Here is a 455,251-nt window from a genome sequence, read left to right on the forward strand (position 1 = left end):
CTGCGTGACTACCCGGGTTGCGCGGAGTCGCTGTCGAAGTACCGGATCAACCCGGGCAACGTCGGCCAGGGCGCGAAGCGCGATACGCAGTTCGCGCAGATGATCGAGGCCGCGGCCAAGTACGACAAGCCGGTACGGATCGGCGTGAACTGGGGCAGTCTCGACCAGGACCTGCTCGCGCGCATGATGGACGAGAACGGTGCGCGTTCGCAGCCGTGGGATGCGCAGAGCGTGATGTACGAGGCGCTGATCCAGTCGGCGATCGGCTCGGCCGAACGTGCGGTCGAACTGGGCCTCGGCCGCGACCGCATCATTCTGTCGTGCAAGGTCAGCGGCGTGCAGGACCTGATCGCCGTGTACCGCGAGCTCGCCCGCCGCTGCGGCTTCGCGCTGCACCTCGGGCTGACCGAGGCCGGCATGGGATCGAAGGGCATCGTCGCGTCGACGGCGGCACTCGGCGTGCTGCTGCAGGAAGGGATCGGCGACACGATCCGCATCTCGCTGACGCCGGAACCGGGCGCGTCGCGCACGGGCGAGGTGATCGTCGGCCAGGAAATTCTCCAGACGATGGGCCTGCGCTCGTTCGCACCGATGGTGATCGCGTGCCCGGGTTGCGGCCGTACGACGAGCACGCTGTTCCAGGAGCTCGCGATGCAGATCCAGACCTACCTGCGCGAACAGATGCCGGCCTGGCGCAAGGAGTATCCGGGCGTCGAGAAGATGAACGTCGCGGTGATGGGCTGCATCGTCAACGGCCCGGGCGAATCGAAGCACGCGAACATCGGCATCAGCCTGCCGGGTTCGGGCGAAAACCCGGCCGCGCCCGTCTTCATCGACGGCGAGAAGGTCAAGACGCTGCGCGGCGAGCGGATCGCCGAGGAATTCCAGCAGATCGTCAGCGACTACGTCGCACGCAATTACGGCCGCGCTGAGGCCACGAACTAATTCGTCCACACACACGATGACTGAACAAAAACGCAAGATCGAGAAGCTCACCGGCGTCAAGGGCATGAACGACATCCTTCCGCAGGATGCCGGCCTTTGGGAGTTCTTCGAAGCTACGGTGAAATCGCTGCTGCGCGCATACGGTTACCAGAACATCCGCACGCCGATCGTCGAGCACACGCAGCTCTTCACGCGCGGCATCGGTGAGGTCACCGACATCGTCGAAAAAGAGATGTACAGCTTCACCGACGCGCTGAACGGCGAGAACCTGACGATGCGCCCGGAAAATACCGCGGCCGTCGTGCGTGCGTCGATCGAGCACAACATGCTGTACGACGGCCCGAAGCGCCTGTGGTACATCGGCCCGATGTTCCGTCACGAGCGTCCGCAGCGCGGCCGCTACCGCCAGTTCCACCAGGTCGGCGTCGAGGCGCTCGGCTTCGCGGGCCCTGACGCGGATGCCGAGATCATCATGATGTGCCAGCGCCTGTGGGACGACCTCGGCCTGACCGGCATCAAGCTCGAGATCAACTCGCTCGGCCTCGCCGAAGAGCGTGCCGCGCATCGCGTCGAACTGATCAAGTACCTCGAGCAGTTCGCCGACGTGCTCGACGAGGATGCGAAGCGCCGCCTGTATACAAACCCGCTGCGCGTGCTCGACACGAAGAACCCCGCGCTGCAGGAAATCGCGCAGAACGCGCCGAAGCTGATCGACTTCCTCGGCGACGAATCGCGCGCGCACTTCGAAGGGCTGCAACGCCTGCTGCTCGCGAACAACATCCCGTTCAAGATCAACCCGCGTCTCGTGCGTGGCCTCGACTACTACAACCTGACCGTGTTCGAGTGGGTGACCGACAAGCTCGGTGCGCAGGGCACGGTTGCTGCCGGCGGCCGCTACGATCCGCTGATCGAGCAGCTCGGCGGCAAGCCGACCGCCGCGTGCGGCTGGGCGATGGGCATCGAGCGGATCCTCGAACTGCTGAAGGAAGACGATCTCGCGCCCGAACAGGAAGGTGTCGACGTGTACGTCGTGCACCAGGGCGAGACCGCGCGCGAACAGGCGTTCATCGCGGCCGAGCGCTTGCGCGACACGGGCCTCGACGTCATCTTCCACTGCAGCGCGGACGGTGCGCCGGCGAGCTTCAAGTCGCAAATGAAGCGGGCCGACGCAAGCGGCGCCGCGTTCGCGGTGATCTTCGGTGAAGAAGAGGTTGCGAACGGCACGGTGGGCGTGAAAGCGCTGCGCGGTGCGGGCGCAGATGGGGAAAAGAACGTTCAGCAGACCGTACCGGTCGAAGGCTTGACCGAATTCCTAATCAATGCGATGGTTGCATCCGCCGAAGACGGCGACGACTGATCGCGCTGGCATCCGCTCGACAAGAATGGCCTGAACAGGAAGGAATCGCTCGCCGATGAGTTATCACGACGAACAAGAATCGATTGAAAGTCTCAAGGCGTGGTGGGCCCGCTGGGGCAACCTCACCACGTGGATCGTGCTCGCGGCGCTCGTCGTCGCGGCCGGTTTCAATGGCTGGAACTACTGGCAGCGCCGTCAGGCTGCCGAGGCGTCCGGGCTGTACGAGCAGGTCCAGAAGGCTGCCGCCGCGAACGACAAGGCGACGATGGCTCGCGCGGCCGCCGACATGGAAGACAAGTTCGGCAGCACGCCGTATGCACAGATGACGGCGCTCTCCGCTGCGAAGACGCTGTACGCAGCCGGCGACGCGGCAGGTGCGAAGGCACAGCTGCAATGGGCCGTCGATCACGCCAAGGATGACGAGTACAAGCAGATCGCGAAGCTGCGCCTCGCGTCGCTGCTGCTCGACGAGAAGGCGTACGACGCGGGCCTCGCGCTGCTGTCGGGTACGCCGGTCGATGCATTCAAGGGCCTCGTGGCCGATCGCCGCGGCGATCTGCTTGCCGCGCAAGGCAAGACCGACGACGCGCGCGCGGCTTACAAGCTCGCGCTCGACGGCCTGTCGAAGGACGACCAGTCTGCGCGCCAGCTCGTGCAGTTCAAGCTGGACGCGCTCGGCGGCTGAACCCCGGTCCCCTCAACCTCTTAACTCTGCTTCGCTAACCGATGAATTTGCTGAAACGTTACGCTGTGCCCGTTGCCTGCGCGGCGGCTGTCCTCGCATTGGCGGCCTGCTCGTCGTCGAAGGATGCGCGCCGCGTGCCGACGCCGCTCACCGAGTTCAAGCCCGTGATGGACGTGCAACAGGTCTGGAAGGCGGGCGTCGGCAAGGGCGGGCGCTACCTGTTCTCGCCGGTGGCCGTGGGCGACGCCGTTTATGCGGCGGGCGAAAACGGTTCGGTCGAGAAGATCGACGCGAAGACGGGCCAGACGCTCTGGCGCGCGAAGGTCGGCTCCGACCTGTCGGCCGGTGTCGGCAGCGACGGCAACCTGACCGCGGTCGGCGCGCTGAAAGGCGGCGTGTTCGTGCTGGGCCCGGACGGCAAGCAACTGTGGAAGACCAGCGTGCAGGGCGAGATCTTCTCGCCGCCGCTCGTCGGCAACGGCCTCGTGGTCGTCCGCACGATCGACGGCCAGGTGATCGCGTTCAACGCGCAGACGGGCGAGCAGAAGTGGAACTACCGCAACCGCGCGGTGCCGCTGAACCTGCGCGTGTCGGCCGGCATGACGTTCGCGGGTGACGCGGCGGTGCTGGCGGGCTTCCCCGGCGGCGGGCTGGTCGCGATCAACCTGCAGACGGGCGAGCCGTTCTGGCAGACCCCGGTGTCGTTCCCGAAGGGCGTGACCGAGGTCGAGCGTATCAACGACGTCAGCGGCCCGCCGACGCTCGTGGGCGCGGAAGCCTGCGCGGTGACGTTCCAGGGGCAGCTCGGCTGTTTCGACGCGAACTCGGGCCGCCCGCTGTGGGAAAAGTCGTTCTCGAGCCGCAGCGGTCTCGCGCAGGACGATTCGGTGGTCGCCGGCGGCGACGACTGGTCGGTCGTGACTGCGTACGACGCTGCTTCGGGCAACCAGCTGTGGCGCAACGACAAGCTGAAGAGCCGTGACGTCGGTGTGCCGTATCTGCTCGGGCACGCAGTCGTGATGGGCGATTACAAGGGCTTCGTGCACTTCCTGTCGCGCGAAGACGGCAGCTTCATCGCACGGATGAAGACCGACGGCAGCGCGATTACGGCGGCGCCGGTCCTCGCGGGCAATACGCTCGTCGTGCAGACGAAGGACGGCGGCCTGTACGGATTCCGTCCGCGCTGACGCGCAGGAAACATGCGCGGCCGCGGTGCGACGGGCTTGTCCCGCGCACCGCGGCCGCGCGACTTGAAGGCGGCCGGTGCTCCCGGCCGCTCGGTATTTGAAAGGCAGTTCGAGACGAAAGACGATGGCGCGCAACGCGCGCCAGGCGCGCGCATCCGGCGCGGCGCGAATTCGTGATATTTTCATTCAGCGCAGCCGCCCGCAGCAGCGGGCCTCCCGCTGCTGCGCTTCACCGTAGAAAACACAGATGAAACCGGTCATTGCCCTCGTTGGGCGCCCCAATGTGGGGAAATCCACGCTGTTCAACCGGCTCACGCGCTCGCGTGATGCGCTGGTCGCTGACTTGCCGGGCCTGACGCGCGATCGCCATTACGGCGAAGGGCGCGTCGGCGAGCGGCCGTACCTGGTCGTCGATACGGGCGGCTTCGAGCCCGTCGCGAAGGACGGCATCCTGCACGAGATGGCACGCCAGACGCGGCAGGCCGTCGAGGAAGCCGACGTCGTCGTGTTCATCGTCGACGGCCGTAACGGCCTTGCGCCGCAGGACAAGTCGATCGCCGACTACCTGCGCAAGACCGGCCGGCCGATCTTTCTGGTCGTCAACAAGGCCGAGGGGATGAAGTACACGGCGGTCGCGACGGACTTTTACGAGCTCGGGCTCGGCGACCCGCGTGCGATCTCGGCCGCGCACGGCGACGGCGTGACCGACATGATCAACGAGGCGCTGGAAGTCGCGTACGCGGGTCAGCCGGAGGAAGCGGACGAGGACGACCCGTCGCGCGGCATCAAGATCGCGATCGTCGGCCGTCCGAACGTCGGCAAGTCGACGCTCGTGAACGCGCTGATCGGCGAAGATCGCGTGATCGCGTTCGACATGCCGGGTACGACGCGCGATTCGATCTACGTCGACTTCGAGCGTAACGGCAAGAAATACACGTTGATCGACACGGCCGGCCTGCGCCGCCGCGGCAAGGTGTTCGAGGCGATCGAGAAGTTCTCGGTCGTGAAGACGCTGCAGTCGATCTCCGACGCGAACGTCGTCATTCTTCTGCTGGATGCGCAGCAGGACATTTCCGACCAGGACGCTCACATCGCCGGCTTCGTCGTCGAGCAGGGCCGCGCGCTCGTGATCGGCGTCAACAAGTGGGACGGCCTCGACGAGCATGCGCGCGATCGCGCGAAAGCGGATTTGACCCGCAAGCTCAAATTCCTCGACTTCGCGAAATCGCATTACATTTCGGCCGCGAAGAAGACCGGTATCGGCGCGCTGATGCGCTCGGTCGACGACGCGTACGCGGCGGCAATGGCGAAGCTGCCGACGCCGAAGCTCACGCGCGCGCTGATCGAGGCCGTCGAGTTCCAGCAGCCGCGTCGTCGCGGCCCGGTGCGTCCGAAGCTGCGCTACGCGCACCAGGGCGGCCAGAATCCGCCGCTCATCGTCATCCACGGTAACGCGCTCGACGCGGTGACGGAAACGTACAAGCGCTACCTGGAAAACCGGTTCCGCGAAACTTTCTCACTGACAGGGACTCCATTGCGAATAGAGTTCCGTTCGTCGAACAATCCGTACGCGGACAAGAGCTGAAGACGTCTGTTACACGCGTCACGCAAGGGGTCGGCCGCAAGGCCTACGCCCCGGGCGGGCCAAGCAAAATCGGCTATAGTGTAGCGATTGGCGCCGGATCTCTTTTTCTTCGCCGCCAGTCCAGATCAACCTGCAAAAAAAGATGGAGTACGCCATGAGCAACAAAGGGCAATTGTTACAAGACCCGTTTTTGAACGCACTGCGCAAAGAGCACGTTCCCGTTTCGATCTACCTCGTCAATGGCATCAAGCTTCAAGGGAACATTGAATCGTTCGACCAGTACGTCGTGTTGCTCCGTAATACGGTGACCCAGATGGTGTACAAGCACGCCATCTCGACGGTCGTGCCGGCGCGCCCGGTGAATTTCCACCCGGACGCGGAAGCCTCGTCCTAACCTATCGCAGCGGCCGGCATCCGGTCGCCGCGAGCGACCGATGCCAGCCGCCTTATCTTGACACCCGATAATTTGATCAACGCAGCGCTCGTCGGCATCGATTTCGGCAAGACCGATTTCGAAGCCAGTCTCGAAGAACTCAGTCTTCTCGCCTCCAGCGCGGGGGCCCGTCCCGCAGTCACCCTCACGGGTCGTCGCTCCAGTCCCGATGCCAAGATGTTCATCGGCAGTGGCAAAGCCGAAGAACTCCGGCTTGCGTGCGACGCGCACAACGTCGAAATCGTCATCTTCAACCACGCATTGGCGCCCGCCCAGCAACGTAATCTGGAGCAGGCACTTAACAGGCGCGTGGTCGATCGCACCAGCCTCATCCTCGACATCTTTGCACAGCGTGCCCGCAGTCACGAAGGCAAGCTGCAGGTCGAACTCGCGCAGCTTCAGTACCTGTCGACGCGGCTCATTCGCGCATGGACCCACCTTGAGCGGCAGAAGGGTGGTATCGGCCTGCGCGGCCCGGGTGAAACCCAGCTCGAAACCGACCGCCGGCTGATCGGCGAGCGCATCAAGATGCTGAAGTCGCGGCTCGACCGGCTGCGCCGGCAACACAGCACGCAACGCCGTCAGCGCGCGCGCAGCGGCACGATGTCGGTGTCGCTCGTCGGCTATACGAACGCGGGCAAGTCGACGCTGTTCAATGCACTGACGAAAGCGCAGGCCTACGCGGCCGACCAGCTGTTCGCCACGCTCGACACGACGTCGCGGCGCGTCTACCTCGGCGACGAGGTCGGCCAGATCGTCGTGTCGGATACGGTCGGGTTCATCCGCGAGTTGCCTCACCAGCTGGTCGCTGCCTTCCGTGCGACCCTCGAGGAAACGATCCACGCGGATCTGCTGCTGCATGTGGTCGATGCGTCGAGCGCGGTCAGGCTTGAACAGATCGAACAGGTCAATGGTGTGCTGCACGAGATCGGCGCGGACACGATCCGGCAGGTGCTGGTGTTCAACAAGATCGACGCCGTGCCTGAGCTGGCGGCCCGCGGCGACGCGGTCGAGCGGGACGAGTATGGTAATATTTCGCGCGTCTTTTTGAGCGCGCGCACCGGTCAGGGTCTTGACGCGTTGCGTGCCGCCATCGCCGAAATCGCCTCCGCGGAACACCTTTCCAGCGCGACGTTACCCAACGGCGCGCTCGACGGCGCCCCCGCTGAACCACACGAAGACCACACGATTTCCGAACACGGGCGCTAACCGGTCCCGGCCGGTTCGCCGGCGTCTAATCTGGTGAACAAACTCTGGTGAACGAATACAACGAGCGGAGTACCTGGCGGCGGATGCGCGCCTTGCTGTCGATCAACGATCCCCGCTGGGGACGCGGCGAAAGCAATGGCAAGGACGGATCCCGTCCTCGTCCGAACGAATCGAAGCGTCCGCAGGGCGGCGACGGCGATGGTCCGCCCGATCTCGACGAGATGTGGCGCAACTTCAACCGTCGCCTCAATGGCCTTTTCGGCGGCAAGGGCGGCAACGGTTTCCGTCCTGACAACGGGCGAGCCGCGCGAGTCGGCGTCGGCATCGTGATCGGCGTGCTGGTCGCGGTCTACGCGGGCAGCGGGCTGTTCGTCGTGCAGGAAGGGCAGACGGGCGTCGTGCTGCAGCTCGGCAAGCTGTCGGGCACGGTCGGCCAGGGCGTGCACTGGCGCGCGCCGTATCCGTTCGCGTCGCACGAGATCGTCGATACGTCGCAGGTGCGCTCGATCGAGATCGGCCGCAACAACGTCGTGCGTCTCGCGAACGTGAAGGAAGCGGCGATGCTGACGCGCGATGCCGATATCGTCGACGTGCGCTTCATCGTCCAGTACCGGATCCGTTCCGCGACCGATTACCTGTTCCGCAGTGTCGATCCCGAGCGCAGCGTCTCGCAGGCAGCCCAGGCCGCGGTACGTGCGATCGTCGGCACGCGCAGCGCAGCCGACGTGCTGAACCAGGACCGCGACGCGCTGCGCGAGCAGCTCTCCGCCGCGATTCAGCGCGATCTCGATCGCTACCAGTCGGGGCTCGAGGTGACGGCCGTCACGATGCAGAGCGTGGCGGCGCCCGAGCAGACGCAGGCCGCGTACGGTGAAGTCGCGAAGGCGCGCGACGAGCGCGAGGCCGCGAAGCGCGCCGCACAGGCGTATGCAAACGACCTGCTGCCGAAGGCGCAGGGCGATGCGGCGAAGCTCGTCGACGAAGCGAAGGCGTATGCCGATCGCGTGGTCACGCAAGCCGAAGGCGATGCCGACCGCTTCAAGCAGGTCTATGCGCAGTACTCGAAGGCGCCCGCGGTGATCCGTGAGCGGATGTATCTCGAGACGATGCAGGAAATCTATTCGAACTCGACGAAGGTGTTCGTCGGCAACAAGGGCGGCAACAGCGTCGTGTATCTGCCGCTCGACAAGCTCGTCGAGCAGGGGCGACAAAACGCCGCGGCGTCCAATGGTGCATCCGCGCCCGATGCGGCGTCGGCACCGGCGGTCGTCGCGCCGGCTGCAGCGGCACCGGCGAGTGCGGCGTCGGCGGCGTCCGGCAACGACGTGCTGCGATCGCGCGAAGCGTTTCGCAGCCGGTCGCGCGAAGACGATCTGAAGTAACGGGGAGCGCAGAACATGAACCGAATCATTGCGCTCGTCGTCGCAATCGTGATCGTTGCCTTCGCGGCATCGTCGACAGTCCTTACCGTCGATCCGCGCCATGCGGCCGTGCTGTCGGGGCGCGAAGGCGCGCAGCCCGAGCTGGCGGGCCCGGGCATCCATTTCAAATTGCCGCCGCCGCTGCAGACGGCCACGCTGATCGACACGCGCCTGCAATCGCTTGAGTCGTCGGATCCGCTGCAGCTGGCAACGGAAGACAAGCACGACCTGCTCGTCGCCTACGCGGTGAAGTATCGGATCAGCGATCCGATGAAGTATTTCGCGACGACGGGTGGCGACCCGTCGGCAGCCGGCGACCGCCTGGCCGGCGCGCTGAAGAGCGCACTCGGCGACGCGTTCGGCAAGCGCTCGCTCGACGACGCGCTCGGCGGCCAGCGTGCGATCGCGGATGCGGCGCGCGACGAGGTGAAGGCGAAGGCGTCCGGTTTCGGCGTCGACGTGGTCGACGTCCAGCTGACGCGCGTCGACTTGCCGGCCGCTCAGACCGATGCGGTCTATCAGCGGATGATCGGCGCGCTGCGCGATCAGGCGGCGCAGGTGCGTGCGCAAGGCGCGGCCGACGTCGAGCAGATCAAGGCGGACGCTGAACGCGAACAGCAGGCCGTGCTCGCGAACGCGTACAAGTCCGCGCAGACGCTCAAGGGCGAGGGCGATGCGAAGGCAGCGACGATTGCCGCCGACGCGTTCGGCCGCGATCCGCAGTTCTACCAGTTCTACGCGAGCCTGCAGGCTTACCGGAACACGTTCAAGCGCAACGACATCATCGTCGTCGATCCCGACAGCGAGTTCTTCCGCTTCATGCGCAGCCCGACGGGCGGTGCCGCACCGGCGGCGCCTGCTCCCCGCAAACACTGACCTTGGGGCGCCGCGTCGAGCGGCGCCGTCGCTCGCATGGACCTGGCTGGCTCGTTGTTGCTCGCAGTAGCGCTGATGCTGATTATCGAGGGGGCGTTCCCCTTCGTGTTTCCCGTCGCCTGGCGCGACACGTTTCGTAGAATAGCTGAGCGGCCGCCGCATCATATCCGGATCGGCGGGCTGATCGTGATGGTGCTCGGGCTCATACTGCTGCTGCTCGCGACCTGATCCAGACGGCGCATCCGCCGTTCGTCCCGCCCGAATTCAGAATTTCCGATTCACATCGCGGCGCGCGTGTCGCGCGCTGTTTCCCGTCGTAGGACCGTACCGATGTCGACCTGGTTACTTCCCGAGAATATCGCCGACGTATTGCCGTCGGAAGCGCGCAAGATCGAGGAGCTGCGCCGCAGGCTGCTCGACCGCTTCCGTTCGTATGGCTACGAAATGGTAATGCCGCCGCTGCTCGAGTATCTCGAGTCGCTGCTGACGAGCGGCGGCGCCGACCTGCGCCTGCGCACCTTCAAGCTGGTCGACCAGTTGTCGGGCCGTACCCTCGGCCTGCGTGCGGACATCACGCCGCAGGTCGCGCGGATCGACGCGCACCTGTTGAACCGTCAGGGCGTGACGCGCCTCTGCTATGCGGGCCACGTGATGCATACGCGTCCGCGAGGCCTGCACGCGACGCGCGAGCAGATCCAGATCGGCGCCGAAATCTACGGGCATGCGGGGCTGGAAGCCGACCTCGAGATCCAGCAACTGATGCTCGACGCGTTGCATCTCGCGGGCCTGTCGCGCATCCGTCTCGACCTCGGCCACGCGGGCGTGCTCGCGGCGCTGCTGGCGCGCGACGCGCAGGCTGCCGAGCGCGGCGAGTCGCTGTACGACGCGCTGTCGGGCAAGGACGTGCCGCTGCTGAACGAACTCACCGACGATCTCGGTGCCGACACGCGCGCCGCGCTGCGCGCGCTGCCGCACCTCTATGGCGACGCGAGCGTGCTCGCCGAGGCACGTGCGCGGTTGCCGGTGCTGCCCGAAATCACGCGGGCGCTCGACGATCTGGCGCAGCTCGCTGCGCAGGCGAAGGGTGCCGAAGTGGCGATCGATCTCGGTGACCTGCGCGGCTACGCGTATCACAGCGGTGCGATGTTCAGCGCCTACATCGACGGCGTGCCGAATGCGATTGCGCGGGGCGGCCGCTATGACCACGTCGGCCAGGCGTATGGCCGTGCTCGTCCGGCGACGGGCTTCTCGCTCGACCTGCGCGAGCTCGCGCGGATTTCGCCGGTCGAGGCGCGCGGCACCGCGATTCTCGCGCCGTGGGCGCAGGACGACGCGCTGAGCGCGGCCGTGGCGGCGCTGCGCGATGCGGGCGAGGTCGTGATCCAGGCGCTGCCGGGCCACGATCATGTGCTCGACGAGTTTGCCTGCGACCGTTCGCTCGTCGAGCGCAACGGCGCATGGGTGGTCGAACCCCGATAAACAGGCGTTCGCGGGACGTGCTTCGGCGTGCATATCGTTGAAGCGAAACGGAAAAATTCGGAATCGCCCGCGAACATAGGTAGAATACGTTTTTAACCAGCTAACGAATCAACATGTCTGCCAGCGCAGTGAACGTGACTCCCGGGCGCAATGTCGTCGTCGTGGGAACGCAATGGGGTGATGAAGGCAAGGGCAAGATCGTCGACTGGCTGACGGACCACGCTCAGGGCGTCGTGCGTTTCCAGGGCGGTCACAACGCCGGCCACACCCTCATCATCGGCGGCAAGAAAACGATCTTGCGCCTCATTCCGTCGGGCATCATGCGTGAAGGCGTCGCCTGCTACATCGGCAACGGCGTCGTCCTGTCCCCCGAAGCACTGTTCAAGGAAATCGGCGAGCTGGAAGAAGCCGGCGTGAACGTGCGCGACCGTCTGTTCATTTCCGAAGCCACGACGCTGATCCTGCCGTACCACATCGCGATCGACCAGGCGCGCGAAGCGCGCAAGGGCGCGGGCAAGATCGGTACGACGGGCCGCGGCATCGGCCCCGCGTACGAAGACAAGGTCGGCCGCCGCGCGCTGCGCGTGCAGGACCTGTTCGACGCGAAGACCTTCGCCGATCGCCTGCGCGAAAACCTCGATTTCCACAACTTCGTGCTGACCCAGTACCTGGGCGCCGCGGCCGTCGATTTCCAGGCCACGCTCGACACGATGCTCGGTTATGCCGACCGCCTGAAGCCGATGGTGGCCGACGTGTCGCGCCGCCTGTACGACGCGAACAATGCGGGCCAGAACCTGCTGTTCGAAGGCGCGCAAGGCACGCTGCTCGACATCGATCACGGCACCTATCCGTTCGTCACGTCGAGCAACTGCGTCGCAGGTGCGGCGTCGGCCGGCGCGGGCGTGGGTCCGCAGAAGCTCAACTACATCCTCGGCATCACGAAGGCATATTGCACGCGCGTCGGTTCGGGCCCGTTCCCGAGCGAACTGTACGATGCGGACAATCCGCAGCGTCAGGACCAGGTCGGCGTCACGCTCGCGAATGTCGGCAAGGAATTCGGTTCGGTCACCGGCCGTCCGCGCCGCACGGGCTGGCTCGACGCGGCTGCGCTGCGCCGCTCGATCCAGATCAACGGCGTGTCGGGCCTGTGCATGACGAAGCTCGACGTGCTCGACGGCCTCGACGAAGTCAAGCTGTGCGTCGGCTACAAGATCGACGGCAAGGATGCGGACATCCTGCCGCGCGGCGCCGCCGACGTGGCCCGTTGCGAGCCCGTGTACGAAACGTTTGCCGGCTGGAAGGAAAGCACGGTCGGCATCAAGACGTGGGAAGCACTGCCGGCGAACGCGCAGGCTTACCTGACTCGCGTCCAGGAAGTAGCTGGCGTGCCGGTCGACATGGTGTCGACGGGCCCGGACCGCGACGAAACGATCCTGCTCCGCCATCCGTTCAAGGTGTAATGTCCAGATGACGCAGCAAATCACGATGACGGCGGCAGACTTGATGACTGATCCGCGCAACGACGACAAGAACCTGTGGGTAGGCTGGGACGAGTATCACCGTCTCATCGAGCTGCTCGCGCTCCAGGTGCATGCATCGGGCTGGAAGTTCGACCAGATCCTGTGCCTTGCGCGTGGCGGCTTGCGCGTCGGCGATCAACTGTCGCGCATCTACGACGTGCCGCTCGCGATCCTCGCGACGAGTTCGTACCGGGAAGCAGCCGGCACCGAGCAGGGCGACCTCGACATCGCGCAGTACATCACGATGACGCGCGGCAACCTGGCAGGCAACGTGCTGCTGGTCGACGATCTCGTCGATTCGGGCGTCACGCTTGCGCGCGTGCAGGAGCACCTGAAGGAGCGCTATCCGTCGGTGACGGCCGTGCGCTCGGCCGTGCTCTGGTACAAGGGTTGCTCGAAGGTCAAGCCCGACTATCACACGCAGTTCCTGCCGACGAATCCGTGGATTCATCAGCCGTTCGAGGAGTGGGACACGGTTCGCCCGCATAACCTCGAGGCGTGGATCAAGCGCGGTCGCGCACAGCGCGACGGTTCGGGCGCGTAAAGCGGCCGGCCGATCGAAGGAAAGCCTTGTACGGCGCCGCTTGCGGCGCCGTTTTTCATTGTGGCGGCATGCGCGCCGGCGTCGCGCATGCCGCGGATCAGGTAGGCAGACGGCGCTACCCCGGCTATGATTGGCAGCCCTGCCACAGCTCGCGCCGGATTGCATGCGTCGCGTGGATCACGTGGTTCCACGGCAACAGAGCAGGGCGGCGTTTCACGGGGGCGCGAGTAGAATAGCGCTCGTTTTGTCCGACCCGGACCCGATTATTACGCTTCATATGAACGACACGATCCACGCGACCGACGCCGCACACGCGCCGCATTCGACGCAACAACACTCGATGCGGGCGCTAGCGATAGCAGCCATCGGCGTCGTGTTCGGCGACATCGGCACCAGCCCGCTGTATTCGCTCAAGGAGGCGTTCAGCCCCGCACACGGCATTCCGCTCACCGAAGGCTCGATCCTCGGCGTGATCTCGCTGCTGTTCTGGGCGATCATCCTGGTGGTCGGCATCAAGTACCTGCTGTTCGTGATGCGGGCGGACAACAACGGCGAGGGCGGCGTGCTCGCGCTGATGGCGCTGTCGCTGCGGCCGCTCAACTCGAAATCCCGCGTGACGGGCGCACTGATGGCGCTCGGCATCTTCGGCGCCTGCATGTTCTACGGCGACGCGGTGATCACGCCGGCGATCTCGGTGATGTCGGCGGTCGAAGGTCTCGAAATCGCGACGCCGCACCTGTCCCATCTCGTGCTGCCGATCACGATCGTGATCCTGATCGCGCTGTTCTGGATCCAGCGCCACGGCACCGCACTGGTCGGCAAGCTGTTCGGCCCGATCATGGTGGTGTGGTTCGTCGTGATCGCGGCGCTCGGCGTGTACCACATCATGCGCGTGCCGGGCATCATCGCGGCAATCAACCCGTATTACGCGGCGTCGTTCATGGCCGATCACCTGCTGCAGGCCTACGTCGTGCTCGGCTCGGTCGTGCTGGTGCTGACCGGTGCGGAAGCGCTCTACGCGGACATGGGCCACTTCGGTGCAAAGCCGATCCGCTACGCCGCCTACGGGCTCGTGATGCCGTCGCTCGTGCTGAACTACTTCGGCCAGGGCGCGCTGCTGATCCAGAACCCGAAAGCGATCGAAAACCCGTTCTTCCTGCTGGCGCCCGAATGGGGGCTGCTGCCGCTCGTCGTGCTGTCGACGGTCGCGACCGTGATCGCGTCGCAGGCGGTGATCTCGGGTGCGTATTCGCTGACGTCGCAGGCGATCCAGCTCGGCTACGTGCCGCGCATGAAGGTGCTGCATACGTCGGAACTCGCGATCGGCCAGATCTACGTGCCGGTCGTGAACTGGCTGCTGCTGTTCGTGATCCTCTGCATCGTCATCGGCTTCAAGAGCTCCGACAACCTCGCGGCCGCATACGGCATCGCGGTGACGGCGACGATGGTGATCACGACCGTGCTCGCCGCGGTCGTGATGGTGAAGGTGTGGAACTGGAACCGGCTGCTGGTCGGCGCGATCATCGCGGTGTTCCTCGCGGTCGACCTCGGCTTCTTCGGCGCGAACCTGCTGAAGGTCGCGCAGGGCGGCTGGCTGCCGCTCGGCATCGGCGCGCTGCTGTTCTTCCTGCTGATGACCTGGTACAAGGGGCGTCACATCGTCAAGGAGCGCACGGCGGCCGACGGTATCCCGCTCGAACCGTTCCTGCAGGGGCTGCTCGCGCATCCGCCGCATCGCGTGTCGGGTACCGCGATCTACCTGACCGGCAACGACAAGCTCGTGCCCGTCAGCCTGCTGCACAACCTGAAGCACAACAAGGTGCTGCACGAGCGGACCATTTTCCTCACGTTCGTCACGCGCGACATTCCTTACGTGCGCGACGACAAGCGACAGACTTCGCGTGATGCGGGCGGCGGGCTGTACATCGTCAAGGCCGAGTACGGCTTCAACGAGACGCCGGACGTGAAGGCCGTGCTCGAGGAATTCGGCCGCACGCACGACATGACGTTCGAGTTGATGGACACGTCGTTCTTCCTCGCGCGCGAAACGGTCGTGCCGACGCATCTGCCCGGGATGTCGATCTGGCGCGAGCGCGTGTTCGCGTGGATGCACCAGAACGCCGCGAAGCCGACCGACTTCTTCTCGATCCCGGCGAACCGCGTGGTCGAGCTCGGCACGAAGATCGAAATCTGACCGAGTGCGGCGCGCGGCCGTTCAGCCGCGCGCCGCCGGGTCTTCCGACCAGGCAATCAGGCCGCGATCGTCCGCATCGCCGGCCGCGAACGTAGCCGCATAGCGCTGCGTATCCCGCGCAACCCAATCCAGATAGCCGCGTATCCAGTATCGGCAGCCGTCGACGAGGCCGCGCACGCGCGTGTCGGCGTGCCGCGCGAGTGCATCGGCGCACAGTACGAAATCGGTGATCTCGTTGCGTACACGCTCGGCCGTGTAGTCGACGCTTGCCTGCAGTGTATGGCCGCTCGACGCGTGGATCAGCACCATGTTCCGGAACTGCCCGGGCTGGTGCGCTTCGACACCAACGCTCTGGATGTCATTGCTCCAGCAGACGATATGGTTCGCGTGCCGGCACAGCGTCTGGATCTCCGGCCGGTGAAACGTATCGGGCGGGACGGCACCGGAATTGGCCGCGTCCGCCAGCGTGAGGCACGGATTCATCCCGCTCGTGTGGCGCCGGATCGTTTCGTATTGCGGCATTGCAACCGGCGCGGCCTTCAGGTGGCCGAGAATCTGCAGCCCGGCCGTGGTGGCCCACAGCCGCATCCCGTGTGCGAAGCGCGCGAAATGTTCGGCCGACAGGCGCGCGCGCAGGCGCTGACACAGATCGAGCCACGCTCGCTCGCCATAGACGGGTTGGGGGCCGGTGCATTCGTAGTCGAGCACATCGATCATCGCGGTCAGGTTGCGCAACGTATCGGGGCCGAGCGGCTCCACGCGATCGACGAACAGGTCGTCGACGAGAAAGAACCACACGAAATAATCGGCGAGCGCCTGCAGCAGGGAAGGATCGGCGTTCGGGTAGCAGCGCGCGGCGAGCCAGCCGTATCGGGTGCGCACGACGCGTTCCCGGTAGGCGTCGCTGATGAACATGCCGTATGCGTCGGCCCATTCGAGCATGCGCGATTCGATTCGCTCGACGTGCGGTGAACAGGCGCCGGCCCACGGCACATCGAAAACGGGAATGCGCAATGCGGCCAGTTCGGTTTTCAGATGGTCTTCTGTCATGGTTCCCCGATCCATTTTTCGCGAATCCGTCCCGGTTCGCCGGCCAGGCGAATACAGGATGCAATGCGTCGCGAATCGATTGCAAACAGCGAGACTGAAAGACGGGAGGCCGGAAATGCACGGCGTGCGCGAGGGCCGCGGAGAACCTTGCCGCTGAGCGGAAAGATCGCTGCGTATTGCGGAAGCATCGAAATACTGCCGTTCGCAGATTTATTTTATGTACCGATTGTGAAGCGTCAAGAAAACGTATCTCACGACGCGGATTGTTCAATTCGCCGATTAAACGTGGGGGAATGATGATGAAAACGCGCATATTCGGTTTTCATCGCGGATATTGGAAACGAGTACGACGACTCAACAAAAAAGCCCGCCGGAAGGCGGGCTTTTTCGTGCGTTACGCGTTTCGCGTGCTCAGCGCTTCAGCTTCGCGAACGCCGCGGCCATCGCGCCGGCCGGCTCCGGCTCGCGCGAACGCTGCGGGCGGGCGGCGCCGCGCCCCGCGTTGCCGCGATCCTGGCCGCCGCGCGACTGCATGCCGGGTGCTGCCGCGTCGTCGTCGAGGCGCATCGTCAGCGCGATGCGCTGGCGCTTTACGTCGACGTCGATCACCTTCACCTTGACGACCTGGCCGGCCTTCACGACTTCGTGCGGATCCTTGATGAACTTCGTCGACATCGCGGATACGTGGACGAGGCCGTCCTGGTGAACGCCGATGTCCACGAACGCGCCGAACGCGGCGACGTTCGTCACGACGCCTTCGAGCGTCATGCCCGGCACGAGATCCGACACCTTCTCGACGCCTTCGCGGAATGTCGCGGTCTTGAATTCGGGGCGCGGATCGCGGCCCGGCTTCTCCAGTTCGGACAGGATGTCGCGCACGGTCGGCAGGCCGAAACGTTCGTCAACAAATTCCGCCGGGGACAGGCCCGACAGCGCTTCGCGGCTGCCGAGCACGTCGTCGATGCGCTTGCTGATCTTCGCGAGCATCCGCTCGACGACCGGATACGCTTCCGGGTGCACCGACGAGCGGTCGAGCGGATTCTCGCCGCCGTTGATGCGCAGGAAGCCGGCAGCCTGTTCGAAGGTCTTGTCGCCGAGGCGCGGCACCTTGCGCAGGTGCTCGCGCGACGGGAACGGGCCGTTCGCATCGCGGTAGTCGACGATGTTGCGCGCGAGCGTCGCGTTCAGGCCCGATACGCGGGCGAGCAGCGGGGCCGACGCGGTGTTCGCGTCGACGCCGACCGCGTTCACGCAATCCTCGACGACCGCGTCGAGCGAGCGGGCGAGTTCGCGCTGGTTCACGTCGTGCTGGTACTGGCCGACGCCGATCGCCTTCGGCTCGATTTTCACCAGCTCGGCGAGCGGGTCCTGCAGGCGGCGCGCGATCGAAACAGCGCCACGCAGCGACACGTCCATCTCCGGGAATTCCTTCGCGGCGAGCTCGGACGCCGAGTAGACCGACGCGCCGGCTTCCGACACGACGATCTTCTGCAGGCGCAGCTCCGGGTGTTTCGCGATCAGTTCGCTTGCGAGCTTGTCGGTTTCGCGCGACGCGGTGCCGTTGCCGATACTGATCAGCTCGGCCTGCGTCTGCGCGGCGATGCGCGCGAGTTTCGCGATCGAGCCGTCCCAGTCGCGGCGCGGTTCGTGCGGGTAGATCGTGTCGGTCGCGAGCACCTTGCCGGTGCGGTCGACGACCGCGACCTTTACGCCGGTGCGCAGGCCGGGGTCGAGACCGATCACGGCCTTCGGGCCGGCCGGCGCGGCCAGCAGCAGGTCGTTCAGGTTGCGCGCGAACACGCGGATCGCTTCCGTTTCGGCCGTTTCGCGCAATTGCGTGAGCAGTTCGTTCTCGATATGCGGCTGCACCTTCACGCGCCAGCACCAGCGGCATACGTCGGACAGCCATTTATCGGCCGGGCGGTTCTGGTTCGCAATGCCGAAATGGCGCGCGATCATCGCTTCGCCGGGATGCGGTACCTGCGCGTCGAGCTCTTCGCCGAGACCGAGCTTGACCGTCAGCACACCCGCATTGCGGCCGCGGAACAGCGCGAGGGCGCGATGCGACGGCACGGTCTTGATCGTTTCCGCGTAATCGTAATAGTCGCGGAATTTCTCGCCTTCCTCGTGTTCCTTGCCCTCGACGACGGCCGACGACACGACGCCCTGGTTGTGCAGGTAGTCGCGCAGCTTGCCGAGCAGCTCGGCCGTCTCGCCGAACTGTTCGGACAGGATGTCGCGCGCGCCGTCGAGCGCGGCCTTCACGTCGGCGACGCCCTTTTCGGCGTCGACGTATGCGGCAGCCTCGGCCTGCGGGTCGAGCAGCGGGTTCGCGAGGAGCGCCTGCGCGAGCGGCTCGAGGCCGGCCTCGCGGGCGATCTGTGCACGCGTGCGGCGCTTCGGCTTGTACGGCAGATAAAGGTCTTCGAGCACCTGCTTGCTGTCGGCCGCGTCGATCGCGGCGCGCAGCTCGTCGGTCAGCTTGCCCTGTTCGTCGATGCTCGACAGGATCGCCGCGCGGCGATCCTCGAGCTCGCGCAGATACAGGAGGCGTTCCTCGAGCTGGCGCAACTGCGTGTCGTCCAGGTTGCCGGTCACTTCCTTGCGGTACCGGGCAATGAACGGAACGGTCGAGCCTTCGTCGAGGAGTTGCACGGCCGCCGCGACCTGGCGCGGCTGGACGGACAGTTCGGTGGCGATGCGCTGTACGATCTTGAGTGCTACGGTTTCCGTCATGTCGTGGATGATCTGCCTGCTGAAATCGCGGCGCGGGCCGGCAGGCCCGAAGCGGCGGGCTGCGTGGCGGGCCCGACGGGCCAGATGCCGCGGGTGAGTGAAGCGGGGCATTTTGCCATAAATGGCGGAGCGTCCAGCCGGGGGTGATAGAATTTGACACATGTCCCGCAGCTTTCCTACGACGTTGCCAACTTCCCGAATTTCTCTCGTCGCGCTCGGCGCAGCGCTTGCCGCGGCTTTGTCTGCCGGGCCTTCCGGCGCGCTCGCGCAAGCTTCGGGCGCAACCGCGCCGGCCGCCGCCTCGGCCGCAACCGTGACGGCCACGGCCGCACCGGATTTCGATGCCCGTCAAAAAGTGCTCAATCAACGCTCCGCGGAAAACGATTATCGTTATGCGGTGGCGGAGCACGATTGCTACAGCAAGTTCTTCGTCAATCACTGTCTCGGCAAGGCGCGTGAACAGATGCGCGACGAGCGGGCGAGCATCCGCCAGGAGCAGCTCGCGCTCAACGACGAGCAGCGTGCGGTGCACGCGCAGCAGCGTGACCAGCAGCAGGCGCTGAAGCAGGCGCAGGATGCGGCGGAAGCGCCGCAGCGCGCGGCGAACGACGCGGCAAACGCGGCTGCGTTCCGCGACAAGCAGGAGCAAAATGCGCTGAAGCAGGCGCAGCGCGGCGCGGAAGGGCCGCAGCACGCGGCGAGCAAGCAGGCATACGACCAGAAGCAGGCCGACTTCCAGCGCAAGCTCGACCAGGCGCACCAGCAGGCCGCGCAGAAGGCGCAGGAGCGGTCGGACAACGCCGCGCGCTACGAGCAGAAGCAGAAGGAAGCGGCGCAGCACAAGGCCGATATCGAGAAGCGTCAGAAGGAAGCGGCCGAGAAGGCGCAGCAGAAGCAACAGCAACAGCAGGGGCAGTAACGTGTTGGATTGATCCGGAATCAGTCTCGTGCGCGCTGGCACGCCAGCCGGCGCGCTGCTTCGATGAGGAGGCAAGTATGCAAAACCGTCCCACGGAACAGCAGCAGGAATTGCACAACCGTTTGGCTGCATTGCAGGAGCAGCACCAGCAGCTCGCTCGGGAGATCGAGCTGAAGGAAGGACACTCCGACATCGACGACATCACGCTGCACCGCCTGAAGAAGGAAAAGCTGGCGGCCAAGGACAAAATCATTTTGCTGCAATCGCAGCTGGAACCGGATAAGCGCGCCTGAGCGCGGCCTGGCAAGCGCCGGCGCCGCCCGGGCGCTGGACACAGGAACGCTTGCCTTGAATTCACCGCTTGAAGCCACCCCCGATGCCCGGCGCGACGTATCGTCCGCCGGGCGCGCACGTGCGCCCGAAGGCACCTTTGAACTGAGCCGCAAGCGCGTCGACGAACTCGACACGATCTTCGGTGAAGGCGGATTGCTGGCGCGTGCGCTCGACGGCTATCGGCCGCGTACGTCGCAGATCGAGATGGCGCGCGCCGTCGCGTCCGCGATGGAAGCGTCCGCGCGCCGGATGCCCGAGCCCGAGATCTTCGAAACCCGCAAGCGGCCGGCGCGCCGCCTCGGCGACGGCGACAAATCGGCCGAGCCGGGCGCGGACGCCGCTGCAGCCGAACCCGACAGCGATGCCGGCGACAACACGCTGATCGTCGAGGCCGGCACGGGTACCGGCAAGACCTATGCGTACCTCGTGCCCGCGATGCTGTGGGGCGGCAAGGTGATCGTGTCGACCGGCACGAAGCACCTGCAGGACCAGTTGTTCGCGCGCGACATCCCGACCGTGCGCAACGCGCTCGCGGTGCCGGTGTCGGTCGCGATGCTCAAGGGTCGCTCGAACTACCTGTGCCACTACTACCTGCAACGCACGGCCGACAACGGCCGGTTGCCGTCGCGGCAGGACACGGCTTATCTGCAGGAAATCGTCCGTTTCGCGAAGATCACGAAGAGCGGCGACAAGGCCGAGCTCGCGAGCGTGCCGGAAACGGCGCCCGTGTGGTCGATGGTCACGTCGACGCGCGACAACTGTCTCGGCCAGGAATGCCCGCATTACAAGGAGTGCTTCGTGATGCAGGCGCGGCGCGAGGCGCAGCAGGCCGACGTCGTCGTCGTCAACCACCACCTGTTCTTCGCGGACATCATGCTGCGCGATACGGGGATGGCCGAGCTGCTGCCGAACGCGAACACGGTCATCTTCGACGAAGCGCACCAGTTGCCGGAAACGGCGACGCTGTTCTTCGGCGAGACGCTGTCGACCACGCAGATTCTCGAGCTCGCACGCGACACGGTGGCGGAAGGCCTGAGCCATGCGCGCGACGCGGTCGAGTGGGTGAAGCTCGGCGGCGATCTCGAGCGCGCGGCGCGCGACCTGCGTCTCGCATTCGCGAACGACCAGATCGTGCGGATGTCGCTCGCGCAGCTTGGTGACGACCACCCGATGTTCGGTGCGCTTGACGCGCTCGAGACGGCACTCGACGCGCTCGCGTCGGCGCTGGCGAGCCAGGCCGAGCGGGCGGAATCGCTCGGCGCGTGCCTGCGGCGCGCCCGCGAGCTGCAGGACCTGCTGGCCGGCTGGGTCGCTCCCGGCGCGACGGAAGCGGCTGCGAAGGCCGATGCTGCGGCGGCAGGCGACAAGGCGGCATCCGACGGCGATCCGAACGAGAAGGTGCGCTGGGTCGAGGTGTTCGCGCATACCGTCCAGTTGCATGAAACGCCGCTGTCGGTTGCGCCGATTTTCGCGAAGCAGCGCGCAGGCGTGCCGCGTGCATGGGTGTTCACGTCGGCCACGCTGTCGGTGCGCGGCGATTTCACGCACTACGCGGCGCAGATGGGTCTCAGCTCGCGTCGCTCGATGACGCTCGCAAGCCCGTTCGACTACCAGTCGCAAGGGCTGCTGTATGTGCCGCGCAACCTGCCGCAGCCGTCTTCGCCGGCGTTTACCGATGCCGTCTTCGACGCCGCGCTGCCAGCGATCGAGGCGTCCGGTGGCGGCGTGTTCATGCTGTGCACGACGCTGCGCGCGGTCGACCGGATCGCGTCGAAGCTGCGCGACGTGATCGAATCGCGCGGCTGGAACACGCCGCTGCTCGTGCAGGGCGATGCGAGCCGCACCGAACTGCTCGACCGTTTCCGTGCGTACGGCAACGCGATCCTGGTCGGCAGCCAGAGTTTCTGGGAAGGCGTCGACGTGCGCGGCGACGCGCTGTCGCTCGTCGTGATCGACAAGCTGCCGTTCGCGCCGCCGGACGATCCGGTGCTGGCCGCGCGGCTCGACGCGCTGACGAAGAAGGGGCTCAGCCCGTTCGCCGTGCACCAGTTGCCGCAGGCCGTGATCACGCTGAAGCAGGGCGCGGGCCGGCTGATTCGCGCGGAGACGGATCGCGGCGTGCTGATGATCTGCGACACGCGGCTCGTCGACAAGCCCTACGGACGCCGGATCTGGCAGAGCCTGCCGCCGTTCAAGCGGACCCGCGAGATCGCGGTCGTCGAGGATTTCTTCGACGAGCACCGTTCGGCAAAGCGCTCGTGATGGCGCGCGCGACGATCGTCGCGCGATCGCACCGGCGCCGCCTGAACGCGGCGCCAATAAAAAACCCGGCTCGATGGCCGGGTTTTTTGTTCGTGCAGCGCGTGCTGCACGGTGCTTTCGTCAGAACTGCCACCACGACTTCTTCGCGCCGGGGCGCGAGTGGCCCGTGACGTACGGGCTGTCGGGGAACGTGCCGGCGAGCACGCGCTTCGTGTCTTCGGCGAGTTCCGGCTGGTTCAGCTTGCCGTACGACAGGATCATGATGTGCAGCGCGTCCTCGATCGCCGGGGCGCCCTTGTAGTCCTTGATCGCGAGCTGCGCGCGGTTGATGGCCGCGACGTAGGCGCCGCGCCGGTAGTAGTAGTCGGCCGCGTGCACTTCGTGCGAGGCGAGCGCGTTGACGATGTAGCGCATCCGCGCGGCGGCGTCGGGCGCGTACTTGCTCTTCGGGAAGCGGTCGACGACGACCTTGAACGCATCGTACGATTCGCGCAGTGCCTGCGGATCGCGCTCGCTCATGTCCTGGCCGGAGAAGCGGCCGAACAGGCCGAGATCGTCGTTGAAGTGGATCATCCCCTTCAGGTAGTACGCGTACGGGATATCCGGATGATCGGGGTGGAGCTGGATGAAGCGATCGACGGCCTGGTCGGCGGCGGCCGCTTCGTTATCCTTCCAGTTGCAGTATGCAACGTTGATCTGTGCCTGTTGCGCGAAATGGCCGAACGGATCGCGACCTTGCAGCGATTCGAAATATTTCGCGCACTTGCCCCAGTCGCCGCCGGACAGTGCGTCCTGGGCCTCTGAGTATAATTTGTTGTTCGACCAGGTAGCCGTCTCGTCCTGCTTCTGCGGCAAGCCGTGGCAGCCGGCGATGAGGGCCACGGCCGCTACCGCCGCAGCCCGGGCGGCGACGGTTCTGGCCGTACGTTTGGTCGAATTCATCATGCTCGCATGTCCTAGCTTCAAGTCTCGGTGACCCAGTCTAAATGACCCGTTCAAGTTCGCAGAATGCCCAGCCGGGCACACCAAATCGCGAAGATTATAGCCCAAGCGATCGGCCCGCCGACGCTGCCTCGGGGGATTCCCTCGATGACGATCTGACCGGCGACGCAATGCAGCCGCCCGTCGTGCCGTCCGCGGCGGTCGATGAAGCGCCGCGCGTCGTCGAAGTGCCGCTGTCGCTCGCGGGGGAACGCCTCGACAAGGCGCTTGCCCAACTGTTCCCCGAATTCTCGCGCAGCCGCCTGCAGAGCTGGATCGAGGCGCAGCGCGTGCTCGTCGACGGCGCGCCGGCGAAGATCCGCCAGCCGGTGCCGCTCGGCGCGAAGATCGAGCTCGTGCCCGACCTGCTCCCCGAGCAGCTCGCTTTCACGCCGGAGCCCGTGCCGCTCGACGTGATCTACGAGGACGACGCGCTCGTCGTCATCAACAAGCCGGCCGGCCTCGTCGTGCACCCGGCCGCCGGCAACTGGAGCGGCACGATCCTCAACGGGCTGCTGCATCGCTATGGCGACGCGGCGGCCGGCCTGCCGCGCGCGGGGATCGTCCACCGGCTCGACAAGGAGACGTCGGGCCTGATGGTGGTGGCGCGCACGCTGGCCGCGCAGACGGACCTCGTGCGCCAGTTGCAGGCGCGCACGGTGAAGCGCCGCTATTTCGCGCTCGTGTGGGGCACGATGCCCGAGGAAGGCACGATCGACGCGCCGATCGGCCGCGATCCGCGCGAGCGCACGCGCATGGCCGTCGTCACGGGCGCATCGGGCAAGCCCGCGCGCACGCATTTCCGCACGGTTGACACATGTCTGTGGCAACGTCAGCCGGTTTCGGCGATCCAGTGCGATCTCGAGACCGGTCGCACGCACCAGATCCGCGTGCACTGCGCGCACGCCGGGCACCCGCTGCTCGGCGATCCCGTGTACGGGCGCGCGCGCGGCAAGCGCTCGGTCATGCCGCTGCCGGACGGGTTCGCGCGACAGGCGCTGCATGCATGGCGGCTCGGTCTCGTGCATCCGGTTACGGGCAAGGCGATGCAATGGCGCTGCCCGTTGCCGGACGACATGAACGCGCTCGTCGCGGCGCTCGGCTTCGGGCAGGGCGACGAGGAATTCGACGACGATGACGGTGTCTACGACGATGACGATTTCGGCGGCGAGTATCACGATGACGAGCCGTACCTGGACGATGAGGAGGAGTGAGTGCCGATGACGAACCTGGCGCCGTTGACGTGGCAGGACTGCGTACAGCCCGACTGGCAGGTGTCGCCGCGCGTGCGCGCGCTGATCACGACACGTGACGGCGGAGTGAGCGAAGGCCCGTACGGGCGCTGGCAGGGCGGCGACGCGCTGCCGGGCGGGATGAATCTCGGCCTGCATACCGGCGACGACCCGGTCCATGTCGCCGGGAATCGCGCACGCTTGCTCGCGCTGGCAGGCCAGTCGAGCGCCGCCTGGCTCGAGCAGGTTCACGGTGCGCAGATCGTGCGCGCGGACGAGGTGATCGCGGCGGCGCCCGCGGCTGCGGCGCCGGTGCAGGCCGACGCGAGTGTTACCGACCGGGCGGGCGCCGTCTGCGTCGTGATGGTCGCGGATTGCCTGCCCGTGCTGCTGTGCGACACGCAGGGCCGTGCCGTTGGCGCCGCGCATGCGGGCTGGCGCGGGCTGGCGGCCGGCATCGTCGAGCAGACCGCAGCGCATGTCGCGTCACTCGCGGGCGGCGCGACGGATGCGCTTCATGCGTACCTCGGGCCGGCGATCGGCCCGCGGGCGTTCGAGGTCGGCGCCGACGTGCGTGACGCGTTTCTCGACACGGCCCCGCAGTCGGAGCATGATGAAACCCGGCTTGCGTTCGTCGCGATCGATGGCGCGCCGGGCAAGTTTCTCGCCGATCTCTATGCGCTCGCGCGCCTGCGTCTTGCGCGTGCCGGTGTTGCGCACGTGAGCGGCGGGGCGGCCTGTACGGTCACCGAACAGGCGCGCTTCTATTCGTACCGGCGCGACCGCGTGACGGGCCGCATGGCGGCCGCGATCTGGCTGGCCGATTGACGGGATGCGCATGCGGGTGAGAATTGCTGCGCCGCAAAATCGGGTTATCTCGATATTTCGGCGGCCATGCCGTGCCGCATGCGCGATTGAATGAATAATCGCGAAGTCAAGTCAATCAAAATGTTTTATGTTTCTCCGGAACCCTTGTCCCGTCTGTTGTGCGAGGATTATCTCCGTACTGAAATGTTCAGCGGTTTGACATGGCGCTTCACATGGGGAAAACGATAATGATAAAAATACCGCACTGCGGCAGAATCTGGAGACGCCTCTCCAGAGCATGACGGCCCGGCTCGCAACCGGCATGCCGCGCGCGAGCAGGATTTCACGATAGACGCTCACGAATCACCGGTAAGGCAGGTAATGACAGCATCGAAAAAATCGTCGACGTCCGCTCAGGCGGGCACTTCTTCGGGCAGCATTGGTTTCGATCCGGCCGCCCAGCCGATGCAGCAGATGTTCGAGTCGTGGTTGAACGCGTGGCGCGGTTTTGCAGATCCGGCGCGCGCCGCGACTGCGTCGGCCACCGTGAATCCGTTCGCGACATTCCAGTTCCCGACATCGTTTCCGTTTCAGATGCCGTCGATGCCCGATTTCGGCGCGATGGCGTCGCCGTTCGCCGGGCTGAAGCTGCCGGCCGCCGCGATTCCGCCCGAGCGGCTGCAGGCGCTGCAGGCCGACTACGCGCGCGATTGCATGGCGCTGATGCAGCAGGCAGCCGCCGCGAAGCTCGAGTCGCCCGAACTGAAGGACCGCCGCTTCAGCGGCGATGCGTGGAAGGCGTCGCCGGCGCATGCGTTCGCGGCGGCCTGGTATCTGCTCAACGCGCGCTACCTGCAGGAACTGGCCGACGCGCTGCAGACCGATCCGAAGACCCGCGAGCGCATTCGTTTCACGGTCCAGCAATGGACGGCCGCGGCCGCGCCGAGCAACTTCCTCGCCCTCAATCCCGACGCACAGAAATCGATCCTCGAGACGCAGGGCGAAAGCCTGCGGCAGGGGATGATGAACCTGCTCGGCGACATGCAGCGCGGCAAGATTTCGCAGACCGACGAATCGCAGTTCGTGGTCGGCAAGAACCTCGGGTGTACTGAAGGTGCGGTCGTCTACGAGAACGACCTGATCCAGCTGATCCAGTACACGCCGAAGACTGGCGAGGTATTCGAGCGGCCGCTGCTGATCGTGCCGCCCTGCATCAACAAGTTCTACATCCTCGACCTGCAGCCCGAGAATTCGCTCGTCGCGCACGCGCTGTCGAACGGTCATCAGGTGTTCCTCGTGTCGTGGCGCAATGCGGACGCATCGGTCGCGCACAAGACGTGGGACGACTACATGAACGAAGGGCTGCTCGCGGCGATCGACGCCGTGCAGCAGGTCAGCGGCCGTGAACAGATCAACACGCTCGGCTTCTGCGTCGGCGGCACGATGCTCGCGACCGCGCTCGCGGTGCTCGCCGCGCGCGGCGAACATCCGGCTGCCTCGATGACGCTGCTCACCGCGATGCTCGACTTCACCGACACCGGCATTCTCGACGTATTCGTCGACGAGGCGCACGTGCAGATGCGCGAGCAGACCATCGGCGGCAAGAACGGCACGCAGCCGGGGCTGATGCGCGGCGTCGAGTTCGCGAACACGTTCTCGTTCCTGCGGCCGAACGACCTCGTGTGGAACTACGTCGTCGACAACTACCTGAAGGGCCGCACGCCGGCGCCGTTCGACCTGCTGTACTGGAACAGCGATTCGACGAGCCTGCCGGGCCCGATGTACGCGTGGTACCTGCGCAATACCTATCTCGAGAACAAGCTGCGCGAACCGGGTGCGTTGACCGTATGCGGCGAATCGGTCGACCTGACGCTGATCGACGTGCCGACCTTCATCTACGGCTCGCGCGAGGATCACATCGTGCCGTGGCAGACGGCCTATGCGTCGACGTCGATCCTGTCGGGACCGCTGAAGTTCGTGCTCGGCGCATCAGGGCACATCGCGGGCGTGATCAATCCGCCGGCGAAGAAGAAGCGCAGCTACTGGGTCAACGACAGCGACCTGCCCGAATCGGCGGACGACTGGTTCGCCGGTGCAGCGGAGCAACCGGGAAGCTGGTGGACGACCTGGGTCGAATGGCTCGACCAGTACGGCGGCCGCAAGGTGGAGCCGCCCGCCCAGCCCGGTACCGCGCAGTTCCCGGAGATCGAGCCGGCGCCGGGGCGTTACGTGTTGCAGCGCGATTGACGAAAACCGGACAGCGGCGCAGGCTGTCCGGTGCACCGCAGTTTTTTTAACAGGGCCGGTAGCGATGCGCCGTGTCGTGCGGGCCTGGAGGAAAGGGAAATGACGGACGTAGTGATCGTATCGGCCGCGCGGACCGCGGTCGGCAAATTCGGCGGTTCGCTTGCGAAGATTGCGGCGCCCGAGCTGGGCGCGACGGTGATCCGCGCGGTGCTGGAGCGTGCGGGCGTGAAGCCCGATCAGGTCAGCGAAGTGATCATGGGCCAGGTGCTGACGGCCGGTTCCGGGCAGAACCCGGCGCGGCAGTCGCTGATCAAGGCCGGGCTGCCGAGCGCAGTGCCGGGGATGACGATCAACAAGGTGTGCGGCTCGGGCCTGAAGGCCGTGATGCTGGCGGCGAACGCGATCGTCGCGGGCGACGCGGAGATCGTGATCGCGGGCGGCCAGGAGAACATGAGCGCATCGCCGCACGTGCTGCCGGGCTCGCGCGACGGGTTCCGGATGGGCGACGCGAAGCTGGTCGACACGATGATCGTCGACGGTCTGTGGGACGTGTACAACCAGTACCACATGGGCATCACGGCGGAGAACGTCGCGAAGGAATACGGGATCACGCGCGAAGAGCAGGACGCGTTCGCGGCGCTGTCGCAGAACAAGGCGGAAGCCGCGCAGAAGGCCGGCCGCTTCAACGATGAAATCGTGCCGGTGGCGATTCCGCAACGCAAGGGCGAGCCGCTGCAGTTCGCGACGGACGAATTCGTGCGTCACGGCGTGACGGCGGAATCGCTGGCGGGGCTGAAGCCGGCGTTCTCGAAGGACGGCTCGGTGACGGCGGCGAACGCGTCGGGGCTGAACGACGGCGCAGCGGCGGTGCTGGTGATGTCGGCGCAGAAGGCGGCGGCACTTGGCCTGACGCCGCTGGCGCGGATCAAGGCGTATGCGAACGCGGGCGTGGATCCGAGCGTGATGGGCATGGGCCCGGTGCCGGCATCGCGCCGGTGCCTGGAGCGCGCGGGCTGGACGCCGGGCGACCTGGACCTGATGGAGATCAACGAGGCGTTCGCGGCGCAGGCGCTGGCGGTGCACAAGCAGATGGGCTGGGACACGTCGAAGGTGAACGTGAACGGCGGGGCGATCGCGATCGGCCACCCGATCGGTGCGTCGGGCTGCCGGATCCTGGTGACGCTGCTGCACGAGATGGCCAAGCGCGATGCGAAGCGCGGGCTGGCGTCGCTGTGCATCGGCGGCGGGATGGGCGTCGCGCTCGCGGTCGAGCGTCCGTAACCGGCCGTCCATAAGCGGTCGTTCGCGACCAGCGAACCGAATCCGTGTGCCGGCCGATTGCGGCTTCGGCCGGCGTCACGTGAAGTCAGAGGGGGCCTCCGGCAGCTCTCGAAACCAAAAAATGGAGTGAGATTTATGTCTCAGCGAATTGCGTACGTAACGGGCGGGATGGGCGGCATCGGCACCAGCATCTGCCAGCGCCTGTTGAAAGACGGCTTCAAGGTGGTCGCAGGTTGCGGCCCGAACTCGCCGCGCCGTGTGAAATGGCTCGAGGACCAGAAGGCGCTCGGGTACGATTTCATCGCGTCGGAAGGCAACGTCGGCGACTGGGACTCGACCAAGGAAGCATTCGACAAGGTCAAGGCTGAAGTCGGCGAGATCGACGTGCTGGTCAACAATGCGGGCATCACGCGCGACGTCGTGTTCCGCAAGATGACGCACGAAGACTGGACGGCCGTGATCGACACCAACCTGACGAGCCTGTTCAACGTGACGAAGCAGGTGATCGACGGGATGGTCGAACGCGGCTGGGGCCGGATCGTCAACATTTCGTCGGTGAACGGCCAGAAGGGGCAGTTCGGCCAGACCAACTACTCGACCGCGAAGGCCGGCATCCACGGCTTCACGATGTCGCTCGCACAGGAAGTCGCGACGAAGGGCGTGACGGTCAACACCGTGTCGCCGGGCTACATCGGCACCGACATGGTGAAGGCGATTCGCCCGGACGTGCTCGAGAAGATCGTCGCGACGATCCCGGTGCGGCGTCTCGGCGGGCCGGAGGAAATCGGTTCGATCGTCGCGTGGCTCGCGTCGAACGATTCCGGTTTCGCGACGGGCGCCGACTTCTCGCTGAACGGCGGCCTGCACATGGGCTGAGCGTCCGCGCTGCGCGGGCCGGGTGGCCGCGCAGCCGGGCGTTTTCCGAAGGCCCCCGCCTCCCGGATTCGGGCGGCGGGGATTCGTCACTTCCGCTACGCTGCACTCAAAGGCGTTACATGACTACTACAAAGAAGACGGCCGAACGGCTCATCAAGAAGTACCCGAACCGTCGGCTCTACGATACCGAGACAAGCACGTACATTACGCTGACCGACGTGAAGCAGCTCGTGCTCGAGCAGGAGGACTTCAAGGTCGTCGATGCGAAATCCAACGAAGACCTGACGCGCAGCATCCTCCTGCAGATCATCCTCGAAGAGGAAAGCGGCGGCGTGCCGATGTTCTCGTCGTCGATGCTGTCGCAGATCATCCGTTTCTACGGGCATGCGATGCAGGGCATGATGGGCACGTACCTGGAAAAGAACATCCAGGCGTTCATCGACATCCAGAACAAGCTCGCGGATCAGTCGAAGAACCTGTACGAAGGCAATGCGATGAATCCGGAAGTCTGGTCGCAGTTCATGAACATGCAGGCGCCGATGATGCAAGGGATGATGACCAGCTACATCGAGCAGTCGAAGAACATGTTCGTGCAGATGCAGGAACAGATGCAGAACCAGGCGAAGTCGATGTTCAGCACGTTCCCGTTCAAGCAGCCGGGCGCGTCGGAGCCGGAAAAGAAGTAACGGTTTCGCGGCAGGCCGACCGCGGCGGGCAACCCGTCGGGCGTCGGTGCCGCGAAGCAGCGCGGTGCGGGTCGGCCGATCGTGCGTTCGGGCGCGACGATGTGCGGCCGCCGCCTGCCGGATCCTCTTGCCGACGGTCGTTCGTGACCGTCGGTACCGAATGCACGCGCCGGGTTCGGGCGGGCATGACCGTTGTCCAGTCGATCGAGATCCAGTCACTTGCGAAGGAACATCGGGGCGCACCCCGCCCGATGGTGTGCGTTCGTGCAGGCGCGCGTACCATAGCGGCGCTGCTCGGTGACGCGTGGAAGCCGCCTTCGGCGAAGTGCGATCACAGCGCCCGGGCACGACAGGCCGTGACGGGCGATGCCGTATCGATGCAGTGCGACCAAGAAAAACCGACTGAGAGAGAGCATGCGTGGGATTCGAACGGCATGGGCCGGCAGGCTGGCTGGTCTTGCTTCGATGTTCATGATGGGCATTGGCGTGGCGATACCTGCCTTCGCGATCGATTGCGTCAAAGCCGTGCAGCCGATCGAGAAGCGCATCTGCGCGAGCCCCGTACTGCGCGCGGCCGACGCGCGCATGAATTCGGCGTACGTGGGTGCGCTGAAGGCCGCGCCGGACACGGCTATCCGCGACATGCTGGTGCGCAGCCAACGCCGCTGGGTCGATGCGCGCAACAACCGACTCGACGCCGATTACGAAGGCCGCCCGCTTTCCGTCGACGAAGTGCGCAAGGCAATTGATCGGCGCACCGCCGTGCTGGCCGATCAATCGAACAAAGGGTTGATCGCGCGCGCGCAGGCCGAGCGTAAATGGCTCGCGAATTACACGGGCGGCCCGCTCACCGGTTTCGACGCAAACTGCGATTTCATTCCCGACGATGCGAGTGGCGCGCACATTTCCTATGCGTGCTTCGGCGCGGTCCATGTGCAGCATCGTGCGCGGGTCTGCAGCCAGAGCGAGGACTGGGCGACCGGTGCGGTTTATCAGTATCGCTCGGTGAGTGCGGCCGACGGCGGGAAGGTGCGACCGGTGGCGTTCTGCGAAGCGCAGGCGCATGCGAGTGCGTGCGACAACGGCGGAAAGCAATCGGCGTGGATGCGTGCGGGGGCGTCCGGTGACGACAACCGCGCGTCAGCGCCGGTGACCGGGTTGCCGCAACTCGATGCGGAAATGTGGCCGATCGGCGATGGAGACGATGCTTTGTGGTTCGATCGGTGCCTGACGGCGCCGGTGTTTCCGGACATGCGGTGAAGTGCCGAGTCTGGTGTTTCAGCAAGGCCCGCCTCGGCGGGCTTTTTTGTTTCGTGAGCCGGAACGACACGTGCAGCGGATCGATCGGTTGATCGTCTTGATGCCAGGCGCGAGAAGTCGAGACGATTCGCGATGACGGGTGCCAGGCAACCTCACAGCGGCGAAGAGGGGCGGACGGTATAGTCGGAATCCCGCAACTTCCGGATGTTACTCATGGGAAACAACCCGCTGCGCGTCGTCGTGGTCGGCGGTGGCATCGTCGGGGCATCCATCGCATGGCACCTTGCGCGATCGGGCGCACAGGTCACGGTGCTGGAACGGCACACGGCGCCTGCAGGCGGCGCGACTCATTGGTCGTTCGGCTGGGTGGGTACCGGCAGCGCGCTTCCTTCCGAAAACCCGTCCAGGTTCTCCCGCACGCTCGAAGCACTTCCGGAGTTCGCGAGGCTCGAGCGTGAGCTGGGCCCGTTGCCGGTGACGACGCGCGGGGCACTTGTCTGGCTGGACTCAGATGTGCAGACCGCTGCCCTGATCGATGAGCAGCGTGCGGCGGGCGTGCAAATGGAAGCGTTGGGGCGTCGAGAGGTGGCCCGGATGGAGCCGCGTCTTGCTCGGCTTCCCGAGTTGATCGCGTGGGCACCGGATGATTTCGTGGTCGAGCCGATCGACCTGACGCATCAGTTGCTGGCCGGTGCACAAGCCGCCGGCGCGCAGGTTCGATGCGGTTGCGCAGTCGAAGCGGTCGAAACGCGCAATGGGCATGCTGTCGGTGTACATACCTCGCACGGGCAGGTGCCGGCGGATGTCGTCGTCCTGGCGAACGCTGCTTCCGCGATTGCCATCGCCGCGGGCTTGGGTGTGTCGCTGCCTGTTCACGAGGAGCCGGCCGTGTTGATGCGTTTCTCGGCCGAGCCGGGTCTCATCAGCCACTTGCTCTACGGGCGGGACCTGGAGGTTCGTGTCGGCCCGTCGGGCAGCCTGCTGTCGGCCGCGGATCCACCGGAAGAGGGGGACAGCGGGCTTGCCGCTCTCGCTGCCCGTACGGCATCGGATATTTCAGCGCTGTTTGCCGATCGGCCGACCCTCACGCCGCTCTCCGCGAAATCGGCGCTTCGGCCGATGACGAACGACGGGGCGCCGATCAACGGATTTTTGCCGGGTGTTGCCGGGGTTTATGCCGTCGTCGCGCATCCCGGCGTGATCCTGGCGCCCCAGCTTGGGCGACTGGCCGCGAGCGCGATCATGAGCGCGTAATTCGACACTGGAGAGCGGGGCGGCGATCGACCGGATGGCGGGCGACACCGCATGCGAGCGAATGCGACAACCGTAAACGGGGACGTCCTGCCAATGTCGCGGCAGAGCACGTCGATCGTGGCTATACTCGTCGTCCTTACATTTCTGAAAGGATTCCCGTATGCGCCCTCGAGTCAGCGTGTTTCTCGCCCTCAGTCTCGATGGATTCATCGCCGGTGAGAACGGTGATTTGTCATGGCTGGAGGCGTTTTCGTCGGACTCGCCGGATGAAACCGGCTATACGTCGATGATGAACGACATCGACGTGATCGTGATGGGCCGCAACACGTACGACACGGTGATTACATTTGACCCGTGGCCCTATGCCGGCAAGCGGATGGTGGTCATGACCCGTCGGGAACTGGCTTCGCTCCACGGCGAAGAACCATTCGACGGGGCGCTCACGACGCTGCTCGGCCAGTTGGCGGAGCAAGGCCATCGTCACGTCTATCTGGACGGCGGCATGACGGCGCGGGAAGGCATCGCGGCCGGCGTCGTCGACAGCATCACGCTCAGCTGGGTGCCGATCGTGCTCGGGAAGGGGATTCCGCTGTTCAGCAATGACCTGCCGCAAACGCTGCTGCGGCTCGACGATACGAAGCGGTTGCCGAGCGGGTTGATGCAGGCCCGGTATGTGCCGGCCAGACAGGATTGACGCGGGTTGTGATGCTGACGCAGCGCCGGGGCAGGCGCTGCATGGTCATCGGTTCAGACTGGCGTAACGCGACTCTCGTCGTCCGTCAGTGCGCCTGATCGAAATCCTGCTCGCCGTCCGGCGGAGGAAGGTCGAGCACGAGTTTGACGGCGCTGTAGTTGGCCTTGAGCGAAAACACGCGGCCGATCACGAAAAACGTCTGGCGAGAATTCTCGAGTTCGACGAAGTCGCCCGGTTGCGGCACGTGCGCGCCCTGGTCATACGAAAAGCTGGTGCTGGTCTGCTCGCCGATGGCTTCTGCCGCGTGTTCGGTGAATTCGATCGTGATGTGAGTGGTCATGCGAACCCCGTAGTAGGTGGATTGAAGTGGTCAACGGGTTCGATTTTCTCACCAGATTGCGGCGGCAGATGACATTCGAGGCGGGTTGTCGATCATGTCCTTCGGGCCGGCCGACAGCGGACTGCAGCTATCGGCCGGGCGCGTGCCTGATCCGCGATGCAGGCGCGCTTACGGCCCGTTGAACCATCCGGGACCTTGCAAACGCCCTGGCATGCGCCCGATTGCGTCAATTTGTTGCCGTCGATGCCTCGGGAACGGTTTGTACCGGCCCCCAACTGCCCCCGTCGAACGTTGCATAATGAATGCTCGAGTTGTTGGCATCCTTGTAGGCCACGTACAGCTCGTCTTTGAAAACCGCCAGGGTGACTGGTTCGCTGGTGATGGCGCCGGAAATGCCGGCGTCCGATCCCCAGCTGGCCCCATCGAATGAATTGAAATAAACCTGATTGTCGGCGCCGCCGCCTTTATGCGCCATATATAATTTTCCCTTGAATGGCGCTAATGCTACCGCTTGAGTGGTCCAGTCCCAATCGTTGATTTTCTTGGGGCTGTCCCAAGTATTTTCGTTGAGATTGTAGCGAGTGTAATAAATGCTGTTGTTGTCGACGCCTTTGAATGCAAGGTACATCTTGTCGTTGAAAACCGCCAGGGCCACCGGCAGCGTGGTCTCGGCGCCGGCGACACCGACATATCCGCCCGAATGCCAGTTTGATCCGTCGAACGAGTAGAAGTGAATGCGGGTGTCGTTGAAGCCTTTGTGCGCCATGCACAACTTCCGGTTGTATGTCTGCAATGCGACGGGCTGGAGTGTGCTGTCACCGGGGACGGTGTGTTCCCGAGCCGGCCATTGCGTGCCATCGAACGATGCGTAGTAGACGTGGTTGTTGTCGAGGCCACCCTTGTGCGCCATGTACAGCTTGCTGTCGAATGCTGCCAGCGTAACTGCCTGGGTGGTCCAGAACGCGCCGTTCTTGACGATCGTATCCCGGGACCAGCTTTTTCCGTCGTACCACGTGAAGTGAATGTTGTTGTCGCTACCGGCGCCTTTGTGTGCCAAATACAGCGTGTCGTTGAGTACCGCCAGGGAGGGCCAATTCAGTACCTGAGCGACGCCTGAAGAAATGGCGTGATTAATGCTTTCATCAATAAGGTGGTTATGGTCACTCATGATATCTCTCGATTGAATGTTTGTAAAATAAGGCTGGCCGATTTTTAGCGTCGGTGATATTCAAGCTTGTAACGTGAAATTTGAAAATTCACGTGCAATAAACTTAGTCTTGCTCGTGCTGGATATCCATTACACGCGATTACGCGTTTGCGCTGTCTGGGCGTGGCGCGAATCGATGGATTTGCAGGCGTCGATCCCTTGGACTCACCAAGCGAAAGACATAACGAAGACGGCGCCGAAGCGCCGTTGCTCTCATGCAGGGGTGGGTTTCGACAACATTTGAATATGCTCGCCACCGATCGGTGCGCAGGAGGTCGCCAAGCGCCCCTTGCTCGAGGTACCGCTGACGAGAGGCCAACAAGGTTCTGATCCTAATGAGAAACGGACGGATCCGCCCCGTCCACGGAATCCGCCGCCGATCGGGTGCCTGTCCGATCAGGTATGCCACGGCCGCTTTCCCCCTCTCATTTTGGCTCGCCGCCCCTAAATCGCTGTAAACTCACGCTTTTGCTGCCACGCCCCCACATTCCAGATGTCCCAATCCCCCAAAGTAGGGTTCGTATCCCTCGGGTGCCCGAAAGCGCTCGTCGACTCCGAACAGATCATCACGCAACTGCGCGCCGAAGGTTATGAAATCTCCGGCACGTACGACGGTGCCGACCTCGTCGTCGTGAACACCTGCGGCTTCATCGACGAAGCCGTGCAGGAAAGCCTCGACGCGATCGGCGAAGCGCTGACCGAGAACGGCAAGGTGATCGTCACCGGCTGTCTCGGCGCCAAGTCGAGCGCCAGCGGCTCGAACCTGATCGAGGAAGTCCACCCGAAGGTGCTCGCCGTCACCGGCCCGCACGCAGTGGGCGAAGTGATGCAGGCAGTGCATTCCCACCTGCCGAAGCCGCACGACCCGTTCACCGATCTCGTGCCCGCGGCCGGCATCAAGCTCACGCCGCGCCACTACGCGTACCTGAAGATTTCCGAAGGCTGCAACCACCGCTGCACGTTCTGCATCATCCCGTCGATGCGCGGCGACCTCGTGTCGCGCCCGGTCGCCGAAGTGATGCTCGAAGCCGAGAATCTCTTCAAGTCGGGCGTGAAGGAACTGCTCGTGATCTCGCAGGACACGAGCGCGTACGGCGTCGACGTGAAGTACCGCACGGGCTTCTGGAACGGCAAGCCGATCAAGACGCGCATGACCGACCTGGTCGCCGCGCTCGGCGAACTCGCCGCGCAGTACGGCGCATGGGTGCGCCTGCACTACGTGTATCCGTATCCGAGCGTCGACGAAGTGATTCCGCTGATGGCCGAAGGCCCGTTCAAGGGCCACGTGCTGCCGTACCTCGACGTGCCGTTCCAGCACGCGCATCCGGAAGTGCTGAAGCGCATGAAGCGTCCGGCGAACGCCGAGAAGGTGCTCGAGCGCGTGCAGAAGTGGCGCGAGATCTGCCCGGACCTGACGATCCGCAGCACGTTCATCGCGGGCTTCCCCGGCGAGACGGAAGAGCAGTTCGAAACGCTGCTCGACTTCATCCGCGAGGCGGAACTCGATCGCGTCGGCTGCTTCGCGTATTCGCCGGTCGAAGGCGCAACCGCGAACGAACTCGACGGCGCGTTGCCGGACGAGGTTCGCGAGGAGCGCCGCGCGCGCTTCATGGAAGTCGCCGAGGAAGTGTCGGCGAACCGCATCCAGCGCAAGGTCGGCAAGACCCTCAAGGTGCTGATCGACGAAGTCAGCGAGGAAGGCGGTATCGGCCGTACGGCCGCGGATGCGCCGGAGATCGACGGCGTCGTCTATGTCGAGCCGGCGGCGAAGGCATCGAAGCGCTACAAGGTCGGCGATTTCGTGTCCGTGAAGATCACGGGCGCCGACGGCCACGATCTGTGGGGCGAGGTGTAAGCGATGACCGCCGCATTTCCGGAGATCCTCGCGCTCGGCGAGGCGATGATCGAATTCAACCAGTCGCAGCCGGGCCGGCCTGAATTCCTGCAGGGCTTCGGCGGCGACACGTCGAACTTCTGCATCGCCGCGGCGCGCCAGGGCGCGTCGACGGGCTTCGTGTCGGCGATCGGCGACGATCCGTTCGGCCGGCTGCTGGCCGACATGTGGCGCGCGGAGCACGTCGACGCGACGTACGTGCGTGTCGACCGTACGGCGCCGACGGGCGTGTATTTCGTCACGCACGGCGCCGACGGCCACCAGTTCGACTACCTGCGTGCAGGCTCGGCGGCAAGCCGCTATGCAACGGGCGACCTGCCGCTCGACGCGCTGGCCGCCGCGAAGGCCGTGCACCTGTCGGGCATCAGCCTCGCGATCAGCACGGCCGCGTGCGATGCCGCGTTCGCGGCGATCGACCACGCGCGCCGTAATGGCGCGAAGGTCAGCTTCGACACGAACCTGCGGCTGAAGCTGTGGCCGCTGGCGCGCGCTCGCGCGGTGATGCGCGAAGCGCTGCGTCAGACGGACATCTGCCTGCCGAGCTGGGACGATGTGACGGCGCTCACGGGCGCGAACGATCGCGACGCGATCGTCGATGCGATGCTCGAACACGGGCCGCAAGTCGTCGCGCTGAAGCTCGGCAAGGAAGGCGCGTACGTGGCGACGCCGAACGAGCGGCGCGTCGTGCCGGGCTTCGCGGTCGAGGCCGTCGATGCGACGGGCGCGGGCGACTGCTTCGGCGGCGCCTTCGTCGCGCGGATCGTCGCGGGCGACGATCCGTTCGCGGCGGCGCGTTATGCGAACGCCGCGGCGGCGTTGTCGACGACGGGCTACGGCGCGGTCGCGCCGATTCCGCACCGCGATGCGGTGGAGCGCCTGATGCAAGGCTGATGCGGGATGCGCACGCCGGCCACGGCACCGCACGAACGATTCATTCGATCAGCAGGATGAGGAGACGACATGCAACGTGAAGTGGTGGTGGTGAGCGGCGTGCGTACCGCGATCGGCGATTTCGGCGGCAGCCTGAAGGACATCGCGCCGACCGCGCTCGGTGCGAAGGTCGTGCGCGAAGTGCTGCAGCGTGCGCAGGTGTCGGGCGACGAGGTCGGTCATGTGGTGTTCGGCAACGTCGTGCACACGGAGCCGAAGGACATGTATCTCGCGCGGGTCGCCGCGATCGATGGCGGCGTCGCGCAACATGCGCCGGCGCTCACGGTCAACCGGCTGTGTGGTTCGGGGCTGCAGGCGATCGTGTCGGCCGCGCAGGGCGTGCTGCTCGGCGACGCGGACATCGCGATCGCGGGCGGCGCGGAAAACATGAGCCGCGCGCCGTATTCGATCCCCGCCGCGCGCTTCGGGCAGCGCATGGGCGACATGCGCGCGGTCGACATGATGGTCGGCGCGCTGAATGATCCGTTCCAGACGATCCACATGGGCGTGACGGCCGAGAACGTCGCGGCGAAGTACGGCATTTCACGCGACGCGCAGGATGCGCTCGCGCTCGAATCGCACCGTCGCGCTTCGCATGCGGCGAAGGCCGGCTACTTCAAGGACCAGATCCTGCCGGTCGAGCTGATCGGGTCGAAGAAGGGCACGCCGGTGGTGTTCGATCACGACGAACACGTGCGCCACGATGCGAGCCTGGAGGATTTCTCGAAGCTGCGGCCCGTATTCGTGAAGGAGAACGGCACGGTGACGGCCGGCAATGCGTCGGGCATCAACGATGCCGCTGCTGCCGTGCTGCTGATGGAGCGCGGTGTCGCCGAGAAGCGCGGCGCGCAGCCGCTCGCGCGCCTCGTCGCGTATGCGCATGCGGGTGTCGATCCGGCCTACATGGGGATCGGTCCCGTGCCGGCGACGCAGAAGGTGCTCGCGCGCGCGGGGCTGACGGTCGCCGATCTCGACGTGATCGAGGCAAACGAGGCGTTCGCCGCGCAGGCATGCGCGGTGACGCAGGAACTGGGTCTCGACCCGGCAAAGGTGAATCCGAACGGGTCCGGCATTTCGCTCGGCCACCCGATCGGCGCGACGGGCGCGTTGATCACCGTCAAGGCGCTGTACGAGCTGCAGCGTGTCGGCGGCCGATATGCGCTCGTGACGATGTGCATCGGCGGCGGGCAGGGCATCGCCGCGATTTTCGAGCGAATCTGAAGCAAGGAGCAACACAAGGTGGGTCGATATTCGCAATGGCAACGGGCGCTCGTCGTCGCGGGCGCGCTGGCGGCGGGCATGGCGATGCCGGGCCTGGCCGCCGCGCAGGCCGTCGCGCCTGGCGTGCAGCAGGATGAACCGGCAATGGCGCGGCCGCTGAAGCCGAATCCCGAGTTCGCCCGCCTGCCGCGCTATGAAGGCACGCTCGGCGACCGGCCGATCGTCGTGCATCTCGGCCCGAAGACGGACGAGGAAGGCGTGCACGGCGAATACCAGTTCGCCGATACGGGCGAGGTCGTGCTGCTCGCGGGCGATCGCGACGGCGACACGCTCGAAATCGAGGAATCGAACGACGGCACGAACATCACGGGCGTGTGGGTCGGCCGCTTCGACGCGACGGGCGACCTGAAGGCCGACCGGATGAATTCGGACGAGTCGGATCCGCAGCCCGTCGTGCTGCGTCTCGCGCCGGGCAAGCGCGCGGCGCTGCAGGTGCGCGACGGCCGCGTGCAGGAAATCGAGACGGTGAGCGGCGTCGTCAACCTGCGCACCGACGACTGAACCCGCGCTGGCTCGGTGCGCGCGGCGCGCATTGTACCGGGCCAATTGCGCCGATTTTGGCTAATCTAGCGACATATTCCGCAACCGAACGGCCTCGTGCCCGGCTTCCTGTCATGACTGCATCCACTCCCAAGCGCGCGCTGCAAACCCGCATCGTTCAACCCGACGACGTGATCCCGGAAGGCTTCCGTTCGTTCGTGCCGCCGGTCGCGCGTGCGTCGACGGTCGTGTTCCCCGATCTCGCGACGATGCGTGCGCTCGTCTGGCACAACGACAACCAGTGGCGCTACGGGCTGCATGCGACGCCGACGTCGCTCGCGCTCGCGCAGCGGCTCGCCGAGATCGAGGGCGGCACGCATGCGCTGCTGCAGCCGTCGGGCCTCGCGGCGATCATGAACGTCTACTTCGGGATCGTGAAAGCCGGCGACGACGTGCTGATCCCGCACAACGTGTACGGGCCGAACGCCGATTTCGGTAACTGGCTCGCGAAGGATTTCGGCATCACCGCGCGCTTCTACGATCCGCTGATCGGCGCCGGCATTGCCGACCTGATCCAGCCGAACACGCGGCTGATCTGGATCGAGGCGCCCGGCTCGGTGACGATGGAAGTGCCGGACGTGCAGGCGATCGCGGCGGCCGCGAAGGCGCGCGGCATCGTCACCGCGATCGACAACACGTTTTCGGCCGGGCTCGCGTTCAAGCCGTTCGATCACGGCGTCGACATCTCGGTGCAGGCGCTGACCAAGTACCAGTCGGGCGGCAGCGACGTGCTGATGGGCGCGACGATCACCGCGAATGCGGAACTGCACGCGCAGCTGAAGCTCGCGCGGATGCGCTGCGGGGTCGGCGTGTCGGTCGACGATTGCTCGCTCGTGCTGCGCAGCCTGCCGAGCATGCAGGTGCGCTTCGACGCGCACAGCAAGAGCGCGCTCGCGCTCGCGCAATGGCTGAAGGCGCGGCCGGAGATCGCATCGGTGCTGCACCCGCAGATTGCCGATTGCCCGGGGCATGCGTCGTTCATGCGCGATTTCACCGGCGCGGGCGGGTTGTTCTCGGTGGTGTTCGACGAACGCTACAGTGCGGAGCAGATCGACCGCTTCGTCGAGTCGCTCGAGCTGTTCGCAATCGGCTGGAGCTGGGGCGGCGCGTGCAGCCTCGCGATGCCCTACGACGTGGCGTCGATGCGTCCGGACTGGCCGCATCGCGGCACGCTGGTGCGTTTCTATGTCGGCCTGGAAGACGAAGCCGACCTGCGCGCGGATATCGAGCGCGCAATGCAGGCCGCACTCGGCTGATCGCCAGCCGATAACGCTCCTCCGCAGAAAAACAAAACGCCGGCGCGATGTAACATCGCGCCGGCGTTTTTCATTTCGGATTCCGCGGGATCAGAACAGCCGCAGCAGCCCGTCGAGGCCGACGTGATCGAACGCGACCGTCGCCGCATCGCGCACGACGGGCTTCGCGTGGAATGCTACCGACAGCCCGGCTTCGGCCATCATCTTCAGGTCGTTCGACCCGTCGCCCATCGCGATCGCACGGCTTGCCTCGAGGCCGAGCGACGCGCAGGTCTCGCGCAGCAGGCGCGCCTTCACGTCGGCGTTGACGATCTCGCCGAGCACCTTGCCGGTCAGCTTGCCGTCGACGATCTCGAGCGTGTTCGCATGCGCGTAGTCGAGGCCGAGGCGCGCCTTCAGCCGCTCGGTGAAGAACGTGAAGCCGCCCGACACGAGCAGCGTCTTCATGCCGGCGGCCTTCACGCCGGCGAGCATCTTCTCGGCGCCCGGCGACAGTTGCAGCCGTTCCTCGTACACGCGTTCGAGCGCGTGCGCGTCGAGCCCGGCCAACAGTGCGACGCGGCGCGTCAGGCTTTCGTTGAAGTCGCGGATCTCGCCGCGCATCGACGCTTCGGTGATCTCGGCGACCTGCGTTTTCAGCCCGCAGAAATCAGCGATCTCGTCGATGCATTCGATCGTGATCAGCGTCGAATCCATGTCCATCACGGCAAGCCCGAAATCGCCGAGCGTGAGGCCGGCCTCGACGAACGCGAAGTCGAGCGCGTGCGTGCCGCAGTACGCATCGATATCGAGGCGCTGCGCCGGGTTCGCGTTGTCGATCCGCAGCGCGTGATCGTCGGTCTGCACGATGCGGGTGCCGCGCGACAGCGCGAGCAGCGGTTTGTGATGGGCGTCCGACAGCGGCGCAAGACTCTGGATGACGAGGTTGTGGGTCATGACGGGATGGTTGGGAGGCGAATGAAAAGCGTGCGCGGCCAATGGGCGGCCGTCTGCGAGCGCGGCCCCTCGGCAGCGGGCCATGACGTCGCGAACGCGTCATTGTAGCCGGTTGGTATCGGATAGCTATCGGATAGCCGCCAGATCCCCCACGGGTAGCCGCCAGGGCAGTGCGTACGGCGGATCCCCGGGCGTATGCCGGCGTTTACCCGTCCGCGCGATCCCAGTACGGCGGATCGCCGAAATGCTCGGCCAGGTACGCGATGAACGCGAGGGTCTTCAGCGGAACGTGCGCGCGGCTCGGGTAGACGGCCCAGATCGCAATGTCTTCCGCGAACGGATAGTCGTCGAGCACCGTGACGAGCGCGCCGCTCGCGAGCAGCGGGCCGACGTCCCAGGTCGACTTGATCGCGATCCCGAAGCCGTCGACGAGCGCTTCGCGGATCGCCTCGCCGTTGCTCGCGACGAGCCGGCCGCCGACCCGCACGGTGAGCGGGCCTTGCGGCGTGGCGAATGACCAGTCGCGCTGGTCGCCGAGGATCACGCACTCGTGCTGCGCGAGGTCGGCCGGATGGCGCGGCGTGCCGTGCTCGGCGAGGTACGCGGGCGAGCAGCACAGCACGCGGCGGTTCACGGCGAGCTTGCGCGCGACGAGCGTCGAATCCTTCAGCGTGCCGAGGCGGATCGCGACGTCGTAACCGTCATCGACGAGATCGACGATCTCGTCCGACAGCCGCAGGTCGAGCGACACGGACGGATAGCGGCGCAGGAACGCGGGAATCACCGGCGCGACATGCTGGCGGCCGAACGACGACGACATCGACACCTTCAGCCGCCCGTACGGCTCGGTTCGGCCATGGCCGACCGACGCGCGCGCGGCGTCGGCGGCCGACAGCAGCGTGTCGGCGTGGGCCATGAAGACTTCGCCGTCCTGCGTGAGGCTGATGCGGCGCGTGGTGCGGTGCAGCAGTCGCGCGCCGAGCTGGCGTTCGAGCTGCGCGATGCGCGCGCTCGCGACCGCGGCCGATACGCCGAATTCGCGCCCGGCCGCGGTGACGTTCGCGAGCAGCGCCGCGCGCACGAACAGCGCGACGTCGAGCAGGTCGAGCGGCTTGTCAGGGGCCGGAATCGGATCGGAGGCCATTATTCTGAAATTCCTGAAAATGTTTCAGGAAATATAGCGGTTTTCTCGAATGATCGGGTTGCCTACGATGACGTTCATGGGGCTGCGTCGCGGCCCCCAGGTTTCCCTGAAGGAGTTTCGTGATGAAAGCCGTTGGACTGACCCGTTATCTGCCGATCGACGACCCGCAAGCGCTGCTCGACGTGGAGCTGCCGCAGCCCGTGCCGGGCCCGCGCGACCTGCTCGTAAAGGTCGAGGCGATTTCCGTGAACCCGGTGGACACCAAGGTGCGCGCGCCGAAGCCGAAGGTCGAGGACACGCCGCGCGTGCTCGGCTGGGATGCGGCCGGCACGGTGGTCGCGGTCGGCGCCGACGTGACGCTGTTCCGGCCCGGCGACGCGGTGTTCTACGCGGGCAGCATCACGCGGCCCGGGGCGAACAGCGAATTCCATACGGTCGACGAGCGGATCGCCGCGCTGAAGCCGCGCACGCTCGATTTCGCCGCGGCGGCCGCATTGCCGCTCACCGCGCTGACCGCATGGGAAGCGCTGTTCGACCGCCTGCACGTGTCGCCGCAGGGCGCGGACGCCGGCAAGTCGGTGCTGATCATCGGCGGCGCGGGCGGTGTGGGCTCGATCGCGATCCAGCTCGCGAAGGCGCTCGGCAAGCTGCACGTGATCGCGACGGCGTCGCGCCCGGCGTCGGCCGACTGGGTGCGCTCGCTGGGCGCGGACACGGTGGTCGACCATTTCGGCGACCTGCCTGCGCAGTTGCGCGAGGCCGGGCATCCGAACGTCGACTACGTGCTGATTTTCAACGACACGGATCGTCATTTTCCTGCCGCTGCGGAAGTAATCCGGCCGCAGGGCGGCATTTGCACGATCGTCGAGAACGACAAGCCGGTGCCGGTCGAACTGCTGAAGGCCAAGAGTGCCGCGTTTCACTGGGAGTTCATGTTCACGCGCGCGATGTTCGAGACGCCGGACATGATCGAGCAGCACCGGATCCTCGGCGAAGTCGCGCGGCTCGTCGACGGCGGCACGCTGCGCACGACGCTCGGCGAGCAGCTCGGCACGATCAATGCCGCGAACGTGCGGCGTGCGCACCAGATGCTCGAGGCCGGGCGTTCGATCGGCAAGCTCGTGCTGAGCGGCTTCTGAGCGGGCATCGCGCGTAAGGTTGCGGCGCCGCGAACGCAAGCGGGGTAACACCCGATGCGTTTGCGGCGCACTGCATGCCGCTTGGCGGTAGACTGGCAGCGCATCATGCATCGAAAACCGCGCGGCACGCGCGTGCCGCCGCATACCAAGGAGGTCAGCATGAGCCAACGCAGCTTGTCAGTCGCCGCATCGTGGTCGGTCGTGTTCGCGGCGGCGTGCGTCAGCGCGAGCGTATTCGCGGCGCCGCCGGTCAAGGGCAGCCTGAAGGGCGGCGGTACCGGACAGCTCGAATACACCGTCAAGGTCGACTCGAAGACCTTCGGCAATACGCAGGAGACCCGCAAGATCCGCTCGGGCGAGACGGACGACTTCAACTGGAAGTCGGTGCCGCCGAGCGGTGCGGTCGCGATGCCGGACGGTTGCCCGAGCGCCGACAGCCTGCCGCGCGACGAGAACGGCGCGATGGTGCGCCAGACCCAGGTGCGGCTCGCGCCGTCGATCGACGCGAAGGGGATTGCCAACGTGCAGTTGAGCTTCCAGGCGGCCGCGCCGAAGGGCACGCGCAACGTGACGGCCGGCGGCAAGTCGCTGCAATGCCCGGACGTCGTGTCGGTGAGCCAGGTGAAGTGGGTATCGATCTCGACCAATGGCGGTTCGAAGTCCGTCACGATGAGCGACGGCACGAAAGTGACCGTGTCGATCAAGCGCTGAGCGACGCGCGCGGGCCGGCGCCGGTGTGCGCGCAACGGATTCGACCTGCGGGCCGGCCCGGCGACACGTGACCGCTTCGTGTCGCCGTCACGATGCTCGCCCGCTACCTGCCGCGCGCTACCGTGTTGCTGCAACGGCATGACAGTCGTTTGACGTCCGACAGCGTCGCGTGGCGACCTGCGTGACGTCATGCGAATGTCACGCTATGCTCGCCCGCATCCTCACCTTCCGGTCACGACATCCCGATGAAATGCCGAATGCGCGCGTTGCTGTATGCCATCGCGTTCGTCGCCGTGCACGCGCACGCGGCGGACGATTGCGGTTTCGTGAAGAAGGTCGAGTTGCCGTCGCGGCAGCAGGTGGCGGTCGTGTCGAGCGGCGCGCTCGAACCGTGCTCGACCGGCAGCTACGCGGTGCGCGTGTATTCGACCGCGCATGCCGCCCCCGGCTTCGATACAGACGACTACGTGACGGGCGCGCTGCATGCGCGTGACGGGACGGTCACCGATGCGTTCACTGCCGACCTCGGCGCGCGTGCGCCGCAGGCGCTCGTCGTGACGACGCGCTCGGCCGGCAGCGGCGGCTATGTCGGCGCGCAGGCCTATGTGACGACGCCGCGCGCGGTGCGGCTCGTTGCGTCGGTCGACGGGCTCGCGCCTGACGCGGACATCGCGGCCGCGTTGAGGCAATCAATCGGCAAGCGCCGCAGCGTGCGCTGACCGGCAAACCGCGCGAACGCATCGCGCGGTGACGCTGCGTGTCAGTGCGCGCGTTCTTCGAGCCGCGCTGCGAGAAAGCGATGATCGGCCGAGAACAGCCGGCGATAGGTCATCAGCACTGCGCCGACGGTGCCGAGCGCCGAAGCCGCGGCGATCAGGAACATGATCACGATCTGGTAGCGCACCGCCTGCAGCGGTGACTGGCCGGCCAGCACCTGGCCCGTCATCATCCCCGGCAGGCTCACGACGCCGACGACGGCCATCTGGTTCAGCGTCGGCAGCATGCCCGCGCGCACGGCCTGGCGTGCTGCGTCCTGCGCGGCTTCCCAGCGCGTCGCGCCGAGCGCGAGTGCGGTTTCGACGCGGTCGCGGCGCGCCGTGAGTTCTTCCATCATCCGCTCGACACCGAGCGACACGCCCGTGAGCGTATTGCCGAGAATCATCCCGAGGATCGGAATCGCGTATTGCGGCGCGTACCACGGATGGATGCGGATCACGACGAACAGGCCGACCGCTGCCACGAACCAGCTGCTGAACCAGATCGATGCGATGCTGTCGATGCGCTGGCCGCGATACGTGCGCTTGCCGCGCCCCGCGCCGGCGAACCCGGCGATCAGCGTCATCAGCGCGGTGAGCGGCAGCACGACGTACCAGTGCGGATGGCCGAACACCCAGCCGAGCACGTAGCCGATCGCGAGCAACTGCACGACGGTGCGCACGGCCGCGAGCGCGAGCTTGCGGCCGAGGCCGAGCGACAGGGCCATCGAGATCGCGCCGTTGACCGCGACGAGCGCAGCGGCGATGCCGACGTCGACGAGGCTCAGGTCCTGCAGTGCGGGGCTCATTGCGTGGCCTCCGTCGGGTTGGCAACGTGCATCACGCCTGCCTGCATCACGAGCCGCATCGTGCCGATTCGAGCGGCCTGGGCCGGATCGTGCGAGATCCACATATAAGCGCGGGCGTCGGGCGCCGCGTCGAACCATGCGCCGACGAGCGCCTCGATCGCGCGTGCCGATTCGGGATCGAGCGCGGACGTCGGTTCGTCGAGCAGCAGCACGTCGGGATCGAGCTGCAGCACCCGCAGCAGCGCGGCGATCTGCGCTTCCCCGCCCGACAGGTCGCTCGCGCGCTTGTCGAGAAAGTCGGGGCCGCGGCCGGCCTGCGCGGCGAGCGCTTCGGCGCGCGCACGATCGAACACCGCATCGCGATAGATCGCGAGCGAATACGGATAGCGCAACTGCGATTCGACGGTACCGTCCATCTGCGCGGGACGCTGGCGTACATAGGCGACGCTGCGCCGGTAACGCGGGATCGCATTGCGCCGGATCCGTTCGCCGCGCCACAGGATGTGGCCGCCGTCGAGCGGATCGAGCAGCGCGAGCGCGCGCAGCAGCACGCTCTTGCCCGACCCGGACGGCCCGGTGATAGCAATGCGCGATCCCGCTGCGAGGCTGAAATCGGTCGGGGCGAGCAGGGTCTTGCCGCTGCTGGCATCGCGCCGCGTGATGCGCTCTGCATCGATGAGGCCGGTGGGGGCTGTCATGTCACAAATGAAAAAAAGCGTTAATGGCGCCAAAACGTCACCATGGCGTGCGTCATAATACCGATTGAAAAGCCGCGGGTGTCGTGCGCCGTTCGTCCACGCAAGCGGCCCGGCATGGTGCGGCATCATTTCAGAACAACAACGGAACCGCCATGACGCTAACCCGAGCCATCGGCAAATCGGCTGCATGGATCGTCGGTATCGTCGCGGTGCTCATCGCGGCGGCCGGCGTCTTTCTCTTTATCTTCGACTGGAACCGCGCGAAGCCGTGGGTCAACGAGCAGGTCACAGCCGCACTCGGCCGTCCGTTCGCGATCAACGGCGACCTGAAGGTCGGCTGGCGCCGCCCCGACGGCGAAACCGGCTGGCGCGCATGGGTGCCCTGGCCGAGCTTTACGGCCACGCAGCTCGAGATCGGCAACCCCGACTGGGCAAAGACGCCCAAGTTCGTCACGCTCGATGCCGCGCACTTCGATCTCGCGATCCTGCCGCTGCTCGCGCATGAAATCGTGATCCCGTCGATCGACGTCGTGAATCCGGCCGTCGACCTCGAGCGGCTTGCCGACGGTCGCAACACGTGGACTTTCCAGTTCAAGCAATCGTCACAGCCGTCGCCGTGGAAAGTGCGGCTCGACAGCTTCGGCTTCGCGAAGGGCACTGTCACGTATCGCGACGCGATCACGAAGGCCGACCTGACCGTCGCGATCGATACGCTCGGGCAGCCGATTCCGCTCGGCGACGTGCTGAAGGAGCAGGAGCAGACATCGCGCGCGGCATCGGCGCAACGGGTCGGCAAGCACGGCGCCGCGCAACTGAGCGCGAAGGCCAACGCGGAGGCCGCGTCGAGCGCTTCCGCCGCGCAGGCTGCGAGTGCGGCGTCGGCCACGGGTGCTTCGGCCGCGTCTGCCGTGGTGTCGGCTTCGTCTTCTTCGTCCGCCTCTTCGACATTGGCTGCTGCTGCCGCGTCTGGTGCAAGCGGTGCAAGCGGCGTCGCGGCACCCGCGAAGCCGTCGGGCCCGACCTACGCGTTCGGGCTGAAGGTCGACGGCCGCTACAAGAACGTGCCGATCAGCGGTACCGGCAAGCTGGGCGGCGTGCTCGCGATCCAGGACGCGTCGCGCCCGTTCCCGCTGCAGGCCGACGTGAAGGCCGGCGACACGCGGCTCGCGATCGTCGGCACGCTGACCGATCCGATGCATCTCGCGGCCATCGACCTGCGGCTGTGGCTGCAGGGCACGTCGATGTCGCACCTCTACCAGCTCAGCGGCATCACGCTGCCCGATACGCCGCCTTACGCGACCGAAGGTCGGTTGATCGGCAACTTCAAGCGCAAGGCCAGCACGTTCCGCTATGAGAACTTCAATGGCCGCGTCGGCGGCAGCGATCTCGGCGGCACGCTCGCCTACGAGCAGCGCGAGCCGCGGCCGAAGCTGTCGGGCGAGCTCGTGTCGAACCTGCTGCAGTTCTCCGATCTCGCGCCGGTGATCGGCGCGGATACGGCCGCGAGCAAGGCCAAGCGCGGCGACACGACGAAACAGCCGTCGAGCCGCGTGCTGCCGGTCGAGACGTTCCGCACCGACCGCTGGCGCGCACTGGACGCTGACGTCAAGTTCACGGGCCGCAAGCTGGTCAAGAGTTCGGACCTGCCGATCACCAACCTGTACACGCACATCGTGATGACGGACGGCGTGCTGTCGCTCGAGCCGCTGCAGTTCGGCGTCGCGGGCGGCACGCTCGCAACGACCGCGCATCTCGACGGCAGCAGTGCGCCGCTGAAGGGCCGCTTCACGGTGGCCGCGCGGCACCTGAAGCTGAAGCAGCTGTTCCCGGCGCAGAAGGTCATGCAGTCGGCGCTCGGCGAGATCAACGGCGACGCGTCGCTGTCGGCGACCGGCAACTCGCCGGCCGCGCTGGCAGCGACGTCGAACGGCGAAGTGAAGGCACTCGTGACGGACGGTCGCATCAGCCGCCTGCTGATGGAAGCGGCGGGGCTGAACGTCGCGAACGTCGTCTACGAGAAGCTGTTCGGCAACAACGACGTGAAGATCAACTGCGCGGCGATCGACTTCGTCGCGACCAACGGCATTCTCGACCCGAAGGTGTTCGCGCTCGATACGGACGACGCGCTGATCAATGTCGACGGCCCGATCAGCCTGCGCGACGAAACGCTGAACCTGAAGATCCACCCGCACACGAAGGGTTTCCGGATCTTCTCGCTGCGCTCGCCGCTGTATGCGAAGGGCACGTTCAAGAACCCGGACGTCGGCGTCGATGCCGGTGCGCTCGCGCTGCGCGCCGGCGCGATGATCGGCCTCGGGCTGATCAACCCGTTCGCGGCCTTGATTCCGCTGATCGCGCCGAGCAACAACCGCGACGTGCCGTGCTCGGAGCTGTTCGGTCAGATGAATGCGAAGGCCGCACAGCGGGCGGCGGCGAAGGTCGGCAAGTAACGGGCGTCAGCGGCCCGCGCGCACCCAGAGCAGCAAGACGTCGACCTCCCGGCCGTCGATCCGGACCGGTGCCGCGGGGCCGAGCCGCAGGCGATCGCCGTCGAGCACGGCGATCCGCTGCTGGACGTTCCCGACCCAGTTCGGGAACAGGCTGACGTCCATTTCGTGAGTCAGTGTGCCGTCGTCGGCGACCTGAAAGGGGCCCGAATAGGCGATATAGCCGCGCGCGGCCGCCGCGCACTCGTCGTCGGCGCCGTGGTGCGGATCGCCGATCGCGTAGGGCGGCCGGCCGGCGGCCATCAACTGGGCGGACATGTAGCCGTCCCGCGTATAGAGAAGCCAGCCGCGCACGTCGCGACCGAGCGGATAGGCGACCGCGCTGCCGTCGCGCGGGCGGACTTCGTAGGACACGAGGCGCCATGCGCCGACGAGTTGTTCGCGAAGCTGGCTGGCAAGCATGCGGGATTCCGGTAAGGCGGCGGTGGGGCGCGTGCCGTCGTGTTGGCGGGCCGCCGGGCGGCGGGTCAGGGCGCCTGAAATGCGCTGCCGGAACGGCGTGGTCGGCAGTTTCTCCGACACCTGCTAAAATACACGGTTTTCCGTCGATTTATCCTTTAACGGGACCTGCCGTGCTTTCTACTGCCAACATCACGATGCAATTCGGGCCGAAGCCCTTGTTCGAGAACATCTCGGTCAAATTCGGCGAGGGCAACCGCTATGGTCTGATCGGCGCGAACGGCTGCGGGAAGTCGACGTTCATGAAGATCCTCGGCGGCGACCTCGAGTCGAGCGCCGGCAACGTCGCGCTGGAGCCGAACGTGCGTCTCGGCAAGCTGCGCCAGGACCAGTTCGCATACGAAGACGTGCGCGTGCTCGACGTCGTCATGATGGGCCACACCGAAATGTGGGCCGCGATGACCGAGCGTGACGCGATCTACGCGAACCCGGAAGCCACCGACGACGACTACATGCACGCCGCCGAACTCGAAGGCAAGTTCGCCGAATACGGCGGCTACGACGCCGAGGCGCGCGCGGGCGCGCTGCTGCTCGGCATCGGCATCGAAGAGAAGTTCCACACCGGCACGATGAGCGACGTCGCGCCGGGCTGGAAGCTGCGCGTGCTGCTCGCGCAGGCGCTGTTCTCGAAGCCGGACGTGCTGCTGCTCGACGAACCGACCAACAACCTCGACATCAACTCGATTCGTTGGCTCGAGCACACGCTCAACGAGTACAACTCGACGATGATCATCATTTCGCACGATCGTCACTTCCTGAACGCGGTGTGCACGCACATGGCCGATATGGACTTCGGCACGCTGAAGGTCTGGCCGGGCAACTACGACGACTACATGCTCGCATCGGCACAGGCGCGCGAGCGCCAGGCCGCGGCGAACACGCGGGCGAAGGAACGCGTCGCCGAACTGCAGGACTTCGTGCGCCGCTTCTCGGCGAACAAGTCGAAGGCCCGTCAGGCGACCAGCCGCGCGAAGCAGATCGACAAGATCAAGATCGAGGAATTCAAGCCGTCGTCGCGCCAGAACCCGTTCATCCGTTTCGAGTTCGAGAAGAAGCTGCACAACGTCGCGGTGGTGGCTGAAGACATCACGAAGAAGTACGAGCGCACGATCTTCCAGAACTTCAACCTGTCGGTGCAGCCGGGCGAGCGGATCGCGATCATCGGCGAGAACGGCGCGGGCAAGACGACGCTGCTGCGTTCGCTGCTCGGCGCACTCGCGCTCGAGCACGGCACGGTGAAGTGGTCCGAGAACGCGAATGTCGGCTACATGCCGCAGGACACGTACGAAGAGTTCCCGAACGACATCACGCTGATGGACTGGATCGACCAGTACCGCAAGGACGGCGACGACGAAACGATGGTGCGCGGCACGCTGGGCCGCCTGCTGTTCTCGTCGGACGACATCAAGAAGTCGGTGAAGGTGCTGTCGGGCGGCGAGAAGGGCCGCATGATCTGGGGCAAGCTGATGCTCGGCCGCCACAACGTGCTGCTGATGGACGAGCCGACCAACCACATGGACATGGAGTCGATCGAGTCGCTGCAGATCGCGCTCGAGCAGTTCGAAGGCACGCTGATTTTCGTGTCGCACGACCGTGAGTTCGTGAGCGGGCTGGCGAACCGGATCATCGAAGTGAAGACGGACGGCAACCTGTTCGACTTCGGTGGCAATTACGAGGAATTCCTGACGAGCCAAGGGCAGGAGTAAGTGTCCTGACGGTTCCGTTCATGCGTCACGGCTGGGCAATACGAAGCCGGGGCGCGTAGACCGAAGCCGCTAACCTGAGCATATCGAGCCCGCATCGACAGCATCGTCGATGCGGGCTTTTTCATTTCCACGCCGTCACCGCGCGGTAGCGTCGCGCATTGCCGTTTCCTGCCCTCAATCGACTTCGGGTAAATTACGCTCCGAATACCACCCTCAATTCCGACCCGGAGCCGCCCCCTCGATGCAGGACCATCCTTTCCCGCTCGACCTGTCCGGCCTTGCGCAAAGCCTGTACGCGCAGGGCACTGAGGAAAGCATCCTGTCGCGCCTGATGGAGCGGATCGCACCGACCAACCGCTTCTGCGTCGATATCGGCGCAAGCGACGGCCTGCGCAACAGCAACACCGCGCGGCTGCTGCGCGAACAGGATTGGTCCGGCGTGCTTGTTGAAGGCAGCGCATACCGTTTCGGCAAGCTGGCGGCCCACTACGCCGGCGCGGACCGCGTCCGCTTGCACCACGACCGCGTTCAGCCCGACACGATCGACACGTTGCTCGCCGATGCGAACACGCCAGCCGACTTCGACCTGCTGTCGATCGACATCGACGGCAACGACTACTGGGTGTGGCGCGGCCTGCAGGCATTCCAGCCTCGCATTGTCGTGATCGAATACAACCCGTACTACACGCCGCCCGAGCGTTGGGTGATGTGCTTCAACCCGGACCACGAATGGGACGGCTCGACGTATTACGGCGCGAGCCTCGAATCGCTCGTCCATCTCGGCCGGCAGAAGGGCTATGAACTCGTCTGCTGCGACGACATGGGCAACAACGCATTCTTCGTGCGGCAGGACCTGTATCCGCTGCTCGGCATCGCGAACAACGCTCCTTCGGTGCTGTTCCGCCCGGCGATGTACAAGGTGCGCTACGTCGGGCACAACACGTTCCTGAGCGGCCATCCGTATCGATACGGGCCGGCCGAGCACATCTGAATGGACTCGCTCGCCACGACCTTCGACGAGATTCGCGATGCCTATGCGCTGGGCCGAAGCGGGCAGCCGCGTCAGGTCGGCGAACGCGTGTGGCACCTGACGACCGATGACGGCGGCGTAGCGGTCAAGCTCTACGCTTCCGAACATCATGCACGTGCGGCCAAGGAAGCTGCGGTGCTCGCACACTTCGAGACGCACGGCGATGCACGTTTCCATGTGCAGGCGTTGAAACGCACGGCAGCCGGCGCATCGCTGTGGACGGGGGCGCACGCCCACGCGATGCTGACCCGCTGGGAAACCGGGCAGTTCAGAACCTACGACACGTTTTCGCCGGCCGAATGGGATGCGCTCGGCGCGAGTCTGGCGGCGTTGCATCTGAGCCTCGAGCGGCTTCATTTGCCGCAGCTCGACACGATCCGCGCCCGGCTGGTCGCGATCGACGCGGACGCGGTGCGCCGCAGCCTGCTCGACGCACTGGATCGCGCCCGCTCGAACGACGGCGCCGAGAACCTGCGCCGCTACGTCGATCTCGCGCTGCGCATGCTCGACCGCTACTATCCGGGCAGCATCGACGCGTTTCCCGCCGCCGATCCGCAGCACCCGATCCACAACGACTACAACCAGTTCAACTATCTGTTCACGGGCACGCTGCCGCCGCTCATCCTCGACTGGGAAGCGTCGATCGGCGCACCGCGCGAATACGAACTGGTGCGTTGCCTGAACCATCTGCCGCTGGAGGCGCCGCGTCTGGCGGAAGCGTTCGTGCTGGCATACCGGCGTACCCGGCCGGTAGATCCCGCGCGCATTGCATGGGCGGTCGATGCTGCGTGTCTGCAGCACGCGCTCAAGCTCTGGATCGTGCAAGGCTGGCTCGACGACCCGTCGCGGTTTGCATCGCATCTGAACGGCGCGGTGACGATGGCGTCCGCGATGGTGGATGCGCGCGACCGTCTGGTCGATTTCTTTTCCCGTTGTGTGGAAGCAGGACGCTGAAGTGAATGCGAATCTGAACCGGACTTCGAATCCGACGCCGCCGGCCGAGCGGCAGCATGTGTTTCCGCCGCCGCTGGATCGCGATTACCGCGTCGAAGACGGGCGCGTGCTGACGCGCTCGCTGGAAGCGCACATCGTCGATCACTGCAACCTGACCTGTGCGGAATGCTGCTCGCTGTCGCCGCTGCTGCCCGAGTGGTACGCGAGCCCCGAATCGCTCGAGGCCGATCTGCGCAAGGCGGCGAAGGTGCTGCGCCCGCGCATGTTCAAGCTGGTCGGCGGCGAGCCGCTGCTGCATCCGGCGCTCGTCGAACTTGTCCGGCGCGTGCGCGCCACGGGCATCGCGCCCGTGATCTCCGTCACGACGAACGGCCTGAAGCTTGGAGAGATGACCGACGCGTTCTGGCAGGCGGTGGATGCACTGACGATCTCGCGCTATCCGAAACCGGCGCTGTCGCCCGACCTGGTCGTGCACATCGAGCATCAGGCCGCGCGCTTCGACGTGCGCCTGAACTGGAAAGTGCAGGACGTGTTCACGACGATGAATCGCGCGCAGCCCGGCACCGATCGCGACGAAGCGCAGCGCCTTTATCACGATTGCTGGATCCGTGAGCGCTGCCATATGATTCGCGACGGCATGTTCTACACGTGCACGCGTCCCGCGCACTTCCATACGCTCTACAAGGGCGAGAAGGATTTTCAATCCGATGGCCTGCCGCTGCGCGACGACGCCGGCATGCTCGACGCGATGCTCGCCTATCTGCAACGCGAGGCGCCGCTCGAAGCATGCCTGCATTGCCAGGGCGGCAGTGCGCCGGTAGCGCCGCATCGCATCCTCAAACGCATTGAAGTGGACTCCTTGAAGGCTCGTTATCCATGATCGTCGGCACGCGCGACCTGTTCGGCTTCGACCGGCTTCACTACCATCCGCGCAGCGGCACGACGGCGACCGGCATCGGGGCCGTCCTGCGCGCAGCGGGGCAACCGGCCTGCGAGCCGGACGCGGCGGCCATCGCGGGCTACCTGAGCGGCGAGCGGCTGGTGGGCCGCACCGTGTTGCGCGACGTGCGCGCGGTGCCGCCCGGCCACGCGCTGGTCCGTTCGACGGAAGGGCTGACCGTGCAGCCGGCACCCGGGCAGCCACAGCACGCGGATCTTGAAACCGTGCTGCGCGCATCGCTGCAGCGTGCGCTCTACAGCGGCAAGCGAGTTGCGCTGGCGCTGAGCGGCGGACTCGATTCGGCGCTGCTGCTCGCGTTGCTGCGCGAACTCGGCGCGCATCGGCTCGTGACGTCCTACATCCTCGTGACCGACATGCCGGACTATTGCGAACGCGATGCCGCACTCGAACTGGCTGAGCAGATGCAGGCGAATGTGAAGATCGTGCGCGCGAACGAGGCCGATTTCGTCGCGGCGCTGCCGAGAACGACCCATGCGGTCGAGGAGCCGATGTTCAACCTGCATCCGGTCGCGAAGCTGCTGCTCGCCGAGGCGATGGCCGCGGACGGCGTCGAGGTGGCCATTACCGGCGACGGCGCGGACCAGGTGTTGCGCCGCGACCAGTCGGCCAACTATCTGCCGCTGTGCCACGCGTTGTTCGATGCGGCGTCGGTCGATCTGCATCCGCCGTTCGTCGACGATGCCGTCGTCGCGCATCTGACGAGCATCGCGCCCGATCCGGACAAGCAATGCCTGCGCGATCTCGGTGCGCGCCTGAACCTGCCGGACCGTCTTGTGCACGGCCCCAAGCGTGGACGGCTCGCCCCGGCGATGGACCTCGCGGCGCTGCTCGATCGCGACCGCACGCACGCGTTGGCCGATAAGCTCGGCCTGGCCGCCTCCACGCTGCAGACGGACAACGAACGCGTGCTGTGGACGACGCTGTCGCTGATCCTCGATCATTTCGACCACCTCGATGCCGCGCATCGCCCAACCTGAGCCGCTCATGAAACGCATCCTGTTCTGCGTGGTGCCCGAGAAAGGGCACGTCAATCCGTGCATCGGCCCGGCCCAGCATCTGCGCGCCGCCGGCTGCGATGTTGCGTTCTACGCACCGGCCGATATCAGCGCACAGCTCGACGGCGCGGGCGGCTTCGCGTTCGTCGGGCCGCGCGAGACGCCCGAGCGCCACGACCTGTCGCGCGGCGCGAGCTTCGCCGCGAACATTCGCGACGCGGACTGGCTGCGGCACTGGATTCGCACGCTGCTGATCGACCTTGCGCCCGCGCAGGTGGACGGTATCCGCGCGGTGCTGCGCGACTGGCAGCCCGACGTGGTCGTGATCGATCCGCTGCTCTATGCGGCGGCGATTGCCGCGGAGCTGGAAGGGCTGCCGTGGGTCTCGATGTCGAATTCGCTGAATCCGGTGCTCCCGGACGATCTCGATTCGGAACTGCTGCGCACGGTGCGATGGCTCGCGCCGGAACGCACGCGCCTGTTCGCGCGCTACGGGCTCGATGCACGTTTTCGCGGTTGCGACATTCTTTCTCCGCACCTGACGCTCGCGTTCACGACCGATGCGCTGGTCGGCGCGCCGCCGCCCGGTGTCGAGCTGGTCGGCCCGGCACTGCCGTCAGGCCCCCGTGGCGACGAAACTGCGTTCCCGTGGGAGCGCCTCGTCGCGGATCGACCGCTCGTCTACATGTCGCTCGGCAGCCAGCTTTACTACCATCCCGATGTGTTTGCGAAGGTCATCGACGCCACGCGCGCGACGTCGGCGCAACTGGTGCTGTCGGTGGGCGAGCTGGTCGATTCGGATCTGTTGCCGGCCGGCGACGAGCGTGTGGTCGCCGTGCGTTACGTGCCGCAACTGGCGCTGCTGCGGCGCACGCACGCGTTCGTCAGCCATGGCGGCGCGAATTCGGTGATGGAGTCGCTTGCATGCGGTGTGCCGATGCTGCTGTCGCCGTTCTGCAACGACCAGTTCCATTCGGCGCACTTCGTCGAGCGGGCTGGTGCGGGGTGCGTGCTGGAGCTGCAGCAGGCCGGCGTGGCGGACATCGCCGATGCGCTCGAGCGGCTGTTGCGGCCCGGATCGTTGCGCGAGCAGGCGGCGCGGATCCGCGCGAGCTATGCGGCGCGCGACGGTTCGGCCGAGGCGGCGCGCCTGATCAGCGCACTCGCTTCAGGAAACCGCCTGGCGACAGCGTCATGAGTACGCGGTCTTCGATGTCGTAGTCGACCTCGAACCGGTCGTCACGGGCGAGGAATTCACGCGCGGCGGTGGCCGGGTTGTTGCCTTTGCCGTACGGCTTGCCGTCGAACATCGACGCGGGCAGGTACTCCATGATGGTGTCCATCACGATCGCGTAGCTGCCGCGCGTCACGAGCGGCGCATAGCATTCGAGTTCGCGCAGCACGTGCGCATGGGTGTGCGTGAGATCGAGGATCGCCATCACGCGCGCGCCGTCGCCGATTTGTGCGCGCACCGACGCGAGTGTGTCGGCTGCGCACGATTCGCCTTCGATCAGCGTCATGCGATGGGCGAGCCGGTGCGATTGCAGGCGCTGCCTGACTTCGTCGCGCAGGCGCGGTTCGATCGCGACGACGCGGCCGCTGTCGCCCGCCAGTTCCAGCATCGACGCGGAGAACACGACGCCGCCGCCCGCCGCGATGCCGGTCTGCACGATGCAGTCGGGACGCTCGCGCCAGATCAGCTCCTGGAGCGCGAGCATGTCCCCGGGCAGATGGAAGAAGCGCTCGCCGAGCCAGCGGGTCTGGAACAGATGGTCGAATTCGGCAGCGCGCGTCAGCCATTCGATGTTGATGTCCCGCATGCGGGCCGAAGGACGCTCTGACATGGTCAATGCAATGAGTAGGAGTGACGTGAAAACGCTGGAACCGTGGCTTCACCGGTACTGGAACATCGGGCCGGCGCGCATGCAGGCGCTGGCGTCGGGCCATACTAACAAAACGTATCTCGTCGAGTGCGAGGCGGGGCGCGCGGTGCTGCGCGTGTCGTGGTCCGGGAAGCCGGTCGAGCAGGTGCATCGCGAGGCGGCGATACTCGGCCATCTCGGCCTCTCGCGTACGGCACCGATGCTGCCCGCACTGCCGCGCCTGCGGCCGACCGTGGATGCGCAATCCGGTGTGCAGTTGCCCGATGGAAGCTGGCTGCATCTGTTCGAGCATATCGACGGCAGCCCCGGTCTGCCGGACGATGCGGAGGCGGGCGCGAGCGATGCGATGCGCGCACTCGCGCATCTGCATGCGGCGCTGGCGGTGATACCCGCGACCGAATCGGCGCCGCTGGCGTGGCTGTCGGCGCGCTACGCACGCGTGGCGGCGCGTCCCGCACCGTCGTTGCCGGGCGATCTGATCGGCCACTACGGGACGATGATCCGGCGGATCGGCGCGCACCTCGACGCTGCCTCGCGCTGGCTGACGGGGGCCGTGCACTGGCTGCACGGCGATTATCACGCGGGCAATCTGCTGTACGTGGGGCACGCGGTGAACGGTGTGCTCGATTTCGACGATGTCGGGCAGGGTGCGCAGTGGCTCGAAGCGGCCTTTGCGTTGTTCGCGCTGTCGCGCAATGCGGGCAGGGACGATCGCTTCGTTTTCGATGCGCAGCGCTGGGACGCCGGCCTGCAAGCCTATGCCGCGACGCGCTCCGATGCCGCGCCGGACTGGATGCACGACCGCCGCGATGCGCTGACGGCCCTGTTCTGCGCGGACCAGACGCTGATCCATCTCGAAGCCGCGCAGCGCGGCCTGTGGACGCCGGGGCCCGGCATCGGCTTTCTCGGCGGCTGGTGGCAGTTGCTGGATGGCGCGGCACCCGGACGTTAGCCGGCTGCTGCGTCAACGCTGCCGATTCAGGAACAGGCGCACCGCTTCGACCGTGTTGGGCCGCGCCTCGCCGTGCCGCGATCCGTCGTGCATGCAGAACAGCACGTCGCGCTGCCGTGCCGCGCTGGCGTCGACATGCGCGCACATTGCGTCGTATAGCGCCTGCGGCGACGGCGCCGGCCGCTGCCAGTCGTCCAGTATCGCGGTCCAGCCCGTGTGTTCGCGCTGCAGCTGCACGAGCACGCCGGCGCGATTGTCCTGCGGCATCAGTCCGTAAGGCAGACGCAGCGGGATCGTGTCCGGCGCGGGAACGCCGGCGCGGCGATACGCTTCGCGGATCAGCGCGTCGGTCGTCTCGATCTCGTCGATCAACGCATCGTCTGCCAACGCGCCGGGCTTCGCGTGCGAATGCGTGTGATTGCCGAGACGATGGCCGTCACACGCCATCCTCGCTGCGACGTCGAGCGCGCCCGCCAGGTTCTGGCCGAGGAGGAAGAAGGTCGCCTGGCAGGATGCGGCGCGCAGGACATCGAGCAAGGGGAGCGTCGAAGGGCCGGGGCCGTCATCGAAACTGAGGCGAATGGACATCGCGGGTGGGGCGCCGTTCAAGGTGTACTGGAGGAACGATAGCGCAAGTCGCGGCGAGCGGAGGCCGGCGCAATCATCGGCCGCCTACTGGGTCGGCTCGATGGCCAGCGGACAGGTGCCGACCCGACGCAAGCGCGTGCCGGTCCACTCGTAGAAGAACCGGGCGGCCTTCGCACTGTTGTCGTCGCAATCGTCGTTGAAGCAGCCTGCGACGATCAGCAGCGTACTGCCGGGCCGGAAATCGACGCGCTCCTCGTCGTTGCCCATCACACCCGCGATGGCCTGCACGCCGGGCATCGTGTACGTCGCGCCCGTGTACTTGTCGACGATCGCGAAATTCCGGCAGTCTGTTCCGCAACCCCAGATCGCGACACGGTAGTGGCCGGCAAAATTGGCCGGTTGCGTGAATTCGTCGCGAATCACGGTGCGGTAGAGGCGGGCTTCCTTGCTGGTCAGGCGGGGCGCATGGGCCGTGGTGTGCGGCGCGCGCGCCGCGCGCGCGGGATAGCGATCAAACGATGGCGACGGGCAGTTTCGGGCGGACGCCGCGGTGACGGGCACCGGCTGGGCAGCCACGGCCCAGCCGGCAAGCATGGCCGTGGCGCCGGCCGTCAGCAGAAGTCGGTATGCACGCATCACGCGATCGTCCTTGCAGGGAAGAGGAGCGGGCCGCCGCGCGCACGGTGGCCGTGCGGTCGTTTGCCGATGTCGCGGCGGGTCGGGACCTGACGGCCCCGCCGCGCGATTCTATGACGCTTCGCGTGTGCCGGCACGCGTTGTTATCGGCGTCCGGTGCGACTGCGCGAACGGCATGGCGGCCTGATGCCCGCAAGCCGGGCCGGTCGTCAGCGCGACGACCGGTCCGCGCTCAAGCGTCGCACGCTTCTCGCGCGTCATCCGTAATGGCTCGCTCCGCGAGCGCGACATAATCGCCGGCCGCCGTGCGTTCGACCCGGGCGTCGACACGATACGCGCGCCGCAGGTGCGGCGGTGTCAGGACTTCGGCAGGTGCGCCGTCGGCGACGAGGCCGTCGGTGCCCAGCAGCACGAGCCGGTCGCAGAATCGCGACGCGAGATTCAGGTCGTGCATCGCAACGAGCACGACCGCACCGCATCTGCGTGCCGCGTCCCCGACCGCTTCCAACGCGAGCAACTGCCAGCGCAGGTCGAGCGCGCTCGTCGGTTCGTCGAGCAGCAGCAGCGGCGTGTCGCGCACGAGTACCTGCGCAAGTCCGACCATCTGCCGCTGTCCGCCGGACAGCCGCTCGAGCGGCGACATCGCGAGCGCTTGCAGCCGCAGGCGCTCGAACACGTTCTGCAGGCGCAGGTCGCGTGCCGCGTCGGACAAACCGGGACAGGTTGCGCGCAATGCGCTGCGGACGGCCTCGTACACGAGCAGCGACGACGGTTGCGGCAGCGTCTGCGGCAGGTAGCCGACCTGTCGCGTGTGTTCCCGGCGCGCGCCGCGCAGCAGGTCCAATCCGCCGAACGCCGCGTTGCCGTGCGCGGCCACGAGCCGGGCGAGTGCGCGCAGCAGCGTCGACTTGCCGACCCCGTTTGGTCCGAGCAATCCGACCATCGTGCCGGGCGTAACGGGCGCGAGCGACAACCGGTCGAGCACGACCTTCGCGCCATAGCGCGCGACCAGGTCGTCGATGTACAGGGTGCCCTTATCCATCGAGCCTCCTGCGCCGGCTGACGAGGATCATGAACAGCGGCACGCCGACCAGCGCGGTGATGATCCCGATCGGCAGCGTCACCCCCGGGATCAGCGCCTTGCTGAGCACGGATGCGCCAGCCAGCATGATCGCGCCGGCGAGGGCGGCGCCGGGCAGGTAATAGCGATGCTCGTCGCCGACGAGCAGCCGTGCGACGTGCGGCCCGACGAGACCGACGAAGCCGATCGTGCCGACGAACGACAGCGCGGTGGCCGACAGCATGCTGATACGCACCAGCGCGACGAGTCGCAGCCGCTCGACGGCGATGCCCATGCTGCGCGCCTGTTCGTCGCCGGCGCGCAGCGCCGTCAGCGATGCGACGTCGAAGCTCGCCCACAGCGTGCAGGCGGCGAGCACGCACGACAGCAGCGCGATCTTGCCCCACGTCGCGCGCGCGAGACTGCCCATGCTCCAGAACACGATCTGCTGGAGCGCGTTCGCGTCCGCGAGAAACTGCAGCAACCACAGCAGCGCCTCGAAACTGAACATCAGGCCGATGCCGAACAGCACCACGGTTTCGGTCGTCGCGCCATGGCGCCACGCGAGCCAGACGATCAGCAGCGTCGCGAGGCTCGCGCAGCAGAACGCACCGAGCGACAGCGCGATGTTCTCGTTCCAGAGCACGACGTGCCAGCCCGAGATCACGACGAGCGACGCGCCGACGCTCGCGGCGGCCGACATGCCGAGCGTGAACGGGCTCGCGAGCGGGTTGTTCAGCACGGTCTGCATTTCCGCGCCGGCGATGCCGAGCGACGCGCCGACGAGCACGGCCATCAGCGCATACGGCAGGCGCACGTCCCAGAGGATCACGCGCTGTTCGAGCGGCAGCGCGTCCGGCCGGAACAGCCCGGCGACCAGATCCGCGATCGGGAACGGTGACGGGCCGGTGCCGATGTCGACGACGAGCAGGGTGCCGAGCACGCAGGCGAGGAACATCAGTGCGCCGACCCGCCGCGCGGCGATTGCGCGGTAGCGCAGCTTCAGCGAAACGGACGAACGGGACGAAGGCGACGAGGCGGGCGACGCGGCGCTCATGCGGCCTCTCCCGCGTCGGTTTCGGCCGCGATGCGCGTGGCCAGCATCGCGCTGGGCACCACGACGCCGCCATGATCCTCGCCATCGATCAGGCGGAACGTCGCGTCGAGCCCCGGGCGGGCACCGACGCGCCGGACGAAGTCGCGCGCGGAACTGACCTGCTTGCGCGCCTGTTGCCGGCGCATGCGCTCGACGTCGGGATTCGGCGCGCCTTCTTCGAGGCTACCCGCTGTGACGAGCAGCCGCAGCGCCGGCGCAAGCGACGCCGCTTGCGCGGCGAAGCGGTCCGCATAGGGCAGCAGCGCGCGGTCGCCCCACCAGATCGACGGGCTCGCCGCGACATACCGCGTGAACAGGTGCGGGCGCGTCAGCATCGCGTACAGCGTCAGCAGGCCGCCGTACGAATGGCCGAACAGCGTCCGGCGCGCCGGGTCGACCGCCACCTGTTGCGCGAGCCAGGGCTGCACGTCCTGCTCGATGAAATCGAGCAGGCGGTCGGCGACGACACCGTGGCCGTCCTTCAGCGGCGCGAGCGTGTAGTCGTCCGCGCGGGCCGCCATGTCGTATGCGGCATCGGTCGGGTAACCGATGCCGATCACGACGGGCTCCGCATCGGGCGTCGCGTCGGGGCGCGCGCGCCGGTTGCGCACGAGCTGCGCGGCGAGCGGGAAGAGCGCGTTGCCGTCGAGGACGATCAGCACCGGATGGGGGACGGCAACAGCCCGCTCGGCGGGCAGCGCGACGAACAGGCGGCGGGGCTTGCCGCCGACCGTCACGTCGAACTGGCGGCTGTTCGGCACCTGCACGGCGGGCGCTGCGTCGAGCGCGGGCCAGTCCGGTGCGCGAGCGGCGAGTGCGGGGGCGATGCGGGCGCCGAGCGGGCCTGCGAGGCCGGCGACGAGCAGCGAGCGGCGCATCGTGGAAGCAGGGAGCGACATGTCAGGAGCCTTCCTGTACCCAGTATTCGCCCTGCAGTGGAACCGGCTGGAAGCGTTGCACCATCGTGTCGAATGTGCGGCGCGGGTCAACGTCGGCGAACAGCGCCGGATGCAGCCATTTGGCCAGAGCCTGCACCGCGACGACGTTGAACGGCGAGTTGTAGAAGTGATGCCAGATCGCATAGGCCCGGTGCTCGCGGACCGCGCGCAGCGGCGCGATCTGCGGGCGCTGCAGCGACCGGTCGAACGAACGGGCGGCGGTTTCGCGGGACACGCCGGCGCCGAGCGCGATGCGCAGCGGCGCACTTTGCAGCGTCTGCGTCGAGCCGATCCCCGTGCCGATGTAGAAATCGGGCTGGCGGCTGAGCAGGTATTCGGGATTCAGCGTGCCGTGCTCGCCGGGCACGCGGCCTTTCGCGATGTTGTTGCCGCCGGCGGCGTCGAGCAGGCGCCCCATCATGCCCGTCATCGTGTCGCAGCAGTCGCTCGACAGACCGACGCGGCTTTCGAGGAACACGCTCGGCGCGACCGCGTGGGCGTTCGCCAGCCGCGTGCGGACGAGGTCGAATTGTGCCTGCCAGTACGCGTTGAAATCCGCCGCGCGCTGCGGCGTGCCGAGGACCTGGCCGAGCAGCGCGATGCTGCGCGTCGTATTGACGAGCGGGTCGTGCCGGAAATCGACGAAGACGATCGCGACACCGGCGGCTTCGAGCCGCGCCAGCGTCTCGCGATCGCGCTCGCCGGGGCCGTGGCCGCCGCCGAGGCCGAAGATCGCGACTTGCGGGCGCAGTGCGAGCGCGCGTTCGTCGCTGAAGCTGCCGGCTTGCGAGCGGCCGATGCGCGGCACGTCCTTCAAGCGCGGAAACCGTTCGAGCCATTGCCCGTAGCTGGCCGGATCGAGCTGTTCGAAATCGCCCATCATGCCGACCAGACGACGGGTGGGGTCGCCGGCGTCGACGACCGCCAGCGCGGGCAGCAGGCGTCCTTCGCCGAGCAGGACGCGTTCGACGCGCGCGGGAATCCGGACCTGCCGACCGGCAAGATCGGTCACGGTGGTGTCCGCGCATGCCGCTTGCGCAGCGAGCCAACTGCACAGCCATGCGCCGAGCATGGCCCACATTCCACTTGTCTTTCTCACACGACTCCCGATACGATAGAAATGAGAATAATTCTCATTTGATTGTAACCGAGCAGCCGGGCATTGCAGAAAGCCGGTTGTTTGATCCAGCGACTAAATAGTTTGTGCGGGCGCAGCGCGCACGCAACGGGGTATCACGACATGACAGCGCAGACGCAAGCTGCTTTCCAACCCGGCGGCAATCGCCACGATGCGCACGTTGCGCGGATCCGCGAGGTGCGTCCGGGCTTGCGCATCCACGCGGACGACGCGACCGACGAATTCGATGCGGTGATGTCGGGGCAGTGCACGCCGGGCCTGCATCTCGTGCTGCTGCTCGAAGGCGCGCTCGACGTGTCGTACGGCGACCGGCGCGTGGTGCTGACGACGGACGCGCGCCGGGCGAATCGGGCCCCGGTGCCGCGGCCCGCGGTGCGGATGCAGTCGTTCCTGCTCAACGCGGTGCAGCCGGATACGTTCCGCCGACGGCTCAGCAAGGGCGGCTATGCGCGGCGGCTCAGCCTTGCGATGTCGGGCGAGTGGCTGGGGCATCTGCAGGCCGCGAGCAGTGGTGTGTTGCCGGAGCGCCTGGACGCGATGCTGTCCGCGCATCTGGCGATTCGCTTCTGGCAGCCGACGCCGCGTGCGACCGCGCTGGCCGAGCAGATCGTGCGTCCGCCGACCTATCAGCCGATGCTGCAGGCGATCTATCTCGAGAGCCGTGTGCTGGAATTGCTTGCCGAGGCGTTCGCGCCGCTCGAGGTGGAGGCGGTGGACGCAGCGCAGGTGCCGGATAAGGCGCTCGGATCGCGCGATTACCGCCGGATGGCGGAATTGCGGGCCTTCCTGGCGAGCGATGCCGCACAGGATTTGTCGCTCGACGATATCGCGCGCCATGCCGGAATGAGTACGAACGCGATGCAGCGGCAGTTCCGTGCTGCCTACGGCACGACGGTGTTCGACTTCATTCGCGAACATCACCTGCAGCGCGCGCGGCTGGCCCTCGAGCGTGATGCGGTGAGCGTCAAGCAGGCCGCGGCGCTTGCGGGCTATACGAGCGCGGCGAACTTCGCGACCGCCTACAAGCGCCGCTTCGGCGTCACGCCGACGCTCGCGCGCCGCAGCGACCATCGCTGACGGTGCGGCAACCGTCGCTCAAACGAGTTCGTAGCTTACGCAAAGATTTCGGCGCATTACATGTTTCATAATGTAAATGAGAATCAATCACATTACGAAACATCGAAAGCGCCACCATGTCGAGTCAAGCTGCAAACCTTGCATTGAAGCCGGTTGTCGTCGCCGGCCTGTACCTGATGGGCGTGTCGAGCGCGTGGGCGCAGACGCCTGGTCAGCCCGCCGGGCCCGCCGGCGCATCGGCCGTTCCGGTTCAGACGGTTGCCGGCGATCCACCCGATCCGGCCGTACTGAAGGAAATCGTCGTGACGGCCAGCCGTCGCGAGCAGGCGATCCGGGAAGCGCCCGCGAGCATCTCCGTGATCAGTCGCGACGATATCGCGGCGAAGCCTTATACGTCGGTTGCCGAGATCGTCAACAACGTCGAAGGCGTAAGCGTCGTCGGCGCGTCGCCGAACGATCAGGATATCTCGATTCGCGGGATGCCCGGCGAATACACGTTGCTGCTGGTCGACGGCCGCCGCCAGAACACGCGGGAAACGATGAACCGCGGCAGCTCGGGCGTGCAGTCGAACCTGATGCCGCCGCTGTCCGCGATCGAGCGGATCGAGGTCGTGCGCGGGCCGATGTCGTCGCTGTACGGCGCGGATGCGATGGGTGGCGTGATCAACGTGATCACGCGCAAGGTACCGAAGCGTTGGGGCGGCACGATCACGGCCGGCAGCGTGTGGCAGCTTGAATCGAACCAGGGCGATACGCAGAGCGTCGACTTCTGGCTCGGCGGCCCGCTGAAATCCGACGTGCTCGGGCTGCAGGCGTCCGGTCGCCTCCTGCACCGTGGCGAGGATGACATCTATTACGCGAACAGCGGCACCGGCGGCGCGAACGGGCAGCGGATCGGCAGCTTCGACGTGAAGCTCGCGGCGAAGCCCACGCGCAACCAGGACGTAAGCGTGAACATCGGGCGTGAGCAGCTGACCTACCTGAGCACGCCGGGCAAGAGCGCGGCGCCGCTCACGCCGCGCACGGCCGCGTCGGCGGTGACCGAGACGCGCCACGTCCGCGACTACTGGGGCATCACGCACGACGGTCGCTGGGGTTTCGGCAACACCACGCTGTCGCTCTATGGCGAGCGCGGCGTGCAGGATCAGTGGACGCCGGCCGGCCGCGAGGAGATCCGGCCCGCGCTGACCGACACGATCCTCGAAGGCAAGGCCGAGGTGCCGTGGTGGGGCGAGCGCAACATCCTGACGGTCGGTGGCCAGCATATCTGGTCGACGCTGTCGGGCGTGGCCCGCCAGGACGCGGTGCCGAAGGGCCGTGCGGCGAACTCGGACCGGATCCGGCGCAATGCCTGGGCGTTGTTCGGTGAAAACGACTACTTCTTCAACGACCGATTCACGCTGACCACCGGCGTACGGCTCGATCACGACGATCGTTACGGCAGCCACGTGAGTCCGCGCATCTATGGCGTCTACAAGCTCAGCCAGGCGTGGACGGTGCGCGGCGGCGTATCGACGGGCTTCCGGCCGCCGTCGTTGCGCCAGAGCACGGGCGGCTACTGCATGACGTCGGGCGGCGCGGCGGGGGCGATGCCCGGCACGCTGTGCGGCAATCCGGATCTCAAGCCCGAGACGAGCCTGACCGAGGAACTCGGCGTGCGCTACGACCTGGGCGACACGTATGCGGGGCTGACGCTGTTCAACAACCTGTTCAAGAACAAGGTGGCCAGCTACGACACGGGCAAGGCCGATCCGCGCTCGCCGGGCCGCAACATCTATGTGTACGACAACATCGACCGGGTCAAGCTGTACGGCCTCGAACTCGGCGCGGGCACGCGCGTGCTGCGTACGCTGAAGGTGTCGGGCACCTACACGCTGACCCAGTCGCGCCGCGAGGGCAGCGGCGAGAAGGCGTTCAACGGCAGCTCGCTCGACGGCTATCCGCTCGACAAGACGCCCAAGCACAAATTCAACGTGCAGGTCGACTGGACGCCGACTGCCAAGCTCGATCTGTACGCGACGGCGAACTACATCGGCAGCGAATACTGGGCGGCGTTCCGCAACGGCGCGCAGGGTGTTCGCGAGCGGCCGTCGACGACCACTTTCGATCTCGGCGGCCGCTACCGGATCGACAAGCGCTTCTCCGTCAACTTCGCGGTGCTGAACCTGACCAACAAGATGGTTCCGATCGACGATCGCACGCGCACGACCGGCCTGAGCGGTAACTGGCTGATCGATCAGGGGCGCCGCGTCGCGGTGAGCCTCACCGCCGAAATGTGACGGCACGGCCGGTGCGATGCGCCGGCCCTTCAATCTGGAGATGAATGCGATGAATGCGATATCCCATCCTTCTAGTCTTTTAGTACCCCATAACATATGGGATCTCTATCGTGCCGATGCCGCGCTGTTCCTGGCGACTCCGGCCCATACGCTGCTCGCGGCCGATCCGGCGGAAGCGATTCCACATGCGAATACGCCGCTGGCCGCGCGCGTGACAGAGGCGCTGCGTCGTGCGCAGGCGAATGGGTATGCCGGCGCAGCGGTGGTCGGCGCCGTGCCGTTCGACGCAGATACGCCGGCCGCGCTGCGGGTGGCGCACACGATGCTGCGTGCGGCACCGTCCGGCGTGCCGCGGGTGCCGGAGCCGTCCGGAGCGCGCTATGCGACGCGCGAGGTGCCGGCGGCCGACGCCTATGGCGACGCGGTGGCGCATGCGGTCGCGCGCATCCGCGCGGGCGAACTCGACAAGGTCGTGCTGGCGCGCACGCTCGAAGTCGACGGCGAGCAGCCGGTCGACGTCGCACCGCTCGTCGCGCGTCTCGCGGCACGCAACCCGCACGGCTATACGTTTTCCGTCGATCTCGGCGCGGGGTGCACGCTGCTCGGCGCGAGCCCGGAACTGCTCGTGAACCGCTTCGGCGGCGTCGTGCGCGCAAATCCGCTGGCCGGTTCCGCGCCGCGCAGCCGCGACCCCGTCGAGGACCGCCGTCGCGCGGAGGCGCTGCTGGATTCGGCCAAGGATCTCGACGAGCACCGGGTCGTCGTCGAGGCGGTGCGGGACAGCCTCGCGCCGTTCTGCTCGCATCTCGACGTGCCGGCGCGCCCGTCGCTGATGCACACCGAGACGATGTGGCACCTGTCCACCGAAGTGCGCGGCGAAACGCAGGCCGACGCATTGACGCTCGCGCTTGCGCTGCATCCGACGCCCGCGGTCTGCGGTGCGCCGCGTGACGCGGCCCGTGCATGCATTCGCGCGGCCGAGCCGTTCGACCGTGGGTTCTACGCGGGGATGCTCGGCTGGGTCGATACGCGCGGCGATGGCGAATGGATCGTGACGATCCGCTGCGCGCAAGCGTTCGATCGCACGCTGCGGCTCTATGCAGGAGCGGGCGTCGTCGCCGAGTCGACGCCCGACGGCGAGCGGGCCGAAACGGCGGCCAAGTTCAGGACGATGCTGGATGCGCTGGGGATTCGCCACGACGCCGCATCGGGCGGCGCCCGGGAGGCGGCATGACGATCGCGCACGGCACGCCGTGGCCGGCCGCGCTGGCCGACACGTACCGGAAGAAGGGCTATTGGCGTGGCGAATCGTTCACCCGTTGGTTCGATGCGCGTGTCGCGCAATTCGGCGAACGGACGGCGCTCGTGCAGGGCGATCTTCGCTGGTCGTACCGGACGCTCGCGGCCGAGGCGCAACGCATTGCGCGCGCGCTGAGCGCGGCGGGCATCGCGCCGGGCGATCGCGTGGTGTTGCAACTGCCGAACTGCGCGGCCTTCTTTGCGACGACGTTCGCGCTGTTCCGCATCGGCGCGCTGCCGGTTTTTGCGTTACCCGCGCACCGGCGTCGCGAGATCGGCTTCTTTTGCCGGCACGCGGGTGCGGTGGCCTATATCGCGGCGCAATCGCACGACGGTTTCGACTACCGGTCGCTTGCGCGCGACGTACAGGCCGACGCGCCGACGCTGAAGCACGTGCTGTTCACGACGCCGGGCAACGCAGGGCTCGATCTGCCCGATGCACCGGAGGCCGCATTGCCGCCCGGGCCGGCCGCGCACGAGGTGGCGTTCCTGCAGTTGTCGGGCGGCAGCACGGGCACGCCGAAGCTGATTCCGCGTACGCACGACGATTATCTGTACAGCGTACGGGAGAGCGCGCGCATTTGCGGGCTGAGCGAACGCACCATCTATCTCGCCGCGCTGCCGGCCGCGCACAACTACGCGCTCAGCTCGCCGGGCTCGCTCGGTGTATTCGACGCGGGCGGCACGGTCGTGCTGTGCGACAGCGCCAGCCCCGACGTTGCGTTCGAGCTGATCGAGCGTGAACGTGTAAACGTGGTCGCGCTCGTGCCGCCGCTCGTGCTCGTCTGGCTGAACGCCGCTGCGCGACGCGGCGGCGCGCCGGCGAGTCTCGAACTCGTGCAGGTCGGCGGGGCGCGGTTCGATCCGGCACTGGCCGCGCGCGCGGCGGATGGCTTCGGCGCGCAGCTTCAGCAGGTGTTCGGGATGGCGGAGGGGCTCGTCAACTACACGCGGCTGGGCGATCCGCGCGACGTCGTGATCGCCACGCAAGGGCGGCCGATCTCGCCGGACGACGAGATTCTCGTGGTCGACGACGACGATCGTCCGGTCGGGCCGGGCGAGGTCGGACACCTGCTGACGCGCGGCCCGTACACGATCCGCGGCTACTACGACGCGCCGGTACACAACGCACGCGCGTTCACGGCGGACGGCTTCTATCGCACCGGCGATCGCGTGCGGATCACCGACGGCGGCTATCTCGTCGTCGAGGGGCGCGCGAAGGACCAGATCAATCGGGGCGGCGAGAAGATTCCCGCGGAGGAGATCGAGCATCTGCTGCTGGCGCATCCCGGCGTTGCCGACGCGGCACTCGTGCCGATGCCGGACCCGTATCTCGGCGAGCGCAGTTGCGCGTACGTGATTCGCGGATCCGCGGCACCGAGCGCGGCCGATCTCGTGCGGTTCGTGCGCGAGCAGGGCGTTGCGACCTACAAGGTGCCGGACCGGATCGAGTTCGTCGACGCGTTCCCGAAGACCCCGGTGGGCAAGATCGACAAGCGGGCGTTGCGGCAACGCATCGCTGATTGCCTGGCCGATGCGCCAGCCTGATGTCCGGCGCTCAGGTAACGCCGAAAACATTCATTTACACGACGCTTCACCACACATTCCAACATGGCCATTCCGAAAATCGCTTCCTATCCGATGCCGGCAGACCTGCCGGCCAACCGCGTGACCTGGCAGTTCGATCCGCGACGCGCGGCGCTGCTCGTGCACGACATGCAGGACTATTTCCTCGATTTCTACGATCGCGGCGCATCGCCGGTGCCGTCGTTGCTTGCCGGTGTGCGGCGCCTGATCGATTTCGCGCATGCGACGGGGATGCCGGTTTACTACACCGCGCAGCCGGCGACCCAGGCGCCTGCGGATCGTGCGCTCCTGACCGACATGTGGGGCCCGGGCCTGACCGCTCAGCCGGCGCGCGCGGCGATCAGCGAGATCGTCGCGCCGGCGCCCGGCGACACGGTGCTCGACAAGTGGCGCTACAGCGCCTTCCGGCGCTCGGATCTCGACACCCGGCTGGGTGCACAGGGGCGCGACCAGCTCGCGATCTGCGGGATCTACGCGCACATCGGCTGCCTGATGACCGCATGCGATGCGTTCATGCGCGACATCAAGCCGTTCTTCGTCGGCGATGCGCTCGCGGATTTCTCCGAACGTGAGCACCGGATGGCGCTCGATTACGTCGCGGGGCGCTGCGGCAGCGTCGTGTCGGTCGACATGCTCGTCGGCGCAGCCCATGACGATCTCGCGACGCCGATGCTCGACGACGTCGCACGGCTGGTCGCCGGAAGCCTGCGCGTTTCGGCCGCGACGCTGCGCGCGGACGCCAATCTCGTCGATTGCGGCGTCGATTCGATCCGCATGATGACGTTCGTCGAGCAGTGGCGGGCCGACGGACACGACGTTACGTTCGTCCAGCTCGCCGAACAGCCGACGCTCGAAGCATGGGCGCGCCTGCTGCAACGCACCGCACAGGTGCCGGCGTGACGGTGCGGGACGCGCCCGGCATCCATCCGGCGCCGTTTGCCAGCACGGCGGAAGTCACGCTGGCGCATGCCGATCGCGTGCTGTTCAAGCTGTGCAAGCACTACGCGATCAAGGTGCCTGTCGTATTCGACGAGCACCGCGCGACCGTCGACTTCCCGTACGGAACTTGCCGGATGCAGCGGGTCGACGATCGGCTGTGGCTGCGCTGCGAAGCCGATGCGGCCGACAAACTCGCGCAGATCCAGTACGTGATGGACGAGCACCTGGTGCTGATGTCGCGCAATCGCGAGCTCGTGATTGCGTGGCAGCAGGCCGACTGACGGCCTGAATTCCGGTTCAACGCTTATTCGCGATATCTCCATTCATGCAACTCGAAGAACAACCGATACGCGCGACATCCGCGCAATACGGGATCTGGGTCGCGCAGCAGGTCGATCCCGACGATCCGGGCTACCTGACAGCCGAAATCATCGAACTTGACGGCGCGCTCGACGTTGACGCGCTCACCGGGAGCGTCGAGGCGGTGCTCGATCATGCCGATGCGCTGCACATGCGTTTTGCATGGGCCGACGATACGCTCTGGCAATGTCGCCGCGCACCGGCCACGCGATTGTCGCTCGTGGACCTGTCGACGCAAGCGGATCCCGAGCAGGCGGCACGGGACTGGATGATGGCAGCGCTGTCGGTGTGCTGCGATGTCACGTCCGATCCGCTGTATCGCACGATGCTGTTGCGGCTCTCGCCGACGCGGCACTGGTGGTATCTGCAGGTTCATCACATCGCGCTGGACGGCTTCGGCTACGGGCTGCTGCAGCAAGCCGTCGCGGCGCGCTACAACGCGCGGGTCGGCCAAGTGCCCGTGCCGGAGCTGCCCGATTGGCGCGTGGATCGCGTCGTCGAAGCCGAGGCGCGTTATCGCGCGAACGGCGGCTTCGATGCCGATCGTGCATTCTGGAGCGCATACCTGCGCGACATGCCCGCGCCGCTCACGCTCGCGCCGAAGCAGGACGTGGCCCCTGAAGCGGCGCGGGCCACGCGCGTGGTCGACGGCGCCCGGCTGGCCCGGCTCAGGGGCGCCGCGGCGCACGCGGGCGTCGACTGGAACGCGTGGCTGTTGTGCGCGACCGGGATCTGGCTGGCAAGACAGGGCGGGCAGCGCGACCTGACGCTCGGGCTGCCGGTGATGAACCGGCTCGGCACGGCGGCCCTCGGTGTGCCCTGCATGGCGATGAACATCGTGCCGTTTCGTGTGCATGTCGACGCGGGCCATTCGCCGCGCGATCTCGCGCGCGCCTGCTCGGAGCAGCTGCGCGCGATCCGGCCGCATCTTTACTACCGGTACGGCTGGATTCGCGGCGATCTGGGCCTGCTCGAGCGCAACGTGTTCCTGTTCAACCAGGCCGTCAACGTGATGCCGTTCGAGCGGCAGGTCGCGTTTCGCGGGCTGGCGAGCGATATGCACGCGGTGAGCGGCGGGCCGGTGAAGGATCTGAACGTGACGCTCGCCGTGCGTGGCGGCGCGTGGCATCTGACGCTCGAGGCCAATCCGAACGCGTACGACGCCGACACGCTTGCGGCGTACGCGCAAAGCTTCGTGGAGTGGCTCGACACGTTCGCCGCCTGCGAGGCGGACGAACCGGTCGCGCGGCTGATCGACGACCTGCCGCCGCCATCGATCATGCGCGGCGCGCCGCTGCCCGGGCCGCACGACGACGTGATCGCGCTGATCGAACGCGCGGCGCGCGGCGCACCTGCGAACACGGCGATCGAAGCCGGCGAGTGTCGCGTCGACTATCGCACGTTGCTCGCCGAAACCGCGGCGCTGGCGGACGAGCTCGTCCGGCGTGGCGTGACACAGCAGACACGCGTCGCGCTCGCGGCGCCGCGCGCGCCGGACGTGATCGCGGCGATGCTGGCCGTACTGAAGCTCGGCGCCGTCATCGTGCCGCTCGACCCGGACGGGCCGCCACAACGCACGGCCGCAATGCGCGAGGACGCGGCGCCCGCGATCGTCATCACGCGCGGCGCGCACCACGCATGCGCGGGCGCATGCCCGGTGCTCGATCTCGATGCGGCGCGCGTGCCGACGACGCAACCCGCGCCGGCCGGCGACGAACCGGTGCCGGACGCGCTGCCCGCGTATCTGCTGTACACGTCGGGGTCGACCGGCCGCCCGAACGGTGTGCTGACCGGACGCGGCGCGCTCGGCCAGTTCGTTGCGAGCACGCGCGACCTGTATCGCATCGGGCCGGGCGATCGCGTGCTGCAGTTCGCACCGTTGCATTTCGACGCGAGCTTCGAGGAGATCTTCGCGACGCTGTGCCATGGCGCGACGCTCGTGCTGCGGGACGATGCGATGCTCGATTCGGTCGATACGTTTACCGCCGAGGTCGAGCGGCGCGGCATTACCGTGCTCGATCTGCCGACTGCCTACTGGCACGTGCTCGCGCATGCGCTCGACGCGCGTCATGCACGGCGGCTCGACCGCGTGCGCCTGACGATCATCGGCGGCGAGGCCGCGTTGCCGGAGCGGATCCGGCGCTGGCGCGCACACCTGCCGGACGCGGTGCTGCTCAATACCTACGGACCGACCGAAGCGACGATCATCGCGACTGCAGCGTGCATCGGCGGTCCGCAGGCGGTCTGGCAGGAAGGCGAGCCGGTGCCGATCGGCACGCCGCGTGCGGGCGTCGATGCGTGCATCGTCGACGAGCGCGCGTACCCGGTCGCTGCGGGGCGCACCGGAGAACTGGTGCTGTGCGGCGACGGGCTGGCGCTCGCGTATGCCGGCAATCCGGCGCTGACGGCGGAACGCTTCGTCACGTTGCCGCGCGGCGGGCAGCGTGCGTACCGCACCGGCGATCTCGCGACGCTGCGCGACGGCCGGCTGTATTTCGACGGCCGGATCGATCACGAAGTGAAGATCAGCGGCGTGCGTATCGATCCGCGCGGGATCGAGGACGCACTGCTGTGCGAACCGGACGTGCGCGAGGCGGCGGTCGTCGCCTCGCGCAGCGGCGCAGGCACGGTGACGCTCTCGGCATTCGTCGCCGGGCCGGCCGAGCCTGCCGCGTTGCGGGCGCAACTGGCGCTGCGGCTGCCGGCAGCGGCGATTCCGGACCGCTGGCACGTGCTCGAACGGCTGCCGCGCAACGCGAACGGCAAGATCGATCGCAACGCGCTGCAGCGGGTCGATGCGCGGCGCGACGAGGCGGCCGACGATCCGCGCGCCGGCGTGCTCGAGCGGCAGGTAATGGCTGTATGGCGGAACGTGCTCGGCGATGTCGCGCTGACCCCGGACGCCAATTTCTTCGACCTCGGCGGCAAGTCGCTGCAGGCGATGCAGGCGAGCGCAAGGCTGGCGGCGGAACTCGGGCGCGACGTGCCCGTCTCGATGCTGTTCCGGCATCCGACGATCGCGATGCTGACGGCTGCATTGCGCACGCCGCTGGCGTACCGGCCGCGCACCGAGCGCAACGGATTTGCGCCGCACCTGGCGATCCAGTCGGCGTCGGACGCCGCGCCGCGGCTCATCTGCATCCATCCGGCCGACGGCCTCGCGTGGAGCTACCTGCGGCTCGCGGCCTATCTGCCCGATGCGACGATCGACGGGTTGCAGCTGTCGGTCGACGACACGTGCGACGCGGCCGATTTCGACGCGCTCGTGCGGTCCTATGTGCGGCGCGTACGGGCATTGCAGCCCGACGGGCCGTATCACCTGCTGGGCTGGTCGCTCGGCGGCGCGCTGGCTTACGGCGTCGCGGCGGCGCTGGCGCGCGACGGCGCGGCCGTCGGCACGCTCGCGCTGATGGACAGCTACCCGTCGTCGGCATGGACCGCGCAGCCGATGCCGGCCTGCGGCGACGCGCTGCGGATCCTGCTGACCGTCAACGGCGACTTCGATACGGCCGACCTGTCCGACACCGTGCTGCGTCAACGCCTGCTTCGCGCGAACAGCCCGTTCGCGGCGCTCGGCGGCGCAGGCCTCGATGCGCTCGTCGCCGCGACGCTGCGGCAGATGCGCCTGTTTCGTGCGACATCCACGCCGCGCTACGACGGCGAACTGCTGCTCTTCAACGCGACCCGCAAGCGGCCGGGCATGCCGACGCCCGAGAGCTGGCATGCGCATCGGCCGCACGGGACGCTGACCTGCCATGCGCTCGACTGCTCGCACGACGGCATGTCGGACCCCGAACCGATGGCGGCGATCGGCGCTGTCCTGACCGAACGGCTCGCCGCAGAGGCGGGCCAGGATCTTCAATCACGGAATTCGAATCGATGAAAAGCACTACGAACCTGACATTCCCGGCGGGTATCGCCGTCGTAACCGGTGCGGCGCGCGGAATCGGCGCCGCGGTCGTCCGCATGCTCGCCGCGCACGGCGTGGACGTGGCCGCCTTCGACATGGATGGCGACACGCTGGCGCGCACGATCGCCGACAGCCCGCCGGCGGCGGGACGCGTGCACGCGTTCGCGGTCGACGTCGCCGACGCGCGCGCGGTGCAGGCGGCCGTCGAACGGGTGGAATCATCCGTCGGTCCGATCGGCATGCTCGCCAACGTCGCCGGCGTGCTGCGGCTTTCAAGCGCGGCATCGCTGACGGACGACGACTGGGCGCATTGCTTCGCGGTCAATGCCGACGGCGTGTTTCATCTGTCGCGCGCGGTCGCGCCGCTCATGGCCGCGCGCCGGGCGGGCGCCATCGTGACCGTCGGGTCGAATGCGGCGCTCGTGCCGCGCACGCAGATGGCGGCCTACGCGGCATCGAAGGCGGCGGCTCATCAGTTCACCCGTTGCCTCGGCCTCGAACTGGCCGCGCACGGCATTCGCTGCAACATCGTCGCGCCGGGATCGACCGACACGCCGATGCAGCGCCAGCTCTGGCAGGGCCCCGAAGGCCCGGCAACGGTCATTGCGGGGGCGCTCGACACCTACCGGAACGGCATTCCGCTCGGCCGCATCGCGGCCCCCGACGATATCGCCGAAGCCGTGCTGTTCCTGCTGTCCGACACGTCGCGTCACGTGACGTTGCACACGCTGTGCGTGGACGGCGGCGCGACGCTCGGCGTGTGACGCACAAACGGTTTCCGGAACCCTGGCCATGAAACATCTCACTGCCTGTACCGAACAGGGCGCGGCAGGCGCATTTGCGCAGCCGCGTCATGACGAGCGGCTGCGCGTCGGCGCGCCGCTGCCGTCACCCGAAGCACTGCGCCGCGACCTACCGGCCTCGTTCGCCGCGCGGGCGACCGTCGACGCGGGGCGCGCGCAGCTGCGCGCGATCCTCGAGCGGCGCGATGCGCGCCGGATCGTCATCGTCGGCCCATGCTCGGTCCACGATCCCGGCGCGGCGCTCGACTACGCGCGGCGGCTTGCCGCGCTCGCGCACGAGGTGCGGGACACGTTCTGCGTCGTCATGCGTGTTTACTTCGAGAAGCCTCGCACGACGGTCGGATGGAAGGGGCTGATCAACGATCCGGGGCTCGACGGCAGCCATCGCATCGAGGACGGCCTGCGCACCGCACGGCAACTGCTCGCCGACATCAACGCGATCGGGTTGCCGGCCGCGACCGAAGCGCTCGACGTGATGACGCCGCACTATCTGGGCGACCTGGTGAGCTGGGTGGCGGTCGGTGCCCGCACGACCGAGTCGCAGATCCATCGCGAGATGGCGTCGGGTCTGCCGATGCCGGTCGGTTTCAAGAACGGGACGGACGGCCAGATCGACGTCGCGGCTCACGCGATGCTGGCCAGCATGCGGCCGCACACGTTCATCGGGATCGACGGGGCCGGCCGTCCCGCGCTGCTGCACAGCGCCGGTAATCCGCACGCGCACCTCGTGCTGCGCGGCGGCCGGCATGGACCGAACTACGACGCCGCGTCGGTCGCGGCCGCGGCGGATGTGCTGCGGGCCAGCCGCTTGCCCGCGAACGTGCTGATCGATTGCTCGCACGCGAATTGCGGCAAGCAGGCGATGCGGCAACTGGCCGTGCTCGACGACGTCGTCGAGCAGATGCGCGCGGGCGACGACGCGATTCGCGGCGTGATGCTCGAAAGCTTCATCGAGACGGGCGCGCAGCCGTTTGGCGGCGCGCTGCGCTACGGCTGCTCGGTGACCGATCCGTGCATCGGCTGGGAGGCGACCGCGGATGCGTTGCTGCATGCACGAAACCGCCTGCTCGCGCGAGCGGGCTGACCGTGGCCGGTACCGGCCGGCCCCCTTCATTTCTCCACTACGAACGAATCATGTCGACTCCTTCCGCTGACACCCTGAACCCGCCGGCCGATGCCGGCGCGTCCTTTTTGCCGCTGCTGCTCGCGAACTTCGCGATGGTCGCGGGAACCTACGCGTTCGTCACGATCGCCGGCCCGATGGCCCGGCGCATGCACCTTGAACCGCTGCACGTCGGCGCGATCATCGGCATCGTCGGGCTCGTGTGGATGCTGGCCTCACCGCGCTGGGCGCGAGTCGCGGATCTGCGCGGCCGGCTGCCGGCCATGCGCGCGGCGATCGGCGGCTTCGTCGCGAGTTCGCTGCTGCTGACGGCGTACGTCGGCTGGGCGCTGTGCGATGGCGGCACGGCCGTGCCGGCCGTCTGGATCGGCTTCGTCGCGCTGCTCGTCACGCGTGCGGCAATGGGCGGTTGCTACGCGGGCTTGCCGGTCGCCGCGACCGCGTGGATCGCGGACCGCACGGCCGTGACGGGACGCGCGGCGGCAATCGCCCGGTTCGGTGCCGCAGGCGCCGTCGGGATGGTGATCGCGCCGCCGCTGGCGGGCTGGATCGCCGGGTACGACATGACGCTTGCGTTGGCCGTGTTCGCGGTGTTGCCGCTCGCCGGACTGGCCGGGTTGCGCGGCCGGCGCGACGGCCGCGAGGGGGCGGTGCGGCAGGCACCGCCTCGCCTGAAGCCGACCGAGCCGCGCCTGCGGCTGCCCTGGTTCAGCGCGCTGGCGCTTTACAGCGCCGTGATGATCGCGAACAGCGCACTCGGGTTTTACGTGATCGACCGCTTGGGCGTGAGCGCGCAGGCCGCGCCGCTCGCGACCGGGTATGCGCTCGGCAGCGCGGGCCTCGGGCTGATCGTGACGCAGGCGCTGGTCGGGCGTTTCCGGTCGGTTGCACCGGCACGGTGGCTGCGCTGGGGCGCGCTCGCGGGCGGCGCCGGATTCGCGTCGGTGCTGATGGCCGAGGCCGGCCAGCCGCTGGCGCTGTGTGCGAGCTATCTCGTCGCCGCATGCGGGATGGGCGCGGCGTTTCCGGCCGTGGCGGCGCTGGCGAGCGCACGGGTGGCGCCGCACGAGCAGGCTGCATGCGCGGGCGCGATGTCGATGGCCCAGGGGCTCAGCATGGTGATCGGGCCACTGGTCGGCGCAATGCTGTACGAGCTGCATCCGGCCATGCCGTTCGCGTCGATCGGCGTGATGCTGGCGCTCGTTTCGGTCGCCGCTTCGTGGCGGGGAGCGCGTGCGGCGGACGCATAGCAGCGCACGTGCCGGCACCGTGCGGCAGGTTGCGATGTTTGTCGCGCGAGCGATGGACCGGTGAGTCGGTGCGTTACGTCAAGCTTTGTCAAATTGTCGAGAAATCGGGCCGCCGCGTGCGTTTGTCGGCGGCGCAGGGGCTGTCATGCCCGGGTTGATTGAGTATCCTTGAATTCGATTCACGGTACTCATGCAGTCACAACCGGGAGGCTTTACATGAATGCACGTCTATACCGCGCGACCGTTGCCGGCGCGCTGATCGGATTGCTCGCGCCGTTTTCGGTGGCGCATGCGCAGCTGGGCGATGTCCTGAAGCAGGTCGGCGGCGGTGGCGATTCAGGCGGCAGCGCGGGCGGTGCGCTCGGCAACCTCGGGGGCCTCGGCGGCGCGTTGACGGGCGGTGGCGGTTCGTCGCTGATGCCGGGCAGCACCGGCAACGTCGCGGGCCTGCTGCAGTTCTGCATCCAGAACAACTATCTCGGCGGGGCGTCCGGCGGCGCGTCGTCGGTGAAGGACGCGCTGATGGGCAAGCTGGGCGGCAACGCGTCGTCCGACAGCGGCTATTCCAGCGGCGCAAGCGGGATCCTCGATGCCGGCAACGGCAGCAAGCTCGACCTGAGCGGCGGCGGCCTGAAGCAGCAGGTGACCAAGCAGATCTGCGACAAGGTGCTGACGCAGGCGAAGTCGCTGCTGTAGGTTTCTCGGCGCGTGGCGGTGCGGGGTGCGGTGCGAAGCGTACCGTGCCGGTCGATTATCGCGGCTGCCACGCGGACATCGACGAAAAGACGGGCGGCCGCGCGATGCCGCGGCCCGCACGCATGGACTCAGTCGGCCAGCCGCTTGTCGGCGAGCGCCTTGCAGCAGTCTTCATAGACCCATTGCACGAGTTTCGCCCGATAGTCGAGATCGTCGGTATCGACGATTTCCTCGACCGCGTCGCGCGCCCACGACGCATCGACGAACCCGGCATGCCGCTTCGCGATGTCCTGCGCGAGCGCCGCGAGCCTGGCGATCACGAGCCAGTCGGCCTGACGGTGATGACGGTCGAGCCAGCGGTGTGCGGCCTGGACATGGAACGTGGCGTCCGGCCACGATTCGTTGAGGTAAAACGCGCCGAGGTTGCCGCAGGTGAGCCAGCAAAGCAGCTCGAGGCGGTCTTGCGAGCCGAGGGTATGGGATGCGTCGGACATGGCAGCGCTCACGAAATACGTCGATTCCGGGCGGCGCCGGTTGCAATGGGCCGGTGCCGATAATAAAAACATAGCACGATGCGGGCCCGGCCGCGCACCCGGGCGGATGCTGACATGGCGGCGGCGAAGCGGACGCTGCGCCGGCGTGGACGGTCGACGGCGGAGTGAGGGTGCGGCGGGAACGGAAAGTGCGCGAACGCGTGAGGAGCCGCGCGCGAAGAGGCGGCCGGGAACCGGCCGCTGGCGCCGCGAAGGAGGCCCGTTCGCGGGCCCGCCGCAGCCCGGCGCGCGGGCTGCGGACGAGCGCGATCAGGTCGGCGTGTGCGTGGCGCGCGCGATCGAGCGGATGCTGCGTTCGACGCGGATCAGGATGATCAGCACGGCGAGCGACACGAACGAATACAGCGCGACGAGCGCGGCAACGCCCGCGTAGCGCGCGGTCTGGCCGTTCTCGGCAGCGGTTTCCTCCGCGGCCTTCTTCTCGTTGTCGATCGCGGTCCGGCGTGCGTCGTAGCGCTCGGAGAAGTCGCGCATGACCGCCGACACGACGTTGGTGTACGCCTGCTCGCGCGCATATTCGTCGCCGTGGCCGGTGACCTTCTTCTTGACGCTGGCCGCGACGTCCGCGCGCGACAGCACCTTGTCGAGATACGCGATCTGCTGCTCGTAGTACGCGACGTCCGGATGGTCGTCTTCGCCGAGCACGCGCTGGAACGACGGCTCGTAAGCGTCGCGATCGACCGCGTAGTCCGGCGCCAGGGCCGCCCGGCCGTGCTTCTGCACGATGCCCGACAGTCGCGTCGACAGGCGCAGCGCGGGCGACGCGTTGTCGTCCTTCGCTGCCGCGCCGTCGGCGGCCGGCGTGGCCTTGGCGGGTGCATCGTTCTCCCACGCGAACGATGCAGGATCGACCTGGATGGCCGAATCGACCTTCGGCGGTTTCGACAGGCGCGCGTCGAGTGCGACCGCGCTGAATATGACCCCGCCGATCAGGACTGCGGTCGCGAACAACAGCACGATCACGCGCAGTACCTGAAGATAGCCGCCCTCGATTTTGGTCAGGATGCTCAAGGCATTCTCCTTTCTTATGATGAATGAGGCGCCGAGGCTAAAGACCTTTCTAATGGCTGTCAATCGTCACACCGGCAGACCGAAACGCTCGCTAGAATGTCGGCTTTCCTGGAGGCGGAAAGCGATGAAAATCTACGACCAGTTCTATATCGACGGCGCGTGGCGCAAACCGGCCGGCACCGGCACGATCGACGTGATCGACTCGGGCACCGAAGCCGTGATCGGCCGGATTCCGGAAGGCGTCGCGTCCGACGCGCAGGACGCGATCCGCGCGGCGCGCGCAGCCTTCGACGCCTGGGCGGCCACGCCGCCCGCGACGCGCGCGGGCTACCTGCGCAAGATCGTCGAGCATCTGCAGGCGCGCAGCGAGGAACTCGCGCAGTCGATCACCGGCGAAGTCGGGATGCCGATCAAGCTGTCGCGCGCGATCCAGGTCGGCGGCCCGATCTACAACTGGAAGGCGTACGCGAAGCTCGCCGAGTCGTTCGAATTCGAGGCACAGGTCGGCAACTCGCTGGTCGTGCGCGAGCCGGTCGGCGTCGTCGCGGCGATCACGCCGTGGAACTATCCGCTCAACCAGGTCACGCTGAAGGTCGCACCGGCGCTCGCGGCCGGCTGCACGGTCGTCCTGAAGCCGTCCGAAGTCGCGCCGCTCAACGCGTTCATGCTCGCCGAGGCAATTCACGAAGCCGGGTTGCCGGCCGGCGTGTTCAACCTCGTGTGCGGCTATGGCCCGGTGGTCGGCGAGGTGCTGGCCACCGATCCGGACGTCGACATGGTGTCGTTCACGGGCTCGACGCGTGCCGGCAAGCGCGTGGCCGAGCTGGCGGCCGCGGGTGTCAAGCGCGTCGCGCTCGAGCTGGGCGGCAAGTCGGCCTCGGTGATCCTCGACGATGCCGATTTCGCGACGGCGGTGAAGGGCACGGTCAACGCGTGCTACCTGAACGCGGGGCAGACCTGCTCGGCGCACACGCGCATGCTGGTGCCGGAAGCGCGCTACGACGAGGCGCGCGCGATCGCGAAGGCGGCGGCGGAAACCTACGTCGCCGGCGATCCGCGGCAGGACGCGACGCGCCTCGGCGCGCTTGCGTCGGCGGTGCAGCAGCAGCGTGTGCAGGACTACATCCAGCGCGGGATCGACGAAGGCGCGGAGCTTGTCACGGGCGGCACGGGCCTGCCGGAAGGGCTGGATAAGGGCTTCTTCGTGAAGCCGACCGTGTTCGGCCGAGTCGATCCGAAATCGACGATCGCGCAGGAAGAAATCTTCGGGCCGGTGCTGTCGATCATCACGTATCGCGATGAAGACGAGGCCGTGCGGATCGCGAACGATTCGCCGTACGGGCTCGGCGGCGCGGTGTGGGCCGGCAGCGACGAACGCGCGATGGGCGTCGCGCGCCGCATCCGCACCGGGCAGGTCGACATCAACGGCGGCACGTGGAACATGGCCGCGCCGTTCGGCGGCTACAAGCAGTCGGGTCACGGCCGCGAGAACGGCGTGTACGGGCTCGAAGAATATCTCGAGTACAAGTCGATGCAGCTCAAGCCCGCGAAGCCGGCCTGAGCGTTTCTCACGGCCTGAACCGGAAACGGCACGCTCGCGTGCCGTTTTTTTATTGACGGCCGTCAAGGTGCGCGTCGGTGGATCGTCGATCATCGCGGTTCCGATGTTCCGACGAGGTTTCAGATGACCGTACGCACTTCCTTTCCGCCGCTGACGATCCGCGGCCGCACCTTGTTGCCTGTCGTGCAGGGCGGCATGGGCGTCGGCATTTCCGCGCACCGGCTGGCGGGCAGCGTCGCGCGCGAAGGCGCGGTCGGCACGATCGCGAGCATCGACCTGCGCCACCATCATGCGGACCTGCTCGCGCGTTGCCGCGCGCAACCCGATCGCGCGACGCTCGAAGCCGCGAACCTCGAGGCGCTCGCACGCGAGATCCGTCTCGCGAAGACCTACAGCGAAGGGCGCGGGATGATCGCGGTCAACGTGATGAAGGCCGTGAGCGCGCATGCGGACTACGTGCGGGTCGCGTGCGACGAGGGCGCGGATGCGATCGTGATGGGCGCGGGCCTGCCGCTCGACCTGCCCGATCTCACGCAAGGACACGACATCGCGCTGATTCCGATCCTGTCGGACAGCCGCGGGATCGCGCTCGTGCTGAAGAAGTGGATGAAGAAGGGGCGCCTGCCCGACGCGATCGTGATCGAGCATCCGGCGCATGCGGGCGGCCATCTCGGCGTCACGCAGATCGACGACATGCACGACGGTCGCTTCGATTTCGCGCGCGTGCTCGACGAGACCGCCCAGGTGATGGCGTCGCTCGGCCTCGCGCGTGAAACGATCCCGCTGATCGTTGCGGGCGGGATCAACAGTCACGACACGGTGCGCGCGGCGTTCGAAGCCGGCGCGAACGGCGTGCAGGTGGGGACGCCGTTCGCGGTGACGGAAGAGGGCGATGCGCATCCGCACTTCAAGCGCGTGCTGGCCGACGCGACGCCCGAGGACATCGTCGAATTCGTCAGCGTGACGGGGCTGCCCGCACGCGCGGTGAAGACGCCGTGGCTCGATCGTTACCTGCGCAACGAGACGCGCATCCGCACCAAGCTCGGCGCGCTGAAGCAGCGCTGCCCGACCGCGCTCGAATGCCTGAGCGTATGCGGCTTGCGCGACGGCATCGAGAAGTTCGGCCATTTCTGCATCGACACGCGGCTCGCGGCCGCATTGCGCGGCGACGTCGCGAACGGGCTGTTCTTCCGCGGCCGTGAAGCGTTGCCGTTCGGCCGTGCGATCCGCAGCGTGCGCGATCTGCTCGACCTGCTGCTGACGGGCTGTGCGACCGAGCCTGCGGCAAACCGTCCCACGTTTACGCTGGCTTGACGGATATCAAGATGAAGAAAAGACCCTACTGGGAGAATGGAAACCATTCTTTGGGGGTCCGTACCATGCATCAAACGATTCGAACTTGTGTCACCGCTGCCGCCGTTGCAGCCGCTTTCGCCGCGATGCCTTCGCTGTCGCACGCGGCCTCGCCGGGCGACGGCATCAACCAGGGCGACGTCCTGGTCCGGCTGCGCGCGATCAGCATCCAGCCGAACGAACGCGCGAGCGACACGCTGGGTGCGCTGAACGTCGGCGTGAACAACGCGATCGTGCCCGAGCTCGACTTCACGTACATGATCCGCGACTACCTGGGCGTCGAACTGATTCTCGGCACGTCGCGGCACCAGCTGACGTCGAGCCTCGGCAATCTCGGCGGCGTGGGCGTGCTGCCGCCGACGCTGCTGCTGCAGTATCACTTCAACCATGCCGGCAAGGTGCGTCCGTATGTCGGCGCGGGGGTGAACTACACGTACTTCTACAACAACGGGCTCAACGTCGGCGGGCAGGGCGTGTCGATCAACAAGAGCAGCTTCGGCCCCGCGCTGCAGTTCGGCGTGGACGTGCAGGTGACGAAGAAGGTCTTCATGAACGTCGACGTGAAGAAGATCTGGATGAGCACCGATGCGACGCTCGGCGACAAGGGCATCGGCACGCTGCACATCGATCCGCTGATCGTCGGCGTGGGCGTCGGGATGAAGTTCTAGACGCGGCGGGAAAAGAACAGAGTTGGGGTTGGCGGCATGGCGGTCGGCATGCCGCTTTTTTTTTGCGCGGCGGATTTACAGCTTGTCGTACTGGAAGCGCATCGCGGTGCCTTCGCGCGAGATGCGCTCCCACACCGCACGTTTTTCGTCGTCGCTCAGGAACACCCAGTTCGACACTTCGGCGGCCGTGCGGCCGCAGCCCTTGCAGACTTCGTCGAAGAGGGTCGAGCACACGCCGATACAGGGGCTGTCGGGCAGGTCGTGGAGATTGGAGGCCATCGGAAGGGTTCACGCAGTTGAATCGTCAGCCGCCATTTTAATGCATCGCGGCCGGACGTCCGGGCGGGGGCGGCCGGCATGCCGTACCGGTGCCGCGGCGTGACAGTACGGCCGGGTTCGGGTACAGCCGCCAGGCGGTTCGCGTCCGGCCTGCGAACGCGGTTTCGCCGCCGCCTGTTTTTCCCGGTGGACAGCCGCCGATTACCCGATAGAATTCCCCGGGAACACCCAGCCACGCGGGCGGCCAGCCTGGCCTCCAGCGGGAATCTGTTCCGTTTGCGCGACACCGGCATGATTTTTTTGTGACGGGGCGCGAATGATGGTAGTTTTCGGGGTTTTCGAGGGGCGGCGCGCCAGAATGCGCCGCCATGACGAGGCAGACGGCAGCCGGACACAAGGTCCGGCCGGAGGGAGAACGGGATGAAAGCAAAGGTAGTGGGCCGGTTCGCAGCGCTCGCGCTGTGCGTGGGTGCATCGGCGGCAGCAGCGAAGGATACGCAGCTCAATGTCTATAACTGGTCGGACTACATTGCGAAGGACACGATCCCGAACTTCGAGAAGCAATCGGGCGTCAAGGTCCGCTACGACAACTACGACAGCGACGACACGCTGCAGGCGAAGCTGCTGACGGGCAGCTCGGGCTACGACATCGTCGTGCCGACCAGCAACTACGCGGGCAAGCAGATCGCCGCCGGCATCTTCGCGCCGCTCGACAAGTCGAAGCTGCCGAACCTCAAGTACCTCGATCCGCAACTGATGGCGCTCGTCGCCGGCGCGGACCCGGGCAATAAATACTCGGTGCCCTGGGCGTACGGCACGACCGGTCTCGCGTACAACCTGACGAAGGCGCAGCAGGCGCTCGGCAAGGTGCCGCTCGACAACTGGGACATCCTGTTCAAGCCGGAAAACATCTCGAAGCTGAAGTCCTGCGGCGTGTCGGTGCTCGACGCACCCGACCAGATGTTCGCGGCCGCACTGCACTACATCGGCAAGGATCCGATGAGCACGAACCCGGCCGACTACAAGGCCGCGATGGAAGTGCTGAAGAAGATCCGCCCGTACATCACGCAATTCAACTCGTCGGGCTACATCAACGACCTGGTCGGCGGCGACATCTGCTTCGCGTTCGGCTGGTCGGGCGACGTCGTGATCGCGAAGCATCGCGCGATCGAAGCGAAGAAGGCGTACAAGGTCGAGTACTACATTCCGAAGGGCGGCGCACCGGTGTGGTTCGACGTGATGGCGATCCCGAAGGATGCGAAGAACAAGGATGCCGCGCTGCAGTGGATCAACTACATCGAGGATCCGAAGGTGCACGCTGCGATCACGAACGCGGTGTACTACCCGAGCGCCAACGCCGAGGCCCGCAAGTACGTGCGGCCCGACGTCGCGAACGACCCGGCCGTCTATCCGCCGGCCGACGTCGTGAAGACGCTGTTCCTGCTCAAGCCGCTGCCGCCTGAAATCCAGCGTCTGCAGACGCGTCTGTGGACCGAGCTGAAGTCGGGCCGCTGACACGAGCCGGTGTTCCCAGCAGTCATGAAGCCCCTGGTGCCCCCGGGGGCTTTGTTCGTTCAACGCAGGAGAGAAGCAGCACATCATGAATAGCCAGTCGGGTGCGCCGGTCGCGGGCGCGCCGTCCTCCGTTTCCTCCTCCGGCGCCGATGCGCGCGCCGAGACCTTTGTCCAGATCGTCGACGTCGTCAAGAAATTCGGCGACACCGAAGCCGTGCGCAGCGTCAACCTGACCGTGCGCCAGGGCGAACTGTTCGCGCTGCTCGGCAGCTCGGGCTGCGGCAAGTCGACGTTGCTGCGGATGCTCGCGGGCCTCGAGACGGTCACGTCGGGCAAGATCCTGATCGACGGCGAGGACCTCGCGCAGATGCCGCCGTACAAGCGGCCCGTGAACATGATGTTCCAGTCGTATGCGCTGTTCCCGCACATGTCGGTCGAGTCGAACGTCGCGTTCGGTCTCAAGCAGGAAGGCACGCCTAAGGCCGAGCTGAAGGCGCGCGTCGCTTCGGCGCTCGAACTCGTGCAGATGAGCAAGTACGCGAAGCGCAAGCCGCATCAACTGTCCGGCGGCCAGCAGCAGCGCGTCGCGCTCGCGCGCTCGCTGGTCAAGCGCCCGAAGCTGTTGCTGCTCGACGAGCCGATGTCCGCGCTCGACAAGCAGATCCGCCAGCGCACGCAGATCGAGCTCGTCAACATCCTGAACAAGGTCGGCGTCACCTGCATCATGGTCACGCACGACCAGGAAGAAGCGATGACGATGGCGAATCGCCTCGCGGTGATGAGCGAAGGGCAGATCGTGCAGATCGGCTCGCCGAACGAAGTGTACGAATATCCGAACAGCCGCTTCTCGGCCGAATTCATCGGCTCTACGAACCTGTTCGAAGGCGTGACCGTCGAGGACGAACCCGACCACGTGTACATCGAGTCGCCGGAACTGCCGAGCCGGCTGTACGTGAGCCACGGGATCTCGGGCCCGCTCGGGATGCCGGTCACGGTGTCGGTGCGCCCCGAACGGATCGCGCTCACGCGCAAACCACCCGAAGGCGCGTTCAACTGGGCGCGCGGCCGGATCAGCAACGTCGCGTACATGGGCGGCTACTCGCTGTATCACGTGAAGCTCGACGCCGGCAAGACGGTGATCGCGAACGTGTCGAGCCTCGCGATTTCGGAGCTCGAGACGCCGGCGCTCGGCGACGAGATCTACGTGCGCTGGAGCGCGACTGCGGGCGTGGTGCTGACGTCATGACCACGTTCAAGTCCTTGCTTGACTGGCCGGTGCGGCGCTTCAACCTGACGGGCGCCACGGCGGTCGTTGCCGGGCCGTTCACGTGGCTCGTGCTGTTCTTCCTCGTGCCGTTCGTGCTGGTCGTCAAGATCAGCTTCGCGGAGCTGCAGCTCGGCATCCCGCCGTACACGGAGCTTGCGTCGTATGCCGACGGCGTCGTGCACGTTGCGCTGAACCTGTCGCACTACGCGTTCCTGTTTACGGACACCCTGTATTTCGCGACCTACGTGAACTCGGTGTGGGTGGCCGCGATCACGACGCTGCTGTGTCTGCTGATCGGCTATCCGATGGCGTACTACATCGCGCGTTCGAACCCGGCGACCCGCAACGTGCTGATGATGGCCGTGATGCTGCCGTTCTGGACGTCGTTCCTGATTCGCGTGTACGCGTGGATCGGCATCCTGAAGAACAACGGGCTGCTGAACAACTTCCTGATGTGGATCGGCCTGACCCATACGCCGATCGAGCTGTATCGCACCAACTACGCGGTGTACATCGGGATGGTGTATTCGTACCTGCCGTTCCTCGTGATGCCGCTCTACGCGCACCTCGTGAAGATGGACCTGCGCCTGCTTGAAGCAGCGTACGACCTCGGTGCGAAGCCGTGGAAGGCGTTCGTGCAGATCACGCTGCCGCTGTCGAAGAACGGGATCATCGCGGGCTGCCTGCTCGTGTTCATCCCGGCGGTGGGCGAGTACGTGATTCCCGAACTGCTCGGCGGCGCGAACACGCTGATGATCGGCCGCGTGATGTGGAATGAGTTCTTCAACAACGCAGACTGGCCGATGGCGTCGGCGGTGACCTGCGCGATGGTGCTGCTGCTGCTCGTGCCGATGGCGATGTTCCAGCACTTCCAGGCGAAAGAGCAGGGAGGCCGTCGATGAAGCCGAATCGTTACTTGCAGTTCGCGGCGCTGTTTGCCGGCTTCGCGTTCCTGTACATCCCGATCATCAGCCTGATCGTCTATTCGTTCAACGAGTCGAAGCTCGTCACCGTGTGGTCGGGTTTCTCGTTCCGCTGGTACGCGGCGCTCGTCGAGGACGACGAACTGCTGACGGCCGCGTGGCTGTCGCTGAAGATCGGCGTGCTGACCGCGTTCGCGTCGGTGTTCATCGGCACGTGGGCCGGCTTCGTGCTCGCGCGGATGGGACGCTTCCGCGGCTTCGCGCTGTTCAGCGGGATGATCAACGCGCCGCTCGTGATTCCCGAGGTGATCCAGGGGATCTCGCTGCTGCTGCTGTTCATCGAGCTCGCGAAGTGGATCGGCTGGCCGGCCGAACGTGGCGTGTTCACGATCTGGCTTGGCCACGTGATGCTGTGCATCTCGTACGTCGCGATCATCGTGCAGTCGCGCGTGCGCGAGCTGAACCCGTCACTGGAAGAAGCCGCGCTCGATCTCGGCGCAACGCCGCTGAAGGTGTTCTTCACGATCACGCTGCCGCTGATCTCGCAGGCGTTGATCGCAGGCTGGCTGCTGTCGTTCACGCTGTCGATCGACGACCTCGTGCTGTCGGCGTTCCTGTCGGGCCCCGGCTCGACGACGCTGCCGCTCGTGGTGTTCTCGCGCGTGCGCCTCGGCCTGAACCCGGAGATGAACGCGCTCGCGACGCTGTTCATCGTCGCGGTGACGGCCGGCGTCGTGATCGCGAACTTCGTGATGCTGCGCCAGGAGCGCAAGCGGTTGGCGGGGTTCGCGACCTGACGTTCGGGTTGCGATCGCCATGAAAAACGCCCGGTGCCGACGACGAGTCGGGCCGGGCGTTTTGTTTGGTGGTGCCGCGTGTGGATCGGCGCCGGTCAGTACGCGAAGCGCTTGCCGGGCGTCGTCCAGACCGCCGTGGCGGCTGTGCACGGCTGGAGATTCAGTGCACCGCCGGCGGCCGGCGCGAGGCAACGGCCCGTCGGCTGCGATACGAGCTGCGCCGAACCCGGCGCCGTGCCGGCGTTCACGCGCCATTGCTGATCGGTCTCGCCTGCGACGCAGGTGCGCAGCAGCATGCCGTTACCCGTGCCGGGCGCCTGGGCGGTGAGGCAGTAGCTGTACTTGGTCTGCAACGTACCGTCACCCGCGACGACCCACAGTTGCGGATTGAAGTGCGTGCCGCCGGACGTGCGCACCGACGCCAGGGTCGGACACGTGGCCAGCGCGGCGGGATGGCCGTCACCGAGGCCGCCGGACGCGGTCAGGCATGCACCGTTCGCTTTCACGAGGCCGGCCGCCGACTGCTGCGGGCCGCCGATCAGCGTGGCGACGCCGTTCGTCTGGGATGCGTTCGCATAGCCGGCCGGGCACGACTTGTTGACCGTCACCGACGGCGCCGGGACCGTCACCGCATTGCCGATCGCATCGTACGCGCGGATGCTGAACTGCGCGTCCGTATGCGCGACGGACGCGCAGCTCGTACGGCTCGAGTTCCAGTCGAAATATTCGACCCACTGGCTGATCCAGCCGACGGGCACCTGCGTCTGCGTCGTGCCGACGTAGATGCTGCCGATGTCGAAGCTGTCTCCGGTCGAGCCGGGCGTCACGTCGGTGACGTTGCTTTTGAACCAGCCCGGGCCCTGGTTCGTGTCCGGCGTGATGCGGAACCGGTAGGTGTGGCCTGCGAGCCACTCGTAGCGGTAGCGGCATTGCGCGCCCGCGCTGCCGTCCGTCGCCGAGCCGCTGACCGTGCAGTAGCTGCCCGCGCCGATGCCGGCGCTCGCGGGCGTGCCGGGTTTTGCGGCGGTCGCGCCCCACAGGCTGAACAGGAATTGCTTGCCGACGCCTTCGCTGGCCGAGACCAACTCGGTCGACTGCAGGCCGGTATAGCCGTTCAACGTCCCGATCTGGTTCGACCAGAATACGTTCGAGTTCGGGCCCGGGTCCGTCTGCGGCGTGATGAACAGGTCGAGCGTGCCGACGCTGCGTACCGTCGACGGGAACCACGTGTTGCTGTAAAGGCCCGGCGTCGAACCGAGGAAGCCGGACAGGGTCGGCGCGGTGGCGGCGGACAGCGTCGCGAGGCCCGCGGCCGTGTCGGCCGTGATCGTGAAGCTGCGCGCACCCGCCGGCGGCAGCGACGCGACGGCCGGCACGTCGAGCGTGAAGCCCAGCGTGCAGGTGCCGCCGGCCGGCACCGTCATGCCCGACAGCACGACCCGTGACGCACCGTCGTCGGCGAGCGTGCCGCCGCAGGGACTGGTGAGGGCGTTCGCGCTGAAGCCGGCGGGCATCCCGATGAAGAGCCCGGCGGCCGCGGGCGCGGTTCCGGTGTTGGCGAGCTTGAGCGTGGCCTTGTCGGTTCCGCCGACCGACGGCGATAGCGTGGCGAGCGTCAATGCGGCGGTATAGGCGGGGGTGGCGAAAGCAGTGAGCGGTGCGAACAGCAGCGCGGCAATCGCCGCGCATCCTCGTGTGCCGATGGCCATAACAGGAATCCTTGCTTGTTGTTAGATTCGATACCCGTCGCGATGGCGACGCGACACGAATCTAGCATGGGACTCCCGGCGGATCATGACGATTTGAGAATGGCGGCCTCATCGCGACCGGGACGCGGGTTCGACTCCCGCGCCCCGGTCGTATGCCCGCTTACGCGCCGAACGCCGCCTTTGCCAGCAGCCCGAGCGCGACGCACACGAGCACGGCCGCGAACCCGGCCTGCACGTGCCGCGCGGCGAGGTGGTGCGACGCGCCGCGGCCGGCGGCCATGCCGAGCGCGGTCGCGACGGTGAACCACAGCGTCACGTCGAGCGGTGCGCGCGTGCCCGACACGAGCGTCGCGAACACGCCGCCGGTGCCGACGAGCGCGATCACCATCAGCGACGTCGCGACGACGCCATGCATCGACACGTTCGTGAACTTGCGCAGCATCGGCACGATCACGAAGCCGCCGCCGACACCGAGCAGCCCCGTCATCAGGCCCGTCATCGCGCCGGTCGACGCCAGCGCGACGCCGACCGGCCAGGACCACACGAGCCGGCCCGTATCGGGGTTCACGCGGCCGACGCACAGCGGCGACGCATCGGCGTCGACCGGCACGTGCCGCAGCGCCTGCAACAACAGGCGGCCGGCGACGACCAGCATCGTCAGCGCGAACAGCGCGAGCAGCAGGCGTTGCGGCAGCACGTGCGCGAGCCGTACGCCGAGCGTGGTCAGCGGCACGCCGGCCACGGCCATCAGCAGCGCCGCGCGATAGCGCACGAGGCCGCGGCGGAAACCTTCGAGCGCGCCGAGCGCGGCGCTGCCCGCCACCGCGACGAGCGCGACGGGCGTGGCCTGCTGCATCGGCCAGCTCATGCCGACGACGAGCGCCGGCACCGCGAGAATGCCGCCGCCGGCGCCGGTCAGGCCGAGCACGGCACCGACGAAACCGCCCAGTACAAGGGAAATCAGCATGACGTCATCGCGCTCCGGTCAACGCGCGATCGCGGGCTTCGCGAGCCATTCGCGGCCCTTGAGCATCGCCTTCCAGTAGAGCGGCGGCAGCACGCGCTCCTTGAGCAGCCACGCGAGCCGTGACGGGCGCTTGCCGTCGATCAGCCATGCGGGGAAGGTCGGTGCGACCTTGCCGCCGTACAGGAATTCGGCGAGCACGATCTTGCCGCGCTCGACCGTGAGCGGGCACGAGCCATAGCCGTCGTACGCGGCGTCGCCGTGCGCGCGGCCGAGCGACGCGAGCAGGTTGTGTGCAACCACCGGCGCCTGCTTGCGGGCGGCCGCGGCCGTTTTCGCATTGGTCGTGTTGGTGGCGTCGCCGAGCGCGTAGATGTCCGGAAACTGCCGGTGCCGCAGCGTCGCCGGATCGACGTCGATCCAGCCGGCCGCATCGGCGAGCGGGCTCGAACGCACGAAGTCGGGTGCCTTCTGCGGCGGCACGACGTGGATCATGTCGAACGAGCGCACGACGGTTTCCTTGCCGCCGTCCGGCAGCGCGCGCGCGAACGTCGCGCGGCGCGCGGGCCCGTCGATCGACACGAGGTTGTGGCCGAACGACAGCGCGATGTCGTAGCTTTTCACGTACTCCATCAGCGCGGGCACGTAGTCGGCGACGCCGAACAGTGCGCCGCCCGCATTCAGGAACTCGACGTTCGCGGCTTCGAGACGGCCCGCGCGACGCCAGTGGTCGCACGACAGGTACATCGCCTTCTGTGGCGCGCCCGCGCACTTGATCGGCATCGGCGGTTGCGTGAAGAGTGCATTGCCGCCGCGGAACGCGCGCACGAGCTCCCACGTGTACGGTGCGAGATCGTAGCGGTAGTTGGACGTGACGCCGTTGCGGCCGAGCGTGTCGGCGAGGCCTTCGATTCCGTGCCAGTCGAGCTTGAGCCCCGGGCACACGACGAGCTTGCGATATCCGATGCGGCGGCAACCGTCGAGCACGACCGTGTGCGCGTCGGGCTCGAAGGCCGCGACGGCGGCCTGGATCCGGTGCACGCCGCGCGGCAGCACATCGGTCATCCGGCGCGCGGTGGTCTCGGGCCGGAACACGCCCGCGCCGACCATCGTCCAGCCGGGCTGGTAGTAATGGACGTCGGCCGGATCGATCACCGCGATGTCGAGCGACGCGTCGCGCGCGAGCAGGCTCGACGCGACCGCGATGCCGGCCGCGCCCGCGCCGACGATCACGATGTCGTGCCGCGCGTCGACGGCCGGTGCCGCCTGCTTGCCGCCTTGCGCGACACGCGACGCGAGCGCGCGCAGGTCGTAGCCGGCTGCGCCGGCCGTCGCGACGATGTCGTTCAGCGGACGCAGGCCGGCTTGCGACAGCGCCCACAGCGTGGCCGAGCGCGTGCCGCTGCGGCAGTACGCGAGCGCCGGGCCTTCAAGCGACGCGACGAGTGCGCCGAACTGCGCGGCCTGGTCGTCGGTCACCTTGCCCGTATCGACCGGCAGGTAATGCACGTCGATGCCGAGCGGCGCGGCGGCCGCGCGGATCTCGGTGACGGTCGGCTGGTCGGGGCCTTCGCCGTCGGGCCGGTTGCAGATGATCGCGCGGATGCCGGCCGCGTGAAGCGCGGGCAGGTCGGCCGCCGCGATCTGCGGCGAGACCGACAGCGCGTCGGTCAGCTTGCGGATGGTCATGTCGGGGTTCTCCGGGTAGGGCGTGCGGCTCAGATCGCGTCGAGCGGGATCTTCAGGTAGCGCACGCCGTTGTTTTCGGGCTCGGGCAGGTGGCCGGCGCGCATGTTGACCTGCACGGACGGCAGCATCAGCACGGGCATCGCGAGCGTGGCATCCCGCGCGGTGCGCATCGCGACGAAATCGTCCTCGGTCACGCCGTCCTTCACGTGCACGTTCGCGCGGCGTTGCTCGGCCACGGTCGTCTCGAACTGCACGTCTCGGCCGCCCGGCTGGTAGTCGTGGCACAGGTACAGGCGCGTGTCGGGCGGCAAGTCGAGCACGCGTGCGATCGAGCGGTACAGCGTGCGTGCGTCGCCGCCGGGGAAGTCGCAGCGGGCCGTGCCGTAGTCGGGCATGAACAGCGTGTCGCCGACGAAGGCCGCGCGTTGCGTCGCGTCGTCGACGCAGTAGGTCATGCACGCGGGCGTGTGGCCCGGTGTATGCAGCGCGCGGATCGTCAGCCCGCCGAGCGCGAGCGTGTCGCCGTCGTCGAGCAGCCGGTCGAACTGGCGGCCATCGTGCGCGAAGCCGGGGCCCGCGTTGAACAGCGTGCCGAACACGTGCTGCACGCGGCGCACGTGCGAACCGATCGCGATCTGGCCGCCGACGTGTTCCTTCAGGTACGGCGCGGCCGACAGGTGGTCGGCGTGCACGTGGGTTTCCAGCAGCCAGTGCACGTCCGCGCCGAGTTCGGCGACGCGGGCGATCAGCCGGTCGGCGCTGGCCGTGTGCGTTCGGCCGGACTTCGGGTCGTAGTCGAGCACGCTGTCGATCAGCGCGCACGCGCGGCTCGCGGTATCGAGCAGGAGATAGCTGACGGTGTGGGTCGCCGGGTCGAAAAAGCCTTCGACCGACAGCGTGGTGGCATCGCTCACGGGGTGTCCTCGATCGGGTTCTGCATCTGCAATCGGGATGGGTAATTCAAGAACCGTGCCAGCCTGCACCAAGGCATAGGCCGATCTGCCAGGGACTTGATTCGGCTCGGGTTTTTTGCGCGGCCGCAGGGATGTTCGGGTGTCGGCGGCCTCCGTTCGTCACTGTGGACTGCCACATCTGGCAGTGTCGTGGCAGAATTGGCAGTCAGCCTGGCAGTTCGTCAGGCAGCCCCTTCACCGAGCGTCCGCATGAATCCGCATGACACCATCCCGATCGTCCCCGCGCCGCGCCACGATGTCATGCCCGACGTGCGCGCGCTGGTCGCGTATCTCGAGCAGGATCCGCAGCCGATGATCGTCGTCGATCCCGACTACCGCATCCTCGCGGCGAACGATGCGTACCGGCGCCAGTTCGGCGTCGCGGGCGTCGAGCACGTGGGCCGGCATTGCTTTCAGGTCTCGCATCACTACGACGTGCCGTGCGACCAGGCCGGCGAGCATTGTCCGATGAAGCAGGCGCTCGAATCGCGCGGGTTGAACCGCGTGCTGCACATCCACCACACGCCGCGCGGCCCCGAGCATGTCGACGTCGAATTGCGGCCGATCTTCGATGCGCTCGGCAACGTGATCGCGTACGTCGAGCGGCTGACGACGGTGCGCAGCGCGTCCGCGCAGCCGAGTGCGGAAGGGCTCGTCGGAGGCGCCGACGCGTTCAATGCGGCGCTCGGCGCATTGCAGCGCGTGGCTCCTTCGATGCTGCCGGTGCTGCTGCTCGGCGAATCGGGCACCGGCAAGGAACTGTTCGCCCGCGCGCTGCACGAGGCGAGCGACCGCGCGATGGGACCGTTCGTCGTCGTCGATTGTTCGGGGATCGCCGAGACGCTGTTCGAGAGCGAACTGTTCGGTTACGAGAAGGGTGCGTTCACGGGCGCGAACCAGCGCAAGCCGGGCCTCGTCGAGACCGCACAGGGCGGCACGCTGTTTCTCGACGAGATCGGCGACGTGCCGCTGCCGATGCAGGTGAAGCTGCTGCGGCTGATCGAGTCGGGCACGTTCCGCCGCGTCGGCGGTGTCGAGGCGCTGCGCGCGGATTTCCGACTGGTCGCGGCCACGCACAAGCCGCTGCGCGAGATGATCGACGACGGCCGGTTCCGGCAGGACCTCTACTACCGGATCAACGCTTTTCCGATTCCGTTGCCGGCGTTGCGCGACCGGCGCGGGGACGTCGCGCTGCTGGCCGAATCGATCCTGCGGCGGATCGCGAACGCGCGCGCCAGCGCGGGCGACGCGGGCGCGCGGCCGTTCGTGCTGACCGAGCGCGCGCGTGCGTGTCTCGATGCGTATGCATGGCCCGGCAACATCCGCGAGCTGCGCAACGTGCTCGAACGCGCGTGCCTGTTCGCGGACGACGGGACGATCCGGGTCGAGCATCTGCCGGCCGAGCTGGTCGCCGCATCGGCGGCGCCGCAGGATGGAGCAGCCGATGCGCGCGGCGTGTCGGACGCGGAACTCGTGCGCATCGCGCGCACGTTCGACGGCACGCGCAAGGCGCTCGCCGAGCAGGTCGGGATGAGCGAGCGAACCTTGTACCGGCGGATGAAGGCGCTCGGGCTCGGGTCGCGCGAACGCTGAACGATCGCGCGGCGAGCGGCTGGCAGTTGGCAGCGGCAGGCGGCTTTGTCGATAATGGCGCGTTCGATCCTGCCCCCACTTCGCCGATGAAAAGACGCTTCCTTTCGCCTTGCCTGTTTCTTGCAGCTACTGCGCTGTGCAACTCGGCGCAGGCCGCCGCCGAATACACATGGACCGATGCGGCCGGCGCACATGCGGTGACGCTCGCGAGAACCGAGTCCGGCGACGACGTCGAACTCAAGGTTGCCGCGACGCTCGACGGCCGGCCCGACTGGACCGTGCGCGACTACGTGAAGGAATGCCCGGTCGACGTGATCCTCGACGTCGTGCCCGCGTCGATCGAAATGCGCGACCTGCTCGGCAACGGCCGCAAGCAGTTCCTGTTCGCGTACAAGATCGGCTGCCGCGGCGACGTCAGCGCCGACCAGGTCAAGTACTTCCTGATCGACCAGGGTACGAAGTACGTGCTGCGCGGCGAGGAAACCGTCACGGTCAACGGCAAGTTCATGGACGGCGGCGCGGCACCCGTGCCGAATGCGGACCTGAAAGCCCAACCCGCGTTCCTGCGCTACATGACGAAGCATTGGCGCGGGATCAGCGCGCGCGACTATCGATAGGTGCGCGCCCGGCGATCGCGACGGTGCGTGCGACATGCGCCTGTCGAGGTGAGTGCAAACATGCCGGGCGAGAAGGAATCATTTCTGAACAACCATAAATTATCGTTTTACGATAATTATCGGTGTACACTCGACGCACGTTCATTCCCCGTCGAGGACTTCGCATGCATTCCGATCGCATCGCCCGTATCAGCCAGCAGATGGCCACCGTCACGCTGTGGTTCATCGTCGGCATGCTGGTGCTCAACGCCGCGTGCTGGGCGTTTCCGTCACTGAACGCGGCCTCCGGGCCCGGCTTCGTATTCGGCCTTACCGATTCGGTGATCTCGAACCTGAACGTGGATGTCGCCGCATTCCCGTGGTGGCAGAAGGGAGTCGGCATCTTGCTGTCGAGCGTGCCGCTGATCGCACTCGCGAACGGCCTGCGTCATCTGCGTGCGCTGTTCCGCACCTACGCGCGCCGCGACTATTTCTCCGCGCAAGCGGCCGGCCATCTCGGCAAGACGGGCCGTGCGATCGGCCTGTGGGTGCTGCTGAGCCTGCTGTGCGAACCGCTTCTGAGCGTGTGGGCGACGCTGCGCGAGCCGGTCGGCCATCGCGTGGTCAGCATCGGCTTCAGCCTGCCGTACGTGGTCGCGCTGTTCACCGCGGCCTGCATTGCGGTCATCGCGCACATTCTCCGGCAGGCGAGCGAACTCGATGCCGAACATCGACAGTTCGTCTGAGGCGCGCCATGTCGATCGTGGTCAAGCTCGATGTGATGCTCGCGACGCGCAAGGTCCGCTCGAAGGATCTCGCGGCGGCCGTCGGCATCACCGAACAGAATCTGTCGCTGCTCAAGCAAGGGAAGGTCAAGGGCATCCGTTTCGCGACGCTCGAGGCGATCTGCCGCTATCTCGACTGCCAGCCCGGCGACCTGCTCGCGTTCAGCGATGACGGTGTCGGCGAGCCGGACTGACGCATCGCAATGGTCAGGTGCCGAGGCGGCGTGGGTCGTGCATCGCCGCGGTGGCTGTCGCCGTCCACGGGCTGCAAATGGTGAAACGGGCGGCACGCGGGAAACCCGCCTGCCGCCCGCACCTTCATGCACTCAACAACCTCAACGCGCAGGCGCAAGCTGCGCCATCGCCTCCCGCACGAAGCCGATCAACGTGTCGTCGATCCACGAATCCTTCGTCAGTGACGGCTCGTTCATCATCGCGTGGCGGAATTTCGCATGCGTGGCCGGATCGGTGCCGGCGTAGCTGCAGAACAGCGTGAGCCAGCGCTGCGCAAGCGCGCGGCCTTCCGGTGAATCCGGTCTGGCGCCCGCATCGATCGCGTCGCGCACGTCGCCCATCAGTTGCGGCCATGCCATTGCGCCTTCACCGTAGTGGGCCCGCATGAAGCGGATCTCGTCCGGCGCAAGATACTTCTCGAAGATCCGCATCTTGGTTTCCGACGACGCGCGCAGCACATAGTCGCGCAGCGCGGTCGAAATGCCGATCTTCGACTGCATTGCCGGTTCGTGTTCGTGCATCAGGTTCAGCTTCGCCAGCAGCCGTGGGTCGTTGTTCGTGTCGCGCACGAGCAGCGCCATCCAGCGGCTGGCGAGCGCACGGGTGCGTTCGTCTTCGGCGGGCACGCCCGCGTCGTGCAGCGCGCGAACGTCGTCGACGAGTGCGATCCATTCGGCGTCGCCCGCCTGGCTCTTCTGGTACATCGGCAGGCGCGCGAGTTCTTCCTCGGAAAAATATTTGTCGTACACGGTCATCAACTCCAGTGTGGTGAGCCAATCGGCCAGCTCCGGCTCCGTGCCCGCGGCGAGCTGCGCATGCAGGCTCACGAGCCGTTCGCGCAGCTGCGCGGTCTGCGCGAGCTGACGGTCGAGCAGCGCGATCTGCTTCGCGACGATCTCGACGAGCGGGGTGTCGGGCTGGTTCAGGTGGTCGCCGATTTCGGTGAGCGACAGGCCGAAGCGACGCAGCGCCTGGATCTGGTGGAGCCGGGCGATGTCGTGGCGGTCGTACAGCCGGTAGCCGTTGTCGGCGCGCGCCGAAGGCGTCAGCAAACCGATCGCGTGATAGTGATGAAGCGTGCGGACGGTCAGCCCGCTGCGTTTCGCCAGTTCTCCCACTTTCAGTCGCATTCGTTCCTCCGTTCGGTACGCACACTGGAGTCTCGAACGTTACGCTACGTGAGGGTCAAGCGGAAGATCGGGAATCGGGTGCGCGGGGGGATTCCGCGCGCACCCGACGGCAGGGACGGCTTATTGCGGCGAAGGCGGGGTGTCGGCGGCGGTGGCGCGCGCTTGCTGGCCGGTTGCGGAGCCGCCGGCTGCCGGGTCGGTCTTGCCGGACTGGCCGGCCTTGTCGACCGGCGGCGTGCCCATCGCCTGGTAAAGCCGCGCGGTATCCGCGAACCGCGCGCCGGTCGCGCGGATCTCGTCGAGCCGCGCGTTGCGATACTGCAGCTCGCTGGCGCGCGCGGCCGACGGCGGCAGCGCGCCGAGCCGCACGCGGGCCGCCGCGTCGTCGTACGCGCCGCGCGCGGACAGCGCGGCACGGGACGACGCGTCGAGCGCCTCCGCATCGTGCTCGAGCGCCGCGAGCGAATCGGCGACGTTCTGGAACGCGCCGAGCACGGCCTGTTTGTACTGGTCGACGGCGGCCTCGTAGGTCGCCTTCGCCGCGCGGCGCTGCGCGAGCAGCGCGCCGCCGTGGAAGATCGGCTGGCTCAGCGACGCGCCGACGTTCCAGATCGAGCCGGCGCCCGACAGCATCGTCGGCCAGCTGAAGCCGCCTTTGCCCATCGCGGCCGACAGCGACAGCTGCGGGAACAGCTGCGCGGTCGCGAGGCCCACTTCGGCCGCGGCGGCCTTCAGCCCCGCGTCGGCCGCCTGGATGTCCGGGCGGCTTTGCAGCAGGTCCGACGGCACGACGACGGGCACTTGCTCGGGCAGGTGCAGGTCGGCAAGCGTGAGATCGGCCGGCGGTTGGTCGGGCGTGCGGCCGACCAGCACCGCGAGCGCATGGCGTGCCGAGTCGCGTTGCTGGCGCAGCGCGGGCAGGCTCGCCGCGAACGTGTCGGCGCTTTGCCGCGCGTTCAGCGCGTCGCTGCGCGATGCGGAACCGAGCGCGTAGCGGCGTTCGGCATCGTGCGCCTGGTCGTTGGCGAGCGCGACGAGCCGCTCGGTGGTGCTGATCTGCGCGTTCAGCACCGACACCGTGATCGACGCGGTGACGATGTTCGCGGCCAGTGCGCGCCGCGCGGATTCGAGCTGGAACGCGCTGACGTCGACGCGCCGCGCCAGCGCACGGTTCGCGAAACGCGACGCACCGAACAGGTCGATCGTGTAGCTCGCCTGCAATTGGCCGACGAACGTGTCGTACAGCAGCGTCGGCGCGCCGAGCGCGGGAATCGGTACGCCGAGCGCACGCTGGCGCGTGGCCTGGCCGCCCGCGTCGATCGACGGCAGCATCGAGCTGCCGATCTGCCCGCGCAACTGTTCGCGCGCGGCATCGAGCGAGTGCGATGCCGCGCTCAACGTCGGACTGTTGCGCAGCCCTTCGTCGACGAGCGCGTTCAACGCATCGGAGCGGTACTGCTTCCACCAGTCGGGCACCGGTTGCGCGCCGACCTCGAACTGCTGCGCGACGCCTTGCGCGGACACGGTCTGCTGGACTTGCGGTGTGCTGCCGTAGTGCGCGGGCGACGGCATCGCGGGCGGCTCGCCGCTCGGCGCGAACCAGGAGCAGCCCGCGAGCGGGCCGGCGAGGCTCGCCACGGCAAGTGCCCGCACGGCTTTCGTTTTCAGGTTCATCGATCGATCCATGGTCAGGCTCCCGACGGCGCGGCAGGCGTGCCGCCAGGCGGCGGGCCGGCCTGCGGGTCGCGTTCGTCGTGCTTCACGCGGAACCACGTCGCATACAGCGCGGGCAGGTAGAACAGCGTCAGCACGGTCGCGCTCGTGATGCCGCCCATCAGCGCGGTCGCCATCGGCCCGAAGAAGTTCGAGCGCAACAGCGGGATCAGCGCGAGCACGGCGGCCGCGGCTGTCAGCGTGATCGGACGGAAGCGCCGCACGGTCGCGCCGATGATCGCGTCGATACGGCGGTGGCCGGCCGCGATGTCCTGCTCGATCTGGTCGACGAGGATCACCGAGTTGCGCATGATGATCCCGAACATCGCGATCACGCCGAGCATCGCGACGAAGCCGAACGGCTGGCCGAACAGCAGCAGCGTGGCGACCACGCCGATCAGCCCGAGCGGCGCGGTCAGCACGACCATCAGCACGCGCGAGAAGCTCTGCAGCTGGATCATCAGCAGCGTGAACACGGCGATCGCCATCAGCGGCATCTGCGCGTTGATCGACTTCTGCGCCTTCGCGCTTTCCTCGACCGAGCCGCCGATGTTGATCTGATAGCCGACCGGCAGCTGCGCGCGCAACGCGTTCAGCTTTGCGTCGACCGCATGCGTGACGTCGATGCCCTGCGCGCCGGCGCGCACGTCCGACTGCACGGTGATGGTCGGCTGGCGGTCGCGCTCCCACACGACGCCGTATTCGAGCGTCGGCTTGAAGCGGCCGAGCGAGCCCAGCGGCACCGGGCCGTTCGGGGTCGGCAGCGCGAGGCCCGCCAGCTTCGCGGGGTCGACACGGTCGGCCCGTGGCGCGCGCAGGTCGACCGCGATCAGCTTGTCGCGCTCGCGGTACTGCGTGACGGTCGTGCCGGACAGCGTCATCGCGAGGAAGCTCGACACGTCCTGCGACGTGACATTCAGCTCGCGCGCCTTCTTCTGGTCGATCTCGAAGCGCACCGAGCGCTCGGCCGGCTCGTCCCAGTCGAACTGCACGTTGACCGTGCGCGCGTCGCCGCGCATCGTCGCCGCGACCTTCTCGGCGATCGAGCGGACCGTCGCGATGCTGTCGCCGCTCACGCGGAACTGCACCGGGTAGCCGACCGGCGGGCCGTTCTCGAGCCGCGACAGCCGCGAGCGCACGGCCGGGAACTGCTCGCGCAACGTGGTTTCGAGCCAGGCCGCGAGCTTCTCGCGGTCCTTCACCGATTTCGCGGTGATCACGAACTGCGCGAAGTTCGGCAGTTGAAGCTGCTGGTCGAGCGGCAGGTAGAAGCGCGGCGCGCCGCTGCCGACGAAGTTCACCGAATGATCGATCTCGGGGCGCTTGTCGATCACTTTCTCGAGGCGTTCGGTCTCGCGCAGCGTCGCCGCGAACGACGCGCCTTCGGGCAGCCGCAGGTCGACGAGCAGCTCGGGGCGATCGGAGCTCGGGAAGAACTGCTGCGGCACGAGCGAGAAGCCCATCAACGCCACGACGAAGAGCGCGCCCGTGATCAGCAGCACGACGAAGCGCCGCTCGATGCACCAGTCGATCCAGCCGCGCAGCCGCCGGTAGAAACGCGTGTCGTAGATGTCGTGCTCGTGGTCGTCGGGCAGGTGCGCCTCGTGTGCTTGCCGCTTGCGTTCGGGCAGCAGGTGGAAGCCGAGCAGCGGGATCAGCACGACCGCCGCGAACCACGACGCGATCAGTGCGATCGCAGACACCTCGAAGATCGAGCGCGTGTATTCGCCGGTGCTCGATTTCGCGAGCGCGATCGGCAGGAAGCCCGACACGGTGACGAGCGTGCCCGTCAGCATCGGGAACGCGGTGCTCGTATAGGCGAACGCGGCGGCGCGTGCACGGGTGTAGCCCTGTTCGAGCTTCACGGCCATCATCTCGACCGCGATGATCGCGTCGTCGACGAGCAGCCCGAGCGCGAGCACGAGCGTGCCGAGCGACACCTTGTGCAGCCCGATGTCGAACAGGTACATGAAGAGGGCGGTGACCGCGAGCACGACGGGAATCGAGATCACGACCACCATCCCGGTGCGCAGGCCGAGCGACACGAGGCTCACGACCAGCACGATCGCGACGGCTTCGGCCACTGCTTCGAGGAAGTCGTCGACCGAATGCTCGACCGCGTGCGGCATGCTCGACACCAGCGTCAGCTTGAGGCCGGCCGGCAGTTGCGCCTGCAGGTCCTTCGATTCCGCGTCGAGCGCCTTGCCGAGCCGGATCACGTCGCCGCCCGGCTGCATCGTGACGCCGATGCCGAGCACCGCACGGCCGCCCGCACGCATCTGCGTGACGGCCGGGTCGTCGTAGCCGCGCTTCACCGTCGCGAGATCGCCGAGCCGGAACGTACGGCCGTTGATGCGGATCAGCGTGTCGGCGATCGCGTCGACGTTGTCGAACTGGCCGCTCGGCCGCACGAACACGCGGTCGTCGGCGGTCGTCAGCACGCCGGCCGACGAGATGTCGTTCTGCGCGTTGATCGCCTGCCCGAGCTGCTGCGGCGAGATGCCGAGGCGCGTGAGCTGCGCGTTGTTCACCTCGATGAAGATCCGCTGATCGGGGTCGCCGAAATAGTCGACCTTGCCGACGCCCGGCACGCGCAGCAGCACGGTGCGTAGCTGGTCCGCGTAATCGTGAAGCTGCGCGGGCGTGAAGCCGTCGCCTTCGAGCGTCCAGATGTTGGTGTAGACGTCGCCGAATTCGTCGTTGAAGAACGGGCCCTGCACGCCGGGCGGCAGCGTATAGCCGATGTCGCCGACCTTCTTGCGGATCTGGTACCAGGTTTCAGGCACGTCCTTCACGGGCGCCGAATCCTTCATCGTGAAGAAGATCAGCGATTCGCCAGGGCGCGAATAGCTGCGCAGGAAGTCGATGGCCGGCGTTTCCTGCAGCTTGCGGCCGATCCGGTCGGTCACCTGTTCCTGCACCTGCCGCGCGGTCGCGCCGGGCCAGAACGTGCGGATCACCATCACGCGGAACGTGAACGGCGGGTCTTCGGATTGCGCGAGGCGCGTGTACGCAAGGATGCCCGCGAGGGTCGCGAGCGCGATCAGGTAGACGACCAGCGCCTGGTGGCGCAGCGCCCACGCCGACAGGTTGAAGCGGCCTTCTTCGTAGGAAACGCTCACGATGCGAAGTCCTCCGGATGCAGCGGCGCGATCGCGCGCACTTTCTCGCCCGCGCTGACCGTGTGCACACCCTGCAGCACCACGCATTCGCCGGGCTGCAGCCCGTGCGACACCGTCACCGTGCGCTCGTTGAACCGTGCGACGTCGACGCGGCGCAGCTCGAGCGTGTCGTCCTTCGTGCGCACGACCCACACGGCCGGTTGCTGGCCGTCGTGGAACAGCGCGGTCGCGGGCAGCGTGATCGGCTGCGCGTCACCGGTGGCCGGTGCGCCGTCGAACGCGACGCTGGCCGTCATCCCGAGCCGGATCGCCGGATCGGGTGTGGCGAGCGTGAGCTTCACGCGATACGTGCGGCTTTGCGGATCGGCGGCCGGTGCGATTTCGCGGACCTTCGCGGCGAACGGGCGGCCCGGCAGCGACGGCAGCGTGACGGTGGCCGTGTGGCCCGGCGTGAGCGACGCCAGTGCGGCCTCGGGCACGTCGCTGACGACATCGACGTCGCCGGACCATGCGAGCTGGTAGACGGCCTGGCCGGCCGACACGTTCTGGCCGGTATCGGCCTGTTCGGCGGTGATGTAGCCCGCGTGATCGGCGACGAGCGTCGCGTAGCGGAGCTGGTTCTTCGCGAGCGCGAGCTGCTGCTGTGCCTGGTCGCGCTGCGCGAGCGCCGACGTGTAGCTGTTCTCGGTCTGCTCGAGCTGCGCGGTGGCGATCAGGTTTTCGCGTGCCTGCGCGCGATCTCGGTCGAGCTGCTGCTTCGCGAACGCGAGGCTGTGCGTCGCGGCATCGAGCTGCGCCTGCGCGCTCGCGGCGTTCTTCTCGACGTCGGACGGATCGAGCAGCGCGACGACCTGGCCGACCTTGACCGTATCGCCGAGGCGCACCTTGCGCTCGATGATCTTGCCGGCAATGCGGAACGACAGCGGGGTGGCGTAGCGCGGCTGGATCTCGCCGGGGAGCGTGCGTGCGACGGCAGCGCCGTCGGCATGGGCGGGCAGCGCGACGACGGGGCGCGGGGCGGGCGGCGCGGATTCTTTCGGATGACAGGCGGCGAGGACGAGCGCGGCGCCGACCAGCAGCGCGGCGCGGGAACCGGAGCGATTCACGAAACCCCCAGATGAGGTGAGAGCGAGAGCGGAACGAAGCCGGCAAGCGCGGTGGGCGCTTGCCCCGAGCGGCGCCGGCACGGGCGTGCGGACACCATCTTTCAGAAACTGTGGCGAATTCTAATACACACCTGTATCTGAATGCAAAGATGAATCCGAAAGGTAAAGGGTGCTAGACTGCGCGCCATGAAACCACAGCGCTTAACTCGCGAGCAGAGCAGGGACCAGACGCGCGAACGTCTGCTGAATGCCGCGCACCGGATTTTTATGAAGAAAGGCTATGTGGCCGCGAGTGTCGAGGACATCGCGGCGGCGGCCGGTTTTACGCGCGGGGCGTTCTATTCGAATTTCAGCAGCAAGTCCGACCTGTTGCTGGAGTTGCTGGAGCGCGATCACGCTGAAGTGCAGGCCGACTTCCAGGCGATCTTCGACGGGGGCGGAACGCGCGAGCAGATGGAGTCGATGTCGCTCGCGTATTACCGGACGCTGTTTCAGGACGACGAATATTCGCTGCTGTGGGGCGAGGCGAAGCTGCAGGCCGCGCGCGACGCGAAGTTCCGCGTGCGCTTCAACCAGTTCCTGCATGGCAAGCGCCTGCAGATGGCCGAGTTCATCCGGCGCTTCTCGGAGCGCGCGGGCACGCCGCTGCTGCTGCCGGCGGAGACGCTTGCGTTCGGGCTGATGTGCCTGTGCGATGGCGTGCAGTCGTACTACTCGGCTGATCCGCAGCACGTGTCGGCCGAGGTGGCCGAGTCGGTGCTGGCGGGATTCTTCGCACGCGTGGTGCTCGGGCGCGCGCCGGACTGAGCGGGCCCTGGCCTCGAGCCGCGCTCGCGCTGCCGGCGGCGAGGCGCCCGGTCAGCGTTCGCCGGTCATCCGCCGGTACGCATCGAGCAGCGACGTCTTGTAGACGACCCCGGCGAGCGTCGGCTCGGCTTCGCTTTCGATCACCGGCAGGCGTTCGCCCTGGAACGCCATGAAGCGTTCGAGCGCGGTGGCGAGCGGCATGTCGGGCGTGAGGAGCGGAAACGGCGTGTGCGCATAGTGCGCGGCCGTCTTGTCGGTCGTGTCGCGCTTGTCGAGGAGGTCCGACGTGATGTCCTTCAGCGCGACTGCGCCACGGAAGCGTCCGGCGTCGTCGGTCACGTACAGATACTTCACCGGATATTCGAGAAACACGCGGGTCATGTCGGCGACGCTCGCCGTGAGCGGCACGACCGTCTGCGCGGGCTGGATCAGCGCGCGCATCTGCGTGGTGCGGATCCGGCTGCGTTCCTCGGCATCCTGGTGGTGGTGCAGTGTGATCTCGTACATCGACGTCGTGCCGGTCGCGCGCGCAACGAAGTACGCGAATACGCAGGACACCAGCAGCGGCAGCACGACCTGGTAGCTGAGCGTCATCTCGAAGATCATCAGGATCGCCATCAGCGGCGCCTGCGTGGCGCCCGTCAGGAACGCGCCCATCCCGACGATCGCGTACGCGAAGTACGCCGACGTATGGCCGGGCCACACGGCTTGCATCGCGAGCCCGAACAGCGAGCCGAACACCGCGCCGACGAACAGCGTCGGCGTGAAAACCCCGCCGATCGCGCCGGAGCCGACGGTGGCGGAGGTCGCGATCACCTTGAACACGAGCACCGCGACGAGTGCCTGCCAGGTCCACGGCGAATGGAGGATGAGGTTCACCACGCTGTAGCCGTTGCCCCACACGTCCGGCACCCATACCGAGATCACGCCGACGACGAGGCCGCCGAGCGCGAGCCGCACGGGCAGCGGCACGGGCAGCCGCTTGAACTGGTTCTTCGATGCATCGAGCAGGTGCAGGAACTGCGGCGCGAGCACGCCGCACAGCGCGCCGAGCACGACGAACAGCAGCACTTCGGGGCCGGTGACGGCCGGAAACACCGGCATCTCGTACGGCGGCCGGTAGCCGGCAAATTCGCGCATCACGATGTTCGCGACGACCGACGAGACGATCATCGGGCCGAGACTTTCCATGGCGATGCCGCCGAGCACGATCTCCGACACGAAGAATGCGCCGGCGATCGGCGCGTTGTATGCGGACGTGATGCCGGCCGCCGCCCCGCAGGCGACCAGCAGGCGCAGGCGCGGCGGGTCGAAGTGCACGAAGCGGCCGACGAGCGATGCGGCGAGCGCCGCGAGCTGCACCATCGGGCCTTCGCGGCCGATCGAGCCGCCGCTGCCGATCGTCAGCAGCGACGACACGCTGCGCCACAGGCTCTGGCGTACCGGCACGATGCCGTTGCCGAGCGCGACCGATTCCATGTAGTCGGTCTTGGCGGCCTGCTTGTCGCCGCGCGTCGCGAGCAGCAGCACGCAGCCGGCGAGGAAGCCGCCCGCGGCGGGCATCCAGAACCGCACGTACCACGGCAGGCGCTTCGCCATCTGCACGAAGCTGCCGCTTTGTCCGGAAATCAGGTGCTGCATCAGGTCGATGCCTTCGCGGAACGCCATCGTGGCAAAGGCGCCGCCGACACCGACGATGGCTGACCAGATCAGCATCGTATGGGCGTCCGACAGGCGGAACAGCGTTTGGGCGCGAGTGCGCAGCTTCAGCAGGAACGAGAGCACGGCTGAAAGAGGGCGATGGAAAACGACGCGAAGCATAGCACTGCGCCGCGCCCGCGGGACCATCCCGTCGGGCGCGGCGCGCGAAGTGTCACGGGCGGGCAACTCAGCCAAGCCAGTGCTGCACGGCCCAGGTGATCCCGTAGCCGCCGGCGATCAGCCACACGTACAGGATCAAGCCGGTCATCAGCGCACGGGGGCCGGCGGCGCGGATCTGCGCGACGCGGGTTTCGATGCCGAGCGCGGTCATGGCCATCGTCAGCGCGAAGGTGTCGAGCACGTTCAGCGTGTGCGTGACGTCGGTGGGCAGCACATTCAGCGAATTGACGATCACGAAGCCGAGGAAACCGAGCGCGAACCAGGGCACGGCCACCTTGCGCTTGCCTTGCGCGCCGCCGGCGGTGGCGCGTGCCGAGCGGGCCAGCCACCAGCCGAGCACCAGCAGCACCGGCACGAGCAGCATCACGCGGGTCATCTTGACGATCGTCGCGATGTGCGCGACCTGCGGGCTGATGTCGCTCGCCGCGCCGACCACCTGTGCGACCTCGTGGATCGTGCCGCCGAAGAACAGGCCGAGGCCGGCCGGATCGAGGTTCAGCAGCCCGGCGTGATACGCGACCGGATACAGGAACATCGACAGCGTGCCGAACAGCACGACGCTGCCCACGGCCATCGCGCTCTGGTGCGGCTTCGACTGCAGCGTCGATTCGAACGCGAGCACGGCGGCCGCGCCGCAGATTGCGCTGCCGGCGGCGGTCAGCAGCGCGGAATCGCGGTCGAGCTTCATGATCTTCATGCCGGCCCAGGTGCCGATCACGAGCGTGCTGACGACGACCAGTACCGACACCGTCAGGCCCGGCAGCCCGACCTGCGCGATTTCCTGCAGGCTCACACGTAATCCGAAGAACGCGACCGCGATGCGCAGCAGCTTGCGCGCGGAGAAATTGACGCCGGCCGCCCAGCTGGCCGGCATGCCGTCGCGCAGCGCGTTGCCGTACAGCGCACCGGCGACGATGCCGACGATCAGCGGCGACAGGCCGAGCCCCGCGATCGCGGGAAGCTGGGACAGGCTCGTGACGGCGGCGGCGAACAGCGCGACGAACAGCACGCCGTTCAACTGGCCGCGCATCGACGGCGCGGCGGGGCTGAGATGGGGAGTCGGGGCAGTGGACATGGAGGCACCGTGATGGAGCGTGTTGCGATGGTGTAATCCTAATTTCGTTATATCGATATGAAAAATTGTGATTTGTGACGTAAGCTATCCGGAAAGCCGATAATTTATCCCCATGACCCCGGATCAACTGATAACGTTCGCCGCCGTCGCCGAGCACCTGAACATCAGCCACGCCGCCGTGGCGCTGCATCTGTCGCAGCCGGCCGTGTCGGGCCAGTTGCGGCTGCTGCAGGACGAATTCGGCGAGCCGCTGTACCAGCGCGAAGGTCGCGGCATCCGCCTGACCCCGGTCGGCGAACAGCTCGCGCAGTACGCGAAGGCGCAGCGCGACACCTTCGCGCAGGCGCGCGCGTTTCGCGATGCGGTACGTGGCCTCGAGGCCGGCACGCTGCGCATCGGCGCGAGCACGACGCCCGCGAGCTACCTGCTGCCGTACCTGATCGCGGCGTTCCAGCCGCGCGCGCCGCGCGTGGCGATCCAGACGATGAGCGGCAACACGGCCGACGTGGTCGCGGCGCTGCCGTCGCTCGATATCGCGATGATCGAAGGGCCGCCCGGCGAGGCGTTGCCGCCAGGCACCGCGGTGCATGCATGGCGCGAGGACGAGATCGTCGCGATCGTGCCGTCCGGGCATCCGCTGGCCGCGCCTGAATATGCTTCGGGGGTCACACTCGATTCGCTGGCGGCCCATCCGCTCGTGCTGCGCGAGGCGGGCTCCGCCGTGCGGCAACTCGTCGAGCGTGCGTTCGCGCAAGGCGCGGCGCCGATGCGCGTCGCGTTCGAGATCGCGGGCGTCGAGGCGGTGAAGGAAGCGGTGCGGGCCGGCATGGGTGTCGGGTTCGTGTCCGCGATGTCGCTGCGTCACGACGATGCCGCGCTCGTCCTGCGCTCGCTCGCGCCTGCGCCGCTCACGCGCCACTTCTCCATTCTCGTGCCGCACGGCGGCGCGCCGTCGCGGGTCGCCGCACAATTCCTCGAAATGAGCCTCGCGCACGACATCGCCTGAGCGGCCGAACCCGGCCCGGGAACGCGCGATGCGAGCCGTCAGGCGCGCGTTTGCGTCATGCCCCATCTTAGGGATTTCCTCTATGGCGTGGGTCGGAGGTGAAGCGCACCATCCGTCTCAAGCAAATGGAACCGGTTCCATTCCGGGGAAAAAGGGCAAAATGACAGACATCGTGATCGTGGCGAGCGCATTCGGGATGGACCGCGTGCGTCAGGAGGGCCACAGCGCATTCATCGCGACCGCGGCAGCATCCGGTGCGACCGGCTTCGAGGTGCGGCGCGAACTGTTCGCGTCGGAAGAGGAAGCCGCGCCCGGCGCGCTGGCCGCGCTCGGCGCGCAACTGGCCAGCCACGGGCTGTGGTCGGTCTATTCGACGCCGGCCAACCTGTACACGGAAACGGGCGCGCTCGATGCGGACGCGTTGCGCAGCGCGCTCGCGGAAGCCGACGCGCTCGGCGCGCGCTTCGTCAAATTCCAGCTCGGCGGCTTCGCCGGCAATGCGCACGCAGCGGATATCGTCGCGCTGTCGCGCGGCGCGCGGGCCCGAGTGGTGGTCGAGAACGGCCAGCTTGCGGTGGGCGGCGCGCTCGCGCAGTTCCGCGGGCTGTTCGATGCACTAGCCGCGGCGGGCATGCCCGATGCGCTCGGGATGACGTTCGACATCGGCAACTGGCAGTGGCCGGGCGAAGCGCCGCTTGATTGCGCGCAAGTGCTCGCGCCGCATGTGGAATACATTCATTGCAAGGCAGTCGCGGGCGAGGGTGCGCGCCGTTTCGCCGCTGCGCCGGCGCCGAACGACCCGCTCGTGACCGGCGTGCTCGCGGCGCTGCCGCAGCAGGCGCCGCGCGGCATCGAGTTTCCGTTCGACGCGGCCGACCTGGCGGGCGATGCGTGCCGGCGCGTCGCGTGGCTCGCCACCGCGTGACGGCGGAAGGATCCTGGAGAGTTCATTCATGAAAGCAGCACTCGATGTCGTGACCTACGGCGAAGCGATGGCGATGTTCGTCGCGACCGAGCCCGGCCATCTCGCGCACGCGGCGCAATTCGCGAAACGGATCGCGGGCGCCGACCTGAACGTCGCGATCGGCCTGTCGCGGCTCGGCTTCCGGGTCGGCTGGATGAGCCGCGTCGGCCGCGATTCGTTCGGCGGCTACGTGCTCGACACGCTGGCGCGCGAGGGCATCGACGCGTCGTGCGTGACCGTCGATCCGCGTTATCCGACCGGCTTCCAGCTCAAGTCGCGCAACGACGACGGCAGCGACCCGACCGTCGAATATTTCCGCAAGGGCTCGGCGGCGAGCCACCTGTCGTGCGACGACTACGTGGCCGACTACGTGCTCGGCGCGGGCCACCTGCACCTGACGGGCGTCGCGCCGGCGATCTCCGCGACGTCGTGCGAGCTTGCGTTCAAGCTCGCGCGCGAAATGCGCGCAGCCGGCAAGACGATCTCGTTCGACCCGAACCTGCGCCCGACGCTGTGGCCGTCCGCCGACGTGATGGCGAAGACGCTGAACGCACTCGCATCGCTCGCCGACTGGGTGCTGCCGGGTGTCGCCGAAGGGCGGCAACTGACGGGGCACGACACGCCGGCCGACATCGCGGGCTTCTATCTTGCGCAGGGTGCGCGCGGCGTCGTGATCAAGCTCGGTGCCGAAGGCGCGTACTACCGGACGGCTGACGGCCGTGACGGAACGGTGGCGGGCGAGCGCGTGCAGAACGTCGTCGACACGGTCGGCGCCGGTGACGGCTTCGCAGTCGGCGTGGTCAGCGCGTTGCTGGAGGGCAAGACGATCGAGCAGGCCGTGGCGCGCGGCAACCGGATCGGTGCGCTCGCGATCCAGGTGATAGGCGATTCGGAAGGGCTGCCGACCCGCGCCGCGCTCGATCGATTCGAAAACGTCAGCAATCGCGCCGATCGCTTAGAGGAAACCTTCACCGCGCAATGAGAGGCCGGACACGGCACAATCCGCGGACTCATTTCGTCGTGCATGCGCACGGCAAGGTACGGGACCGGGACGGGCGCTGCAGCGTTGGTCCGGGTCGATTGCGAAGCATGGGGCTCAAGTCGGTGTTAAAGAACGAACTTGGGTCGACCGCGAAGCATGGGACCTGAGTAAGTGCTAAAAGCGCTAACTCGGGTCGACCGCGAAGCATGGGACCGGAGTAAGCGCTAAAGCACTAACTCAGGTCGACCGCGAAGCATGGGGTCCAAGTAAGTGCTAAAGCACTAACTTGGACCGACCGCGAAGCATGGGACCTGAGTAAGTGCTAAAGCACTAACTCAGGTCGACACAGGAGACATTCTGATGGCCAACACTCTCGCTGCCCGCCGCTGGTGGACGATCATGCCGATCGTCTTCATCACGTACAGCCTCGCCTACCTCGACCGCGCGAACTACGGGTTCGCGGCCGCGGCCGGCATCAACCAGGACCTCGGGATCAGCAAGGGTCTGTCGTCGCTGATCGGCGCGCTGTTCTTCCTCGGCTATTTCTTCTTCCAGATCCCCGGCGCGATCTATGCGGAACGCCGCAGCGTGAAGAAGCTCGTGTTCGTCAGCCTCATCCTGTGGGGCGCCTGCGCGGCACTCACGGGCGTGGTCAGCAACATCCCGTCGCTGATGGCGATCCGCTTCGCGCTCGGTGTCGTCGAGGCGGCCGTGATGCCGGCGATGCTGATCTACATCAGCAACTGGTTCACGAAGAACGAGCGCTCGCGCGCGAACACGTTCCTGATCCTCGGCAACCCGGTCACCGTGCTGTGGATGTCGATCGTGTCGGGCTATCTCGTGCACGAATTCGGCTGGCGCCACATGTTCATCGCCGAAGGCGTGCCGGCCATCATCTGGGCCGTGTGCTGGTGGTTCCTCGTGCAGGACAAGCCGGCCGATTCGCCGTGGCTCAACGCGCAGGAAAAGCGTGACCTCGACGCCGCACTCGCGGCCGAGCAGGCAGCGATCAAGCCCATGCGCAACTATGGCGAGGCGTTCCGCTCGCCGGCCGTGATCAAGCTGTGTGCACAGTATTTCTGCTGGAGCATCGGCGTGTATGGCTTCGTGCTGTGGCTGCCGTCGATCGTCAAGAACGGCTCGGACCTCGGGATGGTCGCGACCGGCTGGCTGTCCGCGCTGCCGTATCTCGCCGCGACGATCGCGATGATTGCCGCATCGTGGGCGTCCGACAAGGTCGGTTCGCGCCGCGGTTTCGTGTGGCCGTTCCTGCTGATCGGCGCGGCTGCGTTCGCCGCATCGTACGCACTCGGCTCGTCGCATTTCTGGATCTCGTATGCGCTGCTGGTCGTGGCGGGCGCTGCGATGTACGCGCCGTACGGCCCGTTCTTCGCGATCGTGCCGGAACTGCTGCCGAAGAACGTCGCCGGCGGCGCGATGGCGCTGATCAACAGCATGGGCGCGCTCGGCTCGTTCGTCGGCTCGTACTTCGTCGGCTACCTGAACGGTGCGACCGGCTCGCCCGTCGCATCGTACGCGTTCATGAGCGCCGCGCTCGTCGCCGCGGTGATCCTCACGCTGTCCGTCAAACCCCAGGCGCGCGATGCGCATCCGCTCGCGACGCCGCTGCAAGGAAAATGAATCAGATGAAGCCCCGTATCGTCGCGTACAAGCCGCTGCCCGATGACGTCCTCGCGTACCTGCGCGAGCATGCGGACGTCGTGCAGGCCGACGGCGCCGCAGCCCTCGCCGATGCGCTCGGCGACGCGGACGGCGCGATCGGCGCGAGCCTGAAGGTCACGCCGCAGATGCTCGACCGCGCACCGCGGCTGAAGGCGTGGTCGACGATCTCGGTCGGCTACGACAACTTCGACGTCGCGGATCTCACGCGGCGCGGAATCGTGCTCGCGCATACGCCGGACGTACTGACCGAGTCGACCGCCGATACGGTGTTCTCGCTGATCCTCGCGTCCGCGCGACGCGTGGTCGAACTGGCCGAGTGGGTGAAGGCAGGAAACTGGCATCACAGTATCGGCGCCGACCTGTACGGCACCGACGTGCAGGGCAAGACGCTCGGCATCGTCGGGCTCGGGCGGATCGGCGGCGCGGTCGCGCGCCGCGCGGCGCTCGGTTTCCGGATGCAGGTGCTATACGCGAACCGCTCCGCGCATGCGGAAGCCGAGACGCAGTACGGCGCGCGGCGCGTGACACTCGACGAACTGCTCGCGCAATCGGATTTCGTGTGCCTGCAGGTGCCGCTGTCGCCGGAAACGCACCACCTGATCGGTGCGGCCGAATTCGCGAAGATGAAGCGCGGCGCGATCCTGATCAATGCATCGCGCGGGCCGGTGGTCGACGAAGCCGCGCTGGTGGATGCGCTGCGCGCGGGCACGATCCGCGGCGCGGGGCTCGATGTGTTCGAGAAGGAGCCGCTGCCGGCGGATTCGCCGCTGCTGCAGATGAAGAATGTCGTCGCGCTGCCTCATATCGGTTCGGCGACGCACGAGACGCGCCACGCGATGGCGCGCTGCGCCGCGGAAAACCTCGTCGGCGCGCTGGCCGGCGCGCTGCGCACGAATCTCGTCAATCCGGATGTCCTCGCGCAGGTCTGATCCGCCATATTTGTCCGGCCGGGGTGACGCCGGCGCTGTTAGAGGCGATGATCTTGGTGCCGGAGGGCTGGCTGCGTTATGATCGCCCGCGCGTCGCGTCGACGATGCCGGCAACGCTGCCGGTGGCGTTCCGCGACGGGTATCCGCGCCATCCGGTGCGGCCGACTGCTTTTGCAGGTGACCGGGGCGGGTGCCGACGCACCGGCGCCGATCAGCAGCGAAGCACGGGATCAGCGTAAGCTAAAGCGCCAACGCTGGCCGACCGCGAGGCATGGGGTCAGCGTAAGCGCTGAAGCGCTAACGCTGGCCGACCGCGAGGCATGGGGCCAACGTAAGCGCTGAAGCGCCAACGCTGGCCGACAGGAGATTCCACCGGGTGGCTTACGTTTCCAACAACAAAGGTCCGTCTGCTCACGAAGCGGCGCGGATCGTACGTCGCGAGGCACGACAGTGACCGATTCGCAACCAACCACGACGCGTCCGGCGACGATCAGCGATGTCGCGCGCGAAGCCGGCACGGGCAAAACCAGCGTGTCGCGCTACCTGAACGGCGAGACGCACGTGCTGTCCACCGATCTGCGCCAGCGGATCGAAGCGGCAATCGCACGGCTCAACTACCGGCCGAACCAGATGGCACGCGGGCTCAAGCGCGGCCGCAACCGGCTGCTCGGCATGCTCGCGGCCGACCTGACCAATCCCTATACCGTCGAAGTGCTGCAGGGCGTCGAGGCCGCGTGCCACGCGCTCGGCTACATGCCGCTGATCTGTCACGCGGCAAACGAAGTCGAGATGGAGCGCCGCTTCCTGCAGCTGCTCACGACCTACCGCGTCGAAGGGCTGATCGTCAACGCGCTCGGCGCCGACGAGGACGTGCTGCGCCCGCTGCGCGGGGCCGGCATCCCGGCCGTGCTCGTCGACCGGACGGTCGAAGGCTTCGAGGCCGACCTGATCGGCCTCGACAACGGCGACGCGATCGAGACGGCACTCGTACACCTGGTCGAACACGGTTTCGACGCGATCCATTTCGTCGTGCAGCCGTTCGAGCGCGTCAGTTCGCGGCGCCTGCGCGAGGCCGCGTTCCGCGCGGCACTGGCAGCGCGCGGGCTGACGGTGCCGTCGACGGTCGTGCTCGACCTGAACGAGCCCGACGCGGTCACGGCGGCGCTGGCCGACATCGATGCCCGCATCGACGACGCGGCACGGCGCGGCGTACGCGCGGCGCTGTTCGCCGCGAACGCGCCGGTCGCGCTCGCGATCGCGCGCCACCTGCGCGCGCGTTTCGGCACCGCATGGCAGCAGAGGGCGGCGCTGCTGTCGATCGACGATCCGGAATGGGCCGAGCTGATCGGGATCACGACGATCCGCCAGCCGACCTATGAAATCGGCTACAAGGCCGTCGAATTCGTGCATGAGCGGATCGACGGCGCAGCGGGCGACGTACGCGTCTCGCTGTTGCCGGGCGAGCTGGTTGCGCGCGCGTCGACCACAAGCTGAGTATCATTCGGGGCACGCAGCGCGTCAGGTGCGCTGCCCCGAACAAGGAAATACATGACTGTCGCTCCCGTCACGCTGGCGGTGCTGATCGCCGCCACGCTGATCATCGCGCTCCTGCCGCTCGTCCTCTTCCGTATCCTGCGCAAGCCGCTGGCGCTGAACCGCCGCGACACGATCGTCGGCGTGGCCGTCTTCACGCTGTTTGCGATGATCCTCGAACGCGCGTTCCACGGGCTCGTGCTGAGCCGGACGTCGCCGGATGGCTGGCTCACGCAGCCGCTCGCGTTCGTCGCGTACAGCGCGCTCGCGACCGCCGTATTCGAGGAAGTCGGCCGCTATCTCGGGATGCGTTTCCTGAACCGCCGCTACGGGCCGTCGGCCGGCGACAGCCGCGGAATCGGCTACGGGATCGGTCACGGTGGCGCCGAAGCATGGTTCGTCGGTGTACTCGTGTGGGGTCAGTGGTCGTATCTCGCGTGGCTCGCGAGCCGCGGCCAGCTCGAGACGCAGCTCGCCGACCTGCCGGGCGATACCGTCGTGCGGCTGCACGTGATGCTCGCGACGCTGTCGGCGCAGTCGATCCTGCTGTTGCTGCTCGAACGCTGCGCGGCATTCGTGCTGCAGCTGGCGCTGTCGGTGCTGGTCTGGCGCGGCGTGCGCGCCGGCCGTGCGGGCGTGTTGCCGCTCGCGATCGTGCTGCATGCGCTGGCGGCCGCGCCGACGCTGCTGTACCAGGTGCGCGTGCTGCCGGCCGGCTGGGTCGAGGCCGCGTATTTCGTGCTGGCCGCGGTCCTGGTCGTCGTGCTGGTGAAGGCATGCCGGCCGTCGAAATCGGCAGCCTGACGGGAGAGACGGGATGGATGACTATCTGATCGAATGCCAGAGCGCGGAATTCGACGCGCTCGCACGCGTGATCTGCGATCTCTTTCCGGAGCAGACGCGTTTCGCCGAAAGCAGCGACGCACGCGGGCGGTTCCTGTCCGTGCAGTGGCTCGCGATGCGATTCGGCTCGGCGCCGAAGCGGATGACGCTCGATATCCGCATCGTGCCGGCTGCGCTCGCGCGCTACCTGGCGCTCAAGCCGATGCAGCGCGCACGCAGTCATGCGGTGCTGCACGCGTATACCGAAGCGATGCTCGGGTCGCTCGAGGAGCGTCACGCGGCCGGTGAGGCCGTCGAGCGCGACGCGGAACTCGAACTCGACGAAGACTTTGCTTGATCGTTCGCGCCGGTGCAATGCCGGCGCGCTGCATTACGCGTCGCGGTAGACCTGCGCGAAGCGCTGCGCCTGCACGACACCGTAGTCGCCGGGCGCGTACTGCATCACCCAGTCGCCGGCGACGCCGCGCAGCGTGTCGCCGTTTTCCGAGCGGGCAATCGTGAACGGCTCGTCCATCCGGCGGGCGAGCACGACGGCCGGCCGGTTCCGGTAGGCGCCCGGTTCGCCGTGTGCGCGTGCCGGATCGGCGGGCAGGTACTTGGCGTCGAAGCGCGCGCGCGACACGACCCAGCGGTCGCCGGTCGAGCCCGTGATCAGCGCGTCGCCCGCCACATAGCGGTTCGGGCCTTCGAGGCTCATCAGTTCGCCGTCGGCCTCCGCGAAGGAAACGGCGACGGTTTCGTCCTTGACGACGCGACGGGCCTGCGGATCGGTACGCAGGTCGAGGTGCTTGAGTTCGAGCATGGCGGGGAAGTGCGGGAAAGCTGTAAAAGCCGGGAGCTTATCCCGAATCCGGCGCGCCGTGTGGCGCGCCGGTCGCCTGGAGCGGCGCGGCGCCGTTCGGCCCGGAGGGCGGCACGGCGCCGGCGGGGAGGGCGTCAGGGCTGCGCGGGCGCGCTGGCGGCCGGCGCGGCTGCCGCCTTGCCTTCCTTGCCCTTCGTCTTGCCCTTGCCGCGGTGCTCGCCGCCGTGATGCAGCCAGCTGCGGAACGTCGTGTCGGCCAGTGCCTTCTGGTCGGCCGGGAAGCTCTCGTAGAGCGGCGCAAACGCATCGGCGAGCTTCTTCGCGCCGTCGGCGTTCGCCTGCGACAGTTCCGCATACTGCTTCATGTCGTCGAGCGCGGAGACCTCATGCTTGGCCATCCGTTCGCGATAGAGGCGGCCCATCGTGTCGCCGTTGTCGCGCATCGTATCGGCGAAGGTCTTCCATTGCGGTTCCTGCGCCGACGTGATCTTCAGTTGGTCGTGCAGGTACTTGATGCGCTGCTCGACGCGCGCTTCGTGGCGTGCCGCGCGTTGCTCGGCGCTCGGGGCCGACGCCGCGGCCGTCGTTGCGGGGGCCTGGGCGGGCGCCTGCGGCTGCGCCGGGGTTTGCGCGAACGCGCTGGCTGCAACGGCGAGCGTAGCGAGGGTGAGCGAGATTTTCTTCATGGTTGGCTCTCCGGGGTGGTGTCTTGCGAGCGGGCGCGGCGGCAACTGCCGCAAGCACGCATCTCGCGTCGCCCGTTATTAGTAGCACGTTGAGTGCGGCGCAGCAGTGAATGCGACACTTGCTTACATCCGATACGAATCGAAATTGAAAGGTTCGGGCCGGACCCGGGCGGTGCCGTTTGGGCGGGCCGGCGTTCGGCGCTATCATCGCGTCACCTTCCACTCAGCCGGCGCGTCGCGCTCCGGCCCAGCCTCATGCGTCCACCCCGCCTCGACCAACTCGACGATCTCGACCGGCAACTCGTCGCGCTGCTGCAGGCCGATGCGCGCGCCAGCGTCGCGGATCTCGCGCGCCAGCTCGACGTGGCGCGCACGACGGTCGTCGCCCGCATCGCGCGGCTCGAACGCACCAACGTGATCGCCGGCTACAGCGTCCGGCTCGGGCAGGACGTGCTCGATGCAAGCATTTATGCGTACGTCGGCATCATCCTCACGCCGAAGTTCGGCAAGGACGTGCTGCGCAAGCTCGACCGGATGCCGGAGGTGCAGTTGCTGTGCGCGGTGAGCGGCGAGTACGACTACGTCGCGTGGCTGCGCGCCGATTCGCCCGAACGGCTCAACGACCTGCTCGACCAGATCGGCACGCTCGAAGGCGTCGAACGCACGACGACGTCGATCATTCTGTCGCGCAAGATCGATCGCGGGACGATCGGCGGCTGACGCTCGAGCGCGGTGTCAGTCGCGCCGTGCGTGTTGCGCCGGCGTATCGGCCGGGCTGTCGGGCTGCATCGTGCCAGGCGGCCGCACCAGCGGAATCCGCACCGAGATGCGCAACCCGCGCGATTCCGCTTCATCCGCATATGCGAGCGTGATGTCGGCGCCCATTCGGTCCGCGACGATCTTCACGATCGACAGGCCGAGCCCGGAGCCGATCTGCGCGTTGCCGGGCACCCGGTAGAACGGATCGAACACGCGCTCGCGTTCGTGCGGCGCGATGCCCGGGCCTGTATCGGCGATCGTCACGCATGCATGCGTGTCCGTGCGTTGCGTCGACAGATCCACGCGTCCGCCCGGCGGTGTGTAGCGGATCGCGTTGTCGACCAGGTTCATCACGAGCGACGCGAGTTCGAGCTCGTCGACGGGCACCGAGGTGTCCGGGCCTTCTTCGATGCCGATGTCGATCGCTTTCGCTTCCGCGAGCGGCATCAGGTCTTCCAGCACGCGGCGATAGATCGCATGCACCGACACGTCGCCGGGCGGCGAGGCCGGCGCGCTTTGCGCCCGCGCGAGCGCGAGCAGCTGCCCGATCAGGTGGCGGCTGCGGTCGAGCCCGCCACGCAGCGCGGCGAGCCGCGCACGCGCATCGTCCGGCAGGTCGGCATCGGCCAGGCGCTCGGCCTGCAGCGACATCGCCGTGAGCGGCGAGCGCAGTTCGTGCGCGGCGTCGGCGACGAAGCGGCGCTGCGCGGCGACCGATTGCGCGACGCGCGCCAGCATCCGGTTGATCGCGACGACGAACGGCCGCACCTCGACCGGCACGTGCTCGGCCGGCACCGGGCGCAGGTCGTGCTCGTCGCGCGCATCGATGCCGGCAGACAGCACGGCCACCGGGCGGAACAGCTTGCGCACGAGATCGGCGACGAGCAGCAGCAGGATCGGGACGAGGATCAGCAGCGGCAATGCGGTGCGCCACGCGCTTTCGCGTGCGACATCGTCGCGCATGCCGGCTTCCTGCGCGACCGCGATGCGCTCGCCGTTCGCGAAGGTCCGGACCATCACGCGATACGTGCTGCCGCCGGCATCGATCGTATGCAGCCCGTCGGCGAGCGTCGGCGCCAGTGCGAGCCGCGGTGCGCCGTCGCTGTCCGGTTGCGGCGTGCCGCCGAGCGGCTGCACGAACACGCGCGACAGCTCGTCGCTTTCGCGCGCGGGCCCGCCGGCGGCGGCATGGGGCGCCGGCGCTCGCTGGTGGTCGAGCAGGGTCGCGACCTCGCGCAGCACGTCGTCCTGCAGTTCGTGCGCTTCGTCGAATGCCGATGAAAACGCGAACGCGGCCGCGGCCGTTGCGACCACCAGGATCGCGGCCGACAGCGCGACCGACAGGCGAAACCCGATCGATTCGTTCAGCCGTTTCTTGAAACCATCCATCCCGCACCCCTGACGTTCTTGATCACGCTGCTGCCGAGCTTGCGGCGCAGCGAATGGATCAGGAATTCGACCGCATTGCTTTCGACTTCCTCGCCCCAGCCGTACAGGCGATCCTCGAGCTCGCGCCGCGACAGGATCGCGCCCGGGCGTACCAGCAGTGCGCGCAGCAGCGAGAATTCGCGATTCGACAGCGGCACCGGCGCCTGCCCGTCGACGGCGGCCTCGCGCGTCGCCGGGTCGAGCGACACGATCCCGTTGCTCAGCAGCGGCGCGGCCGAACCGGCCCGGCGCCGGATCGCAACGCGAATCCGCGCAAGCAGCTCGGCCATCTCGAACGGCTTCACGATGTAGTCGTCGGCGCCGCCGTCGAGGCCGGCCAGGCGATCGTCGAGCCCGTCGCGCGCGGTGACGATCAGCAGTGGTGCGCTGGCGTCCTTCGCGCGGATGGCGGCCAGCACGTCGAGCCCGTCGCGGCCGGGCAGGCCGAGGTCGAGCAGGACCAGGTCGTAGGGCTGCGCGGCGAACGCGGTCAACGCGCGCACGCCGTCGGTGACCCAGTCGGTGGCGTACGACGCGTCCTTCAGCGCGGCATGGACGGCCTCGCCGATCATCGGGTCGTCTTCGACGAGCAGTATTCGCATGCGTGTTCTCCGTGCCGCGCAAACGCCGCCAGCGTATGCGATTCCCGCACGGGCGTCACGTGCCGCGCGCGCGGCGCGCCTTATTTGCCGCTGAACCGGTCGAGGGCCGCGAGCAGGTTCTTCATCGCGGCGGCCGAATCGGCCTGGGTCGGATGGTCGGCGCGCAGCGCGGAGAGCGCGCGGTCGATCTCCTGGTCGACCATGTGCCAGTCGGCGGCCGCGCGCGGCTTGAGGCCGGCTTCGGCCGAGTCCCACGCGATCTCGAGATCCTTGATGCGCGTTTTCGCGCCGGGCAGGTCGCCCTTGGCGACGAGCGTGTTCACGTCGACGGCGATCGTGCGGAACTGCGACAGGTCGCCGAGCTTCGATGCGTGGGCCGCAGCAGGCGATGCGGCGGCCGAGGCGGGCACCGGAGTCGCCGCGTTCGCATCCTGCTGCTTCGAGCAGCCGGCGGCGGCGCTCAACAGGGCAATCGTGGCCGCGGCAACGGCGAGACGGGAAACGGGATGGGGGATGCGCATGGCGTGTCCTCGATTCGATGAACGGAAAGAACGGAAAGAAAAGGGCGTCATTCGGCGGTGCCGGCACGCGTGCGCGGGCCGCTGCCGAATTGCGCGACGGCGACGAGCAGCACGATCACGGTCAGGAACAGCAGGCTCGTCCATGCGGCGCCGAAGCCGAGCCCGCCATAGGTGCGTGCCTGCGTGAGCAGGTCGCCGAGCGATGCGCCGAACGGGCGCGTCAGGATGTATGCGATCCAGAATGCCAGCACCGCGTTGGCGCCGAGCCGCCACGCCGCGAACACGGCCGCGATCAAACCGCCGAAGCACAGCGCGCCGAGCGTGAAGCCGAGCCCGAGCGCCTCGGTTGCGAGATCGCCCGCGGCGGTGCCCAGCGCGAACGTGCAGAGGATCGCGGCCCAGTAGAACAGCTCGCGCCGTGGCGTGACGATCGTGTCGATCGACAGCGTGCCTTCGACGCGATGCCATACGAAGAAGATCGCGGCGAGCCCGATGGCAAACGCGGCGGTACTCGCATAGAGGCTGACGTTCAGGCCGTCGGTGAGCAGGTCGGTGATCTGCGTGCCGACGATGCTGACCAGCACCACCGTGAGCCAGTAGATCCACGGCACGTAGCGGCGCGTGCGCAACTGCAGCCACAGCGCGATCGCGAGCAGCGACGCCATCGCGACACGCGTGACGGTCTGGCCGAGCCCCGCGTTGACCGCGAGAAAGTCCGCGCCGGTTTCGCCGACCGTGGTCGACATGATCTTGATGATCCAGAACGACAGCGCGACGTCGGGCACCTTGTTCAGCCAGTGCGGCGTGCGATGGACGGGCAGGGATTGCATGCGATGCCTCCTTGGCAATCGGGTGGTCGGCATGCAGTCTGAAACGGAAGACTTAGGCCAGCCATAGCGGGCCGGCAGCGGGTGAAAATGCCTCGCTTCGACATTTCGACGAAATGTGTCGTCGGAACGTCGAAATTATCGGTCGTTTCGCATCATTCTTCGTCTTGGAACTGATTTTGCGCGTCCTTAAACTGTGTTCATGGCTCAACGCCGTTCACAACACCAACCCATCATCAGGAGATAAGCGCATGAAAATCGCCATCGTCGGCGCAGGTCTGATCGGCCACACCATTGCTCACATGCTGCGTGAAACGGGCGACTACGAAGTCGTCGCGTTCGACCGCGATGCGGATGCGCTCGCGAAGCTGTCGCGCGAAGGCATCGCGACGCAACGGGTCGATTCGGCCGACGCGAACGCGATTCGCGAAGCCGTGAAGGGCTTCGATGCGCTCGTCAACGCGCTGCCTTACTACCTCGCGGTCAACGTCGCCGCCGCCGCGAAGGCTGCCGGCGTCCACTACTTCGACCTGACCGAAGACGTGCGCGCGACCCACGCGATCCGCGAACTGGCCGACGGCTCCGACCGTGCGTTCATGCCGCAGTGCGGCCTCGCACCGGGCTTCATCGGTCTCGCCGCCCATGAACTGGTGAACGGCTTCAGCGAAGTGCGCGACGTGAAGATGCGCGTCGGCGCGCTGCCCGAGTATCCGACCAACGCGCTGAAGTACAACCTGACGTGGAGCGTCGACGGCCTGATCAACGAGTACTGCCAGCCGTGCGAAGCGATCCGCGACGGCCGCAAGCAGTGGGTGCAGCCGCTCGAAGGCCTCGAGCACTTCTCGCTCGACGGTACCGAATACGAAGCGTTCAACACGTCGGGCGGCCTGGGCACGCTGTGCGAGACGCTGTCGGGCAAGGTCGAGACGCTCGACTACAAGTCGGTGCGCTATCCGGGCCACCGCGATCTCGTGCAGTTCCTGCTCGAAGACCTGCGCCTGTCGACCGACCGCGACACGCTGAAGTCGATCATGCGCCGCGCGGTGCCGTCGACGAAGCAGGACGTCGTGCTCGTGTTCATCACGGTGACGGGCGTGAAGGACGGCCAGCTGGTTCAGGATGTGTTCACGCGCAAGATCTTCGCGAAGGACGTGTGCGGGATGCACATGAGCGCGATCCAGATCACGACGGCCGGCGCGATGTGCGCGGTGCTGGATCTGTTCCGCGAAAAGAAGCTGCCGCAGAGCGGTTTCATCCCGCAGGAAAAGGTGTCGCTGAAGGCGTTCCTGTCGAACCGCTTCGGCAAGCTGTACGAAGGCGGCACGATGGAGCGCGTGCACGCGGTGGCCTGACCACCCGTCAGCCTCAGGCACGAGGGCCGTACGACGCCGGGAGCGCAACAGCGCTTCCGGCGTTGTTTTTTGCGGGGAACGAAAAAGAGCGGCCGGTCAGGCCGGCAGCGGCGGGACGATCGTGGCCGCTTGCGGAGGTGGCGCGATGCGGTACAGCAGCGCATCGACGTCGGCGTCGGATGGCGCGGTGTTGTCGAACATCACGATGCCGTCGCATTCGCGGCCGGTCGGCACGAAGCGGCGCTGCCGGTATTCGTCCCAGTGCGTGAGCTTGTACGCATCGTTCGGGTTGCCGCGCGCGACGATCCGCTGGTGCGCGACGTCTTCCGACGTATGGACCCAGACGACCGTCAGCGTGACGTCGGGCGCGATGCCGAGCCAGGCGCGGTCGAGAATGCGGCGATCGCGCACTTCGCGCGACAGCGGGCCGACTACGAGCGCACCGATGCCGAGCGCGAGATTTTCACGGGCCGTGTCGAGCAGCCCCTGGTATTCGGGATCGCGCAGGTGCTTCAGGTAGAGCGGGCTGTCGCGGTCGTTCGGATCCTCGGTGAGCGCGCCCATCGCGGCCGAGCTGTAGCGGCCGTACAGCGTGTCCTTGTCGAGCAGGCAGAAGGCCTCGCCGGTCGCGCGCATCAGCGGCCCGATGAGCCGCTTCGCGAGCGTGGTCTTGCCGGTGCCGGCGTGACCGCAGAAGAACACCAGGTGCGTCACGAAACCTTGCCTCCCGGCCGCGGGCTCGACGCGCCGTTGAGTTTGTCGCCGCGCGAGAACACTTCTGCCTCCAGCCACATCGCGTTGATGATGCCGAAGCCGAGTGCCACGCCGATGCCGAGTATCCACGAGAAATACCACATGGGTCTGTCTCCTTGACGGTTGGGCCGCACGGCCGTGCGGCGTGTGTACCGAAGTGTCCTGGTGCGCATGCTGCGGCGCACGCAGCCCGATCATGACCAATATCGCCGTGCCGCGCAAGCCGGGCCGCCCGCGCAGCAAACCGGTAAACTGATGCGCAAACCGCAACATCACGGACACCATGCTGATCAACTGTGCTGCATACCAGGACGGCCGCAAGCTGGCCGACATCGATATCGACGCCATCAGCGACTACGTGTCGAAGCCCGAGTGCTTCGTGTGGGTCGCGCTGAAGGATCCGACGCCCGAGGAACTCGACCTGATGGGCGAGGAGTTCGGGCTGCACGAACTGGCGCTCGAGGATGCCCGCAAGGGGCATCAGCGGCCGAAGATCGAGGAGTACGGCGATTCGCTGTTCGCGGTGCTGCATACGGTCGAGCTGGACCACGACGGTGAATTCAATGTCGGCGAGCTGAACGTGTTCGTCGGCCCGAACTACGTGCTGTCGATCCGCAACCATTCCGAGCAGGATTTTCGCGACGTGCGCAAGCGCTGCGAGCGCGAGCCGCATCTGCTCCAGGAAGGCTCGGCATTCGTGTTCTACGCACTGATGGACCAGGTCGTCGACCGCTATTTCCCGATCCTCGAAACGCTCGGCACCGAACTCGAGGAACTCGAGGACCGCATCTTCGCGAAAGCCACGCCCGCATCGTCGCGCGCGATCATCGAGGATCTCTATTCGCTGAAGCGCCGGCTCGTGATGCTGTACCAGCACACGGCACCACTGATCGAGCCGCTCGCGAAGCTCACCGGCGGGCGCATTCCGCAAGTCTGCAGCGGCATGGAACCGTACTTTCGCGACGTGTACGACCATCTGCAGCGGATCGTGAAGACGATCGAAGGGCGGCGCGAGATGGTGGTCACGGCGATCCAGGTCAACCTCGGGATGATCTCGCTGGCCGAGAGCGAAGTGACGAAGCGGCTCGGCTCGTTCGCCGCGCTGTTCGCGATACCGACGATGATCGCCGGCATCTACGGGATGAACTTCGCGAACATGCCCGAACTGCACCTGAAATACGGCTTCTACGGCTGCATCGCCGTGATGGTCGCCGCCGATTTCGGGTTGTGGTGGCGATTCAAGCGGGCAGGGTGGCTGTAGTCCCGCGTCGCGCCTAGCGCGGCGCGTGCTTGCCGATCACGACGCGCCACGGACGCACGCGCCACGATTTCACGAGGCCGTTCTGCACGTACGGGTCGGCGCGCGCGAATGACTCGGCCGCTTCCGGCGAATCCCCTTCGAACACGAGCACGGCCTGGTCGGCCGGGTCCGACAGCGCGCCGGCGAGCACGAGTTCGCCGCGCTCGGTCGCGGCCTGCGCAAGCGCGAGGTGCTGGGCGCGGAACGGTTCGCGACGGGCCAGGTAATCGTCGACGAGTTCGTAGATCAACTGGTAATGCATGGTGGCTCCGGAAAGAATCGCGGCGGCCGGGGTATCGGCGCGGCCGTCAGTCAGTCTGCTGCGGGCAGTATAGGGCAGGCGGACGGTAGCGGCACGACACGAAGGGCGGCGCGCGTGCGGCTATAAATGCAACTAACGGTCTAGGCGCCATCCGTCCTGAAATCCCGGCCGCGACGCGCCGTCGATGCAGCCGGGTCTACAGGGCAACGCCCGGCGGCCCGTCCCTACGCTTTGTATCCGATCGTGCGCAGCAGGTCCTTGCGCCAGCGGATGTCGTCGTCATTTTCGACGCCGAGCGGCCCAAAGCCGTCGACGACGCCGACGATTCCGCGTCCTTGCGCGGTTTCCGCGACGATCACGTCGGTCGGGTTCGCGGTCGCGCAATAGATCCGGCAGACCTCAGGCACGGCCTTGATCGCATTGAGGACGTTGACCGGATAGAACCCGTCGCCGAGGAACACGATGAACGCGTGCCCGGCGCCGATCGCGCTGGCGTTGCGGCATGCCATTTCGACGAGCGCCGCATCGGTGCCGGAGTGGCGCACCAGCCGCTTGCCCGACGCCTCGCAGAATGCGAGCCCGAAGCGGATGCCGGGCACGGTGCCGACCAGCGCCTCGTGGATGTCCTCGACGGATTTGATGAAATGCGACTGGCCGAGGATGAAGTTCACGGTCTCGGGCTTGTCGACGGCAACGGTTTGCAGTTGCAGCATGGCGGACCTCGTCTCGCGATGCGGCGCGTGCGCCGCAATGGGCCCTTCAAGCTTAATACGCGGCGGCCGGCGACGAAAGCCGCGAGGGCGGCCTATCCTTCGTTGTGTGTGGTGCGTGCACTGCACGAAGGCAACGGAGGCAGACATGGACGTGCGACAAGGCTTCGTCGACTGCGTGGGGCGCACGCCGCTGATTCGCTTGACGAAGCTCAGCGCCGAGACAGGCTGCGAGATCCTGGGCAAGGCGGAATTCATGAATCCGGGCGGGTCGGTGAAGGACCGCGCGGCACTCTACATCATCCGCGACGCCGAACGGCGCGGCGTGCTGAAGCCGGGCGGCACCGTCGTCGAGGGTACGGCGGGCAACACCGGCATCGGCCTGGCGCATATCTGCGCGGCGCGCGGCTATCGCTGCGTGATCGTGATTCCCGATACGCAATCGCCGGACAAGATGGCGATCCTGCGCACGCTCGGCGCCGAGGTGCGCCCGGTGCCGGCGGCGCCATACCGTGACCCGAACAACTATCAGAAGATTGCCGGGCGGCTCGCGGACGAACTCGACAACGCGGTGTGGGCCAATCAGTTCGACAACGTCGTCAATCGCCAGGCGCACTACGAGACGACCGGGCCCGAGATCTGGCGCGATACGGCGGGCACGATCGATGCGTTCGTCTGCGCAACCGGGACGGGCGGCACGCTGGCCGGCGTGAGCCGTTATCTGAAAGAGCAGAATCCGGACGTCCGGATCGTGCTGGCCGACCCGCACGGCAGCGGGCTCTATGGTTACGTGAAAACAGGCGACCTCGGCGCGGAAGGCAGCTCGATCACCGAAGGCATCGGATCGACGCGCGTCACCGTGAACCTCGCGGACACGCCGATCGACGACGCCGTGCGGATCGACGATCAGCAGTGCGTGACGATGGTCTACCGGCTGCTGCGCGAGGAAGGGCTGTACGTCGGCGGATCGAGCGGCATCAACGTCGCGGCGGCGGTCTGGCTGGCCCGCCGGATGGGGCCGGGGCACACGATCGTGACCTTGCTGTGCGACCGTGGCGACATCTATCGCGCGCGTCTTTTCAATCGGGAATGGCTGCGCGAAAAGGGACTGGATCCGGGGGACTGAACCCGGAAACTGCGCTCGTGTGACGCGCGGGTGAGGTGAGGATTTCCATCCGCCCGAATGCGACCTATGCTGAACGAATCCGGTGCGAACGCCGTTCGCCCGATCGTTCAGACGAGGTGTGCCATGCCTGTGTCAGCCACCCTGCAGGATTGCCTGCGTCAGAAGTCATCGCGGTACGAAGTGGTGTACCACCCCTATAGCCATACGAGCATGGAGACGGCCGCCGCCGCGCACATTCCCGGCGATCGTCTCGCGAAAACCGTGCTCCTCGAAGACGACGAAGGCTACGTCGCCGCCGTATTGCCGACGACGCACGCGGTGCGCCTGTCGGATCTCTGGGTGAAGACGGGGCGCCATCTCGTGCTTGCCCGGGAAGTGGAATTACGCGAACTGTTCAAGGATTGCGACATGGGCGCGTTGCCGCCGGTGTGCATGGCGTACGGAATGAAGACGTTTCTCGAGGAACGTCTCGCGCAGCAGCCGGAAGTCTATTTCGAAGCCGGCGACCACGAAGCGCTGATCCACATGATGCAGGATGAATTCCTGATGCTGATGGAGACGGCCGAGCGCGCGCATTTCTCGCACAAGATGCAGGGCATGCACTCCTGACGCGCGCGGTGCGCGGGCACTTGTCGGTGCGTGTGTGACAGGGCCGTGTGTCGGGGCCTCGGTAAAGTCGCAGAATAGTTAATTCGTTATCCGAAATTGTTTGTGTGGTTTCGTGAGGACCGGGTCATCACGAAATTCGAATCGCATGGCAGATTAACTTTTTGGATATCCGTCGTGCTTCAGGCGTTTTGAGGAAGCGGTGCCGGCTGGTTTGAGCCGGTCGATCGGCGTATCGGGCGACCGATTCGGACGCTGATGAGGGGAGGGGTGCATCTTGCTGGTCGCTTCCGGAGCGGCCCATTTTGGTGCGGCGCGGGAAATATGCCGATATTTATGTTGAAGCAGCTTAATATCCGGTTTTGCATATATCCATACAATTCAATTACCGTTTTTATAATAAATGTTTGATTTGTGCTTACCGGAATATTATTTGAATAAACCCTCCAAACTTTGTATTCGGGCATCAAATAAAGTTTGACGTCGAAATTTTTTCCTTGCTATCTTCTGCACCCAAGTGAACGGCGCCAATGACATCACCGTGTAACGAACGGCGGATCGTCATGCGAAATGTAAGGTGCCGCCCGCTCAGCTGACAATTGCCTGAACGTGCAGGCGCGTGGTTTCCGGTGCATGACCGGACCGCGCCGGCCGGAACGATTCCTTGAAAAAGAATGAATTGGCATTCGAATGTAATTCTTTCAATTCGGATTGCTAATTGAATTTGAAATGAAATGTTCGGGTTGATGCGGTGGCGATGCCGACCTGGCTTCGCCGCCGGCAGCAATCCGATACTGGGCGAATCGCTTGGGGGATGGATGGTGGGCATGAAAGTCGAAGAACGTCTGGCTACGTCGAACAGCGGACTGGCTACGCTGGGCCGTCCGCGAGAGTTCGGCAAGAAGCAACAGAATCCGGTACGCCGGTTCGGCGGCATCGGAATCGTCCTGGTGCTGCATGCAGTGCTGATCTACGCGCTGCTCAACGGCCTTGCGACGAAAGTCGTGCAGGTGATCCAGCACCCGATCGAAACCCGCATCATCGAGCCGGTCAAGCCGCCGCCGCCACCGCCGATGCCCGTGGTGAAACTCCCGCCGCCGAAATTCGCGCCGCCCCCGCCGCCGTTCGTCCCGCCGCCGGAAGTGCCGGTGCAGGCGCCGCCGCAGGCGACGATCACGCACCAGTCGGCTCCGGTGCCCTCCGCGCCAGCCGTGCAGGCGCCGGTCGTGGCGCCCCCGGCGCCGGCCAAGCCCGTCAGCCATGACGTGGGAGTGGTCTGCCCGAATTCGGACACGCTTCGCGCGTCGATCCAGTATCCGAAGGAAGCGCAGGAAAACAACATCACGGGCGACGTGACGATCGAATTCGTCGTGGATGCGGAAGGGAACATCACGAACGAGCGCGTGGCGCAGTCGGCGGATCCGATTCTCGATCGCGCTGCCTTCAACACCGTGAAGCGATTCAAGTGCGTCGCGCAGGGCCAGTCGGTGCGGGTCCAGGTACCGTTCTCGTTCAATCTGAATTGATGCAGTGGGCGGCCCGGCGCGAGCCGGGCCGGGGAAAACCATCTCGAACTGATGTACTAAGTTCACCGAAATAACTGGAGTGGGGTATGACGAAGCGTTCACTGGCCGCGCTGGCGGCAAGCATCCTGATGTCCGTCGCCGCAATCGACGGGTTCGTTGCGCCGCAGCTCGCCCACGCGCAGGCAAGCGGCGCGGCCGGCACATCGGCGCAAGCCGCGGCACCGTCGGCTGCACCGGCCCCGGCCGCCGCCGAGCCGGCTCCGCCGCCCGCGCCGGCCACGACGGAAGCGGTCGAGAATCCATACGGGCTCGGCGCGCTCTGGAAGAACGGCGATTTCGTTGCCCGTTTCGTGCTGATCCTGCTGGTGATCATGTCGATGGGAAGCTGGTACATCATGATCACGAAGTTCCTGGAACAGTTGCGCGCCAATCGCCGCGCGAAGCTGGCGGACGCGCAGCTCTGGACCGCGCCGTCGCTGGCCGAGGGCGCCAGGCTGCTCGACGAGGCGTCGCCGTTCCGGTTCATCGCCGAAACGGCAATCGAGGCCGGCGAGCATCATGAAGATGCGCTGCTGGAGGCGGTGGACCGCAACACGTGGATCGACGTGTCGGTCGAGCGCTCGATCACGAACGTGTCGAACCGGATGCAGGACGGGCTCGCATTCCTGGCCACGGTGGGTTCCACCGCGCCGTTCGTCGGGCTGTTCGGCACGGTCTGGGGGATTTATCACGCGCTGACGGCCATCGGCATCGCCGGCCAGGCGTCGATCGACAAGGTCGCGGGCCCGGTGGGCGAGGCGCTCATCATGACCGCGATCGGCCTCGCCGTCGCCGTGCCGGCGGTGCTCGGCTACAACTTCCTGGTCCGGCGCAACAAGTCGGTGATGGAGCGGGTCCGCAACTTCGGCGCGCAACTGCACACGGTGCTGCTGGCCGGCAATCGGCGCCCGGTGCGTGCGTCGTCGGCGGCGCCGGCAGCCGCATCGCTCGCGAACTGATCGGTTGACGGAGACGCGCAATGGCCATGAACGTCGGGCAGGACGATAGCGACGAGGTGATCGCCAACATCAACACGACGCCGCTCGTCGACGTGATGCTGGTGTTGCTGATCATCTTCCTGATCACGATTCCGGTCGTGACGCACACGATCCAGCTGCAGTTGCCGAAGGAGACGGTGCAGCCGCTGCAGACGACGCCGAAGAGCATCGAGATCGCGGTGAACCGCGACGGCGATTTCTTCTGGGGCGAGCAACTGGTGGATGCACAGACGCTGCTCGCGAAGCTGAAGGGCGTGTCGCAGCAGCAGCCGCAGCCGAGCGTCCACGTGCGGGGCGATCAGAACACGCGTTACGAGTTCATCGGCCGGGTGGTCACGATGTGCGAGCGCGCGGGGATCGCGAAGCTGTCGTTCATTACGGAGCCGCCGGCGCGCGGTGGATAGTCGCGCGCGGGAATCGTGGTGGAACAGGGGGCCAGCGTGAGTGCGTAAGCGCCAACGTTGGGCGACCGCGAAGCATGGGATCTGCGTAAGTGCTGAAGCGCTAACGTGGATCGACCGCGAAGCATGGGATCCACGTAAGTGATGAAGCGCAAACGTGGATCGACCGCGAAGCATGGGACCCACGTAAGCGCTGAAGCGCTAACGTGGATCGACCGCGAAGCATGGGACCCACGTAAGCGCTAAAGCGCTAACGTGGATCGACAGGAGTCGACGATGGGAATGAATGTGCCTTCGGGCGGGAGCAACGCCGAACCGGAAGTGATGGTCGATATCAACACCACGCCGCTGATCGACGTGATGCTGGTGTTGCTGATCATGCTGATCATCACGATCCCGATTCAGATGCATTCGGTGAAGATGGACCTGCCGGTGGGTAATCCGCCGCCACCAGCCACGCCGCCGGAAGTCGTGCAGATCGACATCGACTTCGACGGCACGACGACGTGGAACGGTGCACCGGTGCCGGACCGCACGGCACTCGAGGCGAAACTGACCCAGGTGGCGGCGGAACCCGTGCAGGCGGAGATCCATCTGCGCCCCAACAAGCTCGTGCCGTACAAGGACGTGGCCGCCGTGCTCGCATCCGCGCAACGGGTGGGCGCGACCAAGATCGGCCTGATCGGCAACGAACAGTTCATGCAATGACGACACGGACGAGCCGATGAACCAGCGACGATGGAAACGGATGATGGCGGTAACGGCACTCGGCGCGGCAGGCCTGCTCGGACGCCCGGCGTTGCCGGCGGACGCGCTGCGGCCGGACGTGGCGAAACCGCTGGCGGCCGCACAGGAGCTGTACCGGGCGCACAAGTATCGCGATGCGCTGGGCAAGATCGCCCAGGCGGCCGCCGTGCCGAACCGGACGCCGTACGAAACCACCGTGGTGGAAGAGATGCGCGGCGCGGCAGCGATGGCGGCCGGCGACTCGGGCACGGCCGCGCAAGCCTACGAAAGCGTGCTGAACTCGGGGCGGCTGTCGGGCGACGACGAGCAGCGGACGACGGCGGCGCTGGCCGGCATCTACTTCCAGCAGAAGAACTACCCGCTGGCGATCCGGGTCGCGCAGCGCTACCTGAAGGCCGGTGGATCGGATCCGGAAATGCGCACGCTGCTCACGCAGTCGTACTACCTGTCAAACGATTGCGCACCGCTCGTGAGCCAGTTGAAAGCGAGCACCGACGCGCAGGCGAATGGCGGACACGCACCGGATGAAGGGCAGTTGCAGATGCTTGCGACCTGTGCGCAGAAAGTGAAGGACGGCAACGCGTATCGCGGGGCGCTCGGGCTGCTGGTGGCCTACCACCCGAGCCCCGCGTACTGGGACGAAATGGTCACGGCCATTCGCGGCAATCCCGGGTATCTGCCGTCGCTCGACCTCGACCTCTACCGGTTGCGCCGCGCGACGGGCTCGCTCGCGACCGCCAACGCGTACATGGAGATGACGCAGCTCGCGCTGGTTGCAGGGTCGCCCGCCGAAGGCAAGCAGGTGATCGACCAGGGGTTCGCGTCCGGGGTACTTGGCAAGGACGCGCAGGTCGACCGCGAGAAGCGGTTGCAGGCACTTGCGGCGAAGCGCGCGCAATCGGGCGCGGACGCCACGACGCCGGCGGCGCCGATCGATGCAGGCATGAACCTCGTCTTCGAGGGCCATGCGCAGCAGGGGCTGCCGATGATGGAACAAGCGATCGCGAAGGGCGGTCTCGAGCACCCCGATGCGGCGCGACTGCGGCTCGGCGAGGCGTATTACGTGGCCGGACAGAAGGCGCGTGCGGTCCAGGTGCTGCGTACGGTCAAGGGGGCCGACGGTTCCGGTGACCTGGCCCGCCTCTGGACCGTGGTGGCATCCCGGTAACGCAACGGAAGAGTACGACCGCGCACAACGCAAGCGCGATCGGCAAGCGGTGTGCCGCCGCGATGGCATCAATGCACGACGAGCAGGTCAGCCGATGGAAAGGGGCAACCTTGTTAATTAGTAAACCGAATGAAATGTGCGAATGCCGTGCCGCGCCGCGCGTGGTTTGCGCGCCGCGACAGCGTGCAGCGGGGTATCGCGCCGGGCCGGTCGCGTCACGGCATCGGTCGAGGCTTGACGACATCAAACCGATTTCGACTGCGAGGGTCCGTCTTTCCATGGTTTTGCCCCCTGATGAGTCGGTGCTCGTCGCCGTGTCGCTAGGCAACAAGATCCGGGCGCTGCGCCAGCGCCTGAAACTCACGCTCGACGAAACGTCGACGATCGCCGGCATTTCGAAGCCGTTCCTGTCGCAGGTCGAACGCGGGCGGGCGACACCGTCGATCACGTCGCTGGTCCGGATCGCGAAGGCGCTGGGCGTGACGATGCAGTACTTCATCGACACGCCGACGGAAGCGCGCTCGGTATGCCGCGGCAACGCGCTGCAGTATTTCCAGTTCACGAACTCGGCCAGCCGGTTAGCCAGGCTGACGAATCTGGCGGACGGCCGCAAGCTCGACGCGATTCTGGTCCGGATGCCGGTAGGGCAGTCGCCGTCCGAGATGACGACGCATGCGGGCGAGGAGTTCGTCTACGTGTTGCGAGGGCAGGTGGCGCTGACGCTCGAGGATTGCACGTTCACGCTGAGCGAAGGCGATACAGCACATTACGAATCGACGATGCCGCATGCGTGGCGCAACACGGCCGACGAAGAGGCGGTGATCGTCTGGGTCGGCACGCCCAGGCTGTTCTAGCGAAGGCGGCCGGCAGGAAAGAGAAGTACCAGATCGGCAGCGGATGGTGCGCAGTACGGCGCGCGCACGGGCTCGCCTTGTGCAGGACCGGCCGCCCGCCGAATCGGGAGGAATCAGGCAGTGCGCTCAATGTAGGTGTTTAGCATGACGAACAAAAATAGAAAACGACGGTGATGCTGGATGGTGCTGGCGGCCTGATGCCGATCCGTTCGAGTCGTGGCAGTCGAAAGCGTGGCAATCGCGGGTTCCGGTACACGGGCACCCAGGACGCGCAAGGAATTCACAAGGTTCCGGCGCGCAGCAGGTGGGGTCTTACTACGAGCGAGAGGGAACAAGATGAAGCAGAGAGTTTTGGCGTTGGCCATCAAGAGGATAGTCTGGGCGGAACTGGCGTTGACGGCCGCATTGGTGCCGCCGGCGTTTGCCCAGAGCCAGCCGGCGCCGGGCGCCGTCGCGATCGCGGATGCGGTCGCGAGCGGCGCTCCCGTGACCGTTGCACAGGCGAGCGGCACGCCGGGCGCAGCCGCTGCCACGGGCACCGCAGCGCCCGCGGTACCCGATGCGTCGGCCGGCGCGGCAGCCGAGGCGACGCCTGCCGCACCCGGCGCGAACGGGCAGGGCAAGGTCGCGCAGATCAAGCGGTTCGAAGTGACGGGTTCGCTGATCCGGCAGGCTGACAAGACCGGTTTCCAGCAGGTGCAGACGATCACACCCAAGGAAATCCAGGCCAGCGGCGCGGTGACCGTTACCGACTTCCTGCGCGACGCGGCGGCCAACTCGGCGAACAGCTGGGGCGAAGGGCAATCGGGCAACTTCGCGGCGGGCGCGGCCGGCATCGCGCTGCGTGGCCTGTCCGAGAAGTACACGCTCGTGCTGGTCGACGGCCAGCGCGTCGCGCCGTATGCCTTCTTTTCGAACAGCGTCGACTCGTTCTTCGACCTCAACACGATCCCGCTCAACGATATCGAGCGGATCGAAATCGTGAAGACGGGCGCCGTGTCGCAGTACGGTTCGGACGCGATCGGCGGTGTCGTCAACATCATCACGAAACACAATTTCCGCGGCCTGCAGCTCGACGGCAGCCTCGGCAGCGCGATCAACGCGGGTAACGGCGACGGCACGATGAAGTTCGGCGTGCTGGGCGGCTTTGGTGACCTGAACGCCGACCGCTTCAACGTGACGGCCGCGCTCAGCTACTACAAGTCGAACGGCTTCACGCTTGCCGACCGCGATTCGACGCGCAACCAGGACTTCACGGGCAAGCCGGGCGGCTTCTCGCTGCTCGCGCCGTCGTACTGGAACATGCCCGGCGGCGTCGCACAGGCGTTGAGCGGGGGCTGTCCGTTCGGCGGCTCGGTCCATCAGGCCGCGACGAATTCGTTGTCGGCCGGGTCGCCGGGCACGGTCTGCGGGTACAACACGGCCGAAAGCACGTCGATCCTGCCGATGACCGAGCGCCTGAACGCGAAGCTCCATGCGGACTTCAAGATCGACGACAAGACGACCGCGTTCGCGGATTTCCTCGAGAGCTACAACACGACCACGACCAACGACGGCCTGTGGAACAACGTGATCGGCAATTCACAGAACCCGGCGCTCGTCTGGAATCCACAGACGAAGCTGCTGTCGCCGTTCAACTACACGGTCCCGGTCAGCAACCCGTACAACACGACGGGCGCGGCCACGCCGCTCACCTACGCGTTTCCGAACACGGTCGCACAAAAGACCTGGGCCAACTACTGGCGTGCGGCCGCCGGCATCAAGGGGTCGTTTACGCTGCCGTACGGTGACTGGGACTGGGCGACGTCGGTGAGTCACTCGCAGAGCACGGTGTCGAACGTGTTCACGAACCAGCTGAACGTCAATGCGCTGAACAACATCTACCAGAACGGCACGCTGAATTTCGCGAACCCGGCGGCGACGCCGAACGCGTTCAACGGGCTCTATCAGGAGGCGAACAACCTCGGCATCTCGAAGCTCGACACGATCGACGCGACGCTGTCGACGCCGAACCTGTTCCATCTGCCGGCGGGCGACGTCGGTATCGGCTTCGGCGCGCAGTTCACGCACCAGAGCGAAACGCTGACGCCGGGCTCCGAATACCTGAGCGGAGCCGTCATCACGCCGGACCTCGAGACGGTGGATGGCCAGCGCAACGTCGCGGCCGTCTATTACCAGATCAACGTGCCGATCCTCGAGAACCTGACGTTCAGCCAGGCAGGACGCTACGATCACTACACGGACGTGGGCGGCGCCTTCTCGCCGCGCTTCGCGTTGCGCTACCAGCCGATCAAGGCGCTCACGCTGTATACGTCGTACAACCGCGGCTTCCGCGCGCCGACCTTCGTCGAGGACAGCAAGTCGCAGACGCTCGGCATCCAGGTCGACCCGGCCACCGGCCAGAACTATACGTCGATCACCGTCGGCAACCCGAACCTCGCGCCGGAACGCACGCGCAACTTCAACATCGGCTTCCAGGTGTCGCCGAGCCGCTACACGGATCTCGGCTTCGACTGGTACAAGATCCGCATCGACAACGTGATCGGCCAGGGCGCGCCGTCGCAGGTCGTCACCGACCCGACGACGGGCCAGCTGCTGTACAAGGTGATCCCGTACCAGAACCTCGGCTACCTCGACACGAACGGCTTCGAAGGCACGTTCCGCCAGGGCCTGCCGCTCAAGGGCTGGGGCACGGTCACGCTGTCGGGCGACTGGGCGTACATCAACAGCTACAAGATCGGTTTCCCGGGCGGTACGCCGGTCAACGGCGCGGGCAACAACTTCACGATCACCCAGCCGTTCGGCGGCAGCTTCCCGCGCTGGCGCGGCAACACGACGCTGGACTGGAACTACCGGAAGTTCGATGCGGCGCTCACGTGGCAGTTCACGGGCCCGTACGCGCAGAACCTGCTGCCGGCGCCCGCGCCGTCGAAGGTCGGTTCGTACAGCCAGTTCAACCTGATGATGACGTACACGGGCTTCAAGAACTGGACGATCTACGGCGGCATCAACAACCTCTTCAACCGCACGCCGCCGTACGACCCGATCTTCGCGAACGGCACGCTGGACCAGAGCGGGTACGACACGTCGGTGTATTCGTACATCGGCCGGTTCGCGCAGATCGGCGCGACGTACAAGTTCTGATGGCGATCGCGATGCACTGACGGGCTTAGACCGGCCGCTCCACGTCCACTACCCCCTTTTCGGGGCGGCCTTTTTTCGCCTGGCGCCACGACCGCCCGCAACCGGGGCGCGCGGCGGTGCAGCTCATCCGATCGTGACCAGCACGTTTCATCCGTAGGACGCGGCCATATGCGGCGTCCGGCACAGGCATCGACTGCGCGCAGGCTTCGCGCCCGCACGCTTCCGGACAGACTGACCATGAGACTGTTGAATGGGCGACGGGCACGCGTGCCGCGCCACTCGCACCTGAAGCGCATGCATGCGCGGATGCGCACCGCCACGCGTGGCGCGTTGCTCGCGTGCGCCGTGTGGCTCGTGTCGGGCGGCGTCATGCCGCAGGCCGCGCTCGCCGTGCCGGCGATCTCGCAATACGACCATCCGAAGTATCCGCCGGGCTTCACGCATTTCGACTACGCGAATGCCGATGCGCCGGACAGCGGCACGCTCCAGTTCGAAAACTACGACGAAGCGCAGAGCTACGACTCGCTGAACCCGTTCCTCGTGCGCGGCGCGCCCGCACCGGACATCAAGAACCTGATGTTCGACACGCTGATGCAGCGCAGCTGGGACGAGCTCGCATCCGAATACGCGCTGATTGCCGACGACGTCGAAGTCGCGCCCGACGGGCTGTCGGCGACGTTCCACGTCAACCCGGCCGCACGCTTCTCGAACGGCGACCCGATCACCGCGGCCGATGTCAAATATTCGTTCGACACGTTGACGAGCCCGCAGGCGTCGCCGCTGTACAACGCGCAGTTCGCGATCATCAAGCGCGCGGTGGCGGTAGATGGCCACACGGTGCGCTTCGAGTTCAAGCACGCGGAGCGCGACGCCGCGCTGATCGCGGGCGACCTGCCGGTGTTCTCGCCGAAATGGGGGCAGCGCGCGGACGGCACGCGACCGCCGTTCGACCAGATCGCGAACGTGCCGCCGATCGCGAGCGGCCCGTACCTGATCGACCAGCGCAGGAACGACAAGCAGATCAGCTACGCGCGCAACCCGCACTACTGGGCGGCGAACGTGCCGTCGCGACGCGGCATGTTCCGCTTCGCGCACGTGTCGTTCAAGCTGTACCTGGACCAGTACACGGCGCTCGAAGCGTTCAAGGCCGGCGACATCGACGCGCGGATGGAATACAGCGCGACGCAATGGGCGCGCAAGTATGTCGGCAAGAACTTCCGTAACGGCATGCTCAAGCGCGGCGAGTTTCCCGACGGCCCCGCGCAGATGCAGGGCTTCCTGATGAACATGCGCAAGCCGATGTTCCAGGACGTGCGGGTGCGGCATGCGCTCGCGCTGGCGTTCGATTTCGACTGGATGAGCCGGATGATGTTCTACGGCCAATACCGCCGTACCAACAGTTTCTGGGAGGCGAGCCCGTTCGCGGCATCCGGCATGCCGAGCGAGAAGGAACTCGCGCTGCTTGAACCGTTCCGCTCGACACTGCCGCCCGAGGTGTTCGGCCCGATGGTCCGGCAGCCGTCGACGCTGCCGCCCGACTCGCTGCGCGCGAACCTGAAGGAGGCGCGTGACCTGCTCGCGCAGGCCGGCTGGCATTACCGGGACGGCGCGCTGCGCGACGCGAACGGCACGCCGATGACGATCGAGATCATCGACGACCAGCCCGGCATGGACCGCCTGATCCTGCCGTACACGCAGGCGCTCGCGATGCTGGGCATCCACGCATACCTGCGCGAGATCGACAGTGCGGTCTACCTGAAGCGCCTCGACAATTTCGAGTACGACATGACGACGTACATCTACCTGCCCGTGACGATCCCGGGGGCGGAGCTGACGCGCCGCTTCGGCAGCGCGGCCGCGTCGCAGCCGGGCTCCGAGAACTATCCGGGCGTGAAGTCGAAGGCCGTCGATGCGCTGATCCGCGCGGCGCTCGCGGCCGACACGCTCGACGATCTCGAGACGGCCACGCACGCGCTCGACCGCGTGCTGATCAACCTGTACGCGCTGATCCCGCAGTACTACCTGCCGAATGCACGGATCGCGTACAAGGCGACGCTCGGCCACCCGGCGATCGTGCCGGATTCCTATCTGTACGAGGACTGGATCATCGACTACTGGTATGTGAAGCAGCCGGCGGCGAAACCCGCGCCGGCCGCCTGACGGAGGACCGACGATGCTGGCATACATACTCAGGCGATTGCTGCTGATGATCCCGACGTTGATCGGGGTGGTGACGATCACGTTCGCGGTCACGCAGTTCGTGCCGGGCGGCCCGGTCGAACAGGTGCTCGCGCAGTTGCGCCACGGCAGCGCGCGCGGCGGGGAGGCGGGCGGTGGAGGCGGCGGCTACCACGGCAGCCAGGGCGTCGACCCGCAGCAGATCGAACAGATCCGCAAGCAGTTCGGCTTCGACCGGCCGCCGCTCGAGCGCTACGTGTTGATGCTGAAAAGCTATGCAACGTTCGACCTCGGCCAATCCTATTTCGCGCACCGCAGCGTGTGGGCGGTCATCCGCTCGAAGCTGCCGGTGTCGATCACGCTCGGAATTTGGACGGTGATCCTCACGTATCTGGTGTCGGTGCCGCTCGGCATCGCGAAGGCGGTGCGCAACGGGTCGCGGTTCGACACCGTGACGAGCGTGCTGGTGCTGGCCGGCTACGCGGTGCCGGGCTTCGTGCTCGGTGTGCTGCTGCTGATGCTGTTCGGCGGCGGCACGTTCTGGCAGGTGTTCCCGATGCGCGGGCTCACGTCCGACAACTTCGACGACCTGACGCTGATCGGCAAGGCGCTCGACTACCTGTGGCACGTCGTGATGCCGGTGACGGCGTCGGTCGTCGGCAACTTCGCGATCGTCACGATCCTGACCAAGAACACGTTCCTCGAGGAAATCGGCCGGCAGTACGTGCTGACCGCACGCGCGAAGGGCGCGCCGGAGCGCGACGTGCTGTGGAAACACGTGCTGCGCAACGCGGCGATCCCGTTGCTCACCGGGCTGCCGGCCGCGTTCGTCGGCGCGTTCCTGAACGGCAACCTGCTGATCGAGACGCTGTTTTCGCTCGACGGCATGGGGCAACTGTCGTACGACTCGGTGATCCGCCGCGACTATCCGGTCGTGCTCGGCTCGCTGTTCCTGTTCACGCTGATCGGCCTGCTGACCAAACTCATCGCGGATATCTGCTATGTCCTCGTCGACCCCCGTATCCAGTTCAACCGCCTGGACCACTGACCAGGCGTGCGCCGCGTGCGCGGCCTCGCCGTCGCCGTGGCGGCGCACGTGGCTGCGCTTTCGCGCGCAGCCGCTCGGCTACTGGAGCCTCGTGATCTTCACGGTGCTGTTCGCGCTCAGCCTGGGTGCGGACCTGCTGTCGAACGACCGGCCGCTGATCGTGCGCTACGACGGGCACTATTACTTCCCGATCGTGAAGGACTATCCGGAGACCGCGTTCGGCGGCGACTTTCCCGCGATGACGAACTATCTCGATCCGTATATCCGCACGAAGATCGAGTCGCACGGCAATTTCGCGATCTATCCGCCGAACCGCTATCGCTACGACACGATCGACTATTTCGCGTCGCGGCCGTATCCGGCGCCGCCGTCGTCGAGCAACTGGCTCGGTACCGACCAGTTCGGCCGCGACGTGCTCGCGCGGCTGCTGTACGGGTTCCGGCTGTCGGTGCTGATGGCCTTCGCGCTGACCTTGTCGGGCGTGCTGGTCGGCGTGCTGACGGGCGCGCTGCAAGGCTTCTACGGCGGTCGCACCGATCTGGTCGGGCAGCGTCTGATCGAGATCTGGAGCGCGTTGCCGGACCTGTACCTGCTGATCATCTTCGCGTCGATCTTCACGCCGTCGCTGTGGCTGCTGTTCATCCTGCTGTCGATGTTCGGCTGGCTCGTGCTGTCCGACTACGTCCGCGCCGAATTCCTGCGCAACCGCGCGCTCGACTACGTGAAAGCGGCGCGCACGATGGGGCTCACGAACGCACAGATCATGTGGCGTCACGTGCTGCCGAACAGCCTCACGCCGGTGATCACGTTCCTGCCGTTCCGGATGAGCGCGGCGATCCTGTCGCTGACGAGCCTCGATTTCCTCGGCCTCGGCGTGCCACCCCCGACGCCGAGCCTCGGCGAGCTGCTGCAGGAGGGCAAGAACAACCTGGATGCGTGGTGGATCTCGATCGCGGCGTTCGCGGCGCTGGTGGTGACGCTGCTGCTGCTCACCTTCATGGGCGATGCGCTGCGCAACGCGCTCGACACGCGCACGCGCGGTTCGGCGTTCGGCGGAGGGCGATGATGACGAGACCGTTGCTGGAGATCGACGGGTTTTCCGCGCATTTCGGCGTGCACGCGGCCGTACAGGACCTGAGCCTGTCGATCGGCCGCGGCGAGCGGGTGGCGCTGGTCGGCGAGTCGGGGTCGGGCAAGAGCGTGACCGCACTGTCGATCCTGCGGCTCGCGCAGCAGGCGACGCTGTCGGGGCGGATGCTGTTCGACGGCGAGGATCTGCTCGCGAAGACCGAGCAGCAGATGCGCGGGATCCGCGGTGCCGATATCGCGATGGTGTTCCAGGAGCCGATGACGGCGCTCAATCCGCTGTATACGATCGGCAAGCAGATCGCCGAGAGCCTGCGGCTGCACGAGGGGCTGCGCCCGGGCGAAGCACGCGAGCGCGGGATCGCGCTGCTGCGGCGCACCGGGATTCCGGAGCCGGAGCGCCGCATCGACAGTTTCCCGCACCAGCTGTCGGGCGGGCAGCGGCAACGCGCGATGATCGCGATGGCGCTGGCGTGCCGGCCGCGGCTGCTGCTCGCGGACGAGCCGACCACTGCGCTCGACGTGACGGTGCGCCAGCAGATCGTCGACCTGCTGATCGAGCTGCAGGAGCAGGAGGCCGCCGCGCGCGGGATGGCCGTGCTGCTGATCACGCACGACCTGAACCTCGTGCGGCGCTTCGCGCAGCGCGTGGCCGTGATGGAGAAGGGCGTGCTGGTGGAGACCGACACGACCGCCGAATTGTTCGCGGCGCCGCAGCATCCGTATACGCGCCGGCTGCTCGACAGCGCGCCGCAACGGGCGGTCGAGCCGGTCGCCGCCGGCGCGCCGACGATCCTCGACGTGCGGCACCTCGCGGTCGACTACCGCATCGCGGCAAAGGGCTGGCGCTCGGTGCTCGGCAAGACGACGTTCCGCGCCGTGCACGACGTGCAGTTGAGCCTGAAGCGCGGCGAAACGCTCGGGATCGTCGGCGAGTCGGGCTCGGGGAAATCGACGCTCGCGTCGGCCGTGCTCGGCCTGCAGCGGCCGGCGTCGGGCGGGATCGAGGTCGACGGCATGCCGCTGGCGTCGCTGCGCACGACGCAGGGCCGGCGCACGCTGTACGGGCGCATGCAGGTGGTGTTCCAGGATCCGTTCGGCTCGCTGTCGCCGCGCATGACGGTCGAGCAGATCGTCGGTGAAGGGCTGGGCGTGCACCGGCCGCAGGTGAGCGGCGACGCGCGGCGGGCGCGGATCGCCGCGCTGCTGCAGGAGGTGGGCCTGCCGCCCGAGGCGATGCTGCGCTATCCGCACGAGTTTTCCGGCGGGCAGCGACAGCGGATCGCGATCGCGCGGGCGCTGGCGGTGGAGCCGGAACTGCTGGTGCTCGACGAGCCGACGAGTGCGCTCGACGTGTCGATCCAGAAGCAGGTGCTGAATCTGCTGACGAATCTCCAAAAGAAGTACAAACTCAGCTACCTGTTCATCACGCACGATCTGGCGGTGATGCGCGCGATGGCCCACCGGGTCATCGTGATGAAGGCGGGGCGCGTGGTCGAGGCGGGCGAGACGCTCGACGTGCTGCACGCGCCATCCCATCCGTATACGCGGGCGTTGCTCGCGTCGTCCATGCTGGCGCCGGCGCGCGGCCCGCAGGAGAGGCAAGAGAGAACCGATGATTGACGAGAACCGGGCGCCGGGCGCCCGAGCGGTGCAGGCTGCGCAGGCCGCACGTGCGTTACGCAGCGACGCCGATTTCTGGTCGTTGCGCATCGTCGACGAGACGATCGACGAGCATGCGGTGCGCAACGACGTCGCGCAGCCGTTTTCGCGCACGCGGGAGCGCGGCGCGATGCTGACGGCCTGGGCCGGCACCGGCGCGGGTTATGCGGCGACGCCCGACCTGTCCCCGGCCGGGCTGCAGGCGGCGCTCGACATCGCGACCGCGCGGGCACGGGCCAGCGCGCCGTGGGCGCTGGTCGATCATCGCCAGGCCACGCGACCGCAGGCGAGCGGCACGTATGCGTCGCCCGATGTCGATGCGGTGCTGCCGTCGCGCGCGGAATGGATCGAGCGTCTCGCACACGAATGCGCGGCGGCGAACCTCGGCGCGCGCATCGTCGAGCGCGCGGCGAGCGTGATGATCGTGCACACCGAGCAGTGTTACGTGACGAGCGACGGCGTGCGGATCGACCAGCGCTTCCGTTTCCTGATGCCCGAGCTGCAAGCCGTTGCCCATGGCGACGGCGACACGCAGACGCGCTCGCTTGGTCAATCGGGCACGCTGGCGCAGGGCGGCGTTGACGTGCTGGCACGCTACGGCTTCGACGGCGCCGGCGTTCGTGTTGCCGACGAGGCGCTGCAGTTGCTCGCCGCGCCGAACTGCCCGACCGGCCCGCGCGACCTGCTGCTGATGCCGGACCAGATGATGCTGCAGATCCACGAGTCGATCGGCCATCCGCTCGAACTCGACCGGATTCTCGGCGACGAGCGCAACTTCGCCGGATCGAGCTTCGTCAAGCCGGAGATGGTCGGCCACTATCAGTATGGCTCGCCGCTGCTGAACGTCACGTTCGATCCGGAGCCGGCCGCCGAAGCCGCGTCCTACGCGTTCGACGACGACGGCACGCCGGCGCGCAAGCAGTACCTGATTCGCAACGGCGTGCTCGAACGGCTGCTCGGCGGGGCGCTGTCGCAGCAGCGCGCGGGCCTGCCGGGCGTGGCCAACTCGCGCGCGTCGAGCTGGAACCGCGCGCCGATCGACCGGATGGCGAACCTGAACGTCGAACCCGGCGACCAGTCGCTCGACGCGCTGGTCGCGGGCACCGAGCACGGGATCCTGATGCGCACCAACACGTCCTGGTCGATCGACGACCACCGCAACAAATTCCAGTTCGGCTGCGAATTCGGGCAACTGATCGAGAACGGCCGGCTTACGCAGGTCGTCAAGCGCCCGAACTACCGCGGCATCTCCGCCCAGTTCTGGCGCAGCCTGCGTGCGGTCGGCGATGCGAGCACGTTCGGCATCTACGGCACGCCTTACTGCGGGAAGGGCGAACCCGCGCAGATCATCCGTGTCGGCCACGCCGCGCCGGCCTGCGTGTTCGCCGGCGTCGACGTATTCGGAGGCGCGTGATGACGGGATTCGATCCGATGGCACGCCGCGCCGGCATCGACTGGCACGCGCATTTCACCCGGCTCGCCGACGACGCGCAACGGCTGACGACGCCGGCCGAAACCGTCCTGCTCGGTTTCTCCAGCGAAACGTCCGACTTCATCCGCTTCAATGGCGGCAAGATCCGCCAGACCGGGCGCGTCACGCAGGGGCGGCTGTCCGTGCGGCTCGTCGACGGGGCGCGGCAGGCGCACTCGGCGCTGACCGTCTGCGGCGATCCGGCGGCCGACCTGCGCGAACTGGCGGACGCGCTGGCCGTGCTGCGCGACGGCCTGCGCGATGCGCAGGACGATCCGCACCTGCTGTTCGATACCTCGTCGTGGGTGCAGGAAACGCGCCGCACCGGGCGCCTGCCGGAGGCAGACGGGCTCGCGCGAATCGTGGCCGAATGCGCGCGCGGGCTCGACTTCGTCGGCTTTTACGCGGGCGGCACGCTGGCGCGCGGCTTCGCATCGTCGACCGGCAGCCGCGGCTGGTACGAGGTCGAGAATTTCAACTTCAGCTGGTCGCTGTACGACCCGAGCGGACGGGCGATCAAGACCGTCTATGCGGGCGACGACTGGAGCGATGCGGCGTTCGCGGCCAAGGTCGACGCGGCCGCCGCGCGGCTGCCCGTGCTCGGCCGCACGCCGAAGGCGCTTGCGCCCGGGCGCTACCGAGCGTATTTCGCGCCGGACGCCGTCCACGAGATGACGAGCCTGCTCGGCTGGAGCGGCTTTTCGGCGCGCGCGCTGGCGAGCGCCCGCAGCCCGTTGCATCGCCTGTACACCGGCGAGGTCGCGCTCGATCCGCGCGTGTCGATCACCGAGGATTTCTCGCTGGGCATCGCGCCGGCGTTCAACGCCGACGGCTACCGGCGCGACAGCGTGCCGCTCGTCGTCGAAGGGCGGGGCGCCGGGCAGCTCGTATGTGCACGCACCGCGCGCGAGCAAGGGGGCACGCCGAACGGCGCGGACAACGGCGAATCGCCGCAGTCGCTGACGATCGCGGGCGGCACGCTCGCCGATGCCGACGTGCTGGCCGCGCTCGACACGGGGCTCTACGTCGGCAACCTCTGGTACCTGAACTTCTCGGACCCGATCGCGTGCCGGATGACGGGGATGACGCGGTTCGCGACGTTCTGGGTCGAAGGCGGCCGCATCGTCGCGCCGGTCGACGCGATGCGGTTCGACGACAGCTTCTACCGGCTGTTCGGGTCGGAGCTCGAGCAGCTCGGCGCGGCACCGGCGCTGCTCGCGAGCGACGACACGTACGGCGAGCGGGCCACCGGAGGCGCGCAGCTGCCGGGGCTGCTCGCGCGGTCGTTCGAGCTCACGCTGTAGCGCGTTCGCCGACACTCGCCGATGCCGTCATTCTTCATCGACCGTCCGGTATTTGCGTGGATCGTCGCGCTCGCGATCGTCGTCGCGGGCGTGCTGGCCATTCCGCAGCTGCCGATCGCGCAGTATCCGCGCCTGGCGCCGCCGCGGGTCGTGATCACCGCGTCCTATCCGGGCGCGTCGACCGAGACGGTCGATGCCGACGTCGGCAGCATCATCGAGGAGAGCCTCGACGGCGCCGACGGGCTGCTGTACTACGAGACGAGCAGCGACGGCCACGGCAACCTTGAGATCGACGTGACGTTTTCGCCGAGCACCGATCCGGACATTGCGCTCGTCGACGTCAACAACCGGTTGAAGCAGGTCGAGCCGCGGCTGCCGCAGCAGGTCGTCCAGCAGGGGATCGGCGTGTTCAAGGCGGCGAACACGTTCCTGATGCTCGTCACGCTGACGTCGACCGACGGCACGCGCGATTCCGCGCAGCTCGGCGATTACCTGAACCGCTACGTGCTGCGCGAGCTGAAGCGCGCGCCGGGCGTCGGCGCGGCCGAGCTGTGGGATGCCGACGAGGCGCTGCGGGTCTGGCTCGATCCGGTCAAGTTGCGCGAATACGATCTCGGCGCCGATGACGTGATCGCGGCGATCAGCGCACAGAATGCGACGGTCACGGCCGGCGCGATCGGCGATGCGCCGTTCGTGCGCGGCCAGCAGCTCACCGCGACGGTCGTGGTCAAGGGCCAGCTTACGTCGCCCGAGGAGTTCGGCCGGATCGTGCTGAAGTCGAAACAGGACGGCTCGGTGGTGCGTGTGGCCGACGTCGCGCGCGTCGAGATCGGCCGCGACGACTATTCGTTCTATTCGCGACTGAACGGCCGGCCCGCCGCGACGGTCGGCATTCAGCTCGGCCCGCGCGGCAACGCGCTCGAAACGTCGAATGCGATCCGCGCGCGGCTCGCCGAGCTGTCGCGGACATTGCCGCCGGGCGTCGCGGTCGAGATTCCGTTCGACGGCGCGCATTTCGTCAAGATCGCGATCCACGAAGTCGTGCTGACGCTCGTCGAGGCCGTCGTGCTGGTGTTCTGCGTGATGTGGCTGTTCCTGCGCGACCTTCGCTACACGCTGGTGCCGACCGTCGTGATTCCGGTCACGCTGATGGGCGCGTTCGTCGCGATGTGGGCGTTCGGGCTGTCGATCAATGTCTTCACGATGTTCGGCCTCGTGCTGGCGATCGGCATCCTGGTCGACGATGCGATCGTCGTCGTCGAGAGCGTGCACCGTGTGATGGAGGAGGGCGTGTCGCCGCGCGATGCCACGCGCCGGGCCATGAAGCGGATCGGCGGGGCGATCGTCGGCGTGACCGCGGTGCTGACCGCCGTGTTCGTGCCGATGGCGTTTTTCCCGGGCAGCGTCGGCGGCATCTACCGGCAATTCGCGGTCGCGATGATCGCGTCGATGCTGGTGTCGTCGTTCATGGCGCTGTCGCTCACGCCCGCGCTGTGCGCGAACCTGCTGAAGCCGGTCGCGCGACACGACGGCGGCGCCGGCCGAGCGCGGCGACGCGGCATCGGCGCGCGCCTGGCCGACCGGTTCGGTGCAGCCTTCGCGCGCGCCGAAACCGGTTATCGCCGCGTTGCCGTGTTTGCCGTGCGCCGTACCGGCATGGTCGCGGCCGTCTATGCGGCGCTCGTGATCGGATGCGGGCTGCTGTACTGGATGATGCCGGGCGGCTTCCTGCCGACCGAGGACCAGGGGCAACTGCAGGTGATGATCCAGTTGCCGGCGGGCGCCACGCAGGCGCGCACGCTCTCGGTCGTCGAGCGAGTGGAGGCGATCCTGCACGGAGAGCCCGCGATCGCGAACGTGACGAGCGTGATCGGCTGGAGTTTCGCGGGCAGCGGGCAGAACGTCGGGATGGCGTTCGTGGAACTGAAGGACTGGGCGAAGCGCGACGTCGACGCAATGGCGTTGCGCGACCGGCTCAACGGGCGTTTCGGCGCGATCCTCGACGGCGACGTCGAGGCGGCGCTGCCGCCTTCGGTGCGCGGCATCGGGCACTCCGACGGCTTCACGTTCCGGCTCGAGGATCGCGGCGGGGTCGGGCTCGACGCGTTGAAAGCGGCTCGCGAGCAGCTTGCCGAACGCGCGAAGGCGGATCCGTCGCTCTCGGCCGTGCATTTCGAAGACCTGCCGGACGCGCCGCGTATCGAACTCGATGTCGATCGCGCGAAAGCGTATGCGCTCGGCGTGCCGTTCGAGCGGATCGCGGGGCTGCTGGGCGGCACGTTCGGCTCGAACTACATCAACGATTTCCCTGCGTCGGGACGGATGCGGCGGGTGATCATCGAGGCCGATCCGGTCGCACGCGCGACCGATACGCAACTGATGGCGCTGACCGTTCCGAACCGCACCGGCGACATGGTGCCGCTGTCGGCCATCGCCGCGCCGCACTGGACGATCGGGCCGGTGATGCTGAACCGGTACGACGGTTATCCTTCGCTCGACATCAGCGGCCGGGCGGCGACCGGCACCAGTTCCGGCGCGGCGATGGCGGAGATGGAGCGGCTTGCCGGTGCGCTGCCGGCCGGGATCGGTTTCGACTGGGTCGATGCGGCGCGCGAGGAGCAGGTCGCCGCGCGCCAGACGCCGCTGCTGGTCGGATTGTCGGTGCTCGCGGTCTTCATGGCGCTGGCTGCGTTGTACGAAAGCTGGACGATTCCGCTGTCCGTGCTGACGATCGTGCCGCTCGGCATGATCGGCGCGATCGCGGCGGCGCTCGCGCGCGGGATGCCGAACGACGTGTATTTCAAGGTCGGGATGATCACCGTGGTCGGGCTGGCGGCGAAGAACGCAATCCTGATCGTGCAGTACGCACGCGATCTCGCCGGGCACGGCGTGCCGTTGCGGCAGGCGGTGGTCGATGCGGCCGCTGCGCGTTTCCGGCCGATCGTGATGACGTCGATGGCTTTCTTGCTGGGCGTCGTGCCGCTGGTGCTGGCGACGGGCGCGGGGGCGGAAAGCCGGCGCTCGATCGGCACGGGCGCGTTCGGAGGTGTGCTGGCGGCGACGGTGTTCGGGCTCGTGTTCGCGCCGGTGGCGTTTCGGGTCGTAGCCTCGGTTGGGCGACGCGGACGGCGGGTGGCGGTGGCGAAGCGGGATGATCGGCACGCGGAGGTGGTGGGGGAGTGATGCCGCTCCGCTAGGTGATTTTCGTGCGTTGCATTTGATTAAATGCGGTTGTCGTGCAGACGACTCAACTAAAGGAAACGGACTCAGACCATGTCCTACGTTCTGTATTACTCGCCCGGTGCGGCAAGCATGGCCGTGCACTGGATGCTGATCGAACTCGGCGTGCCGTTCGAAACGCGCTTCGTCGATATCGATTCGGGTGCGCAGCATGCGCCCGAGTACCTGCGGTTGAATCCCGCCGGCCGAGTACCGACGCTGGTCGTCGACGGCAAACCGCGGACCGAATCTGCCGCGTTGTTGATGCTGCTCGCCGAACGTCATCCGGAGCCGGGCCTGGCTCCGCATCCGGGTGCGCCCGAACGTGCCGAGTGGTTCGAGACGATGATCTATCTCGCCAATTCCGTATTGCCGGCGATGCGAAACTGGTTTTATGCGGAGACGGACGGCGATCCGCGATGCGCTGAAATGGTGAAGGCGTTTTCGCGCGGGCAAGTCGAGGAATCGATGGCGCATCTCGACAATCTGCTGTCGGACGGTCGTTCGTACCTGATCAACGATCGGTTGAGCACGGTCGACTTCCTGGCGCTGATGCTCATGCGCTGGACGCGCAACATGCCGCGCCCGGCAACGACGTGGCCGAATCTGGCGCGCTATATCCACGAGCTTCGCGGGAGGCCGACGTTTCTGGAATTGAATGCGCGCGAAGGGTTGACCGAGTGGATGAATCCGGTTTCCTGAGCGTTTCGAGGGCGCTCAAAAGTGCGGCAGCGGCCGGTTGGGGGCTGCTTGCCGTGGGGTTGGGCGGAGAAATATCGCATTTGACATAATCATCATTATCGATAGTTTATGTGTAGGTCCCAAGTTCAGATGTCGCGTTTCCGCTAAATAAAAATGTCGTGTTTTGGCCTGTAGGTTGATCGTCTGCACCCTTGGGAGCGCCGGCGATGAACGCGACTGGGACGATCACCATGACGATGCGCGAACTGGACCGATTCAAGGTCATTCAGGACGTGGCGGACGGCAAGTTCAAGCCATGACGTACAGCGGAACGCATTAGCCACCCATCGCGGGAAAATTCTTCGCGGTTTCCAGTCGTGTGCGGCGTACAAGGAGCCGGGAAATCGTACTGGATCGACCGGCATGCGTATGCGTACCCACCGTGCATCTGCTTCGACGCCGCGTCGCCCGGCACGATACACAGCAAGGCGATCATCGATATCGCCCGTCGACACAATGCGGAAGCTCATGCGATCTGGATTGACGTTCCGATGGATATCGCAAAGGAACGGAACGCGCAGAGGCCGGCGGATCAGCGCGTCCCCCATGCGAGTATTGAAAGCGCCGCCTCGCTCTTTGAACCGCCGGCCGTTGAACGTTGAAAAAGGATTTGCGTTGATTACCCGCATCCAGGGCGACTGACTTCAAGCCGCAGATTCGTCACGAACGCCGTCCACGGCTTGCATGACGGCCGGACCACGAGTGCCCGCGATGCGTGCAACCGAATGCACCCCACTTGGATCTGCAACCAGCTCACTCACCCCCGCTACACCACCCCACCCGGCAACTACCACTACTGCCAGTACCTCCCCCGTCCTTGCCCCCGTACTCTTGTCGGCATCGCTGGCGCGCCGTCCGAGGCCGCGCCGCTTCGACCGGAGACACGACAGATGCCATTTGACTGGACGCAGGAACAGCATGCGACGCTCGCGCGCTTTCGCGACATCGGCACGGAGATCGCCGCCGCGGAGCGCGACACCCGCGCGCCTGGCGGATTCGATGCAGCCGGCTGGACCCGGCTTGGTCAGGAAGGACTGTGGGACATGATCGTGCCGGAGACGTACGGCGGCGACGGTCACGGCTGGTGGCACTTTTCCGCGGCGCTCGAAGGGCTCGCATCGTCGATTCGCCGCCCGGCGCTGCTGCTGTCGGTAATCGCGCAGGCCGGGATGGTGCGCGCGCTCGAACGCTACGGTACGGCAACCCAGCAGGACTGCTATTTCGGCGCGATCCTGCGCGGCGAACTGAGCGCGACGGCGATCGCCGAACCGGGCACCGGCACCGACGTGCGCAGCATTGCGACGAAGCTGGTCGAGCACGGCGACGGCTACCGGCTGACCGGCAGCAAATTCAACATCGCGCACGCGCCGCTCGCGCGCTTCATCCTCGTCGTCACGCGCATCGAGACGCTTGGCCGGCGCAATACCGCGCTCGTGATCGTCGATCGCGACCAGCCGGGCATGACCGTCGCCGAACCCGACCGCAAGCTCGGCCTCGACGACCTGCCCACCGGCGCGCTGCACTTCGACGACTGTCCGATCACGCGCGGCCAGTTGCTGGGCGAACCGGGCGCCGGGCTCGGCAACCTGATCGACATCATTTCGCTCGGCCGCCTCTACTACGGCCTCGTCGCCGCGCAGGTGACGGCGCCGTATCTGCGCGACGCGATCGGCTATTGCCGCGAGCGCCGCAGCTTCGACAGCACGATCGACGCGCACCAGTACGTGCAAGGCCGTCTCGTCGACCTGCAGATCGGCATCGAGCGCGGCACGTGGCTCGCGCGCGGCGCGCTCGCGCAGTTGCTGACGGACCACCCGCAAGCGCTGATGACCTGCTCGATCGCGAAGCTGGTCGGCGCGCAGGATCTCGTCGACGGCGCGCTCGGCCTCGTGCGGCTGTACGGCAGCCTCGGCTACCAGGCCGGGCCGGTGGCCGCATTCGCGTCGGACGCATTGGGCTTCATGAGCGTCGGCGGTACCGAGGAAATGCATCGCAAGAACATCTTCAACCAGATGATGCGCGCCGGCTGAACACCCGCGCCATCGATACGCGTACCACGCGCTCTACAGGAATCCACGCATGACAACGACCCACCGACGCCCTTCCCGCCTGCGCCGCTCCTGGCTGTTCCTCGCCGGCGCCGATCACGATGCGCTCGTCGCCGGCGCCGCGAGCGGCGCGGACGTATTGATCCAGGAACTCGAAACCTTTACGCCGCCCGACCGTCGTCCGGCCGCGCGCGAACTCAGCGAGCGCGTGCTCGCGGGCTGGCGCGATGCCGGCATCCTCGCATCCGTACGCGTGAACCCGCTCGATGCGGGCGGCATCGACGACCTGCGGGCCGCGATGCGCGGCCGGCCGGACATCGTGATGATGTCGTACGTCGCGACGCCCGAGCAGGTCGTCGCGCTCGACGAAGCCGTCACGCGTTTCGAGCGCGAATACGATATCGCGCCCGGCTCGACCGAACTGGTGCCGAACATCGAGACGACGCTCGGGCTCGTGAACACGATGGCGATCGCGCGTTCGAGCCCGCGCGTGTCGGCCGTACTGGTCGCGACCGAGGACATGGTGGCCGACATGGGGGCCGAGCGCACCCGCGCGGGCCGCGAACTCGACTATGTGCGCTCGCGCTTTCGCGTGGAATGCGCGGCGGTCGGCGTCACCGCGATCGACTGCCCGTACAGCTATGCCGACAACGAAGGCGCGGAGCTCGACATGCGCGTGTCGCGCGGCCTGGGATACCAGGCCAAGGCGATCGTCAACAGGCAGTTCGTGCCGGTCGTCAATCGCGTGCTGACGCCGACGGCCGACGAAGTCACCCTCGCCCGCCGCGTGATCGACGCGTTCGACACCGCACGGCGCGAATCCGGCGGCCGCCGAGTGGCCGCGGCCGTCGTCGACGGTTTCCTCGCGGAAGTCCCCGACTATCTCGCCGCGCATCGGCTGATCGCCCGCGCGACGCAATTCGGCATCGCCTGAGGCCAGTCATGGATACGATCGCAACGCGCCTGAAGGCGTTGAAAACCCTCGCGCATGCGGCGCCGCACGTTCCGGCCGAGAATTGGCCCGACACGCCGCAAGCGCAATTCGAACGCTGGCTCGACGAGGCCGTTACCGCGGGCGCCGTCGAACCGCAGGTGATGACGCTGTCGACGGTCCGCCCTGACGGCCGGCCCGATGCGCGCTCCGTCGTACTGCTGAACGTCGACGCGCGCGGCTGGCATTTCGCGGGGAGCACGCGCAGCCCCAAGGGGCGCCAGATCGAAAACCGGCCGTTCGCCGCGCTGACGTTCTATTGGCCGGCGATCGCGAGCCAGGTCCGCCTGAGCGGCCCGGTCGAGCGGCTGCCGGCCGCCGAAGGCCGCGCGGATTTCGCGGGCCGCCCCGAGCGTTCGCGCGCAAGCATCCTCGCCGGCCGGCAAAGCGAACGGCTCGACGATCCCGCCGACCTGACGCGCGCGATCGACGTGCAGCTCGAGCGGCTGGCTGCCGATCCGGCGCTCGTATCGGACGACTGGCACCTGTACACGCTCGCGCCGGACGAAGCCGAATTCTGGCGCGCCGACAGCGCGCGCCGCTTCGCGCGGCAGGCGTACCGTCGTGACGGTCAGCGCTGGGAACGGTGCGCGCTATGGCCTTGAAGTCCGCCGCACACCCGTCGCAGCCGGGCGGCACCCTGCATGAGCGAATCAACGGCCAACTGCACGACGACACGCGGCTCATGCACGCGGGCCGCGACAGCGCGGCCTGGCACGGCTTCGTCAATCCGCCCGTCTATCACGCGTCGACCGTGCTCAGCCCGACGGTGTCCGATCTGCTGAACCGCACGCAGCCGTATATCTACGGCCGCCGCGGCACACCGACGACCGACGCGCTCGAGCGCGCGGTGACGAGCCTCGAAGGCGGCGCCGGTGCAGTGCTGTGCCCGTCGGGTTTGTCCGCGTGCACGCTTGCGCTGCTGTCGTGCCTGAAGCCTGGCGATCACCTGCTGATGACCGCGTCGGTCTACGGCCCGGTGCGTCATGCGTGCGAAGGCGTGCTCGCACGGCTCGGCGTCGAGACGACCTGGTACGACGGCAGCACGCCCGTCGCGGCCGCATTCCGTGCGAACACGCGCGCGCTGTACATCGAAGTGCCGGGTTCCTACACGTTCGACATGCACGATATCCCCGCGCTCGTCCGGCTTGCGCAGGCGCACGGCGCGCTGGTCATCGCGGACAACAGCTGGGCCACGCCCCTCTTCTTCCAGCCGCATGCATTCGGCATCGACCTGTCGATCCAGGCCGGCACCAAGTATCTGGTCGGGCATTCCGATGCGATGCTCGGCACCGTATCGGCCAGTGAACGCGCGTGGCCCGCGTTGAAGCAACTGCATGGCGATCTCGGACTGTGCGCAGGCCCCGACGACGTCTATCTCGCGCTGCGCGGGTTACGCACGCTCGGCGTGCGGCTGCGACAGCACCAGCGCAATGCGCTTGCGGTCGCGACCTGGCTTGAAGCGCGCCCCGAAGTGCAGCGCGTGCTGTATCCGGCCCTGCCCGGCGACGACGGACATGCACTGTGGCGCCGCGATTTCCGTGGCGCGTCGGGGTTGTTCTCGGTCGTGCTGCAGCCTGCATCGCCGCAAGCGGTTGAAGCATTTCTCGACCACCTCGGGCTGTTCGGGCTCGGCTATTCGTGGGGCGGCTACGAGAGCCTCGCGTTGCCGTTCGAACTGGACGCACACGGCCTCGCGGCACGCTGGCCGGCCGACAGCCGCGGCGTACGCCTGCATATCGGCCTCGAGGACCCGGACGACCTGATCGCCGATCTTGCGGCCGGTCTCGATCGCTATGCGGCGTGCGCGCGGCAGGCCACCGCTTGCGAGGATGCCGCGCGATGCTGACCGTCTGGGGCCGCCGCACGTCGTTCAACGTGCAGAAGGTGTTGTGGCTGATCGGCGAGCTGGGCGTGCCGTACCGGCACATCGCGGCCGGCGGCGAACACGGCTCGCTGCAGACGCCCGCGTTCGCGGCGCTGAATCCGACGTGCCGGATTCCGGTGATCGACTGGGATGGCGACGTCGTGTGGGAATCGCACACGATCCTGCGCTATCTCGCGGCGCGCGTGCCGAACAATCCATTCTGGTGCCGCGACGTGTTCGCCCGTTCGCGCGCGGAGCGCTGGATGGACTGGTCGCAGACCGCGCTCGAACCCGACGTGATGACCGGGCTGTTCTGGGCGCTCGTGCGAACGCCGCCCGAGCGGCGCGACGACGCGCTCGTGCGCGACAAGGCCGCACGCAGCGCGACGCATTTCCAGTTGCTCGACCGGCTGCTGTCGGCCCAGCCTTTCCTTGGCGGTGCGACGCCCGGCCTGGCCGACATTCCGGCCGGCGCGACGCTGTTCCGCTATTTCTCGCTCGACGTCGAGCGGCCGCCGTTGCCGCACGTCGAGGCCTGGTACGCACGCCTGTGCCGACGGCCCGCCTATCGCGAACAGGTGATGGTGTCGTTCGACGCATTGCGCGGCCAGCCGGGCTGACTGCCTGCGTGACGACTGTCACGGCCTCACGAACTCACGACCCTTTCAACACGACATGACGCACTCCGCCCTTCGTCCTATCCTGATCGTCCTGCATCGCGAGCAGTCGAGCCCTGGCCGGATCGGCCGGCTGCTGGCCGCCCGCGGCCATCCGCTCGACATTCGCCGTCCGCCGCTCGGCGATCCGCTGCCGGCGACGCTGGCCGACCATGCGGGCGCCGTGGTGTTCGGCGGTCCGATGAGCGCGAACGACGGCGATCGCTGGATTCAGGACGAGATCGACTGGATCGGCGTGCCGCTGCGCGAAGCCGCGCCCTTTCTCGGTGTCTGCCTCGGCGCGCAGATGATGATCCGCCACCTGGGCGGCCGCGTGAGCGCGCATTGTGACGGGCGCGCGGAAATCGGCTATTGGCCGATCGCCGCGACACCCGCCGGCCGGCGGCTCGGATCATGGCCGTCGCACGTCTACCAGTGGCATCGCGAGGGCTTCGAGCGCGTCGCCGGGCTCGAGATCCTCGCGACCGGCGAGCATTTCGAGAACCAGGCCGTCCGCTACGGGCCGCGCGCATATGGCGTCCAGTTCCATCCGGAAGTGAGCTATCCGATGATGCGGCGCTGGAGTACGGCCGCCGCGCACAAGCTGTCGGCGCCCGGTGCGCAGGATCTCGCGACGCAGGCACGTGAAGGCCGGCGGCACGACCGCGCGACGGCCGCGTGGCTCAGCGCGTTTCTCGACCGCTGGCTCGACGATGCACCCGCATCAGGTCGGCACCGTCACGTCGGAGATGCTGATCAGCCCCCACTCGACCGCACGCAGCACGGCTTCATGCCGACGTGACACGTTGAACTTGCGGCGGATGTTCATGAAGTGGAAATTGATGCACGACTCGGTCACGTTCAGGATGTGGCCGATTTCCCACGAGGTCTTGCCGGCCGCGTGCCAGCGCAGGCATTCGACTTCCCGCCGGCTGAGCCGCGGCACGCTGTCGGGCGGTGCATGGCAGCGCGTGCCGGCGATCGCTTCGCACGCGACGTCGCGCAGCAGCGTCAGCGCCGCGAGGTGGCGGTCGCAGTGCTCGCGCGTGGCGGCAAGCTCGTCCGTGCTCGCACACAACAGCATGCCGACTTCCCCCTTCGCGCCGCGCACGGGCAGCACGACGCCGCTGCGCATGCCGTACGCGGCCGCCGCTTCGTAACACGGGCGCTGCTCCGGCAGCGCGAACAGTGCGTCGTCCCAGACGAGCGGCAGTGCCGAACGGAAGCAATGCCGCAGCATCGGGTCGACGCGGTCGAACTGGCGCTGCCGGTACAGCGCCGTCCAGCCGGGCACGCCGCTGCTCCACTTGCGTGCGAGATCGAACGACGCGCCGGTAAACGGCAACACGATCAGCACGACCTTGTCGAACCCCATTCCGGCGGCTGCGTCGGTCATTCTCTGCCATGACGCGTCCGTGTCGCCGGGTACCAACCATTTCAGACAATCCAGTCCATTCATACAAGCCACCCCGTTCGTTTAGTTGGAATCTGCATTCAGGCGGACTTGCGCAATCGGTTCGAGACGTTGCGCGCGAACGGGCCGCGCTAGACCGCCTCAGCCAGACGTCGCCGGCCTGCCTGCTTCGCGTCGTCGAGCGAAGCCGTCACGTCGAACGGAATGCCGAACGCCTTTTCGATGCCGGACGCGTTCGCGATGGCCGCTTCACGTTCGGCCGGGTCCGGTTCGATCGTGATCAGCGCACGGCAGACCGCAGCGAGCGCGGCGCGGTTTTGCTTGAGCCACATGCCGCGTTCCTTGCGGTCGTCGTGCCCTTCATTGGGGCGGGCCGGCGGAAAGATCATGACAAACGGCTCGCCGTGCCGCATCAGCACATGCATGTCGTCGAGCCAGCGCTCCGCGTAGCCGGTGGATGCAATCGCGTCGTTGCGCACGACGACGAACGGAAATTCCGTGACGTCGAACACGGCGAGCGTCGTCAGGTCGGACGGCATGGCGCCAGCGTGGTGGGTAGGCATTGGGTCAACCTCCATCGAATTGAACAGCATGGGTTGGAACGGGCCGTGCAGCGCCCGCTTCATCGTTTCGCGGCGGCACCGGGGCCGAACGGCGGACGGGCGAGCCAGACCACCGCGATCACGGCGAGATACACGCAGCCGAGCGCGAACGAAATGTCGTTGAACGAGATCTGGTACGCCTGCGCGTCGACCAGGTTGCCCAGCAGCGTCGCCGCGCGTTGCGGATCGCCGCCGCCGAGCTGCGCGACTTCGGCCCGCACGGCCGGATCGAATGCGCTCACGTGCTCGCTGAGCTGCGCGTGGTGCACGATTGCGCGCCGGTCCCACAGGAACGACGTGATCGACACCGCGAAGCTCGCGCCGAGCGTGCGCAGGAACGTCGACAGGCCGGAGCCGGCAGCGATCTCGTCCGGCTTCAGGTCGGACAGCAGGATGCTGTTGATCGGCATGATGAACAGCGCGAGGCCGAGACCCTGCAGCAACTGGATCAGCGCGATGTGCGTGAAGTCGATGTCGGGCACGAAACCCGCGCGCAGGAACGACGACGTGCCGAGGATCGCGAATGCGCAGCACACGAGCACGCGCATGTTGAAGCGCGGCGCGTACTTGCCCATGAACGGCGTCATCAGCACCGGGATCACGCCCATCGGCGCGACGGCGAGCCCGGCCCAGAACGCCGTGTAGCCGAGCGTGCGCTGCAGCCATTGCGGCACGATCACGTTGACCGCGAAGAACGCCGAATACGCGAGCACGAGCGTCAGCGTGCCGGCCGCGAAATTGCGATGCGCGAAGAGCCGCAGGTTCACGATCGGGTTCGGTTCGTTGAGCTCCCAGATCAGGAACAGCGCGATGCCGAACGCGGCGACCACCGACATCACGACGATGAACGTCGAATTGAACCAGTCGGCTTCATTGCCCTTGTCGAGCACGATCTGCAGCGCACCGACGCCGACGATCAGCGCGGCGAGGCCGACATAGTCGACGCGCGCGGCAACCGTCGTCTCGACGCGTGCACGCATCTGGGCGAACACGCACATCGCGGCGAACACGCCGATCGGCAGGTTGATCAGGAACGCCCAGCGCCACGAATAATGCTCGGTGACCCAGCCGCCGAACACGGGCCCCGCGATCGGTGCGACGACGGTGACCATCGCGATCATCGATAGCGCGAAGCCGCGCCGCTGCGGCGGATAGATCGACAGCATCAACGCCTGCGTGGTCGGGATCATCGGCCCCGCCACCAGGCCCTGCAGCGCGCGGAACGCGATGAGTTGCGGCAGGTTCTGCGCGAGGCCGCACAGGAGCGACGCGAACGTGAACGCGAGCGTCGCCCACACGAACAGCCGCACCTGCCCGACGCGCTTGACGAGAAACCCGGTCAGCGGCAGCGCGATCGCGTTGCTGACCGAGAACGTCGTGACGACCCACGCGCTCTGCGTCGTGCTCACGCCGAAGTTGCCGGCGATCGTCGGCAGCGACACGTTCGCGACGGTGCCGTCCAGCACCTGCATGAAGACCGCGAGCGCGAGGCCGAAGGTCGTGAGCCCGACGCTCGACGGACGAAAGCCGCTGTCGGCGGCTGCCATCGGGCCGCTCATCGCACCGCCTCCGCGCGCACGGCCGCCGGCAGGTTCGCATGGATGACATCGGCGATCAGGCTGTCGGCGCGCGCGAGTTCGTCACGGTACACGTCGGTGCGGAATACCGGTGCGCGCTGTTCGCGATGCGACAGCATGGCGCCGCTGCGGTCGTGCTGGTCGACGCGTGCGTGCATCGACAGGCCGATGCGTAGCGGATGCGCGTCGAGCTGAGCCGGATCCGTCAGTTCGATGCGGACCGGCAGCCGCTGCACGATCTTGATCCAGTTGCCCGTTGCGTTCTGCGCAGGCAGCAGCGAGAACGCGCTGCCGGTGCCGACGCCGAGGCTCTGCACGCGGCCGGTATAGCGCACCGCGTCGCCGTACAGGTCGGCGGTCAATTCGACCGGCTGTCCGATTCGCATGTGTTCGAGCTGTTTCTCGGTGAAGTTCGCGTCGACCCACAGCTCGCGCAGCGGCACGACCGCAAGCAGCGGCACGCCGGGCGACACGCGCTGCCCGACCTGCACCGTCCGCTTCGCGACATAGCCGGTGACGGGCGCGACGACGTTGGTGCGTGCATGCGCGAGGTAGGCGGCCCTCAGCCGTTCGGCTGCGGCCTGCACATCCGGGTGCGACGCGACCGCGGTGTCGTCGATCAGCGCCTTGCTCGTCTGGTGCTGCTCGCTCAACGTCGCGAGCGTGCTTTGCGCGGCCGCGTATGCGCTTTGCGCCGACGTCAGCGTGTCGCGTGCATGCGCGAGTTCCTCGCGTGAAATCGCGCCGGAGCGGCCGAGATCCTCGCGGCGGCTGTAGTCGGCCTTCGCCTTGTCGAGTGCGGTGCGGCGCGTATCGAGTTCGGCGCGTGCGCCGTCGATGCTGTTCGCCAGCCCGCGCTCGTTGCTGTACAGGCCGCGCACCTTGCGCACCGTTGCCGCGAGATCGGCCTGCGCGGTCGCGAGCGCGATCTGCGCGTCGCTCGGGTCGAGACGGACGAGCGGCGTGCCGGCGCGTACGAGGTTGCCGTCGTCGGCGTCGATCGACACGACTGTGCCCGTCACCTGCGGCGTCAGCTCGACGACGTTGCCTTGCGCGTACGCGTTGTCGGTGGATTCGTACCAGCGGCCGACGATCACGTACCAGATGCCCCAGCCGATGATGCCGAGCGCGAACACGGCGATGAGCGCGCGCACCAGGTGCTTGCGCCGCGCCGGCGGTGGCGGCGTCGCGGGCGCGGCACCGCCCGGTGCCGGTTGTGGGCGGGCATCAGGCCCACCTGGCCCGCCCGGCGCGCGCGGCGCAGCGGTGTGGTCGGCCGCCGGCTGCTGGCGGGCGCTGGCGGGATCGGCGGTGGCGGGTCGCGCGGGAGTCTGCAGGGAGTTGTCGCTGCTCATGGTTCGATGTCAAGGACGTTGGGAAGGAGTGGCGGCAAGCGCGGCGTCGTCCGGCTCGGCGCGGAAGCCGCCGCCGAGCGCGGCGACGAGCTGCAGCGACTGGTCCGCGCGCTGCGCGCGCAGCGCGGCGACCTCGCGGCTCGCGACCAGCAGTTGCTGGCGCACGACGAGCGCGTCGAGGTAGCTGCCGACGCCGGCGCGGTAGCGCGCGTCCGCGAGCCGCCACGCATCGGTGGCGGAGTCGAACGCGCGCTGCTGCGCGTCCGTTTGCACCGCAAGCGAATGCAGCCGGTGCAGATCGTCGGCCACCTCGCCGATCGCACCGATCAGCGTCTTGTTGTAGCCGGCGACCGCGAGGTCGTATTGCGCGTCGCGCCTGCGCAGCACGCCGCGCCGTTCGCCGCCGTCGAAGATCGGCAGGCTCACGGCCGGGCTGGCGTTGTAGGTGCGCGACGCGGCCTGGAACAGCGAGGCGCCGCCGCGCGTCGCGAGCCCGATCAGCGCGGTGAGACTGACGTTGGGCAGGAAATCCGCACGGGCGGCCGCGACGTTGCGGCTGGCCGCCTCGACCCGCCAGCGCGCGGCGACGAGGTCGGCGCGCCGGCCGAGCAGCGCGGCCGGCAGGTCGGCCGGCACGGCGAGCGCGGCGGCCGGCAGCGGCGCGGGCCGCACCAGCGCAAGGCCGCGATCGGGGCCCGCGCCGAGCAGGATCGCGAGCGCGATGCGCGCACTGTCGATCGCCTGCGCGGCGCGGGCCTGCTCGCGCGTCGCGGCCGCGACTTCGCTTTCCGCCTGGCGCTGCTGCGCGACGTTGTCGATGCCTTTCGTGACGCGCTGTCGTGTGAGCGTGAGCGCTTCGTCCGCGCGCTCGTATTCGGCCCGCGCGACGTCCTGCTGATCGAATGCGTACGCGAGATTCACATAGGCGCGCGCAACGTTGACCGACAGCAGCACGCGTGCGGCCTGCGCATCGATTTGCGCGGCGCGCGCTTCGCCGAGCGCGGCTTCCCACGCCGCACGGCGGCCGCCCCACAGATCGAGATCCCAGCTCAGGCCGAGATTGATCTCGCGCGTGTGGCTGAAGAAGCCACCGCCCTCGCCCGACGAAAACTGGGTGCCGGACAGCCGCTCGGCCTTCGCGCTCCCGCGGCCGACGAGATGTGGCAGCCGCGCGGCCTGCGCTTCGATCACCAGCGCCTGCGCTTCGCGTGCGCGTGCATCGGCGGTCGCGAGATCGGGGTTGCCGGCGAGCGCCTCGTCGATCAGCGCACTCAGTTGCGCATCATTCAGCGCGCGCCACCAGTCGGCAGCCGGCCAGTCGGTAGCCGGCACCTGAGCGAGGCTGCGCGTGGCTGCGAGCGTATCGGCGCTGCGCAGCGTGCCGGCCGGCGCGAGCCCGTCGCGGCTCGCGCACGCGCCGAGCACGACGAGCGCCGCGGCGACGGCGATTCGCGACATGACGCGCAGTGCGCCGGCATCGCGTGTCCAGGGAGCAAGTGCTGCATGCATCGCATTCCTCTACTTCGTATCGGTTTGAACACGACATGCATTGTTGGACGCTCCCGGACAAAGCTGATAATGTTGTTTAGACAAAAAATAATGAATTCCGGCCATGCCCATCCGAGACGTTTCTCCACCACGCACCGTGCAGCGCGCCGACTCCGATCCGAGCGAGCGTGAGGACGGCCCGTCGCTGATCGCCGTCTGGGGCGAGGACGACGGCCGCAACACGTACCGGCTCGGCACCCGCGAGGTCGACTGGCACAGCCATCTGCGCGGCCAGGTGTTCTGCGTGGAAAGCGGTTTCGCGCACGTGCGCACGCCGCACGGTTCGTGGCTGCTGCCGCCGCATCGCGCGGGCTGGATTCCGCCGGGCGAGCAGCACAAGGTCAGCATCAGCGGTGCGTTGAGCGGCTGGAGCGTCGTGATCACACCGGCCGCGAGCCGGCGGATGCCGGGCCAGCCGTGCGTGATCGCAATCACCGAGCTGATGCGCGCGCTCGTGCGGCGCGCGGTGTCGTGGGCCGACCAGGATCGGCTCGACATCGAGCAGGCGCGCATCAGTGTCGTGCTGCTCGACGAGATGCGTCGCGCGCCGCATGAGCCGCTGCACCTGCCGATGCCGCGTGACCGGCGGCTGCTGCGCATCGCCAACGCGATCCTCGGGCAGCCGCACGACAGCCGCACGCTCGAAGCGTGGGCAGAATGGGCCGGGCTGTCCGCCCGCACGCTGAGCCGGCTGTTCGTCGCGGAAACCGGCACGAGCTTCGCGCAATGGCGTCAGCAGGCGCGCCTGACGCACGCGCTCGAACGTCTCGCGAGCGGCGACAGCGTCGCCAACATCGCCGACGCGCTGGGCTATGCGACGCCGAGCAACTTCATCGCGATGTTCCGCCGCGCGTTCGGCGATTCGCCCGCGCACTACTTCGCGAAGCGCAGGCAGCCGTAGCGCAGTACGGCGCTACCCCGCCCCTATCACCCCTGCCAGTACAGCATCGGCATCGACGTCGCTATAGTCGCTGCGTGACCGACCGGTCGGTCGCTCAATGTGATTTGTGGAGGGTGTCGATGTCGAATGCCGTTGTATCGGACCACACGCCGATCGTCTCCGAGCAGCAGCTCGCCGATCATCTGGCCGCCGGCTGCAAGCCGGCCGCGCAGTTCCGGATCGGTACCGAGCACGAGAAGTTCGTCGTCGCGCGTGCGACGCACGCAGCCGCGCCTTATGACGGGCCGTCGGGGATCGCCGCAGTGCTCGCGCGGCTGCAAGGCGACGGCACGCCGATCGTCGATGCCGGGCGGATCGTCGGCGTGATCCAGCGCGACGGCGCGGCGATCTCGCTCGAGCCGGCCGGCCAGCTCGAATTGTCGGGCGCGCCGCTCGATACGCTGCACGGCACGCATGCCGAACTGCATGCGCATCTCGCCGCGGCCCGCGACGCGTGCGAGCCGCTCGGCCTGCGCTGCGCGCCGCTGGGTTTTCACCCTCACCTTGCGCGCGCGGCACTGCCGTGGATGCCGAAGCAGCGTTACGGGATCATGCAGCGCTATATGCCGCGCGTCGGGACGCGCGGGCTCGACATGATGCAGCGCACCTGCACCGTGCAGGTCAACCTCGATTTCGCGTCGGAAAGCGATATGGCGCGCAAGATGCGCGTGTCGCTCGCGCTGCAGCCCGTTGCGACCGCGCTGTTCGCGAATTCGCCGTTCTCCGAAGGCCGGCCGACCGGCCTGCTGTCGACGCGCGCACATACGTGGCTCGACACCGACGAGGATCGCTGCGGGGCGCCCGCGTTGTTCCTGTCGCGCAGCTTCGGTTTCGAGCGCTACGTGAGCTGGCTGCTCGACAACGTGCCGATGTATTTCGTGCGGCGCGGTGATCGCTACACGGATGCGACCGGCTGGACGTTCCGCGATTTCATGCGGCGGCGCATCCCGCATCTCGAGGGCGACACGCCGACGCTAGGCGATTTCGCCGACCATCTGACGACGGTGTTCACCGAAGTCCGGCTGAAGCGCTATCTCGAGATGCGCGGTGCGGATGCGGGCTCGCCGGCCATGATGGTCGCGCTGTCCGCGTTCTGGACCGGCCTGCTGTACGATCCGGCCGCGCTGTCGGACGCGGAGACGCTGGCCGCCGCGATCGACCGCGGCGCGCTGCTGACCTTGCGGCGCGACGTGCCGCGTTTCGGGCTCGGCGCGTCGGTCGACGGCCGCCCGTTGCGCGCGTTCGCGGCCGAAGCGCTGGCGATCGCGCATCGCGGCCTGCGCGCGCGGGCACGCAGGGATGCGGCCGGCCGCGACGAATCCGTGTATCTCGCGCCGCTCGACGAGATCGTCGCCGGTGCGCCGACCCAGGCCGAGCACTGGCTCGCCCGCTATCGCGATGCGTGGGCCGGCGACGCGACACGGATCTACGACGAAGCCGAAATCTGACCGTGCTGCGCCGGGCCGCTCACGCGCAGCACGCGAGCAGCGGCTCGTGCGCGAACTCGAGATCCGGCGCCGGCGCATGGCCCCGCCGTCGCGCACGTACCGCGTGCGCGAGCGTCTCGAGGAGCTGCGTGGTATCGGCAAACGACACGCACGCGTCGGTGATGCTCTGCCCGTAGCGCAGCGGCATGCCGGGCACGAGATCCTGGCGCCCTTCGATCAGGTTCGACTCGATCAGCACACCGACGATGCGCGTGTCGCCGGCCGCGACCTGCGCGGCCACGGCCGTGCCGACACCCAGCTGATTGCGGAACTGGCGGCGGCTGTTGCCGTGGCTGACGTCAATCATCACGCGCGGTGCGCATTGCGCGGCCGCCATGCGCTCGCATGCGGCATTCACGGCGGCCGCATCGAAATTCGGTTCGCGTCCGCCGCGCAGCACGACGTGCGTATGCGGATTACCGGGCGATGCCGTCGCGCATAGCCGGCCGCCTGCGTCGACCGACAGGAAGCGATGCGCTCGCGAGGCCGCGCACATCGCATCGACGGCCACCTGGACATTGCCGTCGGTGCCGTTCTTGAAGCCGATCGGGATCGGCAGCGACGACGCCAGCTCGCGATGCACCTGCGATTCCACGGTGCGTGCGCCGATCGCGCCCCATGCGACCAGGTCGGCCAGATAGCGCGGCGACAGCGGATCGAGAAACTCGGTCGCCGCCGGCATTTCCGCCCCGTTGATGTCGCACAGCAGCGCGCGTGCCGTATGCAGCCCCGCGTCGATCCGTTCGGTGCCGTCCAGCAGCGGGTCGTTGATAAGCCCTTTCCAGCCGACCGTCGTGCGCGGCTTCTCGAAGTACACGCGCATCACGATTTCCAGCTCGTCCGCGAAGCGCGCGCGTTGCAGCGCGAGCCGCGCCGCATAGTCGCGCGCTGCGGCCGGATCGTGCACCGAGCACGGGCCGGCGATGACCACGAGACGGTCGTCCGTGCCGTTCAGCACGTCGACGATCGCGTGGCGAGCCGCATGAACCGTGCGCGACGCACGCAGCGCAGGCTGCAGCGTGCCGGCCAGATCCGCGGGGGACGGCAAATGCAGCACGGTGTCACGGTTTGTCGTCCAGGTATTCGCATGCATGGGGACTGCCCTCCTGTCGATAATTCGGTGGATTTTTTACTACAGCGCGACTGTATTGAATGGTTCTTTCCATGCGCAACTAACATATTTACCAGTTTCTAATTCATAACCTTATGAATGACGGAAATAAGCGAGGCGACCGGAAGTCGAGGCATTGGTTTCGCTTGTTTTCGAGATGCTTGGCAGGCGGGAAAATCGATTTTTAATGGGGGATGCTGGAGCGCTTCGTCAGGTTTGGACTACAGAGCGCACGCCTTCCGCAGCGGATCGCTATTCGTTCTGATAGTGGCGTCCCGATAGGGGTTCGATTAATTTTCAAATTCCTGACAGTCCAATCAGGATCAAATAATTAAATCAATCAACCCAGTCATTGCGGAGAACCACCATGTCGAAACGTCATTACGAAACGCCCATCCACGTCAAGTATCGCGATACGGATTCGATGGGGCATGTGAGCAGTCCCGTCTATTACGACTATCTGCAGCATTCGTACCTCTGCTAGATGTTCGATCTCCTCGGCCTGCCGCGAAGCGACAAGCTGCCGCACATCATGGTGAAGACGCAGTGCGAGTACCTCGCACCGGCGCAATTCGGCGACAACCTGACGATCCGGTCGAGCATCGTGCGCTTCGGCAGCAAGAGCTTCGATCTCGAACACCTGATGGAGCGCGACGACCAGACCATCGTCGCGCGCGGGATGTCGACGCACGTGATGTTCGATTACGCGAACAACACGACGCAGGCCGTGCCCGACGAGTTCAAGGCACGCGTGCTCGAATTCCAGGGTTCGCTGTGATGCGGGCGCGCCATTTCGGGGGCGACACGTGAGCGCCACGGTGGCGCGCGCCCGGCGCCGGATCGGTGCGATCGTCGAGCGCCGTGACGATCGCGCGATCGTCATCGTCCGGCATGCCGCGCAGGCGTTGCTCGAGCCGGCCGCGCTCGACCGGCACCGCGCGCTCGTCAGCCGCCACGAGGATGAGCTCGAGGTGCTGCTGCAGCCGTGCGGGGGCGCACACGACGGCGTGCGGCCGCTGCTCGGGCGGTTGCGGGATGCCGGCGTGACCGTCGCGCTCGACGCGGCGACGCTCGCTCACGACGCGTCGCTGCTCGAGTTCGCGAGCTGGGTCACGCAGTGCGCGACGCCCGGCGACACGGCGGAGCCGCGCGACGACGCAACCGTACCGGGCGGAGGGCTGTTCTGCGGCCTGGTCGTGCGATGGCGCGACCTGCGCAACGGGTGGCGGCGGCCTGAACGCGATGAGGCGCCCGAACGTACGCCGCAAACCATCGCGGCGGATGCGGCCGAGCATATCGCGGGCGGCGATCCGGACGGACAGGTGCTCGGCGCGCTGCTCGACGCCGACGACTCGGCCACCGGCGCCGCGCTCGACACGCTGTCGGACGCGGTGCGCGCGCGGCGGATCAGTGCGGCGACGCGGGCCGGCTGGCCGCTCGCGCGGCGGCTATGAGCGCCGTCGTCGCGGCGCCCGACGCACGCGCCCTGCCCGCGCGTGCGTTCCTGGTCGGCATGATGGGCGCTGGCAAATCGACGCTCGGCCGCGCGCTCGCGGCATCGCTCGGCTGGACGTTTGCCGATAGTGACGAGGAGATCGAGCGGCGCACCGGCCGCCCGGTCGCCGCGCTGTTCGACACGGTCGGTGAAGGCGGCTTTCGATTGCTCGAAACGCAAATCGTCGACGAACTGACGCAGCGCCCGAACGTCGTCGTGGCGACCGGCGGGGGCGCGGTGCTGAATCCGCGCAGCCGCGCGCGCTTGAGCGAGCGCGGCTGCGTGATCTACCTGCATGCGGATCCGGATGTGCTGTGGCGTCGCACGCGCGATGACACCCGCCGGCCGCTGCTGCAGGCGGCCGACCCGCGGCAGACGCTCGCCGCGTTGTACCGCATGCGCGACCCGCTGTATCGCGAATGTGCGCATGCGCTCGTCGACACGACCTCGCAGGATGTCGCGCGCGCGACGGCCGACGTGTTGACGGTGCTGCTGGCACGGATCAACGCGCCGGATGGGAGGCGTGCACGTCGCATGTTCGCTTCCCTGCCCTCGAATCGATGACGACACGCATGAAGGCGGCCCGGACGTCGGGCGTCAGACACGTTTTCGAAACGTCGGGTTTGGATTTTAAATCGCGCTGTTATGATAAGAAAAGTTATCTTGATAGATTCAAAAACTTTTGCATCATGCCTGTCTTTCTGGCTTCACCATGGCCTGCGCCTGCCAAGATTCGCGCCAAGATCACATAGCAGCCCCACTAGCGGTGCTCACGGGATCGCAACGACGTTAAGATCGGGCCACTCACTCACCGAAACCTCGCCCGATGCGACTTTTCCTCTTGATCGCCGTGACAGCACTGCTCGCGGCCTGTAACCATGTCCCACGGGCGGCCACAAAGGTGACGCCGCCAGCACCTGGCGCGGACGGCGTCCGGACAGCCCTGATCGACGATTTTGTGAAGCGGTTGGCCGATGTCGCGAATTCCGGAGAGATGTTCGACGTCGATGCGACGATGCACCGGCTCGATCTGCGCTACCGCGCGGTCAACATCGATAGCACCCCGTTCGCGCCAAACTGCCATGTCGACTGCGAGTCCAGAAGGATCAACCGCACGACCGTCGCCGCGGATACGCCAAGCTGGTACCAACCCACCCAATTCGCATGGATATCGAGCGCATCGACCGCGAATGCAGCTCCTCCACCGACGTTCGAATATACCGTCGATCACCCACCGCAGGACACGACGCATGCCATGCTGAAATTCACGTCCTTGCAGCGGTTCGCCTGTATCACCGAGGCTGATGTCGTTCATGCACTGCCCACCGCTCGTCAGACTGGCGGCAGTATCGGCGCACCGTTCGCCATCAAGCTTTTCGGGACACAGGGGCTAACCAACGACAATTTCGGCACGTGGCTCACCTTCTGGTTCGACCGAGATTCGTCATGTGCGCTAGAGGTCAAGATCGAACAAGATCAGAAGCAGGGAATGCGGTTCAAGCGGGCCGTGTGGAATCACGACCTATGTGTCGCTGAAGAACAGCATGACTATTGTGTGGCACATGGTGGCCTCGATATCAGCGCAGCCGACCTGAAAGGCATCGATGCCTACGTGGACGCGCATTGCCCAACGATCCACGCAATGTACTTGAAGGAGCCGCACACCGGTCAGCCGCCGCCGAGCGGGCGGGTCGGAAACTGGAATCGCCGGAATCCATGCGGTTTTTAGCGGGTGGTCGCCGGCACTGGGTTGTCGCGATCGCATTCAAGGTTGGCAAAGCACGGCGGCTCAACCGTGCCCACGTTGACAATAGCTGGGATACGACCTGATCGACCGGAAGACGCGGCCGTCGGCAATGACAGCGCAGCGCAGCGCGGTTCAGTCACGAATATCACGGGCGTTTCGGCCAGCCTCCCGGTGAAAACACCGAACTCGTGCAGCTAGGCGACACCGCGTCAATGGCCGGCCACGGATCGTCCAGTCCACGCCTCCACGTGCTGACCGGCCGTGCCGACCTGAGACAACCGCCCCTCCCCCGCATTTGTTCCCCCGACGCAAGACTGTTGCTCCACGGTGGGTGTTCGAGATTGCAACCGGCGCGCCTACAGTTCGCCCATCGGATTCACGGATCCGGTCGGCACCGAAGCCGAGAACCCTTCACTTATCGAGGCAAATCATGAGCGCATCCAAAGTCATCATCGTCACCGGCGCATCGCAAGGCATCGGCGCGGCAACCGTCGAAGCATTCCGGGCCCGCGGCCATCGCGTCGTCGCCACGTCACGTTCGATCGGGCCGTCGAACGATCCCGATCTCGTCACCGTCGCGGGCGACATCGGCGACGCGGCCGTCGCGCGGCGCGTGGTCGACGCCGCCATCGAACGGTTCGGCCGCGTCGACACGCTCGTCAACAACGCCGGGATCTTCATCGCGAAGCCGTTCACGCAGTACACCGCCGACGACTACGCGCAGATCACGAGCGTCAACCTGAACGGCTTCTTCCACGTCACGCAGCATGCGATCGCCGCGATGCAGAAGCACGGCGGCGGCCACGTGGTCAGCATCACGACGAGCCTGGTCGATCACGCGAACAGCAACGTGCCGTCGGTGCTCGCGTCGTTGACGAAAGGCGGATTGAATGCGGCGACGAAGTCGCTCGCGATCGAGTATGCGAAGGCCGGCATTCGCGTGAATGCGGTGTCGCCCGGCATCATCAAGTCGCCGATGCATGCGCCCGAAACGCATGCGACGCTCGCGTCGCTGCATCCGGTCGGCCGCATGGGCGAGATGAGCGACATCGTCGACGCGATCCTGTACCTGGATTCGGCACCGTTCGTCACGGGCGAAATCCTGCATGTCGACGGCGGCCAGAGCGCCGGGCATTGAGTCGCGGCATCGAACCCGCGAGCCGGCGAGCCTATCGGGAAGCGCCGGCCCGTTTGGCGCGTGTCCCGACCGCAGGCCTGGCGGGCGCGTGCGCCAGATGCTCGATGAGGAAGTCGACGAACACGCGCACGCGCGACGACAGAAAGCGCGCATGCGGATACAGCAGCATGAACGGCCGCGACCGGCCGCCAAGGCCGGGCAGCACTTCCACGAGCGTGCCGGCGTGCAGATCCTGCTCGACGATGAAGCGATAGGTCTGGAACAGCCCCGCCCCGCTGCGCGCGAGCGTCACACCGGCAAGGTAGTCGCCCGACGTACCGTAGCTGCCGGTCGTCGCGACGTCGATTTCCTCCGATCCATCGTTGAACAGCCAGGGAATCCGCCGCCCGCTGCTCGGCAGCTCGAACTGGACGCATTCGTGCGCATGCAGATCGTCGATGGCGGCCGGCATGCCCGCGCGCTTCAGGTAGCCGGGCGTCGCGACGACCACGAGTTCGGCGTCCTCCAGCTTGCGTGCGACCAGGTTCGAATCGGCCGGCGCGCTTCCGCGGATCGCGAGATCGTAGCCTTCCTCGGCGAAGTCGATGTTGCGGTTGCTCAGGTGGGTTTCGACACGCACGTCCGGATACCGCTCGCGAAACGCCGGTAGCAGCGGCAGCACGCGATAGTGCCCGTACGGCGTCGGCATGCTGATCCGCAGCAAGCCGGCGGGCGTGGCCTGCTGGCCGGTCGCCTCGCGTTCCGCGTCGACGAGTTGCGACAGCGCGTCGCGACATTGTTCGAAATAGCGGCGGCCGGAATCGGTCAGGCGGATCTGGCGTGTCGTGCGCACGAACAGCCGCACGCCGAGCCGCTCCTCGAGCCTCGCCACCGACCGGCTGACCGCGGCCGGCGTGACGCTCGCCGCGTTGGCCGCCAGCGTGAAGCTGCCGAGTTCTGCGGCGAGACAGAACAGCTCGATGCTGCCGAGCAGCAGATCGTCGAATTGTCGTTGCATGGGGCGGTTCCTGCCGACTCCGGCGTGTGGCGCGCGATGGAGCCGAGTGTGCATGAATCTCGTGCGGGAAACCAGCGGGTACGCATCGCGCGATTCGTTACACCGCGTCGTGAATCAATTGCTCCGCTGACATTTACCGGCCTCGGCCGCATGACTACAGTGACTCACAGGCAGCACCGATATCCCGAACCCATTTCCCGCAAGGAGCACGACATGACCGTCGAACAGAAACTGGCCGACCTCGGCCTCGCGTTACCCGAACCGCCGAACCCGCTCGGCAGCTATACGGCCATCAGCGAAGCCGGCAACCTGCTGTTCGTCTCTGGACAACTGCCGCTCGTCGACGGCAAGGTCGCCTTTACCGGCCGCGTCGGCGAGCAGTTGAGCGTCGACGAAGGCAAGCATGCCGCCCGGCTCGCGGCGCTGAATGTACTCGCGCAGATCCGCCGGCACCTGGGCGGGTTCGAGCGCCTGCGCAAGATCGTGCGCGTCGAGGGGCACGTGAGTTCGGCCGACGGCTTTTTCGGGCAGCCGGCCGTGATCGACGGCGCGTCGGACCTGTTCGCCGCCGTGCTGGGCGGCAAGGCCGGCCATGCGCGCTCGGCGTTCTCCCAGCGCCAGTTGCCGGCCGACGCGGCCGTGATCCTCGTCGTGATCGCCGAGATCGACACGGCGTGACTAATCGGCCGCCCCGCGGGGCGGCCAGCCAATTCCGGGGCATATTCGCCCGCCCTGCCCGGATTTGTTACTCCTCGAATATCAGGGATCGATCGCCGGAAAGCCTTGCCCGGCAAAGCTGTACACGTTCCAGATACATTGAAATACAAAATATCGCATGCGATCTAATCGAATGCGCTTGACTCGGGTGCTCGTCTCGACGAAACTCCATCGCATGCGATCGAATCGCATCTGAGACAAACCAGCCAACTGACGGAGCAAATGATGAGCAAGATCGAAAAAGTGCTGTACACGGGCAAGACGCATACGACTTCGGGCGGCCGCGACGGCACGGCCCGCAGTTCCGACGGCCGCCTCGACATTCAGTTGTCGTCGCCGGGCAGCGCCGGCACCGGCACCAACCCGGAGCAACTGTTCGCGGCCGGCTGGTCGGCCTGCTTCATCGGCGCGATGCAGCTTGCGGCGCGTGCAGCGAAGGTGACGCTGCCGGCCGATCTCGCGGTCGACGCCGAAGTGGATCTCGGTACCGGCGGCAACGCGTACTTCCTGCAGGCCCGGCTGAACGTGAGCGTGCCGGGGCTCGATCGCGACGTCGCGCAGCGCATCGTCGACGCCGCACACCAGACCTGCCCGTATTCGAAGGCGACGCGCGGCAACATCGACGTCGAGATCCGTATCGCTTGAACGATGCATCAGGCGGCCGGGCGCCGCCTGCCGAATGCCCGATTTCCTTTCTTTTTTCGAGGTGAATGATGAATACCCGACTGATCGCCGCCCTTTTCGTTGCTGTTTCGGCCTCTGTTGCCGCACCGGCGTTCTCCAGCGAAGCCACCGTGACGCGTGCGCAGGTGCGCGCCGAGCTCACGCAGTTGCAACAGGCCGGCTACCCGCTGAATCGCGCGACCGACGCAACCTATCCGGACGCTCTCCAGGCTGCACTCACGCGGATCCATGCGGCCGATGCGGTCGCCGGCAACGAGCAGGCTTCCGGCTACGGCAGCAACGGCGATGCGGCGACGCAAGCGGGCCGCCGGCATGCGGTCAACGTGGCCGACCGCTCGGTGTATTTCGGTCATTGAGCGCGGCGCATCGTCGATACACGAATCCTGAATTCCTTCTATCCCAGTCCTGTCGAGGTAAATGATGAAAACCCAATTGATCGCAGCCCTTCTCGTGGCCGTTTCCGCATCCGCTGCCGCACCGGCGTTCGCCGATGCAACCGTCGTGTCCCGTGCGCAGGTGCGTGCCGAGCTCGTCCAGCTCGAACAGGCCGGCTATCGGCCGGGCCGCGCGAACGATCCGCACTATCCGGACGATCTGCAGGCCGCACTGACGCGCATTCACGCGAACGACACCGCAGTGGCCGATGCGGCGACGTCCGGTTACGGCAGCGATGCCGTTGCCGCGACGCAGTCGGGCAGCCGGCCCGCGACGCGGATCGCCGAACGCTCGATCTACTTCGGTCATTGAACGAAACCGCGAACGGCGCCGGTGGCCGGCGCACGGTGCGCAACCGCTGAATCCCCATTTTCTTGTCGAGGTGAATGATGAAGACCCAACTGATCGCTGCCCTTCTCGTTGCCGTGTCGGCTGCCGTTGCCGCGCCGGCGTTTGCTGGCGAAAGCACCGTGACGCGTGCGCAGGTGCGTGCGGAACTGGCCGCGCTGCAGATGGCCGGCTACCTGCCGAACCGGCCCAATGACCCGAACTATCCGGACAATCTCCAGGCTGCGCTGCGCCGGGTCCACGACACCGATGCAGTCGCGGTCGAGCCGCAGGCGTCGGGTTACGGCAGCGACGCCGGCGGTGCGACGCAGTCGGGCAGCCGCAGCGCGGTTCGCACGGCCGAGCGGTCGATCTACTTCGGCCATTGAACATGGCGCGTCGGAATCGTCGCGCAAGGCCGGGCAAGACGTGTGAGACACGGGGGCGCGCGAGCGTGGTGCGCGCGTCGTCGGTCTTCGCGAAAAGCAGCGCCGCGGGTTGACATGCCCCACGTGCTTGCGTCGGCACGGGATTCGATAGCGCGCAGCACCGACGTGGCTGCCGACTCTGGCGGCCGGCGAGTGTGGAAGATGAGACCGCGGCCGTGGCAGGCCGAACCGTACCCCATCCCCGAGCGCGTTCACGATGATGGGTGTCCATCCGTCGATGGCCCGGCGCCGCTCGAGTCGAGCGATGGCGCATGGGGAAACCGGGTGATCTCGCGGCCGCGCAAAGTGGTTGCTTCCGCAACCGCATACCGTTGTGGCCGCGCACCAGGCCACGGATGGTGAATCGTATCGATCCGGCGTTCGAAGCGATACACGACGGCAGGCGGAAAGTTCATCCACGCGATACCGACCCGGACGGCACGAATGCGCATGGCCTCCAGATAGCGCGCCGGGATCGGGCAGCGCGGCACGTACGTGAACTGGTAGAACGCGCCATCGGCAGTCAGGTGCCGCGCGAACGCGCAGTGAACGATCGCGACGGCCTGTTCGAGCGGCATCGCAACGAGCGGCAACCCGCTCACGATCGCATCCGCGCGCGCCCCGCCGAAGAAGTCGCCCGTCATGCCGAGTTGCGCCGCGTCCATCTGCATGATCCGCAACGCGGGGAACTGATGCCGCAGCGTATTCGCGAAAGCGGGATCGGCCTCCACCAGCACCAGCCTGTCACTCGTGACGCCGCGCGCGAGCAGCGCGCGCGTGAACACGCCGGTGCCCGCACCGAGTTCAATCACGGCAGCGCCGTCGCTCGCGATATCGGCGGTGATCAGCGCGGCGAGCGACGGGCCGGACGGTGCGAGCGCACCGACCCGGCGAGGATTGCGCAACCAGGTACGCAGGAACAGCATCCATTCAGGGATTCGCATCGACAGGCTCCAGACGGGATCGATCGGTCAACGACATGGCGGGCTAGACCGCCGCTTGCGCGGCCAGGTAGCCCGCCGTGATGAACAGCGTGTTCCAGAGCGCGATGCCGGCGGCGGCACCGGACGCGAACCGCGCGAAACTCGCTTCCAGCAAGCCGGCGAGCGCCGGTGCGACGAGCCGGACGAACGGCACCAGTTGCGACCAGAGCGCGAGCCGCGTGGGCCGCGCGCGGATTCCGTCGATCAGCGCGTCCATTCTTGCGGGCTGCAGCCTGCCCAGCGGCGCGACGCGGCGCAGCAGGCTCAGCACGCTGTCTTCCGGCCACAGGTTGCCGAGCGCGTAATGCAACAGGCAGCCCGCGAAGCTGCCGAGCGCCGTGACGACGATCGCTTCCGGCAGTGTCCATGCACCTTGCGCGCTGGCGACGCCGATCATCGTGAGGAGCACGTGGGACGGCAGCACGGGGATCAGCCGTTCGACCAGCGACAGGCCGACGAGGCAGGCGATGCTGTTGGCGCCGGCCAGGCTGAGCGCGAGGCCGAACGGGACGAGCGTGGTGAGCTGGTTCATCGCGGCACCCCCGCGCGGCGGGCACGCAACGCGCACAACGCACGCGGCCTTCCATGCCAGAATGGCCCGCACCGGGACGGCGCGAAGGGGGAGCTTCGTGCCGCATTGCATTGCAGCAACGGAATTGAAGGACGTGACACGGTCATCGCGAGCCTCTCGAGAAAACGCCAGATGCATTGCACCGGCAATGCGGCGATCGGCACGCATCGTGGCTCCCCGGCTTTAAGAAGTTTTTAATCGCGGTCGGTCAGGCTGGCGACCTCGACATTCGAGGAGCGAAACCGATGCATATCCTGTTGGTAGAAGACGATGTGATGCTGGCCGACGCCGTTTGCGCCGGCCTCCGGCAGAACGGCTGGCGCGCGGACTGGTCGGCCGACGTGCCGGCCGCGCGGCTCGCGCTCGTCGGCCACGACTACGATGTGGTGCTGCTCGACCTGCAACTGGCGGGTGCGTCCGGTTTCACGCTGCTCGCCGCGATGCGTGCGAACTACGACTCGACGCCGGTATTGATCGTGACCGCGCGCGATCAGTTGAGCGACCGGATCCGTGGCCTCGACGCAGGCGCCGACGACTATCTCGTGAAGCCGTTCCAGCTCGACGAGCTCTACGCGCGGCTGCGCGCACTGACGCGCCGCAGCCAGGGCCGCGTGTCGGAGCGCCTGATCTACCGCGACGTGCACGTCGACCCGGCGCGCAAGGAGGTCACGCGCGCCGGCGAGCCTGTTGCGCTCAGCATTCACGAGTACCGCACGCTGCTTGCGCTGATGGAGCGGCAAGGCCGCGTCGTCACGCGGACGCAGCTCGAAGAGCGCGTGTACGGCAACGACAGCGAAATCGAAAGCAACACGATCGCGGTGTACATCCATCAACTTCGACGCAAGCTCGGCGAAGAGCTGATCGTGACCGTGCATGGCTTCGGCTATCGCGTCGGGGAGAGCCCGGCATGAAGTCCCTACGCGTGCGCCTGCTTGCGACCGTGATGGCGGCGGTCGTCGTGTTCTGGGCGAGCTGGGGGGCGTTTCTCGGCATCGGCCTGTGGCGTGAACAGCGCGGCTGGCGCGACGGCATGCTCGAGAGCGCCGCGCAACTGCTGCTCCTGTCGTTGCCGGATGCGATCGATCGCCTGCCCGCAGCGAACGCCCAGGCGGTGGTGCCGAAAGCCGCGTATGGCAAGTACGACGTCGCGTTCCAGATCTGGGTCGATGGCCGCAACGTGATGCACAGCGCGGATGCGCCGGGGCCGGCGCTCAAGGCCGACCTGCGCGACGGCTACGGGGTGAGCACCGGTCGTGGCGCCGCGCACGACGAGACCTGGCGCGTCTACTCGCTGTCGGATCCGGCGGGCCGGATTCACGTTCAGACGGGCGGCCCGGCCACGACCTGGCAGGAGAAGGCGAACAATGCGCTGCAACTCGGGCTGTTCAATACGGCGGTGATGCTCGCGATGCTGGGCGTCGTGATCTGGTGGGTGATCCGCTGGTCGTTCGGGCCGGTGCGCGAGGTCCAGCGGGCGATCCAGCACAAGGCCGCATTCGATTTCTCGCCGTTGCCGCTGGTGACGCTGCCGCGCGAACTGCGCCCGCTCGTCGAATCGTTCAATCGCCTGCTCGCGCGGCTGAGTCAGGCCGTCGACACCGAGCGCCGTTTCATCGGCGATGCGGCGCACGAGTTGCGCACGCCGCTGGCGGCGCTGTCGGCCCAGGCGGAAGTGGCGTTGCAGGCGGACAGTCTGGCGGACAAGAACGAAGCATTGCGCCGGCTCGCAACGGGCGTCGAGCGCAGCGCGCGGCTATCCGGGCAATTGCTCGAACTGGCGCGGCTGGATGCCGGATCGCGCGCCGACCAGCATGGGCCGGTGGAACTGTCGCGGCTCGTTGCGCTGATCGCGAGCGACTTCGACGCGGCCGCGCATGCGCGCCGACAGACAGTGCGGATCGCGGTCGACCCGGTGCGCGTCTGGGGCGATCTGGACGAGATCGCGATTGCGGTGCGCAACCTGATCGACAACGCGCTGCGTTACGGCCGTGACGGCGGGCGGGTCGAGATCACGTGCGACGTTCCTGCCGATGCGGACGGGGCGTGGGTCAAGCTGCGTATCGCGGACGACGGGCCCGGTGTGCCGGCCAACGAGCGTGAGCGGATCTTCGAACGCTTTTACCGGGTACCGGGAACGGTGCAGCCGGGCAGCGGGATCGGCCTGTCGCTCGTCGCGCGCATCGCCGAGTCGCACGGCGGGTCGGTCGAGGTGACGGCCGGTATCGGGGGGAGCGGGCTGACGGTGATCCTGTCGTTCCCGATATGGGTGGATCCGCAGCGCTGGCAGCGGTAGCGCGGGTTTCGGCAAGACGTGCTGCCCATGCTGCGCCGTGACGGTAACGCGATCGACGCTGCGCCGCGCCCTGCCCGTCCGTTCCCGGTCTATGCTGTGCAATCGAAATCTTCAATCGAGGAGCAGCCGATGTCCGATGCAACGACCGGAAACGCGACAGGCAGTGCGCACCCGCTCGACCATGTGGTGTGGAGTGCGCTGACGGGCAGACAGCGCCGCTTTGCGCTCGGCAACGACCGTGCATGGCGGTTTCCCGCGGCCATCGCGCCGTTTGCCGCGATCGAGGACACGAGCGCGGCATCCTTCGACGCGTTGCGCGCACTGATCGCCGCACACGGGCCGGCGGCACTGGTCACGACGGACGAGATCGAGGTGCCGGCGGGATTGTCGGCGATCCGGCGCGCGAACCTGTTGCAGATGGTCTGGCAGCGGACGCTCGACCCGGCACCTGAGTCGGGCTACGTCACGCTCACCGAAGCCGATGTGCCGGAGATGCTCGCATTGACCACGGCCGCGCAGCCCGGCCCGTTCGGCCCGCGCACATACGAGCTCGGCCATTACATCGGCATCCGCGGCGAAGGCCGGCTGGCCGCGATGGCCGGTGAGCGGATGCAACCCGACGGGTATACCGAGATCAGCGCCGTGTGCGTGGATGCCGCGTTCCGGCGCCAGGGGCTTGCGGCGCGTCTGATGCGGTCGTTGATTGCGGAGATCGATGCGCGTTCGGAAACGCCTTTCCTGCACGTCCTCACGTCGAACCAGGTGGCGATCGAGCGCTATCTCGCCCTTGGTTTCGTCATCCGTCGCGAAATGCACCTGCTGGTGCTGGGCGACGCGCACGCGTGACGATGCGGCCGGCGCGATGCGCGTGCCGGCCGCAGGTTGTCCGGGTGTTTATTCGTCGGTCGACCGGATCAGGTTGCCGCGCAGCGTGACGATCGCCTTCTGCATCTTTGCGAATTCATCCGGCTTCAACCCGGTGGCTTCGACCAGATCCATGTCGAGCCCCTTCTCGCGCACGCGGCGGCCGCTCTTCGTCAGGCTGACGAGCACCTGGCGTTCGTCCGACGGATCGCGGTGCCGCTCCAGGTAGCCCATCGCCTCGAGCTTCTTCAGGATCGGCGTCAGCGTATTGGATTCGAGGAACAGTTTCTCGCCGAGCTGGCCGACCGTCTGGTTGTCCTGCTCCCACAGCGCAATGATCGTGATGTATTGCGTATACGTGAGGCCGAGCTCTTCGAGGATCGGCTTGTAGGCCTTGCCGAACGCGAGGTTCGTCGAGTAGATCGCAAAGCACAGGAACTCGGACAGCTTCGGCGCGGCGGCGGATGGGGCTTCGGTCGGTTTCATGGACTTCCTCCAGCGACGCGAACGGCCGCAGATGGACGCATTATATATCGCGTGCGATCTTATCGGAAGCATGATAATCGGTCTCGATGAATCGGCGCGCCGTCAGTCCGCCCGGCGACGCTTGCCGGTCTGCACGCGGCTGGACGACAGCAGCGTGCATTGCACCGGATGCGCGATTTCGGTCGCGAGCCCGCCTGCCGCGAACAGCAGGATCATCAGCCAGCGCTTCATGCGTCCTCCACGACCGAGAGGCTCGCGCCGTCGGCGACCGTCGCGTCGAGCGCGTACGGATCGACGCCGTCGAGGCAGCCCAGATTGACGCGCCAGCATGCGGGGTCCTTGCGCGTCTGATGGAACGGATAAACGCCGCAATGGCTGCAGAAATAGTGACGGGCCGTGCGCGTATTGAAGCGATAGCACGTCAGTGCGCCCTCGCCCTCGACGATCTTCAGTTCACCGGCGGCGAACATCGGGCTCATCAGCGCGCCGCGCCGGCGGCACAGGCTGCAGTTGCAGCGCACCGCCGGCGTAATGGCCGTTCTGACTTCGAATTTGACGGCCCCGCAATGGCAGGACCCTTTGAACCAGGTTGCAGACATGATGCACTCCAGAAAAGGTCATGCCTGCTTTATAGCGGACGCCCGAACGTGCGTTGTATCGCGATGTATCCGCGGTTCGTGCAGATACAGAACATTGCAAATCGGCGGCGGGCGGCGACGTAAAGGCGCCGCGATCGGGGTATGTTCATCGATCGGCGGCATGTGCCCGCGGCCCGCCGCTCGCGAATCGTGCGATCAATCCAGCACGTGCTGCATCCGCTCGATCGCCGCCCGCGTTTCGCGTTCGAGCGCGGCGAACAGCTCGGCCGCCGGCAGCGACCGCACGAGCGGCGCCGCCTGCCCGGCCCACTGCGCGCCGTAGCCGAATTCGCCCTTCGCCTTCGCGGCCGCATGCAGCGCCTTGCCGGCGTCGTATGCGATCGGGTACGCGGGCGTGGCCGGCGCTTGCGGGTCGTCGCCGAGCGCGGTCAGCCGGTTCGCGAGGCCGCGCGCGATCCGGCCCGAGATCGCGGCCGTGAACGTCGTGCGGCGTGCCGCGTCGCCGAGCAGCGCGCGGCGATAGCCGTCGTCGATCGACGTCTCCGGGCACGCGACGAACGCGGTGCCGAGCTGGGCGGCCTGCGCGCCAAGCGCGAGCGCGGCGGCGATCCCCTCGCCGTCCATGATGCCGCCGGCGGCGATCACCGGCAGCGTGCATTCGCGCACGATCAGGCGCGTCAGCGCGAACGTGCCGAGACGATCGTCGTGCGCGGTCGAATCGAACACGCCGCGGTGCCCTCCCGCTTCGATCCCCTGCGCGACGATCGCGTCGATGCCGGCGGCGGCGATCTGGCGGGCCTCGTCGAGATTCGTCGCGGACGCGAACAGCGTGATGCCCGCGCGCTTCAGCGCGGCGATCACGTCCGCGGACGGCAGCCCGAAATGGAAGCTGACGACGGCCGGCTTTTCTTCGACGAGCAGCGCCTGCATCGCGTCGTCCGCGACGAAGCTCGTATAGATCTCCGACAACGATGCGGGCGGTGTCGCGCCGTATTCGCGGAACACCGGCGCGAGCCACTCGAGCCACGCACGTTCGACGGCCGCGTCGGCATGCGCCGGCTGGTGGCAGAACACGTTGATGTTGAACGGCCGGTCGGTGAGCGCGCGCGTGTCGCGGATCATCTTGCGGGCGCCGTCGGCGTTCGTCGCGCCTACGCCGAGCGAGCCGAGCCCGCCCGCATTCGACACGGCGGCGGCCAGCGCCGGCGTGCTGACGCCGGCCATCGGCGCCTGGACGATCGGTGCGCGCATGCCGAGCATGCGCAACAGCGTCCGGTTGTCGGTCGATTGATTCATGTCGCTTGTCTCCTGCAAAATCCGTCATCGAAATGCTTCGGCCGGATACGGGCGCGAAGCGCGTGTGTCGGGTTCGGATCGGTGCGCGTTCGTCGTGCTTTGCGCGCAACCGGTCACGTGAAAGTCATGCCGAAAACGATGGGCAGCCGTGCGGTGCGGTGGTGTCTGCAACTGTGGCGACGGTGAGTGTCGTCGCCACTGCCCGGCGCGATACCCGCATCTGCACCCATCCTACGCCAGCCCGCGATCCGCCGGCCAGCCGCTATCGGCCGCGCGCCCAATAAGCGAGCCCCGCGCAAACCGCCAGCAGCGCGCCCGTCACGAAGAACACCGAATGCAGCCCGAACGCGACGCCGATCTGCCCGCCGATCACGGGGCCGATTACCTGCCCGCTGAACTGCGCGGACTGCAGGTAGCCCAGCATCTGCCCGGTCGCACGCTCGTCGACCGATTGCCGCACGAGCTTGCCGATCGACGGCAGCAATCCCGCGAGCGTCATGCCCATCAACCCGCGCAACGCGGCAAGCTGCCACCAGTGGGTGACGAACGCCTGTGGCACCATCGCGAGCGCGGTCAGCAGCAGGCAGCCGATGATCACGTTCCAGCTGCCGATCCGGTCGGCGAGCGCGCCGAGCCGCGCGGCGGTCAGCATGCTGCCGAAAGCCGAGCACGCCATCACGACGCCGGCGACACGCGCGAGGTGGTCGCCGCCCACGCCGAGGCCGCCAATGTAGACGGTGATGATCGGTTCGATCGACATGTTCGCGAGCAGCACCATCATCGCCGTCACCAGCAGTGCGGCGACCGCCGCGCGATTCGTGCGGTGCGGCGTGCCGGCCGCGGCGCTCGAGGTGCGCGTGCCGGCATCGGTGCCCGCGTGGAAGTCTTCCTTCACGACGAAGATCGTCAGCAGCGCGGCGACGGCGATCATCGCGCCACCGGCGAAGAACGTGCCGCGAATGCCGAGCCAGCCCGGCAGCAACCCGCCGACGAGCGGCCCGACCAGGTTGCCCGCGAGCGCGCCGGTCGACAGGATGCCGAGCGCCCAGCCCGCGCGCTCGCGCGGCGCCTGCGTGCCGACCATCACGGTCGACGCCGACGCGTAGCCGCCGACGAGCCCCGCGAGCAGCCGCAGCGCGACGAGTTCGACCACGTTGTGCGCGACGCCGATCAGCGACATCACGATCGCCATGCCGATCGCCGCGCGCACGAGCATCGGCTTGCGGCCGAAGCGGTCCGCGAGGCGCCCCCACAGCGGCGCGGTGACGGCCGTGCCGAGAAACGTCGCGCCGAATGCGATGCCCGACCACTGGATCACGGCCGACTGCGCATCGACGCCGAGTTGCCGCACGTACAGCGGCAAGAACGGCAGCAACATGCTCAGGCTGACGAGCGTCGTGAACGAGCCGAACACGCAGACGGCGAGATTGCGCCGCCAGTAGCGCGTGTTGCGTTCGGCGTAGCTGCCGGCGGGCCGTTCGGCCAGTGCCGCGACGGGGGCATGCGAGAGCGTGCTCATTGCATGCTCTCCTTCACGGTCATCGGTGCGGGAAGCCGCTGCGTCGCGAAGATTGCAGACAACGGCACGAATACGAAACCGAAACCGAAACCGGCAATGCCGATACCGGACACCACGCGGTGCGTCAGTCCGAACGCACGGGCGCGAGGCTGGTCGGGAAGCGCTTGATACATGTTGACCTCCATTCGCTGAACGGGCGGCATGCGCGTCCGTTGGTTGAAGGAAGTCTAGATTGAGCCGATTGTCGAGTGAATCCCCGTCACGCGAAAGCCATTCTTCCGCATCCCGGTTCAATCGCCGTCGGTGATGGCCGCCAGCCGCGCGAAGTGCTCGCGCAGGCGCGGCGCCGCGAAATCGACGAATGCGCGCACCTTCGGCACAGAAAGGCGTCCGTAAGACGTGACGAGATGGATCGGCAGCGGCGCGTGCTCGCTGTCGCGCAGCACGATTCGCAGCGCGCCGTCCCGCACCGGTTCGGCGACGTGATACGAAAAGAGCCGCGTGACGCCGTGCCCGGCGACTGCCGACGCAACCGCGCCGCGGATCGTGTTGATGACGAAGCGCGGCGCGAACTGGACGACCTGCGGCAACGCCGACGGCGCGGACGGCGGGAAGCTCCACGAATCGAGGCCGAAATGCGTCATCGAGATGATCCGGTGCTGCGCGAGATCGGCCGGTGTCTCGATTGCCGGATGCTTCGCCAGGTAATCGGGCGATGCCACGACGACCCGCCGCACCGCGCCGACGGGAATCGCCACCAGCGTCGAATCGGCCAGGTGCGCGATCCGCAGCGCGACATCCATCCCTTCGTCGATCAGGCTGACGGGGCGGTCGAGTAACTGCAGGCGGATCGACACGGCCGGATGGCGTTCGATGAATTCGTCGAGCAGCGCGCGCAGCACGTCTTCACCCGCGGCGACCGGTGCCGTGACCGTCAACAGGCCGCGCGGCGCCGAGCGCTCGTCGGCGACCAGCATGTCGGCTTCCTCGAGATCGGACAGGATGCGCCGGCACGCGGCTGCATAGCGTTCGCCTGCCTCGCTCAACCGAATCGTCCGGGTCGTGCGGTACAGCAGCGCGGTGCCCGTGTGCTCCTCGAGAAACGCGATCGCGCGGCTGACCGCCGCCGGCGACCGGCCCAGCTTCCGGCCCGCGCCCGCGAGGCTGCCCTCGTCCAGCGTGGCGACGAACACCTTCATCGCATCGATTCGATCCATGGTGTGAGTGAGCTGGGCGCGAACGGTCGTGTGATGGGCGGCAGGCAAGCGAGCGAGCAGTCTACCGCACGCGGGCGCGGTGCTTTGCCCGGGGGATACTGCACTTGCCGTTTTGGCCCTACAATGCGCAGGCGAAGAAACCGCATGACCGGCCGTCAGGGTGCCGCGTTCACCGAACGCAGCGTCCGACATTCAAGCGGTTCCGCTGAATAACGAACAACATCCAACCAGCACTCATGAAAAGAAGAACGTTTCTCGCGCTGCCCGCCGTGGCAGCGTCCGGCATGCTCGCCGGCTGCTCCAATTTCGGCCCCGTCACCAAGGCGTGGATGGAGGATTCGAAATACGACGAAACCTTGTCGACCTTCCTGATTACCGCGGACGGCAAGCAACTCGTCGTGCTCGGCAAGAAGTATCACTACATCTTCGAGATGCCGCCGAGCCTCGCGACGGTGCTCACTGCACCCTATCGTCCCAAGATCCACACGGCGTTCAACAATTTCGAGGCGCACGGCGACGCGATCACCGGTCAATACACGATGCGGCTGGACCGCTCGGATGCGCCGGCCGGCTCCGATGTGCGCGAGCGTGCGCTCGCGGACGGTTTCAAGAAGGACGGTGCCTACCTGGAGTCGGAAGGCACGATCAGCGGCAAGCGCTATCTGCCGAACGACGTCTCGCCTGCGTCGGTCCCGCAAGCATTCAATCGTCCGTACGAGGTCACGGTGACGGACAAGCTGACGGCTGTCGGCCGCGGCGCCAAGCTGGCCTTGTCGCCGATCGCGATGGCGGCCGATGGCGCGCTGGGCCTGCTCGGCCTCGCGCTGTTCCCGATCGCACTCACCACATTCATCATCGTGGCGAGTTGAGACCGGAATCCACGGTGAAATCCCCTGCCCGAACGATGTTCCGGATCGGCTGCGCGGCCGCCTGTCTCGCCTTCGCGCAACACGCGTTCGCCGAAAGCGACTGGGACGCCGCCCGTCACGTCCGTACCGACTGGGTGTTCGCGTCGATGAAGGAAAGCGACGTGCGTCCCACGCTCGATCGCGCGCTGAGGGACCAGGCGCGTTGGGTCGACCAGCCCGGCAACGCTCCCGATGCAGGTGCGTTCCACTGCACGAAGCTCGCGTTGCCGCCGCCGTCCGTCGAAGCGCAGGCCGCGTTCGATGCGGCACCGTCGCCGCGCGGCCGCGAAGCCGACAAGGCGTACGCGAAGGCCGCGTCGCTCGGTTCGTGGCGCGCGGCCGCGCGCCTGGCGAGCAGTTCGCTCGACGACGAGGACTGGGAAGGCGCACAGCCGGTAATCGCGTGGCTGCTCGTTCATCACGTGCCGGCCGGCTACAACAAGCTCGCGGATGTCTTGCAGGCGATGTCGGGCTACGACGGCGAAACACCCGGCGAGGGCATGAGCGGGATGATCGCGTCGCTGCGCTGGCGTGCGGCGCGCGAAGGTGATCCGGTTGCGCAGATGGAGATGGCCGATCTGTTCGAGAAGCTGGGCAAGGCCGATCTCGTCACGGCGTTGCGCACCTGCGCGACGCAGCAGAATCCGGCGCTGAAATGAAGCGAGCCGGTACGCCGCGATGATTGGCGGCGTACCGGCTCGTGTTGTGACGTTGTCACGTCAGACTTCGTACCGCACCGCGTGCGCTTCGGTGGGCAGCGGCAGATCCCAACGCAGCAGCATCGCCTCGAGCGCTCGGTTCGTCAGCGACGTGTCGCGCCGTGCATTACGGCGCATCAGTTCCGCGCGCGATTGTTCGAGGTAGACGAGCGTCACGTCGGCGCCGTACGCAAACAGCAGGTCGAGCGTCTTCTTGCGCATCAGCGGCGACAGGTTCGTCGCATTCCACACGAACGGCTTTTGCGCGCGCAACAGCGCCTTGGCAGCGTCGACCGCATGGTGCGCGACGGCGCCCTCGTTCTGGCCATGACGCAATCCCAATGCATCGCGTGCATCGTCGAACGACACGACCGGCAGATCCGGATGATGCCGCGCAACCCACGTGTTCTTGCCCGACGCGGGCAGCCCCGACATCACGACGACCTGCGCGCCCGGCGCGCGGAACAGCGGATAGTCGGGATGCACGTCCGCGCCGCGAAAGTAGCTGAGTGCCGTGTGCGCATCGGCAAACGCACGCGGCTGGCCGTAACAGCCCTCTTCCCGCGCCAGTTCACGCAACAGCTCGATGTTGTCGAGCACGCGCTGCGTATCGGCGCAGATGCGCCCGCGAATGTCGGCTTCGGCGAGCAGGCACAGCAGCGGCAGGCTGACCTGCCACGACAGCTCGCGCGCGACGAACTCGGGCGTGCCGCGGCGCGACCCGCTGATTGCGAAGAACGGCACCTGGTGCACGGCGATCATCCGGCAGATCGCCTCGCGCACCGCGAACGGCACGCCGGCGTCCCACAGCGCGATACGTGCATCGATCGCACCCTTGCGCGAGTGGCCGGGATGGCCGATCGCACCGGTGGCGGGATCGACGACCGTCGTGCCGTGCTTGGCGATGTCGTGCAGCAGCGCGGCCAGGAACACGATTTCCTGGTCGGCGCGCGACGCGGCCTGGTACTCGGGCAGCGCGAGCAGCGCATCGATCACCATCGTCGTATGCGTCCACACGTCGCCTTCGCCGTGGTGTGCCGGCTCTTGCGGCGTCGTTTTCGCGTGTTCGAGCGCGGGAAATGCCGCGAGACACGCGTGATAGTCCGGCTGCCGGCCGGGTGCAGGCACGAGTGCCTGCAATTGTTCGTACTTCATGATCAAGACTCCTCTCGAAACGGCGCGCGGCCGTTCCGCATTCATTTGTTTCGGTGCGCAGCGGGGCTCGATGTCCACGTTACCGTCGGGCGCGGCGCATACAGGTCTACATCCGGCGCGAGCAGGTTCGGGATGAACGGCTGCTCCGAGTGATGGCGCGCCGATTCGAGAATGGCCTGCACGAAATCGTGGCGCACCCACTTCAGGCGCGCGGTCGTCGTGTCATCCGTCTCGACCTTCACGTAGAGCCCTTCGGAGCGCTCCGACTTGTCGCACTGCTGCCATGCGCGCGCGAGGTCGAGCCCCTGCCGCCGCACGGTCTCCTCGAACGCGCGACGCCAGTCCGGTGTCTTCGCGAGCGACGGGCCGAGCAGTGCTTTCAGGTCGGCCAATCGCGCGGGCGCGATGCCTTCGTACAGCACGGGCACCGACAGCACCGGCCCGTCGGCGAGCAGCGCGCGACGCGCGGGCGTCGACAGGAAACGGCCCGTCGCACGGTCGAACACGTCGAACTCGAAGAAGTGATGCGGCAGCGCGTCGTAGAACACCGCGTGCTTCTTGCTCATCGTCTCGCCATACATCACGTACCGATCGCCGAGGCGGTCGAGCAGCCAGGCGGCATGGGCGGCTGCCCACGTCTTCACGAAACCGAACTGCCGCTCGCGGCCGCCGCCGGCCAGATAGTGGCCGCGCGACTGCAGCAGCAGTTCGCCGCCCGGGCTGAAGCTGATGCCCGTGTTGGCGCCGTCGAGCTTTTCCTCGACGACGAGATGGGCGCCCGCGAGGGTGCGATAGGGAACGTGGTCGTGACCTTCGTCGCCGTCCTGCAGGCGCGAGCCTTCGAGGTGCGGCGTGCGCGGGTAGCGGGCGAGGTCGAGCGATTGCGCGTAGGCGCGAAAATCCAGCGTCATGGTCTTTCTCCGGAAACAACAGAAAAAGCCGACGACGTGAACGAACGATGGTGTGTGCGTTGCGGTGTCAGTGCGTGTCCGGGCGCGGCCCTGCGATCACTGTTCCGGCGCTGCGAGGCAGACGGAAACGGGCAGGACGACACGCGGCCGGGACGGCAGTCGTCGGCGTATCAGGCGAAGGGACGAATGTTTGCGGGCACTTGGATCACCGGTTCGATGAGGGTTCAGGGATGAAGCAGGCGGATGCTACGAAACGGCTTTTGCGCTGTCAAGCGTGGCCGGGCGCATCCGTTGTGGCTGTCTGCGTGCGTCGAACGCCTGCTGCTGCGTGTTGCGCGCACCATCGACACAGGAATAATCCGGATTCCTATGTGTGTGTTTTTCGCCACATCGAGCGGTGATTCGACGGGCAACGTTGCGCTACCCGCTTGCTGCGCCCGCAGCGTGCATGCTAGAGTCGCCGCCATTCCGATCAACCCCTCACTCGCAAGGAGAAGAAAACATGACGTCACGCCAGCACTCCTCCCGTCGCGGGTCGTAGTTCGGGTTTTTCGCGTCCGTTCGTTTCATCGTTCACGCCACGCGGCACATCGTATCGCCGTCATGGCGATGAGCCGGGTCGTTCCGATCCGGTCGTGCCGCCCTCTTCCCGACTTCAGATGTCGGGCAGCGCATGTGTGCGCTGCCTGCGCCATGGCCCGCCGTTCTACTTTTTCATCGAACGGAAACCTCCATGGGCAATTCCATGCAATACCTGGCCGAGCGCATCACGCTGTGCGCTTGCGCCACCACCTGGATCGAAGGTGAGGCCATCCGGCAGCTCGAACACGCTGCCACCCTCCCCGGCATGCGGCGCGTCGCCGGCATGCCCGATCTTCACCCCGGGCGCGGCTACCCGGTTGGCGCCGCGTTCTTTTCAACGGACCGGCTCTATCCGGCGCTGATCGGCGGCGATATCGGCTGCGGGATGGCGCTGTGGCAAACCGCGCTCGATGCGCGGCGCGTCAGCGCGTCGAAGCTCGCGAGCCGGCTCGGCTCGATCGACGCCACGCCCGATGCAAGCTGGCAGCCGCTCATTGCGGCCGCAGGGTTCGCGGATCACGCCTATGCGGCATCGCTCGGCACGATCGGCAGCGGCAATCATTTCGCGGAGGCGCAGCGGATCGACGCGGTGTACGACACCGATGCCGTCCACGCGCTCGGTCTCGATTCCGATCGCCTGCTGTTGCTCGTGCATAGCGGGTCGCGCGGCTTCGGCCAGTCGATCCTCGAGCAGCACATGCGCGAGCACGGCTACAACGGCCTCGACGACACGGATGTCGCCTGCACGGCGTACCTCGCGCGTCACGATGCGGCGTTGCGCTACGCGATCGCGAACCGCGACCTGATCGCGCGGCGCATGCTGGCGCGCTGGCGCACCGATGGCCGGTGCGTGCTCGACGTGAACCACAACCTGGTGAGCCGCGCGACCGTCGACGGCGAGCCGGGCTGGCTGCATCGCAAAGGCGCGACGCCGGCCGACGCGGGTCCGGTCGTCATTCCCGGGTCGCGCGGCGACTACAGCTACCTCGTCGCGCCGGTGCGTCCCGACGATGCGGCGAGCCTTGCGTCGCTGGCGCACGGCGCGGGCCGCAAGTGGGCGCGCGGCGATTGCAAGGGGCGCCTCGAACGGCGTTTCACGCCGTCGCAGCTCACGCGCACGCCGCTCGGCAGTCACGTGATCTGCGAAGACCGCGAACTGCTGTACGAGGAAGCGCCGCAGGCCTACAAGCCGATCGACAGCGTCGTCGACGCGCTCGAGGCGGCCGGCCTGCTGCGCAAGCTGGCACGGCTCGCGCCGGTGCTGACCTACAAGACGTCCGGGGAGGCTGGCCGATGCTGATGCAGATTTCCTCGGCGCACGGCCCGCTGGAGTGCCAGCTCGCCGCGGCCAATGCCTTGCGGCGCCTGCAGGCGGAGGCCGACGCGCAGCGCGTCGTCGTCACGGTGCTCGATGCGCAGCCGGGCGAACGGCCCGGCACACTGCGCTCGGCGTTGCTCGATCTCGACGGGGCCGCTGCGCAGGCGCTCGCGGACCGCTGGACGGGCACGCTGCAATGGATTTGCGCGAGCCCGTACCGGTTGCGCCATCCGCGCAAGAACTGGTTCATCGGTATCACGCGCTGTGCCGACGCGCAGCCGCTGCCGGACGGCGACGTGCGGTTCGAAGCGATGCGCGCACGCGGGCCGGGCGGCCAGCACGTGAACAAGACGAGCTCCGCGATTCGTGCAACCCATGTCGCGACCGGCCTGTCGGTACGCGTGGAAAGCGAGCGCAGCCAGCACGCGAACAAGCGCCTGGCGCTGCAGTTGCTGCAGGTGCGGCTGCAGCAGGAAGCCGACCGTCACGCGTCCGATGCGCGCCGGCAGCGGAGGATGCAGCACTTTGCGCTGGAGCGTGGCAACCCGGTGCGCGTGTTTTGCGGGGCGGCGTTCGTACCGGCCGACTGAGCACGACAGCGTGGCCGCCGGCGGTTGTCGAGCCGGTGGCCACGTAACCGGCCTCATGGTTTTCCCGGCCTGCCGGTTGCGCGAGCGCACAACCGGTTCCGGTGCGTTTCCGCGTGCCACGCAGGCTGCACGGGCCTGCCGCGCGCCTGCCGGCTGCCGCGTGTTCCGCACCCTTTCTGCGCAGGAAAGGACGCTTGAAACTTCCGCAATTATCACGTGCGGCGGATTTGCCCACCATGTGTCCAACGATCGGTACAGCCCGCCTATCCCGCCCTTTCACGGGCCTTGCGGTGCCTGCCGCCACGTCGTGCGACCGGATGCAGCGCGCCGGTCGCGAACGGCCGGGCCCTGCGCCACGGCGTATCGATAATCAGGAGACACGATGAACAGCCATTCCCTCGATCTCGGCGGCAACGCGGGCGGACCCGCGTCCGCACGACCGCCGGCCGCCGGCGTCGGCGCCGATGCATCGGCCCTCCCCGCCCGCCGCGTCACGCTCGGCGATTTCATGGACGACCTGCCGGTCGGCGCCTTGCACCGGTTCGTCGTCTGGGTGATCGGCATCGGGCTGTTCTTCGACATGTACGAGATCTTTCTCGTCAGCACGATCGGTTCCGCGTTGCAGAACGAGTACGGGCTGAGCCGCCAGAGCGGCGATTTCAAGCTGCTGCTGGCATCGGCCTTCATCGGCATGTTCGTCGGCGCGATGTTCCTCGGCAGCCTCGCCGACCGCATCGGCCGGCGCAAGGCGTTCCTGCTGACGCTCACGTGGTACAGCGCGTTCTCGCTGGTCGGCGCGTTTTCGGTGAATGCCGACATGCTCGTCGCGTGCCGGTTCCTGACCGGCATCGGCGTCGGCGCGATCTATCCGGTCGCCGACAGCTTCCTGTCCGAGATCCTGCCGAAGGAAAAGCGCGGGCGGCTCGCCGCGTGGGCCTACACGACTTCCTATGTCGCGGTGCCGCTCGTCGGCTTCCTCGCGCTGTGGCTGAACCCGCTGCATGTGGGTGGCGTGGCCGGCTGGCGCATCATCCTTGCGATCGGCAGCCTCGGCGCCGTGTACGTGCTGCTCGTCCAGCACCGGCTGCCGGAGAGCCCGCGCTGGTTGCTCGCGCAAGGTCGCACCGCAGATGCGCACGCGGCATTGCGGCGCTTCGCGGAAGGCACCGGCGTGCGCGTGCCCGAGCAGTTCGCGGAACCGGCCGAGCCGCAACGGCCGCTCGGGCTCGGCGAGCGCGTCGCGCTGTTGCGTCGCGAGCCCTATGGTGCGCGCTACCTGATGCTCGCGATCTTTCACCTGTTCCAGGGCTTCGGCTATTACGGCTTCGGTACGCTGGCCAGCACGGTCGTGAAGAGTCGCGGCTTCGACGTGACGGACAGTACGCTGTTCATTGCGCTGTCGTTCATCGGCTATCCGATCGGCTCGCTGCTGTCGATTCCGCTGCTCAACTGGATCGAGCGCCGCACGCTCGTGATCGTGTCGATCCTGTCGATTGCCGTGTTCGGGCTGTGCTTCGCGTACTCGGGGCATACCGTGCTGATCGTCGGCTTCGGGTTCCTGACGACCTGTGCGTCGAACGTGTTCAGCAACGCGTATCACGTGTACCAGGCGGAGATTTTCCCGGCGCGTGTGCGCTCGACGGCGATCGGCAGTACCTATGCGCTGTCGCGCATCGTCAGCGGTGCGCTGCCGTTCGTGTTGCTGCCGGTGCTCGGCAGTTACGGCGCGGGGGCGATGTTCGGCGTGATTTCGGTTGCGCTCGGTATCGTCGCGGTCACGCTGCGTGTGCTCGGGCCGCTGACTACGCGGCGCAGCCAGGACGAGATCAATCCGGTTTGAGCGTGTTTCGATGCGGGGGCGCGGGAACGCGCTCCCCGCATCATGTCTGGTGGTTCACGCCAGGGATGCTACGACGACATCCCCGCCTGAGAAACGACGACCGTGAATTCGATCCCCGATTCAAAATCCAGCGTCGTGGTCGAGAACCGCGGATCGTCATCGAGGTAGCGCTTGTACGGTCGAACGGCGTCCTCGGCCGTGTACATGTTGTCGGCCAGGACGATCGATCCCGGGCGCAGCAGGCGCTCGATCTCCTTGAACACCTTCAGATAGACGTCGGCCCATACGTCGATGAACACCATGTCGAAGGTGCCGTCCAGTTCGGCAACGGTCTCGAATACGTCGCCTTCCCGCACGTCGACATACGCGTCCAGGCCAGCCGTTGTGACGTGATCGCGCAAACGCGTGCACTTGAGCGCATCGCGTTCGGTCGCGACGACCACGCCGCCGCCCAACGTGCGCAGTGCCTCGGCGAAATACAGCGTGGACACGCCGCATGAACTGCCGAGCTCGAGGATTCTGGCCGGCCGTTGCGAGAGCACCAGGTTGCGCAAGAATCCGCCCGTTTCCGGCGACACGGCCAACGACAGCGGACTGCCTTCCGGGGACGCGAAGTCGTCGCTGGACAGCCCGAACGTTTCGAGAAACCGCCCGCGCAGACGGGGTGCGATCGCTTCGTATTCGTCGGCCAGCGACAGAAAATCCTCGTTCGATCCCTGGAACTGCGCGCGGGCGCGGGCGACGATTTCGGTCCGGCTCTCTTCATGGAGCCGTCTCAGAAGGACGGTGGTGGGTGAAGCCATGTGCATTCCTTGACGAAATTGATCGTTTCGACGCTGTATCCAGCGACGGCCTCTCCCGTGAGGGGGCTGCGCCTTCGCTCGATATCGGCGATACACGGTGGTTGCTACGCCGTTCGGGCGAGCGTGATGGCGCGTTCGGGGCACGCCGTCACACACAGTCCGCACGACCGGCACGCATGCGCGTTCGGCGTGTACGCGACTTTCATGCCATGCACGCGGAGCTTCAGGCGATGCATCAGATCGAGGCCGACGTAATCGGCGTTGTCGATGCGCCGGATCTCGAACACGTTCTCGGGGCAAACCGCGACGCAATCTCCTTTGCCTTCGCAGCGTTTCAGATCGACGACCGGCGCGATCACGCCCGGCTTCTGCTTGCAGTCGCCCGCTGATTTTTCGCGCACGTTCACTCTCCCGTGGGCCGCTTGCCGCCGGATCGCCATGCGGTCCGGAAATGCTCGCGTTCTTCGGGCGTCATGGATTCCCACTTGCGCCAGTGGCGCCGACCGCGCCAGCCGTGGTGTCCGCGGAATCCGCCGAACAGGATGCGGCTCAGCACGAGCAGGCCCAGCGCATGCAGGAAGTCGATCGTACGGGCGCCGACGAACAGCGCCGGCATCACCCAGTTCCACAACATCATGACGACCCATCCGAGCACGGCTATCGCGATCACCACGAGCAGCGCCTTGCCTGCACATCTGATTCGAAAATTCATCTGTCGACTCCTTTAGGTATTGTCCAGTTCGTCATAGACGGGCTGCAGCCGGGCACGCAGATGCAGGACCGCATAGCGTTTGCGAGCGAGCAGCGTATTGAGCGCGACACCGCTTTGCTCGGCCATCTCCTTGAAGGAACAGCCCTCCAGTTCGTGCGCGATGAATACCTCGCGCTGATTCGCGGGCAACTCGTCGAGCGCATCCTGCAAGGCCTTGAGCAACAGCGTGCGCGCGTAGCTCGCTTCGGGGCCGGCATCGTGCGCGGGTAGCGCGAGGTCCAGGCGATACTCGCTGTCCGCGTCATCCTCGGCGTCGAACAGATCCGCCAGCGGCTGCTCCTTCTTCTTGCGAAAGCGGTCGACGATACGGTTGCGCGCGGCACGGAACAGCCACGCGCTCGCCTGTTCGATCGGCGCCGGCAGCCGGTACGCCTGGACGAATTCGTGAAACACGTCCTGCAGGACGTCCTCGGCATCGTCCGGGTCGCGTATCCGACGCCGGATAAAGTTCACGAGCCTCGTTCGTTCACGCATCACTATCGCGGTGATGTCGCGGTCTGGGTCGGTCATCGTGCGTGAAGTGAGTGCGATTCCATGTGCCTGAAGACGTTTCAGGCGCGCGAATATTGTGTCGAGTGTGAAAATTTACTGCCGAAGGCGTCGGCTTTGCGGTGGAGATCGTTCATGCCGCCAAGTCGGCGGAACGCCGGTTTGTCCTGCCGGAAGCGCGTCGCCGACGCGACCGGGAAGGTGTAAAGACGGTGAAAGGAACGAGCCGCGACGACAGCACGGAAAATGAGTTTCGTGGCAGCGAAACGTGACGGCTTCAGGCGCGTGACCCGGCATCGGCGCTCCCTGGACGAGAGGGAGAAGCGTGTGGCGTGATCGCGGTCGCCGGCTGCAGTCGAGTCGTACGCATCGAAGGTCGCTCGTGATCCTGAGCGCCCCGGTCACATGAGCACGCGCGCCGTCGCGGCTAGCCCGAACCGGGCATCAAAAGTCGTGCGCGTGTCGAACCTGTTTCCGCATCGATCATGGCGTCATCGAACGGGGAATCCATGCCGTTCGAGAAACTCGGATACCAGGGGCTCCCACACGTCGATACCGTGTGCGAACAGCATGTGCCCGTTTGTCTCGAACGGCGGAAGCAGCCGATAGTCGGCGCTGCCACCCGCGCGAACGAACGCATCGTGCCAGGCGCTGCTATAGGCCGGAGCGAAGTACTGATCGTTTTCGGTATAGATCCAGAGCATCGGGACGCGAGCCGTCTTTCCGAAGCGCGAATACATGGCCTCCAGGCGTTCGCCCTGGCATGGCACGCCCGGATGCTCGACCGGATCGCCGCCGGAACCGCCGGCGAAGTTGATGGCCCCGATCACGCCGTCCGGATTTTCGGCCGCCATGGCCGTCGTGACGAACCCGCCGACCGATTGGCCAACCATGACGATTCGATGCGGATCGACATGGGGCTGCCGCCGCGCGTAGTCCAGTACGGCAAGCTCTTCGGTGCGCGCCGCATCGATCATCGGTGCATAGTCCTTCTGACGACATTTGCCGCTGTATTCCGGATCGAATTGCGTGCCGAACTGACCGTAGCCGATGCGCGTCGGCTCGAATACGGCGAAGCCCCGTTTCACGAAAAAGGCGGCTTGCCGGGTGAAGCGAAAACGCGGCGGCGTGCCGCGATCCGCGCCGCGACCATGATTGAGAATCAGGATCGGGAATGGTCCATCGCCGTCCGGAAGAAATTGCGTGATCACAACCTTGCCCGTTTGTTCCGCCCCGTAAAAATCCTTGACCGCCACGTCGATTGTCGAAGCCGATTCGTGCAGGTCCGATCTGAGCTGCTCGGCGCGCACGCCGGAGATCGAGAGCGCAACGCAAATCCACAACAGGCGTTTGGCAATTGTCATCGTGGCCTACGTATCAGGAGCGGATGGATTCAGCGTGGCGATGGCCGACGCGTGAAACGCGGCAGCCGAAGTCACGTTTCTCGGGCACATGAACATGCAACCCGGCGCCGTGACGTCCATCAGGCCGAGCGTCCGGAATGTCGATGATTCTGATGTCAGGGTCGAATGTCCGCAACCGGCGATAGTCGGCGGATCAAACGGACGGCGCCCCGCCCCCGTCCGTATCCGGGTCCGCCGGGATCGCCTTGTGTCTTAGCGCGTCAGTCAGTGCCTGGCCGGCGTCGGCGATGTGCGCGGCCAGGCGCTCGCAGGCTTCGTCGACCCGACCGGCGCATGCCGCATCGAATATCTCGACGTGCTCGTTATCGGAGCGCGCGCGCCAGTCGAGCCATTTCCACGCGGCAAACAGATGGCGCGCGCTGGCCTGATGCAGATCCGCGATCACGGAGACGACCCGCGGCATGCCGCACGGCGTGGTGATCGCCTGATGAAAGCCTCGATTGACGCGTTCGAGCGCGGCGATATCGCCCGATGGTGCGCTGGCCTCGAGAAAGGACGCGGCGAGTGCCAGGTCATCTTCGGTGTAGCGCGGAATCGCGTACCGGAGCGCGAGCGGTTCGAGCGCAGCCCGCATTCGGGCGACCTCGACGACCGCCTCGACATCGAGCGGCGCCACGCGAACCCCACGCCGAGGCTCCGCGACGACCAGGCCTTGTGCCTCGAGCCGACGGAACGCTTCGCGGACCGGCACGTGGCTCGTACTGAACGCGTCGGCCCACTCGTCCTGCTTGAGCCGCTCGTCCGGCGCCAGCTCGCCCGACACGATCCGGGCGGCAATCGACTGCGCGATATGTGCCGCGACCGAGCGATCGTCCTTGACATCGCCACTCATCTCAACCACCATAAAAATAGATTATCTATAATCTATAGTAGCAGATCAGGAGACAACCATGCGCCACCGCCGCCCCGCCCGACTGCAGGACATCGCCGGCATCGGCGTCGATCGCATGGGGTCGATCGCGGACGGCTCCGGCCGCGACGTGCTCCGGCTGGAGAATCTCGATACGGATATCCCGCCGCACGCCGACGCGCTCGCGCGGACTCGCGCGGCGGTGAGCGAGGATGCCGCGAATTCGTATCTGCCATTCGTCGGCCAGGACCGGCTGCGCGCCACCGTTGCGGCACACGTCACCGTGCAGACGGGGGTGAACTACCGGGCCGACAATGTCATCGTCTCGGCGGGCGGCCTGTCCGGCATCCTGAACGTCCTGCTGGCCGTGCTGGAAGTCGGCGACGAGGTCATCCTGACCGACCCGACCTATGCGGGGCTGCTCAACCGCGTGCGACTGGCCGGCGGCTCGCCCGTGCAGACCCCGTTCAGCTTTCACCCGGGCGCGGCATGGAAACTCGATCGCGCGGCGATGTCCGCCGCGTGTGGCCCGAAGACGCGGGCCATGCTGTTGATGTCCCCGTCGATGCCTTCCGGCGCGGTGCTTGACGAGGATGACTGGGCCTTCGTCGCCGGGCTGTGCGTGCAGCACGACCTGCTGCTGATCGTCGACGGCGCGATGGAGCGGTTGTTGTTCGACGGGCGCAAGGTCGTTCATCCGGCCCGGCTGCCCGGCATGGCCGAGCGCACGATCACGGTGGGCTCGGCGTCGAAGGAGTTGCGGATGATCGGCTGGCGAGTGGGCTGGATCGTGGCGCCGGACGCGTTCATCCCCGATCTGGTTGCGGTGTCGCTCGCGAATGTGGTCGTACCGGTCGGCATCGCGCAGGAGGCCGCCGCCATCGCGCTCGAGCGTTCGGCGGCCGACCTGCCCGATTACGTCGCGGAACTGCAGCGACGTCGCGACGCCATCGCCGCCGAGCTTCACGGTCTGCCGTTCGGCATGCCTGCGGGCGGCTGGTCGATGCTACTGCGCGTGTCGGATTTCGGTCTCACGGGTGAACAGGTGTCGGAGCGGCTGCTCGAACGGGACGTATGCGCGACGGCGATGACGGGCTGGGGCCGGCAACACGGAAGCGCCTTTATCCGGTTCGTCTTCGCGAACGAGCCGGTGAACCGGTACGCGGGATTCGGCAGGAAAGTCATCGAGGCGCTCGGAATGTGAGGATTCCTGCTGGAATTCCCCGGCCCGGGATTGGGTGCCCCGAGGCGCGTGTCCAACAGCATTAAGATCGAACCCGCGGATCGGTAGCCGGCGCGCCGGGCCGGTCTTGCCGCCGGCCGATCGCATTCACCGCGCCGACATGAAATCGAACAGCTTCGCGATATCGGTGGTCAGCACGGTACCGGCCTTCACGCCGACCCACAGCGTGCGCGTCGCCCACGCATCGTCCAGCTTCACGACTCCGAGCCGCGCCGCGCGCTCGCCGGTCACCGCATCGCGCGGCAGGATGCCGATGCCGAGCCCCGCCTCGATCATCCGGCTCACACCGTCGAAATTCGATACCTGGATCCGCAGCTTCAGCGAGCGCTCGACCGCGAACGCGGCGTCGGTCATGCGCGCGAGCAGCGAACTGCCGTCGCTGAGCCCGACGTAGTCCTCGTCGAGCGTATCCGCGAAGCGGATGCTGTCGCGCGCGGCGAACCGGTGCGTGCGCGGCACGAGCAGCACGAGCTCGTCGCGCCGGTACAGCCGCCGTTCGATGCCGGGCGCCGGCACGTTGTCGGCGAACACGCCGAGATCGGCCTTGCCGGATGCGAGCGCGTCGACGATCTCGTGGCTCAAACGCTCCTCGAGGCTCACCTTGATGCCCGGATTGTCGGTGAGGAACGCGGCGAGATCGGCGGGCAGGAACTGGACGATCGCGGACGTGTTGGTCCACACGTGGATGTGGCCGCGCACGCCGGCGACGTAGTCGCTCATCTCGTGCGCCATCCGGTTGACCTGCTCGATCACCTTCGCCGCATGGTCGAGCAGTGCGCGGCCCGCGGGCGTCAGCTCGACGCCGCGCGCATGGCGGACGAACAGCGCACTGCCCGTCACGCTTTCGAGCTCGGCGATGCGCTTGCTGACCGCGGACAGCGTGAGCTGGCCATGTTCGGCCGCCTTCGTCAGGCTGCCGTGCTCGGCGACGAGCGCGAACACGCGCAGCGACTGCAGATCGAAATGAAGCGGGTTCACCATGTCGTGGGTCCTGGGAGGGCCGTGCCGGTGCATGCCGTCAGCGCGGCGGCCTGACGCCGATCATACGCCCGGCCGACCCCGCGCGATACGGCGCGCCTGGCGCGGCGCGATCGACTCCAATGCGGCAAGCATCGCACCGTCCGGCTTCGCGAGATCGTCGAGTACGTCGAAGTGCTGCATGCCGGGGAGCCCGACATGAACGATCCGCTCACCCGTCGCGTCGCATGCCGTCGCGTAGTCATGCGCCTGCCGGACGAGTTCGGGCAACTCCGCATCGCCGACCGCAACGACCGTGGGCGCGCCGGGCCCGATATGGCGCAACGGGCTGTACGCCTCGACCTCTTGCGCGGTGAGCTGCAGCTTGTCGTTCAGGCAACACAGCGAGATCGGTTCGAGATCGACGAGCGGGCTGATCGCGAGCGCCGAGACGACGGCCGGATGCGCGCGGTGCACGGCCGTCAGGTGGCCGCCGGCCGAATGGCCGCTCAGGTGGATCGGCCGCTTCGCGGTGCCGAGGCCGTCGGGATCGTTCGCCAGGTAGTCGAGCAGCGCACCGATCTCGCCGACGATGCCGGTCATCGTCGCGACCGGCGCGAGCGTGTATTCGGCGAGTATCACGTCGAAACCACGCGCGAGTGGCCCGCTTGCCGCATACGCGAAATCCTCTTTCGCGCAGTGCTGCCAGTAGCCGCCGTGAATGAAGACGAACAGCGGCGCATCGGGCTGACCGCACGACAGCCAGTCGAAACGCTGCGCGGGTTGCGCGCCGTAACGCAGGTCGCGCCGGACGGAAGCAGCCTCATAAAGCGTCGCGCTGCGCGCCTGCATCGACGCCAGCAACGCGGGGAAATCGGGCACGACCTTCGTGTTCAGATAGGCGGCGTCGAGCGCCGCGCGGTCCATGCCGCGATAGAGGATCGTCATCGGGAATCGCCAGGGTCGGGTTGCGGAAGCGCGGACGCAAGCGTCGCGCCCGGTGCGAAGGCGGCCTCTCGGTCGCCGATGCACGCATTATCCGCAGCGCGGTACGGATCGGCTATCCGGAATCGGCGAGCGCGGAAACCGGTTGTCCGTTTTCGGCGGGAGATCGGCGCGGCGTGCGGCCGCACCGGTGTGCTCCGGGCCGCATGCGCGATGGCACGAGACGGCCGGTGGTGCGCCGACGGTCAGATCAGCTCGGAGATCTCGATCAGGTTCAGGTCGGGATCGCGCACGTAGACCGACCGGATCTTCTGCGTCGCGCCCGTGCGTTCGACAGGCCCTTCTACGATCGGCCATTCGACGCGCTTCAGGTGCGCGATCACGTCGTCGAGCGGCACCGATGCGATGAAGCACAGGTCGAGCGCGCCGGGCACCGGCACATGCGCTTTCGGCTCGAACTCCGCACCGCGCACGTGCAGGTTGATCTTCTGGTTGCCGAAGCGGAACGCGATCCGGCCGGCGCCGAAGGTTTCGAGCTGCATCTGCAGCACCTCGGTGTAGAAGTGCTTCGTCCTGTCGGGATCGACGCAGGTCAGCACGAGATGGTCGAGGTGATCGATCAGTGCCATGAGGTTCTCTCCGGTTTGTCGTTCATGAGAAAGCGCGCTGCGCGGGCATGTCGCCGGCGTCCGCGCGCGGCGGCGGATGAAGGTCCGAGCGGCGCCCGGCCTTCAGGATCTGGCTCGGCACGTCATGACCGATCAGCGCGGGTAGCCGGGCCGACGCGGCCAGCACGGCCGCGAGATCGATGCCCGTATCGTAGCCGTCGAGTTCGAGCATGTGCACGAGTTCTTCGGTGCACGCGTTGCCGGTCGCGCCCGGCGCGTACGGGCAGCCGCCGAGGCCGCCGAGCGATGCGTCGAAGCGGTCGATCCCGGCATCGAGTGCCGCGAGCGTGTTGGCGAGCGCCATCCCGCGTGTGTTGTGGAAGTGCAGCGTGAGCTGCAGCGCACCGAAGCGCTCGCGTGCGCGTGCCGACAGTTCGCGCACCTGCGACGGAAACGCCATGCCCGTCGTATCGCACAGCGTGAAGCCATGCACGCCGATATCCGCGAAGCGCTGCATCCACGCGAATACGCCCTCGGCCGGCACGTCGCCCTCCATCGGGCAGCCCATCGCGGTCGATAGCGACACGTTGATCGCAACCCCGGTGCCGCGTACCGCGTCGATCACGTCGCGCAACTGCGCGAACGACTGCTCGCGCGTCATCCGCAGGTTCGCGCGATTGTGGCTTTCGCTCATCGACATCACGAGGTTCACTTCGTCGACGCCGCACGACAGCGCGCGCTCGGCACCGCGCACGTTCGGCACGAGCACCGTATAGACGACACCCGGCGCACGCGCGATGCCGTGCATCACGGCCTCCGCGTCGCGTAGTGCGGGGATCGCCTTCGGCGACGTGAACGACGTGACCTCGATCTTCGCGTAGCCGCACGCGCTCAGCGCATTGACGAGCGCGATCTTGTCGTCGGTGTCGACGAAGGCCGCTTCGTTCTGGAACCCGTCGCGTGTCGCGACTTCGTGGATGTAGAGCCGTTTGCGTTGCCCGTTCATGCTGTCTTCTCCTGTTTCCGCTTCTCAGATCACGCCGCGCGTGCGCCATTCGCCGCGCGTCGCCGCATCGATGCCGAGCGATTCGAGTACCGCGTCGGTATCCGCGCCGAGCGCGGGCGCCGCGTGTTCGATGCGCCCGGGTGTCGCGCCGAGCTTCGGCACGATGCCCGGCACGAGCACGGGCGTGCCGTCGGGCAGCGCGGCGTCGACGAGCATGTCGCGCGCACGGTAATGCGGATCGGCCGCGATGTCGGCCACGTCGTAAATGCGCCCGGACGGAATGCGCGCTTCGTTCAGCGCGGCCAGCACCGCGTCGAGATCGTGCTGCGCGCTCCACTCGCCGATCGCCGCATCGATGCGCTCGACCTGCGCGACCCGTCCGTCGTTGTGCGCGAGCGCGGGATCGCTGCCGAGATCGGGCCGGCCGATCAGCTCCATCAGGCGCCGGAAGATGCTGTCGCCGTTGCCGGCGATCAGTGCGTACTTACCGTCGCGGCAGCGGTACGCGTTGGTCGGCGCGATGCCGGGCAGGCTGCTGCCGGCCGCTTCACGCACGGCACCGAACGCCGAGTATTCGGGCAGCAGGCTTTCCATCATGTTGAACACCGACTCGTACAGCGCGACGTCGACGACCTGCCCTTTGCCGCCCTGCTGCTCGCGATGCCGCAGCGCGAGCAGCACGCCGATCACGCCGTGCAGTGCCGACAGCGAATCGCCGAGCGAGATGCCGACGCGCACCGGCGTGCGGCCGGGCTCGCCGGTCAGGTGCCGCAGGCCGCCCATCGCCTCGGCGATCACGCCGAAGCCGGGACGGTCGCGGTACGGGCCCGTCTGGCCGAAACCCGACACACGCAGCATCACGAGCCCCGGATTGATCGCGGACAGCGCGTCCCAGCCGAGCCCCCAGCCTTCGAGCGTGCCGGGCCGGAAGTTCTCGATCAGCACGTCGGTTTCGGCGACGAGGCGGCGCACGACGTCCTGCCCTTCGGGCGTGCGCAGGTCGAGCGTGAGCGAGGTCTTGTTGCGCGACTGCGCGGCCCACCAGACCGACGTGCCGTCGTGCAGCAGCCGCCATTTGCGCAGCGGGTCGCCGAGGCCGGGCGGCTCGACCTTGAGTACGTCGGCGCCGAATTCGGCGAGCATCCGGCCCGCGAACGGCCCGGCGATCAGTTGGCCGAGTTCCAGCACGCGGATACCGTCCAGGGGGCGTGTCATGGCTGTCTCCGATGAAATCGTGTTGTCGATGACGGCGATCATGACGGCGTTCGCGCCCGGCGAAAATCGATCGATGCTCAACCAGCCTTTCCGAAACGGAAAGGTGTGCGGCGCCACCGTTCCCTTGTGCGATGCGTCAGCCTTTCCATCCGGGAAAGTGCGCTCGCGCAACGGTCAAACGACGGCACGCGCGCCGCCGGCAGAATCGAACCCGTTCCGCGCCCGCCGGGCGCCTGTCAGCGAGACCCGCCATGTTTTCCGATTCCTCTCCCGCGAAGATCGTGTTTCTCGACCGCGCGACGCTGTCGCCGCACACCGTGCTGAAGCCGTTCCCGTTCCCGCATGTGTTGCAGACCTTCGACCGGACGACGGCGCACGAGATTGCCGCGCGCATCGGCGACGCGGACATCGTCGTGACCAACAAGGTGCGGCTCGATGCGGCGGCGCTCGCCGATGCGCGACGCCTGCGGATGATCGCAATCGCCGCGACAGGCACCGACATCGTCGATGTCGACGCGTGCGCGGCGCGCGGCATCGTCGTGAGCAACATTCGCGGGTATGCGGTCCGCACGGTGCCCGAGCACACGTTCGCGCTGATCTTCGCGCTGCGCCGCAGCCTCGTCGCATACCGCGACGCGGTGCGCGCGGGGCGCTGGCTCGACAGCGGGCAGTTCTGTTTTTTCGATCATCCGATTCGCGACCTGGCCGGCTCGACGCTCGGGATCGTCGGCGACGGCGTGCTCGGGCGTGCGGTGGCCGGCATCGCCCGTGCGCTCGACATGCGGGTGCTGTTTGCCGCGCACGGCGATGCGTCGGGTGACGAATACGTGCCGTTCGACACGCTGCTGCGAGACAGCGACGTGATTACGCTGCACTGCCCGCTCACGCCCGCGACGCGGCACCTGATCGATGCGGCCGCGTTCGCACGGATGGCGCGCCGGCCGCTGCTGATCAATACCGCGCGCGGCGGGCTCGTGGACGAAAGCGCGCTCGTCGACGCATTGCAGTCGGGGCAGATCGCGGGCGCGGGGTTCGACGTGGTCACGCAGGAGCCGCTGCCGGCCGCGCATCCGTTCCACGCGATCCTGTCGCATCCGGCATTCATCCTGACGCCGCACGTCGCGTGGGCGAGCGACGAGGCGATGCAGGCGCTGGCCGATCAACTCGTGGACAATGTCGCCGCGTTCGTGGGCGGCACGCCGCGGCACGTGGTGTGACGTGCGCGGCGCATCGCGCGGCGGGCGGTCATTTGAACCGCGCAAACAGAACGGCCCCGCTCGATGGCTCGAGGCGGGGCCGGCTGAATTCGGGGGCTGCTTACGCCAGTGACTCGGCACGTGACGGGTTCGTGCATCCGCCCTGTCTTGCGGACGGTTTCGAATTCCTGGCGGGTTCTACTGCAAGGAATCCGGGCTGCCGACGCTGCAGGGCGAGTCTGAAACTGAATGGGACGAATGCAAAAAGCCGTCCGTTTCGATAGCAGCGCACTGCTATCGACGCGAATTTCAGTAAGCAGACATCTCGACGCAAGGATCGACCTTGGACGGCGAGCAAATGACCGAGTACTTGGCGCTCTCGCGCATCAGCGCTTCGCCTTCGTGCAGCGCGATCTTGATCTCGGGGTGACGCTCGTATGCGAGGAATGCCGAGCACACGACCGCGGACATCACGACGAGGGAAAACACAAATTTTTCAAGGGCTTGGAAACGTTCAGGCATGGTTCGACCTATCTCTTAGGCCGTTATTATATCTCGAAATAAGGGTTTTCCCTATAAGTCAGCCCGCATACCGAGGATGCCTTCAATCGAGATCGGGCCAGGTGCTCGCACCCTTTTTCTCCGTTAATCCGCGCTTAAGCGACGCTCGAACAAGATGGGTCGACCGGTTGCGGTGTCCGTACCGTGCCGGCCACCCTGTCCTTTTCGGAGATCCTGAAGATGAAAACCGCCCTTTCCCTGCTCGTCCTCGCCGCCGCGATCGCGGCGCCCGCCGTGTCGTTTGCGCAGACCAATGGCCCTGTTACGCGCGGTGAAGTCGTCGCGCAGTTGCGCCAGCTCGAACAGGCCGGCTACAAGCCGCTGAAAGGCCAGTACCCGGAGGATATCCAGGCGGCCGAAGCACGCGTCGCGCAATCGTCGGGTATCGGCGCGGACGCCGGTGCGTCGACCGCGTCCGGCCGTCCGGCGCTGCCGGCAACCGTGTCCGGCCAGGTCGGTCGCGGGCGCTGACGCGTCCCTGCTCCCGCCCCGGTGCTCGCGGCCACGCGGTCGATGGCGTGGCGCCAGATTACTGCGGCGCCGACGCGCCGCTCGCCGCGTTGCCCGGCAACGCCTTGCCGATACTGTCGATCAGCGATTTCGCGGTGCCCGTCACGAGCGCCGCGTCGACGCCGGACGTCTGCCACGAGCCGTCGGCGGCCTTCACGAAGGTCAGGTTCGCGCGCGAAGGCTTGTAGTCGGCATTGCGCCACGTGACCACGACGTCGCACGAGTAGGTGCGGTCGCCGAGCTTCTTGCAGTCGCCGTCGGGCTTCGCCGACACGACATCGGCCGAGACGGGCAGCGGCTGGCCGAACAGCGCGTTCAGGCCGCCGTGGTTTTCCGCCTCGAGCGCGCGGCGCACGGCGGCGTCGACGTCGCTCGACCCGGGGCCGTCGTGGAGCAGGTTGCAGGCGGCCAGCAGCGTCGATGCACCGGCGAGTGTCAGCAGCGTGTGGAACTTCATGGATATCCGTTATCGGGTGAACGCCGCGTAGTCTGCAACGTCCGCGCGTCGTGCGCGGTATCCATTTGTAACCAATTGCACGGATACGCAAGCGGCATCGCGTGCCCGTGTGTCGCCCTCGCCTATTGCCGCTCCTGCTTCACGCGGCTCACGAGCTGCGTCGGGCTCACGAACTGCAGCGCGATCACGACCCACACGAGCGTGATGGCCATGTAGATCATCGCCATCGCGTCGATCGACTGCGGCGCGCGCACGCCGGTCGAGAACACCGCGTAATACAGCGCGACGACGAGCGTCTGCGTGCTCGGCCCCGCGGTGAAGAAGGTCAGCTCGAACATCCCGATCGTGCGCACCAGCACGAGCAGCCCGGCCGCGAGCATGCCGGGCACCAGCAGCGGCAGCAGCACGTAGCGAAAATAGCGCCACGTGTTCGCGCCGAAGATGCGCGCAGCGGACTCGAGATTCGGGTCGATCTGCTCGATGAACGGCGTCATCACGAGGATCACGAACGGCAGCGCCGGCACGAGGTTCGCGAGGATCACGCCGGGCAGCGTGCCCGCGAGCCCGACCTTGTACATCACGGTGGCCATCGGGATCCCGTACGTGACGGGCGGCACCATCAGCGGCAGCAGGAACACCAGCAGCGCGAAGCGCTTGCCGCGAAACTGCACGCGCGCAAGCGCGTACGCGGCCGGCACGCCGAGCGCGATCGACAGCAGCACGACCGCGCCGACGACTTCGACGGTCACCCACAGTACGCTCGCGAGCTGGAAGTCCTCCCACGCCTTCGCATACCAGTGCAGCGTGAAGCCCTGCGGCAACGGCGTGCCGAACCAGCGGGTCGCGATCGAGTTCACCGCGACGGTCGCGATCAGCAGCATCACGTTCAGCAGGAAGAACGCCATCAGCCCCCACACGAGCGCCTTCCATGCGCGGCCGGCGAGATTGCTTGTCATCTTCTGCGGTTTCCTCGCGTCGACGGGCCGCGCATCGGGCGCGTCGTGCTTCGGCGGCCAGGTGCGGGCGGCATGATTGTCGGTCGCCATCAGCCCTTGCCTCCCGTCACCGCGCCGGTATAGAAGAAGCGGCGCGCGCCGAGCATCGACGCGACCACCAGCAACTGCACGAAACCCATCACGATCGCGATCGCCGATGCGAGCGAATAGTCGTAGCTCTCGAACGCGGCTTCCGCCGCGGCGATCGAGATCACGCGCGTGGGCCCGGCCGGCGCGCCGAGCAGCACGGCCGACGGGAACACCGAGAACGCCTGCACGAACGACAGGCACGCGGCCATCGTGAGCCCCGGCACGAGCAGCGGCAGGTAGATCTGCCGGAACTGCTGCCACGGGTTCGCGCCGAGCGTCGCGGCCGCGCGCGCGAGCGTCGGGTCGATGCCGCTGATGTACGACAGCATCAGGAGGAACGCGAACGGAAAGCCCGACACGATCAGCGACAGCAGCACGCCCCAGTAGTTGTGCGTGAGGCGCACTTCGTCGGTGTACAGGTGCAGCCCCTGCAGCGCCTGCGGGAACCAGCCGTTCGGCCCGAAGTACGTGAGCATCCCGTCGGCGACGAGCACCGTGCCGAGCGTGACGGGAATCACGAGCAGCGTCGTGACGAACTTCTGGTACGGCGAATGGCGGCGCAACGCGAACGCGACGGGCACCGCGATGCCGACGTTGAGCAGCGTCGCCGGCACCGCGAGCTTCAGCGTGACGAGCACGGTCGGCCACATGGCCGTGTCGGTGAAGAACTGCACGTAGTTCGCGAGCGCGCCGCCGCCGTTCATCGGCTGGAACGACAGCACGAGGCCGTACGCGAACGGATAGATGAACAGCGCGACGATGAACGCGAGCGCGGGCGTGACGAGCCAGGCTTTCGTGTCGCGCGGCGTGCCGGCCGGGAGCGTGCTCATGCGGCCTCCCGGTGTAACCGCGCTGCGGCCACGCCGCTCATGTCGGCGCTCCCGGATAGACGAGCGTGCGTGACGGCGCAACGCGCAACCTCAGCGGCTCGCCTTCCGCGAATTCGCCGGCCACGCGCGCCCAGATCGCGCCGAACGGCGTGACCGCGCGGATCAGCGAATCGCGGCCGCCGTACTCGACCGTTTCGACGGTTGCGTCGAACGCGTTCGTGTTGTCGCCCGTATCGTCTGCCCGCTCGATGTCGTCGGGCCGCAGCGCGACGGTAACGTCTTTCGCATCGAAGCTGGCCATCGGCACACCGGTGAGCTGCACACCGCCGGCCGCGATCTTTATGTAATCACCAGCCATCCCTTCGAGCGTGAACGGCAGCACGTTGCGATAACCCATGAAGCGCGCGACGTGCAGGTTGTGCGGGCGCGTATAGACGTCCTTCGGCGTCGCGACCTGCTGCACGACGCCCTCCTTCATCACGACGATGCGGTCGGCCATCGACAGCGCCTCGTCCTGGTCGTGCGTTACGTAGATCGTCGCGCGTTCGAGCTGCGTATGGATGCGGCGGATCTCGGCGCGCATCTCGATGCGCAGCTTCGTGTCGAGGTTCGACAGCGGTTCGTCCATCAGCACGAGCGGCGGCTCGATCACGATCGCGCGTGCGATCGCGACGCGCTGCTGCTGCCCGCCCGACAGTTGCCCGGGCAGCTTGCCCTCGTGGCCGACGAGCTGCACGAGTTCGAGCGCCTGCTGCGCGCGCCGCCGCGTTTCCTGCTTCGGCACGCCGCGCATCTTGAGGCCGAAGCCGACGTTGTCGAGCACCGACATGTGCGGAAACAGCGCGTAGTTCTGAAACACCATCCCGAAGCCGCGGCGCTCGGGCGGCAGCACGTCGATGCGCGTGTCGTCGAGCCAGATGCCGCCGCTCGTGAGCGGCTGCAGCCCCGCGATGCAGTTGAGCGCGGTCGACTTGCCGCAGCCCGACGGGCCGAGCAGCGCGATGAATTCGCCGCGCCGGATCTCGAGATCGAGCCCGTTCAGTGCGGCGACCTGCGCGCCTTCCGCATTGGTGAAGCTGCGGCACACGCCATCGAGGCGCAGCCGTTCGAAACTGTGCTTCATTGCGCGAACTCCATCGACGCGGGCGCCGCGGCGCCCGCCGGTTCATGCGTCACTTCGACTTCTGCGAACCGATCTCGCGATCCCATTTCTGGAACGCGGCGACCATCGCCTGCGCGCTGAGCGGCTGCACGTGCGGGCGCTCAGCGAGCAGCTTCGCGTACTCGGGACGGCCGAACTTGCGGACCACCTCCTGGCTGTGCGCGGGCGCCATCTCGAGCGTCACGCCCTTCACGGCCGGGCCCGGATAGAAGTAGCCGTCGTCGTAGGTCATCGCCTGTTGCGCGGGTTCGAGCAGGAAGTTCATCAGCTTGAACAGCACGTCGAGTTTTTCCTTCGGCACGCCCTTCGGGATCACCATGTAGTGCGCGTCGTTCACCCACGTCATGTTGTCGAATGCCTGGATCCTGAACTCGGCCGGCACGATGCCGAGCGCGCGCGGGTTCAGGTCCCAGCCGGTGACGGTCACGGTCATGTCGCGCGTGCCCTCGCCGAGCTCCTTCATCACCGCCGACGTGCCGCCCGGGTAGTACGGGACGCAGTCGTTCAGTGCCTTGAGGAACGCCCAGGTCTTGTCCCAGCCGTTGATCGGATCCTGCGGATTCTTGTCGCCGAGCACGTACGGCAGCCCCATCAGGAACGTGCGGCCGGGGCCCGAGTTCGCCGGGCGCGCATAGATCAGCTTGTTCGGGTGGGCCTTGCACCATGCGAGCAGCTGATCGGGCGTCTTCGGCGGGTTGCTGACCTTCGCCGGGTTGTATTCGAGCAGCGGGCCGGCCGGCATGTAGGTGACTTCGAGGCCGTAGCCCTGCGCGAGATCCTGCATCTTGCGCGGGCCGGGCGCGTATTTGTCGAGCACGCCGGGAAGCGCGGCCGCGTCGTCGGGCAGCAGCTTCTGCCACAGGTTCTGCTCGGTGCCGGCGGCCAGCGCGTCGGTGCCCGTCAGCACGAGGTCGATGTCGGCGCGCCCCGCCGCCTGCATCGCCTTGATCTTGCCCGGCAACTGCGGCGCGGGCGCGTTCGTGAACGTGACGTTCGACACGAGGTTCGGGTTCTTGTCGCGGAAGGCTTCGATGGCCTTCTGCGTGAGCTGCAGGTTGCCCGCGACATCGACGATGTTCAGCGATACGGGGGCGGCAACGGCGGCTGTGGCAGACAGCGTGAAGCCCAAGGCGAGTGCGATCCGGCGGACACGGCGAGCGATCTTGGTGGCGTTCATGTCTCCTCACTTCGGTCGGTGGATGGGACCTTTCTTTTCAGGAAATCATGACGGCGTTATACGATGTCGGTCAACAAAAAACCACGGCGTGCGGGGCGGGACTTTCCCTGACAAACGCCCTTCTGACGGATGGCAATCTGATTACCGGGCGGCTTGGGTCAGCGGATCATTGACGGGAGACGAAGTGTCTTGTGACGTCATATCTCGACGGGGTCAATTCTGATGAGGGAGGATCGACGAGCATCCGATATGGATTGAAATCCGGCAGCTTCGGGCATGACGAAGCGTTGATGGCGATTGGCCCGGGCGGTTGGACACCAAGGCGCCGGCAGGTTCCAGCCATAGGGCGACCCTATTCATCAATTCGATCGCACTACGACTGGTGATTCCCGATGCAGAGATGTTTACGGGTTCATGGGAGGCCGCTGGCGGCCGCCGAATGAGGGGCGATGAACGGCATCCCCCGGGTTGGCAGGCTGCTGATAGGCGACAGGTTTCTTTCCACTGAACTGTATATTCTGACTGCCGGTGAAGAGAATGTCGTAATCCTTGTGTCCAAAAGTGCCGAGCAGGCCGAGAAATTTGGTGAGCGCTTCCTGGGTGATTGTCCGATTTGAATCGTATGCTTTGTATCGGTCCGGGTTCAGCGAAAAGCTGCCGTTAAAAACATACTCTCCGGTTGCGCCTACTTCCAAAGTTCCGCTTACCCGCCCACCCACTCGACCGATCACACCGGCTGCCCAAAGGTCCTTGGTCTGGTGATCGAACAAATTGGTCGAAAACTCGGCGTCGAACGGATAGGTTCCTGGACCGTATGCCGGATTTTCTACCGCCCTTTTTATCGGGCCGAAATCATCCAGGCTCATTTTCAAATTGAGGGACGAGATATTCATGGTTCGCGAGGTGCCGTCACCCGCCATCCAGTAGTAGATCGCCGCAATGGACATGAACGGCGTGCCATAGAACTTGAACTCGGTTGGTGGTCGCGAAGGAAGATGACTGAAATACCAAGTGCTGAAGGTACCGAACAGCGTGCTCATGCTTCCAGTGTTCGTAAACGCATATTCAGTTGCGCCGGGTTGATTGATATAACCACGGTCTGCAAGCCACTCGGTCATCAGTCCATAAACTGCTGCCTGAGAGCGCACGGCGGCTTCCGTGGCGTTCTGCAACCCGGTGGCAAATTCGACCAGGGCGCCGGTGGAATCACCGCGTTCGATGGCATCGAGTATTTTCTTGCCGTTGACCAGAAAGAAATCGCCGACTTTAAATACCGGTCCGGTGATGTTGCCGTTCGTCAGCACGGGGGGCAATCGGAACGGAACGACTTCGCCGGTTCCCAACGTTCCGGACCCGGGATAATAAGGGTCCGTAATGGGAGACGTCGAGACCGTGATCGCGGGCAACGTGGGGTCGCCCGCCGCGAAACTTTTTGCCGATTTCAAGAGCCCCACCAGCGATGCCGACCCGGACGCAAGCAACATGAGACGCCGGATGTGATTGGTATCGACCGGCCATACATTTCTTGACGACTTCTTATCCATAGCGGTAGTTCCTAGACAAGTTGATTTGACAGGAATCCGAAGGTTAATGTAAGGTAAAAGAAGGTTAAAGAAAAATCGAAGTGCCGAGCGGTTTGGTTTCGGATGGTTTTCAATTCACGGAAAATCCGGATTTTGAGTCATGGGAGTGTTTGTGAAATGGAGATGACAAAAGCGTGGTTTTTATCCATCGGCATCCCGGCACTGGTCTATTTGTTTAGTCTTGGTTATGCGTTGTTTTGTGCATTCCGGCGCAATCGGGCACGGCCGACGCTCGCGGCTCGGATTTACTGGATCGGATGTGCGTCGGTGATGGTGTTGGGCACGGCCATTACCATCGATATCGCCAGGCGATCACCCGACGCCACGGCGTTGACGTCGCTGGGGATGGTGATGACGAGCGCGGGGATCTTGTGCGTCCTGGCCGGTTCTCTGGTCCAGGCCGCAATCTGGATGGCTCGGCATTGCGGGCGAAAGCGCTCCGCCAGTTAGCATGGCAATCGGAATTGCGCACGTCACTGCTGCCCGCCGGTGACGGCCGAAGGCCGGCAAACGACGCAGGCGTATCAACCCGTCAAGGGCGCGCCGCTTTTGCTTGACGCCGCCACCTCCCCGATCAGCCGCTCCGCATCCCGCCACTCGCCATACCCGGACGCCGGGTTCAGGTGCCCGACCTCCCCCAGATCGACGAGCTTGCTGCCCCACCCGGCCGCCAGCGCCTCGACGCGTTCGAAGCGCGCGAGCGGATCGTTGCGGCTCGCGGCGACGATGCTCGGAAACGGCAGCCGTTCGGTCGGTAACGGCGTCCAGCCGTTCGCGTCGATCGCATCGGGCGTTGGATAGCCGGCGGGCATCGGCGACTCGAGATCGGCCGGCGCCGCGAGCAGCGCGCCGTGAATCTTGCGCGTGGCCTGTCGCGCCCAGTGCACGGTGATCATCACGCCCGCGCTGTGCGCGACGAGGATCACGGGGCCGTCGATTCCGGCCAGCGCCGCATCGAGCGCCGCGACGCGTGCGGCGCGGCTCAGCTTGTCGGCCTCGAGCGGCGCGACCGAGCGCGCGTTCGGCAGGCGCCGTTCGAGGTGCGTCTGCCAGTGGTCTTCGACGTGATCGCGCAAGCCGGGCACGATCAGGATGGTGGGTGCGGTCGTCAGGGTCATGCAGTCTCCGAAGCGTTCAGGAAAGGTGGGATGCGCGCCGTTCGCGTTCGACGCGCGCGAGGTCGGCCACATAGCTCGCGCGTCCGATGGCGAACAGCACGGCGGCCATGAGCGGCACGACGGGAATCCATTGCAGCGCGCCGACGAGCCCGGCGCGATCGGCGACCCACCCCGTCAGCAGCGGGCCCGGCGCCATGCCGAGCAGGTTGTTCGCGAGCGTGAGCGTGGCAAACGCCGATGCGTGGATCGCGGCCGGCGTCAGGTTCGCGACCATCGCGCCCGACGCACCGGACGCGCCCGCACCGACCAGCATCCCCGCGCAGATCAGCGCGAGCTGCAGCGGCCCGGGCGGCAGCCGGAACGCAATCGCGAGGCACACGCCCGTGAGCACGCAATACGCGATCGCGGTCAGCCACTTGCGCTTGCCGTCGGTCTTGCCGACGCGGTCGGTGACGATTCCGCAGCCGACCATCCCGACGCCCGCGAGCAGCACGCAGCCGGCCGCGAGCACGGCCGCGCGGTCGGGTGCCATCGCGTAGTAGCGGTTCAGGTAGCTCGGCAGCCACGCGAACAGCGCGCCCGGCACGAACAGGTGCAGCCCGCTGCCGAGATACGCGCAGATCACCGAACGCGACGCGAACAGCCCCGACATCAGCGCGCGCACGCTGCCGCGCAGGTCGTGCGGTGTGCCGGCGTCGCGCCGGCACGATTCGATGCGATAGGCGGCGAGCCGTCGTTCGGTCACGACGCAGCGATACGCGACGAGCAGCACGATGCCGAGCGCGGCCATCACGCCGAACGACCAGCGCCAGCCGAGATGCGCGCCGACCAGCCCGCCGAGCGCCATCCCGAACACCGAACCGAACGCGCCGCCGGCCATGAACGCGCCGGTCAGCGTCGCGCGCAGCCGGGCCGGAAAGATGCTGAGGATCAGCGCGACGCCGACGCTGCCGTACGCGGCTTCGCCGAGCCCGACGAGGCCACGCGCGACGAGCATCTCCGTGTAGTTGGTCGACAGCGCGCAGCCGAGCGTCGCGACGCTCCACAACGCGGCCATCAGCACGATGCTGCGCACGCGCCCGAAGCGGTCGGCGAGCACCGACAGCGGAAACGTCAGCAGCCCGACCAGCAGCGCGACGACGCCGGACAGGGAACCGAGCTGCGTGTCCGACAGCGCCCACGCGTGCTTGAGCAGCGGGAACACCGCGTTGAGCACCTGCCGCGACATGTAGTCCGACAGCAGCAGGCCGACGGTCAGCCCGAACACGAGCCACGCATACGCTGGCGCGCGCCGGCCGGCGGCGGCGACGTCCTGCATCGACGGCTCGACATGATGGATCAGCATGCGTGTCTCCTCCGGCACCGGAGCGGTCGTGCTCCGGCGCGGCTTGCGTGGCCCCGCTCCGTTGGCCGGAGTCATCCCCCGCGCCATGCGCAGGGATGGGTGCCACGCCACAACGATCGGCGGGCGGCGGCCGCGACGGCCGCTTGCCCGGATGCGCGGCGCGTCAGGCGGCCCGCAGCGGCACGTTCATCTGGCCCGGCCGGCGGTTCGGCGCCATCCCGAGGTGCGCCAGCGTCTCGTCGATGCCGTCGTACTGCACGCCGATCCGGTAGATCGCCTTCGCCTCCTTGCCGGTCGCGATGTCGCGGCCGAGTTCGCGCGCGATCCGTGCGCACTGCTCGACCTGCTGCACCGACGTCATCCGGTTGCCCTTCTGGTCGATGATCGTGTCCTCGATCCCGCAGCGCGGATGCAGGCCCAACGCCATCGCGACCGTGTTGATCGGCAGCACGTTCTTCATCAGCGATTCGAGCGTGATGCACGCGCCGTCCGGGCAACGCCGCACGAACTCCATGAAGTTGTACGGGTTCGGGCCGTCGAAGCCGCCGCCGATGCCGACCCACGTGACGTTCAGCGGGCCGCGATAGACGCCGCGGCGGATGATCCGTTCGAGCGTTTCGAGCGCATGCATGCCGGTGAGCTGGAAATGCGGCTGGATGCCGGCCGCCTGCAGGCGGCGCAGGTGCTCATCGACCCAGCCGGGGCCGGCCGGCACGGTCATCTCGCGGTACGCGTCCCACAACGCGGCTTCGTTCAGCGACGTGCCGGCGATGTCCTGGCGGTTCATCAGCTCGGTGATGTTCATCTGCACGGTGTTGATCGCAACCGTCACCTGGTCGGGCTTCGGCGTCAGCTCGGCGAGCATGTGGCGCGTGTCGTCGGACAGCCATTTCGCGTCCGCCCCCTCGCCTTCCGGTGCGAACGAGATCGAACCGCCCACCTGCAGGATCATGTCGGGCACCGCGTCGCGCAGCCGGCCGAGCAGCTCGTTGAACTTCGACAGCCGCTTGCTGCCCTTGCCGTCGAGCTCGCGCACATGCATGTGCAGCACCGTCGCCCCCGCGTTGTAGCAGTCGACGGCCTTCTGCACGTGTTCGTCCATCGTCACCGGAATGTCTTCCGGAAAATCGGCCGGCATCCATTCGGGGCCGTACGGCGCGACCGTGATGACCACCTTGTCCTGGTTTTCCGGGTGCAGCGAATCGTCGAGAAATTGCATGTCGTCCTCCAGTGGAAATCGTTGTATTTCGGGCGTACGGGCGTGCGTATCCCGCCGCGCCGAGCGGGATGCCCGGCGCGTTGCATGGTTTTTCAGGGATCGGTTACGGTGCGGGCGCGCTCAGAACGGCACGTCGCCGACGATGCCCGCGCGCTCCATCCGGCGCACGCACGGCGGGTAGTCCATCACCGCGTAGTGCTGCGTGCTGCGGTTGTCCCAGATCGCGACGCTGTTCTTCTTCCAGCGCCAGCGCACCTGGTACTCGGGGATGTAGGCCTGGCTGATCAGGTACTGCAGCAACTGGCCGGCGCCGGGGTTCGCGTCCTGCCCGACCCGCACGCGCGCCGGCGTGTGGAAGTTCGTGAAATGCGTGGTGAACGCATTCACGTACAGCACCTTCTCGCCCGTTTCGGGATGCGTGCGCACGACCGGATGCTCGGCGTCCGGGTACTGCGCCTTCAGCGCGAGGCGCTTGTCGATCGGCATCGCCGCGCCGAAGCTCGCCTCGATGCTGTGGCGCGCGTGCAAGTCGTCGATCTGCTGCTTCACGTGTTCCGGCAGGCGCTCGTAGGCGAGCACCATGTTCGCCCACATCGTGTCGCCGCCAACCGGCGGACCGTCGATGCAGCGCAGCACACAGCCGAACGGCGGCGCCACGCGCCAGCTCGCATCGCTGTGCCACGCATTCTCGTAGCGGTCGTTCGGCTGGTCGGGCGACTTGTAGATCCGCACGAGCCCCGGGTGCTCGGGATCGCTGCCGGCCACCGGATGATCCTCGAGCTCGCCGAAGCGCCGTGCGAACGCGACGTGCTCGGCGCGCGTGATGTCCTGGTCGCGCAGGAACAGCACGCGATGCCGCAGAAGTTGCGCGCGGATCTCGGCGAACAGGCCGTCGTCGTGCACGGCGTCGGCGAGGCTCACATCCAGCAGTTCCGCGCCAATCGCGCAGGTCAGGGGTTCGACTCGCATGCGCGTCTCCTCAGACGATGAACACCGACGAACCGGTCGTCTTGCGCGATTCGAGATCGCGGTGTGCCTGCGCGGCGTCCTGCAGCGCATAGCGCTGGTTGATCTCGATCCTGATCCGGCCGGCCGCGACATGTGCGAACAATTCGCCGGCCAGGTCGTTCTTTTCGGCCGGATCGGCGATGTAGTCGGCCAGCGCCGGGCGCGTCAGGTACAGCGAGCCCTTCATCGCGAGGCGCTGCGGATCGAACGGCGGGATCGGGCCCGACGCGGTGCCGACGCACACCATCAGCCCGCGCCGCTTCAGCGAATCGAGCGAGCCTTCGAAGGTGTCCTTGCCGACGCTGTCGAACACGACGTCGACGCCTGCACCGTCGGTCAGTTCGCGCACACGTTTCGCGACGTCCTCGCGGCTGTAGTCGATCGTATGGTCGCAACCGTGCGCGCGGGCGATCTCGGCCTTGTGCTCGCTGGATACCGTGCCAATCACCGTGAGCCCGAGCAGCTTCGCCCATTGCGACACGATCAGCCCGACGCCGCCGGCGGCCGCGTGCAGCAGGATCGTGTCGCCCGGTGCGAACGCGTGGATGCGGCGCAGCAGGTAGGCGGACGTCAGGCCGCGCATCGTCATCGCGGCAGCCGTTTCGCACGAAATGCCGGACGGCAGCCGCACGAGCGGCGCGGCGGGGATCAGCCGTTCGGTGCTGTATGCGCCGAGCGTGTTCAGGAAGCCCGTGTAGGTCACGCGGTCGCCGACGGCGACGTTCGTCACGCCGGGTCCGACGGCCTCGACCACACCGGCCGCCTCGACACCGAGGCCGGCAGGCAGCGGCACCGGATACAGGCCGCTGCGGAAGTACGTGTCGGCGAAATTCAGGCCGACCGCGTCGTGCCGCAGGCGTACCTGGCCGGGGCCCGGGTCGCCGACGTCGACTTCCTCCCAGCGCAGGACCTCGGGGCCGCCGGTTTCGTGAAATCGCACTGCATGTGCCATGTTGTTCTCCGTAGGGTGTCAGTCGGATGCGCGTCGCGCATCGTCGGGTTCGTTCGGTTCGTTCGTGCGTGGCGGCGTCGCGGCTGCGCCGTCCGCCAGCGATTCATCCAGTCCGGCCCAGTCCGCGTTGCCGAGATAGCGTCGCGCGGCCGGGAAAATCACGCCTTCCATTCGCCCCATCTGCTCGAACGCGCCGTACGCATAGCGGGCGAGCGCCGTGTCGAACGCGGCCGACGGCAGCCCGTCCGCGGCGATCCGCACGAGCGCATCGAGCGCTTGCGCGTCGCGCTGACCCTGGCGGTCGAGTTCGTCCAGTTCGGCCGCGACACACTCCGCACGGGCGCGCAATGCCGCGAACAGGCGCGCTTCAGCGGCCGTGCCGACACGGGCGCGCTGCAGTGCGGCGAGCGATGCCAGCGCATCCTGCATGTCGGCCGCTTGCTGTTGCGGCACGTACACGTCCGCGTTAGCGCCGGACGCCATCAGCGCATGCAGCAACCGGCCGACCGCGCGGTGCGCATCGAGGCAACGCGCCATCACGCGCGCCTCGGCGGGCGTTCGCCGCGACGTGCACACGAGCACCGGCACACCGCTCGTCGCGAGCAGGTGCCGCCGTTGCGCACAGGCGGCCGCGTCGGCATCGTGGGGCAGCGCCGCGACGCCGATCAGGTCGCAGCCGAGTTCGGCCGCAAGCGCGCCGGGTTCGACGTCACCGGCCGCCGGATGGCCGGCCCCCGCGATCGCATGGGACAACCCCTGCGCCCGCGCGGCGGCTTCCACTTTCGCACCGTGCTCCGGCAGCCGCGCTCCGGATAAACGCGAGTCCGGCGCGGCGCCGGGCAGCATGAACGTGACCCGGGCGCCGACCGCACGCGCCAGCTCGAGCGCATGGCCGATCGCGTCGATGCCGCCGGGCGTGCCGTCGACCGTCACGAGCAGATGGCGGTACATCGCGCCGCTCCGCTTATCCGGCGAGCGGCGCGCTGCGCCGCGTGCCGGTCGATACGATGTTCATGGGTGGGCTCCTCGTGGTGTTCGTCATGCATCGGAACCCATGCTATCGATGCGGTGCCGGCGCGGCCCCACTCGTCGCGGGGGGGATTGACGCGCGAACGCGGTTCGGCCGATCCTTCCCCCCACGCCCACCCCGGACGCTGGCCCGCACGGCACCGCCGGATTCCGACTGCTGCCCCGATGGCCCACCCACCCGATCGCGCCGACGCGCCTCCCACCGAACTGGTCCTGAAGACGACCGCGCCGCGCGTGCCCGCGCAGTTGCTGGCCCGCGCGCGGCTGAGCCTCGCCGCGCCCGCTTTCGACGGCCGGCCGGTCACGCTCATGCAGGCGCCGGCCGGTTACGGCAAGACGTCGCTGCTCGCGCAATGGCGCCGCGAAACCCTCGCGCTCGGCCGCGCGGTCGTGTGGCTGTCGGCCGACGAGCGCGACGATGCGGCGCGGTTGCTGCAGGGGCTCGTGCAGGCGGTGCGGACCGGCTGCGCGCGGCCCGGCTTCGGGCGCCTGATCCCGGTCGGCGCGGCCGACGCGGCGCGTGCGCTGGAGGGCGTGACCGCGTGGCTGGCCGAGGTCGCGCAACTGTCGATCGATGCGCTGCTGATCGTCGACGATGCAGAGCGCCTGCCACCCGCCGGCCTCGACGCGCTGACCTACGTGCTGCACAACTCGCCGCAAAACCTGCATGTCGTCGTCGCCGCGCGGCGCGGGCTCGATCATGTGGCCGGCGACCTGCTCGCCGGCGGGCAATGCACGCTCGCGGGCCCCGACTGGCTGCGCTTCACGCTCGACGAGACGATCGCGCTGGTCGGCGCGCGCTTCGCGCAGCGGGTCGACGCCGACGCGTGCGCGCGGCTGTTCGAACGCGTCGACGGCTGGCCGCTCGGCCTGCAGCTCGCGATGGTCGCGATGGCGCGCTCGGCCGATCCGCGCCAGGCGGTCGACGCGCTCGCCGCCCGCATGGACGGCACGCGCGACCGGCTGGTCGAGCTGCTGCTCACGAACCTGTCGGCCGACGACACCGCGTTCCTGACGCGCACGAGCGTCGCCGACCGCCTGCATCCGTCGCTGTGCGCGGCGCTGCTCGACGACGCGAACGCGCCCGATCGTCTCGCGCGGCTCGCCCGCGACACGCCGCTGTTCATTGCGTCGGACGATTCGGACTGGTGCCGGCTGCATCCGCTCGTGCGCGACACGCTGCGCGACCGCCTGGCCGCGAGCCCGGAAACCGAGCGCAACGCGCTGCATGCGCGTGCGGCCGCGTGGCTCGACGCGCACGGGATGACCGAGGAAGCCGCCCGCCATGCGTACGCGGCCGGCCAGTTCGAGGTGGCGTATGCGCTCGCGCAGCGCTGTCTCGAGGATGCGATCAAGCAGGGCCGTATCAACGACGTGCTCGACTGGCTCGCGCTGCTGCCCGATGCGGAGCTCGACAAGCGTCCGACGCTGCGCGTCGCGGTCGCGTGGGCGCTGGCGCTCGGCGAGCGCCATGTCGAGGCGCAGCGCCAGATCGCGGGCATCCTCGCGGATGGCGGTACGCCCGCGGCGATGCGCTACGAATGCGCGCTGATCCTCAGCGCGGCCGCGTATTACGCCGACGAAATCGACCGCTTCGTCGAGCTGTTCGAGCCGTGGGCCGACTTCGCGCCGCCGGCGGCGACATGGCTCGCGCAGATGCACGCGAACCGGCTGTCGGCGCGCGCGATCATCGTCGGCGAACCGGCGCAGGCACGCCGTTTCCAGCACGCGGCGCCGCGCGGCGAGACGGCGGCCGGGTTCGGCTATGTCGCGCGCTGGGGCGAGCTGATCACGGGCCTGAGCTACCTGCGCGAAGGCCAGGTCAGGCTGGCCGACGACGCGCTGTCGCCGGCGCTGGCGCGTGCGGAAGCCGATCTCGGACGCCGCCATCCACTCACCTGCATGCTCGCGGCGATGTGCGCGGCGCTCGCGTACGAGGCCGACCGCGTCGACCAGGCCGCCGCGTTGCTCGCGAACCGGCTCGACGTGCTCGAACACTCGGGCACGCCCGATACCGTGCTGCTCGGCTATCGCACCGCCGCGCGCATCGCGCTGCTGCGCGGCGTCGAGCACCGCGCGATCGACCTGCTCGAAGCGCTCGACGCAATGGGTGTCGCGCGGCGCCTGCCGCGCCTGTCGGTCGCGAGTCTCGCCGAGCAGGTGCGCATTCACGCGGCGCGCTATCGCGAGGCGACCTGCCATGCGCTCGTCGAGCGGATCGATGCGATCGCCGCGGCCGAGTTTCCGTCGCACGGGCCGTTGTGGCGGCGCCCCGTCGTGCTGCTGCAGGCGACCGCGCATGCGGGCGCGGCACTCGCCGCGCGCCGCTGGGACGACGCGAGCGCGGCGCTCGACGAAGCAGCGGTGCTGGCCCGCGAAATGAGCATGGGGCAGGCACGCATCGAAATCATGGCGCTCAGCGCGTTCGCGCTCGAACAGTCGGGCGGCGCCGGCCGCGCGCTGCTCGACGAGGCGATGAACCTCGCGGACCTGTTCGGCCTGACGCGCACGCTTGCCGACGCACATCCGGCCATCGCCGACTGGGCGCGCCGCGCGGGCGACGAAGCGGCCGCCGGCGCCGGCCCCGCGCGGCATGCGCTGCCGCAGCCGCGCATCGTGCCGCCCGCCCCGCGCGTCGCGGCCAGCCCGCGCGCGGTGCCGAGCGTCGTGCTGACGCCGAAGGAGCGCGCGATTCTCGAGCTGCTCGCGCGCAACCTGTCGAACAAGGAGATCGCGGTGGCGCTCGCCGTCGGCGAGGAAACCGTGAAGTGGCACCTGAAGAACCTGTTCGGCAAGCTCGACGCCAGCTCGCGCAAGCATGCGGTGCGCCGCGCGCTGGTGCTGGGTCTCCTCGAAAACGCGCCCTAGCGTTGTAACGCCGGTTTCGCGAATCGGGCGTGCAGCCGCGCCCGCCTTCCTTCCTCCGATTCTCCGCAACCCTGCCCCCCGCGCATGGGGGGGAGCGGCCGCCCGCCGGTGCGTAGTCTTTCCGCATGGCTCACGCGGGCGTCGCCTGTCACACCTTCCCGCCAGCCTCCTTGCTTCCCCGCTTTACCCGGACTGGCTCGATCCCGTCCGGTCCAATACGACCCTGGAGACTTCATGAAGACGAAACTGGCCGCGCTCGCGGCGCTTGCCGGCTGTTCGGCACTCGCGCACGCGCAATCCTCCGTCACGCTCTACGGCGTGATCGACTCGGGCCTGCTGTACCAGAGCACGTCGGCGGCGTCGTTCAGCCCGACCGCGCCGAATACGGGCAAGGTGTTCCGCATGAAGGACGGCGGCATCTACTCGAGCTTCTGGGGGATCAAGGGCAGCGAGGACATCGGCGGCGGCTACAAGGTCAACTTCAAGCTGCAGGGTTCGTTCGACAGCGGCACCGGCAAGCTGCAGCTGAGCGATACGCCGGGCGCCGTCGCGATCTTCAACCAGGTCGCGTCGCTCGGCGTGTCGGGCCCGTTCGGCACGTTCACGGCCGGCCGCCAGATCGTGCCGATGATCTACGCGATGGCCGACACCGACGTGCGCAACGCGCAGTTCTTCGGCAGCGTGCTGATCGCGTGGCTCGGCCTGAACACGGCGGCCGGCTGGTCGGGCACGAGCACCAACGCAGCGATCGGCGCGCTGTACGACAGCAATGCGCTCGTCTACCAGTCGCCGACCTTCGCGGGCGCGTCGATCGCGCTCGAATACGCGCCGGGCGGCGTGGCCGGGCAGTTCCAGGGCGGCACGCGCGAATCGGTCGTGCTCAGGTATGCGAACTACGGGCTGAACGCATCGGCCGCCTACTACAACGGCCACGACACGAGCCCGGCGCCGGGCGTCGCGCCGACCGGCGTCGACAACAACCGCTTCCTCTACGTCGGCGCGAAATACACGATCCACGATTTCTCGGTGTCGGCGTCGTACGGCAACGGCAGGAATCCGTCGCATGCGGACAAGGTGAACCTCGACATGCTGTCGGCCGGTATCGGCTATCGCTTCACACCCGCGTTGCAGGTGACGTCCGCGGTGTATTACCTGAAGGACCGCAACCAGTCCGAAAACCGCTCGACGGCGGTCGTGCTCGCGGCCGACTACAGCCTGTCGAAGCGGACGATGGTCTATGCGCAGGTCGGCCACGTGAACAACCGCGGCACGATGGACCAGATGCTCGTGTACGGGCAGCCGGTCGCGCCGGGCGTGGGCACGACGGCCGCGATGATCGGGCTGCGCCACAACTTCTGACGATGGGCGGCTGCGCCTGGCGATGCAGCGGCGGTCGCGCGTGGCCACCGCCTGCATCGATCCGCGGGATCGGCTACAGTGGGCGTTTTCGGCGCGCTCCGCCCGCCGTCGCGCCATGAGCCGTGGCGCGCGCGGCGGTAGGGACGGAACGCGGAACATTCACTTCGACGAGCGAACCTTCATGCCCGACCTGTCCGCCTTCCCGATCACGCAAAAGTGGCCGGCCCAGCATCCCGACCGTCTCCAGCTCTACTCGCTGCCGACGCCGAACGGCGTCAAGGTATCGATCATGCTCGAGGAAACCGGCCTGCCGTACGAGCCGCACCTCGTGCGCTTCGACACGAACGACCAGCTGTCGCCCGCGTTCCTGTCGCTGAACCCGAACAACAAGATCCCGGCGATCATCGATCCGAACGGCCCGGACGGCAAGCCGCTGCCGCTGTTCGAATCGGGCGCGATCCTGATCTATCTCGCGGACAAGACGGGCCAGTTGATCCCGAAGGATCTCGCGGGTCGCTACGAGACGATCCAGTGGGTGATGTTCCAGATGGGCGGCATCGGGCCGATGTTCGGCCAGGTCGGCTTCTTCCACAAGTTCGCCGGCCGCGACTACGAGGACAAGCGCCCGCGCGACCGCTACGTCGACGAATCGAAGCGCCTGCTCGGCGTGCTCGACGCGCATCTCGCGAACCGCCAGTGGGTGATGGGCGATACCTACACGATCGCCGACATCGCGATCTTCCCGTGGGTGCGCAACCTCGTCGGCTTCTACGAAGCGGGCGACCTGGTCGGCTTCAGCGAATTCCGGAACGTCAAGCGGGTGCTCGACGCGTTCGTTGCGCGTCCGGCTGTCGCGCGCGGGCTCAATATCCCGGCACGAGGCTGATCGGCCACGCAAGCGCACCGGCCGCCGCCCAAGGGTGACCGTTCGAGTCGGCCCATGCACGAGCCGTTCACGACCGGCGCCCGCATGGGCGCTCAGGTGCCGGCGTGGCGCTTGCGGCGATACGCTCGAAACGTGTTGAGCGCTCTGCCGCGCCCGGTTGTTTTCATCGCCGGGCTGCAATGCGGCAAAATGAGCGCCCTGTTGCCCGGGCGGCCCCATTGCGTGGCGCACCGGCAGGTGTGAACCTCCCGATCATGGGGCCTTCGCTCTGACCAGACGTCGGCGCCAGGCGGCGTGTTGCGCCGTGGGGATTCGACGCACCTGCCCGGGTGCGGCCCGTGCGACGATGTGCGATGACCGACATGAGAAATGGAATGACGACTACATTCGACGCGGCAACGACGGCGGCGATCGCCGCGTTTGCCCAATTGGATTTATACACGGCTGTGCAGGCGATGCGCGCCGAGGCCGACTACGACCACGAACGAGACCAGTGGATCTCGCGCTATATCGACGAGCACGGCGGCGGCGCGGACGATGCAGAATACGACGCCTTGCACGCGCAGGCCCAGGCAACCCCGGAATACGCGCAGTTCGTCGATGCCGTCCGCCGGGAAATCCTGGAATACTTCGGCGTGACCGACGATCAGCTGGACGGGATGGTCGTGCTGCGCGAAGACGATAGCGATGAGCTTTGGGCGGAAGTCAACCGGCAGCGGAGCGCGCTGGGAACCGGTGAAGTGCGCGGCGATCTCTGATCATTGCTTGCCCTTGGGGTCGTCAGTCACGTGGTGCGCCGGGCTCCCGGTTGCTGCAACCGAGCCGCTAACGGAGGACAAGCTCTCGGATCGTCGGAACGCGTGACCGTTGTGCGCTGACATTTGCCGTCGGAGGTGCAACAGCTCGACCGGCAGCACCGGGTCGGCAAGCGACGTCCACGAAAATTCACGAAGCATTCCTGTTGCCCGCCACGTGCGTCTGCATCACGCATCCGGCGGCACTACTCGCCGTCCGCCCCTTTCGGCGCCGCGTCTTCCAGCCCAGCCAGCACCTTTCCCAGCAGCTGCGACAGCTGCGCCTGTTCCGCATCCGACAGCACGGCCAGCAGCGCGCGCTGATTGTCGATGTGCGCGACGACCGCCTCGTCGATCAGTGCGCGGCCCGTCTCCGTCAGCGCGACGAGCGTGCCGCGCCCGTCGGCCGGGTTCGGCCGGCGCTCCACCCAGCCGGCTTTCTGCAGCCGGTCGATGCGCGCGGTCATCCCGCCCGACGACATCATCAGCGCGTCGTACAGCGCCGTCGGCGTCAGCGCGAACGGCGCCCCGCCGCGCCGCAACGTGGCGAGCACGTCGAATTCTCCCGGCTGCATCCCGTAGCGCGCGAACAGCGGATTGAGCCGGTCGCGCGCGATCACGAGCGCCGCTTCCTGCAACCGCCCCATCACCACCATCGACGACGCGTCCAGATCCGGACGCTCGGCGCGCCATTGTGCGAGCGCATGCGCGGCTCGATCCATTAACCCTCCTCGGCTTGGCAGTTATCTTGACGTCGAGATAAATCGGCGTTTATCTTGATGTCGAGATACTTTACATGAAAAACGCGCAGCGCCTCACCCGGGGGGGCCGCGCACCGACATCGAGGGCCTTGCAATGAATCGCTTCACTTCCCCCGGATGGCGGCTCGCCGCCATCGTGCTTGTCGGGCTGAACCTGCGGCCGGCGCTCGCCGCGGTCGGCCCGCTGCTCGACATGATCCAGCGCGCGACCGGCATCGGCGACGGCGCGGCCAGCCTGCTGACGACGATCCCGATCCTGCTGATGGGGCTCGGCGCGCTGAGTGCGCGGCGCCTGCAGCGCCTGACCGGCATCGCGGGCGGCGTCTGGCTCGGCGTCGCGCTGATCGGGCTGGCCTGCGTGTCGCGCGTCGGCGCGCAACACGCGTGGCTGTTGCTCGCGAGCGCCTGCTGTGCGGGCGTCGGGATCGCGATGGTGCAGGCGCTGCTGCCCGGCTTCGTGAAGGCGCATTTCGCGACGCGGATCGGCGGCGCGATGGGCGTCTACTCGACGTCGATCATGGGTGGCGCCGTGCTCGCGAGCGTCGTCGCGCCGTTCGCCGCGGCCCGCTGGGGCTGGCTCGCCGCGCTCGCGGGCTGGGCGCTGCCGGCCGCGGTGGCCGCGCTGGCGTGGCCGCTGGCCAGCCGCGGGGGCAACGCGCTCGCCGCCGGGCCGACGTCGGCATCGAATGCGCAGCCGTCGCGCTCGCCGCGCGCGTGGCGGCTTGCGCTGTTCTTCGGCATCGCGACCGGCGCGTACACGCTCGTGCTCGCGTGGCTGCCGCCGTACTACATGCGGCTCGGCTGGTCGCCGACGGCAGCCGGCAGCCTGCTCGGCGGCGTGACGCTCGCGGAAGTCGTCGCGGGGCTGACGATCTCGGCGACGATCGACCGCCTGCCCGATCGCCGGCCGGCGCTGCATGCGGCGATCGCGTCGCTGTTCGTCGGGTTGCTGGTGATGCTGGCCGCGCCTGAAGCGCTCGCACTGCCGGCCGCGTTGCTGATGGGCGCGGGGATCGGCGCACTGTTTCCGCTGTCGCTGATCGTCACGGTCGACCATGCGGCGACGCCGGCCGATGCCGCATCGCTGACGGGGTTCGTGCAGGGCATCGGCTACCTGATCGCCGGGTTGTTCCCGTTCGCGGCCGGCATCGTGCGCCAGCATCTCGCGGACCTGTCGCCCGCGTGGGTTGCGATGGCCTGCCTGTGTGTCGCGCTGTTCGCGCTGGCGGCAGGATTTGCGCCGAAGCGGGCGCTGCACGCCGCGCGCGCGTAGCGCGTGTCCCGCGCATGTTGCCCCGCCGCGATCGGATACGGCGGGGTTCGCGATCTGACCGGCCGCGCCCGGCGTGCCGGTCAGATCGCGCCGGCGTCAGCCGCCCGTTTCCCGTTCCGCCACGAACCGCCGATAGGCGCGTTCGGACGGGCAGCGCCGCAAATCGCACGCGTCTTCGTCGCACTGCCGGCAAACGCGGATCGCGTTCTGCATGTCGTCGGCCAGCGCGCCAACCAGTTGCTCGCAGATCGGCATGAGTTGCGCGCACTGCTCGGGCGTCAACGTGCGCGTAAGGTCCGCGATCGCCGCGCCGCGCGCGGCAAGCACCTGCTGCACCGCATCGTGCCCGGCCTCGGTCAGCGTCAGCACGACGGTGCGCTTGTCGTCGCCGGGTTCGCGCGCGACGAGTCCTTCCTGCGCCATTCGTTCGGCGAGCCGCACGGCCGACGAATGCACGAGCATCAATTGCCGCGCCAGCGCGTCGATCGTCAGCGCATGCGATTGCGACAGCAGCACCAACGCATCCACGCTCGATCCGTGCAGCCCCGTGTCACGGGCGATCGTGTCCTCTACCCGGTCGTTCAGCCCGAGCGCGAGCGCGCCCAGCAAATTGTTCAGGCGTTGCTTTTTCACGTAGGCGCTCCTAGCATATGTGTGCGTCACGCATATAATTTAACCCATCGATTCACCGATGTCAGCCGCGGCGCGGCCCGCTCGATCCGGACAGTCGCACGCCGGCATTCTACGGGTCGACAGGCCGAGTGGAGTCCACGCATGAACGACAACGCGCGCAAGACCGGATGCCTGATCATGGCGACGCTGTGCTGGGGCGTCGCCATCCCGTTCAGCAAGATGGTGCTGCCGGCCCTGTCGCCCGCGTGGCTCATCGTGCTGCAGATCGCTGCCAGCGTCGCGGTACTCGCCTGCCTTGCCGCCGTGCAACGCGTGACGCTGAAAGGCATCGCCCCGGCGCAGGTCGCCGTGGTCGCGCTGATCGGCATGCTCGAACCGTGCGGCGCGTACTACCTCGGGTTCGTCGGCATGCAATCCACGTCCGCGCTGCACACGGCGGTGATCTTCGCGCTCGAACCGCTCGGCATCCTCGCGTTCAACATCGCGCTGTTCCGGTTCAGGGTCGACAAGCGGCTGCTGATTGCGGGCGTCGTCGCGTTGCTGGGTGTCGTCGTCATCACGCTCGGCGACCCATCGGCGGACGGGCACGCGTCGCTGCGCGGCGATGCGTTCGTGTTCGCCGGCGTGATGGTGGCCGCGCTGTATGTGTCGTTGTCGACGCAGGCCGTGACGCTTCCGTCCGCGACCGCGATGCTGCTGATCCAGCAGGCCGGTTCGCTGCTCCTGGCGCTCGTGTTGCTCGGCGTCGACACGGGCAGCGGCGGGCCGTACCGGTTGCCGGCGTGGCCGGCCGTGTGGCCCGCGCTGGCGATCGGCGTGCTGCAGTTCACGTTCGCGTTCCTGTTCTATTTTCGCGGTGCACGCGACAACGCATCGTACTGGAGCGTGGTCGTGCTCAACCTGATCCCGGTCGTCGGCATCACGGCGTCGATCCTGATCCTCGGCGAATCGGCGTCGCCGATCTACTTCGTCGGTGGCGCAATCACGATCGGCGCGGCACTTTACACGCATCTGCGCGAGCGCCGCACCGAACCGGGGCCGGCCCGCGCGTGATCAACCCGCGCTCGCGTACAGCGTCGAATCCGCGAACCCTTCGGCGTCGAGCACGCGCCCGATCAGGATCAGCGCGGTGCGCTCGATCTGCGTGCCCTGCACCTTGCCGACGATGTCGGCGAGCGTGCCGGTCACGCGCTCTTCGTCCGGCCAGCTCGCGCGATAGATCACCGCGACCGGGCAATCGGCGCCGTAATGCGGCAGCACTTCGTCGACGATGCGGGCGAGATGGCGCACGCCGAGATGGATCGCGAGCGTCGCGCGGTGCGCGGCGAGCGAGCCGAGCGCTTCGCCTTCGGGCATCGTCGTCTTGCCCGCGAAGCGCGTGAGGATCACCGTCTGTGCGACGCCGGGCAGCGTCAGCTCGACGCCGAGCGTCGCCGCGCACGCGGCCGTGGCCGTCACGCCGGGCACGATTTCGTACGGAATCCCGAGCGCTTTCAACCGGCGGATCTGCTCGCCGATCGCGCCGTACAGCGACGGGTCGCCCGAATGCACGCGCGCGACGTCCTGCCCTTTCGCGTGCGCGCCGGCGAGCAGCGCGACGATTGCGTCTAGGTCGAGTTCGGCCGTATTGACGACCTGCTCCGCGCGATGGCCGTCGAGCACGGCGGCCGGCACCAGCGAACCCGCATACAGGATCACCGGGCACGTGCGCACGAGGCGCTGGCCCTTCACCGTGATCAGCTCCGGGTCGCCAGGGCCCGCGCCGATGAAATACACCGTCATCGAAAAATCTCCGTCAATTCATGGGATGTCCGGCCGCACGGCGTCATGCGCGCGTGGCCGGATCGAGCGCGTCGATGAGCGCCGCAGCCGAATCGAACGCGCGGTCGGCGTCGGGCAGCGGCGGCCGGCGCAGCATCACGACCGGCAGCCTGCGTTCGCGCGCGACGTCGAGCTTGGCTTCGGTGGCCGCGCCACCGCTGTTCTTGCTGACGACGACGTCGATGCCCATCAGCGCGAACAGCGCGCGCTCGCCGTCGAGCGTGAACGGCCCGCGCGCGGCGACGATCTGCGCATGCGCGTTGCCGGGATGCGCGTCGAGGCACCGCACGAGCCAGAACTGGTGCGGCGGGATCGCGTCGAGATGCGCGAGCGGTTCGCGGCCGAGCGTGAACAGCGGCCGCTTGAACGGCGCGAGCGCGGCCTCGATGCCGGCCCAGTCGTCGACCATGCGCCAGTCGTCGCCGGGTTGCGGCGCCCACGGCGCGCGGCGCAGCGCCCACAGCGGTACGCCCGCTTCACGCGCCGCGGCTGCGGCATTCGCGCTGATCTGCGCGGCATACGGATGCGTCGCATCGATCACGAGGCCGATACCGGCGCTGCGCAGATACGCGGCCAGCCCGGCAGCGCCGCCGAAGCCGCCGACGCGCACGTCGCAGCGCAGGTCGTCGGGTATCTTGCCGAGGCCGGCCAGGCTGTAGACGTGATGCGGCCCAAGCGCGCGCGCGATTTTCAATGCGTCGCCGGTGCCGCCGAGCAGCAGGATGCGCGTGCTCATCGCGCCTGCCCGACGAAGCGGCCCTGCCGGTCGATCGCGAACATCTCGACGGCGACCGACGGCGGCACGATGTCGCGCGCGACGCGCAGCGCGTGGGCGCAGACCAGATCGCCGAGTGGCACACCGTCGGCGTGCGCGAGCTTCAGTGCTTCCTGGCTCGTGTTCGCGGCACGCATCGCGGCCTGCAGCGCATCGCTTGCGCCGGCCTCGGCCGCCCACTGCGCAAGCAGCGGCAGGTCGATGCTCGAATGGCGGCTGTGCAGGTCGAGATGGCCGGCCGCGAGCTTGCTGAGCTTGCCGAAGCCGCCGCACATCGACAGCCGCGCGACCGGCGCGCGCCGCAGGTGCTTGAGCACCGCGCCCGCGAAATCGCCCATCTCGATCAGCGCCATGTCCGGCAGGCCGTAGTGCGCGCGCATCGCATCCTCGCTTGCGTTGCCCGTGCACGCGGCGATATGCGCGATGCCGTTCGCCCGCGCAACGTCGATGCCCTGGTGGATCGACGCGATATAGGCCGAGCACGAGAACGGCCGCACGATGCCGGTCGTACCGAGGATCGACAGCCCGCCGACGATGCCGAGACGCGGGTTCATCGTCTTCAGCGCGAGCGCTTCACCGCCTTCGACGCCGATCGTCACGTCGAAGCCGCCCGCATAACCCTGCTCGGCCGCCAGCGCTTCCAGGTGCGTCGTCATCATCTGGCGCGGCACCGGGTTGATCGCCGGTTCGCCGACCGGCAGCGTCAGCCCCGCGCGCGTGACCGTGCCGACGCCCGGCCCCGCATGAAAACGCACGCCGGGCGCCGCCGCGAGCGCGACGCGCGCGAAGATCAGCGCGCCGTGCGTCACGTCCGGATCGTCGCCGGCATCCTTGATCGTGCCGGCTTCCGCACCGTCGGCCGTGGTGCGGCAGAACTCGAGCCGCATCATCACGCGCTGCCCCTTCGGCAGCACGATCTCGACCGCGTCGTCCGCATGGCCCGCGAGCAGCAGCCGCGCGGCGGCGAGCGACGTCGCGGTCGCGCAACTGCCGGTCGTGTAGCCGAAACGTAGCGGCGCGGGCTGTTCGGGGGTCTCGTCGCGCATCACGCGTCCGTTGTGTTGGTCGTGGCCGACGATGCGATCGTGTCGGCCGCGTCGGGCTTGCGCACGTCGTACAGCGTGACCGGCAACGGCTGCCGCCACGTATCGAAGCGGCCGAGCGGTTCGGCGTGCGCGAGCGACACGCGCGTGAGCGTGCCGCCATGCGCATCGCGCCACGCGGCGAGCGCCATTTCGCCCTGCAGCGTGACCGCGTTCGCGACCAGCCGGCCGCCGGGCTTCAGCGCCGCCCAGCACGCGTCGAGCACGCCAGGTGCGGTCGCTCCGCCGCCGATGAAGATCGCGTCGGGCGCGGCGAGCCCCGCGAGCGCATCGGGCGCGCGGCCGGCAACGAGCTGCAGGCCCGGCACGCCGAGCGTGTCGCGGTTGTGCTCGATGAAGCGCTGTCGCTCCGCATGCGCTTCGATCGCGATCGCCTGGCATGACGGATGCGCGCGCATCCATTCGATACCGATCGAGCCGCTGCCGGCGCCGACGTCCCACAGCAGCTCGCCGGGCACGGGCGCGAGGCGCCCGAGCGTCATCGCGCGCAGGTCGCGCTTGGTGAGCTGGCCGTCGTGACGGTACGCATCGTCCGGCAGGCCGGGCGTGAGCGCGCGGCGCGGCGCGTCGGGGCCGGCCTGGCAGTCGAGCGCGACCAGATTGAGCGCGGCCGTTTCGTCGATGCGCCAGTCCTGCGCCAGGCCATCGATACGCCGCTCGAGCGGGCCGCCCAGATGTTCGAACACGCTGATGCGCGTCGGCCCGAAGCCGCGTGCGACGAGTTCGGCCGCGACGGCGGCCGGCGTGCGGCCGTCGGCGCTCAGCACGAACAGGCGGCGGCCGGGCAGCAGGTGACGCGTGAGCGTCGCAAGCGGACGGCCGACGAGCGAAACCGCGCCGACATCCTGTAGCGCCCAGCCGAGGCGCGCGGCCGCGAGCGACAGCGACGACGGCGCGGGCAGCACGCGCCATTCGTCGGGGGAAAGCTGGCGCGCGAGCGTGGCGCCGACGCCGAACAGCATCGGGTCGCCGCTGGCGAGCACGCAGACGGGTGACGCGCGGCGCGCGAGCACGCCCGCGAGATCGAACGGCGACGGCCACGTTTCGCGCGCGGCCGGCAGCCGCGCGGGCAGCATGTCGAGATGCCGCTTCGCGCCGACGACGAGCGTCGCGTCGAGCAGCGCGCGGCGCGCGCTGCGTCCGAGCCCCGCGTATCCGTCGTCGCCGATGCCCACTACCGTCAGCCACGCCGTCATGCACCCTTCCCCATCGTTCGATTCCCTACCGTTTGTTGCGATGCGCGGCGGCCGGGCCACCGCGCGTTGATCCGTTGTCGACCCCGATCCCGAGCCGTTTCCTTGCCCTGTACGCCGCCGCCCGCCGGGGCGATACGGCGGCGCTGTCAGCCGCGCGGCGCGCCACCGACCAAGGTCAGCACGCCCGGAGCCATGCCGCCGATCGACGCGATCAGCAGCCAGCCGGGCAGCCGCCACCTGAGCGGCCGCGCCCCGCCTTTCCGGTACAGGAACGTTCCGCCCGCCACGATCGGCACGCCGAGGCCGGCGAGCCCGACATTCTTCGGCCACTCGGCCGACGGCGCAAGCGGGATCAGTATGCACGCGAGCAGAACCCATGCGGTGACCGCCAGCAGCCCAGTGCGACGCCCATGCCGAACAGCTCCGTCCTGCCGGGTTTCATGGCGGGTGCCGGCGGTCGCCGATCGGGTGTCGAGCCGCCAATCGTACCATTTGCGAGACAGCGCAAAACCAGCTGCGGCCGTGCTGCGGCGCGGTTGCGCGACGCATCGCCGATGCCGGATCGTCGCGAAAATCGGGTATCCTACGGCCGTTCGTTCGCCGGTGCCCTTCGGGGCCGAAGAGGGAACACAGGGCGCGCCACGCGCCGCTGTGGCTGCCCCCGCAACTGTAGACAGCGAGCCGATCTCCCCCCTCATGCCACTGGTTCCACCGGGAAGGCCGGGAGCCGGCGCCGACCTGTCAGCCAGGAGACCTGCCGGCCAGAAAGTGCGTGCGTGCCAGTCGGCGTCGGGCGGGGTGTACCGATGCGTTGGCCGCGGCGCGACACTGTCCCGGTACCCCGTTGAGTTCCGCCCCCGTTTCCATTCCTGCGTCGCCCATCGTGCGCCCGTCGGCCTGCCCGGGGCTCGTGCGCGTGGTCGCGGCCGCCGACGGCGGGCTGTGCCGGATCAAGCTGCCGGGCGGCCGGCTCGATGCGCGCCAGGCGCGTGCGATCGCCGCCGCCGCGCGTGCATTCGGCTCCGGCGCGATCGACGCGACCAATCGCGCGAATCTCCAGCTACGCGGCATTCGCGACGGCGCGGCCGACGCGCTGACGCGCGCGCTGCTCGAAGCGGGTCTCGGTCCGTCCGTCGATGCCACCTCGAATGCAGCGGCCGACGCGGCTGCGCTCGCCGCGAGCGACGACGTCCGCAACGTGATGCTCAGCCCGCTCGCCGGCCATGATCCTGCCGCGCTCGTCGACAGTCGCGCGCTCGCCGCGCCGCTCTTCGCCATGCTGGCGCGCGAGCCACGCCGCGGCGAGCTGTCGCCGAAATTCTCGATCCAGCTCGATGGCGGCGAATCGGTTGCGGCGCTCGATCATCCGCACGACATCTGGCTGGCCGCCTGGCATCGCGGCGACGGTGCGGTGCGCGTCGCGGCCGGACTGGCCGGCTGCCCGCCGGTCGCGCTCGACGCCTCGCCCGCTTCGGTCGACGTAGCGCCCGATCAAGGCGTCGCGCTGGTCCGCGCGCTGCTGCTTGCGTTCCTCGATCTCGCGCCGGCGGACGTCACGCGCATGCGCGCGCTGCTCGCAACATGCGGCGAACGCGCGTTGCTCGAACGCGCGCAGCATTATTTGCCCTTCCCGCTCGCGGCCGATCCTGAACTCGCCGGCTGGCGCCGCACGCACACCGACCCGGCGCTGCGTTTCGGCGTGCGTCCGTCGCTCGATGCGGCGCGCTGCAACGTCGGCGCGCAATTCGTGCTCGGCCGGCTCGATGCATCACAACTGGAACAGCTCGCCGCGCTGGCCGAAACCGACGGGGACGGCACGCTGTCGATGACGCCATGGCAAGGCGTGTTCCTGCATCGCGTATCGCGCGAACGCGCGCCGGCCACGCTCGATGCGCTCGCGTCGCTCGGCCTCGTCTGCGTGTCGTCCGACCCGCTGGCGACGCTCGTTGCATGCACCGGCAGCGCGGGCTGCGCGAAGGCGCACGCCGACACGAAACACGATGCGCTCGCACTCGCCGCGCGCATCGGCCAAGCGGTCGACGTGCACCTGACGGGCTGCGAACGCCACTGTGCGCTGCCGCATCCCGCGACGTACACGCTCGTCGCGGTTGCGCCCGCGCACTACGACCTTTACCGGCGCGACGCCGCTGCGGGCCTCGGCGCCCCGCTCGCGCGCCATCTGACGATTGACCAGGCCGCGGCCCGTTTGACGGGTACGCGGCACAGCCAGGACACCACCGATGCTTGACTACATTCGCGACGGGCAGGAAATCTACCGCCAGTCGTTCGCGACGATCCGCGCCGAGGCCGACCTGTCGCAGGTTCCGCCCGACCTCGAGAAACTCGCGGTGCGCGTGATCCATGCGTGCGGGATGGTCGACGTCGTCTACGACCTGCGCTTTTCGGCCGGCGCCGGCACGGCGGGCCGCACGGCCCTTGCGGCCGGCGCGCCGATCCTGTGCGACGCGAGGATGGTCGCCGAAGGCATCACGCGTGCGCGGCTGCCGGCCGACAACCGCGTGATCTGCACGCTCGGCGAGCCCGAGGTGCCCGATCTCGCGCGACATCTCGGCAACACGCGTTCGGCCGCCGCGCTCGAACTGTGGCGTCCGCATCTCGCGGGCAGCGTCGTCGTGATCGGCAATGCGCCGACCGCGCTGTTCCACCTGCTCGACATGATCGACGCCGGCGCGCCGCGCCCCGCGCTGATCCTCGGTTTCCCGGTCGGCTTCATCGGCGCGGCCGAATCGAAGGCACTGCTCGATGCCGACAGCCGCGGCGTGCCGTACGTCGCGCTGCTCGGCCGGCGCGGCGGCAGCGCGATGGCGGCGGCGGCGGTCAATGCGCTCGCGACGGAGGTCGAATGACGACCGCGCGCGGACGCTTGTTCGGGGTCGGCGTTGGCCCCGGCGATCCTGAACTGATGACGATCAAGGCGCTGCGCGTGCTGCAGGCCGCGCCCGTGGTCGCGTATTTCGTCGCGAAGGGCAAGAAAGGCAATGCGTACGGCATCGTCGAAGCGCACCTGCGGGACGGGCAGACGCAACTGCCGCTCGTCTATCCGGTGACGACCGAGGCGCTGCCGCCGCCGCTGTGCTACGAGACGGTGATCGCCGACTTCTACGATACGGCCGCCGAGATCGTTGCCGCGCATCTCGACGCAGGGCGCGACGTCGCGGTGATCTGCGAAGGCGATCCGTTCTTCTACGGCTCGTACATGTACCTGCATGACCGCCTCGCGCCGCGCTATGACACCGAGGTGATCCCCGGCGTATGCGCGATGCTCGGCGGCACGGCCGTGCTCGGCCAGCCGCTCGTCTATCGCAACCAGAGCCTGTCCGTGCTGTCGGGCGTGCTCCCCGAGCATGAACTGCGCGAGCGGCTCGCGCGGGCCGACGCGGCCGTCGTGATGAAGCTCGGCCGCAACTTCGACAAGGTTCGGCGCGTGCTCGACGAACTGGGGCTCGCGAAACGCGCGCTGTATGTCGAGCGCGCGACGATGGCGAGCCAGCGCATCGTGCCGCTCGACGAAGTCGATCCGATGGCGTCGCCGTATTTCTCGCTGCTCGTCGTGCCGGGGGAAAAATGGCAAGGATGACGACCCCGCCCGCGATCGTGATTCTCGGCGCGGGTGCGCTCGATACCGCGCGGCGCATCCAGGCGCGCTATCCGGGTGCGCTCGTGCATGGCCTCGCAGCGCGCGTCGCGGCCGACGTGCCGTACGACGATCTCGGTGCGCACCTGCGTGAACTCTATGCACGCGGGCTGCCGATCGTCGCGCTGTGCGCGGCCGGCATCGTGATCCGCTGCATCGCCCCCGCACTCGCCGACAAGGGCGTCGAGCCGCCCGTGCTCGCGGTGGCGGAAGACGGTTCGGCCGTCGTGCCGCTGCTCGGCGGGCTGACGGGTGTCAACGTGATGGCGCGCGAAATCGCCGCATGCGTTGGTGTTGCACCGGCGATCACGACGAGCGGCGAACTGCGTTTCGGCGCGTGCGTGCTCAATCCGCCGGAAGGCTATGCGCTCGCCGATCTCGCGCAGGGCAAGCGCTTCGTGTCCGATCTGCTCGCGGGCACGTCGACTCGCATCGACGGCGCGGCGCCGTGGCTCGACGATGTCGCGCTGCCGCGCGACGATGCGGCCGCGCATGCGATCCGCGTGACACCCGATGCATGGCGCGGCACACGCGACGAACTCGTGATTCATCCGCGCAGCGTGGTGGTCGGCGTCGATGCGCAGGCTATCCACGGCGATGAAGCGCTCGCTGCGCGCATCGACGCCGCTCTCGATGCGCAAGGTCTCGCGCGGCTGGCGCTCGCGGCCATCGTCGCGCCCGCATCGGCAATCGGTGATGGCGTGCTGGAAGAAGCGGCGCAAACGCTCGACGTGCCGTTGCGCTTCGTCGATGCCGACAGTGACGGCGACGCACCCACCGATGCGGCCGCCGCACTGCTTGGCCGCGCATTGCGCGTCGCACACACGCTGCGTGCCACGACGAACGGCATCGCATGCGCGGTTGCGTCGCATCCGGTCGATCCTGCCACGCTCGGCCGTGCGCGCGGCCGCCTGACGGTGCTCGGCCTCGGCCCGGGCGGCGCCGAGTGGCTCACGCCGGCCGCACGCGCCGCGCTCGCGAACGCGACCGACATCCTCGGCTACACGACCTACGTGAACATGGCCGGCCCGTTCCGCGGCGACCAGCGCGTGCACGGCACCGACAATCGCGAAGAGATGCAGCGCGCGCGCCATGCGTTCGAGCTCGCGGCCGAGGGCCGGCGCGTCGCGGTCGTGTCGTCGGGCGACCCGGGCGTATTCGCGATGGCCGCGGCCGTGCTCGAAGCGCTCGACGAAGCGCGCGACCCGCACTGGGCCGCGGTCGACCTGCGGGTGGAGCCCGGCATCTCGGCGTCGCTCGCGACGGCCGCGCAGGCCGGTGCGCCGCTTGGCCATGATTTCTGCGCGATCTCGCTGTCCGACAACCTGAAGCCGTGGGACGTGATCGAGACGCGCCTGCGGCATGCGGCGCAGGCCGATCTCGTGATGGCGTTCTACAACCCGATTTCGCGTGCGCGGCCGTGGCAGCTCGATCGTGCGCTCGATGTCGTGCGCGCGCACCGCACGGCCGATACGGTGGTCGTGCTCGGCCGCGACATCGGCCGGCCGGGCGCAACGCTCGCGACGACGACGCTCGGCGCGCTGCGCAGCGACCAGGTCGACATGCGCACGATGGTGATCGTCGGCTCGTCGACGACGCGCCGTTTCGCGATCGGCAACGCCCGCGAGTGGGTCTATACGCCGCGCTGGTATCGCTGAATCCGGTTATCGCACCGGCGTGACGCTGCGCGCGTCGGCGTGCGCGGTGCCGGCTGCGCCGCCGGCGTGCCAGAACCGGTACACGAGCACGCCGACGATGGCCTGCGCCGCGACCACGAACGCGACGCAGCCGGCCCATCCCCACCGATGCCAGCCGGGCACCGGCAGGATCGAGCCGAGGCTGCCGCCGAAGTAATAGCAGGACAGGTAGATGCCGATCGCCGTCGAGCGCGCGCTCGACGCCGCCTGCGAGATGAACGTGTTGGCCGACGCCTGTTCGACGAACACGGCGGTCGAGCTGAGCGCGAGGCCGGCCAGGATCACCGGCACGCTGTCGGACAGCGTCAGCAGCGCCCCGCCGATCGCGAGCGCGGCCGCGGCAAGCCCTGGCGCGCGCGGGCCGCGATGCCGCGCGAGGCGCCCTGCCAGCGGGGTCACGACCACCGCCACCAGAAACACCGCATAGATCGCGCCGATCCCGACCGTGCCGAAGCCGAACGGCGCGCGGGCCAGGCGCAAGCCGACGAACGTGAACGTCGCGACCTGCGACGCGAGCACGCACGCGCCGATCGCGAACGATGCGAGCAGCGGGCCGCGCGTGACGATGCGCCAGGACGGCCCCGCACCGCTATCCGCATCGTGTTCGACGCGACGCGCGATCGCGCCGGACGCCGGCAGGCTCGCGTAGATCGCAACGCCCGTGACGAGACACAGCGCCGCGACGACGTCGAGCGCATGCCGCCAGCCCCACATCGACGTCATCAGGTTGGTCGCGAAGCGGCCGGCGAACCCGCCGAGCGTCGTGCCGGCGACGAACAGCGCGCTGATCTCCGCCGACGTGCCGCGATCGAAACGCTCGGCGATATAGGCGATCGACAGTGCGAAGACGAACGGCATGACCAGGCCGGCGGCAAAGCGCGCGCCGAGAAACGACGCAAAGCTGCCCGCATGCGCAGACCACACGACCGGCAGCGCGACGGCCATCGCCGCGAGCGAGATCGCGACGCGCCGCTCGACGCGCGCGGCCAGCACGCCGACGAACGGCGCGATAATGGCGACGGCCGTCGTGGTGGCGCTCACGCCCTGCCCCGCGCGCTCCGCGCTGACGCCGAAGGTGGCCGCGAGTTCGTGCAGGATCCCCTGCGTCGAATACAGATTGAGAAACGCGGCGAAGCCGCAGAGAAAGAACGCGATGCGCGTGGTCCTGTCGTTCATCGGAGCTGCCTGGTCGTCGATGCCGACAGTCTGACGAGTGCGCCGCGTGCACGCCAATACCGTTTTCACCGCCATTGATACCGGAACGACAACAATGCTCGACCTGCGCCGCCTCCGCTATTTCGTGGTCGTTGCCGACGAACTGCACTTCGGCCGCGCGGCGTTGCGCCTGCGGGTCGCGCAGCCACCGCTGACACGCCATATCGCCGCGCTGGAAAGCGAGCTCGGCGTGCGGCTGTTCGAGCGTTCGACGCGCGCGGTGCGGCTGACGCCGGAAGGCGCCGCGTTCCTCGACCATGCGCGCAACGTCGTCAGCGCAGCCGCCGAAGCCGAGGCGAGCGCGCGCAAGATCGCGCAAGGCATCGCCGGGCGGATCGTGATCGGCTATGCGAGTTCGATCCCGATGTCCGACACGTTCCCGGACGTCATCCGCCACGCGAGCCGCACGATGCCCGACGTCGAGCTCGCGTTTCGCGAGGCGGCGACCGCCAGCCAGCGCCAGCAGATTGCGGACGGCACGATGGACATCGGTTTCGGCTGGGCATGGGACGGTGCGCCCGGCGTGCCGGTTGCGTCGCTCGTCGTGTCGCGCGAACCGCTCGTCGCGGCCGTGCCGGCCGCCGATCCGCTCGCGGGCCGTGCGAGTGTCGACATCGCGGAGCTTGCGGACGCAACCTTCGTCACCTTTCCGCCCGGTTACGGCTCGGCATTGACCGCGGCCCTGGACGACCTGTGCGCGCAAGCCGGATTCGCGCCGCGGATCGGCGCGACCGCGGCACAGATCACGACGCTCGTGTCGCTGGTGGCCGCCGAGCGCGGCATCGCGATCGTGCCGGGCTTCACGGCCACGCTGCAGCGTCCGGGCGTCGTCTACGTGCCGCTCGCCGGCACCCGCGCGGTCGAACAGATCGTGTCGTGGAACGAGCCGTTCGCGTCGGCGTGCGTCGAGCGCTTCGTCGCACTGGCACGCTCGCTTGCGCAGCCGGCATCGGCCTGATGCATGGCGAGTGAAGTGCGTCGGACCTCGCGCGATCGATCGGGAAAATCGCCCGCGTCACGCATTCCGGAACTGTGTGGAATCGGCAAGATCGTTACGTATCGGGAATCAAATAACAAAAAGAACTCCTGACTATTCACTATTCGACGCGAATCCTCCAAGATGGGCACGCCGCCGGCCGGGCATGCCCGGTCGCCCGACCGGCGGCGATACGCGGGCCAGCGTATCCCTCTTCCACTTGGAGAACACAATGAACAACAATGTGTTGCCGCGTTTCATCCCGCGCGCATTCGCCGCGGGTTGCCTTCTTGCAGTGGCGAGCGTGTCCCAGGGCGCCGGCGTCTATGCGCCCTATGTCGACGTGACGCTCTATCCGACGCCGCTCGTCGACCAGATCGGCGTCCGGCAAGGCATCCAGCAGTTCACGCTCGCGTTCGTGGTCGCGGGCAACGGTTGTGTGCCGTCGTGGGGCGGCGTGCAGCCGATCGGCAACGGCGCGAGCGGCGGCCTGCTGACCGCGCTGTCGACGTCGATCGCGAGCTATCGCGCGAAAGGCGGCGAAGTGGCCGTGTCGTTCGGCGGCGCGAACGGCACGCCGCTGATGCAGGCATGCTCGACGGTCCCCGCGCTGGCGAGCGCATACCAGACCGTGATCGACACGTACGGCCTCACGCACCTCGACTTCGACATCGAGGGCGTGTCGCAGCTGGACACGGCCGCGGTCGCACGCAACTTCCAGGCGGTCACGCAGCTGCAGGCGAGCTATGCGGCGAAAGGCAAGCCGCTGCACGTCACGCTGACATTGCCGACGATGCCGACCGGGCTTACGCAGGACGGCCTGAACGTCGTCAACGCGGCGATCTCGAACAAGACCGTGTTCGACGCAGTGAACGTGATGGCGATGGACTACGGCCCCGCGAACATCGACATGGGCGCGGCCGCGATCAGTGCCGCGCAGGCGCTCTACTCGCAACTCGATACGGCCTTCAAGTCGGCCGGCCAGCCGAAGACCAATGCCCAGCTCTGGCAGATGGTCGGCGTCACGCCGATGATCGGCGTGAACGACGTGCAGGGCGAAACCTTCACGCTTGCGAATGCGCAGAGCGTGCTGAACGCGGCGGTCAGCAACGGCTACGGCTTCTTCGGCAACTGGTCGGTCGGTCGCGATCAGGCGTGCGCGTCAGGCGGCACGTCTGCATCGCCGACCTGCTCGGGCGTCACGCAGCAGCCGTACGCATTCGCGACGATCTTCAAGCAGCTCGACGGCAAGTGGGGCGCGGGCGTCACGCAGGATCCGAACTACGGCGGCGGCTCGGACGGCGGCACGCCGCAGCCGGGCGCGCCCTGGGCGGCCGGCCAGGTCTATACGGCCGGCGCGACGGTCACCTACCAGGGCACGACGTATCAGGCGCAATGGTGGACGCAGGGCGACGTGCCCGGCCAGGCCGCCGTGTGGAAGCCGGTCGGCGGCGGCACGGCCACGTGGTCGGCAACCACCGCGTATTCGGGCGGCACCTGCGTGATGTACCAGGGCGCGAAATACTGCGCGAAATGGTGGACGCAGGGCGACAACCCGAGTGCGGGCGGTGTGTGGGTGAAATCGTGATGCGGCGTAGCGGCCGTCGCTAGGCCCCGGGCCTGCGCATCAGGGGCCGTTCACGGCGATCGATGCCGGATCGCCGGCGGACGGCCCGCTGGTCGGCGCACCCTGCCCGCCCGCCGTCAGCCGCGCGCGTGCTCGGCCAGCAGCCTGGCCTTCGCGTCGACGAGCAGCGCCGCATGCGTATCGCGATGCTGGCGGATCCGCTCGGTCGGCCCGACCACCGACAGCCCGTACCAGTCGCCGTCGAGCGTCAGCGCGACCGCAATGGCCGACAGCTCGGGCGCGCTCTCGCCGAAGTTCTCGGCCCAGCCGAGTTCGCGAAACCGGGCGGTTTGCGCGACGAGCGCAGGGAGATCCGCCACCGTCGCGTCGGTGAAGCGCTCGAACGGCAATTGCGCGCCGAGCGCCTGCTGCGCGTCGCCCGCCAGTTCCGCGAAAATCGCCTTGCCGATCGAGTTTGCATGCAGCGGGCGCAGCTCGCCCGGCGCACGCGTATAGCGGATCGCCTGCTCGGATTCGACGACGTCGAGGTACGTGACGGACACGCCCTGGATCTTGCCGAGCACGGCCGTCTCGCGGCTCGCGTCGCGCAGCGCGACGAGATGCGGATGGACGATGTCGACGACCGGATCGGTCGCGTCGATCGCGGCGGCGATCGTCTGCAGGCGGCGCGTCGGGTAGTAGCCGCCGCGCTTGCGCACTTCGTACAGGTAGCCGCGGCTCACGAGCGTGCGCGCCATCGCGAGGCAGCTCGACGCCGGCACATTGAGCAGGCGCGCGAGTTCGGTGAGCGGCAGCGGCCGCCGTTCGGCGGCGAACAGCTCGAACAGGTCGAGCGTGCGGGCAACGAGTTTGACGTCCATGACGAGTGCTTGAATCGGAACGGGAAATCGCGCACCGGGCCGGCCGCCGGGTCGATACGGTCAGTACGACTTCGGCAGCCCGAGCACCTTCTCCGCGATGTAGCACAGGATCAGTTGCGGACTCACGGGCGCGAGCCTCGGAATCATACACTCGCGCAGGTAGCGCTCGACATGGTATTCCTTCGCATAGCCCATCCCGCCGTGCGTCGCGACCGCCGTCTGGCAGGCCTGGAACGCGGCTTCCGCGCCGAGGTATTTCGCGGCGTTCGCCTCCGCGCCGCACGGCTGCCCCGCGTCGTAGCGCGTCGCGGCCTTCATCACCATCAGCCACGCGGCCTCGAGTTGCATCCACGCCTGCGCGAGCGGATGCTGGATCGACTGGTTCTGCCCGATCGGCCGGCCGAACACGACGCGCTCGCACGCATACTGCGTCGCGCGGCGCAGCGCGGCCTGCCCGAGCCCGATCGCCTCCGCAGCGATCAGGATCCGTTCGGGATTCAGCCCGTGCAGCAGGTAGCGGAAGCCGTCGCCTTCGTTGCCGATCAGGTCGCCTTCCGGCACGCGCAGGTTGTCGATGAACAGCATGTTCGAATCGACCGCCTTGCGGCCCATCTTCTCGATCTCGCGCACCTCGACGCACGAGCGGTCGAGATCGGTATAGAACAGGCTCAGCCCGTCGGTCGGCTTCGCGACCTGGTCGAGCGGCGTCGTGCGCGCGATGATCAGCATCTTGTTCGCGACCTGCGCGGTCGAGATCCAGATCTTGCGCCCGCTCAGCACGTAGTGGTCGCCGTCGCGGCGTGCCTGCGTGGTCAGGTGCGTGGTGTCGAGGCCCGCATCGGGTTCGGTCACCGCGAAGCACGCCTTGTCGCGCCCGGCGATCAGCGGCGGCAGGAAGCGCGCCTTCTGCGCGTCGTTGCCGAACACCTGCACCGGGTTCAGCCCGAAGATGTTCATGTGGACGGCCGACGCGCCGGACAGGCCGGCGCCCGATGCGCTGATGGTGCGCATCATCAGCGCGGCCTCGGTCATCCCGAGCCCGGCACCGCCATGGGCCGGATCCATCGCGATGCCGAGCCAGCCGGCCTCCGCGAGCGCCGCGTGGAAATCGGCCGGAAACCCGCCCGCGCGATCGCGTTCGAGCCAGTAATCGTCGCCGAAGCGCGCGCAGATTTTCTCGATCGCGCTTTCGATCGCGCGCTGGTCATCGGTCAGGTCGAACTGCATGGAATGCACTCCCGGAAAAAAAGGTGAGCGGTCGCGCCGCTCTCAAGAAAAAGCCAGGCGGCGCCAACGTTTCCGCTCCGAAGGACGTCCCTTTGCCGGGTGCGTCGACACGAAGCGGCCAGGCTCGGGCGCTCACAACGGAAACACGCCCACGATCACCGCGGCGAACACCATCAGCACGGTGGCGGCGAACAGGAACGGAATCGTGAATTTCTGATGCTCGGCGAGCTCGACGCCGGTCAGGCCGACGATCAGGAACGTTGCGGGCGTGAGCGGGCTCACCGGGAAGCCCGTCGTCATCTGGCCGAGCAGCGCGGCCTGCGCCATCTGGATCGGCGGCACGCCCAGCAGCTTCGCGCTTTCCGCGAGCACCGGCAGCACGCCGAAGTAGAACGAATCGGGGTCGAACAGCAGGCTGAGCGGCATCGACAGCAGCCCGAGCACGAACGGCATGTGGCGTGCATGCTCGACCGGCACGTGCGCGACCACCACGTCCGCCATCGCCTTCAGCATCCCGGTGCCGGACATGATGCCGGTGAACGCGCCGGCCGCGAGCAGCACGCTCGCCATCATCAGCGCGGCCTTGGCATGCGCGTCGATCCGCTCGCGCTGGGCCTGCACGTCCGGGTAATTGATCACGAGCGCGGCGACCGTGCCGAGCATGAACATCACCATCGGGTCAACGATGCCCGACACGAGCGTGACGAGCACGACGAGCGTCAGCGCGAGATTGATCCGGAACCGCTCCGGCCGGCGCAACGCGCGTTCGGCGTCGGTCAGCGCACGCGGCGCAATCGCGAGCGCCGCCGCACCGGCACGATCGAGCCCGAGCCGCTTCGCCTCGCGCACGCCGAGCACGTATGCGGTGCCGAACACGAACACGAGACCGACGATCTGCACCGGAATCATCGGCATGAAGATCGCGGAGCCGGGAATGTGCAGCGCCGCAGACGCACGCAGCATCGGCCCGACCCACGGCAGGAAATTGACGCCGGCGGCCATCGACGCGACGCACGCGAGGATGCGGCGATCCATCCCGAGCCGCGTATAGAGCGGCATCATCGCGGGCAGCGTGACGAGAAACGTGACGGCACCCGAGCCGTCGAGATGGATCAGCAGCGCGAGCAGCGCCGAGCCCATCACGATGCGCGGCGGATGGCAGCCGATCACGCGCAGCACGCCCGCGATGATCGGGTCGAGCATCCCGGCATCGGTGAGGATTCCGAAAAAAAGAATCGCAAAAACGAACATCCCGGCGATCGGGCCGATGTTCTGTACGCCGTGCACGATGAACTTGCCGGTCGCGAGCCCGAAACCGGCCGCAAGCGATGCGGCCACCGGCACGACGATCAGTGCGACGAGCGGCGACAGTCGCTTCGTGATGATCAGGCCGAACAGCGCGACGATGGCGATCGCGCCGATCCATGCAAGCATGATGCGTCTCCTCTTCAGCCGGTGCGCCCGTGCGGGGCCCGGCGGGTGTTCGAAGGGTCGTGCGGCACACGTGGCCGTGCGGCGCCGTCGGGCGCGCGGCACGGCCGGCGGCCGTGATGCCGGTCAGTTCCGGTGCGTGTCGTGGCCGCCGTTGTTGGCGTCGGCGAACACCTGCGCCGCGTGTTCGTTCAGCGCGGGCGGCGGCCGCCGGTACGTGGCCGGCGTGCGGCCGAGCTTGATCGGCGACGCGATGCCGCGATGCCGGCCCAGCTCGACCTTCATCTGCCGGTGCGCGACATGCGGATGGTCGAGCGCCGCATCGAGCCCGAGCACCGGCGCACACGGCACGCCGCGGCGCATCAGCTGCTCGGCGAGTGCCGCGCCGTCGTGTCCGGCCAGCGCCGTTTCGAGCAGCGTGCGCAACGCGGCGCGGTTCGCGCTGCGCGCGCGGTTGTCCGCAAAGCGCGGATCGTCGAGCCAGTCGCGCGTGCCGAGCACGTCGCACAGCGCCGCGAACTGCCCGTTGTTGCCGACCGCGAGAAAGATGTCGACGCTCGCCGTCGGAAAGCTGTCGTACGGCGTGATGTTCGGATGCGCGTTGCCGGTGCGCACGGGCGCGTTGCCCGAATGGAAGAAGTTCGGCGTATGCGGATGCAGGATCGACAGCGCGCAGTCGAACAGCGTCGATTCGACGAACTGGCCGCGGCCGCTCGCGTCGCGCTCGCGCAGCGCCATCAGCACGCCGAGCGCCGCGTTCAGCCCGGTGACGAGATCGACGATCGGCACGCCGACCCGCAGCGGTGTACCGCCGGCTTCGCCATTGACGCTCATCAGCCCCGCGAGCGCCTGCACGGCCGCGTCGTAGCCGGGCAGCCCGCCGAGCGGACCGTCCGCGCCGAAGCCCGACACGCGGCAATGGACGAGGCGCGGAAACCGCGCATGCAGCGCGTCGAAACCGAGCCCCCAGCGCTCCATCGTGCCGATCTTGAAATTCTCGACGATGGCGTCCGCGTGTTCGAGCAGGCCGAGCAACCGCTCGCGGTCGGCCGGTTGCGTCAGGTCGAGCGCGATGCCGAGCTTGTTGCGGTTCACGCCGAGGAAGTACGACGCGGTATCGCCGTCGAACGGCGGGCCCCACGTACGCGTCTCGTCGCCGGACGGCGGTTCGACCTTGATCACCTCCGCGCCGTGGTCGGCCAGGATCTGCGTTGCATACGGGCCGCCCAGCACCCGCGACAGATCGATGATGCGCAATCCCGCCAGCGCGCCCTGCTGCTCGTGTTCCGCCATGCGTCCCGCTCCTGGTTCCGGTTGATCGGACTGCCGGTTCCGGCGGCCCGGCGCCTGCGGCGCGACCTTCCGGATTCGGCGAATAATTCTTGTATGTGAATTTATATTCACACTCAGGAATTATGTTGTCAACCCCGGCGACACCCTGAATGCCATGCGGAAGTGGCCGTGGCGCACAAGTGGGGGCGACACCGAACACGGGCCGGTTGCGGTGGCATCCAGCCTTTCGCTAAGCTGGCGGGCAATCTTCATCTCAAAAAAATCGGACGGATTATTCATGAAACGGATACTGCTGGCGGCCTTCGTGCTGGCGTCGACGCTGGGCGTCGGACACGCGCAAACCCAGACGTTTCACTTCGGCGAAGGACAGACCGGGATGCCGGGCGCAGCGCCGACCGCACGGCCGGCGCCCGCGCACCGGCACGCGGCGCCGCCGTCGCCCCACCATCGACGCGCGGTTCACAAGCGCCGCCAGCCGCGCCACGCGAAACCGACGCGCAGCGGGATCTACACGCACGCGTGACCCGGCGTTCGTCTCGCGACGCCGTGCACGGAACTGTCACGAACGGCCGGTAAGATCGCAGCGGCTGCCTGTACACCGTCGCGGCACGCTGCCGGGTAACGCGCCGCCGACGCGCATTTTCTCCACGATTCAGCACCTGTTTTGCCGAACATGAGTACCGGGCCGGACACTCTCGCCGTCATCAAGGAACGCGCCACGATCGTGTGCCGTCAGCGCAGCAGCGTGCTGCTGGTCGCCCGCACCGCGTCACGCTGGTCGCTGCCGGGCGGCACGATCCGGCGTGGCGAGACACCGCTCGATGCTGCACTGCGGGAGCTCGCCGAGGAAACGCGGCTGGAGGGGCTCGCACTCGACTACGCGGTGCAGTTCGGCGGGCTGACGAAGCTCCATCACGTGTTCGTGGCCGACGTGCCGGCGCACCTGACGCCGCGCGCGAGCAACGAGATCGCCCGCTGCAAGTGGTTCACCGTCGACCGGCTCGACACGCTTCGTGCAAGCGTGCCGACGCGCAAGATCATCGAGCTGCTGCGTCTCGACTGTTTTTCGGCGATCGCGAACGGCCGGCTGCGCTGACGTCGATAGCGCCCGCGCCGGTCACGCGCGCAGGAACGGGCCGGCCTTGCGTTCGAGCAGCGTGACGAGTTCGGGCTGCATGGTCGTGTAACGGTCCGGAATGTCGAGGCACACGATCTTCTTGTGCCGCAGATGCGCCCCGAATTGCGCCGCCAGCCTCGCCTTGTGCGCACGCTCCATCACGAACACGACGTCGGCCCAGTCGAGCTGCTCGGCGGACACGCGCGTGTCCGCATCGGGCGCGAGGCCCGCCGAGTCGGTTTCGACGCCCGGCCATGCGGCGAACACCGCTTCGGCCGTCGGGCTGCGCAGCCGGTTGCGGCTGCAGAGGAAGAGTGCCCGCGTCATGTCGCTTCGCGGTGGCCGGGTGCCTGCCTGCTCACCCTTGCGGAATCGTGCCCGGGCGAACGTACGCGAGCATGTGCGGCACATAGTCGGCCTTGCCGAGTTCGACGCCATGGTGGCGCAGGATCGCGTAAGCGGCGATCGCGTGGAAGTAGAACTGCGGCAGCGCCCAGTCGCGCGCGTACTGTTCGCCCGTCATGTCGAACGCGATCCCGTTCGGCATTTCGAGCGCGATCGGCAGCGCGGCACCGCCATCGAGCGCATCCGGCGCCAGCTCGCCGAGAAACGCGAGCGTGCCGGCGATGATCGCCTGCGCGTCGGCGAGCGAGCCGGGCTGCGCATCCGCATTCCATCCTGCCTCGCGCAATGACAGCAGCGCAGCCGGCAACGGTTCGCCGCGCAGCCGGTGGACGGGCTCCATCGCCTGGAAGCACGAGAAGCGCACCTGTGCCGCGAGCGGATACATGTCGGGCGCCAGCTTCAGCGACATCGCCGCATCGGGCGCGTCGCCCGCGGCCTGCCGATGTGCGACAGCCTTGTCGAGCCACGCGGACTGCGCGCGCAGCATCTGGGTGAAGGTCGGAACGAGAAGTTGAGTCGGTGACACGCGTGCGCTCCTGTGTTGTGGTTTGCGCCACGATAGCAGCGTCGGCACGAACCTGCACCCCCGGCATGGGCGATGAGCGCGATTTAATGCGGATTCGGTGATGTGGCGCATGGCGCATGGCGCGTGCGCGTGTCGCCGCTCGCAGGACGATCACGGCACGCGGTCGCCTCGACGCTACCTCAAGGCTTGCCGTGCCGAGCCAGGAACCGGTCGAGCTGCGATGCGAATGTCTTGCCGTCGCGCGCGCTGAACGGCGCCGGCCCGCCCGTGTCGATGCCCGCGCTGCGCAGCTGATCCATCATCGCGCGCGTCGACAGGCGCTCCTCGATGTTCTCGCGGCTGAACCAGTTGCCGCGCGGGTCGAGCGCATGCGCGCCCTTGTCGAGCACGGCGGCGGCCAGCGGGATGTCGGCGGTGATCACGAGGTCGCCCGCTTCCACCAGCTCGACGATGCGCGCATCGGCCACGTCGAAGCCGGCCGGTACCTGCACGGCCTTGATGAACGGCGACGGCGGCGTGCGCAGAAACTGGTTCGCGACCAGCGTCACGCAGATTTCGGCACGACGCGCGGCGCGAAACAGCATGTCCTTGATGACGGCGGGACACGCGTCGGCATCGACCAGTACTTGCATGGCGGGTTGTTCCAATGGGTTGAAGCAGAAGCGGCGATCATAGCGCACCGCCGGCCGGCCATCAGCCGGCGCGGCCCGTGCACAGCGCGTCGGCCGTCACCCACTGCGCGCCCCACGCGTCGGCCAGCCGCGCGCCCTGCCCGATCCGCACGGCCGCATCGTCGAAGTCGACGAACACGACGTGATCGGCCGCCGCCGGTTTCGCCGGCGTCTCGCGCGTGCGCCCGTCGGACAGCACCCACAGCCAGCGCTGCTTGTCGGGCTCGCGCCGCGCCGCGCGCGCGAGCAACTGCGCGGCGGCCGCGATGCCGTCCGCGAGCGGCGTACCGCCGCCGCCCTCGACCGGTTCGAGCCAGCGCGCATTCCACCAGCGCGGCACGGCCGGGCCGAAGCGGCGCGCGGCGCCGTTGCCGCCGAAACAGATCAGCGCGGTTTCGACACGGTCGCGCGCGGCCTGGTCGAAATACGCGACGATCAGCCCCTTCGCCAATGCGAGCCGCTCGTGCGACAGCATCGACGCCGAACAGTCGAGCACGAAGCAATGCAGTGCGTGCGGCGTGCCGGCGCGTTTGCGGAAGCGCAGCTGGTCGCGATGCAGCGGGCGCCCGCGCTTCGCGGCGAGCGTCGCCGGCCATGCGACGGCCGTGCCGGCACGCGCCGTGCCCGGCACGCGCACGGCGGCGCCTGATTGCCATCGAGGACCGCGAACGGTGTTCGCGGCGGCGCCGGCTCGATGGCTCAGCGTTTTTTTAGCGGCAGCGGCACCACGCCTTTCACGTCGCGCAGCCCGGCCGGTTCGGCCGGCAGATAACCCCAGTCGCCCTGCGTTGCCGATGCATCGCCTTGTGTCTCGCCCGGTCGGTTGTCGGGCCGCTGGTGCGCATCCGTCGGCGAACGATCGTCGCGCTCGCCACCGTGATGCGACGCTCCGTGCGACGGCGGCGTCCCCGCATGGCGCCGGTGCCGCAGCACCGCGTCGGCCACACGCTCGACATGCGACACCGTCACAGCATCGGCCTGCTCCAGCGCGGCGAGCGCGCGCGCCGCGCGCAGCATCACGAGATCGGCGCGCAGCCCGTCGACGGCCGCATCGATGCACAGCGCGCTGACGCGCGCGTGGACGGCATCGTCGAAATCGAGCGCCGCCAGCCGTGCGCGTGCCGCGTGAATCCGGTCGCCGAGTTCGCGCTGTGCGGATGCATGACGCGCGCGGAACGCATCCGGATCGAGATCGAATGCAAGCCGTGCCTTCACGATCCGCTGGCGCTGCGTGGCGTCGAAGCAGTTTTCCAGTTCGACCATCAAGCCGAAGCGGTCGAGCAGCTGCGGACGCAGCTCGCCCTCTTCCGGATTCATCGTCCCGATGAGCACGAAGCGCGCGTCGTGCGCGTGGGACACGCCATCGCGTTCGACGATGTTCACACCGCTCGCGGCGACGTCGAGCAGTGTATCGACGAGCCCGTCGGCGAGCAGGTTCACTTCGTCGACGTACAGCACGCCGAGATGCGCCCGCGCGAGCAGGCCCGGCCGGAAGCGCACGCCGTTTTCAGCGAGCGCATGCGCGAGATCGAGCGTACCCGTCACCTGCTCGTCGCTCGCCGACAGCGGCAGCGTGACGAACTGCCCTTCGGGCAACAGCTCCGCGAGGCCGCGCGCCGCGGTCGATTTCGCGGTGCCGCGCGGCCCGCTCACGAGCACGCCGCCCAGCGACGGGTCGATCGCGGCGAGCAGCAGCGCCTGCTGCAACGCATCCTGCGCGACGAGCGCCGCAAACGGAAAAACCGCGCGGGCACGGTGCGTCGTCGGATCGGTCATCGCCGTCCCCCTTCCTGGAGTTGTTCGCTCGCGAGCCAGACCGCTTCGATCCGTTCGCGATAGTCGCCCGGCTGCTGCCACAGGCCGCGCTGCATCGCCTCGACGAAGCGTTCGCAGATGCCGTGCAGCGCCTTCGGGTTGTGCCGCTCGATGAACGCGCGGGTGGCGTCGTCGAACAGGTATGCGTCGGCGACGAGCGCGTATTGATGGTCGGACAGCACGCGCGCGGTCGCGTCATAGCCGTACAGGTAGTCGACGGTCGCCGCCATCTCGGCCGCGCCCTTGTAGCCGTGACGCTTCACGCCGTCGAGCCATTTCGGGTTGACGACGCGCGAGCGGATCACGCGCGCGATTTCCTCGCGCAGCGTGCGCATTTTCGGCGCGACCGGGTTCGCGTGATCGCCGTGGTAGATGCTCGGCTGCTGCCCCGACAGGTGCCGCACGGCCGCCGTCATCCCGCCCTGGAACTGGTAGTAGTCGTTCGAATCGAGGATGTCGTGCTCGCGGCTGTCCTGGTTCTGCACGACGACGTCGATCGTCGCGAGCCGCTCGCCGAACACGTCGGCCGCGGCGTCGCCCGCGCTGTTCTGCGCATACGCATGGCCGCCCCACTGGCGGTAGGCCTCGGCGAGATCGGCGTCGGTCTGCCAGCGGCGCTGGTCGATCAGGTCCTGCAGGCCCGCGCCGTAGCTGCCCGGCCGTGCGCCGAACACGCGCCAGCCGGCGCGGCGCCGCGCTTCGTCCGGTGCCACGCCCTGTGCGATCCATTGCTCGCGTTCGCGCTCGATGCGCGCACGGATCGGATTCAGCTCCTCGGGCTCGTCGAGCGCGGCCACTGCCTGCACGGCCGCGTCGAACAGGTGCATCAGGTTCGGGAACGCGTCGCGGAAGAAGCCCGACACGCGCAGCGTCACGTCGATGCGCGGCCGGTCGAAGATCTCGATCGGCAGGATCTCGAAGTCGGTCACGCGATGGCTGCCGTGCGCCCATTTCGGCCGCACGCCGAGCAGCGCGAACGCCTGCGCGATGTCGTCGCCGCCGGTACGCATCGTCGCCGTGCCCCATACCGACAGGCCGATTGCGCGCGGATAGTCGCCGTGATCCTGCAGATGGCGCTCGATCAGTTGCTGCGCGGATTTCAGGCCGAGCGACCACGCGGCCTGCGTCGGCACCGCGCGCGTGTCGACCGAGTAGAAGTTGCGGCCGGTCGGCAGCACGTCGGGGCGGCCGCGCGACGGCGAGCCGCTCGGCCCCGGCGGCACGAAGCGGCCGTCGAGCCCGCGCAGCAGCTGCCGCATTTCCTCGCCGCCGCACGCGTCGAGCGCGGGCAGCAGCGTCGCGCGCGCGCGTTCGATCACGGCGAGCGTATGCGGCCAGTCGCCGGGAGGCGTCGCGTCGGCGCCCGTGTTGCCGCCGTCCGCTGCGCACAGCCCGTCGAGCCATTGCTGCGCAAGCCGTTCGAGCCGTTCGCGCGTATCGCCCGCGTGGCGCCACGGCGATGCGTCGAGTGCCTGCAGGACGGCCGGCCGAGGTCCGGCCCACGGCGCGGCCCAGTCGGCCGCGAGCGGATCGAAGTCGTCGCCGAGCATGAGATCGCGCGCGAGCGCGCCGATCAGCCCCGCGCGTGCGCCCTTGCCGTCGCCGACCGGAAAGCGCGCGAGCGCGAGCAGCGTGTCGCGCCGCTGGCGCTCGGCGGGCGACTCGCCGAACACGTGCAGCCCGTCGCGAATCTGCGCCTCCTTCAGTTCGCACAGCCACGCGTCGACGCGTGTGAGCAGCGCATCCTCGTCACCCGTATCGCGCGGCGGCGACACGCTCAGCTCGTCATGCAGCCGGTGCTCGGCGATCGTCGCGAGGATCGTCTTGCGCAGCAGCTTCGCGCGCCTTGCATCGACCATCAGCGCTTCGTAGTATTCGTCGACCTGCCGTTCGAGATCCTGCAGCGGGCCGTAGTTTTCGGCGCGCGTGAGCGGCGGCATCAGGTGATCGATGATCACGGCCTGCGCGCGGCGCTTCGCCTGGCTGCCCTCGCCCGGATCGTTGACGATGAACGGGTACAGGTGCGGCAGCGGCCCGAGAGTCAGGTCGGGCCAGCACGCGTCGGACAGCGCGACGCTCTTGCCCGGCAGCCATTCGAGGTTGCCGTGCTTGCCGAGGTGGATGACCGCGTCGATGCGATACGCATCGCGCAGCCAGAAATAGAACGCGAGATACGCGTGCGGCGGCACGAGATCCGCGTCGTGGTAGCTCGCATAGTCGTTCTCGCCGCGCGAGCGCGACGGCTGGATGCCGACGAACACGTTGCCCGCGCGCCAGCCGGCGATCGTGAAGCGCCCTTGCCGCAGCGTCGGGTCGGCTTCGGGCGGGCCCCAGCGTTCGTTCAGCGCGTCGCGCACGGCCGCCGGCAGCCGCGCGAAACGCGCGACGTAGTCCGCCAGCGGGAAGCTCTGGAATGCGGGACGCAATGCATGCACGGCCGCGTCGTTGGTCACGCCTTCGGTGAGCCGCGCGATCAGCGCGTCGCCGTCGGGCGGCAGGTCGGCCACCGCGTAGCCCGCGTCGCGCAGCGCCGCGAGCACGCGCAGTGCGGACGCCGGCGTGTCGAGCCCGACGCCGTTGCCGATCCGCCCTTCGCTTTGCGGATAGTTCGCGAGAATCAGCCCGACGCGCTTGTCGATGTTGTCGAGCGTGCGCAGCCGGCACCAGCCGCGCGCGAGCGCCGCGACGAACGCGATCCGTTCGGCGTCCGGCTGGTAGCGCACGACGTCGACCTCGGTGTGCGGACAGCGGTACGCGAGCCCCTTGAAGCTCACCGCGCGCGTGACGATGCGGCCGTCGACTTCCGGCAGCGCGATGTGCATCGCGATATCGCGCGCATGCAGGCCCTGGTTGTCGGCCACCCACGCGTCGCGATTGCCGCCGGACAGGATCACCTGCAATACCGGCGCATCGCCGGCGAGCACGTCGTGTTCGGGGCTGTCGATCGCGCCGGCCGCGAACGCGGTCGTGTTCAGCACGAGCGCGACGCCGTGCGTGTCACAGAGCTGCGTGATGACTTCGCGGCTCACCGCGTCCTTCAGCGACGTGACCGCGATCGGCAGCGGATTCAGCCCTTCGTCGACGAGTGCGTCGGCCAGCGCATCGAACACGGCCGTGTTCGCGGCCTGCCAGTGCGCGCGATAGAACAGGATCGCGACGACGGGCGCGCCGGGCGTCCAGCGCGGCCGCCAGTCGTCGACGCTCGCACGGTCGCGCGCCGGGTGATACAGCGCCGCGGCCGGCAGCGGGCGCGGCAGTTCGGGTTCGTCGCCGAACCCGAGCGTGTGGAATGCAATGCTGCGCAGCAGCGCTTCGGCGTTGTGCACGCCGCCTTCACGCAGATAGCGCCACCACAGCCGGCACAGGTCGGGCGCGACCGTGCTCTTCGCGACGAGGTTCGGGTCTTCCTGCAGGTCGCCCGAGAACATCGCGAGCTGCTGCCCGCGCTTCGACGCGAGCGACACGGCCTGCTCGATCCCGTACGGCCAGTACGCCTCGCCGCCGAGATGGTCGATCACGACCGACTTCGCGTGCTGCAGCACGTCGTCGACGTAGAAGTCGACCGACGCCGGCTGCCGCAGGAACGTGACGTTCGCGAGCCGCACGCTCGGGAAGCCCGCCGGCAGGTGCGGCACGACGCTCGCGAGCAGCGACAGCGTCGTGTCGGCCGAACTCAGGATCACGATATCGGCCGGCTGCTGGTCGATCCGGACGACACCCTGCGTATCGTCGACGAAGCCGCCCGGTGTGGTGCGCAGCAGATGCATCGTGCGTTACGCCTGTTGCGGCTCGGCCGCGCACGCCGCGTCGAACGCGCGTTGCAGCGCGGCCGCGTCGAGATCCTCGCCGATCAGCACGAAGCGGCTCGCGCGCGTTTCGCCGTCCTGCCAGCGACGGTCGAAATAGCTGTCGAAGCGGCGCCCGACGCCCTGGATCACGAGCCGCATCGGCGCGCCGGGCAGCGCGGCGAAGCCTTTCGCGCGATAGATCGTGTGCGCCTCGACGACGCGCTGCAGCGCCGCGATCGTCGCTTCGCGCGTGCCGGCGTCGCCCGACACGACCACCGAGTCGAAATCGTCGTGATGGTGATCGTGATCGCCGTCGTCGGCCGAGCCGTGATGATCGTGACGCAGGTGGATCGTTTCTTCCGATGCCGATTCGAGGCCGAGCAGCAGTGCGAGGTCGAGTTCGCCGCGCGTCGCGCGCACGATCTTCACCTGCGGCGGGATTTCGTCGCGGATCGCGGTTTCGATCTGCGCAAACTCCGTGTCGCCGACGAGATCGGCCTTGTTCACGATCACGAGATCGGCGGACGACAGTTGATCGGCGAACAGCTCGTGCAGCGGCGATTCGTGGTCGAGGTTCGGATCGGCGCGGCGCTGCGCGTCGACGGCCTGCGGGTTTTCCGCGAACTGGCCGCTTGCGGCGGCCGGCCCGTCGACGACGGTCACGACCGCGTCGACCGTGAAGCTGTTGCGGATCGTCGGCCAGTTGAACGCCTGCACGAGCGGCTTCGGCAGCGCGAGGCCCGAGGTTTCGATCAGCACGTGGTCGATGTCCGCGCGGCGCTCGACGAGCGCTTCCATCACCGGATAGAACTCTTCCTGCACGGTGCAGCACAGGCAGCCGTTCGCGAGTTCGTAGAGCTGGCCCGCCGCTTCGCCCTGCGCGCCCTCGGCATCCTCGCAGCCGATGCCGCAGCCCTTGAGGATTTCGCCGTCGATGCCGAGCTCGCCGAATTCGTTGACGATCACCGCGATGCGGCGGCCTTCGGCATGCTGCAGGATGTGGCGCATCAGCGTCGTCTTGCCGCTGCCGAGAAAGCCCGTGACGATCGTGACGGGAAGCTTGCGTAGGGTCATGGTAGGTCCGGTGTCGAAGATGGAATCAGGACGGGATCGTCGCGTCGATGGCGGCGTGGCAGCTCATCTGGCGGATCGCAGGCGTGCCGCCGCGCGGTCCGGACGGACAGTCGCGGGACAGGTGGTACGACGAATCGGACATGGTGCTTCCTTGCGAACGGTCGACATCGTGAGTGCCAACACGGCTGCCGCTGGCCCGCTGCACGCCGCCTGCCGTTCACCGCGCCGGCCGGCGCGGGTTCGCGCAGGGACGGATCGGCGGAGGAAACGGGCGGCACGCGGGCGTCGGGCCTGCTGCGGCCGTGGACGATGCGCCGCCTCCCCGCGGCGCTGAACCCCAACGTTTAGGCCGGTATCCGGGCTGGCGAACACGCCGCTTCGCCTTCCCGAATGCACGCGGCATCCAGTGGCGGTCGTCCGCATGCGCGCGGCATGCGGCGAAGCGGCGTTGCGTCACACTTGCGCGCGACGCGTTCGCTTACCGTTGCGGGGGCAGCACAGGTTGGCTCGACTGCGGCGCAGGCAGGCTTCCTGTTTCCCGTTTAACTGCGCACGCCGGAGCGGCGCGCGCGAGCACCAAAACGCGTGCGAGTGTAGGCGGCGGTGCGGGGAGCGTCAAGGCGGTGCGGGCCGCCAGGCCCGGTTTCCCATGCCCGGCACGCGTGGCCGGAAGCCGTGCGCGGCGGTTCGCGCGGGTGGATCGCTGTGCTATCGTATGCGCCGCGTTCGGTGCTCGCATGCGCATTCCGCGCCTGCAGTTAAACGGGAAACAGGAGGCGGACCACCGCCCGGCCTGTGCTGTCCCCGCAACGGTACGCCGCCCGCGCGACGCGCTTCCCCGCGCACGCGCCCATGCCGCCCACGATGCCACTGCCCTTCAGCCGGGCGGGAAGGCTGCGGCCTGGCAAGCGGCCAGCCCGGATACCGGCCGACGCAAGGGGCGAGCCCGACGCTCGCCGAACGCCCGATCCGCGGGGGACGGATGGGGTGCGCATTCCGCCCGCGTCCGCGCGGGCTTCGTTCGATCCGTCATGCCTGACCTGTCCGCCGGCCGCCGCCGCGCCGCCTGCCTGCCCTTTTTCACTGTTTCGACACGGTGCGCGCCGTGCCACGCCCGATGAGCCGCGCCTGGCTCATCGGCGCCGGCCCCGGCGACGCCGACCTGCTGACGCTCAAGGCCGCCCACGCGATCGGCACGGCGGACGTGCTGCTCGTCGACGATCTCGTGAATCCCGACGTGCTGCGCCATGCGCGTGCCGATGCGCTCATCGAGCACGTCGGCAAGCGCGGCGGTCATGCGTCGACGCCGCAGGAGGCGATCGTCGCCGCGATGCTCGCGCATCTGCGAGCAGGCCGCAGCGTCGCGCGGCTCAAGGGCGGCGATCCGTTCGTGTTCGGCCGCGGCGGCGAGGAGCTGGCCGCGCTCGGCGCGGCGGGATTCCCGGTCGAGGTCGTGAACGGCGTCACCGCGGGCATCGCCGCGCCGGCCGCAATCGGCATACCGGTCACGCAGCGCGGCGACGCGCAGGGGGTGATCTTCGTCACGGGCCACGGCGCGGGCGCCGATGAACCCGACTGGCGCGCGCTCGCCGCCACGCGCATGACGATCGTCGTCTACATGGGCATCCGCCGGCTCGACGCGATTGCAACCGCGCTGCGCGACGGCGGCCTGCCCGGCGATACGCCGTGCGCGGCGATCGAGAACGCGACGCGCCCCGGGCAGCGGCACGTGCTCGCGACGCTCGACACGCTCGTCGAACGCGTCAGCGCAACCGGCATCGGCTCGCCGGCGATCGTCGTGATCGGCCGCGTCGCGGCGTTCGCCGACGATCCCGCGGTACGTGCCGCGCTCGGCAGCGGCGCATGATGCGCGTCGCGCTCGGCGTCGGTTTCCGCGCGGGCGTGACGGCCGCGCAGCTCGATGCCGCGATCCGCGCGGCGCTGACGCTGTACCCGGCCGCCGAACCGGCGCTCGTCGCCACGCTCGCCGACAAGGCGCGTGACCGCGCGCTGCGCACGTTGTGCGCGCGGCGCGGCTGGCCGCTGGTTGCGTTCGACGCGGCGCAACTCGCGAGCCGCCCCGAACTGGCCGCGAGCGGCCCGTCGGGTGCCGCGCTCGCCCGCTTCGGCGTCGCGGGCGTGGCCGAGCCGTGCGCGCAGCTCGCGGCACCGCACGGCCGGCTGCTGGGCCCCAAATCCATCCGGGACGGCGTGACGGTCGCACTCGCCGGCCCGCTCTGAATCCTTTGTTTCGCTTTCTTTCGACAGGACGAATCCGATGAAAACCGACGCCGAATCCCATCAACGGATGACCGAACGCCGCCGTGCGGGCCACGAGAAGAAGCAGGCCGCCGCCACCCATGAAAAGGGCCTGCTGATCGTCAACACCGGCAACGGCAAGGGCAAGAGCACGGCCGCGTTCGGCATGGCCGTGCGCGTGCTGGGCCACGGCATGCGGCTCGGCGTCGTGCAGTTCATCAAAGGCGCGCTGCACACGTCCGAGCGCGACTTCCTCGGCGCGGTGGCCGAATGCGATTTCGTCACGATGGGCGACGGCTATACGTGGAACACGCAGAACCGCGACGCCGACATCGCGACCGCGCGCAAGGGCTGGGACGAGGCGCGCCGGATGATCGAAAGCGGCGACTACCGGATGGTGATCCTCGACGAGCTGAACACGGTGCTGAAGTACGAATACCTGCCGCTCGACGAAGTGCTCGCGACGCTGGCCGCGCGTCCCGATTCGGTGCACGTCGTCGTGACCGGGCGGCATGCGCCCGACGCGCTGATCGACGCGGCCGACCTCGTCACCGAAATGCGGCTCGTCAAGCATCCGTACAAGGAGCAAGGCGTGAAGGCGCAGCGCGGCGTGGAGTTCTGAGCATGCCGGCCTGCCCCGCGCTGTTCGTCAGTGCGCCCGCGTCGGGCCAGGGCAAGACGTCGGTGACGGCCGGCCTCGCGCGGCTGCACCGCCGGCTCGGCCGCCGCGTGCGCGTGTTCAAGACCGGGCCCGATTTTCTCGATCCGATGCTGCTCGAGCGCGCGAGCGGCGCGCCCGTGCATGCGCTCGACCTCGGGATGGTCGGCGAGGCCGGCTGCCGCGCGCTGCTTGCCGACGCCGCGCGCGATGCCGACCTGATCCTGATCGAAGGCGTGATGGGGCTGTTCGACGGCACGCCGAGCAGTGCCGACCTCGCGGCCGCGTTCGGCGTGCCGGTCGTCGCGGTGATTTCCGCGAAGTCGATGGCGCAGACGTTCGCGGCGATCGCGTTCGGGCTCGCGCGGTTCCGGGCGGGACTTCCGTTTCACGGCGTGCTGGCGAATCGCGTCGGCTCGGCCCGGCATGCGGAACTGCTGCAACAGGCGTTGCCCGACGACTTGCGCTGGCTCGGGCACATGCCCGCCGATGCGGGCATCGCGCTGCCGGAGCGGCATCTCGGCCTGCACCAGCCGAACGACATCGACGATCTCGATGCGCGGCTCGATCGCGCGGCCGATGCACTCGCGCAAACGGCGCTTGCCGAGTTGCCGCCGGCTGTTGCGTTCGCGGAACCGGATGCAGCAGCGCCGCTGCCGCGTGCGCTCGCCGGCAAGCGGATCGCGGTGGCGCGCGATGTTGCGTTTTCGTTCATCTATCCGGCGAATCTCGCCTTGCTCGACACGCTCGGTGCGCAGGTGCGATTCTTCTCGCCGCTCGCCGACGAACCCGTGCCGGACGACTGCGACGCACTGTTCCTGCCGGGCGGGTATCCGGAACTGCATGCGGCAAGGCTCGCCGCGAATGCCACGACCGCGCGGTCGATTCACGCACACGCGGCAGCGGACAAGCCGATCGTCGCGGAATGCGGAGGGATGGTGTATCTGTGCGAATCGCTGACCGATGTGGACGGCGTGACGACGCCGATGCTGGGGTTGTTGCCGGGTCAGGCGACGATGCAGCGCCGGTTCGCGGCGCTCGGCATGCAGCAGCTGGACATGCGCACGGGGACGATGCGCGGTCATACGTTCCATTATTCGCGGCTCGATACGCCGCTGGCGCCGGTGGCGACGGCTGCCCGGCCCGATGGGGCGCCCGGCAGCGGTGAAGCCGTTTATCAGACGGGCCCGATCGTCGCGACGTATATGCACATGTACTGGCCGTCGAATCCAGAGATGGCAGCGGCGCTGTTCGGCGGTACGGCGTTCTGACGGAACGCGATGAAGCGCCGGGAGGTCAGGGTTTTTCGCGGCCCGGCGCTTCCGAACGCGAAGTCCGGACCACGGTGCCGTCGGGCGAGAAATGCGCGTTGAACATCGCACTGCCCGATACGCCGCCCTCGGCCCAGTGCCAGCTCCATACCTCTTCGTGGCTCAACGCGTATTGCGCGACCTCGGTCGGCTTGCCGAGCAACTGCCGGACGTCGTCCTTCGACATCCCGGGCACGACTTTCGCGAGGTTCGCTGCCGTCAACGCCTGCGTGATCGACACGAGCCGGCCGTCCGGACCGAAATCGAGCATGTAGGTGCTGGTGCCGTACGGACCGCGCGGATACTCGAACCGCTGCGCGCCGTCTTCGCGTTGCCTGACCATCTCGGGCTTGCCGGCCTGGCGGAGCACGTCCTCGGCCGTCGAAACGCCTGGCTGCAGATTGCCGAACGCCATCGGATCGGGCTTGAGCGCATTCACCGCATCGGCGACCTTCTGGTCGTCGCATCCGGCCGCCAGAACGCTGAACGCGCAAGCCGTCAGCACCGTCAAAAGTTGTCTTCGCATGGGGGACGCACCTGTATTCATCGAGCCGGTCCGGCGTCGCGCGCAGCGTAGCACGCGGCCCGGCCCGTCGATGTCAAGAAGCGTCAAACGCGCCGACGCGTCACACCAGGAACGACTCCGCCAGCTTCACCCAGTACGACGCGCCGGTCGGCAGCGCCGCGTCGTTGAAGTCGTAGCCGGGGTTGTGCACCATGCAGCCGCCCTCCCCGTCGCCATTGCCGATGATCAGGTAGCAGCCCGGCCGCTTCTCGAGCAGGAACGCGAAATCCTCGCTGCCGGTGAGCGGCACCATCCCGTCGATCAGGTTCGCATCGCCCACCCACTCGCGTGCGACGTTGCGCGCGAACGCGGTCATTTCCGCATCGTTGACGAGCACCGGATAGCGGCGCTGGTAGTCGATCGTCGCGGTCGCGCCGAACACGGCCGCCTGCGCATGCACGACTTCCTTGATGCGCGTCTCGAGCAGGTCCCGCACCTCCGGCTTCAGCGCGCGCACCGACAGGCGCATCTGCGCGCGATCGGGAATCACGTTCGGCGCCTCGCCCGCGTGGATCGCGCCGACCGTGACAATCGCCATGTCGAGCGGCGACACGTTGCGCGACACGATCGTCTGCAGCGCAATGACGATCTGCGCGCAGACGACCACCGAATCGACCGCCTTGTGCGGCACCGCGCCGTGGCCGCCGCGGCCCTGCACGTCGACGATCACCGTATCCGACGACGCCGTGAACGGCCCCGGCAGGAAGCCGAACTTGCCCGTCGGGAAGCCGGGCATGTTGTGCATCGCGAAGATGGCATCGCACGGGAACAGCTCGAACAGCCCTTCGTCGAGCATCTTCTTCGCGCCGCCGAGCCCTTCCTCGGCCGGCTGGAAAATCAGGTTCAGCGTGCCCGAGAAGCGACGCTCGCGCGCGAGATGCTTTGCGGCCGCGAGCAGCATCGCCGTGTGGCCATCGTGGCCGCACGCGTGCATCTTGCCGGCGATCTTGCTCTCGTACGGCAGGCCCGTGGCCTCGTGGATCGGCAGCGCGTCCATGTCGGCGCGCAGGCCGAGGCGCTGAGCGCCGCTGCCGACCTTCAACTGCGCGACGACGCCCGTGCCGCCGAGCCCGCGATGCACCGTGTAGCCCCACGACTGCAGTTGTTCCGCGACGAGGTCGCTCGTCGCGAATTCCTCGAAGCCGAGCTCGGGGTGGGCGTGGATGCGGTGCCGGATCTCGATCATTTCGTCGGCGAGGCCTGCGGGAATCACGCTGTGCGTCACGGTGTCGTCTCCTTGGGGTGCTGTGCTGCGGGAATGTGCAGGCAAGGATAGTCGGTTCAACGGCAACCGGGCAGACGGAAAGTCGTCGCGGTAGCAACCGGCAGTTGCCATTAGTGAATGCCGTGCACGACAAGCGCAAGCCGGCCATCCGGACGACTGCCGCACCGGAGCCAGATGCGTGAAGCTATGCGCCATCCATCGATTTCTTGCACATGGCGACACCAATGACTATCGCTCAGCATCATGGAATAGTGCCTATCCATCAAAGACTTGCGAATTCTTGTTCACTTTTTGATGGTTGTACATTTTTTGTGTACACTGACAGAAAAGTGAACATCCGATTCCCTTCGATGCCTGCGAACCCTTCCCTCTCCGTGCCGGAACAGCACGTGCTCGACGAAGCCTGCGCCGCGTTCGAAAGCGCGACCCGGCGCTTTCGCGCGCGGCCCGTGCGCGTGCCGGCCGCCTGCAACGCGCATGCCGACGCCATGATCCGATTCGACGTTGCCGGGCAGGCATTCGAGATGCCGGTCGCCGTGAGCCTGCGCGTCGAATCGCTGGCAGGCGCGCTCGCGGAAATGCGCCGCCGCGGCGGTGGTCCCGCGACGCCCGGCGAGCGGCCGCTGATGCTGGTCGCGCCGTATTTTTCAGCCGAACTGGCCGCCGGACTGACCGACCAGGGCATCCCGTTTCTCGATACCGCCGGCAACGCATGCCTGATCCAGCCGGAGGCAACCGTGATGATTGCGGGACGGCCGAAGCCCGCACGCACACCGCGCCGACAGGCATCGCGCGCGACGACGCCGAAGGGGCTGGCCGTGATGTTCGCGCTCGCGACACGGCCGGGCCTCGTCGCGCAACCGTACCGGGCGATCGCCGCCGCGTCGGACGTCGCGCTCGGCACGGTCAATCTCGCGATGGACGATCTGATCGCGCGCGGCCTCGTCGGGCAGCGCCGCAACGGCGAGCGCCTGATTCCCGACTGGCCGCGCTTCGTGCAGGAATGGGTCGCGCTCTACCCGAGCCGCTTGCGCGCGAAACTGCCGAGCCGCCGGTTTGCCAGCCTCGCGCCTGACTGGTGGCGCGGCTTCGATTTCGCGGCATTCGATGCGCGGCTCGGCGGCGAGCCGGCGGCCGACCTGCTGACGCACGACCTGAAACCGGCCGCGATCACCGTCTATACGCACGGCCCTGCATCGAATCGTCTGCTGCTCCAGGGCCGCCTGCGTCCGGACGAGCGTGGCGACGTCGAACTCGTCGAAGCGTTCTGGCCGCCGTCCGCGGCACTCGACTGGCGCGAGCAGGACGTACCGGTCGTGCCGCCGCTGCTGATCTACGCGGATCTCGTCTCGTCCGGCGACAGCCGCAATCTCGCCATCGCCGATCGCATCCATGACCGATACCTCGCCCACCCGCCCGCTTGAAGTCGACCCACGCCGGCCGCTCGAGCCCGCGGCGGTCGCGCTGCTGCGGGCCGTCAGATCGGCCTGCGCACACCTCGACGCGGCGTTCGTGGTGGCGGGCGCAACCGCGCGCGACATCCTGATGTGGCACGTGCACGGCATCCGGCCGGTGCGCGCGACGCGCGACGTCGACGTTGCGGTGTGTGTGGTGAGCTGGCCATTTCATGAACAGCTGATCGAGGCACTCGTCGCTACCGGGCAATTCACGCGCGCGCCGAAACAGCAGCAGAAACTGCTGTTCGACAGCGGCGCGCACGGTTTTCGCACGGAGCTGGATCTCGTGCCGTTCGGGCCGCTCGAAACGCCGCCGGGCGAGATCGTGTGGCCGCCCGGCGGTGAATTCGTGCTGAACGTGCTCGGGTTTCAGGAGGCCGTGGACACCGCACTGCCGGTGTCGATCGACGCGCGCACCGTGGTGCCGGTGGCCAGCCTGCCGGCGCTGGCGCTGCTGAAGCTGCTCGCGTGGAAGGACCGGCGTGCGCGCCAGAACAGCGACGCGTACGACCTGCTGTTCCTGCTGCGGAATTTCCACGACGCCGGCAATCGCGAACGTATCTGGGATGCCGCGCCGGACCTGCTCGAGATGCACGCGTTCCAGCCGGGCCTCGCCGCTGCCGCGCTGCTCGCGCGAGAGGCGCAACGGATTGCTTCGCCGCAAACGCGGGACGCGATCCGCGCGCTGTTGTCGGACGATGCGACTTATGCGGCGCTCGGCCAGGATCTGCTGGCACGCGCGTTCGCGCTGTTGCCCGGTGAATTCAGCGACGACGTCGACCGGTATCTCGACGCGTTCCGCACCGCCTTTCTCGTTGACCAACCCGCGCCCCGCACGTGACGCGCGGCTGCGGAACAGCCGCGCGACCGTGTGGATACCAGGCCGGCCGCGCTCAGGCCGCCCAGTCTTCGAGCGATAACCGGGCGACACGCGCCGAACGCGCGGCTATCGCACAAGTTTTTGCCATGTCGCGGACCTGTCGTCGATAAGGATAGCGATCCATTCTTCACGACGCAGGCCGCGCAGCCCCTATCCCGGACGGCCGATGCGGGCGTGCCGCGGCGCCGCACCGCGCACCCGCACCGTCACGGCAACCGGAAAGTGTCGAAGAACGTATCGCGCTCGATCACGGTGAGCGCCGCGCGCTTGTGCGGGAAGTCGAATTCCTTCAGCGTGTAGAACCCGAGCCGGTGCATGTACGCGATGTGCCGCACGTGATCGACGCGCGGTTCGCCCACGAGCCGCTGCGTGCGCGGTTCGTCGACGAACATGTAGTGCAGCACCCCGCTCCACCATGCATGCAGCTTGCCGGCGCTCTGGAAGCGCGAGTCGCCGATCAGAAGGTGCAGCCCGCGATCGTAGTCGTGCGCGTCGTAGAACGGCGCGAGACGGTCCTCCTTCGCCCAGTAGAACTCGAAATAGCCGAACGGCTTGTCGTCGAAATAACCGATCATCGGGTGCATGTGCGGATCGGCGAGCCGCTCGGCGAGATACGCCGCGTGCTCGTCGCGCGTGCCGCGCTGGTCCCAGAAATGCGCGACGCGATCGAGGTTCATCCAGCCGCTGAACAGCTCCGCGTGCGCGTCGATGTCGACGGTGCGCAGGCTGAACGTCATCCCGACCTGCGGCATGTAGCGCGCATAGATTTCGCCGGCCGGCGACGGCGGCCGCACCGGGTGCCGGTGGCCGTTCGTGATCACATGCCGCAGCGGCATCCCGCCAGAAGCCGGCGCCTTCAGCCACGGCCGCGGGTTCTGCCAGAACGTCGCGCGCGACACGGTGACGCGCAGCGTGTCGCCGGCAACCTGTGCGCCGTCGATCACGCCCTCGCGCACCGCGCGCGCGACGTACGAAGCGATTGCCGCCGCATCGGCGCCGCCGAGCGGCACCGTGATCGTCGCCGCGTCGTAGCGCGTGTCGGTGTTGAACAGCGCGACGAACGCCGCGAGCAGTACGTCCGGCGAGTCGTCCAGCCGCCACGCGTCGAGCGTGTGCTCGGCGACTGCCATTGCCTGCCCGTGTGCGGCGCCGTCGAGCGCGGCGGCCACTTCACCTTCGACGGCGTCCGCGGCGCCGGCCGGTTTCGTCAGCGTGTCTTCCATCACAGTGCTCCCGCGTCGTGGCGGTCGGCGAGGACGTGCAGCCCCCGCTCGAGTGCCGGAAACAGGCTGCGCTGGAAGTTGTTCCAGCGCAGTTCGAGAATCGTGTCGTCCGGCGCGATCGGCGTGTCGAGCACGTCGCTGATCACCTCGCCGGAATCGATGCCGTTGTCGACGTAGTGGAACGACGCACCCGTCATCAGCACGGGCTCGACGGACGATGTCGCGCCGCTCGCCCAGTCGACCCGTTCGCCGCGCGCGCCGTGCAGCGCATCGAGCGTCGCCCACGCGCCGCGCCGCTGGTACGGCGAACCGTCGGCGGTAATGCCCGGGTGGATGTTGGCGATGCGCCGGTGAAAGCGCGCGCCGGGCCGCACGAGTTCGTCGAGGATCACGAGCAGCCCGTCGAGCACGACGACCTCGGCTTCGAGTTCGAGCAGGCGCTCGAGCAGGCGGCGCTCGAACGCCTGCTTGCCCGCAGCGCGCTCGCTTGCGTCGCGCGGCAGCCGCCGGTACGTCGACGGAATCGAGCAGAACAGTTCGTCGACCGGCCGGCCCTGCACCGCCAACCCTTCCGGCAGGATCCACGGGCGTCCCGGCGTGCGGGCGAAGCCGTAGTCGGCGACTTTCGCGCGGTCGGCCGGCGAACCGTCGTCGTCGTCGACGATCACGCCCTTGAGCGTGTAACGCTCGCCGAGCGGCGAGTCGTTCAGGCGTTCGACGAGGAATTCGAGCGGCGCCTTCATGTAGCGCGTGCCGCCCTGATAAGCGACCGGCTGCCCGGCACGATCGGCTGCGCCGTTGCGCAGCGACTGGATGTAGACGAGATTTTTCTTCGGCATGGATGCGTCGTGGAAAAGCGGACGAAGGCGCCGCGGCCGGCCCGCGCCGGCCATGAAGGCCGGCCGGCGAGCCGCGGCGCGCGTCGTCACCAGTTGTATTTCGCGGTCGCGATCACGGTGCGGTCGGTACCGAAAATGCAGACGTTCACCGATTGGCAGCCGCTGATGTAGTGGCGGTTGGCCAGGTTCGTCCCATTCACGGCGAAGCGCCAGTTACGCGTGTCGTAGTGCACACCCGCGTCGAACAGCGTGACGCTCGATACCGTCAGCGCGTTGTCGGCCCCACCGGCCGACGCGCTCTGGTACCGAACGCCGCCGCCGAGGCCGAAGCCTGCGAGCGCCCCCGTGTGCCACGTCCAGTCGGCCCACAGCGATGCCATCTGGCGCGGACGAGGAACGTCGACCGGCCAGTTGTTCAGCGTGTTGTCGTTCGCCTTGATGATCTTCACATCCTGGTAGACATACGACGCGATCACCGACAGGTTCGGCGTGACCTTGCCGGTCGCGCTCAACTCGATCCCGCGCGAACGCACTTCGCCGGACTGCACCGACTTCGTGCCGCTATCGTCCTGGCTCGGCAGCGCCGGCGTGATCCCGTTGGTCTGGTTGATCTGGTAGATCGCCGCGTTCAGCATCAGGTTCTTGCCGGGCGGCTGCCAGCGCAGGCCGGCCTCGATCTGCTTGCCGCGCGTCGGTTGCGGCAGCCCGCCGCCGAGCAGGTTCACGCCAATCAGCGGGTTGAACGACGTCGCGTAGCTGATGTACGGCGACAGCCCGTAATCGCCCTGGTACGTGAGGCCGACGCGGCCGGTGAACGCCGTGACATCAGCCTTCGTCGACGTACCGCCCGCACGGTCGTCCATCCGCATGTTGACCCAGTCCTCGCGGCCGCCGAGCGTCAGCGTCCAGCGGTTCCACTTGATCTGGTCCTGTGCGTAAAGGCCGAACGTGTTCATCGTCGTGTACGTGTTCGTGCGATACGTGGTGTTCGGATCGGAGAACACGGCCGTGGTCACGGGCGTATAGACGGGGTTGTAGATGTTCAGCGTCGGCGCGGCAGCCATCCATTCGCTGTCGGTCGCGGTCTGGCGGTTGTACTGGAACCCGAGCAGCAGCGTGTGCTGGAGCGGCCCCGTGGCGAAGCGACCTTCGAGGTTGTTGTCGATGTCGAAGCGGCTGTAGTTCATCTGGAACACGCCGGCCCAGCGGTTGACGTCGGTCGTGCTGCCGTCGGCGAAGCCGGCGCCCCACACCGAGCCGTTATCGAGCGACAGGTGCATCAGGCGTACGTTCTGGCGGAACGTCCAGGCCTGCGTCAGGTTCCGCTCGAACTGATAGCCGACCGACCACTGCTTCTTGCGGTAGTAGTTGAAGTTCGGATCGCCTTCGTACACGTCCTTGTTGATCTGACCGTTCGGGTTCGGCAGCACCGTACCCTGCGCGGGCAGGAAGTTCGACGAGATATCGCCCCAGTCCTGCAGATAAGTGGCCGACAGCGTCAGCGACGTATCCGCGTTCGGACGCCAGCGGAACGACGGTGCGAGCGCGACGCGCTGGTCGTTGTTCGGGCCGGTCACCGCGTTGCCGTCGCGTGCGACGCCGACGAACCGGTACGCATACTTGCCGTCCGGATCGAGCTTGTCGCCCACGTCGATCATGAACTGCTTGCGCGCGTAGTTGCCGATCTGCACGCCGGCCTCGCGCACGCGCTCGCCGTCGGCGAGCTTGGTCTGCACGTCGATGATCGCGCCCGGGTCGCCCGCGCCGTACAGCACCGACGTCGGCCCGCGCAGCACGCTGATGCTGTCGATCATGTACGGATCGACGCGCCAGCTCGACAGGTTCAGCGTGTTCGGCACCTGCAGCCCGTTCACGTACGCGGTCGGCGTGAAGCCGCGCAGCGCCGAATACCAGTCGGAGCGGTTGTCCGAGCCGTACGACGAGAAACCCGGCACGTAGCGCAGCGCCGCGTTCACATCGGTCGCGCCGGTCATCTCGATCTGCTGCGCGGTGACGACGTTGATCGTCTGCGGGATCTCGTTGATCGACGTATTGGTCTTCGTGCCGGTCCGGCTGCGCTTCGCGACGAGCCCGACCGTGCCGTCTCCTTCCGAGGCCGCGTTGACGTTGATCGTCGGCAGCGTGCCGGTCGACGCACTGGCCGACGCACTCGCCGCCGCACCGTTCTGCGCACTGCTGGCCGACGCCGCTGCGCCTGCGTTCACGGCCGGCGCCGCCTGGGCATGTGCCTGCCCTGCCGCCACACCGAACGCCACGCTCGCCGCGGCTGCGATCGCACGCAAACGCGTGCCTGTTGCCCACTCCATCTTTCTCTGCTCCACTTTTTTCATGCGGTCTCCGACCGCGCCTTTGTCAAAGAGCGAAAGCCATCCGGCTCGCGCTCACCCCGTTTTCCTGTCGTTTTTCCTGTGATGCCCGGGTCGCGCCTTCATCATGGGCGGGCGCGATCCCGTCTTCGAGCGACGCGCAGATTTCGTCCGCGCGGCGCGCCAGTACCGACAGCAACGTGTCGGACAGGCCGTGGCTGTCTTCGCAGCAGCCTTGCAGGTAGATGCGCGGCGCGAAGTGCTCGGGCGTCGCGAGCAGGTAGTCGCGCGTGACGTCACCGCGTACAAGCGCATCGCCCAGGTGCGGTGCGAGCCCTTCGAGCAGCGCCGAATGCGTGTCGCGGCGATAGCCGGTGGCCAGCACGAGCGCATCGAAGCGCTCGACGCGCGTGGCGCCGCTCATCCGGTCGCGCAGCGTCAGCTCGATGCGGCCGTCGGGGGTGCGCACCGCGGCCTCGATCGCGCTGTTCGCGAGCAGCGCATGACGCGGCGTGCCGTCGATGCGCTGCAGGTACAGCATTTCGTAGATCTGTTCGATCAGCGGCCGGTCGACCACCGCGTAGTTCGTGTCGCGATAGCGCTCGAGCAGCGCGCGCCGCGCGTCGTGCGGCTGCGAATAGACGACGTCGGTGAATTCGGGGCTGAAGATCTCGTTGACGAACGGGCTGTCGTCCGCCGGCTTCAGTGCGCCTGCGCGCATCACGAGGCTCGCGTCGACATGCGGGAAGCGGCGCGCGAGATCGATGAACACCTCGGCCGCGCTCTGCCCCGCGCCGATCACCGCGACGCGGCGGCGCTCGCCGTCCGGCGACGCGACGAGCCGGTCGATGTCGGTCAGATACGACGACGAGTGGATCACGCGGTCGCGGCCGAGCGCGGCGAACGCGTCCGGAATCGCCGGCGTGCCGCCGACGCCGACCGACAGCGCGCGCGTGACGCGCTGGCGTTCGTGGCCGGCCGCGTCGCGCGACAGCACGCGCAGCGCGTCGATCTTCGCGCCGTCGCCGCGCACCGGCTCGATCGCCAGCACGGTCTCGCTGTAATGGACGTGCTCGTCGAACGCCTCGGCGACCCAGCTCAGGTAGTCGTGGAATTCGACGCGAGTCGGATAGAAGTTCTTCAGGTTGACGAATTCGTTCAGCCGGCCGCGTTCGAACAGGTAGTTGATGAACGTGTAGCGGCTTTTCGGATCGCGCATCGTGACGAGATCCTTCAGAAACGAGATCTGCATCCGGCAGTCGTCGAGCAGCATCCCGCGGTGCCAGCCGAATTCCGGCTGGCGCTCGACGAAGCAATGGGCGAACGGGCGCGTCGTGCGTCGTTCCTCGAGGCGGATGGCCAGCGCCAGATTCGACGGCCCGAAGCCGACGCCGATCAGGTCGAATACGGTTTCTCTCTGCATGTCTCAGCTCCCTTGTCGGTGAATCCGGCGCGTCAGACGTGACGGCCGGAGAAGAACGTCTCGCGCAGCGTGTGCATCCACAGCGGCTGCGCGTCGGCCAGCGCGAGACGGCGCTGCCGCGCGAAGCCATGCCGCGCGAGATGGTCGGCAACCCGCGCGTGGCCGGCCGGAACGGCACAGCCGACCGCTTCGGTACGCGGGTCGTCGAGAAACAGGTAATGAACGACGGACGGCAGCCAGCCCGCCACGCAATGCGGGCCGCGCCAGCGCGACTCGCCGACCAGCATCCGCAGCCCGCGGTCGTAGTCGCGCGCCGCGACGTGCGGTGCGAGCGCGTCTTCCTTCAGCCAGTACGCTTCGAAATACGCGAACGGTTCGCCGTCGAAGCAGCCGACGAGCGGGGTCACGTGCGGATCGGCATCGGGTGCGGTGCCTTGCGGGCCGTCCGCGCCGGGCTGCACGCCCGTCCAGCCGTCGCGCACGCGCGGCTCGTCGAACCAGCGCGCGACGCGTTGGGCATCCTCGGCCGGCTGCCAGCCGCGCAGCGTGAAGCGCACGCCGAGCGCCGGCAGGTCGCGCGTGTAGACGTCGCCGCGCGGCGCCGGCGGCCGGCGCGGATGACGGCGACCGTCGGTGAACATCGGCAACGTCGCGCACGGCAGATGCGGGCCGACGAGCCACAGATCGCCCTGCTGCGCCCAGCCCTCGCGCATGCAGCGGCCGCCGTCGGCGAGCACGCCGCTCGCGCGCAGCGCGTCGAGCGCGACCGCCGGCCACGCGGCCGGGTCGAGCCGGATCGCCGCGTGGCGCGCGCTGTCCGAAAACGCCGCGGCCAATGCGGCCAGCAACGCGCGCCGCTGGTCCGCCGGCGCCGCGCGATGGTTGTACGCGACGAGGCGCAGCGCGCCGTCGTCGCCGAGTTGCGCGCGCAGCAACTGCGCGCCGATGCCGTCGCCCTGCGCGACGCGGATCTCCGCGCCGTCACGCACGGCGAACAGGCCGTCCGCGAATGCGAGGCGGTAGGTATCGAGCATCGTGAATCCGTCCGGACGCACTTCAGCCAGCATGGCGCGCCTCTTGTCCCGTTTCCGTGTGTGCATCGAGTCGCGCGCCGAGTGCCGCGAGCGTCGGCGACGCGAACAGGTCGGCGACCGTCAGCGCGTGACCGGCACGGCTGGCCGCGTCGACGAAGCGCACGACGTCGAACGAGGTCGCACCGGCTTCGAACAGGTTGGCGTCCGCTTCGGGCGCGGCCGTCGCGAACGTGTCGGACCACAGCGCCGCGAGCGCGGCAGCCGCATGCGGTGCGCGTGACGGCGTTGCCGCACGCGCATTGCCTGCCGCATGCGCATGAAGAGACGCCTGCGCAACGTCACGCTTGTCGGGCATGCCAAGCGCCGCTTCCGACGCGCCCGCGAAACGCGCGACTTCGTCGTGGTAGACATCGACGAGCGCATCGACGAAGCCGCTATCGAGCAGTTCGTCCGCATATGAGAACGCGGCGCTCACGCGGCCGTCCGGATGCTCGACGACGTCCAGCTCCAGCGTGAACACGACGCGATGGCGCACGTCGTCGAATCCGGCCAGCGACAGGCCGGCCCAGTCGCGCGCCGCGGCACCGGTCGGGCGCAGGTAGTTGAACATCACCTGGAACAGCGGATTGGCCTGCGCGGCACGCGGCGCGCGCAGCGCCGCGACGACGTCCGCGAACGGCACGTCGGCGTGTGCATAAGCCGCGAGCGCTGTGTCGCGCACTTGCGCGAGCACGTCCGCACGGCGCGCGGCCGGGTCGATCCGCGTGCGCACGACGACCGAATTGATGAAGAGGCCAAGCGCGTCGCGGGCCGCGTCGCCCGTCAGCTCGCGCGTCGACGCGAGCACGCCGACCGGCTGGTCGGCCACACCCGTCGCGCGGAACAGTGCGGTGTTGAGCGCCGCGTGCAACAGCATCGGCAACGTCGCGTGCGCGGACGACGCCGTGTCGCGTGCAGCGCGGATCAGCGCGCCGTCGAATTCGAACGCGATGCGGGCTGCGCGCCATTGCGGCACGGCCGGCGCGTCCGCGCGCTGCGGCAGCACACGCGCCGGCAGATCGGCCAGCGCATCGCGCCAGTAAGCGACGCGGGCCGGATGGCACGGCGCGGGCAGCACGAGCGGCACGACCGGTTGGGCGGCTTCATCGGCCGGCACAGCGCCCTGTACGCGAGCGACATAGCGCGCACGAACCGCGTCGAGCCACAGCTCGATCGATTCGCCATCCGACACGATGTGATGGATCGTCACCGACAGCACGTGGTCGTCCGCACCGAGCCGCAGTACCCGCGCACGCCACAGCGGCGCATCGGCTGCCAGATCGAACGGCGCAAGTGCATCCTCGTCGGTCAGCGCTGCGGCGCGAGCGAGCGCATCGGCGTGCGCCGACAGGTCGATCAGCGGCAGTTCGACGGCCCCCTCCGCATCGACCCGCTGGCCCGGCAGTGCACCGTCACGCGCAACGAGCCGAGCACGCAGCGCCGGATGCACGGCCGCGACATCCGCGAAGGCTGCGCGCAGCGCATCGACGTCGAGCGGCCCGCGCACACGCAGCGCGACCGGAATGTTGTACGCGGCGCTGTCCGGCTGCGCGCGCCACAGGAACCACAGGCCGAGCTGCGCCGGCGACAGCGGCCACACGCCGTGTGCGTCCGACTTGGCGACGGCAACGCCCGGCGCCGCAGCACCGGCATGCGCGGCGCGCGGCGCATCGGCCACCTGAAGCGCGTACTGCGCGAGCACCGGTGCCTCGAACAACGCGCGCACCGGCACGTCGCGGCCGAGCCGTTCGGCCACGCGCGTCGCGACGCGCACGGCGGCGAGCGAATGGCCGCCGAGATCGAAGAAGTGATCGCCACGGCCCACGCGCTCGAGATTCAGCACGTCGCACCAGATCGCCGCGAGCGCGGCTTCGTCGCCGTCGTGCGGCGCTTCGTACGCGCGTTCGACGCGTACCGGCGCCGGCAGCCGTGCGCGGTCGACCTTGCTGTTCGCATTGCGCGGCAGCGCGTCGAGCACGATCAGTTGCGCGGGCACCATGTAGTCGGGCAGCGTGCGGCGCAGGTGTGCGTCGAGCGTCGCGGCTTCGACCGGCTGCGCGGCCGCCCGGGCGTCGGCGGTCAGCTCGACGTACGCGACGAGCTGCGCGAGCGCGCCCTGCCCGTGCACGACCGCGCAGGCTTCGCGCACCGCGTCGTGCGCGGCAAGCTGGGCTTCGATCTCGCCGAGTTCGATGCGCAGCCCGCGCAGCTTCACCTGGTGGTCGACGCGGCCGATGAAGTCGAACACGCCGTCCGCCCGACGCCGCACGAGGTCGCCCGTGCGGTACAGCCGCGCGCCCGGCGCACCGTACGGATCGGGCACGAAGCGCTCGGCCGTCAGCGCCGGGCGGTCGAGATAACCGCGTGCAACGCCGATCCCCTCGCCGCCCAGATACAGTTCGCCGATCACGCCGACCGGCAGCGGGTGCAACCGTTCGTCGAGCACATGCGCGGTGCGTGCGCCGACCAGCGTGCCGATCGGCAGGTACGCGGCGTCGCCGAGCTTCGCGAGATCGTCGCCGGGCCGGAACATCCACAGCGTCGGCGTGATGACCGTCTCGGTCGGGCCGTAGCCGTTGACCACGCGCACGTTCGGCAGCGCGCGGCGCAGCATCGCGAACGCTTCGCGCGATGTCGCCTCGCCGCCGACCGTCAGCGAACGCAGCGTCGGCGGCGCGCCGTGCGCGAGCGCCCATTCGGCGAGCTGCGCGGCGCAGCCAGGCGGCACGTAGGTCATCGTCACGCCGTCGCGGACCATCATCGCGCAGGTCTGCGCGGGCGGCCACAGCACGTCGGCCGTCACCGACACGGCGGCGCCCGACATGTATTGCGAAAACCAGCCTTCATGCGCGCCGTCGAAGTTGACCGACTGGAACAGCAGGAACACGTCGTTCTCGCCCGCGCCGTAGCGCTCGGCGATCGCCGCGCAATGCAGCGCGAACGACGCATGATCGACGATCACGCCCTTCGGCTTGCCGGTCGAGCCCGACGTGTAGATCGCATAGGCCGCGTGGCCCGGCAGCACGTCCGGCAGCACGATGTGCGCGGCTGCGTCGAGTGCATCGACTTCATCGGCACGCCACACCCGCAGATCCGGCAGTTCGGGAAGCGACGCGGCGCTCGCGCCGTCGGTCAGCACGTGCGCGATGTTCGCGTCGCCGACGATCTGCGCGAGGCGTTCGCGCGGATGCGCGGGATCGAGCGGCACGAACGCGGCGCCCGACTTCAGCACCGCGATCAGTGCGACGAGCAAGTCGACCGAGCGCTGCAGTGCAACGCCGATGCGCATTTCCGGGCGAACGCCGGCTGCCACCAGATGGCGCGCCAGGCGGGCCGCACGCGCGTCGACTTCGCCGCGCGTCAGCGCGCGATCGATATCGGCCACGCCGCGTGCGTCGGGCCGTGCTTGCGCATGCGCGGCAATGCGTGCATGCACCGGCACGAACGGTTCGGATTCGGTCGCGCCCGCCGGTGCGTTCCACGCAAAGAGCTGCGCGCGTTCATCGGCGGGCAGCCAGTCGAGATCGCCGACCGGCATGTCGGGGCGCGCAAGCGCATCGGCCAGCAGCGTGACGAAGCGCGCGGCGAGCCGTGCGATCGCGTCCGCTTCGAACAGGTCGAGCGCGTAGATGAATGCGGCGTCGAACGTGCCGTCCGGCGTCGCTTCGACCGAAAGCGTCAGGTCGAATTTCGCGGACGGCGTGCCCGACGGCAGCAACGCGGCCGACGTCGCACCGAGCGCCGGCAGCGCGCGGCGTTCGCCGTACGCGGCCATCACCTGGAACAACGGATGGTGGCTCGCGCTGCGCGGCACGCCGAGCGCGTCGACCACCTGCTCGAACGGCACGTCCTGGTGCATCTGCGCGTCGACGAGCGCGCGCTGCGTGCGCGCGACCAACGACGAGAAATCGCCGTGCCCGGGCACATCGACGTCGATCGCCAGCGTATTGACGAAGAAGCCGATCAGGCCGGCGACTTCCGCGCGTTCGCGGTTCGCGGCCGGCACGCCGACGCAGATCCGTGCATCGCCGGTCGCGCGCGCCAGCAGCGCATCGAGCGCGGCGAGCAGTACCGCGAACGGCGTGGCGCCCGATGCAGCCGCGAATGCGCGCAGTTGCGCGCCGATGCGTGCGTCGAGCGAAAACACGTGGCGTGCGCCGCGCGCACTGCGGCGTGCGGGCCGTGCAGCCGCACCCGGCAGCGCCAGCACGCCGCGTTGCGGATCGAGCCGTTCGCGCCAGAACGCGAGCTGGCGGTCACGCTCGCCGGCGTCGAGCCAGCGGCGCTGCCACAGCGCGTAGTCGGCGTACTGGATCGGCAGCGGCGCGAGCGGCACCGGTCGGTCGGACGCGTATGCGTGATAGAACGCCGCGAGTTCCTCGAGCATCACGCCCGACGACCAGCCGTCCGACACGATGTGATGGACAGTCAGCGCGAGCCAGTGATGTGTCGCATCGAAGCGCACCAGGTGCGCACGCACGAGCGGCGCCGCGCCGAGATCGAACGGCTCGGCTTCGTCAGCCGTCGCGACGGTTTCCGCCCGCGACGTGCGCTGCGCGTCCGGCAACGCTTCGAGATCAGTCTCGCGCCACGGGCAGCGCAGCGGTGCGTGGATCGTTTGCGCGACGCCATCCTGCGCTTCGTCGAAGGTTGTGCGCAGCGCCTCGTGGCGCGCGATCAGCGCGTCGCACGCCAGTCGCAGCGCATGCACGTCGAGCGGGCCGGTCAGCGCCAGGCGCTCGGTGATGTGATACGCGTCGGGTGCATCGATCAGCCGCGCGTGCAGCCACAGGCGCGTCTGTGCGAACGACGCCGGCACACGGTCGCTGCGCGGCGTGCGCGGCGGGATCGGCAGCACACGGAAGTCGATGCCGGCCGCGCCGAGCTTGTCGATGAACACCGCGCGCTGCGCGTCGGGCAGTTGCGCGAAACGCGTCGCGAGCGCGAGCCAGTCGGGTTGAACCTTCGTCATCCGTCGTCCTTATTGGGTTTCCAGTTCGCCGAGCAGCGCGTCGATCGCGCTCGCCGCGTCGGTCTCGCCGCGCGCCGCGCAGGCCGCGTCGATCGCTTCCGCGCAGCGCGCCAGCGTGCGCGTGTCGAACAGCGTGCGCAGCGGCAACGCGAGCCCCCAGTGCAGGTTCGCCTGCGCGTGGGCCTGCGTCGCGAGCAGCGAATGGCCGCCGAGCAGGAAGAAATCGCCGTCTCGGCCGATCGCATCCACATGCAGTACGCGTTGCCAGATCTCGGCAAGTGCGCGTTCCGTATCCGTCGCGAGTTCGACTTCGGCCGCCGCTTCGCGCACCGGCGCGGGCAGCGCATGGCGGTCGCACTTGCCGTTCGGCGTCACCGGCAATGCATCGAGTTCGATCAGCTGCGACGGCACCATGTAGGCCGGCAGTTGCGCGCGCAGCGCGTCGAGCAGCGCCGCGCGGTCGAGCGGGCCCGCGTCGCCGCGCGCGACATAGCCGATCAGTTGCTCGTCGCGCACGATCACGACCGCGTCGTTCACGCCGGGCGTCGCGCGCAGCAATGCCTCGATCTCGCCCGGCTCGATCCGCTGGCCGCGCAGCTTGACCTGCGTATCGACGCGGCCGAGGTAGTCGAGCGCACCGTCGGCACGCCGGCGCGCGAGGTCGCCCGTGCGGTACATGCGCGCGCCCGGCACGAACGGATCGGGCACGAAGCGCTCGGCGGTCAGCGCGGAACGGCCGAGATAGCCGCGTGCGAGGCCCGCGCCCGCGAGATACAGTTCGCCGGTCGCGCCGGCCGGCACCGGCTGCCATGCGGCATCGAGCACGTGCAGTTGCAGGTTCGCGATCGGATGGCCGATCGGCACCGCGACCGCATGCGCATCGTCGGGGCCGCAGGTCCAGTGCGACACGTCGATCGCGGCCTCGGTCGGCCCGTACAGGTTCACGAGCGTCGCGTTCGGCAGCAGCCGGGCCATCTTCGCGACGAGTTCAGGTGCGAGCGCCTCGCCGCTCGCGACGATCAGGCGCACGCTGTCGCACTGCGCGGCGGCCGAGAAATCGTCGAGATAAGCGGCGAACGCGGCGAGCATCGACGGCACGAAGTGCAGCACCGTCACGCCGTGCGCATGGATCGCGGCGGCAAGACGCGCCGGATCGCGATGGTCGCCGGGCGCGGCGATCGCGAGCTTCGCGCCGATCGCCAGCGGCCACACGAATTCCCATACCGACACGTCGAAGCCGAACGGCGTCTTGTGCAGCACGACGTCGTCGCGCGTCAGCCGGTATGCGTGCTGCATCCACGCGATCCGGTTCGCGAGCGCGCCGTGCGTGTTGCCGGCGCCCTTCGGCTTGCCGGTCGAACCAGACGTGTAGATCAGGTACGCGAGCTGCGCGTCGTCGATCGTGGCGGTCGCACCGGCGGTGTCGTTTCCGGTTTCATCGGCGAGCAGGTCCGCGACCGTCAGCAACTGCGTCGTTGCGCCGTCGCCGAGCGCGGCCTCGACCTGCTCGCGCAGGTGGGCCTGCGTGATCGCGACCGCCGGCCGCGCGTCGCGCAGCAGGTACGCGATGCGCTCCGCCGGATAGTCGGGATCGACCGGCAGGTAGGCCGCACCGGCCTTCAGCACGCCGACGAGCGCCATCACCATGTCGAACGAACGCTCGACGCACAGCGCGACCGGCGTGTCGGGCTGCACGCCGCGCCGGCGCAGCGCAGCCGCGATGCGCGACGTGCTGACGTCGAGCTCGCGATAGGTCGCGCGATGCACGCCGCCGTGGACGTCCGCGTATTCGAGCGCGATCGCGTCGGGCGTCGCCCGTGCCGCATCGGTGAATTGAAGATGCAACGGCTGCCGCTGCGACGCCGGCCAAGCGCGCGCGGTATCCTGCGCCAGCGCGTCGCGGGTGGCGTCATCGGCGATCGACAGCGTGCCGAGCAGCGCGTCCGGCGTGCGGGCCAGCGCATCGAGCGCGCAGGCAAACGCACGGTGCCAGGTTTCAACCTGTCGCGCATCGACGCGCGCGGTGTCGTAGCCATAGTCGATCGTCAGCTCGGCGCCGCTCTCGATCACGAGGGTCAGCGCGAAATCGGTCGATTCGATGCTGCGCACGCCGCTCAACGTCAGCGCGCGAGGATCGGCGTCGCGCGCCGAGTCGTCGACCGGATAGTTCTCGAACACGACCAGCGTGTCGAACAGTGCGCCGCCCGCTCCACGCGCCCAGCGCTGGATGTCGGCGAGCGGCGTGTGTGCGTGCTCGGCGGCAGCCGCGTTCTCGCGTTGCAGCGTTTGCAGCCAGTCGGCCGCGCGTTGTTGCGGCGCGGGCGCCGTGATCACCGGCAGCGTGTTGATGAAGAGACCGAGTACCGAGTCGACGTCCGCGAGTGCATCGGGACGGCCGGCGACCGTCGCGCCGAACGCGACGGCCGGCTGGTGCGTCATCCGTTGCAGCGCGAGCGCCCAGGCGCCCTGCACCAGCGTGTTGACGGTCAGCTTCAGTGCGCGCGCCGTCTGCGCAACGCGCGTCGTCGTGCCGGCATCGAGCGCCGCGCGCCACGTGACCATTTCGGCATCCGCGCGGTCGGCCGTGCGTTCCGCGATCAGCGTCGGGGCGTCGAGCCGTGCGAGGCGGCCCGTCCAGAAGCGTTCGTCGGCGTCGTGATCGCGCGTGCCGAGCCATGCGATGAAGTCGCGATACCGCAGCGCCGGACGGCTTGCGAACGGCGACACGGCGTCCGGGTCGCGATAGTCGCGCAGCACGTCGGCGAGCAGGCGCGCGGTGCTCCAGCCGTCGAGCAGCACGTGGTGACGCGTCCAGACGACACGCCATGCGTCGTCGGTCACGCGGATCAGCGTGAGCCGCATCAGCGGCGGCTCGCGCCAGTCGAAACCGCGGGCGCGATCAGCCGCGAGCCATGCGTCGAAATCGGCGTCGAACGAGTCGCCGCGTGTGCGCCAGTCGAGCTGCTCGACCGGCATTTGCGCGTGGCGGTGCACGCACTGCAGCGGCGCGGCTTCGTCCGGCATCACGCTCGTGCGCAGGATGTCGTGGCGCGCGATCGACGCTTCGAACGCAGCCGTGAGCCGGTCGGCGTCCAGCGCGGTCGCGGTCGCGACGAGCTGGTTCACATAGCTGGCGTGACCGGGCGCGAACAGCGCGTGGAACAGGATGCCCTGCTGCATCGGCGACAGCGGATACACGTCGTCGATCGTGCGCCAGTCGAGCGGCGTGCGTTCGATCGCAGCCTGCGTGAGACCAGCGGCCTGCGCGAGCGGGAAATCGCCCGGTGTCGCACCACCGCCGCGATGCGCAACCCGTGACGCGCACGCTTCGACGAGTTCGCGCAGCGCCGCCGCGAAGCGTTCGGCGAATGCGTCGATCGTCGCACGCTCGAATTGCGGTGCGCCGTAGACCCAGTGCACTTTCAGCGTGCGTGCGCCGTCACGATCCGTATCGAGATACGCGTGGATCGCGAGCGAATTGCCGAGCGGCCCCTGTGGATCGCGCTCGACGCCGGTGCCGCCGAAGCGCGGCACGAGCGTGGCATCGCGCGGTGCGTCGAACTGGCCGAGATAGTTGAACGTGACGCGCGGACGCGGCACGGCGGCCAGCGCCGCACGCGTCGCCGCAGCGCCGTAGTGCGCGAGCACGCCAAAGCCGAGCCCCTTGTGCGGCACGGCACGCAGCACGTCCTTGACCGCGCACAGCGTGTCGCGAGCCGTGGCCTCGACCGGCAGCGTCACCGGGTAATGGCTCGTCAGCCAGCCGATCGTGCGGCTGGCATCCGCGTCGTCGAACAGCGCCTCGCGGCCATGCCCTTCCAGTTCGACACGGCACGATGCGGCACCGCTCGCGCCAGCGAGCGACAGTGCGAGCGCCGCGCCCAGCAGTTCGATCGTCTGCGTGCGATAGGCAGCGTGCGCATCGGTGAGCGCCGCGCGGGTCAATGCCGCGTCGATCGTCTGCACGACGACGGCCGCATCGGCGTTCGTCGCCGCTGCGTCGGGATGATCGGGCACGACGTCGTCGCCCTGCGCCATGCCGGCCCAGTAGGCGGCTTCGGCCGCGAACGGCGATGCCGGTTCCGTTGCCGCACGTGCGAGCCGTGCGGCCCATGCATCCGCGCGCAGGCCCGGCTGCGACAGCCGGATCGGCGTGCGTTCGCATGCGGCACGGTAGGCCGTGTCCAGGTCGTCGAGCAGGATGCGCCACGACACGCCGTCGACGATCGCATGGTGAATCGCGAGATAGAGGTGCGTCGAACCGTCAGGCAGGCGTGCCGCGCATGCGCAGGCAAGCGGCCCGCGGCCGAGGTCGAGACGGCGCTGCAACGCGTCGAAGCGCGCGAGCGCGTCGGCTTCGTCGCGGGCAGCGACTTCGACGGACGGCAGCGCGTCGTACGGCTTCGCGGCATCGCTGGCTTGCCACGTGCCGTCCGTGCCGCGCGCGAAGCGTTGGCGGAATGCGTCGTGATGCGTCAGCAATGCATCGAAGGCGCGCGCGAACGCATCGGCGTCGAACGGCCCGCGCACCTCGAACGCGACCGACTGGTTCCAGTGGCCCGGATGCGGAATATCGAGCGCGAAGAAGCGCTGCTGCGCGGGCGTCAGGACCTGCTCCGTCACCGGCGCGCTGGCAGCAGCTGCGACCGCAGGCTGCGCGGCGGCCACGTCCTCCGTCTTCGCGATGCGCGCGAGTTCGGCGACCGTCGGGCCGTCGAACAGCTGCTTCGGCGTGAAGCGCACACCACGCTTGCGCGCACGGGCAATCACCTGCAGCACGAGGATCGAATCGCCGCCGAGTTCGAAGAAGTTGTCGTCGCGGCCGACCTTCGGCGCCTTCAGCACGGCCTGCCAGACTTCGGCCAGCACCGTTTCGACCGCGCCCTGCGGTGCATCGCCGGATGCAGTCGCGACCGGCGCGGCTGCCAGTTCGCGCAACGCGGCGCGATCGATCTTGCCGTTCGCGGTGACCGGCAGGCGCGCGAGCGCGACAAACTGTGCAGGAACCATGTAGTCGGGCAGCTTCGCGGCAAGCGCCGCGCGCATGGCAGCCTCGTCGAAGCTCGCACCGTCGCGCATCACGACGAAGGTCGCGAGCCGCAGGCGGCCGTCGAGTTCGATCGCGAGCGTTTCGGCCTGCGCAACCGGGCCGGCCGCACGCACGGCCGCACTCACCTCGCCCGGCTCGACGCGGTAGCCGCGAATCTTCACCTGGTCGTCGATACGGCCGAGGAACGCGAGGCGGCCGTCCACGCGCAAGCGCACGCGGTCGCCCGTGCGATACAGCCGCGCGCCGGGCGTGAACGGATCGGGTACGAAGCGCTCGGCGGTCTGCGCCGGACGCCCGAGGTAGCCGCGCGCGACGCCCGGCCCACCCAGATACAGTTCGCCCGTCGCGCCGGCCGGCACGCATGCGCCGAACGCGTCGAGCACCAGTGCGCGCGCATTCGGCAGCGGCACACCGAGCGGCACGCCGTTCGCGGGATCGCGCGCATCGGCGGCAATCGACGCCGTGTCGCAGGCGATCGCGCCGACCGTCGCTTCGGTCGGCCCGTAGTGGTTGATCACGCGACAGGCCGGCGCAAGCGCGGCCAGGCGCGCGACGAGCGCCCACGTGAGCGTTTCGCCGCCCGTCACGAGCGCGTGGCGCGGCAGCACGTCGGCCGGTACACGTGCGTCGAGCAGCGCCTGCAGGTGGCTCGGCACGATCTTCAGCACGCCGACGTCACGGCGGCGCATTTCTTCGGCGAACAGGTCGGGATCGAACGCGCACGCGGCCGGCAGCAGGTGCAGCGTGCGGCCCGCGCACAGCGCGCCGAACAGCGTCGTATGGCCGAGGTCGGCCGCGACGGTCGACACCATCGCGAACGACGCGTCCGGTGCGAACGCGAGCTCGTCGAGCATCCCCTGCACATAGTCGGCCAGTGCGCCGTGCGACACGACGACGCCCTTCGGCGTGCCGGTCGAGCCCGACGTATAGATCAGGTACGCGCCCTGTTCCGGATGCGGTGCGATGCGCACGCCGACTGCGTGCGCGAGGGTTGCGTCCTGAGCGAGCGTGTCGACGTCGAGCGGCTGGGCGTCGATGCCGGCCGGCCAGCCAGCGACATCCGCGACGAGCGCCCAGCGCGCGTCACAGTCGGCGGCTGCCGCGGCCAGTCGTGCAGCCGGCTGGGCGGGATCGAGCAGCACGGCGAGCGCACCGGCCTTCAGCGCGCCGAGCAGGCCGACGACGAAGCGCGCCGAGCGCTCGATGCAGACGATGACGGACGCTTCGGCGGCCACGCCGCGCTGGGTCAGCGCGCGTGCGATGCGGTTCGATGCGTCGTCGAGTTCGGCGAACGTCAGCGACGCCGACGCATCGGCCAGCGCGACGCGATGCGGATACGCGGCTGCCTGCCGCGCAAACGCGGCGACGATATTCGCATGTTCGACGCGCAGCGCGCGGCCGTCGCGCGGCTGGCGCGAAGCGGCCGACGCGTCGCACGGCAGTACGGCCGTCGTTTGGCGCGGATCGCGCGCGGCCGCACCGACGAGCGCCGCGTAGCTGTCGAGCCACGCGCGCGCGGTGTCGGTGTCGATGCAGTCGGTCGCATAGGCGGCAACCAGTTCGATGCCGTTCGCATCGTCAGTGAAATCCACCGCGAAGTCGAAGCGCGCGGCAAGATCGGGGCCCGGCGTTGCAACGGCCGTTGCGCCCGGCAGCACGCTGTCGTGCCGCGCGTCGAACTGCTGCGCGAATTTCACGCGCAGCCATTCGTCGCCGCGCTTGACCGGCGGCTTCACCGCGTCGACGACGCGCTCGAACGGCACATCCTGGTGCGCGACCGCGTCGAGCGCCGCCGTGCGCGCCGCGTCGACGAGCGCGCCGAACGGCAGCGTCGGGGCCACGCGCACGCGTAGCGCGACCGTATTCAGGAACAGCCCGAGCAGTGCGCGCGTTTCGGGACGCTGGCGATGCGCGACCGGCACCGCGACGACGACATCCGTTGCGCCGGTCAGGCGCGACAGCCATGCGTCGAGCCCGGCCAGCAGCACCGTGAAGACGGTCGCCTGCGCGTCGCGCGCAAGTTGCCGAACGTCGGCCGCGACCGCGTCGGGCAGCCGCACCGACACGCGTGCGCCTTGCAGCGTGCGCGTGGCGCCCGGCTGACGATCGACCGGCAGCGCAAGCGGGCCCGGCACGTCGCGCAACGCGCCGCGCCAGTAGTCGAGCTGACGTTCACCTTCGCCGCCAGCCAGCATGTCGCGCTGCCAGTCCGCATAGTCGGCGTACTGGATCGGCAGTTCGGGCAGCGACGGTTCGCGGCCTTCGGCATACACGCGATAGGCAGCCGACAGTTCGTCGAATGCGCAGCGCGAGCTCCAGCCGTCGGTGATCGCGTGATGCGCGGTCAGCAGCAGGCGGTGACGGTCGTCGGCGAGCGCGACCAGCGTCGCGCGCAGCAGCGGGCCGCGTGCGAAGTCGAACGGTTCGGCCGCATCGCGCTCGGCGAGACGCGCGGCTTGCGCGTCGCGGGCAGCGGGCGGCTGGTCGCGCAGGTCGACGTCGGCGATCGTCACCGGCAGATGCGCGTGGATCCGCTGCATCACGACACCGTCGTCGTTGTCGACGAGCGTCGTGCGCCATGCTTCGTGGCGGCCGATCACGTGATCGAGCGCACGCTGCAACGCTGCGCGATCGAGCGTGCCGTCGATCGTCCAGTGCGCGGCGATGTGATACGCGGCGCTTGCATCACGCGTTTGCGCGAGTACCCAGAAACGTTGTTGCGCGAGCGAGGCGGCACGATCGACGTGCGGCGCGTCCGATACGGCCGCTTCGGCCGGCACGCGACGTGCGGAAATGGCGGCCAGCGGTGCGCCGGATTCGCGCTCCGCACGATCGACCGCTTCGGCCAGTTCGAAGAGCGCCGGATCGGCGAACAGCGTATCGAGCCGCAGGTTCACGCGCACTGCGGCACGGATCGCGGCCTGCAACTGCATCGCGGCGAGCGAATCGGCGCCCAGCGCGAAGAAGCGGTCGTCACGCGACGGCGTGACGTCGAGGCCGAGCAGCGTCTGCCAGAGGCCGGCGAGCTGCTGTTCGGTCGGCGTGCGCGGTGCGTCGCCGCTGCCTTGCACGGTGTCGCGCACAGCGGCAATCTTCTCGCGCAGCGCGGCACGGTCGATCTTGCCGTTCAGCGTATACGGCAGCGCATCGCAACGCACGAACCGGTGCGGCTGCCACGCGGCCGGCAGTTGCGCGGCCACGTGTTCTTTCAGCGCCGCATCGTCGGCCGCCGCGCGTAGCGCGACGCACGCGATCAGCCGCGTCGGCCCGTTGCCGGTTTCGGCGACCACGGCGGCGTCGGCCACGGCCGGATGCGAACGCAGGCACGCGGCGATTTCAGCGGGTTCCACGCGCACGCCGCGCACCTGGACCTGATCGTCGAGACGGCCGAGATAGTCGAATGCGCCGTCGTCGCGCAGCCGCGCGAGGTCGCCCGTGCGGTACACGCGCGCACCGGGTTCGCCGTCCGCATCGGGAATGAAATGCTCGGCCGTCAGCGCCGGACGGCCGTGATAGCCACGCGCGACGCAGACGCCGCCCAGCAGCAGCTCACCCACGCCATCGGCCTCGCCGCCGTCGACACGCGCGACGCGCGGCCCGATCACGCGGCCGATCGGCAACGACGCATACGCATCGTCGGCGGCCAGCACGGGCGTCTCGCCCGGCTCGACCGGCCACAGCATCGGCGAAATGACGGCCTCCGTCGGCCCGTAGCCGTTGATAAGGCGTACCGACGGGAACGTGCTGCGCACGAATTCGAACGCCTGCTGCGGCAGCGCTTCGCCGCCGAACGCGAGCACGCGCAGGGCCGGCGGCACGCCGTCGCGCGCGGCCACCGCCGCGAATTCGCGCAGGTACGCAGGCGGGAACGCAGCCACGTTGACCGATTCACTCACCATCAGCGCATGTGCGGCATCCGGCGCGAACGGCTGCGGCGGTGCCACGACGATGCCGGCACCGGTCGCGAGCGGCGCGAGCCAGCATTCGTGCGCGGCATCGAAATTGACCGACGCGAAATGCAGCAGGCGGTCGCCGGCCTCGATCGGCAGCGCGGCTGCGAGCGCGTCGCAGTGCGCGGCGAGCGGCCCGTGCTCGACGACGACCGCCTTCGGCGTGCCGGTCGAACCGGACGTATAGATCATGTAGGCGGCCGAACGCGGGTGAACGGATACCGCCTCGTCATCCGCAGCGATCTCCTGCCCGCTCTCTGCGTCGAATGCCGCGTCGAACGCGTGTTCGAACGGCCTACCGAGCGCCGCGCGGCCGGCCGCGTCGACGATCCCGTGCCGCAACTGCGCATCCTGGACGATCCAGTCGAGGCGCGCGGCCGGATGGCGCGGATCGAGCGGCACGAACACACCGCCCGCCTTCAGCACGGCCAGCAGCGCGACGAACAGTTCGCACGAACGCTCGACGCACACGCCCACCCGCACTTCCGCGCCGACGCCGGCCGCGCGCAGTTGCCGGGCCAGCCGCGACGCCTGCGCATCGAGCGCGCCGCGCGACAGGCGCAAGTCATTCTGGAAAGGAACCGCGATCGCGGGTGCGTCGGGCGCGAGGCGCGCCAGTTCGCGGATTCGGTGATGCAGCGCAGTCGGGAAACTCGTCATGTGCGTGAAGTCCTTCGGTCCGGCCGCTTCGGCCAAGTCTCGGGGCCGCTTGGGGCGGCTTCACTGGTGTGACGAACGGCGCGGCCGATTTTTTACCGTTTTGTGCTCAAAGCCCATGCGAACGCTTTTTTGAACGCGCCGCTAAATATTTGCGCGGCCCGTTCGTCTATCAGGGAGGAACGCCGGAACGGGGCCCCGCCCCGCCCGCCGCTTTCACGTCAGTTTTGCCGTTTCCGCGTTTTCGCTTGCCTTCCCTTTACCGACGTTGCCGATGACAGCCGCCCACGAGCCCTCTTCCCCGCCGTCCCTCGACGCATCCCCCGCCCGCCCCGCGGCGCGCCTGATCCTTGCGCTGCTGCGCGAAAGCCGCGCGTCACTCGCGCTGGCGCTCACCGCGTGCGTGCTGAACGGCGTCGCGAGCGTGCTGCTCGTCGCGACGTTGAACCGCGCGCTGTCGCAGCCGGGCGCCGCCGATGCGTCGCTCGCGTGGCGCTTCGCGCTGTGCGCGGTGATCGCACTCGTCACGCGAATCGTGTCGGGCACGCTGTTTGCCCGCCTGTCGCAGGACACGATGGCGCGGCTGCGCGTGCATCTCGCGCGGCGCGTCGGCGCGGCCGAGCTGCGCGACATCGAGCGGATCGGCGCGGCACCCGTGCAGTCGGTGCTGACCGACGACGCCACCAACGTGTCGATGCTGTTCTTCGCGCTGCCGAACCTGGTCATGCACGGCTCGATCGTGTTCGGCTGCCTCGGCTACCTCGCGTGGCTGTCGTGGCCGGTGTGCCTGCTGGCGCTGGCCGCGATCATCGCGGGTTCGCTCGGCTACCACACCGGCGACCGCCGCGCGATCGCGTCGCTCGAAGCGGCCGGCCAGGCGCAGGACCGCCTGTTCGGCTATCTCGGCTCGCTGTTTTCCGGCGCGAAGGAGCTGAAGCTTCACGATGAACGCGCACGCCAGTTCGTCGACGGCCAGCTCGGCGCCGCGATCGGCGAAGTGCGCGACCACCGCCGTCGCGCGTTCAGCGCGTATGCGGTCGGCGTCGGCTGGATCATCTTCCTGTTCTACGTGTTCCTCGGCATCGCGTCGTTCTGGCCGCAACTCGGCGTGCATGCCGATCCGGCCTCGGCCGCCGGCTACGTCGTCGTGTTCCTGTTCATGCTCGTGCCGCTCGACGGGCTGCTGAACAACCTGCCGACCGTCAACGCGGCCCGCGTGTCGCTCACGCGGATCGAAGGCGTGATGGCCGAATTCGGCGCGCTGCGCACGGTGCCACCCGCGTCCGACGCACCCGACGTGCCGCCGGCCGGCGCCGTCATGCTGCGCGGCGTCACGCATGCGTACTTCCACGAGCGCGACGAACGGATGTTCAGCATCGGGCCGATCAACCTCACGATCCAGCCGGGCGAGCTCGTGTTCATCGTCGGCGGCAACGGCAGCGGCAAGACGACGCTCGCGAAGGTGCTGACGGGGCTCTACGAGCCGGAAGAAGGCACGATCGAGGTCGACGGCCGCACGATCGGCTGGCGCGAGCGCGCCGCGTACCGGCAGCGCTTCAGCGCGGTGTTCAACGATTTCCACCTGTTCGATGCGCTGCTCGGCATCGTCGATCCGGACGATCCGTCCCGCGCGCAGGCTGATGCTCGCGCGAACGCGCTGGTCGCGAAACTCGCGCTCGATCACAAGGTGAAGGTGGTCGACGGTGCGTTCTCGACCCGTGCGCTGTCGACCGGGCAGCGCAAGCGGCTCGCGCTCGTCGTCGCGTACCTGGAGGACCGGCCGTTCTACCTGTTCGACGAATGGGCGGCCGACCAGGATCCGTCGTTCAAGGCCGTGTTCTACGAGCAACTGCTGCCCGAGCTGCGCGCGCGCGGCAAGGCCGTGATCGTGATCACGCACGACGACCGCTACTTCGATCTCGCCGACCGCCTGTTGAAGCTCGACAACGGGCGCATCGTCAGCGACACGACGCCGGCGCGATCGCGCGCGCAGGATGGCGTCGATGCGCTGAGCGCGTAACGCGGCAGTCGATGCAAAAAAATCGCCGACGCGCTGCAATGGCAGTGCGTCGGCGATTTTCGTTTCAGAAGGAAATGCTTCGGGCGCGTGGGCGGTTCACCACGAGTCAGGCCGGCCCCAATGCCCTGCCCGTCGAAGTCGAAGCGGCGTCATCCGCCGCTCGACCGCCGCGAACTCAACGCACGGCCGGCAGCTTCAGCATCGTATCGGTCATCACGTCGGCCAGTTTCAGCGCCGACATCGGCCCGCCGAACCCCCAGATATTGCGTTCGATGAGCGCGATCCGGTGTTCCCTCATCGCGGGCACGAAGCGCCACACCGGCGAATCGAGTTTCGCGGACAGCGGCACCTCCATCCCGGATGCGGTCACGAACAGCACGGCCAGCTCGCGCTGCTTGAGCAAATCGGCCGACGTCACGTACAGCGTGCCTTCCCGCGTCGGCTTCTTCGGCCACGGGTCGAGCCCGAGCGCGCGCGCGAGGCCCGCCGACGTGCTGTTGCCCGTATAGGCCCAGTAGCGGTCGGGCAAGCCGAGATCCTGCAGCAGCGCGACGCGCTCGCCCTTGCGGCCCGCGGCCGCGAGCCGCGCCGCATTGCGCGCGATGCCCGCATCGAGCTGCGCGTCGACCGCCTGGGCCCGCGCGTCGCGCCCCGTCACCGCACCGATCGTCCGGAAGATTTGCCGCATCCAGTCGAGCTGCGTGACCGGCACGCCGCCGTCCGACACGTTCGGGCTGAACTGGAACAGGATCGTCGGCGCGATCCGGTCGAGCGCGTCGAAGATCGGCGCGTGACGGAAACCGACGCCGATGATCAGGTCGGGCTTGACTGCCGCGATCGCTTCGAGGCCCGGCTCCTGGCGCGAACCGATGTCGGTCACGTTCGCGAGCCGGTCGCTTTGATAGCCGAGCCAGCCCGGATAGAACGCCGTATCGGCCATCCCGACCGGCACGATGTCGAGTGCGATCACGCTTTCCGCGAACATGAAGTCGAGCGCGACCACACGCTGCGGCCGCACCGGCATCGTCGCGCTCGCCTGCGACACGACGGGATTGCCGGCCAGCGACACCGCGCCCGGCGCACGCACGCCCTGCGCGCGATGGGCGTCGAGGGTCGCGGCAACGGCGCCGGACGCTGCGGAAAGCGCGCCGCAGCCCGCGGCGCAGAGCGCCGCGAGCGCGCCGAGCGCATGCCGGCGGCCGGCATCCGTCACCGGATCGCGTCCTGCTCGGCCAGTGCCGCGTCGTCCATCGTCAGTAGCAGGGGGCAGCTTCCACACAGTTGCGTTTCTCCAGGAATTTCATAGCGCAGGCAGCACACGCGGCGCGCACGAAACGGCGTCGGCAGCAGCGTAGAGCGCGGCACGGCATCGCGCACGGGCGCACGCAGCGGATTCGGCTCGCCGTGCACGCAGCTCGAACCGAACAGCCAGTCCGCATCGCGGACGGGATCGGCGGCGCATGGCAGCGAACGGCACGTATCGAGCAGATAGTCGAGCAGGTTGCCCGCGTTGCTCCACAGCACGCGCGGCGTGACGCGGCCCATCGCCGCGAGCAGGTCGATCACCGCGCCGAGATGCGCGATGAGCCCCGCATAGCGTGGTGCCGGGTCGTCGCACGGTTCGCCGAGCGCATCGTGCGTGAAGTACAGCGCGGCGGGCATCCCGTCGTCGAGCGCGACGAACGTGCGCTCGGGCGACATGTCGAGCGGCCGGCCGAGCGTCAGCGCGGCGACGACGCCGGCCGGCGCCGCACGGCCGAAATAGTATTTGCTCCATTGCGACATCAGCGCGCGCGCATGCTGCGCCGGATCGCCGCCGTAATGGCGGACCATCGCGTCGAGCACGATGTCGCGGTGCGCGGGCAACGCGCTGACCGGCACGATGAGGCGGCCCGGCGCGGGCGCGTCGTCGGGCATGCCGAGCCAGACGACGTCGAGGTGTTCGGCAAACGGTTCGGGCGCGAACGCGGAGAAGCGCGTGGCGCGCGCGGCGTCGAGCGACGGTGTCATCGCCCTGCGCGCCGGGCGCGGCGCCCCTCGAGGATCAGCAGCCCGAGCAGGTACGGTGCGCCGATCAGCGCGGTCAGCACGCCGGCCGGCACTTCACGCGGCGCGACGACCGTACGCGCCGCGAGATCCGCCACACCGAGGATCAGCGCGCCGCATGCGGCCGCGAGCCACAGCCGCGTACGGTGCCGGCGCGCGCCGAGCATCGTCGCGACGTGCGGCGCCATCAAGCCGATGAAGCCGACCGGCCCGACCGCCGCGACGGCCGCGCACGCGGCGAGCGTCGCGATCGTCAGCGCGAGCGGCCGCAGCGCGGCCACCGGCAGGCCGAGCGCGGCTGCCTGGTCGTCGCCGAGCGCGAGCATGTCGAGCGGCTTCGCGAGCCACGCGAACACGGGCACCGCGAGCACGCACCACGGCAACAGCATCGACACCTCGCCCCAGCTCCGGCCGTAAGTCCCGCCGACGAGCCACACGACGAAGCGCGCGGGCTGCACGCTTTCCTGCGTGATCAGCCATTGCGCGAGCGTGGTCCACAGTGCGCCGATCACGATACCCGTCAGCGCCACCGCGAGCGGCGCGTAGCGATGCCGGTGATTCAGCGCGAGCGTGATCGCGAGCGACAACCCACCGCCGATCAGCGCGGCGGCAGCAAGCGTCACGTGCCCCATCAGCGGCCACGTCGACAACGCGAACAGCGTGACGAGCCCCGCGCCCTGCGTGACGCCGAGCACTTCGGGGCCTGCGAGCGGATTGCGCACGACGCTCTGCATCGCGACACCGCTGACCGCCAGCAACGCGCCAGCAAGAAGCGCGCACAACAGGCGCGGCATGCGCAGATCGATCAGCATCCGCGCGAGCGCATCGTGGCCGGACAGCGCATCGGACCAGCGCGCGATCGACAGCCACTCGGGGCCGGCCGATACACCGACCAACACGACCAGCACGCCCGCGACGACGAACAGCGCGGTGCGCAGCGGCCAGCCGAGCCGTTCGAGCCAGCCGACGAGCCGCGTCGAGCCGCCGCCCGCCGCGCGTTCGGCATCCGCGTGCAGTACGCCCGACCACGCGGCACCGCGTCGGATCATCGCCAGCATCAGCGGCGTGCCGACCAGCGCGATCGCGACGCCGGTCGACAGCGTGGCATCGAGACCCGACGCGAGCACCGCGCTGTCGGTAACAAGTACGAGCGCACCGCCCGCGAGCGCCGACAGCGGCACCAGCACGCCGAGCCGCGCCGCGCGCGCGCCGCGCACCTGGCGCAGCAGGTTCGGCGCGACAAGGCCGACATACGACAGCGGGCCCGCGATACTGACGGCCACGCTCGTGAACGCGACCGCGACGATCGTCGCGGCGAGCCGCGTCGCGTCGACGCGCACGCCGGCCGCGGCCGCCGCGTCATCGCCGAGCGTGAGCGGATTCAGCGGCCGGATCACGAACGGCAAGGCGATGAGCGGCACGACGAGCCAGCGCGCGGCGAGCGCGAGGCCCGTCGCGCCCGGCTGGTAGAGGCTGCCGTTGGTCCACAGTGCGGCACCCGCGATGTTCTGCTCGAAGAATGCGAGCACGAGCGTCGACAGCGCGGCGAACAGCAGCATGCACACGCTGCCCGCGAGCACGAGCCGCAACGGCGTCGCACGCCAGCCGCCGGCCGCGACGATCGCGCAGGCGGCAGCGGCCAGCCCGCAGACGAACAGCAGCGGCACCGATGCGACACCGGCCAGCGCCGGCACGAGCATCGCCGCGAGCAGGCCGAGCTGGGCGCCGCCCGTCACGCCGAGCAGGTCGGGCGACGCGAGCGGATTGCGCGTGAGCGACTGGAACAGCGCGCCCGCGATGCCCAGGCAGCCGCCCGCGACGAGCGCCGCTGCGACGCGCGGCAGGTTGAGATCGAACAGGAACACGTGCGCGAGCGCGGCGGCATCGCTGCCGGGCACGGCATCCCACCACACGCGCAGATCGGGGGCGACACGCAACGCCGCGAGGAGCGCGATCAACGTCACGAGGCCGAACGCGATCGCGCCGGCCCGGCCTGACGCCGTACCCTTCCCCGCTGCCGCGAGGCGCTTGCGCATCGCGAACGTCGTCATACGGCGAGATCCCGGTCGAAGACGCCGGCCGCCTGCGGCACGCCGTCGGTCGTCGGCCCGTAGGCCGGCACGCACATCGGGGCGCCCGTCTGCGGATGCGCGAGCTTCAGCATCTCGACGCCGAACGCCGCGCGCAGCCGCGCCGGATCGAGCATCGCGTCGGGCGTGCCCTGTGCGACGAGGCGGCCCGCGCGCATCAGCACGATCTCGTCGCTATACGCAGCCGCCTGGTTCAGGTCGTGCAGCACCCACACGATCGTCAGCCCGCGCGTGCGGTTCAGCGTGCGCAGCGCATCGAGGATGTCGAGCTGGTGATGGATGTCGAGATAGGTCGTCGGTTCGTCGAGCAGCACGATCGGCGCCTGCTGTGCGAGCGCCATTGCGATCCACGCGCGCTGGCGCTCACCGCCCGACAGCGCACCGACGTCGCGGTTCGCGTCGCCGGCGAGGCCGCTCGTCTCGAGCGCCTCGTCTATCGCCGCATGGTCGGCCCGCGACAGGCCGCGCAGGAAGCCGCCGTACGCATAGCGCCCATACGCGACAAGCTCGCGCACCGTGAGGCCCGACGGAATCTGGTTGAACTGCGCGAGCATCGTCAGCTCGCGCGCGAGCGCGCGACGGCGAAACGACGCGAGCGGCTGGCCGTTCACTTCCACATGGCCGGCACGCGCGGGCTGCAGGCCCGCGAGCGTGCGCAGCAGCGTGCTCTTGCCGCAGCCGTTCGGTCCGCACAGCGCGGTTACGCGGCCGGCCGCGATCGACAGGTCCAGCCCGTCGATCACGACATGGTCGCGATACCCTACCGACAGCCCGCGCGCGGCAAGCGCGGCGGTACTACGCGTCATCAATCCTCCGTTCGGTCGCGCGGGACCGTATAACTCTGCGCCATCGCGACGACGACCTTGCGCGGCCCCTCGAACGGGTCGCGCGCATGCGCGGTCAGCATGTTGTCGAGCATCAGCACGTCGCCCGTGCGCCACGGGAACACGATGCGCTGCTGGTCGAGCACGCCGCGGATCTCCGCGAGCGCATCGGCTTCGAGCGGTTCGCCGTCGCCGTAATACACGTTGCGCGGCACGTTCTCGAGCCCGACCGCGTCGACGAGCGCTTCCTGCATGTCGTCGTCGAGCGCCGACAGGTGGAACAGGTTCGCCTGGTTGAACCACACGCGGTCGCCGGTGCGCGGATGGCGCGCAACGGCCTGGCAGCGTTCGCGGGTGCGCAGCAGCAGTTCGCCATCATCGTCGGTGCGCCATGTGCATTCGATGCCGCGCGCCGCGCACATCCGTTCGACCTCGGCCGGCTCGTCGGTGCCGAACGACTGCTGCCACGGCAGGTCGAGCCCCTGCCCGAAATTGCGCACATACAGCAGCTCGCGCTTCTCGAAACGCGCGACCAGCGCCGGATCGAGCGCGCGGTACACAGCGCGGCTGTCCGCGATCGGCGTCGCACCGCCCTTCGGGGCCGCGAGCGCGCAGTGGAACCAGATCCGCAGCGGCCATTCGCGTGTGTACGACTGCTCGTTGTGCAGCGGAATCGCGCGGTGCGGCGGGTATTCGGTCGACGTGTAGACCGCGCCTTCGACCTGGCTGCGCGGCGTCGATGCGTATTCATAGCCGATCAGCGGATCGCCGAACGACGCCGCGAACTGCTGGAACGTGTCGATCGACGGCACGTGAAAACCCGTGAACAGCACGCCGCCCGCCCGTTCGAGCGTGTCGGCCGCGATTTCTCGCGCGAGCGGCGCGACGTCGTCGATCGACATCCCGTCGCCGCCGCGCGGCGACACGACGGTGGGCAGCCCCGGCTCGATACGCAGGTCGTCGAGCGTCGGCAACGAAAGCAGGGTCATGCAACGTCCTCTTCAGGTGATGCGCCGGATCACGGCGCAGCGGGTCACGACGCGCGCGATGCGCGCTCGCCGTCCATGGCGCGGCGCAGGCTCGCGGGGCGCATGTCGGTCCAGACGGTCTCGATGTGCGCGAGACAGTCGGCTTTCGGGCCGCTCACGCCGATCTCGCGCCAGCCGGCCGGCACGGGCCGGAACGTCGGCCAGATCGAATACTGTTCTTCGTCGTTGATGACGACCGTATAGACGAGGTCGTCGGTGTCGGCGGAAGGCGTCGTGGCTTGCGTCATGATCGGAAATCGCTGAGGCGGTTGAAGGTGGCGAAGCGGCGGTTTCGGCCGCTCCTGTCTGATAGACGTTTGACCGGCGCGGTTTTTTACCGGCGCCGTGCGCGGCCGCCCAGGAACACCGGGCACGCGACGCCGCGATGACACGCGTCGAGGCATTCCGCGCAGTGGCGCTCCGCGTCGCGCACCATGAAGTGCACGAGCGTCTGCGACACGTTCAGCGCGCGCGCCGCGGTCTGCAGCGTCTCCTCGCGCAGCCGCACCATCTCGAAGGCCGCGCGGCTACGCGCCGGCAGGTCGTCGAGCGCGGCCCACACGCGCCGCAGCGTATCGCGCGTCAGCAGCGCGGCTTCCGGCGTCGGCTCGGGCGACGGCACGTCGAAGCCGTCGTCCTCTTCCGTGTGATAGACGTTCTCGAGGCTTTGCCGGCGGCACGCGTCGATCGACGCATTGCGCACCATCCGCGTCACGTACGCGACCGGCTGGCGCACCGCGTCCTGGTTCGGGAATTCGACGAGCTTCACGAATACGTCGTGCACGACGTCCTCGGCACGGCTCGCGCAGCCGACGAACCCGCGCGCGACATTGACGAGCATCGCGCGATGCGAGATCAGCACGTCGAGCAACGCGCCCTGCACCCGGGGCTCCGCGGCACGGCGCGCGCGCGGCGGCCGGTCGGGATAACTGCCGAGGAACGGGTTCGCCGCTGCCGCCGCCGGTCGGTCGAGCACTTCCGCCATCGCCATCGATCTGCTCCGTCAAATTCCGAGATAGCGCAATTTAACGTAAACGCAAATCATTCTCAATCCGATTACGGGATGACCCTTTCGGCTGTCAGGATTTGTCTGAATAATCGGCGGAATCGTTGTTCGGGCAGATGAGACATGTGCCATGGGGCTCGGCACGCGGTCACGGACGCGTCCGTCCAGCGCTCAACGCCAACACGGCCTTTCACGCGCCTGACGAAATGCCTGCACCTGTCATGCGCGGTAGCAACTTATTACTACGTGAAATTTTGAGGGCTCGTACGATCGACGTGCCGTTTCCAAGGGAGAACAACATGAAATCCATCGTGTTATCCGCTGTCATGGTGGGTGCGCTGTCGAGCGTGATGCTCACCGGATGCGTCGCCTATCCTGCCCAGGCTGAAGTCACGATCGGCTGGCATGGCGATCGTTACTGGGACGGACATCGATACTGGGAGCGCCACGACTGGGAGGCTCAGCATCCCGGCGGGCGTGACGATCGCCGCGACGATCGCCGGGACGACCGTCGCGACGATCAGCGGCCGCAGTGGTAATGCGCCGCCGCTCCCGTAGCCCGCTATTCAACGACAGGACCTCAACATGAAGACGCTACTCAAAACCCTGACCGTCGCGGCGCTCGCCGCTGCGGTGCTCGTGCCGGCGATCGCCGAAGCGCATCCGCACCGCGTGTGTCACTTCGACCATCACCATCACAAGATGTGCCGCTGGGTGCGGTAAACGAAACAAGGCGCCGGTTCATGAAAAAACACCCCAAAGGCCGGATCAAGTCCAGCTTTTGGGGTGCAGTTCACATGTCGGCGCTTTTTTGATGACGGGATGGCGGGGCTTGCGGTCGTGCCCGCGCACATCCACATCAGTAGATAAACAATCGAATCGTTGCCGTCGCGTCGAACCGCCCGATCTTCGGGGGGCCGAACGACTTCAGCACCGCGTCCATCAGTACGCTTTGATTCATCACGTTCGACGGGAATTGCGCCAGCGTGAACTGCTGGTTGAACGGAACCGCCTTGCCCTGGCTGTCTTCGATGCCGATCCCGAAATTGCTGTCCTTCGCGGGAACCAGCAAACCGTTCTGAACCGGATAGCTCGTTTCGAAGTACCCGTCGACGCGCACCGCGACGTTGCATTTCTTGGTCAGCGACAACGAGAACCGTTTGCGCGGCACCGCCGGCAGGAAGCCGTTGCCGACCGCCTGGACCTGCCCGAAATTGATGATGCCCGGTTCGGGCGTCACCAGCACGTCGACGAAACACGGCGTCGGCTTGAGGTTGCGCAGGCCGCTCAGCCGGTACTGGAAGCTCGGGTTGTATGCGTTCAGCCCGAACTCGCCGTCGAACTGGAACACCGTGTAGATATCGCTCGGCGGCTGGACCCAGCTACCCCGCTTGCGCACGACGACCTGATAGTCGATGCTGATGCGCGTTTGCTGGCAACGCCCGCGGTCGAAATCGTACTTGCTGCACGGCGGCACGGAATACCCGGTGAACACCCCGCCGCCGCGGTTGCTGGTCTTGTCGAAATAATCGACGCCCTTGTAGCGGATGCCGATCTCGAGCCCCCACGCGGCAGGACTCGTTCGATTCGGATTCGCGTAGAAATAGATGTTGTCGACGACTTTCAGGCTGCTGTCGTCGCCCAGGTCCTTGTAGCAATACCCCGTCGTCGTGCGCACCGGCGACACCCAGATCACGTAGCCGTCGGGCGCGTCGGTCGGATACGAGGCCACCCCGCCGATCGGCTCGGTCAACGAAGTCGCGCCGCTGTTGGTGAGGCAGCGCAGTGCCCATGCGGGCTGCATGGCCGCGACCAGCAACACGAGCACGACCCAGCGCAACCATGCCGCCGGCGATTCCTGATGGCGCATTGCCCCGCTCATTTCTTCACGCTCTTGCACGCACCGGCCTCACACGCATACTCCACCGCCACCTGGCCGCCGTAGTCGTCCACGTGCGTGACGAACAGCGTCGCCGGCGTCGCGGCCTTGAACGGCACGTCGGCCGTGCTCATCGGGCTCACCATCACCGGGTCCAGCGGCACATGCGTCTTCTGCGCACCCGAAGCCACGTCGACGATCGTGATGTGATACGGCGTCGGATTGTCGAACACGAGCGTGTGCGCGGCCGAATCGACCCGCAACGTCATCGGCAGCGTCCAGTCCTCGTCGCGCGCCGGCTGCACGGCCTTCGGCCGGTAGAACAGCTTCATCTGCGTATGCAGCGCGATCTGCAGCGTGTTCGGCGTATCCGTCTTCGGCGGCACTTCGCGGATGTTCAGGTAGAACACCGATTCGCGATCGGCCGGCAACTCGGTGCCCGGCAGCTTCGCGATCCGCAGCACGTTGCGCTCGTTCGCCTCGACGCGCTGCAGCGGCGGCACGACCATCAGCGGCGTCGTGATCTTGTTGCCCTTCGCGTCCTCGAGCCACGACTGCACGAGATACGGGTACGTCGTGCTCTTGTTGGTGATCGTGACGATCGCGGCCTGTTCGCCTTCGTTGAAGATCACGCGCGTGCGATCGGGCACGATCGCCGCCTGCGCGGCGCTTGCGAACAGCGCGCCGGCGGTCGCGAGCACGCACCATGCGCGCCGCGAAAAGGAAAGGGAGAAGGAATTTTTCATCGCTTGATCCGTGAATTCATCGTTCGACCCGTGCGGCCGCTGCATGCGACTCGACGGGTGTCTGGCACGTCACCGGAATCGGCGTGCCTTCGAGTTGGAGCTGGTTCGGCAGCGTATCGATCGTGCAGAGCGTGCGTTCACCCGCGCGCACCGCCAGCGTGGATTTCGGCTGAACCTGGGTCAGGAACGCCGCACCGCCCTCGCCGACGATGCCGAGCTCCTTGCCGTTCGCCGCGTCCTGCACCGACGCACCGAACGGCAGCGGCTTGCCGGCCGGGTCGGTCATCGTCAGGTACAGGTTGCTGCCGCGCGCGGCGGAAAATTTCACGAAGCCGATCGCGCCATCGGTCAGCACCATGCGCTGGATCGGGTTCGACACCTGCACTTCGAGCGGCAGCTTCTCGACGTTGACGGTCGCGTCGTACACGTTGTACGGCGAGATGCCGTCGAGCACCGCATAGCCGCGCGAATCGGTATGCGAGAGCGTGCCGGACAGCGGCACATCGGGCACGCCGTCGGTCGACACCAGCAGGCGCGTGTCGCCCGCATTGCCGTTCGCATGCGCCGACACGCCGTATTGCGTCGCGACGAACGAACCGTCGACTTCGAGCGATGCGGCCGCATACGCATTGGCCAGGGTCGACGCCTGCGCGGTCAGCTGATATGCCGACGAGCGCTGGCGGTAGCTCGCGTTCGCCGATGCGCGTCCGTCGGTCGCGCCCGCGTTGATCTGGTAGGTGCGACCGGCCGGATCGTCGTAGATGTAGCCCGCGTTCACGCTCGTGCTGCCGCTGCCCGTCGTCAGGTTCGACGTGACCGTGTGGCGGCCGCCGATCGGCAACGTCGCGGTGACCGAGACCTGGTTGCCGCTTGCACCGGCGCTCTGCGTGCGGAAGGCCGACACGCTCACGTTCAGGTTGCGCAGCGTGCCGATCGAGAACGCCCGCGTGAGCGTGAGGCCGACGCGCTGCTCGTTCGCACGTTCCCAGTAGGTCGTCTGGTCGTACGAGAAATAGGTCGACGTGTCGCCGAAGCGCTTCGACAGCGTCGCCGAGTAGCGCTGCTTGCTGTTGGCGAGGCCGTACGCGGTCGGGTCGCCCGAGAACTGCGCGAAGTTCGTGTATTCGCGCTCGGAGAAGCGATAGCCGAAGAAGCGCACGTCGGCATCGAGCCCGTCGAAGTGCTTCGAATAGTTGATGCGGTACGAGTTGCCGTTGCGGGTCGCGCCGTTCCACCACAGCTTCGCCCGCGCATGCGTGACGTCGGCCGACAGCGCGCCGAACGCGCCGAAATCGCGGCCCACGCCGAGCGCGATCGACGTGTAGCCCGACGCGGTGATGAAACCGCCATACGCGGTGACGTCGAACGGCAGGCCGTACGCGATTTCACCGAAGCCGAAGAACGGCGTGATGCCGGCACCGCCGAACAGCCGCGGCTTGCCGACGGCGGCCTTGTAGCGCAATTGCCCGGCGCGCGCGAGGAACGGCACGGCGGCCGTCGTCACCTGAAAGCGCTGCACGCTGCCGTCTTCTTCCTCGACCGCGACGTCGAGCGTGCCCTGCACGCTCGTATTGATGTTCTGCAACGCGAAGGCGCCCGGCGACACGCGCGTCACGTACAACACGCGGCCTGCCTGCGACACGGTCACGGTCGCGTTGGTGCGTGCGACGCCCGCGATCAGCGGCGCATAGCCGCGCAACGATGGCGGCAGCATGCGGTCGTCGCTGCGGATCGACGCGCCCGTCAGCGCGAACGTGTCGAAAATGTCCGACGTCAGGTAGTCGTCGCCGAACGTCACCGTCGACTGGATCGACGGCAGCGCGCGAAATGCATAAAGCCGGCTGAAGCGGAACGTGCGGTCCGCGTAGGCCGTATTGCCCACGTTCGATTGCGCCTGGTAGTCGCCGCGAAAGCGCCATGCATCCCAGTTCGCGCCAACCGTCCCGTAGGCCTGGATCGAATTCGTCTGGCTGCCGCCCGTGCCGAAGTTGCGGTTCGTGTTCGCGATCACGCGATAGTCGAGCATCGCACCCGGAATCCCTTCGGACCAGCGCGACGGCGGCAGGTAGGTCGAGTCGGTGAACTCGAGCGCGGCCTGCGGAATCGTGATCTTGAGCCGCCCGTCGCTTTTCAGGTAGCGCACGGTTGCCCCCTCGATCGCGCCGAGGTCGACGCAACGTCCGCCCTGGAAGCGCGGCAGGTCCTTCGCGAGCGAAGGCTTCAACCCGAACTGCGCGACGAGCTCCGGCGGCAGGCACGGTTTGCCCGCCCCCGACGTGTCGACGGCGATGAACTCGATTGCCTGCAGCCCGTAGAACAGGTCGTTGACCTGTACGTCGAGCATGTACTCGCCGGGCAGCGTGAAGTCCGCCTGCGAGAACTGCGACAGGTCGACGTTGTTCGAACCGTCGATGTTCAGGAACGACGAATTGAATTCCGTCGCATGGCTCTGGCTGCCGACAACCAGCACGGAGACGCAAAGGAAGGAATGTCTGATTCGCACGCGGCGCTACCGGAAGTCCAGGAAGGGGAAAAAGAAGGAAAAACGAACGAGGAAGGGTGCACGCACCCTTCCCCGGTACGGCGGCTTACTGGTAGCGGACCGTGAAGTTCGCCACGCCGTCGGCGGTACCCGGCGTCACGCCGGCTGCGGTCGCTTCGTACATGGCTGCGAAGCGCGCGGTGTTCGTGCCGTTCTGCAGCACGGTCGGTGCCTTCTGCTCGGCGCCGTTGTCGAGGTATTCGCCCGACGCTGCCTGCAGGCGGATGCCGACGTTGGTTGCCGAACCGATCGTCGCGAGCAGCTTCGGCTGGCCCGCGCTCGACGTGCCCGTGAACGTGAAGTACGCGTTCTGCGCGATGCTCGTGTCGCAGTCGGTCAACTTGATGTCGAAGTTGGTCGGCGTGGACTTGTCGCCAGCCTGCTTGAACACGTTGGTCGGCACCTTGCCGAGGTTCACGGTCTGGTTGACCGAACCCGAATCGATGCCGCATGCGCCCGCGACGATCTCGCCCGTGAAGTTGATCGTGCCGGTGCCCGCTGCGAAGGCCGAGGTCGACAGGGCCGCGAGTGCGACAGCGGTCAGGAGGGATTTTTTCATGACGTTACCCGTAAGGAGTGCAAATGGAGTAGATGACGTGGCGGACACAAACGGCAGCGTGTGGTGGCTCCCGTCCGTCACGAGGCCGCATTATCGAGATAATCGTGAAAGTTTTCTGTAAATCATTGTCAAATGCCTCTGACAATGTCCGATTTACCCCTCTAAACCCTCACTATTTCCCGTCGATTTTCAATCTCGCCATTTTTATCCGCAGTCCTTTTTTATTTACCGGAAGTAATTGAAGATTAACGATATTTTCGGCGGATAACCGACATCACCCCGCTCCTCCTTGCTGGCATTGGCTCTCGCGATATCCTCTCGAAAAAGGACAAAACATTGTCCAGCGCCGCCATCGTTGCGAACCGACAACGCCAATATCGAATCATTTTCAACAAACAGGAAATTAACGATCGATTCAATCAATACAATTTTTTCGCGCAAACGATTGCGCAATGAATACAAACGTTTTACTGCGACACTTTGCCGCCCTCATTATTTCCAATTCATTGATTAATTAGACCATCAATTCCGGATCGTAAATCGCATGCGCGAGCGGCCTTTAGAACCCGACATCCGGGCTGCATTGCATGGCAGAAAGAAGGGAAAATGACCCGCACACGTTTGCGCGGGATTGCGACGCGAGCGGTCGCAGGACGGGCACCGTTCCGGAACGCGCGCGTGCGCGTTGATGCTGGATGAAAGGCGTCCTGACCGGCCGGTCAGCGGGGAGAGATTTCGCTGGAGCAGCGATATCGGTCGAATGAAGCGGCGGCGGCACGTCGAAGCGTACCGCCGCCGTGCCGCCCGGCGCGTTGTCGCGTCAGGCGACAGGCATTACGCGGCAGCCTCGGCCTGCGCCGACACCGGCGACCAGCCACCGCCGAGCGCGCGGTACAGCGTGATCGCGTTCGTGAGCCTGAGCTGCTTGAGCCGGATCAGTTCCTGCCCCGACTCGTACGTGCTGCGCTGCGCGTCGAGCAGTTCGAGATACGTCGCGACACCGCCCGCGTAGCGACGCTCCGCGAGCTTCAGCCGCGCGCCGTCGGCCGTATATACGTCCTGCTGCGCGGCAAGCTGGCGATCGATCCAGTCGCGCGCGGCGAATGCATCGGCCACTTCGCGGAACGCGGTCTGTACCGTCTTCTCGTAATCGGCAACCGCGATGTGCTTGCGCGCGTTCGCGACGTCGAGATTCGCGCGATTGCGGCCGCCCGCGAAGATCGGCAGCGTGATGCGCGGCGCGAAGGTCCACACGCTCGTACCGCCGGTGAACAGGCTCGAGAACGCGTCGCTGACCGAGCCGTAGTCGCTCGTCAACGTGATGCGCGGGAAGAACGCCGCGCGCGCGGCACCGATCTGCGCGTTGGAGGCCTTGAGCCGCGCTTCCGCCTGCCGGATGTCCGGGCGTCGCTCGAGCAGCGCACTCGGTGCGCCGGGCGCCACGGGCGCGATCGACAGCGTGTCGAGCGCAGTCGTGTCACCCGGCACGGTGCGCGCGAAGTCGCCCGCGAGCAACTGCAGCGCGCGCACGGATTGCGCATGCTCGCGTTCCAGCGCGGCCTGCGACGCGCGCGCGGATGCCACCAGCATCTCGGCCGAGCGCAGCTCGATCGCGTCGCTCGTGCCGGCCGCATAGCGGCGCTGCGTGAGCGCGGCCATGTGTTCACGCGCGTCCAGCGTCCGCCGCGCCAGCGCGAGCTGCTCGTGCAGCGAACGCTCCGATACATACGCGCCTGCCACGTCGGCGATCACGCCGATGCGAACCGTGCGCTGTGCATTGGCCGTCGCGAAATAGTCGGCGAGCGCCGCATCGGACAGGCTGCGGACGCGGCCGAACAGGTCGAGCTCGTACGCACTGATGCCGACGCCCGCGCGATACAGCCCGCTGATCGCGCTTTCGCGCACGACCGGGTCGTACTGGCGCGCACGGTCATAGCCCAGATTCGCATCGACCGACGGCATCAGGTCCGCGCGCTGCACGCCGTACAGCGCGCGCGCTTCCTCGAGCCGGCCGGCCGCGACCCGCAGGTCGCGGTTGTTCGCGAGCGCCGCGTCGATCCACGCCTGCAGTGACGCATCGGTAAAGTAGGTGCGCCAGTCGTCGAGCAGCGCGGCATCGGCGGGCGACACCTCGGCCGCCGGTGCCGCGCTGCCATCGACCGGCGCATAGGTCGCCGGCACCGGCGCCGCCGGTCGCTCGTAACGCGGCGCGAGCGTGCAGCCGGCCAGCGCGAGCGCGGCGGCCAGCGCAACCTGGACCCGCAGCGCGGCGCGTGCATTCAGCGCAAACATCATTGAGAACCCTCCATCGTCGCCGGCTGTGCCCCGCCGCGCCGGCGCGGGCCGACGTCGAACAGGCGGCCGACGATCACGAAAAACAGCGGGACGAGGAACACCGCGAGCACGGTCGCCGTGATCACGCCGCCCAGCACGCCGGTGCCGATCGCCATCTGCGCGCCGGACGCGGCGCCCGACGCGAACGCGAGCGGCAGCACGCCGACGCCGAACGCGAGCGACGTCATCACGATCGGCCGCAGCCGCAGGCGCGCGGCCTCGAGCGCCGCGTCGACGAGCGACATGCGCTGCGCGACCAGGTCCTTCGCGACTTCGACGATCAGGATCGCGTTCTTCGCGGACAGCCCGATCGTCGCGATCAACCCCACCTTGAAGTAGATGTCGTTCGGCATCATCCGCAGCGTGACGCCGAGCACCGCACCGATCACGCCGAGCGGCACGACCAGCATCACCGCGAACGGAATCGACCAGCTCTCGTAGAGCGCCGCGAGCGCGAGGAACACGACGAGCACCGACAGCGCGAACAGCATCGGCGCCTGCGCGCCCGACAGCCGCTCCTCGAACGACTGCCCCGACCACGAGAAGCCGGTGCCGGCCGGCAGCTTCCCGGCGAGCCGCTCGATCGCGGCCATCGCCTCGCCGCTGCTGTGGCCTTCCGCGGCCGAGCCGTTGATCGTGAACGACGGAAAGCCGTTGTAGCGCGTGAGCTGCGGCGGCCCGAGCGTCCAGTGCAGCGTCGTGAACGCCGCGAGCGGCACCATCTCGCCGCGCGCATTGCGCACGCGCAGCTTCTTCACGTCGTCCGGATCGAGCCGGTGCAGCCCGTCGGCCTGCACGACCACGCGCCGCACCTGCGTGCCGTGCATGAAGTCGCCGATATAGTCGGAGCCGAACATCACCGCGAGCGTCGTGTTGATCTCGTCCATCGACACGCCGAGCGCGGACGCCTTCGCGCGATCGATGTCGAGCTTCAGCTGCGGTGCGTCCTGCGTGCCGGCGAACATCAGGTCGGCCAGCGCCGGATCCTTGCGGCCCGTCGCGAGCAGCTGCTCGCGCGCGGCGCTGAACGTCGCGTAGTCGAGCCCGCCGCGGTTCTGCAGCCGGAAGTCGAAGCCGCTCGACGAGCCGAGATCGGGCAGCGCCGGCGAGTTCATTGCGAACACCGTCGTGTTCGGCGTGCTCGCGAAGCGCTCGTTGATGCGCGCGACGATCGCCTGCACGTGAGCGTCTTCGCTCTTGCGCTCCTTCCAGTTCTTCAGCGAGACGAAGATCATCCCGCCGTTCGGCCCTTCGCCGTACAGGTTGAAGCCGCCGAGCGCATACGTGAACGCGGTCGGCTCGTCGCGGCGGATCGCCGACTCGACTTCCCGCACGCTCTGCATCGTTTCCGCGAGCGGCGTGCCTTGCGGCCGGATCACCATCACCATGAAGTTGCCCTGGTCCTCGTCCGGCAGGAACGCGGTCGGCAGTTGCGTGAGCATCAGCCCCGCGACGCCGGTCAGCGCGCCGTACACGACGAGCCAGCGCACCGGCTTCTTCAGCATCTTGCCGACGCGCGTCGCATAGCGCTGCGTCGAGCTCGCGACGAAGCGGTTGAACCAGCCGAAGAAGCCGCGCTTCTCGTGATGGCCGCCGGACACGGGCTTGAGCAGCGTCGCGCACAGCGCGGGCGTCAGCGACAGCGCGAGGAAAGCCGAGAAGCCGATCGACACCGCGAGCGACAACGCAAATTGCCGGTAGATGTTGCCCACCGCGCCGCCGAAGAACGCCATCGGCAGGAACACCGACGTCAGCACCACGGTGATCCCGATGATCGCGCCGCTGATCTGCTTCATCGCCTTGACGGTCGCGTCGTAGGGCCCGAGCCCCTCCTCGACCATCAGCCGCTCGACGTTCTCGACCACGACGATCGCGTCGTCGACGAGAATGCCGATAGCGAGCACCATCCCGAACATCGTCAGCACGTTGATCGAGAAGCCCGCCGCATACATCACGCCGAACGTGCCCGCGAGCGCGACCGGCACGACGAGCGTCGGGATCAGCGTCGCACGCAGGTTCTGCATGAACAGGAACATCACGAGGAACACCAGCACGCCGGCCTCGATCAGCGTCGTGACGACCTTGTTCATCGATACGCGCACGAACGACGACGTCTCGTACGGGATCTGGTACTTCACGCCCGGCGGAAAATACGCGGACAGCTCGTCCATCGTCGCGCGCACGCGCTTCTCGGTCGATACCGCATTCGAGCCCGGCGCGAGCTTGATGCCCATCCCGGTCGCGACCTTGCCGTTCACGTACGACGGGTAGTTGTAGTCGTTGCCGCCGAACTCGATGCGTGCGACGTCGCGCAGGGTCAGCGCGGAGCCGTCGGCCTGCGTGCGCAGCGCGATCGCGCCGAAATCGGCCGGCGTCTTCAGCGGCGCATCGGCGAACACGGTCGCCGCGATCGGCGCGCTGGCCGGCACCGCGCTGCGGCCGATGTCGCCGATCGTCACGCGCGCGTTGTGCGCACGCACGGCCGACGCGATATCCGACGCGGTAAGGCCGTGCCCGGCCATCTTCACCGGGTCGGGCCAGATCCGCATCGCGTATTCGGCGCCCCAGAACTGCACCTTGCCGACACCCTCGACGCGACGCAGCGCCTGCACGACGTTCGCCGACGCATATTCGCCGAGCTGCACGGCGGTCATCCGTCCGTCGTCGGACGTCAGCGACACCACGAGCTGGATGTTGTCGGCGGCCTTCTCGACCTGGATGCCGTCGCGCCGCACCGGTTCGGGCAGCCGCGCCTCGACCGTCTTCAGCCGGTTCTGCACTTCGACGGCCGCGAGATCGGCGTTCACGCCCTGCTTGAACGTCAGGTACAGCGACGCCATCCCGGCGCTGCTGGTGGCCGATGTGTACATCAGCCCCGGCGCACCGTTCATTTCGCGCTCGATCAGCGCGGTCACCGATTCCTCGACGACCTGCGCGGACGCGCCCGGGTACGTCGCATAGATGCTGACGACGGGCGGTGCGATGTCCGGGTACTGCGCAACGGGCAGCGCGCGGATCGCGAATGCGCCGCCCAGCATGATGAAGATTGCGATCACCCACGCGAAGACGGGGCGATCGATGAAGAAACGTGCCATGGTGGTGTGGTGTTAACCGGTCAGGTTTGACGGGCAGCCGCCTGCGAAGCGGCCGCTGCCGGCGCTGCCTTCGACGGCGGCGCCTTCTCGACGGGCTTGACGGCCGTATCGGGCGCGAACTGCGCGGCGTTGTCGACAATCACGCGCTCGCCGCCCGCGAGGCCGCGCGTGATGCGCCAGTCATGGCCGCTCATCTGGTCGGCCGCGACCTCGACGTCCTTGACCTTGCCGTTCGTGCCGACGACCCGCACCGACGTGCGGTCGGCCGTGCGCAGCAGCGCATCGCGCGGCACGAGGATCGCCCGCTGGTCGACCGCCGTGTCGAGCGCGATCCGCACATACGCGCCCGGCAGCAGCTCGCGCTCCGGATTCGGGAACAGCGCGCGCATCGCGACGGTGTCGGTGGTCGGATCGACCGCGAGATCGCTGAACAGCAGCTTGCCCTTCAGCGGGTACGCGGTGCCGTCGGCACGCAGCAGCGTCACCGCGATGTCGTGCTGCGCGATGCCCGTCGCCCGCCCGCTCTTCACCGCGCGGCGCAGCGTGTCGACGTCGGCGGCCGGCTGCGAGAAGTTCACGTAGATCGGATCGAGCTGCTCGACGGTCGTGAGCGGCGTCGCCTCGTTCTGGCCGACCAGCGCGCCTTCGGTCACGAGCGCGCGCCGTGCGCGGCCCGCGATCGGCGCGGTGACGGTCGCATAGTCGAGCTGCAACTGCGCCCGAGCGAGTTCCGCCTTCGCGGACGCAACGTCGGCCTTCGCCTGCGTGTCGGCCGCGACCGCCTCGGTGTGGTCGCGCTCGCTCACCGCGCGATCGCGCACGAGATCGTCGTAACGGCGGCGCTTGTCGCTCGCCGCGAGCGCGGCGGCCTGCGCCTTCGCAAGCGCACCCTGCGCGGCGTCGCGCGCGGCCTTCAGCGGCGCGGGATCGATGCGGAACAGCACCGCGCCCTGCTTCACTTCCTGGCCTTCCTCGTAGGTGCGCGCGGTCACGATGCCCGCAACCCGCGCGCGCACCTCCGCCTGCCGGTAGGCGTCGAGCCGGCCCGGCAATTCGACGGTCATCGGCACGGCCGTCGGGCGCACCGTCACGACCGTTGCCTGTTTCGCGGCCTCCGGCGCGGCGTCCTTGTCGCCCTTTCCACATCCGGCCAGGGCCAGCACGGCCGCCAGCGCGAACGGCGCCAGCCGGTGGCGCAACAGGGAGCGATTGTTATTCATGTGTGACCTCGGATCGATCGCCGCCGATAAAATGCGGCAGCTCAGGGTGGCCGATTATAATCAGTCACGACTGATTAAATACACGCTGTTTCAATCTGCCCGTCACACTGTCTCAATAAAACGACAGCGAACTGTAAGGAATCTCAGGACATGGCCCGCAAGACCCGGGAAGAATCGCTCGCCATCAAGCACCGGATCCTCGACGCAGCCGAGCTCGTGCTGCTCGAGAAAGGCGTTGCGCAAACCGCGATGGCGGACCTCGCCGAGGCCGCCGGGATGTCGCGGGGCGCCGTCTACGGCCACTACCGCAACAAGATGGAAGTGTGTCTCGCGCTGTGCGACCGCGCGTTCGCGCGCACGTCGGAAGGCTTCGACGCGGGCGAAGGGCTGCCCCCGCTCGCCACGCTGCGGCGTGCCGCGTCGCACTATCTGCAGGAATGCGGCGAGCCGGGCCCGATGCAGCGCGTGCTCGTGATCCTCTATACGAAGTGCGAGCAGAGCGAGGAAAACGGCGCGCTGCAACGGCGCCGCATGCTACTCGAATTGCAGATGCTGCGGATCACGAAGGCACTGCTGCGCCGCGCGATCGCGGCCGGCGAAGTCGCCGCCGATCTCGACGTGCACCTGGCCGCCGTCTATCTCGTGTCGCTGCTCGAAGGCGTGTTCGCGTCGATGATCTGGACCAACCGGCTGCGCGGCAACCTGTGGACCGACGCCGAGGCCATGCTCGACGCCGGCTTCGACACCGTGCGCACATCCGCCGCGCTGCGCATCCGCGCGCACAAATTGCCGGACTGACGGGATTTGTCGTAATAAATGCTGATTTAACCCGATTTACCGCACTGCGAAACGAATGAGCTGACCCCCTTTAAAATTTTTAACGTTTTGCGGAACATCGGTAGACTGACGCTGTCATCTTTCTTTAGCGTCTTCGTGATAACCGGGTTCGACCCGGTATGCACGCCGCCGTTCGAAGCGGGTCCACCCGCGCGTTGGGTCGAACGGAAACGATACAGGCCCCTGGCGGGGCCTGTTTTGTTGCACGCCCGCCGCCCGCCCCGTCGCTGCCCGACGGATGTGCCGCCGGTGGCCCCTGCCCACACCCCTTTGAACCGCTTTCCTGGATGTGGACACCTTGGTCAAGTCTGCCGCTACCCCTGATGCTTTCGCGCCCGGCCGCGCGCAGCGCGTTGTGCGCGCGCTCGTACCGGCCGCCGTGCTCGGCGCCCTCGCCGCACTCGGCCTCGCAGCGCTGCCGGCCGTGTCGCAACTGCCGGGCGCCGTCGACTCCGGCACGGCCGCGCTGCCGCAGCGCGTGCTGTCCGACACGCCGTTTCCCACCGCGCAGCATTTCGTGACGAGCGAACTCGCCCGCACGATCGGCGAGCGCAACGATGCCGGCGAACGCAACGACCGCAGCCAGCAGCCGGGTCTGTTCGCACCGCTCAGCGCGCACCGCAACGAGATGCTCGGCTATGCGAACCTGTTCCAGTTCGCGGCCCCTGAAAACCAGCACGGGATGCGCGCGGGCGACATCGAGCTCACGCTGTCCGATACGCTGAACCGTCTCGACGTACCGCCCGAGGTGCGCATCCAGCTCGGCGATCTCGTCAGCGGCAAGGTCGCGATGCGGGCGAGCGCGCAGCGCGGCGACTACTACCGCGTCGCATACGATACGAACGACGGCACGCCGCGCCTCACCGCGCTAGAGCTGCGCGTCGCCGGCCGCACGTTCGGCGCGATCTGGTTCCGCGCGCCGGGCGCGGAGCACGGCGCGTACTACGCACTCGACGGCTCGCCGCTCGAAGCCGCCGCATTCACGATGCCGGTCAAGTGGACGCGCATCAGCTCGTTCTTCGGCGAGCGCATCCATCCGCTGTCGCAGGCGATGGCGTTCCACACGGGCGTCGATCTCGCCGCGCCGAGCGGCACGCCCGTCGACGCGGCGGCCGACGGCGTCGTGTCGTTCGTCGGCACCGATCCGGGCGGCTACGGACGCTACGTGATCGTCGATCATGCCGATGGGTACTCGACCTACTACGCGCACCTGTCCGCGTTCGCGCACGGCCTCAAGACGGGCGAAGCCGTGAAGCAAGGCCAGCGCATCGGCTCGGTCGGGATGACCGGCGCCGCCACGGGCCCGCACCTGCACTTCGAGGTGCGCGTCGCGAACGATCCGGTCGACCCGCTCGTCACGCTCGCGAGCGCGCAGACGGCGCTGTCCGACATGCAGCTCACCGCCTTCCGCCACGAAGCGGCGCAGTGGCGCTTCCGTCTCGCGTCGATCAGTACGGCGCCGTTCGCGTTCGCGCAGAACGACGGGCCGCTGTGGGGCGATTTCGCGACCGACTCGTCGACACTGCGCGCGGTCTTCAATACGCATTACTCGGCGTCGTGACGCATCTGCCGCCCGTCGCCGCTCGATGAGCAGCGGCGCGCGCGCCCGGCCCTCTACCGTCCTTGTCCGTACTGCCCGCCGGGCCCGACCTGCCAGGCGTACGGCCCACTGCACACATTCACCCATGCTGCTTCATCGGCCATTCGAAACGGCCGCGGCATGCCGTCACCGCGCAGGTTCCGTGTATTCGGCCGCCGCATGCGCGGCACGTTCCGCGCGCGGGCGACGCGACAGCAGCCAGCGTGCCGCGCCGTCGAGCGACGTGCACAGCACCAGATAGATCAGCGCGACGAACAGGAAGATCGGCGCCGGATACACCATCAGCCGGTTGTTCACCTGCGTCGCGACGAACGACAGCTCCGGCACGCCGACGATATACGCGAGCGACGTGTCCTTCACGAGCGCGACCCACTGGTTGACGAACGACGGCGTCATGATCCGGATCGCCTGCGGCAGCAGCACGTAGCGCACCGTCTGCCAGCGCGTGAGCCCGAGCGACAGCCCGGCCTGCCATTGCCCGTCGCCGGCCGCGACGATGCCCGCATGCACCGCATGCGCGAGATACGCGCCGCCGATCAGCGCGAGCGCGCACACGACCGTCGCGAGCCCCGGCACGTCCATGTGCAGCAGCATGGGCATCAGGAAGTAGGTCCAGAAAATCAGCATCAGCACCGGAATCGCGCGGAAGAAGCCGATGAACGCGAGCAGCAGCACGCGTGCCGGGCCGCGCGCGAGCGCCATCGCGACGCCGAGCGCGATCCCGAGCACGGCCGATGCGACGGCCGACGCGATCGCGAGCAGCAGCGACAGCGCGGCGCCGCCGAGCGGCCCCTCCGGGAACGCGCCGACGAGCAGGTACGGCAGATTGGAGAACAGCAGTGAAAAATCCATCGTCAGCGCCCCGCTCCCAGCCGGTCGCGCCATTGCGTCGCCGCATACGCACCCGCTTCGATCGCGGCCACCGCCGCGACGTACAGCACGGTCGCCACGCCGAATGCGGCGAACGTCTTGAACGTCTCGGTCTCGACCTGCCGCGACGCATACGACAGCTCGGCCACGCCGATCGCCATCGCGAGCGACGAATTCTTCACGAGATTCATGTATTGGCCGAACAGCGGCGGCAACGCGATACGCACGGCCTGCGGCAGCACCACGTAGCGCAGCGACTGCATCGGCGTGAGGCCGAGCGCGGCCGCCGCGTCGTGCTGCGCGCGCCGCACGCCGCGCAGGCCCGCTTCGCATTCCTCGGCGACGAACGCGGCCGTGTACGCGCTCAGCCCGACCCAGCCCGCGACGAATTCGAACGACGGCCATGCGAGCGTGAACGGGCCGACGCTCAACGCATGGCGCGCGTTCAGCCACGCGATCCACGTGTCGGGCAGCAGCGACGCGACGCCGAAATACCAGAACAGCAACTGCACGAGCAGCGGCGTGTTGCGGAACGTGAGGACGTACGCGGCCGCCAGTGCGCGCGGCACCGTGCCGCGCGCATGCCGCATGACCGCGAGCAGCAGCCCGCCGGCGGTCGCTGCGACGGCCGACGCGGCCGCGAGGCCGAGCGTCAGCAGGAAGCCCTGCCAGAGCCAGGACAGATATTTGGGAGCCAACCCGAGCATGCTGTGTTGCGGGCACGAAGCGCGCGATCGGAAGAAAACGGAAAGCGCCGCGCGGCCGAGGGTCCGGCCGATCGCGGCGCGCGTGCGATGCGGATCAGGTCTTGTCGCCGATCCGGAAGATGCGCGTGAGCGGCGTCTTCGTCGTCGGCCCGAACCATGCGTCGTAGATCTGCACGGCGCGGCCGTTCGCCTCGAGCCCCTTCAGCGTGTCGTTGACGAAGCCGAGCAGGCGCGTCTCGCCCTTCGGCACGCCGACGCCCATGTAGTCGTTCGAGATCGTGAATGCCGGGATCTCGTAGTTCTGCTTGTCCGGCACGTTCGCGAGCAGCCCGATCAGCTTCGGGCCGTCCTGCGTGATCGCCTGCACGTTGCCGGCGCGCAGCGCGGCGAACGCGAACGGCGTGTCGTCGTACGCGACGATCGTCGCCTTCGGGAATTTCTCGCGCAGCGTGATCTCGTTGGTCGTGCCCTTGTCGGCGCCGACGCGCAGCGCGTTCAGTTGGTCGGCCGATTTCAGCACGCCCTTCTTCGCGAGAAACTGCTGGCCCGACGAGAAATACGGAATGCTGAAATCGACCTGCTTCGCGCGCTCGTCGGTGATCGTGAAGTTCGCGAGCACGAGATCGACCTTGCCGGACGTCAGGAACGGAATGCGGTTCGCGGGGTTGGTCGGCTGGAGCTGCAGCTTCACGCCGAGCTTGTCGGCGAGCGCCTTCGCATAGTCGACGTCGAGGCCGACGATGTGATTGCTTTTGCCGTCGACATAGCCGAACGGCGGGTTGCTGTCGAACGTCGCGACGCGCAGCACGCCGGCTTTCTTGATGTCGTCGAGACGGTCCGCATGCGCGACGGTGCCTGCGGTAATGAGTGCAGCCCCGATGAGCCACGTAGCGAGAGTGTGGAATTTCATGAGCACGACCTGATTTGTTATGAAGGCCGCCGCGGATCGCGCGGCGGCCCGGTTCGAAGAACATCGCGACGGAGTGTGTCGTCGCGAAGCCGCTAACGTATCAGCGCGTGCGGCGAATCCGAACCAACAAATGGTGCTTTGCTCAGCGGGTTTCGTGATGAGCCACGCGGGCCGCGGGCGCGGCATCGTACCGCGTGCCGCTTCCCGCGCATCACCCGGCGAGCGCGGTCGCCGCCTCGTCGATCAGCGCCGCGACGGCCACCGGTTTCGACGCGAGCGACGCATGGCTCGCATCGAGCGTGATGACCTTGCGTGCGTCCATCCGCGCCGACATCCGCTGCTGGTTTTCCGGCGCGATCATCCGGTCTTCGCTCGAGATCTGGTACCACGACGGTTTCACGCGCCACGCGGGCGCGTGGATGGTGTCCGCGAAGGTGCTCGCCACCGGCGCCTTCTGCGTGACGGCCATCACGAGCGCTTCGTCCGACGAAAGGTCCTGGCAGAAGCTCTCGTGGAATTTGTCGGGCTTGATCCACAGATAGCCGTCGCTGTCGGGAGCGAGGTTCGGCGCGGCGGCCGGCAGGTGTTCCTGCGTGATTCCGCCGGGGCTTTCGCCGGCGTCGGGCGCGAATGCGGCAATGAACACGAGGCCCGCGACGTTCGGCAGGTTGCCGGCCTCGGTGATGACTGCGCCGCCGTACGAATGGCCGACCAGCAGCACGGGGCCCGCCTGCTGCGCGACCATCCGGCGCGTGCGTTCGGCGTCGTCGGCGAGCGAGGTCAGCGGCAATTCGACCGCATGCAGCGATTCATGGCCCTTGCGCGCGAGTTCGACGATCACTTTTGCCCAGTGCGCGGCGCCGCCCCAGAAGCCGTGCACGAGCACGATCGCGGGTTTGCTCATCATGACTCTCCTTGACGTGGCATGTCATCGAACTGTCACCGGCCCGGCCGATCCGGGCCATCGCGCGGACATGCAGCAACCAGCATAGGCGAGCCGCCGCGCGCGACCAACCCCGCCGGGGCCGGCGTGAGACGCAGCGCACAAAAAAAGACGCCCGCTGCAAGCAGCGGGCGCGAATCCCAGTCAAGGAGGTGTCACACGAACTACGGGCCCAGATTAAGGAATTCGCCCGTCATGGACAACGAATCGATTTCAATATCGATATGACGGGACACGCTCATGCCGGCACTTCACGGGTCGAGCAGTGGATGCCGTCGCCGCCCGACGCGATGCCGAGGATATCGACCTGCACGATCGCCCGGTTCCCCGCATACGGCCGGATCGCGGCGACCGCGGCCGCATCGGCCGCCGCGTCGTTGAACTTCGGCATGACGATCGCACCGTTGCACGTGTAGAAATTGATGTAGCCGGCTGCAAAATTCGTCATCTGCAGATCGGTCAGGCGCGTGCCGGCCGACGTGCCGAAATTGGCCGGCGGCACCAGTTCGACGATCCGCAGCGGCCGGCCGTTCGCATCGGTCTGGCCCGCGAGCCGTTGCCGGTTGGCGTCCGTCAACGCGCGTTCGCCGGTCGAATTCGATGCGTCGTAACAGCATGCGACCACGCCGGGCGCGATAAAGCGCGCGTAGAAATCGACGTGCCCGTTCGTGATGTCGGTCTCGCCGGCCGGGGTTGCCGCGCCGCCGGCACCGCCCGCTCCGCTGCCGCGCGGATAGGTCGCCGTGCCCGGCAGCCAGATGATCTTCCGCACGCCGAGCGTGCGCTGCAGTTCGGCGAGCACGGTGTCTTTCGCCGTCGGCAGGAGCGACGCATTCGCGATCACGCCGTTCGGGATGTCGAACAGTTGCGGATTCCGGTTCACGTGCAGCACGGACGATTCGGTGAGGATCGCCGTCGCGTCGCCGTCGAATTCGAGCGCGCCGCCTTCGAGCGTCAATGTGCTCCGGATCAGGTTGGCGCCTTTCGTCTGCGCCATCCAGCCAGCCACCGCGCTGTCGCGCGCGAACGGATGGAAGAACTTGCCCGTCTTCGACCGGTTGCTCGCGGCCGCGACCTCCGGCGGAACCGTCGTCCCCGCGCTCAGGCCCGCGCCGTCGGTGTTCGCATTGCCCCAGCCGTTGAAATTGAAGCTCACCGCAATCAGCGCGTTGCCGTTCGCCGTGTCCCTGACGAACACGCAACCCGTGTCGCGCAACCAGAAATCGTTGAAGCCGTCGGCGAGCGGTACGAGGTTGATCCCGCCGGTACCCGCGGCACGTGCCGCGTAACGCGCATGCAGGTCGGGATTCGCGGCGCTCGCGGTCCCGAGCAGCGCGCGCGCCGCGTCCAGGTCGGCCGGCAGCACCAGCATCTCGACCGATTCGGTTGCACCGATCGCCTTCGCGACGTCCATCAGGTCGGCACGCACGCGGTCGATGCCGGCATCCGGGCTCTGCGGCGTGACGGGCATCCAGATGCCGTCCGCGCCGGACGCAAAGGCCATGTAGGTCGACGCGTGCGGTGCATCTTCGGCCGGCAGTCGATACGTGACCTGCCGTGCCGACGACGTCGTGCCCGGCAACGCGGAAGCCGCGCCGGATGCACCGTCGCCGCCGCCACCGCCACCGCAGGCGGCCAGGCTGCCCAGCAGCGGCAAGCCGAGAAGCGGGGCCGAATACCGGATGAAGTCTCGCCGGCCGGTATCCGGCGTGTGCGGCGAACGCTTGCCTGCGCTCGCGTGGGTACGTCGTTTCGTCATGTTTCAACTCCATTGCGCGGTCGGTGCGTGCGTGCGCACCGGCTTCCGTCTCGCAAGACGGATTCCGCATTGTTTTAAGTAGTCCGGAACGAACCGCTGCCTGCTACGGTCGTGCGGGCCGGTCACGCATGCCGGCCCGCGGCCGTGCTCAGGCCGGCTGCTGTTGCGTGGTGCAGTGGATGCCGCCGCCGCCCGCGGCGATACCGTCGATGTTCAGCTGGATGACCTCGCGCCCCGGGAACAGGTCGACGAGCGTGTCGCGCGTATTGCGGTCGGCGCGGCTGTCGCCGAACTCGGGCGCGATCACCGCACGATTGCACACGTAGAAGTTGATATAGCCGGCCGCGAATTCCGCGTTCTCGTACTGGTGTCGGACGTTCTTCGGCCCCGGCAGCACGACGACCTTCAACGGGCGGCCCTTCGCATCGGTGGATTTCCGCAGGATCTCCAGGTGCTGCCGCGTCACCGCGTGATCGTACGACGACGGATCGGTATCGAGCCCCGCTACCACGACGCCCGGGCTCGTGAAGCGCGCGTAGAAATCGGTATGCCCGTCGGTGATGTCCTTGCCTGCGATGCCCGGCAGCCAGATGATCTTCTTCAGTCCGAGCAGCCGGCTCAGGTCCGCCTCGCACTGTGCCTGGCTGACGCCCGGATTGCGGTTCCGGTTGAGCACGCAGCTGCGCGTGATGATCGCCGTGCCTTCGCCATCCACCTCGATGCCGCCGCCTTCGAGCACCAGCCGCGTGTCGAGCAGCCGCACACCCGCGCGCTCCGCCACGAACGGCGCGACTTCCGCATCCTGGTCGTGCTCCTGCTTGTTGCCCCACCCGTTGAAATTGAAGCTCACGCCGCCGAGCTGGCCCGACGCGTTCTTCACGAACACGGGCCCCGTGTCGCGCATCCACAGATCGTCGATCGGGTGCTGGACGAGCTCGACCGACGAACCGCACAGCCGCGACGCGATCGCATAGTCCTGCTCCCGCACCAGCATCTTGAGCGGTTCGTGCGCGGCGATCGCCTTCGCGATCGCGGCCAGGTTCGCGCGCGCAACGGGCAACAGCCGCGCGCCCCAGATGTCCTCGCTCGGGCCGAACGCCATCCAGGTCGCCGTGTGCGGCGCACCTTCGTCCGGCATGTGCCAGGTTGCGCCCTGCTGCGCGTGCGCGGCGCGGCCGAGCAACCCGCCCAGCGCGCCGGCGGCCAGCGCCGCCCCCGATACGGACAGGCCGCGTTTCAACAGTTGACGTCTCGTTGTCATGGCATTCCTCTTTCGCTTGCCGGTTGCTTCGTTTGCTTCGGTTGTTTCAATCGTTCGGTGGCTTCGTGATGCGCGGTCAAGGTCGCGCCGTCTTGAAGCCGAGCCAGGTCCGGCCTTCCAGACGCATCGCGGCCGGCGATTCCGCGATCGGAGTGAACAACGTACGCCGCGTCGCCTCGTCCGGATAGATGCCCGGATCGCGCACCAGCGCCGGGTCCATCAGCTTCAGCGCGCCCTGGTTCGCATTCGCGTAGCGCGTCGAATTCGAGATCTTCGCGATCACGTCCGGACGCAGGATGTAGTTGATGAACGCATGCGCGTTGTCCGGATGCTTCGCGGAGGCCGGAATGACCATCGCGTCGAACCACATCAGGGTGCCGATCCGCGGAATGTCGTACGCGACGTCACGTTTCGGATCGCGCGCCTTCGCCTTCTGCGCGGCCAGGTTGATCGCGCCGGAGAAGCCGACCGTCACGCACAGCTCGCCGTCGATCAACTCGTTGGAATCGGACGAATTGACGAATTCGCGGATGAACGGCCGGATCTTCATCAGCATCGCCTGCGCGGCCGCATAGTCCTGCGCGCCCGGATGCATCGGATCGCGGCCGATATAGCGCAACGCCAGCGGCAGCACGGTGCTCGCGGAATCCTGCAGGCCCAGCCCGCACTTCGCGGCAACGCGCGCCGCGATCTCCGGCTTGAACAGCAGGTCGAGGCTGTCGGCCGGCATGTCCTTGCCGAGGATCGCGCGCACCTTCGCGCGGTCGTAGCCGACGCCCACGGTGCCCCACATGTACGGCACGCCATACTGGTTGCCCGGATCGGATTGCGCCATCTGCTTCAGCAGCGACGGGTCGAGATACTTCAGGTTCGGCAGCCGGTTCTTGTCGAGCTTGCGAAACACGCCGGCCTGGATCTGCTTGGCCATGAAGTCGTTGGTCGGCCACACGAGGTCGTAGCCGCTGTTGCCGGTCAGCAGCTTCGACTGCAGCGTCTCGTCGCTGTCGTATGCGTCGTAGCGCACCTTGATGCCGGTTTCCTTCTCGAAGCCGGCGAGCGTATCCGGCGCGAAGTAATTGCTCCAGTTGTACAGGTTCAGCACCTTCTCTTCATCGGCGCGGGCCGTGCCGGCCAGCACGCACAGCGCGAGGCCCGGCAGCGCGCAGCGCAACCATCCGTTCCGTTTCATCGGGCCTCCCTCATCGATAACAGGACGATACGCCGTCGCTGGTCAGCAACGTGCGGTACATCTCCGGGCGGCGGTCGCGGAAAAAGCCCCACGATTGCCGGTCGGCGCGGATCGCGTCGAGATCGAACGTGTGCACGAGCACGGCTTCGTCGGTGCGGTTCGCCTCGGCCCGCTTCTCGCCAGTGTGATCCGCGATGAAGCTCGACCCGTAGAACACGCCCGTGAGCCCCCGCTGCTCCGGATTGCCGTTGCCGAAGCCGACTTCGCGGCCGATCCGGTTCGCGGCCACCACCGGCACCATGTTGGCGGCCGCGTGGCCCTGCATCGTGCGCTGCCAGTGGCCGGACGAATCGAACGCACTGCTGAACGGTTCCGAGCCGATGATGGTCGGAAAGCACAGGATCTCGGCGCCCATCAGCGCGAGGCTGCGCGCCGTCTCCGGATACCACTGATCCCAGCAGATGCCGATGCCGATCCGGCCGAAGCGCGTGTCCCACACCTTGAAGCCGGTGTCGCCCGGCGTGAAATAGAACTTCTCCGTATAGCCCGGCCCGTCCGGGATATGCGTCTTGCGATAGACGCCGAGCACGCGCCCGTCCGCATCCGCGACGGCGATCGAGTTGTACGCGGCATTGCCCGCGCGCTCGAAGAAGCCGATCGGCAGCACGACGCCGAGTTCGCCGGCCAGCGCCGCGAAACGGGCGATCTGCGCGTTGCCTTCGAACGGTTGCGCGAGTTCGAGATGGCGCACGTTCTGGTCGAGGCAGAAGTACGGCATCGCGAACAGCTCCGGGCACAGCACGAGATTCGCGCCCTGCGCGGCGGCCGCGCGAATCAGGCGCTCCGCGGTGGCCATGTTGTCTTCGAGATTCCAGCTGCCCGACGCCATCTGGACGGCGGCAACGGTGATGTGTTTGGACGGCATTGCGATTGCTCCTCGGTGGGACCGGAAACCGCTGGCGAAACGTCGCTCAGTTCGCGACGGACGGCTGCTGCTGCGTCGAACAGTGGATGCTGCCGCCGCCGATCGACAGCGTCGGAATCGGCAGCATCTCCACGTTACGCCCGGGGAACGCACGACTGAAGACCTCGCGCGCGGCCTGATCCTGCTCGACGCCGAACGCGGTCACGATCACCGCACCGTTCACCAGAATGTAGTTCGCGTAGCAATCGCAGTAGCGCTCGGAGCCGAAGCGTTCGGTGACGATCGGCGACGGCAGGTCGAGCAGCTCGAAACGGCGCCCCGCCGCATCGGTCGCGAGCTCCAGCGCGCGACGGTTTTCCCGCATCACGTGAAAATAGTCGCCCTGCTCCGGCAGCGCGGCCTGGCACAGCATCCGGCCGGGTGCGATGAACGACGCGATGCCGTCCACGTGCCCGTTCGTCTCCACTTCGTCGGGATTGCCCGGCAGCCAAATGATCTTCTCGACGCCCAGCATGCGGCTCAGCTCCGCCTCGATCTCCGCGCGGCTCAGGTGCGGATTGCGATTGGGATGCAGCAGGCAGCTCTCGGTGGTGACCAGCGTGCCCTGCCCATCGACATAGAACGAGCCGCCCTCCAGCACCAGAGGTGAATTGAAGATCTCCGCGCCGGCCGCGCGCGCGATGTCCTGCCCGGCCTGCTGGCAGCCGTCGTACGGCTGGTACTTCTCGCCCCAGCAGTTGAAGCGGAACACGGCCGCGCCCAGCCCGCGCTGTTCGCTCACGAGGAAGGTCGGCCCGCAGTCGCGCAGCCAGTTGTCCTCGGCCGCGACCGGCAGCACGTCGACGCTCGCGCCGACCAGTTCGCGCGCGGCATCGACCTGGCTGTGGTGCGCGGCCACCACGCAGCGCTGGTAGCGGGCGATCGTCCGCGCGACCAGCGCGAATTCGCGGCACACCTGCGCGTAGTGGCTCCCCCACAGATCCTCGCGATCGTGGAGAACCGGCCATCCGAGCCACGTGGCATCCATGGATTCCCATTCCGCGGGCATCCGGTAACCGCGCTGGCGAGCATCAAAGCGACCCATCGTTCAGCCTCCGTTGTGATTGATGGCCGATTGTGCGTCAGGTTAAACTTGATGAATATTGATATTTCTTGGCCGAATTAATCAATTAACCTCATACCTCGATGCAACGTGTTCCGTCCCTGAAACTGCTGACCGGCTTCGAAGCTGCGGCCCGATTGGGCAATTTCTCGCGCGCGGCCGACGAGCTGCACCTGTCGCAATCGGCGATCAGCCATCAGATCCAACAGCTCGAAGCACAGCTCGGGCAACCGCTGTTCCGCCGGCGCGGCCGCGGCGTCGAACTGACCATCGCCGGCGAGGTCCTGCAGCGCAGCGTGCAGCGCGCGATGGACACGTTGCGCGGCGGCCTCGACCGCATCGCGACCTACCTGAATCCGGGGCTCGTCGTGCTGGTGTGTCCCGCGCCGTTGCTGCATGGCTGGCTGCAGCCGCGCCTCGAGCAGTTGCAGCAGGTGCTGCCCGACCTGTGCCCGCTGCTGTCGACCGACGAAACGGCGCGCTACGTCGACGAGATCGACGTCGACATGACGATCGGCACGCGGCCGATGCTGCAGCCCGGCCTGCTGGATATCCCGTTCATGCGGGACGAATGGGTGACGGTGTGCGCGACGCCGCTGGCGGCGCAACTCGAACGCGTGCCGCGCGACGAGCACCCGCGGCACGCGGGGGTCATCTGTCTCGAAGCCAGCCTGACCGACGAGCGCCTGGCGACGGTATTCCGCGAGCGGCTGTCGGCGTTCCGGATGCATGCGATCTACGATGACCAGCGGCTCGTGCTGGACGCCGTGCTGCGCGGCCGTGGCATCGCCTGCCTGCCGCGTCTCGTCGCGCAGGCAGGCATCGACCAGCGCACCCTGACCGTGCTCGACGATTACCCGCGCCTGCCCGGCACCACGTGGTGGCTGTCGCGCATGGAAGGCCCGTCGCGCTCGCCGATCGTCGAGCGGATGTTCGAATGGCTGGTCGAGCAAGGCAGCCTGTCGAGCGCATCCGAGCCGGCGCCCGACCACGCGCCGCCGCCACCCACGTAATCGCACGCCGCAAAAAAAAACGTCCCGCCGGCTGGCGGGACGTTCGTCATGACGTGAATGCGCACATTGCGCGGCCGATCACGGCTCGTGACGCAGATACCCTTCCTTGCTCGGATCGCGCATCCGCCACGACACGATCAGCGAGATCGCGCACAGCACGGTCACGTACCAGTAGAAGGTTTCCTCGCTGCCGACCGACTTGAACCACAGCGCGACGTACTCGGCCGAGCCGCCGAAGATCGCGTTCGCGACCGCGTACGACAGGCCGACGCCCATCGCGCGCACTTCCGGCGGGAACATCTCGGCCTTGATGAGGCCGCTGATCGACGTGTAGAAGCTGACGATCGCGAGCGCGACCGTGATCAGCACGAAGGCGGCCACCGGGCTCGTCACGTCCTTCAGCGCGTGCATCAGCGGCACCGTGCCGATCACCGCGAACGAACCGAACAGGATCATCGACGTGCGGCGGCCGATCCTGTCGGACAGCGCGCCGAACACCGGTTGCATCAGCATGTAGACGAGCAGCGCGACGGTCATCACGTTGCTGGCCGTCTTCGCATGCATGCCCGCCGTGTTCACGAGGTACTTCTGCATGTACGTCGTGAACGTGTAGAAGATCAGCGAGCCGCCGGCCGTGAAGCCGACCACCGTGAAGAACGCACCCTTGTGCTGCCACACGCCGCGGATCGTGCCTGCGTCTTTCTTGTCGCGCGATGCGGTCGTCGACGTCTCGTCGAGCGACTTGCGCAGGTACAGCGAGATCAGCGCGGCCGCCGCGCCGACCACGAACGGAATGCGCCAGCCCCACGCCTTCAGTTCGTCGGCCGACAGCGTCTGCTGCAGGATCACGAGCACGAGCAGTGCGCACAGCTGGCCGCCGATCAGCGTCACGTACTGGAACGATGCGAAGAAGCCGCGGCGGCCCTTCAGCGCCACCTCGCTCATGTAGGTCGCGCTCGTGCCGTATTCGCCGCCCACCGACAGCCCCTGGAACAGCCGCGCGACCAGCAGCAGCGCCGGCGCGAGTGCGCCGATCTGTGCATAGGTCGGCAGCACCGCGATCACGAGCGAGCCGCCGCACATCATCAGCACCGAGATCATCATCGCGTTACGCCGGCCGTGGCGGTCGGCGATGCGGCCGAACAACCAGCCGCCGATCGGACGCATCAGGAAGCCGGCCGCGAACACGCCTGCCGTGTTCAGCAGCTGCGTCGTCGTGTTGCCGCTCGGGAAGAAGGCCGGCGCGAAGTACAGCGCGCAGAACGAGTAGATGTAGAAGTCGAACCACTCGACGAGGTTGCCCGACGAGGCGCCGACGATGGCGAACACGCGCCGCCGGGTGTCATGCGCGGACAGCGCAGCTTGGTCGGTCTGGACGTCCATGGATTGGTCAGTTCCTTTTAGTGCTTTCTGGGCGAGACGGCCGGGGCCGCCGCGTTCGGTCGCACGTGGCACCGGTTCCGGCGCACGGCGCTACGGGATTTTAGCGAAATGTAAAGTAACAGGCTCTCCGGGTTCGTCCCGATGTAGAAAATTTTTCTCCTGCCATGCGTTCGTCATATGAAAACGCCAGCCCGCGGGCTGGCGTCCGATGCAAACTTTCCGCAGGCGGTGTTCAGATCCGCACCTCCGGCGGCACGTAGCGGCATTCGTAGCGCTTGCGCACCGTGCCGGCCTCGTCGACGCTTTCCAGGAACACGTCGAACTGCCAGAGCCGCGCCATGTGCTTGAGCACTTCGTCGCTGTCGTTCGACAGGTGGCGGTTGTCGGTCATGAAGTGGCGCAGCGTGAGACTGCGGTCGCCGCGCGTGTTCACCGCCCACACCTGGATGTTCGGCTCGCGGTGATGGATGTCGTACTGCCTCGACAGCGCCTGCCGTACGTACTGGTAGCCCGAATCGTCGTGGATCGCCGACACCTCCAGCGAATCGCGCATGTCGTCGTCGAGCACCGAGAAGAGCCGCATGTCGCGGATCAGGCTCGGCGACAGATATTGCGCGATGAAGCTCTCGTCCTTGAAGTTGCGCATCGCGTAGTGCATCGCCGGCAGCCACGGGGTGCCCGCGATCTCCGGAAACCACTTGTAGTCTTCTTCCGTCGGCGCTTCGCAGATCCGCCGGATGTCGCTCATCATCGAGAAGCCGAGCGCATACGGGTTGATCCCGCTGTAGTACGGCTTCGTGACGGGCGGCTGGTAGACCACGTTGCTGTGCGAATGCAGGAACTCCATCATGAAGCGGTCTTCCAGCTTCCCCTGGTTGTACAGCGTGTTCAGCAGCGTGTAGTGCCAGAACGTCGCCCAGCCTTCGTTCATCACCTGCGTCTGCCGCTGCGGGTAGAAATACTGGCCGATCTTGCGCACGATGCGGATCACTTCCCGCTCCCACGGTTCGAGCAGCGGCGCGTTCTTCTCCGCGAAATACAGCAGGTTTTCCTGCGGCTCGGGCGGATAACGGCCTTCCTGCTCTTCCATCAGCTCGGGCTTCTTGCCCGGCAGCGTGCGCCACAGTTCGTTCACCTGCGACTGCAGGTACGCCTCGCGCTCGCGCCGCAGCGCAGCTTCCTTCGACAGCGAAGGCTTCTGCGGCCGCTTGTAGCGGTCGACGCCGTAGTTCATCAGCGCATGGCACGAATCGAGCAGTTCCTCGACGCGGTCGAGGCCGTAGCGCTCCTCGCATTCCGCGACGTAGTTCTTCGCGTACACGAGATAGTCGATGATCGCGTGTGCGTCGGTCCACAGCCGGAACAGGTAGTTGCCCTTGAAGAACGAGTTGTGCCCGTACGCCGCGTGCGCGATGACGAGCGCCTGCATCGTCATCGTGTTCTCTTCCATCAGGTACGCGATGCACGGGTTCGAGTTGATGACGATTTCGTACGCGAGCCCCATCTGGCCGCGACGGTAGCTCTTCTCGGTCGACAGGAAGTGCTTGCCGAACGACCAGTGACGGTAGTTGACGGGCATCCCGACCGACGCATACGCATCCATCATTTGCTCGGCGCTGATCAGTTCGAGCTGGATCGGGTAGATGTCGAGCTCGTATTGTTCGGCGACCTGCGAGATGTGCGTGTCGTATTCCTCGAGCAGTTCGAATGTCCAGTCGGACGGGCACGGCAGCGGCTTGCGTTCGGCAACGTTCATACGCGCTTCCTTTTGCCCTGAACCGGGCAAGTCGGCGGCCGGCGGCGGTTCGGCCTGCCCGCGTTGCTGCGATGCGGCAGAGCCGGCCGGGTCGTCGCCGGAAGGGCGCGGCGCATAGCCGCGCGACTCGTTGTGCAGATGGCGGGTCGTCATGACATTTCCACCTGCTTTTCGAACAATTCGCGAAACACCGGGTAGATGTCGGCAGCCGATTCCACTTTTTTCATCGCGAGATGCTGCTGCGACAAGGCCAGTTGCGCGTATTCCAGCCACAGGTTCTGCTCTTCCGGCGCGACCTGGATATACGCGAAGTAACGCGTCTTCGTGAGGATATCCTCTTCCAGGATTTTGCGACACTTGGGCGAATCGTCGGTCCAGTTGTCGCCGTCGGACGCCTGCGCGCCGTAGATGTTCCACTCGGTCGGCGAGTAGCGCTCGTTCATCACCTTGCGCATCAGCTCGAGCGCGCTCGACACCACCGTGCCGCCGCTCTCGGTCGAATGGAAGAAGGTGTCTTCGTCGACTTCCTCGGCGCGCGTGTGGTGACGGATGAACACGACCTCGATGCGCTCGTAGTTCCGCTTGAGGAACAGGTAAAGGAGGATGAAGAAGCGCTTCGACAGGTCCTTGCGCTGCTCGTCCATCGAGCCTGAAACGTCCATCAGGCAGAACATCACGGCCTGGCTCGACGGTTGCGGCTGCTTCACGCGATTGATGTAGCGCAGGTCGAACGGATCGATGAACGGAATCCGCCAGATGCGCCCCTTCAGGTGATGGATCTCGGCCTCGAGCACCGCGATCTCCGCGCGCCGGTCTTCCGGATCGATCTTCATCGCCTCGAGCTGCGCCTCGAGTTCGCGCAGCTCGTTGACGAGCGGCGAGCCGAGCGCGATGCGACGCCCGAGCGCGCTGCGCAGCGAACGCACGACATCGATGTTGTTCGGCGTGCCTTCCGCCGACCAGCCCGCGCGCACGTTCTTCCAGCTCGGTACCGTCAGCAGGTGCGTCTTCACGAGGCGCGGCAGTTCGAGATCGTCGAAGAAATACTGCATGAACTCGTCACGCGACAACTCGAACACGAAGTCGTCCTGCCCTTCGCCCTCGTTGCTCGCCTGACTGCCTCCCCCGCCCGAGCCGCCCTGCGGACGCGGGATCTTGTCGCCGCGCACGTAGTCCTCGTTGCCGGGGTGCACGTATTCACGACGCCCGCCAGGGCCGTGCCGAAAATTCGGCTCCGCGATGTCCTTGCGCGGGATCGTGATGCTCTGCGTGCTCTGGATATCCTTGATGCTACGATCGCGCACCGCGTCGGACACGGCACGACGAATGTAGTTCTTGACGCGACGCAGAAAGCGTTCGCGGTTGGCGATACTCTTGTTCTTGCCGGCCAGCCTGCGGTCGATGATTTGATGAAGCACTCCCGGTCTCCCGCTCGAAAGTCGATACGCCGGGACGCTCGCCGCACATGCCGTATCCCGTCATGCAGGCGGCGTCTCAGAAAACACCCGTACGGCGACGCCGTACGGGCGCGGTACCGCGCGCGTCATGACGACTTGCGCACGCGCAGGTACCAGTCGCAAAGCAGCCTCACCTGCTTCGGCGTATAGCCCTTCGCGACCATCCGGTTCACAAAGTCCTCATGCTTGCGCTGTTCCTCCGCCGAACCCTTTGCGTTGAATGAAATCACCGGCAACAGTTCCTCGGTGTTCGAGAACATCTTCTTCTCGATCACGACGCGCAACTTCTCGTAGCTCGTCCACACGGGGTTCTTCCCGGCATTCGCCGCCCGCGCACGCAACACGAAGTTCACGATCTCGTTGCGGTAATCCTTCGGATTACTGATGCCGGCCGGCTTCTCGATCTTCTCCAGCTCCGCGTTCAGCGCGGCGCGGTCGAAGCTCTCGCCCGTGTCGTGATCGCGGAATTCCTGGTCCTGGATCCAGAAGTCCGCATACGTGACGTAGCGGTCGAAGATGTTCTGGCCGTACTCCGAATACGACTCGAGGTAGGCCGTCTGGATCTCCTTGCCGATGAATTCCGCGTAGCGCGACGCGAGCACGTCCTTCACGAAGGACAGGTACTTCTGCTCGGTTTCCGGCGGGAACTGCTCGCGTTCGATCTGCTGTTCGAGCACGTACATCAGGTGCACGGGGTTGGCTGCCACCTCGCTCGAATCGAAGTTGAACACGCGCGACAGGATCTTGAACGCGAAGCGTGTCGACACGCCCGTCATCCCTTCGTCCACGCCCGCGTAGTCGCGGTATTCCTGGTACGACTTCGCCTTCGGATCGGTGTCCTTGAGGTTTTCGCCGTCATACACCTGCATCTTCGAGAACAGGCTCGAATTCTCCGGCTCGTGCAGGCGCGACAGCACCGAGAACTGCGACATCATCTTCAGCGTGCCCGGCGCGCAGACGGCCTCGGCCAGCGACGAGTTGCGGATCAGCTTCTCGTAGATCTTGGTCTCTTCCGATACGCGCAGGCAGTACGGCACCTTCACGACGAAGATCCGGTCGAGCAGTGCCTCGTTGTTGCGGTTGTTGCGGAACGCCTTCCACTCCGACTCGTTCGAGTGCGCGAGGATGATCCCGTCGAACGGAATCGCGCCGAAGCCCTCGGTGCCCTTGAAGTTGCCTTCCTGCGTGGCGGTGAGCAGCGGGTGCAACACCTTGATCGGCGCCTTGAACATTTCGACGAACTCGAGCAGGCCCTGGTTCGCCAGGCACAGGCCACCCGAGTAGCTGTACGCGTCGGCGTCGTCCTGCGCGTACTGTTCGAGCTTGCGGATGTCGACCTTGCCGACCAGCGACGAGATGTCCTGGTTGTTCTCGTCACCCGGCTCCGTCTTTGCGATGCCGACCTGCCGCAGGATCGACGGATAGCGGCGCACCACGCGGAACTGGCGGATGTCGCCGTTGTATTCGTGCAGCCGCTTGACGGCCCACGGACTCAGGATGTTCTTCAGGTAGCGGCGCGGAATGCCGTACTGTTCTTCGAGGATCGGGCCGTCTTCGTCGTAGTCGAACAGCCCGAGCGGCGATTCGTTGACGGGCGAGCCCTTCAGCGAATAGAACGGCACGCGCTCCATCAGTTGCTTCAGACGCTCGGCGATCGACGACTTGCCGCCGCCCACCGGGCCAAGCAGATAGAGGATCTGCTTCTTCTCTTCGAGCCCTTGCGCAGCGTGGCGGAAATAGGCGACCACCTGCTCGATCACCTCCTCCATTCCGTAGAACTCACGGAATGCGGGATAGACCTTGATGACCTTGTTCGCAAAGATCCGCGACAGGCGCGGGTCGTTGCGGGTATCGATGTGTTCAGGTTCCCCGATTGCTGCCAGCATGCGTTCACCAGCCGTCGCGTACGCGGATGGATCGTTCTTGCAGAGCGCGAGATACTCCTCAAGCGAGAGCTCTTCCTCTCGCGTTTTTTCGAAGCGGTTCGCGAAGCTGCTGTAAATATCCATGCTACCTCCCTCGCCTGAGTCTGAAGACGTGCCTGCCTTCGTACGACTGCGCAGAAGCAAGCGCGTTCGAATTCATCCTAAACCCTTTCTTATTTTTTTTCACGAACTCTTCGTATGAAGTGCGTCATTCTCGACAACACCGCTTGGACAACACATTTCGTCGTTTTACAATCGATCTCCCGAGCCGCAGAAACTGCATCCATCGCGTCTCGTCGAACGACGGAACGTCTTGTGTGTTGGACACATCCGACGTCGTCACTTCCCCCCTTCATCCCTATACGTTCGAGCGATCGTTTTCGACGACACGTTGCGCGCGCCGTTACAAATTTTTTTCGCAGTGCCCTTACGGAAATACCCGTACGACGGATGCGGGAACTTCACCTGCATCCATGCACGCATCCGTCGATGCAGGTCACGCGATGCACGCGACGATGCACGATCGCCATTCATGCATGTCGCCTGTCACATTTTTCCGCCGCAGAAACAACAACGCCCGCGTATCGCGGGCGTTGTTCGTCACCAAATGGGGATAGATGCGCGGCAAGCGCGAATCAGAAGGTTTCCCAGTCGTCCGCGTCGGCGGTAGCGGCAGTCTGCGCCGGCGCCGCCGAAGCAGCGGCGGGCTTGCGCACCGGCGCCGTTGCGGCCGCGCGTTTCGGCGCTGCATCGCGATCGTCGCGCGCAGCAGCCTGGACAGGCACGGCAACCGCTGCGGAGGGCGCACGCGGCGCGTGACGCACCGCAACCGGAGTCGTGCCGCCGGAGCGTGACGTGTCGTCGTCGAGCTGGAACACCGCTGCCGTTTCGCGCAGGCGTCCGGCCTGTTCGTCGAGCGATTGCGCGGCGGCCGCGGCTTCCTCGACGAGCGCCGCGTTCTGCTGCGTGACCTCGTCCATCTGCGCGACCGCGCGTGCCACCTGGTCGATCCCGCCGCTCTGCTCCTCGGACGCCGCCGCGATCTCGCCCATGATGTCCGTCACGCGCTGCACCGCACCGATCACGTCGCTCATCGTGCGCCCTGCTTCGTCGACCAGCGTGGAACCCGACCGGATGCGCTCCACCGACGCGTCGATCAGCACCTTGATCTCCTTGGCCGCGGTCGACGAACGCTGTGCCAGGCTGCGCACCTCGCCCGCGACGACCGCGAAACCGCGGCCTTCCTCGCCGGCCCGCGCGGCTTCGACTGCTGCATTCAGCGCAAGAATGTTGGTCTGGAATGCGATTCCCTCAATGATCGCGATGATGTCCGCGATCTTCGCCGAGCTGTCGTTGATCTCGCCCATCGTGCCGACCACCTGGCCGACCACCGTATTGCCCTTGTTTGCAATCTCCGACGCATTCGCGGCCAGCGAACTCGCCTGGCGCGCATTGTCCGCATTCTGTTTCACGGTGCCGGTCAGCTGTTCCATGCTCGACGCGGTTTCCTGCAGCGCCGCGGCCTGTTCCTCGGTGCGCGACGACAGGTCGATGTTGCCGGCCGCAATCTGGCGCGCCGCGGTCGCGATCGACTCGCTGCCGCCGCGCACGGTGCGCACCGTGTCGACGAGCCCGCGCTGCATCCTGCCGAGGCCCTCGAGAAGCTGGCCCATCTCGTCATGGCGGTCCACGACGATCGGCCGGCGCAGGTCGCCGGCGGCAATCGCGTCGAAATGCGCGAGCGCATCGGCAATCGGGCGGCCGATCGCGCGGCTCAGCGTCAGCCACGACACTACCGCGGCGGCAAGGCCGGCCACCAGCGCGGCGATCGCCAGCACGCGCAGCGTGTCGTTCGTCGATTCCGCGTGGTCGAAGCCGGCTTGCGCATCGGTGAACTGGAAGTTGCGCAGCGCCTCGCTCGCCGTCGACAGGTCGCTATAGCTCGCCTGGAGCTGCTTCGCGCCGTTGCCGATCTGGTCGGCCTGATTCGCGCCGACAACGCTCGCGAACGCGTCGCACACGCGTTGCAAGGCCAGCCGCTTCGCGGCGACGTCCTGGGCGAGCCGGTCTTCCTCCGGGCCGCGCGGCAACGCGAGGTACTTCTGCCACCACGCGTCGGACTGCGTACGCATCGCGCGGCTTCGCGCGACGGCGTCCGCCGCATCGGGCGTGCCGGCCAGGAGCGCCGCCCGGTCGAGCGCCAGGCGTTCGCGCGCGGAGAAGATCTCGGCCACCGATACATCGACCGCGCTCGGCATCTGGTTCGTGAAAATTTCGCGCGTCGTATCGTTCGCGCGTGCCATACCGTACACGCCGAGCCCGCCGATCACCCCCAGGAGCACCGCCAGAAACGCCATCGTGAAACCGATGCGCGCACGAATCGTCAGGTTTTTGAACACCATCATCCTTCCTGTGTTGCGTCGTGATGGACGGGACGGGCCCGTCGCTTCGAAGCATTGCTTCACCTGATGCATTTACGACCGTGCACCGCACAACTTGATGGTTTTTGCGCTATTTTTTCGAATTATTCATCTGTTTATTACAAATAGCTAAATGAATAATGCGTAATTTGGCGTGCGCTGAAAGCAAGACGATGGAAAGCCCTCCGCTGTCGGCGGGCGTCGCTAAGACACGACCGGCCGTCGTTGGCGACGAGCCGGCCGCGATGCGTGATCAGGCCCTATCCGGCCAGTTCGGCAAGCGTTGGAATCGACGGCTGCGCGCCCGCTCGCGTGACCGACAGTGCCGCCGCGCGTTGCGCGAAGCGGATGGCCGTGTCGACGTCCGCGCCGGCCGCGAGCCGCGCGGAAAAGCCGCCGATGAAGGTATCTCCGGCCGCCGTCGTGTCGACGGCCTGCACGGCCGGCGCCGGATAATGGCGCGCGGCGCCATCGGCCGTCAGCGCAAGCACGCCGCGCGCGCCCAGCGTGACCAGCACGTTGCGCGCGCCGCCTGCCTGCAGCACGCGCGCGGCGGCTTCCGCCTCGGCCGGGTCGCCCACCGGCAGCGCGGTCAGCGCGGCCGCCTCGACCTCGTTCGGGATCAGGTAATCGACGAGCGGCAGCCAGCCATCCGGCAACGGTGCGACGGCCGGGGCAGGATTGAGCACCACCGTGCGGCCGAGCCGACGGCCGGCCGACAGCGCTGCGAACACCGCGTCCGGCGGCGTCTCGAGCTGGCAGATCAGCACGTCGGACGACGCCAGCGCAGCCTCGTGCCGTGCGACCGTTTCGGTCGTGACCTCGCCGTTGCCTCCTGCGACGATCACGATCGCGTTCTGGCTCGCATCGTCGACGACGATCAATGCGACGCCGGTCGACGCCGACGCGCTCGTCGCGAGCCCCGCGCAGTCGATCCCCTCGGCTTCGAGGCCCGCGCGCAGTGCCGCGCCGTGCGCATCCGCGCCGACGCAGCCGATCATCGCGACCTGCGCGCCGAGCCGCGCGGCGGCGACGGCCTGGTTGCCGCCCTTGCCGCCCGCCGCCTGCGCGAACGCGTGACCGGCGAGCGTTTCGCCCGGCAACGGCAGACGCGGCGCGCGCACGACGAGATCCATGTTGAGACTGCCGACTACCGTCACGCGGCCGGTGCCTGCTGCGGGCGCCGTCATGCGCGCCCGCCGGAGGCCGGCGGCTCGCGGTAGACCGCCGTCGATTCGCGCAGCACGAGGCGCGGCGACACGACGCGGCGGCGGCTCGGCACGGCGGTCGAACCGCCACCGATCCGCTCGATCAGCGTCTGCGCGGCCATTTCGCCGAGCGCGCGCACCGACTGGCCGACCGTCGACAGCGCCGGATACGTGTAGCGGGAGAATTCGATGTCGTCGAACCCGATGATCGAACAGTCGTCGGGCACGCGCATGCCGCGCTCGGCCGCCGCGCGCAGCGCGCCGACGCCCATCAGGTCGTTGCCCGCGAAGATCGCGCTCGGCCGCACCGATTCGAACAGCCGCGACGCCGCGTGATAGCCGCCGAGGCACGAGAAGTCGCTTTCCGCGATCGCGCCCGGCACGATGTCGACACCGCGCTCGGCCATCGCACGGATGAAGCCGTGCACGCGCATTGCGCTGACCGCCGTGTCGGTCGGCCCCGTGATGCAGCCGATCTTCGCGTGCCCGAGCTCGAGCAGGTGGCGCGTCGCCAGGTACGCGCCGCGCTCGTGGTCGATCTGCACGAGGTCGGCCGCAAGCCCCTCGATGTTGCGGTCGACGACGACGAGCGGCGCATGGATGTCCGCGAGCGTCTGCGCGAGCACCGCGTCCTCGCCGGCCGATGCGACGATCAGCCCGTCGATGCGCTTTTCCTGCAGCACGCGCAGGTAGTTGCGCTGCTTCACGGGATCGTCGTCCGAGTTGCAGAAGAACACGCAATAGCCATTGGCCGCGCACTGGTCCTCGATGCCGCGCGCAAGCTCCGCGAAGTACGGATTCGTGCTGTTCGGCACGACGAGGCCGATGGTCGCCGTCGAGCGTGCCTTCAGCGAGCGCGCCACGGCCGACGGCACGTAATTCAGCTCGCGGATCGCGCCCTCGACCTTCGCACGCACATCCGCGGACACCGGCCGCGAATTGTTCACCACGTGCGAGACGGTCGTAAACGACACGCCCGCCATGGCTGCCACATCCTTGATCGTCGCCATTTCCCGTTTCTCTCTGGTCTGTTCTGTCTGTCTATCTACCGCACGCGCGTGCGCCGGCTGCGATACGTATCGAGCACGACCGCCACCACGATCACCGCGCCGGTGATGATCCGTTTCGTCGGCTCGTTCGCGCCGATCTGCGCCAGCCCCGCAGCCAGCACGGAGATGATCAACACGCCAAAGAACGTGCTGATCACCGAGCCGCGCCCGCCCATCAGGCTCGTGCCGCCGATCACGACGGCGGCAATCACCTGCAGTTCGAGGCCGACGCCCGCGTTCGGGTCGGCCGCCTCGAGGCGCGAAATCTGGAACAGCGACGCAAGCCCTGCGAGTGCGCCCATCAATGCGAATACGAGAATTTTATACGGCCTCGGGTTAACCCCCGCAAGTCGGACGGCTTCTTCGTTCGTGCCGATCCCGACGAGATAGCGTCCGAACACGGTGCGCGTCAGCACGAACTGGGCCGCGATCATCACCGCGACCGCGATCAGGAACGCCGGCGAGATGCCGAGCGCGATCGGGTTCGACAGGAAATCGAACGCGTCGCCGATATAGGCCGTACGCGAATTCGTCAGCTGGTATGCGACGCCGCGCGCGGCCTCCAGCACACCGAGCGACACGATGAACGACGGGATCCGCCAGCCGACCGTGACCGCGCCCGTCAGCGCGCCCGTGACGGTCGCGACCGCGATGCCGATCAGCGCGGCCGGCAGCGGCCCCCACTGCCATTTCAGCGCGGCGACGCTGACCATCGACGCGGCGAGCGCGAGCACCGAGCCGACCGACAGGTCGATCCCGGCGATGATCAGCACGAAGGTCATCCCGACCGACATCACGACGAGATCGGGAATCTGGTTCGCGATCGTGCTGAACGTATCGTAGGTCAGGAAATGCGAGCTCAACGTCGAAAACAGCACGATCATCGCGGCGAGCGCGCCGGCGAGCCCGAGATAGTTCGACAGGCCGAACCGCGTGCCGGACAGCGTGCGCGCGCGGCGCCCCGTCACGTCCTGCTGCGCGCCTGCGTCGGTCGGGGTTACGGGAGGCTGGGTCATTGCTGTGGTCCTGTCGTCGAAGTGCCAGGAGCGGCGCCTGGCGCCTGCCCCGCATCCGGATGCCGTGCGCCGCCCGGCGGCGTCTCGCGGCCGAAGCCGGCGAACGCCGCGGCCAGCAGCGTATCCTGGGTCCAGTTGCCGCGCTCGAACACGGCGGTCATGCGGCCGGCCGACATCACGCCGATCCGGTCGCAGATCAGCATCAGCTCGCGCAGGTCGCTCGACACGACGACGAGCGCGCGGCCTTCGCGCGCGAGCGCGCCCATCAAAGTGTAGATCTCGAACTTCGCGCCGACGTCGATCCCGCGCGTCGGCTCGTCGAACAGCAGCACGCCCATGTCGCGCGCGAGCCAGCGGCCGATCACGACCTTCTGCTGGTTGCCGCCCGACAGCTCGCCGACCGCCTGCGCCGCGCCGTGCGTACGGATCCGCAGCGCGTCGATCTGCTGCTCGGCGAGCGCCGTTTCGCGCGCGCCGTCGACGATCCCGCCGCGCGCGAGCCGGTCGAGCTGGCCGAGCGACACGTTCGCGGTGATCGACTGCGTCAGCAGCAGCCCTTCGCCCTTGCGATCCTCGGTGATCAACGCGATGCCTTGCTTCACCGCCTCGACGGGCGAACCGATCCGCACCGGCTTCGGCGGCTGGCCGATCGCGATCGTCCCCGCGTCCGGCGCATCCGCGCCGTAGATCAGCCGCAGCAGCTCGGTACGCCCCGCGCCGATCAGCCCCGAGATGCCGAAGATCTCGCCCGCGCGCACCTCGAGCGACACGTCGCGCACCGCCGTCCCGCGGCTGAGGCCCGACACGACGAGCCGCGGTGCGCCGATATGGCGCTCGCCAAGGTCGATGTGCTCGCCAATCTCGCGCCCGACCATCAGCGTGACGAGCCCGTCGGACGTTGTCGCCGCCATGTCGCCCGCGTGGACGAGCCGGCCGTCGCGCAGCACCGCGACGCGCTCGGCAACGCGTGCAAGTTCCTCGAGCCGGTGCGAGATGTAGATGATCGCGACGCCGCGCGCCTTCAGCCGGTCGATCTGCTCGAACAGCAGCTCGACTTCGCGCGCGGTCAGCATCGCGGTCGGTTCGTCGAGAATCAGCACGCGGCAATCGCCGATCAGGTTGCGCGCGATCTCGACCATCTGCTGATGGCCGATGCCGAGCGCGCCCACCGGCGTATCGGGATCGACCGTGTCGAGCCCGACCTGCGCCATCGCGGCCCGCGCATCGTCGCGCAGCCGCGCGCGATCGATGATCCCGAAGCGCCGCGGCAAGCGGTTCAGGAACAGGTTTTCGGCGACCGTCAGTGTCGGCAGCAGGTTCAGCTCCTGCATCACCATGCGCACGCCGAGCGCTTCGGCCTGCGTGCGGCTCGCCGGCGCATACGGCTGGCCGCCGAGCAGCATCGTGCCGGCGGTCGGCTCGACGAGACCGCCGATGATCTTCGACAGCGTGCTCTTGCCGGCGCCGTTCTCGCCCGTCAACGCAAGCGCGTGACCCGGCTCGAGCGTCAGCGTGACGTCGGCGAGCACGGGTTCGGCATAGGTCTTGCCGATGCCGGATACGGACAGCACGGGAATAGCTGCGCGGGAGGGTTGGAAAGTCGGGTCCATCGCGATCCTGGTTGCGGCCGCGCGCACGCGGCGCGCGGGTGTGACGCTCACAAGTGCATGTGCATGCAGTGGCCGTGATCGCGCTCACTCCGGATAACGGCCGCCGCGCCGAATTCTTGAGGGCGGCGGCCGCATCGGGGCCGCGTCACTTCGTCACGAGATCCACCGGCGTCTCGATCACACCCGACATGTCGGCCTGCTTGCGATGCTCGGCGATCGCCTTGAGCGCCGTGTCGATGCCGAACACGGCCTGCTTCGCCGCGTACTGATCGGCGGTCGCGAGCACGCGGCCGTCCTTCAGCATCGGCTTGATCGCGTTGATGTTGTCGTAGCCGACCACGAGCACCTTGCCCTGCTTGCCGGCCGCGCGCACGGCCGACACGGCGCCGATCGCCATGTTGTCGTTGCCGCACAGCAGCGCCTTCAGGTTCGGGTATTCGTTGAGCATCGCGGCAGCCACCGCATTGCCCTTGTCGATCTCCCATTCGCCGGACTGCACCGACACGACCTTCATCCCGCCCGCCTTCATCGCGTCCTGGAAGCCGGCCGTGCGCTGCTGCGCGTTGGTCGTCGTCGACACGCCTTCGACGATGCCGACCTGGTCGCCCGCCTTCAGCTTCTTCGCGAGGTAGTCGCCGATCTTGCGCGCGCCCTTGCGGTTGTCGGGGCCGACGAACGGCACGTTGAGGTTCTTCGACTTCAGCACGTCGGGATCGAGCCGGTTGTCGATGTTGACGACAATGATGCCCGCGTCCACCGCCTTCTTCACGACCGGCACGAGCGCCTTCGAGTCGGCCGGCGCGAGCACGATAGCATCGACCTTCGACACGATCATCTGCTCGACGATGCGGATCTGGTTCGCTGTGTCGGTCTCGTCCTTGATGCCGTTGGTGATCAGGTCGAACTGGCTTGCATTGTGTTTCTGGTATTCCTTCGCGCCCGTTTCCATCGTCAGGAAGAACTCGTTGGCGAGCGACTTCATCACGAGCGCGACCTTCGGCTTGGCCGTGGATTGCGCGTGGACGGCCGGTGCGGCAGCGACCGCGACGGCGGCGAGCGCGGCGGTCAGGAAGCGACGGCGAAAGAGGACATTCATACACATCTCCTGGCGACTGGCCCGAAGGGCCGGACTATTGTTTGACTGTTGTTTTAATGTGAGCAAACGTTTGCGCCACACTACCCGGACAATGGCCATCGATGCTGCTGTCGGTACCACGGAATGGAAGCGAGGCAGACGGCCGACTGCCTGACGCGTGCTGTCGTTTACGCGCCGCCGCCGGCGGGACGCCGGCGGAGTGAAGGCTATGCTGTACCGATTCGCGTCGGCGCGCAACCTGTCTGAACAATAATTAAGGGTTTATTCGGAGCGCGCATCACGCCGGGTTCCGCGGCGCCGGCTCGTCTTCATCGGCCGACGGCAGCTCGCCGAATCGATTCGCACGCGGCGTGCCGGCGATGAAACCGTTCATCACGAACAACGCGAGCGCGCCGACGATCGGCACGAACAGCAGCAGCATCCACCATCCCGACTTGTCGATGTCGTGCAGCCGCTTCACGCCGACCGCAATCGACGACCACACCGCGACGACCGCGATAGCGGCGAGCGCCAGCATCGCCAGCAGCGGCAGATCGTCGTCCGGCATGCCGCGGGAGCCCGCATCGAAAATCGCGCTGAGCACCGTGGAAACGACCGCGTAGATCCACCACGGCAAGCGCCCGATGCGACCTTCGAAGGAAAAGAGAAACCACTTCAGATTCATTGTTTACCTCTTCGTCACGCGTGTTGCGTGCTGTACGACATGTCGCCGTGTGGGGCGGAACCGGCAATCCGCGAGCGTTGTTTAGCAATTGCGAAATGGCTGTCGATAACGCGCCCCGCACTTCGTTCCGGCGTAACGCATTGTGCCGCCGATGCGGGCCTGCGGTCAGGATGGTGGCCAAAGGGCCGCCTCAACGCCCGTCAGCCGGCATTCACGCGCATTGAATCACATCTGCGGGGAAACGGGTCGTCCGGTATGGCGAATGGCCAAACGGAAACGTGGCGTTCAAGCGTGCCGTGTTGTGCTTGTCGTTGCGCTGGCAAGCAAATACGTGTCGTTCGCCGCGTGCGGCGAAGAATGAGACTGGAAACCGCGATTGCGGTCGATGCTTCGGTGAGTCGAACAACCAGGGCGGTGGCGGATCGCCTGCCGCCGCCCAATACAGGCCATCCCGTACGCGTACATCGCGCCATCCGCGGCAATGGCGCGGATGGCGCACTGTCGTCAAACGGCTTCGCGCAACAGCCCTGCGATTTCCGCTTCGTTCAGGTGCGGCGCGAACATCTCGATCAGCCGGTACGCATACGCGCGCAGGAACGCGCCCTTGCGCAGCCCGACCCGCGTCGTACTCGCCTCGAACAGGTGCTGCGTATCGAGCGCGACGAGCCCCGTGTCGCGCTGCGGATCGTAGGCCATCGCCGCGACGACGCCGATCCCCATCCCGAGTTCGACATAGGTCTTGATCACGTCCGCGTCGATCGCGGTCAGCACGACGTCGGGTACCGCACCCGCCTGCGTGAACGCCTGATCGATGTGCGAGCGGCCCGTGAAGTCCTGGTCGTACGTGATGATCGGGTACTCGGCGATTTCCTCGAGCGTCAGGTTCTCGCGGCCGACGAGCGGATGGCCCTTCGGCACGACGACCGTGTGGTGCCACGAATAGCACGGGAACGTGACGATGTCCGGATAGCGGTCGAGCGCCTCGGTCGAGATGCCGAGATCGGCCTCGCCGTTCAGGATCATCTGCGCGATCTGCTGCGGGCTGCCCTGGCGCAGCGCGAGATGCACCTTCGGGAACACATCGGTGAACTGCCGGATCACCTTCGGCAGCGCGTAGCGCGCCTGCGTGTGCGTCGTCGCGACGACGAGGTGGCCGCTGTCCTGGTCGGCGAACTGGCGCGCGACGCGGCGCAGGTTCTCGGCGTCGAGCAGCATCCGCTCGATCAGCTGGTGCACGGCCTTGCCGGGTTCCGTGAGCCCCGTCAGCCGCTTGCCGCGCCGGATGAAGATGTCGACGCCCAGCTCATCCTCGAGATCCTTGATCTGCTTCGACACGCCCGACTGCGACGTGTACAGCACGTTCGCCACTTCCGTCAGGTTCATGTTCTGCCGCACCGCTTCGCGCACGAACCGCAATTGCTGAAAATTCATGGGTATGCCTCTTAGGCTGTCGTTGTTTGATTATCGAATCGGAGCAATTTCCGCCCCCTGCCCTGCATTCTGGCGTTAACGCGCGGGAAACACCCTCACCGCGCGCGGCACGGCCGTCGCACCATCGCCGACCTGCAGCGACAGCGCACGCCAGGCATCGCGATCGAGCTCTGCCTCGAGCGCGCCGCCTGCACGGGCCTCGAGCTCCACGCGCACCGAACCGCCGAGCGGAATCACGCGGCGCACGTCCACCGCGATGCCGTCGCGGTGCCCTTCGCCGACCGGCCACAGCTGCAGGTCGTGCGGCCGCACGTAGGCATTCGCGGGGCCCGCGAAATCGGCGTCGACCTCGATCGGCGCGGCCGCCCCCTCGGCAACGAAACCGCGCCCGGCAACCGTGCCCGGCAACCGGTTGGCCGCACCGAGGAACTCGTAGACGAATGCGCTCTGCGGATGATCGTAGACGTCCTGCGGGCTGCCGACCTGCTCGACGTGGCCGCGGTTCAGCACGACGATGCGGTCCGCGACTTCCAGCGCCTCCTCCTGGTCGTGCGTGACGAAGATCGTCGAGATATGCAGGTCGTCGTGCAGACGACGCAGCCAGCCGCGCAACTCCTTGCGGACCTTCGCGTCGAGCGCGCCGAACGGCTCGTCGAGCAGCAGCACCTTCGGCTCGACCGCGAGCGCGCGGGCGAGCGCGATGCGCTGGCGCTGGCCGCCCGACAGCTCGGACGGATAGCGCTGCGCGAGCCAGTCGAGCTGCACGAGCTTCAGCAGCTCGTGCACCTTGTCGCGGATCGCGCTTTCGGACGGCCGCTCGCGGCGCGGCTTCACGCGCAGCCCGAACGCGACGTTCTCGAAGACCGTCATGTGGCGGAACAGTGCGTAGTGCTGGAACACGAAGCCGACCTGGCGGTCACGCGCGCCGACCGACGCGACGTCGAGCCCTTGCAGCACGACCTGGCCGGCGTCCGCGTGCTCGAGGCCCGCGATCACGCGCAGCAAGGTGGTCTTGCCGCAGCCGGACGGCCCGAGCAGCGCGACCAGTTCGCCGGGCGGGAAATCGAGCGATACGTTGTCGAGCGCCGTGAAATCGCCGAAGCGCTTCTGAAGGTTACGGACGGTGATACCCATTCTGGTTGCCTCTTTACGATTTCGACGAAACGGCGGCGACGGGGCCGGCATGTGCGGGAACGGTGTCGCGCGCGCCGGACAGTTCGGCGGCGAGGTGGCGCTCGGCGAGCAGCTTCAGCGCGAGCGTGACGAGCGCGAGCAGCGCCAGCACCGACGCCACCGCGAACGCCGCCGCGAAGTTGTATTCGTTGTACAGGATCTCGACGTGCAGCGGCATCGTGTCGGTCTGGCCACGGATGTGGCCGGACACGACCGACACCGCGCCGAACTCGCCCATCGCGCGCGCATTGCACAGGATCACGCCGTACAGCAGGCCCCACTTCACGTTCGGCAGCGTCACGCGGCGGAAGATCTGCCAGCCCGATGCACCGAGCACGCGCGCGGCTTCTTCCTCGTCGGTACCTTGCGCCTGCATCAGCGGAATCAGTTCGCGCGCGACGAACGGGAACGTGACGAAGATCGTCGCGAGTACGATGCCCGGCACCGCGAAGATGATCTGCACGTCGTGCGCCTGCAGCCACGGCCCGAGCCAGCCCTGCGCGCCGAACAGCAGCACGTACACGAGGCCCGAGATCACCGGCGACACCGAGAACGGCAGGTCGATCAGCGTCGTCAGCAGCGCCTTGCCGCGGAATTCGAATTTCGCGATCGCCCACGATGCGCACACGCCGAACACGAGGTTCAGCGGCACGGCGATCACGGCGACGGTCAGCGTGAGCTTGATCGCCGACCACGCATCGGGATCGGCCAGCGATTCGAGATAAAAGCCGACGCCCTTTCGCAGCGCCTCGACGAACACCGCGGCGAGCGGCACGACGAGGAAGAATGCGAGGAACGCCAGCGCGATGCCCGTGAGCAGCCAGCGCACGACGCGCGACTCGCTGACGGGGTCGAGCCGCTTCGCGGCGCGCGCGGCCGGCGACGGGGTTTTCAGCACGACGGTGGCCTCCTGGCTCATTGCTGGCCTCCTGCTGCGACGGCGGTGACGGTGGCGGGCGCGGGGCCGCTTGCGCTCTTGCTCGTGCGGCGCTGCAGATACCACTGCAACGTGTTGATCAGCAACAGCATCAGGAACGACACGACGAGCATCACGACCGCGAGCGCGGTCGCGCCCGCGTAGTCGTACTGCTCGAGCTTCGTGATGATGAGCAGCGACGTGATCTCGGATTTCATCGGCACGTTGCCGGCAATGAAGATCACCGAGCCGTATTCGCCGAGCGCGCGCGCGAACGCAAGCGCGAACCCGGTGAGGAGCGCCGGCAGCACGGCCGGCAGCACGACGCGGCGGAACGTCAGCCAGCGCGATGCGCCGAGGCACGCGGCGGCCTCTTCCTGCTCGCGCTCGAAATCCTCGAGCACCGGCTGCACCGTGCGCACGACGAACGGCAGCCCGATGAAGGTCAGCGCGACCAGCACGCCGGCCGGCGTGAACGCGATCTTGATGCCGAGCGGCGCCAGATACTGGCCGACCCAGCCGTTGGTCGCGTAGACGGCCGCGAGCGAAATGCCGGCGACCGACGTCGGCAGCGCGAACGGCAGGTCGACGATCGCGTCGACGAGCCGCTTGAACGGGAACGTGTAGCGCACGAGCACCCACGCGACGAGGAAGCCGAACACGGCGTTGATCAGCGCGCCGCCGAGCGCGGCGGAGAACGTCAGCCGATACGACGCGAGCACGCGCGGCGACGTGACGGCGGTGACGAACTGGTCCCACGACAGCGTCGCGGTCTTCAGGAACGTGGCGGCGAGCGGTATCAGCACCACGAGGCTCAAATAGGCCACCGTGATGCCTAGCGTCACGCCGAAACCGGGCAGCGCGCTCGGCTTGCGAAAGGTGTACGTCGTCATCGGATGCTCTTGCTGGGTCGATGCTGCTCATGGGTCCGACGCAAACGCCGGCGCAGTGAATCGCGCCGGCGAGCCGTCGGGGATGCGGCGCGCTGTCGTGGCGCGCCGCTGTCGTTATGGCGTTACTGCGGCTTGTAGATCGAGTCGAACACGCCGCCGTCCGCGAAATGCGTCTTCTGCGCATTCGTCCAGCCGCCGAAGGTATCGTCGACCGTGTACAGCTTCAGCTTCGGGAACTGCTTCGTCAGCTCCGCCGGCACGTTCTTCGAACGCGGCCGGTAGTAGTTGCGCGCCGCGATCTCCTGGCCCTGCGGGCTGTACAGGAAGTTCAGGTATGCATCGGCCAGCTTGCGCGTGCCCTTCTTGTCGACCACCTTGTCGACCACCGCGACGGGCGGCTCGGCCAGGATGCTCACCGACGGCACGACGATCTCGAACTTGTCGGTGCCGAATTCCTTGACCGACAGGAATGCCTCGTTTTCCCATGCGATCAGCACGTCGCCGATCCCGCGCTGCACGAAGCTCGTGGTCGCGCCGCGCGCGCCCGAATCGAGCACGCCTGCGTTCTTGTAGAGCTTCGTGACGAATTCCTTTGCCGTCTGCTCGTTGCCGCCCGGCTTGTGCACCGCGTACGCCCACGCAGCCAGGTAGTTCCAGCGCGCGCCGCCCGACGTCTTCGGATTCGGCGTGACGATCGAGATGCCCGGCTTGGTCAGGTCGTCCCAGTCCTTGATCCCCTTCGGATTGCCCTTGCGCACCAGGAACACGATCGTCGACGTGTACGGCGATGCGTTGTCGGGCAGGCGCTTCTGCCAGTCCTTGTTGACGAGACCCTTGTTCGCGAGCGCATCGATGTCGTACGCGAGCGCCAGCGTGACGACGTCGGCCTGCAGGCCGTCGAGCACCGAGCGCGCCTGCGCGCCCGAGCCGCCGTGCGACTGCTTGAAGTTGACGGTCTCGCCCGTCTTCGCCTTCCACTCCTTACCGAACGCCTGGTTGAAGTCCTGATACAGCTCGCGCGTCGGGTCGTACGACACGTTCAGGAAGGTCGTATCGGCCTGCGCGTGCGACGCGACGCCCAGCGCCGCCGCCGCGCCCAGCGCGAGTGTTGCGATCAGGCGGCCCACTCCGCCCACCAGCCCCGTATTGCGCTTGCCCATCCTTGGTTCTCCAGTGTTGTCGGTATTGCGATGTCGGGCCAGTCTAACGAACGGGTTACATGATTAAAAATAATCGTTCCTCATTTTTTAATACTCAAAAGTGCTAACGCAGACGGGACGGACGGTTGCGGCAGATAAACCGGCGTCCGGACGTCGCGAAATCGCGCCGGAACCGGCGTCATCGCGTCGAACCTCACGTAACACTTGAAATTCGCGAACTACTGTATAAAAATACAGCTCACTGTCTATCCATACAGTTGAGCCATGACCAAACTCACCGCCCGTCAGCAGCAAGTGTTCGACTTGATCCGTCGCGCGATCGAGCGCTCCGGATTCCCGCCCACCCGTGCCGAGATCGCGGCCGAACTGGGCTTCAGCTCGCCGAATGCGGCCGAGGAACACCTGCGTGCGCTGGCACGCAAGGGTGTGATCGAGCTGGCCGCCGGCGCGTCGCGCGGCATCCGCCTGCTCGGCATCGACGATGCCCCGCACCAGTTCACGCTGCCGCACGCCGGCCTGATGCAGCTGTCGCTGCCGCTCGTCGGCCGCGTGGCAGCCGGTAGCCCGATCCTCGCGCAGGAGCACATCTCGCAGCATTACGCGTGCGATCCCGCGCTGTTCTCCAGCAAGCCCGACTACCTGCTGAAAGTGCGCGGCCTGTCGATGCGCGACGCCGGCATCCTCGACGGCGATCTTCTCGCCGTGCAGAAGCGCACGGAAGCGAAGGACGGCCAGATCATCGTCGCGCGTCTCGGCGACGACGTCACGGTCAAGCGCCTGATGCGCCGGCCGGGCGGTCTCGAGCTGATCGCGGAGAACCCGGATTACGAAAACATCTTCGTCAAGGCCGGCAGCGCGGAATTCGCGCTGGAAGGCATCGCCGTCGGGCTGATCCGCTCGGGCGAACTCTGACATTCCGTCTCGCTGAGGAGAACATCATGGAACGCCTTGCCCGTCTGCTGCCTTTCCGTCAATTCGGCCGTCTGCGTCATCTGCGCGGCCGCACGCCCTGCGCACCGCTGTCCGCGGCGGCGCCTGTGCAAGAAGAAGTCGCAGTCGAACGGCAGGCGTCCCTGCTGCCGTCGGCGCTCCCCGCTTTCGCGCGGGTATCGCTGAACGCCGGCCTGAATCACGCCGAACCCGCGCGCCGCGCGCCGGTGCGCGTCTATCACGGCCGTTCGCGCCTGATCATGGTCGGCACGATCGATGCCGTGTGCCGGATGATCGATCACTGCATCGCAGAGGAACGATCGGCCACGCCAGGCGGTCTCTGATTGCGGAACATCCCCGCACCGGAGTCAACGTGACCGGATCTTCGGGCCGCGCATGGCGGCTCAAGCCCCTGCTGATCGTCGTGCTGGCCGTCGCCATCATTGCGGCGATCGGCTACGCCTACGCGTCGCCGTACGTCGCGCTCGGTCGCCTGAAATCGGCGATCGATGCGCGCGACGCGCAGGCCATCAGTGAGTATGTCGATTTTCCGTCGCTGCGCATCAGCCTCAAGCAGCAGGTCACGGAAGAGTTGATGCGCCGGATCGACGCTGTGAAGAAGAACAATCCGTTCGCGGTGATCGGTGCATTGATCGGGTCGGCTCTGATCGGCCCGCTGGTCGATGCGTACGCGACTCCGGAGGGTGTGGCCGCGCTGATGAGCGGATTGCCGCCGCGCGGCAATCCGGGGGAGCGCCCACCCGAATGGTCGAATCTGCCGGCAGGCGGCAATGCCCCGGGCAATACGCCGGCCGCACCGGCGGCCAATCCGGCTCCGGCGAGCGCAGCCGCTCCGGGCAGCAACGCGGCCGCTACGGCCGCGTCATCGCAGCCCCCGGCCGCTGCCGCACCGGCCAGCCCGGTCGACGCAGCGCATGCGCCGCACCAGCAGCAAACCAGCGCCGGCTACCGCAATGTCGACGAATTCGTCGTGACCTACCAGCGCAGTGCCGACGGCACGCGCTATGCGGCGATATTCCACCGCTTCGGTCTGTTCTCGTGGAAGTTGTCTGCAATCGACCTGCACGCTTGACAGGGCTTGACTGGCCGCGGTCAGCGCCCGCGCCACGCCACTGACGTGGCACGACGCCTGACCGGCGATTCGCGCCGGTCAGGTAGTCAGCGAATCATGGGATCACTTGCCGTTCGCCGTGGCCGCTTCACGCTCGCGCGCGATTTCGGCCTTCTGCTCTTCCGCCGACGAACACGCAACCAGAATGCTGCAGTTCACGCGATCGAGCAGTTGCGTATTGCCCGAGCCCATCCACCATCTCGACAACCCGCTGCGGCACCGGTGGCCGACGACGACGAGGTCGGCCTTCAGCTCCGTCGCGAGATTCGCGATTTCGTCGATCGGATAGCCGAACGCGAAATGGCCTTCGGCCTGCACGCCGCGCTCGCGCAGCCAGTTCACCCCTTCCTGCAGGATTTCGCGCGCGGTTTCCTCGAACCGGCCGCACGCGACGTCGGTCAGCAACCCCGCGCTCTGTGCAATGCTCGAGCGCATGTCGACGACCGACAGCAAATGCGTCTCGGCCTTCAGGTCCATCGCGAGGTTGGCGCCGCAGCGCAGTGCCTTGCGCCCTTCGAGCGAGCCGTCGTAACACAGCAGAATCTTGTTGTAGCTAGCCATGAAGCCTCCCTATCGCAACACCGAGCCTACGCATTCATCATGGTGCGCCGCAATTCAGGACGCAAGGGATGGAAAACGCTGATTCGCCCCGCTCGGCGCGTGCGCGATGATGCAGTGCACGATCGGTGCGCGCATGCATCGCACCGTGCAGGCATGCCCTGAAGAGACGCAGCCGATGCACTAGAATGGCCCGTTCGTACCGTACTCCAGCGGGCCATCAGGCGCCGGCGTCGTGCGCTTCGGTCATGCCCGTGTGACACGCAATCGTCCGATCGGTTCGCCAACCGGCCACGCATCCGGCAGCGGAACGCATCCGCGCCCGCTTACAACGACAACATGCCCATGTCCGTTGCACCGATCGATTTCCGGAACGTCGAAAAGCGCTATGGCGACAAGCTCGTCGTCAACGGCCTGTCCTTCACCGTACAGGCCGGCGAATGCTACGGCCTGCTCGGGCCGAACGGCGCCGGCAAGACCACCACGCTGAAAATGCTGCTCGGTCTCACGCATCCCGATGCAGGCACCATTTCGCTCTGCGGCGAACCGGTTCCATCGCGCGCGCGGCATGCGCGACAGCGCGTCGGGGTCGTCCCGCAGTTCGACAATCTCGACCCCGACTTCACCGTGCGCGAGAACCTGCTGGTTTTCAGCCGCTATTTCGGCATGTCGGCGCAGGCTGCCCGCACGCTCGTGAAGCCGCTGCTCGAATTCGCGAAGCTCGAGAACAAGGCCGATGCGAAGGTCGGCGAGCTGTCGGGCGGCATGAAACGCCGTCTCACGCTCGCCCGCGCGCTCGTCAACGATCCCGATGTGCTGGTGCTCGACGAGCCGACGACGGGCCTCGACCCGCAGGCGCGTCACCTCATGTGGGAGCGGCTGCGCTCGCTGCTCGCGCGCGGCAAGACGATCCTGATCACCACGCACTTCATGGAAGAAGCCGAACGCCTGTGCGACCGACTGTGCGTGATCGAGGAAGGCCGCAAGATTGCGGAAGGCGCGCCGCACGCACTGATCGAATCGGAAATCGGCTGCGACGTGATCGAGATTTACGGGCCCGATCCGGCCACGCTGCGTGACGAGCTGTCGGCGTTCGCGAAGCACACCGAAATCAGCGGCGAGACGCTGTTCTGCTACGTGAGCGACCCGGAACCGCTCAGTGCGCGGCTCAAGGGTCGCACGGGGTTGCGCTATCTGCATCGCCCGGCCAATCTTGAAGATGTGTTCCTGCGGCTCACGGGCCGCGAAATGCAGGACTGATCGATCATGGACGTCCGCAACTATTCCGCCGCCGCACCGTCGGCACCGCCGCGCGTGTCACGCTTCGCGATCGCGATGCCCGCGAACGCGACCAACTGGATCGCCGTCTGGCGGCGCAACTATCTCGTCTGGCGCAAGCTCGCGCTCGCGTCGATGTTCGGCAATCTTGCCGATCCGATGATCTATCTGTTCGGGTTGGGGTTCGGGCTCGGCCTGATGCTCGGCCATGTCGACGGCGTGTCGTATATCGCGTTCCTCGCGGCCGGCACGGTCGGGTCGAGCGTGATGATGTCCGCGAGCTTCGAGTCGATGTATTCGGGCTTCTCGCGGATGCACGTGCAGCGCACGTGGGAAGCGATCATGCATACGCCGCTCGCGCTCGGCGACATCGTGCTCGGCGAGATCGTCTGGGGGGCCAGCAAGGCGATGCTGTCGGGGGCCGCGATCATGCTCGTCGCGGGGGCGCTCGGCTATGCGCGGTTTCCGTCGATGCTCGCGGCGCTGCCCGTGATCGCACTCGCGGGCCTCGCGTTTGCCAGCATCGCGATGATCGTCACGGCGCTCGCGCCGTCCTACGACTTCTTCATGTTTTATCAGACGCTCGTGCTGACGCCGATGCTGCTGCTGTCGGGCGTGTTCTTCCCGACCACGCAGTTGCCGCCGATCGCGCAGCACGCGGCGCATGCGCTGCCGCTCGCGAACGCCGTCGAGCTGATCCGGCCCGCGATGCTCGGCCGACCGGCGACCGACGTCGCATTGCATGTCGCGGTGCTCGCCGGTTACGCGGTCGGCGGATTCCTGCTGTCCGCGTGGCTGTTCCGGCGGCGGATGATGCGCTGAAGGCCGGCGCATCGCGCACCGGCTTCATGCGACGACGTTACTCGTCGTCGTCGCTCCACGGGATCTCGACGTCGGTCAGGAACGCGACGGTCGCGAGCGGGCCACCTTCCTGGCGGCCGAGCTTGCCGTCCGCGCGATGCCATTCGACGCGGAACTGCGTGCCCGGATCGTCGGCGACCAGATAGACCGAGCGCAATTCGTCCGCGTCGGCTTCGTCCACCGGGCCGTCGAACGACACCAGCATCTTCTGCGGCCACAGTCCGTTGACCGGATCGTAAATGCGGTCGCCCTGCGGAATGTCGATGCTGGCGTCGACGCCGATCGTTGCGGAAGCCTCGATGATCATCGTGCCGAGTGCGTTGAGCACGGCAGTCGCCCGCGCGGAATTGGCCTGGCGGATCGCGAGATCGCCGCGCGTCAGCGCCTTTTCGAGTCGAGGATGGATCTTCGGTTGGGTCATGCGTTTTCCTGTTTGCTTCTTGTAAATGGCGCCGCACGCGTGAAACGGCGGCGCCGGATGAATACGACGATTGCGCCCGGCTGGCGCACCGCTTGCGTGCGTCAGAACCCGAGCGCGACCGCGAGCAGGCCGCTCGCGATCCCGAATACGACGACGAGGATCGCGACGATGGCCAGCATGTAAGGCTTGAACGAACGCGCGAGCATCGCGAGCGACGGCACGCTGATCGGTGGCAGCGTCATCAGCAGCGCGGCGGCCGGGCCGACGCCCATGCCGAGCGACAGCATCGCCTGGATGATCGGCACCTCGCCGGCCGTCGGGATCACGAACAGCATGCCCGCGACCGCGAAGGCGACGATCCAGCCGAGATGATTGCCGATATCCGGGCCGATATGCGGGAACAGCCACGCGCGCGCGGCGCCGAGCAGCAGCACGAGCACGATGTATTCGGGCACGAGACGCACGGCCATGCGCGCAAGCAGCTTCATCCAGCGGACGAACGGATTGCCGGCCGCGGCCTGCTCGGCCGCCAGCGCGGCGAGCTGCGCATCGTCGATGCGGGCGTCTTCAGGGCGTGCAATCCGGTTCAGCAGATAGCCGATCCCGAACACCATCGCGACGCCGAGCACGAGGCGCAGCGCGCTCCAGTGCCACCCGAGCACGAAGCCCATGAACACCAGCGCCGCCGGGTTCAGCACCGTGTTGCCGAGCCAGAACGCGACCGCGCCGCCCGGTGATGCATGGCGCGCACGCAGCCCCGCGACGACCGGCGCCGCGCAGCACGTGCACATCATGCCGGGCAGCGACAGCAGGCCGCCCGCGGCGACGCTGCCGAAGCCGGTGCGGCCGAGCACGCGCGCGACCCAGTGCGCGGGCAGCAGCGCCTGCACGGCCGAACCGAGCAGCAGGCCGAGCACCATCGCCTGCCAGATCGCCTTGCCGTACGCCCACGCGTAGTCGAGCGCTGCCTTCAGCGACGGCTCGGGCGCGGCCGCCGACGTGCCCATCAGGATCGACTGGCCGATCGAATGATGCTCGGCGGCAACGAACGCCTTGTTGTAGTACGGAAACCATTTCACATAGAACAGGCCCGCGACCGCGATCAGCAGGAAGGTCATCCAGCCGAGGGCCGGGCTGGGTTGGGTGCGTGTGGTCGTCATCGTGTGGTCGTCGATTGGTTTTGGTCGGATTCGGATGTCGCGCCTGCGGCAAGCGCGGCCGATGCGGGTAGCCCGGCTTGCGCGAGTTCGGCCAGCAGCGCACGCGCCTGATCGCGCCCGTCGGCGGCGTTGGGCCGGAACGTGAACGTCAGCGCCCGGTTCGGCTTGTTGTACGTCGCGCGGTAGGTCCGTGCGTAGGCAGGATCGTAATGCTTGTCGATCAGCTCGGTGAACAGTTCGGCCCGCGCGTCCGCATCGATCAGCGCCGTCCAGTGCGTGACCTGTTCGCGGCTATGCAAGCCGATCAGCCGATGGAGCTGCGCCTTGAACGCTTCCGGTTCGTCGAACAGGTGCGCGTAGTCGTCGAGGAGGAATGCGATGCGCTCGTCGTGCGCCGCCTCGACGTGCACCCACGGCCCCGCGTGAAACGCTTCGATCAACGCGATCGGCAACTGCACGAGCCCGATTCGACGGCTTTCCGATTCGACGAACACCGGCCATTCGGGGTCGAAACGTCCAAGCGTTTCGACGAGCCCCGAATCGAACCCCTTCTGTGCCGGCTGCGGCTTGCCCGGCAGCGCGCCGAGCAGCGAGCCGCGATGGCACGCGAGCGCCTCGAGATCGAGCGTCTGCGCGCCCACGTCGCGCAGTGCGTTCAGCAGGCGCGTCTTGCCGCAGCCCGTATGGCCGACGAGCGCGATGTAGCGAAAACGTGTCGGCAGCGAGGCGAGCGTCGCGCACACCGACTGGCGGTACGCCTTGTAGCCACCGTCGAGCTGGCGCGCCTTCCAGCCGATCAGATTGAACCAGGTCGTCATCGAGCCCGAGCGCTTGCCGCCGCGCCAGCAGTAGATCAGCGGCCGCCAGTTGCGCGGCCGGTCGGCGAACGTCGTGTCGAGATGGCGCGCGATGTTGCGCGCGACGATCGCCGCGCCCACACGGGTCGCCTCGTAGGGCGACACCTGCCGGTACATCGTACCGATGAGCACGCGCTCCTCGTTGCTGAGCACGGGCGCGTTCAGTGCGCCGGGAATATGATCCTCGGCGAACTCGAGCGGCGTGCGCACGTCGATGATCTCGTCGAACTCACCGGCGTGATCGAGGGTGACAAGCAGGTTCTTCAATTTGGCGTCGAACAGGGGCGATGCGGCTCGATGAGCCGCATGGGCACGGAAGGCGGATTGACGATTATCTCACGGGCCGGCGTCTCGGGCCGCGCGCGGCTGCCGGCGGCAACGATGCGGCCTGCATCGCATCGATCAGATGGTCGCGGAACGCGCGGACCGATGCGGGCAGATCGCGCCCCGCCATCGTCTGCACCTGGATGCTGCGCTCGCGCAGTTGCGGGTTCGTCACGGGCACGACGACGAAGCCGTCCGCGGTGCAACGGTCGCGCACCGACAGCAGCCCGGTGAACATCACCGCGCCCGTGCGCCGCGCGTAGCCGTACATCGCCGCCGTGTTGTTGCTCGTTAGCTCCGGCTCGAGCAGCAGCCCGTCGAGCGCGCACGCGATGTCGATCAGCTGGCGCACCGTCGTGCCGGCCTCGGGCAGCACATGCGGGTGACGCGCGACATCGGCGAGCGACACCGCTTCACGCGTCGCGAGCGGATGGTCGTGCCGCACCAGTGCGAAGATCGGCGCGCGCTCGGTATGCTCGACGCGCACGCCCTTCTCCGGCGCGAGGCTGAAGCTCAACGCGATGTCCACGTCGCCGTCACGCACGCGCCGCGTCGCGTCCGCCGGCGACACCACCCACACGGAGAAATCCACACCCGGATGGCGCGCCTTGAAGCTGGCGAGCGTGCCGGGCAGGAAATCGATCGCGAACCCTTCCGAGCATGCGATCTTCAGCAGGCTGCCGTGCAGCGCGTCGAGCCCGCCGATGTCCTTCATCACGTGCTCGGCCTCCAGCAGGCTGCGCTGCGCGAACGCCAGGAGCCGCTCGCCGGCCTCCGACAGCGCCATTCCGCGCGGCCGGCGCTCGAACAGCGGCGCACCGAGCTCGCTCTCGAGTTTCGCGATCTGGCGGCTGATCGCCGATACGGCCACGTGCAGCCGCGCGGACGCGTCGCTGATCGAGCCGGTGCGCGCCACTTCGACGAAATACCGCAACGCCAGGCCATGCAGGAAAGCCGCCATCGTTCTGTCTCCGCCCGGCTGCCGGCCGCGCTGCTTTGCCTTTTCGGCAAAGAAAGGTTCGAAATTCGATCATTGTGACAAAAAAAACGGCTTTCTAGAATCGATCGCACTTCACGCTGCATGCACGATCCGGCGCGTGCAGCGAACCCGACAGAGGAGACACGACTTGAGCCGTACCGCCGCCATCCAGCACGCGCTGAACCAGTTCGAATCCGGTGCGTTCTTCACGACCCTGAGCCGCCGCGTCGGCCTGCGCACCGAAAGCCAGGAAAGCGGCAACGAAGCCGCGCTGCGCGCCTACCTGACCGACGAGATCGCCCCCGAGGCCGCGCGCCTCGGCTTCACGTCGCGGATCGTCGACAATCCCGTCGACGGTGGCGGGCCGTTCCTGCTCGCCTCGCGCCACGAAGACGACGCACTGCCGACCGTGCTGATCTACGGCCACGGCGACGTCGTGCGCGGCTACGACGCGCAGTGGCGCGCGCCGCTGTCCCCATGGACGCTGACGGCCGACGGCGACCGCTGGTACGGCCGCGGCAGCGCCGACAACAAGGGCCAGCACACGATCAACCTGGCGGCGCTGGCGAGTGTGCTCGACGCACGCGGCGGCCGGCTCGGCTTCAACGCGAAGCTGCTGATCGAGATGGGCGAGGAAACGGGCTCGCCGGGCCTCGACGCGTTGTGCCGCCAGGAGCGCGACGCGCTCGCGGCCGACGTGCTGATCGCGTCCGACGGCCCGCGCATCGCCGCCGCGCGCCCCACGGTGTTCCTCGGCTCGCGTGGCTCGGTCAATTTCAAGCTGAGCCTGCGCGCCCGCGACGGCGCGCATCACTCCGGCAACTGGGGCGGGCTGCTGCGCAATCCGGCGATCGTGCTCGCGCATGCGCTCGCGAGCCTCGTCGACGCGCGCGGCGCAATTCGCGTCGCGGGGCTGCGTCCGCCGCCGATCCCGGCCACCGTGCGCGCTGCGCTCGCCGATCTCTGCGTGGGCGGCGGCCCCGGCGACCCGACGCTCGACGCCGACTGGGGCGAGCCCGGCCTCACCGCACCCGAGCGCGTGTTCGGCTGGAACACGTTCGAGATCCTCGCGTTCAAGGCCGGCAACCCCGAGCACCCCGTCAATGCGATCCCGCCCGCCGCGTATGCGCACTGCCAGTTGCGCTTCGTCGTCGGCACCGACTGGGAAGCGCTGCATGCGCATCTGCGCGTGCACCTCGATGCGCACGGCTTCGCCGACATCGAGATCGACGTCGAACGCGGCGCACCGGCGACGCGCGTGCCGCCGGACGATCCGTGGGTGCGCTGGGCCGTCACGTCGCTCGCGCGCACCACCGGCAAGAAGCCCGCGATCCTGCCGAATCTCGGCGGCACGCTGCCGAACGAAGTGTTCGCCGACACGCTCGGGCTGCCGACGCTGTGGGTGCCGCACTCGTACCCGGCGTGCTCGCAGCACGCGCCCGACGAGCACCTGCTTGCGAGCGTCGTCAGCGAGGGGCTGCAGATGATGGCCGGCCTCTTCTGGGATCTCGGCGACGACGCGCCGACCGTTCGCCGCGCGGCGCCCGCCGCGGCCGGCGCCGCCCTGTAACGCGCTTCGCCCCTTTCACGGGACCTGCACACACGATGAATACGACCACCCTGACCTCGCAGGAAGCCGTCCGCCCCAGCGCCGCGAAGATCCGGCGCATCATCTTCGCGGCGTCGATCGGCAACGCACTCGAATGGTTCGACCTGATCGTCTACGGCTTCTTCGCGGTGACGATCGCCAAGCTGTTCTTCCCCGCCACGAGCGAAGCGACGTCGCTGATGCTCACGCTCGGCACATTCGGGCTGTCCTACCTGATCCGGCCGATCGGCGGCTTCGTGCTCGGCGCATACGCGGATCGTGCGGGCCGCAAGGCGTCGCTGCTACTGTCGATCGCGATGATGATGGGCGGCACGCTGCTGATCGCACTGATGCCGACCTACGCATCGATCGGCATACTCGCGCCGCTCGGGATCATGCTGTCGCGGCTGATGCAGGGCTTTTCCGCGGGCGGCGAATTCGCGAGCTCGACCGCGTTTCTCGTCGAGCACGCACCGCAGCGGCGCGGTTTCATGTCGAGCTGGCAGTTCGCGAGCCAGGGCCTCGCGACGCTGCTCGCATCGGGCTTCGGCGCGCTGCTGACGTCCACGCTGACGACCGCGCAACTCGAAAGCTGGGGCTGGCGCGTGCCGTTCCTGTTCGGGCTCGCGATCGGTCCCGTCGGGCTGTATATCCGCCGCTACGTCGACGAAGGCATCGAGTTCAAGACGCAGGCACGCTCGGAAGCGCCGGTGCGCGAGCTGTTCGCGGAACAAAAGGTGCGGGTGCTGCTGTCGATCGGCGCGCTCGTGATCTCGACCGCGATCAACTACATGATCCTGTACATGCCGACTTACGCGATCAAGCAGCTCGGGCTGCCTGCGTCGACGGGCTTCGCGGCGACGCTCGCGACCGGTTTCGTGCTCACGCTCGTCACGCCGGTAGTCGGTCACCTGTCCGATCGCACCGGGCGGATCCGCATGATGGCGGTCGCGGCGGTTCTGATGCTCGTCACCGTGTACCCGACGTTCGCGTGGCTCACGCGTCACGCGTCGTTCGCGACGATGCTCACGGCACTGGTCTGGATCGGTGCGCTGAAGGCGATGTACTGCGGCGCGCTGCCGGCGCTGATGGCCGAGCTGTTCCCGTCGCAGACCCGCGCAACGGGGCTCGCGGTCAGCTACAACACGGGTGTCACGCTGTTCGGCGGCTTCGCGCCGTTCGTCATCACCTGGCTGATCAGCGCGACCGGCAACCGGCTGTCGCCGGCGCTCTATCTGATGGGCTGCGCGCTGCTGAGCCTCACCGCGCTGTTCGTCGCGCGCACGCGGCTCAAGATGCGATAACGGATGAAACGGCGGCGCAGCGATGCGCCGCCGGTGCGGCCCGTCGCGGCATTGCTGCCGCGCGGGCCGCGCGCTGCCTGGTTCAGGTCAAGGCGCCGGGTTCGGCTGCAGTTCGTGGAGCGCGTCGATCTCGGCAAGGATCTCGTCGGACAGCTTCACGTCGATGCTGCCGATGTTCTCCTTCAACTGCTCGAGCGACGTCGCACCAACCAGGTTGCTGCGCGTGAACGGCCGGCTGTTGACGAACGCCAGCGCGAGCTGCGCGGGCGACAGCCCGTGACGCCGCGCGAGCGCGACATAACGCGACGTCGCCTCGACGGCCTGCGGCTTGCTGTAACGCTGGAAGCGCTCGAACAGCGTGATGCGCGCACCGGCCGGACGCGCGCCGTTCTCGTACTTGCCGGACAGCCAGCCGAACGCGAGCGGCGAATAGGCGAGCAGGCCGACGCCATCGCGGTGCGTGAATTCCGACAGCCCGTTTTCGAACGTACGGTTCAGCAGGCTGTACGGATTCTGGATGCTCGCGATGCGCGGCAGCCCGAGCTTCTCGGCCGCGCGCAGGAACTGCGCGACGCCCCACGGCGTTTCATTCGACACGCCGATCGCGCGCACCTTGCCGGCCTTCACGAATTCCGCGAGCACGCCGAGCGTTTCCTCGATCGGCACCGTATAGGTGTCGTCGACCCACGGATAGGCCGGACGGCCGAACGTCGTCGTGCTGCGATCGGGCCAGTGCAGCTGATAGAGATCGACGTAGTCGGTCTGCAGGCGCTTGAGGCTGCCATCGAGCGCCTCGGTCAGGTTCTTGCGGTCGAACTGGTTGCCTTCGCCGCGAATATGGCGCGGATTGTGCGGCTGCCGCGCGGGCCCCGCGATTTTCGTCGCAAGCACGATGCGCTCGCGCTGCGCGCGATGCTGCGCGAGCCAGGTACCGATGTACTGCTCGGTGCGCCCTTGCGTGTCAGGCTTCGGCGGCACCGGATACATCTCAGCGGCATCGATCAGCGTCACGCCCTGCCCGATCGCGTAGTCGATCTGCTCGTGCGCATCGCGCTCCGAATTCTGCTCGCCCCACGTCATCGTGCCGAGGCCGATCAGGCTGACCTCGATGCCCGAATCGCCAAGTGTGCGGTATTCCATGCTGTTCCCGTCGCGTCGGTGGAAAGCAGGAACGCTATCACATTGAAGCGTCCGCTTCAGACGGGCGCCGCCTACGCTTACAGGCGGCCTTCGGCACCAGCAAGGAAGTTCACGCGCCGGCCTGGACGATGGCGTCGCCGCCCGCCTTTACTGCGGCCGCTGGATGAAGCAGGTCGCCGACGCATGCGCGACGATCTTGTCGTCCGCCGTCTTCAGCGTGCCCTCGGCAACGCCCAGCGAACGCGACAGGTGGATCACGCGCCCTTCCGCAACCAGGTCGACGTCGCGCGGCACGGGCCGCAGCATCTTCACATGCAGATCGACCGTGCCGTAGCCGACGCCTGCATCAAGCATCGAATGCACCGCGCATCCCGTGACCGAATCGAGCACCGTCGCGGCGAACCCGCCGTGCACGCCGCCGAGCGGATTCAGGTGCCGGCCGTCCGCCCGCGCCGAAAACTTCACATAACCGAGCTCGACATCAAGCGGACGCATCGGGATCGTCTCGGAAATCGACGCGAGCGGCGCATCGCCCGATACCGCTGCGCGCAGCAGATCGAGACCAGACAGGGAAAGCGGGTTCATCGGGTTGTCTCCGGGTTGAAAGCGCGTCGCCGCGCGAGTAAGTTCTAAATTGGAACTCATTATTGACAACGATGGCGGCCGTTGTCAACGTGGCCGGGCCCGTTACAACCGAAGACGGGTTCTATAATCGAGCCCGCTATTTCGCTGAACCGCCGCAAGAGACTCGACGATGAAATGGGATGACATCGGCACGCTGAACTGTTCGGTCGCGCGTACGCTTGCCGTGCTCGGAGACCGCTGGACTATGCTGATCCTTCGCAACGCGTTCCTCGGCTGCCGCCGCTTCGACGCGTTCCAGACCCAGCTTGGCCTCACGCGCCATGTGCTGGCCGAGCGGCTTGCGCGGCTCGTCGACGAAGGCGTGCTGGTCAAGCACGCGTATCAGGAGCGACCGCCGCGTTTCGAATACCGGCTGTCGGACAAGGGCCTCGACCTCTACCCGACCCTGCTCGCGCTGACGGCGTGGGGAGACCGCTGGAAAGACGACGGCCAGGGGCCGCCGGTGCAGTTGCGCCACCGTACCTGCGGCCATCTGATGCATGCGGTCACCGTATGCTCGGCCTGCGGCGAGCCGCTCGACGCACGCGACGTGCAGCCGGAGCGCGGCCCCGGCTGGATCGCAGCCGAGGCAGCCGGAGCGCCCGCGGCCGAGGATTGAATCATCGTGCGTACCTGAACGCGTGACGCACACGGATCGTTAGTCGCGCTTGCGCTGCAGTTGCGAGCCGCATCGCGCCCGCCCGGCTGTACTCGCGCATGGCTTGCACGCCACTATCCCGCCACCACCGCACAAGCATTCGCGCGCTGCCAACGCCCGCATCCGCTGATCAACCCGATCGCGCACACGGATCCCGCGCTGCGCAACTTTGCGTCACCACCGATGCCGGCGCCGATCGTCGCGACGACCCATCCCGTCTCATCCGCACGTGACCGGGCCGCCACGTCTGCGTTACACTCACGGCCCGCTGTCTCGAAATTGTTCGCTGTCCAAGATGTTGTCGCGCAATCGCCTCGCCGCTGCCTGCCTCGCCGCTTCCCTGCTCGCCACACCGTTCGCCGCCTTCGGCAAGACGCAAAGTGAATCGCTGCTCCAGCAGGCGATTGACCTCGTGTCGCGATGGCTGCCGGCTCCCACCCACGAAGCACCCGCGACACAGGTCGTCGAATCGGCGTTTTCGCCGGACGGCGGCGCTGAAGCGCTCGTGCTGAAAGCGATCGGCGCCGCACGCAGCTCGATCCGCGTCGCCGCCTACTCGTTCACGTCGCCGCCCGTCACGCGCGCACTGCTCGCCGCCAGGCAACGCGGCGTGAATGTCGCCGTGGTCGTCGACGACAAGGGCAATCGTGCAAAGAGCAGCAAGCAGGCGTTGAACCTGCTCGTCAACGCAGGTATCCCGACGCGCACGATCGATGCCTATGCGATCCATCACGACAAGTACCTCGTGATCGACGCCGAGCACGTCGAAACGGGCTCGTTCAACTACAGCGCGTCGGCGGCCAGCCGCAATTCCGAGAATGTCGTCGTGGTGTGGAACAACCCGCAACTCGCGTCGCGCTATCTCACGCACTGGCAAAGCCGCTTCGACCAGGGTACGCCGTACCGCTCCAGCTACTGACGCACGCCACAGGGCGGCGCTCGCCCGGTGCTCGATCCGTCGTGTTGCAGATGATCGTCGAGCGTAGCGCGAAGCTCAATTCAGCCAAATGGCCAGTACGACGCGCCGCCGCGCTCAATGGATTTCGGGCGTCCGCCCGGTCGAGGCGCCGGTCTGCGTCGTCGGCGCACAACGATTCGCCTGTCCACCCACGCTGCTTGCCGAAGATGTCGACAAGCCGCTGGCGCTGCCCGGCAGTGCGCTGCTCACACACCCCATGCCGAATACCAGCGTGTTCTGAACCATCGGATAAAGAAGATACAGCGCAAAAGCGAGATAGCCCGCGTACAGAATTCGAACCATGATGCGATGGGAAGCGATGAACAATTGGACTCGCCCTGTTTACGGCACCGCGCCGGGCACCTTGAGGCATCGCGCGGCCGATTGCGCATCGGGGCGAAACGCGAGCCCATGACACCCACTTCTTACCGCATCTGCATCGATCCGTACCGAGCAGAAACCGCCCGTCGCCAGATTTGCAACGTGGCGATGCGGCGAACAATGCGCGATACTGTCCGACATACGATCCCACGACCGGCCTTGCAGCCGGGACAAAAGACAAGGCCCATGCAAATCGCACCGAAACCTGCCGACGAGGCGGCCCGGCTCGATACGCTTCATTCGCTCTCGATCCTCGACACGCCGCCCGAAGAGCGCTTCGATCGCCTGACGCGTCTTGCACGCAGGCTGTTCGACGTACCGATCGCACTCGTCAGCCTCGTCGACGACGATCGCCAGTGGTTCAAGAGCCATGCCGGGCTTGACGTCACGCAAACGTCGCGCGACGTATCGTTCTGCTCACATGCATTGCTCGAAGGCAATACGATGGTGATCCAGGACGCGCTGAACGACAATCGCTTCCACGACAACCCGCTCGTCACCGGCGCGCCCGGCATCCGCTTCTACGCCGGCCGGCCGCTCACCGCGCCGAACGGTGCGCCCATCGGCACGCTGTGCCTGATCGACACGCGGCCGCGCTCGCTCGAACCCGACGAACTCGCGCTGCTCGGCGATCTCGCCCACATGACCGAGCGCGAAATCGCCGCGCTGCATTTCGCGACCACCGACGAGCTCACCCAGCTGACGAACCGGCGCGGCTTCGAGATCCTGGCCCGCCACGTGCTGAGCCTGTGCGATCGCCTCGAACGTCACGCGGTGCTGCTGTTCTTCGACCTGAACGAATTCAAGTCGATCAACGACCGCTTCGGCCATGCCGAAGGCGACCATGCGCTCAAGGCATTCGCCGATACGCTGACGGGCGCGCTGCGCGACAGCGACGTGATCGCACGGCTTGGCGGCGACGAGTTCGTCGTGCTGCTGAGCGCCACCGATCCGGCCGACGTCGCCGAGCCGGTCGAGCGCGTGACGCAGGCGCTCGCGCAGCGCAACGCGGCCGACGCGCGCGGCTACGACATCCGGTTCAGCGTCGGGTACGTCGACTACGATCCCGCGCACCATCGCGACGTAGCCGACCTGCTCGCATCGGCCGATCAACGGATGTACGAGGACAAGCAACGCGGCAAGACGGCTGGCGCGTGAGCGCGCGCAGACCGCGCGCGGGCCGCCGCCCTGCCGTTCAACTGCGGTGATTGAGTGGCTGCGTCAGCTTCCGCACGGCGGCGCGCTGGCCATGGCCTCCGCGATCTGCTCGGGCGTCAGGTCGCGCTGGTGCGTCGCGAGCGACCAGCGATGCCCGAACGGATCCTCGACCTGTCCGTAGCGATCGCCCCAGAACATGTCGGCCGCCGGAATCGTGACCGTCGCGCCGGCCGCGACCGCCTTCGCGATCGCCGCGTCGGTGTCCGGCACGTACAGGTGCAGGCAGACCGGCGTGCCTTTCAGCGCCTTCGGCCCGAGCGCGCCGTGCTCGGGCATTTCATCCACCAGCATCAGCGTCGAATCGCCAATTACGAGGCACGCGTGCGCGAGCCGGCCGTCGGGCATCGCCAGGCGAAACTGCTCGCTCGCATTGAATGCGCGCTTGTAGAAGTCGATGGCCGCTGTTGCGCCGGCGCAGATCAGATGCGGCGTCAGCGTGCGCATCCCTTCCGGGATCGGTTTGACGGGCGTGGACATGGGTGTCGCTCCTTCGGTCGGTAGTCGTATCGGAATCGGGACGGACGCGCGATGCGCACGCCTCCGATGCTACGACGGACGACCCCGGCGGAAATCGACACGGCACCCGACATTTTTTTCTCTCGTATCGGGGCGCGCGGGTTCCCCGCATCGGGCGTCATTCGCCCGTTCGGTCTGCCTCGTTGTCCGGCATACCGAACTGCCGGCGGCATGCCTCCAGCAATCCGGCCACCTCTTCGAGCGGAAGATCGGCAAACCGGGCGATCGGCAACATCACGCCACCCGGCACCCTGGTGCGCGACGAATGCGCCGAAAACCGGTAGCCGATGTAACGATTTCCGGCGACGCTGATGACCCGGAATTCGGCGACGTCACGCCATGGCGTGACGGGTTGCTCGCGCACGGCCCCGATCAGCCTGAAGCCTGTCTCGTCGACCTGCAGCGCCATCCTGCGCCGCGACGAGATGAAGAAGGCGACACCCGCCAGCGCCAGCAATACGGCCAGCGCCGCCACCGGCCAGAGCGCCGGAACGGCCACGTAACCGCACAGGCTCGCCGCAGCCAGCACCGCACACACGACCGCCCTTCCTTTCAGGCTCCGGCTGTCGACCGCCAGCGTCACCGGCAACCGGCCGGCGATCGTTCCCGCGACGGGATCGACGTACCCGCCGGATTCGGTGGATTCGCGTTCTTCGTCCATCGCCCGATCGTTCACATCGACGGCAACCGGGTCATCGAGATCGGACACCATATCGGCGCGCCAAAACGAGCGGCTTGTCGACGGGAATGGGTCGTGATCGAGGAAGGGACGCATCGACGCGCGGCGACACGCTTTCGTCCGCGCGGAACGGGCAGCGCTCCGTCGCCATCGGTCATGTTCAGTTGCACACCTTGACGGTACCGTTGGTCGTGCATTGACCGGTGGCCCAGTGACTCTGTCCGGCCAGATGAGGCGCGAGGCCAATGCCGTTGATCGGCGCGGCCGGCGACGATGCCGGAACGGCCGCGGCTGTCGACGCGGTGTCGGGCGACGGCAGCAGAGGCGGCTCGGACGACGTCTGGCAAGCCGACAGCGCCAGACACAGAGCGGATGCCAACGGGGCGATGAGCGGTCTGGACATGATCTCGTACGCGTTTGCGATATTCGCTTCCGGTAACGGGCGCGCTGAAGATCACGTGACCCGTCAAACCGTTCCGCGCAACCGTCAACGCAGCGTGATGGTCGTCCAATACTACTCCTCGCGATCGACGTCGTGCGAGCGACCATTCGGCCGGGCGCCGCCATCCGGGTGGCCGCACACGCTATCGCCGGTGCATGCCGCGCCGGTCAGATTTGCGGCAGATCGCGCAACGTGCGCGACTCGTTCGTTGCATCGATGTCGAGCTCGATGCCTTCCGATGCATCGCGATACAGCACGCGTTTCAGTCTGGGCCCGATCGCGGTGTCGTCCGATGCCGAGAAGATTGCACGAACATCGTTACCGGACGCGAGCGCGCGCGCCACGTCCGCCACCGGCGCCTCGCTCGGCGTCGCAGCCCACGACCGATCGGCCGGATTCACGGCCGCCCAGCGCACGTGCGTCACACGCGCGCTGAGCGGATCGATTCGCACACCATTCACGGCAAACATCGACATCGGTATCTCCTTCGAATTTTTTGGCCCGCCGTACCGATGCGCGGTTACTGACGGCCCCAGATCTCGCAGACGTTTCCCGCCGGATCCGCCACGGAAATCGCTATCGTGCCGTCACCGTGGCCTCACTCGTTCAGGATGCTCACGATTCAAGTCGCGCGACGGCCTCCGAGACATGCGCCACTTCTCCGGCCAACGCGATTTTCGATGATACATTGGGACGCTTTACAACCGTCAACAGACAATCGTGCACGGGAGAAACACATGACCGACGCCTGGGGAACCTTCCCTGCCAGAATGGGCGACCATCAGGCTTTCATCAGCTTCAACCACAGCTTTGCGGAAATCGCCGAAGGCGATCCGCGCACGTCGCTGCTCAGCGTGCGCGTCCCCTTTGCGCATCCGACGCCGGAAGGCCTGCCGACCGGCGACGAATTCGCCGGTCTCACGCAGATCGAGGATCTGCTGGACGCCACGATCACCGCGAAAGGTGGTGTGCAGGTCGGCCGCATCACCGTCGACGGCCATCGGGATTTCCTTTTCTACGTGCCGTTCGACGAAGAAGCCGCGGCGGAGATCGTCGACGCGCTGGCCGATCAGACGACCTACGCACTGCAGTACGCGCACCAGAACGATCCGGACAAGGAAGCGTACTGGCAGACGCTCTACCCGACCGACGACGACTGGCAGATCATGCGCGACATGCGCGTGCTGGATGAATTGCGGAAGAAAGGCGACGCCGGCGACGTAAGCCGGCGCGTGATGCACTGGGCCTACTTCCCCGACCCGAGCGACGCGCATCAGTTTGCGGACTGGGCCGAAGCGAAGGGCTATCCGGTCGAGTCGGTTGCGCCCACCGAAGACGGCAAGTCGGCCGTCCGGTTTTCGCACGAAGGCACCATGGCGCTGGCCGACATCACGCGCCATACGGTCGCGATCAGCCGCGAGGTACGTGCGCTCGGAGGGGAATACGACGGATGGGAAACCAGCGTCGAACAGGCTGGCTGAGCGGGTTGACCTGCCCGCGGCGCGACAGGTGATGCAACGCATCCGGCGCAAAAAATATCCCGGCGGCATGCTTGCGCGCCGCCGGGAACAAGGCATCACCGGCCGAAACCGGCGATGGGCCTGAGGGTTCGCTCAGGCACGAGGAAAGCGATTCGTGCGGATCAGGCGAACGGATGCCGGGGCGCGCAACCGATGCGATTACGCCGCCCGCCGAACGCCTGTCCGGTTCCGCCGACGCAGCCTTCCGGCGTCGGACGGGCAAAAAGCCCCCGCTCCTGCGCGAGCGAGCGGGGAAACGGTTGACCGGGCCGGGGAAGAACGGTCAACCGGCCAAATTGTGAGCGCGGGCCGCGCAACGATCTGTGCGGCAACTCACCATTTGGTGACAATGCCGCGGCAACCGGCTCGCTCGTGCGCCGCTCGGATCGTGTCACGGTCCGAGCGCAACGCCCGCCGCCGGCGCGAGCATCACCACGATGATGGGCGACAGCACCACGGCCCCGATCATCATCACACCGTCGGCCGCAAGCGTGACAGGCGTCGCGAGCACGCGCACGGCCTTGCCCGCCGCCGTGATGCGGTCGGTAACGTGGATCTTGTACGCATGCGCAAACGACGACCACGTCTTGCCCTGCGCAAAACCATTGGCCAGATAGCGCGATCCGTCCAGCCCACCCGTCATCTCCAGACCGCTGCTTCCGCGCTTCGTGAAGCCGTCCTCCAGCGCGCGGTTCCAGTCGTCGTCGGTCATACCGGTGCGACTGAGCTGGAGCGAGAACTTGCCCGAGATCTTGCTGCCCTGCGCGACGAACCCATAGAGCGCCACATTGATCGATTTGCGGTAAGGCGATGCCAGCACAGCGCCGAGATGCTCGGGCATATCGAAGATGTAGTGATATTTCTTGCCGAGCACGACGAATTTCCTGCCGTCCTCGCTGACGAGAAATCGGTCGACTGTCTCTTCGTATCTGCCGTCGTCGAACAGCATTGCAGTGCAGCCTGTCAGGCCGGCAGCGGCAATGATCGCGCCCGCCGTCAGCAGCGCTCTTCTTTTCACGTCTGGAATTTTATTTTGCTTTAATTCAAGCGGATTTTTTCAGGCCCGCGCGCAGTTTCCGGTAAGTCGCGGGTAATGTCAAAGCAGGTTTATTCTATTTTTTCCCGAGCAACACGACTCGGGTTTCATTTTTCTACGCCGACTTTTTCGAAACCGCGTGTCGCAAACACAAGAACTTGCGTCATGACAATCCGGTTTGATCATCGTGACGGTCAACTGAAAAGCCATTCCGCGACCATCTCGATCCAGTCGAGATCGCCGGCGATATCAATGACGGTTTCGCCGACGATTTCGGCAGTCGATGCGGTCGATGCAGTCGAAGCGCCCGTCGTCACCACCCCGACCGCAACCGCGTTCGCTTGCGCGATTTCGACCGACGCGCCCGATCTCGGATCGGCCAGCCGCTCCAGCCAATCGACGATATTGGCACGCGCATCCTCCTCATCGGCGAAATCATTCCGCTCGAGAAAGCGGTCGAACACGACCCACGCAAGCGTCTTGCTTCGCGAAGCCGATTCGAGATGCCAATCGACAACGCCGGTCCGACCGGACTCCCTGATTTCGAGCGTCGCGGTGAAACAGTAATCGAGGTACTCGATCTCAAGTTTCGACGACATGGTTTTCTCCTGTCAATCTGCCCTCTCTGTTCTTATGATGACCCGCGCACACCGCGCTTCGCGACACAGTGTGAATCTTCGATGAAATTCGCGCGGCGCGCCATATCCGCTGGCAGTATCGCGATATTCTCGTGACCTGTCGATATCGATCGCCGACACATGACCGCCTTCGATTTACCCACCATTCCTCTCTGCGCTTTCACTCGCGGCTCAGGTTCTGCCGCGAATCGCTCCGCTTTCCTGTTCCGGGTATTGTCCCGCTTCGCCGAAGCAATCGCACTGCTAAACTCCAGTCAAGAAGACCGCTTGCAGCACCAGAGGAAACCATGGCACTCGCCCACGCACAACAGAATGGCGTTGAAGTCTGGATTGTCCAGCTTCCCGGGCACGCCCCCTATGCCTATACGCATCTCAAGCGGGTATTCTCGTCCGACGATACGCGACACCGGGTCGTGACGATCGACGTGAAAAAACTGCTGGCGTGTGCCGACCGGGACACGACGGACTACGTGTTGCCGTCCGTTCTGTACTGGGCCCCTGGAAAGGCCGCGGGTATTCGCGAATTCCTCGATCCTGAACAGGACAGGATTCCGGACATGCCGTACATCACGTTTCGCGAGACGAGAACGCGAACGCTGCTCGGCATCCCCGGCCTGTCGAAGGTCGGCGTCGCGTCGTTCCGCAACGGCCAGCATCGCGCGCGCTATCTCGCCTATGCAGGCGCAACGACCCTGCCCGTCGAGGTGCACGAGACGGAAGCCGACCTGCTCGTGCGGTACTGCGGCGAGTAACGGCGGAGTACGTTCGGCATTCGCCCGGCGATGGCCGCACATCGTGCGACCGTTCGCTCGAATGTCGCCAAGCCACTACGCCTGTATCGCATAGATCCGATCGGTGACTTCCGTCTGGCCGATGCGGCTCGTTTCGATACCCGCCAGTTGCCAGCCGTTGTGCTCATAGAAGCCGATCGCGCGTTCGTTGCCCTCCAGCACTGTCAGGTGAACCTTGTCCACGCCGAGCGTGCGCGTCCATGCGCGAACGGCTTCGATCATGCGCTTGCCCGTGCCGCTTCCGTGGTGCGAAGGATGGACGTGCAGGCAGTCGAGCAGCACGCCAAGCACCGGATCGACCGGGTGCTCGGCACTGACGAAGCCCACGGGTTCGCCATCGAACTCGGCGATCAGCACGAGGCCCCACTCCTTTTCATTGCGATCGAGATACTGCCGCCACCGGGTTGCGTGTTCCGTCGGCACCTCGTCGGACAGGTAGGCCGTCGGCAGGATGTGGGCGTATGCGGTTTGCCAGCTCAGCGTGTGCAGGCGAGCGATGTGGTTTGCGTCTTGCGCGGTCGCGGCACGCAGCGTGGCCCGGGTTGCCGGCATCGGTGGTCACTCCTTCTGTTTGTTCTCTCGATCGGGACGTCTCGTCGCAAATATACCGTGCGTTACGGCATGCAAAACTCAACGTCGCCACGCTCGAACGATATTGTGTTGGTCTGACCCGGGACGACGGAAAAACGAACCTTGGGGGAATCAAACGATGCGACGCCTGTCGGGAACGATCGGATTTGCGATCGCGGGCGTTCGCATCCTTCACGTCTGACGCGATCAGGTCGGCGCCTGCCCGTCAGGCATCGCTGCAACTCGTTGCCAGTGCAACGGGATGCAGGCAAAAAAAATCCCGACACCGTCATTGGTTATCGGGATCGAACGGCCCTGCAAAGCATGAGGGCACGAGGAAGTCGACACATTACACTAATGTAAGACTGTTGCGCGTTGTCGATTCATGCCAAATCCCTGTCTCATTCCGCCACTCAGGCGACAAAAGGCGGCCATGAACGAAAAAAGCCTGCTCACGCGGAACGTGAGCAGGCAAGAAAACGGATCAGCATTCGAGGCACGAGGGCTGTCCAGGGAAGATAACGGCACGGAACGCACGAACCTTAGCGGGAAACGGAAACTTCGCAACATCAGGTCGACCGGATACGGCCATACAATCTCGCGTCGAAGCTGCTTTGATGGAAACCGGCGACGCAGTGACAATGTCCTGTCGCTCCCAGCCTTGGCGTTCCGCCAATCGTTCGCTGTACGCCCCGGCTTGCGAGTAGCGGAGCGTCAGGTCGTTTAATCGGCCGTGTATGGCAAACTTCGGCTCCGAATCTACGCAGCGCGCACTCTTTATTGCAGGGGAATCATGTACGTCTTGATCTATATCGCAGCAGTCGCTGTCGCGAACCTGATGGTCGCTCATTTCGGACCGGCTGCTACACCGATCATCGCGTTCCTTCTGATCGGACTCGACCTCGCGATTCGAGACCGGCTCCACCTGGACTGGCGCGGCCGCGCACTTTGGTCACGGATGTTTGCGTTGATCGCGGCCGCCGGCGTCGTCAGTTACGCGCTCAATCCCGCCGCCAAGGAAATTGCCCTCGCATCTCTGGTGGCGTTCGGCTCGGCAGCCGTAGCAAGTGCGATCGTGTTTCAGCTCGCACGCCGCTTCCCGATACTGGCGCGTGCAAATGGCGCGAACGTCGCGGGTGCGGCGGTCGACTCCATCATCTTTCCGCTTATTGCGTTCGGGACTGTGTTTCCGACGATCGCGGCGTTGCAGTTCGTCGCCAAGGTAGCTGGCGGCGCTTTGTGGTCGTGGCTGGTTTTTCGAAACGCTCGAACGGTTCAGGCGGGCATCGCGAGCAACGTGGTCGATCGTTAAGAACGCGTTGACTGTATGCCAACCTTGTTCGTGGCCGAGTTAGCCGGCGTTTCGTTTCAGCTCGCGGTGGCGTTTCCCGCTTCGACCAAGTCCATTCGGGAATGACAAAACAAAAACGGCACTGTCATTTTGGACAGTGCCGTTTCCAACTACTTGTACCGCCTGGAATTCGGTGGGGTGGCGGATGGGACGCCAACCCACGACGACGGAATCACAATCCTTGCGCATTTTTCACGCATTTCAATGAGTGACGACGAGTCATTGAAATGTGCAGCCCCGTCAGCGCCTTGCCTGTCATGGCGCCCTTCACCCATCTTCCAGACAACTTACCTTATCGCACGGCAACCTGGAATCCTCGACAACTGTCAGGCCAAGCACAGCCCCCGACTCTATTCGCTCAAGGTCTACCGGACTTGACGGCTCGCGGTGGGTCCATTCCGGTTGGACATCAACACTACTTGGCGTCAGACGCACCAACCCACTGGAAGCCGAGACCGGTTATCCCGCTCACGAGGCTCTGGAAATCCTGATAGCCGGGCGTGCCAAGGTCGGGCTCAAGCCAGAACGGATGGAAGAAGAAGGATGCAAAACCATCCCGGACCGTTAGCGCGTACTGCGCATTCGTATAGAGATCCTGCCACGTGTACGACAGACACGAGTATGGATCGATATTGCATATGTTGTATTCGACGTTCCCAAGGTTCTCAGGCAGCACCCGTTGCCCGTAATAGTCGGTATTGATGATATACGGGAAGAACTGGCCAACTGAAAAGTCGTGATTCGGCGCGGTCGAATTCAGGTTCGGCTGATCTGACGTGTAGTAGACGACTCGCTGGTAGGTCGTCTTGAACAGCGGCGGAACGGCCTTGATCGAAAGGGGTGAAGACTGGTAGTGCGGCGCCTCCCACGCGAAGGGAACATAGCCATTCGACGAAAATTCCTGCAGGCCTGCGCTCAGACGAGCCGATGCCCATTGTGTTGAATCTTCGTCCACGGGGCGGTTCTGCGTGGCAAGCCAGAACTCGTAGTCATTGCCGCTCACCGCGTTGTCGATATTCGGCGTCGAATTGTACTGATGCGTGTAGCCGTGCATCAGGATCTTGCCGCCCCGGGCCAGTGCGTAATTGAGTGCCTGCTTCAGACCGGTCGCCTGCGCGAGGTGTACGGTCAGCGGCACGCCGTTGTTATAGGCGCCGAGCGGGTCTTCGTACCGCGGAATGGTAGCAATCGAAAACGGAATGTGCTTCGCATACATGTAGTCGGTCAGCGTCTTCATCGACGACGTGGTCGTGAACGCGTTGACGTCTTCAAGACGCACCATCGCGCGATGCAGCACCGGCTGGTTGGTCCCGAGAATGTCGTGCAGCAGATCACAAATCACCAGGTACCGGTCGCGTGGCCCGATGTACGAGAACGGCATGTCGGCGAAGTACCAGAAATTGCCTGCGCGCATCACGTACGGCGCCTGCGCACCCGTCTGACTGTTCTTGATGGTGACAAGTACACTGGCCTTTGTTGCGTCGGACACCGCAGTGACGCCAATGTCGGGATCCGCACTAACCACGCCGGTGCTGGCGTTAAACGCATAGTACTTGACCATGCTCATGTTCTTGTAAAGCACCGTGTCGAAGAAGTTCGGATTCGGGTTGCTGCTCGTTGGCGTGTTGGCCAGTCCACTTATTCCGGTGAAGGTGAATCCATAGCGGGCCGTGAAGTTGTACGACGGATCCCATGCGACTTCCCACAGGTTGTTCTTGAACCAGACCACCGTCTTTGACGTCTTCACGACGTCCGCGAGAAATGCGGACGGAATGGTGTTGTTGTAATAGTCACCCAGATAGAAAGTCGCCTGATACGTTTCGATAGTTCCGGCCGTATAGCTGTCGACGGGTGCAAGCGTGACATTGGTGTTGAAATGGCCAAGCAGGTTGCGCAGCATGATCGCGTAAGCCAGACCGAGCTTCGAGTACGCGTCGTTCGGTGGGGCATCATAGAGCACCAGGATTTTCGCCGTGGTGGTCTGCGCGAGCACGGAGGACGGCATCTGGGCAAATGCGAACCCGAGAACCAGCACCCACGCGAGAATGAGCTTCTTCATTGTCATCTCCTTCGCGCCTAGTCGCGCCGAAAGTTGCCGTTGCTCAGGCGATGCTTGCCTTCCTTGAAATTCGGTCCCATACCGTGCTCGCGCTCGGCATGGCGTTTCCCCTCTTCCGACATCCCTGGCACAACCTCGGTCGCGACGGCCGTGCGCGGTGGAGGCTCGACGCGCGTGTGTGGGACGGAAGCACTCGGGAGTCCGGCGCTCCAAACAGGGCCCATCAATGCAATCGCGGACGAAATCGCGGCGCACGCCGCAGCAACCTTGAGCGAGGCTTTCATTAAAAAACTCCTTTCACTGACCTCTGACTGAAAACTGGCGTGTGCGATTAGGGCGAACGCCTCGTGTGCGCCTTGAGTGTCAGGAAGACGTAGTCCGAAGAGGTATGCCTGCCTGATTCAACCTCATACGAATTGCTCCACGCATCGACACTTGCCCGACGACGGAACCTTCCGTTGCGTCGGTCACGATCGCCCCGACTGTGAAGACCGCCACTGCACCGGAAGCAGACGACAACAGATACGCATGTCGACAGTGCAGCCGCAGCCTCGCCTGATCGCTACATCCACCACGCATGCATTAACAGTGCCAGGCGCCGTTCCACCAAAGCGGGCCGGTAACAGCCGAAATTGGAAAGCCTGGGAAGGCAAGAAAAACGTTACGTCGAAGAAACGCAGGGTGACGATGTGTCGTGGCACCGGCTCCAAGGTTCATCGGTGCCTGTCGCGGAATGAAGCAATGCGTTGCGACTCAACGTTCGTTATCAGGCGGGCGACGTGAAAAATGCTATGGATCACGAATTTTTATTTCTCGACTGAATGCCCGGACGTTTCGAACCTGAGACGGCGTGCTGCCGGACAACGACGGTCCCCTCTCGATACTCCGGCCGCCTTGTCAGATCCCAGCCGACATACGCCTGCGGGCCGGCGAACTTATCCCAAAGGGCGAAAATTTCGCCGAAGAACGTCGCCAGATAGCCCAATACGATCTTCTTGATATCGCTTATCGGGTTCGGCAAAGTCCACAGCGATTGGAACTGGGGTGCCGCAACTCGACGTCACGAAGGAACTGAATCACATGCTTGGCAAGGCAGTCGTCGAAAGAGAAACGCGCGGCGGCGGCAACGAATACGTGTATTGGCTCGCCGGCCGCGCGCCAGCGCCGGCGCCAATCAATTCGCTTGTCGATGCTGAAGCCGAGGCGACCTACGCGGCAGAGCAACGGCCGCTCGACGTGGCTCAGGTGGCGCTTGCGCACCAACCCGTCGCCGCCAACTTCTCGTGCGTCGCAAGCCCGGTACTGCCAGACGACATCACCGATGACGTTGTCGACGCCGAGATTCGAGTGTGCGACCTGCTGGAGGTCATCAAGACGTTGACGGCCGAGCGCGACGCCGCGGTAGTCAAGGCTGAGGCACGCGAATGCAGCGACGCTCGAAGCGCGCATTGACGAACTGACGCTCGGCCCAGTCGGCGTACGCGCACCACCATTCGTGACCATCGGCAGGTATTGCAAACCGAAGCGTCACGCATCGCTGGAGAAAGCACAGAAGCGCGGCAGCGCTCTTGTGCACAGCGAAAAGGAATCCGAGGTGCTTGTGCTCGAACCGGTTGCCCGGACCGTGAGAGGAACGGAGTGGCTGTCTCGTTGAATGAACTGAACACGACGACGCCATTTGGCTGGCCTTCGAACGCCGCCATGTGAGGCGGGTATTGCGCCCGCCTCCACTTCGTACCGAGAATTGCTCCCGGTCACATATTACCCAGCGTGCTCCCGAACTCCATTATGGATGACACGGACCATTATTTAACAGAGTTTCTATCGTCGGGTAAATCGGCGTGATCACGTTAGCCAGCCCGAGAGCGGACTTATCATTCAGATACTCTTTCTCACTAGCGTACGCGCAATAATACAAATTCGACACATACTTGTAATAGTACTTCGGCACCCCATTTGTGATTACCGCAAACTGCCCATTAAAATTCGGCTCAGGAGTATAGTAATTATTCCCTGAAACACTTGCATTGATAATTGGACCAGCCACATCAAACATCGCTCGCTGCGTATTGGGGAGCCAATGACTTCCCTGGGCATTTGCATCGACGCCCCAGAAATAGCTATCGATCCCGATGACCCTTTGGAGCCCGCAGGATTGGGTACAACTGTTCGCCGACTCCAGTAGCGAAAAGTAGTTCTTCATCTGTTGTGCCAGCGTATTGTCACTACTCGTCGATGGAGTCGACGAGCCAGGTTGAAATCCTTGTGCAACAATCACTATGGCCTTCTTCATACCTAGTTGGTCCAGGTGCGATCGCAATTGCGTCAGATATGGAGAAACCGTGTTTGTGACGAACGACGGGTCGTTGTTCCAATTATAGACATCGAAACCGACCCAATCCACGTTACCAGGGATATCTCGCTCTGACATGGAAAGTGACGAGGGGCATGACGAACTTACGTAACAATTGCTGTTGTACACGACATATGTTGGAATCCCGGGAAACCGAGCATTTATTTTTGAAATGATCAACTCAAGCGAGCTCTTCGAGACATTTGCGACCGTCGGCTCATCATAAATATAGAGTGCGAGAATCTTGTCTCTATAACCGTCAATTACTTGCTGGCCCAAAGTGTTGATAGCGCCATCCAAATCACTTACGGGGGTGCCACCGTTGCCGATCAACCTCGACCAGACACTAATGATTGCCTTGGTTTGATACATAGAGTCTCTACCGCGCACCGACACGAATTGCTCAGGCGTGACATGGACGCCATTCAGCTTGTTGTAGGCTGAGTTACTTCCGTCCATCTCGCTCATATACGTGTTCTGTAAATTTTGCGAATCCGACGCAGTGACCGTGGAAAACGAGGAAACAAAGCGTGCCGTGCCAGCCGACGCCGCGCATGGGCAAATCGCAATTACAGAAGCCAGCAATGCAGACAATTTAAAGTATTTCACGAAGGAAGATAAACTCATCGAAATTTCTCCATTTTTGTTCGCATTCTCGATTGACATCACTTCGACATGCCGCACCGCATACATGTGCGCAACAATCTAATGCGTGCCATGTTGGCCATGGGAATATGGCACGCAGATTGTTTCGATATTAATCGTAGCACGATCACCTCCCCAAAGCCCCGCAAATTCCGGTGCCTCGGTTGCGCGGCTTCTTTTATGGAGGGCTGGCATGGCGCCCGTTTTTTAATACTCCGACATTTATGAACGTTCAGGGTGTGTACAACAGCTTCGATTTCTGCTGCGGTCATCGGCGGCGATGATCAGGGCGCATACGCGGTATGCCGCCCCTCGCGCGAGCACTGGCTTCGAAGGGGCTGGCAAATACCGCGTGACCGGCTTTGAAGAGCCGGTCGGCACGGTAATCGCGCGCAGCGGCGCATTCGCTGTTGCAGATCCGCGCCCGGGCATGCGCCGCGAGCGCGGCGACGCATACCTCACTGGCGGCCACCATGGCGTCGTCGGCTGGGAGCAACACAGCGGCGCTGTGTCGGCGGCCGCCGGCCACGACAACGGCCGCTGGTCCGTTGCGGATCCTCGGCTGCCCGCGGCAAACGAGAAAACTGTCGCTGTGATGCAGGCTCTCGACGGCATGCGGCATCGACCGTTCACGACGCTGGAACTGGCAGTGCTGCAGGCGCTCGCCGAGCCGGAAGAACAACTCGAGCTCGACGGCCTGTCCGATCAGGCGTGACGCGAGAGCATCGGCAACGCTGTGCCGCCGAACGCCGCACGGGCGATCGGCGAAGCGATGGCCACGACGCTGCTACTCGCTGAATCCAGTGAGACGTTCAAGTTGTCGTCGACGCCGGTGTAGGTACGCCAGATCGCCATCGCGCTGGCGCTGCCCCCTGCTGCCTGACCACTGAGGACCACACCATGACCACCCAAAACGAAAAGAGTCCCGCTCCCGAACAGGCGAGCGAGGCGGCGACTCAGCGGCCGAGTACGGAAAACCCGACTGCCGAAGACATTTTCGATGGAAAGATCGAATTTCTCGACCTATCGTGGCCCCAGGTCGACCGCAAGGCCGGTCACATTCGAGTGAAACGCGCGAAGCAGCGCGGCGAAGTAATCGAACAGGTCACAATCACGCCGCCGCTCGCGGCGCTGCTCGATCGGCTGGAGGCGATCCGCGGCGACAAAGAATGCCCGTATGTGTTCACGACGAAATTCGGCACACACTACACGCGCGACGGCTTCAAGGGGTTCTGGGGGAAATTGATGAACGAGGCTATCGAGTCGAAAGTCATCGCCGGCCGATTCACGTTCCATGACCTGCGTGCATATTACCCGCCCCCGCATAAGAGCGAGCGTGGCGCTCTTCCCGATCTTCACGCGAATCCAGCGACCACTGCGCGCGTCTACGATCGAAATAAAATCGTGAAGCGGAAGACGCTTTAAATTCCATTTTGTGGAATTCCAAAACAAAAACGGCACTGTCTTTTGGGACAGTGCCGTTTCTAACTGCTTGAATTCTTTGGGGTGGCTGATGGGACTCGAACCCACGACGACAGGAATCACAATCCTGGACTCTACCAACTGAGCTACAGCCACCACTGTTACTGCTTTTTGTTCTTCGCTGCTTTTGTGTTTCAGCAGCGAAGAACAAGATTATACGAACACTTTTGAATCTTGCAAAGCTTTTTTTTCAAAAACTTCTTCGGCCTCGTTCAGATACGCGCGCGCCTCGTCGAACACGGCCAGATCGGCGCGCGCAAGCTTCTTGTTGTCGGACAGCACGCGACGCCAGCCGCGTGCGCCGGGCATGCCGCGATACAGTCCGAGCGCGTGCCGCACGATCGCGCCGAGGTAGGTCCCGCGCTTCAGTTCGGCCGCGCAGTATTCGATCAGCTTCGCCTCGGCCTCTTCGCGCGTCGGCACCGCTGCGGTCGATCCGTAGAAGCGCGTGTCGACCTCCGCAAGCACATACGGGTTGTGATACGCCTCGCGGCCCAGCATCACACCGTCGACATGTTCGAGATGCTGCGCGACTTCGTCGAGCGTCGTGATGCCACCGTTGATGACGATCTCGAGCGACGGAAAATCGCGCTTCAACTGATACGCATAGTCGTACTTGAGCGGCGGGATCTCGCGATTCTCCTTCGGCGACAGCCCCTTCAGGATCGCATTGCGCGCATGCACGACGAACGTTTTGCAGCCGGCCTCAGCCACCGTGCCGACGAAGTCGCGCACGAACGCGTAGTCCTCGACCGCGTCGACACCAATCCGGTGCTTGACCGTGACCGGCACCGACACCGCATCGCTCATCGCCTTCACGCAGTCGGCGACCAGTTGCGGCTCGTTCATCAGGCACGCGCCGAACGCGCCGCGCTGCACACGCTCGGACGGGCATCCGCAATTCAGGTTGATTTCGTCGTAGCCCCACTGCTCGCCGAGCTTCGCGGCACGCGCGAGATCGTCGCGCTCACTGCCACCCAACTGCAGCGCGACCGGCGATTCGTTCGGCGTGAACGCGAGGTGTCGCTGGGCATCGCCGAACAGCAGCGCGCCCGTCGTGATCATCTCCGTATACAGCCACGTGTCGCGCGTCAGCGTACGGTGGAACGACCGGCAATGGCGGTCAGTCCAGTCGAGCATGGGCGCGACGGATACGCGGCGGGGAGGAAGCGAGGACGGTACGGACATGGATTTCGGGCAACAGGCCAGGCGGCGCGGAAACAACCCGGTATTTTACCGCAAGACGGGCCGTGCCTGCCCGGCACGCGCGCTACCCCTCGCCCAGCTCCGCATCGACCGCCCGCCGCGCCTCGTCGAGCACGCGTTCGATCACGCGTCGTTCGGTCAGCAGTATCCCGTCGACCTTGACGAGTCGCCAGTCGATCCGCACGGCCTCACCCTGCAGCACACGGTAATGCGCATGCTCGCCGTCCCAGACCTGCTCGGTCTTCACCTCGATCTCGAAGCCGCGGTACGGCTCGCTGAAATCGCCGAGGTCGCTGCCTCTCGGTTCCATCGCACGCTCCGTGGCGATGCAGCGCCGGCCGCCCAGGCGGCCCGGCGCCGTGCGCTCAATCGTATTCGTCGGATAAAAAGGATTTGCCATCGGCCGTCAGGTCGACCCGGTCGGCCGCCGCCTGGTAGATCAGCCCCTCGTTCAGCAACGCGTAGACGACGTCGTCGAACGCGGCGGGAACCGGCCGGCTTTCACCGAACTGGTCGATCCACTTCAGCGCCTCGATGGCTTCGGGGGAAAGGATGGGGGTCATGCGTTGGCCTCCGGCATCGGTGTCGCTCCATCCTAGCACTTCATCCGGATGTCGAATACCAAGGCAAACGCGCTGCGCAAATGCCGGGCGGCGCCAACGGGCAGGTTGCCCGCGGCGGCGCACCGGTGCAGGACACGCGGGCTCAGAGGCGCGCGATCGATACTTCGGTCGATTTCACGAGCGCGACGACTTCCGCGCCGACCTTCAGTTCGAGTTCGTCGACCGAACGGGTCGTGATCACCGACGTGACGATGCCGAACGGCGTCTCGACGTCGACCTCGGAGACCACGGATCCGCGAATGATCTCCTTGACCTTGCCCTTGAACTGGTTACGTACGTTGATTGCAGTGATGCTCATCAGGTTGATCGCTCCGAAGAAAAAAATCTCAGAACGGGCGGCCGCTGCCGCCCGGATTTAAACGGCCCAGCGGATCTGCCCGACCGGTCGAACGTTGTCTGCGTCATGCACCGCGCCCTCGTCGGCCACACCAGGCCCGCCGGCAAGCACGCGTTTCAGCACGCGATCCTCCAGCGACGCAAACGCGGCCGATGCGCGGGCGCGCGGCCGGTCGAGCGGCACCGGCTGATCCAGCGCCACACGCCCTTGCTCGATGAGCAGGATGCGGTCGCCAAGCGCAACGGCCTCCTGCACGTCGTGCGTGACGAGCAGCGCGGTGAACCGATGTTCGCGCCACAACCGCTCGATCAGCGCATGCATCTCGATGCGGGTCAGCGCGTCGAGCGCGCCGAGCGGCTCGTCGAGCAACAGCAGTTGCGGCCGGTGCACGAGTGCGCGGGCCAGTGCGACACGCTGCCGCTGGCCGCCCGACAGTTGCGCGGGCCAGTCGTTCGCACGCTCCAGCAGGCCGACTTCATCGAGCACCGCGCGTGCCTGGTCGCGCGCGCCGCGCCCGAGGCCCAGCATCACGTTCTGCAGCACGGTCTTCCATGGCAGCAGGCGCGCATCCTGGTACATGATCCGCGTATCGAGCACGCCGCCGCCCTCGCCGCGCGTCACGAGCGCACCGCTGCTCGGCTGCTCGAGCCCGGCAACGAGACGCAGCAGCGTCGACTTGCCGCAGCCGCTGCGGCCGACGATCGCGACGAAACTGCCGCGCGCGATGCCGAGCTCCACGTTGTCGAGCACCGTGCGTGCGCCGAAGCGCTTGCTGACGCCCGACAGCGTGACCGCATCGTCGGGTACCGGGCTGCCTGCCCGCCGCCGCGCGAGCGGAACGACGGATGCGCCGCCGTCACGGTCGAGGATCGCCGCGTCCCGTGCGTCGCCGTCCGCGACGCGCGCCTGCGCAAGTTCAGCCTCGAGGTCTGCGCCGGCGAGCGGGCCGTAGGCGGCCGCCGAAGTCGTCGCATTCATGCTTTTGCTCCTGATTGATAAGCGGGGTGCCAGCGCAGCGTCACGCGCTCGAGCCATTTCGCCAGCACGTCGGCCAGCTTGCCGAGCACCGCGTACAGCAGGATGCCGACCACCACCACGTCGGTTTGCAGGAATTCACGTGCGTTCATCGTCATGTAGCCGATGCCCGATTGCGCGGAAATCGTTTCCGCGACGATCAGCATCACCCACATCAACCCGAGCGCGAAGCGCACGCCGACGAGGATCGACGGCAACGCACCGGGCAGGATCACGTCGCGGTACAGCGCAAAACCGCGCACGCCGTAGCTCTTCGCCATCTCGATCAAGTTCGCGTCGACCGAGCGGATCCCGTGGTACGTATTGATGTAGACCGGGAAGAACACCCCGAGCGCAACGAGGAACAGCTTCGCCTTCTCGTCGATGCCGAACCACAAGATCACGAGCGGAATCATCGCGAGCGCCGGGATGTTGCGGATCATCTGGATCGTCGAATCGAGCGCGACCTCGGCCGCCTTCGACAAACCGGTTGCGAGCCCCAGCGCGAGGCCGACGCCGCCACCGATCGCGAAACCGAACAGCGCGCGCCAGGTGCTGACTTTCACGTTCGCCCACATTTCGCCCGACGTCACGAGCGACCAGGCCGCTCGGACGACCGCCACGGGCTCGGGCAGCACGCGGGTCGACAGCCAGCCGATGCGCGCGCCGACCTCCCATGCCGCCAGCAGCGCGAGCGGCACGAGCCACGGCGCAATGCCGCGCCATGCGCGGGCGGCCACGGCCGCACCCGTCGTCGACGTTTTCGTTGTCATCGCAGGCCTCCTGTCGCTCAGCTCTGGGCCGCTTTCGGCAGATAGCTGTTGCCGACGATCTCGCCGAACGGGCCCGACAGCGGGCCGGTCGCCTTCGCCGCGCCGTTGCCCTTGATCAGCGGGAACACGAGTTCCGCGAAACGGTACGACTCCTCCAGGTGCGGATAGCCGGACAGGATGAAGGTTTCGATGCCGAGATCCGCGTATTCGCGCATGCGCTCCGCGACCTGCTCCGGATTGCCGACGAGCGCGGTGCCCGCACCGCCGCGCACGAGGCCGACGCCGGCCCACAGGTTCGGATACACCTCCAGCGCCTCGCGGCCGCCGCGCTTGCCGCCGTGCAGCGCGGCCATCCGGCGCTGGCCTTCCGAATCCATGTTCGCGAACGCCTTCTGCGCGCGTGCGATGGTTTCGTCGTCGAGGCGGCTGATCAGGCGCTCCGCGTCACGCCATGCTTCGTCCTCGGTCTCACGCACGATCACGTGCAGACGGATGCCGAACTTGATCTTGCGGCCGCGGGATTCCGCGCGCGCACGAATATCGGCGATCTTCTTCGCGACGGCCTCGGGCGGCTCGCCCCAGGTCAGGTAGGTGTCGATGTGATCGGCCGCGATCTCATGCGCGGCCGGAGACGAGCCGCCGAACCACAGCGGCGGATGCGGACGCTGCACGGGCGGATACAGCGCCTTGCCGCCCTTCGACTGCAGATGCTTGCCGATGTAGTCGAACCCGCCGTTGTCGTGCGACGCGGACAGCAGCCCGCGCCAGATGTTCAGGAAGTCGTCGGTGATTTCGTAGCGCGTGTCGTGATCCGCGAACAGGCCGTCGCCTTCGAGTTCGGCGGCATCGCCGCCCGTCACGACGTTGATCAGCAGGCGGCCGCCCGACAGGCGGTCGAACGTCGCGGCCATCCGCGCCGACAGCCCCGGCGATGCGATGCCGGGACGGATCGCGACCAGGAATTTCAGGCGCTGCGTCGCCGGGATGAGGCTCGACGCAACGACCCACGCATCCTCGCAGGAACGGCCGGTCGGCAGCAGCACACCCTCGTAGCCGAGCGTATCGGCCGCAACCGCGACCTGCTTGAAGTAATCGTAATCCGCGGCGCGCGCACCTTCGGCCGTGCCGAGATAGCGGCTGTCGCCGTGCGTGGGGATAAACCAGAACACATTCATCTGCTGCTCCTGCTTGACTGTCCTTGCCGGAATTTGAAAAAACACCGCCCTGCTCGCGTCGCGGATCAGCGGCGCATGCATGGTGTGCGTTCGAATCGGGATGGCTCGCCGGTCAGGCCGTGCAGCGGGCGAGGACGCGATTGCACGGCTGTTTCTGGGAAATCAGTCTAGGGATCGGTGCAGGGCTTTGGAACGATTTTTTTTAGCTTAGGTTTTCCGCTTTCGTGATTAGCACGACGCTGGAGCGAATATCGCGGCGGGCGGGCCCTATAATGACGCACCTATCCGAATAACTCCGCGCGGACGGCCCCGGCCGTGCGTGCCTGCGGTGCACTCATCGATGCAGAAAGTCATCCTGCCATTCCTGTCCGGCTTCCTGGCCGCCCTGTTCTTCCGCGAAGCCACGCTCGCACTCCTTCATACGGCCGACCTGATCGCCGCAACCGGCTTCTCCACGCAGCCGTTCGCGCCGCTCGGCATTCCTGAATTTGTCGCGAATGCGCTGATCAGTGCGTGCTGCGCGATCCCGATGGCGTGGCTGCTGCGCGTCTCGCCGGAACGCGAGGCGTCGTGGATCGGTGCGCTGGTATTCGGCGGCATCGTGCTCACGGCCGCCCGCGTGTTCGCGATCGATCCGCTGCGCGGCATCTGGCCGTCGGGCAACATGATGCCCGTGCTCGCGGCCGGCTTCGCGGCGAATGCCGTATGGGGCTTCGGCGCGCTCGTGTTCATGCGTGCGTTCATGTCGGACGACGCAGGCGACGAGTAACGCGCGCGCAAGCGTTACGCGCCTCGGCCGTCAACCGGCCGACATCCATGAAAAAGGCCGCCTGCATGTGCAGGCGGCCTTTTCGTTTCCAGCTCGTGCGTCGGTCAGTCCTGCAGATTCCGCAGCGGATGCGTGTCGGGCGTCCACGGGCTGTCGAACATCGCGAGCACGTCCGCGCGATCGATATCGGCGGACGACTTGAAGCGCCAGGCCGGCTGGTGGTCCTTGTCGACGATCAATGCGCGCACGCCTTCGATCACGTCGCCGCGCGCAAATGTCGAGCGCGTGAGATCGAGATCGCGCCGCAGGCAGTCGGCCATCGTCGCGCCGCGTGCACGTTCGACGACTTCCAGCGACACGGCCATCGACAACGGCGACAACTGTTCGCGCATCGCATGGGTCGCCTTCTCGATCCATCCGTCGACGGCCGCGCAATCCTGCTCGGCGTCGAGCGAAGCGAGGATCGCGCCGATGTCCGGCTGCGCGAAATGCCGGTCGATCCCGGCACGCGCGTCGGCCAGCGCCGACGTGTCGGGGGTCGGCACGACCTTGTGTGCGGCGGCCGCATCGGTCACGCACGCGACGGCCTGCTCGCCGGTGTCGATGCGCGCGCTGCGCAGCGTATCGAGCAGCGCCGGCAATGCGGCATCGGGCAGATAGACGTCGGCGAGCTGCGCGTACAGCGCGCCGGCCGCGTCGAGCGTCGCGCCGGTCACGGCGAGATAGCGGCCGATCGCACCGGGCGTGCGCGCGAGGAACCAGCTCATCCCGACGTCGGGGAACAGGCCGATACGCGTTTCCGGCATTGCCATCTTCGTCGAATCGGTCACGACGCGCAGGCCGCCCGTATGCCGCGCCGCCTGCGAAATCCCCATGCCGCCGCCCATCACGACGCCGTGCATCAGCGCGATGTAAGGCTTCGGATACGCGAAGATCGTGTGGTTCAGCGTGTATTCCTCGATGAAGAACGTGTCGACCGCATCGCGGTCGCCGCGCTGCCACGCATCGTGGAAGAAGCGCACGTCGCCGCCCGCGCAGAACGCGCGCGGATGCGGGCTGTGTACGACGACCGCGACGACCTCCGGATCGTCGCGCCACGCGTCGAGCGCCTGCTGCATCAGCCGGATCATGCCGACCGACAGCGCGTTCAGCGCCTTCGGCCGGTTCAGTTCGAGAAAGCCGATGCGGTTCGCGACATACGCGCGTACGTCGGGCTGGGCGGATTCGGCGGAAACGACAGCGGAATTGGGATCGGTCATGAGGTCATCCGGCAAATGGCAGTCGCACGCTCAGTGCGCCTGCATCTTCGAAAACAGGTTCAATACCACGACGCCGGAGATGATCAGGCCAAGGCCGATCACGGCCGGCAGGTCCGGCACCTGGCGATAGAGCAGCATCGCGACGAGCGTGATCAGCACGATGCCGGCGCCCGACCAGACTGCATAGATGATGCCGACAGGCATTGTGCGCAACGTGAGCGAGAGGCAGTAGAACGCGATGCCGTAGCCGGCAACGACGAGCAGCGACGGCCAGAGACGCGTGAAGCCATCCGCCGCGCGCAGCGCGGACGTGCCGATCACTTCCGCGACGATCGCGATCGCGAGCCATGCGTAACCGGGCAGTTGCATCGCTCAGCTCCTTGCGAGGGCCAGCACGGCGTAATCGTGGCCGAGCTCCGCACACAGCGCCTCGACGACGAATTCGTGGTCCGCGCGCTGCGGCAGCCCCGATGCAGTGATCGAGCCGATCACGCCGGCACCGGCAACGGTCAGCGGAAACGAGCCGCCGTGCGGCGAATATTCGGCGATCGGCAGCCCGTGCTTGTCGGCGAGCGTCGCGCCGGCCTGCTGCATGCGCAGGCCGATGGCGTACGAACTACGGCGGAAATGCGCGACGACGTTGCGCTTGCGGCGCACCCAGTCGGCATTGTCGGGCGTGGCGCCAGCGAGCGCCGCGTAGAACAGCGGCTGGCCGAACGTGACGATGTCGATCGCGACCGCATGGCCACGCGACGTCGCGAGCGCATGCATCCGACTGCCGAGCGCCCACGCGCGGGCCGGGTCGAAATGGGGAAACACGAGCGCCTGTTCCTGCGCGCCGATCGATTGCAGATCGTGAGCGATGTCCATGAATCCGTCGATACAGTAATGAGAGTCGCAACGGTGCCGATGCGATCGCGCACGGCCCCGCTGCAGAAGAGACGAAACAAACCGCTCGATTCTAGCGCACGCACCCGCCGTACCGGCCCCACAAGCCGCGACAAGAAATTGTCAGAAAGCGCTTGCACGCATTCGGGATAACCCATATAATTCATTTCTTCGACGGACGCGGGGTGGAGCAGTCTGGCAGCTCGTCGGGCTCATAACCCGAAGGTCGTAGGTTCAAATCCTACCCCCGCAACCAACGTCCAGATTCATGCAAAAAGCCCGGCCCTGTGCCGGGCTTTTTGTTTTTCCGTCGTACTCCCCGCCCTCTTCGCGCGCCCGCACCTTCCGCTTCGTACGACACGCGGCCTGCACGCGCAGGCGTTCAAGAATGCCGCGCCCCGGTGATACACTCGCATCACCTCGTCCCTTCCACTCGACATGAAATTCTGCTCCGTCTGCGGTCACGAAGTCATCGCGCGCATTCCTCCGGGCGACAACCGCGAGCGCTTCGTCTGCGATCACTGCGGCACGATCCATTACCAGAATCCGCGCAACGTCGTCGGCACGGTCCCGGTCTGGGGCGATCAGATCCTGCTGTGCCGCCGCGCGATCGAACCGCGCTACGGGTTCTGGACGCTGCCCGCAGGCTTCATGGAAATGGGCGAGACGACGGCCGAAGCCGCCGCACGCGAAACGCTCGAGGAAGCCGGCGCGCGTGTCGAGGTGCAGAACCTGTTCACGCTGCTCAACGTGCCGCACGTGCACCAGGTTCACCTGTTCTACCTCGCGCGGCTCACCGATCCGGCGTTCGAGGCCGGCGAGGAAAGCCTCGAAGTGAAGCTGTTCGACGAAGCCGACATCCCGTGGGACGAGATCGCGTTCCCGACCGTCAGCCAGACCCTGCGATTCTTCTTCGCCGATCGCGCCGCGGGCGACTACGGCGTGCACACCGGCGATATCTTCCGCTCGCTGCGCAACGGCTGAGCCCCCGCCCCATGGTCCCCTGGCTCGGCCCGGACGATCCGTTTCCGCCCATCGAACGCGCGCTCGGCCCCGCGACCGGCGCGCCAGGGCTGCTCGCCGCGAGCGCCGACCTGTTGCCGTCGCGCCTCATCGACGCGTACCTGCGCGGCATCTTCCCGTGGTATTCGGACGGCCAGCCCGTGCTGTGGTGGAGCCCCGACCCGCGCATGATTCTCGTGCCGGCGGAATTCAAGGTGTCGCCGTCGCTGCGCAAGACGCTCAAGCGCGTACTGCGCGAGCCTGAATGGGAAGTGCGCGTCGACTACGACTTTCCGGGCGTGATGCGCGCGTGCGCGCAGGCGCCGCGCCGCGGACAGCGCGGCACGTGGATCACGGCCGAGATCATCGACGCGTACACGTCGCTCTACCGCTCCGGCAACGCACACAGCATCGAGACGTGGCACGACGGGCGACGCGTCGGCGGCCTGTACGGCGTGTCGTTCGGGCGGATGTTTTTCGGCGAATCGATGTATGCGGACGCGACCGACGCATCGAAAATCGCGCTGGCCACGCTCGTCGCACACCTTCGCGAGCAGGGGCTGGAAATGATAGACTGCCAGCAGAATACGTCGCATCTAGCGTCGCTCGGCGGCCGCGAGATCGCACGCAAGGCCTTTGTCGCTCACGTGCGCAGCGCGGTAGCCGAACCGCCGATTCCGTGGCAGTTCGACAAGCGCGTGCTCGCCGCGCTGACGGGCCGCGCCGAAACGGCGCCCCCCTCCGGGATCGAGCGCTAGCGCGGCACTCCCTCCCTGCAACGAGAGCTGCCCATGACTCACCCGACTGAGCTGCCGCTTTCACCGCTTTCGGCGCTGCAATTCTATGCAACGGCGCCCTATCCGTGCAGCTATCTGGACGGCCGCGTCGCGCGCTCGCAAGTCGCGACGCCGAGCCACCTGATCAACTCCGACATCTACACCGAGCTCGTCAAGGCCGGCTTCCGGCGTTCGGGCGTCTTCACGTATCGTCCGTACTGCGACGGCTGCCGTGCCTGCGTGCCGGTGCGCGTCCCGGTCGACGCGTTCGCGCCTTCCCGCACGCAGCGCCGGATGTGGAAGCGGCACCGCACGCTCGTCGCGACGGTTTCACCGCTGCACTACGACGAAGAGCACTACGCGCTCTACATGCGCTACCAGTCCGCGCGCCACGCCGGTGGCGGCATGGATCGCGACAGCCGCGACCAGTACGAGCAGTTCCTGCTGCAGAGCCGGATCAACTCGCGCCTCGTCGAATTCCGCGACCTCGACGCACCGGGCGGCGAGCCCGGCAAGCTGCGCATGGTCAGCATGATCGACATCCTCGGCGACGGGCTGTCGTCCGTCTACACGTTCTTCGAGCCGGACGACCAGCACACGAGCTACGGCACCTACAACATCCTGTGGCAGATCGAGCAGGCGAAGAGCCTCGGCCTGCCCTACGTGTACCTCGGCTACTGGATCCGCGAGAGCCCGAAGATGGCCTACAAGGCGAACTTCCACCCGCTCGAAGGGCTGATCGACGGCCGCTGGAAGATACTCGATCCGGAACGGATCGACCTGCCGCCCGTCGACGCGGCGCTGGCGCGCGCGCCGTTGCCGGGCGGGCATTCCGGCTCGGGCTGACGCGCGCCGCACGGGTAACGCAGCGAAGCGCGCCTCTGCCGCCCAACTCCCGGTAAAATAGCGGGTTGTCATTCATTCCGGCTGTCCGCCCTATTCCCGTGTTCAGTTCCCTCTATCCGCTGGCCCGCGCATCCCTGTTCAAAATGGATGCGGAAGACGCTCACCACCTCACGCTGCGCGCGCTCGGCGCGGCCGGCCGCACGGGCCTTGCCTGCGCGCTGTCGGCCCGTGTGCCCGACGCACCGCGCACCGTGATGGGGCTCACGTTCCGCAACCCGGTCGGCCTCGCGGCCGGCCTCGACAAGGACGGCGCGGCCATCGACGGCCTCGCGGCACTCGGCTTCGGCTTCATCGAGGTCGGTACGGTCACGCCGCGCCCGCAGCCCGGCAACCCGCGCCCGCGGATGTTCCGCCTGCCACAGGCCGAAGCGCTGATCAACCGGATGGGCTTCAACAACCACGGCGTCGACCAGTTCGTGAAGAACGTCCAGGCCGCCCGCTATCGCGGCATCCTCGGCCTGAACATCGGCAAGAACGCCGATACGCCGATCGAGCGCGCCGCCGAGGACTACCTGTACTGCCTCGAGCGCGTGTACCCGTTCGCGAGCTACGTGACGATCAACATCTCGTCGCCGAACACGAAGAACCTGCGCCAGCTGCAGGGCGCGGGCGAACTCGACGCGCTGCTCGCGGCGCTGAAGGACAAGCAGCAGCGCCTCGCCGACCTGCACGGCAAGCTCGTGCCGCTCGCACTGAAGATCGCGCCCGATCTCGACGACGAACAGGTCAAGGAAATCGGCGATACGCTGCTGCGCCACAAGATCGAGGCGGTCATCGCCACCAACACGACGCTGTCGCGCGCGGCCGTCCAGGGCCTGCCGCATGCGGACGAAGCCGGCGGCCTGTCGGGCCGCCCGGTGTTCGACGCGTCGAACGAGGTGATCCGCAAGCTGCACGCGCAAGTCGGCAGCGCGGTGCCGATCATCGGCGTCGGCGGCATCTTCTCGGGCGAGGACGCCCGCGCGAAGCTCGCGGCCGGCGCGTCGCTGGTCCAGCTCTATACCGGCTTCATCTACCGCGGCCCGGCGCTCGTCGCCGACTGCGTGAAGGCCATCGCCCGCGAACGCACCGCGTAATATAGGCATAAACAAACGATATTTAGATGTCGATTGCATTTTTGCTATCATCGACCTCGTTACCAGAATCAATGACCCGGACAGGGCAAGGAAACACACGATGAAATTTTCGCTGCTGAAGAAGCTGCTGGTTGCCGGCCTGATCGGCACGTCGTTCGCCGCCGCCACCGCGCATGCGGCCGATCTCCTCGACCAGGTGAAGCAACGCGGCACGCTGCGGGTCGGCCTCGAAGGCACGTTCCCGCCGTTCAACTCGAAGAACCCGCAAGGCGAACTCGTCGGCTTCGACGTCGACATCGCGAAGGCCGTGGCCGCGAAGCTCGGCGTGAAGGCGGAATTCGTGACGACCGAATGGAGCGGCATCATCGCGGGCCTGCAGGCCGGCAAGTTCGACGTGATCGCCAACCAGGTCGGCATCACCGACAAGCGCAAGGAAACGCTCGACTTCTCGCCGGCGTACACGTTCTCGTCCGCGCAGCTGATCCAGCGCAAGGACGACACGCGTGAATTCAAGTCGCTGGAAGACCTGAAGGGCAAGAAGCTCGGCGTCGCGCTCGGCACGAACTACATGGACATGGCGAAGTCGGTGCCCGGCATCGACGTGAAGACGTACCCGGGCGCGCCCGAGTACCTGCGCGATCTCGCGGCCGGCCGTCTCGACGCGGCGCTCAACGACCGCCTGATGCTCGCGTACCTGACGAAGAATTCGCAACTGCCGCTGCGCCCGGGCGCGAACGTCGGTTCGGCGAACCCGTCGGGCATCCCGTTCAAGAAGGGCAACCCGAAGTTCCAGAAGGCGATCGACGACGCGATGGCACAACTCCAGGCCAACGGCACGTTCACGAAGATCTCGGACAAGTGGTTCGGCATCGACGTGACGAAGCCGATCAAGTAAGCACGCCTGCATTTCCCGCCTGAAGGCGGGCCGGAAAGGGCGGCATCCGTGACGATGCCGCCCTTTGTTTTATTCGTCCGGTTTATGATTGCGCTTTCGCGCACGCATTCGATTCGTATTCCATGTCGACAACGTCCCTGCTCGTCCAATCGCTGCCGGTGCTCGCCCAAGGCGCCGTTCTGACCGTCAAGTTCGCCGTGCTGTCGATGGTGTTCGGCCTGCTTGGTGCCGTCGTGCTCGCGATGATGGGCATCCGGCAAAGCGAAGCGCTCGACGGCTTCGAACGCATCTGGGTCAACGCGCTCGCGTGGCTGGCACGCGCGTACGTGAGCCTGATGCGCGGCACGCCGCTGCTCGTGCAGATCTTCGTCATTTATTACGGGCTGCCGAGCCTCGGCATCTCGCTCGACCCGACGCCCGCCGGCGTCATCGCGCTGTCCGCGAACGTCGCGGCTTACATGTCGGAAAGCATGCGCGGCGCGATCAACGGGATCGCGCGCGGCCAGTGGCTCGCCTCGTACAGCCTCGGGCTGTCGTGGGGGCAGACGCTGCGCTACGTGATCGGTCCGCAGGCGCTGCGCATCGCGGTGCCGAGCCTGTCGAACAGCCTGATCAGCCTGATCAAGGACACGTCACTCGTGTCCGTGATCACCGTGACCGAACTGCTGCGCAGCGCGCAGGAAGTGATCGCGGCGACCTATCAGCCGCTACCGCTCTATCTCGCCGCCGCGGCCGTGTACTGGATCCTGTGCCAGATCCTCGAATGGGTGCAGCGCTGGTACGAAAAACGCCTGTCGCTGCCGTCGCGGCACTAAGCGCACGCCATCCGCCGGGCCGCACCCGCGTGCCCGGCTCCCGCCTTCCCGCTTACTCGCCCGAATAGCGCACGCCGAGTGCCGCGCGCGCGGCGTCGGTCATCGCAATCATCTGCCGAGAATGGTCGTGCGTCATGATCGGGCTTTCGGTCTTGCCCGCGCGCAGCAGGTCGCAGAAATGCGCGGTCTCGTAGTTCAGCCCGCCGCCGTCGACCGGTGCGTCGAGTTCGACGGTGCGCCCATCCGCATAGCGGATCGTCGCGCGCGCCGGGTTCCACCACTTCTCGTGAATCGTCACGTGGCCGCCGGCCGCGGCGATCAGCGCGTCGCCGCGCCCCATCACGTCGAGCCCGCAAAAAATCTGCGCGATCCCGCCGTTCGCATGCACGCTGTTCAGGCTGGCGAACAGGTCGACCCCGGTTGCGCCGACGCGGCCGAGCGTCTGCACATCGAGCGCCGCGCCGAGCCAGTCCACCGCGAGAAACGCCTCGTAGATCCCGATATCGAGCAGCGCACCGCCCGCGCGATCGAGGCGATAGACGGCATGGTCGTCCGGCACCGACGACGACGCGCACCCCGCCCGTACGAGCCGGATCTCGCCGATCGGATCGTCACGCAGGTGCGCGCGCAGCTGACGGTACAGCGGAAAGAACGGCGGCTTCATCGCTTCCATGAAGAGCTGCCCAGCGTCGCGTGCTGCACGCAGCACAGTGTCGAGCTGCGCCGCGTTCAGCGTCGCGGGTTTTTCGCACAGCACGGCCTTGCCGGCGGCAAGTGCGGCCAGCGTGTACTGCGCGTGACTGTCGTGAAGCGTCGCGATGTAGACCGCGTCGATATCGCTCGCGAGGAGTGCTTCGAGGCTTGCAGCAGGCGTACCGCCGTACGCGCCGCAAAAGTCTGCCGCAGCATCGGCGCGGCGGGCCCAGGCACCGGCGAGCGTGGCGCCCGGCACGTGTGCGAGGCTTTGCGCGAAGCGGCACGCGATACTGCCTGCGCCAATGATACCGAAGCGCACCTTGCGATGGTCGTTGTCGTTCATCCTGATCTTCCGTGTCGGTCGTATAACGGTGGCCGGCACGCTGCCGGCCGGCCGTCATGATAAACGGCCCGGCGGCACACGGATGAGCGACACACGCAGCGTCAGGCGCGCATGGGCACGTCGACGGAGAAATCGCGCGAGATCTCGTCGGCGCTGAAATCGATCAGCGCGAGCGAAGCGGCTTCGGCTTCGCGCGGATCGCGACGCTCGATCGCGTCGACCACACGCGCGTGCGCCTTCACCACGATCTCGTGCGCACCTTCCTTCTGCACGACACGCGGATTCACGAGGCGCACCGCACCGCGCACGATCGCCGCCATCTGCTGAAAGAACTGATTGCCGCTCGCCTGGACGATCCGCGTGTGCAGCAACTCGTCCGCGGTGTCGTAGCCGGGGTCTCCCGGCTGCAGCACCTTGAACGCATCGAACGCTTCGCGGATGCCCGCGATGTCCGCCGCTGTCGCACGCACCGCCGCCTGCGCGGTTGCGCGCGGTTCGATCAGCATCCGGAATTCGATGACGTCGCGCATGAACTGCGGATCGGGTTTCGCCCGAAATCGCCAGCTCACCACGTCTTCATCGATCATCCGCCAGTCGCGCATCGGCCGCACGCGCGTGCCGACTTTCGGACGCACGTCGAGCATGTCGCGCGCAAGCAACATCGACAACGCTTCCCGCATCACGGTGCGACTCACATCGAACTCTTTCGACAACACGTCCTGCGGCGGCAAGATGCCGCCGTACTTGTCCTCGACGATACCCGAGACAAGCCCATCCATCACTTTGGCGACCAGTGACCGGTCTTTGCCCTGCTCCATGACACCTCCCCGTGCGTCGATTTGCGAACACCTGCTCCGCAGTTCCGCCGGCCCTGGTTACGACTGTTCTTATGATCTATAAGTTGATGAGTTCGAGGATATTTCGCTATCTGGTAAACACCTGACAGGGTTATCCCTCTTTTTGACGGGGTGATTTATACGGCTAAAAATAAGGCCCGGGAAGCGCATTGCGCCTACCGGGCCCCGATTTCCACAAGATTTAAACATTCAGTCCATTACGGCGTGTGACACATCATTACGGACTGCTTGTCGTGTCTTTCAATTAGCCGAATAAACGATCGTTTCAACGCCGTTTTCCGTGCCGAGCAAGCACAGATTCGCGCCGCGCTCGGCGAACAGGCCGACCGTCACGACGCCCGGCCATGCGTTCACCTGCGCTTCGAAACCGCGCGGATCGGCGATCTGCAGCCCCTTCACGTCGATGATCTCGTTGCCGTTATCGGTAATCGTCGGCGCACCGTCCTTCGTCACGCGCAGCACGGGCACGCCGCCGAGCGCGGTCACGCGCCGGCCGATCGCCGTGCGCGCCATCGGCACGACTTCGATCGGCAGCGGGAACGCGCCGAGCACCGGTACGCGCTTGCTGGCGTCCGCGATGCAGACGAACGTATCGGCCACCGACGCGACGATCTTCTCGCGCGTCAGCGCGCCGCCGCCGCCCTTGATCATCGCGCCGCTCGCGTCGATCTCGTCGGCGCCGTCGACGTACACCTGCAGCGAGTCGATCTCGTTCAGGTCGAACACCTTGATGCCGTGCGACTTCAGGCGTTCGGTCGTGGCGACGGAGCTCGACACGGCGCCGCGATAGCGCGCCTTGACGACGGCGAGCGCGTCGATGAAGCAGTTGGCGGTCGAGCCGGTGCCGACGCCGATCACGGCGCCTTCCGGCACGTTCTGGATCACGTAGTCGGCGGCGGCCTGGCCGACGAGGCGTTTGAGTTCGTCTTGAGTCATGGAGTGGGAATGCTGCGGGATTGCGGAAAACCGCCAGTTTACCGGACTCGGATGACGCCCCGCGTTTTTCGGCGTGCGGTCCGCTACCGGTTCAGGGCGCGCCCGCCGCGGGCGCGTTGTCCGCCGGTTGCGTGCCGGGGGAGTACTTGTCGAGCAACGCCTGCGCGATCGCGTCGGTTTCGGCGTCCGGGTTGCCCGCATAGTCGGACGGCCTGAAATGCATCTGGAACGCCGCGAACACGCGTCGCGTACGTGCATCGAGCACGCCGTCGGTCGGCACGTCGTAGCCGTAGCGCGCGAGCTTGAGCTGCAGTTCGCGCACGTCGACCGGCGCATGCAGATCACGACCACCGAGCCGCGCGGCCACGGTCGCATCGTCCGGCCACGCGCCGACGCCGGCCTGGGCCAACGCATGCCACGGAAACAGCGGCCCCGGATCGATCTTGCGTTGCGGTGCGATGTCGCTGTGCCCGACCACACGCGTCGGCGGAATCCCGTAGCGCGCGACGATGTCCTTCGACAGCCGGGTCAGCGCCGCGACCTGTTCGGGCGGATACGGTTGCCAGGTGCGGTTCTGCGGATCCAGCGGGCCGCGGTTCACGTTCTCGATGCCGATCGACACCGCGTTCAGCTCGGTCGTACCCTGCCACTCGCTGACGCCCGCATGCCATGCGCGCGCCGATTCCGGAACGAGCTGGTAGACGACCGGCATCCCGCGCTCGATGCGGGGCTGCGGCGGGATGACGTAATGCACGCTGACCGAATCGCCCGTCAGCGTGCGCAGCGATTTCGCCTCGTCGCTTTCGGTGTAATGCATCACGAGAAAGCGGACCCGCGAATCGGCGCCGCGCGCGTGCAGGCTCGTGTCGGCGTAGTAGGTGCCGCGTTCGACGAGCGACGGCGACGTGCAGGCCGTCAGCAGGCACAGCACGGCGCAGGATGCGCCGGCGCGAAACAGGGTCATCGGTCGCGAGCTCCGGAGAGCCGCGTGCCGCATCGGAGCGCGGCACGCGTCGTTCGGGTCATTCGAGGCCCGCGCAGGGCGCGCGGGACGGGCTGCGTCAGCCCTTCACACGCCGCTGGCGCACGGCTTCGTACAGGCATACGCCGCTTGCGACCGACACGTTCAGGCTTTCCACGCTGCCGGCCATCGGGATGCTCATCACTTCGTCGCAGGTGTCGCGCGTAAGCCGGCGCATGCCCTCGCCTTCCGCGCCCATCACGAGCGCGACGGGGCCGTCGAGCTTCGTTTCGTAGAGCGTTGACGATGCCTCGTCCGACGTGCCGATGATCCACACGCCGGCGTCCTTCAGCTCGCGCAGCGCACGGGCGAGATTCGTCACCGTGATGTACGGCACCGTATCGGCCGCGCCGCTCGCCACCTTGGCCGCGGTTGCGTTCAGGCCGACCGCACGGTCGCGCGGCGCGATCACCGCGTGTGCGCCGGCCGAATCGGCGACACGCAGGCATGCGCCGAGGTTGTGCGGATCGGTGACGCCATCGAGCACCAGCAGCAACGCGGGGCCCTGGATGCCGTCGAGCAGCTCGGACAGGTTCTGCGCGAGCGGGATGTCCTCGACACGCGCGACGACGCCCTGGTGACGCTCGGTGTGCGCGAGGCCCCACAGGCGGGTTTCGTCGGCCGCGATCAGCCGCACGCCCGCTTCCTTCGCGGTGTGCAGGAAGTCCTGCATGCGGCGGTCACGGCGCGTCTGGTCGTACAGCACCTCCGCAACCGTCGATGCATCGTGCCGCAAACGTGCGGTCACCGCATGAAAACCGTAAAGAACCTTCAGACGTGACATGACTGGAACAACCTTCGATCAAACGTGCGGCCGCGCGACGCGCGCAGCCGCGATCCATGGAAAAGGAAAGCGCCGCGTTGCCGGCTGATGACCGGTAACGCGGCGTCTCTCGATACTGCAGGGCGGGCGCTGGCGCCGCCCCGAACGCTCAATACTTCTTGCGGGGGCGTGTCTTCTTTGCGGTCGGCTTCGCCGCCGCACCGCCGCCACTGCCGCTACTGCCGCCCTTCTTCTTCGCGGCGGCACGCGCGGCGCGCGCGTCCTTCACCGCGACGCTCGGCGCGCTCACGGCCTTCTTGCGACGCGGCGCAGGCTCCTCCGCCTGCGGCAGCGCGCGTACGCGCGGGCCATTGCCGCGGTCGACACCGCCGCCAGCGGCAGCCGGCGCAGGCGACGGACGCGGCGCCTTCACCGGCGTATCGCGCACGAGGCGGAAATCGATCTTGCGCGCGTCGAGATCGACGCGGCTCACCTGCACGCGCACGCGATCCGACAGGCGATAGCGAATGCCCGTGCGTTCGCCGCGCAGCTCGTTCTTGATTTCGTCGTACTGGAAATAGTCCGAGCCGAGTTCCGTGACGTGCACGAGCCCTTCGATGAAGAGCGTGTCGAGCTGCACGAAGATGCCGAACGACGTGACGCCGTTCACCATCCCGCCGTACTCCTCGCCGAGCTTGTCGCGCATGAAGTAGCACTTGAGCCAGGCCTCGACGTCGCGCGACGCTTCATCCGCGCGGCGCTCGTTCGCCGAGCAGTGCAGGCCGAGCTCTTCCCAGATCGCCGTGTTCGGGCGCGAGCGGCCACGCGTTTCGTCGTCGGCCTGCTGCATCGCGCGGGCGCGCGGCGACAGCGCGGTGTTCAGTTCGAAACCGTCCGGCGCCTTCGGCACGTATTTCTTGCCGGACAGGATCGCGTAGATCGCGCGGTGCGTGAGCAGGTCCGGATAACGGCGGATCGGGCTCGTGAAGTGCGCGTACGCCTCATAGGCAAGACCGAAGTGACCGATGTTGTCCGGGCTGTAGACGGCCTGCTGCATCGAGCGCAGCAGCATCGGCTGCAGCATCTGCGCATCGGGCCGGTCGCGGATCTGCGCCATCAGCGCCGCGTAGTCGCTCGCATGCGGCTTGTCGCCGCCGCCGAGCGAGAGGCCCATGCCGCGCAGGAACGCGCGCAGGTTCTCGAGCTTCTCCGGCGTCGGCCCCGCGTGCACGCGGTACAGGCCCGGATGCTTGTTGCGCTTCAGGAAATCGGCCGCGCACACGTTCGCGGCCAGCATGCATTCCTCGATCAGCTTGTGCGCATCGTTACGCTGGCGCGGCACGATCTGCTCGATCTTGCCCTGCGAGTTGCAGACGATGTAGGTCTCGGTCGTGTCGAAATCGATCGCGCCACGCTTCTGGCGTGCGGCGAACAGCGACTTGTAGACGCCGTACAGATCCTGCAGGTGCGGCAGCAGGTCAGCGCGGCGCGCCGCCTCCGGCCCTTTCGTGTTCGACAGCACGGCCGCCACTTCGGTGTACGTCAGGCGCGCAGCCGAATGGATGACGGCCGGATAGAACTGGTACGCCTTGATCTCGCCGCGCCCGGTGATCACCATGTCGCACGCAAGCACGCAGCGGTCGACCTGCGGATTCAGCGAGCACAGGCCGTTCGACAGCTTCTCCGGCAGCATCGGAATCACGCGGCGCGGGAAGTAGACCGACGTGCTGCGCTCGAGCGCGTCGGCATCGAGCCCGCTGCCCGGCTGTACGTAGTGCGATACGTCGGCGATCGCGACGATCAGCCGGTAGCCGTCGCCGCGGCCGACCTTGACCGGCTCGCAGTAGACGGCGTCGTCGAAGTCGCGTGCGTCCTCGCCGTCGATCGTCACGAGCGGCACGTCGCGCAGATCGACGCGGAAACGCAGGTCGGTCGGCCGCACCTTGTCGGGCAGCGCGGCGGCTTCGTCGAGCGCCGGCTGGCTGAATTCGTGCGGCACGCCGTACTTGCGCACTGCGATTTCGATTTCCATGCCCGGATCGTCGATGTCGCCGAGCACCTCGACGACACGGCCGAGCGGCTGCGAATGACGGCTCGGGAAATCGGTCAGCTCGACGACGACGACCTGCCCGACCTTCGCCTTCTTCACGTTCTGCGTGATCAGGATGTCGTGGCCGATGCGCTTGTCTTCCGGCGCGACGATCAGTGCGCCGTTCTCGTTGAGCAGGCGGCCGATCACGCGCTTGTTCGCGCGCTCGGTGACTTCGACGACATGCCCTTCCGGGCGGCCGCGGCGATCGTAGCCGACGATCCGCGCGAGCACGCGATCGTTGTGCATCACCTTCTGCATTTCGCCGTTCGGCAAGAACAGGTCGTCCTGGCCGTCGTCGCGGATCACGAACCCGTAGCCGTCACGATGCCCCTGCACGCGCCCGGCGACGAAGTTCGACGGATGAGTCAACTGGTAGTGGCCACGCTTGTCGAGGCGGATCTGGCCGTCGCGCTCCATCGCGGCGACACGCCGGAAGAACCCCTCGCGCTCCTGACGCTTGATCGACAGTGATTCTGCGATGTCGTTGGCGGCCAGCGGCGCGTCGCTCGTACGCAGCACGCCGAGAATTTCTTCACGGCTCGGAATGGGGTACGGATATTTGCTCAAGGGTTTGTCGATGATTGTTCTCGTTGCGTTGACTGATGGTGCACGGCATCAACATAGAGGTGTCCTTCAGACAGTTCTATATTGACGGCGGCGGGTCATTCTATCACCCGCCTGTGTCACCAAATGACGGGAATGCCCGCCAGCAGGCGCGGCAGAGCCCGGTTTGCGATGCATCGCAAAAAAGTGTTGACACGAATAATTGGGGCGCTATAATTTCCCTTCTTTGCAGCAAGCAGCTACTGCAAAACGTGCCCAGGTGGCGGAATTGGTAGACGCACTAGGTTCAGGTCCTAGCGGTGGCAACATCGTGGAGGTTCGAGTCCTCTCCTGGGCACCATCTGTTTTCTAAAAAGGTCGGCTTCTAGCCGGCCTTTTTTCATTTCCGGCCCAGGAAGCAAAGCGCCTGCGCGCTTTGCGTGAGGACTCGAAAGGCTGCGCTTGCAAGCGCAGCCGGGGTCGCGCATGTGTGACCGAGTCCTCTCCTGGGCACCATCTGTTTTTAAAAAGGTCGGCTTCTAGCCGGCCTTTTTTCATTTCCGGCACCAGGAAACGCCGCTCGGCTCACTCGCCGATGAACTTGCGCAGCAGCCGGGTCAGTTCATCAAACTCGGCCTTCGAAAATTTCCGCAAGCGGGCGTTGAGCACCTTCGGCGCGATCTCCGGAATCTGCGCGGCAATCGCCTGGCCCGCTTCAGTCAGCGCGAGGTTCACCACCCGACGATCGCTGACGCTGCGCGAACGCTCGACGAGCCCCTTGCCCTCCAGTTTGTCGAGCACGCGCGTCATCAGCCCGGTGTCGACACCGAGCAGCTTCGACAATTCGAAAGGCGTCGCTGCGCTGCCGGTGCGCAGGGACAGCAGGACGCCCATCTGCTGCGCCGTGATATCGAGATCCTTCAACGCCGCATCCATCTCGGACGTGATCAGGTTGCGTGCCTTCACGAGCACGAACCCCACGCTTTCGGTGTGCAGGAAATTCTTCGGCGTGTAGTGTTCCATCGTGCTCGCTGAGTCGCAATTTGTTGACCCACACAATAATTGCGACATCACGATTTTTCAAGGCACGCGGAATCCCGCGTGCGTACCGCACGCACCGGCTCAATGCCCGCCGGCAGCCGCAGCTCCGGCTGCCACGCCCTTGCCCGGTTTCGTCACCCAGACCAGCGGGATGATCAGCACGAAGATCACCGCCGACAGCCAGAAGATATCGTTCAGCCCCAGCATCGTCGCCTGTGCATTCAGCGTCGCCTCGAGAAACGTCAGCGCCTTCGGCGTACCGGCGTCGAGCGCGCTCTGCACGCTGGCGACCGCGCTCGCAAAGATCGGGTTGTTCACGCTGCCCTGCTCGGCCAGTTGCGCGTGATGCAGGATCGTGCGGTCGTTCCAGGCGGTGCTCGCGAGCGACGTGCCGACCGCGCCCATGAACACGCGCGCGAAATTGGACAGGCCCGCTGCCGCCGGGATGCGCTCCGGCGGCAGCCCCGACAGGATGATCGACGTGAGCGGCGTCATGAAGAACGCCGTCGGGATGCCCTGCAGCAACGTGGGCACCACGAGCGTCCACGTATCGACGCCCGTCGTGTAGCGCGAGCGCATGAAAAACACGCCGGCAAACCCGAGAAACGCGAGCGTGACGAGCACGCGCATGTCCGATTTCGGCATCACCTTGCCGACCAACGGCGCAAGGATCACCGCAAAGATGCCGAGCGGCGCGGTGACGAGGCCCGCATTGACGACCGGATAGCCGAGCGAGCCCTGGATCCATTGCGGCAGGATCACGAGATTGGCAAAAAACACCGCAAACGCAATCGAGATGGCCATCGTTCCGCCGAGGAAATTTCGTTGTGCAAACAGGCGGAGATCGACGATCGGGCGTGCCTCGGTCAACTCCCAGATCAGGAAGAACACGAAGCCGACCACCGCCACGATGGTCAGGATCCAGATCGTCGACGAATTGAACCAGTCGAGATCCTTGCCCTTGTCGAGCATGACCTGCAGCGCGGCCACCCACACGACCAGCGCGATCAGCCCGACCTTGTCGATCGGCAGCTTGCGGGCCGGCGTTTCCCGGTTGCGATAGAGCGCCCAGATCACGGCCGCCGCGAACAACCCGACAGGCACGTTGATATAGAAGATCCACGACCAGCTGTAGTTGTCCGTGATCCAGCCGCCGAGCGCGGGGCCGGCAATCGGCCCGACGGTCGCCGTCATCCCCCACAGCGACAGCGCGCTCGAACTCTTCTCCTTCGGGAACGAAGCCAGCAGCAACGCCTGCGACAACGGCACGAGCGGCCCGGCCACGGCGCCCTGAACGATTCGCGCGGCGAGGAGCACGGTCAGGTTCGGCGCGAGCCCGCACGCAGCCGACGACAGCACGAACAGCAGAATGGCCCAGACGAACAGCTTCACCTGCCCGACCCGCTGCGTGAGCCAGCCGGTCAGCGGGATCGACACCGCGTTGGCCGCCGAGAACAGCGTGATGACCCACGTGCCCTCGTCAATGGACACGCCCAGGTTGCCGGAAATGGTTGGAATCGCGACGTTGGCGATCGAGGAATCGAGCACGTTCATGAACGTGGCGAGCGCCACTGCAAGCGTACCCAGCGCGAATCTGGCGCCGGTCAGGGGCGCCGGCGTACCCGGACTTTCGGACGGTTTCATCGGATGTCCTTCTGATCGAGCGCCAGCGAACAGCCGCCGCAGCGCCGAGCAAAATTAACTGATAAGTCAGATAAATAATGGAAAAAAAGCGATCGGCGTGACGCGCGGGTGCTACCCGCGCCGACACCAATCGCTGACTCTACGTTTTCTGCATGGACTATATTTGACTATGCAATCAAATGCAAGTCAGGAACATCGATCGCCGCTCGCACATGGATGGGCGCGCCGCGATCACAGGCGCCCCGCTCTTATGCCCGCCAGCCGGATCGATAGCAGAATTTATCGGTTATCGTCCGCCCGCCCTGTTGGTACGTTAGCCGGCTCGCTTCAATGCAACGAACCAGACAAGGAGCACGATCCATGACGTCGATGAACCGCCGCGCATTCGCACGCGTGATGCTGGCCGCAGGCCTCACTGCCGCCGGCGTCCGAGCGCACGCCGAGAACGCACCCGATGTGCTGCGTATCGGCTACCAGAAATCGTCGACGCTCATCACGCTGCTCAAGACGCGCGGCGCGCTCGAACAGGCACTGGCGCCGCACGGCTTGCGCGTGTCGTGGCATGAATTCGCGAGCGGATTGCCGCTGACCGAAGCGCTCAACGTCGGCGCCGTCGATTTCAGCGCCGACGTGGCCGATACGGTCCCGGTCTTCGCACAGGCCGCACATGCGCGTTTCGTGTACGTCGCGCAGGAAGCGCCTTCGCCGAAAGCGCAGGCGATCATCGTCAAGCAGGACAGCGCGCTGCGCACGCTCGCCGATCTCAAGGGCAAGCGCATTGCGGTCACGAAGGCGGCCGGCAGCCATTACCTGCTGCTCGCCGCGCTCGCACGCGCGAAACTCGGGCCGGCCGATGCGACGATCCACTACCTGACGCCCGCGGACGGCCGCGCGGCGTTCGAGCGCGGCAGCGTGGACGCGTGGATCACGTGGGATCCCTATGTCGCATCCGTCGACCGCAATCCGGACGTGCGGATTCTGGCCGACGGCAACGGACTCGCGTCGTACCAGCGCTACTACCTCGCATCAAGCAGTTTCGCCGCCGCACGGCCCGACGTCGTCCAGATCCTGTTCGACCAGTTGTCGCAGGCCGGCACGTGGCTGCGCGACCACCCGCAGGAGGCCGCGAATACGCTCGCGCCGATCTGGGGGCTCGACGCGGCGACGATCGCGCGCGCGAACACGCGGCGCAGCTACCTCGTCCGCGCGGTGGTCGCGCAAAACTTCGGTGAACAGCAGAAGATCGCCGACACGTTCCTCGCGGCGGGGCTGCTGCCGGCCCGCGTCGATACGCGCCAGGCGCAGCGCTGGAAATTCGCCGAGAAGCGCGCGGATCCGGTCGGCGCGTGAGAATCCGTCGCGTGAGGGGCGATATTTTTATCGCCTTGAATGAAATTGTGTTGACAGACTCCGCCGACACGCTAGAATAGCGGTCTTCGCACTGCAGCAAGCGAAACGTGCCCAGGTGGCGGAATTGGTAGACGCACTAGGTTCAGGTCCTAGCGGTGGCAACATCGTGGAGGTTCGAGTCCTCTCCTGGGCACCATCTGTTTTCTAAAAAGGTCGGCTTCTAGCCGGCCTTTTTCATTTCCGGCGCAGGAAACGATGCCCGCTTCGCGCGAGATCTCGAAAGGCTGCATTTGAAAGCGTGACCGGAGCGCGCATGTGCCACCGAGCCCCTCCTTCCTCGCCATCCTCTGCCTTCTAAAGCGGCCTACTTCTAGTCGTCCTTTTTCATTCCCGACTCCGGAATTGATGCGCCCACGTGCGCAGCTGGAATCACAAGTTCGACGATGCATGTCGACTGCCGTGATGTTTGAGTACCCTGCCTCATGCTCCGAACAAGCCCGCCAAATTATTTTCGTTCGCGACCTCAAATAGTGTTGACAGTCCTGAAAGACGCGCTATAATTTCGCTTCTTTGCAGCAAGCAGCTACTGCAAAACGTGCCCAGGTGGCGGAATTGGTAGACGCACTAGGTTCAGGTCCTAGCGGTGGCAACATCGTGGAGGTTCGAGTCCTCTCCTGGGCACCATCTGTTTTTGAAAAGGTCGGCTTCTAGCCGGCCTTTTTTCATTTCCGGCTTCGGAAACATATCCCCCTTCTTCGCGAGCGACCTGATCGGTTCGGTTTGCGCAACCAGCCGCCGATGAGCCGCGGCAGCATGCTGCGAATCCAGCGCAAATCCGTTGCTCCGGGTTCGCGTCATACCCCGCGCCACCTTGCGCCCGACTTTCCAGGTCTCCTCGATCAGCCCCCGATTCCCGACGCCCCGCCTCGCCATCCCCCACCTCCACCCCAAACCGGGATTTCCCTAGGCTGACATGGCGGCGCTCACGCGGTTAAATAAATCAACGTGATTTATTTAATGCGCCACCGAACGGCGCACCATGGAAGGAGACGCCATGAGAAGCCCGCACTTCGGCCAGGGAAGCAACTCGGCCAACGTGCGCCGTTACAACGAGCGCCTGCTGCTGAAGACGCTGCGCCGCGCAGGCAGCGCGTCGAAGGCCGACCTCGCCCGCCTTGCGAACATGACGGGAACGGCAGTCGGCAGCATCATCGGGTCGCTCGCCGACGCGAAGCTGATCGAATTCGCGGGCCGCACCGAAGGCCAGCGCGGCCAGCCGGCCTCGCTGATCCGCCTCGACCCGCGCGGCGCGTTCGGCATCGGCGTCCATCTCGACCGCATGCGCATCGAAACGGCGCTCGTCAACTTCGCGGGCGACGTGCTCGGCCGCCGCTCGCACGACACGCTGCTCCCTCCGCCCGCCGACGTGCTCGAGATCGTCCGTCACGACATCGACGCGATGCAGGCCCTGCTCCCCGACCACGAGCGCGCCCGCCTGACCGGCGTCGGCGTCGCACAGCCTTACAACCTCGGCGCGTGGATGCGCGAACTCGGCCTCGCGCCCGACACGTTCCGCGCATGGGAAGACGTCGATTTCGCGGCTGACCTCGGTCGCACGCTGTCGCTCCCGGTATTCGGTGAAAACGACGGCAACGCCGCCGCGATCGCCGAGCTGTTCTACGGATACGGCCGGCAGTGCGACGACTTCGTCTACCTGTTCATCGGGCCGGCGATCGGCGGCGGCATCGCGATCGACGGCGACTGCCTGCGCGGCGTGACCGGCAATGCGGGCGATATCGCCGTGATTCCCGTGCCGCCGAGCCGGCTGGCCTCCGCGCCGCCGCCGCGCGGCCCGTGGGACATCCTGCTCGCGCGCGCGTCGCTGCACGCACTCGTGCGCCATCTGCGCCATCACGGCGAGACGGTCGACAACCGGGCCGATCTCGAAGCGTGCATCGCCCGCGGCCTGCCCGCCGTCGACGAATGGATCGACGATTGCGTCGACGCGCTGGCGCCGGCATTGCGCGCGGTGCTGTGCGTGGTCGATGCGCCGGTGGTCGTGCTCGACGCCGATACCGACGCGGGCCTGCTCGACGCGGTCACGACGCGCTTGCGCGCGGCGCTCGTCGCCACCGCGCCCGAGGCGCGCGGCACGCCGGTGCTCGTGCGCGGCACGTTCGGCGCCGACGCCGGTGCGATCGGCGCGGCCACGCTGCCGATGTTCTTCAACTTCTCCCCGCGGGCCGGCATCCTCAAGGGCGCCCGCACCGACTCGCAGGAGGTCAACCATGTCGCGATCTGAGTCGCCCCGCCCGCTGCTCGAGATGCGCGGGATCAGCAAGACGTTCCCGGCCGTGCGCGCGCTCGACAACGTGAGCCTGACCGTCTATCCCGGCGAGATCCATTCGCTGATGGGCGAAAACGGCGCGGGCAAATCGACGCTGATGAAGATCCTGTCGGGCGCATACCGTGCCGACGCCGGCGGCGAGATCCTGATCGACGGTGCCCGCATCGACATCGACGGCCCGCTTGCCGCGCGCGATGCAGGCGTCGCGGTGATCTACCAGGAGCTGTGCCTGTCGCCGAACCTGACCGTCGCGGAAAACATCTACATCGGCCGCGAACTGCGGCGCGGCAACCGGCGCTGGGGCACCATCGACCGGGCGGCGATGGCGCGCGGCTGCGAGGACGTGCTCGCGCGCCTGGGCGCATCGTTCGGGCCCGACACGCTCGTCGACACGCTGTCGATCGCGGAGCAGCAGCTCGTCGAGATCGCACGCGCCGTGCACACCCGCGCACGCATCCTCGTGATGGACGAGCCGACCACGCCGCTGTCGTCGCGCGAGACCGAGCACCTGTTCCGCCTGATCCGCCAGTTGCGCGAGGAAGGTCTCGCGATCATCTACATCAGCCACCGGATGGCGGAGATCTACGAACTGTCCGACCGTGTGTCGGTGCTGCGCGACGGCGCGTACGTCGGCACGCTCGAGCGCGAATCGCTGTCGGCCGAGCGTCTCGTCGCGATGATGGTCGGCCGCGACATCTCCGGCTTCTACAAGAAGGAACACGCGCCGTACGACCCAGGCCACCTGCTGCTGTCGGTCCGCGACATCGCCGACGGCGCGCGCGTGCGCGGCTGCAGCCTCGACCTGCACGCCGGCGAAGTGCTCGGCATCGCGGGGCTCGTCGGCGCAGGCCGCACCGAACTCGCACGGCTGATCTTCGGCGCCGAACCACGCGTGCGCGGCGACGTGAAGGTGGGCGAGCGCACGTTCGGCGCGCACTCGCCGCGCGACGCGATCGATGCGGGCCTCGTCTACCTGACTGAAGACCGCAAGCGCCAGGGCCTGTTCCTCGACATGAGCGTGCGCGACAACATCAACATCTCCGTATGCAACCGCGATGCGCGGCTCGGTGCGCTCGACCTCGCGCGCGGCGCCGACCGTGCACGCGACGCGATCGCATCGCTGTCGATCCGCGTGCCGAACGCAAACGTGAACGTCGGCGCGCTGTCGGGCGGCAACCAGCAGAAAGTGCTGCTGTCGCGCCTGCTCGAGACGAAGCCGCGCGTGCTGATCCTCGACGAACCGACACGCGGCGTCGACATCGGCGCGAAATCCGAGATCTACCGGATCATCAACGAACTGGCCCGGGCCGGCGTGGGCGTGATCGTCATCTCGAGCGAACTGCCGGAAATCATCGGTGTCGCCGACCGCGTGCTCGTGATGCGCGAAGGCGAGATCGCCGGCGAACTCGGCGGCTACACGCCGACGCCCATCACGCAGGAAGCAATCATCGCGCTCGCCACCGGCTCGCAGGCCGAACTCGCCGACGCGCACTGAGCCTCGCCCTTTTCATTTCTTTCTTACATTCAGGCTACCGAAATGATCAACCCGACCAAGCAGCGGAACCTCGCTTCCGCGACGGCCCACCCGGTGGGCGATCGTACTCCCCAGTTGCGCGTCGCCGATCACCGCGCCCGCATGCAGTCGCTGATCCGCACCGCCGGCATGCTGCCCGTGCTGCTGGTTCTGTGCATCGGCTTCGGCTTACTGACCGACGGTTTCTTCACGCTGCAGAACCTGTCGATCGTCACGCAGCAGGCATCGATCAACATCGTGCTCGCCGCCGGCATGACCTTCGTGATCCTGACCGGCGGCATCGACCTGTCGGTCGGCTCGGTGCTCGCCGCCGCGGCCGTCGCGGCGCTGCTCGCGTCGACCATCCCGGGTTGGGGCTGGCTCGGCGTGCCGTTCGCGCTCCTCGTCGGCCTCGTGTTCGGTGCGATCAACGGCGGCCTGATCTCGTTCCTGCGCCTGCCGCCGTTCATCGTCACGCTCGGTGCAATGACGGCCGTGCGCGGCGTCGCACGCCTGATCGGCAACGACACGACCGTGTTCAATCCGCAATTGCCGTTCGCGTTCATCGGCAACGGCACGATCCTCGGCGTGCCGTGGCTCGTCGTGATCGCGTGCGCGGTGATCGCGATCTCGTGGTTCATCCTGCGCCGCACGGTACTCGGGATGCGCATCTATTCGGTCGGCGGCAATCCGGAAGCCGCCCGTCTGTCGGGCATCAACGTGCGGGCGATCCAGATGTTCGTGTATGCGGCGTCGGGCCTGCTCGCCGGCCTCGGCGCGGTGATGTCGGCCGCGCGGCTCTATGCGGCCAACGGCCTGCAGCTCGGCCAGTCGTACGAACTCGATGCGATCGCCGCGGTGATCCTCGGCGGCACGAGTTTCGTCGGCGGCGTCGGCTCGATCGTCGGCACGCTGATCGGTGCGCTAATCATCGCGGTGCTGACGAACGGCCTCGTGCTGCTCGGGGTATCCGACATCTGGCAGTACATCATCAAGGGGCTCGTGATCATCGGCGCCGTCGCGCTCGACCGCTACCGCCAGCGCGATTCGGCGCGTACCTGAGCCCCTTCCCGTCCATTCAACCTTGCGGCGCAGGCCGATCCCTGCGCCCGCTCGCCAAGCAACTTCACGGAGACACAACGACATGTTCAAGCACAAAGCCGCCCTGACCGCCGTCGCCTGCGCACTCGCCTTCGGCGCTTCCGCCGCGCACGCGGCCGACAAGCCGCTCAAATCGATCGGCGTCACGGTCGGGTCGCTCGGCAACCCGTACTTCGTCACGATCGTCAAGGGCGCCGAGGCACGCGCCAAGCAGATCAACCCGAATGCGAAGGTCACGGCCGTGTCGGCCGACTACGACCTGAACAAGCAGTTCACGCAGATCGACAACTTCATCTCCGCGCACGTCGACATGATCCTGCTCAACGCAACCGATCCGAAGGCGATCGAGCCGGCGGTGAAGAAGGCGCAGGCGGCCGGCATCACGGTCGTCGCGGTCGACGTCGCAGCGGCCGGCGCGAACGCGACCGTGCAGACCAACAACGTGAAGGCCGGTGAACTGGCATGCGATTACATCGCGAAGAAACTCAACGGCAAGGGCAACGTGATCATCGAAAACGGCCCGCAGGTGTCGGCCGTGATCGATCGCGTCAACGGCTGCAAGACCGTGCTCGCGAAAAACGCCGGCATCAAGGTGCTGTCGAGCGACCAGGACGGCAAGGGCTCGCGTGAAGGCGGGATGAACGCGATGCAGGGCTACCTGACGCGCTTTCCGAAGCTCGATGCGGTGTTCACGATCAACGACCCGCAGGCGATCGGCAGCGATCTCGCCGCGAAGCAGTTGAACCGCCCGGGCATCGTGATCACGTCGGTCGACGGTGCGCCCGATATCGAGGTCGCGCTCAAGTCGAATACGCTTGTGCAGGCGTCGTCGAGCCAGGACCCGTGGGCGATGGCGCAGCAGGCCGTCAACGTCGGCTACGGCATCATGAACGGCCAGAAGCCGGCCAACCCGATGATCCTGATCGAACCGACGCTCATCACGCGCGACAACGTGAAGACCTACAAGGGCTGGAGCTCGCCGCGCTGATCGCGCCGCCCGTCCGCCCGCACGACCGGGCAGTGCCGGGCCGCGTCGCAACGTGCGACGGCCCGCCCTGCCCACCCTTTCATATCAACCGCTGCATGGCCGCGCACAACGCCGCGGCACAAGGTTTCGACATGACGACGACGTTTCCCCGCCTGATCGTATTCGGCGAAGCATTGACCGACTTCATCCGCGACGACGCGCAGCACTGGCACAGCGTCGCCGGCGGCTCATGCTGGAACGTCGCGCGCGTCGGTGCGCGGCTCGGCGTGCCGACGGCCTTCGCCGGCACGGTCAGCCGCGATACCTTCGGCGACGAGCTGATGCGCAAGAGCGCCGACGCGGGGCTCGACCTGCGCTTCATCCGGCAGGTCGATCGCGCGCCGCTGCTCGCGATGGTCGTGTCGAAGCAGCCGCCCCACTATTTCTTCATCGGCGAGAACAGCGCCGATCTCGCGTTCGATCCGGCGGACCTGCCCGCCGGCGCACTCGACGCGGCCGAGATCGTGCACGTCGGGTCGCTCGGCGTCGTGCGCGAGCCGCTCGCGGCACGCCTGATCGAAGTGGCGCAAGCCGCGCGGGCGGCCGGCAAGCGGATCTCGTTCGACCCGAACTTCCGTGCGCCGATGGCCGCGCCGTCGTATCGCGACACGCTGCGCCGGCTGGCCGGGCTCGCCGACTGGATCAAGGTGTCCGACGAGGATCTGCGCGGGCTGTTTCCCGAACTCGATGAAGCCGCCGCACTCGCGCAACTGCGCGCATGGGCACCCGACGCGACGATGCTCGTCACGCGCGGCGCCGCCGGCATGCAGCTCCTGCATCGCGATACCGTGCTGTTCCAGCCCGCGTTCCCGACCGAGGTTGCCGATACCGTCGGCTGTGGCGATGCGAGCATCGGCGGCTGGCTCGCGAGCCAGCTCACGCGCCCCGATGCATCGGCCGCCGAGCATCTGCGCTACGCAGCCGCCTGTGCGGCGGTCGCCTGTGCACACGCAGGCGCCTATGCGCCGACGGCGGACGAAGTGACCGACATGATCGATCGCTCAGCCGACGCCGTGGTTTCGCAATAACACGCGCCGGCGCGGCGCCCCCCGCACCGTCAAGCGGCGGTCGTTCCGCCGCTGCCGTCCGGCGGCATCCCGGCCTGCAGCAGTTGCAGGCTCTCGTCGACGCTCAGCTCGGACATCGCGTCGTCATGCAGCGTATCGTCGGCCGCGCGGCGCAACGCATGCAGCGCGTGCACCTTGAGCCGCACGATCGCGAACTGCAACCCGCGCGCCGTGCATTCGGCGGCGAACGTGCGCAACGATTCGATCGTCGTGCTGTCGACATCCGGCGTTTCCTCGAGGCTCAGCATCACGGTATGCGCGTCCGGCGCGGCCTTCATCAGCGCACGCACGCGGTTCAGCATCCGGTCCGCATTCGCGAAGAACAGTTGCGCCTCGGGCCGCACGATCAGCACGCCCGGCACCGGCTTCGCGTCGGCATGGCTCGCCACGTCGACGAAATCGTGACTGTCGCGCAGCCTGCCGAGCACGCTGACGTTCGGCTCGGACAGCTTGCGCAGCGTCAGCAGCAGGCTCACGCCGATGGCCGCGAGCAGCCCGTGCAGCACGCCGAGCACGAGCACCGCGAGCAGCGCGGCGATCACGACGAGCCGGTCGCGATGCCAGGCCCAGTACGGCCGGAAGACGGACGGATGCAGCGAGTGGCTGACCGCGAAGATCACGATCGCCGCGAGCACGGGTTCCGGCGTGCGCGCAAGCTGCGGCAGCAGCAGCCAGACGATCAGCGCGACCACGCCCGCTGCCCACAGGCCGGCAAAGCGCGACTGCGCGCCAGCCGCTTCGTTCGCCGACGTCGCCGAATAGCCCGCACCGACCGGCATCCCGTGCAGCAGGCCCGACACGAGATTCGCGCAACCGAGCGCGACGAGGTCGCGATTCGGCGACACGCTGTCGCCATGTTTCAGCGCGAAGTTGCGGATCGATCCGTACGATTCCGCGTACAGGATCAGCATCAGTGCGAATGCAAGCTCGATGGTCTGCATCCACGCATTGCGGTCGAGGGTCGGCAGGCCGAACTCGATATGCTTGAAATCGATATGGCCGACGATCGCGATCCCGTATCGCTGCCAGTCGATCGCATAGCCGGCCGCGATCGACAGCACGATCACGACGAGCGTCGCGGGTACGCGCGAGCTCCGCCCGAGCACGAACAGCAATGCCAGTGCGGTCGCGCCGACCACCGCGCTCGCGAGATTCGCATGAGGCGCGCCCGTGACGATATCGAGCACGACATGCGGCGCGTCGCTGTGCTGCACGGAAATCGCGAGAATCTTCGGCAACTGCTTGATGACGATCGTCAGTGCGAGGCCGAACGTGAAGCCGCGCAGCACCGGCCGCGCGACGAAATCCGACATGCCGCCGAGCCGCGCGGCGCCCGCCAGGATGAACAGCACGCCCGTCATCGCGACGAGCGCCGCCGCGAGCGCGAGCTGCGCGGCAAGCGCCATCCCCGACTCCGCGAGCACGGTCGCCGCGAGCACGGCGGCCGACGACGACGTCGACGACACGATCGCGAAGCGGCTGCTGCCGGTGAGCGCATAGACGACGAGCCCCGACAGCAACGCGATGAGACCGGCCTGCGGCGGCAGGTTGGCCAGCCCCGCGTACGCGACCGCCTCGGGTATCAGCAGGCCCGCGATCGACAGGCCGGCCAGCGCATCGAGGCCGATGCGTCGCTTGGGCGGCGGCGAGGCCGCGTCGAGCACGGCGAAATGGTCGGCATGCTGCGGGCCGGCATCCGGGCGGATCGGGGCGGTCGTCATGACGGCGTCAGGGCTTGACGGCGATGACGCCCGACCAGCCGGGCAGATAGCGTGCATCCTGCTCATGCGCGCGATGCAGTGCGACGTCGAGCGCCTTCGCGAAGTTCTTGCGGATCTGGTCGAGCGACACGTGCTGGCGCAAGTAATCGGCCCACAGGAATTCGCTGAACGGCGTCGCGTCCTTCGCATAGCCGCCCGCCGTGCGCAGCTCGCCTGCCAGGCTGCGGTACGGATCGTCCACGAGCCCCGTCAGCACCTTCGGCAGATTCGCGTAGTCGCGACGCGTACCGTCCGCGCCGAACGGATGCACCCACTGGTTGTGTTCCATCATCCGCCAGAAGATCGTGTCGTCGAGCCACGACAGATCCTTCAGCAGCATCGCGTTCACGCGCGTCTCCCCTTCCTCGATCAGCGCGAGGCCAAGGTGGTGGTGATCGGTGATGTAGTGCAGCCCGTCCGGGCCGAGCACGGCCGGGAACCAGTGCGACTCGATCGCGGCCTTGCGCGCGCGCTTGCTGAGCCCCTTCCAGTGCTTGCGCTTCGCCTTGACTTCGCGATAGCCGACCGTCATCTGCGTGGGACGCAGTTGTTCCAGCTTGACGGGAATCAGATGAACATCGTTGCCGAGAGCCATGGTCGTACCCCATGTTGCGAAATTCCGGCAACGATACTCCTGATCACGCGAGCCGTTAATACGTCATGACCTCGATACGCATCCGGTTGACGATCTCTGACAACCGCCCAACGGCCTGCGCACGCTCGACGCCGCGCTACGCGCGCAGATCGTTGCGTTCGAGACGATGTCGAATGTAAGGAATGCCATCGTGCACGACGCTCACGCGACGCATCCCGAGCTTGCGCGCGACGTTCAGCGAGCCGCCGTTGGCCTCCGCGATATCGGCGATCACGCGCGGCAGGCGCACGGTGTCGAAGGCGTGACGCACGACGGCCGCCGCGGCCTCGCTCGCGATGCCACGCCCCCAGGTCGAACGAACCAGCCGCCAGCCGATCTCGATGTCGTGCGCGCCGTCCACATAATCGGGAATCAGCAGGATCCAGCCGATGAACGCATCGGGCGCGGCCTTCTCGAAGATCGACCAGTAGCCGAGTCCCGGCGGATAGTCGCACGTGATCCGGTGCGTGACGAAGCGCCGGTGCTCGACGGGATCGTGCCACGGGCCCGCGATGTGCCGCGTGACCTCGGGATCGCGATCCATCGCGAGGCACGCGTCGAGATCGGCGAGCACGCGCGGACGCAGCCACAGCCGGGCGGTTTCGAGCACGGGCAGCGTGGCGGCGGAACGTTCGGTCATCTGGACTCCTGATTCGGTGACGATGCGCATCGAGCATATTACAAAACAACTACAAACAGCCTTCCGGAATGATACAGATGCCCGTCGCCGGTTTCGCGCGACGCCGTTTCCATTTCCGAAACAGTTCATTTCCTAGGGATTATTCCCGATTCGACGGTATCGCGCCCCACATCGCCCGGCGCCGCGGCCTACACTCGATCAATGCCCCCGCACCGCGCGCAAGCCGGGCCGGCATCCGCATGCACATCGTAAGCGCGCAAGCCAACGAGGAGACCTCGGACATGAGCTGGACCCGCGAACAACGCAACGTCACGATCGCCGCCTACCTGGGCTGGACACTCGATGCGTTCGATTTCTTCCTGATGGTCTTCGTGCTGAAGGACATCGCCGCCGAATTCGGGTCGACGATCCCTGCCGTCGCGTTCGCGCTCACACTGACGCTTGCAATGCGCCCGCTCGGCGCGCTGATCTTCGGCCGGCTCGCCGATCGCTTCGGCCGCCGCCCGACGCTGATGGTCAACATCGCGTGCTACTCGCTGCTCGAACTCGCGTCGGGTTTCGCGCCGAGCCTGACCGCGCTGCTCGTGCTGCGCGCATTGTTCGGCGTCGCGATGGGCGGCGAATGGGGTGTCGGCTCCGCGCTGACGATGGAAACGGTGCCGACCCATGCGCGCGGCTTCGTGTCGGGGCTGCTGCAGGCCGGCTATCCGAGCGGCTACCTGCTCGCGTCCGTCGTGTTCGGCCTGTTCTACCAGTACATCGGCTGGCGCGGAATGTTCATGGTCGGCGTGCTGCCCGCGCTGCTCGTGCTGTACGTGCGCGCGCACGTGCCCGAATCGCCGGCGTGGAAGCAGATGGAGAAGCGCCCGCGCCCGAGCCTCGGCACCACGCTGCAGCAGAACTGGAAGCTCACGATCTACGCGATCGTGCTGATGACCGCGTTCAACTTCTTCTCGCACGGCACGCAGGATCTCTATCCGACGTTCCTGCGCGAACAGCATCACTTCGATCCGCATACCGTGTCGTGGATCACGATCGTGCTGAACATCGGTGCCATCGTCGGCGGCCTGTCGTTCGGCGCGATCTCCGAGCGGATCGGCCGGCGCCGTGCCGTCTTCATCGCGGCGTTGATCGCCCTGCCCGTGCTGCCGCTGTGGGCGTTCTCGAGCGGCCCGGTCGCCCTCGCCGCGGGTGCGTTCCTGATGCAGATCTCGGTGCAGGGTGCATGGGGCGTGATCCCGGTTCACCTGAACGAAATCTCGCCCGACGAGATCCGCGCGACTTTCCCCGGCGTCGTCTACCAGCTCGGCAACCTGCTCGCATCGGGCAACGCGACGATGCAGGCCTCGCTCGCCGTTTCGCACAACAACAATTACAGCTTCGCGCTCGCGCTCGTGGCCGGCATCGTCGCCGTCGTGATCGCCGTGTTGATCCTGTTCAGCCGCGAGCGGCGCGGCATCGACATGACGCAATCGGTCAATACGCGTAGCACGGTCGGCTGAACCCGCGCATTGCCGCACTGCATCATCGCGCGTGCCCCGTCCTGTCGAGGGCACGCGCGATACTTTCCGCATTCGCACATCGAACTAGAGGAATTTATCCAGATTCCCCGCTTGCCCGCTCCGTCCGCGATTTTTTATCTTAATAAAAACGACTGTTTGAATCAGACAAACAAATCACCAGTTCGCGGCCGGGCAACCGGCATGGGAGGCGGGACATGGCAGTAAGTCAGGAGGGACGGCCATCCGCGGGACGGCCGTCCGGGGCGCGGTCATCCGGCACTCGGCAGACCGGCGGGACGAAGGCACGCATCCTCGATGCGGCCGAGGATCTGTTCATCGAGCATGGCTTCGAGGCGATGTCGATGCGCCAGATTACTTCGCGCGCGGCGGTCAACCTCGCCGCGGTCAACTACCACTTCGGCAGCAAGGAAGCGCTGATCCACGCGATGCTGTCGCGCCGGCTCGACCAGCTCAACCAGGAACGCCTCGGCATCCTCGACCGCTTCGATGCGCAACTCGGCACCCACATCACCTGCGAGCACGTGCTCGGCGCGATGTTCATCCCCGCGCTGAAGGCATCGCGCAATCCCGAACGCGGCGGGCCCGGGTTCCTGCGGCTGATCGGCCGTGCGTACACCGATCCGTCGCCGTTCGTGCGCAACTTCCTGACCGCGCACTACGCGAGCGTCGCGGGCCGCTTCTTCGACGCGTTCCAGCGCGCCTTGCCGCACCTGCCGCGCACGGAGCTCGGCTGGCGGCTGCACTTCGCGATCGGCGCGCTGTCCGGCGCGCTCGCGGGCGCCGAAACGGAAAGCCTGATCGACGAGTTTTCGCAGGGCCGCACGATGAACGACGTGCAGATGATCGCGCGCCTGTCGTCGCTGATCGTCGCCGCGCTGAAGGCGCCGATGCCCGACAGCGCGCAACTGTCGATCTTCGCGGCCGTGCTCGACGATGCAGGCGCAAGCGAAGCATTCGGGCTGCCGCAGTCGGGTGCGACCACCGCCGATACGGCGACGCTGCATTCCACGAACTGAGCGCGCGAGGCCACGCGCGGCTTCCTGTTCACGATTTGATTGAAACGCGCGGTCATGCGGAGCGTCGAGGCGCCCCGTCGATCGACCGTGCGGCACGGGGCACGGGCCGGCGCTGAAGCGCCCGCCCTCGCCGAGAGCAAACACCGGAGACACGTCATGTCATCTTCCGCAGCAACCGCAGCGGCCCAGGTTCCGCCGAACACCGACGGCATCTGGTACGCGTCATACCCGCCCGGCGTCCCGCACGACATCGACGTCACGCAATACGCATCGCTCGTGCAGTTCTTCGACGAATGCACGAGCCGCTTCGCCGAGCGCGTCGCCTATGTGAGCGCAGGCGCATCGATGACCTACCGCACGCTCGCGCAGAAAGTCGACGCGTTCGCGTCGTACCTGCAAAGCATCGGCGTCAAGCCCGGCGACCGCGTCGCGATCATGTTGCCGAACACGTTCCAGTATCCGGTCGCGCTGTTCGGCACGCTGAAGGCCGGCGCGATCGTCGTCAACGTGAATCCGCTCTACACCGTGCGCGAACTCGCGCACCAGCTGAAGGACAGCGGCGCGCAGACGATCGTCGTGTTCGAGAATTTCGCGCGCACGCTGCAGGACGCGCTGCCGGAAACGCAGGTGAAGAACATCGTCGTCACCGCGCTCGGCGACCTGCTCGCCGACGGTTTCAATGCGAAAGGACGCCTGATCAATTTCGTGCTGAAGCACGTGAAGAAGCTCGTGCCGGCCTACCACCTGCCGCAGGCCATCCGGTTGCGCTCCGCCCTCGCGCTCGGTGCGCGCGGCAAGCCGCAGCTCGTGCAGATCACGCGCGACGACCTCGCGTTCCTGCAATACACGGGCGGCACGACCGGCGTCGCGAAAGGCGCGATGCTCACGCACGGCAACCTGATCGCGAACCTGCTGCAGGCGAAGGCCTGGATCGCCGACCAGGTCTCGGGCGACGTCGAAACCGTGCTCACGCCGCTGCCGCTGTATCACATCTATTCGCTGACGGTGAACGCATTCATCTTCATGGGGCTCGGCGGGCGCAACATCCTGATCGCGAACCCGCGCGACATGACGATGGTGATGAAGATCATCCGCAACGAGACGTTCACCGGGATCACCGGCATCAACACGCTGTACAACGCGTTCCTCGACAACGAGGAATTCCGCAAGCGCGATTTCTCGAAGCTGAAGCTCGCGATGGCCGGCGGGATGGCGATGCAGCGCGCGGTCGCGGAACGCTTCCAGCAGGTGACGGGCCGGCCGGTCGTCGAAGGCTACGGCCTGACCGAATGCTCGCCGATCGTCACGATGAACCCCGTGGACCTGAACGACATGGCCGCGTTCAGCGGTTCGATCGGCCTGCCCGCGCCGTCCACCGTCGTGCGCTTTCGCCGCGAGGACGGCACCTGGGCGCCCATCGGCGAACCGGGCGAGCTGTGCGTACACGGCCCGCAGGTGATGCGCGGCTACTGGCAGCGCCCCGACGAGACGGCCAAGGTCATCGACGCCGACGGCTGGCTCGGCACCGGCGACATCGGCGTGATGGACGAACGCGGCTTCATCCGCCTGATCGACCGCAAGAAGGACATGATCCTCGTATCGGGCTTCAACGTGTATCCGAACGAGATCGAGGAAGTGCTGGTGATGCATCCGGGCATCAGCGAAGCCGCGGCGATCGGCATTCCTGACGAGGTACAGGGCGAACGGATCAAGGTGTTCGTCGTGCGCCGCGACCCGTCGCTGACGGTCGACGACGTGCTCGCGCACTGCCGCAAGAACCTGACCGGCTACAAGATGCCGAAATTCGTCGAGTTCCGCGACGCGCTGCCGCAGACGAACGTCGGCAAGATCCTGCGCCGCGCGCTGCGCGACGAGGAGCTCGCCAAAATCAAGGCCGCGAAGCAAGGCTGAACGATCCATCGCCCCGGGAGACGCCGTCGATGAACGAAGGAAAGAAGCGCCACGCGCGGCATGCCGCCGCCGTGGCAGTCGCGTGCCTGTTGTCGCTCGCACAGGCGGGCCTGCATGCACAGGAAACGGCCGACGCCGCGAGCGCGGCAACCGGCGTCGCACTGCCGGCGGATCTCGCGAAACTCACGCGCGAGCCGGTCGCGCAGCAGGCGCGCTGGCTGCGCACGGCCGCGCAGCGCGGCACGCTCGCGCAACTCGATGACGCGACGCTCACGGCGCTCTTCAAGGCACTCGATCCGCTCGCCGTACCGCTCTATATCCGGAACGGTCCCAACGGCTATCCGTCGTACCAGTTCACGATGGTGCGGCAGGAGCGCATCAGCGGAAAATGGTCCGATACGCCCGACCGCATGCTCGTGAAGACCACCCGCGAGCCGCTGCGCGTCTACGCGAAATGGCTGCCGGGCGGCGCACATGCCGGACAGGAGACGATCTACGACACGACGCAGCGCAAGGACGAGATGTACGGCCACCTCGGCGGCCTGCTCGGCAAGATTCCGCTGTGGACGGCACTCGACGGCGCACTCGCGCGCGCGCAGTCGAATCACCAGGTGAAGGATCTCGGCACCGAGTTCATCACGAACCTGTACCTGACCGAAGGGAAGAAATACCTGGAAGCCGGCGTGCAGCGGCCGACCGATGTAGAGGCCAGGACGATCAACGGCGTGCGCGTCGTTGCGCTCACCTACGAAACGCCGACCGGCCGGCCGCAGTTCTACGCGAAGAAGGAAGTCCTCGGGCTCGACCTGCACGCGCCCTATTTCCGGACCGTCGAGTCCTATGACAACGACGGCAAGATCTTCGAGCGGATCGTCATCGAGAAAATCGCGCCGGCGACGCTCGACGACACCGCATTCGACCCGAAAAACCCCGACTACGCGTTCTGATGCGCGCCGGCGGGGCCGGCCTCGGGCTCAATCGTCATCGTCGTCGCCGTGGTGGCGGTGCCAATGCTTGTAATAGTGCTTGCGCCACTTGCGATAGCGATCGTCGTCGTCATCGCCATAGTAGCCGTATCCGTAGCCTGGATAGGCGACCACGGCCGGTTGCGGCGCCACATAGACCGGAGCCGGCTCGACATAGACCGGCGCGACCGGTACGCCGATGCCGACCGACAGGTCGACATGCCCCGCCATCGCACTACCGGAAGCCAGCAACGCCACGCCCCCGACCCACCCTGCCCATCGTCTCTTGTTCATGTTCTGAATCCCTGATATGCCGGCCCGTCCGGCTCGCGCAACGAATGTAAGCGCCGCGTGCGAACCCAGGTGATACGGCATTGCGAGAGTCGTAACGCGGCGTAACGAAATGGCGTTAGCCGTTCGGCCGAATCGCGAAAATGCGCTGGAACGTCTATAGTGGGTTACGGTTCGACACAATCACGACTGCGCGCTCACCGATCGAACAGGGTAGAATCCCGCCAAACACCTTGTGGACGAACACGCCACACACACGCACAACATATTCTCTGACGCAGGCTCCTGCCGCACCTCAATGGCCAATCCCGCAGAATCCCATCCGCAAAACGACTTCATCAATTCGGCGCGCAAGGAACGTAAGCGCGTTGAAATCTATCTCGTCAACGGCATTCGTCTGACGGGGTGTATCGAGTCGTTCGACCAGTACTTGGTGATGCTGCGCACCCCCGTGGGTCTGCAAGGCATCTACAAGCGCGCGATTTCCACGATCCAGCTCGACACGGGCGGCTCGCGCCCGGGCGGCAGCGGTCCCCGCGGGCCGCGCACCGGCGGGCGCCCCGGCGGCCGTGAAGGTGGCGGTCACAGCCCGTACGGCTCGCACGGCGGCCCGCGCGAATCGCGCGGCGACGGCGGCTACGGCTCCCGCGAACCGCGTGAAGGCTATGGCTCGCGCGAACCGCGCGAGGGTTACGGCTCGCGTGAGCCGCGCGAAGGCTACGGCGCCCCGCGCGAACCCCGTGAACCGCGCGAAAGCTACGGCGCGCCGCGCGACGCCGGCGACGCATCCGGCAGCGCATCGCCGTCGGATTCCCGCGGCGGCAACGGGCCGGTGATCGTGACGCGCCGCCGGCGAATCGTGCCGGACGGCCAGTAAAGCAAAAGGGCAAGCCAACCGGCTTGCCCTTTTTACTTGTGCAGCCGGCGCGGCATGTCGCCGCACCGCCGCCGGGTTCAGTGTGCCGTCGCCGGCAGGCCTGCATCGGCCTCGCGCTGCAACGACCGCACCTGCTGCTGCAACGCACGCAGTTGCGACTGAAGTTCGGCCTGCTGCGCCTGCAATGCGGCCGTCTCGTTGCGTACACTCTTCTGGCGATCCGCGACTGCCGCCTGCTGCTGGCGTGCGATCGAGATATCGGCCTGCAGACGCCGCGCACGATCCTGCGTGACTTCGATCTGCTTGTCCATTTGCGTCTTCTGCGATTCCAGCTTCGCCGCCCGCAGTTCGTTCACGGCCAGCCGCTCCGCCTGGCGCGAGAAATCGCGATAGATCGCTTCCGCACGGGTTTCATCGTAGGTCTTGATCACGCGCCAGAACGCCTTCTGCTGGAACAGCGCGACGAAGTACGCACCGTCCTTTACGTTGAACAGCAGGCTCGCGCCGTAGCTGCCGTTGTAGCTCGTGCGCATTTCGGTCAGCGTGTGCGCCTGGATCTGGCGCTGCAAGTCGTCGACCGTGCTCGGCCCCGTCGACTCGCCCGCCTGCGGCTGCACCGACGTCTGCGAATCGATCACCGGAATCGCCGCCACCGGCGCCGACGCCTGCTGTACTGCCGGCGAACCGCTGTCTGCCAGACTTTGCGCGTATGCGCCCTGCATGCCTCCCGCCAGGGCGAACAATACGCACGCCCTTCCCAACCCCGTCATATGGCTCATGAAGTTCTATTCCCGCCCGAGTCGTTGTAATTCAGCGCGATTTTATCTCATTAATTACTCACTTTCGCGGGTCTCGGGCTCCTCGTCGAAGATCTGATATTTGCGCATTTTTTCCCACAACACTTTGCGGCTGATACCGAGCTGCTGCGCCGTATCCTGACGCCGCCAGCCGTTTGCGTCGAGCGCCGCAATGACGCGGTTGCGCTCGTTCATGTCCCACTTGCTGCGATCGACGAAGACTTCGGCCGCGCTCTCCGCCGGTACCGGCTGTGCCGAATTGCGCGCGTGTGCGATCAGTCGCTGCAACCGCGCGGCATCCCACCCGCCCGTCTGCCGCACCGTTACGCCGACACGCTCGGCGAGGTTGCGCAGTTCGCGCACGTTGCCGGGGAAATAGCTGTCCGCGACCGAATCCGTCAACCAGTACGGCAGATCGGACAACTGAGCGAGCCTGTCTTCGCCGACGACCTGCTCGACGAACGACTTGAACAACGCGATCTTGTCGACAGCGCCACGCTCTTCCAGCGACGGAATGCTCAGCTCGATCACCGCGAGCCGGTAGTAGAGATCGGCACGGAACAGGCCGTCCTTCACGAGCTGCGGCAGCTTCTTGTTGCTCGCCGCGACCAGGCGGAAATCGACCTTGACCGGCGTCGTCGCGCCGACACGCAGCACCGCGCCGTCCTCGAGCACGCGCAGCAGCTTGACCTGCTGGTACAGCGGCAGATCGCCAACTTCGTCGAGGAACAGCGTGCCGCCGCCCGCCTGCTCGAAATAGCCTTTATGCGCAACAACCGCGCCCGTGAACGAACCCTTCGCATGACCGAAGAACAGCGATTCGAACAGGCCGTCGGGAATCGCGCCGCAGTTCACCGGCACGAACTCGCCGTGCCGGTAGCGCGAATGCTTGTCGTGCAGCAGTTGCGCGATGCGCTCCTTGCCGACGCCGGTTTCGCCGTGCAGCAGCACGTTGGTGTCGCAATCGGCGAACGTATCGACTTCGTGCAGGAGCGCCTGCATCGATTCCGAGTGCGCGACGAGTGCGGCCGGATGCGACGTTTCAGCCGTATGCGCACGCAGCTGCGTGACGAGCTTGCCGATCATGCCGCGCAGTTCGGCACACGTGAAGTCGAGCGGCAGGACATGCGAATACTCGGGCGGATACTGCGACGCGTCGTGATCGCGCGCCGCGCCGACCCAGACGACCGGCATGCCGATGTTGGCCTGCCAGTCGCGCAGGAATGCCGCGCCGGTTTCGATCATCGTCACGCTGATGATCGCCAGCGACGGCCGCAACGCGGCGCGCTCGGCCGAGACCTCCGCGTTGTCGGCACGGATCACTTCGACGTCGAAGCTCGCCATGCACCGGGCGACGCGGTCGACGATGTCTGCCTTGCCTTCCCAGACGTACAGGTCGAGCTCTTCGATTGCGGGCGTGGTTCTCATGATTCGGGTGCGGCTTCAGTAATTGACGAGTGGCTCGACATTGCGGCTCAGTGAGCGGTTGCAGGCGGCAGCGACGCTGCCTGCCTTGATGACAGAACGTTCAGGCATTTATTGAACCAGCATGGGGTTGCCGCATTTGATCGAGTCCGGTGTGTTCGTGACATAGGCATTCCCGAGGCTGAGGCCGAGCAGGCCCGTGACCGAGGTCAGGAGCGAATCAATCGGTTGCAGCAGCAGCGGGACGAGTGTAGTTCCCAGTGCTGACAAAATCGGCCCGAGAACGACGTTCAGCACCGGTGTGACAACATCGCCCAGCAATGCGAGCAAACCGCTGTTGGCGGTCAACTGGATCGACAGGCCACTGTTAAGTGCGCTTTGAACCGCGGGTGACAGAAGCTGATCCGTGCCGGTGCTCAACATGTATGGCGATGCAGGGGCCGGGGACGCGGATGAACCAGGACCGGGATAGGTAAACGTCAACGGTGTCGCGCTTTGATTGGCAACGGGAATGGTCAACTGTCCGGGCGTCAGGTTGACGTTGACCGAGATCTGGCTCAGGTCGAGGAGCCCTAACGTCAAGGTCTTGACCAACGTCGACAACCCGGAAATCAGACCGCCCAGGTTCAACAGGTTAAGCAGGCTCTGCAGGTTGACGGACACCAGCGTAATCGGTGTTGCGCTACCGTTCTGTGTATATCCGCTCGGTGCATTGAGGTTGATCGGCGTATTCGCCGAGCCGCCGAGATACACGGCAACCACTCCGGTCTGCACGTTCACCGTCGCGCTTTTCGTGCCGTCCGCCGTACAGGTGACCGACGCCAGGCCCGCCGTTGCCGGTGCCACATAGGCGGTGATCGGCAGTTGCACCGCCGCAAGCGGCGTGGGACTACCCGACGGGCACGTGCCCCCCGGATAGACCAGCCCGCCGGTCGGACAGGTCGACAGCAAAGATATCGACGTATTGAGGAAGATGTTCCCCTGCGCGGTCGACGTATTGGTCGTGCAATTGGACGTCCCGCAGTTCGACGGCCCCGGCGGACCGCTCGCGGTGGACGGCGGATTCGCCCCGAGCTTGACCGAACCCGATACGTTCACGTTCAGCAGCGGCGCGAGCAAGGTAGGCGTCTGAACCGTGACGCTGGGAATGCTGACCGAACTCGTGCCGTTCGCGATCTGCAATGCCGTCGACAGCAATCCGAGTGCATTGACGCTGGCGTCGACGGCGGAGGTTCCCGTAGCGGTAGCAGCGGAAACCAGCTGGCCGAGCGCGATCTGCGGACCGCCGCAGACGCTGCCCGAACAGAGCGCAGCGACAATCGCGTTCAGGACGTTCAGGTTCGCCCCGACCAGATTCTGCTGCGTCGCCGCCTGCACTGCGGCGTTGGCCAGCTGCCCGAGCGTCACGGTACCGTTCAATACGCCTGTGGTCGTGCCGACCGGCAGATTGGCGAGAATACCGGCCAGCTTCAGGTTGACTTGCGCCAGCCCCTGGTAGTCGAGAACCTGCAGGCTCAGCGCATTCGGAGACCCCGTCAGCACCTTGAGCAACTGATTGGCCAACCCGCCGTTCAATGTCGCCAGCGACGTGGTCAGCGTAAAGGTATCGGTCGGCACGCTCTTGGCGATGGCGGATCCACCGATCGTGACGCCACCGCGAAAAATCCCGTCGACCGGCTCGGCCACCGTGACACAAACGGCATTGGTCGATTGGCCATTGACCGTTCCGGCCGACAGACCGGCGCATTGGCCACCGCTGATCGGGTCTCCCGACATCCAGGTGAACTGCGCGCTGCCGCTGCCCTGAGGCGCGCTCCAGATGCCGCAAGACACGGACACGCTCGAACCGGTGGGCAACGGGTTCTTCGATGGGTTGGCGATTTGACCGGCAGCGGTCTTAGCTGCCTGACAAGTCGAGTCGGTGCTAATTTGCGACACCGCTGACAGCGCGGCCAAATCGGCCGCCGCCTGCATTCGACGTCTTTCAGCATAGAAATGGCCGACGTCGATCGCACCCAGCACGATAATCGCAACCAATGCCCAGATCGTCGCCATGACCGCGACGCTCCCCCGCTGGCGACTTCTCCGCGGGCCGCCAGCGCCACCCCGCCGCGCCGCGTGCGATTGATCTGCGCGCATGGTCATCTCTTATTGCGCGCCCTGCCCGCCGCCCGACATGCCACCCGTTGCACCGAGTTGCGAACTTATCGAATCCGGGATCTTGTTCTTGAACGAATCAAGATAGCGCTGGTAGGAAAGCGATGCGACATCGCCGAACACCGGTTGCGCCGGCGCCGCCGCGCGATTGTCACGCTGCATCGCGAGCCAGCCCCTGGTCGAACGGCCAACGTCTGACGCGCCCGATGCCACGGACTGTTGACCATAGGCCGCGCCGGAGCTCGTGACGATGCAGGCGATCGCACCCAGCGTCGCGATCCAGCCGATGCGTACGCTTCGATTATGTTTGTTCTCGTTCATGTTGCTCCCCGGATATCCGTTCATTGTGCAAACCGTTGCAACAGCGGCACTGTCTGGTCGTAGCCGACGTTGTTCGCCATCGGCGTGATCGGTGTTGCCGCGCCGCGTCGCGATACCACCGGCGGTGTCGCGACTGCACGCTGCTGGGCGCGCACGGCCGCAGCGATCTTCGCGGCATCGCTGTTGATGTCCTTGCGAATATCGGCCGACAGATGCTGCTGGTTCATCAACCGTTGCGCATCCTGCGCACGTCCTGCCGCAAACAGATACAGCGCGAGGTTGCTGACGATCTTCGGATTGCGCTGATCGAGTTCGGCCGCCTTCATCAACGGCACCCGTGAACCGACGACGTCGCCGCTGCGCAACTTCGCGTAAGCCAGGTCGGAAAGCAGCGACGGATCCGTCGGCGCAAGCTCCGACGCCTGCGTCAATGCCTGCACCGCACGGTCGAAATCCCCCGCGGCACCCGCCAGCAACCCGAGCCCGCGATAGCCGCGCGCAGCGAGCGGCGTCTTCAGCAACTGGTTGTACGCGGCCGCGCTTGCGGCCGGCTGATCGGTCATCCGCAGCGCATCCGCGCGCAGCAGGACCGATTCCGGCATGACGCCGTATGTCTTGTCGTATGCGTCGATGTGCGCGAGCGAAGCGTAATAGAGCCCTTGCGTTTGCATGCGCTGAATCAGGCCCAGGTACATCCCCGGCGTATCCGGTACGGACTGCTTCTGATCTGCTGCCTGCATCAGCGCCGCACGCTCGGTCTGCGCACCGACGCCATACCCGCTTTCCTTGGTGGCGCATGCACCAAGCAGCAGCACCGCCGCCAACATGCCTGCCCGTGTCACTGTTTCGCCGATTCGCTTCATGGTCTGTCCTTCCGTCCTTCAATGCTGCGACGCCAATGCGCGCATCACCGCCAGCATGCCCGGCCCGGCCGTCACGATCAGCAATGCAGGCAACAGCGTCAGCACCATGACGCCCGTCATCTTCACGGTCAATCTGCCGATACGTTCGCGCAGCATCGCGCGGCGTGTCTCGCGCAAACGATCGCCGAACTGCTTGAGCGGCTCCTGCACCGCACCGCCATGCTTGTCGACCTGGATCATCAATCGCACGATCGCGCGCAAATCCTCGTTGTCGAATCCGCCGGACAGCCGTTGCAGCGACTGCTCGCGCGTACGTCCCGCAGCGAACTGACGCTGCGCGATTCCCACCTCCGACGACAGCACCGGCAGCATCCCGCGAAAATCGTTCGTCACGACCTGCAGGCTCTGATCGAGCGACAGCCCGACACCTTGCAGCAAGCGCAACATATCGACGAGCAGCGGCAGTTCGTCGACGACGCTCTGCCGCCGTGATGCCGCACGGCGCTGCACATAGAGTTTCGGCAGCATGAAGCCGAGCCCGAAGGCGACGAACATGCCGACCATCCAGATACTGCCTTTCGCGCGCCCGCTCGCGAAGATCACGAACAGCAGCGGCAGCGCGATCCCGCACGCGACTCGCGCGCTCAGAAACAACCCGCGCGTGCGCGCGTCGACATATCCGGCTTGCTCGAGCAGGCGGCGATCCTCTTCCGCGACAGCGTATTTGCCGAATCCCGTATCCAGCCAACGCATGCCCGCCGCCGACAACCGGTCCAGCAAACGCTGGACGCGTTGCCCGCCGCGCACATCGGATTTCGCAGGCGCATCGCCGTTCGGCGCGGTCCGTGCTTTCGCTGCCTCGAGTGCCGCCATGCGCCGATCCAGCGCATCGACCAGCGCACGTTCGGCCCGCCCCGCTGCATGCGCACGCAACACGGCGACCATGCCTAGCAGCAGCACCCCAAGCGCGCCCACTGCCAGCGCAATCGCTCCGATTTGAGTTGCTGTCATAGCCTCACCTGAGCCGAGCCATTCGGTACAGCCATATGCTGCCGGCCACTTGCGCCAGGAATGCGATCGTGAGCAGCGACCGACCGCTCGGATCGCCCCACATCCCGTACAGATACCTCGGGTTTGTCATCACGACAAAACTGCCGATCGCGATCGGCAGCATGACGAGGACAAACGCCGACAGCCGCGTCTCCGACGACATCGCGGTCAATTCACGCTCGGCCTGCTCGAGATCGCGCATGAACACCGACATCCGCTCGAGCATCACGTCCGCGCGACCGCCGTATTTGACCGACAAGCGCAGCACCGAGCCGACGAGTTCAAACTCTTCCGTCCGGTAGATCTTCGCGATGTGCATCATCGCGCGATCGATCTCGATACCGCCGCGCAGCATCCGCGACACGACGTCGAGGCAGCCGCGCAGCGGCTCCTCGGTCGTCAGGAGTGCTGCCTGGAAGGCAGCCGGCACGCTGTTGCCCAACGTGACGAGACGCACGATCCCGTCGAGGAACGACGGGATCTGCCGGACGATCTTCAACCGCCGCCGCTGAATCCGTGACGCGAGCCAGACGCCGAGTATCGCGCTTCCGCAAATGAGCGCCGCGAAACACGCGAGCATGCCGCCGTGACTACCCGCGACGAATGCAGCCACGACAAGCACTGCAAGCGCGATGAAGGCCTTGCCGCGTGCGTCGTCTATCCCTGCACGACTCGCGAGGTTCGACAGATATTCGGATGCCGTCGCATACCAATGTGCCCAGAATGCGTCGGATGATGCGTTTCGTGCCGCGCCCGGCTGCATCGGCACCGCGCGCGCGGCACCTGCCGCCGCCGGCCGTGCTGCCTGCGCGGCGACACCTGCACGTGCGCCGGGTTCGAGCCGGCTGTCGATGAAACGCTTGGCGTCGGTCCGTACGCGCCGGGTTTCCGCGTGACGCCACAGCATCATCGCGGCCGCGACGCACAGCATCGCGAAGGCCAGCGCCCACACCATCCCGCTATACATTGAAGCCCCCGCCGCCGCGGCCGAACCCGCCGCCACCGAACCCGCCGCCAAACCCGCCGTCGCCGAACCCGCCGCTCGTCAGCGTCTGGCGGAAGCGCGCGAGCTTCGGCGAATGCGGATGAATGCCCAGCGTCTCCCAGTGGTCGACTTCCTCGCCCTCCGGCGTCACGCGTGCTTCGTAACGGTAAAGTTCCTGCGTCGCGATGATGTTGTCGGACAGACCGGTGACTTCCGTGATCGACAGGATCCGCCGCCGCCCGTTCGACAGGCGACCGATCTGCACGATGAAGTCGATCGCATTCGCGATCTGCCGGCGCAGGCTCGACTCGGTGCCCTGAAAGCCCGCGAAACCCGCAAGCATCTCGAGACGGTACAGGCACTCTCGCGGTGAGCTCGCATGCACGGTGCCCATCGAGCCGTCATGGCCCGTGTTCATCGCCTGCAGCATTTCCAGCACTTCACCACCGCGCACTTCGCCGACGATGATCCGGTCCGGGCGCATCCGCAGCGTATTGCGCAGCAGGTCGCGAATCGATACGACGCCGTTGCCGTCGAAACCGCCCGGCCGGCTCTCGAGACGCACGACGTGCGGGTGATTCAGCGACAGCTCCGCCGTATCCTCGATCGTCACGACACGCTCGATCTCCGGAATGTGGAACGCGAGCGCGTTGAGCAGCGACGTCTTGCCGGAACTCGTGCCGCCCGACACGAGAATGTTGCAGCGCGCCTCGACTGCCGCCTGGAGCAGCGTGTTGATCTCTTCGTTGAACGTGCCGTTGCCGAGCAGATCGGAGGGCTTCAGCGGATCCTTGCGGAATTTCCGGATCGATACGACCGGGCCGTCGATCGACAGCGGCTCGATCACGACGTTCACTCGGCCACCGTCGGGCAGCCGCGCGTCGACCATCGGGTTCGACTCGTCGAGACGGCGGCCGATCGGTGCGAGGATCCGGCGCACGATCCGCAGCAGGTGCGCGTTGTCGGTAAAGCGCACCGGCAGCTTCGCGAGGATCCCGTGGCGCGACACGTACACGTCGTTGTAGCCGTTGATCAGGATGTCCTCGACCGCCGGGTCCGCCAGCAGGTCCTCGATCGGCCCGAAGCCAGCGAGCTCCTTCGTCAGGGCCTCGGCGATCGCACGCACCTCGTTTTCGTTGAGCGGGATGCGGCGCAGGCGCACGAAGCTGTCGATCTCGAGATCGACGAACTGGTTGATCGCCTGTCGCGACCAACGGCCGAACTCGGCGCCCAGTTCTTCGATACGCGTCAGCAAGTGCTCGTGCGCGGCATTCTTGATGTCGTGAAATTGCTGCGTCTGGGAGAACGGCGCTGCGCCGTCGGCGAATTGAATGTCGTGTGCCATCGCTTACGACCGCTTGGACGAGGGTTGAATGAAGCGCTTCAGCGCGGAAAGGCCGGATGCCGGTCGCGCGGCGGCCGGTCTGACCGACACGCCTGGCAGCCGCGCGGCGAGCGACTCGAGCGCGCGCACGTACGGGTCGCGCTCCGTCATGTCGACGATGAGCCGGCCCTGGTTTGCCGCATGGCCGATCGCGACGCGGCGCGACGGCAACGTACCCACCAGCGCAAGACCGAGGCGCTCGGCGATCTGTGCAGGCGTCAGGTCGAGTGCGGGATCGTACTGGTTGACGACGAGCCGTACACGATCGGTGTCGACACCCGCGTCGCGCAGCCCGGTGAGCAGATCGGCCGCGGACACGATCGACGCGACACCCTGGTCGCAGACGAGCCACGCTTCATCGGCCGACATCGTAATCTGGGCAACGAACTCGCGGTTCGAGAAACCACCGAGATCGACGATCTGCTGATCGAAAAATGCGCGAAACCGGTTCAGCACGCCGGCGCACGACGCATACGAGACATCGCGCAGCCCGCCGAGATCGGCCGGCAGCGTCGTCAATGCAACACCGCTCTCATGCCGGGTCAGTGCGGTATTCACGAAGGTTCGGTCGATGCGGCGCAGGTTGTGAACCGCATCGATGAAATGGAATTCGCAGCGGGTATTCAGGAACAGCGCACCGTCGCCTGCCGGCAGCCCCAGGTCGACGAGCGCGGTCTGGCGCCCGGCCGGCGTGCCGCCATTCGGCTCGCCGGTTGCCCCCGGGCTCACCGCGCGCTTCTGCAGCCACACGGCGAGATTCGCCGCGAGCGTGCTCACGCCCATGCCGGCGCGCGCGCCCAGCAATGCGACGAGCTTGCCGTGACGGCTTGCCGGCTCGCCGACGTTTGCCAGCAGCCCGCGCGTCGTGCGCAACGCCTCTTCCGCCGCGGCCGACACGTCGATGAAATCGCGCACGCCGGCGCGCAATGCGGCGAGCGTGCTCTCCGGCTGTGCGAGCGAGCCGAGTGCGATGATCGGCAGCCCCGGATGCGATGCACGTACCGCCGCGGCGGCCACGCTCGCAGCCGCGCTGCCGTCGGAAAAATCGATGAACACGAGCGCCGGATTGAGCCCCGTGATGCGCTGAGCAAGCACGCCCGGCTCGAGCGACGCAGCCTCGACCGCACCGGCCGATACGAGCGTATCGGCCAGCCAGCGGACATGCGCCTCGTGTGGTGACGCGCAAACGAAATAGTCGGTCACGGCGGGTTCACACAATGACTGGATTCGCGCGTTCATGTCGAACACCCCCGACTACACAAAGCGTGGCGACGCGTCGCAATCCGCGAGACATCCCACTCATTTCGAAAACCCCGGAGCGGCGTCCGGCGACGCAGCTCCGCCCAGATACGATTTCCAGACCGGTCCATCGTGCTGCTCGGACAGCTCGCCGGGCGTCGCGGGCAGCACGGCCCCCTTGGCGATCGGCGCGACAAGGTGAGGTGTCACGATGATCAGCAGTTCCTTGTCGTTCTGCTGATAATTCATATTCTTGAAGAACGTACCGATAATCGGCAGATCGCCCAGCAACGGCACCTTGCTCACGTTCGACATCGTCTGCCGATCGATCAGGCCGCCGATCACGAAGCTTTCGCCATCGCCGAGCTCGACGGTCGTGTCCGCGCGGCGCGTCGTGATGCCGGGCACCGCAACGCCACTGATCGTCACGCTGTTCACGAAGTCGAGCTGACTCGACTCGGGGGCGACCTTCAACGCGATCCGGTTCGGGCTCAGGACCGTCGGCATCAGCGAGAGCCCGACACCATATTGCTTCCACTGGATCGCGGTCGAGCCGAGCCCTTGCGGCGACGGCACCGGAATCTCGCCGCCCGCGAGAAAGCTCGCGCTCTGCCCGGACAGGGCGACCAGCGTCGGCTCCGCCAGCACGCGAGCGAGATTGTTCGCCTCGAGCAGTGACAGATCAGCAAAAATGCCGTGCCCGGCGGCGTTCACGACCAGGTTGAACGCCGACGCGACCGGCGAACCGAGCGTCGGAACGTAACCCGCGGTACCTGGGCCGGACCCTCCGCTATAAGACTGCACGCCCCCCGGCGAAAACGATCCGAACGAAAAACCGTTGCTTTGCTTGAAGAAATTGAACCCGACCTGCTTGAGCACCGAACGGCTGAATTCGACAACCCGCACGTCGACCTGCACGACGCTCTTGCCGGGAACCGTCGAGCGGTCGATCACGGCCCCCTTCCCGCTCATGTTCTTGCCGACCGCGGCCGCGCGCGCATGCGCCTCGAGCGACGCCGACGAGCCTTGCAATACCGCCGTCCCGCCGTATGCATTCACGCGCGGCGTAGAACCGTCGAGCACCGCTTGAGCGGCCGCGTCGACGACTTCGACGTTCCAGACCGTCGGCTCGTCGTGACCGCGCTCCCACAGCATGACGTTCGTCGCGCCGGGCGCCTTCGCGGTAAGCAGCACCGATCCCGAGCGGTTCCCCTTCATGATCAGCACGTCGGCTATCGCAGGATCGCCGACCGCGACACGCTGCAGCGTGCGGCTCGCCGAAATCTGTCTTTGCGCGCCGACCGCAAGCTCGATCGTGCTGCTCGCAGTCGCGAACGATGCGAAAGTCATGGTGAAGATGGCAATCGCGAATGCAATCAGTGTTTTTTTCATCGTTTGGTAGACCGTCGCGCGGCCTTCTACTTGTCGTCGCTGATATCGATGGCCGTCGATGTCTTTCAATAGGCAACCGTTTCCGACCGGCCGCCACGGATCACTTCGATGTTGCCGCCTCCCCCGCTCGGCCGCACCACCGGCAGCAATCGCTGCGGTAACGGCGGCACGTTCACATTGGCCACCGGTGTTCTCGGCGTACCGGACAGTTGTTGCAACGAAACGCCCGCCGCAGCCAGTGCCGACGGCGACAGCTTGTTGTCCGTACGTACCGCAACCGTCTGTATCGCAAGCTCGTCGTCACGCGGGTTGCGCAAGGCGAACGTCAGCCGGCCGCTCGCTTCGCCGAGCGTCAGCGCATCGACCTGCGCGGTCGGTACCGCGAGCACCGCGATGCGGACGCCGGCCGGTTGCCCGTTGCCGCCGTTGTTGTTCCCGCTGTCGCGATCCGAAGTCGCATCACCGAACGACAGCACACGGACCTTCGACAACAGGAGACGCGCCTGCGACTGCGAGACCTCGCCGTCAAGCATCGTGCCGCCGCCTTCACGTTTCAGATTCAGGAACACGTCGACATAGTTGCCGGGCCGCAGCCGGTTGCCGACTGCATTCGATTCGTCGACGCGAACCGCAACCGCGCGCTCGCCGGGCTGTACGTCCTCGGCAAGCCCCGATACCAGCGCATCCGCAACGACCGGCGCCGAGGCCGGGATCTCCCGAACCGGCACGCGGCCGACAAGCGGAACGGGATCACTGAACGCGCCCACCGGTACGAGCGCAGTCGACTGGATCTTCAGTGCATCAGCCGGGATCGGCTGACCGCCCGGCAAGGTGCGCGTCGCAATCACGACGGGTACGGCTGTTGCCGTCGCCGCTTGCTGGACCGGCGCGGGACGCGAAGCGCTGCGTCCAAGCACCCATGCATAGATCCCAAGCAAAACTGCGATCGCAATCAGCAGCCCCGCAATGATCTTCGTTACGTTGTTGGCCATGTTGTCGAATGGATGCAGGAATAAAAATCCAGTTAGCTTCTTGCCGCGTGATTCGTGAATGACGTGCTCATAACATGGTCTGCGGAATTTGCACCACTGCCGAACCCGTCAATGGTGCCGTCATGAATGTCCCCAGGAACGGCATGATCGTCATCCAGCTGTCCGGCGTATAGCTCACCGTGACCGTCAGGCAGTACAGCAACGGCGTCGGCGTCCCGTTGTAGTTGCACTGCTGCGCCACGACGTTGGGCGGACTACTGTTCAGCCAGCCGAGGACGTTCTGGGTCGTCGTCTTCGCGTTCGCGACGCGTGTCGTGAGATCAGGTGCGTAGCTCAATCCAGCGCGCGCGCCCTCGCTTGCCGCCATCGTCAAGCTCTGCTGAATGAGAAAAATCATCCCGAAACTCAGAATCGCGTAGAAAATCACGAAGAACAGCGGAAACACGATCGCAAACTCGACCGCTGTCGCTCCGCGCTGCCGCCGACGCCCTCGCCACGCGCTCTGTCGTTTCATCGCACGCCCCCCGTTGCGGCAAGATAGATCAGCCATATGGCAGCCGGCACCGCAAGGCATGCGGCATAGGGCGTTGCCCGATATCTCCCGAGTCTCAGCGCAGGCTCGCGCGGTCGCCACAAGCCCCCGAGCGAGGTGCGCGACAGCACCATCAGCGCGAGCGCGTGCAGGCCTGCAGCCAGGCTGGCGGCCACCCACAGCCAAAGCAGCGCATGCGCACCGCACCAGATGCCGAGCACGGCGAAAATCTTTACATCGGCTGCGCCCATCACGCGCAGAAGGAAGAACGGCATAAGCCCAATCAAGCCGACCAGCATGCCGGCCACTGACTGAAGCATGGAAATGCCAAATGGATTCGCGGCCACGCATGCGCCGCCGAACCCGCTGACCAGTCCGACCAGAACAAGCGCGTTCGAAATACGGCGGAAACGAATATCGCTGACCACGACAAAACCTGCCCAGGTCAGAAATACCCCGCTAAAAATAAGATGTCCCATCGCGCCACGATCCGCAGCAAATACGAGGGCGAGCGGATTACCGAGGCAATCCGCCCGCTACTGCGCCAAGACGACTTCCGAAAAAGAAGTGTCAGCTTAGCCCGCCGGGACTGCTCGGATCGCGGTGGCAGAACAGTTGGTAGCCGAAGGGGAGGACACGCAAGTGCCAAGATTGGTGAACATGTTGCCGAGACTGCTGCCGATGTTCGTCACCCCGGCAACGATTGCGACAGCAATCAGACCCGCAATCAGACCATACTCGATCGCGGTAACCCCGTTTTCTTCCCGAAAGAAGCGAATCAACATTGCTTTCATTTTATTCCTCGTGCCTGTATTTACGTTCTTTGGCCTTTTATACGTAAACGTCCCCGCATATCCGGCCGTTGCCCCGCGCTGTTCGCCACATCTGCTGTAGCGTCAACCGGGTGCGCTTTCTTTATAGATTGCCCCGAGGGGCATGGCTCATCATTTGATGCAAGTTAACATTCGCGATAGTGACCTCCTCGAACGTTGTGTACCGAACCGTACATTTCCTTACATCTGCTCCGGATTCTATATCCGATCCCATTTAACTTCCAACCTCTTTTAACGACATGGATGGAAAAAAATGACCTGGAGCACAACGTATTTGTACGGTGTTTCGGTACGACTTACACATAGGATTTACGATAGGTTAGATGTGCACACCTAATCCACCAGTAAAACAATTGCCTCGTCCACCAAGCCTGCGCGGCCCCAACGTTACGTCGCACGCGTAACGCCAATGTTGTGACGTTACGTTACGCGACGCTCGAAACCGTTCTCATCCGTCTGTCCTTAAACAGATTCAACAATCTTTCAATTTCCATAACTTCCTTTTCCGACAAGGAATTGCCCCGTTTAAAACCTGTTGTCGAACCGTCGGCCATCGAAATGGCACGACAGTTGCAGAGTAGTCCGCGCACCACTCAACACAACGAAGTTCACAACACATTTTTAATGCGAGGACAAAATGGACATTAAGGTTATCCCCCATGGCGTGTTCCGGACGACTCTGATCGCGGCCACCGTTGCAGCCATGCTTTCCCTCTCCGCGTGCGGCGGTTCCGGCTCCATCAGCCAGGGTCTTGGCGGCGGCTCGAGCTCCGGCGGCGGCGATTCGATCTCGACTTCGGGTGGCGGTACGTCCGGCTCGAGCGGCACCTCGGGCACGAGCGGCACCTCCGGCACCTCCGGCACCAGCGGAAGCTCGGGCACGAGCGGTACGTCCGGCACCAGCGGAACCTCGGGAACGAGCGGAACGTCCGGCACCAGCGGTACGTCGGGCACGAGCGGTACCTCGGGCACCTCGGGTGTGTCGTCGAACGCAGTGGGAACTGTCCTCGCAAGCAGCAGCAACATCGTCACGGGTGTCGGCGGAACCGTCTCGGGTCTCGGCTCCGTGATCGGCAGCCAGTCGCTGCCGGGCGTCAACCCGGCCACCACGCAAGCCGCAGGCGGCATCGTGCAAAGCGTCGGCGGTGCGGTGACCGCACTCGGCAACGGCCTCGGCAACGGTCTCGGCCAGCTCGGCGCGACGAAGGATCCGCTCGGCACGACGCTGGCCAGCACGGGCGGCGTGGTCAACCAGCTCGGCGGCGCAGTCACGCAGACCGGCAACCTGGTCACGAGCCTCGGCAGCGGGCCGCTGTCGCCGCTCGCACCGGTCACGGGCGCCGTCGGCGGCCTCGTGTCGACGCTCGGCGGTGCCGTCTCGAACGGCGGCACCACCCTCACCAACGCACTGTCGACCGGCCCGATCCAGCAAGTCACGCAGACGGTCAGCTCGGCCATCACGCCGATCACGACGATGGTCGGCCAGACGACCCAGACGATCGGCACGGCGACCGGCCTCGGTGCGCCCGTCAACACGCTGCTCGGCACGGTCGGCAACGGCCTGAACCAGGCCGGCGCCCTGCTCGCGTCGGCGGGCGGCAACCCCGTCACGACCGGCCTTGGCAACACGGTCTCGTCGACGGGCAACACCGTGAAGGCCGTCGGCGGCCTGCTCACGGGCGGCACCGGCGGCGTGACCAACCCGCTCGCACCGCTCACTGGCCTCGTCTCGACGGTCACCGGCGCACTCGGCGGCGCAACGGGTGGCGGCAGCGGCCCGCTCGCCCCGGTCACCGGCCTCGTCTCCACGGTCACGGGCGCACTCGGCGGCGCAGCAGGCGGCGGCAGCGGCCCGCTCGCCCCGGTCACTGGCCTCGTCTCCACGGTCACGGGCGCACTCGGCGGCGCAGCAGGCGGCGGCAGCGGCCCGCTCGCCCCGGTCACCGGCCTCGTCTCCACGGTCACGGGCGCACTCGGCGGCGCAGCGGGCGGCGGCAGCGGCCCGCTCGCCCCGGTCACCGGCCTCGTCTCCACGGTCACGGGCGCACTCGGCGGTGCAGCAGGCGGCGGCAGTGGCCCGCTCGCCCCGGTCACGGGCCTCGTCTCCACAGTCACGGGCGCACTCGGCGGCGCAACGGGTGGCGGCAGCGGCCCGCTCGCCCCGGTCACCGGCCTCCTCGGCACGGTGACGGGCGCACTCGGCAGCGCGACGGGCGGCGCAGGCGGCAGCAGCCCGCTTGCCCCGGTGACGAACGTCGTGTCCACGGTGACCAGCGCGGTCGGCGCGCCGGCATTGACCGGCGGCACGGGCGCCGTCACGAACTCGGGCTCGTCGTCGAATCCGCTCGCGCCTGTCACGTCGCTGATCGGCGGCCTGCTCGGTGGCACGCACGGCAAGTAAACCAACATCCATCAATCGACAAGACAGCGAGGAGTCAATCATGTCCCAGCAACGTTCTCTCACGACAGCCGCCCTGAGCCAGTGGCGCGTGCCCCTCACGGCCTTCGCCGCCGCCTGCCTGCTGGCCGCCTGCGGCGGCGGCGGCGTGAGCTCGCCGCCGACCAGCAGCAGTAACAACCCCAGCAGCACGAGCGGCACGCCGAGCACGAGCGGCACCAGCGGCACGTCCACCGGCACCAAGGGTGTCGTCAGCACGGTTGGCCAGACGGCCACCGACCTCGGCAGCACGGTCGGCAACATCAGCGTGCCGGGCCTCGGCGACGGCGTGACGAAGGGCGTCGGCAGCACGCTCTCCAGCACCGGCACGATCGTCGGCGCAGCCGCCGATGCCGTGAGCAATGGTCTGGGACAGATCGGGACGACTAAGGATCCGGTCGGCACGACCGTCGCCGGCCTCGGCAATGTGGTCGGCGCGACGAGCAACACGGTGTCCGGGCTGAGCTCGACGGTCAAGGCACTCGGCACGGGCCAGCTCGCGCCGCTCGCGCCCGTCACGACCCCGGTCGGCACCGTGCTCGACACGGTGGCCAACGGCTTGACGGCCGCCGGCACGACGATCGGCTCGACGCTGTCGTCGGGCGCCGTGCAGCAAGTGACGCAGCCGCTCAGCTCGGCGATCACGCCGCTCATGATCACCGCCGGCCAGGTCACGCAACAGGTCGGCACGACGACCGGCCTCGGCCAACCCGTCTCGGGCCTGCTCGGCCAGGTCGGTGGCGCGATCAGCTCGGCCGGCAAGCAGGTCGGCGGCACGTCGAGCCAGCCGCTCGTCGGCGACGTCGGTCAGCTCGTGACCGCGGTCGGCAACACCGTGACCAACGCGGGTGGCCTCGTCAATCCGAACGGCCCGAACGGCGCGGCACCGATCCCCGGCCTGATCACGAGCCTCGTCGGCGGCTCGACGGCGAGCGTGCAGAACGGCACGTCGTCGGGTTCCGGCTCGACGAATCCGCTCGGCGGCCTGCTGTCGGGTCTCGGCTCGACGCCGCTCGGCTCGCTCACCGGCGCACTCGGCGGCGCGACCGGCGGCTCGGGCAGCAGCCCGCTCGCCCCCGTCACGGGCCTCGTCTCCACCGTTACCGGCGCACTGAGCGGTGCGGCGGGCGGCAGCGGCGGCCCGCTCGCCCCGGTCACGAATCTCGTGTCGACGGTCACGGGCACGCTCGGCGGCGCAACGGGTGGCGCAGGCAGTGCAAACCCTCTCGCGCCTGTCACCGGTTTGCTGAATACTGTCACCGGAGCAGTTGGCGGCGCAGCAGGATCCGGTGGCGCGAGCCCGCTCGCGCCGGTCACGTCGCTGGTCGGCAGCGTCACGGGTACGGCGACGTCGGGCGGCGGCTCGACGGGCCTGCTGGCACCGGTAACGGGGTTGCTGGGTACGCTGGGTAGCGTTGGCAAGTAAGGAGGACGGTCGCACCTTCGCAGCCGGAGCGGATGGCGCGACCGTACAAATACGACCGGCATTGCGGCACGCGGCGCGCGGCACCCTGGTGTCGCGCGCCGGCATTACAAAGAAGACGAAAAGCAAGGCCAACGAGGAAGAACAATGAAATCCAGACTCGACAGATGGATGATGCTGCTCGCCATCGCGGCGGCAGGCACGGCACATGCACAAACGCGCGTCGGGGGTAACCCGCTCGACTCCCTCCCCCAGATCAACGCGCCGAAAACCGGTCCGAACGTGACCGTGCAGGTCGCACCGCAAGCGCCGCAGTTGCAGGAGTTGCTGTCGCGCCATCTGACGCCGACGACGTTCCAGGTCGAAGGCGTGAAGTCCGTGCCGTTCGAGGAAATCTCGCGTCGCTTCACCCCTCTCGTCGGTAAGGACATCACGATCGGCGAATTGATCGAAACCGCCAACGGTGTGACGAAGCTGTACCAGGATCGCGGCTTCGCGCTGTCGTTCGCATTCGTTCCTGCCCAGACGTTCGAGAACGGCGTCGTGCGCATCACGGTCGTCGAAGGCTATGTGTCGGACGTCAAGGTCACCGGCAAGCCCGGTGCGATGGAATCGAAGATTCGCGCGATCGCCGCGCATATCACCGCCGATCGCCCGCTGCGCCGCGCGACGTTCGAACGCTACGTAAACACGTTCGGCCTGTTACCCGGCCTCACGGTAAAGGCGAACGTACCGCCGCCGCAAACCACCGACGGTGCCACGACGCTCGAACTCGCGGTCGACCGCAAGCCGTTCAACGTCAGCACCGGTATCGACTTCAACCACCCGGGCGTCCAGGGCCTCATCACCGCCACCGAAAACGGCCTCACGTCGTTCGGCGAGCAACTGAGCATTTCCGCGCTGGCGCCGCCGGGGCGCGACAAGCAGACTTATTTCGCATTCAGCGGCGCGGTACCCGTCGGCAGCAGCGGCCTGATCACGCGCCTCGACGCGAGCACGTATCGCGGCAAGCCGACCAACAATCCGGGGCTGCCGTCATACGTGCAGCGTACGGTCAAGAACGAGAAGCTTGGTCTTTCGGCATCCTATCCGATACTGCTGAACAACCAGCGCAGCCTGCTCGGCACGGTGTCGGGCTACGCGGCGCACAACGAGGACAATTACCAGAACCAGATCAACGGCGCGACGCTCAACAACCGGTCGCAGGTTCGCGTGCTGCAACTGCAGCTCGACTACACGAACGTCCAGCCGAAACAGGTGCGAAAGTTGAGCGTCAACGTCGCCAAGGCGTTCGACATTCTCGGCGCGTCGAAATCGCAGGTCGCCCAGGCGAACGGCTCGACGATTACGTACGCCGACCCGACATCACTGACCTTCGTCCGCACCGGCGCAACCTTCACGCAAACGAACGAATGGCCGTTCCGGATCGGCACGTCAGTATCGCTCACCGGGCAATACAGCCCCGACTCGCTGCCGACGTCCGAGCAGATCTCGTTCGGTTCGACGCGCTACGCGCTCGGCTATCAGCCAGGCGAAGCGTCGGGCGACTCGGGATGGGGGATGTCGCTGGAGGTCAACCGCGGCTTCACGCCGGGCTGGACGTATATGAAATCCGTTACGCCGTACATCGCCTACGACATGGCGCGCGTGTACCTGCACGCGGGCACGCCGTCGCCGAACCGCATGTCGTCGGTCGGCATCGGTGTACGTTTCACGGACAGCCGCTTCTACAGCCTCGACCTGAACGTCGCGAAGCCGGTGGGTGACGCACCCGTCGAAAGTGCATCACGCAGCCCGCGCATCAACGCCGCATTCTCGTATCAGCTCAACTGATCGGTCACCAAACAGCCCGCGCCACGCGGGCTGTTTCGATTAGAGTCCCCTCTATCAAACGTGGCGCGTGGTTTCACGTATTCTGGCGAAGCTCGCAACATGCCCGCCCCATGCAGACGGTCGTGCGGGCAAATCGAACACGACATGCAAAACAAGGAGGATGACAATGATTCAACTGACCCGCCCGTTGCGTGCAATCGCCATCGCCGGCGCACTGCTCGCTTGCGCCGCTCCGACGCTCGCACAAGCAGACAGCCCCATCGGCATGTGGCAGACGATCGACGACAGCACCCATCAGCCGAAGGCACTCGTGCAGATCTCCGAAGACGGCGACGGTGCGCTGAACGGCAAGGTCGTCAAGGGCCTCGGTGCGAACGATACGCCTGATCGCCGCTGCACCGCCTGCACGGACGAGCGCAAGGATCAGCTCATCAAGGGCATGACGATCATCAAGGCAATGAAGAAGGAAGGCGACCACTGGGACGGCGGCAACATTCTCGACCCGGAGAACGGCAAGGTCTACAAGTGCAAGATGACGCTTGAAGACGGCGGCCAGAAACTCGTCGTGCGCGGTTATATCGGCGTGTCGCTGCTCGGTCGTTCGCAGACCTGGGTTCGCCAGCAATAATGCGACTCGCGCTTGAACGCGCGGCTCAATGAAAAAATCGGCCTGCGACGAAGTCGTCAGGCCGATTTTGTTTTGGTGCGTGCGTAACTGGAACCTGCGGACATCACGCTGCATGTTTCAGCGTGTCAGACGCATAGCTGCCCGGTGCGCGATACGCGGGCGCCACATTGCTGCGCGCTTCCGCCGCTTTCGATTGCGTGTGCTTGCGCATTCGCGTGGACAATTCATTGCACAGATTGACGCCTGCGTCGCCATAGAGCTCACGCATGATACTCATCAACGTACCCGTCTCGTGCCAGACCTTGAAGCGCCGATGGCAAGTTTGGTACGAAGGGTAACGGCGCGGCATGGCCGACCACGTTGCGCCACTGTAGATCACCCAGAGCACGCCGTTCAGGACGGCACGCGTATTGGCCAACGGACGGCCGCGCAACTCGGTGCGCGGCTGCATTTCGGGCAGAAGCGGCGCGACGCAGCGCCACTCGTGTTCGGTCAGATCGCGATACGGTGTCATGGACCTCTCCAGCCTTAGTAACCATGACACAACGATATCGGCTCACCTCAACAATGAATATAAGACAAATCCGAAAATACCCCGAGATTGCCTTAATTTGACCGGAATTGACGTTTGAATCCCGTCCATTGCCGGAAATCGCACTCAGGTCAGCGACGTATCGACGATGCGGCGCGGCGTTTCGATATATTCCTTCGACTGCATCTCGACGATTCGCGACACCGTACGTGCAAACTCGTTGGCCATCGGGCCTTCGATGTACAACTGCTCCGCCGGCACCGCCGCGGACATCAGCAGCTTGACCTTGTGGTCGTACAGCACGTCGATGAGCCACGTGAAGCGGCGCGCTTCGGACGCCATCCGCGGCGACATCTGCGGCACCTCGGACAGCACGATCGCGTGGAAGCGGCTTGCGAGCTCGAGATAGTCGTTCTGCGAGCGCGGGCCGCCGCACAGCGTCGCGAAGTCGAACCATACGACGCCGTCCGCCTTGCGCAGCGCCTTCAGCTCGCGCTTCTCGATATGCAGGAGCGGGCTTTCGTCGGGAACGGCAGCGAGCTTCTGGAACGCATGCCGCAATTCGCGATCGGCGTCCGCGCCGAGCGGCGTGTGATACATCTTCACCTGCGCGAGCGTGCGCTGGCGATAATCGACGCCCGCATCGACGTTGAGCACGTCGAGCCTGGACTTGATCAGCGCGATCGCCGGCAGCATGCGGTCACGATGCAGGCCGTCCGGATACAGGTCATCGGGATCGTAGTTGGACGTCATCACGAACTGCACGCCGTTGTTGAACAAGCGATCGAGCAGACGGTACAGGATCATCGCATCGGCAATGTCCGACACGTGGAACTCGTCGAAGCAGATCAGCCGGTAGCGCTTCGCGATGCGCCGTGCGAGTTCGTCGAGCGGATCGGCCTGCCCTTTCAATTCCTCGAGCTCGCGGTGCACCTCGCGCATGAATTCGTGGAAATGCAGGCGCGTCTTGCGCTGCACGGGCACGACCGCGTAGAAGCTGTCCATCAGGAAGCTCTTGCCGCGACCGACGCCGCCCCACATGTAGACGCCGCGCGGGAGGTCGGGATGATTGATGAGCTTCTTGAATGCGTTCGAGCGGCGCGCCTTGTACTCGACCCACTCGTCGAAACATTCCTGCAGGCGGTCGACGGCGGCCCGCTGCGCGGGATCGGACTGATAGCCGCGCGTGGTCAATTCGCGCGTGTAGTATTCGGTGACGTTCATCGTGCAAACCGGAAAAAACGAAGGCGGACGGGAAACCCCGCCCGCCCTCGTCATGAGACGGCTGCGCCGGCCGATGGCCGGCCGGCGCTATACCGCGCTCAGCTGTTCAGCGAGCGCTTGTCGACGGCGAGCGCCGCTTCGCGCATCACTTCCGACATCGACGGGTGCGGATGGCAGATGCGGGCGATGTCTTCCGACGCCGCCTTGAATTCCATCGCCACGACGGCTTCCGCGATCAGGTCCGACGCGTTGGCCGCGATCACGTGCACGCCGAGCAGTTCGTCGGTCTTCGCGTCCGCGATCATCTTCACGAAGCCGTCCGGTGCGTTCATGCCGAGCGCGCGGCCGTTGATCGAGAACGGGAACTTGCCCGACTTGATCTCGCGGCCTTCCGCCTTCAGCTGCTGCTCCGTCTTGCCGACCCATGCGATTTCCGGGTACGTGTAGATCACCCACGGAATGCAGTTGTAGTCGATGTGCGGCTTCTGGCCGTCGATCACTTCCGCGACCAGCACGCCTTCGTCTTCCGCCTTGTGCGCGAGCATCGGGCCACGCACCACGTCGCCGATCGCGTACACGTTCGGCACCGCCGTACGGCAGTGGTCGTCCACGTCGATGAAGCCGCGTTCGTTCGCCTTCAGGCCGATTGCCTCGAGGCCGAGGTTGTCGGTGTTCGGCACGCGGCCGACCGACACGATCAGGCGGTCGGCGTCGAGCGTCTGCGCGTTGCCGTCCTTGTCCGTGTAGGCGATCGACACGCCGTTCGCGGTCGTCTTCACTTCGCCGATCTTCACGCCGAGATGGATGTCGAGGCCCTGCTTCTTGAACAGCTTGGCCGCTTCCTTCGCGAGTGCTTCGTCAGCTGCGCCGAGGAATGCCGGCAGCGCTTCGAGCACCGTCACTTCGGCACCCAGGCGACGCCACACCGAACCGAGTTCGAGGCCGATCACGCCTGCGCCGATCACGGCGAGCTTCTTCGGCACTGCGTCGAACGTCAGCGCACCTTCGTTGTCCGACACGATCTTGTTGTCGACCGGAAGGCCCGGCAGGTGACGTGCCTTCGAGCCCGTCGCGATGATCACGTTCTTCGCGGTGACGACTTCGGTTTCACCCTCGCCGCTCACTTCGATCTGCACGCCGGCGTCGGTCTTGCCGGTGAACTTGCCGTGGCCCTTCAGCCAGGTGATCTTGTTCTTCTTGAACAGGAACTCGATCCCGCTCGTCATCTTCTCGACGATCGCGTCCTTGCGGCCGAGCATCTTCGCGACGTCGATCTTCACGCCGTCAACCGTGATGCCGTGGTCGGCCAGGTGGTGCGACGTGTTCTCGAACTCTTCCGACGACGCGAGCAGCGCCTTCGACGGGATGCAGCCGACGTTCAGGCAGGTGCCGCCGAGCTTCAGCGCGCCGGCCGGGTTCTTCCACTTTTCGATACAGGCAACGGTCTTGCCCAGCTGCGCGGCACGAATCGCGGCGATGTAGCCGCCGGGGCCGGCGCCGATCACGACGACGTCAAATTCCTTGGACATGGCAATCCTTTCTTCTTGTGCGTCCGCACGGGCAGCGCGTGTCGCGCGCCCGTGCGGAGCGGGTCAATGCGGTGAAACTCGGCTTACAGGTCGAGCAGCAGGCGTGCCGGATCTTCCAGCGCATCCTTCATCGCGACGAGCGACAGCACGGCTTCGCGGCCGTCGATGATGCGGTGGTCGTACGACAGCGCGAGGTAGTTGATCGGACGGATCACGATCTGGCCGTTTTCGACGACCGGACGCTCCTTCGTCGCGTGCACGCCGAGGATTGCCGACTGCGGCGGGTTGATGATCGGGGTCGACAGCATCGAGCCGAACACGCCGCCGTTCGAGATCGAGAACGTACCGCCCGTCATTTCCTCGATCGACAGCTTGCCGTCCTTCGCCTTCTGGCCGAACTCGGCGATCTTCTTTTCGATCTCGGCGAGGCTCAGCTGATCCGCGTTGCGCAGGATCGGCACGACGAGGCCGCGCGGCGAGCCGACGGCGATACCGATGTCGAAGTAGCCGTGGTAGACGATGTCGTTACCGTCGATCGACGCGTTCACGAGCGGGAACTTCTTCAGCGCGTGCACGGCCGCCTTCACGAAGAACGACATGAAGCCGAGCTTCACGCCATGTTCCTTCTCGAACTTGTCCTTGTACTTGTTGCGCAGTTCCATGACCGGGGCCATGTTCACTTCGTTGAACGTCGTCAGGATCGCGTTGGTCTGCTGCGACTCGAGCAGGCGCTCGGCGATACGCGCACGCAGGCGCGACATCGGCACGCGCTGCTCCGGACGGTCGTTCAGCCAGGTCGTCGCCGACGCCGGCACCTTCACGTCCGGCAGCGACGGCTTCGCAGCGGCCGTCTTGGCCGGTGCGGCAGCCGGAGCGGCCTTCGCTGCGCTACCTGCTGCCAGTGCGTCGCCCTTCGTGACGCGGCCGTCGCGGCCCGAACCTGCGACGTCGCCCGCCGACAGGCCCTTCTCGGCCAGCAGCTTCGATGCGGCCGGCGATGCGGTCGTCGACGATGCGGCTGCGGCGACCGGCTGTGCTGCCGGTGCGGCTGCAGCAGGCGCTGCTGCCGGCTTGACTTCGGCGGCGCCTGCCGCGGCTTCGGCTGCACCTGCCTTCGCTTCGGTGTCGATCGTCGCGATCAGCTGGTCGGCAACAACGGTGTCACCGTCGTTCTGCAGCACTTGCGCGAGCACGCCTGCGGCCGGTGCCGGCACTTCGAGCACGACCTTGTCGGTCTCGAGTTCGATCAGGATTTCGTCTTGTGCGACTGCTTCGCCCGGCTTCTTCTTCCACTGCAGCATGGTGGCTTCCGAAACCGACTCCGAAAGCTGGGGGACTTTGACTTCTACGATAGCCATGTGATTTTCCTGGATGCTTAATCTGGGTAATGACGAGGTTCGTGCGATTCCTTCGGCCAATGCGGCGCGCAACGCGCCCGGCGGGCCAAAAGAGACGGGAAAGCGCATGGCGCCTTCCCGTTTCGCTTCCGTCGGTTATTTCGCGATCGATGCGCTCTTCAGGCGGCCGAATGCACCTTCGATGAGGGCCTTCTGCTGCTCGTAGTGCTTCGCGTAGTAGCCAACCGCCGGCGAGGCCGAAGCCGGGCGGCCGCTGTATGCCAGCTTCTGCCCTTCCTTCATGCCTTCCTTCAGATGGTGCTCGACGTAGAACCAGGGGCCCTGGTTCTGCGGCTCGTCCTGCACCCAGACCACTTCAGTCGCGTTCTCGTACTTCTTCATTTCGGCTTCGAACTGCTTGTGCGCGAACGGGTACAGCTGCTCGATACGGATGATCGCGACATCGTTCGCCTTCGCTTCGCGGCGATGTGCAACGAGGTCGTAATACACGCGGCCCGAGCATGCCAGCACGCGCTTGACCTTCTTCGCGTCGATGCCGCCGTCGGTTTCGCCCAGCACCGGCTGGAACGAGCCCTTCGCCAGTTCCGACAGGTCCGACACTGCTTCCTTGTGGCGCAGCAGCGACTTCGGCGTCGCAACGATCAGCGGCTTGCGGAACAGGCGGATCATCTGGCGACGCAGCAGGTGGAAAATCTGCGCCGGCGTCGTCGGTTGAACGACCTGCATGTTGTGATCCGCACACAGTTGCAGGAAACGCTCGATACGCGTCGACGAGTGTTCCGGACCCTGGCCTTCGTAGCCGTGCGGCAGCAGCATCGTGAGACCCGACACGCGGCCCCACTTCACTTCGCCCGACGAGATGAACTGGTCGATCACGACCTGCGCGCCGTTGACGAAGTCGCCGAACTGCGCTTCCCACAGCACGAGCGTGTTCGGCTCGGCGGTCGAGTAACCGTATTCGAAGCCCAGCACAGCTTCTTCCGACAGCACCGAGTCGATCACCGTGAACTTCGCCTGGCCTTCAGCGATGTTCTGCAGCGGCACGTACGTGCCGTCGTTCCAGCGCTCGCGGTTCTGGTCGTGCAGCACCGCGTGACGGTGCGTGAACGTGCCGCGGCCCGAGTCCTGGCCGGTCAGGCGCACCGAGTAGCCCGATGCGACGAGCGACGCGAACGCGAGGTGCTCGCCCATGCCCCAGTCGAGCGGCTGGTCGCCACGCGCCATGTTGCGGCGGTCGTTGATCACGCGCTCGACGAGCGGGTGGACCTTGAAGTTTTCCGGGACCGTCGTGATGCGTTCGCCGAGGCGCTTCAGTTCTGCGAGCGGCACGGCCGTGTCGGCTGCATCCGTCCACTTGCGGTTCAGGAACGGAACCCAGTCGACCGCGTACTTGCTCTTGTAGTTCGACAGGACCGGGTCGACCGTGTGGTGACCGTCGTCCATTGCCTTGCGGTACGCCTTCACGAAGTTGTCGGCGTCTTCCGCGCTGATCACGCCCTGCTGCACGAGCTTCTCGGCGTACAGCGCACGGGTGCCCGGGTGCTGTGCGATCTTCTTGTACATCAGCGGCTGCGTGACGGCCGGCGTGTCCTGCTCGTTGTGGCCCAGCTTGCGGAAGCAGACGATGTCGATCACGACATCCTTGTGGAACTGCATCCGGTAGTCGATCGCGATCTGGATCGCGAGCACGACGGCTTCCGGATCGTCGCCGTTCACGTGCAGCACCGGCGCCTCGATCATCTTGACGACGTCGGTACAGTACAGCGTCGAGCGCGCATCGCGCGGGTCGGACGTCGTGAAGCCGATCTGGTTGTTGATGACGATGTGCAGCGTGCCGTGCGTGCCGTAGCCGCGCGTCTGCGCGAGGTTCAGCGTTTCCATCACGACGCCCTGGCCAGCGAAGGCCGCGTCACCGTGGATCTGCACCGGCAGCACCTGCAGGCCGTCTTCGTCGCCGCGACGGTCCATACGCGCCTTCGCGGAACCTTCGACCACCGGGTTCACGATTTCGAGGTGCGACGGGTTGAATGCGAGCGACAGGTGGACCGGGCCGCCTTCCGTCGACACGTCCGACGAGAAGCCCTTGTGGTACTTCACGTCACCGGCCGGAAGGTCGTCGACGTGCTTGCCTTCGAATTCGGCAAACAGGTCGGCCGGCATCTTGCCCAGCGTGTTGACCAGCACGTTCAGACGGCCGCGGTGGGCCATGCCGATGATGATTTCCTGCACGCCGCGCTTGCCCGAGTGCTGGACGACTTCGTCCATCGCCGCGATGAAGCTTTCGCCGCCTTCGAGCGAGAAGCGCTTCTGGCCGACGTACTTGGTATGCAGGTAGCGCTCGAGGCCTTCAGCGGCCGTCAGGCGATTCAGGATGTGCTTCTTCTCGTCTGCCGAGAAGTTCGGCGTCGCGCGGGTCGACTCCAGGCGCTCTTGCCACCAGCGCTTCTGTTCCGGGTCGCTGATGTACATGTATTCGGCGCCGATCGTGCCGCAGTACGTGTCGCGCAGGCCCTTGACGATGTCACGCAGCGAAGCCTGGTCGAAACCGAAGTACAGGTTGCTTGCGCTGTACGTCTGGTCGAGGTCGCCTTCGGAGAAATCGTAGAACGCGGGTTCGAGCTCGGGAATGGCGGGACGTTCGCGACGCTTCAGCGGATCCAGATTGGCCCATTGCGAGCCGAGGAAGCGATAAGCGCTGATGAGCGACTGGACGTGCACCTGCTTGCGTGCCGCAGCCAGATTGGTCGTGCTTTCGCGCGGGATGAAGGCATTGGCCTTCGCGCGCTCGGCGAACGATTCGACGATCGGAAAATGGGCGACGTCATTGGCATTCGACCCGTCCGTTGCAGGCACATTCTGCAGCGCGTCGAAATACTCTCGCCAGTTCTCCGGCACCGATGCCGGATTGTTGAGGTATGCATCGTACAGTTCTTCAACGTACGAAGCATTGCCGCCGAACAGATAGGAGTTCAGCTGAAACTGCTTCATTACATCTGACATTTTACGCTCACCTTTCTTCGAGCTTCTCGAGAAATAGCGGGTTACTCAACCTTCCGCGACACGGCCTGACCGTTTAGCGGATTGCGAATCAAGTCTTGCTTGGAAGGACCTAAAACTTGCGTGCGCGCAGCATATCACAGAACCGATACCGAAGTTCACGGTGAAATGTGCCTGAAAGCACCGCGTGACGGGGTTTTGCCGGATTGCCACGACCCGCAGAAACAGTGTTTTGCAGGCACCCTGATTACACTCCGCGCGGATGCGAAAAAGGCCGCCCGCAGGCAGCCTTTTTTGTCATGCATGAACCCCGGTCGAAACGCTTAGTCGACCGCGCCTTCGCGGCTTGCGCGGCGACGCTCGTGTTCCTTCAGGTGACGCTTGCGCAGACGGATCGACTGCGGCGTCACTTCGACGAGCTCGTCGTCGTCGATGAATTCGACCGCGTACTCGAGCGACATCTGGACCGGCGGCACGAGGCGCACGGCTTCGTCGGTGCCCGACGCACGCACGTTGGTCAGCTGCTTGCCCTTGATCGGGTTCACGACGAGGTCGTTGTCACGGCTGTGGATACCGATGATCATGCCCTCATAGAGCGCGTCACCCGGCTTCACGAACATGCGGCCGCGATCCTGCAGCTTCCACAGTGCGTAGGCCACGGCAGCGCCGTCGTCCTGCGAGATCAGCACGCCGTTGCGACGCTCGAAGACCGAGCCGTCCTTGACCGGTGCGTACGAGTCGAAGATGTGGCTCATCAGGCCCGTGCCGCGCGTGAGCGTCAGGAATTCGCTCTGGAAGCCGATCAGGCCACGGGCCGAGATCTTGTACTCGAGGCGCGTGCGGCCGCGGCCGTCCGACGCCATGTCGAGCATCTCGCCCTTGCGGCGACCAAGCTCTTCCATCACGCCACCCTGATGCTCGTCTTCGACGTCGACCGTCAGCAGCTCGTACGGCTCGTTCTTCACACCGTCGATTTCCTGCATCACGACGCGCGGACGCGACACGGCCAGCTCGTAGCCTTCACGGCGCATGTTCTCGACGAGAATCGTCAGGTGCAGCTCGCCACGGCCCGACACTTCGAACACCGTTTCGTCGCCGGTGTCCTTCACGCGCAGCGCGACGTTGTGGTTCAGTTCCTTCATCAGGCGATCGCGGATCTGGCGGCTCGTGACGAACTTGCCTTCGCGGCCGGCGAGCGGCGACGAGTTGACGAGGAAGTTCATCGTCAGCGTCGGCTCGTCGACGGTGATCATCGGCAGCGCTTCCGGCGTATCCACCGCGCAGATCGTTGCGCCGATACCGACGTCTTCAATACCGTTGATCAGCACGATGTCGCCCGCTTCGGCCGAATCGACCTGCACGCGCTCGAGGCCCGTGAACGACAGCACCTGGTTGATCTTGCGGTTTAGCACGTCGCCATCCGGGCCGAAGCGCATCACGACCGGCTGGCCCGGCTTGATGCGACCGCGCGTGATGCGGCCGACGCCGATCCGGCCGACGTACGTCGAATAGTCGAGCGACGTGATCTGCAGTTGCAGCGGCGCTTCCGGATCGGCCGGACGAACCGGCACGTGCTCGAGGACCGCCTCGAACAGCGGACGCATGTCACCCTCGCGCGCCGACGGATCGAGCGACGCATAGCCGTTCAGGCCCGATGCGTAGACGATCGGGAAATCGAGCTGCTCTTCGGTTGCGCCGAGCTTGTCGAACAGGTCGAAGGTCTGGTTGATGACCCAGTCGATCCGCGCACCCGGACGATCGATCTTGTTGACGATGACGATCGGCTTCAGGCCGAGCGCGAGCGCCTTCTTCGTGACGAAGCGGGTCTGCGGCATCGGGCCTTCGACCGCGTCGACGAGCAGCAGCACCGAGTCGACCATCGACAGCACGCGCTCCACCTCGCCACCGAAGTCCGCGTGCCCCGGCGTGTCGACGATGTTGATGTGCGTGCCTTCGTACTCGACCGCGCAGTTCTTCGCGAGAATCGTGATCCCGCGCTCTTTTTCGATGTCGTTCGAGTCCATCACCCGCTCCGCAATCTGCTGGTTCTCGCGGAAGGTGCCGGACTGGCGGAGCAGTTGGTCGACGAGCGTGGTCTTGCCGTGGTCGACGTGGGCGATGATGGCGATATTGCGAAGGGCGCGGGTCATAGAAACCTGGAAATCGTTTGAACGCGCAAACGCGCCCGCTCGTTTTTCACGGGCGCGCGCACATTGCAGCTTGGAAAGCCACAAATTATAGCACGTGAGAATGTCGAGAGCTGACGGACGCGGCGCAACTTGACCAGCCGGCCGGCACGCCCTCCCCTCGAACGCGCTGATCAGGCGAAGCGCACGGCGCCCCCACGTCGCCCGTCAGCTCAAAAACCTTATCGCCACCAGGGATTTTCGAGGCGCGAAGCGCGCCCTTTGCCGTTCGATTAACATTTGCCGCGGCAAGCAATTGTGCCTATACTGCTGCCTAGTCAACTATTGCAGCTTCAGGGTTTTATGTCGGATTCCTCTACCCAACCACCCGTTTCGCCGCTGTCTTCGTATCAGATGAACGACAGCGTCGGTTATCTGATGTCGCGCGTGAAGTCGGTGATGACCAACCTCGTCACGCAACGCACGCAGGAAGAGCTTGGCATCACGGGCACGCAGGCGAGCATGCTGTTCATGATCGCAGTCGGCAAGTGCTCGACGGCCGCCGAGCTTGCGCGCGAGTACGGGATCGACGCAAGCGCGGTCACGCGCCTGCTCGACCGGGTCGAGAAACGAGGCCTGCTGTCCCGCGTCCGCAGCATCGAGGATCGGCGTGTCGTGCGCCTCGAGCTGACCGACGAAGGCCGTGCGCTCGCCGAACGGCTGCCGCCGATTTTCCGCAGCGTGCTCGACCAGGTGCTGGACGGGTTTACGCCGGAAGAAGTCGGGTTCCTGAAGAGCATGCTCCGCCGCATTCTCAGCAACTACTGCGAGACCGCCGGCGGCAGCATCACGTAATAGTTGCCATAACAATTACTTTTGACAGATTAATGTAAGGAAATCCTTGCAGTGTCCATCATTCATTCCGAGTCAGGGATCAGCGCGATGAAATCCTCCCCGTTGTCCGTGCGCGCCGGGTCGTGCCGCGCCGCCGTTGCCGCCGCGGTCGCCGCACTGGCGCTGGCGGGCTGCGCCAATTACATCGGCATCAAGAGCGACAAGCAGATCGCCCCCGCGTCGCAATTCGAATCCGCCCAGAGCCTGCCGGCCCAGGGCGGCCAATGGCCGGCGCTCGACTGGGCCAGCCAGTTCGGCGATCCGCAGCTGCCGAAGCTGATCGACGAAGCCCTGCAGGGCAGTCCGTCGATCGCGCAGGCGCAGGCGCGTATCGCAAAGGCATCGTCGTACATCGAATCGTCGCGTTCGAACCTGATGCCGAAGGCGGAAGCCAGCTATTCGTGGACACGCGAGCTGTATTCGGCGAATGCGCTGTTCCCGCCCCCGTACGGCGGCCAGTGGTACAGCGAGAACAACGCGCTCGCGAGCGCGTCGTGGGAACTCGACCTGTGGGGCAAGAACCGCGAACGCCTGCACACCGCCGTGTCGCAGGAAAAGGCGGCCGAAGCCGACATGCAGCAGGCGCGCATCACGCTCGCGTCGTCGGTCGCACGCACCTACAACTCGCTCGCGCAACTCTATGCGCTGCGCGATATCGCCCAACGCGAGATCACCAACCGCGAGACGGTCGGCAAGATCACCGACGGCCGCGTGTCGGCCGGCCTCGACACCAACGTCGAACGCCAGACGGCCCGCGGCAACATCGCGACGACCCAGGCTTCGCTGTCGGATCTCGATGGCCAGATCACGACGGTGCGCTACCAGCTCGCGGCACTGCTCGGCAAGGGCCCGGATCGCGGGCTGCAGATCGCGGCACCCGTGCTGAACCCGAGCGGCGAAGTCGCGCTGCCCGGCAACCTGCCGGCCGATCTCGTCTCGCGCCGCCCCGACATCGTCGCCGCGCGCTGGCAGGTCGAAGCCGCGATGCACGACGTGAAGGAAGCGAAGGCCGAGTTCTATCCCGACGTGAACCTCGCGGCCGGCTTCGGCTTCGATGCGTTCGGCTGGGGCAAATTCCTGAACTTCGCGAGCCGCCAGGCGCAGTTCGGCCCGGCGATCCACCTGCCGATCTTCGACGCCGGCGCGCTACGCGCGCAGCTCAAGGGCCGCTACGCGGACTTCGACCTGTCGGTGGCGAACTACAACCAGACGCTGATCAGCGCGCTGAACGACGTCGCGACGCAGGTCGCGTCGATCCGCGCGGTCGATCGCCAGATGGGCGATGCGCAACGCGCACTCGACGCATCGACGCGCGCCTATGACCTCGCGGTCATCCGCTACAAGGCCGGCCTGTCGCCGCAGTTGCAGGTGCTGACCGCGGACAGCAACCGCCTCGCATCGGAGCAGACGGTGACCAACCTGAAGATGCGCCGCCGCGACATGCAGCTCGCGCTGATCAAGGCGCTGGGTGGCGGGTTCGACGCGACCGGCACGCCGCTCGCCGCACCCGATGCCGACAAGCCGACAAAACAGGCCGCCAACTGACCCGGCGCCACCACTACGCAGACACTCGAAATAACGGACGGAGAAAATCGCCATGAGCGACCAACAAAACGCCGCCAGCGCGCAGCCGCAGAACAACGGCAAGCGCAAACGGATGATGACGCTGCTCGTCGCGGTCATCGTGATCGCGGCCATCGCGTATGGCCTGTACTACTTCCTCGTCGCCCGCTTCCATGAAGGGACCGACGACGCATACGTGAACGGCAACGTCGTGCAGATCACGCCGCAAGTCACCGGCACCGTGATCGCGGTGAAGGCCGACGACACGCAGACGGTCAAGGCCGGCGATCCGCTCGTCGTGCTCGACCCTGCCGACTCGCAGGTCGCGCTGCAGCAGGCCGAAGCCAATCTCGCACAAACGGTGCGCCAGGTGCGCGGCCTGTTCGTCAACGACGACCAGTACCGCGCGCAAGTCGCGCTGCGCCAGTCCGACCTGTCGAAGGCCGAGGACGACCTCCGCCGCCGCGTGGCCGTCGCGCAGACGGGCGCCGTGTCGCAGGAAGAAATCTCGCATGCGCGTGACGCCGTGAAGGCCGCGCAAGCATCGGTCGATGCCGCGCAACAACAACTCGCATCGAATCGCGCACTGACCGCGAACACGACGATCGCATCGCACCCGAACGTGATGGCCGCCGCTGCGAAGGTTCGCGACGCGTACCTCGCGAACGCACGTAACGTCCTGCCGGCGCCGGTCACCGGCTACGTCGCGAAACGCTCGGTGCAGGTCGGCCAGCGCGTGTCGCCGGGCAATCCGCTGATGTCGGTGGTGCCGCTGAACGCGGTGTGGGTCGATGCGAACTTCAAGGAAGTCCAGCTCAAGCACATGCGCATCGGCCAGCCGGTCGAACTGACGGCCGACATCTATGGCTCGTCGGCGGTCTACCACGGCAAGGTTGTCGGCTTCTCTGCCGGTACGGGCTCGGCGTTCTCGCTGCTGCCGGCGCAGAACGCGACGGGTAACTGGATCAAGGTCGTGCAGCGCCTGCCGGTGCGGATCGAACTCGATCCGAAGGATCTCGCCAAGCACCCGCTGCGCATCGGCCTGTCGATGCAGGTCGACGTGGACATCAAGGACGAACGCGGCGACCAGCTCGTGAACGCGCCGAACACCGTCTACGAGACCAACGTGTTCGCGAAGTACGGCGACGAAGCCGATGCCGAAATCGCGCGCGTCATCGCCGAGAACGCAGGCGGCAACGCACCGGCGCCGGCCGCGGCGAAGTCGAACGCCGTCGCGAAGATGATGTAACCGTTCCGACTCCGGAAAAACAACCGACATGGCACAGGCTCCTGTCTCTCACCCGCCCTTGCAGGGCGGGCAACTCGTGCTCGGGACGATCGCGGTGTCGCTCGCGGTGTTCATGAACGTGCTGGACACGTCCATCGCGAACGTCGCGATCCCGACCATCTCGGGCGACCTCGGCGTGTCATCCGACCAGGGTACGTGGGTCATTACGTCGTTCGCAGTCGCGAATGCGATCTCGGTGCCGCTGACGGGCTGGCTGACCGACCGCTTCGGTCAGGTTCGCCTGTTCCTCGCGTCGATCATCCTGTTCGTCATTTCGTCGTGGATGTGCGGACTCGCGCCGACGCTGCCGTTCCTGCTCGCGTCGCGCGTGCTCCAGGGCGCGGTTGCGGGCCCGATGATTCCGCTGTCCCAAGCGCTCCTGCTGTCCAGCTATCCGCGTGCCAAGGCGCCAATGGCGCTCGCGCTATGGGCGATGACGACGCTGATCGCCCCGGTTGCCGGCCCGATCCTCGGCGGCTGGATCTCGGACAACTACTCGTGGCCGTGGATCTTCTACGTCAACATCCCGGTCGGCATCGCTGCCGCCGCCGCGACGTGGGCGATCTACCGCAATCGGGAGTCGGCCGTGCGCCGTGCGCCGATCGACGGCGTGGGCCTCGCGCTGCTGGTCATCTGGGTCGGCTCGCTGCAGATCATGCTCGACAAGGGCAAGGATCTCGACTGGTTCGCGTCGACGACCATCATCGTGCTCGCGCTGACGGCCGTCATTGCGTTCGCGTTCTTCGTCATCTGGGAATTGACCGCCGAGCACCCGGTCGTCGACCTGTCGCTGTTCCGCATGCGGAACTTCACCGGCGGCACGGTTGCGCTGTCGATCGGGTACGGCCTGTACTTCGGCAACCTCGTGCTGTTGCCGCTGTGGCTGCAGACGCAGATCGGCTACACGGCGACCGACGCCGGTCTCGTGATGGCGCCGGTCGGGCTGTTTGCCATCCTGCTGTCGCCACTCACCGGGAAGTACCTGCCACGTACCGATCCGCGCTTCATCTCGACGGCGTCGTTCCTGACGTTTGCGCTGTGCTTCTGGATGCGCTCGCGCTACACGACGGGTGTCGACGAATGGTCGCTGACGCTGCCGACGCTCGTGCAGGGCATCGCGATGGCCGGCTTCTTCATCCCGCTGGTGTCGATCACGCTGTCCGGCCTGCCCGGCCACCGCATTCCCGCGGCCTCGGGCCTGTCGAACTTCGTGCGGATCATGTGCGGCGGCATCGGCACGTCGATCTTCCAGACGGCCTGGGACCATCGCAACAACTTCCATCACGCGCAGCTGGTCGAGCAGACGAACGTCTACAACCCGACGTTCAACCAGGCCGTCACGCAGATGGGCAACCTCGGGCTGACGCAGGACCAGGCGCACGGGCTGATCAACAATATGGCCACGCAGCAGGCCGCCCAGCTCGGCGTGAACGACCTGTTCTACATCTCGGCGGCCATCTTCGTGCTGCTGATCGGGCTGATCTGGATCACGAAGCCCGAGCGCTCGGGTGGCGGCGATGCAGGTGCCGCAGCATCGGCTGCGCACTGAACACGCAGCCCGAACGCAAACAAAAAGCCCGGTCGACCGACCGGGCTTTTTTTATTCCGACGGGCTCGCGCTCGCGCGGCTGCGTCAGGCCGCCGTGACGACGAGCCGCTCCGGCGCCAGTACGCCGCTCGCCTTGCGAGCCACGCCCAGCAGCCGGGTTGCGTCATAGACGCGCACGCGCTCGCCGTCGGCCGCGTCGATCGGGTCGAGCGCCGACAGCGGCAGACGCTGGCCGTGCAGGAACCGCTTCGCGCTGGTTTCATCGAGACGAACCAGCGGAAACGTCGACAGCAACGCGTCGACCGGCTGGAGCCACGCATCGCGCGACGCTTCGTCGGCATCGGACAGCGCATCGAGCGTCACCGCATGCTCGAGCGTCAGCGCACCGACGCCCGTGCGACGCAGCATCGTCAGATGCGCACCACAACCGAGCAGCTCGCCGATATCCTCCGCCAGCGTGCGCACGTACGTACCCTTGGTGCAGGTCACGCGAAACGTCACGTCAGGCAGGTTGCACGCGAGCAGGTCGAGTGCGAGGATCGTCACGTTGCGGCCCTCACGCTCGACGGTCTGCCCCGCGCGCGCATATTCGTACAGCGGCTTGCCGTCGCGCTTGAGCGCCGAATACATCGGCGGCACCTGCACGATCTCGCCGGTAAAGCGCACGAGCGCGGCTTCCACCGCCGCGCGGTCGCATTCCACGGGCCGCGTGTCGATCACCTCGCCTTCCGCGTCGCCGGTGGCCGTACGCTGGCCGAGACGCATCGTCGCTTCGTAGGTCTTGTCCGCTTCAAGCAGATCCTGCGAGAACTTCGTCGCCTCGCCGAAGCACAGCGGCAGCAGGCCCGAAGCCAGCGGATCGAGCGTGCCGGTGTGACCGGCTTTCTTCGCGAGCAGCAGGCGCTTCGCGCGAATCAGCGCGTCGTTGCTCGACAGGCCGACCGGCTTGTCGAGCAGGAGGACGCCGTCCAGCACGCGCCGGGGTACGCGCGGACGTTGGGGTGCTGCAGTCGTCATAGGCCGGTCGAGCTCAGTCGTCCTTGGTGGCCGCGTCGGCCTCGTCGTCGTCCTTGGCACGCGTCGAGTTCGCTTCCTTGATCAGGCGCGACATTTCCACGGCCTTCTCGATCGTCTGGTCGTAGTGGAAATGCAGCGTCGGCACCGTATGAATGTGCAGGCGCTTGAACAGCAGGTTGTGCAAGTGACCCGACGCGTGGTTCAGCGCTTCCTGCGTCTTGGCCGGATCGCCGGTCAACGCGGTGAAGTAGACCTTCGCGTGTGCGTAATCCGGCGTGAGTTCCACGCTCTGGATGGTCACGATGCCGATGCGCGGATCCTTGACCTCGCGCATGATGAGTTCGGACAGATCGCGCTGAATCTGGTCAGCGATCTGCACGTTACGATTGGGGGAAGTACGTTTCCTGGACATGATCGATCCGTGATCCGTTTATCAGGATAAAGCGGCGGCCAGTGTTGGCACGCCACCATGAAAATGGGCGGGACAGGCCCAAGCCTGCCCCGCCCATGAGCCGATGCGCGAGGGTTACAGCGTACGCGCGACTTCGGTCACTTCGAAGACTTCGAACTGGTCGCCTTCGATGACGTCGTTGAAGTTCTTCACCGACATACCGCACTCGAAGCCTTGCTTCACTTCCTTCACGTCGTCCTTGAAGCGCTTCAGCGATTCGAGTTCGCCCGTGAAGATCACGACGTTGTTGCGCAGCACGCGAACCGACGACGAGCGCTTGACGATACCGTCCGTGACCATACAGCCTGCAACCGTGCCGACCTTCGGCACCTTGAAGACCTGGCGCACCTCGACCATGCCGGTGATGACTTCGCGCTTCTCCGGCGCGAGCATGCCCGACATTGCCGCCTTCACCTCATCCACTGCGTCATAGATGATGTTGTAGTAGCGGATGTCGATGCCGTTCGACTCGGCCAGCTTGCGTGCCTGTGCATCCGCACGCGTGTTGAAGCCGATGATGACCGCCTTCGATGCCGTTGCGAGGTTGACGTCGTTTTCGCTGATGCCACCCACCGCGCTGTGCACGATCTGCACGCGCACTTCGTCGGTCGACAGCTTGAGCAGCGACTGCACGAGTGCTTCCTGCGAGCCCTGCACGTCCGCCTTGATGATGAGCGGCAGGTTCTGCACTTCGCCTTCGCCCATCTGCTCGAGCATGCTTTCCAGCTTCGCGGCCTGCTGCTTCGCAAGCTTGACGTCGCGGAACTTGCCCTGACGGAACAGCGCGATTTCACGCGCCTTGCGCTCGTCCGGCAGCACGATCACTTCTTCGCCCGCACCCGGCACTTCCGACAGACCCTGGATTTCGACCGGGATCGACGGGCCGGCTTCCTTCGTCGGCTTGCCGTTCTCGTCGAGCATCGCACGCACGCGGCCGTAGGCCGTACCCGCCAGCACGATGTCGCCGCGGTTCAGCGTACCGGACTGCACGAGGATCGTCGCGACCGGGCCCTTGCCCTTGTCGAGCTTCGCTTCGATCACGATACCCTTGGCCGGCGCTTCGACCGGTGCCTTCAGTTCCAGCACTTCGGCTTGCAGCAGCACGTTCTCGAGCAGATCGTCGATACCTGCGCCCGTCTTGGCCGACACTGCCACGAACGGCGAATCGCCACCGTATTCTTCCGGCACGACGCTTTCCGCGACCAGCTCCTGCTTGACGCGATCGGGGTTCGCATCCGGCTTGTCGATCTTGTTGATCGCGACGACGATCGGCACGCCACCCGCCTTCGCGTGGGCGATTGCTTCCTTCGTCTGCGGCATCACGCCGTCGTCGGCCGCCACCACCAGCACCACGATGTCGGTCGCCTTCGCGCCGCGTGCACGCATTGCCGTGAACGCTTCGTGACCCGGCGTATCGAGGAACGTGATGACGCCACGCGGCGTGTCGACGTGATACGCGCCGATGTGCTGCGTAATGCCGCCCGCTTCGCCCGCGGCAACCTTAGCGCGGCGGATGTGGTCGAGCAGCGAGGTCTTGCCGTGGTCGACGTGACCCATCACCGTGACGACCGGCGGACGCGGCAGTTGCTCTGCGTCGGTAGCGGTTTCGCCTACGACGAGCAACGCTTCCGGATCGTCCAGCTTCGCGGCAACCGCGCGATGGCCCAGTTCCTCGACGATGATCATCGCCGTTTCCTGGTCCAGCACCTGGTTGATCGTGACCATCTGGCCCATCTTCATCATCACCTTGATGACTTCGGAGGCCTTGATCGACATCTTGTGCGCGAGATCGGCAACCGAAACGGTTTCCGGCACGTGCACTTCACGGACGATCGGCTCGGTCGGCGCCTGGAACGACGATGCGCTGTCCTGGTGACGGCCGCGACCCTTCGGGCCGCCGCGCCAGCCGCGGTCGACACCGCCACTCGAATCGCCGCGCGTCTTGATGCCGCGACGCTTCGCTGCGTCGTCCTGCCAGCCGCTCTTGCCTGCGCCCGGCTTCTTGTTGCGGTCGCCCGCGCCTGCCGGTGCCTGCGTCGTTGCCGGTGCTGCACCGCCAGCCGGCTTCTTCACCGCCGGACGCGCCTGCGCGCCTTCCGGCTTCGCCGGCTTGTGCAGCGTGCCCTTCGCTTCGGCCGGCTTCGGCGGCTCGACCGGCTTCGGCGGCTCGACTGCCTTGACCACGGCCTTGCGCGGCGTGTTCATCATTTCGCGAATCGCACGCGCTTCGGCTTCTGCCGCCGCACGGCGCTTGCTGATCTCTTCCTGCTCGGCGCGCGCCTTGTCCGCCGCCTCGCGGGCAGCGTCTTCAGCCTTCTTCGCCGCTTCGCGCTGTGCCGCACGTTCGGCGGCTGCGCGTGCTTCGTCCTGCGCGGACTGTGCAGTCGCCGCTTCCTGTTCGGAAGCAGCAGCCTGCTGTGCGGCCGCCTGCTGCTGCGCGGCTGCCTGCTGCTGCGCCGCAGCAGCTTCGGCCACGGCACGCTTCGCCGCTGCCTCTTCCTCGGCGCGACGGCGCTCGGCTTCAGCCGCTTCCTCGCGGGCACGGCGCTCCGATTCCTCGCGCTCGAGGCGTTCCTGACGCTCGCGCAGTTCCTGCGCCTGCTTCTCGAGCAGCTCGGCCTCGCGGCGCGCTTCTTCTTCGCGACGCTTCAGTTCTGCATCGTCGTCCGCTTCGGCGACCTGCGCCTGACCCTGTTCCGCACCCTCGCTCACGTCGTCGCGCTTGACGAACGTACGCTTCTTGCGGACCTCGACCTGAATGGTGCGAGCCTTGCCCGTCGCGTCAGATTGCTTGATCTCCGACGTATGCTTGCGGGTCAGCGTGATCTTGCGCTTGTCGCCGTCGGTTGCGCCGTGCGACTTGCGCAAATGATCGAGCAGACGCGCCTTGTCCGTTTCGGACAGCGCATCGTCTTCACTCGCTTTCTGGACGCCCGCTGCCTGCAGCTGTTCGAGCAGCACACCAGCAGGCATTTTCAGTTCCGCGGCAAATTGGGCTACGTTGTTACTCGCCATTCATTCCTCTTAGTGCAAGGACCGATTCCTTGCGGTTAGCATCGGGTCAGGCCATACGGCCGCCATCAAATCAGTGCGCCATGGTCATTTCTCACTGGAACCAATGTTCACGTGCTTTCATGATCAACGCCTTAGCGGCATCCTCTTCCATCCCGGTCATGTCGACCAGTTCGTCCACAGCCAGCTCGGCGAGATCGTCGCGCGTGGCTACACCGTGTTCGGCCAGCTTCGCGAGCAGCTCCGGCGTCATGCCGTCGAGGCTCTTGAGATCCAGCGCTGCGTTCTCGACCTTTTCTTCGTTCGCGATCGCCATCGTCAACAGTGCGTCGCGTGCGCGGTTGCGCAGTTCGTGCACGGTGTCCTCGTCGAACGCTTCGATTTCGAGCATTTCGTTGAGCGGCACGTACGCGATTTCTTCGAGGCTCGTGAAGCCTTCGTCGATCAGGATGTCGGCAACTTCTTCGTCGACGTCGAGACGCGCCATGAACAGCGCACGCAGCCGGTCGCGCTCTTCACCCTGCTTCAGGGCGGATTCGTCCGGCGTCATGATGTTGATCTGCCAGCCGGTCAGTTCGCCGGCAAGGCGAACGTTCTGACCACTGCGGCCGATCGCGACAGCCAGCTCGTTCTCGTCGACGACGACGTCCATCGAGTGCTTTTCTTCATCGACGACAATCGACTGAACAGCTGCCGGCGCGAGCGCGCCGATCACGAACTGGGCGGGATCCTCCGACCATAGCACGATGTCGATGTTTTCGCCACCGAGCTCGTTGCGCACGGCCTGCACGCGGGAACCGCGGATGCCGACGCAGGTGCCGATCGGATCGATCCGCTTGTCGTACGCGATGACGCCGATCTTCGCGCGCACGCCCGGGTCGCGGGCAGCCGCCTTGATCTCGAGCAGGCCCTGCTCGATTTCCGGCACTTCCATCTCGAACAGCTTCATCAGGAATTCGGGCGCCGTACGCGACAGCTCGATCTGCGGGCCGCGCGCGGTACGGTCGACCTTCGCGATGTACGCACGCACGCGGTCGCCCACGCGCAGGTTTTCCTTCGGGATCAGCTGATCGCGGCGCAGCAGCGCCTCGACACGGCCCGATTCAACGATGAAGTTGCCCTTGTCGAGGCGCTTCACCGTACCCGTCATGATCTTTTCACCACGCTCGAGGTAGTCGTTCAGGATCTGCTCGCGCTCCGCGTCGCGCACCTTCTGCAGGATCACCTGCTTCGCGGCCTGCGCGCCAATGCGACCGAATTCGATCGACGGAACGGGTTCCTCGACATACTCGCCGACTTCGACGTCGGCATTCTGTTCACGTGCCTCGAACAGCAGGATCTCGCGATCCGGCTCCTGCAAGCCTGCCTCGTCGGGCACGACGAGCCAGCGACGGAAGGTTTCGTGCTCGCCGCTTTCGCGATCGATATGGACGCGGATTTCGGCGCCTTCGTCGAACAGCTTCTTGGAAGCGGACGCGAGCGCAGCCTCGAGGGCGCCCAGCACCACATCCTTGTCGACGTTTTTCTCGCGCGCCAGCGCATCCACCAGCATCAACACTTCGCGACTCATTATTTGCGGCTCCTAAAGTCAACTTGCGGAATCAGGCGGGCTTTGTCGATATCGGCCAGCGTGAAATCCAGCATGGCCGCCTCGCCCTTCTTCCTCTCAAATTCCAAACCGATCGTTTCGCCATTCGGCGCGTGCAGAATGCCCCGGTACGTCTTGCGCCCGTCCAGCGGCTTTTTCAAGGTCACGGAAACTTCGCTGCCGGCGAAGCGCTCGAAGTCGGCCAGCTTCTTCAACGGGCGGTCGAGCCCCGGGGACGAGACTTCGAGCCGTTCGTAATCGATGTTTTCGACCGTCAAGACGTGCTGGAGCTGACGCGTGACCTTTTCGCAATCTTCGAGCGAGATGCCGGCAGGCTGATCGATGTAGATGCAAAGCATGCCGCGCCCGGTGCGCTCGAGATCCACCAGCTCGTAGCCGAGCCCGGTGACCGTGGTTTCTATCAGTTCCGTCAGTTGCACTGTGTCCTCTCAGGTGTTCGCGCCCGCCGCTCGCGATTCACCCGCGGGCGCGCGCCTTAGCCGGCGCAGGAAGCGCTACCCGAGATGCCTAACCGTTTCAGCAAAAAAAAATGGGCGGAACGCCCATCTTCTTACTGGTGGTCGCACCTGAGCCGCACATTGAATCCGTACGCCCAGCGACTCCGCGATTATAGCGATTTTTGGCGCAAACGCCAAGCCAGCCGGTAAAAGCAGCGTGTCGCCTGCCTTTACGGGCTCAAAAATGCGAAATCGGGCTGCTCGATCGACCGGCGCCATCGTGGCGCGCCGGAGATCGGTTATGTCGGCGGCCATGCAGCGCCGCGTGACATATATACAGTCGAAAGCAATAAACGCAATGCCTTGCGCCGACAAGGCCAGCCGGCAGCCTTGCGCCGCGCGTCCGAATGCTCAGCGGCTACGCGTGCGGCTGCGCTGCGGACGTTGGCCGCCGCGCGGGCCGCCGCCATTGCCGGCGCCCTCGGCACGATTGCCGTTCGGGTTGCGATTACCGCCCTTGCTGCCGCCGCGCTTGGGGCCCGCGCTGTCGCGCTTGGGGCCTGCGCCATACGACGCGCGGTTGCCGTCGACATCGCCACGGCCACCGCCGGCGCGATTGCCATCGCGTCCACCGCCGCCCGCACGGTTGCCATCTCGGCCGCCGCCAGCGCGATTGCCGTAACCCGACGGCGCGACCGGCAGGCTGCCGTAGCCGCTCAGACCCGGCAGGCCTGGCCCGCCGCGGCGACCACCGCCGCGACGCGGCTGATCCAGTTGCCCGTGCGCAGTCAGCACCGGCTCACGGCCGATGAAGCCCATCGACGTCTGCATCGGATCCGGCTGGCGACGCTCGGCCTGATCGGCACCACCGCGCTTGCCTTTCTCCTCGGACGGCGCCTTCAGGCCGACGGTCGCCATCAGCTTGCGCACCTGCGTGTCGTCGAGCTCCTCCCAGCGGCCGCGCTTCAGACCGCGCGGCAGCGGAATCGGGCCGTGACGCGTACGGATCAGGCGGCTCACCATCAGGCCGACCGCCTCGAACATCCGGCGCACCTCACGGTTGCGGCCTTCGGCCAGCGCGACGTGATACCAGTGATTCGTACCCTCGCCGCCGCCATCGCGGATGCGCAGGAAGTTCGCCGGGCCGTCATCGAGCTCGACGCCGTGCAGCAGCTTCTGCCGCATGCCTTCGGCCAGCTCGCCGACGACGCGCACCGCGTACTCGCGCTCGACGCTGTAGCGCGGGTGCATGAAGCGGTTTGCGAGGTCACCCGAAGTCGTCAGCATCAGCAGACCTTCGGTATTGAAGTCGAGACGGCCCACCGCGAGCCATTTCGCCGTCTTCATCGGCGGCAGGCGGTCGAACACCGACGGACGGCCTTCCGGATCCGCGTGGCTGACGATCTCGCCGGTCGGCTTGTGGTACAGCAGCACGCGCGGCGGCTTGTTCGGCAGCTTGCGCTTGACCGGCTTGCCGTTGATCCGCACCTGGTCGGTCGGCATGATGCGCTGGCCGATGTGCGCGGGCTCGCCGTTCACCGACACGCGGCCGGCGACGATCAGCTCTTCCATTTCGCGGCGCGAGCCCATGCCTGCTTCCGCCAGCACCTTGTGAAGCTTCGGCGCGTCGTCGTCCGGCGACAGCACGCGCTTGTTCGTCGGCTGGCTGCGGCCGCGGCGCAGCATCGGCGCACGCACGCCGCTACCGCC

Annotated in this window: 406 protein-coding genes, 5 tRNA genes, 2 pseudogenes and 3 riboswitches (2 of these 416 running past the window's edge); of the genes and pseudogenes, 196 read left to right on the forward strand and 217 right to left on the reverse strand. The window is 66.9% G+C overall.

Annotated elements, in window-relative coordinates:
* The 14 genes from ispG to BCO18175_RS05630 all read left to right on the forward strand — a co-directional run.
* A protein-coding gene (ispG, locus tag BCO18175_RS05565; protein ID WP_122946696.1) for a flavodoxin-dependent (E)-4-hydroxy-3-methylbut-2-enyl-diphosphate synthase crosses the window boundary here: on the forward strand, positions 1-945 show its 3' portion. It extends 360 nt beyond the left edge of the window; only the last 945 of its 1,305 coding nucleotides appear in the window; its start codon lies off the left edge, out of view; it ends in the stop codon at positions 943-945.
* A gap of 16 nt (positions 946-961) precedes the next feature.
* A complete protein-coding gene (gene hisS / locus BCO18175_RS05570; protein ID WP_174914835.1) occupies positions 962-2,302 on the forward strand; it encodes a histidine--tRNA ligase in 1,341 nt (446 codons plus the stop codon).
* Between the two features lie 55 nt (positions 2,303-2,357).
* Complete coding sequence (locus BCO18175_RS05575; protein WP_085039522.1) at positions 2,358-2,987, forward strand: tetratricopeptide repeat protein; 630 nt, start codon at positions 2,358-2,360, stop codon at positions 2,985-2,987.
* A 41-nt stretch (positions 2,988-3,028) separates the two neighbouring features.
* The gene (gene bamB / locus BCO18175_RS05580) at positions 3,029-4,174 is read left to right on the forward strand and encodes an outer membrane protein assembly factor BamB (RefSeq protein ID WP_174914838.1); all 1,146 of its coding nucleotides are present in this window, start codon (positions 3,029-3,031) and stop codon (positions 4,172-4,174) included.
* Between the two features lie 247 nt (positions 4,175-4,421).
* Positions 4,422-5,759 carry a ribosome biogenesis GTPase Der gene (gene der / locus BCO18175_RS05585; RefSeq protein ID WP_011352258.1) on the forward strand — a complete coding sequence of 446 codons (1,338 nt, stop codon included), beginning with the start codon at positions 4,422-4,424 and terminating at the stop codon, positions 5,757-5,759.
* A gap of 154 nt (positions 5,760-5,913) precedes the next feature.
* Complete coding sequence (hfq, locus tag BCO18175_RS05590) at positions 5,914-6,153, forward strand: RNA chaperone Hfq (protein ID WP_006399927.1); 240 nt, start codon at positions 5,914-5,916, stop codon at positions 6,151-6,153.
* Between the two features lie 72 nt (positions 6,154-6,225).
* On the forward strand, positions 6,226-7,401 hold the full coding sequence (hflX, locus tag BCO18175_RS05595) for a GTPase HflX (RefSeq protein WP_174946413.1): 1,176 nt from the start codon (positions 6,226-6,228) through the stop codon (positions 7,399-7,401).
* A gap of 47 nt (positions 7,402-7,448) precedes the next feature.
* Positions 7,449-8,783 carry an FtsH protease activity modulator HflK gene (hflK, locus tag BCO18175_RS05600; protein ID WP_174979831.1) on the forward strand — a complete coding sequence of 445 codons (1,335 nt, stop codon included), beginning with the start codon at positions 7,449-7,451 and terminating at the stop codon, positions 8,781-8,783.
* A gap of 15 nt (positions 8,784-8,798) precedes the next feature.
* Positions 8,799-9,698: a protease modulator HflC gene (gene hflC, locus BCO18175_RS05605; protein ID WP_174979832.1), complete on the forward strand. Its 900-nt coding sequence runs from the start codon at positions 8,799-8,801 to the stop codon at positions 9,696-9,698.
* Between the two features lie 36 nt (positions 9,699-9,734).
* Positions 9,735-9,926: a DUF2065 domain-containing protein gene (locus BCO18175_RS05610; protein ID WP_011352254.1), complete on the forward strand. Its 192-nt coding sequence runs from the start codon at positions 9,735-9,737 to the stop codon at positions 9,924-9,926.
* A 102-nt stretch (positions 9,927-10,028) separates the two neighbouring features.
* Positions 10,029-11,177 (forward strand): ATP phosphoribosyltransferase regulatory subunit, encoded by a 1,149-nt coding sequence (locus BCO18175_RS05615; RefSeq protein ID WP_089440226.1) that lies wholly within the window; start codon positions 10,029-10,031, stop codon positions 11,175-11,177.
* 113 nt (positions 11,178-11,290) lie between these two features.
* On the forward strand, positions 11,291-12,637 hold the full coding sequence (locus BCO18175_RS05620) for an adenylosuccinate synthase (protein ID WP_174914845.1): 1,347 nt from the start codon (positions 11,291-11,293) through the stop codon (positions 12,635-12,637).
* Positions 12,638-12,644: 7 nt separating this feature from the next.
* Entirely contained in the window at positions 12,645-13,241 is a 597-nt protein-coding gene (locus BCO18175_RS05625; RefSeq protein ID WP_011352251.1) for a phosphoribosyltransferase, read from the forward strand.
* A 277-nt stretch (positions 13,242-13,518) separates the two neighbouring features.
* Entirely contained in the window at positions 13,519-15,435 is a 1,917-nt protein-coding gene (locus tag BCO18175_RS05630; RefSeq protein WP_174979833.1) for a potassium transporter Kup, read from the forward strand.
* A 21-nt stretch (positions 15,436-15,456) separates the two neighbouring features.
* Here the strand turns inward: BCO18175_RS05630 and BCO18175_RS05635 are convergent, their stop codons facing one another.
* Together BCO18175_RS05635 and BCO18175_RS05640 are read right to left on the reverse strand one after the other, a co-directional pair.
* The gene (locus tag BCO18175_RS05635; RefSeq protein WP_174979834.1) at positions 15,457-16,485 is read right to left on the reverse strand and encodes a terpene synthase family protein; all 1,029 of its coding nucleotides are present in this window, start codon (positions 16,483-16,485) and stop codon (positions 15,457-15,459) included.
* A 411-nt stretch (positions 16,486-16,896) separates the two neighbouring features.
* Entirely contained in the window at positions 16,897-19,221 is a 2,325-nt protein-coding gene (locus tag BCO18175_RS05640) for a Tex family protein (RefSeq protein WP_174979835.1), read from the reverse strand.
* A 160-nt stretch (positions 19,222-19,381) separates the two neighbouring features.
* Between BCO18175_RS05640 and BCO18175_RS05645 the strand changes: the two genes are divergently transcribed.
* The 3 genes from BCO18175_RS05645 (at position 19,382) to BCO18175_RS05655 (ending at position 22,735) form a co-directional block, all read left to right on the forward strand.
* Positions 19,382-20,140 (forward strand): hypothetical protein, encoded by a 759-nt coding sequence (locus BCO18175_RS05645; protein ID WP_174979836.1) that lies wholly within the window; start codon positions 19,382-19,384, stop codon positions 20,138-20,140.
* Positions 20,141-20,217: 77 nt separating this feature from the next.
* Entirely contained in the window at positions 20,218-20,433 is a 216-nt protein-coding gene (locus BCO18175_RS05650; protein ID WP_006755091.1) for a YdcH family protein, read from the forward strand.
* Positions 20,434-20,488: 55 nt separating this feature from the next.
* Entirely contained in the window at positions 20,489-22,735 is a 2,247-nt protein-coding gene (locus BCO18175_RS05655) for an ATP-dependent DNA helicase (protein WP_174979837.1), read from the forward strand.
* A 120-nt stretch (positions 22,736-22,855) separates the two neighbouring features.
* On the opposite strand, the gene BCO18175_RS05660 is transcribed toward BCO18175_RS05655, so the two are convergent.
* Positions 22,856-23,680 carry an outer membrane protein assembly factor BamD gene (locus tag BCO18175_RS05660; protein ID WP_027784570.1) on the reverse strand — a complete coding sequence of 275 codons (825 nt, stop codon included), beginning with the start codon at positions 23,678-23,680 and terminating at the stop codon, positions 22,856-22,858.
* Positions 23,681-23,721: 41 nt separating this feature from the next.
* Between BCO18175_RS05660 and BCO18175_RS05665 the strand changes: the two genes are divergently transcribed.
* From BCO18175_RS05665 to BCO18175_RS05705, 9 genes are all read left to right on the forward strand, one after another.
* A complete protein-coding gene (locus BCO18175_RS05665) occupies positions 23,722-24,930 on the forward strand; it encodes an RluA family pseudouridine synthase (RefSeq protein ID WP_174979838.1) in 1,209 nt (402 codons plus the stop codon).
* Positions 24,931-24,936: 6 nt separating this feature from the next.
* Entirely contained in the window at positions 24,937-25,776 is an 840-nt protein-coding gene (gene pgeF / locus BCO18175_RS05670; RefSeq protein WP_174979839.1) for a peptidoglycan editing factor PgeF, read from the forward strand.
* Positions 25,777-26,136: 360 nt separating this feature from the next.
* Positions 26,137-28,002: a PHA/PHB synthase family protein gene (locus tag BCO18175_RS05675; protein WP_174967506.1), complete on the forward strand. Its 1,866-nt coding sequence runs from the start codon at positions 26,137-26,139 to the stop codon at positions 28,000-28,002.
* 99 nt (positions 28,003-28,101) lie between these two features.
* Positions 28,102-29,283 (forward strand): acetyl-CoA C-acetyltransferase, encoded by a 1,182-nt coding sequence (locus tag BCO18175_RS05680; RefSeq protein WP_122945538.1) that lies wholly within the window; start codon positions 28,102-28,104, stop codon positions 29,281-29,283.
* 135 nt (positions 29,284-29,418) lie between these two features.
* The gene (locus tag BCO18175_RS05685; protein ID WP_011352240.1) at positions 29,419-30,159 is read left to right on the forward strand and encodes a 3-ketoacyl-ACP reductase; all 741 of its coding nucleotides are present in this window, start codon (positions 29,419-29,421) and stop codon (positions 30,157-30,159) included.
* A 119-nt stretch (positions 30,160-30,278) separates the two neighbouring features.
* On the forward strand, positions 30,279-30,845 hold the full coding sequence (phaR, locus tag BCO18175_RS05690; protein WP_006485265.1) for a polyhydroxyalkanoate synthesis repressor PhaR: 567 nt from the start codon (positions 30,279-30,281) through the stop codon (positions 30,843-30,845).
* 414 nt (positions 30,846-31,259) lie between these two features.
* Positions 31,260-32,105: a lysozyme inhibitor LprI family protein gene (locus tag BCO18175_RS05695; RefSeq protein ID WP_174979840.1), complete on the forward strand. Its 846-nt coding sequence runs from the start codon at positions 31,260-31,262 to the stop codon at positions 32,103-32,105.
* Between the two features lie 213 nt (positions 32,106-32,318).
* A complete protein-coding gene (locus BCO18175_RS05700) occupies positions 32,319-33,359 on the forward strand; it encodes an NAD(P)/FAD-dependent oxidoreductase (RefSeq protein ID WP_174979841.1) in 1,041 nt (346 codons plus the stop codon).
* 160 nt (positions 33,360-33,519) lie between these two features.
* Positions 33,520-34,053, forward strand: a complete 534-nt coding sequence (locus tag BCO18175_RS05705; protein ID WP_174979842.1) for a dihydrofolate reductase family protein — start codon at positions 33,520-33,522, stop codon at positions 34,051-34,053.
* Positions 34,054-34,138: 85 nt separating this feature from the next.
* On the opposite strand, the gene BCO18175_RS05710 is transcribed toward BCO18175_RS05705, so the two are convergent.
* Entirely contained in the window at positions 34,139-34,393 is a 255-nt protein-coding gene (locus BCO18175_RS05710) for a hypothetical protein (protein ID WP_174979843.1), read from the reverse strand.
* A 226-nt stretch (positions 34,394-34,619) separates the two neighbouring features.
* The gene (locus tag BCO18175_RS05715) at positions 34,620-35,561 is read right to left on the reverse strand and encodes a hypothetical protein (RefSeq protein ID WP_174979844.1); all 942 of its coding nucleotides are present in this window, start codon (positions 35,559-35,561) and stop codon (positions 34,620-34,622) included.
* Positions 35,562-36,093: 532 nt separating this feature from the next.
* Here BCO18175_RS05715 and rimO point away from each other — a divergent pair.
* The 5 genes from rimO (at position 36,094) to BCO18175_RS05740 (ending at position 41,501) form a co-directional block, all read left to right on the forward strand.
* Complete coding sequence (rimO, locus tag BCO18175_RS05720; protein WP_027787268.1) at positions 36,094-37,455, forward strand: 30S ribosomal protein S12 methylthiotransferase RimO; 1,362 nt, start codon at positions 36,094-36,096, stop codon at positions 37,453-37,455.
* A 3-nt stretch (positions 37,456-37,458) separates the two neighbouring features.
* Positions 37,459-38,385, forward strand: coding sequence for a sugar kinase (locus BCO18175_RS05725; protein WP_174916969.1), 927 nt, complete (start codon positions 37,459-37,461; stop codon positions 38,383-38,385).
* A gap of 69 nt (positions 38,386-38,454) precedes the next feature.
* A complete protein-coding gene (bktB, locus tag BCO18175_RS05730; protein WP_174979845.1) occupies positions 38,455-39,645 on the forward strand; it encodes a beta-ketothiolase BktB in 1,191 nt (396 codons plus the stop codon).
* A gap of 18 nt (positions 39,646-39,663) precedes the next feature.
* Positions 39,664-40,206, forward strand: coding sequence for a hypothetical protein (locus tag BCO18175_RS05735; RefSeq protein ID WP_174979846.1), 543 nt, complete (start codon positions 39,664-39,666; stop codon positions 40,204-40,206).
* A gap of 113 nt (positions 40,207-40,319) precedes the next feature.
* Positions 40,320-41,501: a cystathionine beta-lyase gene (locus BCO18175_RS05740; protein WP_174979847.1), complete on the forward strand. Its 1,182-nt coding sequence runs from the start codon at positions 40,320-40,322 to the stop codon at positions 41,499-41,501.
* Between the two features lie 90 nt (positions 41,502-41,591).
* On the opposite strand, the gene serB is transcribed toward BCO18175_RS05740, so the two are convergent.
* Positions 41,592-42,437 carry a phosphoserine phosphatase SerB gene (gene serB / locus BCO18175_RS05745; RefSeq protein WP_174979848.1) on the reverse strand — a complete coding sequence of 282 codons (846 nt, stop codon included), beginning with the start codon at positions 42,435-42,437 and terminating at the stop codon, positions 41,592-41,594.
* 205 nt (positions 42,438-42,642) lie between these two features.
* Positions 42,643-43,581 (reverse strand): LysR family transcriptional regulator, encoded by a 939-nt coding sequence (locus BCO18175_RS05750; protein WP_174979849.1) that lies wholly within the window; start codon positions 43,579-43,581, stop codon positions 42,643-42,645.
* Between the two features lie 122 nt (positions 43,582-43,703).
* Here BCO18175_RS05750 and BCO18175_RS05755 point away from each other — a divergent pair, with 122 nt between their 5' ends.
* The 3 genes from BCO18175_RS05755 (at position 43,704) to BCO18175_RS05765 (ending at position 46,150) form a co-directional block, all read left to right on the forward strand.
* Entirely contained in the window at positions 43,704-44,720 is a 1,017-nt protein-coding gene (locus BCO18175_RS05755; protein ID WP_174916964.1) for a zinc-binding alcohol dehydrogenase family protein, read from the forward strand.
* Between the two features lie 159 nt (positions 44,721-44,879).
* On the forward strand, positions 44,880-45,431 hold the full coding sequence (locus BCO18175_RS05760; protein WP_174916963.1) for a DUF6013 family protein: 552 nt from the start codon (positions 44,880-44,882) through the stop codon (positions 45,429-45,431).
* 245 nt (positions 45,432-45,676) lie between these two features.
* Positions 45,677-46,150, forward strand: a complete 474-nt coding sequence (locus BCO18175_RS05765; protein WP_174979850.1) for a PliI family lysozyme inhibitor of I-type lysozyme — start codon at positions 45,677-45,679, stop codon at positions 46,148-46,150.
* Positions 46,151-46,191: 41 nt separating this feature from the next.
* Here the strand turns inward: BCO18175_RS05765 and BCO18175_RS05770 are convergent, their stop codons facing one another.
* Together BCO18175_RS05770 and BCO18175_RS05775 are read right to left on the reverse strand one after the other, a co-directional pair.
* Positions 46,192-46,995 carry an ABC transporter permease gene (locus BCO18175_RS05770; RefSeq protein WP_174916961.1) on the reverse strand — a complete coding sequence of 268 codons (804 nt, stop codon included), beginning with the start codon at positions 46,993-46,995 and terminating at the stop codon, positions 46,192-46,194.
* Entirely contained in the window at positions 46,992-47,693 is a 702-nt protein-coding gene (locus BCO18175_RS05775; protein WP_174979851.1) for an ABC transporter ATP-binding protein, read from the reverse strand. Before BCO18175_RS05775 ends, BCO18175_RS05770 begins: the two co-directional genes overlap by 4 nt.
* Before the next feature lie 152 nt (positions 47,694-47,845).
* Between BCO18175_RS05775 and BCO18175_RS05780 the strand changes: the two genes are divergently transcribed.
* Positions 47,846-50,143 (forward strand): AsmA family protein, encoded by a 2,298-nt coding sequence (locus BCO18175_RS05780; protein WP_174979852.1) that lies wholly within the window; start codon positions 47,846-47,848, stop codon positions 50,141-50,143.
* A 6-nt stretch (positions 50,144-50,149) separates the two neighbouring features.
* Here BCO18175_RS05780 and BCO18175_RS05785 read toward each other — a convergent pair whose 3' ends face one another.
* Positions 50,150-50,602 carry a lipocalin-like domain-containing protein gene (locus BCO18175_RS05785; protein ID WP_174973128.1) on the reverse strand — a complete coding sequence of 151 codons (453 nt, stop codon included), beginning with the start codon at positions 50,600-50,602 and terminating at the stop codon, positions 50,150-50,152.
* Positions 50,603-50,772: 170 nt separating this feature from the next.
* Between BCO18175_RS05785 and BCO18175_RS05790 the strand changes: the two genes are divergently transcribed.
* The 6 genes from BCO18175_RS05790 (at position 50,773) to BCO18175_RS05815 (ending at position 57,503) form a co-directional block, all read left to right on the forward strand.
* Entirely contained in the window at positions 50,773-52,365 is a 1,593-nt protein-coding gene (locus tag BCO18175_RS05790; RefSeq protein WP_174916957.1) for an ABC-F family ATPase, read from the forward strand.
* A 241-nt stretch (positions 52,366-52,606) separates the two neighbouring features.
* Positions 52,607-53,356, forward strand: coding sequence for an FkbM family methyltransferase (locus BCO18175_RS05795; RefSeq protein ID WP_174979853.1), 750 nt, complete (start codon positions 52,607-52,609; stop codon positions 53,354-53,356).
* Positions 53,357-54,349: a phosphotransferase enzyme family protein gene (locus BCO18175_RS05800; RefSeq protein WP_174979854.1), complete on the forward strand. Its 993-nt coding sequence runs from the start codon at positions 53,357-53,359 to the stop codon at positions 54,347-54,349. It abuts the gene before it with no gap.
* Between the two features lies 1 nt (position 54,350).
* On the forward strand, positions 54,351-55,229 hold the full coding sequence (locus tag BCO18175_RS05805) for a 4Fe-4S cluster-binding domain-containing protein (RefSeq protein ID WP_174979855.1): 879 nt from the start codon (positions 54,351-54,353) through the stop codon (positions 55,227-55,229).
* Positions 55,226-56,287, forward strand: coding sequence for an asparagine synthase-related protein (locus BCO18175_RS05810; protein ID WP_174979856.1), 1,062 nt, complete (start codon positions 55,226-55,228; stop codon positions 56,285-56,287). The genes BCO18175_RS05805 and BCO18175_RS05810 overlap by 4 nt, the downstream gene beginning before the upstream one ends.
* Positions 56,288-56,294: 7 nt before the next feature.
* Positions 56,295-57,503, forward strand: coding sequence for a glycosyltransferase (locus BCO18175_RS05815; RefSeq protein ID WP_174979857.1), 1,209 nt, complete (start codon positions 56,295-56,297; stop codon positions 57,501-57,503).
* On the opposite strand, the gene BCO18175_RS05820 is transcribed toward BCO18175_RS05815, so the two are convergent.
* A complete protein-coding gene (locus BCO18175_RS05820; protein ID WP_174916951.1) occupies positions 57,460-58,149 on the reverse strand; it encodes a cephalosporin hydroxylase family protein in 690 nt (229 codons plus the stop codon). The genes BCO18175_RS05815 and BCO18175_RS05820 overlap by 44 nt on opposite strands.
* Between BCO18175_RS05820 and BCO18175_RS05825 the strand changes: the two genes are divergently transcribed.
* Positions 58,148-59,140: a phosphotransferase gene (locus tag BCO18175_RS05825; RefSeq protein ID WP_254607973.1), complete on the forward strand. Its 993-nt coding sequence runs from the start codon at positions 58,148-58,150 to the stop codon at positions 59,138-59,140. The genes BCO18175_RS05820 and BCO18175_RS05825 overlap by 2 nt on opposite strands.
* A gap of 12 nt (positions 59,141-59,152) precedes the next feature.
* On the opposite strand, the gene BCO18175_RS05830 is transcribed toward BCO18175_RS05825, so the two are convergent.
* The 6 genes from BCO18175_RS05830 to BCO18175_RS05855 all read right to left on the reverse strand — a co-directional run bounded on the left by BCO18175_RS05830 (position 59,153) and on the right by BCO18175_RS05855 (position 64,539).
* Complete coding sequence (locus BCO18175_RS05830) at positions 59,153-59,728, reverse strand: polysaccharide deacetylase family protein (protein ID WP_174979858.1); 576 nt, start codon at positions 59,726-59,728, stop codon at positions 59,153-59,155.
* A gap of 84 nt (positions 59,729-59,812) precedes the next feature.
* A complete protein-coding gene (locus BCO18175_RS05835; RefSeq protein WP_438820483.1) occupies positions 59,813-60,364 on the reverse strand; it encodes a hypothetical protein in 552 nt (183 codons plus the stop codon).
* A gap of 232 nt (positions 60,365-60,596) precedes the next feature.
* Positions 60,597-61,406: an ABC transporter ATP-binding protein gene (locus BCO18175_RS05840; RefSeq protein ID WP_174979860.1), complete on the reverse strand. Its 810-nt coding sequence runs from the start codon at positions 61,404-61,406 to the stop codon at positions 60,597-60,599.
* Positions 61,399-62,481 (reverse strand): FecCD family ABC transporter permease, encoded by a 1,083-nt coding sequence (locus tag BCO18175_RS05845; RefSeq protein WP_174979861.1) that lies wholly within the window; start codon positions 62,479-62,481, stop codon positions 61,399-61,401. The genes BCO18175_RS05840 and BCO18175_RS05845 overlap by 8 nt, the downstream gene beginning before the upstream one ends.
* Positions 62,478-63,419, reverse strand: coding sequence for an alpha/beta hydrolase (locus BCO18175_RS05850; RefSeq protein WP_174979862.1), 942 nt, complete (start codon positions 63,417-63,419; stop codon positions 62,478-62,480). Before BCO18175_RS05850 ends, BCO18175_RS05845 begins: the two co-directional genes overlap by 4 nt.
* Before the next feature lies 1 nt (position 63,420).
* Positions 63,421-64,539 (reverse strand): ABC transporter substrate-binding protein, encoded by a 1,119-nt coding sequence (locus BCO18175_RS05855; RefSeq protein WP_174979863.1) that lies wholly within the window; start codon positions 64,537-64,539, stop codon positions 63,421-63,423.
* 159 nt (positions 64,540-64,698) lie between these two features.
* On the opposite strand from BCO18175_RS05855, the gene BCO18175_RS05860 reads away from it, so the two are divergent.
* The 11 genes from BCO18175_RS05860 (at position 64,699) to BCO18175_RS05910 (ending at position 79,919) form a co-directional block, all read left to right on the forward strand.
* A complete protein-coding gene (locus tag BCO18175_RS05860) occupies positions 64,699-65,673 on the forward strand; it encodes a helix-turn-helix transcriptional regulator (RefSeq protein ID WP_438820485.1) in 975 nt (324 codons plus the stop codon).
* Positions 65,674-65,789: 116 nt separating this feature from the next.
* On the forward strand, positions 65,790-67,952 hold the full coding sequence (locus tag BCO18175_RS05865) for a TonB-dependent receptor domain-containing protein (RefSeq protein ID WP_174979864.1): 2,163 nt from the start codon (positions 65,790-65,792) through the stop codon (positions 67,950-67,952).
* 49 nt (positions 67,953-68,001) lie between these two features.
* The gene (locus BCO18175_RS05870) at positions 68,002-69,186 is read left to right on the forward strand and encodes an isochorismate synthase (protein ID WP_174979865.1); all 1,185 of its coding nucleotides are present in this window, start codon (positions 68,002-68,004) and stop codon (positions 69,184-69,186) included.
* On the forward strand, positions 69,183-70,799 hold the full coding sequence (locus BCO18175_RS05875) for a (2,3-dihydroxybenzoyl)adenylate synthase (protein WP_174979866.1): 1,617 nt from the start codon (positions 69,183-69,185) through the stop codon (positions 70,797-70,799). The genes BCO18175_RS05870 and BCO18175_RS05875 overlap by 4 nt, the downstream gene beginning before the upstream one ends.
* Positions 70,800-70,862: 63 nt before the next feature.
* Positions 70,863-71,738 carry an isochorismatase family protein gene (locus tag BCO18175_RS05880; RefSeq protein ID WP_174979867.1) on the forward strand — a complete coding sequence of 292 codons (876 nt, stop codon included), beginning with the start codon at positions 70,863-70,865 and terminating at the stop codon, positions 71,736-71,738.
* A complete protein-coding gene (locus BCO18175_RS05885) occupies positions 71,735-72,058 on the forward strand; it encodes a DUF2218 domain-containing protein (protein WP_254607974.1) in 324 nt (107 codons plus the stop codon). Before BCO18175_RS05880 ends, BCO18175_RS05885 begins: the two co-directional genes overlap by 4 nt.
* Positions 72,059-72,102: 44 nt before the next feature.
* The gene (locus BCO18175_RS05890) at positions 72,103-76,020 is read left to right on the forward strand and encodes a non-ribosomal peptide synthetase (protein ID WP_174979869.1); all 3,918 of its coding nucleotides are present in this window, start codon (positions 72,103-72,105) and stop codon (positions 76,018-76,020) included.
* Positions 76,017-76,811, forward strand: coding sequence for a 2,3-dihydro-2,3-dihydroxybenzoate dehydrogenase (locus BCO18175_RS05895; RefSeq protein ID WP_174979870.1), 795 nt, complete (start codon positions 76,017-76,019; stop codon positions 76,809-76,811). The genes BCO18175_RS05890 and BCO18175_RS05895 overlap by 4 nt, the downstream gene beginning before the upstream one ends.
* A gap of 28 nt (positions 76,812-76,839) precedes the next feature.
* Positions 76,840-77,934: a 3-deoxy-7-phosphoheptulonate synthase gene (locus BCO18175_RS05900; RefSeq protein ID WP_174979871.1), complete on the forward strand. Its 1,095-nt coding sequence runs from the start codon at positions 76,840-76,842 to the stop codon at positions 77,932-77,934.
* A 50-nt stretch (positions 77,935-77,984) separates the two neighbouring features.
* The gene (locus tag BCO18175_RS05905) at positions 77,985-79,223 is read left to right on the forward strand and encodes an MFS transporter (RefSeq protein ID WP_174979872.1); all 1,239 of its coding nucleotides are present in this window, start codon (positions 77,985-77,987) and stop codon (positions 79,221-79,223) included.
* A gap of 216 nt (positions 79,224-79,439) precedes the next feature.
* Positions 79,440-79,919, forward strand: a complete 480-nt coding sequence (locus BCO18175_RS05910) for a DUF2501 domain-containing protein (protein WP_174916934.1) — start codon at positions 79,440-79,442, stop codon at positions 79,917-79,919.
* A 128-nt stretch (positions 79,920-80,047) separates the two neighbouring features.
* On the opposite strand, the gene BCO18175_RS05915 is transcribed toward BCO18175_RS05910, so the two are convergent.
* Together BCO18175_RS05915 and BCO18175_RS05920 are read right to left on the reverse strand one after the other, a co-directional pair.
* Positions 80,048-80,413: a hypothetical protein gene (locus BCO18175_RS05915; protein ID WP_174973081.1), complete on the reverse strand. Its 366-nt coding sequence runs from the start codon at positions 80,411-80,413 to the stop codon at positions 80,048-80,050.
* Positions 80,414-80,722: 309 nt separating this feature from the next.
* Positions 80,723-81,484: a hypothetical protein gene (locus tag BCO18175_RS05920; RefSeq protein ID WP_174979873.1), complete on the reverse strand. Its 762-nt coding sequence runs from the start codon at positions 81,482-81,484 to the stop codon at positions 80,723-80,725.
* A gap of 124 nt (positions 81,485-81,608) precedes the next feature.
* On the opposite strand from BCO18175_RS05920, the gene BCO18175_RS05925 reads away from it, so the two are divergent.
* The 3 genes from BCO18175_RS05925 to BCO18175_RS05935 all read left to right on the forward strand — a co-directional run bounded on the left by BCO18175_RS05925 (position 81,609) and on the right by BCO18175_RS05935 (position 85,066).
* Positions 81,609-83,045, forward strand: coding sequence for an aldehyde dehydrogenase family protein (locus tag BCO18175_RS05925; protein ID WP_174979874.1), 1,437 nt, complete (start codon positions 81,609-81,611; stop codon positions 83,043-83,045).
* Between the two features lie 123 nt (positions 83,046-83,168).
* A complete protein-coding gene (locus tag BCO18175_RS05930) occupies positions 83,169-84,359 on the forward strand; it encodes an NAD(P)H-dependent flavin oxidoreductase (protein WP_174979875.1) in 1,191 nt (396 codons plus the stop codon).
* A gap of 65 nt (positions 84,360-84,424) precedes the next feature.
* Positions 84,425-85,066 carry an OmpW/AlkL family protein gene (locus BCO18175_RS05935; protein ID WP_174916929.1) on the forward strand — a complete coding sequence of 214 codons (642 nt, stop codon included), beginning with the start codon at positions 84,425-84,427 and terminating at the stop codon, positions 85,064-85,066.
* Positions 85,067-85,141: 75 nt separating this feature from the next.
* On the opposite strand, the gene BCO18175_RS05940 is transcribed toward BCO18175_RS05935, so the two are convergent.
* Entirely contained in the window at positions 85,142-85,345 is a 204-nt protein-coding gene (locus BCO18175_RS05940) for a DUF1289 domain-containing protein (protein ID WP_010095552.1), read from the reverse strand.
* A gap of 420 nt (positions 85,346-85,765) precedes the next feature.
* Here BCO18175_RS05940 and BCO18175_RS05945 point away from each other — a divergent pair, with 420 nt between their 5' ends.
* From BCO18175_RS05945 to BCO18175_RS05960, 4 genes are all read left to right on the forward strand, one after another.
* Positions 85,766-86,860, forward strand: coding sequence for a polyamine ABC transporter substrate-binding protein (locus BCO18175_RS05945; RefSeq protein WP_174979876.1), 1,095 nt, complete (start codon positions 85,766-85,768; stop codon positions 86,858-86,860).
* Between the two features lie 85 nt (positions 86,861-86,945).
* A complete protein-coding gene (locus BCO18175_RS05950; protein WP_174979877.1) occupies positions 86,946-88,106 on the forward strand; it encodes an ABC transporter ATP-binding protein in 1,161 nt (386 codons plus the stop codon).
* Positions 88,103-89,029, forward strand: coding sequence for an ABC transporter permease subunit (locus BCO18175_RS05955; protein WP_174916926.1), 927 nt, complete (start codon positions 88,103-88,105; stop codon positions 89,027-89,029). Before BCO18175_RS05950 ends, BCO18175_RS05955 begins: the two co-directional genes overlap by 4 nt.
* A complete protein-coding gene (locus BCO18175_RS05960; RefSeq protein ID WP_174916925.1) occupies positions 89,026-89,847 on the forward strand; it encodes an ABC transporter permease subunit in 822 nt (273 codons plus the stop codon). Before BCO18175_RS05955 ends, BCO18175_RS05960 begins: the two co-directional genes overlap by 4 nt.
* A gap of 95 nt (positions 89,848-89,942) precedes the next feature.
* Here BCO18175_RS05960 and BCO18175_RS05965 read toward each other — a convergent pair whose 3' ends face one another.
* The 4 genes from BCO18175_RS05965 to BCO18175_RS05980 all read right to left on the reverse strand — a co-directional run bounded on the left by BCO18175_RS05965 (position 89,943) and on the right by BCO18175_RS05980 (position 95,123).
* On the reverse strand, positions 89,943-91,556 hold the full coding sequence (locus tag BCO18175_RS05965) for an RICIN domain-containing protein (protein ID WP_174979878.1): 1,614 nt from the start codon (positions 91,554-91,556) through the stop codon (positions 89,943-89,945).
* Between the two features lie 160 nt (positions 91,557-91,716).
* Complete coding sequence (locus BCO18175_RS05970; RefSeq protein WP_174973093.1) at positions 91,717-92,523, reverse strand: sulfite exporter TauE/SafE family protein; 807 nt, start codon at positions 92,521-92,523, stop codon at positions 91,717-91,719.
* Positions 92,524-92,541: 18 nt separating this feature from the next.
* Positions 92,542-94,209 carry a bifunctional protein tyrosine phosphatase family protein/NAD(P)/FAD-dependent oxidoreductase gene (locus tag BCO18175_RS05975; RefSeq protein ID WP_174979879.1) on the reverse strand — a complete coding sequence of 556 codons (1,668 nt, stop codon included), beginning with the start codon at positions 94,207-94,209 and terminating at the stop codon, positions 92,542-92,544.
* Positions 94,210-94,238: 29 nt separating this feature from the next.
* Positions 94,239-95,123: an MBL fold metallo-hydrolase gene (locus BCO18175_RS05980; RefSeq protein ID WP_174973097.1), complete on the reverse strand. Its 885-nt coding sequence runs from the start codon at positions 95,121-95,123 to the stop codon at positions 94,239-94,241.
* A 249-nt stretch (positions 95,124-95,372) separates the two neighbouring features.
* On the opposite strand from BCO18175_RS05980, the gene BCO18175_RS05985 reads away from it, so the two are divergent.
* The 4 genes from BCO18175_RS05985 to BCO18175_RS06000 all read left to right on the forward strand — a co-directional run bounded on the left by BCO18175_RS05985 (position 95,373) and on the right by BCO18175_RS06000 (position 98,330).
* Positions 95,373-96,755 (forward strand): sigma-54 interaction domain-containing protein, encoded by a 1,383-nt coding sequence (locus BCO18175_RS05985; protein ID WP_174979880.1) that lies wholly within the window; start codon positions 95,373-95,375, stop codon positions 96,753-96,755.
* Positions 96,756-96,841: 86 nt separating this feature from the next.
* The gene (locus BCO18175_RS05990; RefSeq protein WP_174979881.1) at positions 96,842-97,372 is read left to right on the forward strand and encodes a M949_RS01915 family surface polysaccharide biosynthesis protein; all 531 of its coding nucleotides are present in this window, start codon (positions 96,842-96,844) and stop codon (positions 97,370-97,372) included.
* Between the two features lie 164 nt (positions 97,373-97,536).
* The gene (locus tag BCO18175_RS05995) at positions 97,537-98,097 is read left to right on the forward strand and encodes a DUF2975 domain-containing protein (protein WP_174916918.1); all 561 of its coding nucleotides are present in this window, start codon (positions 97,537-97,539) and stop codon (positions 98,095-98,097) included.
* 8 nt (positions 98,098-98,105) lie between these two features.
* Positions 98,106-98,330 (forward strand): helix-turn-helix domain-containing protein, encoded by a 225-nt coding sequence (locus BCO18175_RS06000; protein ID WP_027787308.1) that lies wholly within the window; start codon positions 98,106-98,108, stop codon positions 98,328-98,330.
* 141 nt (positions 98,331-98,471) lie between these two features.
* On the opposite strand, the gene BCO18175_RS06005 is transcribed toward BCO18175_RS06000, so the two are convergent.
* From BCO18175_RS06005 to BCO18175_RS06020, 4 genes are all read right to left on the reverse strand, one after another.
* Complete coding sequence (locus BCO18175_RS06005) at positions 98,472-99,500, reverse strand: MerR family transcriptional regulator (protein ID WP_174979882.1); 1,029 nt, start codon at positions 99,498-99,500, stop codon at positions 98,472-98,474.
* 120 nt (positions 99,501-99,620) lie between these two features.
* Complete coding sequence (locus BCO18175_RS06010) at positions 99,621-101,186, reverse strand: efflux transporter outer membrane subunit (RefSeq protein WP_174979883.1); 1,566 nt, start codon at positions 101,184-101,186, stop codon at positions 99,621-99,623.
* A gap of 2 nt (positions 101,187-101,188) precedes the next feature.
* Positions 101,189-104,335, reverse strand: a complete 3,147-nt coding sequence (locus BCO18175_RS06015; protein WP_174979884.1) for an efflux RND transporter permease subunit — start codon at positions 104,333-104,335, stop codon at positions 101,189-101,191.
* On the reverse strand, positions 104,332-105,441 hold the full coding sequence (locus BCO18175_RS06020; RefSeq protein WP_174979885.1) for an efflux RND transporter periplasmic adaptor subunit: 1,110 nt from the start codon (positions 105,439-105,441) through the stop codon (positions 104,332-104,334). The genes BCO18175_RS06015 and BCO18175_RS06020 overlap by 4 nt, the downstream gene beginning before the upstream one ends.
* A 186-nt stretch (positions 105,442-105,627) precedes the next feature.
* On the opposite strand from BCO18175_RS06020, the gene BCO18175_RS06025 reads away from it, so the two are divergent.
* A complete protein-coding gene (locus BCO18175_RS06025; RefSeq protein ID WP_174973110.1) occupies positions 105,628-106,248 on the forward strand; it encodes a TetR/AcrR family transcriptional regulator in 621 nt (206 codons plus the stop codon).
* A 51-nt stretch (positions 106,249-106,299) separates the two neighbouring features.
* Here the strand turns inward: BCO18175_RS06025 and BCO18175_RS06030 are convergent, their stop codons facing one another.
* Positions 106,300-108,033 carry a ClcB-like voltage-gated chloride channel protein gene (locus BCO18175_RS06030; protein WP_205819392.1) on the reverse strand — a complete coding sequence of 578 codons (1,734 nt, stop codon included), beginning with the start codon at positions 108,031-108,033 and terminating at the stop codon, positions 106,300-106,302.
* A gap of 103 nt (positions 108,034-108,136) precedes the next feature.
* The gene (locus tag BCO18175_RS06035) at positions 108,137-109,204 is read right to left on the reverse strand and encodes a YeiH family protein (RefSeq protein WP_174916912.1); all 1,068 of its coding nucleotides are present in this window, start codon (positions 109,202-109,204) and stop codon (positions 108,137-108,139) included.
* A gap of 112 nt (positions 109,205-109,316) precedes the next feature.
* Here BCO18175_RS06035 and BCO18175_RS06040 point away from each other — a divergent pair, with 112 nt between their 5' ends.
* The 8 genes from BCO18175_RS06040 (at position 109,317) to BCO18175_RS06075 (ending at position 117,481) form a co-directional block, all read left to right on the forward strand.
* Positions 109,317-110,210 (forward strand): LysR family transcriptional regulator, encoded by an 894-nt coding sequence (locus BCO18175_RS06040; RefSeq protein ID WP_174979886.1) that lies wholly within the window; start codon positions 109,317-109,319, stop codon positions 110,208-110,210.
* 160 nt (positions 110,211-110,370) lie between these two features.
* On the forward strand, positions 110,371-111,135 hold the full coding sequence (locus tag BCO18175_RS06045; RefSeq protein ID WP_174979887.1) for a sugar phosphate isomerase/epimerase: 765 nt from the start codon (positions 110,371-110,373) through the stop codon (positions 111,133-111,135).
* Between the two features lie 28 nt (positions 111,136-111,163).
* Positions 111,164-112,156, forward strand: a complete 993-nt coding sequence (locus BCO18175_RS06050; protein ID WP_174979888.1) for a sugar kinase — start codon at positions 111,164-111,166, stop codon at positions 112,154-112,156.
* A 360-nt stretch (positions 112,157-112,516) separates the two neighbouring features.
* Entirely contained in the window at positions 112,517-113,797 is a 1,281-nt protein-coding gene (locus BCO18175_RS06055) for an MFS transporter (protein ID WP_174979889.1), read from the forward strand.
* Positions 113,798-113,802: 5 nt separating this feature from the next.
* Entirely contained in the window at positions 113,803-114,768 is a 966-nt protein-coding gene (locus tag BCO18175_RS06060; RefSeq protein ID WP_174979890.1) for an NAD(P)-dependent oxidoreductase, read from the forward strand.
* A gap of 450 nt (positions 114,769-115,218) precedes the next feature.
* Complete coding sequence (locus tag BCO18175_RS06065; protein WP_174979891.1) at positions 115,219-116,262, forward strand: LacI family DNA-binding transcriptional regulator; 1,044 nt, start codon at positions 115,219-115,221, stop codon at positions 116,260-116,262.
* Positions 116,263-116,316: 54 nt separating this feature from the next.
* Positions 116,317-117,105, forward strand: a complete 789-nt coding sequence (locus BCO18175_RS06070; RefSeq protein WP_174979892.1) for a YhfC family intramembrane metalloprotease — start codon at positions 116,317-116,319, stop codon at positions 117,103-117,105.
* A gap of 13 nt (positions 117,106-117,118) precedes the next feature.
* Positions 117,119-117,481 carry a DUF3022 domain-containing protein gene (locus tag BCO18175_RS06075; protein WP_043182999.1) on the forward strand — a complete coding sequence of 121 codons (363 nt, stop codon included), beginning with the start codon at positions 117,119-117,121 and terminating at the stop codon, positions 117,479-117,481.
* A 33-nt stretch (positions 117,482-117,514) separates the two neighbouring features.
* Here BCO18175_RS06075 and BCO18175_RS06080 read toward each other — a convergent pair whose 3' ends face one another.
* Both BCO18175_RS06080 and BCO18175_RS06085 read right to left on the reverse strand, forming a co-directional pair.
* Positions 117,515-117,946, reverse strand: coding sequence for a PGDYG domain-containing protein (locus BCO18175_RS06080; protein ID WP_174979893.1), 432 nt, complete (start codon positions 117,944-117,946; stop codon positions 117,515-117,517).
* Positions 117,947-118,080: 134 nt separating this feature from the next.
* Positions 118,081-118,632, reverse strand: coding sequence for a Spy/CpxP family protein refolding chaperone (locus tag BCO18175_RS06085; RefSeq protein WP_174974591.1), 552 nt, complete (start codon positions 118,630-118,632; stop codon positions 118,081-118,083).
* Positions 118,633-118,887: 255 nt separating this feature from the next.
* On the opposite strand from BCO18175_RS06085, the gene BCO18175_RS06090 reads away from it, so the two are divergent.
* Positions 118,888-119,352: an Lrp/AsnC family transcriptional regulator gene (locus BCO18175_RS06090; protein WP_006481526.1), complete on the forward strand. Its 465-nt coding sequence runs from the start codon at positions 118,888-118,890 to the stop codon at positions 119,350-119,352.
* Positions 119,353-119,367: 15 nt separating this feature from the next.
* Here the strand turns inward: BCO18175_RS06090 and BCO18175_RS06095 are convergent, their stop codons facing one another.
* The 4 genes from BCO18175_RS06095 to BCO18175_RS06110 all read right to left on the reverse strand — a co-directional run bounded on the left by BCO18175_RS06095 (position 119,368) and on the right by BCO18175_RS06110 (position 122,772).
* The gene (locus BCO18175_RS06095; RefSeq protein ID WP_174979894.1) at positions 119,368-120,780 is read right to left on the reverse strand and encodes a sensor histidine kinase; all 1,413 of its coding nucleotides are present in this window, start codon (positions 120,778-120,780) and stop codon (positions 119,368-119,370) included.
* Positions 120,756-121,421 carry a response regulator transcription factor gene (locus tag BCO18175_RS06100; protein WP_174974595.1) on the reverse strand — a complete coding sequence of 222 codons (666 nt, stop codon included), beginning with the start codon at positions 121,419-121,421 and terminating at the stop codon, positions 120,756-120,758. Before BCO18175_RS06100 ends, BCO18175_RS06095 begins: the two co-directional genes overlap by 25 nt.
* Positions 121,422-121,501: 80 nt before the next feature.
* Positions 121,502-121,942, reverse strand: a complete 441-nt coding sequence (locus tag BCO18175_RS06105) for a hypothetical protein (RefSeq protein WP_174979895.1) — start codon at positions 121,940-121,942, stop codon at positions 121,502-121,504.
* A gap of 47 nt (positions 121,943-121,989) precedes the next feature.
* Positions 121,990-122,772: a COG4705 family protein gene (locus tag BCO18175_RS06110; protein ID WP_174974599.1), complete on the reverse strand. Its 783-nt coding sequence runs from the start codon at positions 122,770-122,772 to the stop codon at positions 121,990-121,992.
* Between the two features lie 248 nt (positions 122,773-123,020).
* Here BCO18175_RS06110 and BCO18175_RS06115 point away from each other — a divergent pair, with 248 nt between their 5' ends.
* On the forward strand, positions 123,021-124,121 hold the full coding sequence (locus BCO18175_RS06115) for a saccharopine dehydrogenase family protein (RefSeq protein WP_085039114.1): 1,101 nt from the start codon (positions 123,021-123,023) through the stop codon (positions 124,119-124,121).
* 96 nt (positions 124,122-124,217) lie between these two features.
* Here the strand turns inward: BCO18175_RS06115 and BCO18175_RS06120 are convergent, their stop codons facing one another.
* Complete coding sequence (locus BCO18175_RS06120) at positions 124,218-124,835, reverse strand: AAA family ATPase (RefSeq protein ID WP_174916892.1); 618 nt, start codon at positions 124,833-124,835, stop codon at positions 124,218-124,220.
* Positions 124,832-124,978, reverse strand: coding sequence for a cytochrome bd-I oxidase subunit CydX (gene cydX, locus BCO18175_RS06125; RefSeq protein WP_174974615.1), 147 nt, complete (start codon positions 124,976-124,978; stop codon positions 124,832-124,834). The genes BCO18175_RS06120 and cydX overlap by 4 nt, the downstream gene beginning before the upstream one ends.
* 179 nt (positions 124,979-125,157) lie before the next feature.
* On the opposite strand from cydX, the gene corA reads away from it, so the two are divergent.
* Positions 125,158-126,135, forward strand: a complete 978-nt coding sequence (gene corA / locus BCO18175_RS06130) for a magnesium/cobalt transporter CorA (RefSeq protein ID WP_174979896.1) — start codon at positions 125,158-125,160, stop codon at positions 126,133-126,135.
* A 13-nt stretch (positions 126,136-126,148) separates the two neighbouring features.
* Here the strand turns inward: corA and BCO18175_RS06135 are convergent, their stop codons facing one another.
* Both BCO18175_RS06135 and BCO18175_RS06140 read right to left on the reverse strand, forming a co-directional pair.
* Positions 126,149-126,436 carry a YciI-like protein gene (locus BCO18175_RS06135; protein ID WP_174916889.1) on the reverse strand — a complete coding sequence of 96 codons (288 nt, stop codon included), beginning with the start codon at positions 126,434-126,436 and terminating at the stop codon, positions 126,149-126,151.
* 224 nt (positions 126,437-126,660) lie between these two features.
* The gene (locus tag BCO18175_RS06140) at positions 126,661-127,149 is read right to left on the reverse strand and encodes an adenosine-specific kinase (protein ID WP_174979897.1); all 489 of its coding nucleotides are present in this window, start codon (positions 127,147-127,149) and stop codon (positions 126,661-126,663) included.
* A 145-nt stretch (positions 127,150-127,294) separates the two neighbouring features.
* Between BCO18175_RS06140 and BCO18175_RS06145 the strand changes: the two genes are divergently transcribed.
* From BCO18175_RS06145 to BCO18175_RS06255, 24 genes are all read left to right on the forward strand, one after another.
* Positions 127,295-128,272: a cysteine synthase A gene (locus BCO18175_RS06145; RefSeq protein ID WP_174974605.1), complete on the forward strand. Its 978-nt coding sequence runs from the start codon at positions 127,295-127,297 to the stop codon at positions 128,270-128,272.
* A gap of 123 nt (positions 128,273-128,395) precedes the next feature.
* Positions 128,396-128,881: an aminoacyl-tRNA deacylase gene (locus BCO18175_RS06150; protein WP_031401741.1), complete on the forward strand. Its 486-nt coding sequence runs from the start codon at positions 128,396-128,398 to the stop codon at positions 128,879-128,881.
* Between the two features lie 824 nt (positions 128,882-129,705).
* Positions 129,706-130,404: an energy transducer TonB gene (locus tag BCO18175_RS06155; protein ID WP_089425491.1), complete on the forward strand. Its 699-nt coding sequence runs from the start codon at positions 129,706-129,708 to the stop codon at positions 130,402-130,404.
* A gap of 86 nt (positions 130,405-130,490) precedes the next feature.
* The gene (locus BCO18175_RS06160; protein WP_174979898.1) at positions 130,491-131,402 is read left to right on the forward strand and encodes a MotA/TolQ/ExbB proton channel family protein; all 912 of its coding nucleotides are present in this window, start codon (positions 130,491-130,493) and stop codon (positions 131,400-131,402) included.
* A 20-nt stretch (positions 131,403-131,422) separates the two neighbouring features.
* Positions 131,423-131,845 (forward strand): ExbD/TolR family protein, encoded by a 423-nt coding sequence (locus BCO18175_RS06165; RefSeq protein ID WP_011352158.1) that lies wholly within the window; start codon positions 131,423-131,425, stop codon positions 131,843-131,845.
* Positions 131,846-132,118: 273 nt separating this feature from the next.
* Complete coding sequence (locus tag BCO18175_RS06170) at positions 132,119-132,550, forward strand: ExbD/TolR family protein (RefSeq protein ID WP_174979899.1); 432 nt, start codon at positions 132,119-132,121, stop codon at positions 132,548-132,550.
* A 16-nt stretch (positions 132,551-132,566) separates the two neighbouring features.
* Positions 132,567-133,757 carry a tetratricopeptide repeat protein gene (locus BCO18175_RS06175; RefSeq protein WP_174979900.1) on the forward strand — a complete coding sequence of 397 codons (1,191 nt, stop codon included), beginning with the start codon at positions 132,567-132,569 and terminating at the stop codon, positions 133,755-133,757.
* Positions 133,758-134,035: 278 nt separating this feature from the next.
* The gene (locus BCO18175_RS06180) at positions 134,036-134,611 is read left to right on the forward strand and encodes a helix-turn-helix domain-containing protein (protein WP_174979901.1); all 576 of its coding nucleotides are present in this window, start codon (positions 134,036-134,038) and stop codon (positions 134,609-134,611) included.
* Positions 134,612-134,947: 336 nt separating this feature from the next.
* Positions 134,948-137,755: a TonB-dependent receptor gene (locus BCO18175_RS06185; protein ID WP_174979902.1), complete on the forward strand. Its 2,808-nt coding sequence runs from the start codon at positions 134,948-134,950 to the stop codon at positions 137,753-137,755.
* Positions 137,756-138,049: 294 nt separating this feature from the next.
* The gene (locus BCO18175_RS06190; RefSeq protein WP_174980108.1) at positions 138,050-139,915 is read left to right on the forward strand and encodes an extracellular solute-binding protein; all 1,866 of its coding nucleotides are present in this window, start codon (positions 138,050-138,052) and stop codon (positions 139,913-139,915) included.
* Between the two features lie 13 nt (positions 139,916-139,928).
* Positions 139,929-140,981: a microcin C ABC transporter permease YejB gene (locus tag BCO18175_RS06195; RefSeq protein WP_174979903.1), complete on the forward strand. Its 1,053-nt coding sequence runs from the start codon at positions 139,929-139,931 to the stop codon at positions 140,979-140,981.
* Complete coding sequence (locus BCO18175_RS06200; protein WP_174979904.1) at positions 140,935-142,047, forward strand: ABC transporter permease; 1,113 nt, start codon at positions 140,935-140,937, stop codon at positions 142,045-142,047. Before BCO18175_RS06195 ends, BCO18175_RS06200 begins: the two co-directional genes overlap by 47 nt.
* Positions 142,047-143,690 (forward strand): ABC transporter ATP-binding protein, encoded by a 1,644-nt coding sequence (locus tag BCO18175_RS06205; protein ID WP_174979905.1) that lies wholly within the window; start codon positions 142,047-142,049, stop codon positions 143,688-143,690. The genes BCO18175_RS06200 and BCO18175_RS06205 overlap by 1 nt, the downstream gene beginning before the upstream one ends.
* Positions 143,683-145,143 (forward strand): TldD/PmbA family protein, encoded by a 1,461-nt coding sequence (locus BCO18175_RS06210; RefSeq protein ID WP_174979906.1) that lies wholly within the window; start codon positions 143,683-143,685, stop codon positions 145,141-145,143. The genes BCO18175_RS06205 and BCO18175_RS06210 overlap by 8 nt, the downstream gene beginning before the upstream one ends.
* The gene (locus tag BCO18175_RS06215) at positions 145,143-146,504 is read left to right on the forward strand and encodes a TldD/PmbA family protein (protein WP_174979907.1); all 1,362 of its coding nucleotides are present in this window, start codon (positions 145,143-145,145) and stop codon (positions 146,502-146,504) included. Before BCO18175_RS06210 ends, BCO18175_RS06215 begins: the two co-directional genes overlap by 1 nt.
* Positions 146,505-146,525: 21 nt before the next feature.
* Positions 146,526-149,687, forward strand: a complete 3,162-nt coding sequence (locus BCO18175_RS06220; RefSeq protein ID WP_174979908.1) for a multidrug efflux RND transporter permease subunit — start codon at positions 146,526-146,528, stop codon at positions 149,685-149,687.
* Between the two features lie 90 nt (positions 149,688-149,777).
* Positions 149,778-150,425, forward strand: coding sequence for a glutathione S-transferase family protein (locus tag BCO18175_RS06225; RefSeq protein ID WP_174979909.1), 648 nt, complete (start codon positions 149,778-149,780; stop codon positions 150,423-150,425).
* A 356-nt stretch (positions 150,426-150,781) separates the two neighbouring features.
* Positions 150,782-151,066: an AAA family ATPase gene (locus BCO18175_RS40945; protein WP_368040708.1), complete on the forward strand. Its 285-nt coding sequence runs from the start codon at positions 150,782-150,784 to the stop codon at positions 151,064-151,066.
* A 288-nt stretch (positions 151,067-151,354) separates the two neighbouring features.
* Positions 151,355-152,494, forward strand: coding sequence for an acyl-CoA dehydrogenase family protein (locus BCO18175_RS06230; protein ID WP_174979910.1), 1,140 nt, complete (start codon positions 151,355-151,357; stop codon positions 152,492-152,494).
* Positions 152,495-152,543: 49 nt separating this feature from the next.
* Positions 152,544-153,446, forward strand: coding sequence for an HpcH/HpaI aldolase/citrate lyase family protein (locus BCO18175_RS06235; protein ID WP_174979911.1), 903 nt, complete (start codon positions 152,544-152,546; stop codon positions 153,444-153,446).
* 8 nt (positions 153,447-153,454) lie between these two features.
* Complete coding sequence (locus BCO18175_RS06240) at positions 153,455-154,108, forward strand: pyridoxine/pyridoxamine 5'-phosphate oxidase (protein ID WP_174979912.1); 654 nt, start codon at positions 153,455-153,457, stop codon at positions 154,106-154,108.
* A gap of 80 nt (positions 154,109-154,188) precedes the next feature.
* Complete coding sequence (gene metC, locus BCO18175_RS06245) at positions 154,189-155,352, forward strand: cystathionine beta-lyase (protein ID WP_438820486.1); 1,164 nt, start codon at positions 154,189-154,191, stop codon at positions 155,350-155,352.
* The gene (locus tag BCO18175_RS06250; protein ID WP_174974806.1) at positions 155,346-155,990 is read left to right on the forward strand and encodes a glutathione S-transferase family protein; all 645 of its coding nucleotides are present in this window, start codon (positions 155,346-155,348) and stop codon (positions 155,988-155,990) included. Before metC ends, BCO18175_RS06250 begins: the two co-directional genes overlap by 7 nt.
* Positions 155,991-156,045: 55 nt before the next feature.
* Entirely contained in the window at positions 156,046-156,828 is a 783-nt protein-coding gene (locus tag BCO18175_RS06255; protein ID WP_174974807.1) for a glutamine amidotransferase, read from the forward strand.
* On the opposite strand, the gene BCO18175_RS06260 is transcribed toward BCO18175_RS06255, so the two are convergent.
* From BCO18175_RS06260 to BCO18175_RS06280, 5 genes are all read right to left on the reverse strand, one after another.
* Entirely contained in the window at positions 156,751-157,485 is a 735-nt protein-coding gene (locus tag BCO18175_RS06260) for an autoinducer binding domain-containing protein (protein WP_080982137.1), read from the reverse strand. The genes BCO18175_RS06255 and BCO18175_RS06260 overlap by 78 nt on opposite strands.
* A gap of 86 nt (positions 157,486-157,571) precedes the next feature.
* The gene (locus BCO18175_RS06265; protein ID WP_254607975.1) at positions 157,572-158,066 is read right to left on the reverse strand and encodes a hypothetical protein; all 495 of its coding nucleotides are present in this window, start codon (positions 158,064-158,066) and stop codon (positions 157,572-157,574) included.
* Entirely contained in the window at positions 158,063-159,601 is a 1,539-nt protein-coding gene (locus tag BCO18175_RS06270; protein WP_174974811.1) for a DHA2 family efflux MFS transporter permease subunit, read from the reverse strand. The genes BCO18175_RS06265 and BCO18175_RS06270 overlap by 4 nt, the downstream gene beginning before the upstream one ends.
* Positions 159,598-160,974: an HlyD family efflux transporter periplasmic adaptor subunit gene (locus BCO18175_RS06275; RefSeq protein ID WP_174979914.1), complete on the reverse strand. Its 1,377-nt coding sequence runs from the start codon at positions 160,972-160,974 to the stop codon at positions 159,598-159,600. The genes BCO18175_RS06270 and BCO18175_RS06275 overlap by 4 nt, the downstream gene beginning before the upstream one ends.
* 9 nt (positions 160,975-160,983) lie before the next feature.
* Positions 160,984-162,432: an efflux transporter outer membrane subunit gene (locus BCO18175_RS06280; protein WP_254607976.1), complete on the reverse strand. Its 1,449-nt coding sequence runs from the start codon at positions 162,430-162,432 to the stop codon at positions 160,984-160,986.
* 154 nt (positions 162,433-162,586) lie between these two features.
* Between BCO18175_RS06280 and BCO18175_RS06285 the strand changes: the two genes are divergently transcribed.
* Both BCO18175_RS06285 and BCO18175_RS06290 read left to right on the forward strand, forming a co-directional pair.
* Positions 162,587-163,423 carry an AraC family transcriptional regulator gene (locus BCO18175_RS06285; RefSeq protein WP_174918959.1) on the forward strand — a complete coding sequence of 279 codons (837 nt, stop codon included), beginning with the start codon at positions 162,587-162,589 and terminating at the stop codon, positions 163,421-163,423.
* Positions 163,424-163,542: 119 nt separating this feature from the next.
* Positions 163,543-164,910 (forward strand): glutamate--cysteine ligase, encoded by a 1,368-nt coding sequence (locus BCO18175_RS06290; protein ID WP_174979916.1) that lies wholly within the window; start codon positions 163,543-163,545, stop codon positions 164,908-164,910.
* A 19-nt stretch (positions 164,911-164,929) separates the two neighbouring features.
* On the opposite strand, the gene BCO18175_RS06295 is transcribed toward BCO18175_RS06290, so the two are convergent.
* Positions 164,930-166,042 carry a 3-deoxy-7-phosphoheptulonate synthase gene (locus tag BCO18175_RS06295; RefSeq protein WP_174979917.1) on the reverse strand — a complete coding sequence of 371 codons (1,113 nt, stop codon included), beginning with the start codon at positions 166,040-166,042 and terminating at the stop codon, positions 164,930-164,932.
* Between the two features lie 502 nt (positions 166,043-166,544).
* Between BCO18175_RS06295 and BCO18175_RS06300 the strand changes: the two genes are divergently transcribed.
* From BCO18175_RS06300 to BCO18175_RS06320, 5 genes are all read left to right on the forward strand, one after another.
* Positions 166,545-166,838 (forward strand): acyl-CoA thioesterase, encoded by a 294-nt coding sequence (locus tag BCO18175_RS06300; RefSeq protein WP_254607977.1) that lies wholly within the window; start codon positions 166,545-166,547, stop codon positions 166,836-166,838.
* A 28-nt stretch (positions 166,839-166,866) separates the two neighbouring features.
* The gene (locus tag BCO18175_RS06305; protein ID WP_174979918.1) at positions 166,867-167,514 is read left to right on the forward strand and encodes a hypothetical protein; all 648 of its coding nucleotides are present in this window, start codon (positions 166,867-166,869) and stop codon (positions 167,512-167,514) included.
* Complete coding sequence (locus tag BCO18175_RS06310; protein ID WP_174969054.1) at positions 167,511-168,119, forward strand: shikimate kinase; 609 nt, start codon at positions 167,511-167,513, stop codon at positions 168,117-168,119. Before BCO18175_RS06305 ends, BCO18175_RS06310 begins: the two co-directional genes overlap by 4 nt.
* A 262-nt stretch (positions 168,120-168,381) precedes the next feature.
* Complete coding sequence (locus tag BCO18175_RS06315; RefSeq protein ID WP_174979919.1) at positions 168,382-169,284, forward strand: hypothetical protein; 903 nt, start codon at positions 168,382-168,384, stop codon at positions 169,282-169,284.
* 448 nt (positions 169,285-169,732) lie between these two features.
* Positions 169,733-170,440 (forward strand): SDR family NAD(P)-dependent oxidoreductase, encoded by a 708-nt coding sequence (locus BCO18175_RS06320; RefSeq protein ID WP_174918953.1) that lies wholly within the window; start codon positions 169,733-169,735, stop codon positions 170,438-170,440.
* 31 nt (positions 170,441-170,471) lie between these two features.
* Here BCO18175_RS06320 and BCO18175_RS06325 read toward each other — a convergent pair whose 3' ends face one another.
* Positions 170,472-171,437 carry a LysR family transcriptional regulator gene (locus BCO18175_RS06325; protein ID WP_174979920.1) on the reverse strand — a complete coding sequence of 322 codons (966 nt, stop codon included), beginning with the start codon at positions 171,435-171,437 and terminating at the stop codon, positions 170,472-170,474.
* 213 nt (positions 171,438-171,650) lie between these two features.
* Here BCO18175_RS06325 and BCO18175_RS06330 point away from each other — a divergent pair, with 213 nt between their 5' ends.
* From BCO18175_RS06330 to BCO18175_RS06350, 5 genes are all read left to right on the forward strand, one after another.
* Entirely contained in the window at positions 171,651-172,115 is a 465-nt protein-coding gene (locus tag BCO18175_RS06330; RefSeq protein ID WP_174979921.1) for a RidA family protein, read from the forward strand.
* 264 nt (positions 172,116-172,379) lie between these two features.
* A complete protein-coding gene (locus BCO18175_RS06335) occupies positions 172,380-172,799 on the forward strand; it encodes an organic hydroperoxide resistance protein (protein ID WP_174918950.1) in 420 nt (139 codons plus the stop codon).
* Between the two features lie 65 nt (positions 172,800-172,864).
* Complete coding sequence (locus BCO18175_RS06340; protein WP_438820484.1) at positions 172,865-173,194, forward strand: DUF4148 domain-containing protein; 330 nt, start codon at positions 172,865-172,867, stop codon at positions 173,192-173,194.
* Between the two features lie 61 nt (positions 173,195-173,255).
* On the forward strand, positions 173,256-173,585 hold the full coding sequence (locus tag BCO18175_RS06345) for a DUF4148 domain-containing protein (protein WP_174979923.1): 330 nt from the start codon (positions 173,256-173,258) through the stop codon (positions 173,583-173,585).
* A 74-nt stretch (positions 173,586-173,659) separates the two neighbouring features.
* On the forward strand, positions 173,660-173,989 hold the full coding sequence (locus BCO18175_RS06350; protein WP_174979924.1) for a DUF4148 domain-containing protein: 330 nt from the start codon (positions 173,660-173,662) through the stop codon (positions 173,987-173,989).
* 374 nt (positions 173,990-174,363) lie between these two features.
* Here the strand turns inward: BCO18175_RS06350 and BCO18175_RS06355 are convergent.
* Together BCO18175_RS06355 and BCO18175_RS06360 are read right to left on the reverse strand one after the other, a co-directional pair.
* Positions 174,364-174,972: pseudogene (locus BCO18175_RS06355) on the reverse strand (class I SAM-dependent methyltransferase); the annotation flags it as partial.
* Between the two features lie 43 nt (positions 174,973-175,015).
* On the reverse strand, positions 175,016-175,543 hold the full coding sequence (locus tag BCO18175_RS06360; RefSeq protein WP_174979926.1) for a DedA family protein: 528 nt from the start codon (positions 175,541-175,543) through the stop codon (positions 175,016-175,018).
* 284 nt (positions 175,544-175,827) lie between these two features.
* Here BCO18175_RS06360 and BCO18175_RS06365 point away from each other — a divergent pair, with 284 nt between their 5' ends.
* From BCO18175_RS06365 to BCO18175_RS06375, 3 genes are all read left to right on the forward strand, one after another.
* The gene (locus BCO18175_RS06365; RefSeq protein WP_174979927.1) at positions 175,828-176,493 is read left to right on the forward strand and encodes a response regulator transcription factor; all 666 of its coding nucleotides are present in this window, start codon (positions 175,828-175,830) and stop codon (positions 176,491-176,493) included.
* Positions 176,490-177,875, forward strand: coding sequence for an ATP-binding protein (locus BCO18175_RS06370; RefSeq protein WP_174979928.1), 1,386 nt, complete (start codon positions 176,490-176,492; stop codon positions 177,873-177,875). The genes BCO18175_RS06365 and BCO18175_RS06370 overlap by 4 nt, the downstream gene beginning before the upstream one ends.
* Before the next feature lie 129 nt (positions 177,876-178,004).
* Positions 178,005-178,721: a GNAT family N-acetyltransferase gene (locus tag BCO18175_RS06375; RefSeq protein WP_174979929.1), complete on the forward strand. Its 717-nt coding sequence runs from the start codon at positions 178,005-178,007 to the stop codon at positions 178,719-178,721.
* A gap of 48 nt (positions 178,722-178,769) precedes the next feature.
* Here BCO18175_RS06375 and BCO18175_RS06380 read toward each other — a convergent pair whose 3' ends face one another.
* The 7 genes from BCO18175_RS06380 to BCO18175_RS06405 all read right to left on the reverse strand — a co-directional run bounded on the left by BCO18175_RS06380 (position 178,770) and on the right by BCO18175_RS06405 (position 183,856).
* Positions 178,770-179,225, reverse strand: a complete 456-nt coding sequence (locus BCO18175_RS06380; RefSeq protein ID WP_174918941.1) for a MarR family winged helix-turn-helix transcriptional regulator — start codon at positions 179,223-179,225, stop codon at positions 178,770-178,772.
* Positions 179,226-179,327: 102 nt separating this feature from the next.
* A complete protein-coding gene (locus BCO18175_RS40840) occupies positions 179,328-179,456 on the reverse strand; it encodes a hypothetical protein (RefSeq protein WP_302479072.1) in 129 nt (42 codons plus the stop codon).
* Positions 179,453-179,824, reverse strand: a complete 372-nt coding sequence (locus tag BCO18175_RS06385; RefSeq protein WP_174979930.1) for a GFA family protein — start codon at positions 179,822-179,824, stop codon at positions 179,453-179,455. Before BCO18175_RS06385 ends, BCO18175_RS40840 begins: the two co-directional genes overlap by 4 nt.
* Before the next feature lie 195 nt (positions 179,825-180,019).
* Positions 180,020-181,120, reverse strand: a complete 1,101-nt coding sequence (locus BCO18175_RS06390) for an NAD(P)H-dependent flavin oxidoreductase (RefSeq protein WP_174979931.1) — start codon at positions 181,118-181,120, stop codon at positions 180,020-180,022.
* A 262-nt stretch (positions 181,121-181,382) separates the two neighbouring features.
* Positions 181,383-182,639 (reverse strand): MFS transporter, encoded by a 1,257-nt coding sequence (locus BCO18175_RS06395; protein ID WP_174979932.1) that lies wholly within the window; start codon positions 182,637-182,639, stop codon positions 181,383-181,385.
* A complete protein-coding gene (locus BCO18175_RS06400; protein WP_174979933.1) occupies positions 182,636-182,812 on the reverse strand; it encodes a hypothetical protein in 177 nt (58 codons plus the stop codon). Before BCO18175_RS06400 ends, BCO18175_RS06395 begins: the two co-directional genes overlap by 4 nt.
* A gap of 117 nt (positions 182,813-182,929) precedes the next feature.
* The gene (locus tag BCO18175_RS06405; protein WP_174980109.1) at positions 182,930-183,856 is read right to left on the reverse strand and encodes a LysR family transcriptional regulator; all 927 of its coding nucleotides are present in this window, start codon (positions 183,854-183,856) and stop codon (positions 182,930-182,932) included.
* 236 nt (positions 183,857-184,092) lie between these two features.
* Here BCO18175_RS06405 and BCO18175_RS06410 point away from each other — a divergent pair, with 236 nt between their 5' ends.
* Both BCO18175_RS06410 and BCO18175_RS06415 read left to right on the forward strand, forming a co-directional pair.
* Positions 184,093-184,725 (forward strand): 5-formyltetrahydrofolate cyclo-ligase, encoded by a 633-nt coding sequence (locus BCO18175_RS06410; RefSeq protein WP_174969071.1) that lies wholly within the window; start codon positions 184,093-184,095, stop codon positions 184,723-184,725.
* Between the two features lie 14 nt (positions 184,726-184,739).
* Entirely contained in the window at positions 184,740-185,423 is a 684-nt protein-coding gene (locus BCO18175_RS06415) for a hypothetical protein (protein WP_174979934.1), read from the forward strand.
* Positions 185,424-185,483: 60 nt separating this feature from the next.
* Here BCO18175_RS06415 and BCO18175_RS06420 read toward each other — a convergent pair whose 3' ends face one another.
* Positions 185,484-186,617, reverse strand: a complete 1,134-nt coding sequence (locus BCO18175_RS06420; RefSeq protein ID WP_174979935.1) for an AAA family ATPase — start codon at positions 186,615-186,617, stop codon at positions 185,484-185,486.
* Between the two features lie 41 nt (positions 186,618-186,658).
* On the reverse strand, positions 186,659-187,528 hold the full coding sequence (locus tag BCO18175_RS06425) for an RNA ligase family protein (protein ID WP_174979936.1): 870 nt from the start codon (positions 187,526-187,528) through the stop codon (positions 186,659-186,661).
* A 733-nt stretch (positions 187,529-188,261) separates the two neighbouring features.
* Between BCO18175_RS06425 and BCO18175_RS06430 the strand changes: the two genes are divergently transcribed.
* The 3 genes from BCO18175_RS06430 (at position 188,262) to BCO18175_RS06440 (ending at position 191,858) form a co-directional block, all read left to right on the forward strand.
* Complete coding sequence (locus BCO18175_RS06430; protein WP_174979937.1) at positions 188,262-189,410, forward strand: RNA ligase RtcB family protein; 1,149 nt, start codon at positions 188,262-188,264, stop codon at positions 189,408-189,410.
* Positions 189,404-190,018, forward strand: coding sequence for a peptide chain release factor H (prfH, locus tag BCO18175_RS06435; protein ID WP_174918795.1), 615 nt, complete (start codon positions 189,404-189,406; stop codon positions 190,016-190,018). Before BCO18175_RS06430 ends, prfH begins: the two co-directional genes overlap by 7 nt.
* A gap of 382 nt (positions 190,019-190,400) precedes the next feature.
* On the forward strand, positions 190,401-191,858 hold the full coding sequence (locus tag BCO18175_RS06440; RefSeq protein WP_174979938.1) for an MFS transporter: 1,458 nt from the start codon (positions 190,401-190,403) through the stop codon (positions 191,856-191,858).
* 68 nt (positions 191,859-191,926) lie between these two features.
* On the opposite strand, the gene BCO18175_RS06445 is transcribed toward BCO18175_RS06440, so the two are convergent.
* The 6 genes from BCO18175_RS06445 to BCO18175_RS06470 all read right to left on the reverse strand — a co-directional run bounded on the left by BCO18175_RS06445 (position 191,927) and on the right by BCO18175_RS06470 (position 196,178).
* A complete protein-coding gene (locus tag BCO18175_RS06445; RefSeq protein WP_174979939.1) occupies positions 191,927-192,661 on the reverse strand; it encodes an O-methyltransferase in 735 nt (244 codons plus the stop codon).
* 104 nt (positions 192,662-192,765) lie between these two features.
* Positions 192,766-193,062 carry a 4Fe-4S dicluster domain-containing protein gene (locus BCO18175_RS06450; RefSeq protein ID WP_174979940.1) on the reverse strand — a complete coding sequence of 99 codons (297 nt, stop codon included), beginning with the start codon at positions 193,060-193,062 and terminating at the stop codon, positions 192,766-192,768.
* 2 nt (positions 193,063-193,064) lie between these two features.
* Positions 193,065-193,373: a hypothetical protein gene (locus tag BCO18175_RS06455; protein WP_174918798.1), complete on the reverse strand. Its 309-nt coding sequence runs from the start codon at positions 193,371-193,373 to the stop codon at positions 193,065-193,067.
* A gap of 12 nt (positions 193,374-193,385) precedes the next feature.
* The gene (locus tag BCO18175_RS06460) at positions 193,386-193,943 is read right to left on the reverse strand and encodes an RNA polymerase sigma factor (RefSeq protein ID WP_174918799.1); all 558 of its coding nucleotides are present in this window, start codon (positions 193,941-193,943) and stop codon (positions 193,386-193,388) included.
* Positions 193,944-194,413: 470 nt separating this feature from the next.
* Positions 194,414-195,286, reverse strand: a complete 873-nt coding sequence (locus tag BCO18175_RS06465) for an alpha/beta hydrolase family protein (RefSeq protein ID WP_174979941.1) — start codon at positions 195,284-195,286, stop codon at positions 194,414-194,416.
* 193 nt (positions 195,287-195,479) lie between these two features.
* On the reverse strand, positions 195,480-196,178 hold the full coding sequence (locus tag BCO18175_RS06470; RefSeq protein WP_254607978.1) for a GntR family transcriptional regulator: 699 nt from the start codon (positions 196,176-196,178) through the stop codon (positions 195,480-195,482).
* A 58-nt stretch (positions 196,179-196,236) separates the two neighbouring features.
* Between BCO18175_RS06470 and BCO18175_RS06475 the strand changes: the two genes are divergently transcribed.
* Positions 196,237-197,400, forward strand: coding sequence for a pyridoxal phosphate-dependent aminotransferase (locus tag BCO18175_RS06475; RefSeq protein WP_174979943.1), 1,164 nt, complete (start codon positions 196,237-196,239; stop codon positions 197,398-197,400).
* 126 nt (positions 197,401-197,526) lie between these two features.
* Here the strand turns inward: BCO18175_RS06475 and BCO18175_RS06480 are convergent, their stop codons facing one another.
* From BCO18175_RS06480 to BCO18175_RS06500, 5 genes are all read right to left on the reverse strand, one after another.
* On the reverse strand, positions 197,527-198,420 hold the full coding sequence (locus tag BCO18175_RS06480; protein ID WP_021159618.1) for a LysR family transcriptional regulator: 894 nt from the start codon (positions 198,418-198,420) through the stop codon (positions 197,527-197,529).
* Positions 198,421-198,480: 60 nt separating this feature from the next.
* Positions 198,481-199,344 (reverse strand): alpha/beta hydrolase, encoded by an 864-nt coding sequence (locus BCO18175_RS06485; RefSeq protein ID WP_174979944.1) that lies wholly within the window; start codon positions 199,342-199,344, stop codon positions 198,481-198,483.
* Between the two features lie 242 nt (positions 199,345-199,586).
* The gene (locus BCO18175_RS06490; protein ID WP_174918805.1) at positions 199,587-199,970 is read right to left on the reverse strand and encodes a VOC family protein; all 384 of its coding nucleotides are present in this window, start codon (positions 199,968-199,970) and stop codon (positions 199,587-199,589) included.
* Between the two features lie 22 nt (positions 199,971-199,992).
* Positions 199,993-200,955, reverse strand: a complete 963-nt coding sequence (locus BCO18175_RS06495; RefSeq protein WP_174979945.1) for a hydroxymethylglutaryl-CoA lyase — start codon at positions 200,953-200,955, stop codon at positions 199,993-199,995.
* A gap of 24 nt (positions 200,956-200,979) precedes the next feature.
* A complete protein-coding gene (locus BCO18175_RS06500; protein WP_174979946.1) occupies positions 200,980-202,170 on the reverse strand; it encodes a CaiB/BaiF CoA transferase family protein in 1,191 nt (396 codons plus the stop codon).
* Positions 202,171-202,421: 251 nt separating this feature from the next.
* Here BCO18175_RS06500 and BCO18175_RS06505 point away from each other — a divergent pair, with 251 nt between their 5' ends.
* Positions 202,422-203,387 carry a D-2-hydroxyacid dehydrogenase gene (locus tag BCO18175_RS06505; protein WP_174979947.1) on the forward strand — a complete coding sequence of 322 codons (966 nt, stop codon included), beginning with the start codon at positions 202,422-202,424 and terminating at the stop codon, positions 203,385-203,387.
* A 288-nt stretch (positions 203,388-203,675) separates the two neighbouring features.
* On the opposite strand, the gene BCO18175_RS06510 is transcribed toward BCO18175_RS06505, so the two are convergent.
* Positions 203,676-203,888, reverse strand: coding sequence for a hypothetical protein (locus tag BCO18175_RS06510; RefSeq protein ID WP_059585338.1), 213 nt, complete (start codon positions 203,886-203,888; stop codon positions 203,676-203,678).
* A gap of 219 nt (positions 203,889-204,107) precedes the next feature.
* Between BCO18175_RS06510 and BCO18175_RS06515 the strand changes: the two genes are divergently transcribed.
* Positions 204,108-204,398 carry a DUF4148 domain-containing protein gene (locus BCO18175_RS06515; protein ID WP_174918809.1) on the forward strand — a complete coding sequence of 97 codons (291 nt, stop codon included), beginning with the start codon at positions 204,108-204,110 and terminating at the stop codon, positions 204,396-204,398.
* Positions 204,399-204,456: 58 nt separating this feature from the next.
* Here BCO18175_RS06515 and BCO18175_RS06520 read toward each other — a convergent pair whose 3' ends face one another.
* The 6 genes from BCO18175_RS06520 to BCO18175_RS06545 all read right to left on the reverse strand — a co-directional run bounded on the left by BCO18175_RS06520 (position 204,457) and on the right by BCO18175_RS06545 (position 210,692).
* Positions 204,457-204,894 carry a hypothetical protein gene (locus tag BCO18175_RS06520; RefSeq protein WP_174918810.1) on the reverse strand — a complete coding sequence of 146 codons (438 nt, stop codon included), beginning with the start codon at positions 204,892-204,894 and terminating at the stop codon, positions 204,457-204,459.
* A gap of 122 nt (positions 204,895-205,016) precedes the next feature.
* A complete protein-coding gene (locus BCO18175_RS06525; RefSeq protein ID WP_174979948.1) occupies positions 205,017-205,940 on the reverse strand; it encodes an ABC transporter permease in 924 nt (307 codons plus the stop codon).
* Positions 205,940-206,809: an ABC transporter permease gene (locus tag BCO18175_RS06530; protein WP_174979949.1), complete on the reverse strand. Its 870-nt coding sequence runs from the start codon at positions 206,807-206,809 to the stop codon at positions 205,940-205,942. Before BCO18175_RS06530 ends, BCO18175_RS06525 begins: the two co-directional genes overlap by 1 nt.
* A 37-nt stretch (positions 206,810-206,846) precedes the next feature.
* Entirely contained in the window at positions 206,847-207,932 is a 1,086-nt protein-coding gene (locus tag BCO18175_RS06535) for an ABC transporter ATP-binding protein (RefSeq protein WP_174979950.1), read from the reverse strand.
* A 49-nt stretch (positions 207,933-207,981) separates the two neighbouring features.
* A complete protein-coding gene (locus BCO18175_RS06540; RefSeq protein ID WP_174979951.1) occupies positions 207,982-209,148 on the reverse strand; it encodes an ABC transporter substrate-binding protein in 1,167 nt (388 codons plus the stop codon).
* 404 nt (positions 209,149-209,552) lie between these two features.
* Positions 209,553-210,692 (reverse strand): lipid II-degrading bacteriocin, encoded by a 1,140-nt coding sequence (locus BCO18175_RS06545; protein WP_174979952.1) that lies wholly within the window; start codon positions 210,690-210,692, stop codon positions 209,553-209,555.
* A 156-nt stretch (positions 210,693-210,848) separates the two neighbouring features.
* On the opposite strand from BCO18175_RS06545, the gene BCO18175_RS06550 reads away from it, so the two are divergent.
* The gene (locus BCO18175_RS06550) at positions 210,849-211,181 is read left to right on the forward strand and encodes a hypothetical protein (RefSeq protein ID WP_174979953.1); all 333 of its coding nucleotides are present in this window, start codon (positions 210,849-210,851) and stop codon (positions 211,179-211,181) included.
* A 74-nt stretch (positions 211,182-211,255) separates the two neighbouring features.
* On the opposite strand, the gene BCO18175_RS06555 is transcribed toward BCO18175_RS06550, so the two are convergent.
* From BCO18175_RS06555 to BCO18175_RS06580, 6 genes are all read right to left on the reverse strand, one after another.
* Positions 211,256-211,849 carry an RBBP9/YdeN family alpha/beta hydrolase gene (locus tag BCO18175_RS06555; protein WP_174979954.1) on the reverse strand — a complete coding sequence of 198 codons (594 nt, stop codon included), beginning with the start codon at positions 211,847-211,849 and terminating at the stop codon, positions 211,256-211,258.
* A gap of 16 nt (positions 211,850-211,865) precedes the next feature.
* The gene (locus BCO18175_RS06560) at positions 211,866-213,194 is read right to left on the reverse strand and encodes an MFS transporter (protein WP_174979955.1); all 1,329 of its coding nucleotides are present in this window, start codon (positions 213,192-213,194) and stop codon (positions 211,866-211,868) included.
* 163 nt (positions 213,195-213,357) lie between these two features.
* Positions 213,358-214,413: a 3-keto-5-aminohexanoate cleavage protein gene (locus tag BCO18175_RS06565; protein WP_174979956.1), complete on the reverse strand. Its 1,056-nt coding sequence runs from the start codon at positions 214,411-214,413 to the stop codon at positions 213,358-213,360.
* Between the two features lie 120 nt (positions 214,414-214,533).
* Complete coding sequence (locus BCO18175_RS06570; RefSeq protein ID WP_174979957.1) at positions 214,534-215,382, reverse strand: TauD/TfdA dioxygenase family protein; 849 nt, start codon at positions 215,380-215,382, stop codon at positions 214,534-214,536.
* Positions 215,383-215,392: 10 nt separating this feature from the next.
* Positions 215,393-216,373: a quinone oxidoreductase family protein gene (locus BCO18175_RS06575; RefSeq protein WP_174979958.1), complete on the reverse strand. Its 981-nt coding sequence runs from the start codon at positions 216,371-216,373 to the stop codon at positions 215,393-215,395.
* A gap of 18 nt (positions 216,374-216,391) precedes the next feature.
* Positions 216,392-217,324, reverse strand: a complete 933-nt coding sequence (locus BCO18175_RS06580; RefSeq protein ID WP_174979959.1) for a universal stress protein — start codon at positions 217,322-217,324, stop codon at positions 216,392-216,394.
* 243 nt (positions 217,325-217,567) lie between these two features.
* Between BCO18175_RS06580 and BCO18175_RS06585 the strand changes: the two genes are divergently transcribed.
* From BCO18175_RS06585 to BCO18175_RS06600, 4 genes are all read left to right on the forward strand, one after another.
* Positions 217,568-220,270, forward strand: a complete 2,703-nt coding sequence (locus BCO18175_RS06585) for a LuxR C-terminal-related transcriptional regulator (protein WP_174979960.1) — start codon at positions 217,568-217,570, stop codon at positions 220,268-220,270.
* Positions 220,271-220,504: 234 nt separating this feature from the next.
* Entirely contained in the window at positions 220,505-221,629 is a 1,125-nt protein-coding gene (locus BCO18175_RS06590) for a porin (protein WP_174979961.1), read from the forward strand.
* Between the two features lie 181 nt (positions 221,630-221,810).
* On the forward strand, positions 221,811-222,515 hold the full coding sequence (locus BCO18175_RS06595) for a glutathione binding-like protein (protein WP_174979962.1): 705 nt from the start codon (positions 221,811-221,813) through the stop codon (positions 222,513-222,515).
* Positions 222,516-222,889: 374 nt separating this feature from the next.
* Entirely contained in the window at positions 222,890-223,273 is a 384-nt protein-coding gene (locus BCO18175_RS06600; protein WP_174979963.1) for an ATP-dependent protease, read from the forward strand.
* A 242-nt stretch (positions 223,274-223,515) separates the two neighbouring features.
* Here BCO18175_RS06600 and BCO18175_RS06605 read toward each other — a convergent pair whose 3' ends face one another.
* Positions 223,516-224,031 carry a MarR family winged helix-turn-helix transcriptional regulator gene (locus tag BCO18175_RS06605; protein ID WP_174979964.1) on the reverse strand — a complete coding sequence of 172 codons (516 nt, stop codon included), beginning with the start codon at positions 224,029-224,031 and terminating at the stop codon, positions 223,516-223,518.
* A 133-nt stretch (positions 224,032-224,164) separates the two neighbouring features.
* Between BCO18175_RS06605 and BCO18175_RS06610 the strand changes: the two genes are divergently transcribed.
* Positions 224,165-225,343 (forward strand): MFS transporter, encoded by a 1,179-nt coding sequence (locus BCO18175_RS06610; protein WP_174979965.1) that lies wholly within the window; start codon positions 224,165-224,167, stop codon positions 225,341-225,343.
* Positions 225,344-225,439: 96 nt separating this feature from the next.
* Here the strand turns inward: BCO18175_RS06610 and BCO18175_RS06615 are convergent, their stop codons facing one another.
* Positions 225,440-226,006, reverse strand: coding sequence for a MarR family winged helix-turn-helix transcriptional regulator (locus tag BCO18175_RS06615; RefSeq protein WP_174979966.1), 567 nt, complete (start codon positions 226,004-226,006; stop codon positions 225,440-225,442).
* Positions 226,007-226,117: 111 nt separating this feature from the next.
* Here BCO18175_RS06615 and BCO18175_RS06620 point away from each other — a divergent pair, with 111 nt between their 5' ends.
* Positions 226,118-227,029, forward strand: coding sequence for a DMT family transporter (locus BCO18175_RS06620; RefSeq protein WP_174979967.1), 912 nt, complete (start codon positions 226,118-226,120; stop codon positions 227,027-227,029).
* Here the strand turns inward: BCO18175_RS06620 and cobM are convergent, their stop codons facing one another.
* The 5 genes from cobM to BCO18175_RS06645 form a co-directional block, all read right to left on the reverse strand.
* Positions 227,030-227,758, reverse strand: coding sequence for a precorrin-4 C(11)-methyltransferase (gene cobM, locus BCO18175_RS06625; protein ID WP_089494854.1), 729 nt, complete (start codon positions 227,756-227,758; stop codon positions 227,030-227,032).
* 43 nt (positions 227,759-227,801) lie between these two features.
* On the reverse strand, positions 227,802-228,533 hold the full coding sequence (locus BCO18175_RS06630) for a cobalt-precorrin-6A reductase (RefSeq protein WP_174979968.1): 732 nt from the start codon (positions 228,531-228,533) through the stop codon (positions 227,802-227,804).
* Positions 228,530-229,618, reverse strand: a complete 1,089-nt coding sequence (locus BCO18175_RS06635) for a cobalt-precorrin-5B (C(1))-methyltransferase (protein WP_174979969.1) — start codon at positions 229,616-229,618, stop codon at positions 228,530-228,532. The genes BCO18175_RS06630 and BCO18175_RS06635 overlap by 4 nt, the downstream gene beginning before the upstream one ends.
* Entirely contained in the window at positions 229,618-230,871 is a 1,254-nt protein-coding gene (gene cbiE / locus BCO18175_RS06640) for a precorrin-6y C5,15-methyltransferase (decarboxylating) subunit CbiE (RefSeq protein WP_174979970.1), read from the reverse strand. The genes BCO18175_RS06635 and cbiE overlap by 1 nt, the downstream gene beginning before the upstream one ends.
* A gap of 146 nt (positions 230,872-231,017) precedes the next feature.
* Positions 231,018-231,158: a hypothetical protein gene (locus tag BCO18175_RS06645; protein WP_174979971.1), complete on the reverse strand. Its 141-nt coding sequence runs from the start codon at positions 231,156-231,158 to the stop codon at positions 231,018-231,020.
* Positions 231,159-231,455: 297 nt separating this feature from the next.
* A riboswitch (cobalamin riboswitch) is annotated at positions 231,456-231,647 on the forward strand.
* 107 nt (positions 231,648-231,754) lie between these two features.
* Between BCO18175_RS06645 and cobG the strand changes: the two genes are divergently transcribed.
* The 4 genes from cobG to cobJ are packed head-to-tail and all read left to right on the forward strand — an operon-like array spanning position 231,755 to position 236,184.
* Positions 231,755-233,119: a precorrin-3B synthase gene (cobG, locus tag BCO18175_RS06650; RefSeq protein WP_302480638.1), complete on the forward strand. Its 1,365-nt coding sequence runs from the start codon at positions 231,755-231,757 to the stop codon at positions 233,117-233,119.
* Positions 233,112-233,738 carry a precorrin-8X methylmutase gene (locus tag BCO18175_RS06655; protein ID WP_046545711.1) on the forward strand — a complete coding sequence of 209 codons (627 nt, stop codon included), beginning with the start codon at positions 233,112-233,114 and terminating at the stop codon, positions 233,736-233,738. The genes cobG and BCO18175_RS06655 overlap by 8 nt, the downstream gene beginning before the upstream one ends.
* On the forward strand, positions 233,735-234,469 hold the full coding sequence (locus tag BCO18175_RS06660) for a precorrin-2 C(20)-methyltransferase (protein WP_174979973.1): 735 nt from the start codon (positions 233,735-233,737) through the stop codon (positions 234,467-234,469). The genes BCO18175_RS06655 and BCO18175_RS06660 overlap by 4 nt, the downstream gene beginning before the upstream one ends.
* Positions 234,466-236,184 carry a precorrin-3B C(17)-methyltransferase gene (gene cobJ, locus BCO18175_RS06665; protein ID WP_174979974.1) on the forward strand — a complete coding sequence of 573 codons (1,719 nt, stop codon included), beginning with the start codon at positions 234,466-234,468 and terminating at the stop codon, positions 236,182-236,184. The genes BCO18175_RS06660 and cobJ overlap by 4 nt, the downstream gene beginning before the upstream one ends.
* Positions 236,185-236,190: 6 nt before the next feature.
* Here the strand turns inward: cobJ and BCO18175_RS06670 are convergent, their stop codons facing one another.
* A complete protein-coding gene (locus tag BCO18175_RS06670) occupies positions 236,191-237,399 on the reverse strand; it encodes an MFS transporter (protein WP_254607980.1) in 1,209 nt (402 codons plus the stop codon).
* Positions 237,400-237,493: 94 nt separating this feature from the next.
* Between BCO18175_RS06670 and BCO18175_RS06675 the strand changes: the two genes are divergently transcribed.
* Both BCO18175_RS06675 and BCO18175_RS06680 read left to right on the forward strand, forming a co-directional pair.
* Positions 237,494-238,396: a LysR substrate-binding domain-containing protein gene (locus BCO18175_RS06675; protein ID WP_174979976.1), complete on the forward strand. Its 903-nt coding sequence runs from the start codon at positions 237,494-237,496 to the stop codon at positions 238,394-238,396.
* Positions 238,397-238,646: 250 nt separating this feature from the next.
* The gene (locus BCO18175_RS06680; protein WP_174979977.1) at positions 238,647-240,002 is read left to right on the forward strand and encodes a chitinase; all 1,356 of its coding nucleotides are present in this window, start codon (positions 238,647-238,649) and stop codon (positions 240,000-240,002) included.
* A gap of 116 nt (positions 240,003-240,118) precedes the next feature.
* On the opposite strand, the gene BCO18175_RS06685 is transcribed toward BCO18175_RS06680, so the two are convergent.
* The 4 genes from BCO18175_RS06685 to BCO18175_RS06700 form a co-directional block, all read right to left on the reverse strand.
* Positions 240,119-240,862, reverse strand: a complete 744-nt coding sequence (locus BCO18175_RS06685) for an IclR family transcriptional regulator (protein ID WP_174918871.1) — start codon at positions 240,860-240,862, stop codon at positions 240,119-240,121.
* Between the two features lie 60 nt (positions 240,863-240,922).
* Complete coding sequence (locus BCO18175_RS06690; protein ID WP_174969113.1) at positions 240,923-242,089, reverse strand: acyl-CoA dehydrogenase family protein; 1,167 nt, start codon at positions 242,087-242,089, stop codon at positions 240,923-240,925.
* A gap of 132 nt (positions 242,090-242,221) precedes the next feature.
* Positions 242,222-243,523, reverse strand: a complete 1,302-nt coding sequence (locus BCO18175_RS06695) for a CitMHS family transporter (RefSeq protein ID WP_174979978.1) — start codon at positions 243,521-243,523, stop codon at positions 242,222-242,224.
* A gap of 123 nt (positions 243,524-243,646) precedes the next feature.
* Entirely contained in the window at positions 243,647-244,813 is a 1,167-nt protein-coding gene (locus BCO18175_RS06700; protein ID WP_174979979.1) for a CaiB/BaiF CoA transferase family protein, read from the reverse strand.
* A gap of 277 nt (positions 244,814-245,090) precedes the next feature.
* Here BCO18175_RS06700 and BCO18175_RS06705 point away from each other — a divergent pair, with 277 nt between their 5' ends.
* On the forward strand, positions 245,091-245,336 hold the full coding sequence (locus BCO18175_RS06705; RefSeq protein ID WP_174969115.1) for a hypothetical protein: 246 nt from the start codon (positions 245,091-245,093) through the stop codon (positions 245,334-245,336).
* Between the two features lie 150 nt (positions 245,337-245,486).
* Complete coding sequence (locus tag BCO18175_RS06710) at positions 245,487-245,909, forward strand: NUDIX hydrolase (RefSeq protein ID WP_043182812.1); 423 nt, start codon at positions 245,487-245,489, stop codon at positions 245,907-245,909.
* Between the two features lie 21 nt (positions 245,910-245,930).
* Here BCO18175_RS06710 and BCO18175_RS06715 read toward each other — a convergent pair whose 3' ends face one another.
* The 7 genes from BCO18175_RS06715 to cobW all read right to left on the reverse strand — a co-directional run bounded on the left by BCO18175_RS06715 (position 245,931) and on the right by cobW (position 254,209).
* Positions 245,931-246,257 (reverse strand): low molecular weight protein tyrosine phosphatase family protein, encoded by a 327-nt coding sequence (locus BCO18175_RS06715; protein WP_174979980.1) that lies wholly within the window; start codon positions 246,255-246,257, stop codon positions 245,931-245,933.
* Positions 246,258-246,288: 31 nt separating this feature from the next.
* A complete protein-coding gene (locus tag BCO18175_RS06720) occupies positions 246,289-246,861 on the reverse strand; it encodes a DUF1993 domain-containing protein (protein WP_174969117.1) in 573 nt (190 codons plus the stop codon).
* Between the two features lie 179 nt (positions 246,862-247,040).
* Positions 247,041-247,493 carry a YaiI/YqxD family protein gene (locus BCO18175_RS06725; RefSeq protein ID WP_122945342.1) on the reverse strand — a complete coding sequence of 151 codons (453 nt, stop codon included), beginning with the start codon at positions 247,491-247,493 and terminating at the stop codon, positions 247,041-247,043.
* Between the two features lie 61 nt (positions 247,494-247,554).
* Positions 247,555-248,163 (reverse strand): vWA domain-containing protein, encoded by a 609-nt coding sequence (locus BCO18175_RS06730; RefSeq protein ID WP_174980110.1) that lies wholly within the window; start codon positions 248,161-248,163, stop codon positions 247,555-247,557.
* Between the two features lie 68 nt (positions 248,164-248,231).
* Positions 248,232-249,308, reverse strand: a complete 1,077-nt coding sequence (locus BCO18175_RS06735) for an ATP-binding protein (RefSeq protein WP_174979981.1) — start codon at positions 249,306-249,308, stop codon at positions 248,232-248,234.
* The gene (cobN, locus tag BCO18175_RS06740; protein ID WP_174979982.1) at positions 249,305-253,114 is read right to left on the reverse strand and encodes a cobaltochelatase subunit CobN; all 3,810 of its coding nucleotides are present in this window, start codon (positions 253,112-253,114) and stop codon (positions 249,305-249,307) included. The genes BCO18175_RS06735 and cobN overlap by 4 nt, the downstream gene beginning before the upstream one ends.
* A 6-nt stretch (positions 253,115-253,120) precedes the next feature.
* Entirely contained in the window at positions 253,121-254,209 is a 1,089-nt protein-coding gene (gene cobW, locus BCO18175_RS06745; protein WP_174979983.1) for a cobalamin biosynthesis protein CobW, read from the reverse strand.
* A 330-nt stretch (positions 254,210-254,539) separates the two neighbouring features.
* A riboswitch (cobalamin riboswitch) is annotated at positions 254,540-254,805 on the reverse strand.
* Positions 254,806-254,918: 113 nt separating this feature from the next.
* Positions 254,919-255,156, forward strand: a riboswitch (cobalamin riboswitch).
* Positions 255,157-255,326: 170 nt separating this feature from the next.
* Here cobW and cobA point away from each other — a divergent pair.
* Genes cobA through BCO18175_RS06765 form a run of 4 tightly spaced genes read left to right on the forward strand, consistent with a single transcriptional unit; the run spans position 255,327 to position 258,397 of the window.
* Complete coding sequence (gene cobA / locus BCO18175_RS06750; RefSeq protein WP_174979984.1) at positions 255,327-256,076, forward strand: uroporphyrinogen-III C-methyltransferase; 750 nt, start codon at positions 255,327-255,329, stop codon at positions 256,074-256,076.
* Complete coding sequence (locus tag BCO18175_RS06755) at positions 256,073-256,450, forward strand: cobalamin biosynthesis protein (RefSeq protein ID WP_174979985.1); 378 nt, start codon at positions 256,073-256,075, stop codon at positions 256,448-256,450. The genes cobA and BCO18175_RS06755 overlap by 4 nt, the downstream gene beginning before the upstream one ends.
* 37 nt (positions 256,451-256,487) lie before the next feature.
* Positions 256,488-257,090: a cob(I)yrinic acid a,c-diamide adenosyltransferase gene (gene cobO, locus BCO18175_RS06760; RefSeq protein ID WP_174912235.1), complete on the forward strand. Its 603-nt coding sequence runs from the start codon at positions 256,488-256,490 to the stop codon at positions 257,088-257,090.
* 2 nt (positions 257,091-257,092) lie between these two features.
* The gene (locus tag BCO18175_RS06765) at positions 257,093-258,397 is read left to right on the forward strand and encodes a cobyrinate a,c-diamide synthase (RefSeq protein WP_174979986.1); all 1,305 of its coding nucleotides are present in this window, start codon (positions 257,093-257,095) and stop codon (positions 258,395-258,397) included.
* Between the two features lie 25 nt (positions 258,398-258,422).
* Here BCO18175_RS06765 and bamE read toward each other — a convergent pair whose 3' ends face one another.
* On the reverse strand, positions 258,423-258,962 hold the full coding sequence (bamE, locus tag BCO18175_RS06770; protein ID WP_174979987.1) for an outer membrane protein assembly factor BamE domain-containing protein: 540 nt from the start codon (positions 258,960-258,962) through the stop codon (positions 258,423-258,425).
* Between the two features lie 100 nt (positions 258,963-259,062).
* Positions 259,063-260,226, reverse strand: a complete 1,164-nt coding sequence (locus BCO18175_RS06775) for a M20 aminoacylase family protein (RefSeq protein WP_174979988.1) — start codon at positions 260,224-260,226, stop codon at positions 259,063-259,065.
* A 350-nt stretch (positions 260,227-260,576) separates the two neighbouring features.
* Here BCO18175_RS06775 and BCO18175_RS06780 point away from each other — a divergent pair, with 350 nt between their 5' ends.
* Together BCO18175_RS06780 and BCO18175_RS06785 are read left to right on the forward strand one after the other, a co-directional pair.
* The gene (locus tag BCO18175_RS06780; RefSeq protein ID WP_174979989.1) at positions 260,577-261,650 is read left to right on the forward strand and encodes a type IV toxin-antitoxin system AbiEi family antitoxin; all 1,074 of its coding nucleotides are present in this window, start codon (positions 260,577-260,579) and stop codon (positions 261,648-261,650) included.
* Entirely contained in the window at positions 261,619-262,524 is a 906-nt protein-coding gene (locus BCO18175_RS06785; protein WP_174979990.1) for a nucleotidyl transferase AbiEii/AbiGii toxin family protein, read from the forward strand. The genes BCO18175_RS06780 and BCO18175_RS06785 overlap by 32 nt, the downstream gene beginning before the upstream one ends.
* A 245-nt stretch (positions 262,525-262,769) precedes the next feature.
* On the opposite strand, the gene BCO18175_RS06790 is transcribed toward BCO18175_RS06785, so the two are convergent.
* The 7 genes from BCO18175_RS06790 to BCO18175_RS06820 form a co-directional block, all read right to left on the reverse strand.
* Positions 262,770-263,786 carry a GNAT family N-acetyltransferase gene (locus tag BCO18175_RS06790; protein WP_174979991.1) on the reverse strand — a complete coding sequence of 339 codons (1,017 nt, stop codon included), beginning with the start codon at positions 263,784-263,786 and terminating at the stop codon, positions 262,770-262,772.
* Positions 263,786-264,625: a formyltransferase family protein gene (locus BCO18175_RS06795; protein ID WP_174912259.1), complete on the reverse strand. Its 840-nt coding sequence runs from the start codon at positions 264,623-264,625 to the stop codon at positions 263,786-263,788. Before BCO18175_RS06795 ends, BCO18175_RS06790 begins: the two co-directional genes overlap by 1 nt.
* An 86-nt stretch (positions 264,626-264,711) precedes the next feature.
* Positions 264,712-266,976, reverse strand: a complete 2,265-nt coding sequence (locus tag BCO18175_RS06800; protein ID WP_174979992.1) for a TonB-dependent siderophore receptor — start codon at positions 266,974-266,976, stop codon at positions 264,712-264,714.
* A gap of 22 nt (positions 266,977-266,998) precedes the next feature.
* On the reverse strand, positions 266,999-268,375 hold the full coding sequence (locus tag BCO18175_RS06805; protein WP_174979993.1) for a lysine N(6)-hydroxylase/L-ornithine N(5)-oxygenase family protein: 1,377 nt from the start codon (positions 268,373-268,375) through the stop codon (positions 266,999-267,001).
* Positions 268,376-268,407: 32 nt separating this feature from the next.
* On the reverse strand, positions 268,408-269,442 hold the full coding sequence (locus tag BCO18175_RS06810; RefSeq protein ID WP_174979994.1) for a GNAT family N-acetyltransferase: 1,035 nt from the start codon (positions 269,440-269,442) through the stop codon (positions 268,408-268,410).
* Positions 269,432-274,420: a non-ribosomal peptide synthetase gene (locus BCO18175_RS06815; RefSeq protein ID WP_174979995.1), complete on the reverse strand. Its 4,989-nt coding sequence runs from the start codon at positions 274,418-274,420 to the stop codon at positions 269,432-269,434. The genes BCO18175_RS06810 and BCO18175_RS06815 overlap by 11 nt, the downstream gene beginning before the upstream one ends.
* Positions 274,421-274,429: 9 nt before the next feature.
* Positions 274,430-284,080 (reverse strand): non-ribosomal peptide synthetase, encoded by a 9,651-nt coding sequence (locus BCO18175_RS06820; protein ID WP_174979996.1) that lies wholly within the window; start codon positions 284,078-284,080, stop codon positions 274,430-274,432.
* A 271-nt stretch (positions 284,081-284,351) separates the two neighbouring features.
* On the opposite strand from BCO18175_RS06820, the gene BCO18175_RS06825 reads away from it, so the two are divergent.
* Positions 284,352-286,097, forward strand: coding sequence for a cyclic peptide export ABC transporter (locus tag BCO18175_RS06825; protein WP_174979997.1), 1,746 nt, complete (start codon positions 284,352-284,354; stop codon positions 286,095-286,097).
* A gap of 175 nt (positions 286,098-286,272) precedes the next feature.
* Here the strand turns inward: BCO18175_RS06825 and BCO18175_RS06830 are convergent, their stop codons facing one another.
* From BCO18175_RS06830 to BCO18175_RS06860, 7 genes are all read right to left on the reverse strand, one after another.
* Positions 286,273-287,310, reverse strand: coding sequence for an ABC transporter substrate-binding protein (locus BCO18175_RS06830; protein ID WP_174979998.1), 1,038 nt, complete (start codon positions 287,308-287,310; stop codon positions 286,273-286,275).
* Positions 287,307-288,107: a siderophore-iron reductase FhuF gene (fhuF, locus tag BCO18175_RS06835; RefSeq protein WP_174979999.1), complete on the reverse strand. Its 801-nt coding sequence runs from the start codon at positions 288,105-288,107 to the stop codon at positions 287,307-287,309. Before fhuF ends, BCO18175_RS06830 begins: the two co-directional genes overlap by 4 nt.
* Positions 288,104-290,194, reverse strand: a complete 2,091-nt coding sequence (gene fhuB, locus BCO18175_RS06840; protein ID WP_174969134.1) for a Fe(3+)-hydroxamate ABC transporter permease FhuB — start codon at positions 290,192-290,194, stop codon at positions 288,104-288,106. Before fhuB ends, fhuF begins: the two co-directional genes overlap by 4 nt.
* Positions 290,191-291,039, reverse strand: coding sequence for an ABC transporter ATP-binding protein (locus BCO18175_RS06845; RefSeq protein ID WP_174912290.1), 849 nt, complete (start codon positions 291,037-291,039; stop codon positions 290,191-290,193). The genes fhuB and BCO18175_RS06845 overlap by 4 nt, the downstream gene beginning before the upstream one ends.
* The gene (locus BCO18175_RS06850; RefSeq protein ID WP_174980000.1) at positions 291,039-292,046 is read right to left on the reverse strand and encodes a TauD/TfdA family dioxygenase; all 1,008 of its coding nucleotides are present in this window, start codon (positions 292,044-292,046) and stop codon (positions 291,039-291,041) included. Before BCO18175_RS06850 ends, BCO18175_RS06845 begins: the two co-directional genes overlap by 1 nt.
* A gap of 44 nt (positions 292,047-292,090) precedes the next feature.
* A complete protein-coding gene (locus tag BCO18175_RS06855) occupies positions 292,091-292,333 on the reverse strand; it encodes an MbtH family protein (protein WP_011351933.1) in 243 nt (80 codons plus the stop codon).
* An 86-nt stretch (positions 292,334-292,419) separates the two neighbouring features.
* Complete coding sequence (locus BCO18175_RS06860) at positions 292,420-293,076, reverse strand: RNA polymerase factor sigma-70 (RefSeq protein ID WP_174980001.1); 657 nt, start codon at positions 293,074-293,076, stop codon at positions 292,420-292,422.
* 314 nt (positions 293,077-293,390) lie between these two features.
* Here BCO18175_RS06860 and BCO18175_RS06865 point away from each other — a divergent pair, with 314 nt between their 5' ends.
* Together BCO18175_RS06865 and BCO18175_RS06870 are read left to right on the forward strand one after the other, a co-directional pair.
* The gene (locus BCO18175_RS06865) at positions 293,391-293,630 is read left to right on the forward strand and encodes a hypothetical protein (RefSeq protein WP_174912300.1); all 240 of its coding nucleotides are present in this window, start codon (positions 293,391-293,393) and stop codon (positions 293,628-293,630) included.
* Between the two features lie 46 nt (positions 293,631-293,676).
* Positions 293,677-293,814: an HHHH-motif protein gene (locus tag BCO18175_RS06870; RefSeq protein ID WP_011351930.1), complete on the forward strand. Its 138-nt coding sequence runs from the start codon at positions 293,677-293,679 to the stop codon at positions 293,812-293,814.
* A 136-nt stretch (positions 293,815-293,950) separates the two neighbouring features.
* On the opposite strand, the gene BCO18175_RS06875 is transcribed toward BCO18175_RS06870, so the two are convergent.
* From BCO18175_RS06875 to BCO18175_RS06905, 7 genes are all read right to left on the reverse strand, one after another.
* Positions 293,951-294,973 (reverse strand): fimbrial protein, encoded by a 1,023-nt coding sequence (locus BCO18175_RS06875; RefSeq protein ID WP_174969139.1) that lies wholly within the window; start codon positions 294,971-294,973, stop codon positions 293,951-293,953.
* Positions 294,970-295,716 carry a fimbrial biogenesis chaperone gene (locus BCO18175_RS06880; protein ID WP_174980002.1) on the reverse strand — a complete coding sequence of 249 codons (747 nt, stop codon included), beginning with the start codon at positions 295,714-295,716 and terminating at the stop codon, positions 294,970-294,972. The genes BCO18175_RS06875 and BCO18175_RS06880 overlap by 4 nt, the downstream gene beginning before the upstream one ends.
* Before the next feature lie 16 nt (positions 295,717-295,732).
* A complete protein-coding gene (locus tag BCO18175_RS06885; protein ID WP_174980003.1) occupies positions 295,733-298,186 on the reverse strand; it encodes a fimbria/pilus outer membrane usher protein in 2,454 nt (817 codons plus the stop codon).
* A 118-nt stretch (positions 298,187-298,304) separates the two neighbouring features.
* Positions 298,305-298,817, reverse strand: coding sequence for a fimbrial protein (locus tag BCO18175_RS06890; RefSeq protein WP_174969142.1), 513 nt, complete (start codon positions 298,815-298,817; stop codon positions 298,305-298,307).
* Between the two features lie 834 nt (positions 298,818-299,651).
* Complete coding sequence (locus BCO18175_RS06895; RefSeq protein ID WP_174980111.1) at positions 299,652-301,109, reverse strand: efflux transporter outer membrane subunit; 1,458 nt, start codon at positions 301,107-301,109, stop codon at positions 299,652-299,654.
* Positions 301,109-304,246: a multidrug efflux RND transporter permease subunit gene (locus tag BCO18175_RS06900; RefSeq protein ID WP_174980004.1), complete on the reverse strand. Its 3,138-nt coding sequence runs from the start codon at positions 304,244-304,246 to the stop codon at positions 301,109-301,111. The genes BCO18175_RS06895 and BCO18175_RS06900 overlap by 1 nt, the downstream gene beginning before the upstream one ends.
* Positions 304,247-304,266: 20 nt before the next feature.
* On the reverse strand, positions 304,267-305,466 hold the full coding sequence (locus BCO18175_RS06905) for a MexX/AxyX family multidrug efflux RND transporter periplasmic adaptor subunit (protein ID WP_174980005.1): 1,200 nt from the start codon (positions 305,464-305,466) through the stop codon (positions 304,267-304,269).
* Positions 305,467-305,616: 150 nt separating this feature from the next.
* Here BCO18175_RS06905 and BCO18175_RS06910 point away from each other — a divergent pair, with 150 nt between their 5' ends.
* Positions 305,617-306,264, forward strand: coding sequence for a TetR family transcriptional regulator (locus tag BCO18175_RS06910; protein WP_174980006.1), 648 nt, complete (start codon positions 305,617-305,619; stop codon positions 306,262-306,264).
* A gap of 337 nt (positions 306,265-306,601) precedes the next feature.
* The gene (locus BCO18175_RS06915; protein ID WP_174980007.1) at positions 306,602-307,864 is read left to right on the forward strand and encodes a M23 family metallopeptidase; all 1,263 of its coding nucleotides are present in this window, start codon (positions 306,602-306,604) and stop codon (positions 307,862-307,864) included.
* 165 nt (positions 307,865-308,029) lie between these two features.
* Here BCO18175_RS06915 and BCO18175_RS06920 read toward each other — a convergent pair whose 3' ends face one another.
* The 9 genes from BCO18175_RS06920 to BCO18175_RS06960 form a co-directional block, all read right to left on the reverse strand.
* Positions 308,030-308,755, reverse strand: a complete 726-nt coding sequence (locus tag BCO18175_RS06920; RefSeq protein WP_174980008.1) for an amino acid ABC transporter permease — start codon at positions 308,753-308,755, stop codon at positions 308,030-308,032.
* A gap of 2 nt (positions 308,756-308,757) precedes the next feature.
* Positions 308,758-309,480, reverse strand: coding sequence for an amino acid ABC transporter permease (locus BCO18175_RS06925; RefSeq protein WP_174980009.1), 723 nt, complete (start codon positions 309,478-309,480; stop codon positions 308,758-308,760).
* Between the two features lie 94 nt (positions 309,481-309,574).
* Entirely contained in the window at positions 309,575-310,390 is an 816-nt protein-coding gene (locus BCO18175_RS06930; RefSeq protein ID WP_174980010.1) for an ABC transporter substrate-binding protein, read from the reverse strand.
* Positions 310,391-310,601: 211 nt separating this feature from the next.
* Entirely contained in the window at positions 310,602-311,297 is a 696-nt protein-coding gene (locus tag BCO18175_RS06935; protein WP_174912338.1) for an alpha/beta hydrolase, read from the reverse strand.
* Between the two features lie 274 nt (positions 311,298-311,571).
* Positions 311,572-313,092 carry an agmatine deiminase family protein gene (locus BCO18175_RS06940; RefSeq protein ID WP_174980011.1) on the reverse strand — a complete coding sequence of 507 codons (1,521 nt, stop codon included), beginning with the start codon at positions 313,090-313,092 and terminating at the stop codon, positions 311,572-311,574.
* 148 nt (positions 313,093-313,240) lie between these two features.
* The gene (locus tag BCO18175_RS06945; RefSeq protein WP_174980012.1) at positions 313,241-314,353 is read right to left on the reverse strand and encodes an agmatine deiminase family protein; all 1,113 of its coding nucleotides are present in this window, start codon (positions 314,351-314,353) and stop codon (positions 313,241-313,243) included.
* 76 nt (positions 314,354-314,429) lie between these two features.
* Complete coding sequence (locus BCO18175_RS06950) at positions 314,430-315,542, reverse strand: polyamine ABC transporter substrate-binding protein (RefSeq protein WP_254599177.1); 1,113 nt, start codon at positions 315,540-315,542, stop codon at positions 314,430-314,432.
* A gap of 10 nt (positions 315,543-315,552) precedes the next feature.
* Complete coding sequence (gene aguB / locus BCO18175_RS06955) at positions 315,553-316,467, reverse strand: N-carbamoylputrescine amidase (protein WP_174980013.1); 915 nt, start codon at positions 316,465-316,467, stop codon at positions 315,553-315,555.
* Positions 316,468-316,513: 46 nt separating this feature from the next.
* Positions 316,514-317,551 (reverse strand): agmatine deiminase family protein, encoded by a 1,038-nt coding sequence (locus BCO18175_RS06960; RefSeq protein WP_174980014.1) that lies wholly within the window; start codon positions 317,549-317,551, stop codon positions 316,514-316,516.
* Positions 317,552-317,652: 101 nt separating this feature from the next.
* On the opposite strand from BCO18175_RS06960, the gene BCO18175_RS06965 reads away from it, so the two are divergent.
* Positions 317,653-318,582, forward strand: a complete 930-nt coding sequence (locus BCO18175_RS06965; RefSeq protein ID WP_174980015.1) for a LysR family transcriptional regulator — start codon at positions 317,653-317,655, stop codon at positions 318,580-318,582.
* A gap of 78 nt (positions 318,583-318,660) precedes the next feature.
* Here BCO18175_RS06965 and BCO18175_RS06970 read toward each other — a convergent pair whose 3' ends face one another.
* From BCO18175_RS06970 to BCO18175_RS07045, 16 genes are all read right to left on the reverse strand, one after another.
* Positions 318,661-319,965, reverse strand: a complete 1,305-nt coding sequence (locus BCO18175_RS06970) for an MFS family transporter (protein WP_011351908.1) — start codon at positions 319,963-319,965, stop codon at positions 318,661-318,663.
* A 232-nt stretch (positions 319,966-320,197) separates the two neighbouring features.
* Complete coding sequence (locus BCO18175_RS06975; protein ID WP_174980016.1) at positions 320,198-321,874, reverse strand: SpoVR family protein; 1,677 nt, start codon at positions 321,872-321,874, stop codon at positions 320,198-320,200.
* Positions 321,871-323,139, reverse strand: a complete 1,269-nt coding sequence (locus tag BCO18175_RS06980) for a YeaH/YhbH family protein (RefSeq protein WP_174980017.1) — start codon at positions 323,137-323,139, stop codon at positions 321,871-321,873. The genes BCO18175_RS06975 and BCO18175_RS06980 overlap by 4 nt, the downstream gene beginning before the upstream one ends.
* A 125-nt stretch (positions 323,140-323,264) precedes the next feature.
* Positions 323,265-325,187, reverse strand: coding sequence for a PrkA family serine protein kinase (locus tag BCO18175_RS06985; protein ID WP_166964227.1), 1,923 nt, complete (start codon positions 325,185-325,187; stop codon positions 323,265-323,267).
* Positions 325,188-325,738: 551 nt separating this feature from the next.
* On the reverse strand, positions 325,739-327,505 hold the full coding sequence (locus BCO18175_RS06990; RefSeq protein WP_174980018.1) for a methyl-accepting chemotaxis protein: 1,767 nt from the start codon (positions 327,503-327,505) through the stop codon (positions 325,739-325,741).
* 278 nt (positions 327,506-327,783) lie between these two features.
* The gene (rbsK, locus tag BCO18175_RS06995) at positions 327,784-328,713 is read right to left on the reverse strand and encodes a ribokinase (protein WP_174980019.1); all 930 of its coding nucleotides are present in this window, start codon (positions 328,711-328,713) and stop codon (positions 327,784-327,786) included.
* Entirely contained in the window at positions 328,710-329,741 is a 1,032-nt protein-coding gene (locus BCO18175_RS07000; protein WP_174912368.1) for a LacI family DNA-binding transcriptional regulator, read from the reverse strand. The genes rbsK and BCO18175_RS07000 overlap by 4 nt, the downstream gene beginning before the upstream one ends.
* 35 nt (positions 329,742-329,776) lie before the next feature.
* A complete protein-coding gene (locus BCO18175_RS07005) occupies positions 329,777-330,796 on the reverse strand; it encodes an ABC transporter permease (protein WP_174980020.1) in 1,020 nt (339 codons plus the stop codon).
* Positions 330,793-332,406, reverse strand: coding sequence for a sugar ABC transporter ATP-binding protein (locus BCO18175_RS07010; protein ID WP_174980021.1), 1,614 nt, complete (start codon positions 332,404-332,406; stop codon positions 330,793-330,795). Before BCO18175_RS07010 ends, BCO18175_RS07005 begins: the two co-directional genes overlap by 4 nt.
* 145 nt (positions 332,407-332,551) lie before the next feature.
* Positions 332,552-333,502 (reverse strand): sugar ABC transporter substrate-binding protein, encoded by a 951-nt coding sequence (locus tag BCO18175_RS07015; RefSeq protein WP_174980022.1) that lies wholly within the window; start codon positions 333,500-333,502, stop codon positions 332,552-332,554.
* Between the two features lie 277 nt (positions 333,503-333,779).
* The gene (locus BCO18175_RS07020; RefSeq protein WP_174980023.1) at positions 333,780-334,166 is read right to left on the reverse strand and encodes a DUF805 domain-containing protein; all 387 of its coding nucleotides are present in this window, start codon (positions 334,164-334,166) and stop codon (positions 333,780-333,782) included.
* Between the two features lie 504 nt (positions 334,167-334,670).
* Complete coding sequence (locus BCO18175_RS07025) at positions 334,671-335,597, reverse strand: CysB family HTH-type transcriptional regulator (RefSeq protein ID WP_006484201.1); 927 nt, start codon at positions 335,595-335,597, stop codon at positions 334,671-334,673.
* A gap of 75 nt (positions 335,598-335,672) precedes the next feature.
* Positions 335,673-336,731, reverse strand: a complete 1,059-nt coding sequence (locus BCO18175_RS07030) for a sulfate/molybdate ABC transporter ATP-binding protein (protein ID WP_011351896.1) — start codon at positions 336,729-336,731, stop codon at positions 335,673-335,675.
* A gap of 13 nt (positions 336,732-336,744) precedes the next feature.
* Positions 336,745-337,689: a sulfate ABC transporter permease subunit CysW gene (gene cysW, locus BCO18175_RS07035; RefSeq protein WP_174980024.1), complete on the reverse strand. Its 945-nt coding sequence runs from the start codon at positions 337,687-337,689 to the stop codon at positions 336,745-336,747.
* Positions 337,686-338,579 carry a sulfate ABC transporter permease subunit CysT gene (gene cysT / locus BCO18175_RS07040; RefSeq protein WP_174980025.1) on the reverse strand — a complete coding sequence of 298 codons (894 nt, stop codon included), beginning with the start codon at positions 338,577-338,579 and terminating at the stop codon, positions 337,686-337,688. Before cysT ends, cysW begins: the two co-directional genes overlap by 4 nt.
* Before the next feature lie 122 nt (positions 338,580-338,701).
* The gene (locus tag BCO18175_RS07045) at positions 338,702-339,739 is read right to left on the reverse strand and encodes a sulfate ABC transporter substrate-binding protein (RefSeq protein ID WP_174912387.1); all 1,038 of its coding nucleotides are present in this window, start codon (positions 339,737-339,739) and stop codon (positions 338,702-338,704) included.
* Positions 339,740-340,003: 264 nt separating this feature from the next.
* On the opposite strand from BCO18175_RS07045, the gene lexA reads away from it, so the two are divergent.
* From lexA to BCO18175_RS07060, 3 genes are read left to right on the forward strand one after another with little or no spacing between them, the layout of a single operon-like run.
* The gene (gene lexA, locus BCO18175_RS07050; RefSeq protein ID WP_009689103.1) at positions 340,004-340,651 is read left to right on the forward strand and encodes a transcriptional repressor LexA; all 648 of its coding nucleotides are present in this window, start codon (positions 340,004-340,006) and stop codon (positions 340,649-340,651) included.
* Positions 340,652-340,677: 26 nt separating this feature from the next.
* Complete coding sequence (locus BCO18175_RS07055; protein WP_011351892.1) at positions 340,678-341,013, forward strand: hypothetical protein; 336 nt, start codon at positions 340,678-340,680, stop codon at positions 341,011-341,013.
* Positions 341,014-341,042: 29 nt separating this feature from the next.
* Entirely contained in the window at positions 341,043-341,762 is a 720-nt protein-coding gene (locus tag BCO18175_RS07060) for a DUF2939 domain-containing protein (protein ID WP_174980112.1), read from the forward strand.
* 102 nt (positions 341,763-341,864) lie between these two features.
* Here the strand turns inward: BCO18175_RS07060 and BCO18175_RS07065 are convergent, their stop codons facing one another.
* The gene (locus BCO18175_RS07065; RefSeq protein ID WP_174912389.1) at positions 341,865-342,362 is read right to left on the reverse strand and encodes a universal stress protein; all 498 of its coding nucleotides are present in this window, start codon (positions 342,360-342,362) and stop codon (positions 341,865-341,867) included.
* 342 nt (positions 342,363-342,704) lie between these two features.
* Here BCO18175_RS07065 and nodI point away from each other — a divergent pair, with 342 nt between their 5' ends.
* Together nodI and BCO18175_RS07075 are read left to right on the forward strand one after the other, a co-directional pair.
* The gene (gene nodI, locus BCO18175_RS07070) at positions 342,705-343,619 is read left to right on the forward strand and encodes a nodulation factor ABC transporter ATP-binding protein NodI (protein ID WP_174969165.1); all 915 of its coding nucleotides are present in this window, start codon (positions 342,705-342,707) and stop codon (positions 343,617-343,619) included.
* 6 nt (positions 343,620-343,625) lie between these two features.
* Positions 343,626-344,459, forward strand: coding sequence for an ABC transporter permease (locus BCO18175_RS07075; RefSeq protein ID WP_174912395.1), 834 nt, complete (start codon positions 343,626-343,628; stop codon positions 344,457-344,459).
* A 37-nt stretch (positions 344,460-344,496) separates the two neighbouring features.
* Here the strand turns inward: BCO18175_RS07075 and BCO18175_RS07080 are convergent, their stop codons facing one another.
* The 4 genes from BCO18175_RS07080 to BCO18175_RS07095 form a co-directional block, all read right to left on the reverse strand.
* Positions 344,497-344,919, reverse strand: a complete 423-nt coding sequence (locus tag BCO18175_RS07080; protein ID WP_164462574.1) for a hypothetical protein — start codon at positions 344,917-344,919, stop codon at positions 344,497-344,499.
* Between the two features lie 101 nt (positions 344,920-345,020).
* Positions 345,021-346,079 carry a permease gene (locus tag BCO18175_RS07085; protein ID WP_059682707.1) on the reverse strand — a complete coding sequence of 353 codons (1,059 nt, stop codon included), beginning with the start codon at positions 346,077-346,079 and terminating at the stop codon, positions 345,021-345,023.
* A complete protein-coding gene (gene mnmH, locus BCO18175_RS07090; RefSeq protein ID WP_174980026.1) occupies positions 346,076-347,203 on the reverse strand; it encodes a tRNA 2-selenouridine(34) synthase MnmH in 1,128 nt (375 codons plus the stop codon). Before mnmH ends, BCO18175_RS07085 begins: the two co-directional genes overlap by 4 nt.
* A 64-nt stretch (positions 347,204-347,267) precedes the next feature.
* On the reverse strand, positions 347,268-348,221 hold the full coding sequence (locus tag BCO18175_RS07095) for a LysR family transcriptional regulator (RefSeq protein ID WP_174912404.1): 954 nt from the start codon (positions 348,219-348,221) through the stop codon (positions 347,268-347,270).
* A gap of 166 nt (positions 348,222-348,387) precedes the next feature.
* Here BCO18175_RS07095 and BCO18175_RS07100 point away from each other — a divergent pair, with 166 nt between their 5' ends.
* Positions 348,388-349,809, forward strand: a complete 1,422-nt coding sequence (locus BCO18175_RS07100) for a M20 family metallopeptidase (RefSeq protein WP_174980027.1) — start codon at positions 348,388-348,390, stop codon at positions 349,807-349,809.
* A gap of 35 nt (positions 349,810-349,844) precedes the next feature.
* Positions 349,845-351,131: an MFS transporter gene (locus BCO18175_RS07105; RefSeq protein WP_174980028.1), complete on the forward strand. Its 1,287-nt coding sequence runs from the start codon at positions 349,845-349,847 to the stop codon at positions 351,129-351,131.
* An 87-nt stretch (positions 351,132-351,218) separates the two neighbouring features.
* On the opposite strand, the gene BCO18175_RS07110 is transcribed toward BCO18175_RS07105, so the two are convergent.
* A complete protein-coding gene (locus tag BCO18175_RS07110) occupies positions 351,219-352,271 on the reverse strand; it encodes an NADP(H)-dependent aldo-keto reductase (RefSeq protein WP_174934283.1) in 1,053 nt (350 codons plus the stop codon).
* Between the two features lie 147 nt (positions 352,272-352,418).
* A complete protein-coding gene (locus BCO18175_RS07115) occupies positions 352,419-352,856 on the reverse strand; it encodes a PaaI family thioesterase (protein WP_039358790.1) in 438 nt (145 codons plus the stop codon).
* A gap of 169 nt (positions 352,857-353,025) precedes the next feature.
* Here BCO18175_RS07115 and BCO18175_RS07120 point away from each other — a divergent pair, with 169 nt between their 5' ends.
* Positions 353,026-353,514, forward strand: coding sequence for a winged helix-turn-helix transcriptional regulator (locus BCO18175_RS07120; RefSeq protein WP_174980029.1), 489 nt, complete (start codon positions 353,026-353,028; stop codon positions 353,512-353,514).
* A 334-nt stretch (positions 353,515-353,848) separates the two neighbouring features.
* Positions 353,849-354,472: a phospholipase D family protein gene (locus BCO18175_RS07125; protein ID WP_174912420.1), complete on the forward strand. Its 624-nt coding sequence runs from the start codon at positions 353,849-353,851 to the stop codon at positions 354,470-354,472.
* 114 nt (positions 354,473-354,586) lie between these two features.
* Here BCO18175_RS07125 and BCO18175_RS07130 read toward each other — a convergent pair whose 3' ends face one another.
* The gene (locus BCO18175_RS07130; RefSeq protein WP_174980113.1) at positions 354,587-354,814 is read right to left on the reverse strand and encodes a hypothetical protein; all 228 of its coding nucleotides are present in this window, start codon (positions 354,812-354,814) and stop codon (positions 354,587-354,589) included.
* A gap of 264 nt (positions 354,815-355,078) precedes the next feature.
* On the opposite strand from BCO18175_RS07130, the gene BCO18175_RS07135 reads away from it, so the two are divergent.
* A complete protein-coding gene (locus tag BCO18175_RS07135) occupies positions 355,079-356,050 on the forward strand; it encodes a GGDEF domain-containing protein (protein ID WP_174980030.1) in 972 nt (323 codons plus the stop codon).
* Positions 356,051-356,113: 63 nt separating this feature from the next.
* On the opposite strand, the gene BCO18175_RS07140 is transcribed toward BCO18175_RS07135, so the two are convergent.
* From BCO18175_RS07140 to BCO18175_RS07155, 4 genes are all read right to left on the reverse strand, one after another.
* Positions 356,114-356,587 carry a VOC family protein gene (locus tag BCO18175_RS07140; RefSeq protein ID WP_174980031.1) on the reverse strand — a complete coding sequence of 158 codons (474 nt, stop codon included), beginning with the start codon at positions 356,585-356,587 and terminating at the stop codon, positions 356,114-356,116.
* A 157-nt stretch (positions 356,588-356,744) separates the two neighbouring features.
* On the reverse strand, positions 356,745-357,287 hold the full coding sequence (locus BCO18175_RS07145) for an aspartyl-tRNA synthetase (protein WP_174980114.1): 543 nt from the start codon (positions 357,285-357,287) through the stop codon (positions 356,745-356,747).
* A gap of 178 nt (positions 357,288-357,465) precedes the next feature.
* Positions 357,466-357,708, reverse strand: coding sequence for a hypothetical protein (locus tag BCO18175_RS07150; RefSeq protein WP_174912429.1), 243 nt, complete (start codon positions 357,706-357,708; stop codon positions 357,466-357,468).
* A 206-nt stretch (positions 357,709-357,914) separates the two neighbouring features.
* Positions 357,915-358,223, reverse strand: a complete 309-nt coding sequence (locus BCO18175_RS07155) for a phosphatidylserine/phosphatidylglycerophosphate/cardiolipin synthase (RefSeq protein WP_174912433.1) — start codon at positions 358,221-358,223, stop codon at positions 357,915-357,917.
* A 261-nt stretch (positions 358,224-358,484) separates the two neighbouring features.
* Between BCO18175_RS07155 and BCO18175_RS07160 the strand changes: the two genes are divergently transcribed.
* The gene (locus BCO18175_RS07160) at positions 358,485-359,228 is read left to right on the forward strand and encodes a DUF695 domain-containing protein (protein WP_174980032.1); all 744 of its coding nucleotides are present in this window, start codon (positions 358,485-358,487) and stop codon (positions 359,226-359,228) included.
* Positions 359,229-359,658: 430 nt separating this feature from the next.
* On the opposite strand, the gene BCO18175_RS07165 is transcribed toward BCO18175_RS07160, so the two are convergent.
* Both BCO18175_RS07165 and BCO18175_RS07170 read right to left on the reverse strand, forming a co-directional pair.
* Positions 359,659-360,216: a hypothetical protein gene (locus BCO18175_RS07165; RefSeq protein ID WP_254607982.1), complete on the reverse strand. Its 558-nt coding sequence runs from the start codon at positions 360,214-360,216 to the stop codon at positions 359,659-359,661.
* Positions 360,217-360,497: 281 nt separating this feature from the next.
* Positions 360,498-360,902 carry a hypothetical protein gene (locus BCO18175_RS07170; RefSeq protein WP_174980034.1) on the reverse strand — a complete coding sequence of 135 codons (405 nt, stop codon included), beginning with the start codon at positions 360,900-360,902 and terminating at the stop codon, positions 360,498-360,500.
* 326 nt (positions 360,903-361,228) lie between these two features.
* Here BCO18175_RS07170 and BCO18175_RS07175 point away from each other — a divergent pair, with 326 nt between their 5' ends.
* Positions 361,229-361,693: a plasmid fertility inhibition factor family protein gene (locus BCO18175_RS07175; protein WP_174912447.1), complete on the forward strand. Its 465-nt coding sequence runs from the start codon at positions 361,229-361,231 to the stop codon at positions 361,691-361,693.
* A 75-nt stretch (positions 361,694-361,768) separates the two neighbouring features.
* Here BCO18175_RS07175 and BCO18175_RS07180 read toward each other — a convergent pair whose 3' ends face one another.
* Entirely contained in the window at positions 361,769-362,284 is a 516-nt protein-coding gene (locus BCO18175_RS07180) for a GNAT family N-acetyltransferase (RefSeq protein WP_174980035.1), read from the reverse strand.
* Positions 362,285-363,095: 811 nt separating this feature from the next.
* On the opposite strand from BCO18175_RS07180, the gene BCO18175_RS07185 reads away from it, so the two are divergent.
* Complete coding sequence (locus BCO18175_RS07185; RefSeq protein ID WP_051889821.1) at positions 363,096-363,614, forward strand: VUT family protein; 519 nt, start codon at positions 363,096-363,098, stop codon at positions 363,612-363,614.
* Positions 363,615-364,068: 454 nt separating this feature from the next.
* Here BCO18175_RS07185 and BCO18175_RS07190 read toward each other — a convergent pair whose 3' ends face one another.
* The 3 genes from BCO18175_RS07190 to BCO18175_RS07200 all read right to left on the reverse strand — a co-directional run bounded on the left by BCO18175_RS07190 (position 364,069) and on the right by BCO18175_RS07200 (position 366,697).
* Positions 364,069-365,712: a DUF2334 domain-containing protein gene (locus BCO18175_RS07190; RefSeq protein WP_174980036.1), complete on the reverse strand. Its 1,644-nt coding sequence runs from the start codon at positions 365,710-365,712 to the stop codon at positions 364,069-364,071.
* Between the two features lie 17 nt (positions 365,713-365,729).
* Positions 365,730-365,996 (reverse strand): hypothetical protein, encoded by a 267-nt coding sequence (locus BCO18175_RS07195; protein ID WP_174980037.1) that lies wholly within the window; start codon positions 365,994-365,996, stop codon positions 365,730-365,732.
* A gap of 512 nt (positions 365,997-366,508) precedes the next feature.
* Complete coding sequence (locus BCO18175_RS07200) at positions 366,509-366,697, reverse strand: hypothetical protein (RefSeq protein ID WP_174980038.1); 189 nt, start codon at positions 366,695-366,697, stop codon at positions 366,509-366,511.
* Positions 366,698-366,756: 59 nt separating this feature from the next.
* Between BCO18175_RS07200 and BCO18175_RS07205 the strand changes: the two genes are divergently transcribed.
* Positions 366,757-367,164 (forward strand): hypothetical protein, encoded by a 408-nt coding sequence (locus BCO18175_RS07205; protein ID WP_174980039.1) that lies wholly within the window; start codon positions 366,757-366,759, stop codon positions 367,162-367,164.
* A gap of 334 nt (positions 367,165-367,498) precedes the next feature.
* Here BCO18175_RS07205 and BCO18175_RS07210 read toward each other — a convergent pair whose 3' ends face one another.
* Positions 367,499-368,692 carry a hypothetical protein gene (locus tag BCO18175_RS07210; RefSeq protein ID WP_174980040.1) on the reverse strand — a complete coding sequence of 398 codons (1,194 nt, stop codon included), beginning with the start codon at positions 368,690-368,692 and terminating at the stop codon, positions 367,499-367,501.
* A gap of 349 nt (positions 368,693-369,041) precedes the next feature.
* Between BCO18175_RS07210 and BCO18175_RS40475 the strand changes: the two are divergent.
* Both BCO18175_RS40475 and BCO18175_RS07220 read left to right on the forward strand, forming a co-directional pair.
* Positions 369,042-369,548: pseudogene (locus BCO18175_RS40475) on the forward strand (DNA cytosine methyltransferase); the annotation flags it as partial.
* Between the two features lie 62 nt (positions 369,549-369,610).
* The gene (locus tag BCO18175_RS07220) at positions 369,611-370,135 is read left to right on the forward strand and encodes a tyrosine-type recombinase/integrase (protein ID WP_174980041.1); all 525 of its coding nucleotides are present in this window, start codon (positions 369,611-369,613) and stop codon (positions 370,133-370,135) included.
* 77 nt (positions 370,136-370,212) lie between these two features.
* Here BCO18175_RS07220 and BCO18175_RS07225 read toward each other — a convergent pair.
* From BCO18175_RS07225 to ssuD, 8 genes are all read right to left on the reverse strand, one after another.
* Positions 370,213-370,288, reverse strand: a tRNA-His gene (locus BCO18175_RS07225).
* Between the two features lie 57 nt (positions 370,289-370,345).
* On the reverse strand, positions 370,346-371,332 hold the full coding sequence (gene dusA, locus BCO18175_RS07230; RefSeq protein WP_254607983.1) for a tRNA dihydrouridine(20/20a) synthase DusA: 987 nt from the start codon (positions 371,330-371,332) through the stop codon (positions 370,346-370,348).
* 130 nt (positions 371,333-371,462) lie between these two features.
* Positions 371,463-371,708, reverse strand: coding sequence for a hypothetical protein (locus BCO18175_RS07235; protein WP_174912474.1), 246 nt, complete (start codon positions 371,706-371,708; stop codon positions 371,463-371,465).
* 55 nt (positions 371,709-371,763) lie between these two features.
* Positions 371,764-371,961 (reverse strand): hypothetical protein, encoded by a 198-nt coding sequence (locus BCO18175_RS07240; protein ID WP_027787628.1) that lies wholly within the window; start codon positions 371,959-371,961, stop codon positions 371,764-371,766.
* 142 nt (positions 371,962-372,103) lie between these two features.
* On the reverse strand, positions 372,104-372,319 hold the full coding sequence (locus tag BCO18175_RS07245; protein ID WP_006476104.1) for a TOBE domain-containing protein: 216 nt from the start codon (positions 372,317-372,319) through the stop codon (positions 372,104-372,106).
* 57 nt (positions 372,320-372,376) lie between these two features.
* Positions 372,377-373,336 (reverse strand): ATP-binding cassette domain-containing protein, encoded by a 960-nt coding sequence (locus BCO18175_RS07250; protein ID WP_174980043.1) that lies wholly within the window; start codon positions 373,334-373,336, stop codon positions 372,377-372,379.
* Positions 373,333-374,145, reverse strand: coding sequence for an aliphatic sulfonate ABC transporter permease SsuC (ssuC, locus tag BCO18175_RS07255; RefSeq protein WP_174980044.1), 813 nt, complete (start codon positions 374,143-374,145; stop codon positions 373,333-373,335). The genes BCO18175_RS07250 and ssuC overlap by 4 nt, the downstream gene beginning before the upstream one ends.
* A 17-nt stretch (positions 374,146-374,162) precedes the next feature.
* The gene (ssuD, locus tag BCO18175_RS07260) at positions 374,163-375,320 is read right to left on the reverse strand and encodes an FMNH2-dependent alkanesulfonate monooxygenase (protein ID WP_174912479.1); all 1,158 of its coding nucleotides are present in this window, start codon (positions 375,318-375,320) and stop codon (positions 374,163-374,165) included.
* A 340-nt stretch (positions 375,321-375,660) separates the two neighbouring features.
* Here ssuD and BCO18175_RS07265 point away from each other — a divergent pair, with 340 nt between their 5' ends.
* Positions 375,661-376,089, forward strand: coding sequence for a hypothetical protein (locus BCO18175_RS07265; protein ID WP_006484223.1), 429 nt, complete (start codon positions 375,661-375,663; stop codon positions 376,087-376,089).
* A gap of 104 nt (positions 376,090-376,193) precedes the next feature.
* On the opposite strand, the gene BCO18175_RS07270 is transcribed toward BCO18175_RS07265, so the two are convergent.
* Genes BCO18175_RS07270 through BCO18175_RS07280 form a run of 3 tightly spaced genes read right to left on the reverse strand, consistent with a single transcriptional unit; the run spans position 376,194 to position 378,218 of the window.
* Positions 376,194-377,348: an enoyl-CoA hydratase/isomerase family protein gene (locus tag BCO18175_RS07270; RefSeq protein WP_174980045.1), complete on the reverse strand. Its 1,155-nt coding sequence runs from the start codon at positions 377,346-377,348 to the stop codon at positions 376,194-376,196.
* Positions 377,349-377,378: 30 nt separating this feature from the next.
* Positions 377,379-377,711: a DMT family transporter gene (locus BCO18175_RS07275; protein ID WP_438820487.1), complete on the reverse strand. Its 333-nt coding sequence runs from the start codon at positions 377,709-377,711 to the stop codon at positions 377,379-377,381.
* A 9-nt stretch (positions 377,712-377,720) separates the two neighbouring features.
* A complete protein-coding gene (locus tag BCO18175_RS07280) occupies positions 377,721-378,218 on the reverse strand; it encodes a heme-degrading domain-containing protein (RefSeq protein ID WP_174912485.1) in 498 nt (165 codons plus the stop codon).
* Positions 378,219-378,415: 197 nt separating this feature from the next.
* Here BCO18175_RS07280 and BCO18175_RS07285 point away from each other — a divergent pair.
* The 7 genes from BCO18175_RS07285 (at position 378,416) to BCO18175_RS07315 (ending at position 383,706) form a co-directional block, all read left to right on the forward strand.
* Positions 378,416-378,492: transfer RNA gene (locus BCO18175_RS07285), tRNA-Met, on the forward strand.
* Between the two features lie 182 nt (positions 378,493-378,674).
* Positions 378,675-379,220 carry an NUDIX hydrolase gene (locus BCO18175_RS07290; protein WP_011351855.1) on the forward strand — a complete coding sequence of 182 codons (546 nt, stop codon included), beginning with the start codon at positions 378,675-378,677 and terminating at the stop codon, positions 379,218-379,220.
* A gap of 11 nt (positions 379,221-379,231) precedes the next feature.
* Positions 379,232-379,996 carry a leucyl/phenylalanyl-tRNA--protein transferase gene (gene aat / locus BCO18175_RS07295; protein WP_174969187.1) on the forward strand — a complete coding sequence of 255 codons (765 nt, stop codon included), beginning with the start codon at positions 379,232-379,234 and terminating at the stop codon, positions 379,994-379,996.
* A 33-nt stretch (positions 379,997-380,029) separates the two neighbouring features.
* Positions 380,030-380,860 carry an arginyltransferase gene (locus BCO18175_RS07300; protein ID WP_011351853.1) on the forward strand — a complete coding sequence of 277 codons (831 nt, stop codon included), beginning with the start codon at positions 380,030-380,032 and terminating at the stop codon, positions 380,858-380,860.
* A gap of 98 nt (positions 380,861-380,958) precedes the next feature.
* Complete coding sequence (locus tag BCO18175_RS07305) at positions 380,959-381,996, forward strand: quinone-dependent dihydroorotate dehydrogenase (protein WP_174969188.1); 1,038 nt, start codon at positions 380,959-380,961, stop codon at positions 381,994-381,996.
* A gap of 100 nt (positions 381,997-382,096) precedes the next feature.
* Positions 382,097-382,891: a cystine ABC transporter substrate-binding protein gene (locus BCO18175_RS07310; protein WP_174980047.1), complete on the forward strand. Its 795-nt coding sequence runs from the start codon at positions 382,097-382,099 to the stop codon at positions 382,889-382,891.
* A 122-nt stretch (positions 382,892-383,013) separates the two neighbouring features.
* Positions 383,014-383,706, forward strand: coding sequence for an amino acid ABC transporter permease (locus BCO18175_RS07315; RefSeq protein ID WP_174912497.1), 693 nt, complete (start codon positions 383,014-383,016; stop codon positions 383,704-383,706).
* A gap of 52 nt (positions 383,707-383,758) precedes the next feature.
* Here BCO18175_RS07315 and BCO18175_RS07320 read toward each other — a convergent pair whose 3' ends face one another.
* The 6 genes from BCO18175_RS07320 to rnr form a co-directional block, all read right to left on the reverse strand.
* On the reverse strand, positions 383,759-384,745 hold the full coding sequence (locus BCO18175_RS07320) for a Gfo/Idh/MocA family protein (RefSeq protein ID WP_174980048.1): 987 nt from the start codon (positions 384,743-384,745) through the stop codon (positions 383,759-383,761).
* A gap of 101 nt (positions 384,746-384,846) precedes the next feature.
* Entirely contained in the window at positions 384,847-385,563 is a 717-nt protein-coding gene (locus BCO18175_RS07325; RefSeq protein WP_011351849.1) for a FadR/GntR family transcriptional regulator, read from the reverse strand.
* Positions 385,564-385,842: 279 nt separating this feature from the next.
* Positions 385,843-386,538 carry a ribose-5-phosphate isomerase RpiA gene (rpiA, locus tag BCO18175_RS07330; protein ID WP_174980049.1) on the reverse strand — a complete coding sequence of 232 codons (696 nt, stop codon included), beginning with the start codon at positions 386,536-386,538 and terminating at the stop codon, positions 385,843-385,845.
* Positions 386,539-386,629: 91 nt separating this feature from the next.
* Positions 386,630-387,502, reverse strand: a complete 873-nt coding sequence (locus BCO18175_RS07335) for an N-acetylmuramoyl-L-alanine amidase (protein ID WP_174980050.1) — start codon at positions 387,500-387,502, stop codon at positions 386,630-386,632.
* A gap of 97 nt (positions 387,503-387,599) precedes the next feature.
* Positions 387,600-388,343, reverse strand: coding sequence for a 23S rRNA (guanosine(2251)-2'-O)-methyltransferase RlmB (gene rlmB, locus BCO18175_RS07340; protein ID WP_174912508.1), 744 nt, complete (start codon positions 388,341-388,343; stop codon positions 387,600-387,602).
* Between the two features lie 148 nt (positions 388,344-388,491).
* Positions 388,492-390,981, reverse strand: a complete 2,490-nt coding sequence (rnr, locus tag BCO18175_RS07345; protein ID WP_174980051.1) for a ribonuclease R — start codon at positions 390,979-390,981, stop codon at positions 388,492-388,494.
* 250 nt (positions 390,982-391,231) lie between these two features.
* Between rnr and BCO18175_RS07350 the strand changes: the two genes are divergently transcribed.
* Positions 391,232-391,318: transfer RNA gene (locus BCO18175_RS07350), tRNA-Leu, on the forward strand.
* A 224-nt stretch (positions 391,319-391,542) separates the two neighbouring features.
* Here BCO18175_RS07350 and BCO18175_RS07355 read toward each other — a convergent pair.
* The gene (locus tag BCO18175_RS07355) at positions 391,543-391,980 is read right to left on the reverse strand and encodes a MarR family winged helix-turn-helix transcriptional regulator (RefSeq protein ID WP_174980115.1); all 438 of its coding nucleotides are present in this window, start codon (positions 391,978-391,980) and stop codon (positions 391,543-391,545) included.
* A gap of 99 nt (positions 391,981-392,079) precedes the next feature.
* Complete coding sequence (locus BCO18175_RS07360; RefSeq protein WP_174980052.1) at positions 392,080-393,642, reverse strand: DHA2 family efflux MFS transporter permease subunit; 1,563 nt, start codon at positions 393,640-393,642, stop codon at positions 392,080-392,082.
* 360 nt (positions 393,643-394,002) lie between these two features.
* Between BCO18175_RS07360 and BCO18175_RS07365 the strand changes: the two genes are divergently transcribed.
* From BCO18175_RS07365 to BCO18175_RS07400, 8 genes are all read left to right on the forward strand, one after another.
* Positions 394,003-394,992, forward strand: coding sequence for an aliphatic sulfonate ABC transporter substrate-binding protein (locus BCO18175_RS07365; RefSeq protein ID WP_174980053.1), 990 nt, complete (start codon positions 394,003-394,005; stop codon positions 394,990-394,992).
* Positions 394,993-395,101: 109 nt separating this feature from the next.
* A tRNA-Leu gene (locus tag BCO18175_RS07370) sits at positions 395,102-395,188 on the forward strand.
* Positions 395,189-395,589: 401 nt separating this feature from the next.
* A tRNA-Leu gene (locus BCO18175_RS07375) sits at positions 395,590-395,676 on the forward strand.
* 370 nt (positions 395,677-396,046) lie between these two features.
* Complete coding sequence (locus tag BCO18175_RS07380; RefSeq protein WP_174969194.1) at positions 396,047-397,294, forward strand: ROK family protein; 1,248 nt, start codon at positions 396,047-396,049, stop codon at positions 397,292-397,294.
* Positions 397,281-398,834 carry a sugar ABC transporter ATP-binding protein gene (locus tag BCO18175_RS07385; RefSeq protein WP_174980054.1) on the forward strand — a complete coding sequence of 518 codons (1,554 nt, stop codon included), beginning with the start codon at positions 397,281-397,283 and terminating at the stop codon, positions 398,832-398,834. The genes BCO18175_RS07380 and BCO18175_RS07385 overlap by 14 nt, the downstream gene beginning before the upstream one ends.
* Positions 398,835-398,876: 42 nt before the next feature.
* Positions 398,877-399,914, forward strand: a complete 1,038-nt coding sequence (locus tag BCO18175_RS07390; RefSeq protein ID WP_174912529.1) for an ABC transporter permease subunit — start codon at positions 398,877-398,879, stop codon at positions 399,912-399,914.
* A gap of 82 nt (positions 399,915-399,996) precedes the next feature.
* Positions 399,997-400,941, forward strand: a complete 945-nt coding sequence (locus BCO18175_RS07395) for an ABC transporter substrate-binding protein (RefSeq protein WP_174912531.1) — start codon at positions 399,997-399,999, stop codon at positions 400,939-400,941.
* A gap of 131 nt (positions 400,942-401,072) precedes the next feature.
* Positions 401,073-402,008: a carbohydrate kinase family protein gene (locus BCO18175_RS07400; RefSeq protein WP_174980055.1), complete on the forward strand. Its 936-nt coding sequence runs from the start codon at positions 401,073-401,075 to the stop codon at positions 402,006-402,008.
* Positions 402,009-402,037: 29 nt separating this feature from the next.
* On the opposite strand, the gene BCO18175_RS07405 is transcribed toward BCO18175_RS07400, so the two are convergent.
* The 3 genes from BCO18175_RS07405 to BCO18175_RS07415 all read right to left on the reverse strand — a co-directional run bounded on the left by BCO18175_RS07405 (position 402,038) and on the right by BCO18175_RS07415 (position 405,081).
* Positions 402,038-403,768: a SulP family inorganic anion transporter gene (locus BCO18175_RS07405; RefSeq protein ID WP_174980056.1), complete on the reverse strand. Its 1,731-nt coding sequence runs from the start codon at positions 403,766-403,768 to the stop codon at positions 402,038-402,040.
* A 7-nt stretch (positions 403,769-403,775) separates the two neighbouring features.
* On the reverse strand, positions 403,776-404,402 hold the full coding sequence (locus BCO18175_RS07410) for a ParB-like protein (RefSeq protein WP_174980057.1): 627 nt from the start codon (positions 404,400-404,402) through the stop codon (positions 403,776-403,778).
* 136 nt (positions 404,403-404,538) lie between these two features.
* On the reverse strand, positions 404,539-405,081 hold the full coding sequence (locus BCO18175_RS07415; protein ID WP_174980058.1) for a GNAT family N-acetyltransferase: 543 nt from the start codon (positions 405,079-405,081) through the stop codon (positions 404,539-404,541).
* 281 nt (positions 405,082-405,362) lie between these two features.
* Here BCO18175_RS07415 and BCO18175_RS07420 point away from each other — a divergent pair, with 281 nt between their 5' ends.
* The 4 genes from BCO18175_RS07420 to BCO18175_RS07435 all read left to right on the forward strand — a co-directional run bounded on the left by BCO18175_RS07420 (position 405,363) and on the right by BCO18175_RS07435 (position 410,478).
* The gene (locus BCO18175_RS07420) at positions 405,363-406,583 is read left to right on the forward strand and encodes an MFS transporter (RefSeq protein WP_174912545.1); all 1,221 of its coding nucleotides are present in this window, start codon (positions 405,363-405,365) and stop codon (positions 406,581-406,583) included.
* Between the two features lie 215 nt (positions 406,584-406,798).
* Complete coding sequence (locus BCO18175_RS07425) at positions 406,799-407,620, forward strand: TetR/AcrR family transcriptional regulator (protein WP_043182625.1); 822 nt, start codon at positions 406,799-406,801, stop codon at positions 407,618-407,620.
* A 156-nt stretch (positions 407,621-407,776) separates the two neighbouring features.
* A complete protein-coding gene (locus BCO18175_RS07430) occupies positions 407,777-409,531 on the forward strand; it encodes an AMP-binding protein (protein ID WP_174980059.1) in 1,755 nt (584 codons plus the stop codon).
* 29 nt (positions 409,532-409,560) lie between these two features.
* Positions 409,561-410,478, forward strand: coding sequence for a DUF1571 domain-containing protein (locus tag BCO18175_RS07435; protein WP_174980060.1), 918 nt, complete (start codon positions 409,561-409,563; stop codon positions 410,476-410,478).
* 27 nt (positions 410,479-410,505) lie between these two features.
* On the opposite strand, the gene BCO18175_RS07440 is transcribed toward BCO18175_RS07435, so the two are convergent.
* The gene (locus BCO18175_RS07440; protein ID WP_069745480.1) at positions 410,506-410,790 is read right to left on the reverse strand and encodes a hypothetical protein; all 285 of its coding nucleotides are present in this window, start codon (positions 410,788-410,790) and stop codon (positions 410,506-410,508) included.
* A 295-nt stretch (positions 410,791-411,085) separates the two neighbouring features.
* Between BCO18175_RS07440 and hfq (BCO18175_RS07445) the strand changes: the two genes are divergently transcribed.
* Positions 411,086-411,664, forward strand: a complete 579-nt coding sequence (gene hfq, locus BCO18175_RS07445) for an RNA chaperone Hfq (RefSeq protein WP_174980116.1) — start codon at positions 411,086-411,088, stop codon at positions 411,662-411,664.
* A 77-nt stretch (positions 411,665-411,741) separates the two neighbouring features.
* Here the strand turns inward: hfq (BCO18175_RS07445) and BCO18175_RS07450 are convergent, their stop codons facing one another.
* The 14 genes from BCO18175_RS07450 to BCO18175_RS07515 all read right to left on the reverse strand — a co-directional run bounded on the left by BCO18175_RS07450 (position 411,742) and on the right by BCO18175_RS07515 (position 425,595).
* Positions 411,742-412,443, reverse strand: a complete 702-nt coding sequence (locus BCO18175_RS07450) for a DUF2968 domain-containing protein (protein WP_174980061.1) — start codon at positions 412,441-412,443, stop codon at positions 411,742-411,744.
* Between the two features lie 54 nt (positions 412,444-412,497).
* Complete coding sequence (locus tag BCO18175_RS07455) at positions 412,498-413,889, reverse strand: sigma 54-interacting transcriptional regulator (protein WP_174912557.1); 1,392 nt, start codon at positions 413,887-413,889, stop codon at positions 412,498-412,500.
* 108 nt (positions 413,890-413,997) lie between these two features.
* The gene (locus tag BCO18175_RS07460) at positions 413,998-416,031 is read right to left on the reverse strand and encodes a pilus assembly protein TadG-related protein (RefSeq protein ID WP_368040710.1); all 2,034 of its coding nucleotides are present in this window, start codon (positions 416,029-416,031) and stop codon (positions 413,998-414,000) included.
* A 3-nt stretch (positions 416,032-416,034) separates the two neighbouring features.
* Entirely contained in the window at positions 416,035-416,364 is a 330-nt protein-coding gene (locus tag BCO18175_RS07465) for a DUF3613 domain-containing protein (protein WP_174980063.1), read from the reverse strand.
* A gap of 20 nt (positions 416,365-416,384) precedes the next feature.
* The gene (locus tag BCO18175_RS07470; RefSeq protein WP_059682771.1) at positions 416,385-417,227 is read right to left on the reverse strand and encodes a tetratricopeptide repeat protein; all 843 of its coding nucleotides are present in this window, start codon (positions 417,225-417,227) and stop codon (positions 416,385-416,387) included.
* An 18-nt stretch (positions 417,228-417,245) separates the two neighbouring features.
* Entirely contained in the window at positions 417,246-418,238 is a 993-nt protein-coding gene (locus BCO18175_RS07475; RefSeq protein WP_174980064.1) for a type II secretion system F family protein, read from the reverse strand.
* 4 nt (positions 418,239-418,242) lie between these two features.
* Entirely contained in the window at positions 418,243-419,244 is a 1,002-nt protein-coding gene (locus BCO18175_RS07480) for a type II secretion system F family protein (RefSeq protein WP_174980065.1), read from the reverse strand.
* Positions 419,237-420,607: a CpaF family protein gene (locus BCO18175_RS07485; protein WP_174912576.1), complete on the reverse strand. Its 1,371-nt coding sequence runs from the start codon at positions 420,605-420,607 to the stop codon at positions 419,237-419,239. The genes BCO18175_RS07480 and BCO18175_RS07485 overlap by 8 nt, the downstream gene beginning before the upstream one ends.
* Positions 420,608-420,610: 3 nt before the next feature.
* The gene (locus tag BCO18175_RS07490; RefSeq protein ID WP_174980066.1) at positions 420,611-421,885 is read right to left on the reverse strand and encodes a fimbrial protein; all 1,275 of its coding nucleotides are present in this window, start codon (positions 421,883-421,885) and stop codon (positions 420,611-420,613) included.
* Between the two features lie 60 nt (positions 421,886-421,945).
* Positions 421,946-423,277, reverse strand: a complete 1,332-nt coding sequence (locus BCO18175_RS07495) for a type II and III secretion system protein family protein (protein ID WP_174980067.1) — start codon at positions 423,275-423,277, stop codon at positions 421,946-421,948.
* A 65-nt stretch (positions 423,278-423,342) separates the two neighbouring features.
* Entirely contained in the window at positions 423,343-424,269 is a 927-nt protein-coding gene (gene cpaB / locus BCO18175_RS07500) for a Flp pilus assembly protein CpaB (RefSeq protein WP_174980068.1), read from the reverse strand.
* Positions 424,270-424,336: 67 nt separating this feature from the next.
* Complete coding sequence (locus tag BCO18175_RS07505; protein WP_174980069.1) at positions 424,337-424,783, reverse strand: TadE/TadG family type IV pilus assembly protein; 447 nt, start codon at positions 424,781-424,783, stop codon at positions 424,337-424,339.
* Positions 424,780-425,280 (reverse strand): A24 family peptidase, encoded by a 501-nt coding sequence (locus tag BCO18175_RS07510; RefSeq protein WP_174980070.1) that lies wholly within the window; start codon positions 425,278-425,280, stop codon positions 424,780-424,782. The genes BCO18175_RS07505 and BCO18175_RS07510 overlap by 4 nt, the downstream gene beginning before the upstream one ends.
* Positions 425,281-425,376: 96 nt before the next feature.
* Positions 425,377-425,595: a Flp family type IVb pilin gene (locus BCO18175_RS07515; RefSeq protein ID WP_174980071.1), complete on the reverse strand. Its 219-nt coding sequence runs from the start codon at positions 425,593-425,595 to the stop codon at positions 425,377-425,379.
* 676 nt (positions 425,596-426,271) lie between these two features.
* On the opposite strand from BCO18175_RS07515, the gene BCO18175_RS07520 reads away from it, so the two are divergent.
* The 4 genes from BCO18175_RS07520 (at position 426,272) to BCO18175_RS07535 (ending at position 431,955) form a co-directional block, all read left to right on the forward strand.
* Entirely contained in the window at positions 426,272-428,035 is a 1,764-nt protein-coding gene (locus tag BCO18175_RS07520; RefSeq protein ID WP_174980072.1) for a collagen-like triple helix repeat-containing protein, read from the forward strand.
* 40 nt (positions 428,036-428,075) lie between these two features.
* Entirely contained in the window at positions 428,076-429,497 is a 1,422-nt protein-coding gene (locus BCO18175_RS07525) for a collagen-like triple helix repeat-containing protein (protein WP_174980073.1), read from the forward strand.
* A gap of 144 nt (positions 429,498-429,641) precedes the next feature.
* Positions 429,642-431,327: a ShlB/FhaC/HecB family hemolysin secretion/activation protein gene (locus BCO18175_RS07530; protein ID WP_174980074.1), complete on the forward strand. Its 1,686-nt coding sequence runs from the start codon at positions 429,642-429,644 to the stop codon at positions 431,325-431,327.
* A gap of 166 nt (positions 431,328-431,493) precedes the next feature.
* On the forward strand, positions 431,494-431,955 hold the full coding sequence (locus BCO18175_RS07535; protein ID WP_174912601.1) for a DUF2147 domain-containing protein: 462 nt from the start codon (positions 431,494-431,496) through the stop codon (positions 431,953-431,955).
* Positions 431,956-432,058: 103 nt separating this feature from the next.
* Here the strand turns inward: BCO18175_RS07535 and BCO18175_RS07540 are convergent, their stop codons facing one another.
* The 6 genes from BCO18175_RS07540 to typA all read right to left on the reverse strand — a co-directional run bounded on the left by BCO18175_RS07540 (position 432,059) and on the right by typA (position 441,745).
* Entirely contained in the window at positions 432,059-432,469 is a 411-nt protein-coding gene (locus tag BCO18175_RS07540) for a transposase (protein ID WP_174980075.1), read from the reverse strand.
* A gap of 144 nt (positions 432,470-432,613) precedes the next feature.
* Positions 432,614-433,711 (reverse strand): cell division protein ZapE, encoded by a 1,098-nt coding sequence (gene zapE / locus BCO18175_RS07545; RefSeq protein ID WP_174912608.1) that lies wholly within the window; start codon positions 433,709-433,711, stop codon positions 432,614-432,616.
* Between the two features lie 98 nt (positions 433,712-433,809).
* On the reverse strand, positions 433,810-435,240 hold the full coding sequence (gene lpdA / locus BCO18175_RS07550; protein WP_174980076.1) for a dihydrolipoyl dehydrogenase: 1,431 nt from the start codon (positions 435,238-435,240) through the stop codon (positions 433,810-433,812).
* Between the two features lie 83 nt (positions 435,241-435,323).
* Positions 435,324-436,598, reverse strand: coding sequence for a 2-oxoglutarate dehydrogenase complex dihydrolipoyllysine-residue succinyltransferase (gene odhB, locus BCO18175_RS07555; RefSeq protein ID WP_174980077.1), 1,275 nt, complete (start codon positions 436,596-436,598; stop codon positions 435,324-435,326).
* 135 nt (positions 436,599-436,733) lie between these two features.
* A complete protein-coding gene (locus tag BCO18175_RS07560; RefSeq protein WP_174934429.1) occupies positions 436,734-439,598 on the reverse strand; it encodes a 2-oxoglutarate dehydrogenase E1 component in 2,865 nt (954 codons plus the stop codon).
* 320 nt (positions 439,599-439,918) lie between these two features.
* A complete protein-coding gene (gene typA, locus BCO18175_RS07565; protein ID WP_174912620.1) occupies positions 439,919-441,745 on the reverse strand; it encodes a translational GTPase TypA in 1,827 nt (608 codons plus the stop codon).
* Positions 441,746-442,084: 339 nt separating this feature from the next.
* Between typA and BCO18175_RS07570 the strand changes: the two genes are divergently transcribed.
* The 4 genes from BCO18175_RS07570 to BCO18175_RS07585 all read left to right on the forward strand — a co-directional run bounded on the left by BCO18175_RS07570 (position 442,085) and on the right by BCO18175_RS07585 (position 447,015).
* Complete coding sequence (locus BCO18175_RS07570) at positions 442,085-442,576, forward strand: MarR family winged helix-turn-helix transcriptional regulator (protein ID WP_011351804.1); 492 nt, start codon at positions 442,085-442,087, stop codon at positions 442,574-442,576.
* Between the two features lie 87 nt (positions 442,577-442,663).
* Positions 442,664-444,160, forward strand: a complete 1,497-nt coding sequence (locus tag BCO18175_RS07575; RefSeq protein WP_174980078.1) for an efflux transporter outer membrane subunit — start codon at positions 442,664-442,666, stop codon at positions 444,158-444,160.
* A gap of 52 nt (positions 444,161-444,212) precedes the next feature.
* Complete coding sequence (locus BCO18175_RS07580; RefSeq protein ID WP_174980079.1) at positions 444,213-445,427, forward strand: HlyD family secretion protein; 1,215 nt, start codon at positions 444,213-444,215, stop codon at positions 445,425-445,427.
* Positions 445,428-445,455: 28 nt separating this feature from the next.
* Complete coding sequence (locus BCO18175_RS07585) at positions 445,456-447,015, forward strand: DHA2 family efflux MFS transporter permease subunit (protein WP_174980080.1); 1,560 nt, start codon at positions 445,456-445,458, stop codon at positions 447,013-447,015.
* An 84-nt stretch (positions 447,016-447,099) separates the two neighbouring features.
* Here BCO18175_RS07585 and truB read toward each other — a convergent pair whose 3' ends face one another.
* The 6 genes from truB to rluB form a co-directional block, all read right to left on the reverse strand.
* On the reverse strand, positions 447,100-448,032 hold the full coding sequence (gene truB, locus BCO18175_RS07590) for a tRNA pseudouridine(55) synthase TruB (protein WP_174980081.1): 933 nt from the start codon (positions 448,030-448,032) through the stop codon (positions 447,100-447,102).
* Positions 448,033-448,045: 13 nt separating this feature from the next.
* Positions 448,046-448,444 (reverse strand): 30S ribosome-binding factor RbfA, encoded by a 399-nt coding sequence (gene rbfA, locus BCO18175_RS07595; RefSeq protein ID WP_021162402.1) that lies wholly within the window; start codon positions 448,442-448,444, stop codon positions 448,046-448,048.
* Positions 448,445-448,558: 114 nt separating this feature from the next.
* Positions 448,559-451,498 (reverse strand): translation initiation factor IF-2, encoded by a 2,940-nt coding sequence (gene infB / locus BCO18175_RS07600; RefSeq protein WP_174912639.1) that lies wholly within the window; start codon positions 451,496-451,498, stop codon positions 448,559-448,561.
* Positions 451,499-451,589: 91 nt separating this feature from the next.
* Positions 451,590-453,065 carry a transcription termination factor NusA gene (nusA, locus tag BCO18175_RS07605; RefSeq protein ID WP_174980082.1) on the reverse strand — a complete coding sequence of 492 codons (1,476 nt, stop codon included), beginning with the start codon at positions 453,063-453,065 and terminating at the stop codon, positions 451,590-451,592.
* Positions 453,065-453,523: a ribosome maturation factor RimP gene (gene rimP, locus BCO18175_RS07610; RefSeq protein WP_014897219.1), complete on the reverse strand. Its 459-nt coding sequence runs from the start codon at positions 453,521-453,523 to the stop codon at positions 453,065-453,067. Before rimP ends, nusA begins: the two co-directional genes overlap by 1 nt.
* A gap of 429 nt (positions 453,524-453,952) precedes the next feature.
* Positions 453,953-455,251, reverse strand: the 3' portion of a protein-coding gene (gene rluB / locus BCO18175_RS07615; protein WP_174980083.1) for a 23S rRNA pseudouridine(2605) synthase RluB. Its footprint extends 477 nt past the window's final position; 1,299 of the gene's 1,776 nt are visible here — the last part of the coding sequence; its start codon lies beyond the right edge, outside the window — the gene reads right to left on this strand; its stop codon occupies positions 453,953-453,955.

Source organism: Burkholderia lata (assembly GCF_902499335.1).
Taxonomy (GTDB): domain Bacteria; phylum Pseudomonadota; class Gammaproteobacteria; order Burkholderiales; family Burkholderiaceae; genus Burkholderia; species Burkholderia lata_B.

What these genes read in the sequence shown, in the direction of transcription:
- hisS (WP_174914835.1), top strand. Translation starts at nt 962, where the DNA reads ATGACTGAACAAAAACGCAAGATCGAGAAGCTCACCGGCGTCAAGGGC.
- BCO18175_RS05575 (WP_085039522.1), top strand. Translation starts at nt 2,358, where the DNA reads ATGAGTTATCACGACGAACAAGAATCGATTGAAAGTCTCAAGGCGTGG.
- bamB (WP_174914838.1), top strand. Translation starts at nt 3,029, where the DNA reads ATGAATTTGCTGAAACGTTACGCTGTGCCCGTTGCCTGCGCGGCGGCT.
- der (WP_011352258.1), top strand. Translation starts at nt 4,422, where the DNA reads ATGAAACCGGTCATTGCCCTCGTTGGGCGCCCCAATGTGGGGAAATCC.
- hfq (WP_006399927.1), top strand. Translation starts at nt 5,914, where the DNA reads ATGAGCAACAAAGGGCAATTGTTACAAGACCCGTTTTTGAACGCACTG.
- hflC (WP_174979832.1), top strand. Translation starts at nt 8,799, where the DNA reads ATGAACCGAATCATTGCGCTCGTCGTCGCAATCGTGATCGTTGCCTTC.
- BCO18175_RS05610 (WP_011352254.1), top strand. Translation starts at nt 9,735, where the DNA reads ATGGACCTGGCTGGCTCGTTGTTGCTCGCAGTAGCGCTGATGCTGATT.
- BCO18175_RS05615 (WP_089440226.1), top strand. Translation starts at nt 10,029, where the DNA reads ATGTCGACCTGGTTACTTCCCGAGAATATCGCCGACGTATTGCCGTCG.
- BCO18175_RS05620 (WP_174914845.1), top strand. Translation starts at nt 11,291, where the DNA reads ATGTCTGCCAGCGCAGTGAACGTGACTCCCGGGCGCAATGTCGTCGTC.
- BCO18175_RS05625 (WP_011352251.1), top strand. Translation starts at nt 12,645, where the DNA reads ATGACGCAGCAAATCACGATGACGGCGGCAGACTTGATGACTGATCCG.
- BCO18175_RS05630 (WP_174979833.1), top strand. Translation starts at nt 13,519, where the DNA reads ATGAACGACACGATCCACGCGACCGACGCCGCACACGCGCCGCATTCG.
- BCO18175_RS05635 (WP_174979834.1), bottom strand. Translation starts at nt 16,485, where the DNA reads ATGACAGAAGACCATCTGAAAACCGAACTGGCCGCATTGCGCATTCCC.
- BCO18175_RS05640 (WP_174979835.1), bottom strand. Translation starts at nt 19,221, where the DNA reads ATGACGGAAACCGTAGCACTCAAGATCGTACAGCGCATCGCCACCGAA.
- BCO18175_RS05645 (WP_174979836.1), top strand. Translation starts at nt 19,382, where the DNA reads ATGTCCCGCAGCTTTCCTACGACGTTGCCAACTTCCCGAATTTCTCTC.
- BCO18175_RS05650 (WP_006755091.1), top strand. Translation starts at nt 20,218, where the DNA reads ATGCAAAACCGTCCCACGGAACAGCAGCAGGAATTGCACAACCGTTTG.
- BCO18175_RS05660 (WP_027784570.1), bottom strand. Translation starts at nt 23,680, where the DNA reads ATGATGAATTCGACCAAACGTACGGCCAGAACCGTCGCCGCCCGGGCT.
- BCO18175_RS05665 (WP_174979838.1), top strand. Translation starts at nt 23,722, where the DNA reads ATGACCCGTTCAAGTTCGCAGAATGCCCAGCCGGGCACACCAAATCGC.
- pgeF (WP_174979839.1), top strand. Translation starts at nt 24,937, where the DNA reads ATGACGAACCTGGCGCCGTTGACGTGGCAGGACTGCGTACAGCCCGAC.
- BCO18175_RS05675 (WP_174967506.1), top strand. Translation starts at nt 26,137, where the DNA reads ATGACAGCATCGAAAAAATCGTCGACGTCCGCTCAGGCGGGCACTTCT.
- BCO18175_RS05680 (WP_122945538.1), top strand. Translation starts at nt 28,102, where the DNA reads ATGACGGACGTAGTGATCGTATCGGCCGCGCGGACCGCGGTCGGCAAA.
- BCO18175_RS05685 (WP_011352240.1), top strand. Translation starts at nt 29,419, where the DNA reads ATGTCTCAGCGAATTGCGTACGTAACGGGCGGGATGGGCGGCATCGGC.
- phaR (WP_006485265.1), top strand. Translation starts at nt 30,279, where the DNA reads ATGACTACTACAAAGAAGACGGCCGAACGGCTCATCAAGAAGTACCCG.
- BCO18175_RS05695 (WP_174979840.1), top strand. Translation starts at nt 31,260, where the DNA reads ATGCGTGGGATTCGAACGGCATGGGCCGGCAGGCTGGCTGGTCTTGCT.
- BCO18175_RS05700 (WP_174979841.1), top strand. Translation starts at nt 32,319, where the DNA reads ATGGGAAACAACCCGCTGCGCGTCGTCGTGGTCGGCGGTGGCATCGTC.
- BCO18175_RS05705 (WP_174979842.1), top strand. Translation starts at nt 33,520, where the DNA reads ATGCGCCCTCGAGTCAGCGTGTTTCTCGCCCTCAGTCTCGATGGATTC.
- BCO18175_RS05710 (WP_174979843.1), bottom strand. Translation starts at nt 34,393, where the DNA reads ATGACCACTCACATCACGATCGAATTCACCGAACACGCGGCAGAAGCC.
- BCO18175_RS05715 (WP_174979844.1), bottom strand. Translation starts at nt 35,561, where the DNA reads ATGAGTGACCATAACCACCTTATTGATGAAAGCATTAATCACGCCATT.
- rimO (WP_027787268.1), top strand. Translation starts at nt 36,094, where the DNA reads ATGTCCCAATCCCCCAAAGTAGGGTTCGTATCCCTCGGGTGCCCGAAA.
- BCO18175_RS05725 (WP_174916969.1), top strand. Translation starts at nt 37,459, where the DNA reads ATGACCGCCGCATTTCCGGAGATCCTCGCGCTCGGCGAGGCGATGATC.
- bktB (WP_174979845.1), top strand. Translation starts at nt 38,455, where the DNA reads ATGCAACGTGAAGTGGTGGTGGTGAGCGGCGTGCGTACCGCGATCGGC.
- BCO18175_RS05740 (WP_174979847.1), top strand. Translation starts at nt 40,320, where the DNA reads ATGACTGCATCCACTCCCAAGCGCGCGCTGCAAACCCGCATCGTTCAA.
- serB (WP_174979848.1), bottom strand. Translation starts at nt 42,437, where the DNA reads ATGACCCACAACCTCGTCATCCAGAGTCTTGCGCCGCTGTCGGACGCC.
- BCO18175_RS05750 (WP_174979849.1), bottom strand. Translation starts at nt 43,581, where the DNA reads ATGGCCTCCGATCCGATTCCGGCCCCTGACAAGCCGCTCGACCTGCTC.
- BCO18175_RS05755 (WP_174916964.1), top strand. Translation starts at nt 43,704, where the DNA reads ATGAAAGCCGTTGGACTGACCCGTTATCTGCCGATCGACGACCCGCAA.
- BCO18175_RS05760 (WP_174916963.1), top strand. Translation starts at nt 44,880, where the DNA reads ATGAGCCAACGCAGCTTGTCAGTCGCCGCATCGTGGTCGGTCGTGTTC.
- BCO18175_RS05765 (WP_174979850.1), top strand. Translation starts at nt 45,677, where the DNA reads ATGAAATGCCGAATGCGCGCGTTGCTGTATGCCATCGCGTTCGTCGCC.
- BCO18175_RS05770 (WP_174916961.1), bottom strand. Translation starts at nt 46,995, where the DNA reads ATGAGCCCCGCACTGCAGGACCTGAGCCTCGTCGACGTCGGCATCGCC.
- BCO18175_RS05775 (WP_174979851.1), bottom strand. Translation starts at nt 47,693, where the DNA reads ATGACAGCCCCCACCGGCCTCATCGATGCAGAGCGCATCACGCGGCGC.
- BCO18175_RS05780 (WP_174979852.1), top strand. Translation starts at nt 47,846, where the DNA reads ATGACGCTAACCCGAGCCATCGGCAAATCGGCTGCATGGATCGTCGGT.
- BCO18175_RS05785 (WP_174973128.1), bottom strand. Translation starts at nt 50,602, where the DNA reads ATGCTTGCCAGCCAGCTTCGCGAACAACTCGTCGGCGCATGGCGCCTC.
- BCO18175_RS05795 (WP_174979853.1), top strand. Translation starts at nt 52,607, where the DNA reads ATGCAGGACCATCCTTTCCCGCTCGACCTGTCCGGCCTTGCGCAAAGC.
- BCO18175_RS05800 (WP_174979854.1), top strand. Translation starts at nt 53,357, where the DNA reads ATGGACTCGCTCGCCACGACCTTCGACGAGATTCGCGATGCCTATGCG.
- BCO18175_RS05810 (WP_174979856.1), top strand. Translation starts at nt 55,226, where the DNA reads ATGATCGTCGGCACGCGCGACCTGTTCGGCTTCGACCGGCTTCACTAC.
- BCO18175_RS05815 (WP_174979857.1), top strand. Translation starts at nt 56,295, where the DNA reads ATGAAACGCATCCTGTTCTGCGTGGTGCCCGAGAAAGGGCACGTCAAT.
- BCO18175_RS05825 (WP_254607973.1), top strand. Translation starts at nt 58,148, where the DNA reads ATGGTCAATGCAATGAGTAGGAGTGACGTGAAAACGCTGGAACCGTGG.
- BCO18175_RS05820 (WP_174916951.1), bottom strand. Translation starts at nt 58,149, where the DNA reads ATGTCAGAGCGTCCTTCGGCCCGCATGCGGGACATCAACATCGAATGG.
- BCO18175_RS05830 (WP_174979858.1), bottom strand. Translation starts at nt 59,728, where the DNA reads ATGTCCATTCGCCTCAGTTTCGATGACGGCCCCGGCCCTTCGACGCTC.
- BCO18175_RS05835 (WP_438820483.1), bottom strand. Translation starts at nt 60,364, where the DNA reads ATGCGTGCATACCGACTTCTGCTGACGGCCGGCGCCACGGCCATGCTT.
- BCO18175_RS05840 (WP_174979860.1), bottom strand. Translation starts at nt 61,406, where the DNA reads ATGGATAAGGGCACCCTGTACATCGACGACCTGGTCGCGCGCTATGGC.
- BCO18175_RS05845 (WP_174979861.1), bottom strand. Translation starts at nt 62,481, where the DNA reads ATGAGCGCCGCGTCGCCCGCCTCGTCGCCTTCGTCCCGTTCGTCCGTT.
- BCO18175_RS05850 (WP_174979862.1), bottom strand. Translation starts at nt 63,419, where the DNA reads ATGTCGCTCCCTGCTTCCACGATGCGCCGCTCGCTGCTCGTCGCCGGC.
- BCO18175_RS05855 (WP_174979863.1), bottom strand. Translation starts at nt 64,539, where the DNA reads ATGTGGGCCATGCTCGGCGCATGGCTGTGCAGTTGGCTCGCTGCGCAA.
- BCO18175_RS05860 (WP_438820485.1), top strand. Translation starts at nt 64,699, where the DNA reads ATGACAGCGCAGACGCAAGCTGCTTTCCAACCCGGCGGCAATCGCCAC.
- BCO18175_RS05865 (WP_174979864.1), top strand. Translation starts at nt 65,790, where the DNA reads ATGTCGAGTCAAGCTGCAAACCTTGCATTGAAGCCGGTTGTCGTCGCC.
- BCO18175_RS05870 (WP_174979865.1), top strand. Translation starts at nt 68,002, where the DNA reads ATGAATGCGATATCCCATCCTTCTAGTCTTTTAGTACCCCATAACATA.
- BCO18175_RS05875 (WP_174979866.1), top strand. Translation starts at nt 69,183, where the DNA reads ATGACGATCGCGCACGGCACGCCGTGGCCGGCCGCGCTGGCCGACACG.
- BCO18175_RS05880 (WP_174979867.1), top strand. Translation starts at nt 70,863, where the DNA reads ATGGCCATTCCGAAAATCGCTTCCTATCCGATGCCGGCAGACCTGCCG.
- BCO18175_RS05890 (WP_174979869.1), top strand. Translation starts at nt 72,103, where the DNA reads ATGCAACTCGAAGAACAACCGATACGCGCGACATCCGCGCAATACGGG.
- BCO18175_RS05895 (WP_174979870.1), top strand. Translation starts at nt 76,017, where the DNA reads ATGAAAAGCACTACGAACCTGACATTCCCGGCGGGTATCGCCGTCGTA.
- BCO18175_RS05900 (WP_174979871.1), top strand. Translation starts at nt 76,840, where the DNA reads ATGAAACATCTCACTGCCTGTACCGAACAGGGCGCGGCAGGCGCATTT.
- BCO18175_RS05905 (WP_174979872.1), top strand. Translation starts at nt 77,985, where the DNA reads ATGTCGACTCCTTCCGCTGACACCCTGAACCCGCCGGCCGATGCCGGC.
- BCO18175_RS05910 (WP_174916934.1), top strand. Translation starts at nt 79,440, where the DNA reads ATGAATGCACGTCTATACCGCGCGACCGTTGCCGGCGCGCTGATCGGA.
- BCO18175_RS05915 (WP_174973081.1), bottom strand. Translation starts at nt 80,413, where the DNA reads ATGTCCGACGCATCCCATACCCTCGGCTCGCAAGACCGCCTCGAGCTG.
- BCO18175_RS05925 (WP_174979874.1), top strand. Translation starts at nt 81,609, where the DNA reads ATGAAAATCTACGACCAGTTCTATATCGACGGCGCGTGGCGCAAACCG.
- BCO18175_RS05930 (WP_174979875.1), top strand. Translation starts at nt 83,169, where the DNA reads ATGACCGTACGCACTTCCTTTCCGCCGCTGACGATCCGCGGCCGCACC.
- BCO18175_RS05935 (WP_174916929.1), top strand. Translation starts at nt 84,425, where the DNA reads ATGCATCAAACGATTCGAACTTGTGTCACCGCTGCCGCCGTTGCAGCC.
- BCO18175_RS05940 (WP_010095552.1), bottom strand. Translation starts at nt 85,345, where the DNA reads ATGGCCTCCAATCTCCACGACCTGCCCGACAGCCCCTGTATCGGCGTG.
- BCO18175_RS05945 (WP_174979876.1), top strand. Translation starts at nt 85,766, where the DNA reads ATGAAAGCAAAGGTAGTGGGCCGGTTCGCAGCGCTCGCGCTGTGCGTG.
- BCO18175_RS05950 (WP_174979877.1), top strand. Translation starts at nt 86,946, where the DNA reads ATGAATAGCCAGTCGGGTGCGCCGGTCGCGGGCGCGCCGTCCTCCGTT.
- BCO18175_RS05955 (WP_174916926.1), top strand. Translation starts at nt 88,103, where the DNA reads ATGACCACGTTCAAGTCCTTGCTTGACTGGCCGGTGCGGCGCTTCAAC.
- BCO18175_RS05960 (WP_174916925.1), top strand. Translation starts at nt 89,026, where the DNA reads ATGAAGCCGAATCGTTACTTGCAGTTCGCGGCGCTGTTTGCCGGCTTC.
- BCO18175_RS05965 (WP_174979878.1), bottom strand. Translation starts at nt 91,556, where the DNA reads ATGGCCATCGGCACACGAGGATGCGCGGCGATTGCCGCGCTGCTGTTC.
- BCO18175_RS05970 (WP_174973093.1), bottom strand. Translation starts at nt 92,523, where the DNA reads ATGCTGATTTCCCTTGTACTGGGCGGTTTCGTCGGTGCCGTGCTCGGC.
- BCO18175_RS05975 (WP_174979879.1), bottom strand. Translation starts at nt 94,209, where the DNA reads ATGACCATCCGCAAGCTGACCGACGCGCTGTCGGTCTCGCCGCAGATC.
- BCO18175_RS05985 (WP_174979880.1), top strand. Translation starts at nt 95,373, where the DNA reads ATGAATCCGCATGACACCATCCCGATCGTCCCCGCGCCGCGCCACGAT.
- BCO18175_RS05990 (WP_174979881.1), top strand. Translation starts at nt 96,842, where the DNA reads ATGAAAAGACGCTTCCTTTCGCCTTGCCTGTTTCTTGCAGCTACTGCG.
- BCO18175_RS05995 (WP_174916918.1), top strand. Translation starts at nt 97,537, where the DNA reads ATGCATTCCGATCGCATCGCCCGTATCAGCCAGCAGATGGCCACCGTC.
- BCO18175_RS06000 (WP_027787308.1), top strand. Translation starts at nt 98,106, where the DNA reads ATGTCGATCGTGGTCAAGCTCGATGTGATGCTCGCGACGCGCAAGGTC.
- BCO18175_RS06005 (WP_174979882.1), bottom strand. Translation starts at nt 99,500, where the DNA reads ATGCGACTGAAAGTGGGAGAACTGGCGAAACGCAGCGGGCTGACCGTC.
- BCO18175_RS06010 (WP_174979883.1), bottom strand. Translation starts at nt 101,186, where the DNA reads ATGGATCGATCGATGAACCTGAAAACGAAAGCCGTGCGGGCACTTGCC.
- BCO18175_RS06025 (WP_174973110.1), top strand. Translation starts at nt 105,628, where the DNA reads ATGAAACCACAGCGCTTAACTCGCGAGCAGAGCAGGGACCAGACGCGC.
- BCO18175_RS06035 (WP_174916912.1), bottom strand. Translation starts at nt 109,204, where the DNA reads ATGTCCACTGCCCCGACTCCCCATCTCAGCCCCGCCGCGCCGTCGATG.
- BCO18175_RS06040 (WP_174979886.1), top strand. Translation starts at nt 109,317, where the DNA reads ATGACCCCGGATCAACTGATAACGTTCGCCGCCGTCGCCGAGCACCTG.
- BCO18175_RS06045 (WP_174979887.1), top strand. Translation starts at nt 110,371, where the DNA reads ATGACAGACATCGTGATCGTGGCGAGCGCATTCGGGATGGACCGCGTG.
- BCO18175_RS06050 (WP_174979888.1), top strand. Translation starts at nt 111,164, where the DNA reads ATGAAAGCAGCACTCGATGTCGTGACCTACGGCGAAGCGATGGCGATG.
- BCO18175_RS06055 (WP_174979889.1), top strand. Translation starts at nt 112,517, where the DNA reads ATGGCCAACACTCTCGCTGCCCGCCGCTGGTGGACGATCATGCCGATC.
- BCO18175_RS06060 (WP_174979890.1), top strand. Translation starts at nt 113,803, where the DNA reads ATGAAGCCCCGTATCGTCGCGTACAAGCCGCTGCCCGATGACGTCCTC.
- BCO18175_RS06070 (WP_174979892.1), top strand. Translation starts at nt 116,317, where the DNA reads ATGACTGTCGCTCCCGTCACGCTGGCGGTGCTGATCGCCGCCACGCTG.
- BCO18175_RS06075 (WP_043182999.1), top strand. Translation starts at nt 117,119, where the DNA reads ATGGATGACTATCTGATCGAATGCCAGAGCGCGGAATTCGACGCGCTC.
- BCO18175_RS06080 (WP_174979893.1), bottom strand. Translation starts at nt 117,946, where the DNA reads ATGCTCGAACTCAAGCACCTCGACCTGCGTACCGATCCGCAGGCCCGT.
- BCO18175_RS06085 (WP_174974591.1), bottom strand. Translation starts at nt 118,632, where the DNA reads ATGAAGAAAATCTCGCTCACCCTCGCTACGCTCGCCGTTGCAGCCAGC.
- BCO18175_RS06090 (WP_006481526.1), top strand. Translation starts at nt 118,888, where the DNA reads ATGCGTCCACCCCGCCTCGACCAACTCGACGATCTCGACCGGCAACTC.
- BCO18175_RS06095 (WP_174979894.1), bottom strand. Translation starts at nt 120,780, where the DNA reads ATGGATGGTTTCAAGAAACGGCTGAACGAATCGATCGGGTTTCGCCTG.
- BCO18175_RS06100 (WP_174974595.1), bottom strand. Translation starts at nt 121,421, where the DNA reads ATGCGAATACTGCTCGTCGAAGACGACCCGATGATCGGCGAGGCCGTC.
- BCO18175_RS06105 (WP_174979895.1), bottom strand. Translation starts at nt 121,942, where the DNA reads ATGCGCATCCCCCATCCCGTTTCCCGTCTCGCCGTTGCCGCGGCCACG.
- BCO18175_RS06110 (WP_174974599.1), bottom strand. Translation starts at nt 122,772, where the DNA reads ATGCAATCCCTGCCCGTCCATCGCACGCCGCACTGGCTGAACAAGGTG.
- BCO18175_RS06115 (WP_085039114.1), top strand. Translation starts at nt 123,021, where the DNA reads ATGAAAATCGCCATCGTCGGCGCAGGTCTGATCGGCCACACCATTGCT.
- cydX (WP_174974615.1), bottom strand. Translation starts at nt 124,978, where the DNA reads ATGTGGTATTTCTCGTGGATACTCGGCATCGGCGTGGCACTCGGCTTC.
- corA (WP_174979896.1), top strand. Translation starts at nt 125,158, where the DNA reads ATGCTGATCAACTGTGCTGCATACCAGGACGGCCGCAAGCTGGCCGAC.
- BCO18175_RS06135 (WP_174916889.1), bottom strand. Translation starts at nt 126,436, where the DNA reads ATGCATTACCAGTTGATCTACGAACTCGTCGACGATTACCTGGCCCGT.
- BCO18175_RS06140 (WP_174979897.1), bottom strand. Translation starts at nt 127,149, where the DNA reads ATGCTGCAACTGCAAACCGTTGCCGTCGACAAGCCCGAGACCGTGAAC.
- BCO18175_RS06145 (WP_174974605.1), top strand. Translation starts at nt 127,295, where the DNA reads ATGGACGTGCGACAAGGCTTCGTCGACTGCGTGGGGCGCACGCCGCTG.
- BCO18175_RS06150 (WP_031401741.1), top strand. Translation starts at nt 128,396, where the DNA reads ATGCCTGTGTCAGCCACCCTGCAGGATTGCCTGCGTCAGAAGTCATCG.
- BCO18175_RS06155 (WP_089425491.1), top strand. Translation starts at nt 129,706, where the DNA reads ATGAAAGTCGAAGAACGTCTGGCTACGTCGAACAGCGGACTGGCTACG.
- BCO18175_RS06160 (WP_174979898.1), top strand. Translation starts at nt 130,491, where the DNA reads ATGACGAAGCGTTCACTGGCCGCGCTGGCGGCAAGCATCCTGATGTCC.
- BCO18175_RS06165 (WP_011352158.1), top strand. Translation starts at nt 131,423, where the DNA reads ATGGCCATGAACGTCGGGCAGGACGATAGCGACGAGGTGATCGCCAAC.
- BCO18175_RS06170 (WP_174979899.1), top strand. Translation starts at nt 132,119, where the DNA reads ATGGGAATGAATGTGCCTTCGGGCGGGAGCAACGCCGAACCGGAAGTG.
- BCO18175_RS06175 (WP_174979900.1), top strand. Translation starts at nt 132,567, where the DNA reads ATGAACCAGCGACGATGGAAACGGATGATGGCGGTAACGGCACTCGGC.
- BCO18175_RS06180 (WP_174979901.1), top strand. Translation starts at nt 134,036, where the DNA reads ATGGTTTTGCCCCCTGATGAGTCGGTGCTCGTCGCCGTGTCGCTAGGC.
- BCO18175_RS06185 (WP_174979902.1), top strand. Translation starts at nt 134,948, where the DNA reads ATGAAGCAGAGAGTTTTGGCGTTGGCCATCAAGAGGATAGTCTGGGCG.
- BCO18175_RS06190 (WP_174980108.1), top strand. Translation starts at nt 138,050, where the DNA reads ATGCATGCGCGGATGCGCACCGCCACGCGTGGCGCGTTGCTCGCGTGC.
- BCO18175_RS06195 (WP_174979903.1), top strand. Translation starts at nt 139,929, where the DNA reads ATGCTGGCATACATACTCAGGCGATTGCTGCTGATGATCCCGACGTTG.
- BCO18175_RS06200 (WP_174979904.1), top strand. Translation starts at nt 140,935, where the DNA reads ATGTCCTCGTCGACCCCCGTATCCAGTTCAACCGCCTGGACCACTGAC.
- BCO18175_RS06205 (WP_174979905.1), top strand. Translation starts at nt 142,047, where the DNA reads ATGACGAGACCGTTGCTGGAGATCGACGGGTTTTCCGCGCATTTCGGC.
- BCO18175_RS06210 (WP_174979906.1), top strand. Translation starts at nt 143,683, where the DNA reads ATGATTGACGAGAACCGGGCGCCGGGCGCCCGAGCGGTGCAGGCTGCG.
- BCO18175_RS06215 (WP_174979907.1), top strand. Translation starts at nt 145,143, where the DNA reads ATGACGGGATTCGATCCGATGGCACGCCGCGCCGGCATCGACTGGCAC.
- BCO18175_RS06220 (WP_174979908.1), top strand. Translation starts at nt 146,526, where the DNA reads ATGCCGTCATTCTTCATCGACCGTCCGGTATTTGCGTGGATCGTCGCG.
- BCO18175_RS06225 (WP_174979909.1), top strand. Translation starts at nt 149,778, where the DNA reads ATGTCCTACGTTCTGTATTACTCGCCCGGTGCGGCAAGCATGGCCGTG.
- BCO18175_RS06230 (WP_174979910.1), top strand. Translation starts at nt 151,355, where the DNA reads ATGCCATTTGACTGGACGCAGGAACAGCATGCGACGCTCGCGCGCTTT.
- BCO18175_RS06235 (WP_174979911.1), top strand. Translation starts at nt 152,544, where the DNA reads ATGACAACGACCCACCGACGCCCTTCCCGCCTGCGCCGCTCCTGGCTG.
- BCO18175_RS06240 (WP_174979912.1), top strand. Translation starts at nt 153,455, where the DNA reads ATGGATACGATCGCAACGCGCCTGAAGGCGTTGAAAACCCTCGCGCAT.
- metC (WP_438820486.1), top strand. Translation starts at nt 154,189, where the DNA reads ATGCACGCGGGCCGCGACAGCGCGGCCTGGCACGGCTTCGTCAATCCG.
- BCO18175_RS06250 (WP_174974806.1), top strand. Translation starts at nt 155,346, where the DNA reads ATGCTGACCGTCTGGGGCCGCCGCACGTCGTTCAACGTGCAGAAGGTG.
- BCO18175_RS06255 (WP_174974807.1), top strand. Translation starts at nt 156,046, where the DNA reads ATGACGCACTCCGCCCTTCGTCCTATCCTGATCGTCCTGCATCGCGAG.
- BCO18175_RS06260 (WP_080982137.1), bottom strand. Translation starts at nt 157,485, where the DNA reads ATGAATGGACTGGATTGTCTGAAATGGTTGGTACCCGGCGACACGGAC.
- BCO18175_RS06265 (WP_254607975.1), bottom strand. Translation starts at nt 158,066, where the DNA reads ATGAAGCGGGCGCTGCACGGCCCGTTCCAACCCATGCTGTTCAATTCG.
- BCO18175_RS06270 (WP_174974811.1), bottom strand. Translation starts at nt 159,601, where the DNA reads ATGAGCGGCCCGATGGCAGCCGCCGACAGCGGCTTTCGTCCGTCGAGC.
- BCO18175_RS06275 (WP_174979914.1), bottom strand. Translation starts at nt 160,974, where the DNA reads ATGAGCAGCGACAACTCCCTGCAGACTCCCGCGCGACCCGCCACCGCC.
- BCO18175_RS06280 (WP_254607976.1), bottom strand. Translation starts at nt 162,432, where the DNA reads ATGTCGCGAATCGCCGTCGCCGCGGCGCTCGTCGTGCTCGGCGCGTGC.
- BCO18175_RS06285 (WP_174918959.1), top strand. Translation starts at nt 162,587, where the DNA reads ATGCCCATCCGAGACGTTTCTCCACCACGCACCGTGCAGCGCGCCGAC.
- BCO18175_RS06290 (WP_174979916.1), top strand. Translation starts at nt 163,543, where the DNA reads ATGTCGAATGCCGTTGTATCGGACCACACGCCGATCGTCTCCGAGCAG.
- BCO18175_RS06295 (WP_174979917.1), bottom strand. Translation starts at nt 166,042, where the DNA reads ATGCATGCGAATACCTGGACGACAAACCGTGACACCGTGCTGCATTTG.
- BCO18175_RS06300 (WP_254607977.1), top strand. Translation starts at nt 166,545, where the DNA reads ATGTTCGATCTCCTCGGCCTGCCGCGAAGCGACAAGCTGCCGCACATC.
- BCO18175_RS06310 (WP_174969054.1), top strand. Translation starts at nt 167,511, where the DNA reads ATGAGCGCCGTCGTCGCGGCGCCCGACGCACGCGCCCTGCCCGCGCGT.
- BCO18175_RS06315 (WP_174979919.1), top strand. Translation starts at nt 168,382, where the DNA reads ATGCGACTTTTCCTCTTGATCGCCGTGACAGCACTGCTCGCGGCCTGT.
- BCO18175_RS06320 (WP_174918953.1), top strand. Translation starts at nt 169,733, where the DNA reads ATGAGCGCATCCAAAGTCATCATCGTCACCGGCGCATCGCAAGGCATC.
- BCO18175_RS06325 (WP_174979920.1), bottom strand. Translation starts at nt 171,437, where the DNA reads ATGCAACGACAATTCGACGATCTGCTGCTCGGCAGCATCGAGCTGTTC.
- BCO18175_RS06330 (WP_174979921.1), top strand. Translation starts at nt 171,651, where the DNA reads ATGACCGTCGAACAGAAACTGGCCGACCTCGGCCTCGCGTTACCCGAA.
- BCO18175_RS06335 (WP_174918950.1), top strand. Translation starts at nt 172,380, where the DNA reads ATGAGCAAGATCGAAAAAGTGCTGTACACGGGCAAGACGCATACGACT.
- BCO18175_RS06340 (WP_438820484.1), top strand. Translation starts at nt 172,865, where the DNA reads ATGATGAATACCCGACTGATCGCCGCCCTTTTCGTTGCTGTTTCGGCC.
- BCO18175_RS06345 (WP_174979923.1), top strand. Translation starts at nt 173,256, where the DNA reads ATGATGAAAACCCAATTGATCGCAGCCCTTCTCGTGGCCGTTTCCGCA.
- BCO18175_RS06350 (WP_174979924.1), top strand. Translation starts at nt 173,660, where the DNA reads ATGATGAAGACCCAACTGATCGCTGCCCTTCTCGTTGCCGTGTCGGCT.
- BCO18175_RS06360 (WP_174979926.1), bottom strand. Translation starts at nt 175,543, where the DNA reads ATGAACCAGCTCACCACGCTCGTCCCGTTCGGCCTCGCGCTCAGCCTG.
- BCO18175_RS06365 (WP_174979927.1), top strand. Translation starts at nt 175,828, where the DNA reads ATGCATATCCTGTTGGTAGAAGACGATGTGATGCTGGCCGACGCCGTT.
- BCO18175_RS06370 (WP_174979928.1), top strand. Translation starts at nt 176,490, where the DNA reads ATGAAGTCCCTACGCGTGCGCCTGCTTGCGACCGTGATGGCGGCGGTC.
- BCO18175_RS06375 (WP_174979929.1), top strand. Translation starts at nt 178,005, where the DNA reads ATGTCCGATGCAACGACCGGAAACGCGACAGGCAGTGCGCACCCGCTC.
- BCO18175_RS06380 (WP_174918941.1), bottom strand. Translation starts at nt 179,225, where the DNA reads ATGAAACCGACCGAAGCCCCATCCGCCGCCGCGCCGAAGCTGTCCGAG.
- BCO18175_RS40840 (WP_302479072.1), bottom strand. Translation starts at nt 179,456, where the DNA reads ATGAAGCGCTGGCTGATGATCCTGCTGTTCGCGGCAGGCGGGCTCGCG.
- BCO18175_RS06385 (WP_174979930.1), bottom strand. Translation starts at nt 179,824, where the DNA reads ATGTCTGCAACCTGGTTCAAAGGGTCCTGCCATTGCGGGGCCGTCAAA.
- BCO18175_RS06390 (WP_174979931.1), bottom strand. Translation starts at nt 181,120, where the DNA reads ATGAATCAATCGACCGACAACCGGACGCTGTTGCGCATGCTCGGCATG.
- BCO18175_RS06395 (WP_174979932.1), bottom strand. Translation starts at nt 182,639, where the DNA reads ATGAGCACGCTCTCGCATGCCCCCGTCGCGGCACTGGCCGAACGGCCC.
- BCO18175_RS06400 (WP_174979933.1), bottom strand. Translation starts at nt 182,812, where the DNA reads ATGTATCAAGCGCTTCCCGACCAGCCTCGCGCCCGTGCGTTCGGACTG.
- BCO18175_RS06405 (WP_174980109.1), bottom strand. Translation starts at nt 183,856, where the DNA reads ATGGATCGAATCGATGCGATGAAGGTGTTCGTCGCCACGCTGGACGAG.
- BCO18175_RS06410 (WP_174969071.1), top strand. Translation starts at nt 184,093, where the DNA reads ATGAAAAGAAGAACGTTTCTCGCGCTGCCCGCCGTGGCAGCGTCCGGC.
- BCO18175_RS06420 (WP_174979935.1), bottom strand. Translation starts at nt 186,617, where the DNA reads ATGAAGTACGAACAATTGCAGGCACTCGTGCCTGCACCCGGCCGGCAG.
- BCO18175_RS06425 (WP_174979936.1), bottom strand. Translation starts at nt 187,528, where the DNA reads ATGACGCTGGATTTTCGCGCCTACGCGCAATCGCTCGACCTCGCCCGC.
- BCO18175_RS06430 (WP_174979937.1), top strand. Translation starts at nt 188,262, where the DNA reads ATGGGCAATTCCATGCAATACCTGGCCGAGCGCATCACGCTGTGCGCT.
- prfH (WP_174918795.1), top strand. Translation starts at nt 189,404, where the DNA reads ATGCTGATGCAGATTTCCTCGGCGCACGGCCCGCTGGAGTGCCAGCTC.
- BCO18175_RS06440 (WP_174979938.1), top strand. Translation starts at nt 190,401, where the DNA reads ATGAACAGCCATTCCCTCGATCTCGGCGGCAACGCGGGCGGACCCGCG.
- BCO18175_RS06445 (WP_174979939.1), bottom strand. Translation starts at nt 192,661, where the DNA reads ATGGCTTCACCCACCACCGTCCTTCTGAGACGGCTCCATGAAGAGAGC.
- BCO18175_RS06455 (WP_174918798.1), bottom strand. Translation starts at nt 193,373, where the DNA reads ATGAATTTTCGAATCAGATGTGCAGGCAAGGCGCTGCTCGTGGTGATC.
- BCO18175_RS06460 (WP_174918799.1), bottom strand. Translation starts at nt 193,943, where the DNA reads ATGACCGACCCAGACCGCGACATCACCGCGATAGTGATGCGTGAACGA.
- BCO18175_RS06465 (WP_174979941.1), bottom strand. Translation starts at nt 195,286, where the DNA reads ATGACAATTGCCAAACGCCTGTTGTGGATTTGCGTTGCGCTCTCGATC.
- BCO18175_RS06470 (WP_254607978.1), bottom strand. Translation starts at nt 196,178, where the DNA reads ATGAGTGGCGATGTCAAGGACGATCGCTCGGTCGCGGCACATATCGCG.
- BCO18175_RS06475 (WP_174979943.1), top strand. Translation starts at nt 196,237, where the DNA reads ATGCGCCACCGCCGCCCCGCCCGACTGCAGGACATCGCCGGCATCGGC.
- BCO18175_RS06480 (WP_021159618.1), bottom strand. Translation starts at nt 198,420, where the DNA reads ATGGTGAACCCGCTTCATTTCGATCTGCAGTCGCTGCGCGTGTTCGCG.
- BCO18175_RS06485 (WP_174979944.1), bottom strand. Translation starts at nt 199,344, where the DNA reads ATGACGATCCTCTATCGCGGCATGGACCGCGCGGCGCTCGACGCCGCC.
- BCO18175_RS06490 (WP_174918805.1), bottom strand. Translation starts at nt 199,970, where the DNA reads ATGGCACTGATCGATCACCTCGACCATCTCGTGCTGACCTGCGTCGAT.
- BCO18175_RS06495 (WP_174979945.1), bottom strand. Translation starts at nt 200,955, where the DNA reads ATGAACGGGCAACGCAAACGGCTCTACATCCACGAAGTCGCGACACGC.
- BCO18175_RS06500 (WP_174979946.1), bottom strand. Translation starts at nt 202,170, where the DNA reads ATGACACGCCCCCTGGACGGTATCCGCGTGCTGGAACTCGGCCAACTG.
- BCO18175_RS06505 (WP_174979947.1), top strand. Translation starts at nt 202,422, where the DNA reads ATGTTTTCCGATTCCTCTCCCGCGAAGATCGTGTTTCTCGACCGCGCG.
- BCO18175_RS06510 (WP_059585338.1), bottom strand. Translation starts at nt 203,888, where the DNA reads ATGCCTGAACGTTTCCAAGCCCTTGAAAAATTTGTGTTTTCCCTCGTC.
- BCO18175_RS06515 (WP_174918809.1), top strand. Translation starts at nt 204,108, where the DNA reads ATGAAAACCGCCCTTTCCCTGCTCGTCCTCGCCGCCGCGATCGCGGCG.
- BCO18175_RS06520 (WP_174918810.1), bottom strand. Translation starts at nt 204,894, where the DNA reads ATGAAGTTCCACACGCTGCTGACACTCGCCGGTGCATCGACGCTGCTG.
- BCO18175_RS06525 (WP_174979948.1), bottom strand. Translation starts at nt 205,940, where the DNA reads ATGGCGACCGACAATCATGCCGCCCGCACCTGGCCGCCGAAGCACGAC.
- BCO18175_RS06530 (WP_174979949.1), bottom strand. Translation starts at nt 206,809, where the DNA reads ATGAGCACGCTCCCGGCCGGCACGCCGCGCGACACGAAAGCCTGGCTC.
- BCO18175_RS06535 (WP_174979950.1), bottom strand. Translation starts at nt 207,932, where the DNA reads ATGAAGCACAGTTTCGAACGGCTGCGCCTCGATGGCGTGTGCCGCAGC.
- BCO18175_RS06540 (WP_174979951.1), bottom strand. Translation starts at nt 209,148, where the DNA reads ATGAACGCCACCAAGATCGCTCGCCGTGTCCGCCGGATCGCACTCGCC.
- BCO18175_RS06545 (WP_174979952.1), bottom strand. Translation starts at nt 210,692, where the DNA reads ATGGATAAGAAGTCGTCAAGAAATGTATGGCCGGTCGATACCAATCAC.
- BCO18175_RS06550 (WP_174979953.1), top strand. Translation starts at nt 210,849, where the DNA reads ATGGAGATGACAAAAGCGTGGTTTTTATCCATCGGCATCCCGGCACTG.
- BCO18175_RS06555 (WP_174979954.1), bottom strand. Translation starts at nt 211,849, where the DNA reads ATGACCCTGACGACCGCACCCACCATCCTGATCGTGCCCGGCTTGCGC.
- BCO18175_RS06560 (WP_174979955.1), bottom strand. Translation starts at nt 213,194, where the DNA reads ATGCTGATCCATCATGTCGAGCCGTCGATGCAGGACGTCGCCGCCGCC.
- BCO18175_RS06565 (WP_174979956.1), bottom strand. Translation starts at nt 214,413, where the DNA reads ATGCAATTTCTCGACGATTCGCTGCACCCGGAAAACCAGGACAAGGTG.
- BCO18175_RS06570 (WP_174979957.1), bottom strand. Translation starts at nt 215,382, where the DNA reads ATGCGAGTCGAACCCCTGACCTGCGCGATTGGCGCGGAACTGCTGGAT.
- BCO18175_RS06575 (WP_174979958.1), bottom strand. Translation starts at nt 216,373, where the DNA reads ATGGCACATGCAGTGCGATTTCACGAAACCGGCGGCCCCGAGGTCCTG.
- BCO18175_RS06580 (WP_174979959.1), bottom strand. Translation starts at nt 217,324, where the DNA reads ATGTACCGCCATCTGCTCGTGACGGTCGACGGCACGCCCGGCGGCATC.
- BCO18175_RS06585 (WP_174979960.1), top strand. Translation starts at nt 217,568, where the DNA reads ATGGCCCACCCACCCGATCGCGCCGACGCGCCTCCCACCGAACTGGTC.
- BCO18175_RS06590 (WP_174979961.1), top strand. Translation starts at nt 220,505, where the DNA reads ATGAAGACGAAACTGGCCGCGCTCGCGGCGCTTGCCGGCTGTTCGGCA.
- BCO18175_RS06595 (WP_174979962.1), top strand. Translation starts at nt 221,811, where the DNA reads ATGCCCGACCTGTCCGCCTTCCCGATCACGCAAAAGTGGCCGGCCCAG.
- BCO18175_RS06600 (WP_174979963.1), top strand. Translation starts at nt 222,890, where the DNA reads ATGACGACTACATTCGACGCGGCAACGACGGCGGCGATCGCCGCGTTT.
- BCO18175_RS06605 (WP_174979964.1), bottom strand. Translation starts at nt 224,031, where the DNA reads ATGGATCGAGCCGCGCATGCGCTCGCACAATGGCGCGCCGAGCGTCCG.
- BCO18175_RS06610 (WP_174979965.1), top strand. Translation starts at nt 224,165, where the DNA reads ATGAATCGCTTCACTTCCCCCGGATGGCGGCTCGCCGCCATCGTGCTT.
- BCO18175_RS06620 (WP_174979967.1), top strand. Translation starts at nt 226,118, where the DNA reads ATGAACGACAACGCGCGCAAGACCGGATGCCTGATCATGGCGACGCTG.
- cobM (WP_089494854.1), bottom strand. Translation starts at nt 227,758, where the DNA reads ATGACGGTGTATTTCATCGGCGCGGGCCCTGGCGACCCGGAGCTGATC.
- BCO18175_RS06630 (WP_174979968.1), bottom strand. Translation starts at nt 228,533, where the DNA reads ATGAGCACGCGCATCCTGCTGCTCGGCGGCACCGGCGACGCATTGAAA.
- BCO18175_RS06635 (WP_174979969.1), bottom strand. Translation starts at nt 229,618, where the DNA reads ATGCGCGACGAGACCCCCGAACAGCCCGCGCCGCTACGTTTCGGCTAC.
- cbiE (WP_174979970.1), bottom strand. Translation starts at nt 230,871, where the DNA reads ATGACGGCGTGGCTGACGGTAGTGGGCATCGGCGACGACGGATACGCG.
- BCO18175_RS06655 (WP_046545711.1), top strand. Translation starts at nt 233,112, where the DNA reads ATGCTTGACTACATTCGCGACGGGCAGGAAATCTACCGCCAGTCGTTC.
- BCO18175_RS06660 (WP_174979973.1), top strand. Translation starts at nt 233,735, where the DNA reads ATGACGACCGCGCGCGGACGCTTGTTCGGGGTCGGCGTTGGCCCCGGC.
- cobJ (WP_174979974.1), top strand. Translation starts at nt 234,466, where the DNA reads ATGACGACCCCGCCCGCGATCGTGATTCTCGGCGCGGGTGCGCTCGAT.
- BCO18175_RS06670 (WP_254607980.1), bottom strand. Translation starts at nt 237,399, where the DNA reads ATGAACGACAGGACCACGCGCATCGCGTTCTTTCTCTGCGGCTTCGCC.
- BCO18175_RS06675 (WP_174979976.1), top strand. Translation starts at nt 237,494, where the DNA reads ATGCTCGACCTGCGCCGCCTCCGCTATTTCGTGGTCGTTGCCGACGAA.
- BCO18175_RS06680 (WP_174979977.1), top strand. Translation starts at nt 238,647, where the DNA reads ATGAACAACAATGTGTTGCCGCGTTTCATCCCGCGCGCATTCGCCGCG.
- BCO18175_RS06685 (WP_174918871.1), bottom strand. Translation starts at nt 240,862, where the DNA reads ATGGACGTCAAACTCGTTGCCCGCACGCTCGACCTGTTCGAGCTGTTC.
- BCO18175_RS06690 (WP_174969113.1), bottom strand. Translation starts at nt 242,089, where the DNA reads ATGCAGTTCGACCTGACCGATGACCAGCGCGCGATCGAAAGCGCGATC.
- BCO18175_RS06695 (WP_174979978.1), bottom strand. Translation starts at nt 243,523, where the DNA reads ATGCTTGCATGGATCGGCGCGATCGCCATCGTCGCGCTGTTCGGCCTG.
- BCO18175_RS06700 (WP_174979979.1), bottom strand. Translation starts at nt 244,813, where the DNA reads ATGGCGGAACACGAGCAGCAGGGCGCGCTGGCGGGATTGCGCATCATC.
- BCO18175_RS06705 (WP_174969115.1), top strand. Translation starts at nt 245,091, where the DNA reads ATGAAACGGATACTGCTGGCGGCCTTCGTGCTGGCGTCGACGCTGGGC.
- BCO18175_RS06710 (WP_043182812.1), top strand. Translation starts at nt 245,487, where the DNA reads ATGAGTACCGGGCCGGACACTCTCGCCGTCATCAAGGAACGCGCCACG.
- BCO18175_RS06715 (WP_174979980.1), bottom strand. Translation starts at nt 246,257, where the DNA reads ATGACGCGGGCACTCTTCCTCTGCAGCCGCAACCGGCTGCGCAGCCCG.
- BCO18175_RS06725 (WP_122945342.1), bottom strand. Translation starts at nt 247,493, where the DNA reads ATGCAAGTACTGGTCGATGCCGACGCGTGTCCCGCCGTCATCAAGGAC.
- BCO18175_RS06735 (WP_174979981.1), bottom strand. Translation starts at nt 249,308, where the DNA reads ATGACCGATCCGACGACGCACCGTGCCCGCGCGGTTTTTCCGTTTGCG.
- cobN (WP_174979982.1), bottom strand. Translation starts at nt 253,114, where the DNA reads ATGCATCTGCTGCGCACCACACCGGGCGGCTTCGTCGACGATACGCAG.
- cobW (WP_174979983.1), bottom strand. Translation starts at nt 254,209, where the DNA reads ATGACCCTACGCAAGCTTCCCGTCACGATCGTCACGGGCTTTCTCGGC.
- cobA (WP_174979984.1), top strand. Translation starts at nt 255,327, where the DNA reads ATGAGCCGCGCCTGGCTCATCGGCGCCGGCCCCGGCGACGCCGACCTG.
- BCO18175_RS06755 (WP_174979985.1), top strand. Translation starts at nt 256,073, where the DNA reads ATGATGCGCGTCGCGCTCGGCGTCGGTTTCCGCGCGGGCGTGACGGCC.
- cobO (WP_174912235.1), top strand. Translation starts at nt 256,488, where the DNA reads ATGAAAACCGACGCCGAATCCCATCAACGGATGACCGAACGCCGCCGT.
- BCO18175_RS06765 (WP_174979986.1), top strand. Translation starts at nt 257,093, where the DNA reads ATGCCGGCCTGCCCCGCGCTGTTCGTCAGTGCGCCCGCGTCGGGCCAG.
- bamE (WP_174979987.1), bottom strand. Translation starts at nt 258,962, where the DNA reads ATGCGAAGACAACTTTTGACGGTGCTGACGGCTTGCGCGTTCAGCGTT.
- BCO18175_RS06780 (WP_174979989.1), top strand. Translation starts at nt 260,577, where the DNA reads ATGCCTGCGAACCCTTCCCTCTCCGTGCCGGAACAGCACGTGCTCGAC.
- BCO18175_RS06785 (WP_174979990.1), top strand. Translation starts at nt 261,619, where the DNA reads ATGACCGATACCTCGCCCACCCGCCCGCTTGAAGTCGACCCACGCCGG.
- BCO18175_RS06790 (WP_174979991.1), bottom strand. Translation starts at nt 263,786, where the DNA reads ATGGAAGACACGCTGACGAAACCGGCCGGCGCCGCGGACGCCGTCGAA.
- BCO18175_RS06795 (WP_174912259.1), bottom strand. Translation starts at nt 264,625, where the DNA reads ATGCCGAAGAAAAATCTCGTCTACATCCAGTCGCTGCGCAACGGCGCA.
- BCO18175_RS06800 (WP_174979992.1), bottom strand. Translation starts at nt 266,976, where the DNA reads ATGAAAAAAGTGGAGCAGAGAAAGATGGAGTGGGCAACAGGCACGCGT.
- BCO18175_RS06805 (WP_174979993.1), bottom strand. Translation starts at nt 268,375, where the DNA reads ATGCAGAGAGAAACCGTATTCGACCTGATCGGCGTCGGCTTCGGGCCG.
- BCO18175_RS06810 (WP_174979994.1), bottom strand. Translation starts at nt 269,442, where the DNA reads ATGCTGGCTGAAGTGCGTCCGGACGGATTCACGATGCTCGATACCTAC.
- BCO18175_RS06815 (WP_174979995.1), bottom strand. Translation starts at nt 274,420, where the DNA reads ATGACGAAGGTTCAACCCGACTGGCTCGCGCTCGCGACGCGTTTCGCG.
- BCO18175_RS06820 (WP_174979996.1), bottom strand. Translation starts at nt 284,080, where the DNA reads ATGACGAGTTTCCCGACTGCGCTGCATCACCGAATCCGCGAACTGGCG.
- BCO18175_RS06825 (WP_174979997.1), top strand. Translation starts at nt 284,352, where the DNA reads ATGACAGCCGCCCACGAGCCCTCTTCCCCGCCGTCCCTCGACGCATCC.
- fhuF (WP_174979999.1), bottom strand. Translation starts at nt 288,107, where the DNA reads ATGACACCGTCGCTCGACGCCGCGCGCGCCACGCGCTTCTCCGCGTTC.
- fhuB (WP_174969134.1), bottom strand. Translation starts at nt 290,194, where the DNA reads ATGACGACGTTCGCGATGCGCAAGCGCCTCGCGGCAGCGGGGAAGGGT.
- BCO18175_RS06845 (WP_174912290.1), bottom strand. Translation starts at nt 291,039, where the DNA reads ATGACGCGTAGTACCGCCGCGCTTGCCGCGCGCGGGCTGTCGGTAGGG.
- BCO18175_RS06850 (WP_174980000.1), bottom strand. Translation starts at nt 292,046, where the DNA reads ATGACCCTGCTTTCGTTGCCGACGCTCGACGACCTGCGTATCGAGCCG.
- BCO18175_RS06855 (WP_011351933.1), bottom strand. Translation starts at nt 292,333, where the DNA reads ATGACGCAAGCCACGACGCCTTCCGCCGACACCGACGACCTCGTCTAT.
- BCO18175_RS06860 (WP_174980001.1), bottom strand. Translation starts at nt 293,076, where the DNA reads ATGGCGATGGCGGAAGTGCTCGACCGACCGGCGGCGGCAGCGGCGAAC.
- BCO18175_RS06865 (WP_174912300.1), top strand. Translation starts at nt 293,391, where the DNA reads ATGAAATCCATCGTGTTATCCGCTGTCATGGTGGGTGCGCTGTCGAGC.
- BCO18175_RS06870 (WP_011351930.1), top strand. Translation starts at nt 293,677, where the DNA reads ATGAAGACGCTACTCAAAACCCTGACCGTCGCGGCGCTCGCCGCTGCG.
- BCO18175_RS06875 (WP_174969139.1), bottom strand. Translation starts at nt 294,973, where the DNA reads ATGAGCGGGGCAATGCGCCATCAGGAATCGCCGGCGGCATGGTTGCGC.
- BCO18175_RS06880 (WP_174980002.1), bottom strand. Translation starts at nt 295,716, where the DNA reads ATGAAAAATTCCTTCTCCCTTTCCTTTTCGCGGCGCGCATGGTGCGTG.
- BCO18175_RS06890 (WP_174969142.1), bottom strand. Translation starts at nt 298,817, where the DNA reads ATGAAAAAATCCCTCCTGACCGCTGTCGCACTCGCGGCCCTGTCGACC.
- BCO18175_RS06895 (WP_174980111.1), bottom strand. Translation starts at nt 301,109, where the DNA reads ATGTTTGCGCTGAATGCACGCGCCGCGCTGCGGGTCCAGGTTGCGCTG.
- BCO18175_RS06900 (WP_174980004.1), bottom strand. Translation starts at nt 304,246, where the DNA reads ATGGCACGTTTCTTCATCGATCGCCCCGTCTTCGCGTGGGTGATCGCA.
- BCO18175_RS06905 (WP_174980005.1), bottom strand. Translation starts at nt 305,466, where the DNA reads ATGAATAACAATCGCTCCCTGTTGCGCCACCGGCTGGCGCCGTTCGCG.
- BCO18175_RS06910 (WP_174980006.1), top strand. Translation starts at nt 305,617, where the DNA reads ATGGCCCGCAAGACCCGGGAAGAATCGCTCGCCATCAAGCACCGGATC.
- BCO18175_RS06920 (WP_174980008.1), bottom strand. Translation starts at nt 308,755, where the DNA reads ATGGATTTTTCACTGCTGTTCTCCAATCTGCCGTACCTGCTCGTCGGC.
- BCO18175_RS06925 (WP_174980009.1), bottom strand. Translation starts at nt 309,480, where the DNA reads ATGCTCGGGTTGGCTCCCAAATATCTGTCCTGGCTCTGGCAGGGCTTC.
- BCO18175_RS06930 (WP_174980010.1), bottom strand. Translation starts at nt 310,390, where the DNA reads ATGAAATTCCACACTCTCGCTACGTGGCTCATCGGGGCTGCACTCATT.
- BCO18175_RS06935 (WP_174912338.1), bottom strand. Translation starts at nt 311,297, where the DNA reads ATGATGAGCAAACCCGCGATCGTGCTCGTGCACGGCTTCTGGGGCGGC.
- BCO18175_RS06940 (WP_174980011.1), bottom strand. Translation starts at nt 313,092, where the DNA reads ATGACGAAACGACGTACCCACGCGAGCGCAGGCAAGCGTTCGCCGCAC.
- BCO18175_RS06945 (WP_174980012.1), bottom strand. Translation starts at nt 314,353, where the DNA reads ATGACAACGAGACGTCAACTGTTGAAACGCGGCCTGTCCGTATCGGGG.
- BCO18175_RS06950 (WP_254599177.1), bottom strand. Translation starts at nt 315,542, where the DNA reads ATGAAACGGAACGGATGGTTGCGCTGCGCGCTGCCGGGCCTCGCGCTG.
- aguB (WP_174980013.1), bottom strand. Translation starts at nt 316,467, where the DNA reads ATGCCGTCCAAACACATCACCGTTGCCGCCGTCCAGATGGCGTCGGGC.
- BCO18175_RS06960 (WP_174980014.1), bottom strand. Translation starts at nt 317,551, where the DNA reads ATGGGTCGCTTTGATGCTCGCCAGCGCGGTTACCGGATGCCCGCGGAA.
- BCO18175_RS06965 (WP_174980015.1), top strand. Translation starts at nt 317,653, where the DNA reads ATGCAACGTGTTCCGTCCCTGAAACTGCTGACCGGCTTCGAAGCTGCG.
- BCO18175_RS06970 (WP_011351908.1), bottom strand. Translation starts at nt 319,965, where the DNA reads ATGGACGTCCAGACCGACCAAGCTGCGCTGTCCGCGCATGACACCCGG.
- BCO18175_RS06975 (WP_174980016.1), bottom strand. Translation starts at nt 321,874, where the DNA reads ATGACGACCCGCCATCTGCACAACGAGTCGCGCGGCTATGCGCCGCGC.
- BCO18175_RS06985 (WP_166964227.1), bottom strand. Translation starts at nt 325,187, where the DNA reads ATGGATATTTACAGCAGCTTCGCGAACCGCTTCGAAAAAACGCGAGAG.
- BCO18175_RS06990 (WP_174980018.1), bottom strand. Translation starts at nt 327,505, where the DNA reads ATGGTGTTCAAAAACCTGACGATTCGTGCGCGCATCGGTTTCACGATG.
- rbsK (WP_174980019.1), bottom strand. Translation starts at nt 328,713, where the DNA reads ATGACGGCGCCCGCAGCAGGCACCGGCCGCGTGACGGTAGTCGGCAGT.
- BCO18175_RS07000 (WP_174912368.1), bottom strand. Translation starts at nt 329,741, where the DNA reads ATGGCGACGATCAAGGATGTGGCAGCCATGGCGGGCGTGTCGTTTACG.
- BCO18175_RS07005 (WP_174980020.1), bottom strand. Translation starts at nt 330,796, where the DNA reads ATGACCCAGCCTCCCGTAACCCCGACCGACGCAGGCGCGCAGCAGGAC.
- BCO18175_RS07010 (WP_174980021.1), bottom strand. Translation starts at nt 332,406, where the DNA reads ATGGACCCGACTTTCCAACCCTCCCGCGCAGCTATTCCCGTGCTGTCC.
- BCO18175_RS07015 (WP_174980022.1), bottom strand. Translation starts at nt 333,502, where the DNA reads ATGAATGTCCTCTTTCGCCGTCGCTTCCTGACCGCCGCGCTCGCCGCC.
- BCO18175_RS07020 (WP_174980023.1), bottom strand. Translation starts at nt 334,166, where the DNA reads ATGAATCTGAAGTGGTTTCTCTTTTCCTTCGAAGGTCGCATCGGGCGC.
- BCO18175_RS07025 (WP_006484201.1), bottom strand. Translation starts at nt 335,597, where the DNA reads ATGAATTTTCAGCAATTGCGGTTCGTGCGCGAAGCGGTGCGGCAGAAC.
- BCO18175_RS07030 (WP_011351896.1), bottom strand. Translation starts at nt 336,731, where the DNA reads ATGGGTATCACCGTCCGTAACCTTCAGAAGCGCTTCGGCGATTTCACG.
- cysW (WP_174980024.1), bottom strand. Translation starts at nt 337,689, where the DNA reads ATGAGCCAGGAGGCCACCGTCGTGCTGAAAACCCCGTCGCCGGCCGCG.
- cysT (WP_174980025.1), bottom strand. Translation starts at nt 338,579, where the DNA reads ATGACGACGTACACCTTTCGCAAGCCGAGCGCGCTGCCCGGTTTCGGC.
- BCO18175_RS07045 (WP_174912387.1), bottom strand. Translation starts at nt 339,739, where the DNA reads ATGGGCAAGCGCAATACGGGGCTGGTGGGCGGAGTGGGCCGCCTGATC.
- lexA (WP_009689103.1), top strand. Translation starts at nt 340,004, where the DNA reads ATGACCAAACTCACCGCCCGTCAGCAGCAAGTGTTCGACTTGATCCGT.
- BCO18175_RS07055 (WP_011351892.1), top strand. Translation starts at nt 340,678, where the DNA reads ATGGAACGCCTTGCCCGTCTGCTGCCTTTCCGTCAATTCGGCCGTCTG.
- BCO18175_RS07065 (WP_174912389.1), bottom strand. Translation starts at nt 342,362, where the DNA reads ATGGCTAGCTACAACAAGATTCTGCTGTGTTACGACGGCTCGCTCGAA.
- nodI (WP_174969165.1), top strand. Translation starts at nt 342,705, where the DNA reads ATGTCCGTTGCACCGATCGATTTCCGGAACGTCGAAAAGCGCTATGGC.
- BCO18175_RS07075 (WP_174912395.1), top strand. Translation starts at nt 343,626, where the DNA reads ATGGACGTCCGCAACTATTCCGCCGCCGCACCGTCGGCACCGCCGCGC.
- BCO18175_RS07080 (WP_164462574.1), bottom strand. Translation starts at nt 344,919, where the DNA reads ATGACCCAACCGAAGATCCATCCTCGACTCGAAAAGGCGCTGACGCGC.
- BCO18175_RS07085 (WP_059682707.1), bottom strand. Translation starts at nt 346,079, where the DNA reads ATGACGACCACACGCACCCAACCCAGCCCGGCCCTCGGCTGGATGACC.
- BCO18175_RS07095 (WP_174912404.1), bottom strand. Translation starts at nt 348,221, where the DNA reads ATGGCGGCTTTCCTGCATGGCCTGGCGTTGCGGTATTTCGTCGAAGTG.
- BCO18175_RS07105 (WP_174980028.1), top strand. Translation starts at nt 349,845, where the DNA reads ATGAATACGACCACCCTGACCTCGCAGGAAGCCGTCCGCCCCAGCGCC.
- BCO18175_RS07110 (WP_174934283.1), bottom strand. Translation starts at nt 352,271, where the DNA reads ATGGAATACCGCACACTTGGCGATTCGGGCATCGAGGTCAGCCTGATC.
- BCO18175_RS07115 (WP_039358790.1), bottom strand. Translation starts at nt 352,856, where the DNA reads ATGAACCCGCTTTCCCTGTCTGGTCTCGATCTGCTGCGCGCAGCGGTA.
- BCO18175_RS07120 (WP_174980029.1), top strand. Translation starts at nt 353,026, where the DNA reads ATGAAATGGGATGACATCGGCACGCTGAACTGTTCGGTCGCGCGTACG.
- BCO18175_RS07125 (WP_174912420.1), top strand. Translation starts at nt 353,849, where the DNA reads ATGTTGTCGCGCAATCGCCTCGCCGCTGCCTGCCTCGCCGCTTCCCTG.
- BCO18175_RS07130 (WP_174980113.1), bottom strand. Translation starts at nt 354,814, where the DNA reads ATGGTTCGAATTCTGTACGCGGGCTATCTCGCTTTTGCGCTGTATCTT.
- BCO18175_RS07135 (WP_174980030.1), top strand. Translation starts at nt 355,079, where the DNA reads ATGCAAATCGCACCGAAACCTGCCGACGAGGCGGCCCGGCTCGATACG.
- BCO18175_RS07140 (WP_174980031.1), bottom strand. Translation starts at nt 356,587, where the DNA reads ATGTCCACGCCCGTCAAACCGATCCCGGAAGGGATGCGCACGCTGACG.
- BCO18175_RS07145 (WP_174980114.1), bottom strand. Translation starts at nt 357,287, where the DNA reads ATGGACGAAGAACGCGAATCCACCGAATCCGGCGGGTACGTCGATCCC.
- BCO18175_RS07150 (WP_174912429.1), bottom strand. Translation starts at nt 357,708, where the DNA reads ATGTCCAGACCGCTCATCGCCCCGTTGGCATCCGCTCTGTGTCTGGCG.
- BCO18175_RS07155 (WP_174912433.1), bottom strand. Translation starts at nt 358,223, where the DNA reads ATGTCGATGTTTGCCGTGAATGGTGTGCGAATCGATCCGCTCAGCGCG.
- BCO18175_RS07160 (WP_174980032.1), top strand. Translation starts at nt 358,485, where the DNA reads ATGACCGACGCCTGGGGAACCTTCCCTGCCAGAATGGGCGACCATCAG.
- BCO18175_RS07165 (WP_254607982.1), bottom strand. Translation starts at nt 360,216, where the DNA reads ATGCTGTTCGACGACGGCAGATACGAAGAGACAGTCGACCGATTTCTC.
- BCO18175_RS07170 (WP_174980034.1), bottom strand. Translation starts at nt 360,902, where the DNA reads ATGTCGTCGAAACTTGAGATCGAGTACCTCGATTACTGTTTCACCGCG.
- BCO18175_RS07175 (WP_174912447.1), top strand. Translation starts at nt 361,229, where the DNA reads ATGGCACTCGCCCACGCACAACAGAATGGCGTTGAAGTCTGGATTGTC.
- BCO18175_RS07180 (WP_174980035.1), bottom strand. Translation starts at nt 362,284, where the DNA reads ATGCCGGCAACCCGGGCCACGCTGCGTGCCGCGACCGCGCAAGACGCA.
- BCO18175_RS07185 (WP_051889821.1), top strand. Translation starts at nt 363,096, where the DNA reads ATGTACGTCTTGATCTATATCGCAGCAGTCGCTGTCGCGAACCTGATG.
- BCO18175_RS07190 (WP_174980036.1), bottom strand. Translation starts at nt 365,712, where the DNA reads ATGAAGAAGCTCATTCTCGCGTGGGTGCTGGTTCTCGGGTTCGCATTT.
- BCO18175_RS07195 (WP_174980037.1), bottom strand. Translation starts at nt 365,996, where the DNA reads ATGAAAGCCTCGCTCAAGGTTGCTGCGGCGTGCGCCGCGATTTCGTCC.
- BCO18175_RS07210 (WP_174980040.1), bottom strand. Translation starts at nt 368,692, where the DNA reads ATGAGTTTATCTTCCTTCGTGAAATACTTTAAATTGTCTGCATTGCTG.
- BCO18175_RS07220 (WP_174980041.1), top strand. Translation starts at nt 369,611, where the DNA reads ATGACCACCCAAAACGAAAAGAGTCCCGCTCCCGAACAGGCGAGCGAG.
- dusA (WP_254607983.1), bottom strand. Translation starts at nt 371,332, where the DNA reads ATGCTCGACTGGACTGACCGCCATTGCCGGTCGTTCCACCGTACGCTG.
- BCO18175_RS07235 (WP_174912474.1), bottom strand. Translation starts at nt 371,708, where the DNA reads ATGGAACCGAGAGGCAGCGACCTCGGCGATTTCAGCGAGCCGTACCGC.
- BCO18175_RS07240 (WP_027787628.1), bottom strand. Translation starts at nt 371,961, where the DNA reads ATGACCCCCATCCTTTCCCCCGAAGCCATCGAGGCGCTGAAGTGGATC.
- BCO18175_RS07245 (WP_006476104.1), bottom strand. Translation starts at nt 372,319, where the DNA reads ATGAGCATCACTGCAATCAACGTACGTAACCAGTTCAAGGGCAAGGTC.
- BCO18175_RS07250 (WP_174980043.1), bottom strand. Translation starts at nt 373,336, where the DNA reads ATGAATGCGACGACTTCGGCGGCCGCCTACGGCCCGCTCGCCGGCGCA.
- ssuC (WP_174980044.1), bottom strand. Translation starts at nt 374,145, where the DNA reads ATGACAACGAAAACGTCGACGACGGGTGCGGCCGTGGCCGCCCGCGCA.
- ssuD (WP_174912479.1), bottom strand. Translation starts at nt 375,320, where the DNA reads ATGAATGTGTTCTGGTTTATCCCCACGCACGGCGACAGCCGCTATCTC.
- BCO18175_RS07265 (WP_006484223.1), top strand. Translation starts at nt 375,661, where the DNA reads ATGCAGAAAGTCATCCTGCCATTCCTGTCCGGCTTCCTGGCCGCCCTG.
- BCO18175_RS07270 (WP_174980045.1), bottom strand. Translation starts at nt 377,348, where the DNA reads ATGACCGATCCCAATTCCGCTGTCGTTTCCGCCGAATCCGCCCAGCCC.
- BCO18175_RS07280 (WP_174912485.1), bottom strand. Translation starts at nt 378,218, where the DNA reads ATGGACATCGCTCACGATCTGCAATCGATCGGCGCGCAGGAACAGGCG.
- BCO18175_RS07290 (WP_011351855.1), top strand. Translation starts at nt 378,675, where the DNA reads ATGAAATTCTGCTCCGTCTGCGGTCACGAAGTCATCGCGCGCATTCCT.
- aat (WP_174969187.1), top strand. Translation starts at nt 379,232, where the DNA reads ATGGTCCCCTGGCTCGGCCCGGACGATCCGTTTCCGCCCATCGAACGC.
- BCO18175_RS07300 (WP_011351853.1), top strand. Translation starts at nt 380,030, where the DNA reads ATGACTCACCCGACTGAGCTGCCGCTTTCACCGCTTTCGGCGCTGCAA.
- BCO18175_RS07310 (WP_174980047.1), top strand. Translation starts at nt 382,097, where the DNA reads ATGAAATTTTCGCTGCTGAAGAAGCTGCTGGTTGCCGGCCTGATCGGC.
- BCO18175_RS07315 (WP_174912497.1), top strand. Translation starts at nt 383,014, where the DNA reads ATGTCGACAACGTCCCTGCTCGTCCAATCGCTGCCGGTGCTCGCCCAA.
- BCO18175_RS07320 (WP_174980048.1), bottom strand. Translation starts at nt 384,745, where the DNA reads ATGAACGACAACGACCATCGCAAGGTGCGCTTCGGTATCATTGGCGCA.
- BCO18175_RS07325 (WP_011351849.1), bottom strand. Translation starts at nt 385,563, where the DNA reads ATGGAGCAGGGCAAAGACCGGTCACTGGTCGCCAAAGTGATGGATGGG.
- rpiA (WP_174980049.1), bottom strand. Translation starts at nt 386,538, where the DNA reads ATGACTCAAGACGAACTCAAACGCCTCGTCGGCCAGGCCGCCGCCGAC.
- BCO18175_RS07335 (WP_174980050.1), bottom strand. Translation starts at nt 387,502, where the DNA reads ATGACCCTGTTTCGCGCCGGCGCATCCTGCGCCGTGCTGTGCCTGCTG.
- rlmB (WP_174912508.1), bottom strand. Translation starts at nt 388,343, where the DNA reads ATGTCACGTCTGAAGGTTCTTTACGGTTTTCATGCGGTGACCGCACGT.
- BCO18175_RS07355 (WP_174980115.1), bottom strand. Translation starts at nt 391,980, where the DNA reads ATGGAACACTACACGCCGAAGAATTTCCTGCACACCGAAAGCGTGGGG.
- BCO18175_RS07360 (WP_174980052.1), bottom strand. Translation starts at nt 393,642, where the DNA reads ATGAAACCGTCCGAAAGTCCGGGTACGCCGGCGCCCCTGACCGGCGCC.
- BCO18175_RS07365 (WP_174980053.1), top strand. Translation starts at nt 394,003, where the DNA reads ATGACGTCGATGAACCGCCGCGCATTCGCACGCGTGATGCTGGCCGCA.
- BCO18175_RS07380 (WP_174969194.1), top strand. Translation starts at nt 396,047, where the DNA reads ATGAGAAGCCCGCACTTCGGCCAGGGAAGCAACTCGGCCAACGTGCGC.
- BCO18175_RS07385 (WP_174980054.1), top strand. Translation starts at nt 397,281, where the DNA reads ATGTCGCGATCTGAGTCGCCCCGCCCGCTGCTCGAGATGCGCGGGATC.
- BCO18175_RS07390 (WP_174912529.1), top strand. Translation starts at nt 398,877, where the DNA reads ATGATCAACCCGACCAAGCAGCGGAACCTCGCTTCCGCGACGGCCCAC.
- BCO18175_RS07395 (WP_174912531.1), top strand. Translation starts at nt 399,997, where the DNA reads ATGTTCAAGCACAAAGCCGCCCTGACCGCCGTCGCCTGCGCACTCGCC.
- BCO18175_RS07400 (WP_174980055.1), top strand. Translation starts at nt 401,073, where the DNA reads ATGACGACGACGTTTCCCCGCCTGATCGTATTCGGCGAAGCATTGACC.
- BCO18175_RS07405 (WP_174980056.1), bottom strand. Translation starts at nt 403,768, where the DNA reads ATGACGACCGCCCCGATCCGCCCGGATGCCGGCCCGCAGCATGCCGAC.
- BCO18175_RS07410 (WP_174980057.1), bottom strand. Translation starts at nt 404,402, where the DNA reads ATGGCTCTCGGCAACGATGTTCATCTGATTCCCGTCAAGCTGGAACAA.
- BCO18175_RS07415 (WP_174980058.1), bottom strand. Translation starts at nt 405,081, where the DNA reads ATGACCGAACGTTCCGCCGCCACGCTGCCCGTGCTCGAAACCGCCCGG.
- BCO18175_RS07420 (WP_174912545.1), top strand. Translation starts at nt 405,363, where the DNA reads ATGAGCTGGACCCGCGAACAACGCAACGTCACGATCGCCGCCTACCTG.
- BCO18175_RS07425 (WP_043182625.1), top strand. Translation starts at nt 406,799, where the DNA reads ATGGCAGTAAGTCAGGAGGGACGGCCATCCGCGGGACGGCCGTCCGGG.
- BCO18175_RS07430 (WP_174980059.1), top strand. Translation starts at nt 407,777, where the DNA reads ATGTCATCTTCCGCAGCAACCGCAGCGGCCCAGGTTCCGCCGAACACC.
- BCO18175_RS07435 (WP_174980060.1), top strand. Translation starts at nt 409,561, where the DNA reads ATGAACGAAGGAAAGAAGCGCCACGCGCGGCATGCCGCCGCCGTGGCA.
- BCO18175_RS07440 (WP_069745480.1), bottom strand. Translation starts at nt 410,790, where the DNA reads ATGAACAAGAGACGATGGGCAGGGTGGGTCGGGGGCGTGGCGTTGCTG.
- hfq (WP_174980116.1), top strand. Translation starts at nt 411,086, where the DNA reads ATGGCCAATCCCGCAGAATCCCATCCGCAAAACGACTTCATCAATTCG.
- BCO18175_RS07450 (WP_174980061.1), bottom strand. Translation starts at nt 412,443, where the DNA reads ATGAGCCATATGACGGGGTTGGGAAGGGCGTGCGTATTGTTCGCCCTG.
- BCO18175_RS07455 (WP_174912557.1), bottom strand. Translation starts at nt 413,889, where the DNA reads ATGAGAACCACGCCCGCAATCGAAGAGCTCGACCTGTACGTCTGGGAA.
- BCO18175_RS07460 (WP_368040710.1), bottom strand. Translation starts at nt 416,031, where the DNA reads ATGACCATGCGCGCAGATCAATCGCACGCGGCGCGGCGGGGTGGCGCT.
- BCO18175_RS07465 (WP_174980063.1), bottom strand. Translation starts at nt 416,364, where the DNA reads ATGAACGAGAACAAACATAATCGAAGCGTACGCATCGGCTGGATCGCG.
- BCO18175_RS07470 (WP_059682771.1), bottom strand. Translation starts at nt 417,227, where the DNA reads ATGAAGCGAATCGGCGAAACAGTGACACGGGCAGGCATGTTGGCGGCG.
- BCO18175_RS07475 (WP_174980064.1), bottom strand. Translation starts at nt 418,238, where the DNA reads ATGACAGCAACTCAAATCGGAGCGATTGCGCTGGCAGTGGGCGCGCTT.
- BCO18175_RS07480 (WP_174980065.1), bottom strand. Translation starts at nt 419,244, where the DNA reads ATGTATAGCGGGATGGTGTGGGCGCTGGCCTTCGCGATGCTGTGCGTC.
- BCO18175_RS07485 (WP_174912576.1), bottom strand. Translation starts at nt 420,607, where the DNA reads ATGGCACACGACATTCAATTCGCCGACGGCGCAGCGCCGTTCTCCCAG.
- BCO18175_RS07490 (WP_174980066.1), bottom strand. Translation starts at nt 421,885, where the DNA reads ATGAACGCGCGAATCCAGTCATTGTGTGAACCCGCCGTGACCGACTAT.
- BCO18175_RS07495 (WP_174980067.1), bottom strand. Translation starts at nt 423,277, where the DNA reads ATGAAAAAAACACTGATTGCATTCGCGATTGCCATCTTCACCATGACT.
- cpaB (WP_174980068.1), bottom strand. Translation starts at nt 424,269, where the DNA reads ATGGCCAACAACGTAACGAAGATCATTGCGGGGCTGCTGATTGCGATC.
- BCO18175_RS07505 (WP_174980069.1), bottom strand. Translation starts at nt 424,783, where the DNA reads ATGAAACGACAGAGCGCGTGGCGAGGGCGTCGGCGGCAGCGCGGAGCG.
- BCO18175_RS07510 (WP_174980070.1), bottom strand. Translation starts at nt 425,280, where the DNA reads ATGGGACATCTTATTTTTAGCGGGGTATTTCTGACCTGGGCAGGTTTT.
- BCO18175_RS07515 (WP_174980071.1), bottom strand. Translation starts at nt 425,595, where the DNA reads ATGAAAGCAATGTTGATTCGCTTCTTTCGGGAAGAAAACGGGGTTACC.
- BCO18175_RS07520 (WP_174980072.1), top strand. Translation starts at nt 426,272, where the DNA reads ATGGACATTAAGGTTATCCCCCATGGCGTGTTCCGGACGACTCTGATC.
- BCO18175_RS07525 (WP_174980073.1), top strand. Translation starts at nt 428,076, where the DNA reads ATGTCCCAGCAACGTTCTCTCACGACAGCCGCCCTGAGCCAGTGGCGC.
- BCO18175_RS07530 (WP_174980074.1), top strand. Translation starts at nt 429,642, where the DNA reads ATGAAATCCAGACTCGACAGATGGATGATGCTGCTCGCCATCGCGGCG.
- BCO18175_RS07535 (WP_174912601.1), top strand. Translation starts at nt 431,494, where the DNA reads ATGATTCAACTGACCCGCCCGTTGCGTGCAATCGCCATCGCCGGCGCA.
- BCO18175_RS07540 (WP_174980075.1), bottom strand. Translation starts at nt 432,469, where the DNA reads ATGACACCGTATCGCGATCTGACCGAACACGAGTGGCGCTGCGTCGCG.
- zapE (WP_174912608.1), bottom strand. Translation starts at nt 433,711, where the DNA reads ATGAACGTCACCGAATACTACACGCGCGAATTGACCACGCGCGGCTAT.
- lpdA (WP_174980076.1), bottom strand. Translation starts at nt 435,240, where the DNA reads ATGTCCAAGGAATTTGACGTCGTCGTGATCGGCGCCGGCCCCGGCGGC.
- odhB (WP_174980077.1), bottom strand. Translation starts at nt 436,598, where the DNA reads ATGGCTATCGTAGAAGTCAAAGTCCCCCAGCTTTCGGAGTCGGTTTCG.
- BCO18175_RS07560 (WP_174934429.1), bottom strand. Translation starts at nt 439,598, where the DNA reads ATGTCAGATGTAATGAAGCAGTTTCAGCTGAACTCCTATCTGTTCGGC.
- typA (WP_174912620.1), bottom strand. Translation starts at nt 441,745, where the DNA reads ATGACCCGCGCCCTTCGCAATATCGCCATCATCGCCCACGTCGACCAC.
- BCO18175_RS07570 (WP_011351804.1), top strand. Translation starts at nt 442,085, where the DNA reads ATGTCGGATTCCTCTACCCAACCACCCGTTTCGCCGCTGTCTTCGTAT.
- BCO18175_RS07575 (WP_174980078.1), top strand. Translation starts at nt 442,664, where the DNA reads ATGAAATCCTCCCCGTTGTCCGTGCGCGCCGGGTCGTGCCGCGCCGCC.
- BCO18175_RS07580 (WP_174980079.1), top strand. Translation starts at nt 444,213, where the DNA reads ATGAGCGACCAACAAAACGCCGCCAGCGCGCAGCCGCAGAACAACGGC.
- BCO18175_RS07585 (WP_174980080.1), top strand. Translation starts at nt 445,456, where the DNA reads ATGGCACAGGCTCCTGTCTCTCACCCGCCCTTGCAGGGCGGGCAACTC.
- truB (WP_174980081.1), bottom strand. Translation starts at nt 448,032, where the DNA reads ATGACGACTGCAGCACCCCAACGTCCGCGCGTACCCCGGCGCGTGCTG.
- rbfA (WP_021162402.1), bottom strand. Translation starts at nt 448,444, where the DNA reads ATGTCCAGGAAACGTACTTCCCCCAATCGTAACGTGCAGATCGCTGAC.
- infB (WP_174912639.1), bottom strand. Translation starts at nt 451,498, where the DNA reads ATGGCGAGTAACAACGTAGCCCAATTTGCCGCGGAACTGAAAATGCCT.
- nusA (WP_174980082.1), bottom strand. Translation starts at nt 453,065, where the DNA reads ATGAGTCGCGAAGTGTTGATGCTGGTGGATGCGCTGGCGCGCGAGAAA.